At 67.6% G+C, this 339,565-nt stretch carries 287 protein-coding genes, 1 tRNA gene and 5 pseudogenes (1 of these 293 only partly in view); 122 read left to right on the top strand and 171 right to left on the bottom strand.

All coding sequences use genetic code 11. The features are described 5' to 3' along the window. Positions 1-156: 156 nt before the first annotated feature. The 4 genes from LXM88_RS37085 to LXM88_RS37070 all read right to left on the bottom strand — a co-directional run bounded on the left by LXM88_RS37085 (position 157) and on the right by LXM88_RS37070 (position 4,385). Positions 157-549, bottom strand: a complete 393-nt coding sequence (locus LXM88_RS37085; protein ID WP_262544418.1) for a TraR/DksA family transcriptional regulator — start codon at positions 547-549, stop codon at positions 157-159. A 310-nt stretch (positions 550-859) separates the two neighbouring features. Further along, the gene (locus tag LXM88_RS37080) at positions 860-2,032 is read right to left on the bottom strand and encodes a glycosyltransferase family 4 protein (RefSeq protein ID WP_262544417.1); all 1,173 of its coding nucleotides are present in this window, start codon (positions 2,030-2,032) and stop codon (positions 860-862) included. 152 nt (positions 2,033-2,184) lie between these two features. Next, positions 2,185-3,591 (bottom strand): undecaprenyl-phosphate glucose phosphotransferase, encoded by a 1,407-nt coding sequence (locus LXM88_RS37075; protein ID WP_262544416.1) that lies wholly within the window; start codon positions 3,589-3,591, stop codon positions 2,185-2,187. An 11-nt stretch (positions 3,592-3,602) separates the two neighbouring features. After that, positions 3,603-4,385, bottom strand: a complete 783-nt coding sequence (locus LXM88_RS37070) for a Crp/Fnr family transcriptional regulator (RefSeq protein ID WP_262544415.1) — start codon at positions 4,383-4,385, stop codon at positions 3,603-3,605. A gap of 919 nt (positions 4,386-5,304) precedes the next feature. Here LXM88_RS37070 and LXM88_RS37065 point away from each other — a divergent pair. From LXM88_RS37065 to LXM88_RS37040, 6 genes are all read left to right on the top strand, one after another. Continuing rightward, the gene (locus LXM88_RS37065; protein WP_262544414.1) at positions 5,305-6,087 is read left to right on the top strand and encodes a Crp/Fnr family transcriptional regulator; all 783 of its coding nucleotides are present in this window, start codon (positions 5,305-5,307) and stop codon (positions 6,085-6,087) included. Positions 6,088-6,280: 193 nt separating this feature from the next. After that, positions 6,281-6,532: an acyl carrier protein gene (locus LXM88_RS37060; RefSeq protein ID WP_006490451.1), complete on the top strand. Its 252-nt coding sequence runs from the start codon at positions 6,281-6,283 to the stop codon at positions 6,530-6,532. Next, positions 6,529-7,725 (top strand): acyl-CoA dehydrogenase family protein, encoded by a 1,197-nt coding sequence (locus LXM88_RS37055; RefSeq protein WP_262544413.1) that lies wholly within the window; start codon positions 6,529-6,531, stop codon positions 7,723-7,725. The genes LXM88_RS37060 and LXM88_RS37055 overlap by 4 nt, the downstream gene beginning before the upstream one ends. After that, on the top strand, positions 7,722-8,696 hold the full coding sequence (locus LXM88_RS37050; RefSeq protein WP_262544412.1) for an amino acid--[acyl-carrier-protein] ligase: 975 nt from the start codon (positions 7,722-7,724) through the stop codon (positions 8,694-8,696). The genes LXM88_RS37055 and LXM88_RS37050 overlap by 4 nt, the downstream gene beginning before the upstream one ends. After that, positions 8,693-9,748, top strand: coding sequence for a DUF1839 family protein (locus LXM88_RS37045; protein ID WP_262544411.1), 1,056 nt, complete (start codon positions 8,693-8,695; stop codon positions 9,746-9,748). Before LXM88_RS37050 ends, LXM88_RS37045 begins: the two co-directional genes overlap by 4 nt. Further along, positions 9,745-12,228, top strand: coding sequence for a glycoside hydrolase family 2 protein (locus tag LXM88_RS37040; RefSeq protein ID WP_262544410.1), 2,484 nt, complete (start codon positions 9,745-9,747; stop codon positions 12,226-12,228). Before LXM88_RS37045 ends, LXM88_RS37040 begins: the two co-directional genes overlap by 4 nt. 47 nt (positions 12,229-12,275) lie before the next feature. On the opposite strand, the gene LXM88_RS37035 is transcribed toward LXM88_RS37040, so the two are convergent. Together LXM88_RS37035 and LXM88_RS37030 are read right to left on the bottom strand one after the other, a co-directional pair. Beyond that, positions 12,276-13,667: a sigma-54 dependent transcriptional regulator gene (locus LXM88_RS37035; protein WP_262544409.1), complete on the bottom strand. Its 1,392-nt coding sequence runs from the start codon at positions 13,665-13,667 to the stop codon at positions 12,276-12,278. A gap of 689 nt (positions 13,668-14,356) precedes the next feature. Further along, positions 14,357-15,580, bottom strand: coding sequence for a glycosyltransferase family 4 protein (locus tag LXM88_RS37030; RefSeq protein WP_262544408.1), 1,224 nt, complete (start codon positions 15,578-15,580; stop codon positions 14,357-14,359). 197 nt (positions 15,581-15,777) lie between these two features. Here LXM88_RS37030 and LXM88_RS37025 point away from each other — a divergent pair, with 197 nt between their 5' ends. Beyond that, entirely contained in the window at positions 15,778-16,440 is a 663-nt protein-coding gene (locus LXM88_RS37025; protein WP_262547101.1) for a drug:proton antiporter, read from the top strand. After that, positions 16,437-18,017 (top strand): mannose-1-phosphate guanylyltransferase/mannose-6-phosphate isomerase, encoded by a 1,581-nt coding sequence (locus LXM88_RS37020; RefSeq protein WP_262544407.1) that lies wholly within the window; start codon positions 16,437-16,439, stop codon positions 18,015-18,017. Before LXM88_RS37025 ends, LXM88_RS37020 begins: the two co-directional genes overlap by 4 nt. Before the next feature lie 45 nt (positions 18,018-18,062). Here LXM88_RS37020 and LXM88_RS37015 read toward each other — a convergent pair whose 3' ends face one another. The 5 genes from LXM88_RS37015 to LXM88_RS36995 form a co-directional block, all read right to left on the bottom strand. After that, the gene (locus LXM88_RS37015; RefSeq protein WP_262544406.1) at positions 18,063-19,376 is read right to left on the bottom strand and encodes a right-handed parallel beta-helix repeat-containing protein; all 1,314 of its coding nucleotides are present in this window, start codon (positions 19,374-19,376) and stop codon (positions 18,063-18,065) included. 20 nt (positions 19,377-19,396) lie between these two features. Beyond that, positions 19,397-20,455 carry an acyltransferase family protein gene (locus LXM88_RS37010; RefSeq protein ID WP_262544405.1) on the bottom strand — a complete coding sequence of 353 codons (1,059 nt, stop codon included), beginning with the start codon at positions 20,453-20,455 and terminating at the stop codon, positions 19,397-19,399. A gap of 109 nt (positions 20,456-20,564) precedes the next feature. Further along, entirely contained in the window at positions 20,565-21,917 is a 1,353-nt protein-coding gene (locus LXM88_RS37005) for an oligosaccharide repeat unit polymerase (RefSeq protein WP_262544404.1), read from the bottom strand. A gap of 65 nt (positions 21,918-21,982) precedes the next feature. After that, complete coding sequence (locus LXM88_RS37000; RefSeq protein ID WP_262544403.1) at positions 21,983-24,250, bottom strand: polysaccharide biosynthesis tyrosine autokinase; 2,268 nt, start codon at positions 24,248-24,250, stop codon at positions 21,983-21,985. A gap of 55 nt (positions 24,251-24,305) precedes the next feature. After that, on the bottom strand, positions 24,306-25,391 hold the full coding sequence (locus LXM88_RS36995) for a polysaccharide biosynthesis/export family protein (protein WP_262544402.1): 1,086 nt from the start codon (positions 25,389-25,391) through the stop codon (positions 24,306-24,308). Between LXM88_RS36995 and LXM88_RS36990 the strand changes: the two genes are divergently transcribed. Further along, positions 25,390-26,049 (top strand): hypothetical protein, encoded by a 660-nt coding sequence (locus tag LXM88_RS36990; RefSeq protein ID WP_262544401.1) that lies wholly within the window; start codon positions 25,390-25,392, stop codon positions 26,047-26,049. The two genes, LXM88_RS36995 and LXM88_RS36990, sit on opposite strands and share 2 nt — an antisense overlap. A 161-nt stretch (positions 26,050-26,210) precedes the next feature. Here LXM88_RS36990 and LXM88_RS36985 read toward each other — a convergent pair whose 3' ends face one another. After that, positions 26,211-28,067: a serine aminopeptidase domain-containing protein gene (locus LXM88_RS36985; RefSeq protein ID WP_262544400.1), complete on the bottom strand. Its 1,857-nt coding sequence runs from the start codon at positions 28,065-28,067 to the stop codon at positions 26,211-26,213. A 636-nt stretch (positions 28,068-28,703) separates the two neighbouring features. Between LXM88_RS36985 and LXM88_RS36980 the strand changes: the two genes are divergently transcribed. From LXM88_RS36980 to LXM88_RS36970, 3 genes are all read left to right on the top strand, one after another. After that, positions 28,704-29,960 (top strand): oligosaccharide flippase family protein, encoded by a 1,257-nt coding sequence (locus LXM88_RS36980; protein WP_262544399.1) that lies wholly within the window; start codon positions 28,704-28,706, stop codon positions 29,958-29,960. A 75-nt stretch (positions 29,961-30,035) separates the two neighbouring features. Continuing rightward, the gene (locus LXM88_RS36975; RefSeq protein ID WP_262544398.1) at positions 30,036-31,115 is read left to right on the top strand and encodes a glycosyltransferase family 2 protein; all 1,080 of its coding nucleotides are present in this window, start codon (positions 30,036-30,038) and stop codon (positions 31,113-31,115) included. A gap of 453 nt (positions 31,116-31,568) precedes the next feature. After that, entirely contained in the window at positions 31,569-33,770 is a 2,202-nt protein-coding gene (locus LXM88_RS36970) for a glycoside hydrolase family 3 C-terminal domain-containing protein (RefSeq protein WP_262544397.1), read from the top strand. 329 nt (positions 33,771-34,099) lie between these two features. Here LXM88_RS36970 and LXM88_RS36965 read toward each other — a convergent pair whose 3' ends face one another. After that, positions 34,100-34,678 carry a DUF4865 family protein gene (locus tag LXM88_RS36965; RefSeq protein WP_262544396.1) on the bottom strand — a complete coding sequence of 193 codons (579 nt, stop codon included), beginning with the start codon at positions 34,676-34,678 and terminating at the stop codon, positions 34,100-34,102. 129 nt (positions 34,679-34,807) lie between these two features. On the opposite strand from LXM88_RS36965, the gene LXM88_RS36960 reads away from it, so the two are divergent. The 3 genes from LXM88_RS36960 to LXM88_RS36950 all read left to right on the top strand — a co-directional run bounded on the left by LXM88_RS36960 (position 34,808) and on the right by LXM88_RS36950 (position 37,005). After that, positions 34,808-35,665 (top strand): LysR family transcriptional regulator, encoded by an 858-nt coding sequence (locus tag LXM88_RS36960; RefSeq protein ID WP_262544395.1) that lies wholly within the window; start codon positions 34,808-34,810, stop codon positions 35,663-35,665. A 195-nt stretch (positions 35,666-35,860) separates the two neighbouring features. Beyond that, positions 35,861-36,448, top strand: a complete 588-nt coding sequence (locus LXM88_RS36955; protein ID WP_262544394.1) for an IMPACT family protein — start codon at positions 35,861-35,863, stop codon at positions 36,446-36,448. 266 nt (positions 36,449-36,714) lie between these two features. Then, a complete protein-coding gene (locus LXM88_RS36950) occupies positions 36,715-37,005 on the top strand; it encodes an H-NS histone family protein (RefSeq protein WP_262544393.1) in 291 nt (96 codons plus the stop codon). Positions 37,006-37,060: 55 nt separating this feature from the next. Here the strand turns inward: LXM88_RS36950 and ppk2 are convergent, their stop codons facing one another. The 7 genes from ppk2 to LXM88_RS36915 form a co-directional block, all read right to left on the bottom strand. Further along, positions 37,061-38,011, bottom strand: a complete 951-nt coding sequence (ppk2, locus tag LXM88_RS36945) for a polyphosphate kinase 2 (RefSeq protein WP_262544392.1) — start codon at positions 38,009-38,011, stop codon at positions 37,061-37,063. Positions 38,012-38,132: 121 nt separating this feature from the next. Then, positions 38,133-39,518 carry an OmpW/AlkL family protein gene (locus tag LXM88_RS36940; RefSeq protein ID WP_262544391.1) on the bottom strand — a complete coding sequence of 462 codons (1,386 nt, stop codon included), beginning with the start codon at positions 39,516-39,518 and terminating at the stop codon, positions 38,133-38,135. A 4-nt stretch (positions 39,519-39,522) separates the two neighbouring features. Then, a complete protein-coding gene (locus LXM88_RS36935; protein ID WP_262544390.1) occupies positions 39,523-40,818 on the bottom strand; it encodes an HlyD family secretion protein in 1,296 nt (431 codons plus the stop codon). 12 nt (positions 40,819-40,830) lie between these two features. Then, a complete protein-coding gene (locus tag LXM88_RS36930; protein WP_262544389.1) occupies positions 40,831-41,835 on the bottom strand; it encodes a hypothetical protein in 1,005 nt (334 codons plus the stop codon). Next, positions 41,832-43,952, bottom strand: a complete 2,121-nt coding sequence (locus LXM88_RS36925) for a peptidase domain-containing ABC transporter (RefSeq protein WP_262544388.1) — start codon at positions 43,950-43,952, stop codon at positions 41,832-41,834. Before LXM88_RS36925 ends, LXM88_RS36930 begins: the two co-directional genes overlap by 4 nt. Before the next feature lie 134 nt (positions 43,953-44,086). Beyond that, positions 44,087-44,272, bottom strand: a complete 186-nt coding sequence (locus LXM88_RS36920) for a hypothetical protein (RefSeq protein ID WP_096474560.1) — start codon at positions 44,270-44,272, stop codon at positions 44,087-44,089. A gap of 223 nt (positions 44,273-44,495) precedes the next feature. After that, positions 44,496-44,669 (bottom strand): hypothetical protein, encoded by a 174-nt coding sequence (locus tag LXM88_RS36915; RefSeq protein WP_262544387.1) that lies wholly within the window; start codon positions 44,667-44,669, stop codon positions 44,496-44,498. A gap of 281 nt (positions 44,670-44,950) precedes the next feature. On the opposite strand from LXM88_RS36915, the gene LXM88_RS36910 reads away from it, so the two are divergent. Then, positions 44,951-46,366 carry a TolC family protein gene (locus tag LXM88_RS36910; RefSeq protein WP_412524165.1) on the top strand — a complete coding sequence of 472 codons (1,416 nt, stop codon included), beginning with the start codon at positions 44,951-44,953 and terminating at the stop codon, positions 46,364-46,366. 84 nt (positions 46,367-46,450) lie between these two features. Here LXM88_RS36910 and ggt read toward each other — a convergent pair whose 3' ends face one another. After that, positions 46,451-48,172, bottom strand: coding sequence for a gamma-glutamyltransferase (gene ggt, locus LXM88_RS36905; protein WP_262544385.1), 1,722 nt, complete (start codon positions 48,170-48,172; stop codon positions 46,451-46,453). 399 nt (positions 48,173-48,571) lie between these two features. Here ggt and LXM88_RS36900 point away from each other — a divergent pair, with 399 nt between their 5' ends. The 3 genes from LXM88_RS36900 (at position 48,572) to LXM88_RS36890 (ending at position 55,240) form a co-directional block, all read left to right on the top strand. Next, positions 48,572-49,096: a metal-dependent hydrolase gene (locus LXM88_RS36900; RefSeq protein ID WP_262544384.1), complete on the top strand. Its 525-nt coding sequence runs from the start codon at positions 48,572-48,574 to the stop codon at positions 49,094-49,096. 229 nt (positions 49,097-49,325) lie between these two features. Further along, positions 49,326-53,831, top strand: coding sequence for a DEAD/DEAH box helicase (locus tag LXM88_RS36895; RefSeq protein ID WP_262544383.1), 4,506 nt, complete (start codon positions 49,326-49,328; stop codon positions 53,829-53,831). Positions 53,832-53,965: 134 nt separating this feature from the next. After that, a complete protein-coding gene (locus LXM88_RS36890; RefSeq protein WP_262544382.1) occupies positions 53,966-55,240 on the top strand; it encodes an APC family permease in 1,275 nt (424 codons plus the stop codon). 100 nt (positions 55,241-55,340) lie between these two features. Here LXM88_RS36890 and LXM88_RS36885 read toward each other — a convergent pair whose 3' ends face one another. From LXM88_RS36885 to LXM88_RS36870, 4 genes are all read right to left on the bottom strand, one after another. After that, a complete protein-coding gene (locus tag LXM88_RS36885) occupies positions 55,341-55,637 on the bottom strand; it encodes a helix-turn-helix domain-containing protein (RefSeq protein ID WP_262544381.1) in 297 nt (98 codons plus the stop codon). Positions 55,638-55,709: 72 nt separating this feature from the next. After that, positions 55,710-56,069, bottom strand: a complete 360-nt coding sequence (locus LXM88_RS36880) for a type II toxin-antitoxin system RelE/ParE family toxin (protein ID WP_262544380.1) — start codon at positions 56,067-56,069, stop codon at positions 55,710-55,712. A gap of 127 nt (positions 56,070-56,196) precedes the next feature. After that, on the bottom strand, positions 56,197-57,183 hold the full coding sequence (gene pcaQ, locus LXM88_RS36875) for a pca operon transcription factor PcaQ (protein WP_262544379.1): 987 nt from the start codon (positions 57,181-57,183) through the stop codon (positions 56,197-56,199). A gap of 77 nt (positions 57,184-57,260) precedes the next feature. Further along, the gene (locus LXM88_RS36870; RefSeq protein ID WP_262544378.1) at positions 57,261-57,998 is read right to left on the bottom strand and encodes a helix-turn-helix domain-containing protein; all 738 of its coding nucleotides are present in this window, start codon (positions 57,996-57,998) and stop codon (positions 57,261-57,263) included. A 120-nt stretch (positions 57,999-58,118) separates the two neighbouring features. Between LXM88_RS36870 and LXM88_RS36865 the strand changes: the two genes are divergently transcribed. From LXM88_RS36865 to pcaG, 3 genes are all read left to right on the top strand, one after another. Further along, positions 58,119-58,682 carry a YiiX/YebB-like N1pC/P60 family cysteine hydrolase gene (locus LXM88_RS36865; RefSeq protein ID WP_262544377.1) on the top strand — a complete coding sequence of 188 codons (564 nt, stop codon included), beginning with the start codon at positions 58,119-58,121 and terminating at the stop codon, positions 58,680-58,682. A gap of 277 nt (positions 58,683-58,959) precedes the next feature. Further along, entirely contained in the window at positions 58,960-59,667 is a 708-nt protein-coding gene (gene pcaH / locus LXM88_RS36860) for a protocatechuate 3,4-dioxygenase subunit beta (RefSeq protein ID WP_072436602.1), read from the top strand. 3 nt (positions 59,668-59,670) lie between these two features. After that, a complete protein-coding gene (pcaG, locus tag LXM88_RS36855; protein ID WP_262544376.1) occupies positions 59,671-60,264 on the top strand; it encodes a protocatechuate 3,4-dioxygenase subunit alpha in 594 nt (197 codons plus the stop codon). A 463-nt stretch (positions 60,265-60,727) separates the two neighbouring features. Here pcaG and LXM88_RS36850 read toward each other — a convergent pair whose 3' ends face one another. Further along, the gene (locus LXM88_RS36850; protein WP_262544374.1) at positions 60,728-61,507 is read right to left on the bottom strand and encodes an AraC family transcriptional regulator; all 780 of its coding nucleotides are present in this window, start codon (positions 61,505-61,507) and stop codon (positions 60,728-60,730) included. Between the two features lie 101 nt (positions 61,508-61,608). Between LXM88_RS36850 and LXM88_RS36845 the strand changes: the two are divergent. Next, positions 61,609-61,869 (top strand): annotated as a pseudogene (locus LXM88_RS36845) (alpha/beta fold hydrolase); the annotation flags it as partial. A 35-nt stretch (positions 61,870-61,904) separates the two neighbouring features. Here the strand turns inward: LXM88_RS36845 and LXM88_RS36840 are convergent. From LXM88_RS36840 to LXM88_RS36805, 8 genes are all read right to left on the bottom strand, one after another. Then, a complete protein-coding gene (locus LXM88_RS36840; RefSeq protein ID WP_262544373.1) occupies positions 61,905-62,732 on the bottom strand; it encodes a M55 family metallopeptidase in 828 nt (275 codons plus the stop codon). Next, a complete protein-coding gene (locus tag LXM88_RS36835; RefSeq protein WP_262544372.1) occupies positions 62,729-63,811 on the bottom strand; it encodes a DmpA family aminopeptidase in 1,083 nt (360 codons plus the stop codon). The genes LXM88_RS36840 and LXM88_RS36835 overlap by 4 nt, the downstream gene beginning before the upstream one ends. Then, entirely contained in the window at positions 63,811-64,704 is an 894-nt protein-coding gene (gene gsiD / locus LXM88_RS36830; RefSeq protein ID WP_262544371.1) for a glutathione ABC transporter permease GsiD, read from the bottom strand. The genes LXM88_RS36835 and gsiD overlap by 1 nt, the downstream gene beginning before the upstream one ends. A gap of 7 nt (positions 64,705-64,711) precedes the next feature. Next, positions 64,712-65,632, bottom strand: coding sequence for a glutathione ABC transporter permease GsiC (gene gsiC / locus LXM88_RS36825; protein WP_262544370.1), 921 nt, complete (start codon positions 65,630-65,632; stop codon positions 64,712-64,714). A gap of 67 nt (positions 65,633-65,699) precedes the next feature. Next, positions 65,700-67,262 carry a glutathione ABC transporter substrate-binding protein GsiB gene (gene gsiB / locus LXM88_RS36820; protein WP_262544369.1) on the bottom strand — a complete coding sequence of 521 codons (1,563 nt, stop codon included), beginning with the start codon at positions 67,260-67,262 and terminating at the stop codon, positions 65,700-65,702. Between the two features lie 129 nt (positions 67,263-67,391). Further along, positions 67,392-69,293: a dipeptide ABC transporter ATP-binding protein gene (locus LXM88_RS36815; RefSeq protein WP_262544368.1), complete on the bottom strand. Its 1,902-nt coding sequence runs from the start codon at positions 69,291-69,293 to the stop codon at positions 67,392-67,394. A gap of 25 nt (positions 69,294-69,318) precedes the next feature. Continuing rightward, positions 69,319-70,317 carry an isoaspartyl peptidase/L-asparaginase family protein gene (locus LXM88_RS36810; protein ID WP_262544367.1) on the bottom strand — a complete coding sequence of 333 codons (999 nt, stop codon included), beginning with the start codon at positions 70,315-70,317 and terminating at the stop codon, positions 69,319-69,321. Next, the gene (locus LXM88_RS36805) at positions 70,314-71,258 is read right to left on the bottom strand and encodes a MurR/RpiR family transcriptional regulator (RefSeq protein WP_262544366.1); all 945 of its coding nucleotides are present in this window, start codon (positions 71,256-71,258) and stop codon (positions 70,314-70,316) included. The genes LXM88_RS36810 and LXM88_RS36805 overlap by 4 nt, the downstream gene beginning before the upstream one ends. A 468-nt stretch (positions 71,259-71,726) precedes the next feature. Between LXM88_RS36805 and LXM88_RS36800 the strand changes: the two genes are divergently transcribed. The 5 genes from LXM88_RS36800 to LXM88_RS36780 all read left to right on the top strand — a co-directional run bounded on the left by LXM88_RS36800 (position 71,727) and on the right by LXM88_RS36780 (position 79,552). Continuing rightward, positions 71,727-72,998: an MFS transporter gene (locus LXM88_RS36800; RefSeq protein ID WP_262544365.1), complete on the top strand. Its 1,272-nt coding sequence runs from the start codon at positions 71,727-71,729 to the stop codon at positions 72,996-72,998. Positions 72,999-73,025: 27 nt separating this feature from the next. After that, the gene (locus LXM88_RS36795) at positions 73,026-75,446 is read left to right on the top strand and encodes a glycoside hydrolase family 31 protein (RefSeq protein WP_262544364.1); all 2,421 of its coding nucleotides are present in this window, start codon (positions 73,026-73,028) and stop codon (positions 75,444-75,446) included. 109 nt (positions 75,447-75,555) lie between these two features. Then, on the top strand, positions 75,556-76,743 hold the full coding sequence (locus tag LXM88_RS36790; RefSeq protein WP_262544363.1) for a porin: 1,188 nt from the start codon (positions 75,556-75,558) through the stop codon (positions 76,741-76,743). A gap of 414 nt (positions 76,744-77,157) precedes the next feature. Further along, on the top strand, positions 77,158-79,179 hold the full coding sequence (locus LXM88_RS36785) for a BCCT family transporter (RefSeq protein ID WP_262544362.1): 2,022 nt from the start codon (positions 77,158-77,160) through the stop codon (positions 79,177-79,179). 61 nt (positions 79,180-79,240) lie between these two features. Further along, positions 79,241-79,552, top strand: coding sequence for a hypothetical protein (locus tag LXM88_RS36780; protein ID WP_262544361.1), 312 nt, complete (start codon positions 79,241-79,243; stop codon positions 79,550-79,552). Between the two features lie 97 nt (positions 79,553-79,649). Here the strand turns inward: LXM88_RS36780 and LXM88_RS36775 are convergent, their stop codons facing one another. Further along, positions 79,650-80,498, bottom strand: coding sequence for a class I SAM-dependent methyltransferase (locus LXM88_RS36775; protein ID WP_262547100.1), 849 nt, complete (start codon positions 80,496-80,498; stop codon positions 79,650-79,652). Positions 80,499-80,677: 179 nt separating this feature from the next. Between LXM88_RS36775 and LXM88_RS36770 the strand changes: the two genes are divergently transcribed. The 3 genes and pseudogenes from LXM88_RS36770 to LXM88_RS36760 all read left to right on the top strand — a co-directional run bounded on the left by LXM88_RS36770 (position 80,678) and on the right by LXM88_RS36760 (position 83,928). After that, positions 80,678-82,141 carry a metallophosphoesterase family protein gene (locus LXM88_RS36770; protein ID WP_262544360.1) on the top strand — a complete coding sequence of 488 codons (1,464 nt, stop codon included), beginning with the start codon at positions 80,678-80,680 and terminating at the stop codon, positions 82,139-82,141. Then, positions 82,138-83,502, top strand: a pseudogene (locus LXM88_RS36765) (cytochrome-c peroxidase); the annotation flags it as partial. The gene LXM88_RS36770 and the pseudogene LXM88_RS36765, both read left to right, overlap by 4 nt. Before the next feature lie 150 nt (positions 83,503-83,652). Further along, complete coding sequence (locus tag LXM88_RS36760) at positions 83,653-83,928, top strand: hypothetical protein (RefSeq protein WP_096474593.1); 276 nt, start codon at positions 83,653-83,655, stop codon at positions 83,926-83,928. Between the two features lie 63 nt (positions 83,929-83,991). On the opposite strand, the pseudogene LXM88_RS36755 reads toward LXM88_RS36760, so the two are convergent. From LXM88_RS36755 to gtdA, 9 genes and pseudogenes are all read right to left on the bottom strand, one after another. Then, a pseudogene (locus LXM88_RS36755) lies at positions 83,992-84,167 on the bottom strand (PLP-dependent aminotransferase family protein); the annotation flags it as partial. Positions 84,168-84,199: 32 nt separating this feature from the next. Further along, positions 84,200-84,622 carry a DUF6691 family protein gene (locus tag LXM88_RS36750; RefSeq protein ID WP_262544358.1) on the bottom strand — a complete coding sequence of 141 codons (423 nt, stop codon included), beginning with the start codon at positions 84,620-84,622 and terminating at the stop codon, positions 84,200-84,202. 1 nt (position 84,623) lies between these two features. Further along, positions 84,624-85,058, bottom strand: coding sequence for a YeeE/YedE family protein (locus LXM88_RS36745; protein WP_262544357.1), 435 nt, complete (start codon positions 85,056-85,058; stop codon positions 84,624-84,626). After that, on the bottom strand, positions 85,048-85,398 hold the full coding sequence (locus LXM88_RS36740; RefSeq protein WP_262544356.1) for an ArsR/SmtB family transcription factor: 351 nt from the start codon (positions 85,396-85,398) through the stop codon (positions 85,048-85,050). Before LXM88_RS36740 ends, LXM88_RS36745 begins: the two co-directional genes overlap by 11 nt. A 98-nt stretch (positions 85,399-85,496) precedes the next feature. After that, positions 85,497-86,867: an MFS transporter gene (locus LXM88_RS36735; RefSeq protein ID WP_262544355.1), complete on the bottom strand. Its 1,371-nt coding sequence runs from the start codon at positions 86,865-86,867 to the stop codon at positions 85,497-85,499. A gap of 79 nt (positions 86,868-86,946) precedes the next feature. Then, entirely contained in the window at positions 86,947-88,155 is a 1,209-nt protein-coding gene (locus tag LXM88_RS36730; protein ID WP_262544354.1) for a 3-hydroxybenzoate 6-monooxygenase, read from the bottom strand. Between the two features lie 19 nt (positions 88,156-88,174). Beyond that, a complete protein-coding gene (gene maiA / locus LXM88_RS36725; RefSeq protein ID WP_262544353.1) occupies positions 88,175-88,816 on the bottom strand; it encodes a maleylacetoacetate isomerase in 642 nt (213 codons plus the stop codon). 25 nt (positions 88,817-88,841) lie between these two features. Next, on the bottom strand, positions 88,842-89,540 hold the full coding sequence (locus LXM88_RS36720; RefSeq protein ID WP_262544352.1) for a fumarylacetoacetate hydrolase family protein: 699 nt from the start codon (positions 89,538-89,540) through the stop codon (positions 88,842-88,844). An 87-nt stretch (positions 89,541-89,627) separates the two neighbouring features. Next, complete coding sequence (gene gtdA / locus LXM88_RS36715; RefSeq protein WP_262544351.1) at positions 89,628-90,674, bottom strand: gentisate 1,2-dioxygenase; 1,047 nt, start codon at positions 90,672-90,674, stop codon at positions 89,628-89,630. A gap of 174 nt (positions 90,675-90,848) precedes the next feature. On the opposite strand from gtdA, the gene LXM88_RS36710 reads away from it, so the two are divergent. Continuing rightward, entirely contained in the window at positions 90,849-91,793 is a 945-nt protein-coding gene (locus LXM88_RS36710) for a LysR family transcriptional regulator (RefSeq protein ID WP_262544350.1), read from the top strand. A 43-nt stretch (positions 91,794-91,836) separates the two neighbouring features. On the opposite strand, the gene LXM88_RS36705 is transcribed toward LXM88_RS36710, so the two are convergent. The 4 genes from LXM88_RS36705 to LXM88_RS36690 are packed head-to-tail and all read right to left on the bottom strand — an operon-like array spanning position 91,837 to position 95,388. Then, entirely contained in the window at positions 91,837-93,105 is a 1,269-nt protein-coding gene (locus tag LXM88_RS36705; RefSeq protein WP_262544348.1) for an NAD(P)/FAD-dependent oxidoreductase, read from the bottom strand. After that, complete coding sequence (locus LXM88_RS36700; RefSeq protein WP_262544347.1) at positions 93,102-93,335, bottom strand: (2Fe-2S)-binding protein; 234 nt, start codon at positions 93,333-93,335, stop codon at positions 93,102-93,104. Before LXM88_RS36700 ends, LXM88_RS36705 begins: the two co-directional genes overlap by 4 nt. Next, a complete protein-coding gene (locus LXM88_RS36695) occupies positions 93,332-94,459 on the bottom strand; it encodes an NAD(P)/FAD-dependent oxidoreductase (RefSeq protein WP_262544346.1) in 1,128 nt (375 codons plus the stop codon). Before LXM88_RS36695 ends, LXM88_RS36700 begins: the two co-directional genes overlap by 4 nt. Beyond that, complete coding sequence (locus LXM88_RS36690) at positions 94,456-95,388, bottom strand: 4-hydroxyproline epimerase (RefSeq protein WP_262547098.1); 933 nt, start codon at positions 95,386-95,388, stop codon at positions 94,456-94,458. The genes LXM88_RS36695 and LXM88_RS36690 overlap by 4 nt, the downstream gene beginning before the upstream one ends. 266 nt (positions 95,389-95,654) lie before the next feature. Here LXM88_RS36690 and LXM88_RS36685 point away from each other — a divergent pair, with 266 nt between their 5' ends. The 5 genes from LXM88_RS36685 (at position 95,655) to ilvD (ending at position 103,257) form a co-directional block, all read left to right on the top strand. Continuing rightward, complete coding sequence (locus tag LXM88_RS36685; RefSeq protein WP_011547925.1) at positions 95,655-96,575, top strand: dihydrodipicolinate synthase family protein; 921 nt, start codon at positions 95,655-95,657, stop codon at positions 96,573-96,575. 229 nt (positions 96,576-96,804) lie between these two features. After that, a complete protein-coding gene (locus tag LXM88_RS36680) occupies positions 96,805-98,430 on the top strand; it encodes an APC family permease (protein ID WP_262544345.1) in 1,626 nt (541 codons plus the stop codon). A gap of 75 nt (positions 98,431-98,505) precedes the next feature. Continuing rightward, the gene (locus LXM88_RS36675; RefSeq protein WP_262544344.1) at positions 98,506-100,098 is read left to right on the top strand and encodes an aldehyde dehydrogenase (NADP(+)); all 1,593 of its coding nucleotides are present in this window, start codon (positions 98,506-98,508) and stop codon (positions 100,096-100,098) included. After that, positions 100,091-101,113 (top strand): Ldh family oxidoreductase, encoded by a 1,023-nt coding sequence (locus LXM88_RS36670; RefSeq protein WP_262544343.1) that lies wholly within the window; start codon positions 100,091-100,093, stop codon positions 101,111-101,113. The genes LXM88_RS36675 and LXM88_RS36670 overlap by 8 nt, the downstream gene beginning before the upstream one ends. Before the next feature lie 284 nt (positions 101,114-101,397). Further along, positions 101,398-103,257 carry a dihydroxy-acid dehydratase gene (gene ilvD, locus LXM88_RS36665; protein ID WP_262544342.1) on the top strand — a complete coding sequence of 620 codons (1,860 nt, stop codon included), beginning with the start codon at positions 101,398-101,400 and terminating at the stop codon, positions 103,255-103,257. Positions 103,258-103,420: 163 nt separating this feature from the next. On the opposite strand, the gene LXM88_RS36660 is transcribed toward ilvD, so the two are convergent. Both LXM88_RS36660 and LXM88_RS36655 read right to left on the bottom strand, forming a co-directional pair. After that, positions 103,421-104,251 (bottom strand): SH3 domain-containing protein, encoded by an 831-nt coding sequence (locus LXM88_RS36660; RefSeq protein WP_262544341.1) that lies wholly within the window; start codon positions 104,249-104,251, stop codon positions 103,421-103,423. Between the two features lie 33 nt (positions 104,252-104,284). Continuing rightward, positions 104,285-104,731, bottom strand: coding sequence for a hypothetical protein (locus LXM88_RS36655; protein WP_262544340.1), 447 nt, complete (start codon positions 104,729-104,731; stop codon positions 104,285-104,287). Between the two features lie 297 nt (positions 104,732-105,028). Here LXM88_RS36655 and LXM88_RS36650 point away from each other — a divergent pair, with 297 nt between their 5' ends. Both LXM88_RS36650 and LXM88_RS36645 read left to right on the top strand, forming a co-directional pair. Beyond that, positions 105,029-106,564 carry a sigma-70 family RNA polymerase sigma factor gene (locus tag LXM88_RS36650; RefSeq protein ID WP_262544339.1) on the top strand — a complete coding sequence of 512 codons (1,536 nt, stop codon included), beginning with the start codon at positions 105,029-105,031 and terminating at the stop codon, positions 106,562-106,564. 181 nt (positions 106,565-106,745) lie between these two features. Continuing rightward, complete coding sequence (locus LXM88_RS36645; protein WP_262544337.1) at positions 106,746-107,627, top strand: helix-hairpin-helix domain-containing protein; 882 nt, start codon at positions 106,746-106,748, stop codon at positions 107,625-107,627. A gap of 55 nt (positions 107,628-107,682) precedes the next feature. On the opposite strand, the gene LXM88_RS36640 is transcribed toward LXM88_RS36645, so the two are convergent. After that, a complete protein-coding gene (locus tag LXM88_RS36640) occupies positions 107,683-108,108 on the bottom strand; it encodes a helix-turn-helix domain-containing protein (protein WP_262544336.1) in 426 nt (141 codons plus the stop codon). 149 nt (positions 108,109-108,257) lie between these two features. Between LXM88_RS36640 and LXM88_RS36635 the strand changes: the two genes are divergently transcribed. Beyond that, the gene (locus LXM88_RS36635; protein ID WP_262544335.1) at positions 108,258-108,755 is read left to right on the top strand and encodes a DUF2938 domain-containing protein; all 498 of its coding nucleotides are present in this window, start codon (positions 108,258-108,260) and stop codon (positions 108,753-108,755) included. 153 nt (positions 108,756-108,908) lie between these two features. Here the strand turns inward: LXM88_RS36635 and LXM88_RS36630 are convergent, their stop codons facing one another. Beyond that, entirely contained in the window at positions 108,909-109,349 is a 441-nt protein-coding gene (locus LXM88_RS36630) for a MarR family winged helix-turn-helix transcriptional regulator (protein ID WP_262544334.1), read from the bottom strand. A gap of 134 nt (positions 109,350-109,483) precedes the next feature. Between LXM88_RS36630 and LXM88_RS36625 the strand changes: the two genes are divergently transcribed. Further along, entirely contained in the window at positions 109,484-111,013 is a 1,530-nt protein-coding gene (locus LXM88_RS36625) for a DHA2 family efflux MFS transporter permease subunit (protein ID WP_262544333.1), read from the top strand. 46 nt (positions 111,014-111,059) lie between these two features. Here the strand turns inward: LXM88_RS36625 and LXM88_RS36620 are convergent, their stop codons facing one another. Continuing rightward, positions 111,060-112,574 carry an acetyl-CoA hydrolase/transferase family protein gene (locus tag LXM88_RS36620; RefSeq protein WP_262544332.1) on the bottom strand — a complete coding sequence of 505 codons (1,515 nt, stop codon included), beginning with the start codon at positions 112,572-112,574 and terminating at the stop codon, positions 111,060-111,062. Between the two features lie 652 nt (positions 112,575-113,226). On the opposite strand from LXM88_RS36620, the gene LXM88_RS36615 reads away from it, so the two are divergent. Genes LXM88_RS36615 through LXM88_RS36585 form a run of 7 tightly spaced genes read left to right on the top strand, consistent with a single transcriptional unit; the run spans position 113,227 to position 120,520 of the window. Continuing rightward, positions 113,227-113,985, top strand: coding sequence for a CDP-alcohol phosphatidyltransferase family protein (locus LXM88_RS36615; protein ID WP_262544331.1), 759 nt, complete (start codon positions 113,227-113,229; stop codon positions 113,983-113,985). Continuing rightward, a complete protein-coding gene (locus tag LXM88_RS36610) occupies positions 113,982-114,791 on the top strand; it encodes a HalD/BesD family halogenase (protein ID WP_262544330.1) in 810 nt (269 codons plus the stop codon). The genes LXM88_RS36615 and LXM88_RS36610 overlap by 4 nt, the downstream gene beginning before the upstream one ends. Further along, a complete protein-coding gene (locus LXM88_RS36605; protein ID WP_262544329.1) occupies positions 114,788-115,789 on the top strand; it encodes an HpnL family protein in 1,002 nt (333 codons plus the stop codon). Before LXM88_RS36610 ends, LXM88_RS36605 begins: the two co-directional genes overlap by 4 nt. A 36-nt stretch (positions 115,790-115,825) precedes the next feature. Next, positions 115,826-116,593, top strand: coding sequence for a phosphocholine cytidylyltransferase family protein (locus LXM88_RS36600; protein ID WP_262544328.1), 768 nt, complete (start codon positions 115,826-115,828; stop codon positions 116,591-116,593). Next, the gene (gene aepX / locus LXM88_RS36595) at positions 116,590-118,278 is read left to right on the top strand and encodes a phosphoenolpyruvate mutase (protein WP_262544327.1); all 1,689 of its coding nucleotides are present in this window, start codon (positions 116,590-116,592) and stop codon (positions 118,276-118,278) included. Before LXM88_RS36600 ends, aepX begins: the two co-directional genes overlap by 4 nt. Further along, the gene (gene aepY / locus LXM88_RS36590) at positions 118,275-119,456 is read left to right on the top strand and encodes a phosphonopyruvate decarboxylase (RefSeq protein ID WP_262544326.1); all 1,182 of its coding nucleotides are present in this window, start codon (positions 118,275-118,277) and stop codon (positions 119,454-119,456) included. Before aepX ends, aepY begins: the two co-directional genes overlap by 4 nt. Further along, positions 119,456-120,520, top strand: a complete 1,065-nt coding sequence (locus tag LXM88_RS36585) for a 2-aminoethylphosphonate aminotransferase (RefSeq protein WP_262544325.1) — start codon at positions 119,456-119,458, stop codon at positions 120,518-120,520. Before aepY ends, LXM88_RS36585 begins: the two co-directional genes overlap by 1 nt. A gap of 150 nt (positions 120,521-120,670) precedes the next feature. On the opposite strand, the gene LXM88_RS36580 is transcribed toward LXM88_RS36585, so the two are convergent. After that, complete coding sequence (locus LXM88_RS36580) at positions 120,671-120,943, bottom strand: hypothetical protein (protein WP_262544324.1); 273 nt, start codon at positions 120,941-120,943, stop codon at positions 120,671-120,673. A 234-nt stretch (positions 120,944-121,177) separates the two neighbouring features. Then, positions 121,178-122,221, bottom strand: coding sequence for a nucleotide-binding protein (locus LXM88_RS36575; RefSeq protein WP_262544323.1), 1,044 nt, complete (start codon positions 122,219-122,221; stop codon positions 121,178-121,180). A gap of 189 nt (positions 122,222-122,410) precedes the next feature. On the opposite strand from LXM88_RS36575, the gene LXM88_RS36570 reads away from it, so the two are divergent. Together LXM88_RS36570 and LXM88_RS36565 are read left to right on the top strand one after the other, a co-directional pair. Next, positions 122,411-123,175 (top strand): cyclodeaminase/cyclohydrolase family protein, encoded by a 765-nt coding sequence (locus LXM88_RS36570; protein WP_262544322.1) that lies wholly within the window; start codon positions 122,411-122,413, stop codon positions 123,173-123,175. A gap of 291 nt (positions 123,176-123,466) precedes the next feature. Continuing rightward, positions 123,467-124,441, top strand: a complete 975-nt coding sequence (locus LXM88_RS36565; RefSeq protein ID WP_412524164.1) for a multidrug ABC transporter ATPase — start codon at positions 123,467-123,469, stop codon at positions 124,439-124,441. A gap of 22 nt (positions 124,442-124,463) precedes the next feature. On the opposite strand, the gene LXM88_RS36560 is transcribed toward LXM88_RS36565, so the two are convergent. Next, entirely contained in the window at positions 124,464-125,615 is a 1,152-nt protein-coding gene (locus LXM88_RS36560; RefSeq protein ID WP_262544321.1) for an acyltransferase family protein, read from the bottom strand. 326 nt (positions 125,616-125,941) lie between these two features. On the opposite strand from LXM88_RS36560, the gene pip reads away from it, so the two are divergent. Further along, entirely contained in the window at positions 125,942-126,874 is a 933-nt protein-coding gene (pip, locus tag LXM88_RS36555; RefSeq protein ID WP_262544320.1) for a prolyl aminopeptidase, read from the top strand. A 61-nt stretch (positions 126,875-126,935) separates the two neighbouring features. Here pip and LXM88_RS36550 read toward each other — a convergent pair whose 3' ends face one another. The 11 genes from LXM88_RS36550 to LXM88_RS36500 form a co-directional block, all read right to left on the bottom strand. Next, entirely contained in the window at positions 126,936-127,733 is a 798-nt protein-coding gene (locus tag LXM88_RS36550; protein WP_262544319.1) for a CPBP family intramembrane glutamic endopeptidase, read from the bottom strand. Between the two features lie 677 nt (positions 127,734-128,410). Beyond that, the gene (locus LXM88_RS36545) at positions 128,411-128,605 is read right to left on the bottom strand and encodes a hypothetical protein (RefSeq protein ID WP_262544318.1); all 195 of its coding nucleotides are present in this window, start codon (positions 128,603-128,605) and stop codon (positions 128,411-128,413) included. A gap of 75 nt (positions 128,606-128,680) precedes the next feature. Next, the gene (locus LXM88_RS36540) at positions 128,681-128,953 is read right to left on the bottom strand and encodes a hypothetical protein (protein ID WP_262544317.1); all 273 of its coding nucleotides are present in this window, start codon (positions 128,951-128,953) and stop codon (positions 128,681-128,683) included. A gap of 236 nt (positions 128,954-129,189) precedes the next feature. After that, positions 129,190-130,671 carry a virulence factor gene (locus tag LXM88_RS36535; protein WP_262544316.1) on the bottom strand — a complete coding sequence of 494 codons (1,482 nt, stop codon included), beginning with the start codon at positions 130,669-130,671 and terminating at the stop codon, positions 129,190-129,192. Continuing rightward, positions 130,668-132,839 carry a T6SS effector phospholipase Tle3 domain-containing protein gene (locus LXM88_RS36530; protein WP_262547095.1) on the bottom strand — a complete coding sequence of 724 codons (2,172 nt, stop codon included), beginning with the start codon at positions 132,837-132,839 and terminating at the stop codon, positions 130,668-130,670. The genes LXM88_RS36535 and LXM88_RS36530 overlap by 4 nt, the downstream gene beginning before the upstream one ends. Positions 132,840-133,391: 552 nt before the next feature. Further along, a complete protein-coding gene (locus LXM88_RS36525; RefSeq protein WP_262544315.1) occupies positions 133,392-134,444 on the bottom strand; it encodes a transglutaminase family protein in 1,053 nt (350 codons plus the stop codon). After that, entirely contained in the window at positions 134,438-137,044 is a 2,607-nt protein-coding gene (locus LXM88_RS36520; protein ID WP_262547094.1) for a circularly permuted type 2 ATP-grasp protein, read from the bottom strand. Before LXM88_RS36520 ends, LXM88_RS36525 begins: the two co-directional genes overlap by 7 nt. A 214-nt stretch (positions 137,045-137,258) precedes the next feature. Beyond that, on the bottom strand, positions 137,259-140,690 hold the full coding sequence (locus LXM88_RS36515; RefSeq protein WP_262544314.1) for a transglutaminase family protein: 3,432 nt from the start codon (positions 140,688-140,690) through the stop codon (positions 137,259-137,261). Between the two features lie 93 nt (positions 140,691-140,783). Then, positions 140,784-141,773 (bottom strand): transglutaminase family protein, encoded by a 990-nt coding sequence (locus tag LXM88_RS36510; protein WP_262544313.1) that lies wholly within the window; start codon positions 141,771-141,773, stop codon positions 140,784-140,786. Positions 141,774-141,781: 8 nt separating this feature from the next. Beyond that, positions 141,782-142,723 (bottom strand): alpha-E domain-containing protein, encoded by a 942-nt coding sequence (locus tag LXM88_RS36505; RefSeq protein WP_262544312.1) that lies wholly within the window; start codon positions 142,721-142,723, stop codon positions 141,782-141,784. 64 nt (positions 142,724-142,787) lie between these two features. Beyond that, positions 142,788-144,203, bottom strand: a complete 1,416-nt coding sequence (locus LXM88_RS36500) for a circularly permuted type 2 ATP-grasp protein (protein ID WP_172902987.1) — start codon at positions 144,201-144,203, stop codon at positions 142,788-142,790. Between the two features lie 587 nt (positions 144,204-144,790). Here LXM88_RS36500 and LXM88_RS36495 point away from each other — a divergent pair. From LXM88_RS36495 to LXM88_RS36445, 11 genes are all read left to right on the top strand, one after another. Beyond that, positions 144,791-145,786 (top strand): LysR substrate-binding domain-containing protein, encoded by a 996-nt coding sequence (locus tag LXM88_RS36495; RefSeq protein ID WP_262544311.1) that lies wholly within the window; start codon positions 144,791-144,793, stop codon positions 145,784-145,786. Positions 145,787-146,572: 786 nt separating this feature from the next. Beyond that, positions 146,573-146,983: a hypothetical protein gene (locus LXM88_RS36490; RefSeq protein WP_047903546.1), complete on the top strand. Its 411-nt coding sequence runs from the start codon at positions 146,573-146,575 to the stop codon at positions 146,981-146,983. Positions 146,984-147,046: 63 nt separating this feature from the next. Continuing rightward, positions 147,047-147,850, top strand: a complete 804-nt coding sequence (locus LXM88_RS36485) for a hypothetical protein (RefSeq protein WP_262544310.1) — start codon at positions 147,047-147,049, stop codon at positions 147,848-147,850. Positions 147,851-147,954: 104 nt separating this feature from the next. Next, complete coding sequence (pgaA, locus tag LXM88_RS36480) at positions 147,955-150,324, top strand: poly-beta-1,6 N-acetyl-D-glucosamine export porin PgaA (protein WP_262544309.1); 2,370 nt, start codon at positions 147,955-147,957, stop codon at positions 150,322-150,324. Between the two features lie 13 nt (positions 150,325-150,337). Continuing rightward, the gene (gene pgaB, locus LXM88_RS36475) at positions 150,338-152,428 is read left to right on the top strand and encodes a poly-beta-1,6-N-acetyl-D-glucosamine N-deacetylase PgaB (protein WP_262544308.1); all 2,091 of its coding nucleotides are present in this window, start codon (positions 150,338-150,340) and stop codon (positions 152,426-152,428) included. Continuing rightward, positions 152,425-153,696 (top strand): poly-beta-1,6-N-acetyl-D-glucosamine synthase, encoded by a 1,272-nt coding sequence (gene pgaC, locus LXM88_RS36470; RefSeq protein WP_262544307.1) that lies wholly within the window; start codon positions 152,425-152,427, stop codon positions 153,694-153,696. Before pgaB ends, pgaC begins: the two co-directional genes overlap by 4 nt. Beyond that, complete coding sequence (locus LXM88_RS36465) at positions 153,674-154,162, top strand: Biofilm PGA synthesis auxiliary protein PgaD (RefSeq protein WP_262544306.1); 489 nt, start codon at positions 153,674-153,676, stop codon at positions 154,160-154,162. Before pgaC ends, LXM88_RS36465 begins: the two co-directional genes overlap by 23 nt. A gap of 118 nt (positions 154,163-154,280) precedes the next feature. After that, positions 154,281-156,104, top strand: coding sequence for a glutamine--fructose-6-phosphate transaminase (isomerizing) (gene glmS / locus LXM88_RS36460; RefSeq protein WP_262544305.1), 1,824 nt, complete (start codon positions 154,281-154,283; stop codon positions 156,102-156,104). Continuing rightward, positions 156,101-157,384, top strand: coding sequence for a hypothetical protein (locus LXM88_RS36455; protein WP_262544304.1), 1,284 nt, complete (start codon positions 156,101-156,103; stop codon positions 157,382-157,384). The genes glmS and LXM88_RS36455 overlap by 4 nt, the downstream gene beginning before the upstream one ends. Positions 157,385-157,668: 284 nt before the next feature. Beyond that, entirely contained in the window at positions 157,669-158,523 is an 855-nt protein-coding gene (locus LXM88_RS36450) for a c-type cytochrome (protein WP_262544303.1), read from the top strand. A gap of 11 nt (positions 158,524-158,534) precedes the next feature. Beyond that, positions 158,535-159,014 carry a GNAT family N-acetyltransferase gene (locus tag LXM88_RS36445; protein ID WP_262544302.1) on the top strand — a complete coding sequence of 160 codons (480 nt, stop codon included), beginning with the start codon at positions 158,535-158,537 and terminating at the stop codon, positions 159,012-159,014. 81 nt (positions 159,015-159,095) lie between these two features. Here the strand turns inward: LXM88_RS36445 and LXM88_RS36440 are convergent, their stop codons facing one another. Genes LXM88_RS36440 through LXM88_RS36430 form a run of 3 tightly spaced genes read right to left on the bottom strand, consistent with a single transcriptional unit; the run spans position 159,096 to position 162,052 of the window. Next, the gene (locus LXM88_RS36440) at positions 159,096-160,346 is read right to left on the bottom strand and encodes a Zn-dependent hydrolase (protein WP_262544301.1); all 1,251 of its coding nucleotides are present in this window, start codon (positions 160,344-160,346) and stop codon (positions 159,096-159,098) included. Then, positions 160,339-160,863: an L-2-amino-thiazoline-4-carboxylic acid hydrolase gene (locus tag LXM88_RS36435; protein WP_262544300.1), complete on the bottom strand. Its 525-nt coding sequence runs from the start codon at positions 160,861-160,863 to the stop codon at positions 160,339-160,341. The genes LXM88_RS36440 and LXM88_RS36435 overlap by 8 nt, the downstream gene beginning before the upstream one ends. A 22-nt stretch (positions 160,864-160,885) precedes the next feature. Continuing rightward, a complete protein-coding gene (locus LXM88_RS36430) occupies positions 160,886-162,052 on the bottom strand; it encodes a branched-chain amino acid ABC transporter substrate-binding protein (RefSeq protein ID WP_262544299.1) in 1,167 nt (388 codons plus the stop codon). Positions 162,053-162,229: 177 nt separating this feature from the next. Between LXM88_RS36430 and LXM88_RS36425 the strand changes: the two genes are divergently transcribed. The 4 genes from LXM88_RS36425 to ahpF all read left to right on the top strand — a co-directional run bounded on the left by LXM88_RS36425 (position 162,230) and on the right by ahpF (position 166,102). After that, positions 162,230-163,126: a LysR substrate-binding domain-containing protein gene (locus LXM88_RS36425; RefSeq protein WP_174380996.1), complete on the top strand. Its 897-nt coding sequence runs from the start codon at positions 162,230-162,232 to the stop codon at positions 163,124-163,126. Positions 163,127-163,253: 127 nt separating this feature from the next. Continuing rightward, a complete protein-coding gene (locus LXM88_RS36420; RefSeq protein WP_262544298.1) occupies positions 163,254-163,463 on the top strand; it encodes a CopG family transcriptional regulator in 210 nt (69 codons plus the stop codon). 348 nt (positions 163,464-163,811) lie between these two features. Further along, positions 163,812-164,375 carry an alkyl hydroperoxide reductase subunit C gene (gene ahpC / locus LXM88_RS36415; RefSeq protein WP_006488685.1) on the top strand — a complete coding sequence of 188 codons (564 nt, stop codon included), beginning with the start codon at positions 163,812-163,814 and terminating at the stop codon, positions 164,373-164,375. A gap of 128 nt (positions 164,376-164,503) precedes the next feature. Further along, positions 164,504-166,102, top strand: coding sequence for an alkyl hydroperoxide reductase subunit F (ahpF, locus tag LXM88_RS36410; RefSeq protein ID WP_262544297.1), 1,599 nt, complete (start codon positions 164,504-164,506; stop codon positions 166,100-166,102). 118 nt (positions 166,103-166,220) lie between these two features. Here ahpF and LXM88_RS36405 read toward each other — a convergent pair whose 3' ends face one another. From LXM88_RS36405 to LXM88_RS36360, 10 genes are all read right to left on the bottom strand, one after another. Then, the gene (locus LXM88_RS36405) at positions 166,221-166,616 is read right to left on the bottom strand and encodes a PIN domain-containing protein (protein ID WP_047903562.1); all 396 of its coding nucleotides are present in this window, start codon (positions 166,614-166,616) and stop codon (positions 166,221-166,223) included. Then, complete coding sequence (locus LXM88_RS36400; RefSeq protein WP_262544296.1) at positions 166,613-166,858, bottom strand: AbrB/MazE/SpoVT family DNA-binding domain-containing protein; 246 nt, start codon at positions 166,856-166,858, stop codon at positions 166,613-166,615. Before LXM88_RS36400 ends, LXM88_RS36405 begins: the two co-directional genes overlap by 4 nt. 171 nt (positions 166,859-167,029) lie before the next feature. Further along, positions 167,030-167,851 (bottom strand): extensin, encoded by an 822-nt coding sequence (locus LXM88_RS36395; RefSeq protein WP_262544295.1) that lies wholly within the window; start codon positions 167,849-167,851, stop codon positions 167,030-167,032. A gap of 162 nt (positions 167,852-168,013) precedes the next feature. Next, a complete protein-coding gene (locus tag LXM88_RS36390) occupies positions 168,014-168,568 on the bottom strand; it encodes a carboxymuconolactone decarboxylase family protein (RefSeq protein WP_262544294.1) in 555 nt (184 codons plus the stop codon). A 35-nt stretch (positions 168,569-168,603) separates the two neighbouring features. Next, positions 168,604-169,938 (bottom strand): aspartate aminotransferase family protein, encoded by a 1,335-nt coding sequence (locus tag LXM88_RS36385; RefSeq protein WP_262544293.1) that lies wholly within the window; start codon positions 169,936-169,938, stop codon positions 168,604-168,606. Between the two features lie 15 nt (positions 169,939-169,953). Further along, positions 169,954-171,003, bottom strand: a complete 1,050-nt coding sequence (locus tag LXM88_RS36380) for a C45 family autoproteolytic acyltransferase/hydolase (RefSeq protein WP_262544292.1) — start codon at positions 171,001-171,003, stop codon at positions 169,954-169,956. A 20-nt stretch (positions 171,004-171,023) separates the two neighbouring features. Continuing rightward, positions 171,024-171,752: a glutamine ABC transporter ATP-binding protein GlnQ gene (gene glnQ, locus LXM88_RS36375; protein ID WP_165948018.1), complete on the bottom strand. Its 729-nt coding sequence runs from the start codon at positions 171,750-171,752 to the stop codon at positions 171,024-171,026. Next, positions 171,749-172,405, bottom strand: coding sequence for a glutamine ABC transporter permease GlnP (glnP, locus tag LXM88_RS36370; protein WP_059237092.1), 657 nt, complete (start codon positions 172,403-172,405; stop codon positions 171,749-171,751). Before glnP ends, glnQ begins: the two co-directional genes overlap by 4 nt. A 66-nt stretch (positions 172,406-172,471) precedes the next feature. Then, positions 172,472-173,224, bottom strand: coding sequence for a glutamine ABC transporter substrate-binding protein GlnH (gene glnH, locus LXM88_RS36365; protein ID WP_262544291.1), 753 nt, complete (start codon positions 173,222-173,224; stop codon positions 172,472-172,474). A gap of 618 nt (positions 173,225-173,842) precedes the next feature. Then, positions 173,843-177,382, bottom strand: coding sequence for an ABC transporter ATP-binding protein/permease (locus LXM88_RS36360; RefSeq protein ID WP_262544290.1), 3,540 nt, complete (start codon positions 177,380-177,382; stop codon positions 173,843-173,845). A gap of 119 nt (positions 177,383-177,501) precedes the next feature. Between LXM88_RS36360 and LXM88_RS36355 the strand changes: the two genes are divergently transcribed. Continuing rightward, the gene (locus LXM88_RS36355; RefSeq protein WP_262544289.1) at positions 177,502-178,449 is read left to right on the top strand and encodes a LysR family transcriptional regulator; all 948 of its coding nucleotides are present in this window, start codon (positions 177,502-177,504) and stop codon (positions 178,447-178,449) included. A gap of 39 nt (positions 178,450-178,488) precedes the next feature. Here the strand turns inward: LXM88_RS36355 and LXM88_RS36350 are convergent, their stop codons facing one another. Beyond that, positions 178,489-178,860, bottom strand: coding sequence for an MAPEG family protein (locus LXM88_RS36350; protein ID WP_262544288.1), 372 nt, complete (start codon positions 178,858-178,860; stop codon positions 178,489-178,491). 302 nt (positions 178,861-179,162) lie between these two features. Between LXM88_RS36350 and alr the strand changes: the two genes are divergently transcribed. Further along, positions 179,163-180,290, top strand: a complete 1,128-nt coding sequence (gene alr / locus LXM88_RS36345) for an alanine racemase (protein WP_262544287.1) — start codon at positions 179,163-179,165, stop codon at positions 180,288-180,290. A gap of 165 nt (positions 180,291-180,455) precedes the next feature. Here the strand turns inward: alr and LXM88_RS36340 are convergent, their stop codons facing one another. From LXM88_RS36340 to LXM88_RS36325, 4 genes are all read right to left on the bottom strand, one after another. Next, positions 180,456-181,250, bottom strand: coding sequence for an enoyl-CoA hydratase (locus LXM88_RS36340; protein WP_262544286.1), 795 nt, complete (start codon positions 181,248-181,250; stop codon positions 180,456-180,458). Positions 181,251-181,402: 152 nt separating this feature from the next. Beyond that, the gene (locus LXM88_RS36335) at positions 181,403-181,927 is read right to left on the bottom strand and encodes a DUF3592 domain-containing protein (protein ID WP_262544285.1); all 525 of its coding nucleotides are present in this window, start codon (positions 181,925-181,927) and stop codon (positions 181,403-181,405) included. After that, positions 181,873-182,823, bottom strand: coding sequence for a hypothetical protein (locus LXM88_RS36330; RefSeq protein WP_412524183.1), 951 nt, complete (start codon positions 182,821-182,823; stop codon positions 181,873-181,875). The genes LXM88_RS36335 and LXM88_RS36330 overlap by 55 nt, the downstream gene beginning before the upstream one ends. 133 nt (positions 182,824-182,956) lie before the next feature. Next, positions 182,957-183,862, bottom strand: coding sequence for a LysR family transcriptional regulator (locus LXM88_RS36325; protein ID WP_262544283.1), 906 nt, complete (start codon positions 183,860-183,862; stop codon positions 182,957-182,959). Positions 183,863-183,952: 90 nt separating this feature from the next. Between LXM88_RS36325 and LXM88_RS36320 the strand changes: the two genes are divergently transcribed. After that, positions 183,953-184,483, top strand: coding sequence for a DMT family transporter (locus LXM88_RS36320; protein ID WP_262544282.1), 531 nt, complete (start codon positions 183,953-183,955; stop codon positions 184,481-184,483). A gap of 38 nt (positions 184,484-184,521) precedes the next feature. On the opposite strand, the gene LXM88_RS36315 is transcribed toward LXM88_RS36320, so the two are convergent. The 11 genes from LXM88_RS36315 to LXM88_RS36265 all read right to left on the bottom strand — a co-directional run bounded on the left by LXM88_RS36315 (position 184,522) and on the right by LXM88_RS36265 (position 195,454). Next, positions 184,522-184,887, bottom strand: a complete 366-nt coding sequence (locus tag LXM88_RS36315) for a response regulator (protein ID WP_006486240.1) — start codon at positions 184,885-184,887, stop codon at positions 184,522-184,524. A 29-nt stretch (positions 184,888-184,916) separates the two neighbouring features. Further along, a complete protein-coding gene (locus LXM88_RS36310; RefSeq protein WP_262544281.1) occupies positions 184,917-185,876 on the bottom strand; it encodes a chemotaxis protein CheX in 960 nt (319 codons plus the stop codon). Between the two features lie 22 nt (positions 185,877-185,898). Then, positions 185,899-186,471: a hypothetical protein gene (locus LXM88_RS36305; protein ID WP_262544280.1), complete on the bottom strand. Its 573-nt coding sequence runs from the start codon at positions 186,469-186,471 to the stop codon at positions 185,899-185,901. Then, positions 186,468-187,196: a methyl-accepting chemotaxis protein gene (locus tag LXM88_RS36300; protein ID WP_262544279.1), complete on the bottom strand. Its 729-nt coding sequence runs from the start codon at positions 187,194-187,196 to the stop codon at positions 186,468-186,470. Before LXM88_RS36300 ends, LXM88_RS36305 begins: the two co-directional genes overlap by 4 nt. 22 nt (positions 187,197-187,218) lie before the next feature. Continuing rightward, positions 187,219-189,603 (bottom strand): MCP four helix bundle domain-containing protein, encoded by a 2,385-nt coding sequence (locus LXM88_RS36295; RefSeq protein WP_262544278.1) that lies wholly within the window; start codon positions 189,601-189,603, stop codon positions 187,219-187,221. A 384-nt stretch (positions 189,604-189,987) separates the two neighbouring features. Beyond that, complete coding sequence (locus tag LXM88_RS36290) at positions 189,988-190,998, bottom strand: succinylglutamate desuccinylase/aspartoacylase domain-containing protein (protein WP_262544277.1); 1,011 nt, start codon at positions 190,996-190,998, stop codon at positions 189,988-189,990. 41 nt (positions 190,999-191,039) lie between these two features. Beyond that, entirely contained in the window at positions 191,040-192,233 is a 1,194-nt protein-coding gene (locus LXM88_RS36285; protein WP_262544276.1) for a pyridoxal phosphate-dependent aminotransferase, read from the bottom strand. 53 nt (positions 192,234-192,286) lie between these two features. Then, positions 192,287-192,982, bottom strand: coding sequence for an ABC transporter permease (locus LXM88_RS36280; RefSeq protein WP_262544275.1), 696 nt, complete (start codon positions 192,980-192,982; stop codon positions 192,287-192,289). A gap of 49 nt (positions 192,983-193,031) precedes the next feature. Continuing rightward, positions 193,032-193,748 carry an ABC transporter permease gene (locus LXM88_RS36275; RefSeq protein ID WP_262544274.1) on the bottom strand — a complete coding sequence of 239 codons (717 nt, stop codon included), beginning with the start codon at positions 193,746-193,748 and terminating at the stop codon, positions 193,032-193,034. A 55-nt stretch (positions 193,749-193,803) separates the two neighbouring features. Next, positions 193,804-194,601 (bottom strand): transporter substrate-binding domain-containing protein, encoded by a 798-nt coding sequence (locus LXM88_RS36270; RefSeq protein WP_262544273.1) that lies wholly within the window; start codon positions 194,599-194,601, stop codon positions 193,804-193,806. 67 nt (positions 194,602-194,668) lie between these two features. Beyond that, complete coding sequence (locus LXM88_RS36265; protein WP_412524182.1) at positions 194,669-195,454, bottom strand: ABC transporter ATP-binding protein; 786 nt, start codon at positions 195,452-195,454, stop codon at positions 194,669-194,671. A gap of 269 nt (positions 195,455-195,723) precedes the next feature. Between LXM88_RS36265 and LXM88_RS36260 the strand changes: the two genes are divergently transcribed. Beyond that, a complete protein-coding gene (locus LXM88_RS36260) occupies positions 195,724-196,380 on the top strand; it encodes a TetR family transcriptional regulator C-terminal domain-containing protein (protein ID WP_262544271.1) in 657 nt (218 codons plus the stop codon). Positions 196,381-196,451: 71 nt separating this feature from the next. On the opposite strand, the gene LXM88_RS36255 is transcribed toward LXM88_RS36260, so the two are convergent. The 9 genes from LXM88_RS36255 to LXM88_RS36215 all read right to left on the bottom strand — a co-directional run bounded on the left by LXM88_RS36255 (position 196,452) and on the right by LXM88_RS36215 (position 205,401). Beyond that, positions 196,452-198,053, bottom strand: a complete 1,602-nt coding sequence (locus LXM88_RS36255; RefSeq protein ID WP_262544270.1) for a 5-guanidino-2-oxopentanoate decarboxylase — start codon at positions 198,051-198,053, stop codon at positions 196,452-196,454. 52 nt (positions 198,054-198,105) lie between these two features. After that, positions 198,106-198,744, bottom strand: a complete 639-nt coding sequence (locus LXM88_RS36250; RefSeq protein ID WP_262544269.1) for a MarC family protein — start codon at positions 198,742-198,744, stop codon at positions 198,106-198,108. A 47-nt stretch (positions 198,745-198,791) separates the two neighbouring features. Next, positions 198,792-199,727, bottom strand: a complete 936-nt coding sequence (locus tag LXM88_RS36245) for an electron transfer flavoprotein subunit alpha/FixB family protein (RefSeq protein WP_262544268.1) — start codon at positions 199,725-199,727, stop codon at positions 198,792-198,794. 16 nt (positions 199,728-199,743) lie between these two features. Next, positions 199,744-200,493, bottom strand: a complete 750-nt coding sequence (locus tag LXM88_RS36240) for an electron transfer flavoprotein subunit beta/FixA family protein (RefSeq protein WP_262547092.1) — start codon at positions 200,491-200,493, stop codon at positions 199,744-199,746. Between the two features lie 28 nt (positions 200,494-200,521). Beyond that, the gene (locus LXM88_RS36235; protein ID WP_262544267.1) at positions 200,522-201,250 is read right to left on the bottom strand and encodes an NAD(P)H-dependent oxidoreductase; all 729 of its coding nucleotides are present in this window, start codon (positions 201,248-201,250) and stop codon (positions 200,522-200,524) included. Positions 201,251-201,292: 42 nt separating this feature from the next. Then, positions 201,293-202,087, bottom strand: coding sequence for an ABC transporter permease (locus tag LXM88_RS36230; RefSeq protein ID WP_262544266.1), 795 nt, complete (start codon positions 202,085-202,087; stop codon positions 201,293-201,295). Positions 202,088-202,108: 21 nt separating this feature from the next. Next, positions 202,109-202,984 carry an ABC transporter permease gene (locus tag LXM88_RS36225; protein ID WP_262544265.1) on the bottom strand — a complete coding sequence of 292 codons (876 nt, stop codon included), beginning with the start codon at positions 202,982-202,984 and terminating at the stop codon, positions 202,109-202,111. A gap of 25 nt (positions 202,985-203,009) precedes the next feature. Then, on the bottom strand, positions 203,010-204,119 hold the full coding sequence (locus tag LXM88_RS36220) for an ABC transporter substrate-binding protein (protein WP_262544264.1): 1,110 nt from the start codon (positions 204,117-204,119) through the stop codon (positions 203,010-203,012). 115 nt (positions 204,120-204,234) lie between these two features. Further along, positions 204,235-205,401: an ABC transporter ATP-binding protein gene (locus LXM88_RS36215; protein WP_262544263.1), complete on the bottom strand. Its 1,167-nt coding sequence runs from the start codon at positions 205,399-205,401 to the stop codon at positions 204,235-204,237. A 144-nt stretch (positions 205,402-205,545) separates the two neighbouring features. Here LXM88_RS36215 and LXM88_RS36210 point away from each other — a divergent pair, with 144 nt between their 5' ends. From LXM88_RS36210 to LXM88_RS36200, 3 genes are read left to right on the top strand one after another with little or no spacing between them, the layout of a single operon-like run. Beyond that, on the top strand, positions 205,546-206,334 hold the full coding sequence (locus LXM88_RS36210; protein WP_262544262.1) for an enoyl-CoA hydratase/isomerase family protein: 789 nt from the start codon (positions 205,546-205,548) through the stop codon (positions 206,332-206,334). Between the two features lie 3 nt (positions 206,335-206,337). Further along, entirely contained in the window at positions 206,338-207,495 is a 1,158-nt protein-coding gene (locus LXM88_RS36205; RefSeq protein WP_262544261.1) for an acyl-CoA dehydrogenase family protein, read from the top strand. A 50-nt stretch (positions 207,496-207,545) separates the two neighbouring features. After that, positions 207,546-209,675, top strand: coding sequence for an acetate--CoA ligase family protein (locus LXM88_RS36200; RefSeq protein WP_262544260.1), 2,130 nt, complete (start codon positions 207,546-207,548; stop codon positions 209,673-209,675). A gap of 72 nt (positions 209,676-209,747) precedes the next feature. Here LXM88_RS36200 and LXM88_RS36195 read toward each other — a convergent pair whose 3' ends face one another. Together LXM88_RS36195 and LXM88_RS36190 are read right to left on the bottom strand one after the other, a co-directional pair. Next, positions 209,748-211,139, bottom strand: a complete 1,392-nt coding sequence (locus LXM88_RS36195; protein WP_262544259.1) for an FAD-binding oxidoreductase — start codon at positions 211,137-211,139, stop codon at positions 209,748-209,750. Positions 211,140-211,182: 43 nt separating this feature from the next. Then, the gene (locus LXM88_RS36190) at positions 211,183-212,313 is read right to left on the bottom strand and encodes a porin (RefSeq protein WP_262544258.1); all 1,131 of its coding nucleotides are present in this window, start codon (positions 212,311-212,313) and stop codon (positions 211,183-211,185) included. A gap of 262 nt (positions 212,314-212,575) precedes the next feature. Between LXM88_RS36190 and LXM88_RS36185 the strand changes: the two genes are divergently transcribed. After that, on the top strand, positions 212,576-213,154 hold the full coding sequence (locus LXM88_RS36185; RefSeq protein ID WP_262544257.1) for a thioesterase family protein: 579 nt from the start codon (positions 212,576-212,578) through the stop codon (positions 213,152-213,154). An 18-nt stretch (positions 213,155-213,172) separates the two neighbouring features. Continuing rightward, positions 213,173-214,660: an aldehyde dehydrogenase gene (locus LXM88_RS36180; protein WP_262544256.1), complete on the top strand. Its 1,488-nt coding sequence runs from the start codon at positions 213,173-213,175 to the stop codon at positions 214,658-214,660. A gap of 99 nt (positions 214,661-214,759) precedes the next feature. Here the strand turns inward: LXM88_RS36180 and LXM88_RS36175 are convergent, their stop codons facing one another. Next, positions 214,760-215,167 carry a type II toxin-antitoxin system VapC family toxin gene (locus LXM88_RS36175; protein ID WP_262544255.1) on the bottom strand — a complete coding sequence of 136 codons (408 nt, stop codon included), beginning with the start codon at positions 215,165-215,167 and terminating at the stop codon, positions 214,760-214,762. Continuing rightward, positions 215,164-215,406, bottom strand: a complete 243-nt coding sequence (locus tag LXM88_RS36170) for an antitoxin (protein WP_129517050.1) — start codon at positions 215,404-215,406, stop codon at positions 215,164-215,166. The genes LXM88_RS36175 and LXM88_RS36170 overlap by 4 nt, the downstream gene beginning before the upstream one ends. A 260-nt stretch (positions 215,407-215,666) precedes the next feature. On the opposite strand from LXM88_RS36170, the gene LXM88_RS36165 reads away from it, so the two are divergent. Next, positions 215,667-216,350 carry an alpha/beta hydrolase gene (locus LXM88_RS36165; protein WP_262544254.1) on the top strand — a complete coding sequence of 228 codons (684 nt, stop codon included), beginning with the start codon at positions 215,667-215,669 and terminating at the stop codon, positions 216,348-216,350. Between the two features lie 52 nt (positions 216,351-216,402). On the opposite strand, the gene LXM88_RS36160 is transcribed toward LXM88_RS36165, so the two are convergent. Both LXM88_RS36160 and aspA read right to left on the bottom strand, forming a co-directional pair. Further along, positions 216,403-217,908, bottom strand: coding sequence for an amino acid permease (locus tag LXM88_RS36160; RefSeq protein ID WP_262544253.1), 1,506 nt, complete (start codon positions 217,906-217,908; stop codon positions 216,403-216,405). Between the two features lie 102 nt (positions 217,909-218,010). Next, positions 218,011-219,417: an aspartate ammonia-lyase gene (gene aspA, locus LXM88_RS36155; RefSeq protein ID WP_262544252.1), complete on the bottom strand. Its 1,407-nt coding sequence runs from the start codon at positions 219,415-219,417 to the stop codon at positions 218,011-218,013. A gap of 141 nt (positions 219,418-219,558) precedes the next feature. On the opposite strand from aspA, the gene LXM88_RS36150 reads away from it, so the two are divergent. Then, positions 219,559-220,533 carry a LysR family transcriptional regulator gene (locus tag LXM88_RS36150; protein WP_262544251.1) on the top strand — a complete coding sequence of 325 codons (975 nt, stop codon included), beginning with the start codon at positions 219,559-219,561 and terminating at the stop codon, positions 220,531-220,533. 115 nt (positions 220,534-220,648) lie between these two features. Here LXM88_RS36150 and LXM88_RS36145 read toward each other — a convergent pair whose 3' ends face one another. Further along, positions 220,649-221,713, bottom strand: coding sequence for an asparaginase (locus tag LXM88_RS36145; protein WP_262544250.1), 1,065 nt, complete (start codon positions 221,711-221,713; stop codon positions 220,649-220,651). A gap of 325 nt (positions 221,714-222,038) precedes the next feature. Here LXM88_RS36145 and LXM88_RS36140 point away from each other — a divergent pair, with 325 nt between their 5' ends. Continuing rightward, positions 222,039-224,279, top strand: coding sequence for a TonB-dependent receptor (locus tag LXM88_RS36140; RefSeq protein WP_262544249.1), 2,241 nt, complete (start codon positions 222,039-222,041; stop codon positions 224,277-224,279). A gap of 9 nt (positions 224,280-224,288) precedes the next feature. Here the strand turns inward: LXM88_RS36140 and LXM88_RS36135 are convergent. Then, positions 224,289-224,537, bottom strand: a pseudogene (locus tag LXM88_RS36135) (hypothetical protein); the annotation flags it as partial. On the opposite strand from LXM88_RS36135, the gene LXM88_RS36130 reads away from it, so the two are divergent. After that, entirely contained in the window at positions 224,524-224,847 is a 324-nt protein-coding gene (locus LXM88_RS36130; RefSeq protein ID WP_262547121.1) for a hypothetical protein, read from the top strand. The pseudogene LXM88_RS36135 and the gene LXM88_RS36130 overlap by 14 nt on opposite strands. A 289-nt stretch (positions 224,848-225,136) precedes the next feature. After that, positions 225,137-228,022 carry a GH92 family glycosyl hydrolase gene (locus tag LXM88_RS36125; RefSeq protein WP_262544248.1) on the top strand — a complete coding sequence of 962 codons (2,886 nt, stop codon included), beginning with the start codon at positions 225,137-225,139 and terminating at the stop codon, positions 228,020-228,022. Between the two features lie 92 nt (positions 228,023-228,114). Here LXM88_RS36125 and LXM88_RS36120 read toward each other — a convergent pair whose 3' ends face one another. The 3 genes from LXM88_RS36120 to LXM88_RS36110 are packed head-to-tail and all read right to left on the bottom strand — an operon-like array spanning position 228,115 to position 232,794. After that, complete coding sequence (locus LXM88_RS36120) at positions 228,115-229,062, bottom strand: dimethyl sulfoxide reductase anchor subunit family protein (RefSeq protein WP_262544247.1); 948 nt, start codon at positions 229,060-229,062, stop codon at positions 228,115-228,117. A 35-nt stretch (positions 229,063-229,097) separates the two neighbouring features. After that, positions 229,098-229,841 (bottom strand): 4Fe-4S dicluster domain-containing protein, encoded by a 744-nt coding sequence (locus LXM88_RS36115; protein ID WP_262544246.1) that lies wholly within the window; start codon positions 229,839-229,841, stop codon positions 229,098-229,100. Between the two features lie 16 nt (positions 229,842-229,857). Beyond that, positions 229,858-232,794 (bottom strand): molybdopterin oxidoreductase family protein, encoded by a 2,937-nt coding sequence (locus LXM88_RS36110; protein WP_262544245.1) that lies wholly within the window; start codon positions 232,792-232,794, stop codon positions 229,858-229,860. A gap of 286 nt (positions 232,795-233,080) precedes the next feature. On the opposite strand from LXM88_RS36110, the pseudogene LXM88_RS37215 reads away from it, so the two are divergent. Further along, positions 233,081-233,182: pseudogene (locus LXM88_RS37215) on the top strand (IclR family transcriptional regulator); the annotation flags it as partial. A gap of 31 nt (positions 233,183-233,213) precedes the next feature. Here the strand turns inward: LXM88_RS37215 and LXM88_RS36105 are convergent. The 4 genes from LXM88_RS36105 to LXM88_RS36090 form a co-directional block, all read right to left on the bottom strand. Next, complete coding sequence (locus tag LXM88_RS36105) at positions 233,214-233,537, bottom strand: hypothetical protein (RefSeq protein WP_262544244.1); 324 nt, start codon at positions 233,535-233,537, stop codon at positions 233,214-233,216. A gap of 142 nt (positions 233,538-233,679) precedes the next feature. Beyond that, a complete protein-coding gene (locus LXM88_RS36100; protein WP_262544243.1) occupies positions 233,680-234,702 on the bottom strand; it encodes a DUF2891 domain-containing protein in 1,023 nt (340 codons plus the stop codon). Between the two features lie 19 nt (positions 234,703-234,721). Beyond that, entirely contained in the window at positions 234,722-235,672 is a 951-nt protein-coding gene (locus tag LXM88_RS36095) for a DUF979 domain-containing protein (RefSeq protein ID WP_262544242.1), read from the bottom strand. Further along, a complete protein-coding gene (locus tag LXM88_RS36090; protein ID WP_262544241.1) occupies positions 235,669-236,358 on the bottom strand; it encodes a DUF969 domain-containing protein in 690 nt (229 codons plus the stop codon). The genes LXM88_RS36095 and LXM88_RS36090 overlap by 4 nt, the downstream gene beginning before the upstream one ends. Positions 236,359-236,703: 345 nt before the next feature. On the opposite strand from LXM88_RS36090, the gene LXM88_RS36085 reads away from it, so the two are divergent. The 4 genes from LXM88_RS36085 to LXM88_RS36070 all read left to right on the top strand — a co-directional run bounded on the left by LXM88_RS36085 (position 236,704) and on the right by LXM88_RS36070 (position 239,799). Continuing rightward, positions 236,704-236,928: a hypothetical protein gene (locus tag LXM88_RS36085; RefSeq protein ID WP_039357299.1), complete on the top strand. Its 225-nt coding sequence runs from the start codon at positions 236,704-236,706 to the stop codon at positions 236,926-236,928. A gap of 100 nt (positions 236,929-237,028) precedes the next feature. Then, positions 237,029-237,469 carry a hypothetical protein gene (locus tag LXM88_RS36080; protein ID WP_262544240.1) on the top strand — a complete coding sequence of 147 codons (441 nt, stop codon included), beginning with the start codon at positions 237,029-237,031 and terminating at the stop codon, positions 237,467-237,469. Positions 237,470-237,671: 202 nt separating this feature from the next. After that, on the top strand, positions 237,672-238,676 hold the full coding sequence (locus LXM88_RS36075; protein WP_262544239.1) for a chemotaxis response regulator protein-glutamate methylesterase: 1,005 nt from the start codon (positions 237,672-237,674) through the stop codon (positions 238,674-238,676). A 58-nt stretch (positions 238,677-238,734) separates the two neighbouring features. After that, a complete protein-coding gene (locus tag LXM88_RS36070; RefSeq protein ID WP_262544238.1) occupies positions 238,735-239,799 on the top strand; it encodes a diguanylate cyclase in 1,065 nt (354 codons plus the stop codon). Between the two features lie 43 nt (positions 239,800-239,842). Here the strand turns inward: LXM88_RS36070 and LXM88_RS36065 are convergent, their stop codons facing one another. Further along, complete coding sequence (locus LXM88_RS36065) at positions 239,843-242,092, bottom strand: putative bifunctional diguanylate cyclase/phosphodiesterase (RefSeq protein WP_262544237.1); 2,250 nt, start codon at positions 242,090-242,092, stop codon at positions 239,843-239,845. 405 nt (positions 242,093-242,497) lie between these two features. Next, positions 242,498-243,391, bottom strand: a complete 894-nt coding sequence (locus tag LXM88_RS36060; protein WP_262544236.1) for a LysR substrate-binding domain-containing protein — start codon at positions 243,389-243,391, stop codon at positions 242,498-242,500. Between the two features lie 197 nt (positions 243,392-243,588). Between LXM88_RS36060 and LXM88_RS36055 the strand changes: the two genes are divergently transcribed. From LXM88_RS36055 to LXM88_RS36045, 3 genes are all read left to right on the top strand, one after another. After that, positions 243,589-244,227, top strand: coding sequence for a hydrolase (locus LXM88_RS36055; RefSeq protein WP_262544235.1), 639 nt, complete (start codon positions 243,589-243,591; stop codon positions 244,225-244,227). Between the two features lie 214 nt (positions 244,228-244,441). Next, positions 244,442-245,164, top strand: a complete 723-nt coding sequence (locus LXM88_RS36050; RefSeq protein ID WP_262544234.1) for a haloacid dehalogenase type II — start codon at positions 244,442-244,444, stop codon at positions 245,162-245,164. Between the two features lie 57 nt (positions 245,165-245,221). Further along, the gene (locus LXM88_RS36045) at positions 245,222-246,232 is read left to right on the top strand and encodes a hypothetical protein (protein ID WP_262544233.1); all 1,011 of its coding nucleotides are present in this window, start codon (positions 245,222-245,224) and stop codon (positions 246,230-246,232) included. A 3-nt stretch (positions 246,233-246,235) separates the two neighbouring features. On the opposite strand, the gene LXM88_RS36040 is transcribed toward LXM88_RS36045, so the two are convergent. Both LXM88_RS36040 and LXM88_RS36035 read right to left on the bottom strand, forming a co-directional pair. Further along, entirely contained in the window at positions 246,236-246,739 is a 504-nt protein-coding gene (locus LXM88_RS36040) for a hypothetical protein (protein ID WP_262544232.1), read from the bottom strand. A 121-nt stretch (positions 246,740-246,860) separates the two neighbouring features. Then, positions 246,861-247,820: a LysR family transcriptional regulator gene (locus LXM88_RS36035; protein WP_262544231.1), complete on the bottom strand. Its 960-nt coding sequence runs from the start codon at positions 247,818-247,820 to the stop codon at positions 246,861-246,863. Positions 247,821-247,977: 157 nt separating this feature from the next. On the opposite strand from LXM88_RS36035, the gene LXM88_RS36030 reads away from it, so the two are divergent. The 3 genes from LXM88_RS36030 (at position 247,978) to mmsB (ending at position 251,996) form a co-directional block, all read left to right on the top strand. Then, positions 247,978-249,297 (top strand): MFS transporter, encoded by a 1,320-nt coding sequence (locus LXM88_RS36030; protein ID WP_262544230.1) that lies wholly within the window; start codon positions 247,978-247,980, stop codon positions 249,295-249,297. Positions 249,298-249,414: 117 nt separating this feature from the next. Next, entirely contained in the window at positions 249,415-250,941 is a 1,527-nt protein-coding gene (locus LXM88_RS36025) for a CoA-acylating methylmalonate-semialdehyde dehydrogenase (protein ID WP_262544229.1), read from the top strand. A 164-nt stretch (positions 250,942-251,105) separates the two neighbouring features. Next, the gene (gene mmsB, locus LXM88_RS36020) at positions 251,106-251,996 is read left to right on the top strand and encodes a 3-hydroxyisobutyrate dehydrogenase (RefSeq protein WP_262544228.1); all 891 of its coding nucleotides are present in this window, start codon (positions 251,106-251,108) and stop codon (positions 251,994-251,996) included. Positions 251,997-252,124: 128 nt separating this feature from the next. Here mmsB and LXM88_RS36015 read toward each other — a convergent pair whose 3' ends face one another. Beyond that, positions 252,125-252,457, bottom strand: coding sequence for a hypothetical protein (locus LXM88_RS36015; protein WP_262544227.1), 333 nt, complete (start codon positions 252,455-252,457; stop codon positions 252,125-252,127). Positions 252,458-252,900: 443 nt separating this feature from the next. On the opposite strand from LXM88_RS36015, the gene LXM88_RS36010 reads away from it, so the two are divergent. From LXM88_RS36010 to LXM88_RS35995, 4 genes are all read left to right on the top strand, one after another. Next, complete coding sequence (locus tag LXM88_RS36010; RefSeq protein ID WP_262544226.1) at positions 252,901-253,065, top strand: hypothetical protein; 165 nt, start codon at positions 252,901-252,903, stop codon at positions 253,063-253,065. A gap of 252 nt (positions 253,066-253,317) precedes the next feature. Further along, positions 253,318-254,868 carry an NCS1 family nucleobase:cation symporter-1 gene (locus LXM88_RS36005; protein WP_262544225.1) on the top strand — a complete coding sequence of 517 codons (1,551 nt, stop codon included), beginning with the start codon at positions 253,318-253,320 and terminating at the stop codon, positions 254,866-254,868. 22 nt (positions 254,869-254,890) lie between these two features. Then, positions 254,891-255,619, top strand: a complete 729-nt coding sequence (locus LXM88_RS36000) for an aspartate/glutamate racemase family protein (protein WP_048025762.1) — start codon at positions 254,891-254,893, stop codon at positions 255,617-255,619. A 61-nt stretch (positions 255,620-255,680) separates the two neighbouring features. Next, positions 255,681-256,829, top strand: a complete 1,149-nt coding sequence (locus LXM88_RS35995; RefSeq protein WP_262544224.1) for a LysR family transcriptional regulator — start codon at positions 255,681-255,683, stop codon at positions 256,827-256,829. Between the two features lie 40 nt (positions 256,830-256,869). Here the strand turns inward: LXM88_RS35995 and LXM88_RS35990 are convergent, their stop codons facing one another. Beyond that, positions 256,870-258,438, bottom strand: a complete 1,569-nt coding sequence (locus tag LXM88_RS35990) for an MFS transporter (protein WP_262544223.1) — start codon at positions 258,436-258,438, stop codon at positions 256,870-256,872. A 100-nt stretch (positions 258,439-258,538) separates the two neighbouring features. Here LXM88_RS35990 and LXM88_RS35985 point away from each other — a divergent pair, with 100 nt between their 5' ends. Then, positions 258,539-259,417 (top strand): LysR family transcriptional regulator, encoded by an 879-nt coding sequence (locus tag LXM88_RS35985; protein ID WP_262544222.1) that lies wholly within the window; start codon positions 258,539-258,541, stop codon positions 259,415-259,417. 167 nt (positions 259,418-259,584) lie between these two features. Beyond that, entirely contained in the window at positions 259,585-260,577 is a 993-nt protein-coding gene (locus LXM88_RS35980) for an ABC transporter substrate-binding protein (RefSeq protein ID WP_262544221.1), read from the top strand. Positions 260,578-260,613: 36 nt separating this feature from the next. Here LXM88_RS35980 and LXM88_RS35975 read toward each other — a convergent pair whose 3' ends face one another. Beyond that, positions 260,614-260,994 (bottom strand): DUF2591 domain-containing protein, encoded by a 381-nt coding sequence (locus tag LXM88_RS35975; RefSeq protein ID WP_262544220.1) that lies wholly within the window; start codon positions 260,992-260,994, stop codon positions 260,614-260,616. A gap of 220 nt (positions 260,995-261,214) precedes the next feature. On the opposite strand from LXM88_RS35975, the gene LXM88_RS35970 reads away from it, so the two are divergent. Both LXM88_RS35970 and LXM88_RS35965 read left to right on the top strand, forming a co-directional pair. Further along, entirely contained in the window at positions 261,215-262,291 is a 1,077-nt protein-coding gene (locus LXM88_RS35970) for a glycosyltransferase family 2 protein (protein ID WP_262544219.1), read from the top strand. Positions 262,292-262,305: 14 nt separating this feature from the next. Continuing rightward, positions 262,306-263,568: a glycosyltransferase family 87 protein gene (locus LXM88_RS35965; protein ID WP_262544218.1), complete on the top strand. Its 1,263-nt coding sequence runs from the start codon at positions 262,306-262,308 to the stop codon at positions 263,566-263,568. Here the strand turns inward: LXM88_RS35965 and LXM88_RS35960 are convergent. The 12 genes from LXM88_RS35960 to LXM88_RS35905 form a co-directional block, all read right to left on the bottom strand. After that, positions 263,532-264,572: a TadG family pilus assembly protein gene (locus LXM88_RS35960; RefSeq protein WP_262544217.1), complete on the bottom strand. Its 1,041-nt coding sequence runs from the start codon at positions 264,570-264,572 to the stop codon at positions 263,532-263,534. The two genes, LXM88_RS35965 and LXM88_RS35960, sit on opposite strands and share 37 nt — an antisense overlap. Further along, the gene (locus LXM88_RS35955; RefSeq protein ID WP_262544216.1) at positions 264,565-264,993 is read right to left on the bottom strand and encodes a TadE/TadG family type IV pilus assembly protein; all 429 of its coding nucleotides are present in this window, start codon (positions 264,991-264,993) and stop codon (positions 264,565-264,567) included. Before LXM88_RS35955 ends, LXM88_RS35960 begins: the two co-directional genes overlap by 8 nt. Then, positions 264,990-265,847, bottom strand: a complete 858-nt coding sequence (locus tag LXM88_RS35950) for a tetratricopeptide repeat protein (RefSeq protein ID WP_262544215.1) — start codon at positions 265,845-265,847, stop codon at positions 264,990-264,992. Before LXM88_RS35950 ends, LXM88_RS35955 begins: the two co-directional genes overlap by 4 nt. Further along, a complete protein-coding gene (locus tag LXM88_RS35945) occupies positions 265,844-266,788 on the bottom strand; it encodes a type II secretion system F family protein (protein ID WP_262544214.1) in 945 nt (314 codons plus the stop codon). The genes LXM88_RS35950 and LXM88_RS35945 overlap by 4 nt, the downstream gene beginning before the upstream one ends. Further along, entirely contained in the window at positions 266,785-267,762 is a 978-nt protein-coding gene (locus LXM88_RS35940; protein WP_262544213.1) for a type II secretion system F family protein, read from the bottom strand. Before LXM88_RS35940 ends, LXM88_RS35945 begins: the two co-directional genes overlap by 4 nt. Next, positions 267,759-269,159 carry a CpaF family protein gene (locus tag LXM88_RS35935; RefSeq protein ID WP_262544212.1) on the bottom strand — a complete coding sequence of 467 codons (1,401 nt, stop codon included), beginning with the start codon at positions 269,157-269,159 and terminating at the stop codon, positions 267,759-267,761. Before LXM88_RS35935 ends, LXM88_RS35940 begins: the two co-directional genes overlap by 4 nt. Beyond that, positions 269,156-270,379, bottom strand: a complete 1,224-nt coding sequence (locus LXM88_RS35930; protein WP_262544211.1) for an AAA family ATPase — start codon at positions 270,377-270,379, stop codon at positions 269,156-269,158. The genes LXM88_RS35935 and LXM88_RS35930 overlap by 4 nt, the downstream gene beginning before the upstream one ends. A 22-nt stretch (positions 270,380-270,401) precedes the next feature. Next, positions 270,402-270,785 (bottom strand): CpaD family pilus assembly lipoprotein, encoded by a 384-nt coding sequence (locus LXM88_RS35925; protein ID WP_262544210.1) that lies wholly within the window; start codon positions 270,783-270,785, stop codon positions 270,402-270,404. Between the two features lie 15 nt (positions 270,786-270,800). Continuing rightward, positions 270,801-272,180, bottom strand: a complete 1,380-nt coding sequence (locus tag LXM88_RS35920; protein WP_262544209.1) for a type II and III secretion system protein family protein — start codon at positions 272,178-272,180, stop codon at positions 270,801-270,803. Between the two features lie 62 nt (positions 272,181-272,242). Then, the gene (gene cpaB, locus LXM88_RS35915) at positions 272,243-273,256 is read right to left on the bottom strand and encodes a Flp pilus assembly protein CpaB (RefSeq protein ID WP_262544208.1); all 1,014 of its coding nucleotides are present in this window, start codon (positions 273,254-273,256) and stop codon (positions 272,243-272,245) included. A 20-nt stretch (positions 273,257-273,276) separates the two neighbouring features. Next, positions 273,277-273,756 carry an A24 family peptidase gene (locus LXM88_RS35910; RefSeq protein WP_262544207.1) on the bottom strand — a complete coding sequence of 160 codons (480 nt, stop codon included), beginning with the start codon at positions 273,754-273,756 and terminating at the stop codon, positions 273,277-273,279. A gap of 89 nt (positions 273,757-273,845) precedes the next feature. Beyond that, positions 273,846-274,028, bottom strand: a complete 183-nt coding sequence (locus LXM88_RS35905) for a Flp family type IVb pilin (RefSeq protein ID WP_034179896.1) — start codon at positions 274,026-274,028, stop codon at positions 273,846-273,848. A 912-nt stretch (positions 274,029-274,940) separates the two neighbouring features. Between LXM88_RS35905 and LXM88_RS35900 the strand changes: the two genes are divergently transcribed. The 6 genes from LXM88_RS35900 (at position 274,941) to LXM88_RS35875 (ending at position 280,782) form a co-directional block, all read left to right on the top strand. Then, positions 274,941-275,963 carry an ABC transporter substrate-binding protein gene (locus LXM88_RS35900; protein WP_412524181.1) on the top strand — a complete coding sequence of 341 codons (1,023 nt, stop codon included), beginning with the start codon at positions 274,941-274,943 and terminating at the stop codon, positions 275,961-275,963. A gap of 15 nt (positions 275,964-275,978) precedes the next feature. Beyond that, entirely contained in the window at positions 275,979-276,821 is an 843-nt protein-coding gene (locus LXM88_RS35895) for an ABC transporter permease (protein ID WP_262544204.1), read from the top strand. A gap of 35 nt (positions 276,822-276,856) precedes the next feature. Further along, entirely contained in the window at positions 276,857-277,687 is an 831-nt protein-coding gene (locus LXM88_RS35890; protein WP_262544203.1) for an ABC transporter permease, read from the top strand. 40 nt (positions 277,688-277,727) lie between these two features. Further along, positions 277,728-278,573, top strand: a complete 846-nt coding sequence (locus tag LXM88_RS35885; protein WP_262544202.1) for an ABC transporter ATP-binding protein — start codon at positions 277,728-277,730, stop codon at positions 278,571-278,573. A 148-nt stretch (positions 278,574-278,721) separates the two neighbouring features. Beyond that, positions 278,722-279,675, top strand: a complete 954-nt coding sequence (locus tag LXM88_RS35880) for a TauD/TfdA dioxygenase family protein (RefSeq protein ID WP_262544201.1) — start codon at positions 278,722-278,724, stop codon at positions 279,673-279,675. A gap of 159 nt (positions 279,676-279,834) precedes the next feature. Further along, entirely contained in the window at positions 279,835-280,782 is a 948-nt protein-coding gene (locus tag LXM88_RS35875; RefSeq protein WP_262544200.1) for a TauD/TfdA dioxygenase family protein, read from the top strand. A 45-nt stretch (positions 280,783-280,827) separates the two neighbouring features. Here LXM88_RS35875 and LXM88_RS35870 read toward each other — a convergent pair whose 3' ends face one another. Next, complete coding sequence (locus LXM88_RS35870; protein ID WP_262544199.1) at positions 280,828-282,489, bottom strand: ABC transporter substrate-binding protein; 1,662 nt, start codon at positions 282,487-282,489, stop codon at positions 280,828-280,830. A 315-nt stretch (positions 282,490-282,804) separates the two neighbouring features. Between LXM88_RS35870 and LXM88_RS35865 the strand changes: the two genes are divergently transcribed. Together LXM88_RS35865 and LXM88_RS35860 are read left to right on the top strand one after the other, a co-directional pair. Then, entirely contained in the window at positions 282,805-283,212 is a 408-nt protein-coding gene (locus LXM88_RS35865; RefSeq protein ID WP_262544198.1) for a DUF427 domain-containing protein, read from the top strand. 174 nt (positions 283,213-283,386) lie between these two features. After that, a complete protein-coding gene (locus tag LXM88_RS35860) occupies positions 283,387-284,379 on the top strand; it encodes a sulfonate ABC transporter substrate-binding protein (RefSeq protein WP_262544197.1) in 993 nt (330 codons plus the stop codon). A gap of 27 nt (positions 284,380-284,406) precedes the next feature. Here the strand turns inward: LXM88_RS35860 and LXM88_RS35855 are convergent, their stop codons facing one another. The 3 genes from LXM88_RS35855 to LXM88_RS35845 all read right to left on the bottom strand — a co-directional run bounded on the left by LXM88_RS35855 (position 284,407) and on the right by LXM88_RS35845 (position 288,825). Continuing rightward, on the bottom strand, positions 284,407-284,991 hold the full coding sequence (locus tag LXM88_RS35855) for a putative glycolipid-binding domain-containing protein (protein WP_262544196.1): 585 nt from the start codon (positions 284,989-284,991) through the stop codon (positions 284,407-284,409). Between the two features lie 89 nt (positions 284,992-285,080). After that, positions 285,081-286,466: a putrescine-ornithine antiporter gene (potE, locus tag LXM88_RS35850; RefSeq protein ID WP_262544195.1), complete on the bottom strand. Its 1,386-nt coding sequence runs from the start codon at positions 286,464-286,466 to the stop codon at positions 285,081-285,083. Between the two features lie 58 nt (positions 286,467-286,524). Then, positions 286,525-288,825 (bottom strand): Orn/Lys/Arg decarboxylase N-terminal domain-containing protein, encoded by a 2,301-nt coding sequence (locus LXM88_RS35845; protein WP_262544194.1) that lies wholly within the window; start codon positions 288,823-288,825, stop codon positions 286,525-286,527. A gap of 517 nt (positions 288,826-289,342) precedes the next feature. On the opposite strand from LXM88_RS35845, the gene LXM88_RS35840 reads away from it, so the two are divergent. Continuing rightward, entirely contained in the window at positions 289,343-291,523 is a 2,181-nt protein-coding gene (locus tag LXM88_RS35840) for an ornithine decarboxylase (RefSeq protein WP_262544193.1), read from the top strand. A 264-nt stretch (positions 291,524-291,787) separates the two neighbouring features. Here the strand turns inward: LXM88_RS35840 and LXM88_RS35835 are convergent, their stop codons facing one another. The 3 genes from LXM88_RS35835 to LXM88_RS35825 all read right to left on the bottom strand — a co-directional run bounded on the left by LXM88_RS35835 (position 291,788) and on the right by LXM88_RS35825 (position 294,253). Then, entirely contained in the window at positions 291,788-292,945 is a 1,158-nt protein-coding gene (locus LXM88_RS35835; RefSeq protein WP_262544192.1) for an iron-containing alcohol dehydrogenase, read from the bottom strand. Continuing rightward, positions 292,942-293,277 carry a putative quinol monooxygenase gene (locus LXM88_RS35830; protein ID WP_262544191.1) on the bottom strand — a complete coding sequence of 112 codons (336 nt, stop codon included), beginning with the start codon at positions 293,275-293,277 and terminating at the stop codon, positions 292,942-292,944. Before LXM88_RS35830 ends, LXM88_RS35835 begins: the two co-directional genes overlap by 4 nt. A gap of 259 nt (positions 293,278-293,536) precedes the next feature. Further along, positions 293,537-294,253: an SDR family oxidoreductase gene (locus LXM88_RS35825; protein ID WP_262544190.1), complete on the bottom strand. Its 717-nt coding sequence runs from the start codon at positions 294,251-294,253 to the stop codon at positions 293,537-293,539. A 133-nt stretch (positions 294,254-294,386) separates the two neighbouring features. Here LXM88_RS35825 and LXM88_RS35820 point away from each other — a divergent pair, with 133 nt between their 5' ends. Beyond that, positions 294,387-295,364 (top strand): LysR family transcriptional regulator, encoded by a 978-nt coding sequence (locus tag LXM88_RS35820; RefSeq protein WP_262547091.1) that lies wholly within the window; start codon positions 294,387-294,389, stop codon positions 295,362-295,364. 43 nt (positions 295,365-295,407) lie between these two features. Here the strand turns inward: LXM88_RS35820 and LXM88_RS35815 are convergent, their stop codons facing one another. Next, positions 295,408-296,145 (bottom strand): SDR family oxidoreductase, encoded by a 738-nt coding sequence (locus LXM88_RS35815; protein ID WP_262544189.1) that lies wholly within the window; start codon positions 296,143-296,145, stop codon positions 295,408-295,410. A gap of 103 nt (positions 296,146-296,248) precedes the next feature. Between LXM88_RS35815 and LXM88_RS35810 the strand changes: the two genes are divergently transcribed. The 4 genes from LXM88_RS35810 to LXM88_RS35795 all read left to right on the top strand — a co-directional run bounded on the left by LXM88_RS35810 (position 296,249) and on the right by LXM88_RS35795 (position 300,115). After that, a complete protein-coding gene (locus LXM88_RS35810) occupies positions 296,249-297,196 on the top strand; it encodes a LysR family transcriptional regulator (protein ID WP_262544188.1) in 948 nt (315 codons plus the stop codon). A 151-nt stretch (positions 297,197-297,347) separates the two neighbouring features. Further along, a complete protein-coding gene (locus LXM88_RS35805; protein WP_262544187.1) occupies positions 297,348-298,736 on the top strand; it encodes a nucleobase:cation symporter-2 family protein in 1,389 nt (462 codons plus the stop codon). 457 nt (positions 298,737-299,193) lie between these two features. Further along, positions 299,194-299,550 (top strand): hypothetical protein, encoded by a 357-nt coding sequence (locus tag LXM88_RS35800; RefSeq protein WP_262544186.1) that lies wholly within the window; start codon positions 299,194-299,196, stop codon positions 299,548-299,550. 247 nt (positions 299,551-299,797) lie between these two features. Further along, entirely contained in the window at positions 299,798-300,115 is a 318-nt protein-coding gene (locus LXM88_RS35795; RefSeq protein WP_262544185.1) for a hypothetical protein, read from the top strand. 311 nt (positions 300,116-300,426) lie between these two features. Here the strand turns inward: LXM88_RS35795 and LXM88_RS35790 are convergent, their stop codons facing one another. After that, positions 300,427-300,651: a hypothetical protein gene (locus tag LXM88_RS35790; RefSeq protein WP_262544184.1), complete on the bottom strand. Its 225-nt coding sequence runs from the start codon at positions 300,649-300,651 to the stop codon at positions 300,427-300,429. A 309-nt stretch (positions 300,652-300,960) separates the two neighbouring features. Between LXM88_RS35790 and LXM88_RS35785 the strand changes: the two genes are divergently transcribed. Continuing rightward, positions 300,961-301,362: an NUDIX hydrolase gene (locus tag LXM88_RS35785; protein ID WP_262544183.1), complete on the top strand. Its 402-nt coding sequence runs from the start codon at positions 300,961-300,963 to the stop codon at positions 301,360-301,362. Between the two features lie 106 nt (positions 301,363-301,468). Here LXM88_RS35785 and LXM88_RS35780 read toward each other — a convergent pair whose 3' ends face one another. From LXM88_RS35780 to fdnG, 8 genes are all read right to left on the bottom strand, one after another. Continuing rightward, on the bottom strand, positions 301,469-301,681 hold the full coding sequence (locus LXM88_RS35780) for a hypothetical protein (protein WP_096475652.1): 213 nt from the start codon (positions 301,679-301,681) through the stop codon (positions 301,469-301,471). A gap of 206 nt (positions 301,682-301,887) precedes the next feature. Then, a tRNA-Sec gene (locus tag LXM88_RS35775) sits at positions 301,888-301,983 on the bottom strand. A gap of 32 nt (positions 301,984-302,015) precedes the next feature. After that, complete coding sequence (gene selB, locus LXM88_RS35770; protein WP_262544182.1) at positions 302,016-303,941, bottom strand: selenocysteine-specific translation elongation factor; 1,926 nt, start codon at positions 303,939-303,941, stop codon at positions 302,016-302,018. Further along, positions 303,938-305,377: an L-seryl-tRNA(Sec) selenium transferase gene (gene selA / locus LXM88_RS35765; RefSeq protein WP_262544181.1), complete on the bottom strand. Its 1,440-nt coding sequence runs from the start codon at positions 305,375-305,377 to the stop codon at positions 303,938-303,940. The genes selB and selA overlap by 4 nt, the downstream gene beginning before the upstream one ends. A 73-nt stretch (positions 305,378-305,450) precedes the next feature. Beyond that, positions 305,451-306,386: a formate dehydrogenase accessory protein FdhE gene (fdhE, locus tag LXM88_RS35760; protein WP_262544180.1), complete on the bottom strand. Its 936-nt coding sequence runs from the start codon at positions 306,384-306,386 to the stop codon at positions 305,451-305,453. A 393-nt stretch (positions 306,387-306,779) separates the two neighbouring features. Continuing rightward, the gene (locus tag LXM88_RS35755; protein WP_059599523.1) at positions 306,780-307,406 is read right to left on the bottom strand and encodes a formate dehydrogenase subunit gamma; all 627 of its coding nucleotides are present in this window, start codon (positions 307,404-307,406) and stop codon (positions 306,780-306,782) included. Next, positions 307,403-308,317, bottom strand: coding sequence for a formate dehydrogenase subunit beta (gene fdxH / locus LXM88_RS35750; protein ID WP_262544179.1), 915 nt, complete (start codon positions 308,315-308,317; stop codon positions 307,403-307,405). Before fdxH ends, LXM88_RS35755 begins: the two co-directional genes overlap by 4 nt. A 10-nt stretch (positions 308,318-308,327) precedes the next feature. Beyond that, positions 308,328-311,399: a formate dehydrogenase-N subunit alpha gene (gene fdnG, locus LXM88_RS35745; RefSeq protein ID WP_262544178.1), complete on the bottom strand. Its 3,072-nt coding sequence runs from the start codon at positions 311,397-311,399 to the stop codon at positions 308,328-308,330. A 173-nt stretch (positions 311,400-311,572) separates the two neighbouring features. On the opposite strand from fdnG, the gene LXM88_RS35740 reads away from it, so the two are divergent. From LXM88_RS35740 to LXM88_RS35730, 3 genes are all read left to right on the top strand, one after another. Beyond that, the gene (locus LXM88_RS35740; RefSeq protein ID WP_262544177.1) at positions 311,573-312,493 is read left to right on the top strand and encodes a YihY/virulence factor BrkB family protein; all 921 of its coding nucleotides are present in this window, start codon (positions 311,573-311,575) and stop codon (positions 312,491-312,493) included. 435 nt (positions 312,494-312,928) lie between these two features. Continuing rightward, complete coding sequence (locus LXM88_RS35735; protein ID WP_262544176.1) at positions 312,929-314,101, top strand: porin; 1,173 nt, start codon at positions 312,929-312,931, stop codon at positions 314,099-314,101. 389 nt (positions 314,102-314,490) lie between these two features. After that, positions 314,491-314,964: a VOC family protein gene (locus tag LXM88_RS35730; RefSeq protein ID WP_111019926.1), complete on the top strand. Its 474-nt coding sequence runs from the start codon at positions 314,491-314,493 to the stop codon at positions 314,962-314,964. 160 nt (positions 314,965-315,124) lie between these two features. Here LXM88_RS35730 and LXM88_RS35725 read toward each other — a convergent pair whose 3' ends face one another. Both LXM88_RS35725 and LXM88_RS35720 read right to left on the bottom strand, forming a co-directional pair. After that, positions 315,125-315,916, bottom strand: coding sequence for an AadA family aminoglycoside 3''-O-nucleotidyltransferase (locus LXM88_RS35725; protein WP_262544175.1), 792 nt, complete (start codon positions 315,914-315,916; stop codon positions 315,125-315,127). A 298-nt stretch (positions 315,917-316,214) separates the two neighbouring features. Beyond that, positions 316,215-316,664 carry an HU family DNA-binding protein gene (locus LXM88_RS35720; RefSeq protein WP_069747789.1) on the bottom strand — a complete coding sequence of 150 codons (450 nt, stop codon included), beginning with the start codon at positions 316,662-316,664 and terminating at the stop codon, positions 316,215-316,217. 261 nt (positions 316,665-316,925) lie between these two features. On the opposite strand from LXM88_RS35720, the gene LXM88_RS35715 reads away from it, so the two are divergent. Beyond that, positions 316,926-318,044: an acyltransferase family protein gene (locus LXM88_RS35715; RefSeq protein ID WP_262544174.1), complete on the top strand. Its 1,119-nt coding sequence runs from the start codon at positions 316,926-316,928 to the stop codon at positions 318,042-318,044. A gap of 450 nt (positions 318,045-318,494) precedes the next feature. Here LXM88_RS35715 and galU read toward each other — a convergent pair whose 3' ends face one another. Beyond that, a complete protein-coding gene (gene galU / locus LXM88_RS35710) occupies positions 318,495-319,382 on the bottom strand; it encodes a UTP--glucose-1-phosphate uridylyltransferase GalU (RefSeq protein ID WP_047901323.1) in 888 nt (295 codons plus the stop codon). Positions 319,383-319,612: 230 nt separating this feature from the next. Further along, the gene (locus LXM88_RS35705; protein WP_006479318.1) at positions 319,613-319,756 is read right to left on the bottom strand and encodes a hypothetical protein; all 144 of its coding nucleotides are present in this window, start codon (positions 319,754-319,756) and stop codon (positions 319,613-319,615) included. A 228-nt stretch (positions 319,757-319,984) separates the two neighbouring features. Between LXM88_RS35705 and LXM88_RS35700 the strand changes: the two genes are divergently transcribed. Next, on the top strand, positions 319,985-321,160 hold the full coding sequence (locus LXM88_RS35700) for an acyltransferase family protein (RefSeq protein ID WP_262544172.1): 1,176 nt from the start codon (positions 319,985-319,987) through the stop codon (positions 321,158-321,160). Between the two features lie 382 nt (positions 321,161-321,542). Here the strand turns inward: LXM88_RS35700 and LXM88_RS35695 are convergent, their stop codons facing one another. From LXM88_RS35695 to LXM88_RS35685, 3 genes are read right to left on the bottom strand one after another with little or no spacing between them, the layout of a single operon-like run. Next, a complete protein-coding gene (locus tag LXM88_RS35695) occupies positions 321,543-324,011 on the bottom strand; it encodes a glycosyltransferase family 4 protein (protein ID WP_262544171.1) in 2,469 nt (822 codons plus the stop codon). Further along, on the bottom strand, positions 324,008-325,474 hold the full coding sequence (locus tag LXM88_RS35690; protein WP_262544170.1) for an oligosaccharide flippase family protein: 1,467 nt from the start codon (positions 325,472-325,474) through the stop codon (positions 324,008-324,010). The genes LXM88_RS35695 and LXM88_RS35690 overlap by 4 nt, the downstream gene beginning before the upstream one ends. Positions 325,475-325,523: 49 nt before the next feature. Beyond that, positions 325,524-327,716 carry a hypothetical protein gene (locus LXM88_RS35685; RefSeq protein ID WP_262547089.1) on the bottom strand — a complete coding sequence of 731 codons (2,193 nt, stop codon included), beginning with the start codon at positions 327,714-327,716 and terminating at the stop codon, positions 325,524-325,526. 496 nt (positions 327,717-328,212) lie between these two features. Here LXM88_RS35685 and LXM88_RS35680 point away from each other — a divergent pair, with 496 nt between their 5' ends. The 3 genes from LXM88_RS35680 to LXM88_RS35670 are packed head-to-tail and all read left to right on the top strand — an operon-like array spanning position 328,213 to position 331,304. After that, on the top strand, positions 328,213-329,277 hold the full coding sequence (locus LXM88_RS35680) for an acyltransferase family protein (RefSeq protein WP_262544169.1): 1,065 nt from the start codon (positions 328,213-328,215) through the stop codon (positions 329,275-329,277). Between the two features lie 31 nt (positions 329,278-329,308). Beyond that, positions 329,309-330,355: a GDP-mannose 4,6-dehydratase gene (gene gmd, locus LXM88_RS35675; protein ID WP_096474752.1), complete on the top strand. Its 1,047-nt coding sequence runs from the start codon at positions 329,309-329,311 to the stop codon at positions 330,353-330,355. Further along, positions 330,342-331,304: an NAD-dependent epimerase/dehydratase family protein gene (locus tag LXM88_RS35670; RefSeq protein WP_262544168.1), complete on the top strand. Its 963-nt coding sequence runs from the start codon at positions 330,342-330,344 to the stop codon at positions 331,302-331,304. The genes gmd and LXM88_RS35670 overlap by 14 nt, the downstream gene beginning before the upstream one ends. A 129-nt stretch (positions 331,305-331,433) precedes the next feature. On the opposite strand, the gene LXM88_RS35665 is transcribed toward LXM88_RS35670, so the two are convergent. The 8 genes from LXM88_RS35665 to LXM88_RS35630 form a co-directional block, all read right to left on the bottom strand. Beyond that, positions 331,434-332,624 (bottom strand): O-succinylhomoserine sulfhydrylase, encoded by a 1,191-nt coding sequence (locus LXM88_RS35665; protein WP_069259542.1) that lies wholly within the window; start codon positions 332,622-332,624, stop codon positions 331,434-331,436. A 242-nt stretch (positions 332,625-332,866) separates the two neighbouring features. Next, positions 332,867-334,399, bottom strand: a complete 1,533-nt coding sequence (purF, locus tag LXM88_RS35660; protein ID WP_262544167.1) for an amidophosphoribosyltransferase — start codon at positions 334,397-334,399, stop codon at positions 332,867-332,869. A 51-nt stretch (positions 334,400-334,450) separates the two neighbouring features. Beyond that, positions 334,451-334,945, bottom strand: coding sequence for a CvpA family protein (locus tag LXM88_RS35655; protein ID WP_006491262.1), 495 nt, complete (start codon positions 334,943-334,945; stop codon positions 334,451-334,453). 6 nt (positions 334,946-334,951) lie between these two features. Beyond that, positions 334,952-335,803, bottom strand: a complete 852-nt coding sequence (locus LXM88_RS35650) for an SPOR domain-containing protein (protein ID WP_262544166.1) — start codon at positions 335,801-335,803, stop codon at positions 334,952-334,954. Positions 335,804-335,832: 29 nt separating this feature from the next. After that, entirely contained in the window at positions 335,833-337,143 is a 1,311-nt protein-coding gene (gene folC, locus LXM88_RS35645) for a bifunctional tetrahydrofolate synthase/dihydrofolate synthase (protein ID WP_262544165.1), read from the bottom strand. Between the two features lie 100 nt (positions 337,144-337,243). Further along, positions 337,244-338,116, bottom strand: a complete 873-nt coding sequence (gene accD, locus LXM88_RS35640; RefSeq protein ID WP_176045916.1) for an acetyl-CoA carboxylase, carboxyltransferase subunit beta — start codon at positions 338,114-338,116, stop codon at positions 337,244-337,246. A 62-nt stretch (positions 338,117-338,178) separates the two neighbouring features. Beyond that, positions 338,179-338,994 carry a tryptophan synthase subunit alpha gene (gene trpA / locus LXM88_RS35635; RefSeq protein WP_027791147.1) on the bottom strand — a complete coding sequence of 272 codons (816 nt, stop codon included), beginning with the start codon at positions 338,992-338,994 and terminating at the stop codon, positions 338,179-338,181. A gap of 90 nt (positions 338,995-339,084) precedes the next feature. Next, positions 339,085-339,565, bottom strand: partial view of a DNA-methyltransferase gene (locus tag LXM88_RS35630; protein ID WP_262544164.1) — the 3' portion only. It continues 371 nt past the right edge of the window; 481 of the gene's 852 nt are visible here — the last part of the coding sequence; its start codon lies off the right edge, out of view; its stop codon occupies positions 339,085-339,087.

The raw sequence follows: 339,565 nt of genomic DNA, 5'->3' as shown, positions 1-339,565 counted from the left end.
GATCGGCGTGGCTCCCTTCCACGTGGATGGCGCCGTGCGCGTGCGCGACGGCGTCTGCCCGCCCGGCGCCGCATGGCGACGCCGCCGGGCGCCCGTTCGTCATCCTACGCCGGGCGCGCATTGCCTGCAGCGGAAGGCCGGATCGCGACCGCGACGTCAGAGCGATGCGCGCGGTGTCGTCGCGTAGCGTCGTTCGTAGACCGACTGGCAATGCGTGCAGCGTTCGGCAGTCGGGCGCGCGAGCAGGCGCTCATAGCCGACCGACGCATCGCAATCGATGCATTCGCCGTAGCTGCCGTCGCGCATCCGCTGTTGTGCGCGTCCGACCGCACGCAGTTCGGTCAGCTTCATGCCGATCAATGCATGATCGACGTCGACGAACAGATCCGCGTTCGCCTCGTCGCCCTCGTCCGGCGACGCGCCGGCAAGGTCCGCATAGGATTCCGACGCGCGCTGGTCTTCGCTCGTGCGGATCTCCGCACGCAGCGTCTGCTCGCTCTCTTTCAGCCGCTGTTGCAGCGTCTGCCGTTGTTGTTGGTCGAGCGCCATGGCCGTCTCTCCTGTTCCGGGTTCCGCGCGGAAAGTGTGGCGCGCGGTGTCGCGCCGGTGCGCGGCGGGCAGACACGACCGGCGCCGCCGCGCCCGGATGTGCGCCCGGACACATGAAGCGCCGGATGCATTCGACGCAGGATAAACCCATTGAACGCGCGTGTGTTGACCGGAATCAGCGCGACGCGCGGCGCTCGCCGCATGCGTGCGGAAACTGGGGACGGATGCGAAAACGCGGCTTCGCCGATTTCGGCTGATACAAACGCCGCGGGAATCGCTCGATACGCGACTAGCGTTGCGTCATTGCGCGTCAGGCATCGGCACGAACGATGTCGAGCAATGCGCGCGCCGAACGCTGCCAGCTGTAACGCCGTGCATGCTCGCGGCCCATCGTGCGCAGCCGCGCACGCAGTTCGGGATCGTCCATCACGCGTGCGATCGACGCCGCGATATCCGGCGGCGAATACGCATCGCAGAACAGCGCCGCGCCGCTGCAAACCTCCGGAAGTGCACCCTCGTGCGACACGACGACGGGGCAGCCGCACCGCATCGCCTCGAGCGGCGGCAGCCCGAACCCTTCGTACAACGATGGAAATACGAAGCAGCCGGCGTGCTCGTACAGCGCCTTCAGTTCGCCGTCGGTCACGTAGCCGGCCCACGTCACATACGGGTCGTCTTCGCGCAAGCCGGCTGCCCGTGCGCCGAAGATCTTCGCATTGGCGCCGCCCGCAATCACGAAACGCAACGTCGGGTGCGACTCGCGCATCAGCGCGATCGCGGCCAGCGCGCGCACGAGATTCTTGCCGGGCGCGAGCGACCCGACGAACAGCACGTAGCGGTCCGTCTCCAGATTCAGCCGCGACAGCACGGCGGGATCGGCATCGATCCGGTCGATATGATCGACTGCGCCCGGCACGACCTTCACGCGTGCAGGCGGCACGCCAAGCCGCGCGGCCAGCCGCGCCCGCGAAAAATGCGAGACCGTCACGATATGGCGCGCGCGCCGCTTCAGGATCGCGAACGCGAAGCGATACCAAAGACGAAACGCGAGCGAATAGCCGGCCGGCAGATCGAAAACCGCCGCATCGTGAATCATCAGCAGTTGATCGCGCTTCGCCAGCGGCCCGATGTTGCACAGGCTCAGCAAGGTCCGGCCGCGCGTCGTGCGCGGCAGCGTCCATTGTTCCCAGAGCGCGCCGTGCCGGCGATCGGAGGTCTGCGACCGCGCGCCGGCCGGCAATGCCGCCGGATCGTGATCGGACGGCACGACGAGCGCCGGCGCATCGTCGGCGCTCGCGAGGCGCGCAAGCTCGGCCGTCAGTTCGTATGCCACGCGCTGAACGCCCGTCATGCGCTGCGCAGTGAATTTCCCGTTGATTGCGAGGCGACGCAACCGCGCGGCAAGCGAGGCTGTGCCGACGCCCCGTTCCGCGCGCGCTTCCTGCAATACAGGTACGCTTCGCTCCCGAATCGACGTTGACATGATCGTACTGTTCCGATGGCTGCGGCGCGCTTGCGCGCCGCCGGACACCCCGTTACGCGGGATGCTGCTGTGCCGTCAGTGTGTTCGCCGCCCGCGATGCGGTCGGTACGTTCGACCGCACAACGCAGCGCTTTCCGGACGATTCGCGATCCTCAGAATGCGTTGCGACCGATGAAGCCGCGCACGACCGTCAACAGGATGATCTTCATGTCGAACCAGAAGCTCCAGTTCTGCATGTAGAACAGATCGAACTTCACGCGCGCGGCCATCGCCTCGACCTTGCGCGTCTCGCCGCGATAGCCGTTCACCTGTGCCCATCCGGTGATGCCGGGCCGCACGCGGTAGCGGTACATGTAGCAGTCGATCAGCTGCCGATAGAAGTCGTCGTGCTCGATCGCGTGCGGACGCGGGCCGACGACCGACATCTGCCCGAACAGCACATTGAAGAACTGCGGCAGCTCGTCGAGCGACGTGCGCCGCAGGAACGCGCCGACGCGCGTGATGCGCGAATCGTTGCGCGACGCCTGCCGCAGGACGCCCGGCTGTACGCGATGCACGCGCATCGTCCTGAACTTCAGGATGTCGAACTCGCGGCCGTCGACGCCCTTGCGACGCTGCCTGAACAGCACGGGCCCCGGCGACGACAGCTTGACCGCGATCGCCAGCATCGACAGCAGCGGCAGCAACGGAATCAGTACGCCGAACGCGAACAGCCGGTCGAACGCGAACTTCGCCCACAGCTCCGGCGCGGAGCGCGGCGTGGTCGCGAGATTGATCGCGGGCATGCCGAGCACGTCGGTCGCCGAGCGATCGACGACCGCCATCTGCCGCACGTCGGGCAGCAGCCGCAGCTCGACGAATTCGTCGCGCAGTTCGCGCACGATGCGCTGGATCCGCCACTCGTGCGACATCGGCAGCGTCAGCCATACCTCGTCGATCTCGCCGCCGCGAATCATGTCGCGCAACGCATCCCAGTCGTCGATCACCGGCACGCCGCCGATGCCGCCCGCGGCGGCCGGCGCATCGTCGTCGAAGACGCAGGCCGCCACGAACGGGCCATTCGACGCGAGCTGCATCCGCTCGATCGCCACGCGCCCGTATGCGGTTGCGCCGACGACGGCCACGCGGCGCTGCCGCGTGCGCGGGTCGTTACGTGTCAGCGCGAGCAACAGCAGCGCGGCGCGGCCGAGCAGCAACGCCGCATCGCCGGCCAGCACCGTGCGCGCGATCCAGCGTGTCGTGACCGTGCCGCCGCGGTTCATGATCCACATCGTGCCGCCCACCGTCAGCGCGCTCGCGCAGACGACGGCCACCATCGTCTGCGTCAGTACGTGCGTGCCGCCATGCGGCGCCACGCCGCCGCGTGCGGTGCGCAGGTAGCGCGGCAGCAGCGCCACGGTCAACACGCACAGCAGCGCGATCGAGCCGCGCTGCGCATCGGACAGCGCCCGCCACGCCAGGCCCGACGACGCCTGTGCCGCAAGCGCCCCTGCCAGCACGAGCAGGACGTCGGCCGCCGCGATCGCGGCACGCCGCAACGTATTCGTTCCACCGGACATCGACTGCATCTTCACGCACCATGTGCCGGGAATCCGCAACGTACCTCCGGCATGCGGGGGCGCACCGGCGTCGGCCGTGTATTCCCGCGCGTGCCGAGCAGCCTGCGATAGTCGGCGCGAATCAGGTCGTAGCATTCGCATGCGTGATGTTCGAGGCCGTCGCGGTCGAGCACCGTAATGCGGCCGCGGCGCTGCCGGATCAGCCCGGCTTCCTGCAGGTTGCCGGCCGCTTCGGTCACGCCCTCGCGCCGCACGCCGAGCATGTTCGCGATCGTCTGCTGCGTGACGGCCAGCTCGTCGCCGTCGATGCGGTCGTGCGCCAGCAGCAGCCAGCGGCTGAGCTGCTCGCTGACCGAGTGATGCCGGTTGCACAGCGCGCTGCGCGAGATCTGCGCCATCGTCGCCTGACAGTAGTTGAGCAGCAGCCGGTAAGTCTCCGGCGACCGCTCGAATTCGCCGCGCATCACGCAGGTCGGCACGCGATAGGCCATGCCGCCGATGCGCACCTCGACCCGGTTCGACGCGGCGACGCCACCGACCAGCGTGCCAAGCCCGACCACGCCCTCGCGGCCGACCACCGCCACCTCGACCATCGCGCCGTCCTCCATCAGATGCTGCACCGACATCATTGCCGTCGTCGGGAAATGCAGATGGCGCATCGGCTCGCCGACCCGGTCGAGCATGCCGGCCTTGATCCTGACCAGTTCGAGATGCGGTGCAATGGTGCGGATGCTGTCCTCCGGGAGGGCATCGAGGATGGCATTCGCCGAGTAGCTCGAGTGAAGATGAAGCATGTCTGTATCCCTTTTATCGTCCGCGCCGCCTGCAGCCGCGTGCACGGAACTCGTTATCGCGATGCGCGCCCGGACGAAGACAGCGGTTGCGGCCCACAACCCTGATTCCGACTGACCATTGGCATTCGCCGCTGGATTGAGTCGACCGTCCCGTTTCGACACGCCAGCCCGAATAAGCGATTTACGTGCCAATACCCGCCCATCCTTAATATATGAATCACGTCCGTTTTAGATCGATCGAATAACCGGTCAAAAACCCAAAAAAGCGTCTCATTTCCGGACACTCTTCCGCACAACGGACACAGCACCGCATTCGCCTGATCAATTCACGCAACGAATCGAAGCCGCCGCAGCGGTGCCGCGAGGCTTGCCGGTCATATATTTACAGTCGATTTTCAATTGTTTCCGCGATGCACCGGACAGCATGCGACAGCGCCTCCACGCGCTACACGGACGTTTGAAACTGTCTCAAATTTGAATCGATGCACTAATTCACGGCTTTGTAATCTACCGCACACATCGCCCACAAGCCATTGATCCCATTGACAAATCATGCAATCCCGATTTATTTGTCAAATAATGTTCAATGTGCTCGCGGCACTTTCCCTGTACGTTACTCGGCATCGAACGATTGATTCCCGATCGGCATCGAATGGCTGGCAAGCGTGCAATTCCGTTCCCGGATGATTAATTTATCTAAAATGAATCATTAAATCCGGATGACATTTTCACCCAATCAAAATCGTCAAACTTTGTGAAATGACGCAGCGTGCAATTGCTTGAATTCAATTGCGTGCTAGCCTTTCCGCAGCATCGTCATTCGAATTTCGATGAACACAAGTCCGCACGAGCGTGCGAAATTCCCTTTTCAAGGGTATCGCCGCGACGGCGCGTGACCGCCACCCTACGAGGATGCGCCGTGACTCACCAGGCCCCCGACGCCGTCGCGCACGCGAACGGCATGATCGAGCTTTCCCACAGCTTCGATGCGAACCGGTTTCTCGCGGCCGTCGACCGCGACGAACTCGCCACGCTGGTTCCCCACCTTCAACTCGTTCACCTGAAATCGGGGCAAGTACTCTGCGAACCCGGCGAAATGCTCGCCGCGGTCTACCTGCCCGTCACGACGGCGATTTCGCTGCAGTACGTGTCGTCCGGCGGCATGACGCTGGAGGTCGCGGAGATCGGCAGCGAAAGCGTGGTCTGCGACGACGTGATCGGCGGCAGCGGCCGGATGCCGTGCCGTGCCGTCGCCTGCCGCGACGGCTTCGTCTACCGGCTCGACCGGCGCGTGTTCGCGGCCGCGTTCGACGCGTCGCCGGTGATCCGCCATCTCGTATTCGTCTGCGTGCGGCTGCTGATGGCGCAGGTTTCGCAGATCACGTTCTGCAGCCGTCATCACGTGCTCAAACATCAGTTGTGCAGATGGTTCCTGCTGGCGTACGACCGCACGCGCAGCATCGAGATCCAGGTCACGCACAGCATGCTGGCGCAGATGCTCGGCGTGCGGCGGGAAACGGTCACGGACGCCGCCGGCGAAATCCAGAAGCTCGGCCTGATCCGGCAATACCGGAGCTCGATCGAGCTCGCCGACCTCGACGGCCTCGAGAAGATGTCGTGCGGCTGCCGCGCGATCGTGCGCGACGAGATGAAGCGCATCCTGTCGGCCGATTCGGGCGTGCCGGCCGCATCGCGTGCCTGATTGCCGCGCCGATTGCCGTGCCTGATTGCCGCGCCGGTTCGTGCGGCGCATGCGTGCGGGGTTAGCGGTTTGTAGGGTGGCGAACAGAACGCCGTGCGTGCGAATGGTCTACTGATGCCGGACTGCCGGGGGGATGTCAGCGCGATGCGCGCGTCTGCCCGAGCGGACGACACCACGCACGCCGGAGCAGCACGTGAAAAACGAAATCAGAACCATCCTCAAACACGTCGCCCACCTCGAAGCCGCGATCGATTCGATCGGCGACGGGGACGACCTCTACGAAGCAGGCCTCTCCTCGCTCGACACGATCCAGCTGATGCTCGCGATCGAGAAGCAGTTCAACATCGAGATTCCCGACGAGATGCTGAACCGCAACCTGTTCCGCAGCATCGACGCACTCGCGGACACGATCGCCACGCTGCAACGCACCGAGCATTCCGCATGAGCGCGCTGCTTCCCGAACTCGCGGCCGACAGCGAATCGCATCGGCTCGACGAGGCCGCGCACGCCGTCGCACAGATCGCCGCGCAGCACGCGGATGCGGTCGACCGCGACGCGCGCTGCCCCGTCGAGGCGATCGAGGCGATGCGCGCGCGCCGGCTGCTGGGCGCGATGGTACCGGCCCATCTCGGCGGCGCGGGCGCGACGCTGGAAGAGATCGCTTCGGCCTGCTCGATCCTCGGCCAGGCCTGCGCATCGTCGGCGATGGTGTTCGCGATGCACCAGATCCAGGTCGCCTGCATCGTCAATCACGCCGTCGACCAGGGCTGGCACAAGCTGTTCCTGCAGCAGCTCGTGCGCCACCAGTGGCTGCTCGCATCGGCCACGTCGGAAGACGGCGTCGGCGGCAACCTGCGCGCGAGCCAGTGCGCGCTTGAAATCAACGGCGGCGAGTTCCGTCTGCGCAAATCCGCGCCGACGATCTCGTACGGCGACTACGCGGACGGCATCCTCGCGACCGCGCGACGCGACGCGGACGCGCCGGCTTCCGAACAGGTGCTCGTCACGCTGCTGCGCGACGGCTATACGCTCACGCGCCGCGGCGAATGGGACACGCTCGGGATGCGCGGCACCTGCAGCAACGGCTTCGTGCTCGACGCACAGGGCGCCGCGGTTCAGTGCCTGCCGGTGCCGTTCGCGAAGATCGCCGAAGAAACGATGGTGCCTGTCTCGCACATCCTGTGGGCTGCGGTCTGGATCGGCGTGGCGGGCGATGCGTTCCATCGCGCACACCAGTTCTTCCGCGCACAGGCACGCCAGACCGATGGCGCGCCGTCGCCCGCGTCGCGGCGCATCGCCGAATCGCTCGCGCTGATGCAGGCAATGCAGGCCCGCGTCGACAACGTGCTGCGGCTCCACGCGAATACGTCGACTCGCTCCTGGTCGGCCGGCATGGCCTGGGCCGCCGAGATCAACACGCTGAAGACCTACGTGTCGACGACGGCGCTGGAAGTCGCGTACCAGGCGATGATGATCTGCGGGATGGCCGGCTACAAGCAAGGCACGCCGTTCAGCATCGGCCGCCACATTCGCGACCTGCACGCGGCGCCGCTGATGATCAGCAACGACCGCATTGCCGCCAATACCTCGAGCCTGCTGCTCGCGCTGCGTCCTGCGACGCTGGAGAAACATTCGTGAACGATCGCCTCGCCGTGCCCTCCACCGCCCCTACTCCCGCCGACGCGCCGCTCGACCGCGCGGGCGTCAACCCGCTGCGCGACGAGCTGATCGACGCCGGGCTGCTTGTCTCGACCGGCATCCAGGGCCTGTTCGGCCGCAGCGAACGGTTCGAGCGTGTCGTCGAAGCGCTCGACGCGTTCGTCACGCGCCTCGGCGCCGACCAGCAGGCCGAAGTGCTGCGCTTTCCCCCGGCGATGAGCCGCACCGAGTTCGAACGCAGCGAATACATGAAGAGCTTCCCGCAGCTCGCGGGCAGCGTGCATGCGTTCTGCGGCGACGAGCACCAGCACCAGCGCCTGCTGCAGTGCCTCGATCGCGGCGACGACTGGACGGAAAACCAGAAACCGACCTACGTCGTGATGACGCCGGCCGCGTGCTACCCGGTCTATCCGGTCGTCGCACGCGCGGGCGCACTGCCCGGCGACGGCCGGATCGTCGACGTGTTCTCGTACTGCTTCCGCCACGAGCCATCGCTCGATCCGACCCGCATGCAACTGTTCCGGATGCGCGAATACGTGCGGATCGGCACGCCCGAGCAGATCGTCGCGTTCCGCGAGACGTGGATCGAGCGCGGCACGCGGATGATCGACGCACTGCGCTTGCCGAACGCGATCGATCTCGCGAACGACCCGTTCTTCGGGCGCGGCGGCAAGATCGTCGCGAACAGCCAGCGCGAGCAGAACCTGAAGTTCGAGCTGCTGATCCCGATCGAGCACGACGACCGCCAGACCGCGTGCCTGAGCTTCAACTACCACATGGACCATTTCGGGCTGCTGTGGGACATCCGCACCGCGACGGGCGACGTCGCGCACACGGGCTGCGTCGGCTTCGGCCTCGAACGGCTGACGCTCGCGCTGTTCCGCCACCACGGCTTCGACATCGACGCGTGGCCGCGCGACGTCCGCGACGTGCTGTGGAGCGCGCAATGAGATTCGTTTCCCGCGACGACGAAGACGGGTCGTTCGACGACGTGCGCCACCGCGCGCGCCACTACCGGCCGCACCCGCTGCACAGTCAGGAGATGGTCTGGAAACAGACCAACTGCTACGTCGACATGTGGCTCGAGGTGCTCCGGTGGTGGGGCTTCAATCCGTACGCGGCGCTGCCGTTTACGATCGCGCTCGATTTCGAGGGCGACCAGTTCACGTTCTTCAAGTTTCCGCACGACGAGCTGGAGCGGCTCTACGGGATCGTCGTGCAGGAGCACTCGATCTACGAGCCGCTCGACCAGCACATCGAAACGCAGGTCGCGCGCGGTCACCTGATGATCGTCGAGGTCGACGCGTGGTTCCTGCCGGACACGCGCGGCAGCAGCTATCGTACGCAGCACACGAAGACGACGATCGGCATCGACGCGATCGACCGCGCGAAGCGCCAGATCGGCTATTTCCACAACAGCGGTTATTACGTGGCCGAGGATTTCGACTACAACGGGCTCGTCGGCGGCAGTTCGCCGATGACGCTGCCGCCGTACGTCGAAATCGCGAAGCGGCGCTTTGCGCCGCTCGACGAGCGCGAGCTCTGCGACGCATCGCTCGCCGCACTGCAGCGCCACCTGCGGCGCCTGCCGGTCGTCGATCCGATCGGGGCATTCCGGCGGCAGTTGCAGACCGATGCGAAGACGCTCGCCGATGCGCCGCTCGAACACTTCCATGCGTACTCGTTCAATTCGGTGCGGCAGCTCGGCGCGAATTTCGAACTGTTCGGCCATTACGCGCGCTGGCTGCAGGCCAGCGGTTGCGTCGGGCCGTTCGCGGAGATCCGCGCCGCGTGCGACCGCATCGCGTCGGAAGCGATGGTGCTGGAGTTCCGGCTCGCGCGCGCCTGCGCACGCGGCAAGGAGGAGCGCGGCGATTCGACGCTCGAAGCGATCGGGGCCGCCTACGTCGACCTCGTCGCCTGCGCACGGCAGATCGGCTCGCCGCTGCGGCACGTGACGCCCGCGCGCAGCGACGCGGCGAGCGTGCCGGTCATGCGGTGACGCGCGCGCGTGCCTTGCCCGCGTGGTCGATGCTGGCGACGGCTGCAGGCGCTGCGCAGGAACCGTGCGACCTCCCGGCCGCCGGCGACGGCTGGATCGCCGCACCCGTGCCCGGCACGGTCGCGCAGGCGCTCGCGCTGGCCGGCCGGCTCGACGAAGCGGCGTCGCTCGACGAATGCGACCACTGGTACCGGATCGAGCTGCGCGGACGCGGGCCGCGCGTGCTGCGCTTTCACGGCCTCGCGACGCTCGCGCAAGCGTGGTTCGACGACACGCCGATCCTCTGCTCCGACAGCATGTTCGTCGCACACGACGTTCCGGTGTCGCTCGACGGCACGCACCGGCTGACCCTCTGCTTCCGCGCGCTCGCGCCGCACCTGCGCGACGCGCGCGCGCCGAGCCGTGCGCGCTGGCGCACGCGGCTCGCCGAGCCGGCGGCGCTGCGCACGGTCCGCACGTCGCTGTTCGGGCACATGCCCGGCTGGTTTCCGCCGTACGTGCCGGCCGGCCCCTGGCGCCCGGTCGACGTGCTCGATCCGGCCGACGGCTTCGTTCCGGTCGATTGCGACCTGCGTGCACGCATCGACGGCGACACGGGCTGGCTCGATGCGGAACTGACATTTTCCGCGCCGTTGCCCGACGCACTCGCGGCACAACTGTCGTGCGGCGAACACCACGCGACGCTCGAACGCGCCGGCGCCGACCGTTTGCGTGCAAGCGTCGCGGTACCCAACGTGCGCCGCTGGTGGCCGCATACGCACGGCGAGCCGGCGCTCTACGAGATCGCGCTGCATATCGGCGACAAACGGCGGCCGCTCGGCTCGACCGGCTTCCGCACGATCGAGATCGATGCCGGCGCCGACGGCAAGGGTTTCGGGCTGCGCATCAACGGCGTGCCCGTGTTCGCGCGCGGCGCATGCTGGAGCAGCGCCGCGCCGCTCGCGCTGCATGCGGACGACGCGACCTACGGCCGCCTGCTCGGGCTCGCGCGCGACGCCGGCTTCAACATGATCCGCGTCGGCGGCACGATGACCTATGAGGCCGACGCATTCCACGCATGGTGCGACCGGCTCGGGCTGCTGGTCTGGCAGGATTTCATGTTCGCGAACTTCGACCATGCGCTCGACGATCCCGCGTTCGCGGACAACGTCGACCGCGAAGCGAATCAATTCCTCGCGCGCCACAGCGCATCGCCGTCGCTCGCGGTGCTGTGCGGCGGCAGCGAAATCGCGCAACAGGCGGCGATGTCGGGGCTCGGACCGAAGCAGCGCTTCCTCGAGCTGACCGCCGAGCGGCTGGCCGGCCACGCGGCCGCGCGCCGGCCCGACGTCCCGTACGTGCCCGATTCGCCCGACGGCGGCGTGCTGCCGTTCACGCCGCGCGAGCGCGTGTCGCACTACTACGGCGTCGGCGCGTATCTGCGCCCGCTCGACGACGCGCGCCGCGCGGACGTGCGCTTCGCCAGCGAATGCCTCGCGTTCGCGAACGTGCCGTGCGACGCGACGCTCGCCAGCCTCGGCTGGCCCGGCGTGCACGAGCCGCGCTGGAAGGCGGCCGTGCCGCGCGACCCCGGCACGTCGTGGGATTTCGAGGATATCCGCGACCACTACCTGCAGACGCTGTACGACGTCGAGCCCGACCGGCTGAGGCGTGAGGATCCGGCACGCTACTTCGAGCTGTCGCGGGCCGTGATCGCGGACGTGATGCGCGAGACGTTTTCCGAATGGCGGCGCACCGGCTCGCGCTGTGCCGGCGCGCTCGTGTGGCAGTTCCAGGACGTGATGCCGGGCGCGGGATGGGGGGTGATCGACGCCACGCACCGGCCGAAATCGGCGTGGTATGCGCTACGCCAGGTACTGCAGCCCGTGCAGGTGCTGCTCGTCGACGAAGGCTTGAACGGGCTCGACGTGCACGTGGTCAACGAACGCCCGGCGCCGCTGTCGGCGGCCGTCGAGCTGGTCGCGCTGCGCGACGGCCGCACGCCGGTCGCGCGGGCCGGTTGCCCGGTGCGGATCGCCGCGCACGATACGGTGCGGATCGGCTCGGCCGACTTGCTCGGCCGGTTCTTCGACTGGACCTATGCGTACCGTTTCGGGCCTTGCGAACACGACACCGTCGTCGCGACGCTGCGCGCCGACGACGGCACGCTGCTGTCGCAGGCGTTCCATTTCCCGTCCCGCACGCATCCGGCCGTGCTGGCGCGCCGCGAACTCGGGATCGAAGCGTGCGTGTCGCGCGCTGGCGATACGTGGCATGTCGACATCGACACGCGCCACGTCGCGCGCCACGTGCAGATCGACGCGCCCGGATTCATGCCGCGCGACGACTGGTTTCATCTCGCACCCGGCACGCCGGCGCGCGTCGCGCTCGTTCCGCTGGAAACTGCCGGGAAGATTCAGGATGCGGACAGCGGGCCGCCTGTCGTGGAAATCCGCGCGGTGAACGCCGCGCGAACGGTGCGCGCCACACCGGCCGGTTGACGCGACGCTAGCGGGCCCGATGCGCCGCGAGCGTCACGTTTCCAACGTCAGTCGGACGAGCCCGTGCCGCGCGGCCGCTCGATCCCGTACGCCTCCATCCAGCGATACAGCGTTGCGCGCGACACGCCCAGCTCGCGCGCCGAAGCCGCGACGCGCCCGCGCGTGCGCAGCAACGCGGTTTCGATCGCCTCGCGCTCGATCGACTTGCGGATGTCGGCCACGGACGGCGACGCCGCATCGAGACAGTATTCGAGTTCGAGATCCCGCGCGGTGATCAGGCGCCCTTCGGTCATCACGACCGCGCGGCGCACGCGGTTGATCAGTTCGCGGACATTGCCGGGCCAGTCGTGCTTGTAGAGTGCGGTGATCGCGTCCGTCGAGAAGCCGCGCACGCGATGGCGCGCGTCGCCGCGGAAACGCTCGAGCATGTGGTGCGCGAGCAGTTCGATGTCCTTGCCGCGCGCGCGCAGCGGCGGCTGGTCGATGCGCATCACGCACAGGCGGTGGAACAGGTCCGCACGAAACCGCCCTTCCTCCATCGCGCCGCGCAGGTCGACGTGCGTCGCCGATACGATCCTGACATCGACCGGCACCGGATCGCTGCCGCCGAGGCGATGAATCGAGCGCTCCTGCAGAAACCGCAGCAGGCTCGCCTGGCTTTCGTGCGGCAGGTCGCCGATCTCGTCGAGCAGCAGCGTGCCGCCGTTCGCGGCCTCGACATAACCGATCTTGCGCGCGTTCGCGCCGGTAAACGCGCCGCGCTCATAACCGAACAGCTCCGATTGCAGCAGATGCGGCGGAATCGCGCCGCAGTTGACCGCGACGAACGGGCCGTTGCGCCGTTCCGAATGACGATGGATCGCGACGGCCGTCAGTTCCTTGCCGGTGCCCGTTTCGCCGAACACGAACACCGGTGCGTCGGTGCGCGCGAAGCGCCGCACCGTATCGAACAGCCGCAGCATCGCGCTGCAGGTGCCGACGATGCCCTTCTCGTCCGATTCGAGCTGCTCGCGGTCGCGCGCGAACAGGCATTCCATGCCGTACGCATGGCCGACCGTATCGGCGATGCGCTGATGCGACGCGGGCAACGTGACGTAGTCGAAGCAATAGTCGCGCAACAGCGCGCGCACGTTCGGGGAAGCGGTCTGGCCGACGTCGACGAGCGCGACCCACACGACGTCGCGCATCGATGCGCAGGTCGACGCAATGCTGCCGATCGCATCGGCATGGCCGCCGCTCAGGTCGAGAATGCCGCAGGTGATTTCGCCGGACGTGTCGCGCAGCTCGTTCGCCTGCGCGACGATCGAAACCTTCCAGTCGCGTCGCGCCAGTTCCTTTCGCAGCATGACGGACGGCGACTGCGTCCAGTAAATCAGCGGACGCTGCCCGTTAACACTTCCCCCGCCGGCGCTCTTATCGCGCGTTATTGGCATATTCATAACGAACCATCACTTTCTCCACTCCGCGAACCGTTCGCGTGCGCTGCGGCCGGCGGCGCATGGCCGCCTGTCCGCGCTGCGTTTCCGCAGCCTTGGCGAAGATCGAAACTGCACACGGCAGAGCCCCCGGAGGTCGAGCCGGATGTCATCCGGCCTCGTTGTCATCGAACTCGAAGGAAACGCGCGGCCGCGGGAGCCACGACGTTCCGGCTTTGATGCGACGCGCCGTCTGGCGGGGCACGTCGGCAAACGGGAAATCCGTTCGCATGTGGGTCGCGTCGTACACGACAGTCGCGCCTGATGCCGAACCGGATGGCCGCCAACCCGCTCCCGGAATGACCGCCTCATTTCATCCGTTCCTGAATTTACACCCCGTTTCGAGATGGCCGTGTTACCAAAAGATAAACATGATTCAGCCTATTACGCCACCGGTCGGCCCGCACAACCCGCCTTTGGCCACTGAAATTTGATTATCTCCGACTATTCCCGTCAGTCAGTGGCAAATCCTACTTTTCGGCAAGATCGGGGCATTCATTGCACGCGATTTTCGCCGAAATCCCGGGGCAAAGCCGCACGTCCCGTTCAACGAGTCGATAATCGCGGCGCACATGCCCCGCCGGCACCGCGCGGCGAATGCACGCGCCCCGGTCTTCCGTTACAGCGTCGTAACCAAACGCCGGCGCCGCCGGTCAGGTCCGCAGTGCAGCGTCACCTGGCAGGGCCTGCCGATCGTGCATGTCGTCACGGGCCGAAACGTCGCCGCCCGATGTGAAACCGGTGGTGCCGGCCATCTCCTCCTGCAATGCAGCATAGCCATCCATCACGAAGCGCGCGAACTCGTCGCGGAAACGCGTCGAGCCGAAGAATTCGGCATTGGCGCGGCACGCGTGCGGATCGAACGAACCGCGCGGCAGTGCTTCGAAGCGGACGAGCGCGTCGACCAGTGCGTCGACCGTCTGCGCGCGGTAGAACAGACCCGTTGCGCCGGCGCATGGCCACGCGCGCACCGACTCGCGCACGCCGCCCTTCCCGTAAGCGATCACCGGTGTGCCGCACGCCTGCGCCTCGACCGGCGAAATGCCGAAATCCTCTTCCGCCGCGAACACGAACGCGCGCGCGCGCTGCAGGTGATCGTGCAGGACATCGAACGGCTGGTAGCCGAGCAGCGTGATGTTCGGCCCCGCAAGCGCGCGGATCTTCGCCATTTCGGGCCCGTCGCCGATCACGACGAGGCGGCGCTCCGGCGTACGCGAAAACGCATCGACGATCAGGTCGATCCGCTTGTACGGCACGAGCCGCGACGCGGTCAGGTAGAACGCGTCCTTGTCGGTGCGCAGCGACAGATGGTCGACGTCCACCGGCGGATAGATCACCGTCGCATCGCGCCGGTAGGTCTTGCGGATGCGGCGTGCGATGAAATGCGAATTCGCGGCCACACGATCGACGCCGTTCGCCGAACGCGCGTCCCAGTTGCGGATGTAATGCAGCAGCGCCCGCGCGATCGCCGATTTCGGCCCGTGCGCGAGCCCCGCCTCGTTCAGGTACTGGTGCTGCAGATCCCATGCGTAGCGCACCGGCGAATGCACGTAGCTGGCGTGGAACTGGTCCGGGCCGCTCAGCACGCCCTTCGCGACCGCGTACGAGCTCGACAGCACGACATCGTATTCCGACAGGTCGAACTGTTCGATCGCCAGCGGAAACAACGGCAGATAGCTGCGGTAGCGCTTGCGCGCGAACGGCAGCTTCTGGATGAAGGACGTGCGTACCGCGCGGCCGCGCAGGCAGTCCCGATCCTCGAGGAAATCGACGAGGCTGTAGATGTCGGCCTGCGGAAAGCAGTCGATCATGTTTGCCAGCACGCGTTCGGCGCCGCCAGGCACGACCAGCCAGTCGTGAACGATCGCAATCTTCAAGTACAGCCCCCGGTTCTTCACTCACGTTCGATGTTGGCGAGCCGCGCAGCGCGGCCGCCGTGACGTGCCAATTATCGGAAAGCCCCGTCACGGCCGTTGTGTGCTACCGCACACTGCCCCCCTCTCGACGCGCCGACCGCGCGAAACCGTGGTGTGAGTACGCTTTCGAACAGACCGGCGCGCGCGGCGTCCGCATCATGACCATCGCCGCACCGCATGGAACGAACGCGTCCGTGCGGTACAGCGTGCTGAAGGTTTCACACGAGGACCGCATCATGGAATGGCATTGTTGTGAATTCGAACATCTGGGCGCCGTCGATCTCTACGCCATCCTGCGCGCGCGCAACGCCGTGCTGGTGGTCGAGGATGCGCACACGCATCTCGACATCGACGGCAAGGACGCGGGCGCACTGCACGTGTACGCGACCGTACGTAACGGCAACATGGCGGAAGTCGCAGCCTACGCGCGCATCCTGCCCGGCGACGACATCGATCCGGATGTCGTGATCGACAAGGTACTGACAAGCGAGGCGTGTCGCGACGGCGACACGCTCGAACGGCTGCTCGAACGCGCGCTGACCGCCGCGCTGGCCGCGTGGCCGGACGCCGCGCTCCGCATGCACGTTCCCGCGCCGCGCCAGGCGTTCTACAAACGCTTCGGATTCCGCAAGGCGTACGGTCCGTATCTGGAACAGGGTGCGCCGTTCGTCGGCATCATCCGGCCGGCCGATCGCGCCGCCGGTGCGCTGCGTCAACTGCTGTCCCGGGCCGTTGCGGCGCCCCGGCCCCGAAACGAAGATGCACGCGCCGACGGCCGCGCGCACAACCGGCTGCCCGCCGATACCGGAGCCAATCGATGACCCGCACCCTTCGCCCGGTTCCCGAACCCGACCTTCCGCGCATCCTGCCGGTCATCCTCGCCGGCGGCTCGGGCACGCGCCTCTGGCCGCTGTCGCGCGAGCAGTTTCCGAAGCAACTGATCGAGCTGACCTCGAACGAATCGCCGCTGTCGGCGACGGCGCGCCGCCTGAACGGCATCGCGAACGCGTCGCTCGGCGACACGCTGCTGCTGGTGTGCGGCGAACAGCATCGCATCATGAGTGCCGCGCAAGTGGCCGATCGTGCGGCGCCGGCGCGCATCCTGCTCGAACCGGCCGCACGCAACACGGCGCCGGCGCTCACGCTCGCCGCGCTCGACGCGAGCGTGCTCGCGGACGATCCCGTGCTCGCGGTGATGCCTGCCGATCACGTGATCGCCGATGTCGGCGCATTCCAGGACACCATCGCGCGCGCGGCGCGCTACGCGCAGGAAGGCGCGATCGTCACGCTCGGCGTGCTGCCGCGGCGTGCGGAAACGGGCTACGGCTACATCCAGGTCGGCGAGCCGCGCACCGGCCGCCTCGGCGGACAAGGCGGTTATTCGATCGGGCGCTTCGTCGAAAAGCCCGACGCGACGCTCGCCGAACGCTACCTGCAGTCGGGCGACTACTGGTGGAACAGCGGGATCTTCGTCACGCGCGCGTCGGTCTGGCTGAAGGCGATCCGCGCGCTGGCGCCCGCGATCCATGCGGCCTGCGAAGCAGCGTGGCGCGCGGGCGTCGCCGAGGATCCGTTCTTCCGGATCGACGCGGCGGCGTTCGACGCATGCCCGTCCGACTCGATCGACTACGCGGTGATGGAGCGCCTCGCCGAAAGCCGCGAGCTCGGCATCGAAGGGATCGTCGTGCCGCTCGCGGCCGGCTGGTCGGACGTCGGCACGTGGGATGCGATCTGGGAAATCATGCCGAAGGACGATCAAGGCAACGTCGCGCGCGGCCCGATCGTGTTCGAGGATACGCAGGACAGCTTCGTGCGTTCGGAGGGACGGCTCATCGCGTGCGTCGGGATGAAGGACGTCGTCGTAATCGAAACGCCCGATGCGGTGCTGGTCGCGAACAAGCACGACGTGCAGCGCGTGAAGAACATCGTCGCGCGCCTGAAAAGCGACCGGCGTCCGCAGGCGAGCGAGCACCGCAAGGTGCAGCGTCCGTGGGGGCATTACGATTCGATCGATCTCGGCGAACGGTTCCAGGTGAAGCGGATCGTCGTCGAACCGGGCAAGCGGCTGTCGCTGCAGATGCACTATCACCGTGCCGAGCACTGGATCGTCGTGCGCGGCACCGCGAAGGTGACGCGCGGCAGCGAGACGTTCCTGCTCAGCGAGAACGAATCGACGTACATCGCCGTCGGCGAGGTGCATCGCCTCGAAAATCCCGGCCGGATTCCGCTCGAGATCATCGAGGTGCAATCGGGCAACTATCTCGGCGAGGACGATATCGTGCGCTTCGACGACCAGTACGGACGCGCCGTCGTCGGCTCGCTGCCGGACACGCATGCGGTGCCGCTCGCTTCGCGGGAACCGCACGAACGGGCGGTGGAAGGAGATGTCGTGCGGTAAGCGCGGCAATCGCGGGCAGCGCACGCCGGCGCACGCATCGTGGCATCAATCGATGCCGCGTTGCGACCAGCGTGCCTGCCTCAACGATTCGCGCACGCGCGGCAACTTCGACGCGTCCGCGCCCACCGTCACGCCGGTCGCGAGCGGCTGCGCGCCCGCCGCCCCGCACTGCCCCGCTTTCGATCCGCCGGCATGCGGGCGGCCTGCGTTCGGGTGGCTCGCGTTCGGGCGGCCCGCGGCACAGCCTCCTCCGGCACCGCCGACCTGCACCGGCATCCCGCCGATCGCGGACAGCCGGTTGTCGGCGATCCGGTATTGCGACACGTTTCCCCACACGCGAATGCCGGCGAACCGCGCGCGCGACACGCGGTTGCCGACCACGGCCACGCGCGTCACCGAGCCCGACCACGTACTGACGTCGATCGCGGCCTGCTGCGTCAGCGGGCGCGGATCGGTGCGCGCGGTCGCGGTCTGGATATCCGAGATCTCGTTGTTCTCGACCAGCACGCCGGACGCGCCGTAGGTCCGGAAGCTGTCCTCCTGCGCGACCAGAATGCCCGCGCTCACCTGCACGTTGCGCACGATGTTGTTCGCGATCGTCACGTCCGCGCCGCCGACCACCGTGATGCCGCGCCCCCACGCATTGCCCTCGAGCGAGTTGCCGGTAATCATCACGTTGCGGCTGAGCACGCCGTCGCCCTGGTAGCTCACCACCGCAATCATGTCGTCGCCGGTGCCGCGCACGACGTTGCCCTGCACGAGCACGTTGCGCGCGCCATGCGTGATGTGGATGCCGTCCGCCAGTGTCGCCAGCACTTCGTTGCCGACGATCGCGACATCCGCCCCGCCGAACACGAAAATGCCGCCGCCGCCGCCGTCGATCGCGTTGTCGAGCACCTGCACGCCGCGCCCGGTCACTTCGATCTTGGTCGATTTCGGCGTACCCATCCGCGTCGAGCCGGTTCCTGCCAGCCTGAATCCGACGATCGCCGTGCCGTCGCCGCGCATCTCGATCGTCTGGTCGTCGGGTACGGTCGCGATCAGCGTTGCGCCGTAGCCCGACAGCACGACCTGCGTTTGCCGAACGACGAGCGAACGGCCGACGACGTAGCGCCCCGGCGCGAACACGAGCCGCTGGCCGGGATGCAGCGCATCCAGCGCGCGTTGCAGCGCGTCGGCCTGGTCCGCGCCGTCGGGTGCGGGGTCGACATGTGCGTCCGGCATCGTCACGCCGCCGATCGCGCGTTGAGCCACCGACGCTGCGGCCGCCGCGGTGTGCGCCGCCAGCGCGGGACCGCCCGTCGCCCATACGCCGAGCATCGCGCAGCAGAGACAGGCAAGGCATCGGCGTCTACGCATGCCGGCCGCGTCCACGCGTCTCATGCGGCCTGCGGGCGCACGACGGCCCCGCGCCCCGGCCACGACGGAAATCCGGCTACCCGCGCGGTCCCCGTGCGCAGCGCGATCAGGTAAGCCGCCATCGGAACCGCGACGCCGGCGAGCGTGCCGAGCGCGAGGTGCATCGCGAGACTGCTGATGCCCGCGCGCATCAGCACGATGCGCACGCCGGCCATCACCAGGATATGCATCAGGTAGATCGGCATCGACGCGCACCCGACCGCCGCCAGCCATCCGGCGCGCTCGGGAGACGACGCATACCGGTACGCGAATTGCAGCATCAGCGCGATGCCGGCGAACGCGGCGGGAACGGCCCGGATGCTCGTTGCACCGCCCAGCCCATGTGCGAACGCGACCGCCGCGACGAAGACCGCCGCCGTCACCACACACGCGATGGGATGGCGGTGGCGTTCGAGCCAGCCCGGCAATGCGCGTGAGGCAACGACACCGGCCACGAAGAACGGCCAGTTCATCAGCGTCGTCGACAGGATGCCCCATTGCGTCGCCGCGCCGATAGCCAGCCCGAACACCGCGCTCGCGACGAGCGCGCCGCGGATGCGCGGCGGCATCGGCACCTGCGCAAGCGCCGGCACGCGCTGCGCAAGCAGCCAGACGCCGGTCATGCAAAGCATCAGCGCATACAGGAACCAGAACTGCGCGAACGGCCGCCAGCCGATCGCCAGCAGGTCGGCGAGCGTGAACGGATGATTGGTGCCGTGCGACGCCATCGCGATCTGCACGCCACCTTGCAGAACCGACCACAGCAGGTACGGATAGGCGATCGCCCGCACCTTCGCCCCGATGAACCGGTGCGGCGCGCTGCGCAGCGAGCGGCAGACGTGCAGCCCCGACAGGAAGAAGAACAGCGGCATGTGGAACGTGTAGATCACGTAGTCGATCCACGCGAACCCGGTATCGGGCAGGCCCGCCGGCATGAGGCCCGACGAGACGGCTCCGCGCAACACATGTCCGTAGACGACCAGAATGATCCCCGCGCCACGGGCGACGTCGAGGCTGGTTTCGCGTGCAGTCGTAGTCATGTGAATGGTCGATGCGGCGGCCCCGTCAGGGCCCGCGCGCGTTGCGAGTGGTCATGAGACGCTCCACTCTATGCATGCCGGCAGCGAAAGACTGTGGGCTGGGCGACAGTTAGCCGATGTCGGGCGCGCGCCGCATCGCGGCGCCGCGCGCGGCTGCGGGCGACGCCCGTTCCGGCCGCTTCGCGAACCACCGGAACACGACGATCAGCAGCACGACCGGTACGAAGTTACGGCCGCTGAACAGGTTCGGAATCCGCAGGATTTCCATCAGTGATACATAGAGCACTGCGTGCGCACAGCACCAGAAGCCGTTCCCGGCCCGCCAGCCCGCGTAGCCGCGACCGAACACCCAGCCGGCAAACGCCGCGTTCAGCAACCCGAACCAGCCCCATTCGTAGAAGTGGACGAAGATGCCCGACGGATTGTTGAACTCGGGATCGGCATAGCTGTTCAGGAACAGGTCGAGACTGTCGCCCGAGTCGAGCCACGGCTGGAGCGTTGCGCCGATCACCGGGAAGCGCAGCAGCCAGTCGAACGTGAACATCGGATGCCCGCTGCCCCAGCCGAGCACGTTGAGGATCCCGGCGCCGTTGTTCAGCGATGTCGAGTAGTACAGGCCCAGGCGCTCGAGCGCGAAATCGAAGATGTTGTCGTAGATGTTGATGTAGTAGGTTTCCCACGACCGGTTGTATTCGTTCACGATGAACAGGCCGAGCAGCAGCGGAATCGCCGCATACGGCCCGAGCGCCAGGAGCCGCGAACGCTTGCGGCCGAACCGGAACCGCACGGCCATCAGCGCGAACGGCAGCACCATCTCGATGATCGCGAGCCGCTCCGCGAAGATGAAGCTGCGCAGCAGCGTCAGCACCGTGAGCACGGCCAGGTAGGCCTTGTAGCGGTTGAAGCCCTTGACCGGCGTCCTGAACACGTAGAAATACAGCGCGACGAACGGCGCCGTCGCCTGCGTGAAGGTGCTCAGGCCGGTGATGCGTCCTTTCAGTTCGATCAGCTCGAACGTGTTCGCCGTGCCGGACAGGAACGACAACAGCACGGCCGGATGCGTGAGGATGCCGCTCATCATCACGAGATAGCCGAACAGCGCGAGCGCGAACACGAAATCGAGCACGCGCGGCGACAGCTCGACCGGCCCGTCGTCCGGCGCGCGCCGGAACTGCGCGTCGGTCGCCGCGAACCACGCGGACGCGGTCAGCACCAGCAGGAACAGGCCGCCCGCGAACGCGGCGTAGCCATCGAAATAGATGCGCGCGATCGACTTCTGATCGCCGAGCAGGCCGATCGACAGCATCGCGTACAACGGCAGGATGAAGATCAGCACGAGCCGTGCCGGATCCTCCCACCAGTAACCCGCGTAACCGGCAGCCCGGCCGGCGCGCGCCACCCGGCGCACCGTCGCCGGCTGTCGGCGCCGCACGCGCAAGCCGGCCGCCACTCGTTTGTTCATGATGTCCGTTCCATCGCTTCCCGTGCGCGCACCGCGCGAACCCACCGGCGCCACGCGTTCGCCGCTCAGCGCGCCGGACGCCGCGCCGTCATCACGCCGGCATAGCCGGACGCTGCCTGATGGGTGTTCGCATCCGTGTAACCGTAGTCGTACCGTCCCGGATTGCCCTTGAAGTCGTTCAGGATCACGCCGCGTATGTCGATATGCGCGTGCTCGAGCCGTCGTGCGCTTTCGTCGAGCTCCGTCAGCGTCGTCACGCCGCTGCGCGCGACGAGGAACACGGTTCCGGCCAGGCGCCCGAGCACCAGCGCGTCGGCCACCGGCAGCAGCGGCGGCGCGTCGATCACGACCATGTCGTAGCGCGACGCGACGCGCTCGATCAGCTCGGCGAGCGCGGGCTGCAGCAGCAGTTCGCCCGGATCGGGCACGACGTTGCCCATCGGCATGAAATCGAGGCCGGGCAGCGCGTCGCGCTTGATCGCCTCGTCGAGCGCGTGCGTGCCGGCCACCACATCCGCCAGGCCCGGCGCGCGGCTGTAGCGAAACCGCTCGTGCAGCGAGCCCTTGCGCAGGTCCGCGTCGATCAGCAGCACACGCCGCTTCGCGGCGCCCACCAGCGACGCGAGATTCGCGGCGACGAACGACTTGCCGACGCCCGTCGTCGGCCCCGAGATCAGCACGACGCGGTTCGGTGCGTCGGGCATCGCCAGTTGCAGCGCCGTGCGGAAATTGCGCAGGCTTTCGAGCGCCGCGCCCTCCGGGGTGCCCGGCGGCTCCGGCGTGCGCGCGGCGCGCCGCCGTGCTCCCTTCGACGGCGGCACGGCTTGCCCGGACACCGCGCTGTGCGGCACCGCCGCGAACACCGGCAGGCCCGTCGACCATTCGATTTCCTCGGCGTCGCCGACCGTGCCGGCGACACGCTGCCGCACGATCACGACCGCGGCGCCCGCCAGCAGGCCGAGGATCAGCGACGCGATCACGGCCATCCCGCGATGCGGCCCGGTGGGCGTCTCGGCGACCTTCGCGGCATCGACGATCCGCACGGTGCCGGTCTTGCTGGCCCGCGCGAGGATCATCTGCTGGCGCGAGTTGAGCAGGTTCGTGTAGAGCGCGGTATCGACAGCCACGTCGCGCTGCAGTTGCAGCACGCCCTGCTCGACGGTCGGCAGTTGCTGGATCTGCTTGCGCACCGTGTCGAGCGCATGCTGTGCGTCGGCGAGCTGCGCGTCGACCGCGACGACGGCCGGATGCTTCGGCATGAACCGGGTCAGCAGTTCCTCGCGGCGCTGCTGCAGCGTCTGCACGCGCGTCTCGATGTCGACCGACTGCTGCCGCAGCGCCAGCCCTTCGTCGCTCGTGTTGACCGTGCCGTGCGACGCGCGGAACGCGTTGAAGCGGCTTTCCGCCTGTTCGAGCTGCGCTTTCAGTTGCGGCAACTGCGCGTCCATGAAGCGGATCAGCTTATCGGCCGCCGCGGACTTGCGCTGCGTGTTCTGCGCCAGATACGCGTCGCCGACCGCGTTCAGCACGCGGCTGTCGTGCACGGGATCGGTGCCGTCGAGCGTCACGCCGATCATGTTCGACTGCTTGCCGCGTTCCGAGATCAGCGCGTTCTTCTGCAGCCACGCCGTCGCTTCTTCGTCGGCGTAGCGTGTCAGGTCGAAGCGCGCGCCGGGCTCGCCCGCGACGCCGCGCACGAACACGTCGAGCGGCCCCTGCGGTGTCTCGACGTGCAGCGGCTGGCCGACCCTGCCCTGCCATACGGGCCCCGTCCTGCCGAGCAAGCCCGTGCGCTGCAGCGTATAGGCGCCGTCGTTGCCGACGGTCAGCGCGAATCGCTTGCCGAGGAAACGCTTCGGCACGTCGAAGGTCGGCACGTCGATGCGTTCGGCGCCGTACACGTAACCGCCCGGCAGCGGCGACGACAGCCCGTCGGCCGCGTTCACGAACCGCCAGCCGACGATCGGCAGGTAATGCGGTCGCGCATCGACGGCCAGGTTGGTATCGTCGACCGCCCGCGCCATCACCGCGCGCGATTTCAGCACCTCGATCTCGGTCGACGCGTCCGTCTTCAGGTCGAACACCGACGACGGATCGCCCGGCGGCGAGCTCGGCTTCGACTCGGTCGGACTCTGCTCGACCTGGAACAGGATGTCGGTCCGGTAGACGGGCCGCGCGCAAAGCGCATAGACGGCCCCGGCAAGCGCGCCCGCGAGCGCCGTGCACAGGATCAGCCGCCGGCCGCCGACCAGCATGGTCCAGTAGCGGCGGTACGGATAGGACGGCCGCAACGCGGGCCCGTCGTGCGGGTCAGGCAGGGTCAGGGAGTTCATGCAGGATCAGTCCCGTAGGCGCGACGAGTCGCGGTCGCGAAATCGGTCGCGAGGTTCACGGCGAAATGGCCTTGGCCGTCAGCGCACCCTGCGCGGACGACGGGATCAGCAGGTTGACGACACGGCTCCAGCGCACCAGCGACGACGCATCGACGAACACGACGTCGCGGCGCTCGAGCGGGAACCGGTCGGCCAGCGCGAACGAGGCCGGCGAACTCCCGTCGAGGTGATAGACCTGCGGCCGGTTGCCGGGCCCGCGCCGCACCACGTACACCTGCCGCGCGTCCGCGGTGTACTGGCTGACGCCGCCCGTGTCGCCGAGCGCTTCGCCGAGGCTCATCCGGCCGTCGGTCAGCGTCAGCGTCGCCGGACGCGACACTTCGCCGAGCACGAACACCTTGCTGTCGCTCGCCGCGCGCACGCGCACGAGATCGCCGTCGCGCAACAGGATGCTGGTCGGATTGATGCCTGCGGCCAGCATGGCCGGCAGGCTCACCGTCACGGTCTTGTCGCCGCGCGTCACCGACACCTGGGAGCGGTCCGCCGTCGCGGTGAACCCGCCCGCGCGGTCGATCGCCTCGGGCAGCGTCATCGGCATGTCGTTGACGATCTGCAGCCCCGGCGTGCGCACTTCGCCGTCGAGATAGACGCGCTTGCTGCGATACGCCTGGACGCGCACCGCGATCTGCGGCTTGCGCACGTATTCGCCGAGCCGCTTCGTCAGCACCGCGCGCGCCTGCGCCTCGGTCAGCCCCGCCACGTGCACCAGGCCCGCATAGGCGAACTGCACGCTGCCGCTCGCGTCGACCGTATAACCGGTCGCGACCGAGCTGGCGCCGACGCCGTCGCCGCCGCCCGTCGTCTGGGTCGTCGGCAGGTTCAGTTCCGGGTGATCCCACACGACGATGCTCAGCACGTCGCCGGCGCCGATCACGTACGGCTTCGGCTTGCCGAACAGCTGGCGGATTTCCGCGTCGACGCTGGCCGACTGTGCCGCATGCTGCCGCTCGACGAACGCCGGCGTGATCTCGATCAGATCCTCGCCCGATACGTTCCGAACGCCGTCGAGGCCGCCCGAACCCGATGCGTCGGCACCCACGCGCGCATTCGCGTCGCGTTCGGCAGGCGGGCGATACGTCATGCCCGGTGACAGCGCGCACGCGCTCAACGCGCACACGGTCGCCGCCAGCGCCACGCGCGACAGCCAAGGCACGCTTGGCCGCAGCCGCCCGGCCGTCGATTCCTTTTGCGTCGTCGTTGACATGGTGTCCTTCCGAAACTGTGCGGTAGCCCGCCAAACGCGGCGGGCTCCGGCATTACGCTTGCCAGCGCGGCGCGCCATACGGCGCCGCGCCTCCCTCGTCACCGCACGTCATTCCGTACGATTCGTCATGAACTGCTCTTCGTCGCTTTCGTCGCTCGTCTGCATCCTGTCGGCCGGTTTCGCCTGCACCGCCGCTGCGCAATCCGTGCGGTCCGACCCGGCCGACGCGCCGGCCTTCGCATCGTCGGCGTCTATTGCGCCGGTCCCGCTGCAACGTTCGGCGCAAACCACGACTGCCGGCGTCGCAGTGTCCGCATCCGATGGCGCTGCACCGAACCTTGCGCTTCCCGGCATCCGCACCGCCGAGGAACCGGCCTCGCGCGCCCGCAGCACGCTGCGGCGGCCGCTCGTGCCGGGCCGGCCGAGCCGCCCGAAAGCCGCCAGTGCGCCCGCCGACGACCTGTGGCGCAGCGACACGCTGTACGCTTCGCCGTACACGACGTCGCCCTACGCGCAGCCGGGCGATCCGGAATGATGCGATCCGGCCGGTCATGCGCCGGCATGACGACGCATGCACCGATGCAGGATTGGACACCGCCGCGACCGGCGTGTCTGTGAGCGAGCCCACCGAACGTCGATCTTCATACGAAGCGGGGATCGCACCCCGTAACCCGCGCAACCGCGACGCGATGCGCGTCACGAACTTCCGACCGATACGTTCGCGTACGGCCGCCCGGCTGCGTCGGGTGCCGACGGATCTGCCACGCGTACGGCCGGCCGGCCCGGATCGCCGCCCAGCGCCTGCGTGCAGAGATCGATCACCGCGGCCGTTCCCGCCGCGCCGTACAGTGCGTGGTCGACCTGCGGCATCAGGTGCACGCGCACGTGGCGCGAGCACCGAAACGCACGCTCGACCGCGCCGAAGTGGCGCCGGACGTCGTCGATGCCTGGATCGAGCGCGCCGTAGACGAGCATCGTCCACACGTTGCGCTGCGCGAGTTCGCGCATCACGCCGCGCGGCGTATCGGCGCGCGACTTCCAGCCGACGCGCGCGGCCGCCGCCTTCGCCGGCACGCTGATGCGCGCGATACCGTTCGCCGCCACCGCGCGCAGGATCGGACGCAGGTCGCGCCGCTCGACGACGAGCCGCTTCCACCGCCGCCAGTCGCGCACCGACAGCCAGTAGCCGCGCACCGAATTGATCCGCTGCTTCTGCGCCGCTTCGAGCGTGAGCCCGGCCGGCCACACGAAGCGCGCGAGATTGATCGCGATCACGCCGCCGAGCGAAGCCGTTTTCACCGCCGCATGCAACGCCGCGTACGCGCCGGAGCAGATGCCGGCCGCGATCACGTCCGGATGGCCGAACGCGCGCAGCCAGTCCGCGGCCGCCGCGACGTCGTCGATGGCCTGCGGCGAATACACGACGCCCGACTGGTCGTCCGGCGCATCGGGCCCGCTGTCGCCGACGCCGGTCACGTCGATCCGCAACGTCGTCACGCCGGCCCGCGCCAGTGCGCGGGCGATGCGCACGCCGAAGCGCCCTTCGCCGCTGCGCGGATTCGTCGACGTGTTCGCGATCACGAGCGCCGGGCCGACCGGCGCTGCCGGCCGCGTCTCCGCCGGCCGGCACAGCACGCCGACCAGCCGCCCGAGGCCGACCGCGACGACCTGCTCCGTCATGTCGCTCATGTCGAGCGCGACGCCCGACTCGCCGTTCCACGCGCCGACCGCACGCGATGGAACGTCAGCGGCGACGGCAGCATCCGGCGCGCGCTCGACAATCCAGTTGACCAGCGTATCGATCGCCGCGTGCGGCAGGTGCGAGCGCGTGCCGTCGAGCATCGTCGTCGGCCATTCGCGGAACGGCTCGCATGTCAGGTCCACGCCGCGCGCCAGCACCGCGTCGCGCAATGCGGGGCCGTCGCCCTGTTCCGGCTGGATCAGCAGCATCGCGCCGGGCAGCGCCGGCGCATCGCGCACGACGTCGCACAGATCGATTGCCTTCAGCGCATCGACGAAATCGGCCGGGTAGCGATGCCCGAGCACGTTCATGCAAGGTTCGTCGCGGTGCGCGACACGGATCGCGGGCGGCGTCGTATCGAGCCACTGGCGATGCACGAACGACAGCTCGCGCAGGTACGCACGGCCGCGCACGACCGGCGACAGCGCCACCATCGCATCGACGCGCGGCGACGTGTGCCGGCCCGCGCCCGCGGCGGCCAGCATCGCGAACAGCGCGCCCGCGCGGAGGCCGACGAGCGTCAGCGCGGTCACGCCGGCTTCGTCGCGCAGCAGGTCGATCGCGCGATGAATGCTGTCGATGCTGGCGGCATGCCGTCCGGCGTCGAGATCGTCGCCCGCCGAATCGCCGGCGCACGGGTAGTTGAACCGCAACACCGTGATGCCCGCACGGGCGAGTCGCTCCGCGATCGCCCGCATCAGCTTGTGCGTCCACGCGGCCTCGTGGCCCAGCGATTCGCACAGGATCACGCCTTGTCCCGTCTGTCCTTCGTGCAGCCACCCCACGCAACTGCCGAACGTTATCGGTTTCACTCGGTACTCCTCGGATCGGTATTTGTTATTCCATGCGCACACGCGCCGGCGGCTCCACCGGCACGCGCGGCTGCTCAATTCCCGCGGCGGGCCGGCGACGGCAGGACGACCGGCTGCAGCCCTCCGCCGCGCCCCTGCGCGGCCCGCTCGCCGATTTCCATGTGCCGCACTGCCCCACACACGAACCGGTCTCGCGCAAGTTCGCGCCGGCCGGCATGCATCACATTCGCCGCGTTGCACCGGCTTCATCCGCTCGCGGGCCGGTCGTGCTGCCGGTCGCAGGCGACGCCTGCATCCTTTCGGCGACGGACGAAACAGTGCGTCTGATTAGATCATTCGGCCCGATCGGCCTTCGGTGCGCCAGCTTACAAATGCATTCATCACTGCGGCGATACAACACGGCGCGCCCTTTCGCGATTCGTTCCGCTCGTGCGAACGGAATCCGCGTACGGTAGGCTCGCGAACAATGCCTCGTCGCACGGCCCGTATCATGGCCGCCATACGAGATGTGGCCGTGCCGGCATCGCCGGAACGGGTCGCGAATCCTCGCAGCCGGGTCAGCGCCGACCGGCCGCGCATCCGCACGGCAGCACGCAACCCGCCGCCATGCGACACCCAACGGCGCCGACCGAGCGAATGTCAAACCTCAAGAAGAACTTCCTGCTGCTGCTGACGCTGCAGATTTCGATGTATGCGGTGCCGCTGCTGATCGCACCGCTGCTGACGCATGCACTGGGTCCGGAAGGCTATGGCCAGCTCGCGTTCTCGCTCGCGGTCATCGCATATCTCACCAACTGCACGAGCTACAGCTTCGACCTGACCGCGACGCCGCGCATCGCGCTCGCCCGCGACGATCGCGCCGAACGCTCGCGCATCTTCTGGGCGACGCTGTACGCACAGATCGGGATTGCGGCCGTCTGCTTCATCGTGCTGGTGGTGCTGACCCTCGTGATCGGGCGCTTCGGCGAGGACCGCGACCTGCTGCTGATCGGGTTCGGCATGGTGGCCGGCGTCGCATTCACGCCCGGCTGGTATTTCCAGGGCATGGAGAAGCTGCGCGCACTCAGCGTGATCCTGTTCGTCGGCCGCGTGCTGAGCCTTCCCGCGATGTTCGCCGTCGTGCACAGCCCGGCGGACATCGATCGCGCGATGATCGTCAACGCCGCCGTGCCGGTGCTGTCGGCGATCGCGCTGGCCGTCTACCTGTATCTCCATCGCGAAATCGACTTCGTGCGCGTCGGCGTTGCCGACATTGCCGAATCGCTGAAAGGCGGCTGGCAGGTGTTTCTCGCATCGACGTCGATCGCGTTCTACGCATCGACCAACACCGTGCTGCTCGGCTTCGTGTCTGGCAACGTCGCGGCCGGCTACTTCGCCGCCGGCGACAAGCTGATCCGCGCAGCGCTCAGCATGCTCCAGCCGCTGAAAGCCGCCACCTATCCGCGCATCAGCTACCTGATGCGGCATGCGCGCAACGACGCGTTCTCGTTCCTGCGCAAACTGTTCGTCGTGCAGGTCGTGATGGTGCTCGGCATCTCGCTCGTGATTTTCTTCGGTGCGCCGCTGGCGGTGCGCATCCTGTACGGCCCGTCGTACGAACCGACGGTGCACGTGCTGCGCTGGATGGCGTTCATCCCGTTCATGGCCGGCATGACCGACCTGTTCGGCGTGCAGACCATGCTGCCGCTCGGCATGAAGACGGCCTTCACGCGCATCCTGATGTCGTCCGGCATCCTGAACATCGTGCTGCTGCCAGTGCTCGCGAAGTATTTCGCCGAACTGGGCGCCGCCGCCGCCGTGCTGCTCGCGGAGGCCGCAGTTGCCGCCGCGCTCGCGGCCGTGGTCTATCGCGCCGGCATTCCGCTGCTCGGCAGCTCCGTTGCGCGCCGCTAGCGTGCGGCCGCGCGACCGCGCGGTGCGAGCCGCCCGCGCCGGACGACTCTAATCCGCTTCACCGGGGAGCTGCGCATGGCAGACCTGACCATTGCAATCTGCAACTACAATCACGGCGCCTATCTGCGCGCCGCGATCGATTCCGCGCTCGCACAGACCGCGAACGGCATCCGCGTGCTCGTGATCGACGACGGATCGACCGACGATTCCCGAGACATCATCCGCTCGTACGGGGAGCGCATCGCATCGGTCTTCCAGGAGAATCGCGGCCAGGTCGCCGCGTACAACCGCGCGCTCGAGCATGTCGCGACCCGATACGTGATCCTGCTCGACGCGGACGACCTGCTCTATCCCGACGCGGCCGCCCGCGTGCTGGCCGCGTTCTCATCCGGCGACTTCGTGAAGGTGCATTTCCGGCTCGACGTGATCACGCGCGACGGCGCCGCAACCGGCGTCGCCGTCCCGCAGTCGGGCGTCGACACGGATTGCGGACGCCTGCTGCGCGCGGGCTGGCTGTATCCGTCGCCGCCCGCGTCGGGCAACGCGTACCGGAGCGACGCGCTCAGGCGCATCTTCCCGGTGCCCGTCACGGCCGATAACCTGCACGGTGCCGATTTTTATGCGATCTACGGGATCGCGCTGCTCGGCGCCGTTCACATGATCGACGCGTCGCTCGGCGGTTATCGCGTTCACCAACAGGCCGCACACGCAGCCGGTGACGCGAACCGCGACACCGCCGATCTCGCATTCGCCAACGCAGAGGACGCAGCGACAGGCGCATTGAAGGCTGAACGCCGATGGTCGACACTGCGCGCGATTGCCGGCTCGCGGCTTCACGAAGCGCTGCCGGGCGAGCCGTTCGATTTCTCGATCGAAAAGGCCCGCTTCGCGAGCACGTTGTACCGCGCGCCCTTCGCGCGCCGCTGGCGCTGGTTCCTGTCCGATTCGGGCCGTTACTGGCATACGGTGCTGCGCAATCCGTTCTGGCGTCCGTTCAAGAAGCTGGCCGTCGCCGGGCTGTCGCTTGCCTGCCTGCTGCCGTCGTCGACGCTCAGCGACCGGGCGATCCGCTACATCGCCAATCCGCTCGCTCGCGCCCGCAAGCCGTCCGATCCGCGCACCGCACGCGACCCAGAATCCCGCGCCGCCGGATGACGACAAGCTCCTGTCGATTCGATGCGCACGCAACGAGCCGGACTTCGTTCATCGCCACGTTTCCCCGCGCAAACGCCTGGACGCAGGTACTTCTTACCCCGCCACACGGTCGCAATCGGGAACGATGACCGTCTTTTCGTCGCGTCGCGCGACCGTGCCGAATAAAGATCGGACGTATCGGTAGAAACACCGATGCTGTAGTCGAACTACATTCATACCATTAGTCGCTGCTGAGAGTCGCTACATCCGATTCGGCAGCGTCGGACGGCCTGCGCGTCGCCGCCCGCGTTGACCGGTCGAGCCCAACCGGCCGTAACGATTCCCCGCCTGGCCTGGCATGCCGACGCGCAACCACCCTGCATCGCCAGCCGAATGCGTCCGGTGCGAATCCACCGGGCGTGCGCAGCTCCAGACATCATCCGAACAACGAGCAATACGATCATGGAGAGCAACATGCGGGACAAACTCTGGCCGGCCGTCGTGCTGGCAGCGACCCTCTGCACTACCGCCTACGCGGGCGATGCCGATTTCAACGCGCAGGGCGACGCCACCGACACGTTCGCATCGGCCGCCGCGCAACGACGCGCCGACCTGCTCGTGCGCAAGATGACGCTCGACGAAAAACTTCAGTTCATTCATTCGCAATACGAAATGTCGAAGGTGCCGGGCGGCGGCGCCGGCTACATCCAGGGCGTGCCGCGGCTCGGCATTCCCGATCTCAACATGGTCGACTCGGCGACCGGCTCCGGCAGCACGTCGCAGGCCAGCACGACGTTCCCCGCGACGATCGCCGTCGCCGCGAGCTGGGATCGCCGCCTGTCGTACGACTTCGGCAAGCAGGTCGCGATCCAGTTGCGCGCGCAAGGGTTCGGCATGGGCCTCGCCGGCGGCACCAATCTCGCGCGCGAACCGCGCGGCGGCCGCCTGTTCGAGTATCTCGGTGAGGATCCGCTGCTCGCCGGCGACCTGCTCGCCGAACGCACGCTCGCGACGCAGCGGCAGAAAGTCATCGCGACCATCAAGCACTACGCCGGCAACGAACAGGAGCACGGCCGGATGGGCGGCAACACGCAGATCGACGAACGCACGCTGCGCGAGCTGTACCTGCTGCCGTTCGAGATCGCCGCGAAGCGCGGGCGGCCCGGCAGCGTGATGTGCAGCTACAACCGCCTGAACGGCGCGTATGCGTGCGAAAACACTCACCTGCTGAACGACGTGCTGAAGAACGAATGGGGCTTCCAGGGCCAGGTGCAGTCCGACTGGGGCGCCGCGCACAGCACCGCGGCGGCGATCAACGCCGGGCTCGACGAGGAAGAAGACGTCGGGCCGACCGTGTACCTGACGCCGGCGGCCGTCAAGCAGGCGATCGCGAACGGCTCGGTGTCGACCGCGCGCCTCGACGACATGGTGCGCCGCAAGCTCGCCGTGATGATCCGCGTCGGCGTGATGGACGATCCGGCCAAGGGCGGCGGCACGATCGATTTCGCGGCCGCGAACCGGTTCGCGCAGGCGGTCTCCGAACAGTCGATCGTACTGCTGAAGAACGACGGCAACCAGTTGCCGCTTGCCGCATCCGCGCTGTCGCATATCGCCGTGATCGGCGGCCACGCCGATGCGGCCGTGCTGTCGGGCGGCGGCTCGGGCAACACGCGCGCCCCGGTGACGGGTTCGTTCGCGGGCTGCGGCGGCCTGACGTTCGGATCGTCGACGGGTTGCAGCTGGTGGCGCAATCCGTGGCTGAAGGTCGACGTGCCGATCGTCGCGGCGATCCGTGCGCTCGCGCCGGCCGCGCAGGTCACGTACGCGGGCAACAGCGACCAGCAGTCGCCGTTCCGCGCGTACACGCAGCAGGAGATCGACCAGGCCGCCGCGCTCGCGGGCCGCTCGGACGTCGCGATCGTCGTGGTCGCGCAGCCGGCCGGCGAGGATTTCGGCGATCTGCAAAGCCTGAGCCTTGCGAACCCGTCGAACCAGGATGCGCTCGTCGAAGCCGTTGCACGCGCGAATCCGCATACGATCGTCGTCGTCCAGAGCGGCAATCCGGTGCTGATGCCGTGGAAGGACCAGGTGTCCGCGATCGTCGAGGCGTGGTATCCGGGCGAAGCCGGCGGCAAGGCGATCGCGAACGTGCTGTTCGGCGCAGTCAATCCGTCCGGCAAGCTGCCCGTCACGTTCCCGGCGCGCGACCAGGATTCGCCGGCGTGGGGGCAAAACGGCGCGTTCGACAACGATCCCGTGTACGCGGAGAAGCTGAACATGGGCTATCGCTGGTATGACGCGCGCAACATCAAGCCGATGTTCGAATTCGGCTACGGGCTGTCGTATACGCACTTCGCGTATTCGGGGCTGTCGGTGTCGAAGCAATGGGACGGCTCGCTGAACGTCGCGTTCACCGTGCGCAACGACGGGCGCGTCGCCGGTGCGGAAACGCCGCAGGTCTATCTCGGCGTGCCGTACAAGGACGAACCGCCGAAGCGGCTGGTCGGCTGGGAGAAGATCCGGCTGAATCCGGGTGAAGCGCGGCATGTGCGCGTGACCGTGTCGCCGCGGATGCAGAGCGTGTGGGATACGTCGCGCAACGGCTGGCGGTTCGTGTCGGGCGGGACGGTGTATGTCGGCGCGTCGGCGCGCGATATCCGGCTGCAGGGCAACTGAGCGGAGATGTGAAGCAGCCGGAAGCGCCGCGCGTATCGCGTGCGGTGCTTCCGGCCATGCGACGGCGCGACGGCTGCATCGCGTCTCGTCCTGTCTGCTTGTTATTGGACGCCCTTGGGCTTGCCTGCCCGCTGACGATCTTTACCGGACCATCAGCGCCAGCAACGTCGTCAGCACGGCGATGGCAGCTATCCCCGCCGCTACGCCCGCCAGATGAGCCGCGACCGCGAGGCCGGCAGGCAATCGCATCGATGGTGCGTCGCCCGCCCTGCCGGGCCGTCGGCCGCGTGACGCCGGCCGGGCCCGCGATCGCGACGCAACGCCGGCCATCACGCGCCGCTCCCTTCCAGCGTGTCGAGCAACGGTCTGGCCAGATGCAGGACCTGGTACACCGTGCCCGCACCGCCGTCGTCCGGTTCGTGGTCCGCAACGAGTATCCGTGTCAGCCGCCAGCGCAGCGGATCGAGGCTGACCGCGGCCGCGACGACACCCGGCCGCGCCGCCGCTTCGCGGTTGCGCGCGATCTCCCGTGCAAGCGTCGCGTCGAGGTCGGCATCCGCCGGAATATCGAGCGCTTCGAGACGAGCGAAACGTCCCGTCGACGCGCTGCCCTTGCGCGCGTCAAGCGCGACCTGCACGTCGATCGGCGCGCGTCCGAAGCTGTCCGTCACGACCCGATAGCGGCCGTCCGTCACGAACCCGGCGAACGCGCGGTCGTTGCGCCACAGATAAAGCGACGCATAGCCGTTTTCCGTCGCGCCGTAGCGGCCGGCCTCGCGCAGCAGGAATCCCTTGAACACCAGTTCCGGCGTGTCGTCCCAGAGCCTGCCGCGCTCGCGGACGCGGTTGCGGATGATGTCGAGGTCGTAGTCCGCCGGCAGGCGGTGCACGTAGTACGCGGTCAGCATGGTCGACTCCTGGCGAAAGAAACGCGGGAATTCCGGACGGCTTGGGAACAGCGTAGAAGGCCTTGAATCATTTGAAAAGAAGATGGCAGAATATTTCAATGATTCGATTCCACAATGGATAAGCACGCGATGAAAACGCTCGACATCGAAGCCGTGCAGGCGTTCGTGCTGACCGCCGATCTCAAGAGCTTCACGCGGGCCGCCGAGGCAATGGACACGACGCAGTCCGCGGTCAGCCTGAAGATCAAGCGCCTCGAAGACAGTCTCGGCCGCCGCCTGCTGGAGCGCACGCCGCGGCAGGTTCGCCTGTCGGCGGACGGCACCGCATTCCTGGAGCCGGCGCGCGAACTGGTGGCTGCGCACCAGGGTGCGGTCGGCGCGTTCGGCACCAGCCAGCGGCGGCTGGTGATCGGCGTCAGCCACCATGTCGTCGGCGCCGATCTCCCGATGCTGCTGCGGCGCATGAGCGAGGCCGAGCCGGGGCTCGTGCTGGAGATTCGCGTCGCCGCGTCGCGCGACGTGCTCGATGCGTTCGACCGCGGCCAGCTCGACGCGGCCGTCGCGCTGCAGCACGACAGCCGGCGGCTCGACGGCGAGACCATCCTGTCGGAGTCGTTCGGCTGGATGGCCGCGGCCGATTTCGAGTACCATCCGCCGCAACCGCTGCGGCTCGCGACGCAGGCCGAGCCCTGCAGCGTGCGCCGCATGGCGGTCGGTGCGCTGGACGAAGCCGGTATCGCGTGGACGGAAGTGTTTGTCGGCGGCGGCGTCGCGACGATCGGCGCGGCGGTGTCCGCGGGGCTGGCCGTCGCGGCGCTCGGGCATCGCGTGGCGCCCGCCGGTACGGTCGATGTGAGCGCGCGATACGGCCTGCCGCCATTGCCGACGCGCGATGTCGTGCTTTACTCGAACCTGACCGATGCGCGCGCCCGGCAGGCGCTGCGCACGCTGGGCGCGGCGCTGCGGTCGTCGGTCGGCGTGCGTTGACGTCGAACGCGGTATCGACGGATCGGCATGCGCGCCGGCTACCGAACGGCAACGCGTTCGCCGGACGTTTCGCCGCCCTCCCGGTCGCACGCGGTATGCTTCGACACGCGCCGCGCATCCGCCGCGGCCGATCCAGACAACACCCGGAATACGGGCGCGCGATTGCATCGATCGTGTTTGCCCATGACGAGCAACGTGACTTACACCCTATCCGCTTCCCGCACGACCGAACTCGAGATCCGCAAGAGCCGCTTCATCGCATACGCGATTCCCGTCGACGACCGCGACGCCGCGATGCAGGTGCTGCAGCGCCTGCGCGACGAGCATCCGGCGGCCACCCACGTGTGCTGGGCGCTGCTGGCGGGCGGCCAGTCGGGCATGTCGGATGACGGCGAGCCGTCGGGCACGGCGGGCCGGCCGATTCTCGAAGTGCTGCGCCATCACGATCTCGACGGCGTGCTGGGCGCGGTCGTGCGCTACTACGGCGGCGTGAAGCTCGGCGCGGGCGGGCTGGTGCGCGCGTACACGGATGCGATCGCGTCGGCGCTGCTCGACGCCGAGCGCGTCGAACGCATCCGCCACACGCGGCTCGCGATCGAGATGGGTTACCCGGACGAGGCGCGCGTGCGCCGCTGGGTGGAACAGGCAGGTTATGAACTGGTGGATAGCGCGTACGGGATGACGGTGAAGCTCGTGATCAAGCTGCCGGAGACCGCCGAGGCCGATGCGAGAACCCAGTTGTTCGATCTGACGCAGGGGCGGTCGGGGTTTCCGGAGCTGTGACGAACTGACGCGGCCCTTCGCGCCTCGCCATCACGGCCTCATGCAAATTCATCCGAAAATTCAGATACGTCCGATAGAAAAACCGCGCGCCAAATCTTAATCTCACCGGGTTCCCGGCGACACGCTCCGCAAACGCCTTGCCGGCAGGCCTGAGCACGCTGCATGACCTGCGCCTCGGGCCAAGGCAGCGCGCCGTGGCCGGGCATGCTGCCATACGGCTCATCACGCGTCGCCAATGATCAAATCAGCCACGGGATAACGGACGCATGCAGCACATCCAAAAACTGCAAGCCCAGCTTGCAGAACTCGATCAGCGCATCAAGGCGGCGCGGTGCCGCGAACGTAATGCGGTGCTGGAGCAGGTGCGCGAACTCGTCACGAGCTACGCGCTGACCGCACGTGAAATCTTCGGTCACGGTTACAGCGACCGCGCGAAGCTGTTCACCGTCGGCGTGAAGTATCGCGACCCCGTGACGGGCGCAACGTGGAGCGGGCGCGGGCGTACACCCGCATGGATTGCCGGGCGCGACCGGGCCGCCTTCCTGATCCGGGAGTAACGCGCGCCGCCTTGCGCGGCGCGCCCCTCTCCGCCGCTCGAACCCGCGCAGCCGCTCAGTAAATATCCGGCACGATCATGGTGTCCGGCACCGGCCGGCGAATGTAATCCTCGTGATGCTCGCGCTGCGGGAGGTCGATTGCCGGACGCGGCACGTCGTGATACGGCACCTGGCCCAGCAGGTGGTGGATGCAGTTCAGCCGCGCGCGCTTCTTGTCGACCGCCTGCACGACCCACCACGGCGCCTCGGGAATATGCGTGCGCTGCAGCATCTCTTCCTTCGCGGCCGTATAGGCCTCCCAGCGGCGGCGGCTCTCGAGGTCCATCGGGCTCAGCTTCCACTGCTTCAGCGGATCCTGGATCCGGGCCTGGAAGCGCACCTCCTGCTCGTGATCCGTGATCGAGAACCAGTACTTGACGATCTGGATCCCGCTGCGCACGAGCATCTTCTCGAACTCGGGCACCGAACGGAAAAACTCCTCGTACTCGTCGTCGGTACAGAAATTCATCACGCGCTCGACGCCCGCACGGTTGTACCAGCTGCGGTCGAACAGCACGATCTCGCCGCCGGCCGGCAGATGCGCGACGTAGCGCTGGAAGTACCATTGCGTGCGCTCGCGGTTGTTCGGCGCGGGCAATGCAGCGACCCGGCAGACACGCGGGTTCAGGCGCTGCGTGATGCGCTTGATCACGCCGCCCTTGCCCGCCGCGTCGCGCCCTTCGAAAATGACGACGAGCCGGTGCCCGGTGGTCATGACCCAGTCCTGCAGCTTCACGAGTTCGCCCTGCAGCCGGAACAGCTCGCGGAAATACTCCTTGCGCGCTTCGCGACGCTCCGGCGAGAACAGCAGGTCCTCGCTGTTGTCGAAGCGGCGATCGTCGAGTTCCATCTCGAGTTCTTCGTCGTACGCGTCGACCAGATCTTCCTCGAAACGGCGCTGGCGCGTTTCCATCGACGCCGTATCGGCGACGTCGTCGGTCTCGGTGCGGGTATCGTTTTCGCCCATGGGGCCTCCTTCCATCATTGACACAGGCAAACTTTGCCATTATCCCAGTGTCGCGCGTCAAATTGATGAAAACCGTCTGCTCAGGGCCCGTTCACGCCGCCGACGGGCTCGCCCCGGCCCGTCAGAAGCGGAATGCGAGCAGCACGCTGGCCAGCACCGGGTTCGCCGAAATGTCGAACGTATTCGATGCGAGCGTCCGGTTCGGCTGGCTGATGTCGAGCGTAATCTTCGTACGCAACGGGATGTAGGTCACCATCCCGGTGATCCAGAGCTGGCGCGTGATCTGGTAGCTCGCGCCGACGGTGAACACCGGCTCCCACACGCTCTTCACCTTCGCCGATACGTTCGTCCTCCCTGACAGCAGCAGGTCACCGCCGGCATCCCAGATCCGCTGGAACAGCGCCGGATCGAGCAGCAGCGACTGCAGGCTGCCGATGTCCGCGCCCGCCGCGAGCAGCCCGCCGAGCGACGCGAGCTTGCGCTGGAACACGGGGTTCAGGTTCGTGTTCGTGAAGCGCGTATAGCTGACGCCGATGCCCGCGAACGGACGAAAGCGATCGTCGCGCTCGCCGAGGTAGTACTTGAACACGACGGACCCGAGCCAGGCGCGCGTGGTCGCAAGAGGATTGCTTTGCGTGTTCGCGAGATCGATCAGCGGCAGGCGCCCCTTGACGCCGGAAAAAATCCGGTCGAGCGGCAACCCGATGCTGCCGTGCCCGCGCAGCGTCAGCACCGGCGGAATGCCGCCGCCGAGTTCGGCCGCCCAGTTCTCCGAGAAAAAGTGAGTGAACGTGAACGCCAGCGTGTTCGTATTGCTGAGCGACAGGCTGGAGCCTTGGTTCTGGAAGCTGTTCAGCCCGAGCGCATCGGTGTGCGTCGTCACAGGCGTCGATCGGCCGGTCGTTCCTATGAAGTGCCAGCCGAGGCTGACCATGTTGTGGTCATCGCCCATCAGTTGCTCCAGCAACGGCGGCGCCTGGGCGGCCGGCAGATCGGGCAGGCGCGACGGGTCGACCGGATGCAGTTCGTACGGCATCCGGTCGGCGTGAACCACGCCGCGCGCCGGTGCGTCGTCCGCTGCATTGTGCGCGGCGGCCGGATCGCAGCCGGCAAGCGCATCGCCGTCGTCGAAACCGATGCCGTCCGTGCCGTCGTCGTGCGCTGCCGCGCATGCGCGCGTCGCCTGTTCGGCACGTTGCCCGAGCGTGATCTTGCGCGCGGTCAGCGGGATCGCAGGCTGCGGCGCGTCGACCGCACCATCGCGCCCGCCGCGCGCCGGCCCGGCATCGGTCGCCCACGCGCTCGCATCGAACCCGTCCGCATCGCCGCCCGGCCAGAAGCCGATCCCGTCGGCGCCGGCCTGCCAGCGCAGCTCAGCGTCGCCGTCCGGCTGCGGCGCGCCGTGCGCGGCGGCCGCGCACGCGAACAGCGTCGCGCCGAGCCAGCGCGACAGCGGACGCGCGGAACCGGGCCGCACGCGGCGGCGGCATGGGTCGCGAAGCGTCATCGGCTCAGGCCGGCACGCCGAACAGGCGCTGGCGGATCCGGTACAGCGGCTCGAACAGCCATTCGAGCAGGCTGCGCCGTTCGAGCACGATGTCGGCCTTCAGCATCATCCCGGCCCGCAGCGACAGCGGCCGCCCGTCGAACGACGGCGCACGGTCGGCCAGCTCGACCCAGGTCTTGAAGTAGGTCTGCGGCGTGGCCGCATCGCCCGGCAGGTTCAGTTCCTTCGCCGAGAACGCGACGGGCGAGATCGACAGCACCTTGCCGCGATACGTACCGAACTTCTCGACCGGATAGCTTGCGTACGCAACCTTCACCTCCTGCCCCTTCTTCACGAAGCCGGCCTTCGACGACGGAATGTAGACCTCGGCGATCAGCCCGTCGGCTTTCGCGGGCAGGATCTCGACGACCCGCGTGCCCGGCGGGTCGATCACGCCGCCCTGCACGACGTCGAGCCGCACGATCTGCCCGTCGGCCGGCGCGTACAGCACCTGGTTCACGTTCTCGTCGATGTTGTATTCCTTCGCGTTCAGCTCCTCCTGCTTGATCTTCAGTTCCGCGTTCGCGCCGTCGTACTTGCTCTGCATCGTGTCGAGGTCGCCGCGCAGCTTCATCGCGTTCTTCGCGAGCTCGGCGCGGCGCAGCAGCAAGTCCTGGTACGCCTGCCCGGCCTGCAGGTACTGCGTGTTGACCTGGTTGTACTGTTCGAGCGTCACGACCTGTTCGTCGAGCAACTGCTTCACGCGCGCGCGCCGTTCGCCGTACTCGTCGACGATGCGCTTCTGGTCCTGGATCTGCCGGTCGATCAGCCCGCGGCTCTCGCCCTGCGCGGCGATCTGCTGATTGATCTGCTGTACCGACGACCGGTATTCGAGCCGCGCCGCGTCGATCTGCTGCGTCACCTCGACGCGCTGCCGGTCGAGCGCCGCGCGCATCCCCTGCACGTTGTTCGCCTGGCTGACGAAGCTCGTGTCGCGCGTCACCGCCAGCAGCCGCTGGCCGGCCTTCACGTGCTGGTCCTTGCCGACGTAGATGTCGCGCACGGCCCAGCCCGGCGGCGCACTGACGCCGATCAGCCCCGAACGCGGCGTCAGCATCCCCGACACGCTCTCGGTATTCGCGTAGCTCAGTTCGACGAGCGCGGTCACGAACATTGCGAACATCGCCAGCGACAGGTAGCAGAAGAACCGCATCGACACCGGCACGTCGACAACACCGTGGATCACAGTGCCGAAGGTCGTGCCGCGCGCGAGCTTGCGCGACGGCTTCTGTTCTCGGAGGGCGGAGTTCCAGGTCGGCATGGGGCGGGCTCGTCAGGAGCGACGCCGCGCGGCCGCATCGAGCAGCGGCGTCGGCATCAGGTAAGGCGTGAAGTGTTCCCAGAAATGCCATTGCTCGGGCTGGCGCACGAGCGCCTGCTCCAGACGGTCGACGATGCGCTGGTGAGTCGCGCGCACGGGCGAAGCGTCGTCGTCCGCGCCGAGCATCGGCGCGAGCGGGCTCGCTGCGAGTTCGGTGAAATGCACCGCGCAGCGATCGCGGAACGGCACGCCCGTCGCATATGCGACGAGCAGCGGAATCCCCTGCTCGACCGCGAGCTTCACCCCGCCGCCGGCCATCCGCACCCAACGCCCGCCGAGCCGGCAGCGGTTGGTCTTGCCGAACTTGCCGTGCAAGTCGGAGAACAGCAGAAACACGGGTGCCTCGCGCCGCAGGCTCGTGATCAGCCGCCGCAGGTGCACGCGTTCCTCGATGTCGATGAACTCCACCTCACCTGCGCCGTACTCGGCGACGAGCCTCAACGCATCGTCGAAGAACGCGCCCGGCGCGTCCCGGTGCAGGATCACCATCAGCTTGCGGTCGTCGGGGATCATGAAGCGCAGCTTCGTGACGAACAGCATCAGGTTGCCGAAGTGCAGCCCCGCGAGCATCAGCGGGCCGCCGCGCGCGAGCGCCGCCTGCAGTTGCTCGTCGCCTTCGCACGCCATCCCGTCGATCATCGCCTTCATCGATTCGAGACTGTGCGTGCGCAGCTTGAGCCCCGCGAACTCGGCTTCGAACAGCTCGCGCACGATTGCCGCCGACACGTCCCGCACGCGCCGCGGATCATCGTTCAGGTGCGCGCTCAGCATGTGCGCGACCGCGCGTTCGATCGATTCGCGAATGCACGGAAAGCAGCGCAGGCACGCACTCGAACACCAGCGCATCAGCCGCAACCCGCGCGCGGGCGACGTGCGCAGCGCGACCGCACGCACCGCGCGGCGCACCAGGAACGCATACGAGAACGGATTGAGCAGGAAGAGTCGCCCGAGCATCACCGTGCCTCCTCGATCGCGCGCCACTCGTGGGTCGCATCGGTCAATACGCCGTCGTGCATCCGGTAGATCCGGTCGACCATCGACAGGATCGACGCGTCGTGCGTGACGAGCACGATCGTGCACGGCAGCGTCAGCACGTTGCGGCAGATCTCGTGCGTCGTCGCCTGGTCGAGGTTCGACGAGAATTCGTCGAGGATCAGCAGGCGCGGCTCGCAATACAGCGCCCGCGCGATCAGCAGCCGCTGCATCTGTCCGGCCGACAGGAATTTCTGCGTATCGCCGAGCGGCGTGTCGTAGCGATGGTCGAGCCGCTCGATTTCGTCGTGGATGCACGCGAGCTTCGCCGCATCGAACATCGCGCCGATGCGCGGCGCGGGCGCGAAATTCGTGATGTTGTCGCGGATCGTCCCGCGAAACAGCTGGTCGGACTGCGTGACGGCCGCGAGATGCTTGCGGTACTGCCGCAGGTTCACTTCCGCGAGATCGACGCCGCCGACGAACAGCGTGCCGGGTTCGGGCCGGACCAGCCCGCAGATCAGGTTCAGCAGCGTCGTCTTGCCGCTGCCGGTGCGGCCGACGATCGCGATCTTGCCGCCGGCCGGCACGTCGAGCGCGATGTCGCGCAGGATCGGGCGGTTGCCGCCCTTCGGCGTGTACGACAGCGCGCGGATCGACAACGCGCCGTCGAAACCGTCGACCGGCCGCACGACCGCATCCGGCGCGGGCTCCTCGGTCTCGGTCTGCAGCACGTCCGCGACGCGGTCCATGTGAACCTGCAGCACCTTGCGGCGCACGTAGAGCTGGACCGAATCGATGAACTTGTCCGCGAACAGGTTCTTGTACTGGATGAACGCGTAGATCACGCCGATCGTGCTCTGCCCGTGCATCACGAGCCACGCGCCGTACGTGACGATCACGAGCTGCTCGACGTGCACGATCCCCTTCGACACCGCATCGAACAGCAGCTGCAGCCGCTCCTGCTGGCGCATCGCCTGCAGCTTCTGCGTGAATGCGTTGATCCACAGGCTGCTGCGCGCGGTCTCGGCCGACAGCAGCTTGATCGAATGCGCGGACCGGATGTTCTCGATCAGCAGCGCATCGGCCTCGGCGCCGCGCGTGAGGATCTGCGACATCGCATCCTGCAACTGCGGCTGGATCGCGAGCCGGCTGAGCGCGAACAGCACCATCCCGGCGAGGCTGATGCCGGCCAGCACGGGGCTGTAGTACAGCATCAGCACGAGCGTCAGTGTGCAGGTGACGATATTGAGCAGCCCGCCGACCAGGCCGTCGACGAGAAACCGCCCGACCTCCGACACCGACGACACCCGCGAGATCGAATCGCCGGTGTTGTGGAACAGGAAATAGCCGATCGGCAGCTGCGCGAGATGCCCGACCATGTTCGCCGACAACTGCTGCGACACGATGTTGCGCAGGTAGCTCTTGATGTTGCCGACGAGGTTCGCGTACAGCGTGTCGAACAGGAACACGATCGCGAACAGGATCGTCAGCAGGTACAGGATGTCGACGTCGGTCTTCTTCAGCGCCTCGTCGATCGTCAGTTGCACGTACGACGGGCCGAGCAGCAGCAGGAGCTGCGCGGCGACGCCGCCCGCGATGCCGATCGCGAGGCTCTTGCGAATACCGGTCAGCCCTTCGAGGTAGTCGCGCAGCCGGATCCGATCGGCCGGCCCCGCATGCGTGAAGCCGATGTCCGGATTCAGTTCGAGCGCATAGCCGGTGATGTGCGTGAGCGCCTGCGCGAGCGGCAGCTTCGTCTCGCCGAGCGCGGGATCGACGATGTGCACGCTGCCGTAGCCGACCTTCGTCAGCACGACATAGTGGTTCATCCCCCAGTGCAGGATGCACGGCGTCTTCAGCGCGTCGAGCTCGCCGGCGTCGAACTGCAGCCCGCGCGCGCGCAGGCCGAGATCGTTCGCGATCTCCATCAGGTCGAAGAACGACAGCCCGGAATCGATCCGGACCGGATAGCGGTTGCGCAGCGTGCGCAACGTCGTTTCACGCCCGTGCCACGACGCGATCATCGCGAGGCAGGCCAGGCCGCACTCCGTCACCTCGTCCTGCAGGACCGGACGGACTTTACGCGTATTGAAGAGCATGGTCGGGGGCACCCGGGGCGCGACGACGCGACGCCGAAGCCTGCCGATGCAGGCCCGTGGCGGGTCGTGCGCGATACGCATGGGCGCAGCCGGCGCGCGGCCGGTTGCGACGAAAGATCGGTGTTGCCGGCCGCTCAGCGCGACGAGCCGAGCGACATCCGGAACTGTTCGACGGCGCGGGTCTGGTACTGGGTCATCAGGCCCTGCAGCGTGGACCCGATCGACTGGTTGACGAGATCGACCGTATAGGCGGCCGAACTGGAGTAAAGCGACGCGCCGCCGCGAATCTGGCGGGCCTGTTCTTCCGTGATGTCTCGCATTTTTATGGCCTTTATATTGTCGGAATGCCTGCAATCTGTCAGCCAATTGAAAATCAATAGCCGTTGACTTTATTACGCGGATAATCCGGCACTCCTGCCTCCCGATAATCGCCCGAACCGAATCAATTCATTTCGGATTCGCTTTATTTCCACTGCGGCGATCGATTCTTTTCCTTCTGTTTCGCGGCATTTCGCGCGGGGGGCGCCTCCCCGCGCACGGCGGTTACTTGCCGGTGTTATTGAACGTCTTCGGGTTCTGCAGGTAATTGCCGAGGCTCGGCAGGAACTGGCCGAGCGCGGTCACCATCGGCGCGGCGTCAACGGCGAGGCTACCCAGCGAGCTGATCGCGCCGCCGCCATGCACATTCCTGACCTGTTCCGTCGTCATGACCTTCATCATTCTCTCCTCGTAAAAAATAAAGATGATGCAAATAACCTTCATTGAAAGACAAACGGCTTTTAATCCCTAGCGACTTGTTAATCTAATAATCACTGCGATTACGAGCCGAAATCAGGCTATCATGCGGGCGCATCGGAATTCAATGGAGGACACACTCTTACAGGCGCGTTTTCCGATGCGTCGCGGGTAGCAGTCATTCACGCTGTTTGAATTTCAATTTCAAGACGTTTAAATCCCGCCGCAATGCATTGCGGCATGGGCAGGAGACGGAGACGGCCATGTTTGAAACGAGGTACGCGAATCGCGGATCGGCGATGCCGGATACGGGTAATTCCCTATCAAGATTTTCGACTAGGTGGAATCCCCTACTTGCAACCGTAACACTGTTCACTGTAACGATGGCCGGCATGTCTGCGAACGCGCATGCGTTCTGCCTCGACACCGCTTACCAGTACGCGGCCGTGCACGACCCGCGCTACCTGCAGGCGCGCAGCGAATACGATGCGGCCCGCCAGAAATTCCCCGAGGCGCGCGCGCAGATGCTGCCGCAGGCCACCGCGCAGCTCGAATGGGGGCGCTACGGCACGCACGCGAACCTGTTCGGCATCGACGTCAGCGGCTCGAACAATGCCGCGTATGGTGCCGCGCAGGTCACGCAGGCACTGTTCAACGTGCCCTACCTGTACGACATGCGGCGCGCGACCGAGTACGAGGAATCGGCGAAGCAGAAGCTCGAAGTCGCGAAGCAGGACCTGATCCTGCGCGTCGCGAATGCGTGCTTCGACCTGTTGAGCGCGCGCGAGAAGCTGCAGTCGGCCGACGACGAAGTGAGTGCGCTCACGCGGCTCGAGAGCGATACGCGGCGCATGGCGCAGCTCGGGATGAAGACGATCGGCGACACGGCCGAGATCGACGCGCGCCGCAGCCTCGCGCAATCCGACGAGGCGCTTGCGCAGACCGACGTCGATGCGCGCCGCGCGCGCTACGAGACGCTGCTCGGTTCGACGATCGATTTCTCGCGCTGGCCGCGGCTCGCGATGCGCGGGTCGTCGCCGCGCATTCCGTCCGGAGACTACGCGCCGCAGGACAACCCTGCGTACCGTCAGGCCTATCGCGACGTCCAGGTCGCGCGGCTCGCCGCGAAACGTGTCAGCGCCGAGCACCTGCCGACCGTCGACCTGTTCGCGTCGTACTCGCGCGGGCTCAACCCGAACCTGCGCGGGCTCACCGATCGCTCGGACTTCCATCAAAGCGCGTTCGGCGTGCAGGTGACGATCCCGATCTTCTCCGGCGGCAGCGTGTACTACCGGCAGGTGGAGGCCGAGCACGTGACCGAGCAATACCGCAACCGGCTGCGCGAAGTCGAGGAGCAACTGGGCACCGATCATCGCGAGGCGCTGTCCGCGCTCGAATCGGTCGGCAAGCGCATCCGCGCGCTGCAGCAGTCGCTGCAGGCCGCCCGGCTCGCGTACGATTCGTCGATGAAGGCGCACCAGGTCGGCTACAGCACGACGTACGAAACGCTGAACCTGCGGCGCGACATCTCGGGCATCCGGCAGAAGCTGTTCGACAGCTATCTCGATGCACTGAAGCTGCAGTTGAAGCTGAAAAGCGTGCTCGGCACGCTCGACGAGCAGTCGCTGGTGGCAGTGGACAGTTTTCTCGAAAGCAATGCGGCGAGCGACCGGAGCTGAGTGCGATTCGCGGCCAGGCCCGAACACCCGGCCGCACAACGGCATGCGCGCCCGCCGTCGCGAACGCGCATGCATCGCTTCACGTCAGTGGATGATCCGCGTCACGCCACGCCCGCGCGGATCGGCCATCGCTTCCGGCGTCTTGCCGTCGATCTTGATGACCTGGATGTCGCCGCTGAAGTCCTGCCCCTTCAGCGTGTAGCCACGTGCCTCGATCTGCTTCGCGAGTTCGCCTTCGATCGGGTGGTACGGCTCCCAGAAGATCGTGTTCGGCGGCAGCAGCTGGTGATGGAAACGCATCGCGCCGACGGCTTCCTTCAACGGCATCTTGAAGTCATAGATGTTGTTGATCACCTGGAAGATCGACGTGAAGATGCGCGAGCCGCCCGGCGTGCCGATCACGAGCGACACCTTGCCGTCCTTGGTCATGATCGTCGGCGACATCGACGACAGCGGGCGCTTTTTCGGTTCGATCGCGTTCGCGTCGCTGCCGACCACGCCGAACATGTTCGCGACGCCCGGCTTCGCGGAGAAGTCGTCCATCTCGTCGTTCAGCACGATGCCCGTGCCGTCGGCGATCACGCCCGAGCCGAAATAGCCGTTGATCGTGTACGTGTTCGACACCGCGTTGCCCCACTTGTCGACGACCGAGAAGTGCGTCGTTTCGGCCTTCTCCGGCATCGTCGTGCCGAGGCCCGGCTGCACGCTCTTCGTGTCCGACGGCTCCTTCGGGTTGACCTCGCCCGCGCGCCGCGCGATGTATGCGTCGGCAGTCAGTTGCGCGATCGGCACCTTGTAGAAGTCCGGGTCGCCGAGATACTGCGCGCGATCGGCGAACACGCGCTTCTCGATTTCCGCGACGAGGTGGATGTACTGCGGCGAGTTGAGCTTCACGCCCTCGAAGTCCTGCTTCAGGTCGGCCTTCATCTTCAGCAACTGCACGAGGCCGATGCCGCCCGAGCTCGGGGGCGGCGCGGTGATCACGTCATAGCCGTTCCACTTCGCCTGCACCGGCTGGCGCCACACCGCGCGGTATTGCGCGAGATCCTCGGTCGTGATCAGCCCGTTGCCGTCGCCGGTCTTCATCGAAGCCGCGATCAGCTCGGCCGTCTTGCCCTTGTAGAAACCTTCCGCGCCGTCGTTCGAGATTCGCGTGAGCACGTCGGCGAGATCGGGTTGCTTGAAGTTCACGCCGGCCTTCAGCCCGGAGAAGTACTTGTCGAAGTTGGTCTTGCCGCCGAACTCCTTCGACGCGTCGACGCCGCGCTGCGCGAGCTGCTCGTCGACGACGAAGCCGTCGCGCGCATAGTGGATCGCCGGTGCGAGCACCTGCTTCCACTTCAGCTTGCCGAAGCGCTTCTGCGCTTCCCACATGCCCGCGACCGTACCCGGCACGCCGACCGCGCGCGGGCCGTACAGGCTCATGCCCTTGACGACGTTGCCGTCCTTGTCGAGATACATGTCCTTCGTCGCGGCGAGCGGCGCGCGCTCGCGGTAGTCGATGAAGTACGGCTTGCCGTCCTTGTAGATCGTCATGAAGCCGCCGCCGCCGATGTTGCCGGCTTCGGGGTACGTGACGGCGAGCGTGAATGCGATGGCGACGGCCGCGTCGATCGCGTTGCCGCCTTCCTTGAAGATCCGCTCCGCGGCATCCGCGCTGTACTTGTCGGCCACGGCGACCGCCGAGCTCGTCAGGACCGCCGGCTGCGGCCCTTTCGCATAGACGGGCGCGTTCGGCAGGAAACCGATGCCGGCCACCGTCGCAAGCACGACAGCGGATGATTTGAAGCGATTCAGCGTAGTCATTGCATGTCCCCCATGTGGATCTCGTTCAGGCAGGAAAGGCACCTGATCCGCTTATAGCCGCTGGCGCGCCGACGGCCATATGCCGGTTTCGTAGTATAGGGGGACAAAAAGGGTCGAACACGCGGCGCGCCACGAAAGCGCTTCGATTGTGTGCGCCCGGTCACGCTGGCGCGTCGACGCAGGCGTGCGGATCGGTCGGGATTGCATGCATCACGCGTCATCACGCAATGCACAAAACGGAAAGTTGCGAACCGCGATGCATGCAACACATGCACACAAAAAAATCTGCGGACGAACCTCCCGTTGCCCACACCGATCTGCGAAGATAGCGCCCCGCTTTCGCGCCGCATCATGTTCTTTCGTTCACGCGCCGCTTCACGTTTCTTCGTCTCATTCCGTATGGCATCACACAACGCGCATCATGCGTCCGGCTTCGCGGCCGGCGTCGCCGCCGCCGTCCTCGTCGCACAAACCGGTGCAACGGGCCCGTGGCACACCGGCATGCTCGCCGCGTTCGCGGCGGGCGTCGCGGGCGGCACCGCGCCCGACTGGCTCGAAGTCGCATGGTGGAGCCGCAAGCGCCGCCTGTGGATCACACACCGCACCGTCACGCACTGGGGCATCGGCTGGATCGCGCTGCTCGCGCTCGGCTGGCACGGGCTCATCCATCATCCGCATCCGCTGTGGGCCGCGCCGCTGTTCGGCTTCGCGTGCGGCGGCGTGATGCACCTGCTCGCCGACTGGCCGAACCCGCTCGGCGTGCCGTGGATCTGGCGGCGCCATTCGCTCAACCTGTGGAACAGCGGGCATTGCGACCTGATCGTGGTGGCCGCCGCATGGGGCGGCACGCTGTGGCTCGCGCAGTCGCTGTGGACGCGCGCGCCGCTGCTCGAACACTGGCTCGGCTGGCTGCATCGCGTGTAGTCGCAAGCAGTCGCGTGTCATCGCGATCCGGCGCGCCATCGGCATGCCGGCGCGCACGCAACTTTCCGTCCATTGCAAATGCGGTGCGGAACCCCATCCGAATCCGAACCGTCGACATGCGTGCCCGAGCGGCATGCGATGCCCGGCACGCACGCACGACGTCTGGCACACTGACGATTCGATTCGCGCGCAATTCGTCCGCGCGCTCGCACCCCATTTCAACGCTTCGATGGACGTCACCGCTACCCGCCCTGCCGCCAGTGCGCTCGACGTGTTCCACCCGGCCGTCGCCGCGTGGTTCCGGCGCACGTTCGCCGCGCCGACCGGCGCGCAGGTGCTCGCGTGGCCGCACATCAAGGCCGGCCGGTCGACGCTCGTCGCGGCGCCGACCGGCTCCGGCAAGACACTCACCGCGTTCCTGTGCGCGCTCGACGACCTGGTACGCGATGCGCTGTCGCACGACGGCACGCTTCCCGATGCGACGCTCGTCGTCTACGTGTCGCCGCTGAAGGCATTGTCGAACGACATCCACGTGAACCTCGACGCGCCGCTCGCCGGCATCGCCGAATCGCTCGCGCAACTCGGCCTGCCGGTGCCGGCGATCCGCACCGCCGTGCGCACCGGCGACACGACGCAAGCCGAGCGCGCCGCGCTGCGCAAGCGTGCGCCGCACATCCTCGTCACGACGCCCGAGTCGCTGTACGTGCTGCTGTCGTCCACATCGGGGCGACAGATGCTGTCGAACGTGCGCTCGGTCATCGTCGACGAAATCCACGCGCTCGCATCGTCCAAGCGCGGCAGCCATCTCGCGCTGTCGCTCGAACGTCTCGACGCGCTGGCCGGCCATGCGCTGCCGCGCATCGGGCTGTCGGCGACGCAAAAACCGATCGACGCGGTCGCGCGGTTCCTGGTCGGCGGGCCGGCCGATGCGCCGCGCGACTGCACGATCGTCGACACGGGCCACGCGCGCGAGCGCGACCTCGCGCTCGAACTGCCGAACGTGCCGCTCGAACCCGTGATGGCGACCGACGTGTGGGAACAGATATACGACCGGATAGCGGGGCTCGCCGCCGCGCATCGCACGACGCTGGTGTTCGTCAACACGCGGCGCACCGCCGAGCGCATGGCGCGCCATCTCGCGGACCGGCTCGGCAAGGAAGCGATCGCCGCGCATCACGGCAGTCTCGCGAAGGAGCACCGCTTCGATGCCGAGCAGCGCCTGAAGCGCGGCGAACTGAAGCTGCTCGTGGCCACTGCATCGCTCGAACTCGGTATCGACATCGGCGACGTCGACCTCGTCTGCCAGGTCGGCTCGCCGCGCGGCATCGCGCCGTTCCTGCAGCGCGTCGGCCGCTCCGGGCACCACGTCGGCGGCGTGCCGAAGGGCCGGCTGTTCCCGCTGTCGCGCGACGAACTCGTCGAATGCGCGGCGCTGCTCGATTGCGTGCAGCGCGGCGAACTCGACACATTGCGGATTCCCGAAGCGCCGCTCGACGTGCTCGCGCAGCAGATCGTCGCCGAAGTCGCGTGCACGGAATGGCAGGAGGACGCGCTGTATGCGAGCTTCACGCGCGCGGCGCCGTACGCGCGGCTGACGCGCGAGCGCTTCGACGAAGTGATGAAGATGCTCGCCGAAGGCTTCACGAGCCGCCGCGGCGTGCGCGGCGCGTACCTGCATCGCGACGTGGTCGGCGGCACGGTGCGCGGGCGCCGCAACGCGATGATGACCGCGACCACGTCGGGCGGCACGATCCCCGACATGGCCGACTACGCGGTGCTGCTCGAACCGCAGGGCATCCAGGTCGGCACCGTCAACGAGGATTTCGCGATCGAGAGCCTGGCCGGCGACGTGTTCCAGCTGGGCAACCAGTCGTACCGGATCATTCGCGTGGAAACGGGCCGCGTACGCGTCGAGGACGCGCAGGGCCAGTCGCCGAACATCCCGTTCTGGCTCGGCGAGGCGCCGGGGCGCAGCGACGAGCTGTCGACGGCGGTCGGCCGGCTGCGCGCGCGGCTCGACGGGTTGTTCGCCGACGGCGACCGGCAGGCGGACATCGGAGGACGCAAGCGCGCGGGCGGCGAGGCCGTGAGCAAGACGGGCGCGCGAAGCAAGGCGAAAGCCAAGGCGGAAGTCGAAACAGGCTCCGCTGTCGATCTGCGAAACGACGCCGATGGCACCGCTATCGCCCCCGCCGAAAGCCGCCTTGCGCCCGCGCTACGCTGGCTCGTCGACGATCTCCGCCTGTCGCCCGACGCCGCGCACCAGATCGCCGACTACCTCGCCCGCACGCGCGCCGCGCTCGGCGCGCTGCCGACGCAGGACACGCTCGTGATGGAGCGTTTCTTCGACGAATCGGGCGGCACGCAGCTCGTGATCCATTCGCCGTTCGGCAGCCGCATCAACCGTGCGTGGGGGCTTGCGCTGCGCAAGCGCTTCTGCCGCAGTTTCAACTTCGAGCTGCAGGCCGCCGCGACCGACGACGCGATCATCCTGTCGCTGTCGCTCGCGCACAGCTTCGCGCTCGACGAAGTGTGGCGCTACCTGCGTTCGGCCAGCGCCGAGCACGTGCTGGTCCAGGCGCTGCTCGACGCGCCGATGTTCGGCGTGCGCTGGCGCTGGAACGCGACGACCGCGCTGGCGCTGCCGCGCTTCACGGGCGGCCGGCGCACCGCGCCGCAACTGCAGCGGATGAAGAGCGAGGATCTGCTCGCGACCGTGTTCCCGGATCAGGTTGCGTGCCTCGAGAACATCGTCGGCGAACGCGAGATACCGCATCACCCGCTCGTCGACCAGACGCTCGACGATTGCCTGCACGACGCGATGGACACCGACGGCTGGCTCGCGCTGCTGCGCCGGATCGAGAGCGGCGCGATCGAGCTCGTCGCGCGCGACCTGCCCGCGCCGTCGCCGCTCGCGGCCGAGATCCTGAACGCGAAACCGTACGCATTCCTCGACGATGCGCCGCTCGAGGAGCGTCGCACGCAGGCCGTGCAGTCGCGCCGCTGGAGCGATCCCGAGTCCGCCGACGATCTCGGCGCGCTCGACGCCGATGCGATCGATGCGGTGCGCGACGAAGCATGGCCGCTCGTGCGCGACGCCGACGAAATGCACGACGCGCTGCTCACGCTCGCCTGCATCGCCGACAGCGAAGCGCACGCACACGCAGGCTGGCCCGACCGGCTCGCGGAACTCGCGGATCGCCGCCGCGCGACGAAACTCGTCGCGCCGGGCGGCGCCGCGCTGTGGGTGCCGGTCGAACGGCTCGTGTGCATGCGCGCGCTGCATCCCGACGCACGCGTGACACCGGCGCTCAAGGTGCCGGCCGCCTGCGCGCAACCGTGGGAAACCGATGCCGCACTCGTCGACGTGATCCGCGCGCGGCTCACCGGCTTCGGGCCGCTTGCACTCGACCCGATCGCGACACCGCTCGGCCTGCCGCCGGCGTCGATCGCAACGGCGCTCGCGGCGCTGGAGCGCGAAGGCTATGTGATGCGTGGCCGGTTCACGCCGGGCGCGACGACGGACGAATGGTGCGAACGCCATCTGCTTGCGCGCATTCATCGCTATACGGTGAAGCGGCTGCGCCGCGAGATCGAACCGGTCGAGCGCGCCGACTTCATGCGCTTCCTGTTCCATTGGCAACACGTGACGCCCGACACGCGCGGCACGGGCCGCGACGCACTCGCGGCCGTGGTCGAACAGCTCGAAGGCTTCGAGGCCGCGGCGAGCGCGTGGGAAGACGCACTGCTGCCCGCGCGGCTCACCGACTACATGGCGGGCGGCCTCGACGAGCTGTGCCGCTCGGGCAAGCTCGTGTGGACGCGCATCGGCGCGCCGGCGCGCGCGGCCGGCACGCCCGTGAAGACGACGCCGATCGTGCTGCTGCCGCGCCGCCACCTCGCCGCCTGGCAGGCGCTGCGCGACCCCGACGCGCAACCGGCGCTGTCCGCACGGGCCACGCAGGTACGCGATGCGCTCGCAGCGCACGGCGCGATGTTCTTCGACGCGCTGCTCGACGACCTGCACATGCTGCCCGTCGAACTCGAACAGGCACTCGGCGAGCTCGTATCGGCCGGCCTCGTCAACGCGGACAGCTACGCGGGCCTGCGCGCGCTGCTGAAGCCGGTCGTCAAGCGCAGTGCGACCTATGCGCCGCGCACACGGCGCGGCGGCGCGCTGATCGGCGGGATGGACGACGCGGGCCGCTGGGCGCTCGTGCAGCGTCGGGCGCCGCCGGACGAGGCACCGGCGCCGAAGCGCGGCCCGGCCAAGACCGATCCCGACGCGCTCGAACACATCGCGTGGACGCTGCTGCGCCGCTATGGCGTCGTGTTCTGGCGGCTGCTCGAACGCGAAGCCGACTGGCTGCCGAGCTGGCGCGAACTCGTGCGCGTGCTGCAGCGCCTCGAAGCGCGCGGCGAGATTCGCGGCGGTCGTTTCGTCGCCGGGCTCGCGGGCGAGCAGTTCGCACTGCCCGAGGCGATTCCGATCCTGCGCGAACTGCGGCGGCAACCCGGTGACGGGCAGTACGTCTGCGTGACGGGCGCCGACCCGTTGAATCTCGCCGGCACGCTGCTGCCCGGCGACAAGGTGCCGGCGCTGGCCGGCAATCGCGTGCTGTTCCGCGACGGCGTGCCTGTCGCATCGCTCGTGTCGGGCGCGTTCCACTACGCGCCCGAACTGTCGCCCGCCGCGCGCGAGGATGCGCGCCTGCGGCTCGCACGCCACTGCTGACATCGGCCGACAGGCACTCAGCACCGACTACTGATCGCCGGGCCGCGCTGCCGTCATCGTTCGGGTAGCATCGACCGATTGCCCGCGCGGGCTCCCGCGCGCAGACAAAACAAGACTTCCGGAGACTGCCGCTCATGACTTCGCATGCCGACTCGCCCGCCGCCCATCACGCGGGCTCGCTGACCATTTTCCAGGGTGCCGCGCTGTATATCGGCGCGGTGCTCGGCACCGGCGTGATCGCGCTGCCTGCGCTGGCCGCCGAGGTTGCCGGCCCGGCATCGCTGCTCGCGTGGGCGGCGCTCGTCGTGCTGTCCGGGCCGCTCGCGGCCACCTTCGCCGCACTCGGCGCCCGCTATCCCGACGCGGGCGGCGTTTCGACCTACGCGCGGCGCGCATTCGGGCCGAAAGCGGCGGCGATCGTCGGCTGGTGCTTCTATTTCGCGGTGCCGGCCGGCGCGCCGGCCGCCGCGATGTTCGGCGGCGCGTACGTCGCGGCCGTCACGGGCGGCGGGCACACGACGGTGATCGTCACGGCTGCCGCGCTGATCGCGACCGTGTCGGCCGCGAATGCATTCGGCGTCACCGTATCGGGCCGCATGCAGCTCGTGTTGTCGGCGCTGCTCGTCACGCTGCTGCTCGCCGCGGTGCTGGCGTCTGCGCCGCATGCGCGCACTGCGAACCTGCAGCCATTCGCACCGCACGGCTGGCTCGCGGTCGGCCAGGCCGCCGCGCTGCTCGTGTGGAGCTTCGCGGGCTGGGAAGCGATCACGCATCTCGCGGCCGAATTCCGCCGGCCCGCGCACGACATGCCGCGCTCGGCCGGCATCGCGGTCGTGGTCGTCGGGTTCCTGTATCTGTCGGTCGCCGCCGCGAGCGTGACGGTGCTCGGGCCATCCGCGGGCGCATCGGGCGCGCCGCTCGCCGAACTGATCGCGGGCGGCATCGGCGGTCATGCGCAGGTGCTCGCGGCTGCGGCCGCGCTGCTGCTCACGCTCGGCACGATGAATGCGTATTTCGCGGGCGCGGCCAAGCTCGGCGCGGCGCTCGGGCGTGACGGCGCATTGCCCGCGTGGCTCGCGCAAGGCAGCCAGGTCGGCGGCGTCCCGCGCCGCAGCCTCGGCGTGATCGCGGTGCTCGCGGCCGTCGCGCTGGCCGCGACGACGATCTCGGGCGTCGGACCGAAACCGCTCGTGCTCGTGACGTCCGGGTGTTTCGTGATGGTGTATGGGCTCGGGGCGGCCGCCGCGCTGAAGTTGCTGCCGCGCGGCGGCATCGCTTACCGCTGCGCGTGGATATCGCTGGTTGCGGTTGCCGGGCTGTTCCTGACGACCGGCTGGTACATCCTGTGCCCGCTGCTGCTCGCGGGCGGCGCACTGCTTTATCTGCAGGTGACCGGGCCGCGCCAATGACCCGCCGTGCATGCGCGGGCTGACGCCCGCCCGCACGCGGCGACGCGCCGGCAAATCGCCGGCCTGATCGTTGGCCGGATTGCCGCGCGCATCGCGCCGGTCAGGCCGCCACCAGCTCGAAGCTGAGCCGTTTGCCGAGCGCGGCGGCCGCGCTCGCGAGCGTCGCCAGCGTGAGGCTCGTGTCGGTTTCGTCGAGCAGCCGGTTGAGCGCGGCACGGCTGGTTTTCATCCGCGCGGCCATCGCGGTTTTCGTAATGTGCTGCGCCTTCATTTCCTGCCCGATCTGCCACGCGATCACGCGCTTGATCGCGGTGGCGGTGGCCGCTTCGAGATTGCCGTCCTCTTCGAGGAAGGTATCGAAGTCGCTGCCGATATGCGGGTTGTTCGTGGTCGTCATGTCGTACTCCAATGCATGGCGTTGCCGGCTGCCTGACCGTCGGAGACGGCGGGTTCCGGCGCAACCGGGAATTCAGATGGCGTGCGTCAGCGCCTTCAGGCGCGCGACGGTGACGTCGAGCTCGTCCGACGGCGTGGCCCGCGATTGCTTGAAGAAGCCGTGCAGCAGGACCATCGTGTCGCCGACGACCGTGAACAGCACGCGGGCGCTCCGCCCTGGCAGCATCACGCGGATCTCCCACAGATCCTTCGCCATCTTCCGGACCAGCGGCATGCCGAGCGGCCAGCCGAGTTGAACGGTCTTGATCTCTTCGCCGATCGCCCTTCGCTCCACTTGCCCGAGCGCCTTGAGCCATTCGCGCACCGGCTCGTTGCCTCGGCCCGTGCGAAAGAACCGCACGCCGAGCGTGACCTGGATCTGCTGTCTCGCCATCGTCTTGCCACCAATCGTACCAAAAACGATACGATATGCCAAGCACGACGAGGACGGCTACTGGCCGGATGGCCAATCCGGAAGCGGCGAAAGGGATTGAGCCGGGCTTGCTGCGCGGCCCGAACGATCAGCGATCGCCGCGTGCCGGCTTGCGCGCGGCGCGTGGCGGCCGATGCGGGCGCTTGTCGCCGAACCGCGACCGGGCGATGTCGCGCACGGCATCGATCAGCGTCCGTGCGACCGGCGTCGGCTGCGCATCGGTGCGCAGAATGAGCCCGACCGGTTCGTCGGTACCCGCGGACGGCAACGGCAGGCGCGCCAGCGCACCGGCCGACAGATCGTATTCGGCCGCATAGAGCGGCACGAACCACACCGCGTCGTTCTCGAGCGCGAGCGCGCGCGCGACCGATACCGACAGCACCTCGATGAACGAATCCAGCGGCGGCGCGCCGCATGCGCCGAGCAGTTGCTCGGCCGACTGCCGGATCAGCGTGCCGTACGGCGGCAGCACGACCGGATAGCGCGCGAGCTCGGTGGCCGGCGCCGCGCTCGACAGCAGCGGATGCCCTGCACGCACGACCGCGACGAGCGGCTCGTTGTACAACTGCTCGAACGCGAGCCCGATCATTCGCTCCGGCTCCGACAGTCGCCCGATTGCGCATTCGATCGCACCGGACTTCAGGCGCTCCAGCAGATCGGCGTTCGCGGCCGTCGCGATCCGCACGACGATGCGCGGCCAGCGCTCGGCCAGCGCCTTCATCAACGCGGGCGCGAGCGATGCCGCCACGGTCGGCAGCATGCCGATTTCCAGCGTCGCGGCGGCGGCCCCGCCCTCGCGCGCAAGCAGCCCGACGCCCTGCCGCAGCGCCAGCACGCACGCGTTTGCATGCGGCATGAACAACTGCGCTTCGCGGGTCGGCTGCGAGCCCTGCCGGCCACGCTCGAACAGCTTCACGCCGAGGATCGCCTCCAGTTCCGCGATCGTCTTCGACACGGCCGGCTGCGTGATCGACAGGCTTTCGGCCGCCTTCTGCACGCCGCCCAACTGCGCGACCGCAAGAAAACACTGCAGGTGCCGGAACTTGACGCGGCCGTCGGCGATACGGTTATTCATAACGAGTGGTTATGCGAATGGCGATGAATTGCCATTTTGCATAACTTTCCGGATAAGCCCAAGCATTCGGTGAAACGTCACGCGTCACGCCGCAGCGCGTGGAAACCGGTCGGCTCCCAGATCCGCTTCGCGATCAGCAGGCCCGTACCGTGCTTCTGCCCGAGCGGCGCGGACGACGACTCCGCATGCAGCGCGGCCGCCTTGCTGCGCAGCCGGCGCAATTCCAGCTCGAGTTCCGCAGCGGCCGCCTCCGTCAGCATCCCTTGCGAAAACGTCATCGTCTCGCCCGCGCCATCGAAGCGGCTGTCGAGGAAATCGCCAAGCGCGTGCGCATGGAAATAACGGCGGATCGGTCCGCCCGGCAGCCAGTCGAAATCGCGCGCGACACGCACGCGAATCCGGTCGCCCGGCAACAGCGCGACGACGTTCATCCGGTCGAGCATCAACAGGTATTTCACGCACTCGGCCTTCGTCAGGCGATAGGCCGACACGATGTCCTGCACGGTCCAGTAGTTGATCGCGCAGACGGCGACGAGCAGCAGCTTCTCGTCCGACACGAGCAGCGCCTCCTGCTGCTCGGTCAGCACGTGCAGCCTCGGCGCCGACGCCGATGCCTCCTGCACGAGCTCGGCCAGCGTATAGCCAAGCAACTGCGCGATCTCCGCCACGCGCTCCAGCGTGAAGCGGCCGCTCGCGAACAGCCGCTTCACGCTCGTCTCGGAGACGTCGAGCGCACGCGCGACGTCGCGGTAGGTCATTCCCTGCGCCTTCAACTGGCGCTTCAGCGTTTCGATGAGTTGGGCGGTTTCGGTCATTTTGGTATCGAAAAATGATGCTTCAGGTCGGATATTAGGCTACCTGCGCGTACAGATGAACACTTTTGGATACTTGTCTGCATAATCCGCTCCGTCCTGTCACTCAACGACGGAGCCGAAATGGCCACTCGCACCGAAACCGCCGCCTACGAACCGCAGCACACCGCACCGCGCGATGCACGCGACACGGATCGCACGATGCCGCTCGCCACCGCCCGCACGCTGGCCGCCAGCGCGCATGTCGGCGATCTCGTGTTCATCCGCGTGCCGGCCGGCTCGCGGCGCGACGCGGCCGGCACGACGGGTGCATGGGCCAACCGCTTCGGCATCGTCGTCGATACGTCGGGCGACGAACCCGTGATCGCCGAGCCCGCGTTTGCGTGGACGAGGCTCACGCCCCTGTCGCGCTTCGTCGCCCATACCGACGGCGGACGCATCGCACTGGCGCGCCGCATCGCTGCACCGACCGCCGACGAACAGCGCCGTTTGCATGCAACGGCCGAACAGCGGATCGACGCGTTGCTCGGCAACCGCTTCAACCTGCGGGTGCGGCGCGGGTTCTGCACGCAATACGTGAGCGACGTGATCGGTGCCGACCAGGCGGCGACGCCGGCCGCGCTGCTGCGCAGCGGCACGCTGTCGCTCGAATTCGACGGGATCGTGTTCGATCCCGGCTGCAAATGACAACGGGCAGGCTCAGGGAGGCCGGATAACAACAAGAACAAAAGACAAAAAATAGCGACGGGCTGGCTGGAGGGCCGTGCACGGGGTCGTCACCGACGACGCGAAGCCCGATCGCTTTCATCCGCCGGACAGGCATCCTGTCCGGCGGATTTTTCATTGGCGCCGAGAACATAACTAACCGTTATGCGTCTAGAGAAAAAAGGTCATTTTGCATAACTTTCCGGATTGGCTAAAGTCCTGCCATCCACTTCGCGAAATACCTATCAGGAGACGCCCGATGGATTCCCCCACGATCCTCACGCCGCGCGACTGGCCGTCGCATCCGGCCTATGTCCACCCCGAGTACCGCTCGTCCGTGAAACGCGGCCCGACCCGCCCGCTGATCCCCCTGAAGGACAAGCTGCGCGACCAGTACGCGCCCGTCTACGGCGCCGAAGATCTCGGCGCGCTCGACCACGACCTGACGAAGAACGCCGTGAAGAACGGCGAGCCGCTGGGCGAGCGCATGGTCGTCACGGGCCGCGTGCTCGACGAAGGTGGCAAGCCCGTGCGCAATACGCTCGTCGAGGTGTGGCAGGCGAACGCGGCCGGCCGCTACGTGCACAAGGTCGACCAGCACGACGCGCCGCTCGACCCGAACTTCCTCGGCGCAGGCCGCTGCCTGACCGACAACGAAGGCCGCTACCGCTTCCTGACGATCAAGCCCGGTGCGTATCCGTGGGGCAACCATCCGAACGCGTGGCGCCCGAATCACATCCACTTCTCGCTGTTCGGCGATTACTTCGGCTCGCGTCTCGTCACGCAGATGTACTTCCCCGGCGACCCGCTGCTCGCGTACGACCCGATCTTCCAGGGCACGCCCGAGGCCGCGCGCGATCGCCTGATCTCGCGCTTCTCGATGGACATCACCGAAGAAGGCTATGCGCTCGGCTACGAATTCGACATCGTGCTGCGCGGCCGCGACGCTACCCCGATGGAGCGCTGAACCATGACGACGCTGAAGCAAACCCCTTCGCAGACGGTCGGCCCGTACTTCGCATACGGCCTGTGCCCGCAGCAATACGACTACGACCTGAAAAGCCTGTTCTCGCCGACGATCGCCGCGACGCACGCCGACGGCGAGCACGTGCTGCTGGTCGGGCAGGTGTTCGACGGCGACGGCAATGTCGTCGGCGATGCGGTGCTCGAATTCACGCAGGTGGACGGCGCCGGCCGCTACCCGGCGTCACGCGACGACATCGCGAAATCCGGCTTCACCGGTTTCGCGCGGGTCGGCACGGGCACCGACGCGCAGCACCGCTTCGTCGTCGAGACGGTGAAGCCGGGCCGCATCGCCGCCGACGAAGCGCCGCACGTCAACGTGACCGTGATGATGCGCGGGATCCTCACCCACGCGTTCACGCGCGTGTACTTCGACGACGAAGCCGCGGCGAACGCAGCCGACCCCGTGCTGAACGCGGTGCCGGCCGAGCGCCGCGCGACGCTCGTCGCGAAACGCGACGCGCAGCCGGGCCGCCCGGTCGTCTACCGCTTCGACATCCGCATGCAGGGGCCGGACGAAACGGTGTTCTTCGACGTGTGACGCATGCACCGGCGCAGGCCGGTTCGGATGCCGACGCACCGCCGCGTGACGCGATACCGACAGGGATCGCGCCACGCGGCGTTTTTCGTGTGTCGTCGCAATCTTTCGATGCTGCGCCGCATCGCGCCGGAACACGGTTGCCGATGTCCATTGGTTGGGGCTTCTGCCCCCACATCGAACGCGCGATTGAAACGCATGCTGCGACAGCACATGAATCGTCGGACCAACACGATATCGTTTGCGCGTTATGCGGCGTATTCTTCGGTATCCACTGCGCGCCGACAGGATTGAATCGGAGCAGGCAACAATCCCGCAAGCAATGCGCGACACCGGCCCGCTGGCTGTGCGCGCATTTTTTCTGACCGAGTGCCTTTAAACGCGTCTGACCGAACCGGGCAGGCGCGTATTTTTTTGCGGCTGCGACCGGCGATCGGGCGTGGCGCGCGCCGCCGAATCCTCGCGCCTAGCGCCGAATCTCCAGATACCGGCTTGGCGTGTCGCCCAGAATGCGGCGAAACGCCGACGTGAACGCGCTCGCGCTCGCATACCCGAGATCGAGCGCGACGCGCGTCACCGGCTGCCCGTCGCTCAGGCGCGAAATCGCCGCGAGCATGCACACCTGCTGACGCCATGCGGCAAAACTCACGCCCGTCTGCGCGCGAAACTGCCGCGTAAACGTGCGCCGGCTCACGCCCGCGTCGGCGGCCACCCGGTCGAGATCGGCCGCGATCGACGGCGACGCGAACAGGTGCCGGCACACCTTCGCGAGCCGTGCGTCGGCCGGCAGCGGCGCATGCAGCGACAGGCGCGGCATCGTCGCGATTTCCGCGACCAGCAGCGCCATTAGCTTGCCCGCACGGCCGTCGATGTCGTACATGGCCGGCAGGTCGATCGCATCGTCGATCAGTTGCCGCAGCAGCGCGGACACGCCATATACGCCGCACTGCCCGGGCAGGCCCGCTTCCTGCGCGGCGTCGCCGGACACGAACGTGTTGAGCATCGTGACCGGCCCGGTCATCGTCATTTCGTGCCGCACGCCGGCCGGCACCCAGCACGCACGCTGCGGCGGCACCAGCCAGCGGCCGTGCGGCGTCGACACGCTGATCGTGCCGCGCGACGCGAACGCGAATTGCCCGCGCCCGTGCGCGTGTTCCGGAAACGTCGTGCCCGCCGCATAGTCGTTGGCGGTCACGACCACGCTCCGCGGAATATGTTCGTAGGGATCTAACAGCGTATTTCTCACGGCCCGAATTCCATCATCAATGACCCGATATCGAAGGCGGGTCTCCTTCGATCCATCTACGATCCGCTCCACGCTTGCGCGACCTGACGGCCGCAAGACCCGTCGGCCATTCGATGGACGGCATGGCGATCGAGAAAATCGCCGCCGTCGCGCCCGAACGGGTACGCGCGCTGATGCCGATCGCACCCGTGCCGTGCGGCGGCCTGCCGTTCGACGTCGAGCGGCGTGCGCTATTCGAGCGCGCCGCCGACGTGCCGCGCAACGCAGGCCACTATCCGATGAATGAGACGCCGCTCGCGCTGGTCGCTGCGATGGAAGCGTTCCTGCTCGCCGCGGCACCGCACTCCGTCGCCGGCGACTGACACGCCGCATGCAAGCGGCATCGTTGCGGCGCGCATCACCGCAGCATGAACGACATCGCCGACAGGCTGTTCAGCGTGCGCACCACATGCTCGACCGACGGCCCGTCGAAGCGCAGCGTCACCGCATCGACGCGCTCGAGCGATGGCAGCACGCAAAACAGGTCGGCAAGCGCGGCCGTCTGCACGCGCAGCGTGCAAGCGGCCGGCGCGGGCTGGTGGGCGCCCGCGCGCAAGCCTGTCGACAGCGCCTGCGCAACCGTCTCGCGCGCGGCGTTTGCAATTCGGGCGCACGATGCGGCAGGCGTGAGCGTGTCGCCGCTCGATGCACCGCCGGCCGTCTTGACGGTCTCGAAACGCGCGCCCGGAAACAGCGGCTGCGTTTCCTCGGCGAACACGTCGTCGCCGGTTGCCAGTGCGACGTGCGCGCCATATTCGCGCGCCAGCGCGCCGTACAGCCCGGCTTCACCGAGTTCGACGCCGTTCAGCCAGACCTGCGTGAACGCGAAGCTGTTGATCGTGTGCGCGAGCACGCCGCGCGTCTGTGATTTCGCGTGATAGCCGATCATGAACACGAGGTCGGGCTGCTGTTCGAGGCCCGCCATCATCCCGAGCGTGCGCGGCTTGCCGAGCACGACGCGCGTGCGCGCATCGAGCCCGTCGGGCAGCAGGTTGCGATAGCCGCCATGCGAATCGTTGATCCAGACGGCCTGCGCGCCGCCCGCGAACGCGCCTTCGATCGCCGCGTTTGCCTCGGCGGTCATCCAGCGGCGCGCGCGCTCGTATTCCGGATTGCCGGCGCGCGTCTGTTCGGTCGCAAATACACCGGCGACACCCTCGATGTCGGTCGAGATCAGGATCTTCATGACTGGGTAGAACGTCCTTCGTTGTCTTCGTTGAACAGGTGATCGAGATCGGGCACCGCGTCGCGCAGCGCTTGCCGCACGTGGCCGTCGCGCCCGGCGACCGTCACGGCCTGCAGCAATGCATCGGCGATCGCGTGCTCGACGCTTTCGGCCGCGGCCATGAACAGCGGATCGAGCGCCGCATCGGCCACGAGGGCCGGCAGCGCGATGGTCGACGCGTCGTGCGCGATCGTGTACGCGGTCGAGAATGCGAGCGCGATGTCGCCGCTGCCGTGCCCGTAGACGGAGCCCGTGCGGGCCAGCCCCGCGCCCGCACGGCGCGCGAGCCGCGACAGTTGCCGCGCATCGAGCGGCGCATCGGTCGCGAGCACCAGGATGATCGAGCCCTGCTCGGGCGGCGCCGCGTGCGCGGCCCCGGCCGCCCGCCGTTGCGCGACGATGCGCCCGAGCGGCACGCCGCCGAGCGTCAGCATCGGCAGCCGGCCGAAATTCGCGAGCACGAGCGCGGCGACCGTATAAGGCCGGCCGGCCGCGACGGCGACGCGCGACGCCGAACCGATTCCGCCCTTCAGGTCGAAACACGACATCCCGCGCCCGGCGCCCACCGCGCCGCGTGCGACGTCGCGCGACGCCGCGCGGCATGCGTCGTCGTAATGCGCGGCCGTCACCGCGAATGCCTGGATGTCGTTCAGATAACCGTCGTTGCACTCGAACACGAGCGGGTTGACGGTCGACCAGTCGCGGCCGATCTGCGGATTCGCGGCGATCGCCGCGCGGATCTGCGCCTGTGCGACCGCGCCGACGCCGAACGTGTTGGTCAGTGCGATCGGCGTATCGAGCGTGCCGAGCTCGTCGACCTGCACGAGCCCGACGCTCTTGCCGAAGCCGTTGATCACGGCCGCGCCGGCCGGCACCTTGCTGCGGTACACATCGCCCGGATGCGGTTTCACGACGGTCACGCCGGTCTGCACGTTGCCGGCATCGAGCGTGCAATGGCCGACCGTCACGCCCGGCACGTCGGCGATCGTGCCGCGCGGCCCGGCCGGCAGCGTCGCCGTCCACATCGGTACAACGCGCATCAGCGGCGCTCCAGCTTCGGGTCGAGCGCGTCGCGCAGCCCGTCGCCGAGCAGGTTGAACGCGAGCACGGTCAGGAAGATCGCGAGGCTCGGGAAGACCGCGATGTGCGGCGCCGTCACCATGTCGGCACGCGCCTCGTTGAGCATCGCGCCCCACTCCGGCGTCGGCGGCTGTGCGCCGAGCCCGAGGAACGACAGGCTCGCGGCCGTGATGATCGACGTGCCGATCCGCATCGTGAAGTAGACGACGACCGACGACACGGTGCCCGGCAGGATGTGCCGCATGATGATCGTCCAGTCCGACGCGCCAATGCTGCGCGCGGCCTCGACGTAGGTCATGTGCTTGAGCATCAGCGTGTTGCCGCGCACGAGCCGCGCGAACGCCGGGATGCTGAAGATCGCGACCGCGCAGATCACGTTGATCATCCCGTTGCCGAGGATCGCGACCACGCCGATCGCGAGCAGGATGCCCGGGAACGCGAACAGCACGTCGGCGATGCGCATCGTGATGCGATCCCACCAGCCTTCGTAGTAGCCGGCGAGCAGCCCGAAGATCGTGCCGATCAGCGCGCCGAGCGCGACCGAGAAGAAGCCGGCCGCGAGCGAGATGCGCGTGCCGGTGACGATCCGGCTGAAGATGTCGCGGCCGAGCGAATCGACTCCGAACCAGTGCACGGCCGACGGGCCCGCGTTCAGCGCGTCGTAGTCGAAATAGTTCTCCGGATCGAACGGCACGATGTGCGGGCCGACGAATGCCAGCACGACGAGCGCCAGCACGAAGCCGCCCGCGACGAGCGCCACCGTCTGCTTGCGGAACTTGCGCCAGAATTCGCGCCACGGCGTGCGGATCGCGGTCGATGCGGCCGGCGCCGCGGGCTGGACAGTCGCGTTCATGAACGCCTCACTTGAACCGGATGGTCGGGTTGATGACCGCGTACAGCACGTCGACGGTCAGGTTGATCAGGATGAATTCGAGCGAGAACAGCAGCACGATCGCCTGGATCACCGGGTAGTCGCGCATCGTCACCGCGTCGACGAGCAGGCGCCCGAGCCCCGGCCAGTTGAACACGGCCTCGACGACGATCGAGCCGCCGAGCAGGAAGCCGAACTGCAGCCCCATCATCGTGACGACCGGGATCATCGCGTTGCGCAGGCAATGCTTGAGCACGACCATCGGCTCGTGCACGCCCTTCGCGCGCGCGGTGCGCACGAAATCCTCGTTCAGCACCTCGACGAACGACGCGCGCGTGAAGCGCGCCATCACGGCCGCGACCGCCGCGCCGAGCGTCAGCGACGGCAGCACGTAGCTCTTCCACGTGCCGTCCGGCACGACCGGCAGCCAGCCGAGCTTCACCGAGAAGATTTCCATCAGCAGCATGCCGAGCGCGAACGCGGGAAACGAGATGCCCGACACCGCGATCGTCATCCCGATGCGGTCGGGCCAGCGATTGCGCCACACCGCCGACGCAATTCCGATCGCCATCCCGAACAGCGTCGCCCACACCATGCTGACGAGCGTCAGCATCAGCGTCGGCATGAAGCGCTCGCCGATCTCGGTCGATACTGGCCGCTTGCTGCGCGTCGACATGCCGAAATCGCCGTGCGCGATCTTCACGAAGAAGTTCGCGAACTGGGTCGGCATCGGCTTGTCGAGGCCGAGGTCGGCGCGCACGAGCGCAACCGTCGTTTCGTCGGCTTCGGGGCCGGCCGCGAGCCGCGCCGGGTCGCCCGGCAGCAGGTGCACGAACAGGAACACGAGCACCGCGACGATCGCGAGCGTGGGCAACAGGCCGAACAGGCGTTTGACGAGGAAATTCAGCATGGGGCACCGATCGGGTCAACGCGCCGGCGGACTGCGCCGCCGGCACCGCGTGGCGGGTGAACCGCCGTCATTTCAGCGAGATTTCGTCGAAGTTGAACGAGCCGTCCGGCATCACGTACATGCCCTGCAGGCGCTTGCTGCGTGCGTAGACGATCTTCTCCTGCACGAGGAAGATCCACGGTGCGTCGGCCCAGATCTGCTTCTGCGCATCGCCGTAGAGGGTGGCCTTCTTCGCGCGATCGGTCGTGGCGAGCGCCTGCGCGAGGTCGTCGTCGACCAGGCCGTTCTTGTAGTACGCCGTGTTGTACAGCTTCGGCGGCGCCGAGTCGGAAGCCAGCAGCGGCGACAGTGCCCAGTTCGCCTCGCCGGTCGACGCCGACCAGCCGCTGTAGTACATCCGCACCGGCGCCGTCGCCGGATCCTGCGCACTCTCCACCCGGGAGACCCGCTCGCCGGCCTCGAGCGCCTGCACCTGCACCTTCACGCCGACCTGCGCGAGCTGCTGCTGGACGAACTGGATCAGCTTCTGCGCCGTCGTGTGATTGTAGGCAGACCACAGCGTCGATTCGAAGCCGTTCGGATAACCGGCTTCCTTCAGCAACGCGCGTGCCTTCGCCGGGTCATACGGCCAGGGCCCGAGTTTCGTCGCGTATTCGACGCCCATCGGCGCAACCCCCGTCTGCGGTGTCGCGTAGCCGGCGAACACGACCTTCGCGAGCGCATCCTTGTTGACCGCGTAGTTCAGCGCTTCGCGCACCTTCGGGTTGTCGAACGGCTTTTGCCGCGTATTCAGCGAAATGTAGCGTTGAATGATCGACGGCGCCTCGATCAGGTCCACCTTCGGATTGCTCTTCAGATCGTTCGCCTGCTCGAATGGAATCGTGAATGCGAAATCGGCCTCGCCGGTCTTGATCAGCGCGGCGCGCGTGTTGTTGTCGACCACCGGCTTCCAGTCGATCGCGTCGATCTTCGGATAGCCCTTCTTCCAGTAACCGGCGAATTTCTTCACCTTCATGTCGTCGGTCTGCTTCCATTCGACGAACTCGAACGGGCCGGTGCCCACCGGATGCAGCGACACGTCGCGCCCCCACTTCTTCAGCGCGGCCGGCGAAATCATTACCGCGGACGGGTGCGCGAGCGTGTTGACGAACGCCGAGAACGGCTCGCGCAACGTGAACCGCACGGTGGTCGGATCGACCACTTCGGTCTTCTCGATCACCCGGAACAGGCCGTATCGCTTCAGCTTGTTCGCCGGATCGGTCACGCGATCGAAATTCGCCTTCACCGCGGCGGCATTGAAGTCGGTGCCGTCGTGGAATTTCACGCCCTGGCGCAGTTTGACCGTGTACACCTTCGCGTCCGGCGACGCCGTATAGCTGGTCGCGAGCACGTTGACGAGCTTCATGTTCCGGTCGAAACCGAACAGGCCCTCGTAGAACGACTTGACGACAGCCTGCGACACCGTATCGTTCGCGTCGTACGGGTCCATCGTCGTAAACGTCGAGTACACGGCGACCACGACATTCTGCTGCGCGAACGCCGGCACCGCAGCCGACAACGCAAGCGCGCCGGCACCCGCAGCGAGCAGCGCGCGCGGACGGAACATCGGGAACGAATACGGCTTGTTCATCTTGTTGGGCTCCTGTGGATGATTCGGTAACGCATGGTTGAAATCGCGGCGTGACTGCCCCCGCTCGGGAAAAAGACGCCGTTGCCTTGCTCGTGCGCAGCTGCGGTCCATATGCACCCTCCCGCGCGTTCAGTACGCGCCGCCGACGCGATGCGTCGCGACGTAGTGATCGGGGCCGACCGCGACGAGCGGCGCAACCACCGGCTCGTCGCCGGCCGCGCGGATCGGGCTCGGGATCTCGTCTGCCGCGAGCTGGCGCGGCGCATGCCGGCGCGCGGGGTCGGCCACGGGCACCGCGCTCATCAGCTTCTTCGTGTACGGATGCTGCGGCGCTTCGAACACCGCGCGGCGCGGGCCGATCTCGACGATCTGGCCGAGATACATCACCGCGACGCGATGGCTGATGCGCTCGACGACGGCCATGTCGTGCGAGATGAACAGGTACGCGACGCCGAGCTCGCGCTGCAGGTCGAGCATCAGGTTGACGATCTGCGCCTGCACCGACACGTCGAGCGCCGACACCGATTCGTCGGCGATCACGACCTTCGGGTTCAGCGCGAGCGCACGCGCGATCGCGATCCGCTGGCGCTGGCCGCCCGAGAATTCGTGCGGATAGCGGCGCGCGGCCTCGGGCGGCAGGCCAACCTTGTCGAGCAGCCAGTCGACCCGCGCCTGCGCTTCGCGGCCGCTCGCGACGCCGTGCACGAGCAGCGGCTCCATGATCGAGAAGCCGACGGTCAGGCGCGGGTTCAGGGACGCGAACGGATCCTGGAAGATGAACTGGATGTTCCGGCGTAGCGCCTGCAGGTCGTGGCCCTTCAGCGCGCTGATGTCGCGGCCGTCGAATTCGATCGAGCCGCTCTGCGATTCGACGAGGCGCAGCAGCGAGCGGCCGGTGGTCGACTTGCCGCAGCCCGACTCGCCGACCAGCGCGAGCGTCTCGCCTGCGCGGAGCTCGAAGCTCACGCGCTCGACCGCATGCACGTACTGCGACACGCGGCCGAACACGCCGCTCTTCACCGGAAAACGCGTGATGAGATCGCGTACGCGCAGGATCGGCGGCGCGGCGTGATCGACGGGAGGCTGCACGTCGTCGTTCGCCGCAGGCGCCGGCGCCGGTGCCGCAGCGCTTGCGCCGTCCACCTTCAGCAGCGGGAATTTCTCGGGCGAGTCGGTGCCCTGCATCGAACCGAGCCGCGGCACGGCCGCGAGCAGCGCACGCGTGTAGCGATGCGCGGGCGCCGCGAAGATGCGGTCCGACTCGCCCTCCTCGACCTTCTCGCCGCGATACATCACGAGCACGCGGTCGGCCACTTCGGCCACCACGCCCATGTCGTGCGTGATGAAGATCACGCCCATGTTCATCTCGTCCTGCAGCCCGCGAACCAGTTGCAGGATCTGCGCCTGGATCGTCACGTCGAGCGCGGTCGTCGGCTCGTCGGCGATCAGCAGCGCGGGCCGGCACGACAGTGCCATCGCGATCATCACGCGCTGCCGCATCCCGCCCGACAACTGGTGCGGATAGCGCACGAACACGCGGCGCGCTTCCGGGATGCGCACGAGATCGAGCAGCCGCAGCGCCTCGGCACGCGCTTCCGACGCGCTCTTCGACTGATGCAGTGCAATCGCCTCGCTGATCTGGTCGCCGACCGTAAACACCGGGTTCAGCGACGTCATCGGCTCCTGGAAGATCATCGCGATGTCCGAGCCGCGGATGCCGCGCATCGTCGCGGCGCTCGCCTGCGCCAGATCGACCAGCGCGCCGCCGCGGCGCCGGAACGCGATCCGGCCGCCCGTGATCGCGCCGCCGCCGTGCTCGACGAGCCGCATCAGCGCGAGCGACGTGACCGACTTGCCGGAACCCGATTCGCCGACGATCGCGAGCGTCTCGCCGCGATCGACGTGAAACGATACGTGGCGCACCGCGTCGAACGTCGCGCCTTCGCGGCGGAACGTGACCGACAGGTCGTCGACGGCGACGACGCGCTGCTCGGGCAGCGCCAGGCCGGACGGGTTACGGCTCGAAGTCATGCGGTTCTCCTCGTGCGATCCGGAATCAGGCTGCGTCGTCGCGATAGATGCCGACGACAGGCGCTTCGCCCACACGCGCGTAGCCGCGGTACATCCCTTCGGTGTTGAACGGCATCGCGACGTTGCCGTGCGCGTCGACCGCGATGATCCCGCCGCGGCCCGCCAGCCGAGACAGCTTGTTCGCCACGACGTCGTGTGCGGCGTCGGCCAGCGACGCGCCGCGATACGCGATCTGCGCGGCAACGTCATGCGCGGTCGCGAGCCGGATGAACATCTCGCCGGTGCCCGTCGACGATACCGCGCAGGTCGCGTCGTCCGCGTAGCAACCGGCGCCGATGATCGGCGAATCGCCGACACGCCCCGGCTGCTTGTTCGTGATGCCGCCCGTCGACGTCGCCGCCGCGATGTGGCCGTGCAGGTCGCACGCGACCGCGCCGACCGTGCCGTGCTTGCGATCCGGATCGAGCGGCTCGGCCGGCTGCGACTGCGACTGCGATGCGCCGAACGCGAACGTCGCCGCATCGTGATCGAGCATCATGCCGGCCGCCGCGCGCGCCTTGAGCCACTGCGCATGACGCGCTTCGGTGTCGAAGTAGCCGGGTTCCGCGAGTTCGAGCCCCTGCGCGGCCGCGAACGCATCCGCTCCCGCGCCGGCAAACAGAACGTGTTCGCTTGCCTCCATCACGCGCCGCGCGGCAAGCACGGGATTGCGCACGCGCGTCGCGCAGCAGATCGCGCCGGCATCGAGCGTCGCGCCATCCATGATCGCCGCGTCGAGTTCGTGCTTGCCTTCGGCCGTGTACACCGCGCCGCGTCCTGCGTTGAACAGCGGGCAGTCCTCGAGCATCCGCACCGCGACGGTGACGGCATCGAGCGCGCTGCCGCCGTCGGCCAGCACCTGCTGCGCGGCCTGCAGGATCGCGGTCAGTTCGGCACGATACCGACGTTCTGTGTCGGTATCCATCGCATCGCGCAGGATCGTGCCTGCGCCACCGTGAATCGCGACGATCGCGGAAGAAGTCATGATTTTTTCGAACGGGGGGAAGAAGGGTTGACGGCCTGCAGCGCCGCTTGCGGCTGCACGAGCCACGGCAGCAGGAATTCGGTCATCTCGGCGGCGGATTTCGCGGACCGGTGCGTGCGCAGCGCGACCGCATCGATCAGCGCCTCGATCATCGTGAGCACGGCCGCCTCCGACGTGGCCGCGAAGCGTCGTTCGGCCCTGACGTACAGGTTCAGCGACGCGATCGGCGCAAGCGGCGATTCCGGACCGTCGGAGATGCCGAGCACGCGCGCGCCGCGCGCCGCCGCGCGACGGGCCAGCTCGATCGTATCCTTCACGTAGCGCGGAAACGCGAGCGCAATCACGAGATCACGCGAGTCGGCCGTATACAGCCGCCGCGCCGCATGCGACGGGCCGCCGAGCAACGCGAGCGACTGCACGCTGTCGTGACACACGGACAGCCCGTGCTCCATCAGCCCGGCGAGAAACGCGCTCGACCCCGCACCGAGGATCAGCACGCGCCGCGCGCCGACGATCGCCTCGACCGCGGCCTCGACATCGGCCGCGTCCAGTTGCGCGCGCGTGTTCTCGATGTTCGCGACGGCCTGGTCGAACACCGCGTCGATCCATGCGGCACCGCGTACGCCGGGCTCCTGCTCCTGCGCCGAGCGCAGCCGCTCGACCGGCCCGAGCGTCGCCTCGAAGCCGCGCACGAGCGCCGCGCGCATCGCCGGATAGCCGTCGAAGCCGAGCGCCTTCGCGAAACGGTTTGCGGTCGCGATCGACGCATTCACGGCCTGCGCGAGTTCATCGATCCGCATCGTCGCCGCGCGAAACGGATTCGCGAGCACGAATTCGCCCATGCGCCGGTGGATCGGCGTCATCAACGGCATCGCCGACGCGATCCGCTCGGCAATCGCGGGTTCGTCGAGACTGGCGTCGTGCGGAACGAGAGGCGTCATGCGAATGGTCGTTGCAAGGTGGATGAAAATCAATTTACACAATCCGCATCGCGAAAAGAAATAAATTTTCATCAGGGTTGTCACCGCTCATCCGTCGCCCACCGATCGCCCGGCCGTCGCACAGCCCCGCTGTACGGGCGTTTGGCACGCAACCGCCGTGCGTCTCCGCGCGCACCGCTCCCCCGTCTATCGGGAAAACCCCGAGCATGTTCGTTCGAATGCAAATTCACGTTGACCGGATTCGAATTCGAACATAGGATGCTCGAAAATGATCAGTCGTCAGATAACATCCGCATCCGACGATCACGGAATGTTCGCTCGAACAGCGTAATTTCGATATAAACCGGCAAAACCGGCGCCCATCAAGATCGGACATCGTATGAATAAGCCGATAAAGCCGGCCTGACCGGACGGCTTGCATGGAACAGGCAGGTGCCGCATGCCCGCCCTGCCCAACAGGAGACAGCAGTGAAAACAGTCAACGCGTTGCGCTGGTGGATCATCGTGCTCGTATGTCTCGGCACGATCCTCAACTACCTCGCACGGAACTCCCTCGCGGTGCTCGCCCCCGAGCTGAAGCAGGTATTCGCGATCTCGACGCAGCAGTATTCGTACATCGTCGGCGCGTTCCAGATCGGCTACACGATCATGCAGCCCGTGTGCGGGTTCATCGTCGACCTGATCGGGCTGCGGCTCGGATTCGCGCTGTTCGCGATGCTGTGGTCGGTGGTCGGCGTCGCGCACGGCTTCGCGTCGGGCTGGCTGTCGCTCGGCATCCTGCGCGGCTTTCTCGGGCTGTTCGAGGCCGCCGCGATTCCGTCGGGGATGAAGGCCGTCGCCGAATGGTTTCCCGATCGCGAGAAATCCGTCGCGGTCGGCTACTTCAATGCGGGCACGTCGCTCGGCGCCGCGATCGCGCCGCCGCTCGTCGTGTTCATCTCGATGCGGTTCGGCTGGCAGTCGGCGTTCATGGTCACCGGCGCACTCGGCTTCGTGTGGGCCGCGCTCTGGTACACGCAATACCGGTCGCCGGCCGATCATCCGCGCATCACGCCGCAGGAACACGCGCTGATCCGCGACGGCCAGGCCACGATGCCGCCGGTGTCGAAGCGCCGCATCCGCGACGTCGTCACCGCGCGGCGCTTCTGGGCCATCGCGCTGCCGCGCTTCTTCGCCGAACCCGCGTGGCAGACCTTCAGCTTCTGGATTCCGCTGTACCTCGCGACCGAGCGCCACATGCCGCTCACGCAGATCGCGATCTTCGCGTGGATGCCGTTTCTCGCGGCCGACGCCGGCGGCATCGCGGGCGGCTATCTGTCGCCGTATCTCGCCAACCGCTTCAAACTGCCGCTCGTGTGGTCGCGCGTCGCCGGCGTCGCGCTGGGCGCCGTGCTGATGCTCGGGCCCGCGATGATCGGTCTCGTGTCGTCGCCGTACACGGCCATCGCGCTGTTCTGCGTCGGCGGCTTCGCGCACCAGATGATCTCCGCGCTCGTCAACACGCTGTCGGCCGACGTGTTCGATTCCGAGGAAGTCGGCACCGCGAGCGGCTTCGCCGGGATGGCCGCGTGGATCGGCGGGCTCGGATTCTCGCTGCTGGTCGGCGCGCTCGCCGACAAGATCGGCTATGCGCCGCTGTTCGCGTGCCTCGGCCTGTTCGACCTCATCGGCGTCACGCTGCTCGCGGTGCTGATCCGCGGGCAGTCGAAGCAGGAACGCCTGCTCGCACGGCACGCCTGACATTCGCTCTCATCGGGAATCGCATTCATGACTTCGCTTCTTCATCCGCCCGTGTTCCGCATCGCCGGCCGGCACGCTAACCGCCTGCTGCTCGCGTCCGACGCGGGCGCGACGCTCGAGATCTTCGTGCTCGAGGACGACATCGTCCGTGTGCGCGTGCTGCCCGACGCGACGGCACGCAACCCGCGCACGTGGTCGATCGCACCGGGCCTCGACGACGTGCCGCTCGACGGGCGCGACCGCGTCGACCTGGACGGTTTCGCGCTGCCGTCCTACAGCCTCGTCGAAGACGACGACGGCCTGCGCATCGAAACCGCGCAGATCCGGCTCGCGGTGCGCTGGCAAGGCGGCCATTGCACGTGGTCGATGCGCGGCGCGGACGGTGCGTGGCGCGTCGCGCTCGCCGACCGCGCGACGCAGGCATACAACTTCGGCTGGTGGGACGATCGCGCGTATCACTACGTCGCCCGCGAGCGCGGCGACAAGGTGTTCGGCCTCGGCGAACGCGCGGGCGACCTCGACCGCACGGGAGCGCGCTTCGAGATGCGCAACATCGACGCGATGGGCTACAGCGCGAAGCACACCGACCCGCTGTACAAGCACATCCCGTTCTACATCACGTGGTCGCCGGACGCGTGCCAGGGGTTCGGGTTGTTCTACGACACGCTGTCGGACTGCTCGTTCGACATGGGCCGCGAGCTCGACAACTATCACGGCCCGTACCGCTACTTCGTCGCCGAGCACGGCGATCTCGACTACTACTTCATTGCATCGCCCGATACGCCGCTCGCGGCCGCGCGCCGCTTCACGTGGCTCACCGGGCGCCCCGCGCGCACGCCGAAATGGGGCCTCGGTTATTCGGGCTCGACGATGAGCTACACCGATGCGCCGGACGCGCAGCAGCAGATGAACCAGTTCGTCGAGCAGTGCGACGCGCACGACATCCTGTGCGACTCGTTCCACCTGTCGTCGGGATATACGTCGATCGGCGCGAAGCGCTACGTGTTCAACTGGAACCGCGACAAGTTTCCCGACGCGAAGGGTTTCGTGAAGCACTACCGCGACCACGGCATCCGCCTGTGCGCGAACATCAAGCCGTGCCTGCTGCGCGACCATCCCGCGTTCGACGAGGCCGCAAAACGCGGGCTGCTGATCCGCTCGGCGTCCGGCGAGCCTGCGTGGGTGCAGTTCTGGGACGAAGTCGGCGCGTATCTCGACTTCACGCAGCCGGACGCATATCGCTGGTGGCGCGAACAGGTCACGTCGGCGTTGCTCGAATACGGGATCGAGTCGACCTGGAACGACAACAACGAATACGAGATCTGGTCGCCCGACGCGATCGCGCACGGCTTCGGCCAGCCGTTCCCCGCGCGCGAGGCGAAGGTGCTGCAGACGATGCTGATGATGCGTGCGTCGCGCGACGCGCAGCGCGCGCATGCGCCGGCGCAGCGGCCGTTCCTGGTGTCGCGCTCCGGCGGCGCCGGCATGCAGCGCTACGTGCAGACCTGGTCCGGCGACAACTACACATCGTGGGAAACGCTGCGCTACAACCTGAAGATGGGCCTCGGGCTTGCGCTGTCGGGCGTGTCGAACATCGGCCACGACATCGGCGGCTTCTCCGGGCCCGCGCCGTCGTCCGAACTCCTGCTGCGCTGGGTGCAGTTCGGCATCTTCATGCCGCGCTTCAGCATCCATTCGTGGAACGACGACGGCACCGTCAACGAACCGTGGATGTATCCGGAGATCGCCGCGCAGGTCGCATCGCTGATCAAGCAGCGCTACCGGCTGCTGCCGTACCTCTATCACCTGCTGTGGCTGTCGACGACGCGCTACGAGCCCGTGCTGCGGCCGACCTTCGCCGATTTCCCCGGCGATGCGCGCTGCTACGACGAGTGCGACGACATGATGCTCGGCGACGCGCTGCTGGTCGCGCCGGTCGTCGATCCCGGCCGCACGGAGCGCACGGTCTACCTGCCGTCGGGCGCGCGCTGGATGTGCTGCGCGAGCGCGCAGTCGTTCGACGGCGGCGCGAGCGTGACGCTGCCCGCGCCGCTCGACACGCCGGTGATGCTGCTGCGTGAAGGCCGCGTGCTGCCGCTGAACGTCGCGGCACAGCATTTCGGCTCGCGCGCCGACACGCGCGGCTTCCTCGTCGCGCCGCCCATCGAGGACGGCGTCGCATACGGCGAATGCGTCGAGGACGACGGCGAGACGGAAGCCTGGCGCGACGGCGAATACGGACTGTGGCGAATCGAGACCGGCCGCGAGGCGTCGGGCGTGCTCGGCGTGTCGGTCCGCTGGGACGGCCGCCCGGCCCGACCGTCCGATCGCGTCGAGATCCTGCTGCCTGCGTCGCTGCAAGGCCCGCTCGCCGTCCGCGGCGCGTGCGTCGAGCAGGACGCGCAGGACGGCGCATGGCGCCGCATCGTCGTCGCATTCGATAACTGACCGCGCACGGCACACCGATCAGGCGGGCCGTTTGCGCGACCCGCCACCCGCGACAGAGGAGGTCTCCGAACCTCCCGCCCCCTTGAAGAAAGATATCTGGAGATCATCAATGAAAGCACCCGTCAATCGCTATGCAATCCTTATTTTATCGGTCGCGTCGCTCGGCGCGACCGCCGCCCATGCACAGAGCAGCGTGACGCTGTACGGCGTCGTCGACGATTCGCTCGCGTACGTGAACAACCAGCTGGGCCACTCGAACATCTACATGCGCGACGGCAACCTGTATGCGTCGAAGTTCGGGCTGCGCGGCGACGAGGATCTCGGCGGCGGCACGCACGCGATCTTCGACCTGCAGTCCGGCTTCAACCTGAACAACGGCGCGCAGGCCGCCGCCGGCACGATATTCAATCGCCAGGCATTCGTCGGGCTGCGCAACGATCACTACGGCACGCTGACGGCCGGCCGCCAGTACACGCCGTACTTCCTGTTCGTCGGCCCGTACGCGTCGAGCAGCTGGCTGACCGGCGCGACGGGTGCGCACCCGGGCGATATCGACGGCCTCGACACGACGATCCGCGTGAACAACTCGGTCACCTATACGTCGCCGACCTTCGCCGGGCTGACCGCGAGCGCGATGTACGCATTCGGCGGCATTGCCGGTGCGACCGGCAAGGGCAACACGTTCAGCGCCGCGCTGCGCTATGCGAACGGGCCGATCGGGATCGCGGCCGGCTACCTGCGCATCAACAGCTCGGGCTCGTCCGCGGGCTTCCTGAACCCGGCCACCGCAGCGTCGGGCAGCTTCGCGGTGTCCGTGCTGAACCAGGGCTACCTGACCGCGAAGGCCATCGAACACGTTGCGGCGGCAGGCAACTACACGCTCGGCAACCTGACGATGGGCGTCAATTATTCGAACGTGAAGTACCTGCCCGGCAACGGCTCCGTATTCACCGACACGGCCGTGTTCAACACCTACGGCGCGCTGGCCGCCTACCGCTTCACGCCGGCGTTCTCGGTGGCCGGCGCATTCGCGTACACGCTCGCGTCGAAGGCGAACGGCGTCGCAAGCGCGGCCCGCTACCAGCAGTATTCGCTGAAGGAGTCGTACAGCCTGTCGAAACGCACGACGCTCTATGCGCTGCAGGCGTACACGCATTCGAGCGGGCAGACGCTCGGCGCGCAAGGCGCCGGCCACATCATCGACGCGGCGCCGATCGTCGGCGATTCGCAGCAGCTCACGCCGTCGACGACGCACGGCCAGTTCGTCGGCATGGCCGGGATCGCCGTCACTTTCTGAGCGCCCCCAGACCTGTCGCTTCGCGCCAGGCCCCCCGAGGGGGTCATCCCCCAAGGGGACTTCCTCCGGGGCGGAAAACTTGGGGCGGCCCAGCGTTTTCTTGAGAACCCGCACGGCAGCGCCTTCAGCGCGCTGCCCGCGGCCCGGACTATGCGCATCGTGCATGCGCCGTCCGGGCGCCCGAGGCCCGGCGCCCGCCGCGCTTTCCACGTCACGCCCACACGCCGCGCGAACCGCGCAGGTTTTCCCGAGCTCCCCGATACCTTACAATTCGTCAGGTTCATCTCTTCTGCATGCCCCTTCTTGCAGTCCTGACACCGCGGTACACTCGACGCACGCCGTATCAGGGTCCGACGCGCCACGTGCGCGCCGGGCGGCGTTGCGCGTCGTTGCGCCCACAACTGGATGCCCGCCATGCCAGAATCCCGCCCCTCGCCCCGCACGACATTCAAGCCGCAGGTCGTCCTGCCCGCGCTCGCGGTGATCGGCGCGCTGCTCGTCGTGTGCGCGTTGCTCCCGAACGAAGCCGGCGCGCTGTTCTCCGCCGGCCAGCAATGGGTCATCGCGCGCTTCGACTGGTTCTACGTGCTGGCCGTCACCGGCTTCCTCGTGTTTCTCGTGCTGATCGCCGCGAGCGACTTCGGCAACATCCGTCTCGGCCCGGACGACGCCGAACCCGAATTCAGCTTCGTATCGTGGACGGCGATGCTGTTCGCGGCCGGCATGGGCATCGGGCTCATGTACTTCGGCGTCGGCGAGCCGATGCAGCACTTCCTGAAACCGCCGACCGTCGACCCCGGCACGCCCGCCGCCGCGCGCGAGGCGATGCTGATGACCTTCTTCCACTGGGGCTTCCATGCGTGGGCGATCTACGGGCTGATGGGGCTCGTGCTCGCGTACTTCGGCTTTCGCTACAACCTGCCGCTGACGTTGCGTTCGGGGCTGTATCCGGTGCTGCGCGAGCGCATCAACGGCTGGATCGGCCACACGGTCGACGCGTTCGCGCTGGTCGGCACCGTCGCCGGCATCGCGACGACGCTCGGCTACGGCGTGATGCAGATCAGCGCGGGCCTGCATACGGTCGCCGGCTGGGATACGGGCAGCAATGCGTTTCGCATCGGGCTCGTCGCGCTCGTCGTGATCCTCGCAGGGCTGTCGGCCGCAAGCGGCCTCGACAAGGGCGTGCGGCGGCTGTCCGAACTGAACCTGCTGCTCGCGTTCCTGCTGCTCGCGTTCGTGGCCGTCGCGGGCCCGACGGCATTCCTGCTGCGCGCGCTCGGCGACAACATCGGCCAGTACCTGTCGAATCTCGTCGACCTGTCGTTCCGCACCTATGCGTATGCGTCGCCGCGCGAGGAAGGCTGGTTCGGCGGCTGGACGATCCTCTACTGGGCGTGGTGGGTGTCGTGGTCGCCGTTCGTCGGCATGTTCATCGCGCGCATCTCGCGCGGCCGCACGATCCGCCAGTTCGTGATCGGCGTGCTGCTCGTGCCGACCGCGTTCAACCTCGTGTGGATGACCGTGTTCGGCAACAGCGCGATCTGGCTCGATACGCACGGCGCGGCCGGCGCGCTCGCGCAGACGGCCACCAGCGTCGATGCGTTGCTGTTCCGCTTCTTCGATTTCCTGCCGTTGTCGCAAGGGCTGTCGATCGCCGCGATCGTGCTGATCGCGGTGTTCTTCGTCACGTCCGCCGATTCGGGTGCGTTCGTGATCGACCAGATCGCGACGCGCGGCAACGCGCACTCGCCTGTCTGGCAACGGCTGTTCTGGGCCGCGCTGCTCGGCGTGACGGCCGCGGTGCTGCTCGTCGCCGGCGGGCTCGGCGCGCTGCAGGCGATGACGCTGATCGCCGCGCTGCCGGTCGCCATCATCATGCTCGCGCTCTGCTACGGGCTGTGGCGCGGGCTCGCGGCCGACCGCGCGCACTATTCGCAGGACATCGCGCCCGCGACCAGCTACTGGACCGGCCAGCACTGGCGCCACCGCCTGACGCACATCCTGCGGCAGACGACCGAGGCCGACGCGCGCCAGTTCGTCGCCGAGACGGTCGAGCCCGCGTTGCGCAAGGTCGCCGACGAACTGCGCGCGAGCGGCGTCGATGCGCACGTGCAGCGCGACGGCGACGACGCCGTGCGGCTCACCGTTCCGACTGCCGAGCACCGAGATTTCGTGTACGGCGTACGCGTGACGGTGAAATCCGCGGCCGCGTTCCTGGTGCGCGAAGCGGCCGAGCCGGAAGCGGCGCGGGCGCACGTGTACGGGATCGTCACGTTCTTCGAGGACGGGCGGCTCGGCTACGACGTCGAATACCTGCGCGGCGACGAAGTGATCGCCGACGTGCTGCGCCAGTACGAACGCTATGTATCGCTCGCGGCCGACAAGCGCACGCATCTGCTGAGCCGCGCGCCGGGGCACGCGACGGAGGCTGAATGAACGCGTACGCCGCAGTCTTTGCTGCACCGCGCCGGTCCGGCACGTTCGACGGAGCCACACGATGAGCGGACTTCTGCAAAGCCGCTCCGCCGACCTCGTCGCGCTCGGCACGCTCGCCGTGCTTTATCTCGGCGGGGCCGGTATCGCGCTGTGGCGGATCCGGGCCGCGGCGCCGCGCGGCAAGCTCTACTGGATCGTCTGCATGGTGCTGCTGGCCGGCGGCGCCATCACGATGGGCGGCAACCTGTCGCCCGCACCGAACAGCGGAGAAATGCCGCCCGGTTTCGCGCTCGGCGTCGAGGCCGTCCTGCTCGGCCTCGTGCTGGTTGCCGGAGGTTGCGCGTGGCTGATGCTGCGCGCGCGCAAACGCTGACGCGCGCACGTCGCGCGGCCTTGTTACGTTGTGCGCGAACGGCAATGCGCATGGCCGGCAGGCGGCCCTTTCCCGATCCGCTTTTTATCGCAATGCGTTACGCGGACGGCGCGCGCGCCGTCACGAGCCAGCATGCCGCGTCGAAGCGCACCTCCGCGCCGTGCACGTAACGCTCGAACGCGGCACGCACCGTGTCGACCACGCACCGCCGCGTCGCGTCGTCCGTCTCCAGCAGCGCGAGCCCGACCGGGCCCAGCCGCGCGATGTAGTCGTTCAGCGCGGGCTCGGGCAACGCGCACGCCATATCGATGGGCTCGATCGCAATGTCGACCCAGCCGCTGTCCGACAGCACCGATGCGATCCGCTGCCGGTCGCCGAACGCGAACTGCCCCGGCGCGCCGGGCCGCCGCGCGGGCAGGTTCGGCAGCAACGGCGCGGCGGCCCGCTCGGCCGTCGTCATGAACGGGTTGTCGGCCGCGCTGCGCCACGCGACGAACCGCATTTGTGCATCCGGCCGCGCCGCGTGCCGCAGATTCGCAAAAGCCCGGACCGGATCGTCGAAGAACATCACACCCAGGCGCGACACGATCAGATCGACGCTCGCGGGCTCGAACGCATGCGTCTGCACGTCCGCGCACACGAAGCGGGCGCGCAGGCCGCCGCGTTCAGCGCGCGCCTGCGCGGCATCGATCATTCGGGCCGAAATGTCGATGCCCGTGCATTGCGCGCTCGCGCCGAGCCGCCGTGCGATCGCGAGCGTGACCGCGCCCGTGCCGCAGCCGACGTCGAGCACGCTGCGCGCGGACGACGCGCCCGCCGCATCGGCGAGCAGCGCCTCGAACGGCGCGAACATCCGGTCGATCGGCGCCTGCGCATCGACCCATGCACGCCCCGACGGGCCGTTCCACAGCGCAGATTGTTCGTCGTTGGGCGGGTTGGTTTCCATCGTCGATTCCCCTTCTGGTTCGTTGATCATGAACCGGACTGTGCTGCTTCAAGCCGGCTTGAGGTCAAGGCCCCGGCCGCGAATACCGGCGCGTCGGCGAGCACCCCGTCGCGTCCCGTTTTTTCACATTTCTTACATTCGCGCTGCGTATCGTTGACGACTTTCCTACGGTGCCTCCCATGCGACGACTCCTCCCGCGCGCACTGCTTGCGCGCTGCGCCCCCCTTGTTGCCCTCGCCGCGCTGTCGGCGTGCTCGAATCACATCGATACGCCGGCCGATCCGGCGAGCGCCGCGATCAACGTCCAGGCCGCATGGGTCGAGATCGGCGACGCGAACCAGGCGATCGCACGCGTCATCACGAACTACACCCCCGCGTCGGCCGGCGATCCGCTGTGTCCGCAACTGACCGTCGACGGCAAGCTGTCGCGCATGACGCTGCGCGCAGGCGCCGCGACCCCGGCCCAGCGGCCGACCGCCAGCGACCCGGCCGATTCGAAGCCGTCGAACTTCCCGGTCTCCGTCTGCGAAACGACGTTGCCGGCCGATGCGCAGGCGGCGAGCGTCGCGGGCCGCACGCTGCCGCTGCCGAAAGCGCAGCCGCAGCGCATCGCGATCATCGCCGACACCGGCTGCCGGATGAAGAAGGCCGACAACGCATGGCAGGCCTGCAACGACGCGACGGTCTGGCCGTTCGACACGATCGCGGCCAGCGTCGCGAAGCTGTCGCCGGACCTGGTCATGCATGTGGGCGACTACCACTATCGCGAGAACGCCTGCCCGCCGGACATCGCCGGTTGCAAGGACAGCCCGTGGGGCTATGGCTGGGATACGTGGCAAGCCGACCTGTTCCGCCCGGCCGCGCCGCTGCTCGCGAAGGCGCCGTGGGTCGTCGTGCGCGGCAATCACGAGGAATGCGCGCGCGCAGGCCAGGGCTGGTTCCGCTTCCTCGATCCGCGCCCGTATTCGGCTGCACGCTCGTGCGACGATCCGGCCAACGACAACAACGCGAACTATTCGGAACCCTATGCGGTATCGCTCGGCGGCGGCTCGCAGGTGATCGTGTTCGACACCGCGAAGGTCGGCCGCACGCCGCTCAAGACGACCGATGCGCAATTCGGCATCTACCAGAAGCAGTTCCAGACGGTGGCCACGCTCGCGTCGAAGGCGGGCATGACGACGACGATCTTCACGAACCATCATCCGATCCTCGCGTTCGCGCCGATCGCCGGCAGCACGCCCGCTCCGGGCAACCTCGCGCTGCAGTCGGTGATGTCGAGCCTCTACGCGCAGGCGTACTACCCGCCGGGCGTACACGTCGCGCTGCACGGTCACGTGCACGACTTCCAGGCGATCAACTTCTCGTCCGGGCACCCGGCGACGATCGTGTCCGGCAACGGCGGCGACAACCTCGACGTCGCACTGCCCGATCCGTTCCCGGCCGGCCTGACGCCGGCACCGGGCGCCGTGATCGAGCGGCTGTCGCACAACAACAGCTTCGGCTTCCTGATCATGGAACGCCGCGCGGCACCCGCGACGGGCTGGGTGTTCCGTGCATATTCGGCCGCAGGCAAGCTGCTCGCATCGTGCAACCAGTCGGGCACGACGCTCGCCTGCGACAAGACGGGGTTCATTGCACCGTGAGTGAAGCAGTTCGATGCGACGGCCGCGTTGCGCGCGGCCGGCAAACGCTGCACACGCTTGCCGCGGCCGTGCTCGCCGGCCTGGCGCTCGCGGCGCACGCCGTGCCGTCCGAAACGGTCCTGCTCCCCGGCGCGCCGCCGTCGCGCGTCGTCGACACGATCGGCAACGGCACGCCGCAGGTGACGGGCAAGATCGACGCGGCCACCGCGCGCTTCGCGCCCGACCCGACGCTCGTCGCGCTCGGCCGCCGGATCTTCTTCGACCCGCGGCTGTCCGAGCCGCGCGGCATGTCGTGCGCGGGCTGCCACGATCCGGGCCGTGCATTCGCACCGACGCTGTCGGCGGCTTCGCTCGCGGGGCCCGGCGTGCCGGAAGGCAGCCGGCCCGGGCGCTTCAGCCAGCGCAATGCGCCGTCGCTGCTCTATGTGCGCTACGTGCCGCGCCGCCACTTCTACCAGGACGACGATGCGCCCGCGCCGTCGCCGTTCGGCGGACTGTTCAGCGATGGCCGCGCGGATACGCTCGCCGAGCAGATCCGCGGGCCGCTGTTCGATCCGAACGAGATGAACAACCGGTCGCCGGCCGCGCTGCTGCGCAAGGTCAATGCGACCGAACTCGCGACCGATCTCGCCGCGCGCTTCGGCGCGCCGGTACGACGCGATCCCGAACAACTCGTGCGCGCGCTGGGTTCGGCCGTCGAGGCCTATCTGCAGAGCGACGAGATGGCGCCGTTCACGTCGCGCTTCGACGCATTCCTGCGCACGCGCAAGCCGCTCGCGCCGGCCGAAATGCGCGGCCTCGCGCTGTTCCGGAATCCGGACAAGGGCAACTGCATGACCTGCCATACGCTGTCGGACACGTCGAGCCGCCCGGAGCGCTCGCTCTTCACCGATTTCGGTTATGACGCGATCGCCGTGCCGCGCAACCGCGCGCTGCCGGCGAACCGCGATCCTCGCCATTTCGACAACGGGCTGTGCGACACCGCGCGGCGCCTGCGCTGGCCCGAGCCGACGCAATGGTGCGGCTACCTTCGCACGCCGGGGCTGCGCAACGTCGCGGTCAAGCAGACGTTCATGCACAACGGCGTGTTCACGACGCTGCGCGACGCGGTCGCGTTCTACAACACGCGCTCGACCGACCCCGGCTTCTGGTATCACGGCGCCACGACGTTCGACGACGTGCCGGCCGCCTATCGCGGCAACATCAACGTCAACTCGACGCCGATGAACCGCCGGCCCGGCACGCCGCCCGCGCTGACCGACGCGGAAATCGACGACATCGTCGCATTCCTCGGCACGCTGACCGACGCGCGTTATACGGGTATCGCCGCGGCCGCCGCCCCTGCTCCCCCCGCCACCCGGATCACCGGATCACCGGATCGCCGGACCGCCGCCCGCCCGCGCCGGCGCGCTGACCCTGGCCGAACGGCCAGCCGCAAGCACGCCCGCTTGCGGTCGCCGCAAACACTGGCTATATTTACAGTACTGTATTTATGAACAGTGAGGTGCGCGATGGAACATCTGGTCCGTATCGTCAACGACACCGATCGCCAAGTGCTGGCATGGCTTCGTGCGCAGGTCGGCGACGCCCGCGTCGAGCGCGCGGCCCGCCAGCTCGGGCATACGCGGAAGCCGTTTCCGTCGGCCGTCTGCCGGTATCTGGGCATGAGCGCGCCGGCCACGCTGCGCCCGGCCGAACGGCCGCGCGCCGCACGCGATTTCTCGGTCGGCGATCGTTACCTGTCGTTGATCCGCCAGCACCTCGCCTCGCACTCGGCCAGCCGCTGACATGGCGGCGTCCGGCCGCCGTGGTGGTACGGCGGGCCTGAACGATCGCGCATGCATGAGCCCGGCCTGCGGCGATGCGGCGTTGTGCCGGCTGTGCGCGAACTTCAGCATTCTCACGCGCGCATGCCAGCGCCCCGCGCTCGTCCACCAAGCCGCATCCCGGGGGCCAGCACCTTGTTGAACGACGGGCAGCAGACCACCGTGCCGTCGCGGTCCCATGCCTTGGCCGCCTCGACCGCCGCAGCCTGCCCGGCACGCGGCGGCCATCGAATCACCGCACGTTCCTGCGATGCTCGACCCACTCGAAGATCGCCATCCCGGCCAGCATCGCGGCAACGAACCCGATCCCCTTGGCCGATCCGAAGCCGATCGCCACGATCGCGGGCCCCGGGCAGAACCCGGCAATCCCCCAGCCGATGCCGAACACGGCACTCCCGGCGACCAGGCGCACGGTGATCGCCCGCAAGGCCGGCAACTGCATCGGCAAGCCGAGCCACGACCGCGTCCGGCGCTTCGCCCACGCGAACGCGAACACGGCCACGCCCGTCGCGCCGGCCATCACGAACGCGAGCGACGGATCCCAGCGGCCCGCCAGGTCGAGAAAGCCGAGCACCTTCTGCGGATTGGCCATGCCCGACACGATGAGGCCGACGCCGAACAGCAGCCCCGCCAGAAACGCGAATCCTGCCTGCATGTCAGCCTCCCAGCACGTGCAACCGCACGAATACGGTCACGAAGCCCGCGATCATGAAAGTCGCGGTCGCGACCACCGAACGCAGCGCGCCGCGCGACATCCCGCATACGCCGTGACCGCTCGTACAGCCGCCCGCGTACCGTGTGCCGAGCCCGACCAGCAGGCCTGCCGCCATCAACTCGGGCCAGTTTGCGTCGACCTGCGGCGTCAGGCCGGCTCCGGCGGCGCGCATCGCGAGCGGTGCGGCGATCAGCCCGGCGACGAATGCGACGCGCCAGTCGCGCTCTCCGGAACCCGCCGCGAACAGGCCGCCGACGATTCCGCTGATGCCGGCAATCCGGCCGTTGAACGCGACGAGCCACGCGGCCGCGAGCCCGATCAGCACACCGCCGGCCAGCGACAGCCATGGCGTGAAATGAAGCGCATCAAGCTGCATCGTGCGTCCCCTGCACGGCCGGGCCGCAGAACTGCTCGTACAGCACGCCCATCACCGCGATCGCGGCCGGGCTGTCGAGCGAATAGTGGATGTTCTTGCCTTCGCGGCGCGTGCGGACCAGCGCGTTGTCACGCAACACGCCGAGTTGCTGCGACAGCGTCGGCTGGCGGATGTCCAGCCTCGTCTCGAGATCGCTGACGCAGCGCTCGCCCTGCGACAGTTCGCAGAGCAGCAGCAGGCGGTCGGGATTCGACAGCACCTTGAGGAGCGCGCAGGCCGATTCGGCGGCTGCGCGCATCTGGTCGGGCTCGGGCAGCCCGGCGGGAAGATCGTTGTTCATCGGTGCAGGACAACACAATTAACGAATCGATATTATATCAACTTATATAATATTGATTCGCGCTGCCGCAAAACCGATAGTCCTGGGCGTTCCTGCGCTCAGGCTTGCTCGCCCGCGATCCCGTCCGCGCTCGATGCGTTCAACGCGCGCGCCGCATCGGCGCGAACCACGCCGAGCGCCAGCACGGCAATCGCCGCGATCACGCACGGCGCCGCGACGACGGCAAACGCGGTCGACGGCGGCACGCCCATCGCCAGCATCGCGCCACCCGCCATCGAGCCGACCACCGACCCGCCTCGGCCGATCCCGTTCGCCCAGCTCACGCCCGTGGTCCGGCACTCGGTCGGATAGAACGCGGCCGACAGCGCATTCGCCCCCACCTGCGAACCCGACACGCAGAAACCGGCCGCGAACACGGCGAGCGCGGCGCCCCATGGCGACGCGGCACACACGCCGATCGCCGCGACGAACACGCTGGCCGCCACATAGCTGCAGGCCAGCACGCGGTGCGGGTCGAAGCGGTCCATCAACCAGCCGAGCACGATCGCGCCGAGCGTGCCGCCGACCTGGAACATCGCGGTCACGCGCGCGGCCGTCTGCAGCGTCGCGCCGGTCGTGCGCAGCAGCGTCGGCAGCCAGCTCGACAGCAGGTAGATCACGAGCAGGCTCATGAAGAACGTGAGCCACAGCAGCAACGTGCCGCGCAGCAGGTCGGCGCCGAACAGGCGGCCGAGCGGCGATCCGGCCGGCTTGCCGGCGGGCGCGATGAACGATGCGTTCGCGAGATGCGGATCCGGCGCGATCCGGCCAAGCATCGCCGCGATCCGCTCGGGTGCCGCCCCGGCGTTGACGAGATAACGCACCGATTCCGGCAGCCGCCACGCGAGCACCGGCAGGAGCAGCAGCGGCGCGGCGCCGCCGACGACGAGCACCGCGCGCCAGCCGTGATGCTCGATCAGCGACGCGGCCGCGAGCCCGCCGAGCGCGGAGCCGATCGTGAAGCCGCAGAACATCGTCGTCACGAGCAGCGAGCGGCGCCGCGCCGGACAGTATTCGGACGTCAGCGTAATCGCATTCGGCATCGCGCCGCCGAGCCCGAGCCCGGTCACGAAGCGCCACGCAATCAGCTCGGTCAATCCGCCCGCACTCGCCGACGCGGCGCTCGCGATGCCGAAGCACGCCACGCACGCGAGCAGCAGGCGCTTGCGGCCGAACCGGTCGCCGAACGGCCCGAACGCCAGCGCGCCGGCCATCAGCCCGGCCAGCCCCGCGCCGAACACGGGCGCGAGCTGCGCGGGCGACAAGCCCCATTCCGCGCGGATGACGGGCGCGATGAAACCGATCGACGCGGTATCGAACCCGTCGATCGCGACGATCAGAAAGCACAGTACGACGATCGCGGCCTGAAACGGCGCAACGCGATGCCGGTCGATCCATTTGCTGACGTCGATGGACAGCGTATCGGCCATGATGGTGTCTCCTCCATGAGGGCGGTCGCGCTTCGTGTCGTTGAAATGCGCGCCGCCGGAATCGGGCTGAAAGCGTGCGTTACGCGACGGGCTTCAGGCAATCTTCCGCGCGCCAGCCGTGCAGCCAGTCGAGCGCGTCGTAGAACTGCGCCTGCGTGTGTCCGACCCAGAGCCCGTTGCGTACCTGCCGCTCGACACCCTTTGCGTGATAGATCCGCCCCATTTCTCGTGCCGAATACAGCACGCGCGCGGTGCGCGGAATCCGCACGCGTTCGTACCGCGCGAACGCGGCCTCGAAATCGCCGTCGGCCTGCGCGACGGCCGCACCGAGCGTCACCGCATCCTCGAGCGCCTGGCACGCGCCCTGCGCGAGGTATTGCGTCATCGGGTGCGCGGCGTCGCCGAGCACCGTCGCGCGGCCGGCGCTCCAGCCCTCGACCGGATCGCGGTCGGCGGTCGCCCAGCGCTTCCACGACGTCGGGCGGTCGAGCATCTGCTTCGGCAACGGATGGACGCCGTCGAAGTACGACAGCACTTCTTCCTTGCTGCCCTCGCGCACGCCCCAGGTCTCCTGCTCGCGGCTGTGGAAGGTGACGACGAGGTTGTATTGCCGCCCGCCGCGCAGCGGATAGTGGACGAGATGGCAATGCGGGCCGGCCCACACGACCGGCGCGTTGATCCGCAGGTCCTCCGGCATGTTGTCGGTGTCGACCACCGCGCGATACACGACGTGCCCCGTCACGCGATGCGCGTCGCCGATCAGCGCCTGACGGATCACGGACTTCACGCCGTCGCAGCCGATCACAGCATCGGCGCGATGGCGTTCGCCGTGCTGGTCGGTCACGGTCACGCCATTGCCGTCCTGTTCGAACCCGCACACCTGTGTGCTCGTCCGGAATTCGATCAGCGGGTGATCCTTGACCGCCTCGTAGATCGACAGGTGAATGTCCGCGCGATGGATCACCGCATACGGATTGCCGAAACGCTCACGGTACGCGACGCCCGTATCGATGCGCACGACCTCGCGCGCATCGACCGCGTCCATCAGTTGCAGCCAGTCGGTGAATACCGCACGGCTGCGTGCGGCCTCGCCGACGCCCAGCGCGTCGAGTGCGTTGAACGCGTTCGCGGCGAGCTGGATTCCCGCGCCGATCTCGCCGATCTGCTCGGCCTGCTCGAGCAGCTTCACGCGGATGCCCTGGCGCGCGAGCGCAAGTGCCGCCGCGAGCCCGCCGATGCCGCCGCCGATCACGAGTACGCGCCGGCCGTTGTTGTTTGTCTCGCCCATGTCTGTCTCCTGCTTTGTGTTACGCGACGTAATCCGGTTGGCGCTGCGGCTGCGCAGCCTCGAAAGCCGGCTCGCGCCGCGCGTGTTCATGAACCGCGAGGCAACGCGGATACGCGCCCAGGTCGCACTCCATCCGCAACGCATTCGCGACCTGCGGCACCAGGCACACGTCGGCCAGTGTCGGCGCGTCGCCGAAGCACCACGGGCCCTCGTCCGCGCGGGCCAGCAGCCGCTCGACGCCGGCCATCCCTTCCGCGATCCAGTGCCGGTACCACGCGGTCTTCTGCTGCGGGGTGACCTTCAGCTCGCTGTCGAGATAGCGCAGCACGCGCAGGTTGTTGACGGGATGGATGTCGCATGCGATCAGCGCCGCCAGTTCCAGCACGCGCGCACGACGGCGCGGTTCGAGCGGAATCAGCCGCGGTTCCGGATGGATTTGGTCGAGGTAATCGAGGATCGCGAGCGACTGGCCGAGACGAAAATCGCCGTCGACCAGCGCGGGCACCGACGCCGACGGGTTCACCTGCGCGACGTAACTGGCGTCGCGCTGCTCGCCGGTGCGGATGTTCACGGGCAGCGTGTCGTACGGCAGCCCTTTCAGCGCAAGCGCGATGCGCACCCGATAGGATGTCGAACTGTTGAAGAAGCTATGCAGTTGCACGATGTGACCTTTCCAGGAAAACGCGTCAGACCACGCGCACGGTCAGTTCGCCGAGCCGCTCGACACCGACCTTCATCACGTCGCCCGCGACCACCGCGCCGACGCCCTCGGGCGTGCCTGTGAAGATCGCGTCGCCCGGTTCGAGGCGGAAGAACTTCGACAGGTCGGCAACCGTCTCCGCGACCGACCAGATCAGGTGCGACACGTCACTCTTCTGCTTCGTCGCACCGTTGACGGTCAGCCACAGGCCGCCCTGCTCGAAATGGCCGGTTTCGCTCGCCGGATGCACGGGCCCGATCGGCGCCGAGCGGTCGAACGCCTTGCCGATCTCCCACGGCCGGCCCATCTCGCGCATCTTCATCTGCAGGTCGCGGCGCGTCATGTCGAGGCCGACCGCATAGCCCCACACGTGTTCGAGCGCGCGCTCGAGCGGGATGTCCGCGCCGCCCTTGCCGATCACCGCGACGAGTTCGGCTTCGTAGTGGTAGTTCTGCGTCTGCGACGGATACGCGAGATCGAGCGTTTCGCCATACGCGACCGGCACGATCGAATCGGCCGGCTTGCAGAAGAAGAACGGCGGCTCGCGATCGGGATCGAAGCCCATTTCGCGTGCGTGGGCCGCGTAGTTGCGGCCGACGCAATAGACGCGGCGTACCGCGAACCGGGCGTCGCTACCGGCGACGGGCAGCGCCACGGGCGCTTCGGGAGGGAAAACGAAAGTCATGAACGGCTCCAGCGCAGGCATGAACGAAGGGGCGCGCGCCGCAGCGACGGCGCACGAAAAACGAATCGATGATGAAACCGGCCGGCGTCAGTCGCGCGCTTCGCGCAACAGGTTCAGCGCGGACAGCACGGGCCGGTCGGAATAGCTGAACAGCACGCTGTCGGACGACGCCGACAGCCGCACGGGCGCCCACGACGGCGCGACGAAGATGTCGTGCGGCTCGAACGCGAACGCGTCGCCGTCAATGTGTGCGGTGCCGCTGCCTTCGACGACGCAGTAGATCGTCGCGTCGGTGCTGCGGTACGTGCGGCCGTCGAAGCCGGCGGGCAGGAACTGCATGAAGGTCGCAATGGTCGGCATCGGCCAGCCGCCCGTAGAAGGGTTCACATAGCGCAGCTTCACGCCGTCCCACGCATCGAGCTCACCGCCCCGGTACAGCGTGTCGAGCGCCTCGCGGGTGCGCGCATACGGATAGCTGAACACCGGCGACGTCGGATCGCTCACGCGATGCCGCACCGGCACCATGTTGTGGCCGAAGCGCGCGAAGCTGTCGCCTTCCGGGCGGCTCACGGGCTGCACGGCTTCCGGGTAGTTTTCCGCGAAGCCCGCGTCGAGGCTCGCGACGAGCGGAATGTCGAGCCCGTCGAGCCACACGACCGGCTCGCCGCCCTCTTCCTCCGGCGGATTGCCGTGGTCGTGCCACGCCCACGACGGCGTGATGATGAAGTCGCCCGGATGCATCGTCGTGCGCTCGCCGTTCACCGCCGTCCACGCGCCGCGCCCTTCGACGATGAAGCGCAGCGCCGACTGCGTATGCCGATGGCTCGGCGCGATCTCGCCCGGCAGGATCAACTGCAGGCCCGCGTACAGGCTCGGCGTCATGCTCGACTTGCCGGGCAGCCCCGGGTTCTCCAGCACCAGCACGCGGCGCACGGCCTCTTCCGCGCTGATCACGCTGCCGGCCTGCATCACGAGATCGCGCACCTGCGCATACTTCCAGATCGCGGCCTGCGCGGCCGGTTGCGGGGATTTCGGCACGAGGTTGTGCAGCGATTCCCACAACGGCGCCAGGCGCTGCTCGGCGATCCTTGCGTAGTAGGCGGCGCGCGGCACGTCCGGATGGCGGGTCGTCATGATGTCTCCTTGGAATCGGCCGATCGGCGTCGGCGCTGTGTCGGGTCAGGTCAGGTCGGGAACCGTGTTGCAGTCCGTTAGCCGATTTATATTCGACGCAGCCATACCCGGTGAAATGGTCAAATCATCTGATCCATATGATTCTGGATATACCTTCTCGCGACGAGGCATGCGATGGACTGGACCCACCGGCTGCGATTGCGGCATTTGCAGGTACTGCTGAGCCTTGCCGACACCGGCAATCTGAGCCAGTCGGCGGTCGCGCTCGCGACCACGCAGCCGGCGCTGTCGAAATGGCTGAAGGAACTGGAGGAGGATGTCGGGCTGCCGCTGTTCGAGCGGCATGCACGCGGCCTGCGGCCGACGCCGTACGGCGAAGCGCTGATCGAGCACGCGCGCCGCGTCGAGGCACAGCTCGACGTCGCGCGCGACGACATGGCCGCGCTGCGCGAAGGCGGCAGCGGCCTCGTGACGATCGGCACGTCGGGCGTCGCGGCGGCCGACACGGTGCCGCTCGCGGTGTCGCAACTGCTGAAACGGATGCCGCGCGCGCAGGTGCGGCTCACCGAAAGCACGATGATCCAGTTGATGCCGCAGCTTGCGCGCAGCGAACTGGACATCGTCGTGGGCCGCTCGGGTTCGACATCCGTCGATCCGCATCTGCACGCCGAAGCGCTGTATGTCGATCCGGTCGTGTTCGTCGCACGGCCCGGCCACGCGCTTGCCGGCGCGGCTTCGGTCGGCTGGGACGACGTGCTTGCCTATTCGTGGATCGTGTGGCCGTCGGGCACCCCCGTGCACAACGCGCTGGAAACCGCGCTGACGGCCGCCGGCCGCGTGCGGCCGCCGCACTGCGTCGAATCGAATTCGTCGATCCTCAACCTCACGCTGCTGAACAACACCGACCTGCTCGGCGTCGCGTCGCATCGCGCCGCGCAGCGCTTCGCGCAACTGAATGCGATCCGCATCCTGCCGATGGAGCTCGAGGGCCAGGGTGCGGTGTCGATGTACTGGCACCCCGACAGCGCGAATCGCGCAGCCGTGGCCGCGACGATCGAGTGCCTGCGCGCCTGCGCGGTGCCTCAGGTCGGTGGATGGGAGAAGGTCAACGTGGAGTAGATGACGCGGCCCGGCGCCAACCAGGCCGCTTCACTGCAACGCGTCATGCGCCGTCGCAGGATGCCGTGCCGTCGAGCATCAGCGTGCCGACCCGCGCGGGCACGAGCGGCGTGCGCGGCGCGGGCGGCGTCCAGCCGAACAGCGCCTGCGCGGCAGCGCCGCAAACGCGGCCCTGGCACGCGCCCATCCCGCAGCGCGACTGCAGCTTCGCGGCCGTCCAGCCCGGCTCCTGCGCGACCGCGTCGAAGCGCACATCCTCGCAGCGGCACAGCAGCGTATCGGGCCGCGCAAGCCGGCGGATCGGCTCGCGGATCGCGAAACGCTCGCGCACGGCATCTGCAAACGTCTGCCAATGTGCGCGCCGCGCGACGAGCGCGGCCAACGGCGCCGTCTGCCCGGTCGCCGCATAGCCGGCGATTTCGCCTTCGACCATCGCCAGCTCGCTGCCGCCGACGCCCGTGCACTCGCCGGCCGCGAAGTACCCGTCGCGGCTCGTACGCTGGTGCGCGTCGACTGCCACCGCACCGTTTTCGATCCGGCAGCCGAGATGGCTCGGCAGCACGGTGTTCGGCACGAGGCCGAAGCCGCACGCGAGCCGGTCGCAGTCGACGTCGAACTCGCGGTCGCCGCGGCGGATCCGCACGCGTTCGAGCCGCTTGTCGCCGAACGCTTCGACGACGCGCGCATCGGGCCGATAGACGGCCGTGACGAGCTTCGCGGCCTGCGCGAGCTTCGACGGCCAGCGCCACAGCCCCGCGCCGAAACCAGCCACGTCACCCCATGCGGCCTGTTCGAGCACGTGCGACACGCGCGCGCCGGCCTGACGGGCCGTCGCCGCGCTCGCCAACAGCAGCGGCCCGCTGCCGGCGATCACCGTGCGCTGCCCGCGCACGTCGAGGCCGTACTTGATCAGCGCCTGCAAACCGCCCGCGCCGGTGACGCCCGGCAGCGTCCAGCCCGGAAACGGCAGCAGCAACTCGCGTGCGCCGCAGCAGAGAATCAGCGTCCGGAAATCGAGCAGCAGCCCGCGTTCGTCGTCCTCGAGCAGCAGCGTGCCCGGCTGCGTTTCGGCGACGATCCGCGTCGCTGCGAGGTGCGTAACGTTCGGCTGCCGCAGTACAGCGAGGCGTTCGGCCGCGGCCTGCACCGGCGTGGCCGCTGCGCTTTGCCGCCAGATCTGCCCGCCCGCCCGCGGGTTGTCGTCGACGATCGCAACCGTCGCACCGCTTTGCGCGGCGGCCCGCGCGGCCGACAGCCCGGCCGGGCCGGCCCCGACGATCGCGACGTCGACGCTCAGTCGTTCCTGTTTCATTTCGTGCGCTCCACCTGCATCCCGTCGCGGCACAACGTCTGGCAGGCCAGCCGGCGGCGGCCGTCGATCGTCATCCGGCACTCCTGGCAGACGCCCATTCCGCAAAACGGCGCACGCGCCGCACCTGTGCACGACACGCGCGTCGTGTCGTCGCCGCTCGCCGCAACGGCGGCCGCGACGGTCGTGCCGTCGGCCACCGTCAGCGCGCGGCCGTCCAGATGAATGATCATGTCAGCGCTCCGGCTACGGGGGACGCGGTCAGGAAGCGTCCCGGCAAATACGGTTCGATATCGATCGGCGGCCGTTCGCCGGCCATCTGCGCGGCGACGAGCCGCGCACTGCCCGGCGCGGTCGTCACGCCGAGCCCTTCATGCCCGACCGCGAGCCACACGCCCGGCCGCGCCGGGTGCTCGCCGAGCAGCGGCAGGCCGTCGGGGCTCGCGGAACGGAACCCTGTCCATGAACGGATCCCGTTCAGGTCGGCCAGATCCGGCAAGTAGCCGACCGCGCGGCGCAGCATCCGCGCGAGCACCGGCGGCTCGACGCGCGCGTCTTCGGTATCGAACTGGCGCGACGAGCCGATCAGCAACTGGCCGGTCGGCCGCGGCTGCACGTTGAACGCGACCGACGTGCCATCGCTCGCATGCGCGCTTGCCGCATAACCGAGCTCGACGAGCTGGTGCGACACCTGGCCCGGATAGCGGTCGGTGATCAGCAGGTGGCCCTTTTTCGGGCGCAGCGGCAACTCGGGCAGCAGCGTGCGCGCCGCGACGCCGTTCGCGACGACCACGCGTTCCGCACGCAATGTGTCGCCGCTCGCGAGCGTCACGCTCGGGCCGTCGACCGCAACGGCCCGGTCGCGGCGCAACGTGATGCGCGGAGCGCGCTGCAGCAGCCAGTTCGCGGTGACGGGCGCATAGAGGATCGCGTCGCCGGGAATCTTCAGCGCGCCGCCGAGCCCGGCGCGCAGCATCGGCTCCAGTTGCGCGAGCGTCGCCGCGTCGATCAGCTCGCCGGCCACGCCGTGCGCGGCAAGCGTCGCCTGCTTCGCGCGCGCGAGATCCATCTCGTGCGCATCGGCCGCGAGCCACAGCGTGCCGCAGTTGCGGTATGCGCAGCCTTCCGGCATCTCGCCGCTCAACGCGCGCCACAGTTCGATCGAGTAATGGCTCAGCGCGAGTTCGGCCGCGTTGTCGTCCATCGCGACGAGGTGGCCCATCCCCGCGCCGGTCGCACCGCCGCTCGCGTCGTCGACGACGAGCACGCGCAGCCCGCGCTGCGCGAGTTCGTGCGCGCACGCCGCGCCGACGATGCCGGCGCCGATCACGACGACGTCGGTACTTGCGTCGCTCACGGCGCGATGCCCCAGCCGAACGGATCGTCTTCCTCGATCAGCAGCGTCGCTTCCGCACTCAGGTGCGCGCTGCCGCGGATCGTCGGCACGATGCCGCCGTCGGCCTGCTCGTAGCTCGCGTGGAACACGCTGCCGATCACGCTCGCCTGCCGCCACACGGCGCCCGGCGCGAGCTTGCCGTCGGCGGCGAGGCACGCAAGCTTCGCGCTCGTGCCGGTGCCGCACGGCGAACGGTCGTAAGCGAGGCCCGGGCACAGCACGAAGCTGCGGCTGTCGTGCTCGGCATCGTCGGCGAACAGTTCGATATGGTCGATCTCGCCGCCGTTCGCGCCGGTGATGCCCGCGCGTTCGAGCCCTTCGCGCACGGCCGACGCATACGCGGTGAGCGCCGCGACGTTGTCGCCGGCGACGCGCTGCCCGTGGTCGCTGATCAGGAAGAACCAGTTGCCGCCCCACGCGATGTCGCCCTTCACGGGGCCGTAACCCGGCACGTCGACCGCGACGCCCTGCGCATGGCGATACGCGGGCACGTTGCGCACGCTGACCGACAGGTCGTCGTGCAGCGTCGCCTCGACGGTGCCGACGGGCGTTTCGATCAGATGAATGCCGGACCGGATGCGCCCCATGTGATGCAGCGTGCGCACGACGCCGATCGTGCCGTGCCCGCACATCCCGAGATAGCCGCTATTGTTGAAGAAGATCACGCCGGCCGCCGCGTCGGGCGACACGGGTTCGCACAGCAGCGCGCCGACCAGCACGTCGCTGCCGCGCGGCTCGAGGATGCACGCGGTGCGGTAACGGTCGTGCTCGCGCGCGAGCACGTCGCGACGCTCGGCCATCGTGCCGTTGCCGAGCGAGGGGAATCCGGACACGACGAGCCGAGTGGGTTCGCCGCCCGTGTGCGAATCGATGATCTGGATGCGCTTCATCATGAGCCGTCCGAAGTGGGGAGTGGATAAGTGGGGAAAGGAGCATAGCTTCCTCCGTCGCGCGTCCGTCCGCTTGTGGCTTTTCGATAAGGACGACGACGAAATCGGCATAGTACGAAGCGCCCTTCTCGCACCGTGCGGCCGCTGTGCCGATTTCGTCATTTTGCTCCGCGATACGACTCAAGCGTGATGGGCATTTGCGCGGCGATACTGGTTGCCACACCGACACACCTGTCGGCCGACCGATACGAACGTAGGAGATTTCAGTGAGCCGCAAAGCCATTCAATGGACCGGGGTTTTCCCGGCCGTCAGCACCCAGTTCAAGCCGGACTTTTCCCTCGACATCGACGCCACGCACCGCGTGGTGAAGAACCTGGTGAACGACGGCGTGTCGGGCCTCGTGGTCTGCGGCACGGTCGGCGAAAACACGTCGCTGTCGACGAGCGAAAAGCTGCAGGTGATCGAGGCTGCGCGCGACGCGGCCGGCGGCAAGATTCCGGTGATCGCCGGCATCGCCGAATTCACGACCGAATTCGCGCGCAACACGGTGCGCGAAGCGCAGCGTGTCGGCGTCGACGGCGTGATGGTCATGCCCGCGCTGGTCTACTCGGCGAAGCCGCATGAAACCGCCGCGCACTTCCGCGCGGTCGCGACGAGCACCGACCTGCCGGTGATGGTCTACAACAACCCGCCGATCTACAAGAACGACGTGACGCCCGACGTGCTGATCGCGCTGCAGGACTGCGAGAACATCGTCTGCTTCAAGGATTCGTCGGGCGACACGCGCCGCTTCATCGACCTGCGCAATGCAGTCGGCGATCGCTTCGTGCTGTTCGCGGGCCTCGACGACGTCGTGGTCGAGAGCATCGCGGTCGGCGCCGAAGGCTGGGTGTCGGGCATGTCGAACGCGTTCCCGAAGGAAGGCGAGACGCTGTTCCGCCTCGCGAAGCAAAAGCGCTTCGACGAAGCGCTCGCGCTGTACCGCTGGTTCATGCCGCTGCTGCACCTCGATGCACGCCCCGACCTCGTGCAGTGCATCAAGCTGTGCGAAGAGCTGGTCGGCCGCGGCAGCGCGATCACGCGCCCGCCGCGCCTCGCGCTGCAGGGCGATACGCTCGCGGAAGTGAAGGCAATCGTCGCGAAGGCGCTCGAAACGCGCCCGGCGCTACCCGACGTCGGTCTCTGATCGACTCCCCCTGCGGCGGCGCAAGGCTTCCCCCTCGCGCCGCCGTCTCCGGTCCGGCATGGCCTGCGGGCCCGTTCGCCCCGGCGCTCGCGTGCGCCGCGCGTGAACGGCCCGCGGCCCGCCCCGGTCGTTCGAACCGGGCGACGCCGGCCGGCAGGCGTGCGCCGCTGCTCCGTCGGAGCGCGGCGCACTCGACGCCTGCACCGCCATTCCCCCAGGAGACAAGCCCATGCCAGGCCAAGGCAACGCTCACCCGTCTGTCCCGCTTTCCCGTTCCGCGCACCCCGACGCGGGTCACGGCAAGTTCAAGAAACAGTTGTCGCTGACCGATCTCACGTTCATCGGTCTCGGCGCCATTTTCGGTTCGGGGTGGCTGTTCGCCGCGAGTCACGTGTCGACGATCGCCGGCCCGGCCGGCATCTTCTCGTGGCTGCTCGGCGGCTTCGCGGTGCTGCTGCTCGGCATCGTCTACTGCGAACTCGGGGCCGCGCTGCCGCGCGCGGGCGGCGTGGTCCGCTACCCGGTGTTCTCGCACGGCCCGCTGCTCGGCTACCTGATGGGCTTCATCACGCTGATCGCCTTTTCAAGCCTGATCGCGATCGAAGTCGTCGCCGCGCGCCAGTACGCGGCCGCATGGTTTCCGGGCCTGACGGTCGAAGGGTCGAGCGACCCGACGACGCTCGGCTGGCTCGTGCAGGCCGCGCTGCTCTGCTTCTTCTTTTACCTGAACTATTCGAGCGTGAAGACGTTCGCGAAGGCGAACAACATCATCAGCATCTTCAAGTTCATCGTGCCGCTCGCGGTGATCGGCGTGCTGTTCACGTTCTTCAAGCCCGCGAACCTGACCGTGCAGGGCTTCGCGCCGTTCGGCATGCCGGGTATCGAGATGGCCGTGTCCGCGGGCGGCATCATCTTCGCGTATCTCGGGCTCACGCCAATCGTGTCGGTCGCGAGCGAGGTGCGCAATCCGCAGCGCACGATCCCGATCGCGCTGATCCTGTCGATCCTGCTGTCGACGCTGATCTACGTGCTGCTGCAGCTCGCGTTCATCGGCAGCATCCCGACAGCGATGCTCGCCGCCGGCTGGCACGACGTGAGCAAGGCATTCTCGCTGCCGTACCGCGACATCGCGCTCGCGCTCGGCGTCGGCTGGCTCGCGGTGATGGTCGTCGCCGACGCAATAGTCTCGCCGAGCGGCTGCGGCAACATCTACATGAACGCGACGCCGCGCGTGGTCTACGGCTGGGCGAAGACGGGTACCTTCTTCAAGGTGTTCACGCGCGTCGACGAAGCGTCGGGCATCCCGCGCGCGGGCCTGTGGCTCACGTTCGGCCTCGCGATCTTCTGGACGATGCCGTTCCCGTCGTGGGAAGCGCTGATCAACATCGTGTCGGCCGCGCTGGTGCTGAGCTATGCGGTCGCACCGGTGTCGGTCGCCGCGCTGCGCCGCACCGCCCCCGACCTGCCGAGGCCGTTCCGCGCGAGCGCGTTCGGCATCACCGGCCCCGCGTCGTTCGTGATCGCCGCGCTGATCGTCTACTGGTCGGGCTGGAGCACGGTGTCCTGGCTGCTCGGCCTGCAGATCGTGATGTTCGTCATCTATCTCGCGTGCCGCCGCTGGGTGCCGACCGCACACCTGAGCCTCGCCGAACAGGTGCGCTCGTCCGCGTGGCTGATCGCGTTTTATGCCGCGATGATCGTGCTGTCGTATCTCGGCAGCTTCGGCGGCACGGGCCAGCTCGCGCATCCGTACGACACGGTCGTCGTCGCGGCCGTCGCGCTCGTCATCTACTACTGGGGTGCCAACACGGGCGTGCGTTCCGACAAGCTGCAGCTCGACGACGACGAGGACTGACGCACCCGCTCCCTTTGTCACCATCACTTCGGCCGGGCGCACCACGCCCGGCCCCTGTTTTTTCCGAGGAAAACCATGCAACTCACAGGTCAGCTCCTGATCGGCCAGTCCGCCGTCGCCGGACAGAACGGCACCCTCCACGCGATCGCCGCCGCGACCGGCGAGCCACTCGAACCCGCTTTCGGCGGCGCGAGCCTGCACGACCTGGAGACGGCCTGCGCGCTCGCCGACGCCGCGTTCGACACGTATCGCGAAACGACGCTCGACGCGCGCGCCGCGTTTCTCGACGCGATCGGCCGGCACATCATGGCGCTCGGCGACGAACTGATCGAGCGCTGCGTCGCCGAAACGGGCCTGCCGCGCGCACGCATCGAAGGCGAGCGCGGCCGCACGGTCGGCCAGCTCGCGCTGTTCGCGTCGCTGGTGCGCGACGGCGGTTTTCTCGATGCACGGATCGATCCGGCGCGCCCCGAGCGCAAGCCGCTGCCGCGCGTCGACCTGCGCCTGCGCAACGTCGCGGTCGGGCCCGTCGCCGTGTTCGGCGCGTCGAATTTCCCGCTCGCGTTCTCGGTCGCCGGCGGCGATACGGCGTCGGCGCTCGCGGCCGGCTGCCCGGTGATCGTCAAGGCGCATTCCGCACATCCGGGCACGTCGGAACTCGTCGGCCGCGCGATCCAGCAGGCCGCGCGCGAATGCGGGATGCCGGCCGGCGTGTTCTCGCTGCTGTTCGACGCGTCGCGCGAGATCGGCCAGGCGCTCGTCGCCGATCCGCGCATCAAGGCGGTCGGCTTCACCGGCTCGCGGCGCGGCGGCGTCGCGCTGATGCACATCGCGGCCGCGCGCCCCGAGCCGATTCCCGTCTATGCGGAAATGAGCTCGATCAATCCGGTGCTGCTGTGTCCCGCCGCACTCGATGCGCGCCACGACACCATCGCGCCGCAGTTCGTCGCATCGCTCACGCTCGGCGCCGGCCAGTTCTGCACGAACCCGGGCCTCGTCCTTGCCGTCGACGGCCCCGCGCTGCGCGCGTTCGAAGCCACGGCGGCCGATGCCGTGCGCGCGGCGGCCGCGCAGACGATGCTGACGCCGCACATTCACGCAAGCTATGCGCAAGGCGTCGCGGCGCTGCGCGGGCACGACGCGGTCGAGCTGCTGGCGCAAGGAGCCGAAGGCGGCCGCCTTCAGGCCCGCGCGGCGCTGTTCGCGACGTCGGCCGACGCATTCATCGCACACCCCGAACTGCGCGAGGAAGTGTTCGGCCCTGCTTCGCTGATCGTGCGCTGCCCGGACGCCGACACGCTGCATCGCGTGCTGAAGTCGCTGGAAGGCCAGTTGACGATCGCCGCGCATCTCGCCGACGGCGACGCAGCGCTGTTCGCCGCGCTGCGCCCGACGCTCGAGCGCAAGGCCGGCCGCATTCTCGTCAACGGTTTCGGCACCGGCGTCGAGGTCGGCCATGCGATGGTGCACGGCGGCCCGTTCCCGGCGACGTCCGACACGCGCACGACGTCCGTCGGCGCACGCGCGATCGAGCGCTTCCTGCGCCCCGTGTCGTACCAGGACCTGCCGGACGCACTGTTGCCGGAAGCGATCCGCAACGGCAATCCGCTGAACGTGCCGCAGCGCATCGACGGCGTGCCGGCGCCGCGCGAGGTGAACCATGTCTGAGCAAACCGCCGAAGTCGTCCTGTCGCTCGATGAAGTCCATGCACTCGCGCTGCGCGTGCTGACGCACAACGGGATGTCCCATGCCCATGCGCACGCGATCGCCAATGTCATCACGCAAGGCCAGCGCGACGAATGCCATTCGCACGGCGTGTACCGGCTGCTCGTCTGCGTGCGTTCGCTCCGCAAGGGCAAGGTCGATCCGCAAGCGGTGCCGACGCTGCGCCGGCTGTCGTCGTCGATCGTCGCGGTCGACGCGCATCGCGGCTTCTCGCTGCTGAGCTTCGAAACCGGGCTGCCCGTGCTGGTCGAGATGGCGAAGCAGCACGGGATCGCCGCGATGGCGATCAACCACTGCTACCACTTCTCCGCACTGTGGCCCGAGGTCGAGGCGATCGCAGCCGAGGGGCTGGTCGGCATCGCGATGAACCCGAGCCATAGCTGGGTCGCGCCGGAAGGCGGCCGCGAACCCGTGTTCGGCACGAACCCGATCGCGTTCGCGTGGCCGCGCCCGGGCGGCGAGCCGTTCGTGTTCGATTTCGCGACGAGCGCGATCGCGCGCGGCGACATCGAGCTGCATGCGAAACAAGGCAAGGCGATTCCGCCGCACTGGGCGATCGACGCCGACGGCCAGCCGACCACCGATCCGAAGGCCGCGCTGCAGGGCGCGATGCGCACGTTCGGCGGCCACAAGGGCTCGGCGCTCGCGGCGATGGTCGAACTGCTCGGCGGCGCGCTGATCGGCGACATGACGAGCCGGGAATCGATGGACTTCGACGAAGGCGTCGGCGCGACGCCGTGCCACGGCGAGCTCGTGATCGCGTTCGATCCGAAGGTGTTCCTCGGCGACGATCTCGACGCGGGGCTCGCGCGCAGCGAGCGGATGTTCGGGGCGATCGTCGCGCAGGGCGCGCGGCTGCCGTCGCAACGGCGCTTCGACGCCCGCGCGCGCAGCATCGCGAACGGCGTGCGGATTCCGCAGGCGCTTTACGACGAGATCCTGACGCTGCTCGACTGACTGGCGCCTGCGTGCGGCGGCGGCGCGCATGCATCGTCGATACATGCGCGATCCGGCCGCCTCCCGGCCCCGCCGCGCGGGCGCCCCGCAACCGCCCGCGCGTTCCGCGCCGCGCCCGCCGCACGCGCCGGCCGCCGGCCGCGCGGGCGCCACGCCCCCGGCGGCTGTGGGATAATCGCCCGGTTTGCCCAGGGCGCAGCTCAAGAGGTTGTTCGCACGGGCGCGAGTGAGGCCTTTATTCCCGTGCCTCCACCCTTTTCCGCGATATTTCTTCAGCCATCACAATGCCCACTTACCGTTCCAAAACCTCCACCGCCGGCCGCAACATGGCAGGTGCGCGCTCGCTGTGGCGCGCCACCGGCATGAAAGACGACGATTTCTCGAAGCCGATCATCGCGGTCGTCAACTCGTTCACCCAGTTCGTGCCCGGGCACGTGCACCTGAAGGATCTCGGCCAGCTCGTCGCGCGCGAGATCGAGGCTGCCGGCGGCGTCGCGAAGGAATTCAACACGATCGCGGTCGACGACGGCATCGCGATGGGCCACGACGGCATGCTGTATTCGCTGCCGAGCCGCGACATCATCGCCGACTCGGTCGAATACATGGTGAACGCGCACTGCGCGGACGCGATGGTGTGCATCTCGAACTGCGACAAGATCACGCCGGGGATGCTGATGGCCGCGATGCGCCTCAACATCCCGGTGATCTTCGTGTCGGGCGGCCCGATGGAAGCCGGCAAGACGCGCCTCGCGAACCCGGTCACCAAGACCGTCGAACTGAAGAAGCTCGACCTCGTCGACGCGATGGTGATCGCGGCCGACCCGTCGTACTCGGACGCCGACGTCGCCGAAGTGGAACGCTCGGCCTGCCCGACCTGCGGCTCGTGCTCGGGCATGTTCACCGCGAACTCGATGAACTGCCTGACCGAAGCGCTCGGCCTGTCGCTGCCGGGCAACGGCACGGTGGTCGCGACGCACGCCGATCGCGAACAGCTGTTCAAGCGCGCCGGCCGCCGCATCGTCGAACTGACGCGCCAGCATTACGAGCAGGACGACGAACGCGCGCTGCCGCGTTCGGTCGGCTTCGCGGCGTTCGAGAACGCGATGACGCTCGACATCGCGATGGGCGGTTCGACCAACACGATCCTGCACCTGCTGGCGATCGCGCAGGAAGCCGGCATCGACTTCACGATGAAGGACATCGACCGCCTGTCGCGCACCGTGCCGCAGCTGTGCAAGGTCGCGCCGAACACGAACAAGTACCACATCGAGGACGTGCACCGCGCAGGCGGCATCATGGCGATCCTCGGCGAGCTCGAGCGCGCCGGCAAGCTGCACACCGACGTGCCGACCGTGCACGCACCGACGCTGAAGGACGCGCTCGACCAGTGGGACATCGTCCGCACGCAGGACGAAGCGGTCCGCACGTTCTACATGGCCGGCCCCGCCGGCATCCCGACGCAGGTCGCGTTCAGCCAGAACACGCGCTGGCCGAGCCTCGACCTCGACCGTGCCGAAGGCTGCATCCGCTCGTACGAGCATGCGTTCTCGAAGGAAGGCGGCCTCGCCGTGCTGACGGGCAACATCGCGCTCGACGGCTGCGTGGTGAAGACGGCCGGTGTCGACGAGAGCATCCACGTGTTCGAAGGCTCGGCTCACGTGACCGAGTCGCAGGATGAAGCGGTCGCAAACATCCTGAACGACAAGGTCAAGGCCGGCGACATCGTGATCGTGCGCTACGAAGGCCCGAAGGGCGGCCCCGGCATGCAGGAAATGCTCTACCCGACCAGCTACATCAAGTCGAAGGGGCTCGGCAAGGCATGCGCGCTGCTGACGGACGGTCGCTTCTCGGGCGGCACGTCCGGCCTGTCGATCGGTCACTGCTCGCCGGAAGCGGCAGCGGGCGGCGCGATCGGCCTCGTGCGCGACGGCGACAAGATCCGAATCGACATCCCGAACCGCACGATCGACGTGCTGGTATCGGACGAGGAACTGGCGCGCCGCCGCGAAGAGCAGAACGCGAAGGGCTGGAAGCCCGCGCAGCCGCGTCCGCGCAAGGTGTCCGCGGCGCTGAAGGCGTATGCGAAGCTGGTCATGTCGGCCGACAAGGGTGCGGTGCGCGACCTGTCGCTGCTCGACGACTGACGAGGCGGCCTACCGGCGACGGGTAGCCGGCGACCGGCAACCTGCAACCGGTCGGGCTGCGAGCCACACAACCGCCCGGCCACCCGCTCGCCCGACCCAGAAGCCGCTCTCCGGAGCGGCTTTTTTTCGTCCGGCGCCCGGAGCACCCGCCGCGCTGGCGCCGTCAGTGACGGAATTCGTCGGATCCGACGCCTCCTGCGCCGCCACCGTGGCTACCGCCGCCGTTTCCGCCGCCTTGCGGCCGCGCGTAACCGCCGCCACCACCGCCACCGCCACCACCGCCACCGCCACCACCTCCCTGACGCATCGGCGGCGGCATCGCATGGACTTCACCGCCCGGTGCGGGTGATGGATGCATGACGGCCGGCGGCGGGCTTGCCGGACGGGCATTGCCAGCCGCGCCCGGCATCGGCGCAGGTGCCGCCGGCGGCGGCGTGCGGTTCGCTCCGTTCCAGCCGCCGCGCGTGGCCGACGGCCGCGCGTCATGCGCGCCAGGCGACGGGCCGCCCGGCGCGGCCTGGATCGGCCCGCCCGGCTGCGGACGGCCCTGTCCCGGCGGGAACCCGCCGGGGCCGAGCCTCGGTTCCGCGCGATGCTCCCAGCGAGCGCGGTCGTGGAACCACGGGCGGTGCCGGTAGTAACGATCCCAGTACGCGCCAATTGCGAATCCGGTCACCGGGACGCCGATGATCGCGCCGTATTCGAGCACCGGCACGTAGCTGCCCTGGTACGGATACGCGAGCAACTGCGCATCGATCCAGCCGCGCACGCCCGGCAGCGCGACGTCGCACCACGAGTAGTCGCTCAGGCAGCCGAATACGTCCAGCGCCGTGTCGGGCGGGAGCTCCGCGACCACCGGATAATCAGGCGCCGGCCCGGCGAACAGTTCGGCCGGCGAGTTCGTGTAAGCGCTGCTCTGCGCATCGGCGACGCCCGGCGCGGCCGCGAGGCCAAGCAGGACGACGCACAGACTTCGGACAATCGTGTTGCTCATGATGCTCTCCCGCGCGACCCCGCCGCGCGTCGGTCAGTGCCGATGGCCGCCGCCCCAGTGGCCGCCGCCCCAGTGGCCGCCGCCCCAATGCCCGCCGCCCCACGGACGATGCCAGTACCCGCCGCGCCCGCCCCAGTATCCGCCGCCCCAGCGGCCCCAGAAGCCGATCGTGACGGGCGGCCCGTACCAGCCCGGGTAGTACCAGGGGTAGTAGTACGGGTACGGTGGCGGCACATAGGCCGGCACGACATACACCGGCGCCGGCGTGCCGACGTCGGCCGACGTGTCCGGCGCGGCTGGTGCCGGCGAAAGCGCCGGGCCGGGCGTGGCCGGTGCAACCGGAATCTCGCGCTGCGTCAGCGTGGCGGGCACCGGTGCGTAATAAGGCGCATAGCCGTACGGGCTCGTGTAGTAGCAGCCGCCGAGCGTCAGCGCGGCCAGCGCGATGACGGCGGGTCTCGCGGCAGGAATCGGGTTCATCTCGTGCTCCGGCAAAATCCGCGCGCCGCCGCCGGCCGCGCGCCTGACTCTAGCTTACGTCCCCTGCAGATTTCAGCGGGTATGATCGGTTACTTTTTGTTTCCTGCGCCGGCGGTGGTGCGGGTATGCTGCGTGCTGGCCCATGTGCCGCGCCCGCGTTGAAGTTGGCGCAAATGCCCTCAACTTGAACGATGTCAGACTGACCGGCGCGGACGAGCGTTCGCGAACACCCGGCAGCCGGAAACCGGCGGACTTCGGTCCGCCCCCGACAGGAGCGCGGCTCACGCCGCCATCGACATGACTACGCCACGCCCCACTCCCCGGGCGGACACGCCGCTCGATCCGATCATCCAGTTGCTGGCGCTCGCCGGCGAACAGGGTTATCTGACGCACGCCGACCTCGTCGACGCGCTGCCGCCCGAAAGCGACAGCCCCGACGCGCTCGACGTCGTGCGCGCCGCGCTCGCCGACATCGGCATCGCCGTGCTCGACGAGCCGGCCGCACCTGCGCCGTTCGCCGGCCCGGCGCCTGTCGATGTCGATCGCGACACGCTCGACGAAGGCCGGGCCGTGCTCGGCGACCTCGCACGCGGCACGAGCGCATCGACCGATCCGCTCGCGCTCTACATGCGGCGCATGCAGGCGGTACCGCTGCTCACGCGCGAAGGCGAAATCGTGCTCGCCCGCGAAATCGAGACGGGCCGCCACCAGGTGCTGCACGCGCTCGCCGGCTGTCCGGCGGCGGTCGACGCACTGCTTGCGCGGCACCGCGCAACGGGTGCCGCCGGTGCAACCGGATCGTCCGATGACGACGGCGGCGACACGCCCATGCCCGCGAGCGACGACGCGCTGCAGGCAGCCGTGTCGGCGCTGCGCGGCGCATTGGTTGTGCATGGCTGCCGTTCGGCCGAATACCGCGACGCGCGCAACCGCATGGCCGCGCTGCTCGGCTCGATCGCGTGGATCGCGCCTGCCGTCGACGACGCGAGCCGCGTCGTGCGCGCGCTCGCGGCAGCACCGCATGACGCCGCCGCGGGCGAAGCCGCCTGCTTCGACGCGGTCGCCCGGCGTGCCCTCGCGGCAGCGCTGACCGACGGCCAGCAGAAAGTGCGCGACGCGACGCGCGCAATGCTCGAGGCGAACCTGCGGCTCGTACTGTCGATCGCGCGCAAATACATGAACCGCGGCATCGACCTGCCCGATCTCGTGCAGGACGGCTGTCTCGGCCTGATGCGCGCGATCGAGAAATTCGAATACCGGCGCGGGTTCAAGTTCTCGACCTATGCGACCTGGTGGATCCGCCAGGCGGTCGCGCGCGCGGTCGCGGATCGCTCGCGCACGATTCGCGTGCCCGTGCACGTCGGCGACCAGTACCAGCGTGTACGGCGACATGCGCTGCGCTTTCGCCAGCGCACTGGCCGCCAGGCAACGCCTGCCGAGCTCGCTGCCGAAACCGGGTTCGACGAGGACAAGCTGCGCGCGGTGCTCGCGCTGCCCGCCGAGCCCGTCTCGCTCGACACGCCGCTGCCCGACACGGACACCGGCCTCGTGGACCTGATCGAGGACCACGCGTCGGCCAGCCCGTTCGAGCAACTGGCCGACACGCGCATGCGCGAGTGCGTGACGTCGCTGCTGCGGTCGGTCACGCCGGCCGAGGCCGACGTGCTGCGCCGGCGGTTCGGCCTCGGCGGCACCGAGCCCGATACCTACGACGCGATCGCGCAGGACGCGGGCATGTCGCGCGAACGCGTGCGGCAGATCGAGAAGCGTGCGCTCGCCGCGCTGCGCACGGCCGCGGAGGCCGAGAACGCGCAGTCGTTTCTCGACGCGTAATCGCGTCACGCGACGCACGGTCGTGCCGGCATGCGGCACGACCGTGCGCTTCGCGGCTGTGATACGTTTGCCATTGATGTGCGTCAAGTTTTGCGCGTCGTGCGTCGCGACAATGATCAAAAGCCGACCGGCGCATCGCTCGCCGCGTCCATTCCGTTTGTGCTTCCCCGGGTCTCTCTCCATGCAGTCGACCGCCAGCCAAACGTACGAGGAAAACCGGCACATCGCGGCACGCCTGCGCGAGGCCGCGCAGTGGCTTGTCGACCAGGGCGCGAACCCGTACCGGGTTGCTGCGTACCGCGCATCGGCCGATACGGTCGACGCACTCGACCGCAACATCCGCACGTTGTTCGAAGCCGGCGGCGTCGATGCGCTGGGCGCGCTGCCCGACATCGGCACCGGCGTCGCGCAGGCGATCGCCGAGTTGCTGGTGACGGGACGCTGGCGCCAGCTCGACCGGCTGCGCGGCGATGCCGAACGGACATCCGCATTCGAGGCCGTGCCGGGTATCGGCCACGCGCTCGCGCTGCGCATTCACGACGCGCTGCACATCGACACGCTCGAGGAGCTCGAACGCGCGGCCCGCAACGGCAAGCTCGAGACGATCGCGGGCGTCGGCCCGCGACGTGCGGTCGGCATCCGCACCGCGCTCGACGACGTGCTGAGCCGCCGCCGGCGCTGGCAGGGTCACGTGGAAAACGCCGGCCCCGGCACGGAGCCGCCCGTCGAGCTGCTGCTATACATCGATCGCCAGTACCGCAACAAGGCCGCCGCCGGCATGCTGCCGATGCTCACGCACCGACGCATGAACGCGGACGACTACGTGCCGCCACCCGTGATGCACATGACGAAAGGCGGCTGGCATTTCACGGCGCTGTGCCTGCACGCAGCCGCGCGCACGCCGGAATCCGGCCACACGATGGACTGGGTGTCGCTCTATTTCTACGACGCGGTGCAGTGCGAACACCAGCGCACCGTCTTCACCGAAACGTTCGGCTCGCTCGTCGGCAAGCGCATCGTGCGCGGGCGCGAGATGGAGTGTCGCGTGTATTACGCGGGATGAATCATGCGTTGGACGCTTCGCTGACGTCGAATGGCGCATCGCGCGGGCCGACCGCTTACGCGCCGTCCGCCTTCGTACGGCGCGCCGGATGACGATGCGCGGCAATGCGCAGCAGCTTCTGGAACGACGGGCATTCGAGATGGTGCGGCGCCGGACACACGGCCGCATGCCGCAGCGCATCGCGCACGGCGCCGAGACGGCGGATCGTGCGGTCGAGTTCGTCGGCCTTGTCGTCGAGTTTCGCGCGATCGATCGCGGGCCGCCCGTCGGCACCGACCATCGCGAGGATGTCGTCGAGCGAAAAACCGGCCTCGCGGCCGAGCGCGATCAGCGCCAGCCGCTCCAGCACCGACTCGTCGTATTGCCGCCGCAGCCCGTGCCGGCCGATCGTAACGATCAGCCCTTTTTCCTCGTAGTAGCGCAGCGTCGACGCGGGCAATCCCGTGCGCCGCGCGACGTCCGCAATGTCCAGACGGCTCATGCTTGACCTCAAGTGAACTTGAAGTTGCAAGATAGTCGCCCGACTCCGTAAAGACAAGCGTGGACCGACATGAAACCGCTGAAACCACTGAAACCGACTCGCATCCCGCTGCGCCGCGCGGCCGTCACCGTTCGCGGCGGCGGTGTGCGATGAACCTGCCCGACATCCTGCTCGACCTGCTGCCGATCGGTGCGGGCGCCACGCTCGTGATGGATCTGTGGACGCTGTTCCGGCGGCGTGCGTTCGGCATTCCGTCGCTCGACTATGCACTCGTCGGCCGCTGGGTCGGCCACATGATGCGCGGCCGGTTCCGGCATGTGTCGATCGTCGCCGCGCCGCCCGTGCCGGGCGAACGCACGCTCGGCTGGATCGCGCATTACGCGATCGGCATCGCGTTCGCGGCGCTGCCCGTCGCGATCGCAGGCACGCAATGGATCGGCACGCCGACGCCGCTCCCCGCGCTCGTGGCCGGCCTCGCCAGCGTAGCCGCACCGTTCTTCGTGATGCAGCCCGCGTTCGGCTTCGGCATCGCGGCCGCGCGCACGCCGCATCCGGGCGTCGCGCGCCGGCGCAGTCTCGTCACGCATCTGTCGTACGGCGTGGGGCTCTATCTGGCGGCGTTCACGCTCGCGGCGCTGGGCCGTTGAACCTGCGGTTTTACGGGAGCCATGCCGGGTGGATCCGGGTCCGGCACCGCCGGCCGTCGCCGAACCCGGCAACGCGTCGTGCTCGTGCCCTGTCGCCCGGCGTTCCCGTTGTTTTCAATCCATCCATCGGGCGCGCCCGGATGGCGACACGCATCACTCGCCGCCGCAGTCGATCAGGTTGCGGCGGACGCGCCCGAGCAGCCGCACCAGCGTATCGCGCTCGTCAGGCGTGAAGCCACGCAGCCCGTCGTCGGTGACGGTATCGCCAACTTCGAGCATCTGCGGAAAGATCTCGCGCGCCTTGTCGGTCAGACGGATCACGAACGCGCGGCGGTCGTCGTCGTTCGCGATGCGTTCGATCCAGCCATAACTTTCCATCCGGTCGAGCAGCCGCGTGAGCGAGATCGGCGTGATCTCGAGCCATTCGGCGAGCCGCGCCTGATTCATCTCGCCCTTCCACGTCAGGTATGCGAGCACACGGCTTTGCGCACGCGTCAGCCCGATGCGCTTCGCGCGCCGGTCGAACAGGCGTCCTTGCAGGCGGGCCACGTCTGAAATCAGGTAGCCGATCCGGTTCTCGTAGGTCTTGTCCATCCGGCGATTATAGGGTCAAGCCGTCACCGGCCCACGGCTCGAGACCCAGCGATAAGCAGATATATAATAAGCGTGCTTATAATTCGAGCCATGCCGGATCGCCGCCCACGGCGACCGCCCCACGGAGACACCGCTTGAACCCCGCCGCCGACGCCCCCGCCTCACCCGCCCTGAACCGGCCGATGCTGACCCTGTCGATCATGCTTGCCACGCTGATCCAGACGCTCGACAGCACGATCGCGAACGTCGCGCTGCCGCACATGCAGGGCACCCTGTCCGCATCGCAGGACGAGATCACGTGGGTGCTGACCTCCTATATCGTCGCCGCGGCAATCGCGACGCCGCTCACCGGCTGGCTGTCCGACCGGCTGAGCGTCAAGCGACTGCTGATCGTGTCGATCGCAGGCTTCACGGTCGCCTCGGCGCTGTGCGGACTGTCCGAAACGCTCGTGCAGATCGTCGGCGCGCGGCTGCTGCAGGGCGTGTTCGGCGCCGCGCTGGTGCCGCTGTCGCAGTCGATCCTGCTCGACATCAATCCGCGCGAGAAACAGGGCCAGGCGATGGCGATCTGGGGGATGGGCGTGATGGTCGGCCCCATCCTCGGCCCGACGCTCGGCGGCTGGCTCACCGACAGCTACAACTGGCGCTGGGTGTTCTTCATCAACGTGCCGATCGGCGCGTTCGCGCTGGCCGGCGTGATGACCTTCCTGCCCGCGCGCGCACCGCGCCCGCACGTGAAATTCGACGCATTCGGCTTCGCGACGCTGGCGCTCGCGATCGGCGCGTTCCAAGCGATGCTCGACCGCGGCGAACAGCTCGACTGGTTCGGTTCATACGAAATCCGCATCGAGGCGGTCGTCGCGGCGCTCAGCTTCGCGTTCTTCCTCGCGCATACGGCGACGGTCGGCAAGGCGTCGTTCTTCAAGTCGGAATTGCTGCGCGACCCGAACTTCGCAACCGGCACGCTGTTCATCTTCGTCGTCGGCGCGGTGCTGTACGCGACGCGCGCGCTGCTGCCGCCGATGCTGCAGAACCTGATGGGCTACCCGGTCGCGACGACGGGCCTCGTCACCGCGCCGAGCGGCGCGGGCACGATGATCGCGATGCTGTTCGTCGGGCGGCTGCTGAAATACGTGGATGCGCGGTTGCTGCTGCTCGCGGGGCTGTCGATTTCCGCGCTCGCGCTATGGCAGATGATGCAGTACACGGTCGTGCTGTCCGAATCGGACATCGTGTGGCCGGGCGTCGTCCAGGGCTTCGGGCTGGGGCTCGTGTTCGTGCCGCTGAGCGCGCTGTCGTTCTCGACGCTGGCGCCCGACCTGCGGGCGGACGGCACGGCCACCTACAGCCTGATGCGCAACATCGGCAGCAGTATCGGCATCTCGATCGTGCAGACGCTGATGACGCGCAACACGCAGGTCGCGCATGCCGACCTCGCGACCCACATCACGCCGTTCAACCCGGCCGTGCAGGCGATGGCCGGCAGCCCGCTCGACTTCGCGCTGCTCGACCGCACGATCAACCAGCAGGCGACGATGATCGCGTACCTGAACGACTTCAAGCTGATGTTCGTCGCGACACTGCTGATGATTCCGCTGTTGCTGCTGATCCGCCCGCCGCAGAAAACGGCGAGCGTCGATGTCGCGCACGCGGCGATGGATTGACGATCACGGCGGGCGGGCGCACGAAGCGCGCCCGCTTCGCGTCTCGTCAGACCTTCATCGTCCCGGTCCGCACGTAGCGCTCGTGCCACGACAGCGCTTCGGCGAGCAGATGCGGCGTGTGCTTGCCGAAGCTTTCGCGCGACGCACGCTCGAAGTAGTCCTCGAGCATCGGCCGGTAATCCGGGTGCGCGCAGGTCGCGATGATCTTGCGCGCGCGCTGCTTCGGCGACAGGCCGCGCAGGTCCGCGAGGCCCTGCTCGGTGACGACCACCGCGACGTCGTGCTCGGTATGGTCGACGTGGCTCGCCATCGGCACGATCCGCGAGATCGCGCCGCCCTTCGCGGTACTCGCCGACATGAAGCACGACAGGTAGCCGTTGCGCGCGAAGTCGCCCGAGCCGCCGATGCCGTTCTGGATCTTCGTGCCCATCACGTGCGTCGAGTTCACGTTGCCGTAGAGGTCGGCCTCGATCATCCCGTTCATCGCGATGCAGCCGAGACGGCGCACGAGTTCCGGATGATTGCTGATCTCCTGCGGGCGCAGCACGATCTTCTCGCGGAACGTCGCGATCTCGTCGGCGAAGCGCTGCACGGCGGCCGGGCTCAGCGACAGCGCGGTGGCCGACGCGAAACTCAGCGTGCCGTCGTCGAGCAGGTCGAGCATCGCGTCCTGGATCACTTCGGTGTACGCGGTGAGGTTCGAGAAGCCGGCCGAGCTGAGTTCCGCGAGCACCGCGTTCGTGATGTTGCCGACGCCCGACTGCAGCGGCAGCAGGTTTTCAGGCAGGCGGCCGCGCTTCACTTCGTGGCGCAGGAAGTCGATCAGTTGCAGCGCGATCTGCTTCGACGTCTCGTCCGGCGCGGAAAACGCATTGCTGCGATCCGGTGCGTCGGTCTCGACGATCGCGACGATCTTGTCGGCCGGACAGCGCAGGTACGGCTCGCCGATCCGGTCGTCGCTCTGCGTCAGCGGAATCGGCTTGCGATGCGGCGGCAGCGCGGTGCCGTAATAGATGTCGTGCATCCCGTCGAGGCCGAGCGGCTGGCGCGAGTTGACCTCGAGGATCACGTGCTTCGCGCGTTCGAGCCACGTCTTGTTGTTGCCGATCGACGCGGACGGAATCAGCAGCCCGTCCTCGCGGATGCCCGCGACTTCGACGATCGCGACGTCGAGATCGCCGTACAGCCCGAACCATGCATATTGCGCGACGTGGCTCAGGTGGACGTCCTGGTAGTCGACTTCGCCGCTGTTGATCTTGTCGCGCAGCGTCGGGTCGGACTGGTACGGCAGCCGCATCGAGATGCCGTTGGTGCGGGCGAGCGCGCCGTCGAGTTCCGGCGCGGTCGACGCGCCCGTCAGCACATTGATCCGGAAGTCCTCGCCGCGCGCGTGCGCCGCGTCGATATGGGCGGCAAGTGCGGCCGGCACGGCCTTCGGATAGCCCGAACCGGTGAAGCCGCTCATCGCGACGGTCATGCCGGGACGGATCAGCGCGGCGGCTTCGTCGGCGGTGCGGACGAGCGAACGCAGGGCGGGAGCGAGGATGCGTGATGAAGACATGGCTGGTTTCTGACGCTTTGGTCTGTCGTTGACGTCGCGGGGGGCGCTCCTGAGCGACATGAAGCCCTTGGGGCCGCTCGGGGCGGCCGGCACCACAGGCACGGTCGGAGTATCGCAGAGGCGATCGCCGCGAAATGTCCGCTGGATGCAAAAGATCCTTGCCGGATTTGCCGGGTATCGAACGACCGTTCTGTGACAGGTGCTCCGCATGAACCGGATGCACACGAAAGGTGCGCGAAAGCATCGGGACAAATGACCGCTTGCAGATCGCCAACCTTCGCGAATTAATCAGCGGATTTCCATTGCAATTTGCCGCCCGTCGATCGGCAATTGTCGACCCGGATGCGGCGCGGCCAATTGTCGCCCGATGCACCTTTTCGGGGCCTGACGCAGGTCAAGGTCGCATGCGCCGCGCACCGTCCGCCGGCATGCGCGAAAAGCACCGCCGCGCAGCCCTTCGAGGCCCGTCCGTCCTTGACAGCCGCGCGATGCGAGCCACACTGGAATACGGGCCCGGCCGCCGCGTTTGCGCGCCCTTTCGCACGCCCGGTTTTCGACCGGCCGCGACCCGCAAGACGCGGTAACACTCCCGTATGTCAGGACATTGATCGAATAAAAAGCAACAAATTACAATTCCGTATATATTTCGCCGATGGACCAAAGAAAAACCGTCACACGCTCCGAGCCCCCCCTGCCACGCACCTGGGATGCGCGGCTCGCGCGCTCGCTTGTCCGACCGCTTGTCGATACGCCGGTCACCCCGAATCACCTCACTACGCTTCGTCTGCTGATTGGCCTCGCCGGCGCCTGGTGCCTCGCGCACGGCGGTTTCGGCTGGAGCAACGCGGGCGCGTTCCTGATCGTGCTGTCGAACTTCGTCGACCACACCGACGGCGAACTCGCGCGCATCAGCGGCAAGTCCAGCAAGATCGGTCACTTTTACGACCTCGCGGCCGATGCGCTCGTGACGATCGCGCTGTTCGTCAGCATGGGCCTCGGCATCGTCGCCCAAGGCGGCCAGATGGCCGCGTCGCCGGTGCTGCTCGGCGCGGTGGCCGGCGCGGCCGTCGCGCTGATCTTCTTCCTGCGCATGCGGATCGAATCGATCGCCGGCAAGGCCGGCACCAAACAGGCATTCGCCGGCGGCTTCGAGACCGAAGACGTGCTGTACCTGCTGCCGCTCGTGACGCTCGTCGACGGCGTCGAGCCGTTCCTGCTCGCGGCGTCGATCGGCGCCCCGCTGTTCGCCGCGTGGGTCGTGATCGACTGGTGGCGCATCGTCCGGCGCGGCAACCTCCCGCAAGAAAACGCCGGGTCGCCCCAGGTTTTCTTGTCCCCGTCGGGGGGCCTGGCGCGCAGCGACAGGTCCGGAGGCGCTCAAAACCCAACCGAAATCCAGGCTTCCAAATGACTCCGAGCACGCGCGACGACTCCGTGCTGAGCCCGGCACGCCCCGCGCCTGCGCGCGCGGCCGCGTCCGCCCCCGATCGCACGGTGGCCGACTGCGTCGGCCATCTCGACCTACACCGCCTGCGCGACGACTACACGCGCCAGGGGTCGTTCCTGTACCTCGACGCCTTCCTGCCGACCGACGCGCACGCGAAGCTCGCGGCGGCCGCCCGCGCGATGCAGGCCGGCCTGAACCGCAATTACCTGCCCGGCCACAAGCAGGGCGGCAGCGTGAGCCGCCATACGATCGACGAACAGGCGCCGTACATCGCGGAGCTGTATCGCTCCAAGGCGCTGATCGGCTTCCTCGAGAAGGTCACGGGCGACAAGCTGATGCTGTCGCCGGACGACGATCCGCACGCGTACGCGCTGTATTACTACACGAAGCCCGGCGACCACATCGGCTGGCACTACGACACGTCGTACTACGACGGCCGCCGCTACACGCTGCTGATCGGCGTGATCGACGAATCGTCGTGCCGGCTCGACTACGAGCTGCACACGCGCAACCCGGACGTGCCCGACGAACCGGGCTCCGTGCAGATCGCCGACGGCGGCATCGTGCTGTTCGACGGCGACAAGCTGCGCCATCGCATCACGCCGCTCGGCCAGAACGAGATGCGCGTGTCGCTGACGTTCGAATACGTGACGAACCCCGGCATGCGGCCGTGGAAGCGCTTCATCTCGAACATGAAGGACGCGATCGCGTATTTCGGCTTCCGCCAGGTGTTCAAGCAATTGGCCACGCGACGCACGACCGGATCATGACACGCGCCGGCCTGATCCTGCTGTCCCTCGGGACGGCACTCTTCATCGCACTCCTTGCATGGCAGGGCGTCGGCGCGGTCGCGTCCACGTTCCTCGCGGCCGGCTGGGGCCTCGCGCTCGTCGCGGCGTTCCATGTCGTGCCGCTCGTGATCGACGCGATCGCGATCTCCGTGATGTTCCGCCGCGGCCAGCCGGGCGCCGAGCTCGGCAATGCGCTGCGCGCGCGCTGGGTCGGCGAATCGGTCAACAGCCTGCTGCCCGCCGGGCAGATCGGCGGCCCCGTGCTGATGGTGCGCCACCTCGCGCAGCGCGGCACGCGGATGGCCGATGCGGCCGCCGCCGTGACCGTCAGCACGACGATGCAGGCGCTCGCGCAGATGGCGTTCGCGCTGATCGGCATCGCCGCGTTCAGCCTGTATGCCACGCACGAATCGGTCGCGCACCTGCGCACGCCCGCGCTGATCGCCACCGGTGTGCTCGGCGCGCTCGCCGCGCTGTTCTACCTGGCGCAGCGGCGCGGGCTGTTCGGCCGCGGCCTGCGCCTCGCGTCGAAGCTGCTCGGCCCGCGCGACTGGTCGTCGCTCGCGACCCGCGCCGACGCGATCGACGATGCGGTCGGTGCGCTGTACCGCGATCGTGCGAAGGTCGCGAAGACCTTCGCATTGAGCCTCGTCGGCTGGATCGTCGGCACCGCGGAAGTGTGGCTCGCGCTGCACTTCCTCGGGCACCCGGTGAGCTGGCTCGACGCGCTGCTGCTCGAAAGCGTCGGCCAGGCGATCCGCGGCGCGGCCTTCGCGATCCCGGGCTCGCTCGGCGCGCAGGAAGGCGGTTACCTGCTGCTCGCGCCGCTGGTCGGCCTGCCGCCCGACGCGGCGCTCGCGCTGTCGCTCGCAAAGCGCGCGCGCGAACTCGCGCTCGGCCTGCCCGGCCTGCTCTATCTGCATTTCAGTGAAAGAAACTGGCAGCGGCGCCGTGCGCCGCAGCCGCTCGCCGACTGATCGTTCAGATCCGCCGGCTTTTTGGTTGGAGAACCCATGCGAGCCATCATTCTTGCGGCAGGCCTCGGCTTGCGCCTGCAACAACCGCCCGAGGCGCAATTCCCGAAGTGCCTGCTGCGCTTCGACGACGTTTCGCTGCTCGAGCGCCATCTGCGCGTGCTCGACGCCGCGGGCATCGACGAGATCGTGCTCGGGCTCGGCTTCCAGGCCGAGAAGGTCGAGCAGGAATTGAAGCGCCTCGGCCGCCAGGCCGAAATCGTGCTGAACGAGCGCTACGACCTCGGCAGCGTGCTGACCGTGCATACCGTCGCCGATGCGATGACGCGCGGCGGCGACGTGCTGCTGATGGACGCCGACGTGCTGTATGACGAGAACATCCTGCACGCGCTGGTGGCCGATCCGGACAAGGCGGTCGACCGCCTGCTGATCGATCGCGACTTCGAGGCCGGCGACGAACCCGTCAAGCTGTGCGTGAAGAACGGCGTGCCGGTCGAGCTGCGCAAGCAGCTCGCGGTCGACCTCGACTACGACACGATCGGCGAATCGGTCGGCTTCTTCCGCTTCACCGAAGGCACCGCGCGCCGCCTCGCGACGATCGTCGCGGGCTATGTCGACAGCGGCCGCGCGAACATGCCGCACGAGGAAGCCGTGCGCGACCTGCTGCTCGAAGGCGGTCATTCGTTCGACGTCGCCGATGTCACCGGCTCGCCGTGGATCGAGATCGACTTCCCGAACGATGTCGCACGCGCCACGCAAGAAATCCTTCCCCTGATTCAACGCACTACCGCTGGAGCCGCACGATGAACGCACGCGAACCCAACTTCACCGAATCGCGCAGCGCACGCCTGCGCCGCATGCTCGTCAGCAGCGACCTCGAATTCCTGATGGAAGCGCACAACGGCCTGTCCGCGCGGATCGTCCGCGAGGCCGGCTTCAAGGGGATCTGGGCATCGGGCCTCGCGATCTCCGCGCAGTTCGGCGTGCGCGACAACAACGAGGCCAGCTGGACGCAGGTCGTCGACGTGCTCGAATTCATGGCCGACGCGAGCGACCTGCCGATCCTGCTCGACGGCGACACCGGCTACGGCAACTTCAACAACGTGCGCCGCCTCGTGAAGAAGCTCGAACAGCGCGGCATCGCCGGCGTCTGCATCGAGGACAAGCAGTTCCCGAAAACGAACAGCTTCATCGACGGCGAGCGCCAGCCGCTCGCCGAGATCGACGAGTTCTGCGGCAAGATCAAGGCCGGCAAGGATTCGCAGACCGATCCCGACTTCTCGATCGTCGCGCGCGTCGAGGCGCTGATCGCGGGCTGGGGGATGGACGAGGCGCTGCGCCGCGCGAACGCGTATGCGGAAGCCGGCGCCGACGCGATCCTGATCCACAGCAAGCTGTCGCGCCCGGACGAGATCCTGCAGTTCGCGCGCGAATGGAGCGGCAAGGCGCCGCTCGTGATCGTGCCGACCAAGTACTACAGCACGCCGACCGACGTGTTCCGCCAAGCCGGCATCAGCACCGTGATCTGGGCGAACCACCTGATCCGTGCGTCCGCGTCGGCGATGCAGGCCGTCGCGCGCGAGATCCACGAGAACGAAACGCTGATCAACGTCGAAGACCGCGTCGCGTCGGTCAACGAGATCTTCCGCCTGCAGGACGCCGACGAATACTCGGCGGCCGAGCGCATCTACCTGTCGTCGTCGTCGCGTGCGTCGAACGCGGCGGTCGTGCTCGCCGCAAGCCGCGGCAAGGGGCTCGAAGCCGTCACCGAAGACAAACCCAAGGTCATGCTGCCGGTCGCCGGCAAGCCGCTGCTGCGCTGGCTCGTCGACGGCTTCAAGAAGCAAGGCGTGAACGACATCACCGTGGTCGGCGGCTATCGCGCCGACGCGATCGACACGTCGGGCATCAAGCTCGTCGTCAACGAGCGCCATGCGCAGACGGGCGAACTCGCGTCGCTCGCCTGCGCGGCGGAACGCCTGACCGGCGACACCGTGATCTCGTACGGCGACCTGCTGTTCCGCAGCTACATCCTGCGCGACCTCGCGGAGAGCGAGGCCGAATTCAGCGTCGTCGTCGATTCGTCGCTGACGCAGCCGTCGAACCAGAGCGTGCGCGACTTCGCGCTCTGCTCGGCTGCGGACGACCGCGGCCTGTTCGGCCAGAAGACGTATCTGCAACGTGTATCGAGCGACGTCGCCACCGGCACGCCGCACGGCCGCTGGATCGGCCTCCTGAACGTGCGCGGCGCCGGCGTCGACCGCCTGAAGGCGATGCTCGCGACGCTGCAGGCGCGCGACGATTTCGACACGCTCGACATCCCGTCGCTGCTCAACGAACTGATCGCCGCCGGCGAGAAGATCGAGGTGCAATACGTGCACGGCCACTGGCGCGGCGTCAACGATCTCGAAGACTTCCGCCGCGCAGGCGACTTCGCGCATGGCCAGACGCCGCTGTCGGAACCGGGCGCCGGCAACGGGGGCGCGCAATGATCGAAGCGGCCCAGTTCGTCGAGGCCGCGCGCGAACGCGGCTTCGACTGGTACGCGGGCGTGCCCTGCTCGTACCTGACGCCGTTCATCAACTACGTGCTGCAGGACCCGACGCTGCACTACGTGTCGGCCGCGAACGAAGGCGACGCGGTCGCGCTGATCGCGGGCGCGACGCTCGGCGGCAAGCGCGGGATCGCGATGATGCAGAACTCGGGGCTCGGCAACGCGGTGAGCCCGCTGACGTCGCTGACCTGGACGTTCCGGCTGCCGCAACTGCTGATCGTCACGTGGCGCGGCCAGCCAGGCGTCGCCGACGAGCCGCAGCACGCGCTGATGGGCCCGATCACGCCCGCGATGCTCGACACGATGGAGATCCCGTGGGAGACGTTCCCGACCGACCCCGAACAGGTCGGCCCGGCACTCGACCGCGCGATCGCGCACATGGACGCGACGGGCCGCCCGTATGCGCTCGTGATGCAGAAAGGCAGCGTCGCGCCGTATGAACTGAAGGCAAACCCGGCGGCGACGCCGCGCGCGCATGTCGCCGCGCAGTCGTCGTCGCGCGCCGCGTCGGCCGACGCGTGGCCGCCCCGTCACGACGCGCTGCAACGCGTGATCGCGCACACGCCGGTCGATTCGACCGTGGTGCTCGCGTCGACCGGTTTCTGCGGCCGCGAACTCTACGCGCTCGACGATCGCCCGAACCAGCTGTACATGGTCGGCTCGATGGGCTGCGTAACGCCGCTCGCGCTCGGCCTCGCGCTCGCGCGCCCCGACCTGCGGGTGGTGGCCGTCGACGGCGACGGCGCCGCGCTAATGCGCATGGGCGTGTTCGCGACGCTCGGCACCTACGGCCCGGCCAATCTCACGCACGTGCTGCTCGACAACGGCGCGCACGAATCGACGGGCGGCCAGGCAACCGTGTCGCAGCATGTGTCGTTCGCGGGCGTCGCGGCTGCGTGCGGCTACGCGTCGGCGGTCGAAGGCGACACGCTCGACGTGCTCGATGCGACGCTGGCGGCGCCAAGCAATGGCCCGCAGTTCGTGCGTCTCGCGATCCGCACGGGCGTGCCCGACGGCCTGCCCCGCCCGACCGTCACGCCGGTCGAGGTCAAGACCCGTCTGATGCGGCACATCGGCGCCGCGCAGACCGAAGCCCACGCTGAAGGAGCCCATTGATGCTGCTGCTGAACCCCGGCCCGGTAACGCTGACCGAACGCGTGCGCCGCAGCCTGCTGCAACCCGACCTGTGCCATCGCGAAAGCGAATTCTTCGACCTGCAGGACGAAGCGCGCGCGCGCCTCGTCGCCGCATACGAACTCGATCCGGCCGAATGGGCCGCCGTGCTGATGACGGGCTCGGGCACGGCCGCCGTCGAGAGCATGATCGCGGCGCTCGTGCCGCAGGACGGCAAGCTGCTCGTGATCGAGAACGGCGTGTACGGCGAGCGGATCACGCAGATCGCGACGCAGTACGGGATCGCGCACGACGTGCTGAAGCACGAATGGATGCAGGCGCCCGACCTCGCGCAGATCGCCGCGCGCCTCGACGCGGGTGGCTTCTCGCATGTCGCGGTGATCCATCACGAAACGACGACGGGCCGCCTGAACGATCTCGGCGCGATCGCCGACGTATGCCGTTCGCGCGGCGTGAGGCTGCTCGTCGACGGCGTCAGCAGCTTCGGCGCGGAAGCGATCGACTTCGCCGGCGGCGACATCGACGCGGTTGCCGCGACCGCGAACAAGTGCCTGCACGGTGTGCCGGGCGCGGCGTTCGTGATCGTGCGCCGCAGTGCGCTCGCAAAGGCCGCGAGCCGCACGTACTACCTCGACCTCGGCCGTCTCGCGAAGCTGCAGGACCAGCGCAACACGCCGTTCACGCCGTCCGTGCACGCGTACTACGCGCTCGTCGAGGCGCTGCGCGAGTTTGATGAGGCTGGTGGATGGCGCGCGCGCCATGCGCATTACAAGGCGCTCGCCGATCAGGCGCAAGCCGGGCTCGCGGCGCGCGGGATGCCGCTGGTGCTGCCGGAAGGCGCGTCGTCGGTCGTGCTGCGCGCGTACCGGTTGCCGCAGGGCGTCACGTACGAGACGCTGCACGACGGCCTGAAGGCGCGCGGCTTCGTGATCTACGCGGGGCAAGGCGGGTTGTCGAAGGAACTGTTCCGGATCTCGACGATGGGTGCGATTCAAGCGGCTGATGTCGAGCGGTTGCTGGAGGGGTTTACCGAGTTGACGCGGTAAGCGGCTGACTTTTCTCGTCGACCTAAGGCCCGTGAGGGCCTTTTTTGTTTTTCGCGGATTTCTGGGAAACGCGGGACACATTGTCGGCGTTCGGCCAGGATGGCCAGTCAACTAACAAAGCAAAATTGTTGACAATTTTGTTGCCCTTGGCTATCGGTGCGGTTGCCAGTCAATCAAGTCGCTCAGATCGTCGTGCTGCGCGTCTGGATAACCAGTTGGCCAAAGTTCATGCTCGCGATCAGCACGGATAAAGCAGTCGCACGACTCGATTTTCGTCGGGTAAGGCACGCTGTCGATTGCCCGCACCGCGTCGCGCCGCAACTCTGCCTTGATCTCGCCGATCAACTCACCGCGATAATGCCGTCTCAGCTGGTGAAACGCAGACGGGCTTATGTCGTATCGCGGACCGTCCGGCAGGGTCACGGGGATCTCGATACTCTTGGACTGGAGTTCGATCACGCGCGCGCTGTAGCCCGTCGGCCATGACGTTACGCTGACGCAGTAGGTACGCCGGCTGCCGCTCAGGTTACTACGGGACTGGTACTGAAAACTCTTGGTGACTGACTCAGACGCATGATCTCCTTTCAAAACACTATGAATGCAGATTCGACAGCTGATCTCAATGGCAACGCCATGGACATGGCAATCTGTGCGCCATTACAACCGGCTCAGGTCGATCAGTATGCCCGCCGCCTTCATTTCCTTGATGAGTTGCAGCTTCCAGTCACCGGACAGTGACACGTACACAAGGCCGTCGATGTCGGACGGCTTCTCAACCGGCCCCTGCACCAGCGCACATACGTGTTTCAACCCGAGCGAGCCGGCAAAGAATCCAAACTCGAACACCACGTTTTGGCGAGCGCGAGCTTGGTACGCGCTGGGGTCTGCGCCAGCCACCCCGCCGCGATCATCGGGCGTGATCAGGATTACAGCGAAGGCCGCACGCGACGCTTCGTCCTGGAATTTCGAGAGGATCGTGCGGCCTTCGTTGGCCTGCTCGTGCAGGATCACCGGCTCAAGGCCAAGCGTAATGATGAAACGCGCAACTTCCTCACGAACAGCGACGTTGTGGCCATGCACAAGGAAAACGCGGGAGGGGGCGGCCGTTTGTGGAGCATCGGTGTCGGGTCTCCGCACGGCAGCAGCAGGCGCCGAACTGGAGTGGCCGATCGAGGGCACAGTGTTCAGGATGGCCGCCACGTCCACCGGACCATCCGAAGCGCCAGAAAGCCAAGACGATGCGGTATCGCCTGAACGCGGCCGGATCAGGCCGTAGCGCTGCAGAACGCGATACAAATCGAGCTGCTTGACCGACCAATGGCTGCTATCGAGACACCCGAAGCCGCGGGCGGGCCGGCGGATGTCCAATGCGTCTGCCATCAAGAGCAATTGGTCCTGCGGAATCGGCTCAATGCGATTGTCTCGCTCGAAGTGTAGGTAGTAGCCGTCGGACCGATGCTCGACCTTCGTGATGTGGCCCACGTACGCCGGCGTGGGTGACTGATGATTGGTCTCACAGGCGAAAATCGCAGGGTATTGCTTCAGACTCATCTCGACCGCGTCGCTCATCGGGGAGAAACGGGCCTTGACGATGTCATCGGTGAAATAGTGAAAGCGTCCCTTCGAAGTCTTGCCTTCGCCGAGGTCCCAGTGCCCTGGCTCGGCAGACACGATCAAGTTGTAATAGTCCTTCAGCCGCATGGCGGCAGCTCCTGTGCGCGTGGCCACCGCCCCTGCGGCAACCGTGAGCCAATCGTAGCGCCTAAGCGCAATTTTGTACCGGTATTTGTAACGCGCTCGACAGCTACTGAACATTAGCGCCACAATGTTTACTAGCTTCGGTATCGCCCCGGCGCACCAAACCGCCTCGGAAAAAGCAAGGAATACGCGATGGATGACCTCGTGCCGCCCAACATCGAACTGCTCACACAGCCGGCGACCCGTCTACTTGACGCTTTCGGTGCAGGGCAAGCATCGCCAGGCTCCGGGAGCGCTGCAGCCCTGATGGGACTGCTCGCCGTCAAGCTGATCCGCACGGTCTGCCTCAAGAGCCTGGAAAAGACCTCCGACCGGCTGACAGAAGCCACGCTGCGTCACATCCTGGATGAGTTGGTCGCGACCGAGTCTACGTTGCGCGCGCTCTTCGAAAAGGACGCCACTGAATTCGCCGAGATCGTTAGATTGCGGATGGAGCGTGATCGGGCCATCGACCCGGACATCCGAGCCACGCTCCAGCGACGCTCGAACGACCAGCTCGAGGTCGCCACCGACAATACCTTCGAAATCATTGACGCGTGCCTACCGCTGATCAACCACGGCGTGACTGTATTCGAGCACGGTTGGAAGGCCGTACGGGGCGACTCGGGAGCGGCGATCAGCGCAGCGATCGCCGCGATCACGTCGGGGCTGTTCATCGCGAACCTGAATATCAAGGGGCTGAAGGAACGAAAGTACGCGAAAGACAAGATCGGCCGGTGCACCGAATTGCTCAAACTACTGCAGCAGAAGCAAGAGACTGCACTGCACTGCGTCACGTCACTAAATGCCGAAGCGCTCGACTCACTTGCCGTAGAGGGTAGCGTTTCGCTCCAGTTGCCGCTGCCGGAACTGGCCGCGAACGGATACACCACGCCTGCCGACAAAGATGCGCCGTAATAGTGCGCCGCCACGTCTAAACCCGCCACGCCACCCCCCAGGAAGGGGGCGCAGTCGCACCACTGTCTGGAATATCATCCCGGACTTTGATTACAGTCCCGTCTTTAAGCACGACAGACTTGAAACGGCCCTGGCATCGTTAACGCGGAAAGCTCTCGGTAATCCGAAGTGCCGTCCGTCGAGAACCCACGCAATATCCACCGCCGTAGATATTCTCAAAGATTTTCACAATCTCGGTGTCGTTCGCGACGATGACCATAATGTGAGTTCGACGCCATTGTCGGACTTGGAATGGATTCCATGCTTTTCGCCACACCAACGAAAGCTTCTATAGAGTCTTTGTCGCACGTTGTCGTTGAACGTCCACGTTGTGGAGAACTGGCCGTCCCTTCGGGGTCAACAAGCGACATCCACAAAAATCTACGAGGAACCCTTTCCATCTTGATCACGAAAATCCGTCGCTTCGTTCCTTTGCTGGCAATCGCCGCCGCTCCCACCGTGCACGCCGCCGACAACCAGCCTTGCAGCGACGACACCGTCACGGCCATCGCCCGCTGGGCCGGCATCGCGAGCGCACGCATCGCCACGCGCGACGCTAACCGGCTCGTCGTCGCGTCGGCGTGCAAGATCATGCCGAACGCGCCGGGCACCACGATCGCTGCCGTCGCGTTCGATTCGCTGTCCAAAAGCAAGAATCCGGACGAAAGCGACAAGCTGCAGGTCGTCGCGCTCGTCGAGGGCGGCAAGGTCGTTGCGGCTGAGCGGTCGATGGTTCAGGAAGATGCAATAACGGAGATCGGCCCGAACAGCTATCGCATCGACACCGCGCCATATCGGCTATCGCCCGATGTGCGCGCATTCGGCATCGTGTTCACGAGCAGCGCGCGCGGGCCGAGTTGCCCCGATGCTTACGCCGAGAATGAACTGACGCTGTGGGTTCGCGAAGGGAATCGCATCCGTCCCGTGTTCGGTACCAACCTGGACGGCTGGGTCGGTGTCGAGGGCGAGGCCTGTGGCCCCGGCGTCGGCGACGCGAGCAGCGAGTCGGCACACATGACGATCGCGGTCGAGAACACCTCGAGCCACGGCTTCGCAGACCTGTCGATCACGGCCCGCATCACCAAGACGCAGCGTAAGAACGGCGACTATTCGGACAGCGGCAAGCGAACCTCCCGCACAGTCGTCCACTACGACGGCAAGTCGTACGGGATCGATATGTTCCGGAACTTCTGGTATTCGCCTGGGGCAATGAAGCGCTTCAAGTAACGGAGCAGCGGGCCGAGCCCGCCTACTCCGCCACCTTCGGCCCGATCGTATCGGTCGGTGCCGGCATCCGCAGTGCGTCATCACGCACGCGTCGCGCCTCGCGCGCCGTATATCGATCCTTCAGCCGCAGGAACGGCTTCTCGACGAGGACATAACTGGCCGTCGCGGCCAGCAGCGCCCACACGATGCCGAGCGGAAACGCATGCGCGACCGGCAGGTCCGGGTTCGCGAACGGCTGCTGCCACAGATAAAGGCTGAACGAGATCGTGCCGACGAACACGACCGGCCTCGCGCGCAGCCAGCGCGCGCACCAGAACTCGTTGCGGAAATTCAGCACGACGATCACGATCGCGATCAGCGCGGCTTCGAGCGTCACGCCGTACGTCGCATTCCAGAAGCCGCCGAGCCGATGTTCGGCGAGCGGCATGCCGAGCAGCACGATGAAGACGATCGCCGTCACGATACGCGTCTCGCCGCGCCACGAGCGGATCCACGCTTCGAGCCGTTCGCGGTTCAGCGACGCATAACAACCGATCAGGATCGGATCGACGCCCGTGTGGAGCATCATCCCGAGTTGCCCGCGCAGCGCCGGTGCGACGAAATACGTGACGGCGCGCACCAGCGGCACGACCAGGATCAGCGCGGCCAGCCAGCGCGTGCCACGGCGGCGCGCGCCGTACACGAACAGCAGCGGCCAGAACCAGTAGAACTGCTCCTCGAGCGCGAGCGACCAGAAATGGCCGAGATACCACGCGCCGTCCGGATGCAGTGCGTTGCTGCCGGTCAGCCCGAACCACGCCGAGTAATTCCACAGGTGCAGCGCGGCATACAGCCACTGCCGGCGATCGACGTCGAACCAGCCGGCGAAGGCCACGATCGCGACGGCCGCGAGATAGACGTAGCAGGCCGGCCAGATCCGCAGCGCGCGGCGGACGTAGAACGACGTCAGCGCGATGCCGCCCGTGCGCGCGAACTCGGCACGCAGCACGTTGGTGATCAGGAAACCGCTGAGGACGAAGAAGATCAGCACGCCGAGCCGGCCGTCGGCGATCAGCCGCAACGGCGCGTACCAGCCCGTGTAGCCGCCCGGCAGCACATGCTCGGCATGGCCGACGACGACCATCGACACCGCGACGGCGCGCAACCCGGTCAACTGCGTGACGCGATGGTTCATCGGCTGGTTCCCGTTGGCACGGTAAAGAAGCAGGAGATAGGCAGGCGCCCCGGTCGGCACGCCGATATGCCGCCGGGATTTTGTATGAAAAATATCGGAATGAAATTGCTTCAAAAATCCGGGGCGAACACAGGCGACGGCGCACACCCTGGCGAGCCGACGTCCGCGGCGGCGAATTGGCATAATGACAAGCCTTGTCCGGCGGCGGCCGGTCCGATGCCCACGCAACGAGTTTTTTGCGGCGCCGCAATATCCAAAGTACCGTGCCCCGCCCGCACACCGGCCCGCTCGTCCGCCTCCTGTCGACCCTCACCCGGAGCCTGTCTGTGTACCCACCGATCGAACCCTACGCCCACGGCCACCTCGACACCGGCGACGGCCATCGCACCTACTGGGAGCGCTGCGGCAACCCGGCCGGCAAGCCCGCCGTGTTCCTGCACGGCGGCCCCGGCGCGGGCTGCAGCCCCGATCATCGCCGCCTGTTCGACCCGGAGCGCTACGACATCCTGCTGTTCGACCAGCGCGGCTGCGGGCGCTCGACGCCGCATGCGAGCCTCGAGAACAACACGACGTGGCATCTGGTCGCCGATATCGAACGCCTGCGCGAAATGGTCGGCGCCGAGCAATGGCTCGTATTCGGCGGCTCGTGGGGTAGCGCGCTGTCGCTCGCGTATGCGGAAACGCACCCCGAACGCGTGAGCGCGCTGATCGTGCGCGGCATCTTCACGATGCGCCGCGCGGAATTGCTGTGGTACTACCAGGAAGGCGCGTCGTGGCTGTTCCCTGACCTGTGGGAAGCCTTCGTCGCGCCGATTCCGGAAGCCGAGCGCGGCGACCTGATGGCCGCCTACCATCGCCGGCTGACGGGCGACGACGAAACCGCGAAGCTCGAAGCCGCGCGCGCGTGGAGCATCTGGGAAGGCCGCACGATCACGCTGCTGCCCGATCCCGCGCTCGCCGCGCACTTCGCGGACGGCCACTATGCGCTCGCGTTCGCGCGGATCGAAAACCACTACTTCGTCAATCACGGTTTCGTCGAAGAAGGCCAGTTGCTGCGCGACGCGCATCGCCTCGCCGGCATTCCCGGCGTGATCGTGCAAGGCCGCTACGACATCGCGACACCTGCCCGCACCGCATGGGATCTGTCGAAGGCGTGGCCGGAAGCGACGTTCGAGATCGTGCCCGGCGCAGGGCACGCATACAACGAGCCGGGGATCCTGCAGGCGCTGCTCGCGGCAACGGACCGGTTCGCCGCGTAGTCGTCAAGGGGTGGATGGCAGCGCCGCACGAGCGGCCTGCCATGCCGCATGAAAAATATTGTCACTTCTCCAATACTCGACTCCGTCGCCGACAACGACACTGTGGCGCCAATGCCAATGTGGCTGCGGTAAAAAATGCATATACGAAGAACAGCGACCACTCCAGCCCGGCAGGAGTCGTGACATTCACATACGCACCACCAAGATAAACCGTGGCAAAAAATGCTCCAACATTATTGCCGATGTGAAACCCGATTGACATTTCCAGCCCATCACTGGCGAGACACAGCGCTGTCATCCACATTGAAGCCGCAAACATGGTTGCCGAGAAAACGAAATCATTCCCAGGATGAAGTAAAACGAATGCAGCAGACGTGATAATTGCCGAAACAAATCTGCTTTTCGCGAACAAGAACACAGACTGCATGACGAATCCGCGCGATATAACCTCTTCAATGGCACTCTGAAAGACAAGCACAACCACATAGATTGCCGAATACCCAACAAATACAGGGGTAACTGCAAAATCCGGGTGTCTTATGACAGGAGCCTCGACTCTGCCTCCCGCCACCAACACAACCAGAAAGTCGATCGCTCTCGCACAAACAAATATCAAAACCCCAAAAACCAGCAGCTTTGCATTGATTTTCTCAGCAGAATAAATAAATGTTTTTATATTTCTGTGCAACGAAAATTTCGCAACGAAAAACATCCCAAACCACAAGCATATCGTTGTCGAACATAGAAACGCCAATTGCAGAAAATAGGCTGCCGCATTTAAATCGAGCCAATTCCCGACAACCAGTTCCACTGGAAAATACACGATATTCCCGACAATCCAGGCCACAATCAGAAGCACGATTGCCTCAAGAATATGCCTCCAACCAACCCTTCCAAGATATCCCGCAGCCATGAATTCCACTTGCGAGCATGACATCGGCGGAGACCTCATTAATAATTCACGATATCAAAGTCATCCAATGCACCGGCATCCGATTTTTTAATCGGATGCCGGCATGATATCAAGACGGCCATTAAAACAAGCAGTTAACGCCGTCCACCTGCCCCGCCGCGGATCTTCTGAATTGTAGTCGCAACCGGATGACTATTATTGTAGATATACGCACCCCATGCCCCCAATGCTCCAGCTCCACTCGCAGGCATCGGACCATTAACTGGCGGCCGCGGAAAATCAGGAACCGACGTCGACGGAAGGCGCCATTCTGGGCCACACACTTCTGCCGGCCCCTTGCCTTGACCACCGCTCACAGTCGCAACGTCGAGCGCAGAGAGCTCGCGAAGGTTATCTTGACGCATTGCCCGATGATTGAAATTTTTCAACATTTCATTGCATTCCTAACTTTATAAAACAAGGCTCATCAATACGGGAGCCAAAAATCAACGATTCGCGATCGCCCCTCTCTGACGGCATCGTCGTCAGCCGGTGGCGCGAGAGATCGTCACGGAAACAACGCCACCCAGAATCTCAAAGCGAAGGTTGCGTTGCGCAGCCCACCTTATCGCAAACGAGAATCATTATCGATATTGGCGAAGCATCGGCGATTTGTCATGCTCTTCGCGATCAATGATTTTGAGCGATTCTCGAATCGACAAGCCGTCGTGATCTAACTCCCCGATAGCCTCGGCAAGGCTCTCAATACCGTTGCCAGCTCGACTGCACGGTACCTTGCATGATGGGCCCGCCGAATGGACGACTTTGATTTTCTCCATGCGGTCGCCATGCACGAGCTTCGGGCTGACCGGCACTCACCGGACACACATCGTCAGAGACTGTTACACCGGCCCTCAAAGCGACGCTTCGACGATCGTCCTGCCGCTGATCGCCCGCTCGACGAGTTGTTCGTCGCCGACCTTGCGGATCGCATCGTCGAGTAGCCCTTCCGGCTCTTCGGTCGCGACCTTCAGCAGGCCAGACAGGCCGCGCGCGTCGAGCACCACCAGCGTTTCCATCGAATCCGCGCGGCTCACGAGCACGCGGCGCAACGCCGGCCCCGCGCCGAAGCTCGCGCAAAGCGCAATCGTCTCGCCGCCGAGCGTGTAGTCGAAGTTCTTGATCATGATCTGTCGCCGATGCAGGGGAATGGCGAGGCGCGACGGCGCGGCGCCGTGACGTCGACGCACCCGCGCGTGCCGCCGGCGCCGGACCGGGGCCCGATCCGTTCGCCGGCATCACCATGCTAGGCGTGCAGTATTAACGAAGACTTAAAGCGGCTTCAGGCATCATGCAGCTTCTCGTTCCGGCCGGAAAAGCATGATGGCTGTCCGAACAGGCCGACTCCACGCGCTATCGAAATTCACCACGAAAAGCCCTGTATCCCGTAATTGGTGTCGTGTCGACGGCCCCACCACGGTAGGTAGGCGTTGTTTTCGCCGCGTGCACGGAACCAATCCGTGTCCGGATCCATCGGGGTGAGCTCCGACGGCGGCCTAACCACGACGGCGACAGGATGACGCGGGTCGGTCGTACCGGCAACGAGCGCATTTCCACCGAAGTGGTTGATACGACCGATTGCCAGTGCGACGTCGGTTAGCGCACTGCCCGTGCCCATGTCGCCGAGCAATGCCGCCGTGTTGAATGCCTGCTTGCCATGGTCGTATTCCGGCAGGATTTCAGTCAGGGTCTGCGACAGCGCGACGAGACGCGTCGACGCCGCATCGCTGCCGTTGCCCGCGTCGTGGACGATGTACTTGATGTCCGGAACAGCGATGCCGGCGTTGCGTGCAGCCTGATCGATGGTTGCCTTCCAGGCTTGCACGGCGCGCGTCGTGCCGACTTTAAGCGAAAAATCCTCCGTGTCGCCAGTCGCCGCGTTGCCGATCCAGGCGAGCGGCGCACGCTCCGTGTTGAAGGTCGGGCCGGCGAGGAACAGCACGACGAGGTTCTCGTTGATCTGCGCGTCCGTCGGCGGGAAGTTCGGCGCATCCCAGTTCATCACCCACACGGTCTTGTCGGGGTTCGCCTGCAAGTAGTCGAGTGCCTTGTTCAGCGACGCAAATCCGGCGTTCGCGCCACCCTGGGTGATCTGCACGTCGGGAAGTTCGCTGCGGCGCCAGAGTGTCTTCGGGAACGGCTCGCCAAATCTGTAGAAACTCTTCATGCGCTTGCGCAATCGGTCTTGAGCCCCCTGTGGCTCAAGTCGATTCGGAATCGCAAGTTCGATACGCTGGCCGGCAACCTCGCGCCAATCTTTCGAATTTTCGGGCGCCGCCGTATAGAAGTACTTCGTGTTTGTTCCATAACGCGTGTTCATCAGCAAGAGAAACTTATCGACATACTTGGCATAGAAGCCGTCGAAAGTTTCTGTTCCACGATTGCCATATACCAAAGCCCCGATTGACCGTAGCGACGAGTATTTCTCCGCGTTCGTTCGCACCATGTCATCGTTCTTGTTCGGTTTAACAAGTCCTTGCGTCCACAACAATTGCCACTCCGTCGGGTAGTCCCGACGCTGCAACGGATTCAACCAGATCAGGCCGACCACCTGTGCCATGAATGGCTTTGTGGATTCGTCCGCCGGTGCAGTGGCAATAGCAGCCGATTCCGGGTTCGGTGCGGCTCGAGTGGGGCGCACCATTGCAGTAGTCGACAAGAGCACCATCAGAGCCATCAGGCCGGGAGCAATCATGAGTCGCTTCATCCAATCTCCTGTTTCGAGTAATGACGGGTGTGGGTGTTCCAGATGTTCCATCAGGGCAAGCATCAGCAGGGTCGAGACAATCCACGTCACGACTGCCAACGCGATACGTCGTGGCCACGTAGCAATCGCTACCTTCATACGACGCCTCCAACGCTCAGATAGAACTGCCCTTCGCGTTCGTCGACGATCCTGCCCGGCATGTTGCCCTCGCTACCTTCCGCGTGTGCCCATTCGTGTATCGCCAAGTCGTCGATATATCCGGATGAAAAATAGTCAAAGTACTTTGCGTTCGGGTGGTCCTCTCCGAGTCCCCCACCCATTCTCCAATCCGCCTCGATCCGCAAGTCAACCATCTGATTGGGTGTCAGGTAACACAAACCAATAGCCACGTCATACGCAAGCGCCTTTTCTGCGTGCTCGGGGTTGGTCATCGTCGTCGAATGGTTCGTCGGGCTATTGGTCATACCGCGATCGAGCAAGTCGGTAATTTTCTTGTCGCGCCATTCCTTGTAGCCTTCGGGCGCCACGCTATTGGCGTTCTCGCCGATTGCGCGGCCGGCTTCATCGAGCCATGCGGCATTCCTCTCGCGGCGCGCCTCCATGCGCATCACGGCCCGATCCTCGTAACGCTGTCCGGCCTCGGTCATCGCAGTTCCCTGGGCCTTGCCGTCCTTGTCCCTCGCTTTGTACCGGTCGTACGGATCGTCTGCCCGTTTGTCCGCATCGGTCTTGCCTGCATCTCGCCACGCAGCAGGCGGATCGTTGTCTTCATTGAAGTCGCTGACCGCGTCGCCGTCCCGCGTCTCGATCGGTTTGCCGAAGCGCAACGCCTTCGGCGTGAACGGCTCGTCCAGCGCAGGGGCATCGGCGGCCACCGCCCAACCCTCCGGCGGATCGGCATTCACGCGAAACATGTCCAAAGTCGAACTCACCCTGGTCAACGCGAACATGACCGGTGCGGTCACCAGCGTAACCATCATTCCCAGCACGCTTTCGTTGCCATTGAGTGCACCGATCAGATTGAATCTGGCGGACGGCGAAGGCGGATACCAGAAACCCGGTTTTGTCTCTCGCTTGCGATATCGCCAGTCGTCGTGCCAATACCGATAGGATTGCTGAACGCCGACCTGAAAACCTGACGCGAATACGCGTTGCGTCAGGCTACCGGGCGCGCCGATGTTGGTCAGTTCGTCTTTGCTGATGCCCCGCCAGCCAATGCCCTGGACCGTCAACGCCGAAATGACCTGGTCATGCGGGCAGCAATACACCGTGACGCGCCCGTACGTCGATGCGTTCAGGCCGAATCGCTCACGATCCGCCTGCGCCGCGTAGGATCGCCGGCTGGTCGGAGACACACGGCTGTTCGCCATGTCTTCGTCGACCTTGTCCGGCGCAGGCTCGCAAGCGGCACGCGCACCGACGATCGACAGGAATTTTCCGAAGGTCTGCGCGCGCGCCGCATACGTCTGGCGCCCCCGGTTTCCCTTTGCGTCCTTCATCCCGCGCTGCGACCAAGTATCCATGAACGTATCGGATTTTTTCGGGCCGCTCCCGTTCGCGAGGCTGTATGGCGCATTTGCCAGCACGTAGGCATCCGCCACGCAGCGCCCCTTGCGTCCCCACGGATCCTCCACGTCCGGCAGCGCATCACCGAAGAATGCCGCCGTGAGGCCGACGATGTTGCCTTGACTGTGGCACACGACGGTGATCGGCACGTCGGCCTGCATTCGACGAATCGATTCGATCAGTTTCGCGAGTCGCAATGCAGCGAGCACGCCATAAGCGCGCGGCGGCGCGCGATAGAGCGGCCGATTGATCGGGTTGATGCCCTGCACGGTCGTCCACCCGAATGCGCGGTCGTCGAGACCGGCCTGCCAAAGATCGGGCAGGCTCGAGCAGCCGTTGACGAACGGGCCGCCGCCCCAATAGTCTTTCTCGTTCAAGAAAAGCTTGTCGCCGTACTCTTTCAGTTCCTCGAGGGTTGCCTTATAGCCCCAGCGAAAGTGGATGACGGGCGAAAACGACGGATCGGGCTTGACGTAATTGTCCGGCAGCAGATCCGGATTCAGAAACCCATCCGGCGTCACGCTGTCGGTGTACCGCGCCGGCACCATCTGCCCCGCGTTGATACCGAGATACATCATCTGATCGTTCAGGCGCCCGAGCCGGCGATTCAAGCCATCGCACAGGCCCTGTTCAGCCGCTTCGAACCACTCCCCCTCCGAATTCACGCCGTGCACGAAGATGACGACACCCGGCAATGGCAATTGCTTCACGCAGATCAACCGTGTGTCCGCGGCAAACATCGTTACGCCTTCAACGCGACCGACGACGATCTCCGGCGGCTCGCCCGATGACGCGGCGCCACCTGACGCGGCTGCATTGACTGACGGCGCGCCGAATTCGTCTGTCGTCGATTGAAGACCGGGGTAAGGCTGAGTCATCCTGGCTCCTGCGCACGGTTGGGCATCCTTTGCCAATCCGTGCCGCCAGCCATTCAAACGAGCCGGGATACGAGCGGGCATCCGGATCATCGGAAATCTGCCCATCAGCGCGCAAGCGCTGTTTCTCGCTCTGAAGCAAAATCGAACCCGTCCGATCAAATCACGTGAAATGACGCGTCTGTCTGCCGCTATGTCTCACGGTCAAGTACGAAGCCGCGCACGCGCCATGAACAGCCGACCGGCAGCTTCATGCCGCACGTCTCGGGCGTATATTTCTACGATGGTGTGGAAGTCAACAGACGAGAGACAGGGTCGGCCGACACGGAAGTGCCGCCAACCGGGAGAAGACGGGAGCACTGCAAACGCGCGAGATCAACGCATCATCGAAGGGCGAATACGTGCCGCCGCGCCGCATCAACCCGCATCGAGCGGCTCGACCGTCACCCCCACCTTCAGCTCCTGATCCGCGCCGCCACCGCGAATCACGCCGCGCAGCGGCGTCACGTCCGCATAGTCGCGGCCGATCGACAGCATCACGTAGTCGTCGCCCGGCGCGCGATCGTTGGTCGGATCGAGCTGCAGCCAGCCGTTGTCTTCCGGCCACGCCGGGTCGTACACCTCGACCCACGCATGCGACGCGTCGGCGCCGATCAGCCGCGGCTGCCCGGGCGGCGGCTGCGTGAGCAGATAACCGCTCACGTAACGCGCGGCCAGCCCGAGCGAGCGCAGCGCGCCGATCATCACGTGCGCGAAATCCTGGCAGACGCCCTTGCGCAGACGCAGCGCATCGAGTGCCGACGTCGTGATGTCGGTGCTGTTCGGCGTATACGCAAAATCGGCGTGCACGCGCCGCATCAGGTCCCATGCGGCCTGCACGAGCGGCCGCTGCGGCGTGAAGCTCGCGGCCGCGTACGCGGCAAGTTCGGGATCGCACGCGACATGCGGCGACGCGAACACGAATTCGCTCGCCGCGTCGTAAGGCTGCCCCGCGCGGAACCGCAAGCGGTCGCGCACGGCTTCCCATTCGGTCGCCTGCTCTGCATCGGGATGCGCGATCGCGGGCGGCGGCTCGCCGCGCGCACCGAGCGACCATACGGGCGGCGTCACGCGCACCGTGCTGCGGCTGCGCACGAGCAGCGCGTCGTGCGGCTGGTTCAGCGCGAACGATGCGCGCGCGTTGCCGAACACGTCGATCTCCGTGCAGATCGATTCCGGCGCGGGCTCGATGTCGAGCGAGAACGACAGCACCTGCTGGCGCGTCGTCGCGAGCGGTTGCAGGCGCGCCTGGTGCTGCGCCGATTCGACGCGTGCCGCGTAACGGTATTCGGTGTCGTGCGTGACGCGCAGCAATCGGCCGGACGCAACCGCGGCCGACACGGCCGCCGCGGACGGTGTGACCGGCGCCGCCGACTGCCGTGTACTGCCGGAACCGGGCGGCGTTTTTGCCGCGCCTTTCGTCGTCACCATAAGGTCCTGCCCGCCTCGCGCACGTGGCTGAAATAGCGTTCGCCGATCCGGTTCGACAACTCCCAGACCGCCTTCACGGTCGCGTCGAGCGCGGCGAGCAGCTTGTCGTGCCGGCCGCCGTCAGCGGTTTCGCACAGTTCGTGCAGCGACCACGCGGGCACGTCCGGAATCGTCTCGGCCAGCTCGGACAGTGCATATCCTTCGCTGCGCTCGACCTTCGTCAACCGGCCGCGCAGCGCCTGCACGACCCAGCCGAGCGAGCGCGGGTTGTCGGTATCGAGCACGACGAGCGACACCAGCGGCGCGACATCGAAGCCGCGCTGGAACCGCGAGCGGAACGTGATCGTGCTGTCGAACAGCTCCAGCACGAGCTCGAAGCCGTCCTGCCGGTGCACGGCGCCGTCGTCGAACGCGAACTTCAGCACGCTGCACAGGAAGTCCAGCCGGTCGATCTGCCGGCCGATCGACAGCAACCGCCAGCCGTCGTCGCGCGTCATGTTGTCGGTCTGCGCGCCGGTGATCGCACCGAGCAGCAGGCCGAGACGCTCCAGCAGTTGCAGCGCTTCGTTGCCGATCTGCTCCTCGGCTTCCGGATGGTCGGCGCTGTCCGCGAACAGTTGCGTCGCGTCGTCGATCAGCCGCCACTGATCGCTCGACAGCCGTTCGCGGATCGCGGCGGCAGCGCCGCGCATCCCGAACAGGCACGACGCGATGCCCGACGTGCGATCGGCGCCGCGCGTCAGCGACGTCGCGAGCGCGTGCTGGAACGCGCGCGGCGCATCGACGGCGTTCGGCGTATCGGCCGCGATCAGGCCCGTGTCGCGGCACAGCGTGTCGAGCAGTTCCAGATGCGCAGGGCTGTCGACGTCGTCCTCGCCGCGCAGCCGTTCGAGCGCGGCGCGCGCCAGGCGCATCAGGTTGGTCGCGCGCTCGGTATAGCGGCCGAGCCAGAACAGGTTCTCGGCCGCGCGGCTCGCGATCGCGCGAGGCCGCTCGACGAGGTCGTCGGGGCCGAGGTGCGTTTGCAGCAGCGTCGTCGAATCGACGATGCCTTCGGTCATCACCCACGTATCGACGGTGCTGCCGCCTCGCGGCATCGGCGCGTTGAACAGCGTGTCGCGCGTGCCGACCCGCGACAGCCCGCCGGGCAGGAGCCGCCAGCGCTGCGCGCCGTCGGCGAGCGCGAACACGCGCAGCAGCAGCGGCTTCGGCACGATGCGCGCGCCGCCGTTGCCTTCGGGTGTGCCGTGCCCCGGCCAGGTCGGCGCCTGCGACAGCGGCAGATCGGCCTGCACCGTGTAGTGTTCGGGCTGCGCGAGTATCCGCGCGCGCCAGCCGGCAAGCTGCGCCTGCGTGAGCCGCGCGCCGATCACCGGGTCGAACGGGCCGCCCGCCTGCACCTCGGCCGGATACGACGCCTTCACGATGCCGCGCGCGAGCTGCGGCAACGCGTCGTCGCACGCGGCGGCCTCGCCGCACCACCACGAATGCACGGCCGGCAGCGTCAGCGTTTCGCCGAGCAAGCCTTCCGCGAGGCGCGGCATGAAGCCGAGCATGGCCGGCGATTCGAGGAAGCCCGAGCCCGGCGCGTTCGCGAGCAGCACGTTGCCCGCGCGTACGGCCTGCAGCAGCCCCGGCACGCCGAGCATCGAATCGGGCCGCAGTTCGAGCGGGTCGAGCCACGCGTCGTCGACGCGCCGCAGGATGCCGTGCACCGGTTCGAGCCCCCGCAGCGTCTTCAGGAACACGCGGTTGTCGCGCGCGGTCAGGTCGCCGCCCTCGACGAGCGTGAGGCCGAGGTAGCGCGCGAGATACGCATGCTCGAAATACGTCGCGCTGTGCGGCCCCGGTGTCAGCAGCACGATCCGCGAATTCTTGCGGGCCGGGCTGAGCGCCTGCATGCTCTGCAGCAGCGCGCGGTACGCGGACGCGAGCCGCTGCACGCGCAGCCCGCGAAACCCGCGCGGAAAGAGCCGCGACACGATCAGCCGGTTTTCGAGCAGATAGCCGAGCCCGGCCGCGCCCTGCGTGTGCTGCGCGACGATCCGCCACTGCCCGTCCGGGCCGCGCGCGAGATCGAACGCGACGACGTGCAGCCACGTGTCGCCCGGCACGCGCGCGCCGCGCATCGCGCGCAGGTAGCCCGGATGGCCGGTCACGAGCGCGGGCGGCAGCAGCCCGCGCTGCAGGATCGTCTGCGGCCCGTACAGGTCGGCCATCGTCGCGTTGAGCAGCCGCACGCGTTGCAGCACGCCGCGTTCGATCGCCACCCAGTCCTCGGGCGTGACGATCAGCGGCAGCAGGTCGAGCGACCACGGGCCGGCCGCGCCGTCGCCGGCACGCTGCTCGTGCAACTGGTAGAACAGGCCGTTCTCGCGCATGCGGCGGTGCAGCGCGTCGGCGCGGCGATCGAGGTCGGCCACGCCGTCGCTGCCGATCGATGTGAAGAAACTGCGCCAGGCGGGCGCGAGCGCGGGCGCGTTCAGGCCGGCCGCGCTGCCGCGCAGTTCGTCGTAACGGCCGGCGGCCGCCGGCGCCGCGAGCGCGGCGGCCAGTTCGGCGGCGTCCGGCTGCGCGCCGGTATCGAATAGCGTGGGCATCGCGTCGGGGTCGGCGAGATGGTCGGAGTGAATGGGCTGCACGGTGTCGTTTCGTCGTCAGGGCGCGGGCGCGCAGGCACGCCGCCGCGCGGGCGGCGGGCCGCGGCGCGCGGCCGCAATCTGCCCGCATCCTAGCATTCCGGCGGGGCCGCCAGCGGCCGGGGCGCCGGCAGGTCGCGAACCGCGCATCGTCGTCGGCCCCTTCATCGGCCCGTCACGGCCGCCGCAGGTCGAGCGTGAACGGGAATTCGCGGCTCGGCGCGGCAGCCGACACGCTCATCCGCCCCGGCGTGTGCCCCATCTCGACGAAGCGCGCGAGCCGGCGGCTCTCGGCCTCGTACGCATTGACGGGGAACGTCGCGTAGTTGCGCCCGCCCGGATGCGCGACGTGATAGCGGCAGCCGCCGAGCGAGCGCTGCAGCCACGTATCGACGATATCGAACGTGAGCGGCGCATGCACGCCGATGGTCGGATGCAGCGCCGACGGCGGCGACCACGCCTTGTAGCGCACGCCCGCGACGTATTCGCCGACGGTGCCGGTCGGCTGCAGCGGCAGCGCGCGGCCGTTGACGGTCACGACGTGCCGGTTGTCGTTCAGCCCCGTCACCCGGACCTCGAGCCGTTCGACCGACGAATCGACGTAGCGCACCGTGCCGCCGGGCGCGCCCTCCTCGCCCATCACGTGCCACGGCTCCAGCGCGCCGCGCAGCGACAGCTGCATCCCGTTCACCGCGATCTGGCCGAACAGCGGGAAGCGGAATTCGAAGTGCGGCGCGAACCACGCCGGATCGAACGCGAAACCGGCGTCGCGCAGTTCGGCCAGCACGTCGTCGAAATCCATCTGAAGGAATGCGGGCAGCATGAAGCGGTCGTGCAGCGCGGTGCCCCAGCGCGTGAGCGGTGTCGTGTACGGCGCGGCCCAGAAGCGCGCGACCAGCGCGCGCAGCAGCAATTGCTGCACGATGCTCATCCGCGCATGCGGCGGCATCTCGAACGCGCGCAGTTCGAGCAGGCCGAGCCGGCCGGTCGACGAATCGGGCGAATACAGCTTGTCGATGCAGAATTCGCTGCGGTGCGTATTGCCCGTCACGTCGATCAGCAGGTTGCGCAGCACGCGGTCGACGAGCCACGGCGGCATGTCCTGCCCGTACAGCAGCTTGTTGCGCTGGATCTCCGCGAACGCGATGTCGAGTTCGTAGAGCTGGTCGTTGCGCGCCTCGTCGACGCGCGGCGCCTGGCTCGTCGGCCCGATGAACAGCCCGGAGAACAGGTACGACAGCGACGGATGGTTGTGCCAGTACGCGATCAGGCTCGCGAGCAGGTCCGGGCGGCGCAGGAACGGGCTGTCGGCCGGCGTCGCGCCGCCGAGCACGAAGTGGTTGCCGCCGCCCGTGCCGACGTGACGGCCGTCGACCATGAACTTCTCGCTGCACAGCCGCGACTGCCACGCGGCGTCGTACAGGAATTCGGTGTGGTCGACGAGCTCGTCGAAGCTCGCGGCCGGATGGATGTTCACCTCGATCACGCCGGGATCCGGCGTCACCTGCAGCATCTTCAGCCGCGCATCGCGCGGCGGCGGATAGCCTTCGAGCACGAGCTTCACGCCGAGCGCGTGCGCGGTCAGCTCGATCGCGCCGAGCAGGTCGAGATAATCCTCGAGCGCGGCGAGCGGCGGCATGAACAGGTACAGGATGCCGTTGCGCACTTCGACGCACAGCGCGGTGCGCGTGATCCACGCGGCCGATTCGAAGCGCTCGGGCCGGCGCTGCGGGTCGTGCGCATGCGCGGCATGCGGCCCGCTGGCCTTGTCGTCGTTGCGCCACTGCATCACGGTCTGCGCGGACGCTTCGCGATGCACGCCGGACAGATAGCGCGGCGCGTCGGCCGGGCCCGTATGGCGCGCGCGGATGGCGGCGGCTTCCGGCAGCGCGGCGCGCGGCGCGAACGGATCGCGCTCGACCAGATACGGATGGTCGGCGCGGGCGGCCCATGGCAGCGAATCGAGCGGCAGCCGATAGCCCATCGGGGAATCGCCGGGCACGAGGTACATCCGCTCGTCGCGGAAGAACCACGGGCCCGTCTGCCAGCGCGGCCCGTCGAGGCCCGGCCGATGGCGGCCCCGCGCGTCGTCCGTACGCTGGACCGGCAGCACGTAGCCGACCACGCTGTCGAGCTGCTGCTCGAATACCTTGCGCAGCCGCGCGCGTTCGAGTTCGTCGTCGAGGCGCGAGTCGAACGGATCGACGTTGACCGGCAGCCGGCGTTCGCGCCACAGGTAGTACCACACGTCCTCGTAGCCGGGCAGGATGAAGTCGCCGGTCAGGTTCAGCCGCGCGGCCAGCGCATCGATGAAGCGCTTCGCGTCATCGATCGTATAGGCGGACGGCTCGCGCTCGTCGGCGAACAGCGACGGATCGTGCCACACGGGCTGGCCGTCCGCGCGCCAGAAGATCGACAGCGCCCAGCGCGGCAGTTGCTCGCCCGGATACCACTTGCCCTGCCCGAAATGCAGGAAGCCGCCGTCGCCGTATTCGGCGCGCAGCCGCTGCACGAGCTCGGTCGCATAGCCGCGCTTGGTCGGGCCGAGCGCATCGGTGTTCCATTCGGCGCCGTCGCGATCTTCGATCGACACGAAAGTCGGCTCGCCACCCTGCGTGAGCCGCACGTCGCCGGCCGCCAGCGCGCCGTCGACCTGCGTGCCGAGCGTGCGCACGGCATCCCATTGCGATTCCGTATACGGCTTCGTCACGCGCGGCGATTCGTACACGCGCGTCACCGCCATCTCGTGCTCGAACGACACCTCGCATTCGTCGATCAGCCCCTCGACCGGCGCGGCGCTGGTTGGCTGCGGCGTGCACGCGAGCGGAATATGCCCTTCGCCGGCGAGCAGGCCCGACGTCGGATCGAAGCCGATCCAGCCGGCACCGGGCAGGTAGACCTCGCACCATGCGTGCAGGTCGGTGAAGTCGACCGACGTGCCGCTCGGGCCGTCGAGCGATTTCACGTCGGGCGTGAGCTGGATCAGGTAGCCCGACACGAAGCGCGCGGCGATGCCGAGATGCCGGCAAAGCTGCACGAGCAGCCACGCGCTGTCGCGGCACGAGCCGGATGCGAGTTCCAGCGTCTGGACGGGCGTCTGCACGCCCGGCTCCATCCGCACGAGATAACCGATGTCGCGCTGAAGCTGCTGGTTCAGCGCGACGAGGAAGTTCACGGTGCCGGCCGGCGTGCGGTCGACGCCGTCGACATACGCGCGGAACAGCGGCGACGCACTCGTTTGCGGATCGCATGCGAGATACGGCGCGAGTTCGGTCTTCAGCGCGTCGTCATAGCTGAACGGGTATTGATCCGCGCTCGCTTCGAGGAAGAAGTCGAACGGGTTGTACACCGACATCTCGGCGACGAGATCGATCGTGACCTCGAAGTACTCCGTGCGCTCCGGAAACACGAGCCGCGCGAGATAGTTCGAGAACGGGTCCTGCTGCCAGTTGATGAAATGCTGCGCGGGCTCGACCGTCATCGAATACGCGAGAATCGGCGTCCGGCAGTGCGGCGCGGGCCGCAGCCGCACGACCTGCGGGCCGAGGTTGACGAGCCGGTCGTAGCGATAGCGGGTGGTGTGATGCAGCGCGACGTGAATGGACATGGGAGCTCGATTCGGGTTGAGCCGGCCGCGCGCGCCGCATCGCCCTCGACGCGGCGGCCCGGCATGGCGGATTCGGCGAAAGCGCGCGTCAGGTCAGACGAGTTCGGGCGTCTGCACGACGCTGATCTCGACGCCGACGGCCGTCGCGCCGAGCCCCGTCACCGGTTGCGCGTCGCGATAGTCGAGGCCGACCGCGATGCGCACGTAGCGCTCGTCCGGGCAGCGGTTCATGAACGGATCGAACCCGACCCAGCCGAGCCCTTCTACATAGGCCTCGGCCCACGCATGGCCGGCCGGCTGCTGCATCAGTGCGGCGGCTTGCGGCTGCGCGCCGAGCGCCGCCTGCGACTGCCCCTGAGACTGCGATTGCGATTGCCCGGCATGCGACGCGCCGAGCGCCTGCTGCATACCCTCGCCGCTCTGCAACGCGAGCGCTTCCTCGTCTTCGTCGTCGCCTGCGTTCTGCTTCGCATCGGCGATGCGCTGCATCGCGCTGTCGGCGAGCACGTAGCCCGAGATATAGCGCGCGGGAATCTTCAGTACGCGCGCGGCGGCGATGAACGCGTGCGCATGGTCGCGGCTCGTGCCCTCGCCGCTTTGCAGCGCGGTTTCCGCATCGACGGGCGCGGCGGCGGCCAGGTTCGGCGCGTACGCGATGCGCCCGTGCACTTCCGTCATCAGCCAGTGCAATGCGTCGAGGCCGAGCGGCTCGATCGGCAAAGCTTCGGTGAGCGCGCGCACGGTGTCGCCCGCTTTCGTGAGCGCGGTCTCGCGCTCGAAGATCCACGGCGGCGCATAACCTTCGGGATTGCCGAGAATGCCCGCGCGGTCCTGCGTCTCGACGACGCCGGCCGCGACGACGACGATCTCGGCCTTCGCGCCGCGGTCGTGACGCACGAGGTCGATCCGGTTGCCGAGCCCGTCGGCGTACGACAGCGTCGGCTCGACGCCGTCGATCGTGACCTGCCACGCGCGCACCGTCTGCCCGGGCCCGGACTGCGGGCGCAGCCGCAGCCGTTGCAGCGCATGGGTGGCTTGATCGTCGAACTGATAACGCGAGATGTGTCGGATGGCGAGTCGCATGGCAAGTCTCAGTCGAAGTTGTAGGCCTGGGCGATTTCGAGCCCGAGGCTGTTGTTGCGGCCGATGAAGTCGGTCAGGAATTCGTGCAGGCCGCTCTTGAAGATCCGCTCGACCGAGGTATCGGACAGCATCTGCAGAATCTTCGTGGCCGTGTCGTGACACGGGTGTGTCACGCCGTAATCCTTCGCGAGCAGGTTCAGGCTCGACACGACGCGCCCGTAGCAATAGCGCAGCGAACGCGGCATGCGGCCGTTCAGGATCAGGTAGTCGGCGATGTTCATCGGCTTGTATTGCACGTCGTACACCCAGCGGTACGAACGGTGCGCGGCCACGCAGCGCAGGATCGTCTCCCACTGGTAGTTGTCGAGGATCGTGCCGACGTGCGACACCGACGGCAGCAGCAGGTGGTACTTCACGTCGATGATCCGCGCGGTGTTGTCCGCGCGCTCGACGAACGCGCCGATCTGCGCGAAATCGAAGATCTCGTTGCGCAGCATCGTGCTGTAGAAGCTACCGAGGATCAGCGCGGTTTCGCGCTTCACCTCGTCGAGCACCGCCGGCAGTTCGCTTTCCGGCACCGGCCGAGCGAGCGCGCGGCGCAGCGCGAGCCACGCACCGTTCACGCTCTCCCACGCCTCGCGCGTGAGCGCCGTGCGCACCATCCGCGCGTTCGAGCGCGCGGCCTCGATGCACGACAGCACGCTCGACGGGTTGTCGCGGTCGCGCAGCAGGTAGTCGGTCACGGTATCGGCCGCATACGCGTCGTATTTCTGCCGGTAGCCTTCGTCGGCGCCCGAGCTGACGAGCACCGACGACCATTCGGCCGGCGCGTCGGCCGTGCGCGTGAGCGCCATCCGCAGCCCGGCATCGACGATGCGCGCGATGTTCTCCGCGCGCTCGATATAGCGGTACATCCAGAAGAGACCGCTTGCAGTTCGTCCCAGAAGCATCTCGTGTCCACTCCGTCTTCGTTCGGTTCGCGCGCCGGCTCCGGCGCGCGCGGTCGTGCCCGGCTCAGTCGGCCAGCACCCACGTGTCCTTGGTGCCGCCGCCCTGGCTCGAGTTGACGACGAGCGAGCCCTCCTTCAGCGCGACGCGCGTGAGCCCGCCCGGCGTGATGCGGATCCGGTCCGACACCAGCACGAACGGCCGCAGGTCGACGTGGCGCGGCGCAAGGCCGGCTTCGGTCAGGATCGGCGTCGTGGACAACGCCAGCGTGGGTTGCGCGATGTAGTTCGCGGGCCGCGCGCGCAGCTTCGCGGAAAACGCCTCGATCTCGGCCTTCGACGCACACGGCCCGACGAGCATCCCGTAGCCGCCCGAGCCGTGCACTTCCTTCACGACCAGTTCGTCGAGATGCTCGAGCACGTATTTCAGGCTGTCCGCATCGCCGCAGCGCCAGGTCGGCACGTTCTCCAGCAGCGCCTTGCGGCCCGTGTAGAACTCGACGATCTCCGGCATGTACGAGTAGATCGCCTTGTCGTCGGCGATGCCGGTGCCGGGCGCGTTCGCGATCGTGATGTTGCCCGCGCGATAGACGTCCATGATCCCCGCGACGCCGAGCACCGAATCGGGGCGGAACGTGAGCGGATCGAGGAAGGCGTCGTCGACGCGCCGGTACAGCACGTCGATCGGCTGGAAGCCTTCGGTCGTGCGCATCGCGACGCGGCCGTCGATCACCTGCAGGTCGCTGCCCTCGACGAGGTGCACGCCCATCTGGTCGGCAAGGAACGAATGTTCGTAGTAAGCGGAATTGTGGATGCCGGGCGTCAGCACGGCGATGGTCGGGTTGTCGGCGTTGCCGCCCGGCGGGCACACGGCCGCGAGCGACTGGCGCAGCATCTGCGGATAGGTCTCGACCGGACGCACCTTCACCTGCTGGAACAGCTCCGGGAAGAGCTGCATCATCGTCTCGCGGTTTTCCAGCATGTACGACACGCCGGACGGCGTACGCGCGTTGTCCTCCAGCACGTAGAACTCGTTCTCGCCGGTGCGCACGATGTCGACGCCGATGATGTGCGTGTAAACGTTGCCGGGCGGCCGGAAATCGATCATCTCCGGAATGAAGGCTTCGTTGTGCGCGATCAGGTGCTTCGGCACGATGCCCGCGCGGACGATCTCCTGGCGGTGGTAGATGTCGTCGAGGAACGCATTGAGCGCCATCACGCGCTGCTCGATGCCGAGCGACAGCCGGCTCCATTCCGAACCCGAGATGATGCGCGGGACGATATCGAACGGAATCAGCCGCTCGGCGGCCTCCGCGTCGCCGTAGACGGCGAACGTGATGCCCGTCTTGCGGAACACGCCCTCCGCGTCGTGGGCTTTCTGGGCGAGGCTCGCGGGATTCTGCGTGTCGAGCCATTGCTTCAGGCGCGCGTAAGGCGCCCTTACCATGTCGCCGGATTGCAGCATTTCATCGAATGGCTTCATCGATCTTTTCTCCATCGATCGTTTTCCCCGGCATTGCGCATGCCGGACCGGCGTAACGACTACTCTGCAAGGACCGTGCCTTGCGATACCCCCCTTTTTGCGCCGCGCCGGGCCTGCCCGCGCGGCATGCCGCACCATTACGGTGCAGCGCGCGACGCCGATGGCGGCATCGATGCGCCGCGATCGCGCACGGCCGATGCTGCGCCGCGTCTAACGAACATAGTTCTCCCGCGTGTCACGAATGTGCAATCTGCACTGCACAAAAAAGCGGCCCGCCTGAAGCGCCGGACCGCCGGAGCGGAGGGAGGAAAAGGCGGGCCGGCACGCACACCGCGCGTGCCGGGCCCTGGGGAAGTACCGTCTGCGGCGCCCCGGCAGTTCGACGCGATGAACTAACCGGTTAGCCGGGTCCGGCACCTCAACGCTAAGTAGCCGTAATCCCGCCGACAATGCCCATGCATATTTCGACTGACACCCATCGAAAAAAAACATCGGGCCAACCGGCTCGAGGCGCGGTAGTCTAGAAAGTTGGTGCAGCGAAGCGGCGCCGCCTTTGAGGCGCCCGACTATAAAAAGCGACGATCGAAATGGAAGCAAAGTGGCTGGAAGATTTCCTGAGCCTTGCGGATACCAAGAGCTTTTCCCGGGCCGCGCGTAACCGGCACCTGACGCAGTCGGCATTCAGCAGACGAATCGCCGCACTCGAAACCTGGATGGACGCGAAGCTGGTCGACCGGAGCATCAACCCGATCACGCTGACGCCGGCCGGCCAGATGTTCCGCGGCCTGGCCGCCGACATCCTGCGCAGCATGTATGCGGCGCGCAATCTCGTGAACGGCTACGACCAGTTCGCGGCCAGCGACCAGGTCGTGCGCTTCGCCGTCGCGCATACGCTCGTCTTCACGCTGTTTCCCGAATGGCTCAAGCAGCTCAACGGCGAGGTCGGCCACGTGACCGCGCGCGTCAACGCGGTGAACGTGCCGGAAGGCGTGCAGCAGCTCGTCGAAGGCGAATGCGACCTGCTGCTCGGCTATCACCATCCGCAGTTGCCGATCGTGCTCGACCCGAACCACTTCCCGTTCGTCAACCTCGGCGTCGAGCGGATCCTGCCGGTATCGACGCCCGACGCGCGCGGCAAACCCGTATTCCAGCTGCCGGGCACGCCCGATGCCCCGCTGCCGCTGCTCGCGTATTCGTCGGGCGCGTTTCTCGGGAACATCGTCGAGATGCTGCTGCTGAATGCGACCGAGCCGTATGCGCTGCACCGGTGCTTCGAGACGCACATGTCCGAGGCATTGAAGGGCATGGTCGTGGCCGGACACGGGATCGGCTGGCTGCCGGAAAGCTGCGTCGCGAAAGAGCTCGCGGAAGGCACGCTCGTATGCGCAGGTTCCGGGGACTGGATCACCGAACTCGAAATCCGCCTGTATCGATCCGCACGCAAGCGCGGGCTCGCGGCCGAGCAGTTGTGGACCTACATCATGAACCGGCCGCGCGCAGCGGTCGAAGGCGCGCTCGGCAACGAGCCGTCGGCCGCACCGGCCATGCGCATCGCGCGGCGAAGCGCCGGCGGCAGCCGCTGACAGTCGCGTTCGCGTCGTGTTCGTCCGCGGCGCGGCGCGGGCGCGGGCGCGGGCGCGGGCGCGGGTGCGGGTGCGGGTGCGGGTGCGGGTGCGGGTGCGGGTGCGGGTGCGGGTGCAGTGCGGTCCCGGTCAGTCCGGCGTCCGCATGCATCCTCGTCGCACGGCTTCGTATCGAACTCGCCCTCCCCGATAGCAATCGACGATCCTGCCTCGGCAGGTGAAATCACCGAAACCGGGCCGTAATCGACATCAGACAAAACGCAAACGTTTGCCCCTCAGGATTATATCTTTTACTGCCTCGACGTCATGTCCGAATAATCCGCTTGAGTTTCGCGGCAGAAATGCGTTGTTACAGAACAAAATAAAATTTTCGATTTTCCTGTAACAACCGACAATATAGAAAAAGCCGCACCCTTATTTTAAGCCACCGGCTCTGTATCCGAACCCTCATCAATTCCCGTCGAACACAGCCGCAATAATTTCTTTTGCCAGTCGTTATTTTTCGGCACGAATGTCGATACCTCCGACGTGATTCAATGCGTGCTCGATCATCGCTACCGACTGGCAATGTTCATATCCAGCAATATCGACTTTCTTCAGCGCTAAGCGAGTCAGACGAATCCGTCGTTATCCTATTTAAATAGGATATATCAGCGCCGTCCGATTTCAACCACACGCGGTTGTCGATTCGAAAACCATCGTGTATCAATAGCGTGTCGCAAAAAGAACGCTGGAAACTTGAATCGGATTAAATGCGTTGCCATTGATTCCGGACGGGAGGTTGCAATGTCTTCCTCGTTTCGACAGCATGCTTTCCCTTTCCTGAGCGTCGTCATCTCGACGCTCTGCCTCAATGCGATGGCCCAGGCACCGGCATCCGGTCCGGGCACCGGCCGCTACGTGATTTCGTATATCTGCGGCGACGCGCGGATCGACGGGACCGCCCCGCTTCCCCCCGACGGCCGTCCGTACAACCTGGGCGTGTCGTTCGCTTCGGCCCAGACCGGGCAACCGCTATCCAACGTGCAAGTGCGCCTGCGGCGACATGGCCGCGTGCTCGTCGAATTCAATGCATCGGGGTCGCGCTGCCTGTTCAGCGTGCCCGATGCCAGCTACCGGGTCGAAGGGACCTATCAGGGCGCCACGCAGTTCGCGATCGTCGAAACGGGCGTGCTCACCACGCAGTTGCGATGGTGAGCGCCGCCTGAACCCGCCCCGATCGCGTCAGTCACCGCAGCGGATCGAATCGAGGAGCATTGAATGACTCGCGCAGAACGACCGGGCGACTCGCCTGCCCGCCAGCCGAAACCCTCCTGGGGTCCTGGCAAGAATGCCGCGCTCAGCTTCGTCGCGTTCGCCACGATCTTCGGCATCTTCGCCTATACCGAGCGGGACCCTACGCTCGGCCATGCGAGCGTGACGCACGACATATCCGGCGCGATCGCAACCGCCGTCGGAAAGTACCGCAACGCGATCGTGACCGCGACGTCCCGCGCAACCGGCGCGTCCGCCGTGTCCGGAACATCGGCCGCCCCCCGGCCGGCGCCGACGATTGCACAGGCCGCGCCGCCGGCGCAGCCCGAGCCGGCCGCGTCGGCCGCGCCCGAAGTGTCGACGATGCCGACCGCCGCGCTCGCGGCCGAACCGGAAACGGCGCCGCGGGCAGCGCACCACCGCACCGCCGCGAAACACCGGCTACCGTTGCACCCGCCGCCCGTGACACTCGCGGCCAATACGCGAGCCGGGTCGGTCCACGACCGTGCCGGCAAACGGTCCGTCGCTGCGCATCGCGCACCGCGAACCGAGACGCTGGCGGGCACGAGAGAGCGCATGGATCTCGCGCCGAAGCCGCGCTCGTACGGCACCGACCCGGCGCACATGCAGACGGCAAGCGTCACGCACGCGGAACTGGAAGGCGCCCGCGCGCTGGCAAAGGCGCGCCGGTGCGCGCAGATCGACGAATGGAACTGTGTGGAGCAAAACGCGAGCCGGGCGCTCGCGATCGACCCGAAGAACAGCGAATCGCGCGCGTTGCTTGGGCAAGCGGTCCGCAACCGCCTGTGAGCCGGTTCCGCATGGCCGGGCCCCGCTGCCCGGCCGCGCGACGAGCGGCGGCGGACAGCGTCGGGTGTGCAACCGATGCGATCGTTTCATAGTGAGGACACACCGTGGACAACAATCGGAAACAACATTGCACCACCGTCGCTCCGTCCAATCGGCGGATCCTCCTGCATGCGCCGCTGGTGTTGCTGCTCGTCGCGTCCGGCCCGTGCTTCTCCGCCGACGGCGATACGGAATCGGGTAGCGCCGGTGAAATCGCCGGAACCCGCGATGCACCGGATCCGAAGCCGCCGGACGTCCAGATACGGGGTTCGCTTGCGCCGGACGCGCAACCGCCGAATGCGCCGACATTGATCGCCCAGGCGTCGAGCGCCCCGATGCAGAATGCCGCAGCGCCCGCTGCTCAAACGCAGAGCGCGCCGCCGGGTACGCCGCCCCCCACTGCTCAAACACCGAGCCCGCCGACGCCGGGTATGCCGACGCCGGATGCGCAGCCGCCCGGTGCCCAAACGCCGGGCACCCAACCGCCAGGCGCCCAGATACCCGACGCGGAAACGCCGAACGCGCAGATGCCCGACCTCCGTACCGCCGATCCGGCCACCGTCCGCAACGACGTGTTCGGGCTCGCATCGAGCGGCGGTGCGGTCAAGGCGCTGGAGGAAGCGAAGGCGCGCCCCGACGTCTTTTCCGCCGTCGATCTCGCGCAGCTCGAGGAACTGTCGATTCGCCAGCAGGTGCGCGGCGGACGCGACAAGTCGCGCTCGATGACGAGCGCCGACCGCTTCGACGGACTCGACAACGCATTGCGCGCGGCGGACGACCTCGACAAGCGGATGCCGCCGACGCCCGAGTATTCGCAGGTCAGGACGGCGCTCGCCGGCGACCGGACGGTCGCCTACGCGGCGCGCGGCGACATGAAGAAGGCCGTCGCGACGTTCGAGACGATTCCGCCGGACGCGGAGATCTCGATCGACGCGCTGGCGGCCGTCGGCGACGCGTACCTGTACCTGAGCGAACCGGCCAAGGCCAACGCCGTGTACCAGCGCGCGCTGAAGCAGGCGACCGCATCGACGACGGACCGTGCGACGCGCGGCTTCCAGTACGGCCCGCGCACGCGTCCGATCGAATTGCGCGAGGGCCTGTTCTGGTCGTACGTCGACCAGGGACGCGCGGCGGATGCAAGCCAGGTTCTCGACGACATGGGCAAATCGTTGCCGCCGGCCGACCAGGTGCGGACGTGGGGGCCTGAAAACGACGACTACCTGCGCTATTACCGGCTGCGCGCGCAGTACCTGATCTACACGGGCCGGGTGGAGGAAGGGATCGCCGCGCTGGAAAAGCTCGAGAAGGAAGTGCCGTTCAATGCCGAGGTCCGCGCCGCGCACGCCGACGCCGTATCGGGCCAGTCGCATCCGCGCCAGGCGATCGCGATGTATCGCGCGTCGCTGACCGACCATCCGGACAGCGTGGAAATGCTCGCCGGGCTCGGCCGCGCATCGCTGACGGCCGACGACTACGCGACCGCGAAGAGCGTCGACCAGACCTTCGACAACACGTTCCCGGACAGCGGTGCCGTGCGCGCGTTCAAGCGCGACTACAACGCATACCGCAGCCCCGTGTTCACGACCGACCTGAGCTTCGAGCACGGCAACAGCGCGCTGGCCGACAACAGCTTCTCGTCGGACAGTTATGTGTATTCGCAACCGTTCAGCGACAACTGGCGCGTGTTTTCCCACACGTTCTTCGGCCATGCGCAAACCGACGCCGGCAGCATCAGCCGCACGCGCACGGGTGTCGGCGGCGACTACCGGCACGGGCCGCTCACGATCCAGGGCGAAGTCACGCGCTCGCTCGGCAGCGACGGGCGAACCGGCGGCCGCGGCTCGATTGCGTACAACCTCAACGACTACTGGACGGTCAGCGGCGCGCTCGACTCCAACGACAACACGCTGCCTTGGAAGGCGTATGCCGCGCACATCTGGGGCCGCTCCGCGAACGTCGAGGTCGTGTATCGCCAGAACGACCGCCGCGAAGTCAAGCTGAGCTACGGCGTGAGCCGGTACAGCGATTCGAACCTGCACCAGGAAATATCCGCGACCGGCACGCAGCGCGTGTACACGTCCGCGAACCAGCTCGTCAACGTGTCGCTGAATCTCGGCACCGACAGCAACACGCGGCAGAACGCGCCCTACTTCAGCCCGGGTCGCGACTATGCGGCCGCGGCGACCGTCATGCACCAGCTGACGCTGTGGAAGAAGGGCGACATGTCGTTGCAGCAGCGCCTGTCGGCGTCCGGCGGCGTGTACAACGAGCGCGGCTTCGGCACCAGCCCGCTGTGGAGCGCCCGCCTCGAGCATGCATGGACGTTCAAGCACGACATCACGCTGACCTACGGCGTCGAGGTCGCCAGCCATGCGTACGACGGCCAGCGCGAGCGCTCCGAAACCGGCTTCCTGTCGGTCAACCTGCCGTTCTAGCCAGGAGATCGGGATGCAATCCAGACGGACCTTCATGTGCGGATGCCTCGGCACGTTTGCGGCCTGTTCGTTGTTCCCCGGCGTGACGAACGCGCGGATGATCGACCTGCTGCCGCCTTCCGATCCTGTCGACGGCAAGACGTTCCGCGTGATCTGCCTGCACGACGTGCGCGACAACCTGCTGTCGTCGTTCGCCACGTCGAAGATGGTCGATCCGTTCGCGGTCGATACCGGCACGCTGACGGCCATCTTCTCGTGGCTGCAGACCAACAACTACCACACCATCACGGTCAGGCAGATCGAGGCGTCGCGGCACGGCGGCAAGCCGCTGCCGCCGCGCGCGGTGCTGCTCACGTTCGACGACGGCTACCGCAGCCACTACACGAAAGTCCTGCCGCTGCTCGAACGCTTCAAGTATCCGGCCGTGATGGGCATCGTCACCGCGTGGATCGACGCGCCGCCGGATGCGCCGATCAGGATCAGCGACAGGATCGAGATGCCGCGCGACTACTTCATGTCGTGGGACGAGGTGCAGAAGGTCGGCCGGTCGAATCTCGTCGAGCTCGCGTGCCACACGCACAACCTCCATCACGGCGCGGTCGCGAATCCGCAGGGCAACGAGTTGCCGGCCACCACGTCGCACCTGTACCTCGAAAGCGAGAAGCGCTATGAAACCGATGCGGAGTTCGAAGCCCGCGTGCACGACGACCTGCAGACATGCGTGCGGCAGATTCGCGAACGCACCGGCATCGTCGCACGCTCGATGGTCTGGCCATACGGCGCGGAAAACCAGCCCGTGCGCAAGATCTCGACGTCGCTCGGCATGGACATCCAGTTCAGCCTCGACGCCGGCCCGAATACGCCGGACGTGCCGCTCGACCGGCTGAGGCGGATCCTGATGATGTACGACGTCGACATCGGCGGTTTCGAGCGGTCGATGCGCGAGCCGGCAACCAACCGCGGCGACGTCGATGTCCCCGAGCGCGTCGTGCAGGTCGATCTCGACCAGGTCTACGATCCCGATCCGGCGCGGCAGGAAACGAATCTCGGCAAGCTCGTCGAGCGCATCTACCGGATGCAGCCGAAATCGGTATACCTGCAGGCGTTCGCCGATCCGAAGGGCACGGGCGTCGCGGAATCACTGTACTTCCCGAACCGGCACCTGCCGATGCGCGCCGACCTGTTCTCGCGCGCCGCGTGGCAGCTCAACACGCGCTCGAACGTTCAGGTCTACGCATGGATGCCGGTGCTCGCGTTCCGCCCGCCGCCCGACAAGCATCGCGGGCTCGAAGCCGTCAGTGCGTACGGCGGCGCGCCCGCGCGCGAAAACGGCTCGCGCCTGTACCGCCTGAGCCCGTTCGACCCGCAGGCGCGGCTGATGATCCAGCAGATCTACGAGGATCTCGGCAAGTACGCGTCGTTCAGCGGCATCCTGTTCAGCGACGACGCCGTGCTCGACGATTACGAGGATGCCGGCCGGCACGCACTGAGCACGTATTCGCAGTGGGGGCTGCCGGCCGACATCGGCAAGATCCGCGCGTCGCCGGACCTGATGAGCCGCTGGACGCGGCAGAAGACGCGCTACCTGATCGACCTGACGCGCCAGCTCGAACAGATCGTGCTCGCTAACCAGAACGCGGGCGACGTGCTGACCGCGCGCAACATCTTCGCGCTGCCGGTGCTGCAGCCCGAGTCGGAAGCGTGGTACGCGCAGAACTACGACGATTTCCTCGCCGCCTACGACTTCGTCGCGCTGATGGCGATGCCGTACATGGAACAGGCGCCGGACCCCGAGCGCTGGATGGACCGGCTCGTCGACGCCGTGCGCGCGAAACAGCGCGGCCTCGCGCGTACCGTGTTCGAACTGCAGTCGTACGACTGGCGCGCGCGCAAGGACATCGGCGGCAACGCGCTGCTCGCGCAGATGCGGCGGCTGCGCAGCAAGGGCGCGGTGAACTTCGGCTACTACCCGGACAACTTCCTGAACAACCAGCCGGATCTCGACACGATGCGCGACGTGATGTCGCTGAAGTCGCGTCTCGATCCGACGTCGATCAACGCGCTGATGCAGAGACAGCATTCGCAGGGGACGAAGACACCATGACGACCCACGGCATCATCCAGCGCCTGCAGGATTTCGTCTTCTACTACCCGTTCTTCATGTCGTATCTGTGGATGATCGGCGGCGTCGTGCACTACTTCCTGCTCGAGGAGGGGCGCGTGCTGTCGACGCGGACGATCGCGTCGAGCGGCATCCCGAAGATCTCGATCGTCGTGCCCTGCTTCAACGAAGCCGCGAACGCGCGCAGCGTGATCGGCCACCTGAACGCGATGCAGTACCCGAACTACGACATCATCGCGGTCAACGACGGCAGCAAGGATCGCACCGGCGAGATCCTCAACGAGCTGGCCGTGGAGATCCCGCGGCTGCTCGTGATCCATCACGCGCGCAACGAAGGCAAGGCGGTCGGGCTCACGACCGCGGCGGCCGTATCGAACGCGGAATACCTGCTCTGCATCGACGGCGATTCGCTGCTCGCGCACGACGCGATCGGCTGGATGCTCGAGCACTTCCTGACCGACCCGGGCGTCGGCGCCGTGACCGGCAACCCGCGCATCCGCACGCGCACGTCGCTGCTCGGCCGCATGCAGGTCGGCGAATTCTCGTCGATCGTCGGGCTGATCAAGCGCACGCAGCAGGTGTACGGCCGCATCTTCACGGTATCGGGCGTCATCACGATGTTCCGCAAGACCGCGCTCGCCGACGTCGGCTACTGGAGCTCGGACATGCTGACCGAGGACATCGACATCAGCTGGAAACTGCAGTGCCGCGACTGGCGCGTCGTGTACGAACCGCATGCGCTGAGCTGGATCCTGATGCCCGAAACGCTGAAGGGGCTGTACCGGCAGCGGCTGCGCTGGGCGAAAGGCGGCATCCAGGTGCTGATGAAGTATGCGGGCACGCTCGCGCGGCCGACGCAGATGATGATGTGGCCGCTGTTCATCGAGTACCTGATCGGCATCGCGTGGGCCTACTCGATGTCGTTCATCCTGCTGCTCGCGCTCGTCGACGTCTTCCATCCATTGCCGCCGAGCTGGCACGTATCGGTCGTGCCGCACTGGCACGGGATGCTGCTGGTCGCCACCTGCATCCTGCAGCTGATCATCGGCAGCATGATCGATCGTCGTTACGACGAAAAACTCCTGATGTATTTCCTGGACACCGTCTGGTATCCCGTCGCCTTCTGGCTGATCAGCATGATCACCACCGTCGTCGCCCTGCCCGCCACTGTGCTGCGGGGCCGCGGCAAGCGGGCCGTATGGGTCAGCCCCGACCGAGGCATTCAACATGAAGAACGCACCGATTATTGACCTTTCCCTGCGTGCGCCGCGCGAAATGATCGCCGAGCGCGGCCGCATCGTCGGCTCCATGCAGGTCGTCTGGTTCCGACTCGTGCGCCCCGCGCTGGTCGGTGCCGTGTGGGCATCGATCTGCATCTACACGTATCGCTACCTGCTGCCGTTCAACGAGGCCGAGATGCCGATCGAACAGATGGTGTTCTACGCCACCTGCATCGCGATCATCGCGGGCACGACCATCACGTGGCTGATCGCGGGGCGCGTCGTGCATCCGCTCGCGTACCGGCTGCGCGTGTCGAAGATGCTGCGGCGCTCGGCCAACGCGAAGGTGCGCGCGGTGCCGCCGACCGCGCTGGCCGGCACCCGCCGGCGCGGCGCGCGGCGCACGACGCGCATTCTCGTCGCATCGCACGACGCGAACGGGTCGATCTCCGGCATCGAATGGGTTGCCCACGCGGGGCCGCCGCCCCGCGAGTAGATCAGCGGAGACGCGCCGTCGCGCACGGGTCGATATCCGTGCGGCGCGGCGCCGCTCCTGACGCCGCGCTGCCATGCATCGCCGGCAGGCCGGCAACTTTTTGTGGACGAGGTGAATCATGTGCGGAATCGTCGGAGCAAGCGGCCTGAACAATCAGGTGCCGCAACTGGTCAACGCGCTGAGCCGGCTCGAGTATCGCGGCTACGATTCGTGCGGCATCGCCGTGCAGGACGGCGGCCGCCTGCGCAGCGAACGCACGCTGCGGCGCGTGACGGACCTGCAGGATCGCGTGACGACGCTCGGTCTCGAAGCGCAGACCTGCATCGCGCATACGCGCTGGGCGACGCACGGCGCGCCGTCGGAAATGAACGCGCATCCGATCATGTCGGGCGACACGATCGCGGTCGTGCACAACGGCATCATCGAGAACCACGACGCGCTGCGCGCCGAGCTGCGACAGCGCGGCTATGCGTTTCGCGGCGAAACCGACACCGAGGTGATCGCGCACCTGATCCACAGCGTCTATCGCGACGACCTGTTCGACGCGGTCATGCGTGCCGTCAAGCGGCTGCACGGCGCGTACGCGATCGCGGTCCTGAGCGCGCGCGAGCCGCAGCGCCTCGTCGCCGCGCGCGCCGGCTCGCCGCTCGTGATCGGCATCGGCGCCGAACAGAACTACCTCGCGTCGGACTGCGCGGCGCTCGGCGACCTGACCGACCGTTTCATCTACCTGGAGGACGGCGACGTCGCGCTGATCACGCCGGAACGCATCGCCGTGGTCGACTCGGGCGGGCACGAAGCGCAGCGCCCGCTGTGCCAGGTGAAGGCGCGCGACGGCGACGCCGCGCTCGGCCCATACCAGCACTTCATGCAGAAGGAGATCTTCGAGCAGCCGAAGGCGATCGCCAGCACGCTCGACGGCATCGACACGATCTCGCCGGCGCTGTTCGACGCGAGCGAAAGCACGCGTGCACTGCTGTCGCGCGTTCGGAGCGTGCTGCTGCTCGGCTGCGGCACCAGCTACTACGCCGGCCTGACCGCGAAGTACTGGCTCGAAAGCATCGCGGGCGTGCCCGCGCAGGTCGAGGTCGCCAGCGAATTCCGCTACCGCGACACCGTGGCCGATCCGCGCACGCTCGTGGTCGGCATCTCGCAGTCGGGCGAGACGGCCGACACGATCGGCGCGATCGAGCGTGCGCGCGAGATGGGCCAGGAACTGTCGATGGCGATCTGCAACGTCGCGACCAGCACGATCGCGCGCAATGCACCGCTGCGGTTCCTGACGCGGGCCGGCATCGAGCTCGGCGTCGCGTCGACCAAGGCATTCACGACGCAGCTCGTCGCGCTGTTCGTGCTGACGCTGACGCTCGCGCAGTTGCGCGGCCGGCTCGACGCCGCGCAGGTCGCGCTGCACCTGAAGCAGCTGCACGCGCTGCCCGACCGCATCGGCCACGCGCTCGCGCTGGAAACGCAGATCATGGGCTGGGCCGCGAAGTTCGCGCGCACCGAGAACGCGCTGTTCCTCGGGCGCGGCATCCATTTCCCGATCGCGATGGAAGGCGCGCTGAAGCTCAAGGAGGTGTCGTACATCCACGCGGAAGGCTATCCGGCCGGCGAACTGAAGCACGGCCCGCTCGCGCTCGTCACGAGCGCGATGCCGGTCGTCACGATCGCGCCCGACGACCGCCTGTTCCAGAAGCTGAAGTCCAACATGGCCGAGGTGCGCGCGCGCGGCGGGCGGCTCTACGTACTCGCCGGCAATCAGCTCGCGATCGACGCCGACCGCGATACGCACCTGATCCGCGTGCGCGAATCGGGCGACCTGCTGTCGCCGATCGTCAACGTGATCCCGCTGCAGTTGCTCGCGTATCACGTCGGCTGCGCGCGCGGCGCCGACGTCGACAAGCCGCGCAACCTCGCGAAATCGGTGACCGTCGAATGACGGAGCGAACGCGCCCGGTTCATCCCGCGGTGCGGCCTGACACGGCACGGCTCGTCGCGGCGGCACTTTGCGGCGCGTGCTGCATCGTCGCGACGGCGCCGCCGGCCCGCGCCGTCGCGCCGGCCGTGCATCCGGTCGCCGTTCGGGCTTCGGCCACGCCGCAGGACACCGGCGACCCGCGGCGCTTCATGCACGGCATCGGCATCGCCGACGCGGGCAACGGCAAACGCTGGGTGTTCTTCAGCAGCTCGGGCATCGTGCCGCGCGGCGCGATGCGCAACGGCAACTGGCCGCATGACGTGTACGTCGGCGAATGGCTGCCCGGCAAGCCGCACCTGCTGCACGTCCGACCGTTCATCAGCCGCCCCGAGGCGCAGGAACCCGTGTCGATCGCGCAGAACGCGCGCGGCGACATCTTCGTCACGTTCGAGGACGGCTGGAACGCGCCTCAGGAAGTCAGCCAGCGCTACGGCGTCTACCATCGTGACCTGAAACCGATCAAGCCCTACCCGAACGACGTCGAGTCCGGCGGCCACTCGGGGCATGTCGCGACGGTCGGCGAGCGCTTCGTCGTGTTCTATTCCGCCAACTGGATCGACGGCGGCGGCGTCGACAACCTGGGCACCGGCAACGGCGTCTACCTGAAAACCTACGACGCGGCCGGGCGCGTGCTGAACCACGTCGCGGTCGCGCCGCACCGCCGCGAATGGTGGCCCGTGATCGCAGGCTCGCCGCGCAACGCGCTGCTCGTCTGGCAGAAATACATCGACGGAAGCACGAACGCGACGCTCGAATACGCGATGTACGATCCGGTCACGGCGAAGCTGGAGAAGCTCGAGGCGCTGAACGATTCGATCCGGTACTACGTGTACGCGTCGGCCTACGTGCCGGCGATCGACCGCTTCATCGTCGTCACGACGACCGCGAACGATCGCGGCGTCGCGATACTGATCGCCCCGGACGGCCAGCGCACGGCGACGCTCGACTGCCTGCCGGCGTCAGTGCGCGAATCCGGCATCGGTGTCTCCGGCACGCATGCGTATGTGCCGACCCGCGACGGGCGGCTGCTGACGCTGGCGCTTGCGCCGGCGGAGATTTCGGTGAGCGGCGTGCAGCGTTCGCCGATTCCGTGGGGCACGACGGGCATCGCCGGGTTCCCGGCGCAAGGCGCGGCGATGCATTTCGTGTCGCTGACGCCGTCGGGCGCGCGCGAAGCGGATTTCGAGCCGCAGCGGGACACGCCGCTGCCGAAGAACGAAACGCCGTGTACGAGTCATTGATGACGGCCCGGTAACGGGGATGTCGTGAACGCCGGCAATCCGCGTGTTCGACACACTGCCCTTCGTTTTCTCCCTGCCTGAACCGCGCTGCGACAGCGCCACACCAAATTGGCGGCCGGGTAGCCGGACACGCTGTCGCGGGTCTGTCCGATCGTGCCCGCCCCACCTTCCCCGCGCCGAAGTCGCCAGCGCCGCGCGTACCGGATAGACTGTCGCCCGATTCCTTCCAACGGCCGCGGCTTGCGCATCCTGCCGCCGCCGCAACGCCCTTTCCCGGAGAACGAATGCTGAAGCGCCAGTGGTTTTCGCTCGTGCTGCTGACGGTTTGCCTGATCGGACAACGCGCGTCGGCCCAGTCCACGCTTGAACTCGAGACCGACGGCACGACCCGCGCCCTCACGCGGCAGACGCTGCTCGCGCGCCCCGATGCGACGGAGATCCACGTGCCGCGCGACATCGCGTACGGCCGGCCGATGACGTTCCGCGCCGTACCGTTCGCCGCGCTGCTCGGCGATACGCGGCTGCCGGCCGACGGCGTGCTCGAAACGCGTGCAGCCGACGGCTTCGCCGCGCAACTGCCGCTGGATCTCGTGCGCCACCGCGCACCGGCCGGCGCCGTCGCCTGGCTCGCGATCGAGGATTCGGCCCACCCGTGGCCGAAGCTGCCGGGCAAGCAGGTCAGCGCGGGGCCGTTTTATCTCGTGTGGCTCGGGCCGGATGCGTCGTCGGTACGCGGCGAGCAGTGGCCCTACCAGATCGTGCGCGTCACGATCGAATCGTCGCCGGTCGCGCGCTGGCCGTCGCTCGCCGTCGATCCCGCGCTGCCCGCCGGCGATCCGGCCCGCGCGGGCCAGCGCCTGTTCGTCACGCAATGCCTCGCGTGCCACCGCGTCGACGGCGCGGGCAGCAGTCATGCCGGCCCCGACCTGAACACGCCGATGAATCCGGTCGACTACTTCCAGCCCGCCGCGTTGCGTCGTTATATCCGCAACCCGGCGTCGGTGCGCGACTGGCCGGGCCGCAGCATGCCGGCGTTTCCGCCGGATCAGCTGAGCGACCGGGAGCTCGACCAGATCGTCGCGTATCTCGCGTATATGGCGCGGCGCAACGCGGGCAAGTCACACGCGGACGCACAATAAAAGGAACGTCGATGACGTCACGCGATCCGCTGTTCACCATCGCATCGATCGAAGCCGCGCAGACCCACCCGCTCCGGGCAGCGATCCTGCTGAACGGCGATCTGAACGCGTGCGAACTGGCCGGCGATCATGCACCGACGACGCTGCACGTCGGCGTACTCGACCGCACGGGCATCGTCGCCGTCGCGTCGCTGTGCGAGGAATCGCGCGACGACGACCCTGCTCTACCGGCGTGGCGGCTTCGCGGGATGGCCGTCCACCCCGCCGTGCGCGGGATGGGCTTCGGGCGCGTGCTGGTGCAGGTATGCGTGCGGCACGCCGAAGAACGCGGGGCCGCGCTCGTATGGTGCACGGCACGCGAATCGGCTTACCGGTTCTATGAAAAGCTCGGCTTTGCGGCCGATACTGCGCTGATGACGATGCCGGGGCGCACCGATACGGCGTTCCATGTGATGCGGCGATACATCGATCGGCACGCGCCGTCTGCGTGAAGCGAACCGCGCATTTGCATCATCAGGCGAGAATCGTCGCGGCCCGGCGAACTCCCGCCCGCCGAACCGCCTTCGTCACGCTCACGCTTCCAGCGCGCTCTGCAACACCGCCCGCAACAGCACGTCGGCGCCCGCCGCCGCCCATTCCGGCGTAATCGCTTCGGCCTCGTTGTGGCTCAGCCCATCGACGCACGGCACGAAGATCATCCCGGTCGGCGCGACGCGCGCGACATAACACGCGTCATGGCCCGCACCGGACACGATGTCCATGTGCGACAGCCCGAGTGCCCGGGCCGCATCACGCACCGCGTCGATGCAGCGCGGCGCGAACGGGATCGGCGGGTACCTGAAGATCTGTTCGATCTGTGTGCCGAGGCCGGTCTCGTCCGCCACGCGTGCGAGTTCCGCGCGCAGCGCCGCATCCAGCTCATCGAGTACCGCATCATCCGGGTGACGAAACTCGACCGTGAAGAAACAGCCGCCCGGCACCGTGTTGCGCGAATTCGGCCGCGCGTCGATCATCCCGACCGTCGCGCGTGCGTACGGCGTGTAACGGCGGCCGAGCGCGTCGATGAACGAGATCATCCGCGCGGCACCGACCAGCGCATCGCGACGGAATTCCATTGGCGTCGTGCCCGCATGCGCATCGACACCGGTGAGCGTCACCTCGTACCAGCGCTGCCCCTGCCCGGCCGTCACGACGCCGATCGTCTTGCCGGCCCGTTCGAGAATCGCGCCCTGTTCGATATGCAGCTCGTACGCCGCGTGCACCGGATAACCGCCGACGGGCTCGGCGCCCGCGTAGCCGATCCGCTCCAGTTCCTCGCCGATCGTCCTGCCCGCGCTGTCGGTGCGCGACAGCCCGTATTCGAGCGTATAGACGCCCGCGAACACGCCGGCCGCAACGATCGCCGGTGCGAATCGCGAGCCTTCCTCGTTGGTCCAGATCACGACGTCGATCGGACGCTCGGTCTCGATGCCCGCATCGTTCAGCGCGCGCACGACCTCGAGCCCGCCGAGCACGCCGTAGATGCCGTCGTAGCGGCCGCCCGTCGGTTGCGAATCGGCATGCGAGCCCGTCAGCACCGGCGCGGCGTCGGGGTTCCGGCCCGCGCGGCGCGCGAACACATTACCCATCCGGTCCACGCGCACCGTGCAACCGGCGTCGCGCGCCCACTGCACGAACAGGTCGCGCGACTCGCGATCGAGATCGGTCAGCGCCAGACGGCAGACGCCGCCCTTCGGCGTCGCACCGATCTGCGCCATCCGGTCGAGCGACACCCACAGGCGGTCGCCGTCGACGCGCGGCGCATTCACGTTGTCGTCACGCATCGCCGTTCTCCGGCGCGCGCTGCAGTGCGTAGCGGAAATCGCAGCGCTTGCCGCCCTGCATGATCGTGCTGGTACGCGTGAGCGCAATGTTCGGCGCATAGCCCTGGATGAAATAGCTGTCGCGCGCGCAGCTCAGCAGGTGGCCGATCTCGCCGAGCCCCATCGCGTGATACATCTCCGCGTAGCTGCAGCGATGCACGTCGTAGTCGTAGTGCGCGTCGTCCGCGCGCTGCACCTCGACGTCGAGCGCGTCGTCCTTCTCCCACAGCACCTGCAGCGCGATGAACGACTTCACGCTCGTGCCGTCCGGCTCCTGCGCGGCGAACGTGCGGCCCGCGTCGACGGCCGCGCCGCGCACGGCTTCCGCGATCACGGCCTGCGCGCGCTCGGTGCCGAACTCGCGCTTCATGATCTCGTAGATCGGCTTGATGATTTCCGCTTCGATGCGGCGCCGCGCGAGGATCCCGAGGCGCGTGTCCTCGGGTACGGCGGCGGATGTCTGGGTCGGTTCGGTCATGGGGATCGTCTTTGTCGCTGATTTACTTGGCCGCAGTGCGCGAGCCGCCGAGCACGTCGACGACGGTCCACTTGCCGCCGCGCACCTGGTAGATCGTGAAGGCCGGGTCCTTCAGGTTCCCTTCGCCGTCAAACGCAATCCGCCCCGTCACGCCGGGCCGGTCGATCGCGCGGACCGCCGCGACCAGCTTCGCCGGCTGCGTCGTGCCGGCCTTCTGCGCGGCCGCGATCAGCGTGGCCGCCGCGTCGTACGCGAACGGCGCGTGCAGTTCGATCGGTGCGTGGAAACGCGCCTGGTATTGCGTGTCGAACGCGTTGCCGCCCGGCATCCGGTCGAGCGGCAGGCCCGGTTCGAGCGCCGTGACGCCGTCGCCGTCCTTGCCCGCGAGCGACAGGAAGGTCTGGCTCACGAAGCCGCCCGCACCGAGCAGCGGCGCGTTCACGCCGAGCTGGCGCATCCGGCGCGCGATCGGCGCGGCCTGCGCATCGAGGCCGCCGAAGAACACGAGGTCCGCGCGCTTGCCCTTGATCGCGGTCAGCACGCCGCTGAAGTCGGTCGTCTTGTCGTTCACGTACTGGCGATCGACGATCGCGCCGCCGTTCGCCTGCACGCCCTTGATGAACTGGTCGGCCAGCCCCGCGCCGAACGACGTGCGGTCGTCGATCACCGCGATGCGCTTCGCCTTCAGCGTCTTCACCGCATACGCGCCGGTGAAGTTGCCGCCCGCATCGTCGTGACCCATGATGCGGAAGGCCGTTGCGTAGCCCTGCTGCGTGTATTGATGACCGGTGGACGCCGGCGCGATCTGCGGAATGCCCGCATCGCGATAGACGCGTGACGCCGGCACGCTGCAGCCCGTGTTCCAGTGACCGACGACGCCGATCACGTGCTGGTCGACGAGTTGCTGCGCGACCGCGACGGCCGTGCGCGGGTCGGACTGGTCGTCGGCCGCGACGAGCTTGTAGACGACCGGCTTGCCGCCGATGGACGGATGCTTCGCGTTCGCGTCGTCGATCGCGAGTTGCGCGCCGTTCTGCAGATCCTTGCCGATACGCGCGGACGGGCCGGTGAGCGGCGCGGCGAGACCGATCAGTATCGTCTGCGGCGCGGACTGCGCGAACGCGGGAACGGAGGCGACCAGGGCGGCGGCCGAGAAAACGAAGCTGGCGTGAACGAAGGGAATTTTCATGTGGGGGGATCGGTGAATCGGATCAAAACATGAAAAATATTAAATATTCGGCATCCACACCCCAAATACTCAATTGTTGGATGCTTATTCCGTTCTCGATACATTAGCTCAACATCCTGTAAACACAAGATATTTTCTCGTTGTCACTTACCCCGACTTTTCGATAAAATTCGACACATGAAAAATATCGAACAATTGCCGCACGATCCACCGCTGCGCGCGGTGCGTGCGTTCGAAGCGTTTGCGCGTCTCGGGTCGGTCACCGCGGCGGCGGGCGAGCTCGACATCACGCCGTCGGCGGTCAGTCATCAACTGCAACTGCTCGAAGCGTTCATCCAGACGCCGCTGACGGTGCGCGAGGGCCGGCTGCTCGCGCTCACCGACGAAGGGCGCGACTACTACCGTTCGATCAGCGCCGCGTTCTCGGTGCTGCGCAGCGCGACGCGCTTCGTGCGCGACCGGTCGTCGCTGCGGCAGATCACGGTCAGCCTGATCCCGCTGCTCGGCATCGGCTGGTTCATTCCACGGCTGCACGCGTTCCTGGCCGACAACACGGATGTCGACGTGACCGTGCTGTACGCGCATCACCGCAACTATCGAAGCGACGCGTCGGACCTGTCGATCCGCTTCGGCACCGGCGACTGGCCCGGCTACCGCTGCGAGCGGCTGCTGCCGGGCGCGATGGTGCCGATGTGCAGCCCGTCGTTCCTGAAGCGGCACGGGCCGTTCCGCACACCGGCCGATCTCGCGCATGCGCCGCTCGTGCACGACGAGGATCGCAGCACGTGGGTCAACTGGCTGCAGGGCGCCGGCGTGCGGCATGTATCGCACGCCGTGGGGCCGATGTTCGAAGATGGCCAGTTGACGCTGAGCGCGGCACGCGCGGATCTCGGCGCCGCGCTGCTGCGCGCGCCGCTGGTCGAGCGCGAACTGGCGAACGGGGAACTCGTGAAGCTGTTCGATCATGCGCTCGACGACGGGCGCGATTACTACCTGTGCACGCGCGAGGATGCGGACATGCCGGACGGGGCACGGCGGCTGGCGGAATGGTTGAGGAAGATGGCGGGGATTTGAGCGGAGCACGCCGCCGCTGCGCCGCCAGTCGACTGATCCGGAACGCGACATGCGATCGGACTTGCCGCGACCTTGCACTGGCGCGGCCGGATCGACATGATGGGCGTTTCACGTGACGGAGGTCGAAATGAACAGTATTCCGGTCGATCTGTCGGATGACCAGCTTGCCGCGTTGACCACCATCGCGGCGATCAAGAACAGCTCCCGAGCCGAGATCATTCGAGACGCAATCGATGCGTATATCGCGCGGCACACGAGGACATCGGTCGACGACGTGTTCGGTCTATGGAAGGGCCGTCCGGTCGCCAGTCAAGAGAGCTTGCGCGCCGAGTGGTAAAGCAGCGCACCGGCGCCGACAGTCCGATCGGCGATCTGCGGGCCCGGACTCGATCCGCCATCTCATGCGTCGTTTGACGCCCTCCCGCCCGTACCGTCGCGGCAAACGAGCCGATTCACCCCGAAGGACACATTCCCTCACGTTCTCACCGAACGGGCGCCCGGCCCGCGACCGCCCGCCCGCACGCAGTGCGTCAAACGCCCCTCCCCACCCACCCCGCACAATCAAGGGCCGGAAGCAGATAGAAATTCCCGATGCCCTGGATTGAAACAAGCAATTTCCCTAAATCAGGGTGAACCCGGATACTGGCAACACTCCACTCACCACTGAAGCAAAGGAACTCACCAGATGCCGATCATCAACACCCAAATCAAGCCGTTCAAGGCAACCGCATACCACAACGGCGATTTCGTGCCCGTGTCGGAAGAGAACTTCAAGGGCAAGTGGTCCGTCGTCGTGTTCTACCCGGCCGACTTCACATTCGTCTGCCCGACCGAGCTGGGCGACCTCGCCGACCGTTACGCGGAATTCCAGAAGCTGGGTGTCGAAATCTACGGCGTGTCGACCGACACGCACTTCACGCACAAGGCATGGCACGACACGTCGGACACGATCGGCAAGATCAAGTACCCGATGATCGGCGACCCGACGCTCACGCTGTCGCGCAACTTCGACGTGCTGATCGAGGAAGAAGGGATGGCGCTGCGCGGCACGTTCGTGATCAACCCGGAAGGCGAGATCAAGCTGTGCGAAATCCACGACAACGGCATCGGCCGCGACGCAGGTGAACTGCTGCGCAAGGTGCAGGCTGCGCAATACATCGCGGCGCACCCGGGTGAAGTGTGCCCGGCCAAGTGGACGCCGGGTGCGGAAACGCTGACCCCGTCGCTCGACCTGATCGGCAAGATCTGACGATCGCTCCGCGCGCCTCGCACGAGGCGCGCGAGACACACGAATACGGGCCGCCGCATCGCGCGGCCCGCGCCCTCCTCCGGCACGACGTGCCCGACCATAATCATTAATACGGAATCCGAAACGCCATGCTCGACGCCAATCTCAAGAATCAACTGAAAGCGTACCTCGAAAAGATCACGCGCCCGATCGAACTCGTCGCCTCGCTCGACGACAGCGCGAAATCGCAGGAACTGCTGGCGCTGCTGAACGAGATTGCGTCGCTGACGGATCGCGTGACCGTGACCGAACGCCGCGACGACGCCGAGCGCAAGCCGTCGTTCTCGATCGGCGAGCCCGGCAAGCCGGCCGGCATCCGCTTCGCCGGCATCCCGATGGGCCATGAATTCACATCGCTCGTGCTCGCGCTGCTGCAGACGGGCGGCCACCCGATCAAGCTCGACGACGACGTGATCGAACAGATCCGCGCGCTCGACGGCGACTACGCGTTCGAGACGTATTTCTCGCTGTCGTGCCAGAACTGCCCGGAAGTCGTGCAGGCGCTGAACGTGATGTCGCTGATCAACCCGCGCATCCGTCACGTCGCGATCGACGGCGCGCTGTTCCAGAACGAAGTCGAGTCGCGCCAGATCATGGCCGTGCCGACGATGTTCCTGAACGGCGCATCGTTCGGCCAGGGCCGCAGCAGCGTGAAGGAAATCCTCGCGAAGCTCGATACGGGTGCGAGCGCCCGTGCCGCGAAATCGCTCGAGAACAAGCCGGTGTTCGATACGCTGATCGTCGGCGGCGGCCCGGCCGGCGCGGCCGCGGCCATCTACTCGGCGCGCAAGGGCATCGCGACGGGCGTCGTCGCCGAGCGTTTCGGCGGCCAGGTGCTCGACACGATGGCGATCGAGAACTTCGTGTCGGTGCAGGAAACCGAAGGGCCGAAGTTCGCGACGGCGCTCGAACAGCACGTGAAGCAGTACGACGTCGACATCATGGACGTGCAGCGCGCCGACGCACTGATCCCGGGCGACGTGCACCAGATCCGCCTCGCGAACGGCGCGATACTGAAGGCAAAGACGATCGTTCTCGCAACCGGCGCGCGGTGGCGCGAAATCAACGTGCCGGGCGAGCGCGAATACCGCAATCGCGGTGTCGCGTACTGCCCGCACTGCGACGGCCCGCTGTTCAAGGGCAAGCGCGTCGCGGTGGTCGGCGGCGGCAACTCGGGCGTCGAGGCCGCGATCGACCTCGCCGGCATCGTGAAGGCAGTCACGCTGATCGAATACGGCGCGCAACTGCGCGCGGACGAAGTGCTGCAACGCAAGCTGCGCAGCCTGCCGAACGTGACGATCGTCACGCAGGCGCAGACGACCGAGCTGACCGGCGACGGCAGCAAGCTGAACGGGCTCGTGTACAAGGATCTGCGCTCGGGCGACACGCAGCGCATCGATCTCGAAGGCGTGTTCGTGCAGATCGGCCTCGTGCCGAACACCGAATGGCTGAAAGGCACGATCGAACTGTCGAAGCACGGCGAGATCGTCGTCGATGCGCGCGGCGCGACGTCGGTGCCCGGCGTGTTCGCGGCCGGCGACGTGACGACGGTGCCGTTCAAGCAGATCGTGATTGCGGTGGGTGAAGGCGCGAAGGCATCGCTCGGCGCGTTCGACCACCTGATCCGGCAGGACGTGGCGCCGGTTGCAGTCGCTCAGCCGCAGGCCGAGGAAGCGGTCGCCGTGTAACGCACAGGCAGCGCCTGCAGCACAACGGATTGTCTCTCTTGGCCCCGCATGCTTTGGTCGGCGTGCGGGGTCTTTTTTGTGTCGACGCCTGGAGGCGCAGAAAAATAGCGAATTGTCCTTAACTGACGAGTCGCATCCCGGCAACCTTGGCCGCTTTCGCGTCAAACGTCATCGTGTATTGGCATTGCGCCTCATGGCACGTCCGTTCGATCAGACAATCGGAGAAATCCGCGGACGAGCCGGAATACACGCGCAATGCCTTCCAGACCGTTTCCGCGGCTTCGACGACCAGTTCCTTCGTTCGCAATAGCGCCTCGATCACCTGCGCGATCTCGTCGCGGTCCGAACCGTAGGCCCGCGCAAGCACCCAAACGACCTCGACCAACGCAACCTGCGTGATATAGCCGGGATGCTCGGCAGTCAGCGATTCGACCAGCCGGGTCGCCTTCTTCGATTGGACCGGGTCATCCTGCACGAGATATCTCACGAGCACATTCGTGTCGAGACCGATCATCGCGCCGACGCTCCCCGCTCCGCGATCGCGGCATTCATGTCCTCGATCGACACGGGTTTTGCCGGCTTGCGAATGATGCCTTTGAGCGAAGTAATCGAACTCGTGGCGGGAACGACTTCGTACCGCCCAGTCTTTTCGTTGAGAATGAACTCGATTCGATCCCCGGTCGCAAGACCCAGGCGGGTTCTCACGTCCACGGGTATGGTGACCTGCCCCTTCGATGTCACGGTTGCCGATGCCATAGCGCCTCCGATTCAGATTTCCTTACTTTAAGGTAAGGAATCGGAAACCGCAAGGATGCGTATCTGCGCAGGACAGGTCAAACCGCCTGCGACTGCCGGGCAATGGGCGCGTCAATCAAATGCCGGATACCCGATCATCTGCGCGAAAAATTCACGCTCGAATCGCGCGGCTTACTTGGTGGCAGACGGATCGCCATTCGCCGAAGGCGACGCCTTGAAATTGCTCGACTGCCTGACCAGTTGCTCGGTCATCGCGGCGGCAACCGGATTCGCGCCGGACGATGAACCGCCCTGCCGAGTCGAACCGGAACTCGCCGACATCGACGACATCGGCGGCGGAGGCAGCGACGGGTCGAGCTTCGCCGATTCCCTGACGAGCGCGGCCGTTTCCGCCGTTTCGGATTTCGTTGCTGAAGGCGTTGTGGCCGCGTGGCGTTCGAGGCCGTCGCGCTTGCGCGGTGCGCGTTGCGTGACCTGCGCCGGCGCGGCCGGCTTTGCAGGCTGTGCCGGTTGTGCAGCGGGCGGGGTCGAATCCTGCGCATCCACCGTCACGACGTTGACCTTCGGCGGCGGTGCGCTCGGCTTCGTCACCGGCTGCGCTTTCTCGCTGACAACCGGAACGGCGGGGACAGATGCAGGTGCGGCGCTCACGCGCGCGGGTGCGGGTGCTGCCGGCGCGGGCGCCGGTGCGGGTGGCGGCGGAACAGCCACCTGTTTCTGCGCCGGTGCGGATGGTGGCGGCGGCACAGCTGCCTGTTTCGGCGCCGTATCGTCATGGGCTGCCGTAGCGGCCGCCGGTGCCGGCGGCGCGATGGCGCCCTGCACCGCGTGATCGTCGTTCGCGGGCGCCGTGGCGACCGGTGCGGCCGAATCGCCGATGCCGGCGTCTTCGATCGCACGGTGGTCCGCGCGCAGCAGCATCACGTAGGCAGTGCCGGCCGCGGCTACCAGGAGCCCACCGGCAATCATCAAGGTCTTGCGGGTACTCGTCATGCTTGTTCACCGATCATGTCGACGTGAACAAGCCATCATACGCGGCCATCGGCCGTTGATCCCGCATGAATACATTTGGTTGCATTGATGCCGGTGGCGCGATCGTCAGACGTATCGCGCCGCTGTTCCGGCACGATCAATGCACAACCATTTGCACGACCGTTACTCCGGAAACGGCAGATCGGTTTGCCCGTCCGCACGCATGCCGAACGTGTTCAGCGTCATCGCGACGAGCGCGTAATAGCCGAGCAGCGCAACCAGATTCACGACGGTTTCGTGGCCGAAGCGCGCTTGCGCGCGCGCGAACGTCGCGTCGCTGACGCGCCGCGTGTCGTACAACTCGCTCGCGAATGCATGGATCAACGCATCGTCGTCCGACTCGAATGCCGGCGCGACGCCGCGCCGGATCGCGTCGGCGGTCGCGGCCGGTACGCCCGCGTCGAGCGCGATCGGATGGTGGATGTGCCACTCGGCCTGCGAGCGCCAGCGTGCGGCCGTCACGAGAATCGCGAGCTCCGACAGCCGCAGCGGCAGGCCCGTGCGATAGCGGCAGAACGCGCCGAGCTTCTGCGCGTGCTGAGCCAGCTCGGGGCTGGCGATCCAGCCGAGAAACGGCCCGTTCAAATTGCCGCGCGGGCCGCTGAGAATGTCGGCCAGCACGGCCTTCTGCGCGTCGGTGGCGGACGCGGGATCGAACGGTGGCAGTCTGTCAGTCATGTGATGATCCGGTGAGGTTCAGTGCATCGATGCCGTCACGCGCCGGCCGCAGCGAGCGCCGCGCCGATCGCGCCCGACAGCCGCTCGACGATCGTATCGATCTGCTGCGCGGTGCAAACGAACGGCGGCGCGATCAGGATGTGATCGCCGTGGACGCCGTCGATCGTTCCGCCCATCGGATACACCATCAAGCCGCGCTGCATCGCTTCGCGCTTGACCGCCGCATGCAGCTTCAGCGCGGGATCGAACGTCGCCTTGCTGTCGCGATCGCGCACGAGCTCGACGCCGACGAACAGCCCGCGTCCGCGCACGTCGCCGACATGCGGATGCGTGCCGTAGTGCTCGCGCAACGACGCGCGCAACTGGTCGCCGCGCGCCTTCACGTTGTCGAGCAGGTTCTCCTCGGCGATCACGCGCTGCACCTCGAGCGCGGCCGCGCATGCGGTCGCATGGCCGAGGTACGTGTGGCCGTGCTGGAAGAAGCCCGATCCGTCGACGATCGTCCGGTAGATGCGGTCGCTGACGAGCGTCGCGCCGATCGGCTGGTAACCCGCGCCGAGCCCTTTCGCGATCGTCAGCAGGTCGGGCGCAACGCCGTCTTCATCGCACGCGTACAGATAGCCCGTGCGCCCCATCCCCGACATGATCTCGTCGAGAATCAGCAGGACACCGTACTTGTCGCACACCGCGCGAATCTTCTGCAGGTACGTGCGCACCGGCGGCACTGCGCCGGCCGTTGCGCCCACCACCGTTTCCGCGACGAACGCCGCGACGTTTTCCGCACCGAGTTCGACGATCTTCTGTTCGAGCTCGTCCGCCAAGCGCTGCGCATACGCTTCGTCGGTCTCTCCCGACTGCTGATCGCGATACGCATAGCACGGGCTCACGTGATGCGCTTCGATCAGCAGCGGCAGGAACGGCTCGCGCCGCCACGCGTTGCCGCCGATCGCGAGCGCGCCGAGCGTGTTGCCGTGATAGCTCTGGCGCCGCGCGATGAAATGACGGCGCTGCGGCTCGCCCTTCTCGACGAAATACTGGCGTGCGAGCTTCAGCGCGGCCTCGATCGCCTCGGAGCCGCCCGACACGAAATACACGTGTTCGAGGCCGGCCGGCGCGCCGGCGACGAGCCGGTCGGCCAGTTCCTCAGCCACGTCGGTCGTGAAGAACGACGTATGCGCGTACGGCAGTTGCTGCGCCTGGCGCTTGATCGCGTCGATCACGCGCTGGTTGCTGTGGCCGAGACACGAGACGGCCGCGCCGCCGCATGCGTCGATATAGCGTTTGCCCGTCGAGTCGATGATCTCGATGCCGTCGCCTGCGACGGCGACGGGCAAGGTGGCGCGCGGAGCGCGATGGAAAACGGTCGTCATGCGTTGCCTCATGGATCAGGACGCGTCGTGTGCGCGCCCGGACGGCACGATGCGCGTCGCGAAGCGCTGCGTGCCGTGCTGGTGAATGGTGAAATCGATCGACGCCGCGCCGATCGCGAACAACGCGGTCGCGAGCGTGTTCTCGTCGTCGGGGTCGGCCGGGTCGTCGCGGTAGATCGGCAGCCCGTCCGGCGCGCGATCGCCGAGCACGCGCAGCAGCGCAGCTTCGTCGATCGCGTCGATGCCGGGCGTCAGCGCATCGACGCGCCGCTGGCGGTCGGCCGACGATTGCGTGACGATCTGCGCTTCTGCTTCGCAGCCGGGATGCACGAGATGGTTCGCATGGCCCGCGAGCCGTGCGACGTCGATCACGGAACAACGCGCGGCGCTCGCTTCGATGCTCAGCAGCCGCGCATCGCCGGTCGCCCCGAGCGTGTGATGAAAGCCGCTCGCGCGCGCATGCAGACGCAGCACGTCGGCCGCCGCGTCGAGCGATGTCGCGTCGAGCACGGCGCGCGCGAGAATCATGCGCGGCACGCCCGGTGCCGGCGTGCGGATCCGCAGGTTGTTGATCGCCTGCGCGATGCCCGCACGGTTCGCGGCAAACGTATGGCCCGGCAGCGAACCGGGGTAGTAGAAACTGATGAAGCCCGGCTTGCCCTCAGGCTGCACGTCGACGAGCAGGCAGCGCTCGCGCAGGAACGGATCGCCGTCCTCGTTGTGCGCGATCCAGCGCGTGCCGTCAGCGCCGCGCGCGGCGAGCGTCGTGCAGCCGTCCGGCGCGTTGTGGATCAGTTCGCCGCGGCAGTTCCACAAAAAGATGTCCTCGGCCGGCCAGCCGATGCCCGCCGCGATCCCGTCCAGTTCCGCGACGAGATCGGGGTACGCGGCCAGCGCCGCCTGCCGCAGCGCATCGACGAACGGATGGCCGCGCCAGCGGCGCACGGCCTGCCACGCGCTGCTCTGCTGCATGTACGCATCGAACACGGGACGGGCGAGCTCGCCGAGGCGCACGCCGATGTCGAACGGCGCGCCGGCGATGACGGGAGAAAGGGAAAGCGGCATGTCAGATGATTCGGTTTCGTTCAGGACACGTGTTTCAGGAATTCCTTCAGGCGCGGCGTCGGCGGCCGGTCGATCAGGTCGACCGGATGACCGTCCTCGGCAATCCCGCCCTGATCCATGAACAGCAGGCGCGTGCCGACCCGCTTCGCGAAGCCGATCTCGTGCGTGACGACGATCATCGTCATCCCTTCGGTAGCGAGATCCTGCATCACTTTCAGCACTTCGTGGCGCAATTCCGGATCGAGCGCCGACGTCGGCTCGTCGAACAGCATCAGCCGCGGCCGGATCGCGAGCGCGCGCGCGATCGCGACGCGCTGCTGCTGGCCGCCCGACAGCTCGGACGGGTAATGATTCGCGCGCGATTCGAGGCCGACCTTGTCGAGCAGCGCCATCGCCTGGTCGCGTGCTTCGGCGCGCGATGCACCGCGCACCTGGGTCGGCCCGAACATCACGTTCTCGAGCGCGGTCATTTGCGGAAACAGGTTGAACTGCTGAAACACCATGCCGGCTTCGAGCCGGATGTTGCGGATCGTCGTCGCGTTGCCGCGCACGCTCTGGCCGTCGACGAGCAGCTCGCCGCCGGTGATTTTCTCGAGCGCGTTGATACAGCGCAGCATCGTCGATTTGCCCGACCCCGACGGGCCGATCACGACGACCACCTCGCCCGCGTCGATCTTCAGGTCGATATGCTTCAGCACCGGTACGTGGCCGAAGCTCTTCGACACGTTCTGGAATTCGATCATGCTCATAAGATGCGCATCCTCTTTTCGACGAGCCGCAGCGTCAGCGTCATCGCGCCGGTCAGCAACAGGTAGATGACAGCCACGGCGCTCCAGATCTCGACCGCCTGGAAGTTGCCCGCGATGATTTCCTGCCCCTTGCGCGTCAGTTCGCCGACGCCGATCACGATGAACAGCGACGTGTCCTTCAGGCTCACGATGCACTGGTTGCCGAGCGGCGGAATCAGCCGCCGGAATGCCAGCGGCCCGACCACCTTCAGCAGCACGCGCGGCATCGACAAGCCCATCGCGAGCCCCGCTTCCGTGAGCCCCTTCGGGATCGACAGCAGCGCGCCGCGCACCACTTCCGCGAGATACGCACCGGAATTCACCGTAATCGCAATGATCGCGGCCGTCAGGCCGTCGATGCGAATGTGCGCGAGCAACGGCAGCGCGAAATACAGGAACATCACCTGCACGACGATCGGCGTGCCGCGGATCAATTCAATGTAGACCTGGACGAGCACGTTCATCGCCTTCGGTCCGTATGCGCGGAACATCCCCGCGACCATCCCGACGATGAAACCGCCCGCCAGCCCGAAAAATGCGATGAACACCGTCAACCGGACCCCGTCCATCAGGTCCGGCAACGCCGCCCAGATCGCCGACCAATCGAAATTCACTTGTCGCTCCCCGTTCGATTCAAAACCGGCGCGGCCGCATGGCCGCGCGCTGTTGCGGCGTCACGCTCACATCTTCGGCGGCTCGGCGCCGAACCACTTCTTGTAGATCTGCGCGTAGCGGCCGTCTGCCTTGATCTTCACGAGCGACGCGTTGACCTTCGGCACCAGCGGGCTGCCCTTCGGGAAACCGATCCCGTACTTGTCGCCGCTGACCGGCTGGCCCGCGACCTGCACCTTGCCCTTGCCTTCGTTGTTCACGAAGAACAGCACGTTCGGCGTGTCGTGCATCGCCGCGTCGACACGGCCGGCTTCAAGCGCGAGGTAGGCCTGGTCGATGTTCGGGAACTGGCGGATCTCCTTCGGCTTCAGGTGCGCCTTGATCCAGTCGATCGTTGCAGTGCCCGTCTTCGCGGCGATCACCTTGCCGTTCAGGTCGTCGATCGACTTGATCGTCGTGTTGCCGGTCTGCACCATCGCCGCGAGGCCGCTGTCGTAGTACGGCGCGGAGAAGTCGATCGCCTTCTTGCGCTCCTCCTTGATCGTCATCCCCGACAGCGCGACGTCGATGTTCTGCGTCTGCAGCGCCGGGATCAGGCCCGCGAAATCCATCGGCTGGATCGTGTATTTCCAGCCCTGGTCCTTCGCGATCTCGGCCCACAGGTCGAGATCGAAGCCGACGTACTTGTCGCCCTGCTTGAACTCGAACGGCATGAACGACGTATCGGTCCCGACGACGAGCGTCTTGGTATCCGCGTGCGCGAGGCTTGCGCCGAGCGCGGCAACGACCGCGACGGCTTTCAGGAAGGAACGGCGACTCATGGTTTCTCTCCGCATGATTGAGCGATGTAGCCGGCCAGCCGGCCGGCGGGAACGACGACATCAAGCAGCACCGCAACATGCGATGTCGAATTAGACATTAGTGCAACATGTGTTGTCAACGGCGATACTACGACAACAAAAAAGTCCGCAACGGGAAAATGCATCGAGACAAACCCGAGCCGCGCGGACCGGATTGATCGGAGGAAACGGGGGAAACGGGGGAAACGGGGGAAACGGGGGAAACGGGGGAAACGGGGGAAACGGAGGAAACGGAGGAACGGGGGAAACAGGGAGACGGCCGGGGCGACGGGCCACCGGCCGGGGCCGGGTCGCGCCGCACGGGCGGATGGCGGAGCGTGAAGAGAGGATGACGGCGTCCGGTGCGGGGCCGCAGGTTTGCCATCCCGTGCCACAAGTGCGACGGGATGGCGACAGTACAGCCGCGAACGCACTCGCCAGGGCCCGCCCGCTCGTTCATGCAGCGTATCAGCAGCGATTCAATGCGGCGGCGTGCCGGGGTGGCCGAATCCGCGAAGCCGCCAAGCGCCGGCGCGACTCAACGAACGTTGCGGGATTCGTATGGAGACACCGGCCGGCAACGCGTCGATACTGCTTCCGTCACGCCGCCACCCCGCTCGCCTGATGCGACACGAGCCGCGCATACGCGCCCTGCCGCGCCAGCAGTTCCGCATGACGCCCGGCCTCGATCACGCTGCCCTGCTCGATCACGAGGATCAGATCGGCATTGCGCACGGTCGACAGCCGGTGCGCAATGATGATCGACGTCCGTTGCGTCATCAGGTCTTCCAGCGCCGCACGGATCTGCTGCTCGCTGATCGTGTCCAGGTGGGACGTCGCCTCGTCGAGGATCAGCACGGGTGCATCCTTCAGGAACGCACGCGCGATCGCGACACGCTGGCGCTGGCCGCCCGACAGCTGCACGCCACGCTCGCCGACGCGCGTCGCGAGCCCATCCGGCAGCCGCGCGACGAATTCGCCGAGCGCCGCATGCTCGATCGCGCGCTGCACGTCCGCGTCGGACGCGTCGCTCGCGGCGAGCCGGATGTTCGCTTCGAGCGTGTCGTTGAACAGGTAGGTATCCTGCGCAACGAGCGCGATGTGCTGCCGCAGGTCGTCGAGCCGAAGGTCGCGCAGGTCGACGCCGCCGAGCGTCACGCGGCCCTGCTGCGGATCCCAGAAGCGCAGCAGCAGGCTCGCGACGGTCGACTTGCCGGCGCCCGACGCGCCGACCAGCGCAACCGTGCTGCCGGGCGGCACCTCGAAGCTCACGCGGTCGATCGCGGGCACGCCGCGGCCCGGATACGTGAAGCACGCTTCCTCGAAACGCACCGCCGGGTTGCCGGGCATCGGCTGCGTGCCGTCCGTTACGGTGACGGGCTCCTTCTCGAGCGCGCGCAACCGTCGCGTCGACGCGATCGTGTCGGCCAGCTGGCGCGCAACCTGGCCGATCTCCGCAACCGGCATGAACGCGGCCACGGCAACCAGCACCAGCAGCGGCAACGACTCGCGCGGAAACCAGCCGCGCGCGCACAGCAGCGCACCGAGCGCCGCGACGGCCAGCCCGCCGAGCCCGCTCGCGATTTCCAGCGCGGCGCTCTGCGACGACAGGTCGTCGAGCAGCTTCGCGCGCTGCTTCCGGTACGCATCGACCTCCGCCACGAACGCTTCGCGCCGGCGCGCGATTGCCTGGAACGCGGTCAGTTCCGCGAGCCCCTGGATCGTTTCGGTCAGGTGCGCGCCAAGCTGGCCGAGCGCTTCTCGCGCACCGGTGCCGAGCCGGTCGACATCGCGGCGGGCCAGCACGGGCGCGAGCCCGGCCCACAGCAGGAACGGCAGCAGCACGAGCGCGAGCGGCCACGCGACCGCCGCGAGCAGCACCAGCACGCCGGCCGGCACGAGCACCGCGACGAATGCGGGCGCCAGCGTGTGCGCATAGAAATACTCGACCGTCTCCACGTCTTGCGTCGCGAGCGCGACGAGATCGCCGGAGCGGCGGCGCAGCAGCCCGGCCGGCGCGAGGCGTTCGAGCGTCGCGAACAGCGCGATGCGCATTTCCGCGAGCAGCCGGTACGCCATGTCGTGCGCGAGCCACGATTCGAGCCAGTGCAGCACGGCCGCCACCGGCGCGATCACGAGCAGCGCCACGACGAGCGCCGTGCTGACGTGACCGGCCGACACCGCGCCGACCACCAGCGCACCGATCACGCCGACGCCGATGAACGCGAGCACGCGGCCGATCCCGAACAGCACGGTCAGCGCGACCTTGGCCTTCCACGGACGCACGAAGCGCAGCAGCGTGCGCAACGTCTCCGGCCAGCCGATCGTCGCCGCGTCGTCGTTCAGCGGCCTGACCTGCGGGCCCGACGACGCACGTGCGGTGGCGCCGGCCGTCGTCGCCGCGCCGACCGCTTCGGCAACCGCTTCCAGTTGCGGCCCCATCAGCCGGCGATACGGGCCGTCGCGCGCGATCAGCGCCGCGTGCGTGCCTTCGTCGACCACCTGCCCCTGGTCGAGCACCAGGATGCGGTCGGCGCCGATCACGCTGGACAACCGGTGCGCGAGCACGAGCGTCGTCCGCCCGCGCGTGAGCCGGTCGAGCGCCTGCTGGATCAGCGCTTCGTTTTCCGCGTCGACCGACGACAGCGCCTCGTCGAGCAGCAGGATCGGCGCATCGCGCAGCAGTGCGCGGGCAATCGCGATGCGCTGGCGCTGGCCGCCCGACAGCATGAGCCCGCGTTCGCCGATGCGCGTCGCGTAACCGTCGGGCAGCGCCGAGATGAAATCGTGCGCGTTGGCGGCGCGCGCGGCCGCGATCATGTCGGCGTCGCTCGCGTCGGGGCGGCCGAGCCGCAGGTTGTCGGCGACGCTGCCGTCGAACAGCGTCGCATCCTGCGCGACGACCGCGATCATCTCGCGCACCTGGCCGGCGTCGAGCGCGCGCACGTCGTGGCCGCCGATGCGGATCGCGCCGCCCTGCGCGTCGTGCTGGCGCAGCAGCAGGCGCACGATGGTCGACTTGCCCGCGCCGCTCGGGCCGACGATCGCCACCGTCTCGCCTTCGCGAACCGAGAAACTCAGCGCCGCGTGCGCATCCGCACGGCGCCCCGGATACGCGAAGCTGACGCCGTCGAACGCGATCTCCGGCCGCAGGCCCGTCACGCGCGGCGCGGCGGCGGCCGGCACGTGGCTGCCCGCGTCGAGCAGTGCGTGGATCGCATTCGCCGCCGACTGGCCGATCATCCCCTGGTGCAGCACCGCGCGCAGGTCACGCAGCGGCCGGAAGATCTCGCTGCCGGCCATCAGCACGATCAGCAGCGCCTCGAGGCTCATGTCGCCGTGCCGCACGCGCCACGCGCCGACCGCGATCGCCGCGGCGGCGCCGAGGCCCGTGCCGAGATCGGTGAAGAGCCGCGTCAGCAGGCCGAGCGCGAGCACCCAGAACGTGCTGTCGGACAGCGCGCGCGCCTTCGCGGCCAGCTTCGCGCCGAACGCGGTGCTCTGCCCGAACGCCTTCAGCGTCGGCAGGCCCTGCACCGCATCGAGAAACTCCTCGCCGAATGCCTTGAAGGCGGCCGAGCGTGCGAGCGCCGCGCGCCGGTCGGCGCGATGCACGAGCTGCGGCAGCGCGAGCGTGACGAGCGCTGCGACCAGCAGGATCGCGGCCGTCGGCACGTCCCACCACGCGAGCACCGCGAAGATCATCACCGGTGCGCACGCGGCGATCACGAGCTGCGGCAGGTAGACGCCGAAGAAGGTCTGCAGCTGCTCGACGCCGTCGACGACGGCCAGCATCACGCCGCCCGTGCGTTCGCCGCTGAACCATGCGGGGCCGAGCGCGGCGATCCGGTCGAACAGCCGTGCGCGCAACGTGGCCTGTACGCGCCCGGCCGTGTGCTGCGCGAGCACCGTGCGGCGATGGTCGAGCCACGCGCGCAGCAGCACGCAGGCCGCCGTTGCAACGACGGCTTCGACGATGCTGCGCACCGGCGCGCCGGAAAAGACCAGCGCCAGCACGCGGCCGAGAAACACGAAACGGAGAATGCCGACACCCATCGCGAGCAGCCCGAGCGCGACGGCCGCGGCCACCCGCCCGCGTAGTCCCGCCATCATTGCCCATAGTCGTCGGTCGAAATACATGAAGCCCTCCAGTCGGTGTTTTGGTGCGTTTTTCTTGACCGGATCGAGGCTACCCGCGCCGCCCGCGCGCGGCAAAAGATGATTTTTCAACGGGTGTTGAGTCAACTACAATACCCCGCATGTCGCACCTTCCTCCCCTTGGCGCACTGCGTGCTTTCGAGGCGGCTGTCCGCCTCGGCGGGTTCGCGCGCGCGGCGGCCGAGCTGAACGTATCGACGAGCGCGGTCAGCCATCAGATCCGCGCGCTCGAGGAATCGCTCGGCGCGCGGCTGCTCGAACGCAGCACGGGGCTCGGCGGCATCGGCCTCACGCCGGCCGGCGCACGCCTGCTGCCGGCCGTCAGCGACGCGCTGTCGCGCCTGACCGACGCGTGCGCCGAGATTCGCGGCACCGAGCAACGGCTCACCGTTTCCGCCAACGCGCCGTTTTCGTCGATGTGGCTCGCGCGCCGTCTTGCGGAATTCTCGTCGCTTCATCCCGAAACGCCGCTGCATGCCGTCGTGCTCGAAGATGAACCGGATTTCGCGCGCAGCGGCATCGATCTGGCGATCGTGCACGTGCCCGCGCACCGGCTGCGGGCCGACGACGACGTGCTGATGCGGGAGACCGTGTTTCCGGTATGCAGTCCCGAGCTGTATCCGTACGCGTCGGGGTACGTGTGCCGCTCGCGGCTGCTGCAGGAGATGCACGAAAACAGCCCCGAGATCGACTGGCGCAACTGGGCATCGGAGTTCGGCTTGCCGGACGATTTCGAAACGAAGATCGTCCGCTACAGCAGCTTCAGCCAGGTGATCGGCGCGGCGGTGGGCGGCGCGGGCATCGCGCTCGGCCGTGTGCCGCTGATCGAGCCCGAACTGCGCAGCGGGCGTCTGGTGCCGCTGGTGCCGGGCCTTCAACGCGACGCGTCATGGCGCTTCGTGCTGCGCCGCCATCCGTCGACGCGGCACCGGCTGCTCGATCCGCTGATCGCGTTCCTGCGACGTGAAGCGGACGCTCCGCCGTTCGTCGCCAAGATCGTTGCGCCCGCATCCAACGACAGTCACGCGCGGGGCGCGGGCGGCGCATAGGGCCGGCACGCGAAGCCGGCACCGCTTCTTGACGGCCCGTTACGGCGCGGCGAAGAACAGCGCGACGACGCACGCCATCCCGCCGGACCACACGAGCGAACGCAGCGACGCCCAGTTCAGCAGGTACATCAGCATATAGACGACGCGGGTCGCGACGAAACCCATCGCGAGCTGGTCGACGTGGTGCGCGTTCGCGCCGTTGTGCCATGCGACGACCAATGCGGCCGTGAACAGCGCGAGCGCTTCCCACGCGTTCTGGTGCGCGGCCTGCGCCCGCGCGCGCCAGCCTTCGAGTTTCGCCAGGTACTCGCGCGGCGTACGGTTGTCGTAGCCCTTGCGGGCCTTGGCCAGGAACGTCAGCGGGAACGGCAACAGCGCCACGATGAACAGGCACAGCTGGGACGTCGTCATCAAAGTCTCCTCCTTTATGATTACATTATTCAATGGCAAGATCGCCGAGAGCTTAGCATTGCGCCGCGCGGTTCGCGCACCGGTTTTCTAGACGGGTGACTCGGCTGCACGTGCCGTCGACGGCCGCGGCGAGCACAGGTCCGCCACCAAAAATTCCACCAAATCATCGACAAATACGTTAATTAAAACTGGTCGAACACCAATAAGATAGCGCTCAACACTGGCTTGACGCGTTACCGCGCCAGCCTGCCGATCCGGGCGCGCCGCCGCGCGCCGAACGACATCCGACCCGAGCCATCGCCATGCCCCGTCCCATCGTCGCCCATATCCGCCCCGACGCCGTCCGCCACAACCTCGACTTCATCCGCCGCACCGCCGCGTTATCGCGCGTGTGGGCCGTGATCAAGGCCAACGCATACGGCCACGGCATCGAGCGGATCTACCCGGGCCTCGCGGCGGCCGACGGCATCGCCCTGCTCGATCTCGACGAAGCCGTGCGCGTGCGCGAACTCGGCTGGGACAAGCCCGTGCTGCTGCTCGAAGGGATCTTCGAGCCGGCCGACGTCGAGCTGGCCGATCGCCATCGGCTGACGGTGGCCGTGCACTGCGACGAGCAACTCGACCTGCTGATCGCGGCGAAGCCGCAGCAGCCGATCGACATCCAGCTCAAGATGAACTCCGGGATGAACCGGCTCGGCTACCGGCCCGCCGCGTTCCGCGCCGCATGGGAACGCGCGGCGAGCGCGCCGTCGATCGGCAAGATCACGCTGATGATGCATTTCGCGAACGCGGACGAAGGCGAGGTCGACTGGCAACTCGATCAGTTCGACGCCACCACGGTGGGGATTCCGGGCGAGCGCTCGGTGTCGAATTCGGCGGCCGTGCTGTGGCATCCGCGCGCGCACCGCGACTGGGTGCGGCCCGGCACGATCCTGTACGGCGCGTCGCCGACGGGTGCGTCGCGGCATATCGCCGACACGCCGCTGATGGCCGCAATGACGCTGACGAGCAGGATCATCGGCGTACAGACGCTGTCGCCGGAAGAAACCGTCGGCTACGGCCGCCGCTTCACGGCCGACCGGCCGATGCGGATCGGCGTCGTCGCGTGCGGCTACGCGGACGGCTATCCGCGCCACGCGCCGACCGGCACGCCGATCGCGGTGGACGGCGTGATGACACGCGTCGTCGGCCGTGTGTCGATGGACATGCTGACCGTCGACCTGACGCCGTGCCCGAACGCGGGCATCGGGTCGAGCGTCGAGCTGTGGGGCGACCAGGTGAAGGTGGACGACGTCGCGGAAGCCAGCGGCACGATCGGCTACGAGCTGATGTGCGCGCTCGCGCGCCGCGTGCCGGTCGTGATCGTGCCGCCGGGCGCATCGACCGCGCAGCCGGAGCCGGCGCTGCGGACCGGGAGCTACGGGCGCTGACCGACGTCGATGCTGCGGCGCACTACCGCGTCGCAGCGTCTGCCACGTCACTGGCGGGCCGCCTCGGGCGGCCCGTTTGCATTCCGGCGGACAGGAAACCCGAGCCGGAGAAAACGCGTTGGCTAGGGCCCTTCCGCCCCGCTCGACGCATACATCCGGCGTGTACTACGAACGCCACGTCGGCTTCCGCTTCTCGAGGAACGCGTCGATCCCTTCGCCCGCATCCTCTTCCATCATGTTGCGCGCCATCACGTCGCCCGCATACGCATACGCTTCGTCGAGCGGCAACTCGCGCTGGCGGTAGAACATCTGCTTGCCGTAGCGCACCGCCGCCGGACTCTTCGCGACGATCTCCGCGACCTTGCGCGCGACGGCCGCATCGAGCGCGTCCTCGGGCACGGCTTCGTTGACGAGCCCCCACGCGGCGGCTGTCGCCGCATCGACGAAGCGCCCGGACACGAGCATGTCGAACGCGCGCTTCGCCGTGACGTTGCGGCTCAGCGCGACGGCCGGCGTCGAACAGAACAGCCCGACGTTGATGCCCGATACCGCGAAACGCGCGGTATCGGCCGCGATGGCAAGATCGCACGCGGCGACGAGCTGGCAGCCGGCCGCCGTCGCGATGCCGTGCACGCGCGCGATCACCGGCACCGGCAATGCGCGCATCGCGAGCATCACGCGGCTGCACTGCGCGAACAGCGAGCGGTAGTAGTCGAGTTCCGGCTTGCCGCGCATCTGCCGCAGGTCGTGGCCCGCGCAGAACGCCTTGCCTTGCGCGGCCAGCACGACGCAGCGCACGTGCGGATCGGCCACCAGCGTTTCGAATGCATCGTGCAGGCTCGCGAGCATCGCTTCGGACAACGCGTTGAACTGCTGCGGCCGGTTCAGCCGCAGCGTGACGACGCCGTCGTGGTCTTCACGCAGCAAAATGGGTTCCGATGATGAGGGATTCGAATCCATGACGGGCCACCTGATTGAATGCAATCTCGATGCGATAGCAGGTCAATATAGTCCAATCGCGGCATGGATGGAGACATGTCGGCGGCCGGCGACGTTCCAGAGATCGGCGTGTCGATGGATGGCTCGTCAACGCCCGCAACTGCCCGCCGGCATCAACCGGCAGAAGGCCCGTCGGCCCGTTTCGCATGACACCGCCACGACAGCACTTCGCTCAACCCGGCCAATACGACGATGGCGCCGATCATGCCAAACGTGATCGATCCACCCCACAGCGCCCCGAACGTATTCATCCTTGCGCTCATGCGCGGTTCGGCAGGCAGGTAGCGCACCTCGACTGCATCGCCGAGATTGACGTCGACTTCGCCGCCTTGCGGGTATTCGATTCGTTCGCCCGCGCGAGTCGTGAAGACGATGTCCGGATGATGCGGCCCGTAGTCGAGCCGGACTACGCGCCCCGGAACGACGATCGATTCACGCATGAAGTCCCGTGTCGACCGGAAATCGAACGCCGCGAAAAACAGCAGAACCGTGCCGATCAGCACGGCGAAACAGCCCTTGAATATCCGCATGCCGGATTCTTGCGTCATGTTTGAAGCGCTCGGCCGTCTGCGCCTGCCCCGCTTCAGCGCGGCTGATATTCGCCATCGGCCGCGGACCAGCGAAACGTCTGCCGCCATTTGCCGCCGCGCTGACGCAGTTGGAGGTCGTGGAAACCGTCCTTCGACGTCGGCAGCACGGTCAGTGTATTGCTGCCCTCCGTGATGTCGTGATCGCGCGTGCCGTCACGATGCCAATCGCCCGCGATATCCCGGTAGAACATCATCGGCTGCGCGAACACGATGCGTAGCGTCTTACCGTCGATCCGGAAAAGGTACAACGCCTCGAATGACGCGCCACCGCCGGAATAGCCGCTCGACCAGCCAGCCCGCACGCCGAACGCTGCATCGCCCGCCCGCAGCGCATACGGTGCGAGATCGAACCGCAGCCACCGCTCGGGCCGTATCGCGAAATCGGCCCGCTGCGCCTGCTCGAGGTCGTCGGGAACCTCGATATTCGTCTGGCTCCAATCGATCCCCTGTTCGAGCGGCTGTTCGGTACGCGCGACGAGGCGCGGCACACCGTCCTGATCAAGCTCGAATACGCCCAGCCAGACCAGTTCCTTCTGATCATCGGCATCGGTGTGATGCTCGAAGCCTTCGCAATCGGTGGGCGCACCAAATTTCAGCACCTCGTGCGCGAGGCCGTCGGTCGGTGCCACGCAGACGATCGCGACGAACGCGCCGGGGCGCTGCGGCCACGGCTTCGCGCCGACCAGCACCACGCGCGCCAGCGGCTGGCCGGGGGCAAGCTGCGCCGCCAGCGCCGCCTTCGTGAAGCCGGACGGCAGATGTACGCCGAAACCGTCCTGCTCGGGCACGCCGCTCATCTCGCGCGCGTACGCTGCCCGTGCATCGGGGGAACTGAACTTCCCGGGCACCTGGTCAAGCGAATGCGCAGTGCCCGCCGCGTGTGCGGTCAGGCCCGCGAATGCAGTGCCGAGCGCGATCAGCCACGGTGCCAGACGAACTGTCATGCTGGAATGTCCTGTGAAGTAGCGAGACGACGTACAGCGACGTCGCACGTGCGAGAGTCTGCAAGGCAACGAGATCGGTTTGGCAGGATACGGACATCGCCGCGCGCTGTAAATCGTTGCCCATGCCACGCCGCTATCCGCCGCTCGCGACGCGTGCGATCGTCTGCCGCAGCCACACATGCGCGGCGTCGCCGTGCCGGCGCGCATGCCAGTGCTGCGCGAACTCGAACGAATCGATCGGGAACGGCGGTTCGAACACACGCAGGCGCGCGTCGTCGCGCACGCGGTCGAGGTTGCGGCGCGCGACAGTCAGCACGAGATCGGTGCCGGCGATCAGGTCGTTCGCGACGTCCCAAAACGGCAGGATCACCGCGATGTGCCGCTCGCGCCTCAACCGCGCGAGCGCGCGATCGACCTCGTTGTCCATGCCGTCACGCATCGCGACCAGCGCATGCGGTCGCGCGAGCCACGCGTCGAGCGCGAGTTCGCCGCGACGCGGCAAGCGGCTCGCGTCGGCCAGGCACGCGAACGATTCGACGAACAGCGGCTGCGCATGCAGTTCGCGCTGCAGCGCGGGCAGCACGCCGAGCGCAAGATCGACCTCGCCGTCCATCAGCTGCATCCGCATCGCCTCGCGCGTGGCCTGCGACACGATCAGCTCGATGCCCGGCGCATCGGCGCGCAACGTCTTCACGAGCGCCGGCAGCACGATGCGCGCGCCGTAGTCGGACATCGCGATGCGAAAGACGCGCGTGGTCGCGGACGGATCGAACGCGGCCGGCTCGATCAGCGCGCCGAGCCGCACGAGCACGTCGTTCAGCGGTTCTATCAGTTCATTCGCTCGCGCGGTCAGGTCGAGCCGGCCCGCGCGGCGCACCAGCAGCGGATCGCCGAAGATCTCGCGCAGCCGCGCGAGCGCATGGCTCACGGCCGGCTGGCTCTTGTGCAGCCGGACCGCGGCGCGCGAGATGTGACGTTCGCTCAGCAACGCATGCAGCGTGACGAGCAGGTTCAGGTCGATACGAGCTAAATTATTCATGACACGAATACGAAGCATCCGAAAGACGAATTTCCATTCGCCATCTTAATGGATGACAATCATTTCGACACCCTTTCATGACCGGCCCAGATGACGACTTCGCTTTCCCTTACCACCCTTTCGCTCGCCGCCGCGGCGTTCGTCGCCGGCGCGCTCGTGCCGCTGCAAGGCGGCAGCAATGCGGCGCTCGGGCGCACGCTCGGCCACCCGCTGTGGGCGAGCGTCGCGTCGCTGACGGTCAGCCTGCTCGTGGTACTGCCGGTGCTGCTGGCGACGCGCGCGAACGCACCGCTCATCGGCGACGCGCTGCAACGCCCGCTGTGGATATGGCTCGGCGGCCTCGCGGGCGTGATCTACATCACGCTCGCGCTGATCCTGACGCCGCGGCTCGGCACGACGACCTTCATCGTCTGCGTCGTCGCCGGGCAGATGCTCGCGTCGCTGCTGATCGACCATCACGGGCTGATGGGCCTGCCGCAGCGGCTCGCGACGCCCGGCCGCATCGCGGGCGTCGCGCTGATCTTCGCGGGGATGATCGTCGTGCAATGGCAGACGCCCGCACCGCGCGCGCCAGTTGCAACCGGCGACGCGGCGGCCGCGCAACCCGAGCCGCAGCGTTGAGTGCGCAACCGGCGTCCGGCCCGCACCCGCGAAGCGCGTCAGCCCGCGAGCTTCTTCAGCGCGTCGAGCACCGCGTCGCCCTTGAACGGCTTCACGATCCAGCCCTTCACGCCGGCCGCCTTGCCGCGCTCCTTCATCGCCGGGCTGCTTTCGGTCGTCAGCATCACGACGTTGACCGCCGTGTTCGCCAGTTCGCCGCGAATCTTCTCGACCATCGTCAGGCCGTCCATGTTCGGCATGTTCACGTCGCTGATCACGAGGCGCACGCCGGGCGTCGCCTTGAGCTTCGCGAGCCCGTCCTTGCCGTCGACGGCCGTCGCGACGTCGAGCCCGTGATTGCGCAGGAAGCCCGCGACCTCGTCGCGCACCGTGCCCGAATCGTCGACCACCAGAATCTTTGCCATGTCGTATTCCCCTTTCCTTGTTGCTGACTTCAAAACAGTTCGAGTTCGCCCGATTCGACCATCGGCCCCACGTCCTGCACCGATTCGCGGAAATCCTCCGGCGACCAGCTCAGGCTGAACACGAAACGCTGGTCGAGACAGACGGACCGCCCCGATTCGGGATCGGTCATCCGGTACTTGAAGCAGAGCTGCGGACAGTCGCCGCCGAACGAGATGAACTTCTGCTTGTGATTGACGACGAGCGGCACCTGCACCGGATGGCGCGCGAGCGCTTCGGCATCGCCGAGGTAGCGGTTCTTGAACGCGCCCCATACGAGGTTGGTCAGCTCGCCGAGCACGCTGTTCACGTCGCGGAAATCCGGCGCGCGGCCGTCTTCGCGCGTGCCGCCGAGCATGTCGAGCAGCGGCTGCTCGCTCGTCTGCAGCAGCATGTAGCCGCGGCACCACGCGCTTTCGAGCGCGATCAGGCTGAACACTTCGCCGAAGATGATCTGGTCGCGAACGATGCACGGCGTCTCGTGCTCGATCGTCATGCCCGGGAACAGGCTGTCGATGCGCGCCTCGGTGATCTCCGAGATGCCGCGCACGAGCGCGTTCGGGTAGTCGCGGCCGAACAGGTATTCGTCGATCGCGCGCTTGAGCGGCGTCATGTCGTCCGCGGCGTACGCCGCGCACGCGACGCGCGCGAGCGCATCGGGCAGCCCGTCGCGCGACGCGAGCGATTCGCGGCGCAGGATGATCGGCAGTTCGGGCCGCAGCGCATCGATCTGCGTCGCGATGATCGCGCTCTCGACCGGCGAGCCGCCGTAATCCTCGGCGAGCAGGATCGCGCCGAGATCGATGTTCGAGCGCAGCACCTTCAGCAGCCGGCTGCGCCTTACAGTCAGGCCGACCAGGTTGTGCTCGTCGCAGAAACGCTTGATCGCATCGGCGTGTGCGCGGCTGTCGTCGAGCACGAGCACCTTGCTGACGGGTTTGTCTTCGGTCATCTCACGGGTTCCCAAGGGTCGGTCAGAACAGTTCGAGCTCGCCGCCGGTATCCACCGTAGCCGTCTCCGGCACATGAAAATCGACCGGCGCGTTCGCGCACACGCACAGCGTCGCGCCGACCCGCACGTCGCCGTCGAGCGTCAGCTCGTACGCGGCCACGTAATCGGGTGCGAGCGCGGGCAGGAAGTCGATGCTTGCGCCGCTCAGCAGGTAAGGCGTCGACATCCCGAGATCGGGAAACGGCGCGGTCAGCGCCTGGTTGATCGCGCCGCAGCACAGGTTCGCGACTTCCATGAATGCTTCGGGCAGCGGCCGCTGGCCGCTCGTGCCTGTCGTCGCGCCGGCGAAACGGCGGCGCGTCGCATCGTCGTCGCTGAAGCGCAGTGCGAGCAGCAGGCGGAAATGCAGCGCCGAGATCGTCAGTACCGCGACATGCTCGGCTACCTTCGGCTTCGATCGCGAGGTTGCGCGGGCAGGATCGGGCGCCTCGCCGGCCGAAGGCCGGATGTCGCACGCGCCGCCGGACGCGAGCCGCGTGCGCGCCGCATCGAAAAAAATCCGCTCGAAGCCGGCTTTCGCCTGCGCGCTGATCACGCCGCCTCTCCTTCGATCCGCGCATGAAGTTGCCCGGCCAGCGTCTCGACGGTCGCGAGCGCGGCCGTAATCATCTTGCCGCCGGCCTGGATGTCCTGGAACGTCGCGGCCGTCACGAGATCGTTGCGGTTCAGGCTGTCGCGATAGCTGTTCGACAGCTGCTGCGAGCGCGCGGCCAGGCCGCGCACCTCGCTCGCGACGATCGAGAAGCCGCGCCCGGCCGTGCCCGCGCGCGCGGCCTCGATCGACGCGTTCAGCGACACGATCGACACATGCGCGACGATCGCCGACAGTTCCTGGTTCTTCGTGCGCATGTCCTGGTTCTGCGTGGTCAGCGAGATCATCTGCTCGTGCCAGCGCTCGAACGTGCCGGCGAGCCCGCGCAGGCGCGCGGCTTCGTCGGCGATCTTCATCGCATGCTGCGCGAGCGCGGCGCGGTCGGCCGACAGCGCCTGCAGCGCGTCGCGCTGCGTGCCGGCCGCGGACGCCTCGCGCGCCAGCGCGTCCTCGAGCTGCGCCTCGCGTTGCGCCCATGCGTCGGCGGCTTCGGCATGTGCCGACGCCGCTTCTGCCGCCCTCGCGTCGGCCGCGTCGAGCGCGCCGCGCAACGCATGCGCGTCGCTTTCGATCGCCGCGACGAGCCGCTTGCGCGTCACGCGAAACAGGACCGCCGCCGCCACCGCGACGACGAAGCCGCCCGCCAGCGCGGCGGCAATCTGGAGCATCCACGCCTGCACGATCACGCCGTCACTCCGCTGCGCCGACGTTCGCGATGCGCGCGCGCTCGTGCGCAGCACCGTGACCGGCACCGTCCGCCGCGAACCGCGCCGGCAATGACACGATCGTCTCGAACGCGCGATACGGTGCGCCGACGCGATCGTCGGTGAAGCGCAGCGCGATGTCGCCGCCGTCGCGCTTCAGGAAGTTGCGCACCGCGTCCATGCCGACGCCGCGCCCCGACACCTCGGTTACTGCGTGCGCGGTCGAGAAGCCCGGCCGGAAGATCAGCTCGGCCACATCTTCGTCGGACAGTGCAGTTGCGTCATCGCCATCGATCCAGCCGCGCTCGCGCGCGATGCCGCGAATCCGGTCGAGTGCGAGGCCGCGACCGTCGTCGCTCAGCACGAACCACAGCTCGCCGCCGCCCACGCCGACCGCGATGTCGATCGTGCCGGACGCCGCCTTGCCGGCTGCGCGTCGCTCTTCGGACGACTCGATCCCGTGGTCGATCGAATTGCGCAGCAGGTGCATGAACACGTTCTTCAGCGTCGCGCCGATCTCGCTGCGCACGCGATGGCCGTGACTGTCGATATGCACGACGGGCGCCGGCTTGCCGAGTTCGGCCGCGAGCGACGGCAGCGACTCGATCACGCCGCCGAGCGCGTCGCCGATGCCCTGCGTGCCGAGCTGGCTCAGCATGCGGCGCACGGCATCGCGTGCCGCCTGCCAGTCGGACGCGTTCGCCGGATCGGCGCCGTCGAGCACGCGCAGGCTCTCGCTGATGTGCGCGCGTTCGACCATCAGGTAGTCGGCGCCGCCCTGCACCGGTTCGCCGCTGCGGCCGAGCGTGACCGCGTTGATCGTCGCGTAGCGGTCGACGGCCTCGCGCACGCGCGCCAGGTCGTCCATCAGTGCATCGCGGTTCCACTCGGGGCCGCCGTCCGCGCGGCGCAGCGATTCGTACGCCTGCTCCGCTTCGTGGACGATGTTCGTCAGGTGCTGCAGGCTGTACGTGCGCGCATTGCCCTTGATCGTGTGCATGTTGCGGAACAGCGCCGCGACGATCGAGTGATCGGCGCGCTCGTGCTGGCGGATCATCCGCTCGTTCTCGCTGAGGAAGCCCTTCGCGCTGTGCACGAAGTCGTGGAACTTGTCCTGGCTGATCGACAGGATCTCGCCGATCATCTCGAGGCGGCGCTGCTGCTCGCCGGCCTGCGCGGTCAGCGCGCGGATCTCCGTCACGTCGCGCACGCACAGCATCAGGCGCACGACCGTATCGGTCTCGTCGGTGATCGCCGACCAGCTCAGGTCGAGCCATTTCTCGCGACCGTCCGGCATCCGCTTCGCGACTTCGTTGACGAGCAGGTGTTCGTTGAATTCGAAGTTCATGCTGTCTTCGCCGAGGCACGCGTGCACGGCCGCGTCGACCTGCGAACGCGCGTCGGCGCCGATCGCCGAATCGTCGAACACGAGCGCCATCAGGTCGCGGCCGGCGATGTCGTTCGTCTCGAAGATGGTTTCGAGGTACGCCGAATACTCCGCATGCACGACGCCGCCTTCGACGACGGTCAGGATCCCCTGCTGCATGTTCTGCAGCATCGCCTGGATGTCGGCCGTCTTCTGCTTGAGCTGCGCGGCGTTCTCCTGGATCTTCTCGATCATCCCGTTGAACGCGACGATCGAATGGCCGATCTCGTCCATCCGGCCCACCGGCACGCGGCGCGTGAAATCCTGGCTTGTCGCGATCTCGCTCATCATCGTCTGCATCCCGATCAGCGGGCGCGTGATCTGGCGATACAGCACGAAGCCGAGCGCGGTCAGCAGCACGATCACCGTGCCCGCGACGCCTGCGATCGCGGTTGCCGTCGTCGCGAGCATGCCGTTCAGCGCGCTGATCGCGTCGTCCTTCTGGCGGTTCTTCTCGACGCGCAGCGTGTCGACGATGCTCTCGAGCTCGTCGCGATACTGCGCGACGTTCGCGAACAGGTAGGCCTGCGCCATCTCGGGCTTGCCGTCCGTCTTCATCTTCACGGTGTCGTCGATCGCCGCGAAATAGTTCGCGGCGCTGTCCTTCGCCTGCGTGACGAGGCCCTCCTGCGCGCGGCCGACCGCCGATTTCGCCTGCCCGTCGAGTGCGGCACGCAGCGCGGCCTGCTTCGCCTTCAGCTCGTCGCGCGCCTGCGCGGCGGTGTTCGCATCGGGCGCGTAGACGAGCGTCATCGTCGCGATCTGGATGTTCTTCACATCGGCGACGAGATCCGCCGACGCGAGCGCGCTCGGCACGATTCCCTGGGTGACCTGACGCACCTCGGACGCGCTCTTGCGCGTCTGGTACACGGCATAGACGCCGATCGCGGACAGCGCGAAGAACGTCAGGACGACTAGCAGCGTAATGCGATGACGGATGGTCATGAGTACAGCTCCCCGCAGCGATCCGGCTTCGATCGCCCTTTGGTCTATTGAAAGAATATGAGCGGCGAATTATCGGGGATGGTGTATGACTGTCCGATGACCGTTAATCAATCGATCATTGAGGAAATTGGAATGATTAATTGCGGCGGGAAAAGCCTAAAGTTTTTCGCGGATTTGCCGTTAACCTCTGGCACCCAAGGCCCGTAAGGCTGCGGGATTTGCCGAATCGGCGGAATGGCGGATATTCATCGTTTATTCCTGCTCCGCCGGTTCGACAATATCGACTATCGGTAAAACGTTTGCGCATTATCGCGCGAGTCGCTTCGTTTCCGCCCTTTAATACCGAAAAAATACCGGATGCAATGCACGGGCCCGCGTCGTCGTTCACGGATCGAGCGCGCCGCCCGACCAGCCGGCCGACGGCCGCGAACCCGTCAGCTTCAATGCGACATCGCCCTGCGCGACCAGCCGCTCGCGGTTGCGCGTGACGATGCGCCCGGCCTGCGGCGCAACCAGCACATGCTCGCTGCCGGGCACGCCCGGGTGCGCGACGATCCGCGCGACGCGCTCGCCGGCCTCGACCGTCGCGCCGAGTTCGCGTTCGTAGACGAGCACGCCCGACACGGGCGCGATCACCGTCTCCATGTGCGCGATCGGTACGGCTTCGCCGTGCCAGTCCGGCACACCAGGTGATTCCGCGATGACGCCTCGGCCGCGCAGGAACGCGAGCACGCCGTCGGCGTCGCGCTCGGCAAACGCGTCCGACACGTCGGACTGCCCGCGCAGCTCGACGGTCGCGACGAGCCGGTCGCGCAGCCCGCCGTCGCGCGTCCAGTGCGCGGCGACGGCACCTTCGAACGCGCCGTCGTCGTCCTCGTCCCACAGGATCGCGACATCGGCGCCGAGCGCCGCGGCGAGGTCGCGTCCGGCCGGCCACAGGTCTCGGTGCAGGTACACATACGGCAGCGCCTCGGAATCGGTATGGAGGTCGAGCACGATATCGGCGTCGCACGCGGCGGCAAGCAGCGTGCGCTGCCACGCGGCGAACGTCGTCGCAGGCCGGCGCGTCGCCGCGGACTCGTGGAAATGCCGGTTGAAATTGCGGTGCGTCGCTTCGTGGAAACGGCCCAGCAGCCGCCCCTGCCGGAACTGCGCGAGCCCGAGCGGATTGGCCTGCGGCACGACCGTCACCGTGCCGCGCAGCACGCCGCGATCGTGCGCCGCACTCAGTTGCGGCAGGAGCCGGTGCAGCACGAGCATGCCCGCGATCTCGTCCGCATGCACGCCGGCCTGCAGGTGCACACGCGGCCCGTCGCCGGCCGACAGCCGCCACGCGCGGATAGCGAGCGGCTGCCCGTGGTCGCCCGGCACCTGCCAGGTCAGCGGTTCGATCATCGTCTGTTCTCCTTCAGGACCGGTGCGTCATTCACGACGATTCACGACGACGCACGCGAACCGGCGCCGAGGCTTGCGACGAACGCGGCGATGCGCTCACACGCGTCGGTCAGTCGCGCATCGTCGACGACGAAGCCGAAGCGCACGAAGCCCGACGCGGTGTCGCCGAACGCGCTTGCGTCGAGCAGCGCGACCTGCTTCGCGCGGAACAGCCCCCACGTGAACGCATGTGCGTCCAGCCCGGTGCCGCGCACGTCGACCATCATGAACATCCCGGCCTCCGGCAGCAGGCAACGCAGCCCCGGCACGTCGCGCAGGCGCGCGTACGCGAGATCGCGGCGGCGCCGGTAGAGTTCGCGCATGTCCGCGACGATCGCAGCCCGGTTGTCGAGCGCGGTGACGGCCGCCTGCTGGATGAAACCCGGCAGCCCGTACAGCATGCACAGCGCGAGCCGCTCCGCATGCTCGATCAGCTCAGTCGGGCCGATCGCCCAGCCGACCCGCCAGCCCGGCATCGCATGCGATTTCGACAGGCTGCCGAGCGTCACCGTGCGCCCGGCCATCCCCGGCAGCGACGCGATGCTGACCATGTCGCGCTCGAACGTCAGCGCCGCATACACCTCGTCGGACACGACCCACAGATCGCGCTCGCATGCGAGCCGTGCGATCCGTTCGAGGTCCGCGCGCGGCATCACGACACCGGTCGGGTTGCATGGCGTCGCGAAGAAGATCGCTTTCGTGCGCGGCGTCACGGCCGCTTCGAGCGCGTCGAAGTCGAGATGAAAGCCGCGCGATGCATCCACGGGCACCGGTACGAGCGTCGCACCCGACGCGCGCACGCTCGCCTCGTAGGTGAGGTACATCGGCTCCGGCACGAGCACCTCGTCGCCGGCCTCGCACAGGCACATCGCCATCGCGAACAACGCATTCTGCGCACCGGCCGTCACGATCACGTGCTCCGGGCCGACCGCCTGACCCGACGCGATCGCGTGCTCGCGCGCGATCGCCGCGCGCAGTTCGGCGCGGCCGCGCACTTCGCTGTAATGCGTGTCGCCGCCGCGCAGCGCGGCGACCGCGCGCTCGACGATCACGTCGGGCGTCGCGAAATCGGGATCGCCGACGCTCAGGATGATCGCCGGCTCGCCGGCGGCGACCGCCTGCTGCGCCGCGTAGTGAATGTCCCATGCGGTCGTGCGCTTGCCTTGCAGGCGATCGACCAGCTTCGAATAGTTCATGCGTCCTCCAGCGCGCGGCGCCCGCCCGGCTGCCGCGCCGTCAGTGTTTTTTTTTAGCGCGGCATGCGCACCGGCACACGCCGCTCGAGCCGGCCGAACGCGCGCTCGATCACGAACGCGAGCGCGACATAGATCACCGCGATCGCCAGCAGCGGCTCATAGGTCCGCAGCGTCTGCGCGCGGATGTAGTTCGCGGCGCCGAGCACGTCCATCACCGCGACCGTCGACGCGAGCGCCGTCGATTTCAGCAACATCACGGTCTCGCCGGCCAGCGTCGGCAGCAGGATCTGGATCGCGCGCGGCAGCCATACGCGGCGCGCGATCATCGACGGGCGCATCCCCATCGCGCGTGCGGCCTCGATCTCGCCCTTCGGCACGCCGCGCAGGCCCGCGCGCAGCACCTCGCCGACATACGCGCCGACGCTGATCACCAGCGCGAACGCGACATACCAGAAGCCGTCGCGCAGGAACGGCCACAGCACGCTGTCGCGCAGCGCGGGCCAGCCCGCGAACAGCGAGCCGACGCCATAGTAGATCAGGTAGATCTGCACGAGCAGCGGCGTGCCGCGTATCACCTCGGTGAAACCCTTGCTGACGCGCGCGACGAGCGGGTTCGGCGACAGGCGCGCGAATGCGACGGCGATCGCGAGCCCGAAGCCGAAGACGGCCGAGATGACGAGCAGCTTGACGGTGGTCAGCACGCCGAGCAGCAGCAGCGCCCCGTAGGAAGACAGTACGCTCAGATCCATGACGTTGATCCGGTTCGATGGGAAAGCATGCGGAAATGCGCGGTGCCGCTCACGATGCCGGCATCCAGCGGCCGAAGCGGCGCTCGATTTCGCGGAACAGCACGCCGGACAGCGACGTGATCGCGAAATACACGGCGGCCACCATCAGGTAGTAGTGCATGTACTCGCGCGTCGAGCCGGCCGCCTGCTTCGCGGTGTAGAGCAGCTCGCTGTAGCCGACCACGCTGATCAGCGCGCTGTCCTTCACGAGGATCAGCCACAGGTTCGCGAAGCCCGCCAGTGCGTACGGCGCCATCGCCGGCAGCGTCACGCGCCGGAACACGAGCGCCGGCGGCGCGCCGAACGCGCGGCCGGCCTCGATCTGCCCGTACGGGATCGCGAGGATCGCGCCGCGGATGATCTCCGCCGCGTACGCGCCCTGCACGATGCCGAGCACGATCACCGCCGCGGCGAAACCGTTGACCGCGACCGGCCCGACGCCGATCGCCGTCATCAGCAGGTTGATCGCGTCGGTGCCCGCGTAATAGAGCAGCAGGATCAGCAGCAGTTCGGGCACCGCGCGGCACAGCGTCGTGTAGCCCTGTGCGATCCGTTCGAGCGCGCGCACGCCGGACAACTTCGCAGCCGCGCCCAGCAAGCCGAGCACGATGCCGACGACGAACGCGCCGAGCGAAATCTCGAGCGTCACGCCCGCGCCCTGCAGCAGCGCGACGCCCCAGCCGTCCGGGTCCATGCCCAGGTAGCTCACCCATCCCCAACCGTCCATGCCGCCTCCTCGTCCGTGCGTGCGCCGGTGTGTCCGAATGCCGGTAGCGGCGCGATCAGTGCGGCCAGAGGTCGATCGGGAAATACTTCTTCGCGATCTGCGCGTACTTGCCCGACGCATGCAGTTGTTCGAGCGCCTGGTCCATCTGCTGCTTCAGCGACGCATCGGCCTTGCGCATCCCCGCGCCGACGCCGTAGCCGAAGATCGCCGGATCCATCCTCACGCTGCCGGGGCCCTTCAGCTCGAACGTCGAACCGTCCTTCGACTTCAGGAAATCGAGGATGCCGAGCTGGTCGAGATACATCGTGTCGATCCGGCCCGCGACGAGATCCGCGTTGCAGTCGTCCTGCGTGTTGTACAGGCGCACCGTCGCGCTCTTGCCGTACGCCGTCTTGATGAACTCGGCGTTCGCGGTCGAACCCTGCACGCCGATCACCTTGCCCTTCAGCCCGTCGGGCGTCAGCGTGAGCTTCGCGTTCTTCGCGCCGACGAAGGTGCCCGGCGTCTCGTAGTACGGCCGCGAGAACGTGATCACCTTCTGGCGGTCCGGCGTGATCGACATCGAGTTGAAGATCACGTCGATCTTGTTGCTGAGCAGCGCCGGGATGATGCCGTCCCACGCGACTTCCTTGATCTCGCACTTCGCCTTCATCTGGTCGCACAACGCACGGATCAGGTCGGCCTCGAAGCCGCTCCACTGCCCGGTCGGACTCTTCATCAGGAACGGCGGATACGGTTCGGCGGCGACACCGAAGCGCAGCACGCCCGACGACGCATGCGCGGAGCCGAGCGGCGCGAGCGCCGCGACGACGACACTGAACAGGCAAAGCAGACTGCGGACGACACGTTTCATGGTCGGACTCCTTGCAGGAAAGATAGGGATCGGGCGGGCCCGCGTGCTCGCGGGCGGCTCCCGTGATTCAGTGGTGCTGCCGGTGCGCGTTGACGAACTGGCGACAGCGTTCGCTCTGCGGCGCGTCGAAGATTTCCGCCGGCGTGCCGCTCTCCTCGACGCGCCCCTGGTGCAGGAACAGCACCTTGCTCGACACGTCGCGCGCGAACGCCATCTCGTGCGTGACGAGGATCATCGTGCGGCCTTCGCACGCGAGATCGCGGATCACCTTCAGCACTTCGCCGACGCGCTCGGGGTCGAGCGCGGAGGTCGGCTCGTCGAACAGCATGACTTTCGGCCGCATCGCCAGCGCGCGCGCGATCGCGACGCGCTGCTGCTGGCCGCCCGACAGGAAGGCCGGATAGACGTTGCGCTTGTCGGCCAGGCCGACGCGTTCCAGCAACTGCTCGGCGCGCGCGATCGCTTCGGCGCGCGGCTCGCGCAGCACGTGCACGGGCATCTCGATCACGTTCTCCAGCACCGTGCGGTGTGCCCACAAGTTGAAGCTCTGGAACACCATGCCGAGCCGTGTGCGGACCCGCTCGACCTGGCGCGCATCGGTCGGCACCGTGCGCCCCTTGCGGTCGACTTTCAGCCCGATTTCCTCGCCGTCGACGACGATGCGCCCCCGGGTCGGCGTCTCGAGCAAGTTGATGCAGCGTAGCAGCGTGCTCTTGCCCGAACCGCTCGCGCCGATCAGCGAGATCACCTCGCCTTCGCGTGCGCTCAGCGACACGCCCTTCAACACTTCCAGCTCGCCGAACCGCTTGTGCAGATCCTCCACCTGCACACGCTCGTCGGCCACCGCTTTCACGCTCTCCACCCGCGCCAACATGCCGTCTCCTGTGTCGAATTCTCACGCATTCTCACGCCCGTCCCATGCGGGATCGCGGCGTCTTGTTGAATGGCCGACCAACCTCATGCGGAGTCGAGTATAGGCGCTGTTGAACAGTGGTTCAACAGTTTTAAAATAATCCGGAGCAAGGGTTTTCGCGGGTTTCGCGACGCTTTCAGCGTCGTAATTGAACAAGCGTCCGGCACTCCCCTATAATCGGTGCCATGACGAATCCGTAAGGTCACCACGTGAAAAAGACTCCTGGCACGGCACCGGTTCAGACGCGCAGCCGCGGCATCCGAGAAACACCCGCGGTGCGTCAGCAATCGATCATCGACGCGACGATGCGCTGCATTGCGCGCTACAGCTATTCCGAGACCACGATCGACCGCATCTGCTCGGAAGCGAAGGTGTCGCGCGGGCTGATCAACCATCACTTCCAGTCGAAAGACGAACTGATGGCACAGACCTACAAGCGGCTCGCGACCGACCTGCTCGACGTATCGCGCGCGGCGGCCGCGAACGCGACGGGCCCCGAGGAAAAACTCGATGCGATCATCAAGGTCTGTTTCGCCGCGCCGGTGTTCGCGCCGAAGAACGTGAAGGTATGGCTCGGCTTCTGGAGCGTCGCGCACAGCGATCCGGTGATCCGCAAGGCGCACAAGGAGCTGTACAGCGGCTACCGGCAGGCGCTGAAGAAGCTGTTCGACCAGATCGCGGAGGTGCGCGGCGGCACCGTCGACAGCGATCTCGCCGCGCTGACGCTGACGGCCGTGATCGACGGCTTCTGGCTGGAGCTGGCGCGCGACCCGACGTCGTTCACCGCGGAAGACGCGCTGACGAGCTGCCTGCGCGTCGTCGATACGTTCCTCCCGCCGCCGAAGACAACCCGCAAGCGGGCGTAACGCGCGCACGCGCCGCCGGGCGACCGGCGGCGGCGACGACAGCCTCGCACAACGCGAGGCCGTTCGCGTTTTCAGGCCGTGCGGATCTCGATCAGGTACGGCGCCTCGTGCGCGGCCGCTTCGCTCAGCGCACCGGCCAGCGATGTACCCTCTTCGACCCGCTGCGCCCCCCATCCGTACGCACGCGCGATCGCGACGAAATCCGGCGTGTGCAGATCCACGCCGACCGGCTCGACGCCGACGTCGACCATCGCGCGCTTGATCTCCCCGTATCCGCCGTTGTTCAGCAGCACGACGATCACGCGCGCGCGATGCTGCACCGCGGTGCCGAGCTCCGCGAGCGTGTACTGGAGCCCGCCGTCGCCGGCCACGCAGACGACCGGCCGCGACGCGTCGCCGAGGCTCGCGCCGACGGCGGCCGGCAGCCCGTAGCCGAGCGAGCCGAATCCCACCGATGCGTTGAACCAGCTGCGCGGGCGCGGTGCCGCGAAACCGACGTTGCCGGCGTAGACGATGCGCGTCGAATCGCCGACGATCGCCGCATCGGGCAACGCGTCGCGCACGCTGTCGAGCAGCGCGAGGTCGCGCCGCATCTCGTCGTTCAGTTCCTGCCGCGCGGCCGCGCGGCACGTCGCCGCGCGTTCGATGCCGTCGCCGTCCGTGCGCGCGTTCGCATCGGCGGGCCAGATGCGCCGGAATGCCCGCACGGTCTCGCCGACGTCGCCGAGCAGCGGCAGCGCGGGCACCGCGTTGCGGCACAGCTGCTGCGGGTCGATGTCGATCCGCACGAGCGGCGCGGGCATCGCGAAGCTGCGGGTCGCGTACAGATCGTAGTCGGTCGGCCCCAGCTCGGTGCCGAGCGCAATGATCAGGTCGCTGTCGCGCATCAGCGCGCGCACCGCGTCGCTCGACGCCGACCAGGCGATGCCGAGCGGATGCGCGGGCGGCAGCACGCCGCGCCCGTTGATCGTCATCACGACCGGTGCGTCGAGCGTTTCCGCGAGCCAGCGCACGTCGTCGGCCGCGTCGAGCGCGCCGCCGCCCGCGAGGATCAGCGGCGCGCGCGCGGCGGCCGCCTTCGCGCGGAATGCGTCGATGCCCTGGGCCGACGCGGGCCCCGGCGCGATGCGCGGCGCCTCGGCAGGCACCGGCGGCAACGCATCGGCAGGCGCCGCGAGCACGTCGAGCGGAATCTGGATGTGCACCGGGCGCGGGCGGCCGCCCGAAAACACCGCGAATGCACGCGCGATCGCCTGCGGTAGCGCATCGGCGCGCGGCACCGTGTAGCTGAACGCGGCGACGTTCCCGGCGAACGCATGCTGGTCCGGCAATTCGTGCAGATGGCCGTTGCCCGAGCCGATGTCGCCGGACGCATTGACGCTCGAAATGACCAGCATCGGAATCGAATCCGCATAGGCCTGCGCCATCGACGTCGCGATGTTCGTCATGCCGGGCCCGGTGATGACGAAACACACGCCGGGCTTGCCGGTCGCACGCGCATAACCGTCGGCCATGAAGCCGAGACCCTGCTCGTGGCGCGCGCTCACGTGACGCAGCGCGCTGCCGGCCAGACCGCGGTACAGCTCGATCGTGTGCACGCCGGGAATGCCGAACACCGTGTCGACGCCATGCGCCGCGAGCAGGTCGACGAGGTACATGCCTACTGTTTTCATGAGGTTTCCGTTATTCAGGACAGGTTTCAGGATCGCAAGCCGGCCGCGGCCGTCAGTGCGCAAGCCCCGGCAGCAGTTCGCGGACGCCTTGCGCGAGCATCTGGAACGCGATCGCGGTCAGCACGATCCCGGACAGCCGCTCGACCAGCGTCCGGCCGATCTCGCCGAGCCGGCGGCACCACGACGCCGAGCACGCATACGTCAGCCCGATCACGCCGGCATGCAGCACGCACGCGGCGCTCAATGCGAGCAGGTCGGCCGGCGCGTGAAAACGCGTCGCGGTCGTTATCACGAGCGACATCACCGCGCTGCCGATCGACAGCGGAAAGATCAGCGGCACCGCGATGTAGTTGCGCCATTGCGCATACTCGAGCCGCGTGTCGCCGCCGCTGCGTTCGTCGTTCGCCGTGCCGCGCATCATCGGGATCGACCACAGGCACAGCACGAGGCCGCCCGTCAGCGTCAATGCGCCGAGCGTCAGGCCGAGCATGCGCAGCAGGAACTGCCCGCCCCATACCGCGCCGACCATCAGCGTCGCGATCCACGCGAACAGCCGGAACGCGATCTGCCGCTGCGTCGCGTCCGGGAAATGCCCGGTGACCGCCGCGTACATCGGGATCGCGACGGGCGGACAGAACAGCGTCAGCAGGCCCGTCAGGAACAGCAGCACGTCGCTCGACGTCAGGGTCATCGTTCGCACTCGGAAGGCATGCAATGGCATCGCGGCCGGGGGCTTTGTCAGCCGAGTTCGGCGTGAAGTTCGGGGACCGTCGCGAACAGATCGCCGACGAGGCCGTAATCGGCCACGCTGAAGATCGGCGCTTCCGGATCCTTGTTGATCGCGACGATCACCTTCGAATCCTTCATGCCGGCCAGGTGCTGGATCGCACCCGAGATGCCGACCGCGATGTACAGCTGCGGTGCGACGATCTTGCCGGTCTGGCCGACCTGGTAGTCGTTCGGCACGTAGCCTGCGTCGACTGCCGCGCGCGATGCGCCGAGCGCTGCCGACAGCTTGTCGGCCAGCGGCTCCAGCACCTTCGTGTAGTTCTCGCCGCTGCCGAGGCCACGGCCGCCCGACACGATGATGGTCGCCGACGTCAGTTCCGGACGGTCCAGCTTCGTCACTTCACGGCTCACGAACTGCGACTTGCCTGCGTCTGCCGCCGCTTCGATCTTCTCGACCGCTGCGCTGCCGCCTTCCGCTGCCACCGGATCGAAACCCGTCGCGCGCACCGTGATGACCTTGATCGGGTCGCTCGACTGCACCGTCGCGATCGCGTTGCCCGCGTAGATCGGACGCTCGAACGTGTCGGCACTGTCAACAGCGGTGATGTCCGAGATCTGCGCGACGTCCAGCTTCGCGGCGATACGCGGCGCGATGTTCTTGCCGTAGGCCGTCGCCGGCGCGAGGATGTGCGAGTAGTCCTTCGCGATGTTCAGCGCGGTCGCTTCGACGTTTTCCGCGAGGCCCGCTTCGAGTTGCGGCGCGTCGGCCAGCAGCACCTTCGAAACACCCGCGATCTTCGCTGCCGCATCGGCCGCCGCTTGCGCGTTGTGGCCCGCGACCAGCACGTGAATGTCGCCGCCGATCTTCGCAGCCGCTGCCACCGTGTTCAGCGTCGCGGCCTTGATCGACGCGTTGTCGTGTTCTGCAATCACCAGAATCGTCATTTCTTTCCGCTCCCTCTTACAGCACCTTGGCTTCGGTCTTCAGCTTCTCGACCAGCGTCTTCACGTCCGGCACCTTCACGCCGGCTGTGCGCTTCGGCGGCTCGACCACCTTCAGCGTCTTCAGACGCGACGCGACGTCCACACCGAGGTCTTCCGGCTTCACCGTTTCCAGCGGCTTCTTCTTCGCCTTCATGATGTTCGGCAGCGTCACGTAGCGCGGCTCGTTCAGACGCAGGTCGGTGGTCACCACGGCCGGCAGTTGAAGCGACAGCGTTTCCGCGCCGCCGTCGACTTCGCGCGCAACGGTTGCCTTGCCGTCGGCGACCGTCACCTTCGACGCGAACGTCGCCTGCGGCAGGCCGGCCAGCGCAGCCAGCATCTGGCCCGTCTGGTTCGAATCGTCGTCGATCGCCTGCTTGCCGAGGATCACGAGCGAAGGCTGCTCCTTGTCGACCAGCGCCTTCAGGATCTTCGCGACGGCCAGCGGCTCGACGCTGTCGGTCGACTCGACGAGGATCGCGCGATCCGCGCCGATCGCCAGCGCCGTGCGCAGCGTTTCCTGCGCCTGCGTGACGCCCACCGACACCGCGATCACTTCGGTCGCGACGCCCGCTTCCTTCAGGCGCACGGCTTCTTCCACCGCGATTTCGTCGAACGGGTTCATCGACATCTTCACGTTCGCGATGTCGACACCCGTGTTGTCCGACTTCACGCGGACCTTCACGTTGTAATCGACCACCCGCTTCACTGCCACCAGTACCTTGATGCTCATTCATCCCCCGTCATTGAATCGTTCAGTCCTGCGCGGCTTCCTGCGGCGCGCGTTCGCGCGGCCGCATGTCGCCGTCGAAATCGTCGAGTGTCGGGAACGCCATCGGCGCGAGCCCGTCGAGCTGCGTCAGGTACGCGTCGTACCGGTCGAGCACGGCCGCGCGTTCAGCGTCGCCGATATACGGCACGTGATAACCGACGAACGACGGCAGCACGTCGAAGCCCGCATAACCGAGCGTGCCGCGCAGCACGTGGCGCAGCATCAGGTCCATCTCGCCGTGCACGCCGTCCGCGCCGAACATGTAGTCGCGGCCGCCGCACGTATAGGCGAGCAGCGCGCGCTTGCCGCGCATCCCGCCGCGATCGTAGAAGCGCACGCCGCCATACACCTTGCCCGACACGAGCACGCGGTCGATCCAGCCTTTCATGATCGCCGGCATCGAGCACCAGAACAGCGGGAAGCTCAGGATCAACAGATCGCAAGCGACCAGCTTGTCGAGTTCGGCGGCGATGTCGGGCGCGATCGCGTGCGCGGCGACGTTCTCGCGCTGCTCCAGCGCATAGACGAGATAGTCCGGATTCTTCCGCACGCCGAAATCGGCCGCGCTCGCGACCGGATTCCACTGCATCGCGTACAGGTCGGACACCGTCACGGTATGCCCCTGCGCTTCGAGCGTGCTCACCGCGCGATGCAGCATCGACGTCGTGAACGACTGCGGTTCGGGATGGGCGTGAACGATCAGGACTTTCATGGTGCTGTTTTTCTCCGCAACGTAACGTTGATTCGGTTGATATCAGACGGACCCGGCCGCGCGCTTGCGCAGCAGCGACAGGCCGATCGCGACACAGGTGGCGGCCAGCAACAGCGTGGAGACCGACGCGATCGCCGGATCGACGTTCTCGCGCATCCCGTCCCACATGCGGCGCGGCAGCGTGTAGACGCCCCGGCTCGAAATGAACAGTGTGACGATCAGTTCGTCCCACGACAGGATGAACGCGAACACGGCCGCCGACAGCACGCCGGGCCGGATCGACGGCAGGATCACGTAGCGCAGCGTCTGTGCCAGGTTCGCCCCGAGGCTGCGCGACGCCTGCTCGATCCGCAGGCCGACCGTCGCGAGCGACGCGGACACCGCGACGACCACGTAAGGCACCGACAGCACGACATGCGACAGGATCACCGCCGGATAGCTGTCGAGCAACCCGAGCTCGCCCCACAGCCGATAGAACGCAAGCGCCGACACGATCGGCGGCACGATCAGCGGAAACAGGATCACGCCGCGCACGAGCTCGCCGCGCCGCGATGCGACCTTCCACAAGCCGATCGCACACAAGGTGCCGAGCGTCACCGAGAGCGCCGACGAAACAAGCGCGATCAGCCCGCTCTGCAGGAAGCTCGACACCCAGCCGTCGTCGTCGAGCAGCACGCGGTAGTGCCGCAGCGACAGCGCGCCGTCCGGCATCGACAGGTAGTCGCTCGGCGTCAGCGACACGGGCACCGACACGAGCAGCGGCAGCATCAGGAACAGGATCGCGGCCCATGCGATGCCGAGCACCAGCGCGCGGCCGGCCGTCAGTCTGGTCTTCATCTTCGATTCCTCCGGTCCGGTTCAGCGCGCGCCGAACAGCTCGCGCAGGTCGACGAAACGCGCGAGCAGCGCGAGCGCCGCCAGGATCGACGCCAGCAGCAGCGACGCGAGCGCCGCCCCGCTGCCCCAGTTCACGAGTTGCAGGATCTGCGTGCTGATGTATTCCGCGATCATCACCGTGCGGCCGCCGCCGAGAATCACCGGCGTCACGTAGAAGCCGAGCGAGAAGATGAACACGAGGATCGCCGCGCCGACGATGCCCGGCCGCGTCTGCGGGAAATACACCTTGCGAAACGTGACGAGCGCACCCGCGCCGAGCCCCTGCGACGCGCGCACGAGCTGCGGGTCGATGCCTTTCATGTTCGCGTACAGCGGCAGCACCGCGTACGGGATCATGAAGTGGATCATCCCGATCACGACGCCGATCTCGTTGCGCATCAGCGGCAGTGGCGCGTCGATCAGCCCGATGCGCATCAGCAGCGTGTTGACGAGCCCCTGCTCGCCGAGCAGGAACAGCCACGAGAACGCGCGCACCAGCACCGACGCCCAGAACGGCACGAGCAGCCCGAACATCAGCGCCATCCGCTGGCGCGGCCCGACGTGCGCCATCGCATACGCGATCGCGTAACCGAGCGCGACCGAGCACACGGTCGTGACCGCACACACGCGCAGCGTCGTCCACAGCACGCGGTGCACGCCGCGGTTGTCGAGCAGCCGCGCGTAGTTGTGCAGGCCGGGTTCGGGCACCGCGAAGCCGAGCCACAGCACGCGCACGAGCGGATACACGTACAGCACGATCAGCACCGCGAGCAGCGGCACGACCAGCAGCCAGTAGCGGTCGGCTTTCGCGCGGCCGAGCGGGGCGGCGCCCGCGACAGGGGAAGACAGGGTATTCATCGCGTCACGCTCACGAGGCGGCGGCTCAGGACGACATCAGGTCGGTGTACTGCGCGAGCGTCGCTTCGTAATGCTGCGCCCACCATTCGGGATTCACCTTGCACTGCCTGGCCCAGTTCTCCGGCGTGCCGGGATTGTCCGCACGCAGCGCCTGCGGCACGGCGGCCGTCGCGGCCGGCGTCACCGGCCCGTTGCCGAGCAGCGACAGCAGGCGCACCTGCGGCTCGACGCCCTGCACGAACTTGATGAACTGCCATACGGCGTCGCCCGACGGATTGTTCTTCGGCACGCCCCACACGTCGCACGACGCGAGCCCCTGCTCCCACGTATAGCGGAACCGCCCGCTGCTTTCGCGCTGCAGCACGTTCGCGCGCGTATGCCAGATGCACGCCATGCTGACTTCGCCGTTGCGCAGCAGTTGCAGGCTGTCCGCGCCGGAATCCCACAGCAGCACGTTCGAGCGCAGTTCCTTGAGCTTCTTCAGCGCGCGTGGCACGTCGATCGGGTAGACCTTGTCCTTGTCGACGCCGTCGGCCATCAGTGCGGCCTCGAGCGCGCCGCCCATCCACTTCCACAACCCGCGCTTGCCCGGAAACTTGCCGACGTTCCAGAAATCGGCCCAGTTCTTCGGCGGATTCGCGCCGAACTTGCGCGCGTCGTAGACGAGCACGTAGCTCAGCAGGTACGACGGCACGCCGAAATCCGATGCGAGCCCCGGCAACGCGTTGCGGCCGACGACCGAATAATCGATCGGCCGCAGGAACCCCTGCTTGCCGAGCTTGATCGCCGCGAAGCCGTCGAGATCCATCACGTCCCAGATCACGTTCCGGTTCTCGACCATCGCCTTGATCTTGCCGTCCTCCGGCGACGAGTCGTAGCCCATCCTGATCCCGCTCGCCTTCGTGAACGGGTCCATGTACGCAGAGCGGAACGCGGAGCGCGCCTCGCCGCCCCACGCGCTGAGCACGATTTCCTTCGGGTTCGCGGCCAGTGCGTCCTTCGCGCCCGTCGCCAGCAGCGTCGGCGCGAGGCCGGCGGCCGCGCACAGCCGCAGGAAGTCGCGGCGGCGCTGCGATGGCGCGGTTTGAAGCTCGCGTGCTTGGTCGAGCAGGTCCTGCAGATAGCGGTTCGTCATGGTGTCTCCTCCAGGCTGGGCAGCGCCCGCACGCATCTCGTCGTTTCCGGGCACCGTTGAATCGGCCGGCGACGACGGTGTTCGCCGCGTCGCGCGGGATGCATCGTTCGTCGCGTCAGTCCGACGCGATCCGGCAGGTCGCATCGCGCTCCCACTGGACGAACACGTCCATGCCGGTGCGCGGCGACGCGAGCCCGCGCCATGCGGGCACGTCGGCGGTCACGCAACCGAGCGCCGCGGTCTCGATCTCGAAGCGGTACGACGAACCGAAATAGCTCCAGTGGCGAATCCGGCCGGCCACTTCGTTGTGTGCGCCGCCGCACGATGCCGCCGACACGGCGACCTTCTCCGGCCGCAGCGCGAACAGCAGCGCGTCGTCCGGCCGCGCGCCGCAGGCGGGCGCGACGAAATGCGCATCGCCGACGCGATAGTGCGTCGCCGCGGCATCGCCGCCGAGCGCGACACCTTCGATGAAGTTGCTCTTGCCGAGGAAATCGGCGACGAAGCGGTTGGCCGGCTGTTCGTACAACCCGTCCGGCGTCCCGATCTGTTCGAGCCGGCCGTCGCGCATGATCGCGATGCGGTCCGACATCGACAGCGCCTCCTCCTGGTCATGCGTGACGAACAGGAACGTCGCGCCGAGCCGTTCGTGCAGCGCTTTCAGTTCGACCTGCACCTCGCCGCGCAGCTTGCGATCGAGCGCGCCGAGCGGCTCGTCGAGCAGCACGAGATCGGGATCGAACACCAGTGCGCGCGCGATCGCGACGCGCTGCTGCTGGCCGCCCGACAACTGGCGCGGCAAACGGTCCGCGAGATGGCCGAGCCGCACGAGATCGAGTGCGGCCTTCACGCGCTTCACCGCGTCGGGCCCCTTCTGCTTGCGCACCATCAGCGGATACGCGACGTTCTGTTCGACCGTCATGTGCGGAAACAGCGCATATCCCTGGAACACCATCCCGAAGTTGCGCTTCTCGGGCGGCAACGCGACGATGCTGCGGCCGCCGACGCGCAGGTCGCCGGTAGTCGGATGCTCGAAACCGGCAACGATCGTCAGCAGCGTCGTCTTGCCGGAACCCGACGGCCCGAGGATCGTCAGGAACTCGCCGCACGGAATGTCGATCGTCGTTTCCCGCAGCGCATGCACGTTGCCGTAGCGTTTCGACACGCTGTCGATCTGCAGACCCGCACCGCTCGCCGTGCGCCCCGCCGGTTCCGCGCGAACCGCGTGCGCACCGGGCCTGCCCTGCTCCACACCTGCCGTCGTCTCCATCACCGCGCTCATCGCGTGTCTCCTGGTCAACTCATATTTGGGTTGAACGTTCATTTAACAGAACTTATACTATGCCGAAATGCGGTTCGCAAGTAGCGGCGACCCTTGCCGGCTCTGACACAACACGACACCCAACACCAAGGAGACAGTGGCAACATGAGCAACGAGGACATCCGAATCGAACGGCACGACGGGGTCGTGACGCTTCGCCTGAACCGCCCGGCGAAGCGCAATTCGCTCGCGCGGCCGCATCTCGACTTTCTTCGCGAGACGCTCGACGCGCTCGCCGGCGATCCGGCCGTACGCTGCCTTGTACTCACCGGCACGGGCAGCGCGTTCTGCGCGGGCGCCGACGTCGACGAATGGGCCGAGGCCGAACGCAACGGCGAACTCGACACCTACGGCTGGAGCGAGCGCGCGCACCGGTTCGTCGAGGCGCTGGCGGCATTTCCGCGCCCCACCGTCGCGGCGCTGAACGGCTCGACAGTCGGCGCGGGCACCGACATCGGCTTCGCGTGCGACTTCCGCATCGCGAGCACCGCTGCGACGCTGCGCTGCGGCTATACGGGGATGGGCTACAGCCCCGACATGGGCGGCAGCTGGTTCCTGCCGCGGCTCGCTCGGCCCGACGTCGTGCGCCGCTTCATCTTCCTGAACGAACGCTGGAACGCGCAGGACGCGCTTGCGGCCGGCTTCGTGTCAGAAGTCGTCGATGCCGACACGTTCGCGCAGCACGTCACCGCCTTCGCCGCGCGTCTCGCGCAAGGACCGAGCGTCGCGTTCGGGCACGCGAAGGCGCTGCTCGCGCAATCGCTCACGCACACCCTCGCCGAGCAGTTGCGCGGCGAGCTGGCGGCCTGCGTCGCTTGCGGTCACAGCGAGGACGGCCAGGAAGCACTTCGCGCGTCGGTCGAGGGGCGCGCACCCAATTTTGTCGGGAGATGATTCATGGATTTTTCGCTGACTCATGAGCAGGAAATGCTGGTGTCGTCGCTGCGTCAGTTCGTCGAGAAGGAACTGCAGCCCCATGAATTCGCGGTCGACCGCGCGGACGACGTGCCGCCCGAACTCGCCGATTCGATCCGCCGCAAGGCGCTCGAACTGGGTTTCTACGCGTTCAACATGCCCGAGAGCGCCGGCGGCCCGGGCCTCGACTACGTGACGCAGGCGCTCGTCGAGCGCGAGCTCGGCCGCACGAGCTGGGCGCTGCATGTGTTCGTCGCACGGCCGAGCAAGATCCTGATGGCGTGCAAGGGCGACCAGATCGAGCGCTACCTGAAGCCGGCCGTGCGCGGCGAACGCGTCGACTGTTTTGCGCTGACCGAACCGGGCGCCGGCTCCGACGCGATGGGCATCCGCACGCGTGCGGTGCGCGACGGCGACGACTACGTGATCAACGGCAGCAAGCACTTCATCAGCCACGCGGATACGGCCGATTTCGTGATCCTGTTCGCCGTCACCGGCGAGGAGGAAGTGCGCGGCCAGAAACGCAAGCGCGTGACCTGCTTCCTGATCGACAAGGACACGCCGGGGATGACCGTGCGGCGCGGCCCGCACTGCACGAGCCTGCGCGGCTACCACCAGTCGGAGATCTTCCTGACGGACTGCCGCGTCAGCACCGCGCAGATCCTCGGCGAAGAACATCGCGGCTTCGAACTCGCGAACGACTGGCTGACCGCCGGCCGCGTGATGGTCGCCGCGAACAACATCGGCCGTGCGCAGCGCGCGTTCGAGATGGCCGCCGAATGGGCCGCGACGCGCCACCAGTTCGGCAAGCGCATCGGCGAATTCCAGGGCACGTCGTTCAAGCTCGCCGACATGCAGACCGAGATCCGCGCGGCGGAACTCGTCACGCTCTACACCGCGCAGAAGCTCGACCTGGGCACGATGACCGACGGCGATGCCGCGCTCGCGAAGCTGCTGGCGACCGAAACGCTCGGCCGCGTGACCGATCACGCGGTGCAGATCTACGGCGGCATGGGGCTGATGGACGAACTGCCGATCGAGCGCTTCTGGCGCGATGCGCGCATCGAGCGCATCTGGGAAGGCACGTCCGAGATCCAGCGGCACATCCTGTCCAAGGAAATCCTCCGACGCTACAGCTGACGCGAACCGTCGCGCCGGCCCGTCCGGCGCGACTTCCGAAAGGACCTTTCATGACCTCCACTCCCGCAGTCAGGGATCGCCGCGGCACCGCCGCGGCCAACCTGCGCCGGCTGCTCGAGCCGGCCAGCATCGCGTTCGTCGGCGGACGCGGCATCGCGGGCGCCGTGCAGCGCTGTCGCGACTACGGTTATGCCGGCGATATCCGGCTCGTCAACCCGAACCATGCCGAGATCGACGGCGTGCGCTGCCATGCGAGCGTCGCCGACCTGCCCGCCGCGCCGGATGCCGTGTTCGTCGCGGTGCCCGCGCGGCAGGCGATCGACGTCGTGCGCGCGCTCGCCGAACGCGGCGCGGGCGGCGCGATCGTCTACGCATCGGGCTTCTCCGAGACCGGCGCCGACGGCGCCGCGCTGCAGCAGGCGCTCGTCGACGCGGCCGGCGACCTGGCCGTGCTCGGGCCGAACTGCTACGGGCTGATCAACGGCCTGAACGGCAGCGCGCTGTGGCCCGTCGCGCACGGTGCGCCGCGCGTCGAATCCGGGGTCGCCGTGATTACGCAGAGCGGCAACCTTGCATACAACCTGTCGATGAGCGCCCGCTCGGTGCCGTTCGCGTACCTCGCAAGCGTCGGCAACCAGGCCTCGGTCGACATCGCGCGCCTCGTCGACGCGTTCGTCGACGATCCGCGTATCCGCGCGATCGGCGTGCATCTCGAAGGCCTGAAGGACGTGCGCGCGTTCAGCGAAGCCGCCGCACGCGCGCTCGCGCGCGGCGTGCCGATCGTCGCGCTGAAGAGCGGCACGTCGACGCTCGGCGCGCAGCTCGCGATGAGCCACACGAGTTCGCTCGCGGGCTCGGACGCGCTGTACGACGCGCTGTTCCGGCGGCTCGGCGTGATCCGCGTGAAGGATCCGGTCGGCCTCGTCGAGACGCTGAAGCTGCTCGCGATCGCCGGCGTGCCCGAGCGCCGCACGCTGGCCGCGCTCGCGACGTCCGGCGGCGATGCCGGGCTCGTCGCCGACCTCGGCGAAGCGCGCGGCATCGCGTTCCCGCCGGTCGGCGACGCGGGCCGCGACGCGCTCGGCAACGTGCTGCCGGCCTACGCGACGATCGCGAACCCGCTCGACTTCACGACGACGCCGTGGGGCGACCCCGACAAGATGCGCGCCTGCTGCGACGCGCTGCTGGCCGATCGCCCGGGCGCGGCCGCGATGATCCTCGACTATCCGCAGGAAGCGACCGGCGAGCGGCCGCTGTGCGACATCGCGGCCCGCGCGTTCGCGGCGTCCGCACGCGAGCACGGCGTGGTCGGCGCGGTCATCTCGGTGTTTCCCGACCTGACGCCGCCCGATCACGCGGCGCGCATGGCCGCGGCCGGCATCGCGCCGCTGCAGGGGCTCGCCGACGGGATCGACGCGATCGGCGCGGCCATGACCTACGGCGACACGCGCCGCCGCATCCTCGATGCCGACGCGCTGAACGCACTGCCCGTCTTGCGGGCCGGCCAGGGCGACGACGGCGCCGCCACGCTGCACGACGAATGGGCAAGCAAGCGGATGCTGGCCGCGCACGGGCTCGACGTGCCGCCCGCCGAATGCGTCGCGCCCGCCGATGCGCCGGCCGCCGCCGTGCGGCTCGGCTTTCCGGTCTGCGTGAAGGTCGTCAGCGATCGCCTGCCGCACAAGACCGAGGCCGGTGCGGTCGCACTGAAGCTCGCGTCGCCCGAGGCCGTCGCCGCCGCGGTCGAGCGGATGACCGCGCAAGTCGCGCGTCATGCGCCCGACGTGCGCGTCGAGCGCATCCTGGTCGAGAAGATGGCCGACGCGCCGCTGCTCGAACTGATCGTCGGCGTGAAGCGCGAGCCGAACTTCGGTCTCGCGCTGGTGCTCGGCGCCGGCGGCGTGCTGGTCGAGCTGATTCGCGACACCGCGACGCTGCTGCTGCCCGTCCGCGAAAGCGACGTGCGCGATGCGCTGCTCGGGCTGAAGCTCGGGCCGCTGCTGACCGGCTATCGCGGCCGACCGAAGGCCGATCTCGACGCGATCGTCGCGAACGTGATGGCGATCGCGCGCTTCGCGCACGCGCATGCGGACACGCTCGTCGAGCTGGACGTCAATCCGCTGCTGGCGATGGAACACGGCGCGGTCGCGGTCGATGCGCTGGTGCGGCTCGACGCGTAAGGCCGGTCTGAAGCGCGCCGGCCCGCTCGCGCATGGCGCGGGCGGGCCGGCGTCGATCGGTCGGAACGACGCTCAGATCACCTTGCCGGGATTGAGCAGCCCGAGCGGATCGAACGCCAGCTTGAGCCGCCGCATCGCGGCGATCTCAGCCTCGCTGCGCGAACAGCCGAGCCAGTTGCGCTTGTAGCGGCCGATCCCGTGCTCGGCCGACACCGAGCCAAGCACATCGCGCACGAGCGGATACAACACCGCGTCGACATCGTGCGCGCTTTCGCCGGCCGCATACGGCGCCGACACGCAGACGTGCAGGTTGCTGTCGCCAAGATGGCCGAAGAAGAAGACGTGCGCACCGGGCCAGCGCGTCGTCAACGCGCGCTCGCATGCATCGATGAAAGCCCCCGTCTCGCGTGGCGGAATCCCGACGTCGAAATTGACGAGGCCCGGCAGATCGTCGATCGCGAGCCCTTCGCGCACCGTCCAGAACGCTTGCGCATCGGCCGCGTCCTGCGCGAGCGCCGCATCGTCGATCAGCCCGCGCTCGAGCCAGCCGGCCAGCAGCGCTTCGAATCGCCCGGCGGTCTGCGCGGCATCGCCGCTCGCGCATTCGACCAGCACCTTGACACCGCCATCCGCCGGCAGCGGCGCGCGCATGCCGGGCGTGTGCGCGCATACGTAGCGGTAAAACGCCGGCCACATCGCCTCGAAGCTCAGCAGGTCCGGGCATGCGGCTCGCGCCTCGCGCAGCAGCGCGAGCGCCGCGGCCGTATCGCGCACCGCGCACAACGCAGTCGACGGCGCCGAGAGCCGCGGATACAGCCGCAGCACGACCCGCGTGACGATGCCGAGCGTGCCTTCGCTGCCGACGAAAATCTGTCGCAGGTCGTATCCCGCGTTGTTCTTCAGCATCTTGTTCAGCGAGCTCAGCACGGTGCCGTCGGCCAGCACGGCTTCCAGGCCGAGCACCTGCTCGCGCGTCGTGCCGTAGCGGATCACGCGGTTGCCGCCCGCGTTGGTCGCGACATTCCCGCCGATCTGGCAAGACCCGCGCGCACCGAGATCGATGCCGAGCGCGAACCCCGCTTCGTCCACCGCTTGCTGCAAGTCCTGCAGCGTCGTGCCGGCCCATGCGGTGACGGTGGCCGCGTCCGCGTCGATCTCGACGATGCCCTTCAACCGTTCGAGCGACAGCACGATGTCGGTCGCGCACGGCGCCGCGCCGGCCGCGAGCCCCGTCATGCCGCCCTGCGGCACGACTGCCTGCCGGTAAGCGGAGCAGATCGCGAGCGCCCGGCTCACGTCGTCGACGCCGCGCGGGCGCAGCAGCGCGCGCGGCCGCACGCCCGGCGCCTCGCCGTAGTTCGTGAAATGGCGTTCGCCGATCGCGTCGTCCACGCTCACGCAATCGGCACCCAGCGCGTCGCGCAGCGCGGCGACGACGTCGTCTTTCGAGAAGGAATCGGACATGGTCGACGGGGCCGGCGATGCCCGGCCCGGGAACGAGAAAGGATCAGAAGTTGTGCCGCATGCCGATGCGCGCGGCGGCCTGCGTGCGGCTCGTCGACGGCGCGAAGCTGTAGCCGATCACCGCGCCGACGCCGTTCGACGCGCGCATCCAGTCGACGGCCGCATACACGTCGGTGCGTTTCGACAGCGCGTAGTGCGTCCCCAACGCCACCTCGTGCCAGTGATGGCCCTCGAACGTCGTGTACTGATAGCCCGCAACGAGCGACAGCGGCGCGGTCGCCTGGTACACGCCACCCGCCTCGTACACGCGCATCGTCGACGATTGCCCGTAGCCCTTGAACGTCGTGTTGCTGAAGTCCGCGCTGAACGTCAGCTTGCCGAACACGTACGACGCGCCGATCCCGAAGATGGACTGCGAATCGACCGCGAACGGCGTCGAGTCGTGCAGGTCGGTGACGGCGCCCGTCGCCGGATCGATCGTCGCGACCGTCTGCCCGAGCATCGACGTCACGCCGATCTGCGCATACGGATCGAGCGCAGCGAGCCCGCGCGGCGCATTGAGCCGCGTATAGTTGCCGCCCGCCGAGAAATCGCCGTGCGTATAGGTCGCGCCGACGCTCCATGCGCTGCCGTCGTGGAAGCTGCCCGCGTCGTTGCTGAACGAATACATGCCGCCGACCACGAGCCCGTGGAAGCTGTTGCTGACGAACTTCACCGCATTCTGCAGCCGGTCGCCGCTCTGGCGGTCGAAATCGCCGAGGTGCACGCCATAGCCGCTGCCGAATGCGCTGACGTTGAACGCAGCCGTGAAGTCGAACGCAAAATCGTACTGGTTGCCGAACGTCAGCGTGCCCCAGTCGTTGCCGAGCCCCACGTAGGCCTGGCGCCCGAACATCGCGCCGCCCTGGTTCAGCTTCCCCGTGCCGAGCCGGAAGCCGCTCTCGAGCTTGAACACGGCCTTGTTGCCGCCGCCGAGATCCTCGCTGCCCGTCAGGCCGACGCGGTTGCCGTACGACACGCCGTCGTCGAACAGGTACGCATGCGCGCCGCCCGCATTGTTCACATAGGTGATGCCGCCGTCGATGATCCCGTACAGCGAGACGCTGCTCTGCGCGTGCGCATAGCCGTGGACCATCACCGACATCATGCCGGCCAGCAGGAAGCGTTTCTTCATTTCCGGTGTCTCCAGTTTCCGCGCGACGCGGATCGATTGTCGTTGTTCGTGAAAGACCGCCCGCCTGCTTCGCTTCGGCATCGCGGCGCAGGCGAGTATAGGTTTCGTTGAATGAATGTTCAATCGATATAGGCACCCATCGGCACCGGTGTTTACACGCATCGGCGATTTCTTTATTGAAAAAACGTTCAACCCGTCATAACATCGGCCGGCAGCCCCGCGGACGACGTGCGGGCCCGTTCCGAACCTCGGAGTGCACTGGATGACGACCCACCTCAGCCCCGCCGCCGAGCTGCGCCTACGCTCGGCCTACGAAGGACAGAAGTCTCGCCCGTACGACCCCGGCGTGCCGATTGCGACACCGCTCGAACTGCACCGCTGCACGGTGCAGCCCGAGTGGGTCGACTACAACGGCCACATGAGCGAGTCGTGCTACCTGCTCGTGTTCGGCGACAGCAGCGACGCGTTCTTCCGCTACTTCGGCATCGACGACGAGTATCGCGAAGCCGGCCGCTCGATCTATTCGGCGGAGACGCACCTCCGCCACCTGGGCGAAGCGATGCTCGGCGAACCGCTCAGGCTCACGCTGCGACTGCTCGATGTCGACGACCGGCGCCTGCACGTGTTCCATTCGATGCATCACGCAACGACCGGCGCGCAGCTCGCGACCGGCGAGCAACTGCTGACCCACGTCGACATGCACATGAAGCGCTCGACGCCGTTTCCCGATACGATCCGCCGCCATCTCGACGCGATTCATGCCGAACATGCGCGCGCGCCGCGCGAGCCTCATGCGGGCCGCGCGATCGCGATCCGCCGTCCCGCCCCTGCTTCACGCTGAACCACGATGGAGCCTTCCATGCAGACGAACGACACCTGGCGCACGCGCGCCGGCCAACTCGACATCGAATCCCGCGCGTTCGTGGACGGTGCGTTCCGCGACGCGCACGACGGCGCGACCTTCACGAACACGAGCCCGATCGACGGCCGCGTGCTCGCACAGGTCGCGCATTGCCGGCAGGCCGACGTCGACCTCGCGGTCACGGCCGCGCGGCGTGCGTTCGAGCAACGCGCCTGGCGCGATGCGACGCCGCGCGAACGCAAGCGCGTGCTGCTGCGCTGGGCCGCACTGATCCGCGAGCATGCGGACGATCTCGCGCTGCTCGAAACGCTCGACACCGGCAAGCCGATCGGCGATACGACCACGGTCGACATCCCGTCCACCGCGTACTGCGCCGAGTGGTTCGCCGAAGCGATCGACAAGACGGGCGGCGAAGTCGTGCCGGCCGATGCGCATCTCGTCGGGCTCGTCACGCGCGAGCCGATCGGTGTGGTCGCGGCGGTCGTGCCGTGGAACTTCCCCGCGATGATCGCGATGTGGAAATGCGCGCCCGCGCTCGCCGCCGGCAACAGCGTCGTGCTGAAGCCGTCGGAAAAATCGCCGCTGAGTGCGTTGCGGCTCGCCGCGCTCGCGGCGCAGGCCGGCCTGCCGGCCGGTGTGCTCAACGTGCTGCCGGGCTTCGGCGACGCGGGCGAGGCGCTCGCGCGCCATCCGGAGGTGGACTGCATCGCGTTTACGGGTTCGACCGCGGTCGGCCACAAGGTCGCGCGCTGCGCGGCCGATTCGAACCTGAAGCGGGTGTGGCTCGAACTCGGCGGCAAGTCGCCGCAGATCGTGCTGCCCGACTGCCCCGACCTCGACCGTGCGGCGCGCACCGTCGCGCATGCGGTGTTCTACAACACCGGGCAGATGTGCACGGCCGGCTCGCGCCTGCTGGTCCACCGGGCGATCCGCGACGCGCTGGTCGCACGCGTGCTCGAGATCGCGCCCGAATACGCACCGGGCGACCCGCTATCGCCCGACACGCGGATGGGCAGCCTGATCGACGCGGCGCAGGTCGAGCGCGTGCTCGGTTATGTCGAGGCCGGCCGCGACGAAGCGACGCTGCTGGCGGGCGGCAAGCGCGCGCGCACCGCGAGCGGCGGCCAGTACGTCGAGCCGACCGTGTTCGATTGCCCGCGCGCCGACGCGCGGATCGTGCGCGAGGAAATCTTCGGGCCCGTGCTCGCGGTCACGCCGTTCGACGATCTCGATACGGCCGTCGCGCTCGCGAACGACACGCGCTACGGACTGGCGGCATCGGTGTGGACGGCAAACCTGACGGCCGCGCACGAAACCGCGCGCCGACTGCGGGCCGGCACGGTGTGGGTGAACGGCTACGAGGAAACCGACGACATGAACTTCCCGTTCGGCGGCTTCAAGGAATCGGGCAACGGACGCGACAACTCGCTGCACGCGCTGGAGAAATACACGGAACTGAAGTCGACGATCATCCGGCTTCGGTAACGCGAAACAGGCGGCGCTCGCAGGTCGGATCGCGAGCGCGTGACGAGCCGAATTCGGCGACCGGGAATCCGTTCCGGTCGCCGGATGACCGCAATGTGGTCAGTTTTCGCGCGCGTCTGCGAGCCAATCCTCGACCTGCAGCTCGGCGACTCGCTCGAATTCGCGCGTGTTATGCGTGACAAGCACCAGCCGTCGCGCACGCGCCTGCCCCGCGATCAACGCATCGTATGGACCGATCGGGGTGCCTGCCGCAGTCAACTGCGCACGAATTTCGCCGGCATGCTGAGCATCTTCCGCGTCGAACGACACGACCTCGAACTGAAGCCCCTCCACGCGTGCCAGATTGGCTGCCACTCGCTGACTTTTGTAAGCGCCGTAATAGAGCTCGTGTGCGACGATCGCCGGAATGCCGAAGTCTGCCGGTTGATGCGCACGCAGCCTGGTCAGCATGGCCGGCTCGCCTTTGAGAATGGCGATTACCGCATTGGTATCCAGCAGAAACTTCATTCAAACACGTCCAGCCCCGGGCGCTCTTGAGCGGCCGGCTGGGTTGTTGCGGCGGCCTCGAAGTCGGCGTCGACCGGACCGATCAGTGGCGTCAGCCATGCCCAGTCTTGCGGCACCGGCTCGAGAATGACGGACGCTCCGTGGCGGCGAATCCTGACCTCGGTCGTCTCGAAGCGGAAATCCTTCGGCAGCCGGACGGCCTGCGATCCGCCATGCTTGAAAATCTTGGCAGTATCCATCTTCACGCCCTCACGTATCTACATAACGTATCTATTTTATCAACTCCGCGTGAGGATGACGAGTCGACCGATCGGCCGGTTTTCCGCGGATGTTTGTACCTTCGGCCTGCTCCGTGCGTCGCGGTACGGGCAATCTGTCCCCGACACGAACCGCTCCCCGATTCATTCCTGACAGGAAATAATCAATCGCCTCCCGGCGATTCACCTCCCCGTCCGCACGCTCTAGACTGTCGCAACGTTCCTCTTTCCGGACCCACGCGATGACCGACGTCCTGCCGCTGACCACCGATCCCGATTCGGGCCTCCAGTACCGGCTGCGCCCGGCCGCCGGCCGCCCCGCCGCGCGCCTGTTGCTGCTGCATGGCGTCGGCGGCAACGAAACCAACCTGCTGAACGTGGCCGGCGCGATCGACCCGCGCGTCGATATCGCGTTCGTGCGCGGCCCGCTGACCTTCGGCCCCGCCCAGCACGCGTGGTTTCCGGTGCGTTTCGGCCCGAACGGCCCCGAAATCGATGCGGCCCGCGCGGACGCCAGCCGCGTGCAACTGATCACGCTGCTGCGCGCCTTCCGCGCGCAGGACGACGCGAGCGCCGCGTTGCCGGCCGTCATCGCCGGCTTCAGCCAGGGCGGCATCATGAGCGCGGGCGTCGGCCTCACGTCGCCGGACGACGTCGCCGCGTTCGCGGTGCTGTGTGGCCGCATCCTGCCGGAAATCGATCCGCTGATCGCGCCGAGCGACGCGCTTCGCCCGTTGCATGCGCTGATCGTGCACGGCCGCTTCGACGACAAGCTGCCCGTCGCGTGGGCCGACACCGCCGATGCAAAACTCACGGCACTCGGTGTCGCGCACGACACGCGGCTGTACGCGGCCGGGCACGAACTGACTCCGGAGATGGCCGCCGATTTCGGCAAATGGGTCGGCGAACGTGCCGGGTTGAACTGACCGCACCGGGAAAACCGGCCCGCGAACGGACCGGCACCCCCGGCGCATACCGTCACGCGTTCTGCGCAGGATCTGCGACGCCGCGCGCGGGCGTGCGTGTCGCAATTGCCCGCTCACGCTCGGCACCGCGCTTCGCCAGCTTCCAGCCGACCACCAGCGCAAGCACGACGACCGGAATCGTTGCGACGGTCCACGTGCCGCCCGGGTAATCGAACGCCATCAGCACCAGCACGGCGGCGAGGAACGCGAGCGTGAGCCACGACGTGAACGGCGCGCCGGGCATCCGGAACGACACGGCCTTCAGTTCGCCGCGATTGACCGCGCGGCGGAACAGGATCTGGCACATCACGATGAAGCCCCACGTCGTGATGATCCCGAGCGAAGCCATGTTCAGCACGATCTCGAACGCCTGGGCCGGCACGATGTAGTTCAGCGGCACGCCGATCGCATTGATCGCGACCGTGATCAGGATCCCGCCGTACGGCACGCCGCGCGCGTTCATCCGCGACACGAAACGCGGCGCCGATCCGCCCATCGCCATCGAGCGCAGCACGCGCCCCGTCGAATAAAGGCCCGAATTCAGGCTCGACAGCGCGGCGGTCAGCACCACGACGTTCATCACCGTGCCGACGTACGGCACGCCGAGCTTGCTGAAGAACGTCACGAACGGGCTTTCGTGCGCGCTGTACGCGGTCCACGGCAGCAGCATCGTCAACAGCACGACCGAACCGACGTAGAACAGCGCGATGCGCCACATTACGCTGTTGATGGCCTTCGGCAGCACCTTGCGCGCATCGGCCGTCTCGCCCGCCGCGACGCCGACGAGCTCGATGCTCGCATACGCGAACACGACGCCCTGCACGATCAGCACGGCCGGCAGGATGCCGTGCGGAAAGATCCCGCCGTGATCCGCAACGATATGCAGCCCCGGCATCTGGCCGGCGACCGGATGGCCGCTCGCGAGGAACACGGCGCCAACCGCGAGGAACACCGCGAGCGTGCCCACCTTGACGAGCGAGAACCAGAACTCCATCTCGCCGAACACCTTCACGCCGATCATGTTCATCACCGACACGATCCCGAGCGCGCCGAGCGCGAACACCCACTGCGGCACGTCGGTGAACACGGCCCAGTACTTCATGTAGATCGCGACCGCGGTGATGTCGACGATCCCGGTCGTCGCCCAGTTCAGGTAGTACATCCAGCCCGCGACGAACGACGCGCGCTCGCCCATGAACTCCCGCGCATACGACACGAAGCTGCCGCTGGTCGGCCGGTGCATCACGAGCTCGCCGAGCGCGCGCATGATCAGGAACGCGAACACGCCGCAGACGAGATACACGAGCGCCAGTGCGGGCCCCGCGCTTTGCAGGCGGCCGCCCGCGCCGAGGAAGAGGCCGGTGCCGATCGCACCGCCCATCGCGATCATCTGCACGTGCCGCGGCTTCAACTGCTTCGCATAACCGGCTTCGTGCGACGCGAACATCGCGTCGGGATCGGCGTGACGGGAGTCCGCGCCGCCGGCCGTATCGGCTGGCCGCTCGCTGGTGTGTTTCATTGTGAGTCTCCGTTTATTGATGTGTCGCGCCCCTCTCCAGGGCGCGTTTGAACGGTCGCGCGCAGGCCGCCGGCGGCAGGCGCCGGCGCCGCGCGGCCGGTGTCAGAGCGCGCGCGGCCGGATCAGCGCTTCGGGCTGCAGCGCCTCGTCCAGTTGTGCGTCGGTCATCAGTTCGCGCTCCAGCACGACCTCGCGGATCGACTTGCCGGTCGCGTGCGCTTCGGCGGCCACGGCCGTCGCGCGCTTGTAGCCGATGTACGGGTTCAGCGCGGTCGCAAGTGCAACGGAGCGCTCCATCGTTTCGCGCAGCCGCTCGGGATTCGCGGTGATCCCGCTCACGCAGCGCTCCGCGAGCGTCGTGCAGGCGGCCGTCAGGTGGCTGAAGCTGCGGAACAGCGCGCTGGCGATCACCGGCTCGAATGCGTTGAGCTGAAGCTGTCCGGCCTCGGCGGCAAAGGTCACGGTCAGGTCGTTGCCGAACACCTCGAACGCGACCTGGTTGACGACTTCCGGAATCACCGGATTCACTTTGCCCGGCATGATCGACGAGCCGGCCTGCACGGGCGGCAGGTTGATCTCGCCGAACCCCGCGCGCGGGCCGCTCGACAGCAGCCGCAGGTCGTTGCAGATCTTCGACAGCTTCACGGCGATCCGCTTGAGCACGCCCGAAACCTGCACGAACGCGCCGCAATCCTGCGTCGCCTCGATCAGGTTCGGCGCGGTGCTCAGGTCGAGCCCGGTGATGCGCCGCAGCGCCGCCAGCGCCTTCTCCGCGTACTGCGGATGCGCGGTGATCCCCGTGCCGATCGCGGTCGCACCGAGATTGATCTCGCGGATCAGCCAGCCGGCTTCCTGCAGCCGCGCAATGTCTTCGGTCAGCATCACCGCGTACGTCGAGAATTCCTGGCCGAGCGTCATCGGCACGGCGTCCTGCAACTGCGTGCGACCGAGCTTCAGCAGGCCCGCGAACGCGTCGGCTTTCTCCGCGAACGCATCGCGCAACCGCCCCATCGCTTCGAGCAGGTGCTCGACCGCGAAACACGTCGCGACCCGGATCGCGGTCGGATAGACGTCGTTGGTGCTCTGCGCGAGATTGACGTGCTCGTTCGGGTGCAGGTATTCGTACTGCCCGCGCGCATGCCCCATGATTTCGAGCGCGCGGTTGCAGATCACCTCGTTCGCATTCATGTTGGTCGACGTGCCGGCCCCGCCCTGGATGACGTCGACGACGAACTGGTCGTGCAGGCGCCCTTCGCGGATCTCGACGCACGCGGCGGCGATCGCATCGCGATACGGCTGCGGCAGCAGGCCGAGCTCGCAGTTGGCGTCGGCCGCGGCTTCCTTCACGGCCGCGAGCGCCATCACGAGGTACGGCAGCGACGCAATGGTGCGGCCGGAAATGTCGAAATTCTCTTTCGCGCGCAGCGTATGGACGCCGTAGTAGGCCGCATCCGGAATACTTCGTTTACCTAAAAGATCCGCTTCGACGCGGAAGCCGTTTTCTGCCATCGTGCCCTCCTGAATGTCTCGTGCCGCTCGTCGTGCGCCGCTTCCCGACGCGACGGGTTCGCATTCTATGCCTTTGCAAAAACAAGCTCGCCTCTGTATTATCGAAAGCGGTTTTGCGTGGGACGCAACAGCGAGAATCGAATGAAAAAAGGCGTGAGAGAGACAGGCATCGATCACCTCGGCGCGATGCGCGCGTTCGTGAGAGTGGTCGAAACGGGGAGTTTTTCGGCAGTCGCGAAGGAGATGCACGTATCGACATCGACCGTCGCGCGCAAGGTGACGGCGATCGAGGACGCGCTCGGCGTCGCGCTGCTGCACCGTTCGACGCACAGCGTGACGCTGACCGAGGCCGGCCACATCTATCTGGAGCGCGCGGTCACGCTGATCTCCGATCTCGACGACACGCTGCGCGTCGTCGCCGAATTGAACGCGCAGCCGAGCGGCCCGCTGAAGCTCACCGCGCCGGTCGCGTTCGGCCGCCGCCATCTCGCGCCGCTGGTCGCGCCGTTTCTCGCGCGCTACCCGACGATCCAGCTCGACGTGCGGCTCACCGACAACCACAACGACCTCGTGGCCGGCGGCTTCGATCTCGACATTCACGAGGGCGAGAACTACCTGGACAACCTGGTCGTCCACCGGCTGTCGCGCAACGACAGCATCCTGTGCGCGACGCCCGGTTATCTCGATCGCAGCGGGCGCCCGTCGACGCCGGACGACCTGAAGCACCACAACTGCCTGCGCTACGTGCACCCGGAAGGCGATCCGCGCTGGAATCTCGTGCACGGCGACGCGCAGCACAGCGTGCTGCCGGCCGGCAACCTCGTCACCGACCACTCGGAGCTGCTGCTCGAAGCGACCTGCGCGGGGCTCGGCATCGCGGAGTTCGAGATCTGGCTGGTGCGCGACCTGCTCGCCAGCGGCCGGCTCGAAGCCGTGCTGCCGCGCTACCGGCTGCAGAACCGGCTGACGGGCGAATTCATCTACATCGCGTATCTGGCGAACCGGCGCAGCTCGGCGAAGCTGCGCGTGCTGAAGGACTTTCTCGCGGAGCACCTCGCGCAGATCGGCGAGCTGTCGGACGTCGAGCTGGCGAAGATTCGCGGCGCTCGCGCGTAGCGGTCGTGATCGCGACCGCTACGCGCGGTTGCATTCGTATCGATCAGCGAAGCGCGCGTTCGCCGATACGCGCGCCCTCGTTCAAGGGCCGGCGGCACCGGCGCAGTGACGACGCTCAGGCCGGCTGCAATTCGAACGGGAACGTGGCGTGCCCGATCCCGACGCCCTGCGTGTTGAGCATCCGCGGCCGGTGGAAGCCGGCCAGTTGCGCGCGCTGCACGAACGTACCGATCTGCAGCCGATCGAGAATCTCGCTGACGACCATGTAGAGCACGTCGAGGTTGCCGTCCTCGATCTTCACCGAGATGCCGAGCGCACCGTCGGCGCCGAGTCGCCGCGTGTTTTCCGATGCACGCACGCCGAGCCCGTAACACGCATCGGCACCGAGCTTGCCGACCACCTGCCCGTCGAACGCGTTCATCAGCACCGTGCAATAACGCCCGTCGCCGGCGACCAGTTCCGGATGCGCGGTCATCGCACGATGAATGCGCGCCAGCGCGCGAACGCGATCGCTGATCTCACCGCCGCCCGCTTCCACCTTGTCCGCGCCGTCGGCCAGCGACGCGTAGAGGCGCGCGAGCCGATCCAGCGAAAACGCCGGCGTCGGCAGGTTGCACCCGTCGATCGCCCAGTCGACTTCGTCGTCGCGCAAGCCGCACGCATCGGCCACGACATGCTTCACGCGCACCTGCATCGGATGATCGGGCAGATGGTAATCGGCCATCGCGGCGCCGATCGCCTGCGCGCCGGCCAGCATCCCGACATGCTTGCCCGAACAGTTGCTGCACACGCCGGTCGGCGTGTAGTCGCGCTTGACCCACGACCGGTACACCGCATCGGACAACGGCGGATGGCCGCCGCAACGCAAATCCGATTCGTGCGCGGCAACCTTGGCCAGCATCGCCCGCGTGCGTTCGATGTGCCGGTCCTCGCTGCTGTGCGACGCGCACATCAGCGCGATGTCCGCGTCGTCGAAACCGAAGCGCTCGGGTGCGCCCGTCTCGATCACCGACAGCGCCTGGGCCGGCTTGGCAGCCGACCGCGCCAGCGTCATCCGGAACGGATCGCCGAACCGGGCCAGCAACCGGCCGCTTGCATCCACCACCGCCACATGGGCAACGTGCGTGTTCTCGATCGCAATGCCGCGGTACGTGACGACCGCTGCGCGTTGGGTGTCCATCGTGTCCTGTCTCCTTGCTCGGGGCCTGCTTGCCGGGGCCCGTCCAACCGGTACGGAAGTGTATCGAGTCGCCGCCCCCGCGCGCCGGGCAGGCAATGGAAAGCGGTGTTGCATGTGACGCAAAGGCAGCCGCACGGCTCACGAAAACCTGACTGGTTCAGTACAGAAACCATTCAAGCGTTTACATATTTGTTGCCAATCCGTAGAATTGCGACCGCAAACGCGAATCATACGCATTTACATTGACGTTTTCCGATGTTCCGGGCCTGCGCTGCCCGCATCGAGAAAACGCGCCCGATCACCGAATCTTCTGCTGCCTCTCGATATGCCCGCCCAGTTCAAGACGAGGCCCCGTGCCCTCGTGTCGGCGCTGACCTGCTCCGTTTTCCTGACGCCGCTGCTCGCCTCCGCCGAAACCGCTCCCGCTCCCGCATCTGCCGCCGACCAGCCTGCCCCGTCCGCCGACGTCCAGGCGACGCTGCCGGCGATCGCGGTCCAGTCGTCCGCGCTGTCGGACATGCAGGTGAAGCGCTCGCCGTCGTACAAGTTCACCGCGCCGCTGCTCGACACGCCGCGCTCGGTCACGGTGATCCCCGAGCAACTGATCAAGGAAAAGAACGTCACGTCGTTCGCGGACGCGCTGCGCTCGGTGCCGGGCATCACGTTCCTCGGCGGCGACGCGGCCGCGAACCCGTCGGCCGACCGTCCGGTGATCCGCGGCTTCGAATCGCGCAACTCGATCTTCGTCGACGGGATGCGCGACTCGGGGCTGCAGAACCGCGAGACGTTCGCGGTCGAGCAGATCAGCGTGATCAAGGGCCCCGATTCGGTCTACGCGGGCCGCGGCTCGGTGGGCGGCAGCGTCGACATCGTCACGAAGACGCCGAAGAACGACAACTTCATCAACAGCAGCATCGGCTTCGGCACCGACGGCTACAAGCGCGCGACGGTCGACGCGAACCGCAAGATCGACGACACGACCGCCGTGCGCCTGAACGTGATGGGCCACGACGCGAACCAGGCCGGCCGCAACGACGTGTACAACAAGCGCTGGGGCGTCGCGCCGTCGATCGTGTTCGGGCTGAACACGCCGACCACGGTCACGGTCAGCTACTACCACCTGAACTCGTACGACATGCCGGACTTCAGCGTGCCGTTCCGCGCGTCGGGCGGCACGCCGGTGCCGACCGATCGCGGGCAGTTCTTCGGGCTGAACACGCGCGACTATCGCTACGGGCAGACCGACACCGGCGAAGTGCGCGTCGAGCATCGCATCAACGACGACTGGAAGCTGAAGAACACGACGATGTTCGGCCGCACGACGCTCGATTACGTGGCGACGAATCCGCAGATCCTCGCGTCGAATCCGAACATGCTGAGCCTGCAGGCGAAGAGCGGCAAGTACGCGACGAACGGCATCGCGAACCAGACCGAAATCACCGGCCGCACGAACCTGTTCGGCATGCAGCACACGCTGACGGCCGGCGTCGAGTTCAGCCTCGAACAGAACCGCTACGAGGGTTACCTCGTGACCGACGCGAAAGGCAACAACATCCGCACGGGCGGCCCGTGCACGGTGCCGGGGAACTGCACGCCGCTCGCGGGCGGCTGGAACCCGAACATGCCGTGGACCGGCAATATCGTGCTGAACGGCGACAAGGGCTTCCCCGGCGCGACGACCAACACGCGAACGACCACCGCGTCGGCGTACGTCTTCGATACGGTCAAGCTCACCGAGCAGTGGCTGTTCAACGCGGGGCTGCGTTTCGACCGCTACGACCTCACCGCGAAGCAGGCCGGCGCGGCCAACCTGTCGAACACGTCGAACCTGTTCAGCTACCAGTTCGGCCTCGTCTACAAGCCCGTGCGCACCGTGAGCCTGTACGCGTCGTACGGCACGTCATCGAACCCGCCCGGGTCGAACGGCGGCCTCGGCGGCGGCACCGACCAGATCACGGCGAACAACCAGAACCTGACGCCCGAGCGCACGCGCAACATCGAGGTCGGCGCGAAGTGGGACGTGATCGACCAGCAGCTTTCGTTGACGTCCGCGCTGTTCGATACCGAGAAAACCAATGCGCAGGTCAGCGACGGCCTCGGCCATACGATCAACGCGGGCAAGCAGCGCGTGCGCGGCGCCGAACTGGGCTTCGCGGGCAACCTGACGAACAAGTGGCACGTGTTCGGCGGCTATACGTACCTGAACGCGGTGACGGTCGATGCAGGCCCCGGCAATCCGGGCGGCGCCGGCCTGCCGATGGTGATGGTGCCGAAGCACAGCTTCACGCTGTGGACGAGCTACGACGTGATGCCGAAGCTGACGCTCGGCGCGGGCGCGACGGTGATGAGCAAGACCTATGCGTCGGTGTCGCCGACCGTGAAGAAATGGACGCCCGGCTATGCCCGCTTCGACGCGGCCGCGACGTGGCGCGTGAACAAGACGATGGACGTTCAGTTGAACGTGCAGAACCTGTTCGACAAGAAGTATTACTCGAGCGCGTATCCGATCTACGCGACGTGGGCGCCGGGCCGTTCGGCGATGGTCACGCTCAACTTCTATCAGTAATACCGGTCATCATGCCGGCTGCGGCGGGAAGACGCGACGCGCCCTTCCCGCCCGCATTCGCCACCGCAGCGAATACGCCTTCAGGTTCGTGAAGCGCTGCATCGCTTCCTGCACGCCTTCCTTGTAGCCCAGCCCCGAATTCTTCACGCTGCCGATTTCCAGCTCGGTGATGAAGCGCGTGATGCTGTCGAAGCGGTTCGTGCAGACCGACGACGACGATGCATGGTCGACGTCGCGAAAGCACGTGATCGGCGTCACGCGCTCGATCGCCGTCGGCCTCGTGCGACGCGGCACGCCCTTGCCTGCCGCGTCGCAAGTCAGCGAACCACAACCAGCCCTTCGTATTCGAGGCAGCGGCACGGCGACGCGCACGCCGGCGTATCGGGCCATGCACGCGCGCCGGCATCGATGCGGATCGGCCGCCCGAATTCGCGCGACGCGCACGCCAACAGCGTGTGCGCGATGCCGCTGCTTCCGGATGGGTTTTTCCGCGATTCCGCTCGACCGGATCGAGCCCGGCGTGCGGGCGCTGGCGCAGTGCGTGCGGATGCAAAAGACGGACACCTGACCGGATGCGAAATGACGCGCGCATGTCGTTGCGCCGGGCACCGCGCGCGTCACTCGCGCTCACACCGTTGCAGTGTCATCTCGACGAAACAGCGCCGAATGTCCCGGCGTTTCCATTTGTTTAGTAAATCGAATAAAAATATTACAACTCTGTTATTCCGATTGACAGCGGATTCCTCCAAATCCTAGTGTTACGACCCAACAGGATAGCAATAACCCACGGCGAACCCATGGTTCGATCGACCGGGTGATCAACGCAGAAGATGCATATCCGAATGGAGGGGGCAATCATGAATCGATTCACGACGCTCGCGGCGATACTGGCCGCGACGTGTGCGTTGGCAGGATGCGGAGGCGGTGACGGCAGCGACGGAACGGCGGCGTCGATACTGACTGCAAGGCCGTCGAACGCCGTGGCCGATACGACCAATCTCGACGACAACCGCAGCCTGTCGTTGACGCAGTATGTCGATCCGTTGATCGGCACGCTCGCGAGCAATTCACCGAACCCGGTGCCGGCAGGACAGGCCGGTAGCGTCGAGCCGGCCGCCGGCCTGCCGTCGGGCATGGTGCAATGGGCGCCCGACACCAACACCACGCCGGCGCCGAACGACAGCCAGGAACCGAACTCGCCCGCCGGCTACTACTACGACATCCACTCGATCCAGGGATTCAGCGTGACGCACATGCCGGGGGCCGGCTGCAGCGGCAACAACGGCGAATTCCCGATCATGCCGACCACCGACGCGACGAAGCTCGTGCCGACCTTCAGTCATGCGAATGAAACGGCGAAGCCCGGCTACTATTCCGTGCTGCTCGATTCGCAGATCAAGGTGGAGCTGACCGCCACGCTGCGCACCGGCTTGGGCCGGTTCACCTACCCGGCCGGCCAACCCGCGCTGCTGGTGCTCGACGCGACGCGCACCAACACGAAGACGTTGACCACCGGTGCGATCACGCAGGTTTCCGACAGCGCCCTCTCGGGCAGCACGATCGGCGGCGGCTTCTGCGGTAACTCGGTGCCGGTGCCCGTGTACTTCTACGCCGCGTTCGACCAGCCCTTCGCTTCGTCCGCGATTTCGCACGGCGTGGCCCAGCTCGGCTTCCGCTCCGGCCAGACGGTCAGGATGAAGATCGGCATCTCGTACGTCAGCGTCGCCAATGCGAAGGCCAACCTCGACGCGGAAAATCGCGGCTGGGACTTCGACGGCGTGCGCACGCAGGCGGACCGCATCTGGAACGACCGCCTCAACGGGATCCGCGTGGCGGGCGGCACGCTCGACGCGAAGAAGAAGTTCTATACGGCGCTCTATCACGCGCTGTGGGCACCCAGCATCTTCAGCGACGCGAACGGCCAGTACATCGGCTTCGACAATACCGTGCATCAGGTCGCCAAGGGCCAGGCGGCACAGTATTCGTCGTTCTCGGGCTGGGACATCTATCGCTCGCTGATCCAGCTGAAGGCGATCCTCAACCCGTCCGAGACCAGCGATATGATCCAGTCGCTGGTCAACGACGCGGACCAGTGCGGCGCGATACCGCACTGGGTCAACGACAACGTCGAGGACGGCGTGATGCCGGGCGATGCCGGTTCGCTGATCGTGTCGAGTGCCCATGCATTCGGCGCACGACGCTTCGATACGCGCTCAGCGCTGCAGCACATGGTGAAGATGGCGAACATCCCCGGCACCGCGTGCAACAACGTGACCACCAACGGCGGACGCGCGAGCTACCTGCAGACCGGCTATATCACCAGCGGCGAGTGGGGACAGGCTTCGTCGACGCTCGAATACACGAGCAGCGACTTCGCCATCTCGCGCTTTGCCGGCGCACTCGGCGATACCGCCACGCAGCGCATGCTGCTGGGCCGCTCGGCCTACTGGCAGAACCTGCTGAACACCGCGTTGACACCCCCGCTGATCGCGGCACGGCAGTCGAACGGCGCGTGGATTCCCGAGACGCCGAGCAGCGGCGACAACTACGTGGAAGGCAATGCCGAGCAGTACACGTGGATGGTGCCGTACGATTCGGTCGGCCTGTTCGCGCAGCTGGGCGGCAATACGGCGGTGACGTCGCGACTCGACCAGTTCTTCACGGTACTCAATGCCGGCATGACACTGCCGAACTTCTACATGGGCAACGAGCCGACCTTCGAGGCGCCCTGGCTCTACAACTGGGCCGCGCAACCGTCGGGCACGCAGCGCGTGGTGCAGCAGATCATGGGCACCGCGTTCGGCACCGGCCCCGATGGCCTGCCGGGCAACGACGACCTCGGTGCGGTGTCGGGCTGGTACGTGTGGGGCGCGCTCGGCCTGTACCCGCAGATCCCCGGCGTGGCAGGCCTCGCGATCGGCAGCCCGCAGTTCCCGCAGATCGACGTGCGGCTCGGCAACGGCCGCACCTGGCGGATCCGCGCCGAGGGCGCGCCCGCGTCGAACTATGTGCAGTCGCTGTCGATCAACGGTCGTGCCCACCCTGCCGCATGGGTTGCCTTCGACGACATCGCCAACGGCGCCACGCTGCACTTCGCGATGGGCGGCGCTCCGTCGCAATGGGGCAGCCAGAAACAGCCGCCGTCGTTCGGCGTGCCGGTGGCGCTCAACGCGGCCGACAGCTACAACAATCGCGGCTTCAGCGCGGACGGCGCGACCAATACCGACGGCCAGGGTGCGGACTTCGACGGCAGCCTGTTCAGCTACTCGCTGAACGCGCTGGCGGCCGCGGGCGTGCAACCGGGCAAGCCGTTCGCGGTGGCCGGCGCCAGCGTGGCGGTGGCGGGCGGACCGCTGTCGCTCGACAACACCGTGACCGTCGGCCAAACCGTGATGCTGCCGCCGGGGTCGGTCGGCACCGGCGTCGTGGTGCTCGGCTCGGCCAACAATGGTCCGAGCAGCGGCATCGCGCAGTTGAACTTCGCCGACGGCTCGAGTCAGGGCGTCACGCTGGCGTTCGACGACTGGACCCTGAACGGTGGCAGCGCGAGCGCCAGCTCGACGGTCGCCGTCACGATGGCCTACCGCAACGGCGGCAACGGCCAGCAGGACAACGTCAAGACCTACATCTTCGCGCAGAAGCTTCCCGTGCCGCCCGGCAAGGTGGTCACGAGCATCGTGCTGCCGCGCCAGGTCAGTGCCGGCAAGATGCACGTGTTCGGCATCGGCATGACGGCCTCGTGATGCCCGCATGACCCGCGGGGGACATCGCACGTGACAATGTCCCCTGCTCCCCCTCGTGAGCACGCGTCGCGGAAGTACGCGCACACGCGTCGTCACGACGCGCGCTGGTAGTAGATGTTCTGCGGATGCCGCGCGTCGGCGAAAAAGAACCAGCGTTCCGCGACCAGCCCCGCATACTGGATCACGAACGCCGCGCCGAGCGCGACGGCTGCCGCGACCGATGTCGGCGCGAGCGCACCCGCACCGGTCAGCACGAACGGCACCGCAAACGCGCCGATCAGGAAACCGGCCTTCACCGCGCGCAGCGTGCCGTTGCCTTGCCCGTGAAAGAACTCCCGCGTATTGAACGCGCTGGCCGTGAAGCCGCGCGATTTCTGCTCGACCTTTTCATTGCGGATCCCCGTCGCGCTCTGCACGGTCGACTTCGGCCGCAGCCGCGCATTGCGCGCGAGCGACGCGAGCCGCGTCACACCACCCGCGAGCGTCAGCACGCAGGCGGCCGCCGCGAGCCGGCCGACCAGCGCCGGCGCGAGCCAGGCCGCGCACGCCGTCGCGAGCGTGCAGCCCGACGCGCAGCCGAGCAGCACGAAGTTCACGAGCGTCAGCGGGCTCGCCCATTCCTGCAGGAAGCGCAGGCACGCGTAGATCATCGCGGTGCACACGAACAGCGCGACGCTCGCGAGCGCACCCGCCGCGCCGATCAACAGCGTCCCGGGCCAGCCGAACAGGTGCGCCGCGCCATACGCGAATGCGCACGCGAGAAACACCGGCAGCGCGATGCATTCGCGAGACAGCCACGACGTGCGCCACATCGCGATCGCGCGCCACGCGCGTTCGGGGTGGCCGAGATGGAAGAACGACGCGAACAGGCCGAGCACGCCGAGCGCGACCGACAGCGCCGCGCCGGTCATGTAGAACGCGGCGGCCACGTCGACGCCGGCCAGCCGCGCCAGCGCCTCGACGATCACGAGCGTCAGCAGCAGGCCCTGTGCGGCGCCGCACAGCGTCGTGAGAAAAACGACCGAAAAGGCTGGGCGCATGGGAACTCCGTCTGGATCTGAATGAAAAAACGCGCTTAGCGCGGCGTCGCGAGCGAAACGAGATCGATGTCGCCGCGCGCCGCGCGCGCCTCGAACGACTCGTCCGCGTCGCCGCCCGACGTGCTGCCGCATCCGCCGCCGCTGCCGCAACCGCACGACGCTTCGGTTTTCACGCGCGGCAGGTAATGGTTCGACGGCCGCGTGCCCCATTCGGGCATCAGCGCATAACCGCCGCGTTCGCGGATCGCGCGCGACACCTCCGAGTCGGGATCGTGCACGTCGCCGAACAGCCGCGCCGACGTCGGGCACGCGAGCACGCAGGCCGGCTTGCGGTCGCGCTCCGGCAGCGCTTCGTTGTCGATGCGGTCCGCGCACAGCGTGCACTTCGTCATCTCCTTGCGGCCTTCGTCGAGCTCGCGCGCGCCGTACGGGCACGCCCATGCGCAGTACTTGCAGCCAATGCACTTGTCGTAGTCGACTAGCACGATCCCGTCCGACTTGCGCTTGTAGCTCGCGCCGGTCGGGCACACGGGCACGCACGGCGGGTCCTCGCAGTGCAGGCACGATTTCGGGAAGTGGATCGTGTCGGTCATCGGGAACACGCCGGCTTCGTAGATCTGCACGCGGTTGAAGAACGTGCCGGACGGATCGTCGTCGTACGGGCGCAGGTCGGCAAGGCTGCCGGCCTCGCCCGACGTGTTCCATTCCTTGCAGCTCGTCACGCAGGCATGGCAGCCGACGCATACGTTCAGGTCGATGACGAGGGCCATCTGGGTCATGGTTGCGCTCCTTCGATCAGCTATCGTCTGACGGCGAACCGGCCGACGCCGCGCGCCGCAGCCGCGCGGCGAATGCGCCGGTTCCCGCGAAATACGCCTGCACGCGCTGCAGCACGCGCGGCGTGCCGGGCAGCGGCGGCATCGGCGCGAACTGCGGCAGTGTCGTCTTCGCATCGGCTTCGGCCGGATAGATCCGCACCTGCACGTCGTACCAGCCGGCCTGCCCCGTCACGGGATCGGAGTTCGACATCCGCGCACCGGCGCGGGCCGCATCCGGCAACTCGTCGGTGATCACGTGATTGAGCAGGAAGCCGCGCTGCGATTCGCCCGCTTCGGGCCCGAGGTTCCATGCGCCGGCCGCCTTGCCGATCGCGTTCCACGTCCACACGGTGCCGGGTTCGACCGCCTCGCTGTAGCGCGCGCGGCAACGCACCTTGCCCCACGGCGATTCGACGTAGATCCACGCGCCGTCGTCGATCTGTTGCGCGGCGGCCGTCGCGGGATTCACGAACAGGTGGTTCTCGCCGTGGATCTGTCGCAGCCACGCGTTCTGCGAATCCCACGAGTGGTACATCGCCATCGGCCGCTGCGTGATCGCCGCGAGCGGATAGCGGTTCGCATCGGTCAGCCCGCTTTCGAGCGACCGGTGCCAGAACGGCAGCGGATCGAAATAGCGCACGATACGCTCGCGCAAGTGGTCGGGCGGCTGGCGGCCCGACGTGAGGCCCTGCGCGGCGAGCCGGAATTTCTGCATCACGTCCGAATAGAGCTGGATCACGATCGGCACGCCGAACTTGCGCATCCCGTTGTCGACGGCCCACTGCATGTACGGGCCGTTGCAGTTGCGCATGTACTGCAGCGGCTCCGGCAGCCGGTGGTGGTACACGCAGTTGTTCTCCGCGTAGCGCTGCCACTGGTCGGGGTTCGGTTCGCCGACGACGGCCTTGTCACCGTCCTTGCCGCGCCAGCCGATCAGGAAGCCGGTTCCGGAATTCGGCGCGGTCTGGAAGTTGATGACGAAATCCGGATAGTCGCGGTACTTGCGCTGCCCGTCCGCGGTCGTGAACGCCGGAAACTTCAGCCGGCTCGCGAGCTCGATCAGCACTTCCTGGAACGGCTTGCATTCACCGGTCGGCGGCACGACGGGCACGCGCACCGAGTCGACCGGCCCGTCGAATTCGGAGATCGGCCGGTCGAGTACCGACATCACGTCGTGGCGTTCGAGGTAGGTCGTGTCGGGCAGGATCAGGTCGGCGAATGCCGTCATCTCCGACGCGAACGCATCGCACACGACGAGGAACGGGATCCGGTACTCGCCGTCGTCGCGCTTGTCGACCAGCATCTTGCGCACTTCCGTCGTATTCATCGACGAATTCCACGCCATGTTGGCCATGAAGATCAGCAGCGTGTCGATCGGATAGGGATCGCCGCGCCACGCGTTGGTGATCACCGAATGCATCAGCCCGTGCACCGCGAGCGGGTATTCCCACGAGAACGCCTTGTCGAGCCGCGCGGGCGTGCCGTCCGGATGGATGAACAGGTCCTCGGGGCCCGCCGGCCAGCCGAGCGGGCCGGTGGCGAGCGGCGTGTTCGGCTTGACCTGGGCCGGATCGTTCGGCGGTTTCGCCGACGGCGGCGCCGCGCGCGGATACGGCGCCTTGTGCCGGAATCCGCCCGGCCGGTCGATCGTGCCGAGCAGCGACATCAGCACGGCGAGCGCGCGGATCGTCTGGAAGCCGTTCGAATGCGCGGCAAGCCCGCGCATCGCATGGAACGCGATCGGCACGCCCTTCACCGTCGCATGCTCCTTGCCCCACGAATCGGTCCAGCGCACCGGCAGCTCGATGGCGTGATCGCGAGCGACCGTCTCCATCTCGCGGGCGAGGCGGCGGATCGTGTCGGCTGCGATGCCGGTGATGTCGGCCGCCCATTCGGGTGTGCAGCCGGCCACCTGTTCGCGCAGCAGCGTGAACGACGGTACGACGGGCGTGCCGTCGTCGAGCGTGTAACGACCGTCGAGCGCCGGTTCCGCGCCGTCCGTGTGGTGCAGCACCGCGCGGTTCGTCTTCGTGTCCCACCACATGCGGTTCTGCGGATACAGCGCGTTGACCTCCGGCGCGGCCGCATCGCGCACGAACAGCCCGAACGTGTCGGCGCCGTCGCGCTGGTCGACCAGCTCGGCCGCGTTCGTGAAGCGCGACACGAATTCGACGTCGAACGCGTTGCGCGCGATCAGCTCGTGCATCAGCGCCATGAACAGCGCGCCGTCGGTGCCGGGGCGGATCGGAATCCATTCGTCGGCGATCGCCGCGTAACCGGTGCGTACCGGATTGATCGCGATGAAGCGCCCGCCCGCGCGCTTGAATTTGCCGAGCGCGATCTTCAGCGGATTCGAATGGTGATCCTCCGCGGTGCCGATCATGAAGAACAGCTTCGCGTTGTCGAGATCGGGGCCGCCGAATTCCCAGAATGAGCCGCCGATCGTATAGATCATCCCGGCCGCCATGTTCGCCGAGCAGAACCCGCCGTGCGCCGCATAGTTCGGCGTACCGAACTGTTTCGCAAACAGGCCGGTGAGCGCCTGCATCTGGTCGCGGCCGGTGAACAGCGCGAAGCGCTTCGGGTCCGTCGCACGCAGATGCGCGAGCCGCTTTTCGAGCACGTCGAACGCGACCGCCCACGACACGGGCTCGAACTGCGCGTCGCCGCGTTCGGCGCCCGGCTTGCGCATCAGCGGCTGCGTGAGCCGCGCGGGCGAATACTGCTTCATGATTCCCGACGAACCTTTCGCGCAGATAACACCCTGGTTCAGCGGATGCTCGGGATTGCCGTCGATATAGCGCACTTCGCCGTCGCGCAGGTGCACGCGGATGCCGCAGCGGCACGCGCACATGTAGCACGTCGTCGTCTTGATCTCGGCCTGCTCGTCGCGCTCGCGTGCTCGATGCTCCATCGTCTGTCCTCGTTCGCGGATGATGGCGCGCCCCGCCGGGGCGCACCCGTGAGTCGGTTCATCCATGCTATGCCGGCACGCGGTCGACATAAAGTCGCATCCTCCGATCGGTCCTATCGGGCGGCCTGATAGTTGGCTAGACAATCCATCGGGCGTGGACAGGGTCCGCATGCGCGAAGGCCCGGCTCACGGCCGGGCCTTCGGCGTCATGCGTTACCGCGGCGGATAGGCGAGCAGTTCGCTGTCGTCGAGATGCTCGCGACGGCCGCGGCACGTCAGCCCGTACGCGACGCTCAACGATTTGCTGGAGAACGTGTCGAAGATGCGCGACGCGGCCGCCCGGCTCGCGCCGCTGCTGCATGCGGCCGATGGTGTGCCGCCGGGCTGACGCGGCCGCGAACGGTCAGACAGTCAAGCGTTCAAGCAAGGTGGTAACGCAGCCAGAAGGTTTCGCGGCACGCGTTGTCGAACGTCAGCCGCGACGGGCTGATCGGGTGCGCATCGGGATGGCGCAGCACGTCGTAGTCGATCCAGCATTCGGCGCACAGCAGGTCGGACGGTGCGCGATCGTGCTCCACCGAGCGGCGCACGATCGCACCGTTGTCGAAGCGGTATTCGGTTTCGTCGCGCGTGACTTCGACGTCGTCGTCGGTCCAGCGGTCGTGGGAGGTCGCGTGCGACACGATCGATACCGGGCCGGCGAGCCCGTGGATCGCGGCGACGTAGGAAATGAGCTTGTCCATGAAGAGGCGGCGAACTGGCGGATGGCCGCTTCGCGCAACGCATGCTGCGCGAAGCGGCCCGAGCGGCGAGTATAGCCGCGCGCCGATGACCTTGCCGCCGGCGGGGTTTCGTTGCCATTACGCGTCGCGCAACGGCCGCGCGCTACGCTTCCAGCGCGAGCACCGCGAACGTCGCGAGCCAGTGCTCGCCCATGTAGTCGCCGGCCACGTGCGCGAGCGCGCTCGCGAGATGCCGGTCGGCCGCGTCGAGCAGCTTCGCGCGCCGCGCGTCGCCTTCCGGCAGCGCGCCGGCGAGCGCGCGCTGGCACCACGCGCGGCTCAGGTTCAGCCCGTCGAGGTGCGCGATCTTGCCGTCGCTGCGGTCGCTGACCGTCGCCGGTTCGAACAGCGTCGCCGGCTCGCCGCGCGCGAGATCGGGCAAAAAGCGCGCGAACCAGCCGTCGAATTCGGCCGCCGGCAGCACGCGCCGCATCAGCTCGGCCTCCATCAGCGCGGGCGACAGGAATTCGTCGCCCGACGGCTCCCACGCCTGGCACGCGACGTCGTTCAGGTGCCAGCGCTTCGCGGTATCGACGATCAGCGCCGCGAGCCCGTCGCGCTGCGTGTCGCGCGCGAAGTCGAGCGTGAGCGCCAGCGCGAACGCGGTGTTGAAGTGCGTGCCGACGCGCAGCGGATACGTCGCTTTCGGCAGGAAGGTCTCGAAGCGCGACACGAACAGGTCGGTGAGCGGCGCCAGCGTCTTCGCCCAGCGCGCGGCCTGCGGCAGCGCGCCCTTCAGTGCGAGCCGTTCGAGTTGCGCGGACAGCGCAAGCAGCCACGCCCAGCCATACGGCCGTTCGAAGCCGCTGTTGTGCGGCAGCGCGAGATACGCGCGCTCACCGGCGACATTCGCGTCGGTGAAGTGCGCGTCGACGATCGCGACGATGCGCTCGGCCTCCGGCAGCGCCGGATGGCGTTCGAGCACGCGCAGCACGAGCCAGTAGCCGTGCACGCACGAGTGCCAGTCGTAGCTGCCGTAGAAGATCGGATGCAGCGCGCGCGGCCCTTGCACGTCGTGCGGGCCTTCGAGCGAATGCGTGAGCTTGTTCGGATATTCGCGGGTCAGGTGCGCAAGTGCGAGCGACGCGAATTTCGACGCGAGTTCGGGTGTGAGTCGGTCGGTCATGAGGATCTCGTCCATCGAGTCAGAAGCGGAATGCGAACGCATACATCAGCAGCGTGTTCACGGCCAGCAGCAGCACGGCCGTCGGCCACTGCGCCTTGATCACGCCGTTCTTGTCCTTCAGTTCGAGCAGCGCCGCCGGCACGATGTTGAAGTTCGCGGCCATCGGCGTCATCAGCGTACCGCAGAAGCCGCTCAGCATCCCGATCGCGCCGACGATCGCCGGGTTGCCGTGGAACTGGTGGACGATCAGCGGCAAGCCGATGCCGGCCGTCATCACCGGGAACGCGGCGAAGCCGTTGCCCATGATCATCGTGAACAGCGCCATTCCGACCGTGTAGGCCGCGACAACCGCGAACGGCGAATCGATCGGCACCCAGTCCTTCACGAGCCCCGACACCACGCCGCCGACACCGGCGACGGCGAACAGCGCGCCGAGCGCCGCGAGCATCTGCGGCAGGATCGCGGCCCAGCCGACCGCGTCCATCGTGTGGCGCGCTTCCTTCAGCGCGTGCACAGGCGAATCGCGCAGCATCGCGAGCGCGACGACGAACGCGACGATCGTGCCGAGCACGAGCGAGATCAGCGTCACGCTCTTCGGGTCGACGAACGGCACGAGCTTCAGCGCGAACGTGCCGATCAGCGTGACCACCGGGATCAGCAGCGCGGGCAGGAACAACCGGTTGCCGAAGCGTTGCGCGAGCGACGCGCGTCGCACGGCCGCCGCTTCGCCGGCTTCGTCGGACTTGCCGCGGCCGAGCTTGCCCGAACCGGCGATCACCGCGAGCGCGATCGCGAGGCAGCCCGTCACGAAATGCGGCAGCAGCGCGCCGAACAGGAACGTGACCGCGTAGATCGCCCAGAACGCGAAATTGACGACGCGCCGCGGGTTCGTGCGGTCCGTCAGGTTGAAGCACGCGAACGCGGCGAACATCAGCCCCGCGAGCGTGTACAGCGATTCGAGGCGGATCATCGCGCACCCTCCGGCCCCAGCAGGCCGAAGCCGCGCGCCAGCCGGCGATCGAGCAGCGCGAGGCGCGTGCAGTGGATCAGCAGCGCGGCGATCGCGGTCGGGATCGCCCACACCGACAAGTGCAGCGGCTCGATGGAAATCCCGTTCTGTTCGAGAAAGCCCTTGATCAGCAGGATCGACTGGATCGCGATGAAGATGTCCTCGCCGAAGAACACCGCGATGTTGTCGGCGCCCGACGCATGCGCGCGGATCTGCTGGCGAACCGACTCGGGCAGGTCGCCGTATCGAGTGACGGCGGCGGCTTCGGCCATCGGCGCAATCAGCGGACGCACCATCTGCGCATGGCCGCCGAGCGACGTGAGGCCGAGCGCGGCCGTGGCCTGGCGCAGCACGAAGTACAGCATCAGCACGCGGCCCGTGGTCGCCGCCTGCACGCGCGAGATCATCCGCTTCGCCTGCTCCTTGAGCCCGTTGCGTTCGAGCAGCGCGATCACCGGCAGCGTCAGCCAGATGAGCCCCATGTAGCGGTTTTCGGTGAACGCCTTGCCGAACGCGCTGACGATGTCGACGAGATTCAGCCCGCCGGCCAGCCCCGTCGCGAGCCCCGCGATCGTGACCACCAGCAGCGCATTGAAGCGCAGCGCGAAACCGATCACGACGATCGGCACCCCAATCAGCACCAGCATTGCTCCTCCTTGTGTTGGACGCGAGCGCCTTCGCGGCGCGCCGCCTGCCCGGTTTGGACCGGGTTCGGACGGCAAAATCTAACACGAGACTTTATCGATAAAAAGTCGACGATTTACCGGTTCGGGTAAACGTTGAAGCATGCGGATACCGTGCACGGGCCATGTGTCGGCGGTGTTTCGTCGGACGAATCGATCGCCGGTCGACCGGCGCGGGCGGGCGCGTGGCGACGCGCGCTTCCCTGCATTCGCACCGGCCGGCGGCCGTCGGCACGGGCCGCCGCGCGTGGCGGAGCCCCGGTGCGCCGACTACACTGGAAAGCATCTGCAACGTACGGGAGAGCCGCCATGATTGACGTATTCCAGACCATCGGCAGCCGCGCGTTCTCCGCTCATCTGGCGAAGGACGGGATGGTGACGCTGATGGAACAGCGCCATGAAGTCGACCGCGTGACGCTCGCGACCGCCTATGCCGCGCTCGTCGAGGAGTCCGAGCAGGAAGCCGACCTGCTCGACGCGACGGTCGAAGGAATGATGCGCGCGCTGATCCAGGGGTACGCGCGCAGCCATTGACGGGGCGGCCGCGCATCCGGTGCGCGGCCGGTTGCCCGTCCGGGTGCCGCGACGAAGCCGGCGTGCCGGCTCCCGCGCCGAACCGCCGGCCCGCGCGCAGTTGCCCGTAGTCGGCCTGCGTGAAGATCCCCGGCAGGTTCGATACGGCGCCGTTGCTGTTGCGGTCGAGCTGCGTCAGGAACGCTTCGACGTCGTCGCGGCAGGCAAACAGGATCGCGCTGAAGCAGCGTTCGCGCTCGGCGTCGTCGCGCAGCACACATACCGCGTCGGGCTCGACCGGAAACTCGCGGTAGAACGACGCGTGCCCGCTGTCGATGTCGATCCGGTGCAGCAAGCGGCCGTCGCGTTCGATCACGACCGGCGCGTACGGGTCGCGGCTGACGAGCGTGGTGTCGATCCGAATCTCCTCGTCCCTTCCGTCGAAGCCGGCACGGTAACATGCGTGCTCCGGCGGCCTGCCGTGGCGAGATCGCATGGCCGTGGCATCCACGCGTGCGCCGGCCCGGTTCCGTCACCGGCCGGAAACGCCGTATCGCCATAGAGGAAACGCACTGAAACGGCGCAATGTGCAAATTTTTCGATTGCCGCCGCCCGCGCCGCATGACAGCATTCGGGGCGTCGTCAACCGAAAAAGAATGCCGTGCCGTCCGGCCGCCGATGCTGTCCGGCGGCGCCGAACAGGCAGCCCCTTCCATGAACCCGGCCCACCTCCAACACTACGAACCGACCGGAGAATTCCGCTTGTGAACATCGGCATCGTCAACGACCTCCCGCTTGCCGTCGAGGCGATGCGCCGCGCGATCGCGCGTCGGCCCGAGCACCGCGTGCTGTGGGTCGCGACCGACGGCGCGCAGGCCGTCGAACTGTGCGCCACGCAGCCGCCCGACGTCGTGCTGATGGACCTGATCATGCCGAAATTCGACGGGATCGAAGCCACGCGGCGGATCATGCGATCCGAACGACCGTGCGCGATCCTGATCGTGACGAGCTGCATCGGCGCGAACGCATGGCGCGTGTACGAGGCAATGGGCGCCGGTGCGCTCGACGCGGTCGACACGCCGCGGCTCGGCGACGGCGCGGCCGGCGACACGACCCGACTGCTGCTCGCGAAGATCGACCAGATCGGCCGCCTGCTCGATGCGCCGGGCGGCTCGCGCGTCGCCGACACGGCCCCCCGCACCGGCGGCGGCCCGCTGATCGCGATCGGCGCATCGGCCGGCGGCCCCGGCGCGCTCGCGTCGATCCTCGGCGGCCTGCCGGCCGATTTCAACGCGCCGATCGTGATCGTGCAGCACGTCGACCGCGCGTTCGCCGAAGGCATGGCGCAATGGCTCGACGGCCAGACGCCGCTCGCCGTGCGCGTCGCCCGCGAAGGCGACCGCCCGCAGCCGGGCGTCGCGCTGCTCGCCGCGACCGACGATCACCTGCGCATCACACGCTCCGGCACGCTCGAATACACGCGCGAGCCGGCCGCCACGCCGTATCGGCCGTCGGTCGACGTGTTCTTCAACAGCCTGACCGAGCACTGGCCCGGCCGCGCGATCGGCGTGCTGCTCACGGGAATGGGGCGCGACGGCGCGATCGGCCTGAAGTCGCTGCGGATGAAGGGCTGCCATACGATCGCGCAGGACGAGGCGACGAGCGCCGTGTACGGCATGCCGAAAGCGGCCGCAACGCTCGGCGCGGCGCGCGCGATCCTGCCGCTCGGACGCATCGCGGGCGAGCTGGCGGCGCTCGCGCGGATCTGATCCCGACGATGAACACGCGCGACACCCATGCCTGCCCTTGCAACAGCCTGCTTCAATCATGACTAGCGACCTGACCCGCCCGCCGGGCGGCCCGTACACGCCGGCCGCCGACGTGCCGGCAATGGTGTTGCTGGTCGACGACCAGACGATCGTCGCGGAAGCCGTACGGCGCGCGCTCGTCGACGAGGAAGGTATCGACTTCCACTACTGCCCGCGCTCGGACGACGCGATGGCCACCGCGATCGAGACGCGGCCGACCGTGATCCTGCAGGACCTCGTGATGCCCGGCACCGACGGGTTGAGCCTCGTGAAGGCGTACCGCGCGAATCCGGCGACGCGCGACGTGCCGATCATCGTGCTGTCGACGCAGGAAGAGCCCGTGATCAAGAGCGCCGCGTTCGCGACCGGCGCGAACGACTACCTCGTGAAGCTGCCCGACCGCATCGAGCTCGTCGCGCGCATTCGCTATCACTCGCGCTCGTACATGAACCTGCTGCAGCGCGACGAGGCCTATCGCGCGCTGCGGCAATCGCAGCAGCAACTGCTCGAGGCCAATCTCGAACTGCGGCGCCTCACGCACTCGGACGGGCTGACCGGGCTGTCGAACCGCCGTTATCTCGACGAATACCTGGCCGCCGAATGGCGGCGCGGTACGCGCGAGCGCAGCGAGCTGTCGATGCTGATGATCGACGTCGACAATTTCAAGCTGTACAACGACACGTACGGGCACGTGTCCGGCGACAGCGTGCTCAAGCAGATCGCGTCGACCATCGAGCGCTGTCTCGGGCAGTCCGGCGATCTCGCCGCGCGCTTCGGCGGCGAGGAATTCGCGGTCGTGATGCCGGCCACGTCGCCGGGCGCCGCACGGCTGCTCGGCGAGAAGATCCGTCTCGCGGTCGAGGCGCTCCGGCTGCGGCACGCGCATTCGTCGACGGGCGACACCGTGACGATCAGCATCGGCGGCGCGAGCATCGTGCCGGCGCCCGGCCTGCCGACGACCGTGCTGATCGAGGCGGCCGACCGCGCGCTCTATCGCGCGAAACACGAAGGCAAGAACCGCGTCGAGATCGATGCGGCGCCGCCGCCCGGCGCCTCAGGGTTCGGCGCGCCGCGCGACGACTAGCGCCGGCTCCCGCCGACAACGGGCCCTGGCCCGCGCGTCGCGCTCACACGGCGCCGAGCCGGCGCGCGTAGTCGCTCGGGTCGAGCGGCCGGCTGAACAGGTAGCCCTGCTGCATGTCGCAGCCGATCTGCTGCAGGAACCACGATTGCGCATGCGTCTCGACGCCTTCGGCCGTGACCTTCATCCCGAGCGAATGCGCCATCGCGACGACGGCCTGCGTGATCGCGACCGAGTCGTGATGATCGGGCACGCCCGACACGAACGAACGGTCGACCTTCAGGTTGTGCAGCGGAAAGCGCTTCAGGTACGCGAGCGACGAATAGCCGGTGCCGAAATCGTCGACCGAGATCCGCACGTTCATGTCCGTGAGCGCTTCGAGCATCGGCAGCACGGTGTCCGTGTCGTTCATCAGCAGTCCTTCGGTAATCTCGAGTTCGAGCGCGGACGGATCGAGCCGCGTTTGCGCGAGACAGCGGCCGACCGATTCGACGAGCCCTTCGTGGAACTGCCGCGGCGACAGGTTGACGGCCACCATCAGGTCGGGCGCGATCGTGCGGCGCCATTCGGCCGCCTGCCGGCACGCGGTTTCGAGCACCCACTGGCCGATCGCGACGATCAGCCCCGTATCTTCGGCGATCGGAATGAATTCCGACGGCGACATCGGCCCGAGTTCGGGGCTCGTCCAGCGCAGCAGCGCCTCGGCGCCGACCGTGCGGCCGCTGCGCGCATCGACGACGGGCTGGTACGCGAGCCGCAGCATGTCCGACGCGAGTGCGCGCCGCAGCGACTGCTCGACCGCGAAGCGGCGCTGCAGCCGCAGGTTGAGCTGCGCAGTGAAGAACGTGAAGTGATTGCGGCCGCGCTGCTTCGCGTCGTACATCGCCGAATCGGCATTGCGCATCAGCGTGACCGCGTCGTCGCCGTCGCGCGGCGCGACGCTGATGCCGATCGACACGCCGAGCCAGTACTCGTTGTTCGCGATCGCGAACGGCTTCGCGATCGCATCGATCACCTCGCGCGCGAGCGCCGCGAGACGGTCGGGATCGTCGCAGTCGTCGACGAGGATCACGAACTCGTCGCCACCGACGCGCGTGAGCGCATGTTGGCTGCCCACGCAGCCCGCGAGCCGCGATGCGACGCTGCGCAGCAGCGCGTCGCCGGCGTCGTGGCCGGCCGTGTCGTTGACCTTCTTGAAGCCGACGAGATCGATGAACAGGATCGCGACGCGCGCGGGCCCGGCCGCCGCATCGTGCCTGCCGAACAGCTCGCGCATCCGCTCGGCGAGCCAGCGACGGTTGTAGAGGCCCGTCAGCGCATCGCGCGTCGCCAGGTAGCGCAACTGCTGCTGCGCCTCGCGCACCGGCCCGATGTTGTTGAACGACACGAGCACGGAGTCGGCCTGCGTTTCGCCCGGCTTCACGATCGGCACCGCGTTGCCGCGCACCCAGATGATGTCGCCGTCCGCCAGGCCGAAGCCGACCGTGTAGTCGAGCAGCGGCGTGGCCGTCTCGAGCGCGAGCCGGCTCGGCCATTCGTCCGGCGCGATCGGCGTGCCGTCCTCGCGCAGCTTGCGCAGGATCACCGTCGACAGCCGGCGGCCGACGAGGTCGCCCTTCACGCGCATCATCCGGTTCGCGCTCGGGTTGCTCGCGACCACGACGCCGTCGCGCGACACGACGAGGATCCCCTCGTTCAGGCTGTTGACGACGAGCCGGTGATGTTCCTCGCTGCGCGCGAGCTGCCGCACCATCCGGTCCTGGTGAACCGCGAGGCCGACGCTGTTGCCGATATCGCGCAACAGCGCGGTTTCCTCGTCGCTCGGCCGGCGCGGCGTGCGGTGATAGACGGCGAACGCGCCGAGCACGGCGCCTGCCTCGTCGAGGAACGGCACCGACCAGCACGCGCGCAGGCCCAGCGGCAACGCGACGGAACGGTAGTCGGCCCACAGCGGATCGGTTTCGATGTCCTCGACGGCAATCATCCGGCGCTCGTACATCGCCGTGCCGCACGAGCCCGCGGCGGGCCCGATCGAAGCGCCGTCGATCGCGGCGCTGTACTGCGCGGGCAGCGACGGCGCCGCGCCGACACGCACGTGCACGCCGTCCGTATCGAGCAGCAGGATCGTGCACGACGCGCCGTCGCCGAGCAAAGTCTCGGCGCGCCGGCAGACTTCGATCAACAGTTCCGGCAGCGGTGTGTTGCGCGTGATCAGCCTCAGCACGCTCTGCTCGGACGCGAGCACTTCCGCCGCGAGCCCGAGGCTGTAACGAGAACTTTGCGGTTCGGTATTCAAGTTGAATCCTGCCGTCTGTCCGATCGGGTCTGATGCGCCCGATTCGTTTTCGATCCTTCGTGCCGTTTTCGCTCCGGGTTTACGCCGATGCCCGGTGCGCCCCGAGTTCGCGCCGCGCCAAGGCGCGCCGAAATGTATTTAACACCAATCCGTGACAACCCGCACATCCGCATTCATCAGGGCTTACGCGCGGTTGCCGCGCCGCTCGCGTGCCGGTCAGCTTGCCGAAAGACTTGCGCGCCGTGAGACGGCCTCGGGCACCGCCATGCGCGCCGTCGAAATCGGTTCGTCAGATTGTGGCGGCGCCCTGCGTTGCGCGTTGCTGTGGCCGCGCCGCGGCCTTCAGCGCATCGAGCGCGGCCTCGACCGACAGCCTGCAACGCGCCGAACGCGCCGCGCCGCCCGTCAATCCTTGCGGATGTGTTCGGCGAGGAAGTCGATCAGCAGGCGCACGCGCGGCAGCAGCCCGCGCCGCGATGGAAACACCGCGTGCACCACGCCGCCCTTCGGCGCCCACCCGGGCAGCACGTCGACCAGCGTGCCGTTGCGCAGGTCGTCCTCGACGACCATGCACGGCAACTGCACGATGCCGACGCCGTGAATCGCCGCATCGCGCAGCGCGTGCATGTCGTCGGTAATGAAGCGCGGATGATGGCGCAACTGCGCGTGCTCGCCGTTCGGCCCGACCAGTTGCCACACGTGATGCCGCGCGGGCCCCCAGTCGAGGCTCGGCGCGCCGGCCAGCTCGGCCGGGTCCGACGGCGCAGCGCGCCCGTCCAGCCATTGCGGCGCGGCCACCAGCCGCTGCGGGCTGTCGCCGAGGACGCGCATCACGAGATCGCTGTCCTCCAGCGGCGGAAAGCGCACGCGCAGCGCAAGGTCGGACCCTTCGCTCAGCGGGTCGACACGGCGGTTCGTCGCCTCGAGATGCACGTGCACCTGCGGATGAATTGCCATGAAGCGCGCGACCAGTTCGCTCACGCGATACTCGAGCAGCGCGGTCGGGCAGCTCACGCGGACGATGCCGCGCGGCTCCGCGTGCCGGCGCTCGATCACCTCGCGCGCGGCGTCGGCCTCGACCAGCACGGCGAGACAGCGCTCGTAGAATTCGCGCCCGGTTTCCGTGACCGTGAAATGACGCGTCGTGCGCTGCAGCAGCCGCACGTCGTACTTCGCCTCCAGCGCCGCGATACGCCGGCTCAACGTCGATTTCGGGACATCCAGCGCGCGCCCGGCCTGCGTGAACCCGCCATGCTCGACCACTTTCACGAAATAGTAGAGGTCGTTCAGGTCATCCATGATTGTTCCACTCATAGAACACTGACGGCATTTTAAGAGACTGGAACGCCGGTTGTTGCAGGAATAGCATTGTTTTTCGACGTGGATCGATGTTGTCGCGGTGGCCCGAATCGTTTCATCCGGCTCCGCCGGCAGCCCGCCCGATTCACCGAGCGTGGCATTCCCCCTCACTTCCTGCACTGACTCTGGAGGCAACCATGGCAAGCGAACCGATTCGCGATCCCGCGAACGACCACCTGCTCACCCCGCAGAACGCGGCGTTCATCGTCATCGATTACCAGCCGGTCCAGGTGAACTCCATCGCGTCGATGGATCGCCAGTTGCTGATCAACAACATCGTCGGCGCGTCGAAGGCGGCCGTCACGTACGGCCTGCCGATCGTCCACTCGACCGTCAACGTGAAGACGGGCCTGAACAAGCCGCCGATCCCGCAGCTGCGCGCGGCGCTCGAAGGCTATCCGACCTACGACCGCACGAGCATCAACTCGTGGGAAGACGTCGAATTCCGCAAGGCCGTCGAGGCAACCGGCCGCAAGAAACTGATCATGACGGCGCTGTGGACCGAAGCGTGCCTGACGTTCCCCGCGCTCGACGCGCTGAAGGCCGGCTACGAGGTGTACGTGGTCGTCGATGCGGTCGGCGGCACGTCGGTCGCCGCGCACGAAGCCGCGCTGCGCCGCATCGAGCAGGCCGGCGGGCAGATGATCAGCGTCGCGCAACTGTTCTGCGAACTGCAGCGAGACTGGGCGCGCAGCGCCACCGTGCCGGCGTTCATCAACCTGTTCATCGAAACCGGCGGCACGGCCGGCATCCAGTTCTCGTACGACAGGAGCTGACCGAGGCCCGGCGCGCGCGGCCGCGGGTGTGTTCCCGCCGGCGGCGCGCGCCCATGCCTTGCCGGTTTCATCCGTTCCGGCGGCACCCCGGACGGCATCGCGGCCGGCCAAGCCGCGTTTTCGTATCCGTGATTCAATGTCGATCGAACCGGCGTCGCGCATTCCGGCGGCACGGTGATGTGCCTCCTCATCGAACGACTTTCACGGGATCACCATGACGAATCCTGCCGAAATCAAGGCGCTCGTTTTCGATGTGTTCGGAACGATCGTCGACTGGAGAAGCGGCGTCGCGCGCGGCGCCGCCGCGTTCCTGGATCGCTACGCGCCGGCGCTCGATCCGTTCGAGTTCGCCGATGCGTGGCGCGCCGAATATTCGCCGTCGATGGAAGAAATCCGCAGCGGGCGCCGCCGCTACGTGCGGCTCGACGTGCTGCATCGCGAGAACCTCGTCCGCACGCTCGACCGCTACGGGATCGTCGACGCGCCCGACGCGGACATCGATGCGCTCAACCTCGCGTGGCACAGCCTCGACCCGTGGCCCGACGCCGTCGCCGCGCTGCACCGGCTGAAGCGGCGCTTCATCATCGCGCCGCTGTCGAACGGCAACATCCGGCTGATGATCGACGTCGCGAAACGCGCGGGGCTGCCGTGGGACGCGATTCTCGGCGCGGAAGTCGTCCGCGCGTACAAGCCGTCGCCGCAGGTGTACAGCGACACGGTCGAGATTCTCGGCGTCGCGCCGGCCGAGCTGTGCCTGGTCGCGGCGCACAACGGCGATCTCGCCGCCGCACGCCGGCTCGGGCTGTCGACCGCGTTCGTGCTGCGGCCGACCGAACACGGGCCCGGCCAGACGACCGACCTGAAAGCGGACGAAGCGTGGGACTTCGACGTCAGGGACCTGAACGAACTCGCGGATCGGCTCGACTGCCCGGCTTGAGCGCCGCATCGGCCGATGATTGCGCGAACCGCGCAATCCGGCCGGCCGCAAGCCGCATTGCACGCGTCACACGGTTGCGCAACGGCCGGGGCCGGCGGCACGGCCCCATGGGCCACTGGTAGACTCTGCGTCCATCGTCATTCCGTTTCGCCTGCGCGCATGTCATCTCCCCTGCATCTGGTCGAAGGCAAACTGACCGCGCTGCGCTTCCTCGAACGCCCGGATCAGGACAGTTCCGAAGCCCACCTGTTGCAGCCGGTCGACCCGGAAGCCCGGAAGCGCTCGCTCGGCTACTGGTTCACGCACAACGTGGTGCCGATCATGGCCGCGTTGACGGGCAACGGCGCCGCGGCCAATGCGCTGGTTTTTCAGCAAGGCAACGAGGACAGCATCCTTGCCAAACTGAACGCCGACGCCGACAAGGTCGAGCATCCGGCAACGTGGTCGTATGCGAATATCCGCGACAGCAAGACCTTCGCATCGCAGAACGCCTACGTGACCGTCGGCAAGAACGGCAGGATTCTCCTGGCCAAACTCCCGGTGGAAATCGAAATCGGCGGGAACACGTATCGTGGATTTCTGGGCGGGCAATGCTTCGAGGTCGGCGACGAAGTCGTGGCCGTCATCGATCGACAGGGTCGCCTGTTTGCGCTGTCGTCTCCCGACAGGCGCTATCTGGTCATGGATTATGCGTGCGGAGAGACCGGGCTGGCCGGCATGACGCACAGCCTCTGGCTGGCGTGGAAATGGTTGTTCATCGGCATGAACTGCCTGCTGATCCCGATGATGCTCCTGGTGCTCTGGACCGGCGACGGCGGGTTTTCCGACCTCGAACTCGATCTGTTCATGCTGCTGGGCGGGCCGCTGATGGTGGGTACGCTACTGGCGCTGATCATCGGCGTGCGGCTCTCGTGGTCCGACTGGCTGCCGGCGTGGCGCACGTCGAGCATCCTGAATGCGCTCGGCCGCCAGGATCTGTGCACGCGCGATTTCGGCGTCGCACGCGAGGAAGCCGAACGCACGGGGCAAATGCGCGACACCGATATCGGGCAAATCTATTACGCGTAGGCGCTAGGCCCCGGGCGCCCGTTCCGTCGCGACGGCACGCCCCTTCGCCGCAATCGCGAGGCGCCGCCAGTTGCGCGCCGCATACCGGTGGGCCTGCTGCAATGCGAGCCATAAGCCGATCTGCCGAACCGGCCGGAACCCGCCGCGCGCACGGAACACGGTGCGCCGCTCGACACGCGTCCTGCCCTCTTCGATCGGCGTAAGCGTGAATTCGTCTTCGAGCAGCTCGACCCAATCCCGGCACCAGACCGTCGACGACACCATCCGGTAACGCAGCCGGCGATTCTCGTCGAGCACGAGTATCCGCTGGTCGATCGTGCCGCGATCGGTCGTGCACTGCCGCGTATTGCCGACGGCCGGCGTGCCTTCGAGCACGCGGCAACTGACCGGCTTCGGCACGCCGACGCGGAACAGCAACGGCCGCGTGTCGTCCATCCTCGCATGGAGGAAATGCGGCCATACATGCTCGGGCCGGCAATCGAACGTCCATTGCGAATGAATTTCCACGACACTCTCCTGGCGGCTGCCGGTGCGGACATGACGCGATGATAGCCCTCGCGCCCGCCTTGTGCCGCGCGAGCACCGCTGCCGCGATCGCCGCGCGAATCGCCGCCGCTTCGGTCACCCGCTATGCCGGCTCGCCGACGAATTTCAACGTCCCCGATTCGCCCGTCAGCAATTCCCGGTTCGCATCCGCCGCCGCGCGCAGGTAATCCCACAGCGCGGTCACGCGCCGCAGCTTGCGCAGATCCTCGCGGCAGGTCAGCCAGAAGCACCGCGTGACGACCACGTCGTCCGGCAGCACCGGCACCAGCGCCGGCTGCGTGGCCGCCATGAAGCACGGCAGGATCGCGAGCCCGCCGCCCTGCAGCGCCGCGAAATACTGCGCGATCACGCTCGTCGTGCGCAGCCCGGCCGTCGCGCCCGGCACCGCGCGGTCCAGGTACAGCAGTTCGCTGCTGAACGCGAGATCGTCGACATAGCTGATGAACGCGTGCCGCGCGAGATCGTCGGTACACGCGATCGGCGCGTGGTTCGCGAGATAGTCGCGCGTCGCGTAGAGCCGCAACTGGTAGTCGCACAGCTTCGTGAACACGTAAGGCCCGCGCTCGGGCCGCTCGAGCGTGATCGCCAGGTCGGCCTCGCGCTTCGGCAGGTTGACGAAATGCGGGACCGGCAGCAGGTCGACCGTCACATGCGGATGCGCGGCGCGAAACTGCGCGAGCTGCGGCGCCAGGAAAAAGCAGCCGAACCCTTCGGTCGACCCGATCCGCACGTGGCCCGACAGCGCCTCGCCGGTATTCGCGACCTGGTCGCACGCGGACTGCACGGTCGTCTCCATCGCGTCGGCATACGCGACGAGCCGCTGCCCTTCGGCCGTCAGCGTGAAGCCGCCGGAGCGCGACTTGTCGAACAGCAGCGTGCCCATCGCGGCCTCGAGCGCGCGGACGCGCCGCGCGACGGTCGTGTAGTCGACCCCGAGCCGCTTCGCGGCGCCGCTCGCGCGCTGCGTGCGCGCGACTTCGAGGAAGAAACGCAGGTCGTCCCAGTTCAGGTTGCCGGAAACCGGCTCGGTGGCATGTCGCATCGGCGAGGAAAAAAGGGCTGGAGTCTCCGGGCCGGCCGTCGATATGCATAAATGCACATCCAACCGGCTTCTTTATCGGTACATGATGAATCTGCGCATAACTATACTCGACCGTGACCTGCGGACCACGAGCCGCGGCACCCACCACGGAGACACCATGCAGACGCGATCCACCCTCGATGAGCATGCGACAGTCGCGACGCCGGCACCCGCCCGCACCGCGAAGCACTACCTGCTGGCCGGCTGGGCCAGCATGGCCGGCACGACGATCGAGTGGTACGACTTCTTCCTCTACGGCACGGCCGCCGCGCTCGTGTTCAACCGGATCTTCTTCCCGTCGCTGGACCCCGTCGTCGGCACGCTCGCCGCGTTCGGCACGTTCGCGGTCGGCTTCATCGGGCGGCCGATGGGCGGCATCGTGTTCGGCCACTTCGGCGACCGGATCGGCCGCAAGTCGATGCTGATGATCACGCTGCTGCTGATGGGCGTGCCGAGCATGATCATCGGGCTGATCCCGTCGTACGACAGCATCGGCTACTGGGCGGCCGCGCTGCTGATCGCGATGCGCTTCCTGCAGGGGATGGCCGTCGGCGGCGAATGGGGCGGCGCGGTGCTGATGGCCGTCGAGCATGCGCCGAAGGGCCGCAAGGGGCTGTTCGGCAGCCTGCCGCAAACGGGCGTCGGGCTCGGCCTGATCCTGTCGTCGGTCGCGATGGCCGCGGTGGCCGCGCTGCCGGAAGCCGACATGCTGTCGTGGGGCTGGCGCGTGCCGTTCCTCGCGAGCATCGCGCTCGTCGGCCTCGGCTGGTTCATCCGCGCGAAGGTGCCCGAGTCGCCCGACTTCGAGAAGATGCAGCGCCAGGGCAAGGCCGAGAAGTCGCCGGTGACGGCTGCGCTGCGCCGCCATCCGCGCGAAGTGCTGACCATCGTCGGCGCACGCGCCGCCGAGAACACGTGGTTCTACATGGTCGTCACGTTCGCGCTCGCTTACGCGACGCAGCAGCTTCACCTGCCGAAGGCCGAGATGCTGCACGCGATCACGGCCGGCGCCGCGCTGTCGCTCGTCACGATGCCGCTGTGCGGCCACCTGAGCGACCGCATCGGCCAGCGCCGGATGTTCGCGATCGGCCTCGTGCTGATGTGCGCGTTCGCCGCGCCGTTCTTCATGATGCTCGGCACGCATCAGACGTCATACGCATGGTGGGCGATCGTGCTCGGCCTCGGCGTCGTGTTCCCGATCCTCTATGCGCCGGAATCGCTGCTGTTCGCGCAGCAGTTCCCGGCGGAAATCCGCTACAGCGGCATCTCGCTGTCGGTGCAGCTCGCCGGCGTGATCGGCGGCGGCTTCGCGCCGATGATCGCGACGTCGCTGCTCAAGGCCGGCGGCGGCCAGCCGCATTACGTGATCGCGTACCTCGTCGGCTTCGGCGTGTTCGCGCTCGTGTGTACCGCATTGATGCGGCCGCCGCGCGCCTGAGCGCGCCAGCCGGTATCCGATCGATTTCAGTTCGTCCTGCTGTTCGCCATGCCTGCACGGGCGGTGGACGCAGGCTCCCTTTTTCATCGCAACACCGCTTCCATCCCGGAGAGTTCCATGAACGCCGCAGTTCCCCAGACCACCCTCGCCCTGCCCACCGCCAAGCTGCTGATCGACGGCGCGTTCGTCGAATCGCAGAGCACCGAATGGGGCGACATCGTCAACCCCGCGACGCAGGAAACGATCGGCCGCGTGCCGTATGCGACGCTCGACGAGGTCGACGCCGCGATCGCGTCCGCGCAGCGCGCATTCCAGACGTGGAAAACGACGCCGATCGGCGCGCGGCTGCGCATCATGCTGAAGTTCCAGGATCTCGTGCGCCGCAATCTCGAGCGGATCGCGCACACGCTGACGGCCGAGCAAGGCAAGACGCTGCCCGACGCGCAGGGCGACATCTTCCGCGGCCTCGAAGTCGTCGAGCACGCGTGCTCGATCGGCACGCTGCAGCAAGGCGAATTCGCGGAGAACGTCGCGGGCGGCGTCGATACCTACACGCTGCGCCAGCCGATCGGCGTGTGCGCGGGCATCACGCCGTTCAACTTCCCCGGGATGATTCCGCTGTGGATGTTCCCGATGGCGATCGTGTGCGGCAACACGTTCGTGCTGAAGCCGTCGGAACAGGATCCGCTGTCGACGATGCAGCTCGTCGAACTCGCGATCGAGGCCGGCGTACCCCAAGGTGTCCTGAACGTCGTGCACGGCGGCAAGACGGTGGTCGACCGCCTGTGCACGCATCCTGACATCAAGGCGATCTCGTTCGTCGGCTCGACGCGCGTCGGCACGCACGTGTACAACCTCGGCAGCCAGCACGGCAAGCGCGTGCAGTCGATGATGGGTGCGAAGAACCACGCGGTGGTGCTGCCCGACGCGCACCGCGAGCAGTCGATCAACGCGCTCGTCGGCGCGGGTTTCGGCGCGGCCGGCCAGCGCTGCATGGCGACGTCGGTCGTCGTGCTCGTCGGCGCCGCGCGCGACTGGCTGCCCGAGCTCGTCGAAAAGGCCAAGGCGTTGAGGATCAACGCGGGCCACGAGCCGGGCACGGATGTCGGGCCCGTCGTGTCGAAGGCCGCGCATGCGCGCATCACCGCGCTGATCGACGAAGGCGTGAAGGCAGGCGCGAAGCTCGAACTCGACGGTCGCAACGTGACGGTGCCCGGCTACGAACGTGGCAACTTCGTCGGCCCGACGATCTTCTCGGGCGTGACGACCGACATGTCGATCTATACGGAAGAAATCTTCGGGCCGGTGGTGGTCGTGCTCGAAGCCGACACGCTCGACGAAGCGATCGCGCTCGTCAACCGCAACCCGATGGGCAACGGCGTCGGGCTGTTCACGCAGAGCGGCGCGGCCGCACGCAAGTTCCAGAGCGAGATCGACATCGGCCAGGTCGGCATCAACATCCCGATTCCGGTGCCGGTGCCCTACTTCAGCTTCACGGGTTCGCGCGGCTCGAAGCTCGGCGATCTCGGCCCGTACGGCAAGCAGGTCGTGCAGTTCTACACGCAGACGAAGACGGTCACCGCGCGCTGGTTCGACGACGACGCGACGACTGGCGGCGTGAACACGACGATCGCGCTGCGCTGACAGCTATGCACGGGGCTGGACTAAGTGCTGAAGCGCCGAGTCCGGCCGACCGCGAAGCACGGGGCCGGACTAAGTGCTGAAGCGCCGAGTCCGGCCGACCGCGAAGCACGGGGCCGGACTAAGTGCTGAAGCGCCTAGTCCGGCCGACAGGAGAGCAAAAAAACATGGAAATCGCATTCATCGGGCTCGGCAACATGGGCGGCCCCATGGCCGCCAACCTGCTCAAGGCCGGCCACGCGCTGACGGTGTTCGACCTCGACGCGCACGCGGTCGACGCCGCGGTGCGCGCGGGCGCGACGGCGGCCGGCTCGCCGCGCGACGCAGCCGCGCGCGGCGCGATCGTGATCACGATGCTGCCGGCCGCGCAGCACGTGCGCGCCGTCTACCTCGGCGACGACGGCGTGCTGGCCGGCGCGCGTGCCGGCGCAACGCTGATCGACTGCAGCACGATCGATCCCGGCACCGTGCGCGCGGTGGCCGAAGCCACCGCGCAGCGCGACTTCCCGCTCGCCGACGCGCCCGTGTCGGGCGGCACCGGCGGCGCGCAGGCCGGCACGCTGACCTTCATGGTCGGCGCGGACGCCGCGCTATTCGAACGGATCCGCCCCGTGCTGCTCGACATGGGGAAAAACGTCGTGCATTGCGGCGGCACAGGCACCGGGCAGATCGCGAAGATCTGCAACAACCTGCTGCTCGGGATCTCGATGATGGGCGTGTCCGAAGCGATGGCGCTCGGCGCCGCGCTCGGCATCGAGCCGGCCGTGCTGGCCGGCATCATCAATACGTCGACCGGCCGCTGCTGGAGTTCGGACACCTACAACCCGTACCCCGGCGTGAGCGACACGGCGCCGGCCGCGCGCGGTTATGCGGGCGGCTTCGCGGCGAACCTGATGCTCAAGGATCTCGGGCTCGCGACCGAAGCCGCACGAAGCGCGCATCAGCCGGTGTGGATGGGCGCGCTCGCGCAGCAGCTCTATCAGTCGATGAGCCAGCAAGGGCTCGGCGCGCTCGACTTTTCCGCGTGCGTGAAACTGTACGAGGCGCAGCCGGCGTAGCCTGCGCAGCCGACGCCGGACGTGCGCCGACCCGCGATGCGCTTGCGCGTATCGCAGGTCGGATTGCATGCGGGGGAAGAAGACGCAGGTGCCGCTTCAGACGCGGGCGGCGCGACGCCGCCGGTCGTTCAACCGCGCGGGTTCGACGCCGTCTCGAAGGTCGGATGGCACTCGAACGCGAGTTCGGAGCGTGCGTCGACGCGGCGGCCGCCGGTCAGCGATTCCTGCTTCAGGCTCGCGCGCATCCCGCGCTGCGTGCAGTAATTGCTGGCTTCGTTGACGGCCTTCTCATGGGCGTCGGCCCACGTCGTCGACACGCCGACCGTGCGCGTCGTCACGGTGAACACGTTCGGGTTCGACGTCGCGGTCACGTCGGAAGCGGTCGAACACGCGGCGAGCAAGCATGCGGCAGCCGCGACGGTCAACCATCGCAGGGTTCGAAAAGAAACTGGAATGAACATGGGGGGCAAGCGCACGCCGTTCGACGTGTATTGAGCAACATAGGCGACAGTATGCCTGCTCGATCGCCGGAGATCATGCCCTTTTCAGTGAACACATTGTTTCGAATGGTTAAACGATCGCAAGCGCAGGCAAGATTTACAGCCCGGCGCCGCGTCCGTTTTCAACCCGTGGGTAGTTTTGCCCGGCCGGTGCGTCGTTTCGGGCGCTCACGCCCGCGCGCCGGTCAGTGCGCGCGCTTCCTGCATTGATTCGTCGTCCGCCGCGCAGGCACACCGCTTGCACCCAACGGTCATTGCAAATCTTTCATGCGCACGTGCGAAGCCCGCACGGCACCCGACCTGCGAACGGCGCCCCCCGCGCGCGGCTTGTGCGCCGTCCGCCCGACCGGTCAGCCGCCCGTCAGCCGCCGCTCGCGCCGCCCGGCGCAGAAGCCGCGCACGGCATGGCCGCGCCGCTGTCCGACGGTGCAGTGGACGGCGCGGCCGACATGCCGCTCGTTGCGCCCGAATCGGAATTCGCCCCGCCGCTGTCGCTCGTCTTCCCGCAACCCGCGCCTGCCGCCCGGCCCGCAATCAGGATGCCGGCGACGACGGCTCGCGATACATGACGAAACGAATATCGCTGCATGACACCTCCGCCGATGTCGACATGGATGGCGCCCACCGACGAGCAATTCGCGTGCCGCGCCCGGCCACCGCCGCCGACCGCGTTCCATTCATTTTCCAAATGACGCCCAGCCGAATATTTAATTTCCCATCGCCGAGCCGGCCAACCATACTCGCGAACAAATCCGAGACATAACGTCCACGGCGGCCGGGCCGGCGCTGCGTGCACACGCTGCCGGTTTCGCGCCCCGCACATGGAAGGAGACAACGGCGTGCAACTGGAAGCCACTCACCGCCCGGGCCTCGTGCCCGGCGCGGACGACGCATCGCATCGAACCGACCCGGCCACGCGCGACCCCGCGCTGAGCCCGCGGCTGCACAACCCCGACCTCGCGCCGACCAAGGCCGAGGGCCGAACCTGGGGCCGCTACAGCATCTTTGCGCTGTGGACCAACGACGTGCACAACATCGCGAACTACTCGTTCGCGATCGGGCTGTTCGCGCTCGGCCTGTCGGGCTGGCAGATGCTCGCGTCGCTCGCGATCGGCGCGGTGCTCGTGTACTGCTTCATGAACCTGACCGGCTACATGGGCCAGAAGACCGGCGTGCCGTTCCCGGTGATCAGCCGGATGAGCTTCGGCATCTACGGCGCGCTGCTGCCCGCGATGATCCGCGCGGTGATCGCGATCGCATGGTTCGGCATCCAGACCTATCTCGCGTCCGTCGTGCTGCGCGTGCTGCTCACCGCGATCTGGCCGGGCCTCGCCGCATTCGACCAGAACGCGATCTTCGGGTTGTCGACGCTCGGCTGGATCACGTTCGTCGCGATCTGGCTCGTGCAGATCGGCATCCTCACGTACGGGATGGAAATGGTCCGCAAGTACGAGGGGCTCGCCGGCCCGGTGATCCTCGTCACGACGCTGTCGCTCGCCGCGTGGATGTTCAGCCGCACCGGCGGCCATCTCGCGATGTCGATCGGCAAGCCGATGACCGGCCTGAAGATGTGGACGGAAGTCTTCGCGGGCGGCTCGCTGTGGCTCGCGATCTACGGCACGCTGGTGCTCAATTTCTGCGATTTCGCCCGCTCGTCGCCGAGCGCGAAGACGGTGCGGGTCGGCAACTTCTGGGGCCTGCCGGTGAACATCCTCGTGTTCGCGACGATCAGCTTCGTGCTCGCCGGCGCGCAGTTCAAGCTGAACGGCCAGATCATCCACAGCCCGACGGAAATCATCGCGACGGTGCCGAGCAAGCTGTTCCTCGTGCTCGGCTGCCTCGCGTTCCTGATCGTGACGGTCGCCGTGAACATCATGGCGAACTTCGTCGCGCCGGCCTTCGTGCTGACGAGCCTCGCGCCGCACCGGCTGTCGTTCCGCCGCGCGGGCCTGATCAGCGCGACGATCGCCGTGCTGATCCTGCCGTGGAACCTGTACAACAGCCCGGTCGTGATCGTCTATTTCCTGTCCGGCCTCGGCGCGCTGCTCGGCCCGCTGTACGGGATCATCACGGTCGACTACTGGCTCGTGCGCAAGCAGCGCGTGAACGTGCCCGATCTCTATACCGAAGCGCCGACCGGCGCCTATTTCTACACGCGCGGCGTGAACCGCAAGGCGCTCGCGGCGCTCGTGCCGTCCGCGCTGATCTCGATCACGCTCGCGGTCGTGCCGGCCTTCAGCGCGATGACGCCGTTCTCCTGGCTGCTCGGCGCGGCCATCGCGGGCAGCGTGTACTGGCTGCTGGCCGATCGCAAACGGCAATACGACGAGCGCTCGGGCGAACCCATCGCGGTCGCCTGCGCGCAACACTGAACCCACGCATACGGAGTCTTCGATGAGGATCCTGGTAGTCAACGTCAACACGACCGAGTCGATCACCGACGCGATCGCCGCGCAGGCGCAGGCCGCCGCGTCGCCGGGCACGGAGATCGTCGGGCTGACGCCGCGCTTCGGCGCGGAGTCGGTCGAAGGCAACTTCGAGAGCTACCTCGCGGCGATCGCCGTGATGGATCGCGTGTTGAGCTACGACGAGCCGTACGACGCGGTGATCCAGGCCGGCTACGGCGAACATGGCCGCGAAGGCCTGCAGGAACTGCTGACCGTGCCCGTCGTCGACATCACCGAAGCGGCCGCGAGCGTCGCGATGCTGCTCGGCCATCGCTACTCGGTCGTCACGACGCTCGACCGCACGGTACCGCTGATCGAGGATCGCCTGAAGCTCGCCGGGCTCGACGCGCGCTGCGCGTCGGTGCGCGCGAGCGGCCTCGCGGTGCTCGAGCTCGAAGAGAACCCGGCCCGCGCGATCGAGTCGATCGTCGGCCAGGCGCAGCGCGCGGTGAAGGACGATCACGCGGAAGTGATCTGCCTCGGCTGCGGCGGAATGGCCGGCCTCGACCGGCAAATCGAGGAATGCACGGGCGTGCCGGTGGTCGACGGCGTGTCGGCCGCGGTCGCGCTCGCCGAGTCGCTCGTGCGCCTGAAGCTGAAGACCTCGAAGGTTCGCACGTATGCGCCGCCGCGCCCGAAGCGGATCGTCGGCTGGCCGGGAACCTTCGCAAAATGACGGACCGCCGTCCGGCTGCCGCGTCGCGCTCGGGCATTGCGTCGCCGGGAGGCGTATCGGCATGCGGGATCCAATAGACCCGAACGCCCTGCCCCGCGACGCGTCCGGCGCCACGGGCGTGCTCGACGTACTCGATGCGCGGCTGATGCGCATCCTGCTCGTGCTGTTGACCGAGCGCACCGTGTCGCGTGCGGCCGTGCGCCTGAACATGTCGCAGCCGGCGACGAGCGCCGCGCTCAAGCGGCTGCGCACGCTGCTCGGCGATCCGCTGCTCGTGCGCAGCCGCTACGGGATGGTGCCGACCGAATTCGGCGCGCGGCTGATCGAACCGCTGCGCAACGCGCTGCGCGTGATCGACTTCATCCGCATCCAGCAGCCGACGTTCGACGCGCGCACGTCGGTGCGCACCTACCGGATCGGCTGCCCCGACTACCTGAACGTGCTGTTCGTGCCGAAGCTCGTTGCGCTGTTTCGCGAACGTGCGCCGAACGCGCAGCTCGTGTTCCATCCGCTCGGCGACGGTTTCGACGACGAGCGCGCACTCGCCGATGGCGAACTCGACGTCGTGATCGACAATCGCCCTGCCCGTTCGTCGCGGTTCCGGCAGGACGACCTGTTCGACGACCGCGTCGTGTGCCTGATGCGCGCGACGCATCCGCTCGCGCGGCGCGCCGCGATGACGGCTGCCGATTTCGCGGCAGCGCCGCAGCTGTGTCCGACGCCATCGTGGCTCGAAGCGTCCGGCGCGATCGACCGGCAACTCGATCGTGTGGGGTTGCAGCGGCGAATCGTCGTCACGCTGCCGCACTTCGAACTCGCCGCGCATGCGCTCGTGCGCTCCGACATGATCCTGACCACCACGTACCGGCTCGCGCGGCACTACGCGAAACTGCTGCCGCTCGTCGCCGTCGCGCTGCCGGTCGAACCGCCCGACATCGTGTACCGGATGACGTGGAACGAATCGGGTTCGTGCGTCGACGGCGTGCGCTGGCTGCGCGCGCTGATCGCCGAAGCGACGCGCGCCTGGCTCGACGCCGAGGCCGCGCTGCCGGCGGTTGCGGCGGTTGCGGCCGCAACCGTACCGGCGACGACCGCGTCCGAACCGCCGCGCCCGCCGCGAGCACGCAAGGCAACGCACTGCCGCGCCTCGCGCCGTCCGCTTGTCGCGCGCGTCGCGCGTCGTCTGCGCCCCACGACGAAGTCGCACTGAACAATGCGCAGCGCGTGCGAAACATGCCAAAACCGCCCCGCTACGCGTCGCGCATCGGTTGCGCAAGCAACGTGTATGCAACGACGGACACAACGAGTGCGAGCACGCCGCTCACGATGAGCGCATCGGCGAACCCGCTCGCGAACGCGACGGGCGCCGCCTGGGCGAGCGCGCGGGCGGCCGACGGCGGCACGCGGTCGAGCGCCTGCGCCAGATCGCCGGCCAGCAGGCTCGACATGAACGGCGCGTCGGCGAACGCGCGCAGGCCGGGCGCGGCGGACAGCAGGCGGTCGAGCCGCGCATGCGTGCTCGCCGCCAGCACCGCGCCGAGCACGCCGACGGCGGTCACGATCGCCGAGAAGCGCGTCGTCGTGCTGATGCCCGACGCCATCCCCGTGCGGTCCGGCGGCACGCACGCCATGATCGCCTTCTGCGTGTCGCCGTTCATGATCCCCGCGCCGCAGCCCGTCACGAACATGCCGATCGCGACGAGCCGGTAGTCGCCGCTGGCCGTCAGCGCCGCGGTCGCGAGGTTGCCCGTGCCGATCAGCGCGAGCCCGCCCGCCAGCACGCCGCCGGACGGCACGCGCGCGGCGAGCGCCGCACCGAGCGACGGCCCGGCGATCATCGCGAATGCGAACGGCAGCATCCCGAGCCCCGCGTCGATCGCCGACATCCCGAATGCGTTCTGCAAGTACAGCGGCAGGAACGTCATCATCACCTGCGCGCATGCCGCATAACCGAACATCGCGAGCACGGCGCCGACGAAGCGCGGCTGACGGAACAGCGCGAGATCGATCATCGGCCGCGCCTGCCAGCGCTCGGCGCCGACGAAAGCGGCAAACAGCGCGGCGGCGAGCACGAGCCGGCCGAGCGTTGCGGCCGACAGCCAGCCGTGCGACGGCGCGCCGATCAGCGCCGCGATCGCACAGGCGAGCGCCGCGCCGAACAGCAGGCTGCCGGCGGCGTCCACGCGTTTCGCGTGCGGATCGCGCGATTCGTCGATCGCGACGCGCGCGCCGACCGCCAGCAGTGCGCAGACCGGCAGGTTAAGCAGGAACACCCAGCGCCAGCCGATCCATTGCGTGATCGCACCGCCGACGAGCGGCGCGATCGACGTCGCGATCCCCATGCACATCCCCCAGATCGCCCACGCGCGCGCCCGTTCGCGCCCTCCCGGAAAGCGGTTCGCGATCACGGCGAGCGCGGCCGTCAGCAGCAGCGCGGCGCCGCCGCCCTTCACCGCGCGCGCGGCGATCAGCCAGCCGGCCGACGGCGCGATGCCGCAGCCGAGCGACGCGAGAAAAAAGAGCGCGAGCCCCGCGCCGAGCATCCGCTTGCGGCCGAAGCGGTCAGCGAGCCCGCCGGCCGGCAGCAGGCACGCGGCGAACGCGGTCATGTACGCGCTGACGACCCATTCGATATCGGCAAAGCTCGCATGAAAACTGCGTGCGATGCTCGGCAGCGACACGGCGACGACGTTCGTGTCGAGCACGATCAGCGAACAGGTCGCCGACGCGACGGCGAGCGTCGCGGCGGCCGGCATGCGGGCGCCCGCAAGCGGGGCAGCGGCCGCGCCCGCGCGCGACGCCGGTGAGGACTGGGACATCGGCAACTCCGGAACAGGATGAACGAGCCGTATGCTAGGCTTGCCCGGTATTGCCTGTCATTGACACTCCAATGCTGTTTTATTGACGAAAATTGCAATCATGGACCGGCTCGAATTCCGTCACGTGCGCGCGTTCCTGAGCGTCGCGCAGCACCTGCATTTCGCCCGCGCGGCCGACGCGCTCGACATGGCGCCGCCCGCGCTCACGCGGCAGATCCAGGAAGCCGAGCGCGTGCTCGGCGTGCGGCTGTTTCACCGGTCGCGCCGCGCGGTCACGCTGAGCGCGGCCGGCGAGGCCTATCTCGCCGAAGCGAGCGCCGCGTTCGAGCACCTGCAGCGCGGCCGCGAACTCGCCGCGCTCGCCGAACGCGGCGAGCTGGGCCGGATCGAGATCGGCTACGTATCGTCCGCCGTGTATTCGGGCACGTTGCAGCGCACGGTCGGCGCATTCCGCGCCGCGCACCCGCGCATCGAACTGGACCTGCGCGAAGTGCCGATGGACGACGTCGCGAAGCAGCTCGACGCGGGCCGGCTCGACCTCGCGTACGTGCGCCCGCCGCTGCCGCTGCCCGGCGGTCTGCGGATCGTCACGCTGCAGCGCGACGTGTTCGTCGCGGCGGTGCCGGCCGATTCGCGCTATGCGTCGATGACCGCCGTGCGCGCGGCCGACCTCGCCGACGCGTGCTTCGCGGTGCCCGAACAGGAGCTCGGCACGCTCGAAGTCGCGCGCCGCGGCCGCTTCGCGCCGGTGATCGCCGCGCGGCCTGGCGGATTGCTCGCGGTGCTCGCGTGCGTGTCCGTGAACGGCTGGGTCGCCGTGATTCCCGATGCGCTGGCCGGTTGCGTGTCGTTGCCGGGCGTCGTCTACCGGCCGATCGCCGGCAAGCCGATCATGTCGGAACTCGCGCTCGCGCACCGGCGGTTCGAAAAGGCACCGGCGGTGCGGGCGTTCCTGCGCACGGTTGCGCCGGCCGCATAAGCCGCCCGCGGGCGTCACGCGTCACGCGTCAGGCGTCGGGATCGGCCGCCCGCCGTCGCCGCGCGAATATGCATTTCACGATTCGATGTTTGTCGGCCGGAAACCGATTCCGTAACCTGCCCGGCAGCCGCGCCGCACGCGCGCGGGTCACCGAGGACACGCCGCCGATGAACCCCTCTTCCGCCCCAGCACGCCGCCGCGCGCTGCAGCGTCTTGCCGCCCTCGCCGCCGCGCCGCTCGCCGGCGGCGGCCTCGCACTGCCCGCCCATGCGGCCGGCGCCGACCTGTCGGGCGTCACGCTCGTGCTCGGCGATCAGGCCGGCGGCCTGCGCGCGCTGGCCGAGGCCGCGCACGTGCTCGACGGCACGCCGTACCGGTTCCGCTGGGCCAATTTCCAGGGCGCCGCACCGCTGTTCGAGGCGCAGCGCGCGGGCGCGATCGATCTCGCGCCGGCCGGCGACCTGCCCGTGCTGACGGCCGCGCTCGGCGATCCGTCGTTGCGGATCGTCGCGACCCGCGCCGGCTCGCCGACGTCGCTCGGCATCGTCGTGCAGCCCGACTCGCCGGTCCGCACCGTGGCCGACCTGAAAGGGCAAACCGTCGTCGTGTCGTCCGCGCGCGGCAGCATCTCCCAATACCAGCTGTACGGTGCGCTGCGCGAGCACGGCCTCGCGCCGCGCGACGTCGACGTGCGTTTCGTGCTGCCCGTCGATGCGTTCGCCGCGTTCGAGGCCAGGCGGATCGGCATCTGGGCGACGTTCGACCCGTACTACGGTCATGCCGTGCGGCGCGGCGCGCGCATCGTGCGCGACGGCAGCGGCATCAATTCGGGGCTCGCGTTCCTCACGTCGCCGGTCGACACGCTCGACGACCGCGCTAAACGCGCGGCGCTCGCGGACGTGCTCGCTCGGCTCACCCGCGCGGGCCAGTGGGCGCTCGCGCATCCGGCCGACTACGCGAACGTCTATGCGTCGCTGACGCGCCTGCCGCCCGACGCGGCCGCCGACATCGCGCGCCGGGCGGCGCTCGCGCAGCGCAGCCTCAGCAGCGCCGATATCGACGTGCTGCAGCGCGTCGCCGATCGTGCGGCCGCGGATGCGATCCTGCCGCGGCGCGTCGATGTCGCGTCGATCGCGATCCGGAATCTGTCCGCGGGATAGAGATGGCGTGCTCGGGAGGCGCCGCAACGCAACGGACTACGCTCGGCGCGGCTTCGACATGTCGAGATCCGGCACGTCGTCGCCGAAGGTCGATGCGACGAGCGTGCGCATCGCGGCGATCAGCAGCGTCGGCCCCGACTGATTGAACGTGCAGCGCTCGCCGGCGGCCGGCACCGCGCGGTGCAGCACGGCCCGCCACGCGCCGCGCCCGCCGTCGCGCTCGAACGCGTCGAACGGCAGCCGCTCGACGATCGGGCCGCCGTCCACCCACGAGGACGACGGCGCGAACGACACGCTCGCGCCGCCCGTCTCGCGGATCGCCCGGCATGTGCCGTCGGCGACGCACGGCGCGCCGAGACCTTCGGCCATCGCCACCCAGTAGTCCAGCGCCGCGCCGGTCAGGTCCTGAACTTGCATCGCGTCCTCCTTCGACATCGAAACCTCGCCCTGGCGCCCGTGCGCCCGCCGTCGACGAACCGCGTCCCGATGGCGAAACAGGCGGCCGCGCGACCCACCCATCGATATTACGAATCGTCGATTTCTGCATACAATGATCGTAACGCCTGTCGTCCGGCCTGCGGTGGACGACAACCGGATCCATACGGTGCAGCGCAGGCCGGATCTCTCGGGGGAACGCATGCCCACGCACGCCAGAAAGCCGCTGGTCTCGCTCGTCGTGCCGTTTCACGACGAAGACGAAACGATCGACGCATTCTTCGCCGAAACGCTGCCCGTCCTCGAGTCGGTCGACACGATCCGCTTCGAGATCGTCTGCATCAACGACGGCAGCCGCGATCGCACGCTCGACCGGCTGCTCGCGGTCACGGCCGGCGACCCGCGCGTGCGCGTCGTCGATCTCACGCGCCGCTTCGGCAAGGAGGCCGCGCTCACCGCCGGCCTCGACGAAGCGGCCGGCGCCGCGGTGATCCTGATCGACGCCGACCTGCAGGACCCGCCCGCGTTGATTCCCGCGATGGTCGAGCGCTGGCTCGCGGGCGCCGAGGTCGTTGCCGCGAAACGCACCGACCGCAGGTGCGATCCGCTGATGCAGCGCCTGGCTGCCGCGCTCTACTACCGCGTGCACAACCGGCTCTCCGAAGTCGAGATGCCGGAGAACGTCGGCGATTTCCGGCTGATGGACCGTCAGGTCGTCGACACGCTGCGCGCGCTGCCCGAGCGGCGGCGCTTCATGAAAGGCCTGTTCGCGTGGGTCGGCTTTCGCATCGAGATCATCGAGTACACGCGCGCCCCGCGCAGCGGCGGCCGGTCGAAGTTCTCCGGATGGAAGCGCTGGAACTTCGCGCTCGAAGGCATCACCAGCTTCAGCACGGTGCCGCTGCGCGTGTGGACCTACGTCGGCCTCACGTTCGCGATGCTCGCGCTCGTATACGGCGCCTTCATCGTCGTGCGCACACTGCTGCTCGGCAACCCGGTGCATGGCTACGCGTCGCTGATCTCCGTCGTGCTGTTCATCGGCGGCGTCCAGCTGGTCGGCATCGGCGTGATCGGCGAATACCTCGGCCGCATCTATCACGAATCGAAGCAGCGCCCGGTCTATCTGGTGCGGTCGCGCTACCGCGCCGAGCGGGACGCCGCCGCGCATCCGGCGTCGAAGCTGCTGCAGTTCCCGCTCAAGCGCGCGCATGCGGCCCGCCGGCGGCCGGCCACGCCCGCGGCCACCGGCCACGGTGCCAGGAAAATCTCCGTCAAGTGACCGGCACCCGGCGCATGGACCTTCCCCGGCAATCGATGCACTCGGCGGAGCGCCCCGTCCGCGCGTGGCTGACGCCCCGACGCATCGTCACGTACAGCGCGTTCGCGCTCGTGCTCCACGCGCTGTTCCTGGCGATCTGGGCGTACGTGATCCGCTACGCGCCGGGCACCGCCATCACGACCCCGGGTGCGGACTACGCGGTGTTCTGGTCGGCGTCGTACGCGATGCTGCACGGCGCGCCATGGCAGGCGTACGATTTGCCGACCTTCTCGCGGCTGTCGGCCGCGTTGTTCCCGTATTTCCGCGGCGAAGGCCTCGTCGCCTGGCTGTACCCGCCCACCTACCTGCTGCTCGTGACGCCGTTCGCGCTATTGCCCTATGCGATCGGCTATCCGCTGTTCGTCGCGTTCGGCGTCGTCGTGTTCGGGTTCGTCGCGTGGCGTGTCTCGGGCCTCGGCGCGACGCCCGGCGTGCGGCGCGTCGGCGCGTTCGCGCTGGTCGCCGCCCCGTGCGTGTTCGTCACCGCGATGCTCGGGCAGAACGCGTTCCTGACCGCTTCTTGCGCGGCGCTGGCCGTCTGCTGGGCCGACCGGCGGCCGATGTGGGCCGGCCTCTGCATCGGCCTGCTGTCGGTCAAGCCGCAGATGGCGCTGCTGTTCCCGTTCGTGCTGATCGCCGCGCGCGCGTGGCGCACGATCGCGTGGGCCACGCTCGCCACCGCCGCGTTCGGCGCGTTGAGCGTGCTGGTGTGCGGCGTCGAGTCGCTGCGCCTGTTCGCCGCCAGCGCGGGGCTCGCGCGGTCGCTCATTCTCGAGCATCGCGTGGCGTTCTGGTTCGCGTCTCCGACGCCGTTCGCGGCGTTCCGCCTCGCCGGCCTGCCGCTCGGCGCCGCGTATGCCGCGCATGCCTGCGTCGCCGCGATCGCGATCGCGGCCGCGTGCATCGTGTGGGCACGCTCGCGCGACACCCGCGTGCGCGTGGCGGTGCTGGCGGTCGCGACGCTCGCGGCGAACCCGTATGTGTGGCACTACGAACTCGCGTGGCTCGGCGTCGCGATCGCCTGCATGCTGGCGACCGGCTGGCGCGACGGCTGGCTGCGCGGCGAGCAGACGATGATCGCGCTGATGTGGGCGCTGCCGCTCTACGAATACCTGAACCCGTGGCTCAACGCGCCGCAGATCGGCCCGGCCGTGACGCTCGCCGCCCTCCTCGTGCTGCTGCGCCGCGCGCGGTCCGGCGCTCACAGCGCGAGCCGCGGCGGCACGTACACGCCGTAGTACGGCCCGACGCCGGTCGCGACGCCGGTCATCTTCACGCCGGCGACGAAGTGGCCCTGGATGTACTTGTACGAGCCGCCGAGCGACACGTCGATGTGGAACGCCGCGAACGCGACGATCGGCACGTAGGTGCTGCTCGACGTCTGCGTGACGACCGGCAGCACCACCGTCGTGCCGACCGGCACCGACGTGTAGAGCGTCGCCTTCACGCCGGTCGCGAGGTAGATGCTGTCGCCGATATTGAGCGTCGTCGGGTTGCCGGTCACCATCAGCCCGCCCATCGTCGTCGTGTCGGTCGCCGTCGACAGGAACGACGTCCACTGCCCGCCCATGCACAGCGCGCCATAGGTCTGGCCGTTCGTGATCGAGAACTCGTACGGCAAGCCCGTCAGCGGATTGATCAGCGGCTGGTTGGTCACCGCGTTCCAGTACTGGTTGTACACGCACTGGTCGATCGCGACCGGAAACAGTCCGCCGGCCGCCACCCCGCCCGGCGCGGCCAGCACCGCCACCGCGGTCGCGCTGCCGGACGCGCCGGGAATCCCCAGCAGCCCGCCGAGCAGCAGCGGAATCGAGCCGCCGTTCACGCCCGGCGCTCGCGACACGGTAACCTGCACGGCCGGCACGTCGTATGCGCCGGGCGTGATGGTCGTCGCCTGCATCGATGCGGGGCTGCGCGTCACGTTCCAGTAGCCGGTGGTCACCGTGCCGGTCGACAGCGCGGCGCCGGCCGCCGAGTTCTGTGCGATCACGCCGTTCGCCGCCGGCGCGGCCTGCGACCAGTTCAGCGCGCCGCCGCTCGGCGACATCATCGCGTCGGCCCCCGCGAGCGCGGCCGCGTCGGCGGCGTTCTGCAGCTGGTTGCGCACGGTGGCCACCCACGCGATGTCGATCGCCAGCGCGCCGAACGACAGCAGCGGAATCAGGAACAGCAGGAAAAACAGCGCGACCGAGCCGCGCTGCCGCGCGGGGCCGAGCGCTCGCGTGTCGTCCGCGTCATTCATAGAGCATCACCGAAGTGGCCGAGACCGTCACCGGGCCGGTCAGCGCGCTGAACGCGGAACCCAGCACCATCCCCGAATACGTGTAGGTCACCGTCACGGTCAGCGCGGTGCCCGCCGTCGTGCCGTTCGCCTGGGTCACGGTCACGGCCGGCGTCGTCGCGGTGCCGCCGGTGATCAGGCTGTTCTGCATGTAGTTCTGCGCGACGCTGGCGATCTGCGTCGTGGTCAGCATCGGCACGCGCAGCACGACGCCGGCGCGCGCGGCCTCGCGGCTCGCGTTCGTGATGACGGCCTTGTCGCACAGGATCAGGCTCGTGTCGATGATGCCGATCAGCACCATCAGCAGGAACGGCAGCATCAGCACGAACTCGAGGGACACGACGCCGCGCGCACGGCGGGCGCCCGTCGCCCCGCGTGTCATTTTGCGGCCCCCGCGCCCGGCGGCGCGACGCCCGACTCCAGCGCCGCGCCCGACAGCGGCGCCCCGCCGCCGGCAGCTCCGCGCGACGCGAGCCGCGCGCGCACCGCCTGGTAGAAGCGCAGGTTGTCGGCCACCGCCGACGCGGGCAGATCCGCGGACAGCAGCTTCTTCGCCGAATCGGTGTTGCCGAGCACGCCATACGCGAACGCGAGGTTCTGGCGCGCCTGCCACGGCGCATCGGGCAGCCCCGCGACGTCGAGCAGCACGTTCACGCCCTCGCGCGGCCGGTTGCTCAGCACGAGCGACAGCCCGAGGTCGATGCGCAGCCCCTGCGCGTCCGGATGCGCGCGCAGCGCGTCGCGATACACGGCCTGCGCATCCGCATGGCGCCCCTGCAGGTCGAGCACGGTGCCGAGCCCTTCCGCCGCGAGCGGATGGTTCGGCTGCGCGGCCAGCAGGTCGCGATAGCGCTGCGCGGCCTCGTCGAGCCGGCGTTGCCGCAACGCGACGCGCGCGAGCCCGAGCCGCGGGCCGAGCTCCGCGGGCGACTGCCGCTGCGCTTCCTCGTAGAGAATCCGCGCGCGCTCCAGGTTGCCGGTGCGATAGTTGACGTCGCCGAGCCCCAGCTGCGCCGCGAGCGAATCGGGATGCGCGGCGAGCACCTTCTCGTACAGCGTCGACGCGAGATCGACATTGCCGCCGGCAAGCGCGCTGTCCGCGATGCGCAGTTCGGCCTGCGGGTCGTCGCTCTTGTGCGACAGCACCGGCCGCGTCTGGACGCCCGGCGCGCAGCCGCCGGCCAGCACCGGCAGCACGGCCGCGAGCGCGAGCGTGCGTACGACGGATCGTGTCATTTGAAGACCTCGAGGAGGCGAATCGCGGCCGGGCCCGCCGCGATCAGGCAGACCGTCGGCAGGATGAACAGCATCATCGGCAGCGTGATCTTCGGCGCGAGCTTCGCGGCCTTTTCCTCGAGCGCGACGATCTGCTCGGTGCGCTCGGTGCGCGACAGGGTTCGCAGCGCCTGCGTGATCGGCGTGCCGAACCGCTGCGACTGCGTGAGCGTCGTCGCGAGCGAGCGCGCCGACGCGAAATCGACGCGCGTCGCGAAATGCGTGAGCGTCGCGGCCACGTTGCCGCTCAGCGTGAGCTCGTCCGCGCACACCGTCAGCTCGTCGGCGAGCGGCGGGCAGATGCGCGCCAGTTCGTGCGCGACGCGCCGGATGCCCGACGCGAGACTGTTGCCGGCCATCGTGCAGATCACGAGCAGGTCGAGCGCGTCCGGAAAACACGCGGCGATGATCCGCCGGCGCCGCCGGATCATCGCGCCGAGCACGTACTCGGGCACGATCACGCCGATCACGAACGCGGCGACCATCGCCAGCGCACGGATCACGAAGTATTCGCCGAAGCGCGGAATGAACGGGCTGAACACGATCGCGACGCCCGCGAACAGCACGCCGCAGCTCAGCTTGATGCCGATCATCGACGACACCGCACGGCGCTCGCGAAAGCCGGCGCGCGTCAATTGCAGGCCGAGCTTCACGCGCTGCATCGGGTCGAGCACCGGCAGCCGTTCGCCGAGCTGCGCGAGCCGCCGCGTCACGCCCTGGCGGACCTCGTCCGGCTGCAGCCGCCCCGCCGATAGCGACGGCGCGCGCTGCCCGGCGGCCTGCTGCACGCGCTCGGCGATGCGCCGGCGCGTGCTGCCGCCGGGCGTGGCGAGCGCCACGCCGACGCAGGCGAGCAACAGCAGCAGTTCGAGGCCGCGGGCGGCCAGTATCGACATCGTCATCGCGCGGTATCCAGTTTCGAGATCTTGCGGATCGTCAGCAGACCGACCGCCAGCAACCCGGCGGCGATCGTCAGCATCATGTTGCCGGCGTGCGTCGTGAACAGCAGCATCACGTACGCGCGGTTCACGAGGAACAGCGCGCCGATCATCACGAACGGCACCGCCGAAATGATCTTCGTCGTGATCCGCCCTTCGGCGGTCAGCGCGCGGGTCTTCAGGCGGATGTCGCGGCGCGTGCGGATGATGCTCGACAGTTCGTCGAGCGTCTCGCCGAGGCTGCCGCCGGTTTCGCGCTGCAGCAGCAGATAGACGGTGAAGAACGAGAAGTCCGCGATCATCAGCCGGTCCGCCGCCTGCGTCAGCACGTCCTTGAGATCCGCGCCGACCCGCAGGCTGTCGCCCATCGAGCGGAACGTCGAACACACCGGCTCGGCCGCGCTGTCGCCGACCGTGCTGATCGCCTGCGTGACCGGAATGCCTGCGCGCACGGCCCGCACGATCAGGTCGATCGCGTCCGGGAACGCTTCGAGAAAACGGATCCGGAAGCGCTCGACCAGCGAGCGGTAGCTGGCGCGCATCGCGAGCAGCGGCACCCCGACGCAGATCAGCGGACGCAGGAAGCCCGGCGGCCCGATCAGTTGCACCGCGACGAGCGCCGCGATCGCGCCGGCGATCGTGCTGGCGACGACGATCCGCATGCCGCCTTTGCCGCCCACCGCGCGCACGCGCGTCACGTAGCGCTGCAGCCACGTGCGCGCACGGCTTTGCCGGCGTTCGAGGTTGAACAGCGCGACGCCGGACCCGTCGGCCGCGCCCGCATCGCGGCCCGCGAGCAACGGCGACAGGCGCCGCATCCGCTCGCGAATGCGCTGCGCCGGCGTGCGGCGCGCGCGATCGAGCAGCGACGACAGCGCGAGCCCGATCGCGAGGATCACGACGAACGCGCCCGCCGCGAACAGGTCGGCGGCCTTCATTGCCGGAACACCTCGGTGAGCGCGTCCTCGACGCCGTAATACGCGGCGCGCGCCGCGAATGCCGGCCGCAGCGACGACGCGTCGAACACGCCCTTGACCGAATCGCGCGTCGTGTCGCCTTCCTGGCGGAACGCGAACAGGTCCTGCGTGATGACCACCTCGCCCTCCATCCCGACGATCTCGGTGATGCGCGTGACGCGCCGCACGCCGTCGCGCATCCGCTCGACCTGCACGAACAGGTGCACGGCGCTCGCGATCTGGCGCCGGATCGACAGCAGCTGCAGGTTCGCGTTCGCCATCATGACCATGCTTTCGAGCCGGCTGATCGCGTCGCGCGGCGAGTTCGCATGGATCGTCGTCATCGAGCCGTCGTGGCCGGTGTTCATCGCCTGCAGCACGTCGAACGCCTCCGGGCCGCGAATCTCGCCGAGGATGATGCGGTCGGGCCGCATCCGCAGCGCGTTGCGCACGAGGTCGCGCTGCGAGATGCCGCCGAGCCCCTCGGTATTCTCCGGCCGCGTCTCGAGGCTGACGACGTGCGGCTGCAGCAGCTGCAGCTCGGCCGCGTCCTCGATCGTCACGATCCGTTCGTGCTGCTCGATGTGCTGCGACAGCGCGTTGAGCAGCGTCGTCTTGCCCGAGCCGGTGCCGCCCGAGATCACGATGTTCAGCCGGCACGAACACGCCACCTTCAGCACCTGCAGCATCGGATGCGAGATGTTGCCCTGATGCGCCATCCGCGCGAGCGTGATGTCGCGCTTCGCGAACTTGCGGATCGAGATCGACGGGCCGCGCATCGCGATCGGCGGCAGCACGACGTTCACGCGGCTGCCGTCGGCGAGACGCGCGTCGACCATCGGGCTGCTCTCGTCGACGCGCCGGCCCACCGCCGCCGCGATCCGCTGCGCGACGCTCGTCACGTGCGCGTCGTCGCGAAACTTCAGCGACGTGAGTTCGAGCCGGCCCGCGCGCTCGACGTAGACTTGGTCGGGCCCGTTGACGAGGATGTCGGTGACGGTATCGTCGGCGAGCAGCGGCTCGATCGGCCCGACGCCGAACATGTCGTTCAGGATCGCGTCGACGATCAGCACCTGCTCGCCGGCCGTGATCTTCAGGCGCTCGCGCTCGACCGTGTGCGCCGCGACCTGCTCGATGCCCGCGCGCACTTCGTCGCGCGTCTTCATCAGCGCCGCCGACATGTTCATCGACGCGAACACCGCGGTGCGGATCGCGTCGAACTTGCCGGAGCGGATCAGCGCCTCGTGGGTGTCGGCCGCCGCCGGCGCGCGGGTCGGCGGCGGCGCGGGCGCGACCGCCGGCTCGGGCGCGCGCGGCGCCGCGGGCGAGGCGGCCGGCGCCGGGTCCGGCGGCGGCCGGTTGCGGTTACCGAACGTCACGATCCTTTCCTCCACTTGATGAAGCGCGCATACCACGGTTCGGCGACGGCCATCGGTTCGCCGGTGATGCCGTTCGCGAGCGCCCGGATCCCGTCCAGGAAGCCGCGGCGCTTCGCGCCTTCGATCGGCTCGCCGAGGTTCTCGGCGACCGCGAGCGTCTGCGGCTCGTGCGGCAGCTCGCGCAGCGTCGCGCCGCTGAACGCGCCCGCGAAATCGGCCGGCTCGACGCGGCCCGCGACCGGCGCGAGCGGATTGTTCAGCACCATCGACAGCTGCCGCTCGCCCGGCAGCTCCTGCACGAAGCGAGCGAGCCGCGCGGATTCGTACGCGGCGTGCACCGAGCGGTCGGCGACGACGTAGACGAGACCAGAAGCGTCGAGCGCTTCCTCGAACAGCTTGCCGGCGCCGCTGCCGACGTCGAACAGCACGTAGTGGAAACGGTCCTTCAGCATGTCGACCAGGCGCGCGACCGCCCCGTCGCTCAGCGGCACGTCGGCGCCGTACGCGAGCTCGGCCGACAGCACGTGCAGGCGGTCGCCCTGCGTGACGAACATGCGGTCGAACAACGCGTCGTCGGGACGCTGCTCCATGTTCAGCAACTCGACCAGTCCGTTGTTGCTGGACAGCCCCAGCATCGAGTTCGCGCCGCCGCCATGCAGGTTCAGGTCGATGTACGCGACGCGGCGGCGTTTCTCGCCCGCCAGGCAGCGCGCGAGGCTCACCGCGATGGTCGTCGCGCCGACGCCGCCGCGTGCGCCGACGAAGCTGACGATCTTGCCGGTGCGCACCTGCACGACCGATTCCGTCGCCGTCAGCGCGCGCCGCATCAGCTCGACGGTCAGCGGCTTGACGATGTAGTCCTGCACGCCGATGCCGAGCAGGTTGCGAAACAGCCCGACGTCGTTCTGCGTGCCGATCGCGACGACCCGCACCGACGGATCGCACACGTCGGCGAGCCGCATCAGGTCCGACACCGGCAGCACCGAATCCGACACGTCGATGACCAGCTGGCGCGGCGAACGCTCGTGCTGCTGCAGCAGCCGGATCGCGTCGTCGCAGGTGCCGGTCTGCAGGTGCGCACGCGCGATCGACAAATCGTGCGCGACGCGCCGGATCACGTCCTCGCTGCCGGGATCGGACACCACCGCGACGAGATCCGTCGCGCCGGCGGACGCGGCGCGCTTGGCGTTCTGGCGGTCGAGGACGTTCATGAGCGGCATCGCGATGGCCTCGGGAATCGGTTCAATGGCCGGGCGAGCCGGTCGTCGTCAGCGCCTTGTCGGACGTCGGCTGCTTCACGCGATCCTCGACGTAGCGGCGCACCGCGCCGGCCGCGACTTCCGCGTCGGCGCCGCCGTACGGCACGGGCGCGACGAGATCCTGCGGCCGCGCGAGCATCGCCGCGAGGTTCGTGTAGGTCGCGCAGCCGAACGGCACGCCCGGCCGCCCGAAGCCCGCGTCGACGAGATGCGACGGCTGCATCAGCTTCGCGCAGTCGGGCTGCACCGCGTGCACGCCGTCGAAGCCGATCGACCGCGCGTCGGGCAGGTTCAGCGGCGGCGGCGCCGACATGCAGCCCGCCAGCGCCAGCGGCAGCAGTGCCAGGACGGTGGTTCGAACTTGCATGGGCGATCCTCCGGTTCAGTACACGAAGCCCGCGGCGCCGACGAGGCGCGGCGTGTCGCCCGACAGCAGGTCGAGCCCGAGGTTGCGCTGCACCGCGAACTCCAGGTCGCTGCTCGGCCGCGCGACGGTGTCGATCGCCTGCTCGAGCTGGCCGGGCCCGGTCGGCTGCACGATGTACGGCGTGACGATCACGACCACCTCGGTCTTGTTGTCCTGGAAGTTCTTCGACGAAAACAGCCGGCCGATGATCGGCAGCCGGCCGAGCCCTGGGATCTGCGACACGGTGTCGGCCGTCTGGCTCTGCAGCAGCCCGCCGATCGCGAAGCTCTGCCCGCTCGACAGCTCGACCGTGGTGTCGACGCGCCGCACGGTAAGCGCCGGCACCTTGATGCCGCCCGTCGTCACGCTGTTGCTCGGATCGACCTCACTGACCTCCGGCCGCACCTTGAGGCTGATGCGGTTGTCGGCGAGCACGGTCGGCGTGAAGTCGAGCGACACGCCGAACGGCTTGTAGTCGACCGTGATCACACCCGTGTTGCCAGCCTGTGCAACGGGGACCGGAATCTCGCCGCCCGCGAGGAAGCTCGCGGTCTCGCCCGACATCGCGGTGAGGTTCGGCTCCGCGAGCATCGTGATCAGCCCCTCCTGGTCGAGCGCATCGAGCACGACGTCGATCGACCAGCGCCCCGCGCGGAACCCGCCGAGCACCGAGAATGCGCCGGTCGGCGACAGGTTGAACAGGCCGTTCGTCGGGTCGAACAGCGTGCGCCCGTTGAACAGCCCGCCGACGAAGTTGCCGGCGGCGCCGAGCGAGCTCCAGTTGATGCCGAGCTGCTGCGTGACGTTGCGGCTCACCTCGGTCACCCGCACGCGCAGGTTCACCTGGATCGGGCGCGACAGCGTGAGCCGGTTGACGATCTTTTCCTTGTCGTGCAGGTACGGCGCGAGCGACTGCATCACGGCGTCCGCGTCGGCCGCGCCCGGCACCTTGCCCGACACCATCAGCGAGCCCGGCGCGCCGGACACCGACAGCTTCAGCTGCGGAAAGCGGCTGTCGAGCACCGCCTGCAGCGAAGCCGTGTCGACCTGCACGATCACCGTCCTGCGCAGGATCGGCCGATGGTTCGCGCCGAGCGCGATCAGCGTGGTCGTGCCGGCCTTCTTGCCAAACACGAACACGGTGCGCGGCGACGGCACCTGGATGTCGGCAATGGTCGGATCGGCGACGAACATCGCGACCGCGGGCTCGGGCAGCGACAGCATCTCGCCCTTGCCGGTCGCGATCGACAGCGTCGCGCCGGCGTCCGGCGCGCGCGCGCCCTGCGCGAACGCGACGCCGGGCGCGGCGAGACCGGCCAGGCACCAGAGAGCGATCCAACGAACCATGCGCACCATGCGTGTTCCCGTCATCCCGTCAAATGCCGGCCATCGGGCGGCCGCCCCGATCCGTCGACCCGTCATTGCGGCGCCGCCACCCTCGGCAGTTGCGCCGTCGCATCCGCCGCGACACTGCCGCCGCCCGGCGGCGCCGGCAGCCCCGGCAGGCCGGACGGCAGCGGCGGCAGGCCCGGCGTGCCGGCGCCGCCGCGCGACCCGTCGTCGATCGACGAACCGCGATAGATCACGACCGTGTTGCCCTGTCCCGTCGGCCGCGCGCCGCCGGCTTCCGGCCCGGCGGACGGTGCACGCGCGGCCTCGCGGGCCGCGCGCGACACGTCGCCCGCCCACACCGGCTGCGTATCCGGCTCCGGCTCGTCGCCGCCCGCCGGTTGCCGCCGGTCGCTGGTCGCGAAGCTGCGCAGTGCGAGCGACAGCGAGCCGAGGCGCGTCGCGACCAGCACGACCTGCGCGGTGCGCGGCGCGACCTCGAGCGTGACCGTGCGTGCACGCGCCGTCGCGTCCGGCGCGCTCGCCGGCGTCTTCGCGCGCTGGAATTCCGAGCCGACCGCGAGCACGCGCGCGCGCCGCACGACCGTCTCCGCTTCGAAGGTGCCGGGCGACGTCGCGGAGCCGCCGATCTGCTGCGTGAGCACCACGTCGACGAAGTCGCCCGGCTGGATCAGCCCCGCGTTGCCCGACACGTCGTCGACCGGCACCGAGATCGCGCGCATGCCGGGCTGCAGCGCGGCCGCGAGAAAATCCGGCGCGCCGGCCGGAATCACGTTGTCCGTGCGGATCGGCGTGCCGGCGCCGACGCGGTTGCGCAGCAGCGCGCCCTTCAGGTCGGCGCCCGGCTGCGACTCGACGAACGCGCCCGGCGGCACCTGCGCGCGCGGCATGCGCTTCCATGCGAGATCGTTGTCGCGCAGCAGCAACCCTTCCGGCAGATCGGCGGCCGCGACGCGCACGCGCGCCTGGTCCGCTTCGCCGGGGGCCGACGACGTCGACGCGGCGACGTATAGTTCGCGCAGGATGAACGCGCCGATGCCGGCAGCAACGATCAGCACGGCCATTCTCAGAGGTTTGGGCATGGCGGCGTGCGTCCCCCCGGCTAGGTAAGCGAAACCGCGCGCGCAAACGGCGCCCAGACGGCCAGCGCGCCGCCGAGCGCGAGCGCGACGCCGTACGGCACGCCGCGCACGGCGACCGTGCGGGCGGGCGCGGCACGCCGCTGCCACGCGACGGCCGCGAGCGCGGCGAGACCGCACAAGGCGCCGGCCGCGCCGACGATCGTCAACACGGAGAACGCCAGCGCCGGGCCGGCCCACAGGAATACCGCCGCCGCCAGCTTGACGTCGCCGCCGCCGATCCAGCCCGCGTGGCGCAAGCCGCCGAACAGCAGCAGCATCGCCGCGGCGGTCGCGACGTGGCCGGCCAGCGGCGCGAGCCCTTCGCGCGCGAGCGCCGCCGCGACGAAATACAGCATCGCGAACGCCAGCACCGCGCGATTGGACAGGCGCCGGTCGCGCAGGTCCTGCGCCGCGAGCGACGCCAGCACGACCGAGGCCACCGACTGCACGAGCGTGAGCATGGGAGAGCAGTCCGTCGGCGCACCCCCGGCTGGATACGTTCTACCGCTGCGGATCCGTGTGTTCGTCGGCGGCGCGCGGGTTCAGGGGATCAGATCAGGCTCGTCACCTTCGTGATCAGCGCCGTGAACACGCTCGGCAAGCCACCGGAAGTGCTGCTGAGGATCACGCCGACTGCTGCCAGCGCGACCACGACGATGCCGGCCAGCACCGCATATTCGAGCGAGCTGACGCCACGTTCATCACGCAGCAGGGACTTGACGTATTGCAGCATGGCAACCTCCGTGTGACGGGGTCGATGATCGACCGTTGAACGTAATGACGATGCATGGTCCGGCGGCTGCCCCGGGCATTCGCCCATTCGCGACTCACGCGAACGGCCCTGGCATCAGGCCGTTCGCCTCCCCGAAGTCCGCTCGATCACTGCGACGCGCGGCATGCAACGACGGCATCGATCGTTGCATTGGCGCACCTGTCGTGCGGCCGTCGCTGTACGCCACCGACCGCACTGATTCGTCTAGGGTATAGACAATTTTTTGGACGATTTCAAATAATTTAGCGTCGGAATGTATTTATGGATGGCACCCTGAAACAATGAATTTCATACAGGCCATCTTTCGGAATTCTTTCTCGTGGCATTCCGCGTCGCTCGGATATCGAAGTAAGAATGTTAACTGTCGCGATGCGTCATTTTCCGGCCGGCGGATAACCCGTTTCCATTCGGTTTTCCGGTATGCCGGATGCGGCCGTGCGCACCGTTTCGCGCGGGCAGCCAGCCAAAGATGGTCGCCCTGGATCGGTTTCATTTGACCGCCAGATACCCATTTCACCGCCCGGATCGGCCCGCCGATCGACATGCGAATCCGCGATTTCGCCATTTCAGGAATTTCCCGATCGTCGCCTGCCCGATCGGCAAGCTGTGCCGATCGACATGATCGGAATCCTTAACGATTCCCCGATACATGCGAATCCGCTTTCCGTCCGCGCAACACGGCGCGCCCGGCCCGGCAACCCGCCGAGCGGCGATAAGCATAGTTCAAATCGTTGCTTGTCCCGCGCCGGACGCGTCCACCAGAATGGCGTGACGCCTCTCTTCCCGACTTCACTTCTCGCGACCCGACGCACCATGACCGATCGATTTCCGTTTCCGCTGCGCGTGCTGCGATCGCTGCTGGCAGCCACGCTGATGACGCTGGCGGCTGCCGCCGCGCACGCCGACAAGCCCGCCACCATCCGCATCGGCGTCGCCCAGCAAGGCGCCGGCGATCCGCCGACCTTCGGCGGATCGAGCGCGGCCACCGCGCAGTTGCAGCAACGGGTCGAAAAGGAGTTCGCGGCCGACGGCATCACCGTGCAGTGGCTGTTCTTCAAGGGCGCGGGGCCGGCCGTCAACGAGGCGATCGCCAACAAGGCGCTCGACTTCGCGTACCAGGGCGATCTGCCGGCCGTGCTCGCACGCTCGAACGGGATCAAGACGCACCTGCTGCTTGCCGCGAGCGTGCGCTCGGGCGTGAAGATCGCGGTGCCGCCCGACTCCGGCATCCGTTCGATCACGGACCTGAAGGACCGCCGCGTGTCGATCTTCCGCGGCACGAACCTGCAGCTCGTCGCCGACAACGCGCTCGCGAAGAACGGCCTCGGCGAACGCGACCTGCGCGTGATCAATCTCGACTCCGCAAGCTCGCTCGCCGCGCTCGCGTCGAAAGGCATCGACGCATCGGTGGGCGACTACCAGCTATACAAGCTGCGCGACGCGGGGCTCGCGAAGATCATCTACGAATCGCAGAACGACGGCCCGCAGTACACGCGCCAGACCCACCTGCTCGTGCTCGACGATTTCGAGCGCGCGCATCCGGACATCGTGCAGCGCGTCGTCAACGCGCTGGTCAAGGGTGCGCAATGGTCGTCCGACGAAGCGAACCGCGATGCGCTGTTCAAGCTGTGGGCGAAAAGCGGCGTGCCGTATTCGTCGTGGCAGGCCGATTATGCGAACCAGCGCCTGAGGGAGCGCCTGTCGCCGCTGATCGATCCGTTCCTCGTCGCGCGCTACAAGGCCGTCGCGCAGGATGCGCTGAAGCTGAAGCTGATCCGCCAGCCGGTCGACGTCGACGGCTGGTTCGAGCCGAAGTATCTCGACAATGCCCTGCGCACGCTGAAGCTCGAAAACTACTGGACGCGCTACGACGCGACCGGCAAGCCCCTTTCCTGACCCGGACCCGCCCCGATGAGCGACACCGCGATCCCGATTCCGTCGTCGAAGCCACATGCGCTCGCCGCGCAGCCGCGCCGCGCGGCGAGCGTGAAGCGGCTCGCGTGGCAGCTCGCGCCGTGGGTACTGCCCGCGCTGCTGTTCGCGCTGTGGACGGTCGGCAGCGCGCGCGGCTGGATCGCGCCGCAGATCCTGCCGCCGCCTGAACGGGTGTACGACGCACTCGCCGAGCTGGCGACAAGCGGCGATCTCGCGCGCCACACGCTGATCAGCCTGCAGCGCGTGCTGGTCGGCTTCGCGGCCGGCTCGCTGCTCGGTTTCTCGATCGGCGTCGCGCTCGGCCTGTCGCGCACGCTGGAAGCCTACGTGCTGCCGAGCTTCAACGCGCTCGTGCAGATTCCGGTGCTCGGCTGGCTGCCGTTCCTGCTGCTGCTCGTCGGCGTCGGCGAACCGCTCAAGACCCTGCTGATCGCGCATGCGGCACTCGTCCCCGTCACGATGAGCACGTTGCAAGGGTTTCGCCAGACGCCGCCCGCGCTCGACGAAGTCGCGCGCGGGTTCGGCTACACGCGCCGGCAACGCATCGTCCACGTCGTGCTGCCGGCCGCGATCCCGACGCTCGCGACCGGCGTGCGGCTCGCGTTCACGAAGTCGTGGCTCGCGCTCGTCGTCGTCGAGCTCGTCGCGTCTTCCGAAGGGCTCGGCTACCTGATCGTGTACGGGCGGCAACTGTTCCAGCTCGATCTCGTGATGGCGGCCGTGGTCGTGGTCGGCGCGGTCGGCCTGCTGATCAACCGGCTGCTCGACGCACTCGAAGCGCGCCTGCGCCGCGGCGTGCCGTCCGCGTTCCGCGGCTGAACCGGCCTGCCCGCGCAACCGAAGGAGACCATTCCATGCCCCATGCCGCCACGCCGACGCTCGCGCCGGACGCCATGCCGTCGCCCGCCACGGCCGCCCGCCGCCTGCATGCGCCCGACTGGCGCGGCTTCGTGCTGCCGCTCGTCGCGTTCGCGCTGTGGTGGGCGATCGCTTCCGCGCACCTCGTCAAAAGCGGGCTGCTCGTCGGCCCGGCCGACGTCCTGCGTACCACGTGGTTGCAGGTCACGAGCGGCGCGCTCGGCCGCGCACTGTCCGCATCGCTCGCGCGCGAAGCCTGCGGTTTCGCGATCGGCGCGACGGGCGGGCTGCTGCTCGGCACCGCGCTCGGGCTGTCGCGCATCGCCGCGCGCATGGTCGGCCCGAGCTTCGACACGTTCAAGCAGATCTCGCTGTTCGCGTGGATTCCGCTGATTTCCGTGTGGTTCGGCCTCGGCGACGTCGCCAAGGTCGTGTTCCTGTCGCTCGCCGCGCTGCTGCCCGTCGCCGCGCACACCTGCGACGGCATTCACGCGGTGCCGCGCGCGTATGTCGACGTCGCCCGCGCGCTGCGCTACACGCGGCTCCAGCTCGTCCGCTACGTGATCCTGCCGGCCGCACTGCCGTCGATCTTCACCGGGCTGTATCTCGGCCTGATCTATTCGTGGCTCGCGACGCTCGGCGCCGAATACCTGCTCGTCGCCGGCAGCGGGATCGGCAACACGCTGATCGACGGCAGCGAGCAGTTCCGGATGGATCTCGTGCTGTTCGGGATCATCGTCGTCGGCGTGACCGGCTGGGCACTGAACGCGATCGCGCGTGCGATCGAACGCAAGGTGCTCGCCCGGCGCGGCGACCTGCCGCGATGATCGCCCTCTCCTTCCCTGTCGCATCCTTCCTCGCTCCGCCATGACGACCCTCGCTTCCGATTCGCTCGACATCCTCCATGTGAGCAAGCACTACGCGCAACGCGGCGCGGCGCTCGCCGTGCTCGACGACGTGTCGCTGCACGTGCGCGCCGGCGAATTCGTCACGATCGTCGGCGCGAGCGGCTGCGGCAAGTCGACGCTGCTGCGGCTGATCGCGGGGCTCGACACCGACTACGCGGGCGAGATCCGCGCCGGCGACGAACGCGTGCGCGACACGTCGCTGCAGCGCGGGATCGTGTTCCAGGATCACCGGCTGTTCCCGTGGCTGACCGTCGAACAGAACATCGGCGCCGCGCTGCGCAACGCGCCGCTCGACGCGGCCGCGAAGCGGCGCGCGGTCGCGGACCACGTTGCGCTCGTCGGGCTGAACGGCTTCGAGCACGCGTTTCCGAACCAGTTGTCGGGCGGGATGGCGCAGCGCGTCGCGATCGCGCGCGGCCTCGTGAACCGGCCGCGCGTGCTGCTGCTCGACGAGCCGTTCGGCGCGCTCGATGCGCAGACGCGCGCGCGGATGCAGAACGAACTGCTGCGCATCTGGGAACAGGAGCGCATCACGATGATCCTCGTCACGCACGACGTCGACGAAGCCGTCTATCTCGGCGACCGTGTCGTCACGATGGCGCCGCGCCCGGGCCGCATCGAACGCATCGTCGACGTCGCGCTGCCGCGGCCGCGCCGGCGCGATTCGCCGGAATTCGCGCGGTTGCGCGACACGGTGCTCGCCGATTTCGACGATGACGAACCGCCGCGCGACGACAGCGCGGGCGGCAAGCGCATCGACACGCTTCACGCGCACCGGATCGGCGAATGGCGGCTTGCGTGGTAGGCACGAGTCGCAACCGCATTGCTCAGCATGACGACACATATCGATCATCGCGGCACGCACGCTAAGGTTGTGACGATTCATCGGTTCCGGTTCCGCGCGGTCCCTGCTTGAATGGAGACTCGACCGACCCGACTCCAGGAGACTCCCGATGTCCGAAGTCCAGCACGCCGCTCACCCGTCTTCGCATGCTTCGCACGCCGCGCCGCGCACGGCCGCCGCCCCGCTCCAGCTTCGCCAGGTGGCCGGCCGGATCGGCGCCGAGATCGCCGGCGTCCGGCTGTCGGCCACCCTCGACGACACGACGTTCGATGCGATCCAGGCCGCGCTGCTGCGCCACAAGGTGCTGTTCTTCCGTGGCCAGCACCATCTCGACGACACCGCGCAGGAAGCGTTCGCGCGCCGCTTCGGCGACACGGTCGCGCACCCGACCGTGCCGTCCGTCGACGGCAGCGCGCATCTGCTCGAACTCGATTCCGCTCATGGCGCGCGCGCCAATTCGTGGCACACCGACGTCACGTTCGTCGATGCATACCCGAAGATCTCGATCCTGCGCGCGGTCGTGATTCCGCCGTTCGGCGGCGATACGGTGTGGGCCAACACGGCCGCCGCGTACACGCATCTCCCCGACCCGCTGCGCGCGCTCGCCGACACGCTGTGGGCGATCCATACGAACGCATACGACTACGCGTCGACGCATGTGCACGCCGACGACACGCAACTGAAGCGCTACCGCGAAGTGTTCACGTCGACCGTCTACGAAACCGAGCACCCGGTCGTGCGCGTGCATCCGGAAACCGGTGAGCGCACGCTCGTGCTCGGGCACTTCGTGCAGCGGCTCAAGGGGCTGTCGGCGCAGGATTCCGCGCACCTGCTGCAGGTCTTCCACGAACACGTGACGCGTCTCGAGAACACCGTGCGCTGGAACTGGCAGGAAGGCGAGGTCGCGATCTGGGACAACCGCGCGACGCAGCACTACGCGATCAACGACTACGGCGATGCGCGCCGAGTCGTGCGCCGCGCGACCGTTCACGGCGACGTGCCGGTCGGCATCGACGGCCGCCAGAGCGTCGTGCTGAAGGGGCCGGGCGCGACGCTGCAATAACGTCCGCGTACCGCGGCGGCGCCGTTTCGTGCGCGCCGCTGCATGTTCCGTTCCATTCGCCACCGGATCCACCACCATGCACCTCCCGCCGCCGGACCGACGCTTGCACGCGCAACGATGTCGGCCATCCACCCCGTTCACTTCCGCCAGGAGCGTCGCATGAGCGCCCTACCCGAACCGGCAGCCCAGCCGGTCGACGTGATCCCGCTGTCCGCCCATATCGGTGCGGAAATCCGCGGCGTCGACCTCACGCAACCGTTGACCACGCCGCAGATCGCGGCAATCCGCACCGCGCTGCTGAAGTGGCGCGTCATCTTCTTCCGCGAACAATTCCTCACGCACGAGCAGCACGTCGCGTTCTCCGCGCAGTTCGGCGAGCCGACGGTCGGCCACCCGGTGTTCGGGCACGTCGACGGCCATCCGGCCGTCTATTCGATCGCGAAGCATCGCAAGGCGACGCGTTTCGACGGCGAACCGGTGCGCCGGCCGTGGACAGGCTGGCACACCGACGTGACGGCCGCCGTGAACCCGCCGTGGGCGTCGATCCTGCGCGGCGTGACGATCCCGCCGCACGGCGGCGACACGCACTGGACCAACCTCGTACGCGCGTATGACACGCTGTCCGCGCCGCTGCGCGGTTTCGTCGACGGCTTGCGCGGCATCCACCGCTTCACGCCGCCGGCCGGTGCGCGCGCCACCGGCGCGTTCGACGACGCGGTCGAACGCCGCCCGCTCGTGACCGAGCATCCGCTCGTGCGCGTGCACCCGGAGACCGGCGAACGCGCGCTGTACGTGAGCCCGAGCTTCCTGAAATCGATCGTCGGTCTGACGCCGCGCGAGAGCCAGGCGCTGCTCGAACTGCTGTGGGAACACGTGACGCGGCCGGAATTCACGATCCGCTTCAAGTGGGAACCGCGCAGCATCGCGTTCTGGGACAACCGCGCGACCGCGCATCTCGCGCCCGTCGACATCTTCGATCTCGACTTCGACCGCCAGCTCTACCGCACGACGCTCACCGGCGACGTGCCGGTCGGCCCCGACGGCCGGCCCTCGGTCGCGCTCGAAGGCTCGCCGGTCGAAGCGGCCGCGGCCGTCGCGCTCGACTGACCGCAACCGGCACCGGCGCGCACGAGCGCGCCGGCCCTTCGTCCGTCAATCCAGCCACACGCCGTCGAACCGGTGCCCGCCGAGCGGCGAGAACGTCAGCCCGTGTACGCGCTTGGACACCGGCAGCGACACGATCGACGTCGCGATCGGCGTGAACGGCACCTGGTCCTTGAACACGACCTGCGCCTGTTCGTACAGCGCCGTGCGCTTCGCGACATCCGCATTCGAGCGCGCCGCGCTCACCAGCTTTTCGAAATCCTGGTTGCACCACTTTGCGAGGTTGCTGCCGTGCACCGCGTCGCAGCCGAGCAGCGTGCCGAGCCAGTTGTCGGGGTCGCCGTTGTCGCCCGACCAGCCGTACAGGATCGCGTCGTGCTGCCCGTCGTGCTTCGCGCGGCGGTTGTATTCGCCCCACTCGTAGCTGACGATCTTCGCGCGCACGCCGATCTTCGCCCAGTCTTGCTGGATCAGCTGCGCCATCAACTGTGCATTCGGGTTGTACGGGCGCTGCACGGGCATCGCCCACAGCGTCAGGTCGAAGCCGTTCGGGAAACCGGCCTGCGCGAGCAGCGCCTTCGCGGCCGCCGGATCGCGCGGCGCATCCTTCAGGCGCGGGTTGTACGACCATTGCGCAGGCGGCATCGGGTTCGTCGCGATCTTCGCGTCGCCGTTGAAGACGGTCTTCACGATCGCCGTCTTGTCGATCGCGATGTCGAGCGCCCGCCGCACGTCGACGCGATCGAGCGGCGCATGCTGCGTGTTGTATGCGACGAAACCGACGTTGAAGCCCATCCCTGAGAACAGCGCCAGCTTCGGGTCGCGTCGCACCGTGTCGAGATCGGCCGGCCGCGGAAACGCCGACACCTGGCACTCGCCGGCCACGAGCTTCTGAAGGCGCGCGGCCGGATCGGGCGTGATCGCGAACACGAGGCGCGCGAGTTTCACGTCGTCCGCTTTCCAGTAGTCGGGGTTTGCTTCGTAGCGGATCAGCGCATCCTTCTGGTACGTACGCAGCAGGAACGGCCCGGTGCCGACCGGGAACTGGTTGATGTCGGCCTCGCGATGGCGCGCCGCGAGTTGCGACGCATATTCGGCCGACAGGACCGACGCGAACGCCATCGCGAGGTTGCGCACGAACACGACGTCGGGCGACTTCAGCACGAAGCGCACCGTGTAGTCATCGACCTTCTCGATCCGCTCGACGTTGCGGTCGAAGCCGAGATCGCTGAAGTACGGGAAGTTGACCGGGTAGGCCTTGCGGAACGGATCGTCGGGATCGAGCATCCGGCGGAACGTGAACACGACGTCGTCGGCCTGGAACGGCCGCGTCGGCTTGAACCACGCGGTCGTCTGGAATTTCACGCCGCGCCGCAGGTGGAACGTGATCGTGCGCTGGTCGGGCGACACGTCCCAGCTGGTCGCGAGCGACGGTTCGAGATCGAGCGTGCCGCGCCTGAACTGCACGAGCCCGTTGTAGATCGTGTACGTGCTCGCGTCGAAATCGGTGCTCGTCGTGTGCTGGCCCGGATCGAAGCCGGCCGGGCTGCCTTCGGTGCAGTACACGAGCGTCTTGCCGGCCGGCGCGGCAAGCGCCTGCGTGGCCGCGCCGGCAAGCAGCAGCGACGCGGCCACGCAACGAAGTGCGACAACGGCATGCGGTGCGCGACGCGCACGGCGCGCGGCTGACGAAACGAAAGGATTCTTCATGGTGGCGGAGAGAAGGAATGAGTCATGCGAATGACGACGGCCGATCTTCGCGCGCCTCCCGCCGATCGCTTACCAATTAATTCGGCGTTGCTTATCGCCGCACGTGCATCCCGCTGCCCGTGCATGGAAATGTCCACGCGAGCGTCGGGGGATCGTCCGGAAGACCCTTCGCGCCACATCGCAGCGCACCGCCGCCTTCCGGCCCCCTGCAGACTCTCCGGAATTGGCGCATCGTATCGGCTGGCAAACGCCGGCACGGGCGCGCCGGGATCCTCCCGGGGCGACGCCACGCCGCCGATTCCTGGAGGACCCACGATGTCGACCAGCTCCGATACGCCCTCTCGTCCCGTGAAGTCGCCGGGCCCCGATCATCCGATCACGATCGAGCCGCATCCGTCGCGCGTGGTGGTCACGGTGGCCGGCAAAGTCGTCGCCGATACGCGCCGCGCGCTGGCGCTGCGCGAGGCCAGCTATCCGGCCGTGCTCTACATCCCGCGCGAAGACGCCGACATGTCGCTGCTGCGACGCACCGACCACGCGACGTACTGCCCGTACAAGGGCGACTGCGCGTATTACTCGATCCCGGCCGGCGGCGAACGCTCGACCAACGCCGTGTGGACGTACGAGCATCCGTATCCGGCCGTCGAAGCGATTCGCGGGCACCTCGCGTTCTATCCGGACCGCGTCGACTCGATCGAGGAAAGCGCCACCGGCACCGATTGAGCGCCGCTGATTTGCATATGCGCATTCATTGGTTGGCCGCCGGCCCGCGCGGCCGTATCGTCCTGAATCCGGCGCGGGCCGGCCCGTTGCGTGCATCGCCCGCATCGGGCCCCGTCCTGCGCCGGCCGCGCCGCCTTTGCGCGCGCCCCGTGAACCCGCACGCAGGACGCTCCGATGAACGACACACCGCACGCAGACGTTGAAACGCCCCCGTCGAACCCGCGCCGCCGCCAGTGGCTGCACGGCGCGGCCGCCGGGCTTGCCGGGCTCGCGCTCGGGCCGCTCGCGGCCCGGCCCGCGCTGGCCGACGGCAACGGCACGCGGCTGCGCATCGGCTTCCAGAAATACGGCAACTTCGTCGTGCTCAAGGCGCGCGGCACGCTCGAGAAGCGTCTCGCGAGCCAGGGCGTCGCGGTGCAATGGCTCGAATTCCCGGCCGGTCCGCAACTGCTCGAAGGGTTGAACGCCGGCGCGATCGACGTCGGCACGGTCGGCGAAACGCCGCCCATCTTCGCGCAAGCCGGCGGCGTCGATTTCGTCTATATCGGCAACGAGCCGCCCGCGCCGCAAGGCGAGGCGATCGTCGTGCTGCCCGATTCGCCGATCCGCAACGTCGCGCAACTGCGCGGCAAGAAGGTCGCGTTCAACAAGGGTTCGAACGTCCACTACCTGCTCGTGAAGGCACTCGAACATGCGGGCCTCACGTATGCCGACATCCAGCCGATCTACCTGACGCCCGCCGACGCGCGCGCCGCGTTCGTGCAACGCAGCGTCGATGCATGGGTGATCTGGGATCCGTATCTGGCGGCCGCCGAGCGGCAACTCGGCGCGCGCGTGATCGCGAACGGCGACGGGCTCGTGCGCAACACGCAGTACTACCTCGCCGCGCGCAAGTACGCGGCGGCTCAGCCGCAGGTGCTGCGCGCGCTGCTCGACGAAGTCGACGCGACCGATCGCTGGGCGCGCGACCACGTTTCCGAGGTTGCCACGCAACTGTCGCCGCTCGTCGGCCTCGACGCACCGACGCTCGAAATCGCACTCAAACGCGCCGGCTACGGCGTGCAGCCCATTACCGATGCAACGGTCGCGTATCAGCAGAACATCGCCGACACGTTCAGCACGCTGAAGCTGATTCCCGGCAAGCTGACGGTCGCCAGCGCGCGCTGACGCGCTGCCGATGCGCGATGCGACGCGTTACGCCGCGGGCGCCGCGCCGATGCGCCGCCATTCGTCGTAGTCGGTAACGAGGCCCGCTTCGTCGATCTCGATGTCGGCCGCATACGTGCCGCTCTCGTAGCGATACACGCGCGGCGCCGTACGCGTATAGCGCTGCTCGCCGCGCACGACGGCGAAATCCGGAAAGCGCAGCCAGGTGGTATGGATCACTGCCGATTCGCCGACGGCCAGCGCCAGCCGCCGGATCGGCAGCGTATTGGTCGACGGGCTGAAACCGAGGTCGATGTCGGTCGCGCCCGCGAGCGCCGGCGCATCAACGTCGTCGATCGTCCAGCGCGCTCCATCGCATGCGATGTCCAACTGTTGCGGCGGCAACGTGCCGATCCGGCGCGTCACGCGCGCCGAGCGCGTGAGCCAGTCGGCGCCGCATGCGATCGCATAGTCGATGCGAAACGGCGTGCCGTCGATCGCGCCCGATACCGAACCCGACAGATCGATTCCCGTTCGCGTCTCCGCGAGCCGGCACCATTCGGCCGCCTGCCACGTCTGCACGATCTGCCATGCGACGCATCGCGTGCGCACCGCTTCGTCCTGTTGCGTCATGTCGCCGTCTCCTGTCGGTCGCGCGAACGCCGATTTTCGCTCATCGCGTCGATGAACACACGCGGCTTCGGAGAACGGCACGTCCGCGCTCACGCCTGCAGCGACTTCCCCGGCTCCTTCACGTGCGCGTCGACTTCCATCTGGTAGAAGCGCGCGCTGACAAAGCCGAACAGCGTCCAGCCCAGGAACACGCACAGGCCGCCGAGCATCAGCGCCTGCTCGCCCGAGCTGAACAGCGCATAGAAGCTGTACGCGGTGGCGACCATCGCGATCACGTTCGTCAGCAGCGCCTTGGCCGGCGGCACCTTCGCGACCTTCTGGATCGTGATCAGCGCGGCCATCGACATCACGTACGGCACGAGGTTCGTGACGACCGCGAGATCGACGATCTTCTGGAACTGGCTGCTCAATTCCGGGCTGATCGTCATCAGCGCCAGCGCGACCTGCGCGACCAGCAGGATCACCATGCCGACGATCGGCGTGCCGGTGCGCGTCGCGCGCCCGAACACCGGCAGGAAGTAGCCGACGTCCGCCGAGCTCTTGAACACCTGCGCGACCGTGAACTGCCAGCCGAGCAGCGAGCCGATGCACGCGATCACCATCAGCGCGGTGACGATCGTGCCGACCGTCGGCGTGAACATCGTCGCGAACGCGATGCCGAACGGCGCGTTCGATTGCGCAAGGATCGCGTTGGGCACGATCCCCGCGATCACGTTGGTCGACACGATGTAGAAGATCGCCGATGCGATCGTGCCGCCGAGCACCGCGATCGGCACGTTGCGCTCCGGGTTCTCCACCGCGTCCGAGTTCGCGCACGCGGATTCGAGCCCGAGGAACGCCCACAGCGTCACCGCGATCGAGCCGCCGACGGCCGGCCCGAACGGCAGGTTGTGCGGATTCCACGCGGCGCCCCAGGTCGCGCCGCTGAACCAGAACCAGCCGATCAGCGACACGACGACGACCGGAATGATCACGCCCCACACGGTCACCGCGCCGATCCGGCCGGTGATGCGCGAGCCGCCGAAGTTCGCGACCGTCGTGAGCACGAGCAGGAAGATCGTCCACAGGCCCGTCTGCAGCGGCGACAGCGTCGCATCGAACAGCACGGTGCCGTAACCGACCGCCGTGACGCCGATCGCGACGTTGGCGATCACGAGCGACAGCCCGTACGTGTAGTTCGCCATGTAGTTGCCGGCCTTGCCGAACGCGTATTCCGCGTAGCCGCCCATCCCGCCCGGCTTGCGGCTCAACATCCCGCAGCGCGCGAACGCATAGGCCAGCGCAAGCGAGCCGCCAGCCGTGACGATCCACGACAGCAGCGAGATCGTGCCGACCTGCGCGAGCTTCGACGGCAGCAGGATGATGCCGGAGCCCATCATGTTGACTGCCGTGAGGATGGTGAGCTGCCAGACATTCATCCGGTTCTTCGGCGCGGCCGCCGGGGCCGCGTCGGATAGGCGCGCTGCGTTTTCCATGATGTCGATCCTTCGATGTGGGGCCGCCGCGCGGCCGGTCGCTCGTTCGTCCGGTTGCTCAGGCCGTCAGGCAGTACACGCGGTACGTGCCGTCCTCGACTTCCACGCCGTGCGTGTCGTGCGCGAAGCCCGGAAAGCGCCGGTCGTACGCCTCGAGCGCCTTCAGGTAGCCGAGCACCGGGCCGCCTGCCGGTCCCGCGTTCTCGCCCGGCATCAGCAGCGGAATGCCCGGCGGATACGGCACGACACCGGTGGCGACCGTGCGCCCGGCCAGCTCGTCGAGCGTGACCTGCTCGACGCGGCCCTGCACGAGATGCTCGTATGCGCGCACCGGGCTCATCTCCGGCTTCGGCAGGATCGAGAACGCCTCCGACATCAGCCGCGTCGTGCCGAGCTGCTCCATCGCCGCGAACATCGTGTCGGCCAGGTCCTTCAGCCCCATGCCCGCGTAACGCGCGCCGTGTTCCTTCACGAGCGACGGAATCGCCATGTCGAGCGGCAGGTTCGCATCGTAGTCGCGCTTGAAGTCGCACAGCGCGCTGACGAGCGAGCCCCACTTGCCCTTCGTGATGCCGATCGAGAACAGGAACAGGATCGTGAAGTCGGTCGTCTTCTCGACGACGATCCCGCGCGCATCGAGATAGGCGGTCAACACGCTGGCCGGAATGCCGACCGGCATCAGGCCGCCGGCCGGCGCGACGCCCGGCGTGACGATCGACACCTTGATCGGGTCGAGCATGCAGTAGCCGTCCTCGATATTGCCGAAGCCGTGCCATTGCGCGCCGGGTTTCAGCATCCAGCACCGCGGGTCGGTGGCGAGCAGGTCCGGCGGCGCCTCGTGGAACGGCAGCGACCGGCCCGTGCGCGTGTCGAGCACCGTATCGGGCTGCCAGCATTCGACGAACCAGTCGCCCTTCGCCGCGTACTCGGCATTCATCCGCGCGATCATCTGCCGGAACGCGACGGCCTCGTCGATCGACTCGCGCGTCAGCGCTTCGCCGCCGGGGCCGTCCATCATCGCAGCCGCGACGTCGTTCGACGCGATGATCGCGTAGTTCGGCGACGTCGACGCATGCATCATGAACGTTTCGTTGAACTGGCCATGCGGAATCGGGCTGCGGCCGTCGCGCACGTGGATGTACGACGCCTGCGACAGCGCGGTCAGCAGCTTGTGCGTCGACTGCGTCGCGAACACCGTGGGCCGGTCCGCATGATGGTCGCGCGGGTCGCCGTGCATTGCATGGCGGTCGCGGTAGATCGGGTTGAAGCGCGCATAGCCGTACCACGCTTCGTCGAAGTGCAGGCGGTCGACGCTCGCGCCGAGCAGTTCCTCGACGCGCGTGACGTTGTAGCAAAGGCCGTCGTAAGTCGAGTTCGTGACGATCGCGTGCTTCGGCTGGCGATCGGCCAGCCCGGCCGCGAGCGGGTTCGATGCGATCGCCTCGCGGATCGCCGCCTGCGTGAGGCGCTCGGACGCGATCGGCCCGATGATCCCGTAGCGGTTGCGCGTCGGCACGAGGTAGGTCGGAATCGCACCCGACATCGTCATCGCATGCTCGGCCGACTTGTGGCAGTTGCGGTCGCACAGCGCGATCTGGTCGCGGCTCACGCTCGCCATCAGGATGATGCGGTTCGACGTCGACGAGCCGTTCGTCACGTGATACGTGCGATGCGCGCCGAACACGCGCGCCGCGTAGCGCTCGCTGTCGCCGATCGGGCCCGAGTGGTCGAGCAGCGAGCCGAGTTCGCCGACCGAGATCGACAGGTCGGAGCGGAACAGCGCTTCGCCGAAGTATTCGAAGAACGCGCGGCCGACCGGCGACTTCAGGAAGCCCGTGCCGCCTGTGTGGCCGGGCGTATGCCACGAGTATTCGTAGACGCGCGAGAACTTCGCGAGTGCGCCGAACATCGGCGGCAGCACGGTCGAGCGATAGCGTTCGATCGCCGCGTGGATACGCCCGCCGATGAAGTCGGCCGTATCCTCGAGCAGCCAGACGAAATCGTCGACCTTGCCCATCACCGCGGACGGCACCGACGACGCGACGCTGCGGTCGGCCAGCAGGAAGATCGGCACGTTGGCATTGCGCTGCCGGATCGCATCGACCACGGCCTCGGACGGCCCGTGGCCGTCCACGCCGAGATCCCAGTCGAGCAGCACGCACTGGATCGACGGATCGGAGCGGATCAGCACGATCGCATCGTCAGCGGAGGTCGCCGTGAGCACGTCGATGTCGCGTTGCACGAGCTCCGCGCTCAGCGTGCGGACCGCGCGCCCCGTTGCCGTTTCCTGCGTGATCTCGTCGTCGACCAGCAGCGCACGCATGCCGAGACGACGGATGCCACCGGCGGACGTATTCATGATGTTGCCCTCGTTGTTCCGTTGCTTCGTTGGGGTTGTTCGTCTCACGAGCACGCGGACAGCTGGCCACGGTCGGCGACATGAGACGCTCGCAATTCCGGTTTGATTCGCCATCCAATTCGCTGCCGACTATGCCATAGACGACTTTCAATGAAAAGCAGCCGATTCGGCGAAACCGTCGGTCGCTTTCAAAGCGGATTTCATGATTTGATCATTTTTATGTGCGCCGCAGCATTTAAATTCGAGATAACTTGATCATTCTCATCCTGCAATGACCTTGTCATTTCCGGTCGATTGAAGTCGCCGGGTTTTATTGCTAGGATCGGCTGCGCCGTGCGCTGACCGGCGGCGCCTGCACCCCGCCGCGCAAGGCCAGCTGGCGCGAGGCGCATTCGGCATTCAGCATTCAGCATTCGCGGGAGCATTTGAATCGGCTGCGGCGCATGCCGGATTACGCATGGATTGCGTACCGGCACGAATGCCGCGCCCGCTTCCGCACATTTTCGGGAGAATTTGCGTGAGCCTGTTGAAAATCGCAGTCGAGCCGGCGCTGATTGGCGCCTTCCTCACCACGCACGAACAGGTCGACGTATTTCAGACCGATTTCACGAATATCGCGGCAATCGTCGTCGGAATCGATTCGGCACAGAAGGTTCTGAAAGCCGTCGAAAGAACCGGCTTCGCGATTCCGTTCTTCGTCGCGGTCGAACCCGACCAGGAAGTGCCGCCGTCGGTCCTGCCGAGCGCGAGCGGCGTGATCCAGCTCGGGCACGGCGGCCGCCACTACTACGGCCGGCAGATTTCAGCCGCCGCCGATATCTACAGCGAGAACCTGCTGCCGCCGTTCTTCAAGGTCATGCGCGAATACGTGCAGCGCGGCTACGTCGAGTTCGACTGCCCTGGCCACCAGGGCGGCCAGTTCTTCTCGAGTCATCCGCTCGGCCGGGTGTTCTTTGACTTCTTCGGCGAAACGCTGTTTCGCTCCGACCTCTGCAACGCGGACGTCCGGCTCGGCGACCTGCTGATCCACGAAGGCCCCGCGCTCGAAGCGCAGCGCAACGCCGCGCGGATCTACAACGCGGACAAGACCTGGTTCGTGCTGAACGGCACGTCGACGTCGAACAAGGTCGTCACGAGCGCACTGCTCGCACCCGACGATCTCGTGCTGTTCGACCGCAACAATCACAAGTCGGTGCACCTCGGCGCGCTCGTGCTGTCCGGCGCGCGGCCGGTCTATCTCGAGACCGCGCGCAACGCGTGGGGCCTCATCGGCGGCGTCGACAACGCGGCGCTCGACGAAGCGCGCATTCGCGACGCGATCCGCGACGTCGCACCCGAGCGCGCCGACCAGCCGCGCCCGTTCCGGCTCGCGGTGATCCAGCTCGGCACCTATGACGGCACGATCTACAACGCGCGGGAAATCGTCGACCGGATCGGGCATCTGTGCGACTACATCCTGTTCGATTCGGCATGGGTCGGCTACGAGCAGTTCATCCCGATGATGCAGGACTGCTCGCCGCTGATGCTGACGCTCGGCCCCGACGATCCCGGCATCCTCGTCACGCAGTCGGTGCACAAGCAGCAGGCCGGCTTCTCGCAGACGTCGCAGATCCACAAGAAGGACAGCCACATCGAAGGCCAGAAGCGCTTCTGCGATCACCGGCGCTTCAACAACGCGTACATGATCCATGCGTCGACGAGCCCGTTCTACCCGATGTTCGCGGCGCTCGACGTCAACGCGCAAATGCACGCGGGGCCGGCCGGCAAGCGCCTGTGGCGCGACTGCGTCGCGCACGGCGTCGACGCGCGCAAGCTGCTGCTGAAGACCTGCCGCCAGATCCGCCCGTTCGTTCCGCAGCACGTCGACGGCCGCCCGTGGGCCGACTACCCGACCGAGCAGATCGTCGACGACCTGCGCTTCTTCCGCTTCCATCCGGCCGACACGTGGCACGGTTTCGAAGGTTATGCGGACAACCAGTACTTCGTCGATCCGTGCAAGCTGCTGCTGACGACGCCCGGCATCGATCGCGACACGCACGAATACGCGCCATTCGGCGCGCCGGCGCCGATCCTCGCGCGCTACCTGCGCGAGCACGGCGTCGTGCCCGAAAAGGCCGACCTGTACACGATCCTGTTCCTGCTCACGCCGTCGGAAAGCTTCGGCAAGCTGCAGCATCTGGTCGCGCACCTCGCGCAGTTCGAACGCCATCTCGACCAGGACACGCCGCTGCGCGAAGCGATCCCGTCGTTGTGCGAAGCGTATCCGGAGCTGTACGGCAACATGCGCCTGCGGCAGTTGTGCCAGCGCATGCACGACTTCTACCGCAGCCACGACATGAAGCATCTGCAGAAGCAGATGTTCCGCCGCGCGCAGTTCCCGAAGCAGGCGATGCTGCCGCAGGCCGCGAATGCCGAGCTGATCCGCAACAACGTCGAGCTCGTCACGCTCGACCGCATCGAAGGCCGGATCGCGACCGAAGGCGCGCTGCCCTATCCGCCCGGCATCTTCTGCGTGGTGCCCGGCGAAACGTGGGGCGGCCCGGCGCTCGACTATTTCCGCGCGCTCGAAGCCGGGATCAACGCACTGCCGGGCTTCGAACCGGAAATCCAGGGCGTCTACCTGCAGACGAAGCCGGACGGCACGAAGCAGGCATCGGCGTACGTGGTGGTCGACCACGCGCGCGCGGCGCTGGCCTGACCGCGTCGGTGCCCGGCCCGTGCGGCGCTTGGCGCACGGGCCGGCCCTGCGGTCGCGTCCTGCATTCCGCGACAACCGAGGCGTCGCGTCGAAACCCATCCGTCGATTCGATCCGATGCGGCCCCGCCCCTGCCCGGCGCCGTCGCGTCGGGCGCACGGGAGGGGGTTGCGTTGGACATTCGCGTCTCTCTGCTGGCCGGCGTCGCCGAAAACATCGGTGTCGGCATCCTGCCGGCCAGCTCACCGCGATTCACGCCCGCCGCGTCACCACGCCTGCCGATAGATTGCCAGCGCGTCGGCCTCCGTCACCTCGCGCGGATTGTTCACGAGCAGGCGCGTCTGCAGCATCGCGTCCGACGCCATCCTCGCCAGGTCGCCCTCGCCGATGCCGACTTCGCGCAGCGTGCGCGGGATGCCCGTCGCGACGATCAGCCGGTCGATCTCCGCGATCAGCGCATGCGTCCTCGCTTCGTCGCTGCCCGTCGCCGACGGCGCGACGATCGCCGCGAGTTCCGCATACAGCGGCGCGGCGGCCGGCGCGTTGAAGCGCAGCACGTGCGGCAGCACGAGCGCATTCGACAGCCCGTGCGGCACGTGGAAGATCCCGCCGACCGGATAGGCCAGCGCATGCACGGCCGCGACCGGCGCGTTCGCGAACGCCTGCCCGGCGAACATCGCGCCGACCAGCATCGCCTCGCGCGCGTGCCGGTCGTGGCCGTCGTCGCAGGCCGCGAGCAGGTTGCGCGACAGCAGCGTCAGCGCGTGCACGGCCAGCATGTCGGACACCGGATTCTTCAGCCGCGCCGACGTATAGGCTTCGATCGCATGCACCATTGCATCGATGCCCGTCGCGGCGGTCGCCGCACGCGGCAGGCCGAGCGTCAGCTCGGCGTCGAGGATCGCGACGTCCGCGAACAGGTGCGGCGACACGACGCCCATCTTGCGCGCCTCGCCGACCGTGACGATCGACACGGCCGTCACTTCGGAGCCCGTGCCGGCCGTCGTCGGCATCTGTACGAGCGGCAGCCGTGCGCTCGCGACCTTGTCGACGCCGTACATGTCGGCCAGCGCCTGCTGCCCCGGCGCGAGCACCGCGATCAGCTTCGCGACGTCCATCGACGAACCGCCGCCCAGGCCGAGCACGATCTCGGCATCGGCCGCGACGGCCCGCGCGGTCGCTTCGAGCACCACGTGCTCGGGCGGATCGGCGATCACGTCGTCGATCACGGTGACCTGCCAGCCGTGCGCGGCGAGGCTCTCCAGTGCGGGCGCGAGCACCCCGCTGCGATGCAGGAACGCATCGGTGACCACGCACAGCCGCACAAGCGCCGGAAAGCGATCGCGCAACAACGCGCCGAGCCGGCGCGCGGCGCCGAACTCGACGATCTGGGTCGGAACGGTACGGAATTGAAACGGGTTCATCGGGTGTCTCCCGGTGGCGTCGCCGTGCCGGTGTCGGGCTGCACCATGTAGCGCGACACGTCGCGGCGATCGAGCAGTGGAAAGATTGCCCCGATCCCGATGCGCTGGAAATGCGGCGTATCCCGATGCACGTCGAGGCCGTCCGCGTGGCTGTAACGTTCGAGGATCACGATGTGGTCGGGGTCCGTCGGCGACCGGAAATACGCGTAGTCGAGATTCTTCGGCTCGGTGCGCGTCGCGGGCGCAAGTTCCGCGAGCAGCTCGATCACGCGGTCGCCGTTGCCGGGCTTCGCGAAGAAATGCGCGATGACCTGCAGGTAAGGTTCGTTCATGCAGTGCTCCGTGTCTGGCAAGTGCCCGTCGCGACGGGGACGCACGCAATGTGCTGCGCCCCGGACGGATTCGAACGCGATGCCGCGATACCGGTATCGCAGGCGCGTCGTTGCATTGTATTGAATCGGCGCTACGTTCGCAGTGCCCCGTAGTGCCGCCTGGCGCCGCGGCCGGACTGCGAACGACATGTCGAATCTCGCAGCGCACTCACGGCGAGCCGTTTCGTCACCGGCCGGCCGATACGCCGTACGCCGACGACTACCACGGCACCGTCCGCCCCAGATAATCGAGGTATTCCAGCCCTGGGCGCACCCGCTTCGCGATCAGCACGTCGACGAGGCTCGGCACGCTCTCGTCGATGGTCAGGCGTGCATCGGGCCCGCCGAGCTCCGTGCGGACCCAGCCGGGCGCCATCAGCGCCATCGCACGCCGCGTCTCGGCCTGGCGCGCCGCGAAACTGCGCATGAACTGGTTCAGCGCAGCCTTGCTGCCGCGATAGACCTCGCGCATCCCGCTGACGTTGTTCGCGACGCTGCCCTGCCCCGACGACATCGCGCCGATCAGGCCGTCCCCGGGCACGAGATCCTGCAGCACCTCGATCACGCGCATCGGCGCAAGCGCGTTCGTGATCATCACGCGCACGAACTCGTCGGTCGTCACTTCGCCGATCGTTTCGTTCGGGTCGTTCGTCGTCCCCGCATTCACGAACAGCATGTCGAAGCGCCTGCCCGACAGGCGCTCGCGCAGCGCGGCCAGTTGCGCCGGCTCGCAGATATCGAGCGTCTCGATCCCGAGCCGGCCGTCGAACCGGTCGGCCAGGTCGTGCAGCTTCGTGCGCCCCGATCCTTCGCGCACGGTACCCGTTACGTTCCAGCCCTGGTTCAGGAATTGCTCCGCCATGGCAAGCCCGAGGCCGCGCGACGCGGCGACGAGCAGGAGCGTGGGTGCGTTCGGGGTCGATACAGTCGATTGCATGGTTTCCGCCTTTGCCGGGTTTCATGATGCGCCCACTATAGGCACGCACCGAACCATGCACCAGACGCACCGAATGCAATCGATAGTTGCACCAAACGCCATGCCAGATCGCGCAGTGGCGTATCCTGTCCGCATGGAAGACATCGACCTGAACCTCGTTACCGCACTCGACGCGCTGCTGTCGGAAGGCAGCGTGACGGGCGCCGCGCGCCGGCTTGGCCTGAGCACGTCCGCCATGAGCCGCACGCTCACGCGGCTGCGGCTTTCCACCGGCGATCAATTGCTCGTGCGCGCCGGGCGCAAGCTCGCGCCGACGCCGCACGCGGCCGCATTGCGCGACCGCGTGCATGCGATTGCGAGCGACGCGCGCGCCGTGCTGCGGCCGGCGACGACCGACGTGGACATGGCGACGCTTAACTCCACGTTCACCATTCGCGCGTCGGCGTCGTTCATGGAGATGCTGTCCGGCCCGGTGGTCGCCGCGATCGGCGAAATCGCACCGCACGTGCGCATCCGCTTCGTGCCCAAGCCCGACCGCGATCCGCAAGCGCTGCGCGACGGCACCGTCGATCTGGAAATCGGCAAGCGCGGCGACGACGCGCCCGAGCTGCACACACGCATGCTCGGTCACGACTGGTACGTCGCGGTGGCGCGCGCCGGACATCCGCTGTTCGCGTCGGCCAGGATCACGCCCGCGCGCTATGCGGCCTGCCGTCAAGTGATCGCATCGCAGCTCGGCGATTTCAGCGGACCGGCCGGCGACTCGACCGACCGGTCCGGCCCGGGCCAGACCGTGCACGTCGTCGTCCCCGGCTACCCCGATGCCATGCGTGTCGCGGCCAGCACCGACCTGATCGCGCTGGTGCCGCGCTCGTGCCTCGGCAACGCGTACTCGCCGGGGCTCGCGGAAACCCTCGGGCTGCGCAGCTTCGAGATCCCGGTCCGCCTGCCCGCGATCCTCGTCTCCGCGCTGTGGCATCCGCGCATGCACGGCGACCCCGCTCATCGGCGCCTGCGCGACGTGGTCATTGCGGTCTGCCAGCGCGCGTATCCGGATTCCCCCGCGCCACGCGCACCGGCGCGCAGCAAGAAAACCCGCACGGCCGGCTGACGCCGCGCAAATACCCGAAGCCGGCCCACGCAACGCGTGCGGCTCAGACCAGCCGGCCGCCGCCGTCGATGTGCAGGATTTCGGCATTCATGAAGCCGTTGCCCAGCAGGAACGCGATCGCCTCCTCGACTTCGTCGGCGCGACCGACACGGCCGCCCGGCAGCGCCGATGCGGCTCCCGCGAGGATCGCGTCGCGCGCTTCCGGGCCGAACGCGTCGTACAGCGGCGTCTCGACGAAACCGGGCGCGACGACGTTGACGCGAATCGGCTTAAGTTCCAGCGCGAGCGACTGCGCCAGCGCTTCGACGCCACGCACGGCGGCGGCAATCACGGACGTGCCTTGCGCGGACGGTCGATCCGACAGTTGCCCGCCGGTCAGCACGATCGAGCCGGTCGCGGGCATCAACGGCAGCGCGGCCCGGATCGCGTAGACCGGCCCGGCAATGCGCTCCTGTATCGCGGCGAGCAGATGATCGGGATCGGTGTCGCTCAGCTTGCCGGCGATGAACCGGCCGGCCGTGACGACCAGGTGATCGACGCGCGTCATCGCGTCGAATACGGCCTGCACCGCGTGCCGGTCCGCGATATCGGCCACCGCGATGCGCGCGCCGCCGATCGTCTGCGCGGCGGCCTCGAGCTTCGCACGTGTCCGGCCGACCAGCGTGACAGCGGCGCCCCTCGCCTTCACGGCCACCGCGGCCGCGAGGCCGATTCCGGAGCTCGCGCCGAATATCACGACGTGCGCGCCGTCCAGTGTCGAAGATTGCAGTGCCTCGTTCATGTCGATTCCTCATCAGGGATTGAAGGTTCGCCAACGTTAGGTCATTCTCTATTACGCGGGAACATGGGAGACTTGCATAGGGTTCATTCCATAAGAGAATAAGATGGATTCGCTGCGATCCATGCGCGTGTTTGTCCGCGCCATCGAGCTGGGCAATTTTTCGGCGGTCGCTCGCGAGGAAGGCACCGGCCAGCCGACGATCAGCAAGATCGTCGCCGCGTTCGAACAGGAACTGGGCGTTCGCCTGCTCGAACGCTCGACGACGAGCCTCGCGCCGACCGACGAAGGCCGGCGGTTCTACGACCGCTGCAAGCGCGTGCTCGACGAATACGAAAGCGCGGTGGCCGAGGTGCGCGGGCAAACGCTGCGGCCGGTCGGCAAGCTGGTCGTCAATGCGCCGCTGGGGCTGGGCGAGTTGAGGCTGAACGCGCTCGTGCTCGAATTCCTCGCCGCGTGGCCGGAGATCGACGTCGAGCTTCATTTGACCGATCGTGTGATCGATCTGGTCGAGGAAGGCGTCGATGTCGCCATTCGCCTCGGCCACATGCTGCCGCCGGATGTCGTCGCACGCAACATCGCGTCGTCGCCGCGCCTGCTGGTGGCCGCGCCCGCGTATGTGTCGCAGGCGCCGAGGATCCGCCGGCCGGAAGACCTGGCGAAGCACGAGTATGTCGGATACGCACGCGCGGACATCATCGGCAGCGAACTGGAATTTGTGCGGGGCGACGAGAAAATCGCCGTTCCGGTACACGGCCGGTATCGCGTGAACAGCTCGATCGCGCTGCGGGAATGCTTCCTGGCCGGGAACGCGGTGGGCAGCGCGCCGGCGTGGCTCGTTCAGGACCTGATCGACACCGGGCGGCTCGTCCGGCTGCTGCCGAAGTGGGACATGGTTCCGCCGCATGCGCTGCACCTCGCGTACGCGTCGCGCCGGCATCTGCCGCTCAGGACCCGCACGTTCCTGCAGTTCATGGCGCAGCGGATTCCGGAACTGCCCGGGTTCAGCGCGACGACGATGACAGCCGCAGCCGCATCGCGACAGGCCCGCTGACCGACCGCCGCCACGGTCACGGTCGGCCGGGCGCCGATCCGTCGCCGTTTCCCCGCCCCGTCGAATCCCCGCCATTGCAGCGCGCCGCGGCGGCGCCGGCGGGCCCTTCGGCTAAAATGCCGCACTTTCCACCTTGTCCGGCCCGCTCGCCATGCAACCCGCCTCCCACGCCCAACCCGCCTCCCACGGCGCCGACGCCGCAGAACCGGCCCGCGACCTCGTCTACGGCCCGAACGACCGGCCGGCGCCGATGGTCGCTTTCGTCGCCGCGCTGCAGCACCTGCTGGCGATCATCGTGCCGATCGTCACGCCCGGCCTGCTGATCTGCCAGGCGCTCGGCGTGTCCAGCCGCGATACGACCCTGATCGTGTCGATGTCGCTGGTGATTTCCGGCATCGCCACCTTCGTCCAGTGCAAGCGCTTCGGCCCGCTGGGCGCCGGCCTGCTGATCGTCCAGGGCACCAGCTTCAACTTCGTCGGCCCGCTGATCGCGGGCGGCAGCCTGATGGTCAAGCAGGGCACGCCGGTCGAAACCGTGATGGCCGCGATCTTCGGCGTCGTGATGGCCGGTTCGTTCATCGAGATGGGCGTGTCGCGCATCCTGCCGTTCGTGAAGCGCCTGATCACGCCGCTCGTCACCGGCATCGTCGTGCTGCTGATCGGCCTCACGCTGATCAAGGTCGGCCTCATCAGCATGGGCGGCGGCTTTGGCGCGATGGCCAAGGGTACGTTCGCGAGCGCGGAGAACCTGACGCTGTCCGGCCTCGTGCTCGGGACGATCATCCTGCTGAACCGCGTGCCGATCGTCTGGGTGCGCAGCACCGCGCTCGTCATCGCGCTCGTGATCGGCTACCTCGCGGCCGCGTTCCTCGGCCGCCTCGACTTCACCGGCATGCACCAGGCCGCGCTGTTCCAGGTTCCGACGCCGCTGCACTTCGGCATCGGATTCTCGTGGTCGCTGTTCGTGCCGATGCTGATCATCTACCTCGTCACGTCGCTCGAAGCGATCGGCGACGTCACGGCCACCAGCAAGATCTCGAACGAGCCGGTCGAGGGGTCGGTGTGGATGCAACGAATCAAGGGCGGCGTGCTCGTCAACGGCGCGAACTCGCTGCTGGCCGGTGTGTTCAATACGTTCCCGAGTTCCGTGTTCGCTCAGAACAACGGCGTGATCCAGATCACCGGCGTCGCGAGCCGCCATGTCGGCATCTGGATCGCGGGCATGCTCGTGGTGCTCGGCCTGTTCCCGGTCGTCGCCGGCGTGCTGCAGGCCGTGCCGGAGCCGGTGCTCGGCGGTGCGGCGATGGTGATGTTCGGCGCAGTGGCCGCATCGGGCATCAACATTCTCGCGGGCGTCCAGCTCGATCGCCGCGCGCTGCTGATCATCGCGGTGTCGCTGGCGCTCGGCCTCGGCGTGTCGCAGGTGCCGGACATCCTGAACAGCCTGCCGCACGCGCTGAAGAACGTGCTGGAATCGGGCGTCGCAACGGGCGGCATCTGCGCGCTCGTGATGAACTGGTTCCTGCCGGAAAAGAAGTAAGGATGGGACGCGCGGCAACCGCGCGGTGCATCAGGCACCGCGTCGGTTGCCATGAACATCGGTTCAACCCGACCGCGCCTGACAGCCTCGTACCAGCAGCAATCCGCATCGCCCGAAATAAGATGCGCACCCGACGAACGACGCGCGTATGATGAACTCATCCGAGCATTCGCGCCCCGTTCGACTGCTCGCCCTCCATCTCCTCTCTTGCTGCCGCGCGCTCACTTTCGCACGCAGCGTTACGCCTTTCGCCCCACCCGTGGCGCCACACACTGGCGATACTGGCCGGACGCGTTCGTCCTGCGATTCGTCGCAACCGAACGTTCAGAAGCTCGTCATGAGCGTGCATTTCCATCGCGGCTTCGACGCTTGTCCGCGCACTTGCTCCATGTGACGGCGCAGACCCGCCGGCCGCATGACGACGACGGCGGCCTCGACACGGTGGTCGGGATTTTGCGTGCAGGGCACCGACGACAACATCGCTCGAAATCGGCCCGTGCGGCGGCTTTCGAGTGAAATCGCACGCTCTCGCCGCGCAGCAAGCCAGGAATTGAACCATAACCGGGAGTGGATCAAAATGAGCTGGTACTGCGATGTGGAGCGCGAACTGGCTCATATTAGGGGAGCGATCGAACTGCTCGAGCAGACACACGACGCCTTTACCAACCGATCGCTGGTGAGCGATCCGGCGTATTGGCGAGTCAAGCTCGACACACTCCGGACACGATTTGAGCGCAATAAGGTACTCGAATACCAGATCAACGAACTATTCGCTCGCCTCGATCGAATCCGGGATCCGAACATGCACAAATAAGAATCTGCGGCGCACGTCCGGGAATTCGATTGCGCATCGATCCGGGACCCGACACGTGTTGAATGCCGAATTGCAGGCTGCAGCATCGGCTCGGCGAACGCAGTAGCCGCGGCGCCGGCCCCGTCGAGCGAGTCGCTTTGACCCGGCCTCACTCGCGAGTCGGTCCGTCATCCTTAACGTTTTTCTGGCATGTACGCATTCCGGGAAGCAGCCAAACCGGGACCATGCCGGACTTCGGAGCAACATCATGATCGATGCCAACCCAAACAGCACCTTTCGGCACCTTCCGCTGACACCCGAGCAGGATGCGGAAATCCGCCACTACATCAAGAAAAAGGAACAACGGGGCGAACCATGGGACACCCCGGAGCTGGCGACGATGCTCAGAGACATGCTCGATCCCCCTCCCAACGACGATGACGAGCCTGACGCCGACATCGAGGAAACGAAGCTGGCCTGCGAGTATGCATTGGCCTCGATCGACGACGCCATGGAACCTGTTTCCGCGAGTGAGGAACGAAACGCGGCAATGGAAGCCGAGGAGATGAAACACCCCAGAGGGTAGCGCGCCTCCAGGCCCGACACTCGAGCCTGCGAATTTCGTCGAAGTCCTGTCGTGCGTTCAAATGCGTAACGAGTGATCCGGACGCGATCGCTCCGGCGTTCGGTCGTCGGTATCCGCCACGCAGTCGTGCTCAACGCATCGCCGCAACGCGGTTCGCACCTCGTTCGACAGGCGGATGCGATCGCTGGTTGCTTCCGATCCGATCGCAGGCATTGCACCTGCGTCGCGTGCGTTTCGCCATCCTGACCGAATCCCCTTTCGAGCAAACCGCGACAGCACACGACCTGTGCAGACGACCGCTCGGAAGAAGTTCAGTGCGCCCACATCTGGCCACGCCGCTCGATCGAGGCCACGACGATATTCAGCACATGGCGCACGACGTCCTCATCCGTCATGCCGGCATCGAGGTACTGGCGGACCTTCATGGTCTGTGGCTGATGGGAACCGTCGTCATTGTTCATCACGAAAATGCTGGCCGTTCCGGTATCGGTCATCAGGGCTACCTGAATGGTCTTGCCGCAAACGATCGTTTGCATGCTTAGGGTAGTCATCGCCGTGTCCGGTCTGGTTATTGGGGCCTCAAGTATGCGCCCCGACAGCCGGGTGAATCCGCCTGTAAACGTGCCTTTTCCGGCCGATTCGCAGGCAATTCGCACGCTGCGAGCAACTTTGACTTATCGGCGCAATTGCGGTGCCGATCCGCATCCGTTCCCGACGGTTTCCAATGCTCGCATACGTCACCCTGGACATAACCGGTTTATATGATCGAGCGGTTCCGGCCGATGCGCCTTGGCACGGTGATTAGCACTGGCTAGAATCTCGCCAGTGTCCATGCCCCCGAGCCCATGAGTTCCCCACAATCGACCGAAGTACCCATTAAAGAACGCGCGACGATCGTCTGCCACCGCGACGGCCTGGTGTTGCTCGTCGCGCGCGCGTCGTCGCGCTGGGCCCTTCCCGGCGGCACGATCAAGCGCGCGGAAACGCCGCTCGAAGCCGCGCATCGCGAGTTGTGCGAAGAAACCGGCCTGACCGGCCAGCATCTCGTTTACTCGATGCAGTTCACCGGGCTCGCGAAGGCACATCACGTGTTCTTCGCGGAAGTCGGCCCGGACCAGACACCGCAAGCGAACAACGAGATCGAGCAATGCAGGTGGTTTCCCATCGACGGTGTCGACGAATTGCGCGCGAGCATCCCGACGAAGCGAATCGTCGAACTCGTCTATAACCACGAAATCCGCGAGTAGTAGCCCGCACGAAATCCCGTGCGGATCGTGTGCTTCGAGGACGAACGCAGTCACGAGCCGTCGCCGGCTCGAGTCGTTTTTTCGTGGATTAGCGCCGCGCGACCGCTCAGTGCGCGCGCCTTCTTCGTAACTCGTGCGTGGAATAAACGACGAGGAAGATGCCCAGCATCGCGGCACCGGACGCCATGAAGTCGTTTGCGGTTCCCGAGCCGTGCAGGGACGTCGGGAAGATGCCGAGGCTCAGTCCTGCGGCAGCGAGAAGCAATCCTGCTGCCACACCCCAGACCGGTCCGGCGGTCTTTTCGATTTTATTTTTCATGCAGCACCCGTCTACAGTGATTACCTGATCGGTGGCGGCAATCAGCGCCGCGTCTACCCCCAGTGGTTCCACTATAGCCCGGAAAAAATTCGCAAACGTTCAGTACTTTTCCCGATCAAGTTTGCCCGGTCACGGCCGCTGTGCAACGTCGACCCGCGGCGTAAGTACGCGCCATCCGAAGCACGCCGATTCGCAGGAAAACGGGATGGCGGAAGGCAGCCAGAGTCGAACTGACCCGGGAGTGTCTGACACCCCCAACCGGGTTTGAAGCCCGGCCGTACCACCGGATACGAATGCCTTCCGTGGGGAGAGGAACCAAAGGAACAACGAGCGCCTACGCCTGAGTACCCACCCAACCGCTGTCAGGCCGCAGGAAGTGAAGATCGCGGTGGAAGCGAGTATACCCAACCCGATCGAAGAACTCGAGAATCTGGATCGCGCGCTTGCGGCCGAGCCCCGTCGCGTCGCGAAACGTTGCGGCATCGAGCCCGCCACCGCGCGAAGGCGCGAGATGCGCGACCAGTTCCGCCAGCTCGCGTACGACATCCGCGTGATAGAACAGGTCGCGCACGACCTGGTGCACGTTACCGCGCCGTGCGAGCTTGCGCAGCAGCGTGCGCACTGCGTCCTCGGCCGCGCCCGTGTCGCGGGCCAGGTCGCGCACCCACGGCGGATCGAAGCGCCCCGCATGAATCAGCGGCAGCAGTTGCTGCGCCAGCGCTTCCTCGCGCGAATCGAGGCTCACCGAATGCGACGGCAGATGCAGCCAAGGCCCGCTTCGCGCGACTTCGCCGCCGGACACCAGCGCATCGACGAGTGCACGCCACAGCGCATCGCCGGCGAGCGGCGCAGCCATCCGCCGTAGACGCGCGGCGTCGAGCCCCTGTTCGTCAGGCATGCGCTCGTGATACGCATGCAGCGTATCGATCGCCCGCGTCTGCAGCGCCCGCCAGTGCGCATGCGAAATCACCGCGCCGTCGTTCGACGCGGCATCGCGCTGCCCGATCGCCAGCGCAGCGTCGGGCAACGCGAGCGCGTCCGGCGCGAAACCGGTGAGATGCGTGAGCATCGCGCGCGGGACGCCGAGCGGCGCCTGCGCAAGCAGCGCATCGAGGCGCCCGTCATCGAGCCACGCGGCGAGCGCATCGAGCCACGCACGACGCGCGGGCGTGCGGCGCTTGCGCGCCGGCCCGAACGGATCGAGCACGCGGCCGCCGCCGACGGTGCGCGTCGCCTGCGGATTGCGGACGATGAACCGGTCGCCCGGCAGCGCGAACACCGGTTCGTCGAATACCAGTTGCACGCGCATCCGCTGGCTGGCCGCGAGCATGTCGCCGTCGAGCAGCGCGACATGCGCGACGCGATGCAGCGTGCCGAGATGCACGTGCAGCGGCGCCCAGTGCGTCAGCGTCAGCCCCGCGTCCGCGAGCAGCGTCAGCTCGACGTCCACGCGCGGCGACGTCTCGGCGAGCCGCGCATCGGCGACGGTATCGCCGCGCTCGACCTCGGCCTTGTCGACGCCGGCGAGATTCAGTGCGCAACGCTCGCCCGCGCGGCCGGCGTCGACCGGCCGGTTCTGCGCATGGATGCTGCGCACACGCGCCGCGCCGCCCGTGCGCACGATCGCGAGCGTGTCGCCCGTCGCGACACGGCCCGCGAATGCGGTGCCCGTCACGACGGTCCCCTGCCCCGCGAGCGTGAACACGCGATCGACCGCGAGCCGGAACAGGCCGTCGTCGCGGCGCGCACGCCACGCGATTGCCGCGTCGGCCAGGTGACGCTTCAACGCGGCGACGCCCGGATCGTCCGCAGCCGTCGCACGGGTTTCGAAGATCGGCGCGCCGGCCAGCGTCGAGTCGTGCAGCCATGCGGCGATCTCGTCGCGCACCTGCGCGACGCGCGCGGCGTCGACACGATCGCACTTCGCCAGCGCGACGGCGCCATACGTAACGCCGAGCAGTTGCAGGATCGCGAGGTGCTCGCGCGTCTGCGGCATCACGCCGTCGTCGGCGGCGATCACGAGCAGCGCGAAGTCGATCCCGCACGCGCCGGCCGCCATCGTGTGAATCAGCTTCTCGTGGCCCGGCACGTCGATCAGGCCGAGCACGTCGCCGTTCTCGAGCGGCGTGTACGCGTAGCCAAGCTCGATCGATATGCCGCGCGCCTTCTCTTCCTTCAAGCGGTCGGTATCGACGCCCGTCAGCGCGCGCACGAGCGTCGTCTTGCCGTGATCGATGTGCCCCGCGGTACCGACGATCATGCAGCGTGCCCCGCGGGCGGCACGCATTGCGCGACGAAGGCCGCTTCGTCGGCGGCTTCGAGGCAGCGCAGGTCGAGCCGCAGCGCGTTGTCGGCGATCCGGCCGATCACCGGCCGCGGCCATTCGCGCAGCCGTTTCTCGAGCTGCGCCAGCGCGCGGCCGCCGCGCTTGCCGTCCGGCGTGCGTACGACGAGCCCGGCGCTCGGCAACTGGTCGACCGGCAGCGCGCCGCTGCCGATCTGGCTGAACATCGGTTCGACCGTCACGTCGAAACCGCTGCCGAGCGCGGCCTGCAGCGCCGGGCGCACGCGCTCGGCGGCCTCGGCGATCTCGCGCTGCGGACGCGTCAGCAGGCGCAGTGTCGTGAGCCGCTCCCGCAGGAATTCGGGCGCCTGATACAGACGCAGCACGGGCTCGAGCGCCGCGAGCGTCAGCTTGCCGACGCGCAGCGCACGCTTGAGCGGGTGTTTCTTGATCTTCGCGACCAGTGCGCGATCGCCGACGATCAGGCCGGCCTGCGGCCCGCCGAGCAGTTTGTCGCCGCTGAACGTGACAACGTTTGCGCCGGCGGCCACGGTTTCCTGCACGGTCGTCTCGTGCGGCAAACCCCATGACGACAGGTCGGCGAGCGTGCCGCTGCCGAGATCGACGGCGACCGGCAGCCCGTGCTCGCGCGCGAGCGGCGCGAGTTCGGCGAGCGTCGCCTCCTTCGTGAAGCCGCTGATCGCGTAGTTGCTGCAGTGCACCTTCATCAGCAGCGCGGTGCGCGGGCCGATCGCGTCCGCGTAGTCGCGCAGATGGGTGCGGTTGGTCGTGCCGACCTCGCGCAGCCTGGCGCCGGCGCGACTCATGATGTCGGGAATGCGGAACGCGCCGCCGATCTCGACCAGTTCGCCGCGCGACACGATGACTTCGCGTTTCGCCGCGAGCGCCGACAGCGTCAGCAGCACGGCCGCCGCATTGTTGTTGACGACGGTCGCCGCTTCCGCGCCCGTCAGTTCGCACAGCAGATCGTCGATCAGGTCGTCGCGATCGCCGCGGCGGCCCGTGGCAAGATCGAATTCGAGGTTGACGGGTTGCGTGAGCGCGTCGACCACCGCGCGCACCGCGTCGTCGGGCAACAACGCGCGCCCGAGATTCGTATGCAGTACGGTGCCGGTCAGGTTGAACACCGCGCGTACGGCACCCGCGCTCTGCGCGGCCAGCGTGCGTGCGACTGCCGCGGCGATGCGCGGCTCGTCGAGCGGCTCGGCCGCCGCCGGATCGTGCTGCGCGGCGGTCCGCCAGCGTTCGAGCTCGGCGCGCACGGCGTTCAGCACGCGCGTACGGCCATAGTCGGCGAGGAGCGGTTGCAGCGGCGCCGACGACAGCACGCGCTCGACCGACGGCACGCGCGCCAGCACCGCATTCAGTTCATTCACACCCGGCTCGGTCACGTAGTAGTGGCTCCAGTCTCATGCTTCGCAGTCGGCCGAAGCCGGCGCTCGCGCACCGCCCCGGCCCGTGCCGTCAATCCTCTTCCCGCGAGACATCCGGCCACAGCAGCGGGTTCGGCGAACTGCGCTGGTATCCGGCCTCGTTCATCAGCAGGTCGAGCGTGAGACTCGCGAGATCGTCCGCCAGCGGCTCGAACTCGTAGTCCTTCTCCTGATAGCCGATCTTGCGATAAGTCTTGCACTCGTCGCACGATTCGGCCTTGACGGCTTCGCTGCCGCCTTCGATCCCGTGGTATGCGATGCCCTTCGTCGAATCGCAGTGCGAGCACTTGGTGCGCACCATGTGCCACTCGGTCGTGCACAACCCGCATTGCAGGAAACGGTAGCCCTGGAACTGGCCGCCGACCCGCACGACGCTCGCGACCGGATGCGTGCCGCACACCGGGCACAGCCCCGGCTGGTCGAGATACGGGACGTCGGCCGGCGTCACGCGGCTGGCGAGATCGGTCCACACGACCTGCAGCGCGGCCATCACGAACGGCGCGGTGGCCGGGTCGACCTCGGCGAAGCGCATCGCGAGGATCGCGTCGGCCTGCGCATCGAGTTCGGCGGGCGCCATCAGGCGCAGCCGGTCGAGCAGTTTCGCGAGCGACGGATTGACGAGCCCGGCGCCTTCGACGCGGTCGAGCAGTTCGTACAGCACGGCGCGCCAGCGCGAATCGCGCTCGCCGTCGAGCGCCGACACGAGTGGCATCGAATGCTGCTGTGCGCGCGCGATCGCTTCCTGCGACGGCAGCGGCAGCTCCAGCGTCTGCAGCGTCGCGTGCTGCGCGTCGGCGACGGTGGCCATCAGCCGCAGGTAGCCGCTGATCGGGTTCAGGTCGGCAAGCTTGCGCAGCCGCGCGGCGCGCGCCGAGAACGCGGTGGCGCGCTCCGGCAGGCGAAAGCGCGGAATGGCCGAATGATCGAGTGCCGAGATCTCGGTCGGTTCGAGAATGCGTTGTGTCACAAATATGTCTTCCAAGGGGTCTGTTTGCGCATGGAACGCGCATGCGTTGCCACGAGAACGGCCGCTCGCGAGGCGCGCGACGCTGCGAATACTGACGTATTCGCAAGGAGCGCAACGCGGCGAGCGGCCGTTCTCGTGGCAACCCCAAATATTAAAAAATACATGCCACGGGAATGCCCGAAATCGCCCCCATGGCGGCGTCGCTCGTCGCTTGTTTGGCACGGCCAAACGGCGCTCCTCACTTCTTGCCCTGCGAGCGATTTCGGGCATTCGCATGCGCGTTCCATGCGCAAACAGACCCCAAACAAGCGCCGACTGGTCGGCGCTTCAGGCGGTTCCGACGGCTGACGGAGCGGGCCCGCCGCGATCGGCGAACCGCCCCGCTCCGGTGCGTTATTTCACGCTTTCACGGAACCACTTCGGGTGATGCTTGCGGGCCCATCCCAGCGTGACGGTGCCACGCACCATCGCGCCGATCGAGCCCTTCACCCACAACGCCGCGTAAATGTGCACGATGATGCTCGCGATCAGCACGAAGGCCGCCACGGCATGCACGACAGCGGCCGCGCGGATCACCCCGATCGGGAAGTAGAACGAGAAGTAGCGCCGCCAGATCACGATCCCCGACAGCAGGAGCAACAGCAGGCACGCCACCAACGTAAAGAATAGCAGCTTCTGCCCGGCGTTATAGCGGCCGACGGGCGGCAGCTTGTCCTCCTGGTTGGTCAGCACGTCGCCGATCTGTTTCAGCCACTGCCGGTCATCCGCGTCAAGCGCGTTGTGGTGCCAGAAGCGCACGACCAGGATCGCGAACGACACGAACATCACGAGGCCGACGAACGGATGCAGGATCCGCGTCCACTGGCCGCCGCCGAACAGCGCGGTCAGCCAGAACATCGACGGATGAAACAGCGCGAGCCCGGACAGCGCGAGCAGCACGAACGTGATCGCGGTGATCCAGTGGTTCGTGCGCTCGTTCGCCGAGTAGCGGACGATCAGGTTGGGGTCGTCGTGCTTCATTTCGCGTCCTCCTTGATGCGTCGCGCCTCGTCGCGCGCGGCCGATTCTTCTGCGTCGCTCACCTCGTTCGGACCGACCCGGACGTAGTGGAAGAACCCGGCGAGCGCCGTCAGCGCGATGCCGGCGACCGCAAGCGGCTTCGCGATGCCCTTCCACAGCTTCACCATCGGGCTGATCGACGGGTTGTCGGGCAGCCCGTGGTACAGCGACGGTTTATCGGCGTGGTGCAGCACGTACATCACGTGCGTGCCGCCGACGCCCTGCGGATCGTACAGCCCCGCATGCTCGAAGCCGCGCTCCTTCAGGTCCTCGATCCGCTCGGCCGCGTGCTGCTTCATGTCCTCCTTGGTGCCGAACACGATCGCGCCCGTCGGGCAGGTCTTCACGCAGGCCGGTTCCTGGCCGACCGCGACGCGGTCGGAACAGAGCGTGCACTTGTACGCGCGATGATCCTTCTTCGAGATCCGCGGAACGTTGAACGGGCAGCCGGTCACGCAATAGCCGCAACCGATGCAGTTCTCCTCGTGGAAATCGACGATCCCGTTGTTGTACTGCACGATCGCGCCCGGCGACGGACACGCCTTCAGGCAGCCCGGATCCTCGCAGTGCATGCAGCCGTCCTTGCGGATCAGCCATTCGAGGTCGCCGGCCGGGTTCTCGTATTCGGAGAACCGCATCACCGTCCACGAGTGCTCCGACAGGTCGGCCGGGTTGTCGTACACGCCGACGTTGGTGCCGACCTCGTCGCGCAGGTCGTTCCACTCCATGCACGCCGTCTGGCATGCCTTGCAGCCGATGCACTTCGATACGTCGATCAGCTTCGCGACGCTCCCGGTCACCGGTTCGCGCACCGTGGGCGGTGGCGTCGTGGTGGCCGAGACGCGCTTGATATCCAGCGATTGCAATGCCATCTCGTTCCCCTTACGCCTTTTCGACCTTCACCAGGAACGACTTGAATTCCGGTGTGTACGAGTTGCCGTCACCCACGGACGGAGTCAGGGTATTGGCGAGATAGCCGGGCTTCGTCAGACCTTTGAAGCCCCAGTGCAACGGGACGCCGACCGTCTGGACCTTCTTGCCGTCGACCGTCAGCGGCTTGATCCGCTTCGTGACGAGTGCGACCGCGACGATGTAGCCGCGCTTGGACGACACCTTCACGCGTTCGCCATGCGCGACGCCGACTTCCTTCGCGAGGTCTTCGCCGATCTCGACGAATTGCTCGGGCTGGATGATCGAGTTCAGCCGCGCATGCTTGGTCCAGTAGTGGAAGTGCTCGGTCAGCCGGTAAGTCGTCGCGACGTGCGGGAACTCCGACACCTTGCCGAACGACGCGCGGTCGTCCGGGAACACGCGGGCGGCCGGGTTGTTCAGCGCCTGCGGGTTGTTCGGGTGCAGCGGGTTCGCGGCGAGCGGCGTCTCGAACGGCTCGTAGTGCTCGGGGAACGGACCTTCGTTCATCCCCGCGCGGGCGAAGAAGCGCGCGACGCCCTCCGGGTTCATGATGAACGGCCCCATCCCGTTCTCGGGCGGTTCGTCCGCCTTGAAGTCCGGGATATCGGGGCCCGCCCACGCCTTGCCGTTCCAGCCGATCAGCTTGCGGGTCGGGTCGAACGGCTTGCCGTTCAGGTCGCACGATGCGCGGTTGTACAGGATCCGCCGGTTCGCCGGCCACGCCCACGCCCAGTTCAGCGTCTGGCCGATGCCGGTCGGATCCGCGTTGTCGCGCCGCCCCATCTGGTTGCCGGCCTGCGTCCATGCGCCGCAGAAGATCCAGCAGCCGCTCGCGGTCGTGCCGTCGTCCTTCAGTTGCGCGAACGCGGCGAGCTGCTCGCCCTTCTTCACGAGCGTCTTGGCCGGATCCTTCGGGTCGGGCAGATCGGCGAGCGCACGGCCGTTGTACTCCATCGCGAGCTCTTCGGGCGTCGGGCTTTCCGGGTTCGCGTACGGCCAGGTCAGGTTCACGATCGGGTCCGGATACTTGCCGCCGTCCGCCTGATACATCTTGCGCATGCGCAGGAACAGCCCCGACATGATCTCGAGATCGCTCTTCGCGTCGCCCGGCGGCTCCGCGCCCTTCCAGTGCCATTGCAGCACGCGGCTCGAACTCACGAGCGAGCCGTTTTCCTCCGCAAAGCACGTGGTCGGCAGACGGAACACCTCGGTCTGGATCTTCGACGCATCGACGTCGTTGTAGTCGCCGTGATGCTTCCAGAACTCGGACGTCTCGGTCGCGAGCGGATCCATGATCACGAGCCACTTCAGCTTCGCGAGCCCCGCGGCCGTCTTTACCTTCGACGGCGCCGCCGCGAGCGGGTTGAAGCCCTGGCAGATGTAGCCGTTCATCTTGCCGGCACTCATCAGCTCGATCACCTGCAGCAGGTCGTACTGCTTGTCCAGCTTCGGCAGGTAGTCGTAGCCCCAGTTGTTCTCGGCGGTCGCCGCATCGCCCCACCACGACTTCATGAAGCTGACGTGGAAGGCCTTGTAGTTCTTCCAGTAGCTCAACTGGTTCGGCCGCAGCGGCAGCTGCGTGCGCTTCTTGATGTAGCCGTCGAAATCCTGCTCGGACTGCATCGGCAGCGTCATGTAGCCCGGCAGCAGGTTCGACATCAGCCCGAGGTCGGTCAACCCCTGGATGTTCGAGTGGCCGCGCAGCGCGTTCATCCCGCCGCCGGCGATGCCGATGTTGCCGAGCAGCAGTTGCACCATCGCGCCGGTGCGGATCATCTGCGCGCCGATCGAGTGGTGCGTCCAGCCGAGCGCATACAGGATCGTGCCGGCGCGGCCGGGCACGGCCGTCGTCGCGAGCATCTCGCACACCTTCAGGAACTTGTCCTTCGGCGTGCCGCAGGTCTGCTGGACCATGTCCGGCGTATAGCGCGCGTAGTGCTGCTTCAGCAGGTTGTACACGCAGCGCGGATGCTGCAGCGTCGGGTCGACCTTCGCGAAACCGTCGTCGCCGCGCTCGTAGTCCCAGCTCGATTTGTCCGGATACGCGTGCTTTTCCGCGTCGTAGCCGGAATAGATGCCGTCGTCGAACGCGAAATCCTCGCGCACGATGAACGTGAAGTCCGTGTAGTTCTTCACATACTCATGCTGGATCTTGTCGTTCGTCAGCAGGTAGTTGATGACGCCGCCCAGGAAGACGATGTCGGTGCCGGTGCGGATCGGCGCGTAGTAGTCGGCCACCGAGGCCGTACGCGTAAAGCGCGGGTCGACGACGATCAGCCGCGCCTTGCGGTGCGCCTTCGCCTCCGTTACCCACTTGAAACCGCACGGATGGGCCTCGGCTGCATTGCCGCCCATCACGAGAATCACGTCCGCGTTCTTGATGTCGACCCAATGGTTCGTCATCGCTCCACGGCCAAACGTCGGGGCAAGACCTGCCACCGTCGGGCCATGTCAGACACGCGCCTGATTGTCGAATGCGAGCATTCCCAGACTGCGGACAGCCTTGTGCGTCAGGTAGCCGACTTCGTTGCTGCCGGCCGATGCGGCCAGCATGCCGGTCGTGAGCCAGCGGTTGACCTTCGCGCCGTCTTCCGCCGTCTCGACGAAGTTCGCGTCGCGGTCGGCCTTCATCAGCTTCGCGATCCGGTCGAGCGCGTCATTCCACGAGATCGGCTCCCACTTGTCCGAGCCGGGCGCCCGATATTCGGGATGCGTCAGGCGATTCGGGCTGTGGATGAAGTCGATCAGGCTCGCGCCCTTCGGGCACAGCGTGCCGCGATTGACGGGATGGTCGGGATCGCCTTCGATGTGGATGATGCTCGGCTTCGCATTCTTCGCGCCGTCTCCGAGGCTGTACATGAGGATGCCGCAACCCACTGAACAGTAAGGACAGGTGTTGCGCGTTTCGACTGTGCGCGCCAGCTTGTACTGTCGGACTTCGGCCAGCGCTTCGGATGGAGAAAAGCCCATCAGGGCAAGACTCGATCCGGCAAGCGACGTGGCCGTCACCTTCAGGAACTGGCGCCGGGACATTTGTAGCATGGCGGTCTCGACGTTATTGTGGGGGTGAGGAAACTGAAAGGAATTATAGACAGTTCGTGCAACTATGGCCGTATCCTCGGATCAATACGGACTTGTCCGATTAATCGCAATGACGTTTTAAGACTAGTCCAGTCGCCAACCCTGATCGGCGCCCGTGCCGCCACCGACCACGCATGAAACGACAGATCACCAGCGAGGCGACCCGCCTCGCCCAACGACAGGCCAACTGGGCCCTCACCGCGTTCAAACGCTTCTCGTCCGACCGCTGCTCCTCGATGGCCGCGGGCATCGCGTTTTTCTCCGCGTTCTCGCTCGCGCCGACGCTCGTGATGGTGATCGCGGTGGCCGGCTGGTTCTACGGCGACGACGCCGCGCGCGGCCAGGTGTTCGAGCAGGCGCACCAGTTGATCGGCAACGACGCGGCGGCCAGCATCCAGACGATCGTGCAGAACGCGCACCGCGCCGGCGAGCGCGGCGGCCTCGCGACGCTGATCTCGTTCGCCGCGCTCGCGATCGGCGCGTCGGCCACGTTCGCGTCGCTCAGCGCCGCGCTCAGCGTGATCTGGCCGGCTACCGAAAACCGCTGGTCGAGCATGCTCGGGCTCGTGCGCGTGCGGCTGATTTCGTTCGGGCTCGTGCTCGGCGTCGCGTTCCTGTTGATCGTGTCGCTCGTGCTCGACACCGCGATCACGTTCGTCGGCACCTGGCTACTGGGGAATTCGCCGTATGTCGTCGTGACGAACATCGTGCAGTTCTTCGTCGGCATCGCGGTGCTCGCGGCCGCATTCGCCGCGCTGATGAAGTTCCTGCCCGATGCGCGCGTCGCGTGGCGCGACGCCGCGGTCGGCGGCATCGTGTCCGCGATCCTGTTCTCCGGCGGCAAGAAGCTGTTCGCGCTGTACCTCGCGCATGCGGGCACGGCCAGCGCGTTCGGCGCAGCCGGATCGTTCGCGGTCCTGCTGATGTGGCTGTACTTCTCCGCGATCGTGCTGCTGCTCGGCGCGGAATTCGCGGCGGCCCGCGGCAACGCGCATCAGCCCGCCGGCACCGCGACGACCGTCCCCGCTCAAACCGGTCGCATGCGCGGCGACTGATTCACCCACCGCCTCCGCAACGCGGCTGCGCTCCGGCATCGCGCGCGCCGCGAAATTGCCCCTTGCACACCCACCCGACTCCTGGCAACCACGCCGTCCGCCGCGCATTCGCGCGGCGTCGAAGCGCGCTTTGCACGTCGGCACGTTCGTTGCTGCAACGGCAAACGTTTGCAAGCACTCATTTCGCTGCTCCAACCGGCCGAAACAGGGCATCTGCCGCGATGTGCATCACACACCGAAACAATCGCACCGCAGCAACTGTCAACTATTTCAAAAATAGGAACGGTCGTTGATGTGCTTGATATATATAGACTTTTTGATGCTGTTACCTTTTCGAGACACTTTATTTTTTAAGCTTTCTTGCGTCTATGGCACTGAGCTATTCTCCAATCCGCAACAAATAACGATGAATCACTTGCGTGGAGAAACTCAACGATGAAGAAACTCGCTCTCTCGACCCTCTCGCTCGCCCTGCTGGGCGCCGCTGGCGCTGCCCAGGCTCAGTCGAGCGTGACGCTGTACGGCGTGATCGATACGTCGATCGCATTTGTCCATGGCAACAACGGCCAGGCCATCAACTCGTGGCAAATGCTGTCGGGTAACCTGCAAGGTCCGCGCTGGGGCTTGAAGGGTACGGAAGATCTGGGTGGCGGCCTGAAGGCAATCTTCCAGTTGGAAAACGGTTTTGACGTCGGCACGGGCAAGCTCAACCAAGGTGGCCGCATGTTCGGCCGTCAGTCGTACGTCGGTTTGGACCACGCGCAGTACGGTACGCTGACGTTGGGCCGCCAGTACGACCCGACGGTCGACATGGTTCAGGCCGTGACGGGTGACAACTATTTCGGCAGCATCATGGCCACGCCGGGCGACGTCGACAACAACGACAACAGCATCCGCGTCAACAACGCGGTCAAGTATGTGTCGCCGGTCTTCGCGGGCTTCCAGGTCGAAGGCATGTACGCGCTGGGCGGTGTGGCGGGCCATCCGGGCCAAGGCCAGACGTGGAGTGCAGCCGCAGCCTACAACAATGGCCCGATCGGCGTCGCGGCAGGCTTCCTGCGCGTGCAGAACGGCAGCGATCGCACGATCGCCTCGAACGGCACGGGCGGCTGGACGAGCCCGACGGCTACCGGCCTCGACGTCTCGAACAACCCGATCGTCGGCGCATACGCAACGGCGAAGGCGATCAACATCGCGCAAGTTGCCGGCCAGTACGCAATCGGCCCGGTGACGTTCGGCCTCGGCTACAGCAACTCGCAGTACAAGGCGGACGGCCTGTCGGCATTCACGACCACGGAGAAGTTCAACACCGGCCGCGCATTCGTGAACTACCAGGCAACGCCGGCGCTGCTGCTGGGCCTCGGCTACGCATACACGAAGGCGAGCGGCGATACGGACGCGAAGTATCACCAGGTTTCGCTGGGCGCGGACTACTCGCTGTCGAAGCGCACGGACGTCTACCTGATCGGCGGCTACCAGCACGCCAGCGGCACGCAACGCGTCAACGGCACGACGACGCAAACCGCGCAAGCATCGATCGGCTCGTACGGCTACGGCGGTACGAAGTCGCAGGAACTGGTCGCTCTCGGCCTGCGCCACAAGTTCTAAAAACGATGTATCCGGCGTGCATGGCGTCTCCGACGCCTTGCCGCCGAACTGGAAAGCCAGCCCCGGTTTCGGCCGCGGCTGGCTTTTTTTTTCGTCCGTCTCCCGCGTGCCCGCAGCGCCTGCCCGGGCCTGCAAACGAAGCCGGTGCCCGACCGCACGTCGGCGGGCCGGCAGCGGCGCCTGGCGGCTGCAAAGCGTCGCAAACGCCGCTTCCGGATCTCGGGGCAGGTCGCCGTCTTCGATCCGGGCGACTACCATCCACATTGCCCGCACCGCTCACCTGGCGCGGCGCCCATTTCCCCCCGCGTGTCGATTTCGGTGGCCGTCGTCCGTCGTGTCGATGGCGGCACGCGGTTTACGCCCCGGCCAATCCAGACAGGAGATTCGTCATGACGATTCAGAAGATCACGCCTTTTCTCTGGTACTCGACGGAAGCCGAAGAAGCAGCGGCCTTCTATGCAGGCATCTTTCCGGATTCGCGCGTCGTGCGCGTCACGTCGGTATCCGGCACCGACGGCACGCGAATGGTCGAGTTCGAGCTGTTCGGGCAGCCGTTCATCGCGATGAGCCACCCGCGCACGGAGACGTTCAATCACGCGATCTCGCTGCTGGTCAGTTGCGCCGACCAGGCGGAACTCGACCGCTACTGGAGCGCCCTGCTCGACAACGGCGGCACGGCCGACGGCTGCGGCTGGCTCAGAGACCGCTACGGCGTGTCGTGGCAGATCGTTCCGGAAGCGCTCATCCCGATGATGGCCGATCGCGACGCGGTCAAGGCGGCACGCGTGGCCGCGGCGATGATGCAGATGACCAAGTTCGACGACGCCGCGCTGAAGGCTGCCTATGCGGGCACGGCGGGTTGACGAAGCGCGTCGCGCTGCGGATGCGTGACGGCACGCTGGTCAGGCGCGTCGCGAATCGCCGGCACGCGGCCGGATCGGCTGCGTGCGCGTGCGGCAGCTGCGATCATGATCGGCGATGCGCCGGCCATCACGCCGATCCCGTGCACCGTGACATCCGCCGCTACGCCGACAGCATCGATTCGATGGTCCGCCGCGCATGGCCGATGAACGCGGCGAGCGGTTCGCCCGACAGGATCGCCGCGCCCGCTTCGCCACCGAGATAGGTGGCGCGCGCGGCCGCAACAACCGGCCGGTACGCATCGGGCAGGCGCTCCAGCACCCATGCCGCGGCGACGTCCTTGGGCACGATCCTGCCGGTTTCCGCGCTGTACCCGATGCGCGCGAGCGCGAGCACCACGTTGCACTCGTCGCCGAGCCAGTCGGGTTCGCCATTCCACTGTGCAACGGTAGCGAGCAGCGCGGCGACAAAGTCGCGCTCGGGCACCGGCTCGAACAACGCGTTCGCAGGCGCCCCGACCAGCACGACGCTGTGCTGCCGCGCCTTCGTCAGCAGGATCGCCAGATCGTGATCGGCGAGCGCCGGTTCGACGATGCCGGCTTCGAGGTCGCGGCGCAGCCACTCGCCGAACTGCAGTTCGCGCCGCACCGGACGACGCCACGGCACCACGTCGCCGTGCGCGACGACGGTGACTTCCAGCGGGCGCACGCCACCTGCGCAACCGGGCGGCGCCGACGCGGCGAGCAGGTCGAGCATCAGCGCGCGCCGCGTCGTTTCGCCGGGCCGTGCCGCCACCGTCACCAGCAGGTCGATGTCGCTGCGCGGTTTCAAGCCGCCGTCGAGCGACGAGCCGAACAGGTGGATTGCATCCAGCGTCGCACCGAGATGCCGCTCGATCGCGGCACGCGCGGCAGCAACCTGTCCGGCGATGTCGGCCGGGACGCATTCAGTCACGATGCGTAGGCCTCACGATGCACACGCGACGGGCTCAATCTGCGCAGCGGGAGCGACGAGCGCGACGGGCGGCGACGAAACAACCGCCCGCGCGAATGAAGATTCGCCATTCGGCATTGCGCATGCACGACACGCCATTCGCCGCGCGTCGCGCATCGAACCGCACAGCGCCGCCGCTTCGCGTTTTCGCTGCCGCACGCTTTGCGCAGCGCAATAAAAATCCCCGCACGCTTTCGCGTACGGGGATCGCAGGACATCGCAACGGCTGCCGACATGCATCGGCAGCCGTTGCGCGGCATTACGCCGCCGCGTCCTTCAGCTTCTTCAGCGCACGTGCCTTCACGCGCACGCTGGCCGGCTTCGCCGGGAACCAACGCTCTTCGCCCGTGAACGGATCCTTGCCGAAGCGCTTCTTCTTCGCCGGCACGACTTGTGCCGTGATCTTCAGCAGACCCGGCAGCGTGAACTCGCCTGCGCCCTTCTTGTGGACCGAGCCCAGCACGACGTTCTCGAGTGCGGCGAGCACTGCCTTGACCGCCTTCACTTCCACGGCTGCGCGCTCAGCGATGTGCGTTGCGAGCGATGCCTTCGTGAACTTGTCCTTCAGCGGCGTCGGAGCAGCGGGCGCCTTCGCGACGGCGGCCTTCTTGGCCACTACTTTCTTCGCGGGCGCTACTTTCTTAGCAGCCACTTTCTTGGCCGGTGCGGCGGCAGCCTTCTTGGCCACCTTTTTTGCGGAAGTCGCCATGTTTCTCCTACCAGGTGTGGTCGTTCGTTGGATACACGAAGCGTGCAATGCGCGCGCTTCAACGCCGGATTCTACAAGCGCCTTGACGCTTCGTGCAGTACTTTTATGCGTTTTCGCGGGGTTTCCCGCAGGTTTTGTTGCGCGCGACCGACTTCGACGACGCTCGAACGTCGAAAAACCTCGTTACGTATGCGTCCGAACGCGAATTACGTTCGATATTTGCGCACCTATACTGGCCTCGCTCAATGCCCGGATGCCTCCATGCGCGAAGCCAGATACGTCAAAGGACTCGACGGCCTGCGAGCCCTCGCCGTCATCCTCGTTTTCCTGTCCCACAAAGGCCATGTGCTTGCCGTCGACGTCGGCAAGCTTGGCGTGTGGACGTTTTTCCTCATCAGCGGATTCCTGATCGTCGGCGAGCTGCATCGCAACCGCCTGGCGCTCGAGTGCGGCACCATGACGCGCCGCCACGCGCTCGCGCTGTTCCTCGCGAAGCGCGCGCTGCGGATTTTCCCCGTGTACTACCTGCTGCTCGCCGCGCTCGCGATCGCGCACACGCTGTTCTACCAGCGCGGCGTCAACCTCGGGCTCGCGTGGCATGCGGCGTTCCTGTCGAATTACTGGATCGGCGTCGTCAAGGACGGCTGGCCGGGCTCCACGTCGCATTTCTGGAGCCTCGCGGTTGAACAGCAGTTCTATCTGATCGCGCCGCTCGCGCTGCTCGCGGTGCCCGCCGCGCGGCACGTCGCGCTCGGCGTCGCGGCCGTCGCGCTGTGCGCGCTCGCGCATCTCGCGCTCTACCTGTCCGACGCGTCGCCGGTGCTGATCTATGCGTTTTCCCCGTGGAATTTCGCGCTGATCGCGCTCGGCGGCGTCGGCGCGATCGCGCTCGCCGATCACGGCCCGGCCGCCGTGCGCCGCATTCCGCCCGGCTGGCTCGGCGCGGCGGGCGTCGTGTTTTTCCTCGCGCTGCCCGCGTGCACGGCGCTGCCCGACGCGGTCGCGGGGCTCGCGGATCTCGGCCTGTCCGCGTCGCTCGGCGCGCTGATGCTGTGGATCGTCAGCGAACCCGAACATCCCGTCGTGGCGCTGCTCGACTGGGCGCCGCTCGCCTATCTCGGCACGATCAGCTACGGCTTCTACCTGTTCCACAACCTGATTCCGACGCGCTTCGGCATGATGCCCGCGCTCCTCGCGCACGTGCCGATGCCGGAAATCGTCCGCGAAGTGCTGCCCGAGATGCTGCAATTCGCGCTCGCCGTGCTGCTCGCGCACCTGTCCTGGCGTTATCTCGAAAAAAGGCTGCTCGACTTCAAGAAGCCGATCGCCGCGATGCTGGCCCGGCGCTTCGACGCGCGACCGAGCACGTCGGCGCGTTGAGCGTCACGCGGAAGCGGAAGCGGAAGCGGAAGCGGAAGCGGAAGCGGAAGCGGAAGCGGAAGCGGAAGCGGAAGCGGAAAATACCGAACGGGAAATGCGCGGGAAAGCCTCGATACAGGCAGCGTCGAAAAACTGACGCGCCGCGGCGCTGCTTCATCACCCCACCCCGGCGAAACCGGCGCCCGTACGAACGTCGACATGCACCGCGCAACGACGCCGCCGGAGCGCCCACCCGGGCGAGCGCGTCGGCACCGGTTTCAGGCGTGACGCCGGACCGCGCCCGAGCGCCCCGCTCCACACTCGGCACGCGCTTCCATTCGACCAGAACAACCCGACAACCCAGCCGCACGCACCACGATCGCGCACCGGCCAATGCAAAAAAGCCCCGGCGCCTGAGCGGCCGGGGCCAACGGAACAACCACCACCTGAAACAACGAAGCGCGCGACTTCTTACGCGACAGCAGCCAGCGCGGGCAAGCAGGTACGCAGGTATGCCTCGAATTCGCGGCTCACTTCCGGATGCTGGAGCGCGAGCTCGACGGTTGCCTTGAGATAACCGATCTTGCTGCCGCAGTCGAAACGCGTGCCGTAGTAGCGGTACGCGAGCACCTGCTCGTTCGCGAGCAGCGTCTGGACCGCGTCGGTCAACTGCAGTTCGCCGCCTGCGCCCGGCTTGAGCTTGCGCAGGTGATCGAAGATCGTCGGCATGAACACGTAACGGCCGACCACGCCGAGATTCGACGGCGCATCCTCGGGCGCGGGCTTCTCGATGATGCCCGACAGCTTGATGATGTCCTCTTCCCATTCGCGGCCTTCGACGACACCGTACGAGCGGCTGTCCTCGCGCGGGATCGTCTCGACCCCGATCACCGAGCTGTGATAGTGGTCGAACACGTCGACGAGCTGCTTGAGCACCGGCTGCTCGCCGTGCAGCAGGTCGTCGGCGAGAATCACCGCGAACGGCTCGCCGTGCACGAGCTTTTCCGCGCACAACACCGCATGGCCGAGGCCGAGCGCTTCCGGCTGGCGCACGTAGAAGCAGTTGACGTTGCTCGGCTTGATGCCGCGCACGAGTTCGAGCAGCTTTTCCTTGCCGCGCGCCTCGAGTTCGGCCTCGATCTCGTACGACTTGTCGAAGTGATCCTCGATCGCGCGCTTGCTGCGCCCGGTGACGAAGATCATCTCGGTGATACCGGCGTTGATCGCTTCCTCGACCGCGTACTGAATCAGTGGCTTGTCGACGACGGGCAACATTTCCTTCGGGCTCGCCTTCGTTGCCGGGAGGAACCGCGTGCCGAGACCGGCAACGGGGAACACGGCCTTGGTGACTTTCAACATGTTCGCATCCTGATTGCGTTGACTGCGCCGCGTCGACCTGCGACCCGGCGCGATTGTGTTCCGAACGGCATATCGAGAATCGACGGCACTGCCAATTCCACTCCGCTCATTTTCGATATGGACTGAATGCCCAATGATTCCGAAAAAAATATAATCCCTTCAATCCGGTCGATCTTGCCGAACCGAGTGCCGAGGCAGCAACAAATTACCGATTTTCCGGATACAAATTCTTACGATTCGAATTCCTCGATATAGGGCACGCCGCCCCGTTCGAGGCCCGGGCGAATCGGCTCGTTCTTCAGCGCCTCACGGTACGCCGACAGCACGGCCATGACCAGCAGTACTGCCGCGCTCGCGATCCAATGCATGTCCATCTTGCCGCTCCTTGCATCAATCAACTGGAGCTTCAAACTATCAGAAAAAAATCGGTAAATAATTGACGCGCCCGCGGAACCGCTTTCAGAACCCCGATAAAACCATCATGCGGAATTCCGTTATTTCCGGGCGAGATTTTTTTATTCATTGATCGAATTCTTGCGCATTACGATGACACTTCCCGTTGGTCCGTCTTCCACTTCATCCGTCGCAAGGAATCGAATCGCATGCAAGCTTTCAGCGGATCGTCTCTGACCGCGCCGCCCGTCGCCGATCACAAGGAACACGTCATCGACGCAATGCGCGGCTTCGCGGCGCTGCTCGTCGCGTATTTCCACTGCCGCCAGGTCGTCTGGGTCGGCATGCAGACCTTCCATCACGCTTACGGTCGCGCGCTCGACCCGAGCGTGATCGTCGGCTACCTGACCTTCCCGTTCGCGTGGGGCTCCGCCGGCGTGCCGATCTTCTTCGTGATCAGCGGCTATTGCATCCACCGCAACGCCGCGCTCAAGCTCGCGGCCGATCCCGCCTACCGGCTCGACGCGCCCAACTTCTGGGCACGCCGGTTCGCGCGCATCTACCCGGTGCTGCTCGCCGCGCTGCTGTTCACGCTCGCGCTCGACGCGGTCAGCCTGCAGATCGAGCCCGTCAGCCACAAGATCCGCGATGTCGGCATCACGGCGTTCCTCGTGAACCTGTTCTCGCTGCAGGGCGTCGCAGGCTACACGTACGGGTCGAACGGCGCGCTGTGGACGCTGTCGCTCGAAGTGCAGTTCTACGCGATCTACCCGCTGCTGTTCGCGCTGCGCCGGCGCATCGGCATGCCGGCCGTCGTGGCTGCGGTCGCGCTCGTCAACGTCGCGTCGGCGTGGCTGCTCGAACGACACGACCTGCAGTTCTTCACGTCGTACTGGCTGTCCTGGACGATCGGCGCATGGATCGCCGACGTGCGCGCGCAGCAGGCGCGCGGCGCGGCCGCCGTGCCGTCGCGCGCGTGGTACGGCGCGGCCGCCGTGCTGCTCGCCGCCGGCTGCGGCGCGTTCCATTACGGCCAGTACGGCGCGTTCCAGCTGTGGTCGGCAGGTTTCGCGTGCTTCCTGTACCGCGCGCTCGCGCGTCCGCCGCGCCCGACGCCGCCGCTGCGCGTGCTCGGCTGGTTCGGCGACTTCAGCTACTCGCTGTACCTGATCCACCTGCCGCTGTTCGTCTGCCTCGGCTCGGTGCTGTTCCACTCCGAACTGCAACTGTCGATCTGGCCGTCGATCGCGTTCATGGCCGCCGCGATCCCGGTCGCGTACCTGTTCTACCGGATGTTCGAGCGGCCGGCGATGATGTGGTCGGCCAGCTTCAAGCCGTCGCGCCCTGCGCGCGTCGTCACGCCGGAGCCCGAGCGGGCCGCCTGATCCGGCCGGACCGGTTCCTGAGCCCCCGTACGGCGTCTCGCTGTGCGGGGGCTTTTTCGTGCCGAAGCGCGACTGCATGGCCGGTCGGGCGGATACGCGACCAACCCCGTCTGCCGGCGCGCGTGACGGCCACCTGTCCGGTCGTCATGCACCTGCCCTGGGCCCACCCCTATCGGATGCGTCCCGGCGTCGCCTGGCCGCCTTGCAGCCCCGTCAGCCGCGCAATCCCGATCGAACCGGCAACCGGTCGATCCCGCGCCCGACACGGCACGCAACCGCCCACCCGCCACTCGCCCGACCCAACCACGCCCGCTTAAAGACGAAGCCCCCACGCAGCGCAACGCCGCATGAGGGCCCATTTCCCGCCGGCTGGCGCCGCCGGCTACGACGGCTTCTTCGCCTTCGCGGCCTTCGCCGTATCCGCGAGGATCTTCTCGACCCGCTCCACGTAGGTCTCGGTGCCGAACCGGCGCACCGCCGTCGCCCGCCCGCTCGCGACGAGCCGCTCGCGCAGCGCGCCGTCGCGCTTCAGCGTATCCAGCGCGTTGGCCAGCGCGGTCGCATCGCCCGGCTCGCAGAGCAGCCCGTTGTCGCCGTCCTCGATGATCTCGACGACGCCGCCCGCGCGGGCCGCGACGACCGGCCGGCGCGCGAGCATCCCTTCGACGATCACGCGCCCGAACGGCTCCGGCGTGATCGACGTGTGCGCGACGACGTCGACCGCCGTCATGCACGCGGCCACGTCGCGCTGGAACCCGAGGAAATGCACGCGCTCGTCCATCCCGTGCCGCGCGACGTATTCGTGCAGTTGCGCCGCGTATTCGTCCTCGCCGAACAGCGGCGCGCCGACCAGCACCACGTGCATGTCGGGATGCCGCGCGGCAGCTTCCAGCAGCACGTGCTGCCCCTTCCAGCGCGCGAGACGGCTGAACGAGCCGACGAGCCACGCATCCTGCGGCAACCCGAGGCGCGCGCGCAGCGCGGCCTGGCTGACGCCTTCCAGCGCATCGAACGGCTCGGCCGAAATACCGTTGAACACGACGTCGACGTGCTGCGGCGTGAAGCCCGTCAGCGTGCGGAACGCCTGCGCGGACGCGTCGGAGTTCGCGATCACGCGCGTGACGCCGAGCCGCGCGCAGTACTTGATCGCCAGCAACTGCTTGCTGCCGAAATGGTCGGTGCTGACGATGTCGCGCAGATGCCAGACCACCGGCTTGCGCGCGAGCCGCCCGGCGAGCGCGGCAACCACCATCGCGCGCTGCGTGTTCGCGTAGATCACCTCGGCACGGCGCGCGCGCCGTGCGACGTCGCGCACGAGCCGCACGAGCTGTTTCAATGCGCCGACCGACACGCCGCCCTGCTTGCGCACGCCCGCGAGCGCGCCCTGGTCGACCACGTCGACGCGTGCGCCGATCTCGTCGAGCGCCGCGCGGAACGGGCCGTCGTCGAACAGCAGCACGTCGGCGTTTGCGCGCATGTGCTTCATGATCTCGAGCAGCGACAGCTCGGCGCCGCCGAGCACCCCGCTCTGGTCGAGCACGAGCGTCGCCGGGCCGCGCGCGGCCGGCATCGGCGCGACGGCCGCGCCGCGCTGCGCGGTCGAGCCGGGCAGCGCGGCCTCGACATAGTCGAGAAAGCGCCGCCGGAACGTGTCGGCGGAAAACCGCTCCGCGTTCGCGCGGCATGCGTTCGGCGTGAAGCGCTGCGGCGCGCGCTCGAAATCGTCGACGGCCGCGACGATCGCGTGCGGCGTCTGCTCGTCGAAGAACAATCCGGTCGGGTTCGCGTTCGATTGCGGGTCGAGCACGGTTTCGAGCGCACCGCCCTTGCCGTACGCGATCACCGGCGTGCCGCAGGCCTGCGCCTCGACGACCGAGATCCCGAAATCCTCCTCGGCCGCGAACACGAACGCCTTCGCGCGGCGCATCCGGTCGTGCAGCACCGCGAACGGCTGGTAGCCCATGATCTCGACGTTCGGGCCGGCCTTCGCGCGGATCTTCTGCATCTCGGGGCCGTCGCCGATCACGACCAGCTTGCGCTCGGGCGTCTTCGAGAACGCCTCGACGATCAGGTCGATCTTCTTGTACGGCACCATCCGCGACGCGGTCAGGTAGAAATCGTCCTTGACCGCGTTCAGCGAGAAACCGTCGACGTCGACCGGCGGGAAGATCACCGCCGCGTCGCGGTGGTAGACCTTCTTGATGCGTCGCGCGATGAACGCGGAGTTCGCGACGAAGCCGTCCACCGCGTTCGCGGTGCGCGTGTCCCAGTTGCGGATGTAGTGCAGGATCATCCGCGCGAGCAGCGATTTCGGCCCGTGCGTGAGGTTCGACTGCTCCAGGTACTGGTGCTGCAGGTCCCACGCATAACGGATCGGCGAATGCACGTAGCTGATGTGCACCTGGTCCGGCCCGGTCAGCACGCCCTTCGCGACCGCGTGGCTGCTCGAGATCACGAGGTCGTACTCGGACACGTCGAGCTGCTCGATCGCGAGCGGCATCAGCGGCAGGTAGCTGCGGTACTTGGTGCGCGCGAACGGCAGTTTCTGGATGAACGACGTCGTCACCGGCTTGCCGCGCACGAACGCGCGGTCGTCGAGGAAATCGACGAGGCTGAACAAGTCTGCGTCGGGAAAGCACGCGACGATCTGTTCGAGTACGCGCTCGGCGCCCGCATAGGTAACGAGCCAGTCGTGGACAATCGCCACGCGCAGCGCGCGCGCCGGCTGGCGCGCACTGGCCCGCTCGGCCGGCATGGACCGGCGCAGCGCGGCGGCATCGCCCGCTTCGGCCACGGCCGCATCGGCGGTGGCGAGGTTCAGGATGGCGTGTTCCGCCAGATCGCGATTCATATCGTTTTCCTCGCATTGAGACGGACAAACAGGTCGCGCACGAGCGCGCGCAGCCCCGGCGTCATCGTGAGCGACCACGCGACGTTCAGCACCAGCACGATCGCGCACATGCCGATCGATTCGCCGAGCCCCGGCCACGCCTGCGCGAGAAACAGGCTCGCGAGCAGGAAAGTCAGGTGCGCCAGCATGTCGAGCACGATCGCGCGCATCCGGATCGCCGACAGGTACAGCAGCACGCCGTAGTCGACGAACGCGCGCGCCGCGACGACCACCGCCGCACCGACCAGCCCGAAGTGATGAATGCCGAACCACAGGCCGCCGACGAAGAACGGCATCTGGACGAGCCCGGCGAACGCCGCGCGGGCCGGGTTGACCTGCGACTGGATCAGGATGCGCGTCACGCTCGCCTGGCCGACGAGCCACACGCTGATCACCAGCACGCGGCCGACCGGCGCCGAGTGCGCGGCGAGATCGGCGCCGACCCACAGCGTGAGGAACGGTGCGAGCGCGAAGATCGCGACGATGCCGACCGGCGTGAACACACCGTTCAGGAATTCGAGCGACTGGCGCGCGAGCGTGTCGGCGTGATCGCGGCCGACCGCCGACAGGCGCGGGAACAGCGTGCGCACGAGCGCGTTCGGCAGCATGTTCAGGCGCGTGACGAGGTTCTGCGGCACCGTGTAGTAGGTGACGAACTTCGCGCCCATGCCGGCGCCGAGCATCACGCGATCGAGCGTGTCCGCGATCATGCTCGTCGTGCTCGCGATCAGCATCCAGCCGCCGAAGTTGAACAGCCCTTTCGCGGTGCCCCACTGCGGCGGATCGATGCGCCGGATCCCGAGCACCTTGATGCTGGCGTGGCCGAGCATCACCGCCGCGACCAGGCGCGCGACGACTGCGGCGGCGAGCACGGTCTGCAGGTTCGGCGCAATCCACCACGCGGCGCCGAGCGGCAGCAACTGGAACAGGAACGTGCCGATCGTCTGGTTCGTGTTGAACACGCCGAACCGCTCGGCGCCGTTGATCGCGCCGGCGAACACCCACGACACGTTCGCCAGCGGAATCGCGAGCGCGAGCCACGGCAGCGCGAGATACACCTCGTGCTGCATCGCGGCCGACACCTTCGTGAAATACGCGGTGTAGACGAACGCGCCGAAATAGATCAGCAGCCCGCCGACGATGCCGGTGCCGAGATTCAGCCAGAACGCGCTCCAGAACACGCGTGCGCTTTCGTCGTCGTTGCCGCTCGCGAGCGCCTTCGAGATGTGGTTCTGCGCGGCCATGCTCATCCCGAGATCGAGGATCCCGAAATAGCCGATCAGCGTCCACACGAGGCTGACGACGCCGTAGCGCTCGACGCCAAGCGCGTGGATATATGCGGGCACCGTCACCAGCGACACGAAGGTCGGCAGGATCAGCCCGATGAAATTGATCGATACGTTCTTGAGTATGCCTTTGTCCATGCTTAAGCCTTGTGCGACGGCGACGTCGTCGTTAACGGCGCGCCGCCCGTCACGGTTTCCAGCGATACATCAGCACCTTGCCGCGCGCGTCTTCCTCGACGAACACGAGGTATTCGCCGTTCTCGCGCTTGAACGCGCTGATGCCGAACGGCACGTCGACCCAGCCGGATGCCTTGCCGACCTCGGCGCCCGGGTTCATCACGCCCACTTCCTTGCCGGTGTCCTTGTCGTACACGTGGATCTTGCCGACCGGCTCCACGGTGAAGATGTAGCGGCCCTCGACCGTGATCCCGATCAGGTCCAGGATCGGCTTCGCGTCGAGCTGCCACGGCAGCGCGACCGTGTAGCGCACGACGGGCGAGCCGCTCGACCACTTGTCGAAGCGCACCAGCACGCGGCCGACTTCCTTGTTGATGCCCGGCTGCGGCGGCGCATCGGCCGTGTAGCCGGTCACGTACAGCGTGTCCGTCTGCGCGTCGTAGATCGAGCGGCGCAACTGCGTGAACGGCTGCGGCATCGGGTAGGTCGTGACCTTGTCGTACGAGTAGATCGGGTTGCCGGCCTTGTCGACGCCGCCGTACTGGAAGCGGTGGATGCCGCGCACGTCGCTCGTGCGCCAGATGTCGCCCTTCGTGTCGACCCACCAGCCCCAGCCGCCCGCTTTCGCCTTGCCGGTCGTGTTGATCTCGAACTCGTCGGCGTCGAGCCGGCCGTTGCCGTTCGCATCGCGCCACAGCCAGTCGCCGCCCGGCGGCTTGTTCGGCACCTTGTCGACCGGCCGCGCGCGGCCCGCGATCAGGCCCGACGGAATCGCGACCTCGCCGTCGCGCTTCGCGTCGAAGCGGTAGATCTTCAGGTGATCGGCGTACATGTCCGTCAGGTACAGGAACGTGCGGCCATCGACGCGGCGCGCGATCGGCATGCCCGGCCACTGGTCCGTATGGAACACGGGGTCGTCCGGATACTTGAAGCGGTTCGACAGGAAGCCGACGTATTTCCAGTCCTGGCCGGGCGGCTTCGACAGGTCGAGCTCGAAACGCTTGTTGCCCGTGTACACGCTGTTCGGCCGCGCCGGGTCGAGCCATGCGCCGTCGACGAACAGCAGCCCGTGCACCTGCCAGCGCGGCTTGCCGTCCGGCGTGTAGCTTTCGAGCACCGCGCCGAGCCCCGCGCCGATCGTGTCGTGGCGCGGCCCGATGCCGTTCATCGCCACATACACGTTGCCCGCGCGGTCGACGCCGACGCCCGTCAGCCCGTTGAAACGCTGCGGCCCCGGCCGCCCCGGCACCGGGCCGGCGAAGATGCCGCCGCGCTCGCCGAGCGTGCCGGACTGCGCATAACCCTTGCCGCCTTTCGAGAAGATCAGGATCTGCTGGCGCGGCCCGTTGTCCGCGACGAGCACACGCCCTTTCGCGTCGACCGCCACGTCCACCGCGTCGGTGCCTTCCGGCAGCGCGGGCGCGTCGTCCAGCTTGCGGCCGTCCGCGCGCACGTGCACGAGGTGCGCGGGGCCGTTGAGCGTGTCCGTGAGCAGCCACAGCGTGCCGTCGCCCGCGAGCGCGATGCGACCTGGCTCGTGCGCGCTCCACGTGCCCTTCTGCTGCATCGTCTCCGCGTCGTACACGTCCACCACGTCGTGCGACGGATTCGTCGCGAACAGCGTCTTGTCGTCGGCCGCGAGGCCACCCACTTCCGCCTTCACCTCGCCCACTTCCGAGCGCGCGGGGGCCGGCACCTCGTTCATCATCATGAAGCTCGCGGCCATGCGCGCACGGCCGGCATCGGCACGGCCGCCCGGCGCCGGCTGCGGCGCCGCGCGAAACGGCGCGGGCTGCTTCAGGTCGCCGATCGTGCGCCGCGAGATGCCGAACCACTGTTTGCCCTTGTCCGGCCAGATGCCGGGCGACTGCAGGTGGCCGCGTTCGTTGCCGACGCCGATCGCGACATACGCGTACTTGCCGTTCACGGCGATCGCGTTGCCGCCGAGATTGCCCCAGCCGTGCGTGCCGCCGGCGAAGCCGAGCATCTTCCCGTCCTGGTAGACGCTCGCCTCGGCGCCGCTTTCGTCCCAAGGCGCATTCGTATACACCTTGCCTTCAGGCGTCACCGCGATCGCACGGATATCGATCTGCGTCCAGCTGCCGTCGCCATAGCCGAACGTGTTGCCGATCCACGACGTCGTCGCGGGCAACACCGTTTCGGCCGGCGCGGCACTCGTCAGCAGCGTCGCGCAAACCGTCATGCCTACCAGAATCAGACGTCGCAATGCGCTTCTCCAGACTCGATGCAACAGCGACCGGCACCGCCGCGGACCACCGCCGGCGCACCCTGTCGCTAAATAAATGGGTTTCAAACGTCGCGATGCAGGTTACAAGCAAAAATAATCACAAGAAATTTGGAAATATTTGGGGATGTTTCCGCCTGAAATATCGAACCGGAACAGGCAGGAAATAGCACCTGAAAGCGGCAATAACGACCGCCTTTCGCGCGCCGCCCCGTAGAAAGTGCCGCTCCGCACCGCCTGTCGCGGCTGCCCGGGCGCCAACCTTTCATTTCACGACCGGATTAATCGGCATTTGAATGTTTGTCGTCAGATAAAGGGCGCGCGTTTTTTTGCCGATTTCTTTTCCCTAGAATCGATTTCGATTCGATATTTCATTCAAAGGCATGCATTACGTTCACGCATCGGATGTGCGACTCGCCGCGGCCCCCGCCGCGCGTCGCGAAGGAGCGGCGCGATGACGGGCATCTCGCGATCCGCCGACCTGGCCCCGCCGCAACACGGCCGCATCGTGCAGCTCGACGGGCTGCGCGCGATCGCGGTCGGCGCCGTGTTCCTGCAGCACGCGCTGAAGGCGCCGCTCTGGATGGGTGTCGACCTGTTCTTCGTGCTGAGCGGCCTGCTGATCACCGGCATCCTGCTCGAGCGCAAGGCGCGCGGGCAGTCGTATTTCAGCCACTTCTACGCGCGCCGCGTGCGCCGCATCCTGCCGCCGTACGTGCTGCTGCTGGTGGTGTCGACGATCCTGTTCGGCGCGAGCTGGCTGCCGCACTGGCCGTGGTTCGCGTTCTTCTCGACCAATATCGGTCTGTCGCTCGGCAGCATCGGGCATGACAGCCTGAACGTGCTGTGGTCGCTCGCGGTCGAGGAGCAGTTCTATATCTTCTGGCCGTTCGTCGTGCTGTGGTGCTCGGAGCGCGCGCTGCTGTGGGTCGCCGCCGCGCTGATCGTCGCGGCTCCGGTGCTGCGCGCGATCGCGACGCCGTGGTTCGACTCGTTCTGGCCGATCTACTACCTGACGCCGTTCCGGATGGACCTGCTCGCCGCGGGCGCGCTGCTCGCGATCGTGCTGCGCCGCGACCGGCGCGCGCTGGAGCCGTTCTACCCGCTCGCGATCGTCGGCGCGCTCGTGTCGCTCGCGATCCTCGGCTGGCTGCACCTGTCGTTCCCGCGCTTTCGCGCCGCGAACACGCCGCTGTCGAATGCGGCGCTCTACAGCATCTCGCTGCTGCTGTGCACGTCGATCGTCGTGATCGCGCTGCGCGGCCGCGGCATCGTGCAACGCGTGCTGACGAACCCGATGCTCGTCTACGTCGGCACCGTCAGCTACACCGTGTACCTGATCCACCTGAGCGTGCTGTACGCGCTCTGGCCGCTGCACCTGAACCGCTTCGTCACGGCCGCGCTCGCGCTCGCGATCACGCTCGCGTACGCGACCCTGAGCTGGTACGGCTTCGAACGGCGCCTGACGCGCGGCTCCGCACGCCGCGCGCTGCCGGCTGCCGCCAGCACGACCGCCTGATTTCTTCTTTCGCTTCTACCAGGACAACGCCATGAGCCAAACTCGTAAAAAGGCCATCATTACCGGGATCTCGGGGCAAGACGGCGCCTACCTGACCAAACTGCTGCTCGACAAGGGCTACGAGGTCACGGGCACCTATCGCCGCACCAGTTCGGTGAATTTCTGGCGCATCGCCGAGCTCGGCGTCGACACGCACCCGAACCTCACGCTCGTCGAACACGACCTGACCGACGCCGGCTCGAGCCTGCGCCTGCTCGAACGCACGCAGCCCGACGAGTTGTACAACCTGGCCGCGCAGAGCTTCGTCGGCGTGTCGTTCGACCAGCCGACGACGACCGCGGAAGTCACGGGCCTCGGCCCGTTGAACCTGCTCGAGGCAATCCGCGTCGTGAGCCCGAAGACGCGCTTCTACCAGGCGTCGACGTCCGAGATGTTCGGCAAGGTGCAGGCGATTCCGCAGACCGAAACGACCGCGTTCTATCCGCGCAGCCCGTATGGCGTCGCGAAGCTGTACGCGCACTGGATGACCGTGAACTACCGCGAGTCGTACGGCCTGTTCGGCAGCAGCGGCATCCTGTTCAACCACGAATCGCCGCTGCGCGGCCGCGAGTTCGTCACGCGCAAGATCACCGACACCGTCGCGAAGATCAAGCTCGGCAAGGCGACCCGCCTCGAGCTCGGCAACCTCGACGCGAAGCGCGACTGGGGCTTCGCGCTCGAATACGTCGAAGGAATGTGGCGCATGCTGCAGGCCGACGAGCCCGACACCTACGTGCTCGCGACCAATCGCACCGAGACCGTGCGCGACTTCGTGCAGATGGCATTCGCGGCTGCCGGCTACCAGCTCGAATGGACCGGCAAGGGCGAGCAGGAACGCGGCCTCGACGCATCGAACGGCAACGTGCTCGTCGAAGTGAACCCGAAGTTCTACCGCCCCGCCGAGGTCGACCTGCTGATCGGCTGCGCGGACAAGGCGAAAAGCAAACTCGGCTGGGTACCGGAGACGACGCTCGAACAACTTTGCCAGATGATGGTCGAAGCTGATTTGACGCGGAACCAGCACCATGACACGTTCTGAATCCGGACGCCCGTCGCGCCGTGCATTCGTCACGGGCCTGACGGGCTTCACGGGCCGCTACATGGCCGAACGCCTGCAGGCGTCCGGTTATGACGTCTGGGGCACGATCGCGCCGGGCGCGCCGGTGCCCGACGATCCGGCCTTCGCGCACTGCACGCTGCTGCCCGTCGACCTGCTCGACGCGGACGCGGTGCGCGCGGCGGCGGCCGATGCGCGGCCCGATGCGGTCGTGCATCTCGCCGCGCGTGCACACGTCGCGCAGGACGAGCCGTCGCAGACCTACGCGGTCAACATCGTCGGCACGCGCAACCTGCTGGCCGCGCTCGCGGGTCTCGACCAGCGTCCGTCGGCGGTGCTGCTCGCGAGCAGCGCGAACGTCTACGGCAATTCGACGGCCGGCGTGCTCGACGAGACCATCGCGCCCGCCCCCGCGAACGACTACGCGGTCAGCAAGCTCGCGATGGAATACGCGGCGAAGCTGTGGGCCGACAGGCTGCCGATCGTGATCGCGCGGCCGTTCAACTACACGGGCGTCGGCCAGGGCGAAGCGTATCTGCTGCCGAAGCTCGCCGCGCACTACGCGCGCAACGAACCGCGCATCTCGCTCGGCAATCTCGACGTGAGCCGCGATTTCTCCGACGTGCGCGACGTGACGGCCGCCTATCTGAAGCTGATCGAGGCGGCGCCGGCCGGCGAGACGTTCAACGTCTGCTCGGAGCGCGCGTATTCGCTGAAGGAAGTGCTGGTGATGCTGTCGCGCATCGTCGGTTACGTGATCGACGTGACGGTCGATCCGCGTTTCGTGCGGCACAACGAGGTGAAAAGCCTGAGCGGGTCGCGCGCGAAGCTGCAGCGCGTGGTGGGCGAGCTGCCCGTCACGCCGCTCGACGAAACGCTGCGGTGGATGGTGGACGCGATGCGCGCCGCGCCGCACGGGCACACCGGCTGAATCGCGCAGCGCATGCGGAAACGCGGTGCGCCGGACGGAATGGCTTGAAGCGGAAAACACGACGGGCCGCCTGCTTTGCAGGCGGCCCGTTGTCGTTGATGCGTCGATGCGGCGAAAGCGCCGCGTCGCTCAGCCCTCCAGGCCGCGCGCGAGATCGTTACGCAGGTCGCCCGCATTCTCGAGGCCGACCGACAGGCGGATCAGCCCTTCGGTGATCCCCGCCGCCGCGCGCGCTTCCGGCGTGATGCGGCCGTGCGTCGTCGTCGCCGGGTGCGTGATCGTCGTACGCGTATCGCCGAGGTTGCCGGTGATCGAGATCAGCTTCGTGCTGTCGATCACGCGCCATGCGTTCGCGCGCTGCTGCTCGGGCGTGTCGCCCTTCAGCTCGAACGACAGGATCGCGCCGCCTGCCTTCTGCTGACGCTTCGCGAGTTCGTGCTGCGGGTGCGACTCGAGGCCCGGATGGAACACGCGCGCGACCGCCGGATGCGAATCGAGCCAGCGCGCGATTTCCAGCGCGTTCGCCGATTGCTTCTCGACCCGCAGCGACAGCGTCTCCATCCCCTTCAGCAGCACCCACGCGTTGAACGCCGACAGCGTCGGGCCCGCGCTGCGCACGAACGGGAACACCTTGCCCATGATGAATTCCTTCGAGCCGACCAGCGCGCCGCCGAGCACGCGGCCCTGCCCGTCGAGGAATTTCGTCGCCGAGTGCATCACGACGTCCGCGCCGAGCTTCAGCGGCTGCTGCAGCACCGGGCTGCAGAAACAGTTGTCGACGACGAACAGCGCGTTCGCGGCCTTCGCGATCTTGCCGATCGCCTCGATGTCGGCGAGTTCGGTCAGCGGGTTCGACGGCGTCTCGAGGAAGAACATCTTCGTTTCCGGCCGCACGGCTTCCTTCCATGCGTTCAGGTCGGTCGGGTCGACGAAGGTCGTCGTGATCCCGAACTTGCTGAAGATCTGCGAGAACATCCCGAGCGTCGAGCCGAACAGGCTGCGCGAGCTGACGAGGTGATCGCCCGCCTGCAGCGCGGCCATCACGACCGACATGATCGCGGCCATCCCCGACGCGGTCGCGATGCACGCCTCGCCGCCCTCGAGCGCCGCGAGACGCTCCTGGAACATGGTGACGGTCGGGTTCGTGAAGCGCGAATAGGTGAAGTAGTCTTCCGAATTCGCGAAGCGCTCGGCCGCGTCGGCCGCGCTCTGGAAGCAGAAGCTCGACGTGAGGAACAGCGCTTCCGAATGCTCGTTGAAGTCGCTGCGCAGCGTGCCCGCGCGCACGGCAAGCGTGTCGAAGTTGAGGGAGTCGTCCATGTTCCGTTTTCCGTATTCGATGACCGCGCGTGTCGCGCAAGCCAGGTCAAAACCAGGCCAAAACAAAAAGCCCGCTATGCATCGGCATCAGCGGGCTTCGGGGTACGACAGCGATCGACTCGGGCCGACTGCCGCCGGCCTTCGCTTTAGCTGTTTCGGGAAGTCGCCCCGCGTCCGCAAGCTGATATCAAATCGACGCAAGGCCACATCCTATCACGCTTGGTCAAAAGCGTGCGCCGGTGTCACTCGACCGACAGCTGCAGGTTCATCTGCGAGCGCTCGGTCTCGCCAGCCGTGTCGCGATCGGCCTGCGACGCCGGCGTGAGGCGCGCGCGCTCGATCCTGTCGAGATACTCGGGCGTCACGTCGCCGGTGATGTAGTTGCCGTCGAAGCACGACGCCTCGAAGCGTTCGAGCTTCGGGTTGATGTCGCGCACCGCGCGGCGCAGGTCGTCGACGTCCTGGTAGATCAGGTGGTCGGCGCCGATGATCTTCGCGACTTCGTCGTCGGTGCGGCCGTGTGCGACGAGTTCGCCGCGCGTCGGCATGTCGATGCCGTACACGTTCGGGAACTTCACGGGCGGCGCCGCCGACGCGAAGATCACCGACTTCGCGCCCGCATCGCGCGCCATCTGCACGATTTCATGCGAGGTCGTGCCGCGCACGATCGAATCGTCGACGATCAGCACGTTCTTGTCCTTGAACTCGATGCTCATCGCGTTGAGCTTCTGGCGCACCGACTTCTTGCGCACGGCCTGCCCGGGCATGATGAACGTACGGCCGACATAGCGGTTCTTGAAGAAGCCTTCGCGATACTCGACGCCGAGCTTCGCGGCGACCTGCATCGCCGCCGGGCGCGACGAATCGGGAATCGGCATCACGACGTCGATCGGCACGTTCGGCAGCTCGCGCTTGATCTTCTCGGCGAGATAGTCGCCCATGCGCAGGCGCACGTTGTAGACGGGCACGCCGTCGAGGCACGAATCCGGACGCGCGAGGTACACGTATTCGAACATGCACGGGTTCAGCGTCGGCCTTTCCGCGCACTGCTGGCTGTGGAAGTTGCCGGCCGGATCGATGAAGATCGCCTCGCCCGGCTTCACGTCGCGTACGAATTCGAAACCGATGCCTTCGACCGCGACCGACTCCGATGCAACCATCCACTCGGTGCCGTGCTCCGTTTCGAGCTTGCCGATGCAGAGCGGGCGGATGCCGAACGGATCGCGGAACGCGAGCAGGCCGTAGCCGGCGATCAGCGACACGATCGCATACGAGCCCTGCAGGCGGCGATGGACGCCCGAAACCGCCTTGAACACCGAAGCCGGATCGAGCTCGAGGCCCGTCGTCGAAAGTTGCAGCTCGTGCGCGAACACGTTGAGCAGCACTTCGCTATCGGAGTTGGTGTTGATGTGCCGGCGGTCGATCCGGAACATCTCGTCCTTCAGTTGCTGCCAGTTCGTCAGGTTGCCGTTGTGCGCGAGGATGATCCCGAACGGCGCGTTCACGTAGAACGGCTGCGCCTCGGCTTCGCTCGTCGCCGAACCGGCCGTCGGGTAGCGCACCTGGCCGATGCCGTAGGTGCCGGGCAGGCTGCGCATGTTGCGCGTGCGGAACACGTCGCGCACCATGCCGTTCGCCTTGTACATGTGGAAATTGCTGCCGTCCGCCGTCGCGATGCCCGCTGCGTCCTGACCGCGATGCTGCAGCAGCAGCAGGCTGTCATAGATCAGCTGGTTGACCGGAGATTGGGAGATAACGCCTACGATGCCGCACATGGCATGTCCTTCAGAATGACAAAATCGGTTACGTCCTGCCCGGCCGCGTCGTCACACGCGTACGTACTGGGCCATGCCGTCGGGCAGGAGCTGCTTCAGCTCGTGCACGCCCTGTTCGGCAAAAGGACGCAATAGCGCATTGCGCCAGAAATCCTGTTTGGGCAGTTCGGTCAGCCCGGCCGCCGCGACCAGCAGCACCACCAGCACACAGCCGCGGACGAGCCCGAACATCATGCCCAGCGAGCGGTCGACACCGCCCAGGCCACTCGCCTGCGCGATCCGCGACAGCAGCGCGTTCGCGACGCCAGCGACCAGCACGACGCCGATCACGACCAACGCGAAGGCGATCACCCACTGCGTCAGCGCGCCGCCCGGCCAGTTGGCCGGAATGTACGGCACGACCAGCCCGACGTAGCGGCCCGCGATCACGATCGCCGCGATCCAGCCGATCAGCCCGAAAATCTCGGACACGAAGCCGCGCCACGCCCCGCGCAGCGCCGACAACACGATCACCGCCAATACAGCGTAGTCGAAAGCCGTCAGCATCGTGCGTTATTGCGTCAGACCGGCTTCGCGCACCTTCGCGATCGCGGCGGAAGCCGCCGCGCGATCCGCGAACGGGCCCGCACGCAGCAGTGTAGCCGTGCTGCCGTCCGCCTGCTTGCGATGCTCGACATATGCGGGCACGCCCGCCGATTTCAACTTGGTGGCCCACGAACGGGCCGTCGCGTCATCCTTGAACGAACCGAGCTGCACCGCGAAGCGCGCACCGGCCGGCGACGCCGGCGACGACGCATCGCCGCTGTCCGGGCTCGCCGCGTCGGCATTCGCTGCGTCGGCATTCGCGACGGTCGCCGGAGCCGGCTTCGGCGCCGCCGGCTTCGCCGCGGGGGCGGCCGGCTTCGGCGCGGGCTTCGGCGGCGTCACGCTCGCCGTGGTCGTCGTGTCGGGCTTCGCGGCCGACCTGGCGGCATCCTTCGGCGCAGGCGCCGGGACCGCCGCGACGGCGGTGTCGGATGCCGGCGGCTCATCATGCGCGACGCCCGCCTGCACGTCGGACGCGTCGTCGTCACGCGGCGCGACCGCCTGGTGCGCGGGCCGGTTCGGGATGTCGATCGCGATGTCGTCCGTCACCGGCTTCGGGTGCGAATCGAGCACCATCGGCAGCACGATCACGGCGGCCACGACGAGCGCGATCGCGCCGACGAGGCGACGGCGCGCGCGTTGCTTTTCTGGAAGGGTCGGATCGAGGAGCAGCGCGTCCGATTCCGGACGCTCGGTGCGGCGCGAGCGCCGCTCGACACGTTCAGTGCGCTCCGTGCGCACGTTCCGGGAGGCCCCGGTGCGACCGCCGCGCCGCGTGGGCGCGTCGTCGTCTTTTTTGCCGAACGAGAAAATTCCCATGAATGGCTGAGTCCGAAACTGCCCGTCAGTCAGTGTTGCTGCGATTTACGGTAGGCCAGCACGCCGGCAACCGTATGGAAACTGCCGAAAACCACGATTCTATCATTCTCGGATGCTCTTTTTAGTGCATCGCGAAACGCTTCGGCCGGCGACGCGTAACGCGTCACGCTCGAATCGGGCCCCTCCTCCACGCCGGCCTTGCGCAGCGCGGCCTCGAGCTGCTCCGCGGAAGCCGCGCGCGGCAGCGGCAGGTCGGTCACGCACCAGTGGTCGATCTCGCCCTTCAGGTGCTTCAGCACGCCGTCGATGTCCTTGTCGTGCATCGCGCCGAACACCGCGTACGTGTACGGGAAGAAGCCCATGTTGCCGAGATTCTGTTCGAGCACGGCCGCCGCATGCGGGTTGTGCGCGACGTCGAGCACGATCGCCGGCTTGCCGGGCAGCACCTGGAAGCGCCCCGGCAGCTCGACGTTCGCGAGCCCGAGCCGGATATCCTGCGCGGACACCGGCAGCACCGGGCGCAGCGCCTCGAGCGCGGCGAGCGCGGCCGACGCATTGATCAGTTGATTCGCGCCGCGCAGCGCCGGATACGCAAGCGCCGGATAGCGCTTCTCGCGACCGAGGTAGCTCCATTGCTGGCGCTCCGCGCCCGCCTGCGCCTCGTAGCGGAAATCGCGGCCGACGAGCCACAGGTCGGCGCCGATCGCCCCGGCATGGTCGACCAGCGTCTGCGGCGCGGCCGGATCGCCGCAGATCGCGGGCTTGCCCGCGCGGAAGATCCCGGCCTTCTCGAACGCGATCTTCTCGCGCGTATCGCCGAGGTATTCGGTGTGGTCGATGTCGATGCTCGTGACGATCGCGCAATCGGTATCGATGATGTTGACCGCATCGAGCCGGCCGCCGAGGCCGACTTCGAGGATCACCGCATCGAGCCCGCGCGACGCGAACAGATGCAGGATCGCGAGCGTCGTGAATTCGAAATACGTGAGCGACACGGGCTCGGGCAGCGACGTGCGCGCGGCTTCGACGGCCTCGAAGTGCGGCAGCAGCTCGTCATCGGTGACGTTCTGCCCGTTCACGCGTGCGCGCTCGTTGAATTCGAGCAGATGCGGCGACGTGTGGCAGCCGACCTTGTAGCCCGCGCGCACGAGGATCGTCTCGAGGAACGCGCAGGTCGAGCCCTTGCCGTTCGTGCCGCCGACGGTGATGACGGGGCACGCGAATTCGAGCTGCAGCGCCGCCTTGACCTGCCCGATGCGGGTCAGGCCCATGTCGATGCCGACCGGGTGCGCGCGTTCGAGATGCGAAAGCCACGCGTCGAGAGTGGGAAAAGTGCTCATCGGATCAAATCTGGATCGGTACCGCCACTACGCCAAAAAACGAAGCGCGCCGCCTGACGCTGAAGCCAGGCGACGCGCAGAGTTCACCACCTCGCGCCGGTCAGGCCAGCGCGTCGGCCGGCTGTCGCTGCAGCAGCGCGAGCAGCTGCGCGATCTCGTCGCGCAGCTTGCGGCGGTCGACGATCATGTCGATCGCGCCCGTCTTCAGCAGGAATTCGGCACGCTGGAAGCCTTCCGGCAGCTTCTCGCGGACCGTCTGCTCGATCACGCGCGGACCGGCGAAGCCGATCAGCGCCTTCGGTTCGGCGATCACGACGTCGCCGAGGAACGCGAAGCTCGCCGACACGCCGCCCATCGTCGGGTCGGTCAGCACCGAAATGAACGGCAGCTTCGCTTCCGCCAGCTTGGTCAGCATCGCGGTGGTTTTCGCCATCTGCATCAGCGACAGCAGGCTTTCCTGCATCCGTGCGCCGCCCGACGCCGTGAAGCAGATGAACGGCACGTGCTGTTCCAGCGCGTTCTGCGCGCCGCGCGCGAAGCGCTCGCCGACGACCGAGCCCATCGAGCCGCCCATGAACGAGAACTCGAAGCAGGCCGCGACGACGGGCAGCGTGTGGATCGCACCGCCCATCACGACCATCGCGTCGGTCTCGCCCGTCTCGTCCATCGCTTCCTTCAGACGATCGGGGTACTTGCGGCTGTCCTTGAACTTCAGCGTGTCGACCGGCACGATTTCCTGGCCGATTTCATAGCGACCTTCCGGATCGAGCAGCCCGTCGAGGCGCTCGCGCGCACCGATGCGCATGTGGTGATCGCACTTCGGGCACACGTGCAGGTTCGCGTCCACGTCGTTGCGGTAAAGCACGGCCTCGCAGGACGGGCACTTGACCCACAGGCCTTCCGGAATGCCCTTGCGGCTTTTCGGGTCGGTCTGCTTGATCTTCGGCGGCAACAGTTTGTCGAGCCAGCTCATCGTATGGTTTCCTGTTCCGTGGCGGGCCGGGCCGCATGGCCCGCCCGCTTCCTGTGTTGTGTTTATCGCGCCGTCTTGCCCGCGCCGTCCAGCGCGGCCCGCAGCTCGGCGATGAACGTCTTCAGCGCGGCGGCGGCGCCTTCCGGCGCAGCGCTTTCGAGCAGCTGCACGAGGCGGCTGCCGATCACGACGGCGTCCGACACTTCGGCCACCGCACGCGCCGTTTCGGCGTCGCGGATGCCGAAGCCGACGCCTACCGGAACCGGCACGCGCGACTTGATGGCCGGGATTTTACCCGCAATGCTCGAAACATCCAGATTTCCCGCACCGGTCACCCCCTTGAGCGACACGTAATACACGTAGCCGCTCGCGATCTTGCCGACGTCGGCGATACGTTCGTCGGTCGACGTGGGCGCGAGCAGGAAGATCGGATCGATCTGCGCGGCGCGCATCTTTTCGGCGAATACGCCCGCCTCTTCCGGCGGATAGTCGACGACGAGCACGCCGTCGACGCCGGCCGCCTGCGCTTCGGCCGCGAACGCGTCGACACCCATCCGCTCGATCGGGTTCGCATAGCCCATCAGCACGACGGGGGTTTTGGGGTCGGTTTCGCGGAAGCGCTTCACGTCGGCGAGCACGCTCTTCAGCGTGACGCCGCGTGCGAGCGCGCGTTCCGACGAGCGCTGGATCACGGGGCCGTCGGCCATCGGGTCCGAGAACGGCACGCCGAGTTCGATCACGTCCGCGCCGCCTTCGGCGAGCGCGTGCATGAATTCGACGGTCTTCGCGGGATCGGGGTCGCCGGCCGTGATGAACGGGATCAGGCCCTTTCGGCCTTGTTCGGCGAGCGCGGCAAAAGTCTGCTGGATACGGGACATGGCAATTTTCCTATGTCGATCCGGAGGTGGCGCTTCAGCGCTTGCTCCGGTTCCATACAAAGTAAGAGTTCGGCGATACGGCCGCGCGATTCACGCGCAGGCCGGCGCGGCGAGCGCGCTGACGCGCTCGTGCGCGATCGCACAATAACTTTCGTTGATCTCGTAGCCGACGAAGTCGCGCCCCTGCCGTGCGCAGGCCACCGCGGTCGTGCCGCTGCCCATGAACGGATCGAGCACGCGGCCGCCCGGCGGGCAGCTTGCGAGCACCATCCGCTCGATGATTTCCAGCGGCTTCTGGGTCGGATGATCGACGCGCTCCGCGTGCTGCCGGTGCAGGCGCGAGACCGACCAGACGTCCTTCGGGTTGTAGCCCATCTCCAGCCACTTGCTGCCTTCGAACAGCTTGCGCGAGCGGGCCTTCTTCGTGTCGGCGTCGTACGGGATGCGGACCGGATCGAGATCGAAGTAATACGCCTTGGAAACCGCGAAAAAGCCGATGTTGTCGTGCACCGACGTGAAACGGCGCGTCGTGCCGCCCATGCTCGGCACGCGGCGGTCCCAGATGATCTCG

Source organism: Burkholderia sp. S-53 (genome assembly GCF_025560745.1).
GTDB lineage: Bacteria > Pseudomonadota > Gammaproteobacteria > Burkholderiales > Burkholderiaceae > Burkholderia > Burkholderia pyrrocinia.
This window is presented reverse-complemented; position numbering and strand designations above follow the sequence as displayed.

Excerpts from the sequence above, each read along its gene's own strand:
- LXM88_RS37085 (WP_262544418.1), bottom strand. The coding sequence starts at position 549 with ATGGCGCTCGACCAACAACAACGGCAGACGCTGCAACAGCGGCTGAAA.
- LXM88_RS37080 (WP_262544417.1), bottom strand. The coding sequence starts at position 2,032 with ATGTCAACGTCGATTCGGGAGCGAAGCGTACCTGTATTGCAGGAAGCG.
- LXM88_RS37075 (WP_262544416.1), bottom strand. The coding sequence starts at position 3,591 with ATGTCCGGTGGAACGAATACGTTGCGGCGTGCCGCGATCGCGGCGGCC.
- LXM88_RS37070 (WP_262544415.1), bottom strand. The coding sequence starts at position 4,385 with ATGCTTCATCTTCACTCGAGCTACTCGGCGAATGCCATCCTCGATGCC.
- LXM88_RS37055 (WP_262544413.1), top strand. The coding sequence starts at position 6,529 with ATGAGCGCGCTGCTTCCCGAACTCGCGGCCGACAGCGAATCGCATCGG.
- LXM88_RS37045 (WP_262544411.1), top strand. The coding sequence starts at position 8,693 with ATGAGATTCGTTTCCCGCGACGACGAAGACGGGTCGTTCGACGACGTG.
- LXM88_RS37035 (WP_262544409.1), bottom strand. The coding sequence starts at position 13,667 with ATGAATATGCCAATAACGCGCGATAAGAGCGCCGGCGGGGGAAGTGTT.
- LXM88_RS37025 (WP_262547101.1), top strand. The coding sequence starts at position 15,778 with ATGACCATCGCCGCACCGCATGGAACGAACGCGTCCGTGCGGTACAGC.
- LXM88_RS37020 (WP_262544407.1), top strand. The coding sequence starts at position 16,437 with ATGACCCGCACCCTTCGCCCGGTTCCCGAACCCGACCTTCCGCGCATC.
- LXM88_RS37015 (WP_262544406.1), bottom strand. The coding sequence starts at position 19,376 with ATGCGTAGACGCCGATGCCTTGCCTGTCTCTGCTGCGCGATGCTCGGC.
- LXM88_RS37010 (WP_262544405.1), bottom strand. The coding sequence starts at position 20,455 with ATGACTACGACTGCACGCGAAACCAGCCTCGACGTCGCCCGTGGCGCG.
- LXM88_RS37005 (WP_262544404.1), bottom strand. The coding sequence starts at position 21,917 with ATGAACAAACGAGTGGCGGCCGGCTTGCGCGTGCGGCGCCGACAGCCG.
- LXM88_RS37000 (WP_262544403.1), bottom strand. The coding sequence starts at position 24,250 with ATGAACTCCCTGACCCTGCCTGACCCGCACGACGGGCCCGCGTTGCGG.
- LXM88_RS36990 (WP_262544401.1), top strand. The coding sequence starts at position 25,390 with ATGCCCGGTGACAGCGCGCACGCGCTCAACGCGCACACGGTCGCCGCC.
- LXM88_RS36995 (WP_262544402.1), bottom strand. The coding sequence starts at position 25,391 with ATGACGTATCGCCCGCCTGCCGAACGCGACGCGAATGCGCGCGTGGGT.
- LXM88_RS36980 (WP_262544399.1), top strand. The coding sequence starts at position 28,704 with ATGTCAAACCTCAAGAAGAACTTCCTGCTGCTGCTGACGCTGCAGATT.
- LXM88_RS36975 (WP_262544398.1), top strand. The coding sequence starts at position 30,036 with ATGGCAGACCTGACCATTGCAATCTGCAACTACAATCACGGCGCCTAT.
- LXM88_RS36970 (WP_262544397.1), top strand. The coding sequence starts at position 31,569 with ATGCGGGACAAACTCTGGCCGGCCGTCGTGCTGGCAGCGACCCTCTGC.
- LXM88_RS36965 (WP_262544396.1), bottom strand. The coding sequence starts at position 34,678 with ATGCTGACCGCGTACTACGTGCACCGCCTGCCGGCGGACTACGACCTC.
- LXM88_RS36960 (WP_262544395.1), top strand. The coding sequence starts at position 34,808 with ATGAAAACGCTCGACATCGAAGCCGTGCAGGCGTTCGTGCTGACCGCC.
- LXM88_RS36950 (WP_262544393.1), top strand. The coding sequence starts at position 36,715 with ATGCAGCACATCCAAAAACTGCAAGCCCAGCTTGCAGAACTCGATCAG.
- ppk2 (WP_262544392.1), bottom strand. The coding sequence starts at position 38,011 with ATGGGCGAAAACGATACCCGCACCGAGACCGACGACGTCGCCGATACG.
- LXM88_RS36940 (WP_262544391.1), bottom strand. The coding sequence starts at position 39,518 with ATGACGCTTCGCGACCCATGCCGCCGCCGCGTGCGGCCCGGTTCCGCG.
- LXM88_RS36935 (WP_262544390.1), bottom strand. The coding sequence starts at position 40,818 with ATGCCGACCTGGAACTCCGCCCTCCGAGAACAGAAGCCGTCGCGCAAG.
- LXM88_RS36925 (WP_262544388.1), bottom strand. The coding sequence starts at position 43,952 with ATGCTCTTCAATACGCGTAAAGTCCGTCCGGTCCTGCAGGACGAGGTG.
- LXM88_RS36920 (WP_096474560.1), bottom strand. The coding sequence starts at position 44,272 with ATGCGAGACATCACGGAAGAACAGGCCCGCCAGATTCGCGGCGGCGCG.
- LXM88_RS36915 (WP_262544387.1), bottom strand. The coding sequence starts at position 44,669 with ATGAAGGTCATGACGACGGAACAGGTCAGGAATGTGCATGGCGGCGGC.
- LXM88_RS36910 (WP_412524165.1), top strand. The coding sequence starts at position 44,951 with ATGTTTGAAACGAGGTACGCGAATCGCGGATCGGCGATGCCGGATACG.
- ggt (WP_262544385.1), bottom strand. The coding sequence starts at position 48,172 with ATGACTACGCTGAATCGCTTCAAATCATCCGCTGTCGTGCTTGCGACG.
- LXM88_RS36900 (WP_262544384.1), top strand. The coding sequence starts at position 48,572 with ATGGCATCACACAACGCGCATCATGCGTCCGGCTTCGCGGCCGGCGTC.
- LXM88_RS36895 (WP_262544383.1), top strand. The coding sequence starts at position 49,326 with ATGGACGTCACCGCTACCCGCCCTGCCGCCAGTGCGCTCGACGTGTTC.
- LXM88_RS36890 (WP_262544382.1), top strand. The coding sequence starts at position 53,966 with ATGACTTCGCATGCCGACTCGCCCGCCGCCCATCACGCGGGCTCGCTG.
- LXM88_RS36885 (WP_262544381.1), bottom strand. The coding sequence starts at position 55,637 with ATGACGACCACGAACAACCCGCATATCGGCAGCGACTTCGATACCTTC.
- LXM88_RS36880 (WP_262544380.1), bottom strand. The coding sequence starts at position 56,069 with ATGGCGAGACAGCAGATCCAGGTCACGCTCGGCGTGCGGTTCTTTCGC.
- pcaQ (WP_262544379.1), bottom strand. The coding sequence starts at position 57,183 with ATGAATAACCGTATCGCCGACGGCCGCGTCAAGTTCCGGCACCTGCAG.
- LXM88_RS36870 (WP_262544378.1), bottom strand. The coding sequence starts at position 57,998 with ATGACCGAAACCGCCCAACTCATCGAAACGCTGAAGCGCCAGTTGAAG.
- LXM88_RS36865 (WP_262544377.1), top strand. The coding sequence starts at position 58,119 with ATGGCCACTCGCACCGAAACCGCCGCCTACGAACCGCAGCACACCGCA.
- pcaH (WP_072436602.1), top strand. The coding sequence starts at position 58,960 with ATGGATTCCCCCACGATCCTCACGCCGCGCGACTGGCCGTCGCATCCG.
- pcaG (WP_262544376.1), top strand. The coding sequence starts at position 59,671 with ATGACGACGCTGAAGCAAACCCCTTCGCAGACGGTCGGCCCGTACTTC.
- LXM88_RS36840 (WP_262544373.1), bottom strand. The coding sequence starts at position 62,732 with ATGAAGATCCTGATCTCGACCGACATCGAGGGTGTCGCCGGTGTATTT.
- LXM88_RS36835 (WP_262544372.1), bottom strand. The coding sequence starts at position 63,811 with ATGCGCGTTGTACCGATGTGGACGGCGACGCTGCCGGCCGGGCCGCGC.
- gsiD (WP_262544371.1), bottom strand. The coding sequence starts at position 64,704 with ATGAACGCGACTGTCCAGCCCGCGGCGCCGGCCGCATCGACCGCGATC.
- gsiC (WP_262544370.1), bottom strand. The coding sequence starts at position 65,632 with ATGCTGAATTTCCTCGTCAAACGCCTGTTCGGCCTGTTGCCCACGCTC.
- gsiB (WP_262544369.1), bottom strand. The coding sequence starts at position 67,262 with ATGAACAAGCCGTATTCGTTCCCGATGTTCCGTCCGCGCGCGCTGCTC.
- LXM88_RS36815 (WP_262544368.1), bottom strand. The coding sequence starts at position 69,293 with ATGACTTCGAGCCGTAACCCGTCCGGCCTGGCGCTGCCCGAGCAGCGC.
- LXM88_RS36810 (WP_262544367.1), bottom strand. The coding sequence starts at position 70,317 with ATGACTTCTTCCGCGATCGTCGCGATTCACGGTGGCGCAGGCACGATC.
- LXM88_RS36805 (WP_262544366.1), bottom strand. The coding sequence starts at position 71,258 with ATGACGCCTCTCGTTCCGCACGACGCCAGTCTCGACGAACCCGCGATT.
- LXM88_RS36795 (WP_262544364.1), top strand. The coding sequence starts at position 73,026 with ATGACTTCGCTTCTTCATCCGCCCGTGTTCCGCATCGCCGGCCGGCAC.
- LXM88_RS36790 (WP_262544363.1), top strand. The coding sequence starts at position 75,556 with ATGAAAGCACCCGTCAATCGCTATGCAATCCTTATTTTATCGGTCGCG.
- LXM88_RS36785 (WP_262544362.1), top strand. The coding sequence starts at position 77,158 with ATGCCAGAATCCCGCCCCTCGCCCCGCACGACATTCAAGCCGCAGGTC.
- LXM88_RS36780 (WP_262544361.1), top strand. The coding sequence starts at position 79,241 with ATGAGCGGACTTCTGCAAAGCCGCTCCGCCGACCTCGTCGCGCTCGGC.
- LXM88_RS36775 (WP_262547100.1), bottom strand. The coding sequence starts at position 80,498 with ATGGAAACCAACCCGCCCAACGACGAACAATCTGCGCTGTGGAACGGC.
- LXM88_RS36770 (WP_262544360.1), top strand. The coding sequence starts at position 80,678 with ATGCGACGACTCCTCCCGCGCGCACTGCTTGCGCGCTGCGCCCCCCTT.
- LXM88_RS36760 (WP_096474593.1), top strand. The coding sequence starts at position 83,653 with ATGGAACATCTGGTCCGTATCGTCAACGACACCGATCGCCAAGTGCTG.
- LXM88_RS36750 (WP_262544358.1), bottom strand. The coding sequence starts at position 84,622 with ATGCAGGCAGGATTCGCGTTTCTGGCGGGGCTGCTGTTCGGCGTCGGC.
- LXM88_RS36745 (WP_262544357.1), bottom strand. The coding sequence starts at position 85,058 with ATGCAGCTTGATGCGCTTCATTTCACGCCATGGCTGTCGCTGGCCGGC.
- LXM88_RS36740 (WP_262544356.1), bottom strand. The coding sequence starts at position 85,398 with ATGAACAACGATCTTCCCGCCGGGCTGCCCGAGCCCGACCAGATGCGC.
- LXM88_RS36735 (WP_262544355.1), bottom strand. The coding sequence starts at position 86,867 with ATGGCCGATACGCTGTCCATCGACGTCAGCAAATGGATCGACCGGCAT.
- LXM88_RS36730 (WP_262544354.1), bottom strand. The coding sequence starts at position 88,155 with ATGGGCGAGACAAACAACAACGGCCGGCGCGTACTCGTGATCGGCGGC.
- LXM88_RS36720 (WP_262544352.1), bottom strand. The coding sequence starts at position 89,540 with ATGACTTTCGTTTTCCCTCCCGAAGCGCCCGTGGCGCTGCCCGTCGCC.
- gtdA (WP_262544351.1), bottom strand. The coding sequence starts at position 90,674 with ATGACGACCCGCCATCCGGACGTGCCGCGCGCCGCCTACTACGCAAGG.
- LXM88_RS36710 (WP_262544350.1), top strand. The coding sequence starts at position 90,849 with ATGGACTGGACCCACCGGCTGCGATTGCGGCATTTGCAGGTACTGCTG.
- LXM88_RS36705 (WP_262544348.1), bottom strand. The coding sequence starts at position 93,105 with ATGAAACAGGAACGACTGAGCGTCGACGTCGCGATCGTCGGGGCCGGC.
- LXM88_RS36700 (WP_262544347.1), bottom strand. The coding sequence starts at position 93,335 with ATGATCATTCATCTGGACGGCCGCGCGCTGACGGTGGCCGACGGCACG.
- LXM88_RS36690 (WP_262547098.1), bottom strand. The coding sequence starts at position 95,388 with ATGAAGCGCATCCAGATCATCGATTCGCACACGGGCGGCGAACCCACT.
- LXM88_RS36680 (WP_262544345.1), top strand. The coding sequence starts at position 96,805 with ATGCCAGGCCAAGGCAACGCTCACCCGTCTGTCCCGCTTTCCCGTTCC.
- LXM88_RS36675 (WP_262544344.1), top strand. The coding sequence starts at position 98,506 with ATGCAACTCACAGGTCAGCTCCTGATCGGCCAGTCCGCCGTCGCCGGA.
- LXM88_RS36670 (WP_262544343.1), top strand. The coding sequence starts at position 100,091 with ATGTCTGAGCAAACCGCCGAAGTCGTCCTGTCGCTCGATGAAGTCCAT.
- ilvD (WP_262544342.1), top strand. The coding sequence starts at position 101,398 with ATGCCCACTTACCGTTCCAAAACCTCCACCGCCGGCCGCAACATGGCA.
- LXM88_RS36660 (WP_262544341.1), bottom strand. The coding sequence starts at position 104,251 with ATGAGCAACACGATTGTCCGAAGTCTGTGCGTCGTCCTGCTTGGCCTC.
- LXM88_RS36655 (WP_262544340.1), bottom strand. The coding sequence starts at position 104,731 with ATGAACCCGATTCCTGCCGCGAGACCCGCCGTCATCGCGCTGGCCGCG.
- LXM88_RS36650 (WP_262544339.1), top strand. The coding sequence starts at position 105,029 with ATGACTACGCCACGCCCCACTCCCCGGGCGGACACGCCGCTCGATCCG.
- LXM88_RS36645 (WP_262544337.1), top strand. The coding sequence starts at position 106,746 with ATGCAGTCGACCGCCAGCCAAACGTACGAGGAAAACCGGCACATCGCG.
- LXM88_RS36640 (WP_262544336.1), bottom strand. The coding sequence starts at position 108,108 with ATGAGCCGTCTGGACATTGCGGACGTCGCGCGGCGCACGGGATTGCCC.
- LXM88_RS36635 (WP_262544335.1), top strand. The coding sequence starts at position 108,258 with ATGAACCTGCCCGACATCCTGCTCGACCTGCTGCCGATCGGTGCGGGC.
- LXM88_RS36630 (WP_262544334.1), bottom strand. The coding sequence starts at position 109,349 with ATGGACAAGACCTACGAGAACCGGATCGGCTACCTGATTTCAGACGTG.
- LXM88_RS36620 (WP_262544332.1), bottom strand. The coding sequence starts at position 112,574 with ATGTCTTCATCACGCATCCTCGCTCCCGCCCTGCGTTCGCTCGTCCGC.
- LXM88_RS36615 (WP_262544331.1), top strand. The coding sequence starts at position 113,227 with ATGGACCAAAGAAAAACCGTCACACGCTCCGAGCCCCCCCTGCCACGC.
- LXM88_RS36610 (WP_262544330.1), top strand. The coding sequence starts at position 113,982 with ATGACTCCGAGCACGCGCGACGACTCCGTGCTGAGCCCGGCACGCCCC.
- LXM88_RS36605 (WP_262544329.1), top strand. The coding sequence starts at position 114,788 with ATGACACGCGCCGGCCTGATCCTGCTGTCCCTCGGGACGGCACTCTTC.
- LXM88_RS36600 (WP_262544328.1), top strand. The coding sequence starts at position 115,826 with ATGCGAGCCATCATTCTTGCGGCAGGCCTCGGCTTGCGCCTGCAACAA.
- aepX (WP_262544327.1), top strand. The coding sequence starts at position 116,590 with ATGAACGCACGCGAACCCAACTTCACCGAATCGCGCAGCGCACGCCTG.
- aepY (WP_262544326.1), top strand. The coding sequence starts at position 118,275 with ATGATCGAAGCGGCCCAGTTCGTCGAGGCCGCGCGCGAACGCGGCTTC.
- LXM88_RS36585 (WP_262544325.1), top strand. The coding sequence starts at position 119,456 with ATGCTGCTGCTGAACCCCGGCCCGGTAACGCTGACCGAACGCGTGCGC.
- LXM88_RS36575 (WP_262544323.1), bottom strand. The coding sequence starts at position 122,221 with ATGCGGCTGAAGGACTATTACAACTTGATCGTGTCTGCCGAGCCAGGG.
- LXM88_RS36570 (WP_262544322.1), top strand. The coding sequence starts at position 122,411 with ATGGATGACCTCGTGCCGCCCAACATCGAACTGCTCACACAGCCGGCG.
- LXM88_RS36565 (WP_412524164.1), top strand. The coding sequence starts at position 123,467 with ATGGATTCCATGCTTTTCGCCACACCAACGAAAGCTTCTATAGAGTCT.
- LXM88_RS36560 (WP_262544321.1), bottom strand. The coding sequence starts at position 125,615 with ATGAACCATCGCGTCACGCAGTTGACCGGGTTGCGCGCCGTCGCGGTG.
- LXM88_RS36545 (WP_262544318.1), bottom strand. The coding sequence starts at position 128,605 with ATGGAGAAAATCAAAGTCGTCCATTCGGCGGGCCCATCATGCAAGGTA.
- LXM88_RS36540 (WP_262544317.1), bottom strand. The coding sequence starts at position 128,953 with ATGATCAAGAACTTCGACTACACGCTCGGCGGCGAGACGATTGCGCTT.
- LXM88_RS36535 (WP_262544316.1), bottom strand. The coding sequence starts at position 130,671 with ATGAAGGTAGCGATTGCTACGTGGCCACGACGTATCGCGTTGGCAGTC.
- LXM88_RS36530 (WP_262547095.1), bottom strand. The coding sequence starts at position 132,839 with ATGTTTGCCGCGGACACACGGTTGATCTGCGTGAAGCAATTGCCATTG.
- LXM88_RS36525 (WP_262544315.1), bottom strand. The coding sequence starts at position 134,444 with ATGGTGACGACGAAAGGCGCGGCAAAAACGCCGCCCGGTTCCGGCAGT.
- LXM88_RS36520 (WP_262547094.1), bottom strand. The coding sequence starts at position 137,044 with ATGCCCACGCTATTCGATACCGGCGCGCAGCCGGACGCCGCCGAACTG.
- LXM88_RS36515 (WP_262544314.1), bottom strand. The coding sequence starts at position 140,690 with ATGTCCATTCACGTCGCGCTGCATCACACCACCCGCTATCGCTACGAC.
- LXM88_RS36510 (WP_262544313.1), bottom strand. The coding sequence starts at position 141,773 with ATGCGACTCGCCATCCGACACATCTCGCGTTATCAGTTCGACGATCAA.
- LXM88_RS36505 (WP_262544312.1), bottom strand. The coding sequence starts at position 142,723 with ATGCTTCTGGGACGAACTGCAAGCGGTCTCTTCTGGATGTACCGCTAT.
- LXM88_RS36500 (WP_172902987.1), bottom strand. The coding sequence starts at position 144,203 with ATGAAGCCATTCGATGAAATGCTGCAATCCGGCGACATGGTAAGGGCG.
- LXM88_RS36495 (WP_262544311.1), top strand. The coding sequence starts at position 144,791 with ATGGAAGCAAAGTGGCTGGAAGATTTCCTGAGCCTTGCGGATACCAAG.
- LXM88_RS36490 (WP_047903546.1), top strand. The coding sequence starts at position 146,573 with ATGTCTTCCTCGTTTCGACAGCATGCTTTCCCTTTCCTGAGCGTCGTC.
- LXM88_RS36485 (WP_262544310.1), top strand. The coding sequence starts at position 147,047 with ATGACTCGCGCAGAACGACCGGGCGACTCGCCTGCCCGCCAGCCGAAA.
- pgaB (WP_262544308.1), top strand. The coding sequence starts at position 150,338 with ATGCAATCCAGACGGACCTTCATGTGCGGATGCCTCGGCACGTTTGCG.
- pgaC (WP_262544307.1), top strand. The coding sequence starts at position 152,425 with ATGACGACCCACGGCATCATCCAGCGCCTGCAGGATTTCGTCTTCTAC.
- LXM88_RS36465 (WP_262544306.1), top strand. The coding sequence starts at position 153,674 with ATGAAGAACGCACCGATTATTGACCTTTCCCTGCGTGCGCCGCGCGAA.
- glmS (WP_262544305.1), top strand. The coding sequence starts at position 154,281 with ATGTGCGGAATCGTCGGAGCAAGCGGCCTGAACAATCAGGTGCCGCAA.
- LXM88_RS36455 (WP_262544304.1), top strand. The coding sequence starts at position 156,101 with ATGACGGAGCGAACGCGCCCGGTTCATCCCGCGGTGCGGCCTGACACG.
- LXM88_RS36450 (WP_262544303.1), top strand. The coding sequence starts at position 157,669 with ATGCTGAAGCGCCAGTGGTTTTCGCTCGTGCTGCTGACGGTTTGCCTG.
- LXM88_RS36445 (WP_262544302.1), top strand. The coding sequence starts at position 158,535 with ATGACGTCACGCGATCCGCTGTTCACCATCGCATCGATCGAAGCCGCG.
- LXM88_RS36440 (WP_262544301.1), bottom strand. The coding sequence starts at position 160,346 with ATGCGTGACGACAACGTGAATGCGCCGCGCGTCGACGGCGACCGCCTG.
- LXM88_RS36435 (WP_262544300.1), bottom strand. The coding sequence starts at position 160,863 with ATGACCGAACCGACCCAGACATCCGCCGCCGTACCCGAGGACACGCGC.
- LXM88_RS36430 (WP_262544299.1), bottom strand. The coding sequence starts at position 162,052 with ATGAAAATTCCCTTCGTTCACGCCAGCTTCGTTTTCTCGGCCGCCGCC.
- LXM88_RS36425 (WP_174380996.1), top strand. The coding sequence starts at position 162,230 with ATGAAAAATATCGAACAATTGCCGCACGATCCACCGCTGCGCGCGGTG.
- LXM88_RS36420 (WP_262544298.1), top strand. The coding sequence starts at position 163,254 with ATGAACAGTATTCCGGTCGATCTGTCGGATGACCAGCTTGCCGCGTTG.
- ahpC (WP_006488685.1), top strand. The coding sequence starts at position 163,812 with ATGCCGATCATCAACACCCAAATCAAGCCGTTCAAGGCAACCGCATAC.
- ahpF (WP_262544297.1), top strand. The coding sequence starts at position 164,504 with ATGCTCGACGCCAATCTCAAGAATCAACTGAAAGCGTACCTCGAAAAG.
- LXM88_RS36405 (WP_047903562.1), bottom strand. The coding sequence starts at position 166,616 with ATGATCGGTCTCGACACGAATGTGCTCGTGAGATATCTCGTGCAGGAT.
- LXM88_RS36400 (WP_262544296.1), bottom strand. The coding sequence starts at position 166,858 with ATGGCATCGGCAACCGTGACATCGAAGGGGCAGGTCACCATACCCGTG.
- LXM88_RS36395 (WP_262544295.1), bottom strand. The coding sequence starts at position 167,851 with ATGACGAGTACCCGCAAGACCTTGATGATTGCCGGTGGGCTCCTGGTA.
- LXM88_RS36390 (WP_262544294.1), bottom strand. The coding sequence starts at position 168,568 with ATGACTGACAGACTGCCACCGTTCGATCCCGCGTCCGCCACCGACGCG.
- LXM88_RS36385 (WP_262544293.1), bottom strand. The coding sequence starts at position 169,938 with ATGACGACCGTTTTCCATCGCGCTCCGCGCGCCACCTTGCCCGTCGCC.
- LXM88_RS36380 (WP_262544292.1), bottom strand. The coding sequence starts at position 171,003 with ATGCCGCTTTCCCTTTCTCCCGTCATCGCCGGCGCGCCGTTCGACATC.
- glnQ (WP_165948018.1), bottom strand. The coding sequence starts at position 171,752 with ATGAGCATGATCGAATTCCAGAACGTGTCGAAGAGCTTCGGCCACGTA.
- glnH (WP_262544291.1), bottom strand. The coding sequence starts at position 173,224 with ATGAGTCGCCGTTCCTTCCTGAAAGCCGTCGCGGTCGTTGCCGCGCTC.
- LXM88_RS36360 (WP_262544290.1), bottom strand. The coding sequence starts at position 177,382 with ATGTATTTCGACCGACGACTATGGGCAATGATGGCGGGACTACGCGGG.
- LXM88_RS36355 (WP_262544289.1), top strand. The coding sequence starts at position 177,502 with ATGTCGCACCTTCCTCCCCTTGGCGCACTGCGTGCTTTCGAGGCGGCT.
- LXM88_RS36350 (WP_262544288.1), bottom strand. The coding sequence starts at position 178,860 with ATGACGACGTCCCAGCTGTGCCTGTTCATCGTGGCGCTGTTGCCGTTC.
- alr (WP_262544287.1), top strand. The coding sequence starts at position 179,163 with ATGCCCCGTCCCATCGTCGCCCATATCCGCCCCGACGCCGTCCGCCAC.
- LXM88_RS36340 (WP_262544286.1), bottom strand. The coding sequence starts at position 181,250 with ATGGATTCGAATCCCTCATCATCGGAACCCATTTTGCTGCGTGAAGAC.
- LXM88_RS36335 (WP_262544285.1), bottom strand. The coding sequence starts at position 181,927 with ATGGCGGCAGACGTTTCGCTGGTCCGCGGCCGATGGCGAATATCAGCC.
- LXM88_RS36330 (WP_412524183.1), bottom strand. The coding sequence starts at position 182,823 with ATGACAGTTCGTCTGGCACCGTGGCTGATCGCGCTCGGCACTGCATTC.
- LXM88_RS36325 (WP_262544283.1), bottom strand. The coding sequence starts at position 183,862 with ATGAATAATTTAGCTCGTATCGACCTGAACCTGCTCGTCACGCTGCAT.
- LXM88_RS36320 (WP_262544282.1), top strand. The coding sequence starts at position 183,953 with ATGACGACTTCGCTTTCCCTTACCACCCTTTCGCTCGCCGCCGCGGCG.
- LXM88_RS36315 (WP_006486240.1), bottom strand. The coding sequence starts at position 184,887 with ATGGCAAAGATTCTGGTGGTCGACGATTCGGGCACGGTGCGCGACGAG.
- LXM88_RS36310 (WP_262544281.1), bottom strand. The coding sequence starts at position 185,876 with ATGACCGAAGACAAACCCGTCAGCAAGGTGCTCGTGCTCGACGACAGC.
- LXM88_RS36300 (WP_262544279.1), bottom strand. The coding sequence starts at position 187,196 with ATGCTCCAGATTGCCGCCGCGCTGGCGGGCGGCTTCGTCGTCGCGGTG.
- LXM88_RS36295 (WP_262544278.1), bottom strand. The coding sequence starts at position 189,603 with ATGACCATCCGTCATCGCATTACGCTGCTAGTCGTCCTGACGTTCTTC.
- LXM88_RS36290 (WP_262544277.1), bottom strand. The coding sequence starts at position 190,998 with ATGATCGAACCGCTGACCTGGCAGGTGCCGGGCGACCACGGGCAGCCG.
- LXM88_RS36285 (WP_262544276.1), bottom strand. The coding sequence starts at position 192,233 with ATGAACTATTCGAAGCTGGTCGATCGCCTGCAAGGCAAGCGCACGACC.
- LXM88_RS36280 (WP_262544275.1), bottom strand. The coding sequence starts at position 192,982 with ATGGATCTGAGCGTACTGTCTTCCTACGGGGCGCTGCTGCTGCTCGGC.
- LXM88_RS36275 (WP_262544274.1), bottom strand. The coding sequence starts at position 193,748 with ATGGACGGTTGGGGATGGGTGAGCTACCTGGGCATGGACCCGGACGGC.
- LXM88_RS36270 (WP_262544273.1), bottom strand. The coding sequence starts at position 194,601 with ATGAAACGTGTCGTCCGCAGTCTGCTTTGCCTGTTCAGTGTCGTCGTC.
- LXM88_RS36255 (WP_262544270.1), bottom strand. The coding sequence starts at position 198,053 with ATGAAAACAGTAGGCATGTACCTCGTCGACCTGCTCGCGGCGCATGGC.
- LXM88_RS36250 (WP_262544269.1), bottom strand. The coding sequence starts at position 198,744 with ATGACCCTGACGTCGAGCGACGTGCTGCTGTTCCTGACGGGCCTGCTG.
- LXM88_RS36245 (WP_262544268.1), bottom strand. The coding sequence starts at position 199,727 with ATGACGATTCTGGTGATTGCAGAACACGACAACGCGTCGATCAAGGCC.
- LXM88_RS36235 (WP_262544267.1), bottom strand. The coding sequence starts at position 201,250 with ATGAAAGTCCTGATCGTTCACGCCCATCCCGAACCGCAGTCGTTCACG.
- LXM88_RS36230 (WP_262544266.1), bottom strand. The coding sequence starts at position 202,087 with ATGAAGACCAGACTGACGGCCGGCCGCGCGCTGGTGCTCGGCATCGCA.
- LXM88_RS36225 (WP_262544265.1), bottom strand. The coding sequence starts at position 202,984 with ATGAATACCCTGTCTTCCCCTGTCGCGGGCGCCGCCCCGCTCGGCCGC.
- LXM88_RS36220 (WP_262544264.1), bottom strand. The coding sequence starts at position 204,119 with ATGACGAACCGCTATCTGCAGGACCTGCTCGACCAAGCACGCGAGCTT.
- LXM88_RS36215 (WP_262544263.1), bottom strand. The coding sequence starts at position 205,401 with ATGAGCGCGGTGATGGAGACGACGGCAGGTGTGGAGCAGGGCAGGCCC.
- LXM88_RS36210 (WP_262544262.1), top strand. The coding sequence starts at position 205,546 with ATGAGCAACGAGGACATCCGAATCGAACGGCACGACGGGGTCGTGACG.
- LXM88_RS36205 (WP_262544261.1), top strand. The coding sequence starts at position 206,338 with ATGGATTTTTCGCTGACTCATGAGCAGGAAATGCTGGTGTCGTCGCTG.
- LXM88_RS36200 (WP_262544260.1), top strand. The coding sequence starts at position 207,546 with ATGACCTCCACTCCCGCAGTCAGGGATCGCCGCGGCACCGCCGCGGCC.
- LXM88_RS36195 (WP_262544259.1), bottom strand. The coding sequence starts at position 211,139 with ATGTCCGATTCCTTCTCGAAAGACGACGTCGTCGCCGCGCTGCGCGAC.
- LXM88_RS36190 (WP_262544258.1), bottom strand. The coding sequence starts at position 212,313 with ATGAAGAAACGCTTCCTGCTGGCCGGCATGATGTCGGTGATGGTCCAC.
- LXM88_RS36185 (WP_262544257.1), top strand. The coding sequence starts at position 212,576 with ATGACGACCCACCTCAGCCCCGCCGCCGAGCTGCGCCTACGCTCGGCC.
- LXM88_RS36180 (WP_262544256.1), top strand. The coding sequence starts at position 213,173 with ATGCAGACGAACGACACCTGGCGCACGCGCGCCGGCCAACTCGACATC.
- LXM88_RS36175 (WP_262544255.1), bottom strand. The coding sequence starts at position 215,167 with ATGAAGTTTCTGCTGGATACCAATGCGGTAATCGCCATTCTCAAAGGC.
- LXM88_RS36170 (WP_129517050.1), bottom strand. The coding sequence starts at position 215,406 with ATGGATACTGCCAAGATTTTCAAGCATGGCGGATCGCAGGCCGTCCGG.
- LXM88_RS36165 (WP_262544254.1), top strand. The coding sequence starts at position 215,667 with ATGACCGACGTCCTGCCGCTGACCACCGATCCCGATTCGGGCCTCCAG.
- LXM88_RS36160 (WP_262544253.1), bottom strand. The coding sequence starts at position 217,908 with ATGAAACACACCAGCGAGCGGCCAGCCGATACGGCCGGCGGCGCGGAC.
- aspA (WP_262544252.1), bottom strand. The coding sequence starts at position 219,417 with ATGGCAGAAAACGGCTTCCGCGTCGAAGCGGATCTTTTAGGTAAACGA.
- LXM88_RS36150 (WP_262544251.1), top strand. The coding sequence starts at position 219,559 with ATGAAAAAAGGCGTGAGAGAGACAGGCATCGATCACCTCGGCGCGATG.
- LXM88_RS36145 (WP_262544250.1), bottom strand. The coding sequence starts at position 221,713 with ATGGACACCCAACGCGCAGCGGTCGTCACGTACCGCGGCATTGCGATC.
- LXM88_RS36140 (WP_262544249.1), top strand. The coding sequence starts at position 222,039 with ATGCCCGCCCAGTTCAAGACGAGGCCCCGTGCCCTCGTGTCGGCGCTG.
- LXM88_RS36125 (WP_262544248.1), top strand. The coding sequence starts at position 225,137 with ATGAATCGATTCACGACGCTCGCGGCGATACTGGCCGCGACGTGTGCG.
- LXM88_RS36120 (WP_262544247.1), bottom strand. The coding sequence starts at position 229,062 with ATGCGCCCAGCCTTTTCGGTCGTTTTTCTCACGACGCTGTGCGGCGCC.
- LXM88_RS36115 (WP_262544246.1), bottom strand. The coding sequence starts at position 229,841 with ATGACCCAGATGGCCCTCGTCATCGACCTGAACGTATGCGTCGGCTGC.
- LXM88_RS36110 (WP_262544245.1), bottom strand. The coding sequence starts at position 232,794 with ATGGAGCATCGAGCACGCGAGCGCGACGAGCAGGCCGAGATCAAGACG.
- LXM88_RS36105 (WP_262544244.1), bottom strand. The coding sequence starts at position 233,537 with ATGGACAAGCTCATTTCCTACGTCGCCGCGATCCACGGGCTCGCCGGC.
- LXM88_RS36100 (WP_262544243.1), bottom strand. The coding sequence starts at position 234,702 with ATGACCGACCGACTCACACCCGAACTCGCGTCGAAATTCGCGTCGCTC.
- LXM88_RS36095 (WP_262544242.1), bottom strand. The coding sequence starts at position 235,672 with ATGATCCGCCTCGAATCGCTGTACACGCTCGCGGGGCTGATGTTCGCC.
- LXM88_RS36090 (WP_262544241.1), bottom strand. The coding sequence starts at position 236,358 with ATGCTGGTGCTGATTGGGGTGCCGATCGTCGTGATCGGTTTCGCGCTG.
- LXM88_RS36085 (WP_039357299.1), top strand. The coding sequence starts at position 236,704 with ATGATTGACGTATTCCAGACCATCGGCAGCCGCGCGTTCTCCGCTCAT.
- LXM88_RS36070 (WP_262544238.1), top strand. The coding sequence starts at position 238,735 with ATGACTAGCGACCTGACCCGCCCGCCGGGCGGCCCGTACACGCCGGCC.
- LXM88_RS36060 (WP_262544236.1), bottom strand. The coding sequence starts at position 243,391 with ATGGATGACCTGAACGACCTCTACTATTTCGTGAAAGTGGTCGAGCAT.
- LXM88_RS36055 (WP_262544235.1), top strand. The coding sequence starts at position 243,589 with ATGGCAAGCGAACCGATTCGCGATCCCGCGAACGACCACCTGCTCACC.
- LXM88_RS36050 (WP_262544234.1), top strand. The coding sequence starts at position 244,442 with ATGACGAATCCTGCCGAAATCAAGGCGCTCGTTTTCGATGTGTTCGGA.
- LXM88_RS36035 (WP_262544231.1), bottom strand. The coding sequence starts at position 247,820 with ATGCGACATGCCACCGAGCCGGTTTCCGGCAACCTGAACTGGGACGAC.
- LXM88_RS36030 (WP_262544230.1), top strand. The coding sequence starts at position 247,978 with ATGCAGACGCGATCCACCCTCGATGAGCATGCGACAGTCGCGACGCCG.
- LXM88_RS36025 (WP_262544229.1), top strand. The coding sequence starts at position 249,415 with ATGAACGCCGCAGTTCCCCAGACCACCCTCGCCCTGCCCACCGCCAAG.
- mmsB (WP_262544228.1), top strand. The coding sequence starts at position 251,106 with ATGGAAATCGCATTCATCGGGCTCGGCAACATGGGCGGCCCCATGGCC.
- LXM88_RS36015 (WP_262544227.1), bottom strand. The coding sequence starts at position 252,457 with ATGTTCATTCCAGTTTCTTTTCGAACCCTGCGATGGTTGACCGTCGCG.
- LXM88_RS36010 (WP_262544226.1), top strand. The coding sequence starts at position 252,901 with ATGGCCGCGCCGCTGTCCGACGGTGCAGTGGACGGCGCGGCCGACATG.
- LXM88_RS36005 (WP_262544225.1), top strand. The coding sequence starts at position 253,318 with ATGGAAGGAGACAACGGCGTGCAACTGGAAGCCACTCACCGCCCGGGC.
- LXM88_RS36000 (WP_048025762.1), top strand. The coding sequence starts at position 254,891 with ATGAGGATCCTGGTAGTCAACGTCAACACGACCGAGTCGATCACCGAC.
- LXM88_RS35995 (WP_262544224.1), top strand. The coding sequence starts at position 255,681 with ATGCGGGATCCAATAGACCCGAACGCCCTGCCCCGCGACGCGTCCGGC.
- LXM88_RS35990 (WP_262544223.1), bottom strand. The coding sequence starts at position 258,438 with ATGTCCCAGTCCTCACCGGCGTCGCGCGCGGGCGCGGCCGCTGCCCCG.
- LXM88_RS35985 (WP_262544222.1), top strand. The coding sequence starts at position 258,539 with ATGGACCGGCTCGAATTCCGTCACGTGCGCGCGTTCCTGAGCGTCGCG.
- LXM88_RS35980 (WP_262544221.1), top strand. The coding sequence starts at position 259,585 with ATGAACCCCTCTTCCGCCCCAGCACGCCGCCGCGCGCTGCAGCGTCTT.
- LXM88_RS35975 (WP_262544220.1), bottom strand. The coding sequence starts at position 260,994 with ATGCAAGTTCAGGACCTGACCGGCGCGGCGCTGGACTACTGGGTGGCG.
- LXM88_RS35970 (WP_262544219.1), top strand. The coding sequence starts at position 261,215 with ATGCCCACGCACGCCAGAAAGCCGCTGGTCTCGCTCGTCGTGCCGTTT.
- LXM88_RS35965 (WP_262544218.1), top strand. The coding sequence starts at position 262,306 with ATGGACCTTCCCCGGCAATCGATGCACTCGGCGGAGCGCCCCGTCCGC.
- LXM88_RS35960 (WP_262544217.1), bottom strand. The coding sequence starts at position 264,572 with ATGAATGACGCGGACGACACGCGAGCGCTCGGCCCCGCGCGGCAGCGC.
- LXM88_RS35955 (WP_262544216.1), bottom strand. The coding sequence starts at position 264,993 with ATGACACGCGGGGCGACGGGCGCCCGCCGTGCGCGCGGCGTCGTGTCC.
- LXM88_RS35950 (WP_262544215.1), bottom strand. The coding sequence starts at position 265,847 with ATGACACGATCCGTCGTACGCACGCTCGCGCTCGCGGCCGTGCTGCCG.
- LXM88_RS35945 (WP_262544214.1), bottom strand. The coding sequence starts at position 266,788 with ATGACGATGTCGATACTGGCCGCCCGCGGCCTCGAACTGCTGCTGTTG.
- LXM88_RS35940 (WP_262544213.1), bottom strand. The coding sequence starts at position 267,762 with ATGAAGGCCGCCGACCTGTTCGCGGCGGGCGCGTTCGTCGTGATCCTC.
- LXM88_RS35930 (WP_262544211.1), bottom strand. The coding sequence starts at position 270,379 with ATGCCGCTCATGAACGTCCTCGACCGCCAGAACGCCAAGCGCGCCGCG.
- LXM88_RS35925 (WP_262544210.1), bottom strand. The coding sequence starts at position 270,785 with ATGCAAGTTCGAACCACCGTCCTGGCACTGCTGCCGCTGGCGCTGGCG.
- LXM88_RS35920 (WP_262544209.1), bottom strand. The coding sequence starts at position 272,180 with ATGGTGCGCATGGTTCGTTGGATCGCTCTCTGGTGCCTGGCCGGTCTC.
- cpaB (WP_262544208.1), bottom strand. The coding sequence starts at position 273,256 with ATGCCCAAACCTCTGAGAATGGCCGTGCTGATCGTTGCTGCCGGCATC.
- LXM88_RS35910 (WP_262544207.1), bottom strand. The coding sequence starts at position 273,756 with ATGCTCACGCTCGTGCAGTCGGTGGCCTCGGTCGTGCTGGCGTCGCTC.
- LXM88_RS35905 (WP_034179896.1), bottom strand. The coding sequence starts at position 274,028 with ATGCTGCAATACGTCAAGTCCCTGCTGCGTGATGAACGTGGCGTCAGC.
- LXM88_RS35900 (WP_412524181.1), top strand. The coding sequence starts at position 274,941 with ATGACGCTGGCGGCTGCCGCCGCGCACGCCGACAAGCCCGCCACCATC.
- LXM88_RS35895 (WP_262544204.1), top strand. The coding sequence starts at position 275,979 with ATGAGCGACACCGCGATCCCGATTCCGTCGTCGAAGCCACATGCGCTC.
- LXM88_RS35890 (WP_262544203.1), top strand. The coding sequence starts at position 276,857 with ATGCCCCATGCCGCCACGCCGACGCTCGCGCCGGACGCCATGCCGTCG.
- LXM88_RS35885 (WP_262544202.1), top strand. The coding sequence starts at position 277,728 with ATGACGACCCTCGCTTCCGATTCGCTCGACATCCTCCATGTGAGCAAG.
- LXM88_RS35880 (WP_262544201.1), top strand. The coding sequence starts at position 278,722 with ATGTCCGAAGTCCAGCACGCCGCTCACCCGTCTTCGCATGCTTCGCAC.
- LXM88_RS35875 (WP_262544200.1), top strand. The coding sequence starts at position 279,835 with ATGAGCGCCCTACCCGAACCGGCAGCCCAGCCGGTCGACGTGATCCCG.
- LXM88_RS35870 (WP_262544199.1), bottom strand. The coding sequence starts at position 282,489 with ATGAAGAATCCTTTCGTTTCGTCAGCCGCGCGCCGTGCGCGTCGCGCA.
- LXM88_RS35865 (WP_262544198.1), top strand. The coding sequence starts at position 282,805 with ATGTCGACCAGCTCCGATACGCCCTCTCGTCCCGTGAAGTCGCCGGGC.
- LXM88_RS35860 (WP_262544197.1), top strand. The coding sequence starts at position 283,387 with ATGAACGACACACCGCACGCAGACGTTGAAACGCCCCCGTCGAACCCG.
- LXM88_RS35855 (WP_262544196.1), bottom strand. The coding sequence starts at position 284,991 with ATGACGCAACAGGACGAAGCGGTGCGCACGCGATGCGTCGCATGGCAG.
- potE (WP_262544195.1), bottom strand. The coding sequence starts at position 286,466 with ATGGAAAACGCAGCGCGCCTATCCGACGCGGCCCCGGCGGCCGCGCCG.
- LXM88_RS35845 (WP_262544194.1), bottom strand. The coding sequence starts at position 288,825 with ATGAATACGTCCGCCGGTGGCATCCGTCGTCTCGGCATGCGTGCGCTG.
- LXM88_RS35835 (WP_262544192.1), bottom strand. The coding sequence starts at position 292,945 with ATGAACCCGTTTCAATTCCGTACCGTTCCGACCCAGATCGTCGAGTTC.
- LXM88_RS35830 (WP_262544191.1), bottom strand. The coding sequence starts at position 293,277 with ATGAACGAACCTTACCTGCAGGTCATCGCGCATTTCTTCGCGAAGCCC.
- LXM88_RS35825 (WP_262544190.1), bottom strand. The coding sequence starts at position 294,253 with ATGCAATCGACTGTATCGACCCCGAACGCACCCACGCTCCTGCTCGTC.
- LXM88_RS35820 (WP_262547091.1), top strand. The coding sequence starts at position 294,387 with ATGGAAGACATCGACCTGAACCTCGTTACCGCACTCGACGCGCTGCTG.
- LXM88_RS35815 (WP_262544189.1), bottom strand. The coding sequence starts at position 296,145 with ATGAACGAGGCACTGCAATCTTCGACACTGGACGGCGCGCACGTCGTG.
- LXM88_RS35810 (WP_262544188.1), top strand. The coding sequence starts at position 296,249 with ATGGATTCGCTGCGATCCATGCGCGTGTTTGTCCGCGCCATCGAGCTG.
- LXM88_RS35805 (WP_262544187.1), top strand. The coding sequence starts at position 297,348 with ATGCAACCCGCCTCCCACGCCCAACCCGCCTCCCACGGCGCCGACGCC.
- LXM88_RS35795 (WP_262544185.1), top strand. The coding sequence starts at position 299,798 with ATGATCGATGCCAACCCAAACAGCACCTTTCGGCACCTTCCGCTGACA.
- LXM88_RS35790 (WP_262544184.1), bottom strand. The coding sequence starts at position 300,651 with ATGCAAACGATCGTTTGCGGCAAGACCATTCAGGTAGCCCTGATGACC.
- LXM88_RS35785 (WP_262544183.1), top strand. The coding sequence starts at position 300,961 with ATGAGTTCCCCACAATCGACCGAAGTACCCATTAAAGAACGCGCGACG.
- LXM88_RS35780 (WP_096475652.1), bottom strand. The coding sequence starts at position 301,681 with ATGAAAAATAAAATCGAAAAGACCGCCGGACCGGTCTGGGGTGTGGCA.
- selB (WP_262544182.1), bottom strand. The coding sequence starts at position 303,941 with ATGATCGTCGGTACCGCGGGGCACATCGATCACGGCAAGACGACGCTC.
- LXM88_RS35755 (WP_059599523.1), bottom strand. The coding sequence starts at position 307,406 with ATGAAGCACGACGACCCCAACCTGATCGTCCGCTACTCGGCGAACGAG.
- fdxH (WP_262544179.1), bottom strand. The coding sequence starts at position 308,317 with ATGGCATTGCAATCGCTGGATATCAAGCGCGTCTCGGCCACCACGACG.
- LXM88_RS35740 (WP_262544177.1), top strand. The coding sequence starts at position 311,573 with ATGAAACGACAGATCACCAGCGAGGCGACCCGCCTCGCCCAACGACAG.
- LXM88_RS35735 (WP_262544176.1), top strand. The coding sequence starts at position 312,929 with ATGAAGAAACTCGCTCTCTCGACCCTCTCGCTCGCCCTGCTGGGCGCC.
- LXM88_RS35730 (WP_111019926.1), top strand. The coding sequence starts at position 314,491 with ATGACGATTCAGAAGATCACGCCTTTTCTCTGGTACTCGACGGAAGCC.
- LXM88_RS35720 (WP_069747789.1), bottom strand. The coding sequence starts at position 316,664 with ATGGCGACTTCCGCAAAAAAGGTGGCCAAGAAGGCTGCCGCCGCACCG.
- LXM88_RS35715 (WP_262544174.1), top strand. The coding sequence starts at position 316,926 with ATGCGCGAAGCCAGATACGTCAAAGGACTCGACGGCCTGCGAGCCCTC.
- galU (WP_047901323.1), bottom strand. The coding sequence starts at position 319,382 with ATGTTGAAAGTCACCAAGGCCGTGTTCCCCGTTGCCGGTCTCGGCACG.
- LXM88_RS35705 (WP_006479318.1), bottom strand. The coding sequence starts at position 319,756 with ATGGACATGCATTGGATCGCGAGCGCGGCAGTACTGCTGGTCATGGCC.
- LXM88_RS35700 (WP_262544172.1), top strand. The coding sequence starts at position 319,985 with ATGCAAGCTTTCAGCGGATCGTCTCTGACCGCGCCGCCCGTCGCCGAT.
- LXM88_RS35695 (WP_262544171.1), bottom strand. The coding sequence starts at position 324,011 with ATGAATCGCGATCTGGCGGAACACGCCATCCTGAACCTCGCCACCGCC.
- LXM88_RS35690 (WP_262544170.1), bottom strand. The coding sequence starts at position 325,474 with ATGGACAAAGGCATACTCAAGAACGTATCGATCAATTTCATCGGGCTG.
- LXM88_RS35685 (WP_262547089.1), bottom strand. The coding sequence starts at position 327,716 with ATGACGGTTTGCGCGACGCTGCTGACGAGTGCCGCGCCGGCCGAAACG.
- LXM88_RS35680 (WP_262544169.1), top strand. The coding sequence starts at position 328,213 with ATGACGGGCATCTCGCGATCCGCCGACCTGGCCCCGCCGCAACACGGC.
- gmd (WP_096474752.1), top strand. The coding sequence starts at position 329,309 with ATGAGCCAAACTCGTAAAAAGGCCATCATTACCGGGATCTCGGGGCAA.
- LXM88_RS35670 (WP_262544168.1), top strand. The coding sequence starts at position 330,342 with ATGACACGTTCTGAATCCGGACGCCCGTCGCGCCGTGCATTCGTCACG.
- LXM88_RS35665 (WP_069259542.1), bottom strand. The coding sequence starts at position 332,624 with ATGGACGACTCCCTCAACTTCGACACGCTTGCCGTGCGCGCGGGCACG.
- purF (WP_262544167.1), bottom strand. The coding sequence starts at position 334,399 with ATGTGCGGCATCGTAGGCGTTATCTCCCAATCTCCGGTCAACCAGCTG.
- LXM88_RS35655 (WP_006491262.1), bottom strand. The coding sequence starts at position 334,945 with ATGCTGACGGCTTTCGACTACGCTGTATTGGCGGTGATCGTGTTGTCG.
- LXM88_RS35650 (WP_262544166.1), bottom strand. The coding sequence starts at position 335,803 with ATGGGAATTTTCTCGTTCGGCAAAAAAGACGACGACGCGCCCACGCGG.
- folC (WP_262544165.1), bottom strand. The coding sequence starts at position 337,143 with ATGAGCACTTTTCCCACTCTCGACGCGTGGCTTTCGCATCTCGAACGC.
- accD (WP_176045916.1), bottom strand. The coding sequence starts at position 338,116 with ATGAGCTGGCTCGACAAACTGTTGCCGCCGAAGATCAAGCAGACCGAC.
- trpA (WP_027791147.1), bottom strand. The coding sequence starts at position 338,994 with ATGTCCCGTATCCAGCAGACTTTTGCCGCGCTCGCCGAACAAGGCCGA.